Annotated in this window: 422 protein-coding genes, 5 tRNA genes and 3 rRNA genes (2 of these 430 only partly in view); 216 read left to right on the plus strand and 214 right to left on the minus strand. The window is 59.3% G+C overall.

Annotated features, from left to right (window positions below; all coding sequences use genetic code 11):
* The 3 genes from R3D51_04220 to R3D51_04230 form a co-directional block, all read right to left on the minus strand.
* Positions 1-127 carry the 5' end (the start) of a (2Fe-2S)-binding protein gene (locus R3D51_04220; protein ID MEZ5898681.1) on the minus strand. 326 nt of this gene lie to the left of the window's left edge, so 127 of the gene's 453 nt are visible here — the first part of the coding sequence; it begins with the start codon at positions 125-127; its stop codon lies beyond the left edge, outside the window.
* A 265-nt stretch (positions 128-392) separates the two neighbouring features.
* Positions 393-1,094, minus strand: a complete 702-nt coding sequence (gene trmD / locus R3D51_04225) for a tRNA (guanosine(37)-N1)-methyltransferase TrmD (protein ID MEZ5898682.1) — start codon at positions 1,092-1,094, stop codon at positions 393-395.
* Between the two features lie 207 nt (positions 1,095-1,301).
* Positions 1,302-1,589: a DUF1330 domain-containing protein gene (locus R3D51_04230; protein MEZ5898683.1), complete on the minus strand. Its 288-nt coding sequence runs from the start codon at positions 1,587-1,589 to the stop codon at positions 1,302-1,304.
* Between the two features lie 138 nt (positions 1,590-1,727).
* On the opposite strand from R3D51_04230, the gene R3D51_04235 reads away from it, so the two are divergent.
* Entirely contained in the window at positions 1,728-2,027 is a 300-nt protein-coding gene (locus tag R3D51_04235; protein ID MEZ5898684.1) for a hypothetical protein, read from the plus strand.
* A gap of 31 nt (positions 2,028-2,058) precedes the next feature.
* On the opposite strand, the gene R3D51_04240 is transcribed toward R3D51_04235, so the two are convergent.
* The 6 genes from R3D51_04240 to R3D51_04265 all read right to left on the minus strand — a co-directional run bounded on the left by R3D51_04240 (position 2,059) and on the right by R3D51_04265 (position 9,662).
* Complete coding sequence (locus R3D51_04240) at positions 2,059-3,081, minus strand: murein L,D-transpeptidase family protein (protein ID MEZ5898685.1); 1,023 nt, start codon at positions 3,079-3,081, stop codon at positions 2,059-2,061.
* A gap of 155 nt (positions 3,082-3,236) precedes the next feature.
* The gene (pyrF, locus tag R3D51_04245; protein ID MEZ5898686.1) at positions 3,237-3,938 is read right to left on the minus strand and encodes an orotidine-5'-phosphate decarboxylase; all 702 of its coding nucleotides are present in this window, start codon (positions 3,936-3,938) and stop codon (positions 3,237-3,239) included.
* A gap of 57 nt (positions 3,939-3,995) precedes the next feature.
* Positions 3,996-4,595, minus strand: a complete 600-nt coding sequence (locus R3D51_04250; GenBank protein ID MEZ5898687.1) for an NAD(P)H-dependent oxidoreductase — start codon at positions 4,593-4,595, stop codon at positions 3,996-3,998.
* 105 nt (positions 4,596-4,700) lie between these two features.
* Positions 4,701-5,867 carry an acyltransferase gene (locus R3D51_04255; protein ID MEZ5898688.1) on the minus strand — a complete coding sequence of 389 codons (1,167 nt, stop codon included), beginning with the start codon at positions 5,865-5,867 and terminating at the stop codon, positions 4,701-4,703.
* A 137-nt stretch (positions 5,868-6,004) separates the two neighbouring features.
* Positions 6,005-7,171, minus strand: coding sequence for a serine hydrolase domain-containing protein (locus tag R3D51_04260; GenBank protein ID MEZ5898689.1), 1,167 nt, complete (start codon positions 7,169-7,171; stop codon positions 6,005-6,007).
* A gap of 265 nt (positions 7,172-7,436) precedes the next feature.
* Positions 7,437-9,662, minus strand: coding sequence for a primosomal protein N' (locus R3D51_04265; GenBank protein MEZ5898690.1), 2,226 nt, complete (start codon positions 9,660-9,662; stop codon positions 7,437-7,439).
* Between the two features lie 187 nt (positions 9,663-9,849).
* Here R3D51_04265 and fsa point away from each other — a divergent pair, with 187 nt between their 5' ends.
* The 3 genes from fsa to R3D51_04280 all read left to right on the plus strand — a co-directional run bounded on the left by fsa (position 9,850) and on the right by R3D51_04280 (position 12,171).
* Entirely contained in the window at positions 9,850-10,506 is a 657-nt protein-coding gene (gene fsa / locus R3D51_04270) for a fructose-6-phosphate aldolase (protein ID MEZ5898691.1), read from the plus strand.
* A 465-nt stretch (positions 10,507-10,971) separates the two neighbouring features.
* The gene (locus tag R3D51_04275; GenBank protein MEZ5898692.1) at positions 10,972-11,316 is read left to right on the plus strand and encodes a cupredoxin domain-containing protein; all 345 of its coding nucleotides are present in this window, start codon (positions 10,972-10,974) and stop codon (positions 11,314-11,316) included.
* A gap of 15 nt (positions 11,317-11,331) precedes the next feature.
* Positions 11,332-12,171: an FTR1 family protein gene (locus R3D51_04280; GenBank protein ID MEZ5898693.1), complete on the plus strand. Its 840-nt coding sequence runs from the start codon at positions 11,332-11,334 to the stop codon at positions 12,169-12,171.
* A 41-nt stretch (positions 12,172-12,212) separates the two neighbouring features.
* Here the strand turns inward: R3D51_04280 and R3D51_04285 are convergent, their stop codons facing one another.
* The 3 genes from R3D51_04285 to R3D51_04295 all read right to left on the minus strand — a co-directional run bounded on the left by R3D51_04285 (position 12,213) and on the right by R3D51_04295 (position 15,141).
* Complete coding sequence (locus R3D51_04285; GenBank protein MEZ5898694.1) at positions 12,213-14,060, minus strand: OPT family oligopeptide transporter; 1,848 nt, start codon at positions 14,058-14,060, stop codon at positions 12,213-12,215.
* 97 nt (positions 14,061-14,157) lie between these two features.
* On the minus strand, positions 14,158-14,619 hold the full coding sequence (locus R3D51_04290) for a DUF421 domain-containing protein (protein MEZ5898695.1): 462 nt from the start codon (positions 14,617-14,619) through the stop codon (positions 14,158-14,160).
* Between the two features lie 81 nt (positions 14,620-14,700).
* Positions 14,701-15,141, minus strand: a complete 441-nt coding sequence (locus R3D51_04295) for a MarR family transcriptional regulator (protein ID MEZ5898696.1) — start codon at positions 15,139-15,141, stop codon at positions 14,701-14,703.
* A 154-nt stretch (positions 15,142-15,295) separates the two neighbouring features.
* On the opposite strand from R3D51_04295, the gene R3D51_04300 reads away from it, so the two are divergent.
* The 3 genes from R3D51_04300 to pqqE all read left to right on the plus strand — a co-directional run bounded on the left by R3D51_04300 (position 15,296) and on the right by pqqE (position 17,951).
* Positions 15,296-15,721 carry an organic hydroperoxide resistance protein gene (locus R3D51_04300; protein ID MEZ5898697.1) on the plus strand — a complete coding sequence of 142 codons (426 nt, stop codon included), beginning with the start codon at positions 15,296-15,298 and terminating at the stop codon, positions 15,719-15,721.
* Positions 15,722-16,007: 286 nt separating this feature from the next.
* Complete coding sequence (pqqC, locus tag R3D51_04305; protein MEZ5898698.1) at positions 16,008-16,778, plus strand: pyrroloquinoline-quinone synthase PqqC; 771 nt, start codon at positions 16,008-16,010, stop codon at positions 16,776-16,778.
* 3 nt (positions 16,779-16,781) lie between these two features.
* On the plus strand, positions 16,782-17,951 hold the full coding sequence (gene pqqE / locus R3D51_04310; GenBank protein MEZ5898699.1) for a pyrroloquinoline quinone biosynthesis protein PqqE: 1,170 nt from the start codon (positions 16,782-16,784) through the stop codon (positions 17,949-17,951).
* A 23-nt stretch (positions 17,952-17,974) separates the two neighbouring features.
* Here pqqE and R3D51_04315 read toward each other — a convergent pair whose 3' ends face one another.
* Together R3D51_04315 and R3D51_04320 are read right to left on the minus strand one after the other, a co-directional pair.
* On the minus strand, positions 17,975-18,694 hold the full coding sequence (locus R3D51_04315) for a cytochrome c biogenesis protein CcdA (GenBank protein MEZ5898700.1): 720 nt from the start codon (positions 18,692-18,694) through the stop codon (positions 17,975-17,977).
* A 40-nt stretch (positions 18,695-18,734) separates the two neighbouring features.
* On the minus strand, positions 18,735-19,133 hold the full coding sequence (locus R3D51_04320; GenBank protein ID MEZ5898701.1) for a thioredoxin family protein: 399 nt from the start codon (positions 19,131-19,133) through the stop codon (positions 18,735-18,737).
* A gap of 140 nt (positions 19,134-19,273) precedes the next feature.
* Here R3D51_04320 and R3D51_04325 point away from each other — a divergent pair, with 140 nt between their 5' ends.
* Positions 19,274-20,704 carry an FAD-binding oxidoreductase gene (locus R3D51_04325; protein ID MEZ5898702.1) on the plus strand — a complete coding sequence of 477 codons (1,431 nt, stop codon included), beginning with the start codon at positions 19,274-19,276 and terminating at the stop codon, positions 20,702-20,704.
* Positions 20,705-20,829: 125 nt separating this feature from the next.
* Complete coding sequence (gene serA, locus R3D51_04330; protein ID MEZ5898703.1) at positions 20,830-22,083, plus strand: phosphoglycerate dehydrogenase; 1,254 nt, start codon at positions 20,830-20,832, stop codon at positions 22,081-22,083.
* Between the two features lie 36 nt (positions 22,084-22,119).
* On the opposite strand, the gene R3D51_04335 is transcribed toward serA, so the two are convergent.
* A complete protein-coding gene (locus R3D51_04335; GenBank protein ID MEZ5898704.1) occupies positions 22,120-22,779 on the minus strand; it encodes an HAD-IB family phosphatase in 660 nt (219 codons plus the stop codon).
* A gap of 184 nt (positions 22,780-22,963) precedes the next feature.
* Here R3D51_04335 and R3D51_04340 point away from each other — a divergent pair, with 184 nt between their 5' ends.
* Together R3D51_04340 and R3D51_04345 are read left to right on the plus strand one after the other, a co-directional pair.
* On the plus strand, positions 22,964-23,938 hold the full coding sequence (locus R3D51_04340; protein ID MEZ5898705.1) for a tyrosine recombinase XerC: 975 nt from the start codon (positions 22,964-22,966) through the stop codon (positions 23,936-23,938).
* 112 nt (positions 23,939-24,050) lie between these two features.
* A complete protein-coding gene (locus R3D51_04345) occupies positions 24,051-25,055 on the plus strand; it encodes a TraB/GumN family protein (GenBank protein MEZ5898706.1) in 1,005 nt (334 codons plus the stop codon).
* 29 nt (positions 25,056-25,084) lie between these two features.
* Here the strand turns inward: R3D51_04345 and lpdA are convergent, their stop codons facing one another.
* From lpdA to zapE, 8 genes are all read right to left on the minus strand, one after another.
* The gene (lpdA, locus tag R3D51_04350) at positions 25,085-26,491 is read right to left on the minus strand and encodes a dihydrolipoyl dehydrogenase (GenBank protein MEZ5898707.1); all 1,407 of its coding nucleotides are present in this window, start codon (positions 26,489-26,491) and stop codon (positions 25,085-25,087) included.
* Between the two features lie 31 nt (positions 26,492-26,522).
* On the minus strand, positions 26,523-26,948 hold the full coding sequence (locus R3D51_04355) for a VOC family protein (protein ID MEZ5898708.1): 426 nt from the start codon (positions 26,946-26,948) through the stop codon (positions 26,523-26,525).
* A 19-nt stretch (positions 26,949-26,967) separates the two neighbouring features.
* Positions 26,968-28,257 carry a 2-oxoglutarate dehydrogenase complex dihydrolipoyllysine-residue succinyltransferase gene (odhB, locus tag R3D51_04360; GenBank protein ID MEZ5898709.1) on the minus strand — a complete coding sequence of 430 codons (1,290 nt, stop codon included), beginning with the start codon at positions 28,255-28,257 and terminating at the stop codon, positions 26,968-26,970.
* A gap of 42 nt (positions 28,258-28,299) precedes the next feature.
* Entirely contained in the window at positions 28,300-31,269 is a 2,970-nt protein-coding gene (locus tag R3D51_04365; protein MEZ5898710.1) for a 2-oxoglutarate dehydrogenase E1 component, read from the minus strand.
* A 453-nt stretch (positions 31,270-31,722) separates the two neighbouring features.
* Positions 31,723-32,628, minus strand: coding sequence for a succinate--CoA ligase subunit alpha (sucD, locus tag R3D51_04370; GenBank protein MEZ5898711.1), 906 nt, complete (start codon positions 32,626-32,628; stop codon positions 31,723-31,725).
* Positions 32,629-32,709: 81 nt separating this feature from the next.
* Positions 32,710-33,906, minus strand: a complete 1,197-nt coding sequence (gene sucC, locus R3D51_04375) for an ADP-forming succinate--CoA ligase subunit beta (GenBank protein MEZ5898712.1) — start codon at positions 33,904-33,906, stop codon at positions 32,710-32,712.
* 105 nt (positions 33,907-34,011) lie between these two features.
* On the minus strand, positions 34,012-34,980 hold the full coding sequence (mdh, locus tag R3D51_04380; protein MEZ5898713.1) for a malate dehydrogenase: 969 nt from the start codon (positions 34,978-34,980) through the stop codon (positions 34,012-34,014).
* A 297-nt stretch (positions 34,981-35,277) separates the two neighbouring features.
* Complete coding sequence (gene zapE, locus R3D51_04385; GenBank protein ID MEZ5898714.1) at positions 35,278-36,381, minus strand: cell division protein ZapE; 1,104 nt, start codon at positions 36,379-36,381, stop codon at positions 35,278-35,280.
* Between the two features lie 316 nt (positions 36,382-36,697).
* Between zapE and R3D51_04390 the strand changes: the two genes are divergently transcribed.
* Positions 36,698-37,279, plus strand: coding sequence for a GNAT family N-acetyltransferase (locus tag R3D51_04390; GenBank protein ID MEZ5898715.1), 582 nt, complete (start codon positions 36,698-36,700; stop codon positions 37,277-37,279).
* 401 nt (positions 37,280-37,680) lie between these two features.
* On the plus strand, positions 37,681-37,857 hold the full coding sequence (locus R3D51_04395; protein ID MEZ5898716.1) for a hypothetical protein: 177 nt from the start codon (positions 37,681-37,683) through the stop codon (positions 37,855-37,857).
* A gap of 325 nt (positions 37,858-38,182) precedes the next feature.
* Here the strand turns inward: R3D51_04395 and R3D51_04400 are convergent, their stop codons facing one another.
* The 6 genes from R3D51_04400 to R3D51_04425 form a co-directional block, all read right to left on the minus strand.
* Positions 38,183-38,527, minus strand: coding sequence for a hypothetical protein (locus R3D51_04400; protein ID MEZ5898717.1), 345 nt, complete (start codon positions 38,525-38,527; stop codon positions 38,183-38,185).
* 184 nt (positions 38,528-38,711) lie between these two features.
* On the minus strand, positions 38,712-39,923 hold the full coding sequence (locus tag R3D51_04405; GenBank protein MEZ5898718.1) for an ammonium transporter: 1,212 nt from the start codon (positions 39,921-39,923) through the stop codon (positions 38,712-38,714).
* Positions 39,924-40,164: 241 nt separating this feature from the next.
* On the minus strand, positions 40,165-41,088 hold the full coding sequence (locus R3D51_04410) for a hypothetical protein (protein MEZ5898719.1): 924 nt from the start codon (positions 41,086-41,088) through the stop codon (positions 40,165-40,167).
* A 130-nt stretch (positions 41,089-41,218) separates the two neighbouring features.
* Complete coding sequence (locus R3D51_04415; protein ID MEZ5898720.1) at positions 41,219-41,755, minus strand: hypothetical protein; 537 nt, start codon at positions 41,753-41,755, stop codon at positions 41,219-41,221.
* A gap of 295 nt (positions 41,756-42,050) precedes the next feature.
* Positions 42,051-43,154 carry a hypothetical protein gene (locus tag R3D51_04420; GenBank protein ID MEZ5898721.1) on the minus strand — a complete coding sequence of 368 codons (1,104 nt, stop codon included), beginning with the start codon at positions 43,152-43,154 and terminating at the stop codon, positions 42,051-42,053.
* A complete protein-coding gene (locus tag R3D51_04425; GenBank protein MEZ5898722.1) occupies positions 43,117-43,803 on the minus strand; it encodes a YggS family pyridoxal phosphate-dependent enzyme in 687 nt (228 codons plus the stop codon). The genes R3D51_04420 and R3D51_04425 overlap by 38 nt, the downstream gene beginning before the upstream one ends.
* Positions 43,804-44,074: 271 nt before the next feature.
* Between R3D51_04425 and leuS the strand changes: the two genes are divergently transcribed.
* From leuS to R3D51_04450, 5 genes are all read left to right on the plus strand, one after another.
* A complete protein-coding gene (gene leuS, locus R3D51_04430) occupies positions 44,075-46,699 on the plus strand; it encodes a leucine--tRNA ligase (GenBank protein MEZ5898723.1) in 2,625 nt (874 codons plus the stop codon).
* Positions 46,686-47,267 (plus strand): LPS assembly lipoprotein LptE, encoded by a 582-nt coding sequence (gene lptE / locus R3D51_04435; GenBank protein MEZ5898724.1) that lies wholly within the window; start codon positions 46,686-46,688, stop codon positions 47,265-47,267. The genes leuS and lptE overlap by 14 nt, the downstream gene beginning before the upstream one ends.
* 53 nt (positions 47,268-47,320) lie before the next feature.
* On the plus strand, positions 47,321-48,400 hold the full coding sequence (gene holA / locus R3D51_04440) for a DNA polymerase III subunit delta (protein MEZ5898725.1): 1,080 nt from the start codon (positions 47,321-47,323) through the stop codon (positions 48,398-48,400).
* A gap of 62 nt (positions 48,401-48,462) precedes the next feature.
* Complete coding sequence (locus R3D51_04445; GenBank protein ID MEZ5898726.1) at positions 48,463-49,458, plus strand: adenosine kinase; 996 nt, start codon at positions 48,463-48,465, stop codon at positions 49,456-49,458.
* 308 nt (positions 49,459-49,766) lie between these two features.
* Positions 49,767-50,051, plus strand: a complete 285-nt coding sequence (locus R3D51_04450; GenBank protein MEZ5898727.1) for a hypothetical protein — start codon at positions 49,767-49,769, stop codon at positions 50,049-50,051.
* Positions 50,052-50,179: 128 nt separating this feature from the next.
* On the opposite strand, the gene coaA is transcribed toward R3D51_04450, so the two are convergent.
* The 6 genes from coaA to mnmG form a co-directional block, all read right to left on the minus strand.
* Positions 50,180-51,223, minus strand: coding sequence for a type I pantothenate kinase (coaA, locus tag R3D51_04455; protein MEZ5898728.1), 1,044 nt, complete (start codon positions 51,221-51,223; stop codon positions 50,180-50,182).
* Entirely contained in the window at positions 51,220-51,567 is a 348-nt protein-coding gene (locus R3D51_04460; protein ID MEZ5898729.1) for a phosphoribosyl-ATP diphosphatase, read from the minus strand. The genes coaA and R3D51_04460 overlap by 4 nt, the downstream gene beginning before the upstream one ends.
* Positions 51,568-51,681: 114 nt before the next feature.
* Positions 51,682-52,557 carry a ParB/RepB/Spo0J family partition protein gene (locus tag R3D51_04465; GenBank protein MEZ5898730.1) on the minus strand — a complete coding sequence of 292 codons (876 nt, stop codon included), beginning with the start codon at positions 52,555-52,557 and terminating at the stop codon, positions 51,682-51,684.
* Positions 52,558-52,634: 77 nt separating this feature from the next.
* Complete coding sequence (locus R3D51_04470; protein MEZ5898731.1) at positions 52,635-53,483, minus strand: ParA family protein; 849 nt, start codon at positions 53,481-53,483, stop codon at positions 52,635-52,637.
* A 4-nt stretch (positions 53,484-53,487) separates the two neighbouring features.
* Positions 53,488-54,162 (minus strand): 16S rRNA (guanine(527)-N(7))-methyltransferase RsmG, encoded by a 675-nt coding sequence (gene rsmG, locus R3D51_04475; protein ID MEZ5898732.1) that lies wholly within the window; start codon positions 54,160-54,162, stop codon positions 53,488-53,490.
* On the minus strand, positions 54,159-56,063 hold the full coding sequence (gene mnmG, locus R3D51_04480; protein MEZ5898733.1) for a tRNA uridine-5-carboxymethylaminomethyl(34) synthesis enzyme MnmG: 1,905 nt from the start codon (positions 56,061-56,063) through the stop codon (positions 54,159-54,161). The genes rsmG and mnmG overlap by 4 nt, the downstream gene beginning before the upstream one ends.
* Before the next feature lie 111 nt (positions 56,064-56,174).
* On the opposite strand from mnmG, the gene R3D51_04485 reads away from it, so the two are divergent.
* Positions 56,175-56,330 carry a hypothetical protein gene (locus tag R3D51_04485; GenBank protein MEZ5898734.1) on the plus strand — a complete coding sequence of 52 codons (156 nt, stop codon included), beginning with the start codon at positions 56,175-56,177 and terminating at the stop codon, positions 56,328-56,330.
* A gap of 16 nt (positions 56,331-56,346) precedes the next feature.
* Here R3D51_04485 and mnmE read toward each other — a convergent pair whose 3' ends face one another.
* Positions 56,347-57,708: a tRNA uridine-5-carboxymethylaminomethyl(34) synthesis GTPase MnmE gene (gene mnmE, locus R3D51_04490; GenBank protein ID MEZ5898735.1), complete on the minus strand. Its 1,362-nt coding sequence runs from the start codon at positions 57,706-57,708 to the stop codon at positions 56,347-56,349.
* A 93-nt stretch (positions 57,709-57,801) separates the two neighbouring features.
* Here mnmE and R3D51_04495 point away from each other — a divergent pair, with 93 nt between their 5' ends.
* Both R3D51_04495 and R3D51_04500 read left to right on the plus strand, forming a co-directional pair.
* Positions 57,802-59,841 (plus strand): thioredoxin domain-containing protein, encoded by a 2,040-nt coding sequence (locus R3D51_04495; protein MEZ5898736.1) that lies wholly within the window; start codon positions 57,802-57,804, stop codon positions 59,839-59,841.
* Between the two features lie 92 nt (positions 59,842-59,933).
* A complete protein-coding gene (locus R3D51_04500; GenBank protein MEZ5898737.1) occupies positions 59,934-60,905 on the plus strand; it encodes a sterol desaturase family protein in 972 nt (323 codons plus the stop codon).
* A gap of 98 nt (positions 60,906-61,003) precedes the next feature.
* Here R3D51_04500 and rho read toward each other — a convergent pair whose 3' ends face one another.
* The 3 genes from rho to hemE all read right to left on the minus strand — a co-directional run bounded on the left by rho (position 61,004) and on the right by hemE (position 64,084).
* Complete coding sequence (rho, locus tag R3D51_04505; GenBank protein MEZ5898738.1) at positions 61,004-62,269, minus strand: transcription termination factor Rho; 1,266 nt, start codon at positions 62,267-62,269, stop codon at positions 61,004-61,006.
* 237 nt (positions 62,270-62,506) lie between these two features.
* Positions 62,507-63,025, minus strand: coding sequence for a protoporphyrinogen oxidase HemJ (hemJ, locus tag R3D51_04510; protein ID MEZ5898739.1), 519 nt, complete (start codon positions 63,023-63,025; stop codon positions 62,507-62,509).
* 3 nt (positions 63,026-63,028) lie between these two features.
* Positions 63,029-64,084 carry a uroporphyrinogen decarboxylase gene (gene hemE, locus R3D51_04515; protein ID MEZ5898740.1) on the minus strand — a complete coding sequence of 352 codons (1,056 nt, stop codon included), beginning with the start codon at positions 64,082-64,084 and terminating at the stop codon, positions 63,029-63,031.
* Between the two features lie 450 nt (positions 64,085-64,534).
* On the opposite strand from hemE, the gene R3D51_04520 reads away from it, so the two are divergent.
* Genes R3D51_04520 through dnaQ form a run of 5 tightly spaced genes read left to right on the plus strand, consistent with a single transcriptional unit; the run spans position 64,535 to position 68,234 of the window.
* The gene (locus tag R3D51_04520; GenBank protein ID MEZ5898741.1) at positions 64,535-65,398 is read left to right on the plus strand and encodes a pyruvate, water dikinase regulatory protein; all 864 of its coding nucleotides are present in this window, start codon (positions 64,535-64,537) and stop codon (positions 65,396-65,398) included.
* Complete coding sequence (locus tag R3D51_04525; GenBank protein MEZ5898742.1) at positions 65,391-66,020, plus strand: nucleoside triphosphate pyrophosphatase; 630 nt, start codon at positions 65,391-65,393, stop codon at positions 66,018-66,020. Before R3D51_04520 ends, R3D51_04525 begins: the two co-directional genes overlap by 8 nt.
* Positions 66,017-66,868 carry a shikimate dehydrogenase gene (locus R3D51_04530; GenBank protein ID MEZ5898743.1) on the plus strand — a complete coding sequence of 284 codons (852 nt, stop codon included), beginning with the start codon at positions 66,017-66,019 and terminating at the stop codon, positions 66,866-66,868. The genes R3D51_04525 and R3D51_04530 overlap by 4 nt, the downstream gene beginning before the upstream one ends.
* Positions 66,868-67,482, plus strand: coding sequence for a dephospho-CoA kinase (gene coaE / locus R3D51_04535; GenBank protein MEZ5898744.1), 615 nt, complete (start codon positions 66,868-66,870; stop codon positions 67,480-67,482). The genes R3D51_04530 and coaE overlap by 1 nt, the downstream gene beginning before the upstream one ends.
* A 29-nt stretch (positions 67,483-67,511) precedes the next feature.
* A complete protein-coding gene (gene dnaQ, locus R3D51_04540) occupies positions 67,512-68,234 on the plus strand; it encodes a DNA polymerase III subunit epsilon (GenBank protein ID MEZ5898745.1) in 723 nt (240 codons plus the stop codon).
* A 61-nt stretch (positions 68,235-68,295) separates the two neighbouring features.
* On the opposite strand, the gene secB is transcribed toward dnaQ, so the two are convergent.
* The gene (gene secB, locus R3D51_04545) at positions 68,296-68,787 is read right to left on the minus strand and encodes a protein-export chaperone SecB (GenBank protein ID MEZ5898746.1); all 492 of its coding nucleotides are present in this window, start codon (positions 68,785-68,787) and stop codon (positions 68,296-68,298) included.
* A 99-nt stretch (positions 68,788-68,886) separates the two neighbouring features.
* A complete protein-coding gene (locus tag R3D51_04550; protein MEZ5898747.1) occupies positions 68,887-69,432 on the minus strand; it encodes an FxsA family protein in 546 nt (181 codons plus the stop codon).
* Between the two features lie 181 nt (positions 69,433-69,613).
* Between R3D51_04550 and R3D51_04555 the strand changes: the two genes are divergently transcribed.
* From R3D51_04555 to R3D51_04565, 3 genes are all read left to right on the plus strand, one after another.
* On the plus strand, positions 69,614-70,354 hold the full coding sequence (locus R3D51_04555) for a Tim44/TimA family putative adaptor protein (GenBank protein ID MEZ5898748.1): 741 nt from the start codon (positions 69,614-69,616) through the stop codon (positions 70,352-70,354).
* A 104-nt stretch (positions 70,355-70,458) separates the two neighbouring features.
* Positions 70,459-71,778: an MltA domain-containing protein gene (locus R3D51_04560; protein ID MEZ5898749.1), complete on the plus strand. Its 1,320-nt coding sequence runs from the start codon at positions 70,459-70,461 to the stop codon at positions 71,776-71,778.
* Positions 71,775-72,407 carry a Smr/MutS family protein gene (locus tag R3D51_04565; protein MEZ5898750.1) on the plus strand — a complete coding sequence of 211 codons (633 nt, stop codon included), beginning with the start codon at positions 71,775-71,777 and terminating at the stop codon, positions 72,405-72,407. The genes R3D51_04560 and R3D51_04565 overlap by 4 nt, the downstream gene beginning before the upstream one ends.
* A gap of 29 nt (positions 72,408-72,436) precedes the next feature.
* On the opposite strand, the gene R3D51_04570 is transcribed toward R3D51_04565, so the two are convergent.
* Together R3D51_04570 and R3D51_04575 are read right to left on the minus strand one after the other, a co-directional pair.
* Positions 72,437-72,961, minus strand: coding sequence for an invasion associated locus B family protein (locus R3D51_04570; GenBank protein ID MEZ5898751.1), 525 nt, complete (start codon positions 72,959-72,961; stop codon positions 72,437-72,439).
* Complete coding sequence (locus R3D51_04575; protein MEZ5898752.1) at positions 72,962-73,471, minus strand: RNA methyltransferase; 510 nt, start codon at positions 73,469-73,471, stop codon at positions 72,962-72,964.
* Between the two features lie 123 nt (positions 73,472-73,594).
* On the opposite strand from R3D51_04575, the gene R3D51_04580 reads away from it, so the two are divergent.
* On the plus strand, positions 73,595-74,569 hold the full coding sequence (locus R3D51_04580) for an NADPH:quinone oxidoreductase family protein (protein ID MEZ5898753.1): 975 nt from the start codon (positions 73,595-73,597) through the stop codon (positions 74,567-74,569).
* A 147-nt stretch (positions 74,570-74,716) separates the two neighbouring features.
* On the plus strand, positions 74,717-75,610 hold the full coding sequence (locus R3D51_04585; protein MEZ5898754.1) for a DUF2865 domain-containing protein: 894 nt from the start codon (positions 74,717-74,719) through the stop codon (positions 75,608-75,610).
* A gap of 38 nt (positions 75,611-75,648) precedes the next feature.
* Here the strand turns inward: R3D51_04585 and thpR are convergent, their stop codons facing one another.
* Both thpR and R3D51_04595 read right to left on the minus strand, forming a co-directional pair.
* On the minus strand, positions 75,649-76,215 hold the full coding sequence (thpR, locus tag R3D51_04590) for an RNA 2',3'-cyclic phosphodiesterase (protein MEZ5898755.1): 567 nt from the start codon (positions 76,213-76,215) through the stop codon (positions 75,649-75,651).
* Between the two features lie 17 nt (positions 76,216-76,232).
* Positions 76,233-76,934 (minus strand): arylesterase, encoded by a 702-nt coding sequence (locus tag R3D51_04595; protein MEZ5898756.1) that lies wholly within the window; start codon positions 76,932-76,934, stop codon positions 76,233-76,235.
* 105 nt (positions 76,935-77,039) lie between these two features.
* Here R3D51_04595 and R3D51_04600 point away from each other — a divergent pair, with 105 nt between their 5' ends.
* From R3D51_04600 to R3D51_04610, 3 genes are all read left to right on the plus strand, one after another.
* Positions 77,040-77,750: an ABC transporter ATP-binding protein gene (locus tag R3D51_04600; GenBank protein ID MEZ5898757.1), complete on the plus strand. Its 711-nt coding sequence runs from the start codon at positions 77,040-77,042 to the stop codon at positions 77,748-77,750.
* Positions 77,747-80,326, plus strand: coding sequence for an FtsX-like permease family protein (locus R3D51_04605; GenBank protein ID MEZ5898758.1), 2,580 nt, complete (start codon positions 77,747-77,749; stop codon positions 80,324-80,326). Before R3D51_04600 ends, R3D51_04605 begins: the two co-directional genes overlap by 4 nt.
* Before the next feature lie 133 nt (positions 80,327-80,459).
* Entirely contained in the window at positions 80,460-81,224 is a 765-nt protein-coding gene (locus tag R3D51_04610; protein MEZ5898759.1) for a Bax inhibitor-1/YccA family protein, read from the plus strand.
* A 92-nt stretch (positions 81,225-81,316) separates the two neighbouring features.
* On the opposite strand, the gene R3D51_04615 is transcribed toward R3D51_04610, so the two are convergent.
* Positions 81,317-81,709 (minus strand): DUF2794 domain-containing protein, encoded by a 393-nt coding sequence (locus R3D51_04615; GenBank protein ID MEZ5898760.1) that lies wholly within the window; start codon positions 81,707-81,709, stop codon positions 81,317-81,319.
* Between the two features lie 458 nt (positions 81,710-82,167).
* Between R3D51_04615 and R3D51_04620 the strand changes: the two genes are divergently transcribed.
* The gene (locus R3D51_04620; protein ID MEZ5898761.1) at positions 82,168-84,249 is read left to right on the plus strand and encodes a M3 family metallopeptidase; all 2,082 of its coding nucleotides are present in this window, start codon (positions 82,168-82,170) and stop codon (positions 84,247-84,249) included.
* A 13-nt stretch (positions 84,250-84,262) separates the two neighbouring features.
* Here the strand turns inward: R3D51_04620 and R3D51_04625 are convergent, their stop codons facing one another.
* Entirely contained in the window at positions 84,263-85,138 is an 876-nt protein-coding gene (locus R3D51_04625; protein MEZ5898762.1) for a DUF1223 domain-containing protein, read from the minus strand.
* 222 nt (positions 85,139-85,360) lie between these two features.
* Positions 85,361-88,075, minus strand: coding sequence for an aconitate hydratase AcnA (gene acnA / locus R3D51_04630; GenBank protein MEZ5898763.1), 2,715 nt, complete (start codon positions 88,073-88,075; stop codon positions 85,361-85,363).
* A 244-nt stretch (positions 88,076-88,319) separates the two neighbouring features.
* Here acnA and ccmA point away from each other — a divergent pair, with 244 nt between their 5' ends.
* From ccmA to R3D51_04655, 5 genes are read left to right on the plus strand one after another with little or no spacing between them, the layout of a single operon-like run.
* Complete coding sequence (gene ccmA / locus R3D51_04635; protein MEZ5898764.1) at positions 88,320-88,949, plus strand: heme ABC exporter ATP-binding protein CcmA; 630 nt, start codon at positions 88,320-88,322, stop codon at positions 88,947-88,949.
* Positions 88,946-89,614, plus strand: a complete 669-nt coding sequence (ccmB, locus tag R3D51_04640) for a heme exporter protein CcmB (protein MEZ5898765.1) — start codon at positions 88,946-88,948, stop codon at positions 89,612-89,614. The genes ccmA and ccmB overlap by 4 nt, the downstream gene beginning before the upstream one ends.
* 55 nt (positions 89,615-89,669) lie before the next feature.
* Positions 89,670-90,428 (plus strand): heme ABC transporter permease, encoded by a 759-nt coding sequence (locus R3D51_04645; GenBank protein ID MEZ5898766.1) that lies wholly within the window; start codon positions 89,670-89,672, stop codon positions 90,426-90,428.
* Between the two features lie 4 nt (positions 90,429-90,432).
* Positions 90,433-90,615, plus strand: coding sequence for a heme exporter protein CcmD (ccmD, locus tag R3D51_04650; protein ID MEZ5898767.1), 183 nt, complete (start codon positions 90,433-90,435; stop codon positions 90,613-90,615).
* The gene (locus R3D51_04655) at positions 90,612-91,226 is read left to right on the plus strand and encodes a DsbE family thiol:disulfide interchange protein (GenBank protein MEZ5898768.1); all 615 of its coding nucleotides are present in this window, start codon (positions 90,612-90,614) and stop codon (positions 91,224-91,226) included. Before ccmD ends, R3D51_04655 begins: the two co-directional genes overlap by 4 nt.
* 53 nt (positions 91,227-91,279) lie before the next feature.
* On the opposite strand, the gene R3D51_04660 is transcribed toward R3D51_04655, so the two are convergent.
* From R3D51_04660 to R3D51_04670, 3 genes are read right to left on the minus strand one after another with little or no spacing between them, the layout of a single operon-like run.
* Positions 91,280-91,918: a carbonic anhydrase gene (locus R3D51_04660; GenBank protein MEZ5898769.1), complete on the minus strand. Its 639-nt coding sequence runs from the start codon at positions 91,916-91,918 to the stop codon at positions 91,280-91,282.
* A gap of 30 nt (positions 91,919-91,948) precedes the next feature.
* Complete coding sequence (nhaA, locus tag R3D51_04665; GenBank protein ID MEZ5898770.1) at positions 91,949-93,157, minus strand: Na+/H+ antiporter NhaA; 1,209 nt, start codon at positions 93,155-93,157, stop codon at positions 91,949-91,951.
* A gap of 56 nt (positions 93,158-93,213) precedes the next feature.
* On the minus strand, positions 93,214-94,005 hold the full coding sequence (locus tag R3D51_04670) for a PfkB family carbohydrate kinase (protein ID MEZ5898771.1): 792 nt from the start codon (positions 94,003-94,005) through the stop codon (positions 93,214-93,216).
* Between the two features lie 108 nt (positions 94,006-94,113).
* Between R3D51_04670 and R3D51_04675 the strand changes: the two genes are divergently transcribed.
* The 8 genes from R3D51_04675 (at position 94,114) to sdhA (ending at position 101,208) form a co-directional block, all read left to right on the plus strand.
* The gene (locus R3D51_04675; GenBank protein MEZ5898772.1) at positions 94,114-95,013 is read left to right on the plus strand and encodes a CoA ester lyase; all 900 of its coding nucleotides are present in this window, start codon (positions 94,114-94,116) and stop codon (positions 95,011-95,013) included.
* A gap of 127 nt (positions 95,014-95,140) precedes the next feature.
* Positions 95,141-95,479, plus strand: coding sequence for a hypothetical protein (locus R3D51_04680; protein ID MEZ5898773.1), 339 nt, complete (start codon positions 95,141-95,143; stop codon positions 95,477-95,479).
* Positions 95,480-95,621: 142 nt separating this feature from the next.
* Positions 95,622-96,680, plus strand: coding sequence for a MaoC family dehydratase (locus R3D51_04685; protein MEZ5898774.1), 1,059 nt, complete (start codon positions 95,622-95,624; stop codon positions 96,678-96,680).
* 102 nt (positions 96,681-96,782) lie between these two features.
* Positions 96,783-97,322 (plus strand): superoxide dismutase family protein, encoded by a 540-nt coding sequence (locus R3D51_04690; GenBank protein ID MEZ5898775.1) that lies wholly within the window; start codon positions 96,783-96,785, stop codon positions 97,320-97,322.
* A 142-nt stretch (positions 97,323-97,464) separates the two neighbouring features.
* Positions 97,465-98,442: an FAD-dependent oxidoreductase gene (locus R3D51_04695; GenBank protein ID MEZ5898776.1), complete on the plus strand. Its 978-nt coding sequence runs from the start codon at positions 97,465-97,467 to the stop codon at positions 98,440-98,442.
* Between the two features lie 119 nt (positions 98,443-98,561).
* Complete coding sequence (gene sdhC, locus R3D51_04700) at positions 98,562-98,981, plus strand: succinate dehydrogenase, cytochrome b556 subunit (protein MEZ5898777.1); 420 nt, start codon at positions 98,562-98,564, stop codon at positions 98,979-98,981.
* A gap of 2 nt (positions 98,982-98,983) precedes the next feature.
* Positions 98,984-99,361, plus strand: coding sequence for a succinate dehydrogenase, hydrophobic membrane anchor protein (gene sdhD / locus R3D51_04705; GenBank protein MEZ5898778.1), 378 nt, complete (start codon positions 98,984-98,986; stop codon positions 99,359-99,361).
* Between the two features lie 5 nt (positions 99,362-99,366).
* Complete coding sequence (gene sdhA / locus R3D51_04710) at positions 99,367-101,208, plus strand: succinate dehydrogenase flavoprotein subunit (GenBank protein MEZ5898779.1); 1,842 nt, start codon at positions 99,367-99,369, stop codon at positions 101,206-101,208.
* 68 nt (positions 101,209-101,276) lie between these two features.
* Here the strand turns inward: sdhA and R3D51_04715 are convergent, their stop codons facing one another.
* Positions 101,277-102,029 carry a class I SAM-dependent methyltransferase gene (locus R3D51_04715; GenBank protein MEZ5898780.1) on the minus strand — a complete coding sequence of 251 codons (753 nt, stop codon included), beginning with the start codon at positions 102,027-102,029 and terminating at the stop codon, positions 101,277-101,279.
* Between the two features lie 164 nt (positions 102,030-102,193).
* Between R3D51_04715 and R3D51_04720 the strand changes: the two genes are divergently transcribed.
* The 5 genes from R3D51_04720 to R3D51_04740 all read left to right on the plus strand — a co-directional run bounded on the left by R3D51_04720 (position 102,194) and on the right by R3D51_04740 (position 108,598).
* Positions 102,194-102,823: a hypothetical protein gene (locus tag R3D51_04720; GenBank protein ID MEZ5898781.1), complete on the plus strand. Its 630-nt coding sequence runs from the start codon at positions 102,194-102,196 to the stop codon at positions 102,821-102,823.
* 106 nt (positions 102,824-102,929) lie between these two features.
* Positions 102,930-103,709: a succinate dehydrogenase iron-sulfur subunit gene (locus tag R3D51_04725; protein ID MEZ5898782.1), complete on the plus strand. Its 780-nt coding sequence runs from the start codon at positions 102,930-102,932 to the stop codon at positions 103,707-103,709.
* 68 nt (positions 103,710-103,777) lie between these two features.
* A complete protein-coding gene (locus R3D51_04730) occupies positions 103,778-104,992 on the plus strand; it encodes an aminotransferase class I/II-fold pyridoxal phosphate-dependent enzyme (GenBank protein MEZ5898783.1) in 1,215 nt (404 codons plus the stop codon).
* A gap of 16 nt (positions 104,993-105,008) precedes the next feature.
* Positions 105,009-107,717 (plus strand): DNA translocase FtsK 4TM domain-containing protein, encoded by a 2,709-nt coding sequence (locus R3D51_04735; GenBank protein ID MEZ5898784.1) that lies wholly within the window; start codon positions 105,009-105,011, stop codon positions 107,715-107,717.
* A gap of 182 nt (positions 107,718-107,899) precedes the next feature.
* Entirely contained in the window at positions 107,900-108,598 is a 699-nt protein-coding gene (locus tag R3D51_04740) for an outer-membrane lipoprotein carrier protein LolA (protein ID MEZ5898785.1), read from the plus strand.
* Between the two features lie 360 nt (positions 108,599-108,958).
* Here the strand turns inward: R3D51_04740 and R3D51_04745 are convergent, their stop codons facing one another.
* Positions 108,959-109,501, minus strand: coding sequence for a cyclic nucleotide-binding domain-containing protein (locus tag R3D51_04745; protein MEZ5898786.1), 543 nt, complete (start codon positions 109,499-109,501; stop codon positions 108,959-108,961).
* Between the two features lie 268 nt (positions 109,502-109,769).
* Positions 109,770-110,456, minus strand: a complete 687-nt coding sequence (locus tag R3D51_04750; protein MEZ5898787.1) for a response regulator transcription factor — start codon at positions 110,454-110,456, stop codon at positions 109,770-109,772.
* 129 nt (positions 110,457-110,585) lie between these two features.
* Here R3D51_04750 and R3D51_04755 point away from each other — a divergent pair, with 129 nt between their 5' ends.
* The gene (locus R3D51_04755) at positions 110,586-111,107 is read left to right on the plus strand and encodes a L,D-transpeptidase family protein (GenBank protein MEZ5898788.1); all 522 of its coding nucleotides are present in this window, start codon (positions 110,586-110,588) and stop codon (positions 111,105-111,107) included.
* Between the two features lie 189 nt (positions 111,108-111,296).
* Here the strand turns inward: R3D51_04755 and R3D51_04760 are convergent, their stop codons facing one another.
* From R3D51_04760 to tesB, 3 genes are all read right to left on the minus strand, one after another.
* Complete coding sequence (locus R3D51_04760; GenBank protein MEZ5898789.1) at positions 111,297-112,688, minus strand: ammonium transporter; 1,392 nt, start codon at positions 112,686-112,688, stop codon at positions 111,297-111,299.
* 47 nt (positions 112,689-112,735) lie between these two features.
* A complete protein-coding gene (locus R3D51_04765; protein ID MEZ5898790.1) occupies positions 112,736-113,074 on the minus strand; it encodes a P-II family nitrogen regulator in 339 nt (112 codons plus the stop codon).
* A gap of 227 nt (positions 113,075-113,301) precedes the next feature.
* Entirely contained in the window at positions 113,302-114,207 is a 906-nt protein-coding gene (gene tesB / locus R3D51_04770; protein MEZ5898791.1) for an acyl-CoA thioesterase II, read from the minus strand.
* 117 nt (positions 114,208-114,324) lie between these two features.
* Here tesB and R3D51_04775 point away from each other — a divergent pair, with 117 nt between their 5' ends.
* Entirely contained in the window at positions 114,325-115,551 is a 1,227-nt protein-coding gene (locus R3D51_04775; GenBank protein MEZ5898792.1) for an FAD-dependent monooxygenase, read from the plus strand.
* A 10-nt stretch (positions 115,552-115,561) separates the two neighbouring features.
* On the opposite strand, the gene dnaJ is transcribed toward R3D51_04775, so the two are convergent.
* From dnaJ to hrcA, 4 genes are all read right to left on the minus strand, one after another.
* A complete protein-coding gene (gene dnaJ, locus R3D51_04780; protein MEZ5898793.1) occupies positions 115,562-116,722 on the minus strand; it encodes a molecular chaperone DnaJ in 1,161 nt (386 codons plus the stop codon).
* Between the two features lie 168 nt (positions 116,723-116,890).
* On the minus strand, positions 116,891-118,816 hold the full coding sequence (gene dnaK, locus R3D51_04785; protein ID MEZ5898794.1) for a molecular chaperone DnaK: 1,926 nt from the start codon (positions 118,814-118,816) through the stop codon (positions 116,891-116,893).
* Positions 118,817-119,248: 432 nt separating this feature from the next.
* Positions 119,249-119,923 carry a nucleotide exchange factor GrpE gene (gene grpE / locus R3D51_04790; GenBank protein ID MEZ5898795.1) on the minus strand — a complete coding sequence of 225 codons (675 nt, stop codon included), beginning with the start codon at positions 119,921-119,923 and terminating at the stop codon, positions 119,249-119,251.
* A gap of 145 nt (positions 119,924-120,068) precedes the next feature.
* The gene (gene hrcA, locus R3D51_04795) at positions 120,069-121,127 is read right to left on the minus strand and encodes a heat-inducible transcriptional repressor HrcA (protein MEZ5898796.1); all 1,059 of its coding nucleotides are present in this window, start codon (positions 121,125-121,127) and stop codon (positions 120,069-120,071) included.
* A gap of 258 nt (positions 121,128-121,385) precedes the next feature.
* Between hrcA and rph the strand changes: the two genes are divergently transcribed.
* From rph to R3D51_04830, 7 genes are all read left to right on the plus strand, one after another.
* A complete protein-coding gene (rph, locus tag R3D51_04800) occupies positions 121,386-122,099 on the plus strand; it encodes a ribonuclease PH (GenBank protein MEZ5898797.1) in 714 nt (237 codons plus the stop codon).
* Between the two features lie 114 nt (positions 122,100-122,213).
* Complete coding sequence (locus tag R3D51_04805; GenBank protein ID MEZ5898798.1) at positions 122,214-122,624, plus strand: VOC family protein; 411 nt, start codon at positions 122,214-122,216, stop codon at positions 122,622-122,624.
* 13 nt (positions 122,625-122,637) lie between these two features.
* The gene (gene rdgB / locus R3D51_04810; protein ID MEZ5898799.1) at positions 122,638-123,543 is read left to right on the plus strand and encodes an RdgB/HAM1 family non-canonical purine NTP pyrophosphatase; all 906 of its coding nucleotides are present in this window, start codon (positions 122,638-122,640) and stop codon (positions 123,541-123,543) included.
* Entirely contained in the window at positions 123,540-124,868 is a 1,329-nt protein-coding gene (gene hemW, locus R3D51_04815; protein ID MEZ5898800.1) for a radical SAM family heme chaperone HemW, read from the plus strand. The genes rdgB and hemW overlap by 4 nt, the downstream gene beginning before the upstream one ends.
* Before the next feature lie 62 nt (positions 124,869-124,930).
* The gene (locus tag R3D51_04820) at positions 124,931-125,509 is read left to right on the plus strand and encodes a YqaA family protein (GenBank protein ID MEZ5898801.1); all 579 of its coding nucleotides are present in this window, start codon (positions 124,931-124,933) and stop codon (positions 125,507-125,509) included.
* Positions 125,510-125,533: 24 nt separating this feature from the next.
* Positions 125,534-126,049 carry a disulfide bond formation protein B gene (locus R3D51_04825; protein ID MEZ5898802.1) on the plus strand — a complete coding sequence of 172 codons (516 nt, stop codon included), beginning with the start codon at positions 125,534-125,536 and terminating at the stop codon, positions 126,047-126,049.
* Positions 126,050-127,012: 963 nt separating this feature from the next.
* Positions 127,013-127,240 (plus strand): hypothetical protein, encoded by a 228-nt coding sequence (locus R3D51_04830; GenBank protein ID MEZ5898803.1) that lies wholly within the window; start codon positions 127,013-127,015, stop codon positions 127,238-127,240.
* 84 nt (positions 127,241-127,324) lie between these two features.
* On the opposite strand, the gene R3D51_04835 is transcribed toward R3D51_04830, so the two are convergent.
* The 3 genes from R3D51_04835 to R3D51_04845 form a co-directional block, all read right to left on the minus strand.
* On the minus strand, positions 127,325-128,296 hold the full coding sequence (locus R3D51_04835) for a cytochrome C (GenBank protein MEZ5898804.1): 972 nt from the start codon (positions 128,294-128,296) through the stop codon (positions 127,325-127,327).
* 167 nt (positions 128,297-128,463) lie between these two features.
* A complete protein-coding gene (locus R3D51_04840) occupies positions 128,464-129,024 on the minus strand; it encodes an HNH endonuclease (GenBank protein MEZ5898805.1) in 561 nt (186 codons plus the stop codon).
* A gap of 145 nt (positions 129,025-129,169) precedes the next feature.
* Positions 129,170-129,871: a DNA-3-methyladenine glycosylase 2 family protein gene (locus R3D51_04845; GenBank protein ID MEZ5898806.1), complete on the minus strand. Its 702-nt coding sequence runs from the start codon at positions 129,869-129,871 to the stop codon at positions 129,170-129,172.
* A gap of 91 nt (positions 129,872-129,962) precedes the next feature.
* Between R3D51_04845 and R3D51_04850 the strand changes: the two genes are divergently transcribed.
* From R3D51_04850 to R3D51_04865, 4 genes are all read left to right on the plus strand, one after another.
* On the plus strand, positions 129,963-130,529 hold the full coding sequence (locus tag R3D51_04850) for a hypothetical protein (protein MEZ5898807.1): 567 nt from the start codon (positions 129,963-129,965) through the stop codon (positions 130,527-130,529).
* Positions 130,526-131,431 carry a tRNA glutamyl-Q(34) synthetase GluQRS gene (gluQRS, locus tag R3D51_04855; GenBank protein MEZ5898808.1) on the plus strand — a complete coding sequence of 302 codons (906 nt, stop codon included), beginning with the start codon at positions 130,526-130,528 and terminating at the stop codon, positions 131,429-131,431. The genes R3D51_04850 and gluQRS overlap by 4 nt, the downstream gene beginning before the upstream one ends.
* Before the next feature lie 199 nt (positions 131,432-131,630).
* Positions 131,631-133,019, plus strand: coding sequence for a DUF1287 domain-containing protein (locus R3D51_04860; GenBank protein MEZ5898809.1), 1,389 nt, complete (start codon positions 131,631-131,633; stop codon positions 133,017-133,019).
* 368 nt (positions 133,020-133,387) lie between these two features.
* Complete coding sequence (locus R3D51_04865; GenBank protein MEZ5898810.1) at positions 133,388-133,594, plus strand: hypothetical protein; 207 nt, start codon at positions 133,388-133,390, stop codon at positions 133,592-133,594.
* Positions 133,595-133,677: 83 nt separating this feature from the next.
* Here R3D51_04865 and R3D51_04870 read toward each other — a convergent pair whose 3' ends face one another.
* The gene (locus tag R3D51_04870; GenBank protein ID MEZ5898811.1) at positions 133,678-134,913 is read right to left on the minus strand and encodes a penicillin-binding protein activator; all 1,236 of its coding nucleotides are present in this window, start codon (positions 134,911-134,913) and stop codon (positions 133,678-133,680) included.
* 211 nt (positions 134,914-135,124) lie between these two features.
* Between R3D51_04870 and rsmI the strand changes: the two genes are divergently transcribed.
* The 3 genes from rsmI (at position 135,125) to R3D51_04885 (ending at position 137,057) form a co-directional block, all read left to right on the plus strand.
* Positions 135,125-136,069 carry a 16S rRNA (cytidine(1402)-2'-O)-methyltransferase gene (rsmI, locus tag R3D51_04875; protein ID MEZ5898812.1) on the plus strand — a complete coding sequence of 315 codons (945 nt, stop codon included), beginning with the start codon at positions 135,125-135,127 and terminating at the stop codon, positions 136,067-136,069.
* Positions 136,066-136,479: a YraN family protein gene (locus R3D51_04880; protein MEZ5898813.1), complete on the plus strand. Its 414-nt coding sequence runs from the start codon at positions 136,066-136,068 to the stop codon at positions 136,477-136,479. The genes rsmI and R3D51_04880 overlap by 4 nt, the downstream gene beginning before the upstream one ends.
* A 173-nt stretch (positions 136,480-136,652) precedes the next feature.
* Positions 136,653-137,057, plus strand: a complete 405-nt coding sequence (locus R3D51_04885) for a hypothetical protein (GenBank protein ID MEZ5898814.1) — start codon at positions 136,653-136,655, stop codon at positions 137,055-137,057.
* Between the two features lie 160 nt (positions 137,058-137,217).
* On the opposite strand, the gene R3D51_04890 is transcribed toward R3D51_04885, so the two are convergent.
* Positions 137,218-137,526 carry a hypothetical protein gene (locus R3D51_04890; protein ID MEZ5898815.1) on the minus strand — a complete coding sequence of 103 codons (309 nt, stop codon included), beginning with the start codon at positions 137,524-137,526 and terminating at the stop codon, positions 137,218-137,220.
* 468 nt (positions 137,527-137,994) lie between these two features.
* On the opposite strand from R3D51_04890, the gene R3D51_04895 reads away from it, so the two are divergent.
* The 6 genes from R3D51_04895 (at position 137,995) to R3D51_04920 (ending at position 143,361) form a co-directional block, all read left to right on the plus strand.
* Entirely contained in the window at positions 137,995-138,558 is a 564-nt protein-coding gene (locus R3D51_04895) for a F0F1 ATP synthase subunit delta (GenBank protein ID MEZ5898816.1), read from the plus strand.
* Between the two features lie 119 nt (positions 138,559-138,677).
* Positions 138,678-140,210: a F0F1 ATP synthase subunit alpha gene (gene atpA / locus R3D51_04900; GenBank protein MEZ5898817.1), complete on the plus strand. Its 1,533-nt coding sequence runs from the start codon at positions 138,678-138,680 to the stop codon at positions 140,208-140,210.
* A 35-nt stretch (positions 140,211-140,245) separates the two neighbouring features.
* Positions 140,246-141,127, plus strand: a complete 882-nt coding sequence (locus tag R3D51_04905) for a F0F1 ATP synthase subunit gamma (protein MEZ5898818.1) — start codon at positions 140,246-140,248, stop codon at positions 141,125-141,127.
* Between the two features lie 28 nt (positions 141,128-141,155).
* The gene (gene atpD / locus R3D51_04910) at positions 141,156-142,583 is read left to right on the plus strand and encodes a F0F1 ATP synthase subunit beta (GenBank protein MEZ5898819.1); all 1,428 of its coding nucleotides are present in this window, start codon (positions 141,156-141,158) and stop codon (positions 142,581-142,583) included.
* 41 nt (positions 142,584-142,624) lie between these two features.
* Complete coding sequence (locus R3D51_04915; protein MEZ5898820.1) at positions 142,625-142,909, plus strand: hypothetical protein; 285 nt, start codon at positions 142,625-142,627, stop codon at positions 142,907-142,909.
* A 53-nt stretch (positions 142,910-142,962) separates the two neighbouring features.
* A complete protein-coding gene (locus R3D51_04920; GenBank protein MEZ5898821.1) occupies positions 142,963-143,361 on the plus strand; it encodes a F0F1 ATP synthase subunit epsilon in 399 nt (132 codons plus the stop codon).
* A 107-nt stretch (positions 143,362-143,468) separates the two neighbouring features.
* Here the strand turns inward: R3D51_04920 and R3D51_04925 are convergent, their stop codons facing one another.
* From R3D51_04925 to R3D51_04955, 7 genes are all read right to left on the minus strand, one after another.
* On the minus strand, positions 143,469-143,897 hold the full coding sequence (locus R3D51_04925; GenBank protein MEZ5898822.1) for a hypothetical protein: 429 nt from the start codon (positions 143,895-143,897) through the stop codon (positions 143,469-143,471).
* Between the two features lie 10 nt (positions 143,898-143,907).
* Positions 143,908-144,066 carry a Flp family type IVb pilin gene (locus R3D51_04930; protein ID MEZ5898823.1) on the minus strand — a complete coding sequence of 53 codons (159 nt, stop codon included), beginning with the start codon at positions 144,064-144,066 and terminating at the stop codon, positions 143,908-143,910.
* A gap of 343 nt (positions 144,067-144,409) precedes the next feature.
* Positions 144,410-145,981 carry a GMC family oxidoreductase gene (locus R3D51_04935; protein MEZ5898824.1) on the minus strand — a complete coding sequence of 524 codons (1,572 nt, stop codon included), beginning with the start codon at positions 145,979-145,981 and terminating at the stop codon, positions 144,410-144,412.
* A gap of 56 nt (positions 145,982-146,037) precedes the next feature.
* Positions 146,038-146,571: a gluconate 2-dehydrogenase subunit 3 family protein gene (locus R3D51_04940; protein MEZ5898825.1), complete on the minus strand. Its 534-nt coding sequence runs from the start codon at positions 146,569-146,571 to the stop codon at positions 146,038-146,040.
* 115 nt (positions 146,572-146,686) lie between these two features.
* A complete protein-coding gene (locus R3D51_04945; protein ID MEZ5898826.1) occupies positions 146,687-147,106 on the minus strand; it encodes a cytochrome C in 420 nt (139 codons plus the stop codon).
* Between the two features lie 125 nt (positions 147,107-147,231).
* Positions 147,232-147,600 (minus strand): ribbon-helix-helix domain-containing protein, encoded by a 369-nt coding sequence (locus tag R3D51_04950; protein ID MEZ5898827.1) that lies wholly within the window; start codon positions 147,598-147,600, stop codon positions 147,232-147,234.
* A 348-nt stretch (positions 147,601-147,948) separates the two neighbouring features.
* The gene (locus R3D51_04955) at positions 147,949-148,827 is read right to left on the minus strand and encodes an SDR family NAD(P)-dependent oxidoreductase (GenBank protein ID MEZ5898828.1); all 879 of its coding nucleotides are present in this window, start codon (positions 148,825-148,827) and stop codon (positions 147,949-147,951) included.
* Between the two features lie 224 nt (positions 148,828-149,051).
* On the opposite strand from R3D51_04955, the gene speB reads away from it, so the two are divergent.
* Positions 149,052-150,035 carry an agmatinase gene (speB, locus tag R3D51_04960; GenBank protein MEZ5898829.1) on the plus strand — a complete coding sequence of 328 codons (984 nt, stop codon included), beginning with the start codon at positions 149,052-149,054 and terminating at the stop codon, positions 150,033-150,035.
* 29 nt (positions 150,036-150,064) lie between these two features.
* Here speB and R3D51_04965 read toward each other — a convergent pair.
* The 5 genes from R3D51_04965 to hemC form a co-directional block, all read right to left on the minus strand.
* Positions 150,065-150,140, minus strand: a tRNA-Thr gene (locus R3D51_04965).
* 192 nt (positions 150,141-150,332) lie between these two features.
* Entirely contained in the window at positions 150,333-152,243 is a 1,911-nt protein-coding gene (locus R3D51_04970) for a heme biosynthesis HemY N-terminal domain-containing protein (protein MEZ5898830.1), read from the minus strand.
* A 28-nt stretch (positions 152,244-152,271) separates the two neighbouring features.
* On the minus strand, positions 152,272-154,014 hold the full coding sequence (locus tag R3D51_04975; GenBank protein ID MEZ5898831.1) for a hypothetical protein: 1,743 nt from the start codon (positions 154,012-154,014) through the stop codon (positions 152,272-152,274).
* 108 nt (positions 154,015-154,122) lie between these two features.
* On the minus strand, positions 154,123-154,818 hold the full coding sequence (locus R3D51_04980; GenBank protein MEZ5898832.1) for a uroporphyrinogen-III synthase: 696 nt from the start codon (positions 154,816-154,818) through the stop codon (positions 154,123-154,125).
* A gap of 45 nt (positions 154,819-154,863) precedes the next feature.
* Positions 154,864-155,799 (minus strand): hydroxymethylbilane synthase, encoded by a 936-nt coding sequence (hemC, locus tag R3D51_04985; GenBank protein MEZ5898833.1) that lies wholly within the window; start codon positions 155,797-155,799, stop codon positions 154,864-154,866.
* Between the two features lie 136 nt (positions 155,800-155,935).
* On the opposite strand from hemC, the gene tsaD reads away from it, so the two are divergent.
* From tsaD to acs, 6 genes are all read left to right on the plus strand, one after another.
* Positions 155,936-157,048: a tRNA (adenosine(37)-N6)-threonylcarbamoyltransferase complex transferase subunit TsaD gene (gene tsaD / locus R3D51_04990; protein MEZ5898834.1), complete on the plus strand. Its 1,113-nt coding sequence runs from the start codon at positions 155,936-155,938 to the stop codon at positions 157,046-157,048.
* A 47-nt stretch (positions 157,049-157,095) separates the two neighbouring features.
* Positions 157,096-157,386 (plus strand): DUF1330 domain-containing protein, encoded by a 291-nt coding sequence (locus tag R3D51_04995; protein ID MEZ5898835.1) that lies wholly within the window; start codon positions 157,096-157,098, stop codon positions 157,384-157,386.
* 44 nt (positions 157,387-157,430) lie between these two features.
* Positions 157,431-158,441, plus strand: coding sequence for an NAD(P)H-dependent glycerol-3-phosphate dehydrogenase (locus R3D51_05000; GenBank protein MEZ5898836.1), 1,011 nt, complete (start codon positions 157,431-157,433; stop codon positions 158,439-158,441).
* Positions 158,442-158,545: 104 nt separating this feature from the next.
* Positions 158,546-158,986: an EVE domain-containing protein gene (locus tag R3D51_05005; GenBank protein ID MEZ5898837.1), complete on the plus strand. Its 441-nt coding sequence runs from the start codon at positions 158,546-158,548 to the stop codon at positions 158,984-158,986.
* Positions 158,983-159,651: a methyltransferase gene (locus tag R3D51_05010; GenBank protein MEZ5898838.1), complete on the plus strand. Its 669-nt coding sequence runs from the start codon at positions 158,983-158,985 to the stop codon at positions 159,649-159,651. Before R3D51_05005 ends, R3D51_05010 begins: the two co-directional genes overlap by 4 nt.
* 187 nt (positions 159,652-159,838) lie before the next feature.
* Positions 159,839-161,779, plus strand: coding sequence for an acetate--CoA ligase (gene acs, locus R3D51_05015; protein ID MEZ5898839.1), 1,941 nt, complete (start codon positions 159,839-159,841; stop codon positions 161,777-161,779).
* 88 nt (positions 161,780-161,867) lie between these two features.
* Here acs and R3D51_05020 read toward each other — a convergent pair whose 3' ends face one another.
* From R3D51_05020 to R3D51_05060, 9 genes are all read right to left on the minus strand, one after another.
* On the minus strand, positions 161,868-163,130 hold the full coding sequence (locus R3D51_05020; protein MEZ5898840.1) for a pilus assembly protein: 1,263 nt from the start codon (positions 163,128-163,130) through the stop codon (positions 161,868-161,870).
* A gap of 173 nt (positions 163,131-163,303) precedes the next feature.
* Positions 163,304-164,014, minus strand: a complete 711-nt coding sequence (locus R3D51_05025; protein MEZ5898841.1) for an extensin family protein — start codon at positions 164,012-164,014, stop codon at positions 163,304-163,306.
* A 132-nt stretch (positions 164,015-164,146) separates the two neighbouring features.
* Positions 164,147-165,370, minus strand: coding sequence for a pilus assembly protein TadG-related protein (locus tag R3D51_05030; protein ID MEZ5898842.1), 1,224 nt, complete (start codon positions 165,368-165,370; stop codon positions 164,147-164,149).
* A 167-nt stretch (positions 165,371-165,537) separates the two neighbouring features.
* Positions 165,538-166,518 (minus strand): beta-ketoacyl-ACP synthase III, encoded by a 981-nt coding sequence (locus tag R3D51_05035; GenBank protein MEZ5898843.1) that lies wholly within the window; start codon positions 166,516-166,518, stop codon positions 165,538-165,540.
* Entirely contained in the window at positions 166,515-167,786 is a 1,272-nt protein-coding gene (locus tag R3D51_05040; protein ID MEZ5898844.1) for an adenosylmethionine--8-amino-7-oxononanoate transaminase, read from the minus strand. Before R3D51_05040 ends, R3D51_05035 begins: the two co-directional genes overlap by 4 nt.
* The gene (gene bioD, locus R3D51_05045; protein ID MEZ5898845.1) at positions 167,786-168,433 is read right to left on the minus strand and encodes a dethiobiotin synthase; all 648 of its coding nucleotides are present in this window, start codon (positions 168,431-168,433) and stop codon (positions 167,786-167,788) included. The genes R3D51_05040 and bioD overlap by 1 nt, the downstream gene beginning before the upstream one ends.
* The gene (locus R3D51_05050) at positions 168,430-169,581 is read right to left on the minus strand and encodes an 8-amino-7-oxononanoate synthase (GenBank protein ID MEZ5898846.1); all 1,152 of its coding nucleotides are present in this window, start codon (positions 169,579-169,581) and stop codon (positions 168,430-168,432) included. Before R3D51_05050 ends, bioD begins: the two co-directional genes overlap by 4 nt.
* The gene (bioB, locus tag R3D51_05055; protein MEZ5898847.1) at positions 169,565-170,659 is read right to left on the minus strand and encodes a biotin synthase BioB; all 1,095 of its coding nucleotides are present in this window, start codon (positions 170,657-170,659) and stop codon (positions 169,565-169,567) included. Before bioB ends, R3D51_05050 begins: the two co-directional genes overlap by 17 nt.
* 199 nt (positions 170,660-170,858) lie before the next feature.
* Positions 170,859-172,817 (minus strand): PhoX family phosphatase, encoded by a 1,959-nt coding sequence (locus R3D51_05060; GenBank protein MEZ5898848.1) that lies wholly within the window; start codon positions 172,815-172,817, stop codon positions 170,859-170,861.
* 438 nt (positions 172,818-173,255) lie between these two features.
* Between R3D51_05060 and R3D51_05065 the strand changes: the two genes are divergently transcribed.
* Positions 173,256-173,405 carry a hypothetical protein gene (locus R3D51_05065; protein MEZ5898849.1) on the plus strand — a complete coding sequence of 50 codons (150 nt, stop codon included), beginning with the start codon at positions 173,256-173,258 and terminating at the stop codon, positions 173,403-173,405.
* 30 nt (positions 173,406-173,435) lie between these two features.
* On the opposite strand, the gene R3D51_05070 is transcribed toward R3D51_05065, so the two are convergent.
* The 4 genes from R3D51_05070 to R3D51_05085 all read right to left on the minus strand — a co-directional run bounded on the left by R3D51_05070 (position 173,436) and on the right by R3D51_05085 (position 176,217).
* Positions 173,436-173,900 carry a DUF1178 family protein gene (locus R3D51_05070; protein ID MEZ5898850.1) on the minus strand — a complete coding sequence of 155 codons (465 nt, stop codon included), beginning with the start codon at positions 173,898-173,900 and terminating at the stop codon, positions 173,436-173,438.
* A 16-nt stretch (positions 173,901-173,916) separates the two neighbouring features.
* Positions 173,917-174,771, minus strand: a complete 855-nt coding sequence (locus R3D51_05075; protein ID MEZ5898851.1) for a carbon-nitrogen hydrolase family protein — start codon at positions 174,769-174,771, stop codon at positions 173,917-173,919.
* Positions 174,772-174,941: 170 nt separating this feature from the next.
* A complete protein-coding gene (grxC, locus tag R3D51_05080; GenBank protein MEZ5898852.1) occupies positions 174,942-175,199 on the minus strand; it encodes a glutaredoxin 3 in 258 nt (85 codons plus the stop codon).
* 202 nt (positions 175,200-175,401) lie between these two features.
* The gene (locus R3D51_05085; protein ID MEZ5898853.1) at positions 175,402-176,217 is read right to left on the minus strand and encodes a ComF family protein; all 816 of its coding nucleotides are present in this window, start codon (positions 176,215-176,217) and stop codon (positions 175,402-175,404) included.
* A 104-nt stretch (positions 176,218-176,321) separates the two neighbouring features.
* On the opposite strand from R3D51_05085, the gene R3D51_05090 reads away from it, so the two are divergent.
* The 3 genes from R3D51_05090 to R3D51_05100 all read left to right on the plus strand — a co-directional run bounded on the left by R3D51_05090 (position 176,322) and on the right by R3D51_05100 (position 178,898).
* On the plus strand, positions 176,322-177,212 hold the full coding sequence (locus R3D51_05090; protein ID MEZ5898854.1) for a methyltransferase domain-containing protein: 891 nt from the start codon (positions 176,322-176,324) through the stop codon (positions 177,210-177,212).
* Positions 177,213-177,395: 183 nt separating this feature from the next.
* On the plus strand, positions 177,396-178,094 hold the full coding sequence (locus R3D51_05095; protein ID MEZ5898855.1) for a Crp/Fnr family transcriptional regulator: 699 nt from the start codon (positions 177,396-177,398) through the stop codon (positions 178,092-178,094).
* Between the two features lie 48 nt (positions 178,095-178,142).
* A complete protein-coding gene (locus tag R3D51_05100; GenBank protein ID MEZ5898856.1) occupies positions 178,143-178,898 on the plus strand; it encodes a L,D-transpeptidase in 756 nt (251 codons plus the stop codon).
* Between the two features lie 57 nt (positions 178,899-178,955).
* On the opposite strand, the gene mutT is transcribed toward R3D51_05100, so the two are convergent.
* The 4 genes from mutT to R3D51_05120 form a co-directional block, all read right to left on the minus strand.
* On the minus strand, positions 178,956-179,369 hold the full coding sequence (mutT, locus tag R3D51_05105; protein ID MEZ5898857.1) for an 8-oxo-dGTP diphosphatase MutT: 414 nt from the start codon (positions 179,367-179,369) through the stop codon (positions 178,956-178,958).
* Positions 179,366-180,025, minus strand: a complete 660-nt coding sequence (locus tag R3D51_05110) for a thiopurine S-methyltransferase (GenBank protein MEZ5898858.1) — start codon at positions 180,023-180,025, stop codon at positions 179,366-179,368. The genes mutT and R3D51_05110 overlap by 4 nt, the downstream gene beginning before the upstream one ends.
* 49 nt (positions 180,026-180,074) lie before the next feature.
* Positions 180,075-181,322, minus strand: a complete 1,248-nt coding sequence (gene argJ / locus R3D51_05115; GenBank protein ID MEZ5898859.1) for a bifunctional glutamate N-acetyltransferase/amino-acid acetyltransferase ArgJ — start codon at positions 181,320-181,322, stop codon at positions 180,075-180,077.
* Between the two features lie 97 nt (positions 181,323-181,419).
* Entirely contained in the window at positions 181,420-182,355 is a 936-nt protein-coding gene (locus tag R3D51_05120; GenBank protein MEZ5898860.1) for a peptidylprolyl isomerase, read from the minus strand.
* A gap of 596 nt (positions 182,356-182,951) precedes the next feature.
* Here R3D51_05120 and secA point away from each other — a divergent pair.
* The gene (gene secA, locus R3D51_05125; GenBank protein MEZ5898861.1) at positions 182,952-185,927 is read left to right on the plus strand and encodes a preprotein translocase subunit SecA; all 2,976 of its coding nucleotides are present in this window, start codon (positions 182,952-182,954) and stop codon (positions 185,925-185,927) included.
* 160 nt (positions 185,928-186,087) lie between these two features.
* Here secA and R3D51_05130 read toward each other — a convergent pair whose 3' ends face one another.
* From R3D51_05130 to R3D51_05140, 3 genes are all read right to left on the minus strand, one after another.
* Positions 186,088-186,657: a TIGR00645 family protein gene (locus R3D51_05130; protein MEZ5898862.1), complete on the minus strand. Its 570-nt coding sequence runs from the start codon at positions 186,655-186,657 to the stop codon at positions 186,088-186,090.
* A 108-nt stretch (positions 186,658-186,765) separates the two neighbouring features.
* Positions 186,766-188,016 carry a hypothetical protein gene (locus tag R3D51_05135; GenBank protein MEZ5898863.1) on the minus strand — a complete coding sequence of 417 codons (1,251 nt, stop codon included), beginning with the start codon at positions 188,014-188,016 and terminating at the stop codon, positions 186,766-186,768.
* 117 nt (positions 188,017-188,133) lie between these two features.
* The gene (locus R3D51_05140; protein ID MEZ5898864.1) at positions 188,134-188,958 is read right to left on the minus strand and encodes a murein L,D-transpeptidase family protein; all 825 of its coding nucleotides are present in this window, start codon (positions 188,956-188,958) and stop codon (positions 188,134-188,136) included.
* A 239-nt stretch (positions 188,959-189,197) separates the two neighbouring features.
* Here R3D51_05140 and R3D51_05145 point away from each other — a divergent pair, with 239 nt between their 5' ends.
* The 3 genes from R3D51_05145 to R3D51_05155 all read left to right on the plus strand — a co-directional run bounded on the left by R3D51_05145 (position 189,198) and on the right by R3D51_05155 (position 192,179).
* Complete coding sequence (locus R3D51_05145) at positions 189,198-189,974, plus strand: hypothetical protein (GenBank protein MEZ5898865.1); 777 nt, start codon at positions 189,198-189,200, stop codon at positions 189,972-189,974.
* 151 nt (positions 189,975-190,125) lie between these two features.
* Positions 190,126-191,208 carry a class I SAM-dependent RNA methyltransferase gene (locus tag R3D51_05150; protein ID MEZ5898866.1) on the plus strand — a complete coding sequence of 361 codons (1,083 nt, stop codon included), beginning with the start codon at positions 190,126-190,128 and terminating at the stop codon, positions 191,206-191,208.
* Positions 191,209-191,240: 32 nt separating this feature from the next.
* Entirely contained in the window at positions 191,241-192,179 is a 939-nt protein-coding gene (locus R3D51_05155; GenBank protein ID MEZ5898867.1) for an autotransporter outer membrane beta-barrel domain-containing protein, read from the plus strand.
* 51 nt (positions 192,180-192,230) lie between these two features.
* Here the strand turns inward: R3D51_05155 and R3D51_05160 are convergent, their stop codons facing one another.
* Both R3D51_05160 and R3D51_05165 read right to left on the minus strand, forming a co-directional pair.
* The gene (locus tag R3D51_05160; GenBank protein ID MEZ5898868.1) at positions 192,231-193,244 is read right to left on the minus strand and encodes a murein L,D-transpeptidase family protein; all 1,014 of its coding nucleotides are present in this window, start codon (positions 193,242-193,244) and stop codon (positions 192,231-192,233) included.
* Between the two features lie 334 nt (positions 193,245-193,578).
* The gene (locus R3D51_05165; GenBank protein MEZ5898869.1) at positions 193,579-194,529 is read right to left on the minus strand and encodes an acetyl-CoA carboxylase carboxyltransferase subunit alpha; all 951 of its coding nucleotides are present in this window, start codon (positions 194,527-194,529) and stop codon (positions 193,579-193,581) included.
* Positions 194,530-194,879: 350 nt separating this feature from the next.
* Between R3D51_05165 and R3D51_05170 the strand changes: the two genes are divergently transcribed.
* Positions 194,880-195,869, plus strand: a complete 990-nt coding sequence (locus R3D51_05170; protein MEZ5898870.1) for an aldo/keto reductase — start codon at positions 194,880-194,882, stop codon at positions 195,867-195,869.
* 22 nt (positions 195,870-195,891) lie between these two features.
* Here R3D51_05170 and R3D51_05175 read toward each other — a convergent pair whose 3' ends face one another.
* A complete protein-coding gene (locus tag R3D51_05175; protein MEZ5898871.1) occupies positions 195,892-197,415 on the minus strand; it encodes a peptide MFS transporter in 1,524 nt (507 codons plus the stop codon).
* 211 nt (positions 197,416-197,626) lie between these two features.
* Between R3D51_05175 and R3D51_05180 the strand changes: the two genes are divergently transcribed.
* A complete protein-coding gene (locus R3D51_05180) occupies positions 197,627-198,019 on the plus strand; it encodes a hypothetical protein (GenBank protein MEZ5898872.1) in 393 nt (130 codons plus the stop codon).
* Positions 198,020-198,169: 150 nt separating this feature from the next.
* On the opposite strand, the gene R3D51_05185 is transcribed toward R3D51_05180, so the two are convergent.
* The gene (locus tag R3D51_05185) at positions 198,170-198,682 is read right to left on the minus strand and encodes a GNAT family N-acetyltransferase (GenBank protein MEZ5898873.1); all 513 of its coding nucleotides are present in this window, start codon (positions 198,680-198,682) and stop codon (positions 198,170-198,172) included.
* Between the two features lie 379 nt (positions 198,683-199,061).
* Here R3D51_05185 and R3D51_05190 point away from each other — a divergent pair, with 379 nt between their 5' ends.
* Entirely contained in the window at positions 199,062-200,327 is a 1,266-nt protein-coding gene (locus R3D51_05190) for a PQQ-dependent sugar dehydrogenase (GenBank protein ID MEZ5898874.1), read from the plus strand.
* A gap of 37 nt (positions 200,328-200,364) precedes the next feature.
* Here R3D51_05190 and R3D51_05195 read toward each other — a convergent pair whose 3' ends face one another.
* Positions 200,365-200,868: an MEKHLA domain-containing protein gene (locus R3D51_05195; GenBank protein ID MEZ5898875.1), complete on the minus strand. Its 504-nt coding sequence runs from the start codon at positions 200,866-200,868 to the stop codon at positions 200,365-200,367.
* 358 nt (positions 200,869-201,226) lie between these two features.
* Here R3D51_05195 and rpsO point away from each other — a divergent pair, with 358 nt between their 5' ends.
* Both rpsO and pnp read left to right on the plus strand, forming a co-directional pair.
* On the plus strand, positions 201,227-201,508 hold the full coding sequence (gene rpsO / locus R3D51_05200) for a 30S ribosomal protein S15 (GenBank protein MEZ5898876.1): 282 nt from the start codon (positions 201,227-201,229) through the stop codon (positions 201,506-201,508).
* A 199-nt stretch (positions 201,509-201,707) separates the two neighbouring features.
* Positions 201,708-203,918: a polyribonucleotide nucleotidyltransferase gene (pnp, locus tag R3D51_05205; GenBank protein ID MEZ5898877.1), complete on the plus strand. Its 2,211-nt coding sequence runs from the start codon at positions 201,708-201,710 to the stop codon at positions 203,916-203,918.
* Between the two features lie 91 nt (positions 203,919-204,009).
* On the opposite strand, the gene R3D51_05210 is transcribed toward pnp, so the two are convergent.
* Positions 204,010-205,860, minus strand: a complete 1,851-nt coding sequence (locus R3D51_05210; GenBank protein MEZ5898878.1) for a hypothetical protein — start codon at positions 205,858-205,860, stop codon at positions 204,010-204,012.
* Positions 205,861-206,073: 213 nt separating this feature from the next.
* Here R3D51_05210 and R3D51_05215 point away from each other — a divergent pair, with 213 nt between their 5' ends.
* Positions 206,074-207,594 (plus strand): NAD(P)/FAD-dependent oxidoreductase, encoded by a 1,521-nt coding sequence (locus tag R3D51_05215; protein MEZ5898879.1) that lies wholly within the window; start codon positions 206,074-206,076, stop codon positions 207,592-207,594.
* A complete protein-coding gene (locus R3D51_05220; protein ID MEZ5898880.1) occupies positions 207,591-208,067 on the plus strand; it encodes a GtrA family protein in 477 nt (158 codons plus the stop codon). The genes R3D51_05215 and R3D51_05220 overlap by 4 nt, the downstream gene beginning before the upstream one ends.
* 93 nt (positions 208,068-208,160) lie before the next feature.
* Here the strand turns inward: R3D51_05220 and R3D51_05225 are convergent, their stop codons facing one another.
* The 3 genes from R3D51_05225 to R3D51_05235 all read right to left on the minus strand — a co-directional run bounded on the left by R3D51_05225 (position 208,161) and on the right by R3D51_05235 (position 211,980).
* A complete protein-coding gene (locus R3D51_05225) occupies positions 208,161-208,442 on the minus strand; it encodes a hypothetical protein (GenBank protein ID MEZ5898881.1) in 282 nt (93 codons plus the stop codon).
* Between the two features lie 130 nt (positions 208,443-208,572).
* Positions 208,573-210,957 carry a heavy metal translocating P-type ATPase gene (locus R3D51_05230; GenBank protein MEZ5898882.1) on the minus strand — a complete coding sequence of 795 codons (2,385 nt, stop codon included), beginning with the start codon at positions 210,955-210,957 and terminating at the stop codon, positions 208,573-208,575.
* Between the two features lie 138 nt (positions 210,958-211,095).
* A complete protein-coding gene (locus R3D51_05235; protein ID MEZ5898883.1) occupies positions 211,096-211,980 on the minus strand; it encodes an aspartate/glutamate racemase family protein in 885 nt (294 codons plus the stop codon).
* Between the two features lie 145 nt (positions 211,981-212,125).
* On the opposite strand from R3D51_05235, the gene R3D51_05240 reads away from it, so the two are divergent.
* Positions 212,126-212,503 (plus strand): hypothetical protein, encoded by a 378-nt coding sequence (locus R3D51_05240; GenBank protein MEZ5898884.1) that lies wholly within the window; start codon positions 212,126-212,128, stop codon positions 212,501-212,503.
* Positions 212,504-212,589: 86 nt separating this feature from the next.
* On the opposite strand, the gene fabI is transcribed toward R3D51_05240, so the two are convergent.
* The 3 genes from fabI to fabA all read right to left on the minus strand — a co-directional run bounded on the left by fabI (position 212,590) and on the right by fabA (position 215,472).
* Entirely contained in the window at positions 212,590-213,459 is an 870-nt protein-coding gene (gene fabI, locus R3D51_05245; protein MEZ5898885.1) for an enoyl-ACP reductase FabI, read from the minus strand.
* Positions 213,460-213,593: 134 nt separating this feature from the next.
* Positions 213,594-214,826 (minus strand): beta-ketoacyl-ACP synthase I, encoded by a 1,233-nt coding sequence (gene fabB, locus R3D51_05250; protein MEZ5898886.1) that lies wholly within the window; start codon positions 214,824-214,826, stop codon positions 213,594-213,596.
* A 103-nt stretch (positions 214,827-214,929) separates the two neighbouring features.
* The gene (gene fabA, locus R3D51_05255) at positions 214,930-215,472 is read right to left on the minus strand and encodes a 3-hydroxyacyl-[acyl-carrier-protein] dehydratase FabA (protein MEZ5898887.1); all 543 of its coding nucleotides are present in this window, start codon (positions 215,470-215,472) and stop codon (positions 214,930-214,932) included.
* A gap of 295 nt (positions 215,473-215,767) precedes the next feature.
* On the opposite strand from fabA, the gene R3D51_05260 reads away from it, so the two are divergent.
* Positions 215,768-216,220 carry a Fur family transcriptional regulator gene (locus R3D51_05260; GenBank protein ID MEZ5898888.1) on the plus strand — a complete coding sequence of 151 codons (453 nt, stop codon included), beginning with the start codon at positions 215,768-215,770 and terminating at the stop codon, positions 216,218-216,220.
* A gap of 34 nt (positions 216,221-216,254) precedes the next feature.
* Here R3D51_05260 and R3D51_05265 read toward each other — a convergent pair whose 3' ends face one another.
* Positions 216,255-216,884: an SH3 domain-containing protein gene (locus R3D51_05265; protein ID MEZ5898889.1), complete on the minus strand. Its 630-nt coding sequence runs from the start codon at positions 216,882-216,884 to the stop codon at positions 216,255-216,257.
* 230 nt (positions 216,885-217,114) lie between these two features.
* Between R3D51_05265 and R3D51_05270 the strand changes: the two genes are divergently transcribed.
* Entirely contained in the window at positions 217,115-218,113 is a 999-nt protein-coding gene (locus R3D51_05270) for a D-glycerate dehydrogenase (protein MEZ5898890.1), read from the plus strand.
* Between the two features lie 83 nt (positions 218,114-218,196).
* Here R3D51_05270 and R3D51_05275 read toward each other — a convergent pair whose 3' ends face one another.
* The 5 genes from R3D51_05275 to R3D51_05295 all read right to left on the minus strand — a co-directional run bounded on the left by R3D51_05275 (position 218,197) and on the right by R3D51_05295 (position 223,495).
* Positions 218,197-219,471, minus strand: coding sequence for a site-2 protease family protein (locus R3D51_05275; GenBank protein MEZ5898891.1), 1,275 nt, complete (start codon positions 219,469-219,471; stop codon positions 218,197-218,199).
* A 173-nt stretch (positions 219,472-219,644) separates the two neighbouring features.
* The gene (locus tag R3D51_05280; protein ID MEZ5898892.1) at positions 219,645-220,481 is read right to left on the minus strand and encodes a HesA/MoeB/ThiF family protein; all 837 of its coding nucleotides are present in this window, start codon (positions 220,479-220,481) and stop codon (positions 219,645-219,647) included.
* 20 nt (positions 220,482-220,501) lie between these two features.
* A complete protein-coding gene (gene cysK, locus R3D51_05285) occupies positions 220,502-221,497 on the minus strand; it encodes a cysteine synthase A (GenBank protein MEZ5898893.1) in 996 nt (331 codons plus the stop codon).
* A gap of 136 nt (positions 221,498-221,633) precedes the next feature.
* Complete coding sequence (gene dut / locus R3D51_05290) at positions 221,634-222,179, minus strand: dUTP diphosphatase (GenBank protein ID MEZ5898894.1); 546 nt, start codon at positions 222,177-222,179, stop codon at positions 221,634-221,636.
* Positions 222,176-223,495 (minus strand): phosphopantothenoylcysteine decarboxylase, encoded by a 1,320-nt coding sequence (locus R3D51_05295; GenBank protein ID MEZ5898895.1) that lies wholly within the window; start codon positions 223,493-223,495, stop codon positions 222,176-222,178. Before R3D51_05295 ends, dut begins: the two co-directional genes overlap by 4 nt.
* Before the next feature lie 216 nt (positions 223,496-223,711).
* On the opposite strand from R3D51_05295, the gene R3D51_05300 reads away from it, so the two are divergent.
* The 3 genes from R3D51_05300 (at position 223,712) to R3D51_05310 (ending at position 227,685) form a co-directional block, all read left to right on the plus strand.
* Complete coding sequence (locus tag R3D51_05300) at positions 223,712-224,227, plus strand: copper chaperone PCu(A)C (protein MEZ5898896.1); 516 nt, start codon at positions 223,712-223,714, stop codon at positions 224,225-224,227.
* Between the two features lie 380 nt (positions 224,228-224,607).
* Positions 224,608-226,524, plus strand: coding sequence for a DUF4212 domain-containing protein (locus tag R3D51_05305; protein MEZ5898897.1), 1,917 nt, complete (start codon positions 224,608-224,610; stop codon positions 226,522-226,524).
* Between the two features lie 441 nt (positions 226,525-226,965).
* Entirely contained in the window at positions 226,966-227,685 is a 720-nt protein-coding gene (locus tag R3D51_05310; GenBank protein ID MEZ5898898.1) for a D-Ala-D-Ala carboxypeptidase family metallohydrolase, read from the plus strand.
* 61 nt (positions 227,686-227,746) lie between these two features.
* Here the strand turns inward: R3D51_05310 and R3D51_05315 are convergent, their stop codons facing one another.
* The 4 genes from R3D51_05315 to R3D51_05330 form a co-directional block, all read right to left on the minus strand.
* Positions 227,747-229,381: an iron ABC transporter permease gene (locus R3D51_05315; GenBank protein ID MEZ5898899.1), complete on the minus strand. Its 1,635-nt coding sequence runs from the start codon at positions 229,379-229,381 to the stop codon at positions 227,747-227,749.
* 132 nt (positions 229,382-229,513) lie between these two features.
* Positions 229,514-230,038 (minus strand): hypothetical protein, encoded by a 525-nt coding sequence (locus R3D51_05320; GenBank protein MEZ5898900.1) that lies wholly within the window; start codon positions 230,036-230,038, stop codon positions 229,514-229,516.
* Between the two features lie 84 nt (positions 230,039-230,122).
* Positions 230,123-231,178, minus strand: coding sequence for a Fe(3+) ABC transporter substrate-binding protein (locus tag R3D51_05325; protein ID MEZ5898901.1), 1,056 nt, complete (start codon positions 231,176-231,178; stop codon positions 230,123-230,125).
* 205 nt (positions 231,179-231,383) lie between these two features.
* A complete protein-coding gene (locus R3D51_05330; GenBank protein ID MEZ5898902.1) occupies positions 231,384-232,859 on the minus strand; it encodes a HAMP domain-containing sensor histidine kinase in 1,476 nt (491 codons plus the stop codon).
* Between the two features lie 200 nt (positions 232,860-233,059).
* Between R3D51_05330 and R3D51_05335 the strand changes: the two genes are divergently transcribed.
* The 10 genes from R3D51_05335 to R3D51_05380 all read left to right on the plus strand — a co-directional run bounded on the left by R3D51_05335 (position 233,060) and on the right by R3D51_05380 (position 242,496).
* Positions 233,060-233,428, plus strand: coding sequence for a phasin family protein (locus R3D51_05335; protein MEZ5898903.1), 369 nt, complete (start codon positions 233,060-233,062; stop codon positions 233,426-233,428).
* Between the two features lie 252 nt (positions 233,429-233,680).
* Positions 233,681-233,757, plus strand: a tRNA-His gene (locus R3D51_05340).
* Positions 233,758-234,411: 654 nt separating this feature from the next.
* Complete coding sequence (locus tag R3D51_05345; protein ID MEZ5898904.1) at positions 234,412-235,956, plus strand: arylsulfatase; 1,545 nt, start codon at positions 234,412-234,414, stop codon at positions 235,954-235,956.
* A gap of 229 nt (positions 235,957-236,185) precedes the next feature.
* Positions 236,186-237,157: a MoxR family ATPase gene (locus R3D51_05350; GenBank protein MEZ5898905.1), complete on the plus strand. Its 972-nt coding sequence runs from the start codon at positions 236,186-236,188 to the stop codon at positions 237,155-237,157.
* Positions 237,158-237,167: 10 nt separating this feature from the next.
* Positions 237,168-238,160, plus strand: a complete 993-nt coding sequence (locus R3D51_05355) for a DUF58 domain-containing protein (GenBank protein MEZ5898906.1) — start codon at positions 237,168-237,170, stop codon at positions 238,158-238,160.
* A complete protein-coding gene (locus R3D51_05360; protein MEZ5898907.1) occupies positions 238,160-238,627 on the plus strand; it encodes a DUF4381 domain-containing protein in 468 nt (155 codons plus the stop codon). The genes R3D51_05355 and R3D51_05360 overlap by 1 nt, the downstream gene beginning before the upstream one ends.
* Positions 238,627-239,622 (plus strand): VWA domain-containing protein, encoded by a 996-nt coding sequence (locus tag R3D51_05365; protein MEZ5898908.1) that lies wholly within the window; start codon positions 238,627-238,629, stop codon positions 239,620-239,622. The genes R3D51_05360 and R3D51_05365 overlap by 1 nt, the downstream gene beginning before the upstream one ends.
* On the plus strand, positions 239,619-240,533 hold the full coding sequence (locus tag R3D51_05370) for a VWA domain-containing protein (GenBank protein MEZ5898909.1): 915 nt from the start codon (positions 239,619-239,621) through the stop codon (positions 240,531-240,533). Before R3D51_05365 ends, R3D51_05370 begins: the two co-directional genes overlap by 4 nt.
* Positions 240,530-241,177, plus strand: coding sequence for a hypothetical protein (locus R3D51_05375; protein ID MEZ5898910.1), 648 nt, complete (start codon positions 240,530-240,532; stop codon positions 241,175-241,177). Before R3D51_05370 ends, R3D51_05375 begins: the two co-directional genes overlap by 4 nt.
* Entirely contained in the window at positions 241,174-242,496 is a 1,323-nt protein-coding gene (locus R3D51_05380) for a BatD family protein (protein ID MEZ5898911.1), read from the plus strand. Before R3D51_05375 ends, R3D51_05380 begins: the two co-directional genes overlap by 4 nt.
* A gap of 40 nt (positions 242,497-242,536) precedes the next feature.
* Here the strand turns inward: R3D51_05380 and ppk2 are convergent, their stop codons facing one another.
* Both ppk2 and R3D51_05390 read right to left on the minus strand, forming a co-directional pair.
* Positions 242,537-243,454, minus strand: coding sequence for a polyphosphate kinase 2 (gene ppk2, locus R3D51_05385; protein ID MEZ5898912.1), 918 nt, complete (start codon positions 243,452-243,454; stop codon positions 242,537-242,539).
* 159 nt (positions 243,455-243,613) lie between these two features.
* Positions 243,614-244,069 carry a hypothetical protein gene (locus R3D51_05390; GenBank protein MEZ5898913.1) on the minus strand — a complete coding sequence of 152 codons (456 nt, stop codon included), beginning with the start codon at positions 244,067-244,069 and terminating at the stop codon, positions 243,614-243,616.
* Positions 244,070-244,305: 236 nt separating this feature from the next.
* Here R3D51_05390 and modB point away from each other — a divergent pair, with 236 nt between their 5' ends.
* Positions 244,306-245,034: a molybdate ABC transporter permease subunit gene (gene modB / locus R3D51_05395; GenBank protein MEZ5898914.1), complete on the plus strand. Its 729-nt coding sequence runs from the start codon at positions 244,306-244,308 to the stop codon at positions 245,032-245,034.
* A 13-nt stretch (positions 245,035-245,047) separates the two neighbouring features.
* On the plus strand, positions 245,048-245,716 hold the full coding sequence (modC, locus tag R3D51_05400) for a molybdenum ABC transporter ATP-binding protein (protein ID MEZ5898915.1): 669 nt from the start codon (positions 245,048-245,050) through the stop codon (positions 245,714-245,716).
* A gap of 27 nt (positions 245,717-245,743) precedes the next feature.
* Here modC and R3D51_05405 read toward each other — a convergent pair whose 3' ends face one another.
* On the minus strand, positions 245,744-246,100 hold the full coding sequence (locus R3D51_05405; GenBank protein MEZ5898916.1) for a winged helix-turn-helix domain-containing protein: 357 nt from the start codon (positions 246,098-246,100) through the stop codon (positions 245,744-245,746).
* 20 nt (positions 246,101-246,120) lie between these two features.
* The gene (ubiG, locus tag R3D51_05410; protein MEZ5898917.1) at positions 246,121-246,906 is read right to left on the minus strand and encodes a bifunctional 2-polyprenyl-6-hydroxyphenol methylase/3-demethylubiquinol 3-O-methyltransferase UbiG; all 786 of its coding nucleotides are present in this window, start codon (positions 246,904-246,906) and stop codon (positions 246,121-246,123) included.
* A 277-nt stretch (positions 246,907-247,183) separates the two neighbouring features.
* Here ubiG and R3D51_05415 point away from each other — a divergent pair, with 277 nt between their 5' ends.
* The 3 genes from R3D51_05415 (at position 247,184) to R3D51_05425 (ending at position 251,736) form a co-directional block, all read left to right on the plus strand.
* The gene (locus R3D51_05415; GenBank protein ID MEZ5898918.1) at positions 247,184-248,452 is read left to right on the plus strand and encodes an aspartate kinase; all 1,269 of its coding nucleotides are present in this window, start codon (positions 247,184-247,186) and stop codon (positions 248,450-248,452) included.
* A 92-nt stretch (positions 248,453-248,544) separates the two neighbouring features.
* Positions 248,545-250,839, plus strand: a complete 2,295-nt coding sequence (gene ptsP / locus R3D51_05420) for a phosphoenolpyruvate--protein phosphotransferase (GenBank protein ID MEZ5898919.1) — start codon at positions 248,545-248,547, stop codon at positions 250,837-250,839.
* 129 nt (positions 250,840-250,968) lie between these two features.
* Positions 250,969-251,736, plus strand: a complete 768-nt coding sequence (locus R3D51_05425) for a hypothetical protein (protein MEZ5898920.1) — start codon at positions 250,969-250,971, stop codon at positions 251,734-251,736.
* Here the strand turns inward: R3D51_05425 and R3D51_05430 are convergent.
* Positions 251,718-251,879, minus strand: a complete 162-nt coding sequence (locus R3D51_05430) for a hypothetical protein (protein ID MEZ5898921.1) — start codon at positions 251,877-251,879, stop codon at positions 251,718-251,720. The two genes, R3D51_05425 and R3D51_05430, sit on opposite strands and share 19 nt — an antisense overlap.
* Here R3D51_05430 and prfA point away from each other — a divergent pair.
* The 4 genes from prfA to clpB all read left to right on the plus strand — a co-directional run bounded on the left by prfA (position 251,878) and on the right by clpB (position 258,331).
* Entirely contained in the window at positions 251,878-252,963 is a 1,086-nt protein-coding gene (gene prfA, locus R3D51_05435) for a peptide chain release factor 1 (protein MEZ5898922.1), read from the plus strand. The genes R3D51_05430 and prfA overlap by 2 nt on opposite strands.
* Positions 252,960-253,880, plus strand: a complete 921-nt coding sequence (gene prmC, locus R3D51_05440; protein ID MEZ5898923.1) for a peptide chain release factor N(5)-glutamine methyltransferase — start codon at positions 252,960-252,962, stop codon at positions 253,878-253,880. Before prfA ends, prmC begins: the two co-directional genes overlap by 4 nt.
* Before the next feature lie 614 nt (positions 253,881-254,494).
* Entirely contained in the window at positions 254,495-255,415 is a 921-nt protein-coding gene (locus R3D51_05445) for a DUF4167 domain-containing protein (protein ID MEZ5898924.1), read from the plus strand.
* A gap of 315 nt (positions 255,416-255,730) precedes the next feature.
* Positions 255,731-258,331: an ATP-dependent chaperone ClpB gene (clpB, locus tag R3D51_05450; GenBank protein MEZ5898925.1), complete on the plus strand. Its 2,601-nt coding sequence runs from the start codon at positions 255,731-255,733 to the stop codon at positions 258,329-258,331.
* Positions 258,332-258,423: 92 nt separating this feature from the next.
* Here the strand turns inward: clpB and R3D51_05455 are convergent, their stop codons facing one another.
* On the minus strand, positions 258,424-258,867 hold the full coding sequence (locus R3D51_05455) for an META domain-containing protein (GenBank protein MEZ5898926.1): 444 nt from the start codon (positions 258,865-258,867) through the stop codon (positions 258,424-258,426).
* A 130-nt stretch (positions 258,868-258,997) separates the two neighbouring features.
* On the opposite strand from R3D51_05455, the gene R3D51_05460 reads away from it, so the two are divergent.
* Positions 258,998-259,414 carry a hypothetical protein gene (locus R3D51_05460; protein MEZ5898927.1) on the plus strand — a complete coding sequence of 139 codons (417 nt, stop codon included), beginning with the start codon at positions 258,998-259,000 and terminating at the stop codon, positions 259,412-259,414.
* Positions 259,415-259,487: 73 nt separating this feature from the next.
* Here the strand turns inward: R3D51_05460 and R3D51_05465 are convergent, their stop codons facing one another.
* A complete protein-coding gene (locus tag R3D51_05465) occupies positions 259,488-261,485 on the minus strand; it encodes a peptidoglycan DD-metalloendopeptidase family protein (GenBank protein MEZ5898928.1) in 1,998 nt (665 codons plus the stop codon).
* A gap of 1,012 nt (positions 261,486-262,497) precedes the next feature.
* Between R3D51_05465 and R3D51_05470 the strand changes: the two genes are divergently transcribed.
* The 5 genes from R3D51_05470 (at position 262,498) to rrf (ending at position 267,775) form a co-directional block, all read left to right on the plus strand.
* Positions 262,498-263,982, plus strand: a 16S ribosomal RNA gene (locus R3D51_05470).
* A 160-nt stretch (positions 263,983-264,142) separates the two neighbouring features.
* Positions 264,143-264,219 (plus strand) — tRNA-Ile (locus tag R3D51_05475).
* Between the two features lie 84 nt (positions 264,220-264,303).
* Positions 264,304-264,379 (plus strand) — tRNA-Ala (locus tag R3D51_05480).
* A 323-nt stretch (positions 264,380-264,702) separates the two neighbouring features.
* Positions 264,703-267,492 (plus strand): 23S ribosomal RNA (locus R3D51_05485).
* A gap of 168 nt (positions 267,493-267,660) precedes the next feature.
* A 5S ribosomal RNA gene (gene rrf, locus R3D51_05490) occupies positions 267,661-267,775 on the plus strand.
* The 16S, 23S and 5S rRNA genes sit together here with 2 tRNA genes alongside, the layout of an rRNA operon.
* A 140-nt stretch (positions 267,776-267,915) precedes the next feature.
* Here rrf and R3D51_05495 read toward each other — a convergent pair.
* From R3D51_05495 to R3D51_05515, 5 genes are all read right to left on the minus strand, one after another.
* A complete protein-coding gene (locus R3D51_05495) occupies positions 267,916-268,371 on the minus strand; it encodes a GFA family protein (GenBank protein ID MEZ5898929.1) in 456 nt (151 codons plus the stop codon).
* Between the two features lie 131 nt (positions 268,372-268,502).
* Entirely contained in the window at positions 268,503-268,922 is a 420-nt protein-coding gene (locus tag R3D51_05500) for a diacylglycerol kinase (protein ID MEZ5898930.1), read from the minus strand.
* A gap of 10 nt (positions 268,923-268,932) precedes the next feature.
* Positions 268,933-269,400: a nuclear transport factor 2 family protein gene (locus R3D51_05505; protein MEZ5898931.1), complete on the minus strand. Its 468-nt coding sequence runs from the start codon at positions 269,398-269,400 to the stop codon at positions 268,933-268,935.
* A gap of 50 nt (positions 269,401-269,450) precedes the next feature.
* Complete coding sequence (locus R3D51_05510) at positions 269,451-270,098, minus strand: MarC family protein (GenBank protein ID MEZ5898932.1); 648 nt, start codon at positions 270,096-270,098, stop codon at positions 269,451-269,453.
* A 72-nt stretch (positions 270,099-270,170) separates the two neighbouring features.
* Entirely contained in the window at positions 270,171-270,566 is a 396-nt protein-coding gene (locus tag R3D51_05515) for a low affinity iron permease family protein (protein MEZ5898933.1), read from the minus strand.
* Between the two features lie 202 nt (positions 270,567-270,768).
* Between R3D51_05515 and R3D51_05520 the strand changes: the two genes are divergently transcribed.
* The 3 genes from R3D51_05520 to R3D51_05530 all read left to right on the plus strand — a co-directional run bounded on the left by R3D51_05520 (position 270,769) and on the right by R3D51_05530 (position 272,914).
* The gene (locus R3D51_05520) at positions 270,769-271,080 is read left to right on the plus strand and encodes a carboxymuconolactone decarboxylase family protein (protein ID MEZ5898934.1); all 312 of its coding nucleotides are present in this window, start codon (positions 270,769-270,771) and stop codon (positions 271,078-271,080) included.
* A 113-nt stretch (positions 271,081-271,193) separates the two neighbouring features.
* A complete protein-coding gene (locus R3D51_05525; GenBank protein ID MEZ5898935.1) occupies positions 271,194-271,598 on the plus strand; it encodes a hypothetical protein in 405 nt (134 codons plus the stop codon).
* 191 nt (positions 271,599-271,789) lie between these two features.
* On the plus strand, positions 271,790-272,914 hold the full coding sequence (locus R3D51_05530; GenBank protein ID MEZ5898936.1) for a transporter: 1,125 nt from the start codon (positions 271,790-271,792) through the stop codon (positions 272,912-272,914).
* Positions 272,915-273,139: 225 nt separating this feature from the next.
* Here the strand turns inward: R3D51_05530 and ubiB are convergent, their stop codons facing one another.
* From ubiB to ubiE, 3 genes are all read right to left on the minus strand, one after another.
* Entirely contained in the window at positions 273,140-274,750 is a 1,611-nt protein-coding gene (gene ubiB / locus R3D51_05535) for a 2-polyprenylphenol 6-hydroxylase (protein ID MEZ5898937.1), read from the minus strand.
* 185 nt (positions 274,751-274,935) lie between these two features.
* On the minus strand, positions 274,936-275,232 hold the full coding sequence (locus R3D51_05540) for a hypothetical protein (protein ID MEZ5898938.1): 297 nt from the start codon (positions 275,230-275,232) through the stop codon (positions 274,936-274,938).
* Between the two features lie 130 nt (positions 275,233-275,362).
* Positions 275,363-276,139: a bifunctional demethylmenaquinone methyltransferase/2-methoxy-6-polyprenyl-1,4-benzoquinol methylase UbiE gene (gene ubiE / locus R3D51_05545; GenBank protein MEZ5898939.1), complete on the minus strand. Its 777-nt coding sequence runs from the start codon at positions 276,137-276,139 to the stop codon at positions 275,363-275,365.
* A 109-nt stretch (positions 276,140-276,248) separates the two neighbouring features.
* On the opposite strand from ubiE, the gene mutM reads away from it, so the two are divergent.
* Positions 276,249-277,124 carry a bifunctional DNA-formamidopyrimidine glycosylase/DNA-(apurinic or apyrimidinic site) lyase gene (mutM, locus tag R3D51_05550; protein ID MEZ5898940.1) on the plus strand — a complete coding sequence of 292 codons (876 nt, stop codon included), beginning with the start codon at positions 276,249-276,251 and terminating at the stop codon, positions 277,122-277,124.
* A gap of 22 nt (positions 277,125-277,146) precedes the next feature.
* Here the strand turns inward: mutM and R3D51_05555 are convergent, their stop codons facing one another.
* Complete coding sequence (locus tag R3D51_05555; GenBank protein MEZ5898941.1) at positions 277,147-277,752, minus strand: hypothetical protein; 606 nt, start codon at positions 277,750-277,752, stop codon at positions 277,147-277,149.
* A gap of 10 nt (positions 277,753-277,762) precedes the next feature.
* Positions 277,763-278,344, minus strand: a complete 582-nt coding sequence (locus tag R3D51_05560; protein MEZ5898942.1) for a hypothetical protein — start codon at positions 278,342-278,344, stop codon at positions 277,763-277,765.
* A gap of 331 nt (positions 278,345-278,675) precedes the next feature.
* On the opposite strand from R3D51_05560, the gene rpsT reads away from it, so the two are divergent.
* The 6 genes from rpsT (at position 278,676) to gyrB (ending at position 286,943) form a co-directional block, all read left to right on the plus strand.
* The gene (gene rpsT / locus R3D51_05565) at positions 278,676-278,942 is read left to right on the plus strand and encodes a 30S ribosomal protein S20 (GenBank protein ID MEZ5898943.1); all 267 of its coding nucleotides are present in this window, start codon (positions 278,676-278,678) and stop codon (positions 278,940-278,942) included.
* A 640-nt stretch (positions 278,943-279,582) separates the two neighbouring features.
* Complete coding sequence (locus R3D51_05570) at positions 279,583-280,029, plus strand: rhodanese-like domain-containing protein (GenBank protein ID MEZ5898944.1); 447 nt, start codon at positions 279,583-279,585, stop codon at positions 280,027-280,029.
* 141 nt (positions 280,030-280,170) lie between these two features.
* Positions 280,171-281,673 carry a chromosomal replication initiator protein DnaA gene (gene dnaA, locus R3D51_05575; protein MEZ5898945.1) on the plus strand — a complete coding sequence of 501 codons (1,503 nt, stop codon included), beginning with the start codon at positions 280,171-280,173 and terminating at the stop codon, positions 281,671-281,673.
* Positions 281,674-281,959: 286 nt separating this feature from the next.
* Complete coding sequence (dnaN, locus tag R3D51_05580) at positions 281,960-283,078, plus strand: DNA polymerase III subunit beta (protein MEZ5898946.1); 1,119 nt, start codon at positions 281,960-281,962, stop codon at positions 283,076-283,078.
* A 93-nt stretch (positions 283,079-283,171) separates the two neighbouring features.
* A complete protein-coding gene (gene recF / locus R3D51_05585) occupies positions 283,172-284,338 on the plus strand; it encodes a DNA replication/repair protein RecF (protein ID MEZ5898947.1) in 1,167 nt (388 codons plus the stop codon).
* Between the two features lie 151 nt (positions 284,339-284,489).
* Entirely contained in the window at positions 284,490-286,943 is a 2,454-nt protein-coding gene (gene gyrB / locus R3D51_05590) for a DNA topoisomerase (ATP-hydrolyzing) subunit B (GenBank protein MEZ5898948.1), read from the plus strand.
* Positions 286,944-287,001: 58 nt separating this feature from the next.
* Here the strand turns inward: gyrB and R3D51_05595 are convergent, their stop codons facing one another.
* A complete protein-coding gene (locus tag R3D51_05595; protein ID MEZ5898949.1) occupies positions 287,002-287,286 on the minus strand; it encodes a hypothetical protein in 285 nt (94 codons plus the stop codon).
* A gap of 151 nt (positions 287,287-287,437) precedes the next feature.
* Complete coding sequence (locus tag R3D51_05600) at positions 287,438-287,929, minus strand: DUF4112 domain-containing protein (protein MEZ5898950.1); 492 nt, start codon at positions 287,927-287,929, stop codon at positions 287,438-287,440.
* A 180-nt stretch (positions 287,930-288,109) separates the two neighbouring features.
* Here R3D51_05600 and R3D51_05605 point away from each other — a divergent pair, with 180 nt between their 5' ends.
* Entirely contained in the window at positions 288,110-288,505 is a 396-nt protein-coding gene (locus R3D51_05605) for a DUF962 domain-containing protein (protein ID MEZ5898951.1), read from the plus strand.
* Between the two features lie 28 nt (positions 288,506-288,533).
* Here R3D51_05605 and R3D51_05610 read toward each other — a convergent pair whose 3' ends face one another.
* From R3D51_05610 to R3D51_05625, 4 genes are all read right to left on the minus strand, one after another.
* Positions 288,534-289,193: a pyridoxamine 5'-phosphate oxidase family protein gene (locus tag R3D51_05610; protein MEZ5898952.1), complete on the minus strand. Its 660-nt coding sequence runs from the start codon at positions 289,191-289,193 to the stop codon at positions 288,534-288,536.
* Between the two features lie 67 nt (positions 289,194-289,260).
* Complete coding sequence (locus R3D51_05615; protein ID MEZ5898953.1) at positions 289,261-290,259, minus strand: site-specific tyrosine recombinase XerD; 999 nt, start codon at positions 290,257-290,259, stop codon at positions 289,261-289,263.
* Positions 290,260-290,266: 7 nt separating this feature from the next.
* Positions 290,267-292,060: a hypothetical protein gene (locus R3D51_05620; protein ID MEZ5898954.1), complete on the minus strand. Its 1,794-nt coding sequence runs from the start codon at positions 292,058-292,060 to the stop codon at positions 290,267-290,269.
* 16 nt (positions 292,061-292,076) lie between these two features.
* Entirely contained in the window at positions 292,077-292,220 is a 144-nt protein-coding gene (locus R3D51_05625) for a hypothetical protein (GenBank protein MEZ5898955.1), read from the minus strand.
* A 243-nt stretch (positions 292,221-292,463) separates the two neighbouring features.
* On the opposite strand from R3D51_05625, the gene R3D51_05630 reads away from it, so the two are divergent.
* The 3 genes from R3D51_05630 (at position 292,464) to R3D51_05640 (ending at position 295,667) form a co-directional block, all read left to right on the plus strand.
* The gene (locus R3D51_05630) at positions 292,464-293,090 is read left to right on the plus strand and encodes a shikimate kinase (protein MEZ5898956.1); all 627 of its coding nucleotides are present in this window, start codon (positions 292,464-292,466) and stop codon (positions 293,088-293,090) included.
* An 8-nt stretch (positions 293,091-293,098) separates the two neighbouring features.
* On the plus strand, positions 293,099-294,247 hold the full coding sequence (aroB, locus tag R3D51_05635) for a 3-dehydroquinate synthase (GenBank protein MEZ5898957.1): 1,149 nt from the start codon (positions 293,099-293,101) through the stop codon (positions 294,245-294,247).
* Between the two features lie 88 nt (positions 294,248-294,335).
* Positions 294,336-295,667 carry an HlyC/CorC family transporter gene (locus R3D51_05640; GenBank protein ID MEZ5898958.1) on the plus strand — a complete coding sequence of 444 codons (1,332 nt, stop codon included), beginning with the start codon at positions 294,336-294,338 and terminating at the stop codon, positions 295,665-295,667.
* A 27-nt stretch (positions 295,668-295,694) separates the two neighbouring features.
* Here R3D51_05640 and R3D51_05645 read toward each other — a convergent pair whose 3' ends face one another.
* Positions 295,695-295,970, minus strand: a complete 276-nt coding sequence (locus R3D51_05645; protein ID MEZ5898959.1) for a BolA family protein — start codon at positions 295,968-295,970, stop codon at positions 295,695-295,697.
* A gap of 188 nt (positions 295,971-296,158) precedes the next feature.
* Here R3D51_05645 and R3D51_05650 point away from each other — a divergent pair, with 188 nt between their 5' ends.
* The 5 genes from R3D51_05650 (at position 296,159) to R3D51_05670 (ending at position 301,543) form a co-directional block, all read left to right on the plus strand.
* The gene (locus R3D51_05650; GenBank protein ID MEZ5898960.1) at positions 296,159-296,782 is read left to right on the plus strand and encodes a DnaJ domain-containing protein; all 624 of its coding nucleotides are present in this window, start codon (positions 296,159-296,161) and stop codon (positions 296,780-296,782) included.
* 106 nt (positions 296,783-296,888) lie between these two features.
* Positions 296,889-297,893, plus strand: coding sequence for a cobaltochelatase subunit CobS (cobS, locus tag R3D51_05655; protein MEZ5898961.1), 1,005 nt, complete (start codon positions 296,889-296,891; stop codon positions 297,891-297,893).
* A 7-nt stretch (positions 297,894-297,900) separates the two neighbouring features.
* Positions 297,901-298,335 carry a MaoC family dehydratase gene (locus R3D51_05660; GenBank protein MEZ5898962.1) on the plus strand — a complete coding sequence of 145 codons (435 nt, stop codon included), beginning with the start codon at positions 297,901-297,903 and terminating at the stop codon, positions 298,333-298,335.
* A gap of 173 nt (positions 298,336-298,508) precedes the next feature.
* The gene (gene cobT, locus R3D51_05665) at positions 298,509-300,398 is read left to right on the plus strand and encodes a cobaltochelatase subunit CobT (GenBank protein ID MEZ5898963.1); all 1,890 of its coding nucleotides are present in this window, start codon (positions 298,509-298,511) and stop codon (positions 300,396-300,398) included.
* A gap of 29 nt (positions 300,399-300,427) precedes the next feature.
* Positions 300,428-301,543, plus strand: coding sequence for an esterase-like activity of phytase family protein (locus tag R3D51_05670; protein ID MEZ5898964.1), 1,116 nt, complete (start codon positions 300,428-300,430; stop codon positions 301,541-301,543).
* Between the two features lie 74 nt (positions 301,544-301,617).
* Here the strand turns inward: R3D51_05670 and rpmB are convergent, their stop codons facing one another.
* A complete protein-coding gene (gene rpmB / locus R3D51_05675) occupies positions 301,618-301,914 on the minus strand; it encodes a 50S ribosomal protein L28 (GenBank protein ID MEZ5898965.1) in 297 nt (98 codons plus the stop codon).
* Positions 301,915-302,218: 304 nt separating this feature from the next.
* On the opposite strand from rpmB, the gene R3D51_05680 reads away from it, so the two are divergent.
* The 5 genes from R3D51_05680 (at position 302,219) to R3D51_05700 (ending at position 308,955) form a co-directional block, all read left to right on the plus strand.
* Positions 302,219-303,121 (plus strand): DUF3108 domain-containing protein, encoded by a 903-nt coding sequence (locus tag R3D51_05680; protein MEZ5898966.1) that lies wholly within the window; start codon positions 302,219-302,221, stop codon positions 303,119-303,121.
* Positions 303,122-303,222: 101 nt separating this feature from the next.
* Positions 303,223-306,444 carry a helicase-related protein gene (locus R3D51_05685; GenBank protein ID MEZ5898967.1) on the plus strand — a complete coding sequence of 1,074 codons (3,222 nt, stop codon included), beginning with the start codon at positions 303,223-303,225 and terminating at the stop codon, positions 306,442-306,444.
* A gap of 14 nt (positions 306,445-306,458) precedes the next feature.
* Positions 306,459-306,920 (plus strand): RNA-binding S4 domain-containing protein, encoded by a 462-nt coding sequence (locus R3D51_05690; protein ID MEZ5898968.1) that lies wholly within the window; start codon positions 306,459-306,461, stop codon positions 306,918-306,920.
* A gap of 177 nt (positions 306,921-307,097) precedes the next feature.
* Positions 307,098-307,436, plus strand: a complete 339-nt coding sequence (locus R3D51_05695; protein MEZ5898969.1) for a ferredoxin family protein — start codon at positions 307,098-307,100, stop codon at positions 307,434-307,436.
* A gap of 496 nt (positions 307,437-307,932) precedes the next feature.
* Positions 307,933-308,955: a CarD family transcriptional regulator gene (locus R3D51_05700; protein MEZ5898970.1), complete on the plus strand. Its 1,023-nt coding sequence runs from the start codon at positions 307,933-307,935 to the stop codon at positions 308,953-308,955.
* Between the two features lie 45 nt (positions 308,956-309,000).
* On the opposite strand, the gene R3D51_05705 is transcribed toward R3D51_05700, so the two are convergent.
* Complete coding sequence (locus tag R3D51_05705) at positions 309,001-310,008, minus strand: thermonuclease family protein (GenBank protein ID MEZ5898971.1); 1,008 nt, start codon at positions 310,006-310,008, stop codon at positions 309,001-309,003.
* A gap of 96 nt (positions 310,009-310,104) precedes the next feature.
* On the minus strand, positions 310,105-314,628 hold the full coding sequence (locus R3D51_05710; protein MEZ5898972.1) for an Ig-like domain-containing protein: 4,524 nt from the start codon (positions 314,626-314,628) through the stop codon (positions 310,105-310,107).
* Between the two features lie 284 nt (positions 314,629-314,912).
* Between R3D51_05710 and R3D51_05715 the strand changes: the two genes are divergently transcribed.
* From R3D51_05715 to R3D51_05745, 7 genes are all read left to right on the plus strand, one after another.
* Positions 314,913-314,989: transfer RNA gene (locus R3D51_05715), tRNA-Arg, on the plus strand.
* 123 nt (positions 314,990-315,112) lie between these two features.
* Positions 315,113-315,727 (plus strand): response regulator transcription factor, encoded by a 615-nt coding sequence (locus R3D51_05720; protein ID MEZ5898973.1) that lies wholly within the window; start codon positions 315,113-315,115, stop codon positions 315,725-315,727.
* Between the two features lie 257 nt (positions 315,728-315,984).
* A complete protein-coding gene (locus R3D51_05725; protein ID MEZ5898974.1) occupies positions 315,985-317,196 on the plus strand; it encodes an aminotransferase class V-fold PLP-dependent enzyme in 1,212 nt (403 codons plus the stop codon).
* Positions 317,197-317,349: 153 nt separating this feature from the next.
* Complete coding sequence (locus R3D51_05730) at positions 317,350-318,312, plus strand: CoA ester lyase (protein ID MEZ5898975.1); 963 nt, start codon at positions 317,350-317,352, stop codon at positions 318,310-318,312.
* A 36-nt stretch (positions 318,313-318,348) separates the two neighbouring features.
* The gene (locus R3D51_05735; protein MEZ5898976.1) at positions 318,349-319,515 is read left to right on the plus strand and encodes a malate--CoA ligase subunit beta; all 1,167 of its coding nucleotides are present in this window, start codon (positions 318,349-318,351) and stop codon (positions 319,513-319,515) included.
* Between the two features lie 19 nt (positions 319,516-319,534).
* Positions 319,535-320,434 (plus strand): succinate--CoA ligase subunit alpha, encoded by a 900-nt coding sequence (sucD, locus tag R3D51_05740; protein ID MEZ5898977.1) that lies wholly within the window; start codon positions 319,535-319,537, stop codon positions 320,432-320,434.
* Positions 320,435-320,557: 123 nt separating this feature from the next.
* Complete coding sequence (locus R3D51_05745) at positions 320,558-323,410, plus strand: phosphoenolpyruvate carboxylase (protein MEZ5898978.1); 2,853 nt, start codon at positions 320,558-320,560, stop codon at positions 323,408-323,410.
* A gap of 28 nt (positions 323,411-323,438) precedes the next feature.
* Here R3D51_05745 and prmB read toward each other — a convergent pair whose 3' ends face one another.
* Positions 323,439-324,350, minus strand: coding sequence for a 50S ribosomal protein L3 N(5)-glutamine methyltransferase (gene prmB, locus R3D51_05750; GenBank protein ID MEZ5898979.1), 912 nt, complete (start codon positions 324,348-324,350; stop codon positions 323,439-323,441).
* A 155-nt stretch (positions 324,351-324,505) separates the two neighbouring features.
* Here prmB and R3D51_05755 point away from each other — a divergent pair, with 155 nt between their 5' ends.
* The 4 genes from R3D51_05755 to R3D51_05770 all read left to right on the plus strand — a co-directional run bounded on the left by R3D51_05755 (position 324,506) and on the right by R3D51_05770 (position 328,330).
* Complete coding sequence (locus R3D51_05755; protein ID MEZ5898980.1) at positions 324,506-325,510, plus strand: endo alpha-1,4 polygalactosaminidase; 1,005 nt, start codon at positions 324,506-324,508, stop codon at positions 325,508-325,510.
* 130 nt (positions 325,511-325,640) lie between these two features.
* Positions 325,641-326,594, plus strand: a complete 954-nt coding sequence (locus R3D51_05760) for an endo alpha-1,4 polygalactosaminidase (protein ID MEZ5898981.1) — start codon at positions 325,641-325,643, stop codon at positions 326,592-326,594.
* Between the two features lie 126 nt (positions 326,595-326,720).
* Entirely contained in the window at positions 326,721-327,287 is a 567-nt protein-coding gene (locus tag R3D51_05765) for a LemA family protein (protein ID MEZ5898982.1), read from the plus strand.
* A gap of 14 nt (positions 327,288-327,301) precedes the next feature.
* Positions 327,302-328,330 carry a M48 family metallopeptidase gene (locus tag R3D51_05770; GenBank protein MEZ5898983.1) on the plus strand — a complete coding sequence of 343 codons (1,029 nt, stop codon included), beginning with the start codon at positions 327,302-327,304 and terminating at the stop codon, positions 328,328-328,330.
* Positions 328,331-328,364: 34 nt separating this feature from the next.
* Here R3D51_05770 and R3D51_05775 read toward each other — a convergent pair whose 3' ends face one another.
* Together R3D51_05775 and R3D51_05780 are read right to left on the minus strand one after the other, a co-directional pair.
* Positions 328,365-329,456 (minus strand): fatty acid desaturase, encoded by a 1,092-nt coding sequence (locus R3D51_05775; protein ID MEZ5898984.1) that lies wholly within the window; start codon positions 329,454-329,456, stop codon positions 328,365-328,367.
* 265 nt (positions 329,457-329,721) lie between these two features.
* On the minus strand, positions 329,722-331,023 hold the full coding sequence (locus R3D51_05780) for a DUF2541 family protein (GenBank protein MEZ5898985.1): 1,302 nt from the start codon (positions 331,021-331,023) through the stop codon (positions 329,722-329,724).
* Between the two features lie 266 nt (positions 331,024-331,289).
* Between R3D51_05780 and R3D51_05785 the strand changes: the two genes are divergently transcribed.
* The 4 genes from R3D51_05785 (at position 331,290) to R3D51_05800 (ending at position 336,409) form a co-directional block, all read left to right on the plus strand.
* Positions 331,290-332,702: an FAD-linked oxidase C-terminal domain-containing protein gene (locus tag R3D51_05785; protein ID MEZ5898986.1), complete on the plus strand. Its 1,413-nt coding sequence runs from the start codon at positions 331,290-331,292 to the stop codon at positions 332,700-332,702.
* A gap of 175 nt (positions 332,703-332,877) precedes the next feature.
* Entirely contained in the window at positions 332,878-334,587 is a 1,710-nt protein-coding gene (locus tag R3D51_05790; protein MEZ5898987.1) for an ATP-binding cassette domain-containing protein, read from the plus strand.
* Positions 334,584-335,549, plus strand: coding sequence for an HlyD family efflux transporter periplasmic adaptor subunit (locus R3D51_05795; protein ID MEZ5898988.1), 966 nt, complete (start codon positions 334,584-334,586; stop codon positions 335,547-335,549). Before R3D51_05790 ends, R3D51_05795 begins: the two co-directional genes overlap by 4 nt.
* A 14-nt stretch (positions 335,550-335,563) precedes the next feature.
* A complete protein-coding gene (locus R3D51_05800) occupies positions 335,564-336,409 on the plus strand; it encodes a hypothetical protein (GenBank protein ID MEZ5898989.1) in 846 nt (281 codons plus the stop codon).
* A 322-nt stretch (positions 336,410-336,731) separates the two neighbouring features.
* Here the strand turns inward: R3D51_05800 and R3D51_05805 are convergent, their stop codons facing one another.
* The 4 genes from R3D51_05805 to R3D51_05820 all read right to left on the minus strand — a co-directional run bounded on the left by R3D51_05805 (position 336,732) and on the right by R3D51_05820 (position 343,012).
* Positions 336,732-337,910, minus strand: a complete 1,179-nt coding sequence (locus tag R3D51_05805) for a thermonuclease family protein (GenBank protein ID MEZ5898990.1) — start codon at positions 337,908-337,910, stop codon at positions 336,732-336,734.
* A gap of 151 nt (positions 337,911-338,061) precedes the next feature.
* Positions 338,062-339,075, minus strand: a complete 1,014-nt coding sequence (cydB, locus tag R3D51_05810) for a cytochrome d ubiquinol oxidase subunit II (protein ID MEZ5898991.1) — start codon at positions 339,073-339,075, stop codon at positions 338,062-338,064.
* Position 339,076: 1 nt separating this feature from the next.
* Positions 339,077-340,474 (minus strand): cytochrome ubiquinol oxidase subunit I, encoded by a 1,398-nt coding sequence (locus R3D51_05815; protein ID MEZ5898992.1) that lies wholly within the window; start codon positions 340,472-340,474, stop codon positions 339,077-339,079.
* Positions 340,475-340,591: 117 nt separating this feature from the next.
* Complete coding sequence (locus R3D51_05820; GenBank protein ID MEZ5898993.1) at positions 340,592-343,012, minus strand: serine/threonine-protein kinase; 2,421 nt, start codon at positions 343,010-343,012, stop codon at positions 340,592-340,594.
* 374 nt (positions 343,013-343,386) lie between these two features.
* Between R3D51_05820 and R3D51_05825 the strand changes: the two genes are divergently transcribed.
* From R3D51_05825 to R3D51_05835, 3 genes are all read left to right on the plus strand, one after another.
* Entirely contained in the window at positions 343,387-343,947 is a 561-nt protein-coding gene (locus R3D51_05825; protein MEZ5898994.1) for an FHA domain-containing protein, read from the plus strand.
* A gap of 73 nt (positions 343,948-344,020) precedes the next feature.
* A complete protein-coding gene (locus R3D51_05830; protein MEZ5898995.1) occupies positions 344,021-344,878 on the plus strand; it encodes an FHA domain-containing protein in 858 nt (285 codons plus the stop codon).
* Positions 344,875-345,690 (plus strand): SpoIIE family protein phosphatase, encoded by an 816-nt coding sequence (locus tag R3D51_05835; GenBank protein MEZ5898996.1) that lies wholly within the window; start codon positions 344,875-344,877, stop codon positions 345,688-345,690. Before R3D51_05830 ends, R3D51_05835 begins: the two co-directional genes overlap by 4 nt.
* 58 nt (positions 345,691-345,748) lie before the next feature.
* Here R3D51_05835 and R3D51_05840 read toward each other — a convergent pair whose 3' ends face one another.
* Positions 345,749-347,011: a cyclic nucleotide-gated ion channel gene (locus R3D51_05840; protein ID MEZ5898997.1), complete on the minus strand. Its 1,263-nt coding sequence runs from the start codon at positions 347,009-347,011 to the stop codon at positions 345,749-345,751.
* 421 nt (positions 347,012-347,432) lie between these two features.
* Here R3D51_05840 and R3D51_05845 point away from each other — a divergent pair, with 421 nt between their 5' ends.
* From R3D51_05845 to R3D51_05855, 3 genes are all read left to right on the plus strand, one after another.
* Positions 347,433-349,109, plus strand: coding sequence for a formate--tetrahydrofolate ligase (locus R3D51_05845; GenBank protein MEZ5898998.1), 1,677 nt, complete (start codon positions 347,433-347,435; stop codon positions 349,107-349,109).
* A 117-nt stretch (positions 349,110-349,226) separates the two neighbouring features.
* A complete protein-coding gene (locus R3D51_05850) occupies positions 349,227-350,387 on the plus strand; it encodes an MFS transporter (protein MEZ5898999.1) in 1,161 nt (386 codons plus the stop codon).
* Positions 350,388-350,486: 99 nt separating this feature from the next.
* Positions 350,487-350,855, plus strand: coding sequence for a hypothetical protein (locus tag R3D51_05855; GenBank protein ID MEZ5899000.1), 369 nt, complete (start codon positions 350,487-350,489; stop codon positions 350,853-350,855).
* A 43-nt stretch (positions 350,856-350,898) separates the two neighbouring features.
* On the opposite strand, the gene R3D51_05860 is transcribed toward R3D51_05855, so the two are convergent.
* Positions 350,899-351,249: a DMT family protein gene (locus R3D51_05860; GenBank protein MEZ5899001.1), complete on the minus strand. Its 351-nt coding sequence runs from the start codon at positions 351,247-351,249 to the stop codon at positions 350,899-350,901.
* Positions 351,250-351,463: 214 nt separating this feature from the next.
* Between R3D51_05860 and R3D51_05865 the strand changes: the two genes are divergently transcribed.
* The 5 genes from R3D51_05865 (at position 351,464) to R3D51_05885 (ending at position 356,910) form a co-directional block, all read left to right on the plus strand.
* Positions 351,464-352,879, plus strand: a complete 1,416-nt coding sequence (locus tag R3D51_05865) for a circularly permuted type 2 ATP-grasp protein (GenBank protein MEZ5899002.1) — start codon at positions 351,464-351,466, stop codon at positions 352,877-352,879.
* A gap of 7 nt (positions 352,880-352,886) precedes the next feature.
* Positions 352,887-353,834, plus strand: coding sequence for an alpha-E domain-containing protein (locus R3D51_05870; protein ID MEZ5899003.1), 948 nt, complete (start codon positions 352,887-352,889; stop codon positions 353,832-353,834).
* Between the two features lie 17 nt (positions 353,835-353,851).
* Entirely contained in the window at positions 353,852-354,661 is an 810-nt protein-coding gene (locus R3D51_05875) for a transglutaminase family protein (GenBank protein MEZ5899004.1), read from the plus strand.
* 24 nt (positions 354,662-354,685) lie between these two features.
* Complete coding sequence (locus R3D51_05880) at positions 354,686-355,432, plus strand: proteasome-type protease (GenBank protein ID MEZ5899005.1); 747 nt, start codon at positions 354,686-354,688, stop codon at positions 355,430-355,432.
* A 176-nt stretch (positions 355,433-355,608) separates the two neighbouring features.
* On the plus strand, positions 355,609-356,910 hold the full coding sequence (locus R3D51_05885) for a UDP-glucose/GDP-mannose dehydrogenase family protein (GenBank protein MEZ5899006.1): 1,302 nt from the start codon (positions 355,609-355,611) through the stop codon (positions 356,908-356,910).
* A 102-nt stretch (positions 356,911-357,012) separates the two neighbouring features.
* Here R3D51_05885 and R3D51_05890 read toward each other — a convergent pair whose 3' ends face one another.
* Together R3D51_05890 and R3D51_05895 are read right to left on the minus strand one after the other, a co-directional pair.
* Complete coding sequence (locus tag R3D51_05890) at positions 357,013-358,434, minus strand: HlyD family type I secretion periplasmic adaptor subunit (protein ID MEZ5899007.1); 1,422 nt, start codon at positions 358,432-358,434, stop codon at positions 357,013-357,015.
* On the minus strand, positions 358,431-360,221 hold the full coding sequence (locus R3D51_05895; GenBank protein ID MEZ5899008.1) for a type I secretion system permease/ATPase: 1,791 nt from the start codon (positions 360,219-360,221) through the stop codon (positions 358,431-358,433). The genes R3D51_05890 and R3D51_05895 overlap by 4 nt, the downstream gene beginning before the upstream one ends.
* A 606-nt stretch (positions 360,222-360,827) precedes the next feature.
* Here R3D51_05895 and R3D51_05900 point away from each other — a divergent pair.
* From R3D51_05900 to rpe, 3 genes are all read left to right on the plus strand, one after another.
* Positions 360,828-361,880 carry a class 1 fructose-bisphosphatase gene (locus R3D51_05900; protein MEZ5899009.1) on the plus strand — a complete coding sequence of 351 codons (1,053 nt, stop codon included), beginning with the start codon at positions 360,828-360,830 and terminating at the stop codon, positions 361,878-361,880.
* A gap of 55 nt (positions 361,881-361,935) precedes the next feature.
* Entirely contained in the window at positions 361,936-362,811 is an 876-nt protein-coding gene (locus R3D51_05905; protein MEZ5899010.1) for a phosphoribulokinase, read from the plus strand.
* 76 nt (positions 362,812-362,887) lie between these two features.
* Positions 362,888-363,556, plus strand: coding sequence for a ribulose-phosphate 3-epimerase (gene rpe / locus R3D51_05910; protein MEZ5899011.1), 669 nt, complete (start codon positions 362,888-362,890; stop codon positions 363,554-363,556).
* 25 nt (positions 363,557-363,581) lie between these two features.
* Here the strand turns inward: rpe and R3D51_05915 are convergent, their stop codons facing one another.
* Positions 363,582-364,589: an NAD-dependent epimerase gene (locus R3D51_05915; GenBank protein MEZ5899012.1), complete on the minus strand. Its 1,008-nt coding sequence runs from the start codon at positions 364,587-364,589 to the stop codon at positions 363,582-363,584.
* Positions 364,590-364,774: 185 nt separating this feature from the next.
* On the opposite strand from R3D51_05915, the gene hrpB reads away from it, so the two are divergent.
* Positions 364,775-367,252, plus strand: a complete 2,478-nt coding sequence (gene hrpB, locus R3D51_05920; protein ID MEZ5899013.1) for an ATP-dependent helicase HrpB — start codon at positions 364,775-364,777, stop codon at positions 367,250-367,252.
* 7 nt (positions 367,253-367,259) lie between these two features.
* Here hrpB and R3D51_05925 read toward each other — a convergent pair whose 3' ends face one another.
* Positions 367,260-368,399: a glycosyltransferase family 4 protein gene (locus tag R3D51_05925; GenBank protein MEZ5899014.1), complete on the minus strand. Its 1,140-nt coding sequence runs from the start codon at positions 368,397-368,399 to the stop codon at positions 367,260-367,262.
* Between the two features lie 218 nt (positions 368,400-368,617).
* On the opposite strand from R3D51_05925, the gene rfbA reads away from it, so the two are divergent.
* Positions 368,618-369,490 (plus strand): glucose-1-phosphate thymidylyltransferase RfbA, encoded by an 873-nt coding sequence (rfbA, locus tag R3D51_05930; GenBank protein MEZ5899015.1) that lies wholly within the window; start codon positions 368,618-368,620, stop codon positions 369,488-369,490.
* 121 nt (positions 369,491-369,611) lie between these two features.
* Positions 369,612-370,292: a response regulator transcription factor gene (locus R3D51_05935; GenBank protein MEZ5899016.1), complete on the plus strand. Its 681-nt coding sequence runs from the start codon at positions 369,612-369,614 to the stop codon at positions 370,290-370,292.
* A 62-nt stretch (positions 370,293-370,354) separates the two neighbouring features.
* Here the strand turns inward: R3D51_05935 and R3D51_05940 are convergent, their stop codons facing one another.
* The 13 genes from R3D51_05940 to R3D51_06000 form a co-directional block, all read right to left on the minus strand.
* Entirely contained in the window at positions 370,355-371,719 is a 1,365-nt protein-coding gene (locus R3D51_05940; protein MEZ5899017.1) for a hybrid sensor histidine kinase/response regulator, read from the minus strand.
* A gap of 2 nt (positions 371,720-371,721) precedes the next feature.
* Positions 371,722-372,897, minus strand: a complete 1,176-nt coding sequence (locus tag R3D51_05945; GenBank protein ID MEZ5899018.1) for an FIST N-terminal domain-containing protein — start codon at positions 372,895-372,897, stop codon at positions 371,722-371,724.
* A 149-nt stretch (positions 372,898-373,046) separates the two neighbouring features.
* Positions 373,047-373,895 carry a PilZ domain-containing protein gene (locus tag R3D51_05950; GenBank protein MEZ5899019.1) on the minus strand — a complete coding sequence of 283 codons (849 nt, stop codon included), beginning with the start codon at positions 373,893-373,895 and terminating at the stop codon, positions 373,047-373,049.
* Positions 373,896-374,014: 119 nt separating this feature from the next.
* Positions 374,015-375,742 (minus strand): sulfatase-like hydrolase/transferase, encoded by a 1,728-nt coding sequence (locus tag R3D51_05955; protein MEZ5899020.1) that lies wholly within the window; start codon positions 375,740-375,742, stop codon positions 374,015-374,017.
* Positions 375,743-375,927: 185 nt separating this feature from the next.
* A complete protein-coding gene (gene glnT, locus R3D51_05960; GenBank protein ID MEZ5899021.1) occupies positions 375,928-377,235 on the minus strand; it encodes a type III glutamate--ammonia ligase in 1,308 nt (435 codons plus the stop codon).
* 78 nt (positions 377,236-377,313) lie between these two features.
* Positions 377,314-378,651: an FMN-binding glutamate synthase family protein gene (locus R3D51_05965; protein ID MEZ5899022.1), complete on the minus strand. Its 1,338-nt coding sequence runs from the start codon at positions 378,649-378,651 to the stop codon at positions 377,314-377,316.
* Positions 378,651-379,337 carry a GXGXG domain-containing protein gene (locus tag R3D51_05970; GenBank protein MEZ5899023.1) on the minus strand — a complete coding sequence of 229 codons (687 nt, stop codon included), beginning with the start codon at positions 379,335-379,337 and terminating at the stop codon, positions 378,651-378,653. The genes R3D51_05965 and R3D51_05970 overlap by 1 nt, the downstream gene beginning before the upstream one ends.
* Before the next feature lie 30 nt (positions 379,338-379,367).
* Positions 379,368-380,270 (minus strand): glutamine amidotransferase family protein, encoded by a 903-nt coding sequence (locus tag R3D51_05975; GenBank protein MEZ5899024.1) that lies wholly within the window; start codon positions 380,268-380,270, stop codon positions 379,368-379,370.
* A gap of 130 nt (positions 380,271-380,400) precedes the next feature.
* Positions 380,401-381,054 (minus strand): XRE family transcriptional regulator, encoded by a 654-nt coding sequence (locus R3D51_05980; GenBank protein ID MEZ5899025.1) that lies wholly within the window; start codon positions 381,052-381,054, stop codon positions 380,401-380,403.
* 133 nt (positions 381,055-381,187) lie between these two features.
* Positions 381,188-381,784 (minus strand): sarcosine oxidase subunit gamma family protein, encoded by a 597-nt coding sequence (locus R3D51_05985; GenBank protein ID MEZ5899026.1) that lies wholly within the window; start codon positions 381,782-381,784, stop codon positions 381,188-381,190.
* On the minus strand, positions 381,777-384,758 hold the full coding sequence (locus tag R3D51_05990; GenBank protein MEZ5899027.1) for a sarcosine oxidase subunit alpha family protein: 2,982 nt from the start codon (positions 384,756-384,758) through the stop codon (positions 381,777-381,779). Before R3D51_05990 ends, R3D51_05985 begins: the two co-directional genes overlap by 8 nt.
* Position 384,759: 1 nt before the next feature.
* The gene (locus R3D51_05995) at positions 384,760-385,053 is read right to left on the minus strand and encodes a sarcosine oxidase subunit delta (GenBank protein MEZ5899028.1); all 294 of its coding nucleotides are present in this window, start codon (positions 385,051-385,053) and stop codon (positions 384,760-384,762) included.
* 16 nt (positions 385,054-385,069) lie between these two features.
* Complete coding sequence (locus R3D51_06000) at positions 385,070-386,329, minus strand: sarcosine oxidase subunit beta family protein (protein MEZ5899029.1); 1,260 nt, start codon at positions 386,327-386,329, stop codon at positions 385,070-385,072.
* A gap of 112 nt (positions 386,330-386,441) precedes the next feature.
* On the opposite strand from R3D51_06000, the gene R3D51_06005 reads away from it, so the two are divergent.
* The 3 genes from R3D51_06005 to R3D51_06015 all read left to right on the plus strand — a co-directional run bounded on the left by R3D51_06005 (position 386,442) and on the right by R3D51_06015 (position 389,524).
* Positions 386,442-387,416, plus strand: a complete 975-nt coding sequence (locus R3D51_06005; protein ID MEZ5899030.1) for a LysR family transcriptional regulator — start codon at positions 386,442-386,444, stop codon at positions 387,414-387,416.
* 96 nt (positions 387,417-387,512) lie between these two features.
* Positions 387,513-388,910: a histidine kinase gene (locus R3D51_06010; GenBank protein MEZ5899031.1), complete on the plus strand. Its 1,398-nt coding sequence runs from the start codon at positions 387,513-387,515 to the stop codon at positions 388,908-388,910.
* Entirely contained in the window at positions 388,907-389,524 is a 618-nt protein-coding gene (locus tag R3D51_06015; protein MEZ5899032.1) for a response regulator transcription factor, read from the plus strand. The genes R3D51_06010 and R3D51_06015 overlap by 4 nt, the downstream gene beginning before the upstream one ends.
* 7 nt (positions 389,525-389,531) lie before the next feature.
* Here the strand turns inward: R3D51_06015 and R3D51_06020 are convergent, their stop codons facing one another.
* The 10 genes from R3D51_06020 to R3D51_06065 form a co-directional block, all read right to left on the minus strand.
* Positions 389,532-390,224 (minus strand): sulfite exporter TauE/SafE family protein, encoded by a 693-nt coding sequence (locus tag R3D51_06020; protein MEZ5899033.1) that lies wholly within the window; start codon positions 390,222-390,224, stop codon positions 389,532-389,534.
* Positions 390,225-390,240: 16 nt separating this feature from the next.
* Complete coding sequence (gene ccoS, locus R3D51_06025) at positions 390,241-390,417, minus strand: cbb3-type cytochrome oxidase assembly protein CcoS (GenBank protein ID MEZ5899034.1); 177 nt, start codon at positions 390,415-390,417, stop codon at positions 390,241-390,243.
* Entirely contained in the window at positions 390,414-392,651 is a 2,238-nt protein-coding gene (locus tag R3D51_06030) for a heavy metal translocating P-type ATPase (protein ID MEZ5899035.1), read from the minus strand. The genes ccoS and R3D51_06030 overlap by 4 nt, the downstream gene beginning before the upstream one ends.
* Positions 392,636-393,142: a FixH family protein gene (locus R3D51_06035; protein MEZ5899036.1), complete on the minus strand. Its 507-nt coding sequence runs from the start codon at positions 393,140-393,142 to the stop codon at positions 392,636-392,638. Before R3D51_06035 ends, R3D51_06030 begins: the two co-directional genes overlap by 16 nt.
* Positions 393,143-393,146: 4 nt before the next feature.
* Positions 393,147-394,634, minus strand: a complete 1,488-nt coding sequence (gene ccoG / locus R3D51_06040) for a cytochrome c oxidase accessory protein CcoG (GenBank protein ID MEZ5899037.1) — start codon at positions 394,632-394,634, stop codon at positions 393,147-393,149.
* 37 nt (positions 394,635-394,671) lie between these two features.
* On the minus strand, positions 394,672-395,544 hold the full coding sequence (gene ccoP, locus R3D51_06045) for a cytochrome-c oxidase, cbb3-type subunit III (protein ID MEZ5899038.1): 873 nt from the start codon (positions 395,542-395,544) through the stop codon (positions 394,672-394,674).
* A 10-nt stretch (positions 395,545-395,554) separates the two neighbouring features.
* Complete coding sequence (locus R3D51_06050; GenBank protein MEZ5899039.1) at positions 395,555-395,734, minus strand: cbb3-type cytochrome c oxidase subunit 3; 180 nt, start codon at positions 395,732-395,734, stop codon at positions 395,555-395,557.
* A gap of 12 nt (positions 395,735-395,746) precedes the next feature.
* The gene (gene ccoO, locus R3D51_06055) at positions 395,747-396,472 is read right to left on the minus strand and encodes a cytochrome-c oxidase, cbb3-type subunit II (GenBank protein MEZ5899040.1); all 726 of its coding nucleotides are present in this window, start codon (positions 396,470-396,472) and stop codon (positions 395,747-395,749) included.
* A gap of 12 nt (positions 396,473-396,484) precedes the next feature.
* Entirely contained in the window at positions 396,485-398,095 is a 1,611-nt protein-coding gene (gene ccoN / locus R3D51_06060) for a cytochrome-c oxidase, cbb3-type subunit I (GenBank protein MEZ5899041.1), read from the minus strand.
* A 383-nt stretch (positions 398,096-398,478) separates the two neighbouring features.
* On the minus strand, positions 398,479-399,879 hold the full coding sequence (locus R3D51_06065; protein ID MEZ5899042.1) for a glutamine synthetase family protein: 1,401 nt from the start codon (positions 399,877-399,879) through the stop codon (positions 398,479-398,481).
* A gap of 225 nt (positions 399,880-400,104) precedes the next feature.
* Between R3D51_06065 and R3D51_06070 the strand changes: the two genes are divergently transcribed.
* The 5 genes from R3D51_06070 (at position 400,105) to R3D51_06090 (ending at position 405,595) form a co-directional block, all read left to right on the plus strand.
* Positions 400,105-401,229: a polyamine ABC transporter substrate-binding protein gene (locus R3D51_06070; protein MEZ5899043.1), complete on the plus strand. Its 1,125-nt coding sequence runs from the start codon at positions 400,105-400,107 to the stop codon at positions 401,227-401,229.
* Between the two features lie 113 nt (positions 401,230-401,342).
* Positions 401,343-402,530, plus strand: coding sequence for an ABC transporter ATP-binding protein (locus tag R3D51_06075; GenBank protein ID MEZ5899044.1), 1,188 nt, complete (start codon positions 401,343-401,345; stop codon positions 402,528-402,530).
* 68 nt (positions 402,531-402,598) lie between these two features.
* On the plus strand, positions 402,599-403,486 hold the full coding sequence (locus R3D51_06080; GenBank protein ID MEZ5899045.1) for an ABC transporter permease subunit: 888 nt from the start codon (positions 402,599-402,601) through the stop codon (positions 403,484-403,486).
* The gene (locus R3D51_06085) at positions 403,486-404,310 is read left to right on the plus strand and encodes an ABC transporter permease (GenBank protein MEZ5899046.1); all 825 of its coding nucleotides are present in this window, start codon (positions 403,486-403,488) and stop codon (positions 404,308-404,310) included. The genes R3D51_06080 and R3D51_06085 overlap by 1 nt, the downstream gene beginning before the upstream one ends.
* Positions 404,294-405,595, plus strand: coding sequence for an FAD-binding oxidoreductase (locus tag R3D51_06090; protein MEZ5899047.1), 1,302 nt, complete (start codon positions 404,294-404,296; stop codon positions 405,593-405,595). The genes R3D51_06085 and R3D51_06090 overlap by 17 nt, the downstream gene beginning before the upstream one ends.
* A gap of 129 nt (positions 405,596-405,724) precedes the next feature.
* Here the strand turns inward: R3D51_06090 and R3D51_06095 are convergent, their stop codons facing one another.
* Positions 405,725-406,471, minus strand: coding sequence for a TorF family putative porin (locus R3D51_06095; GenBank protein MEZ5899048.1), 747 nt, complete (start codon positions 406,469-406,471; stop codon positions 405,725-405,727).
* Positions 406,472-406,687: 216 nt separating this feature from the next.
* Positions 406,688-407,158 (minus strand): Lrp/AsnC family transcriptional regulator, encoded by a 471-nt coding sequence (locus R3D51_06100; protein MEZ5899049.1) that lies wholly within the window; start codon positions 407,156-407,158, stop codon positions 406,688-406,690.
* A 158-nt stretch (positions 407,159-407,316) separates the two neighbouring features.
* On the opposite strand from R3D51_06100, the gene ald reads away from it, so the two are divergent.
* On the plus strand, positions 407,317-408,435 hold the full coding sequence (gene ald / locus R3D51_06105; GenBank protein ID MEZ5899050.1) for an alanine dehydrogenase: 1,119 nt from the start codon (positions 407,317-407,319) through the stop codon (positions 408,433-408,435).
* A gap of 162 nt (positions 408,436-408,597) precedes the next feature.
* On the opposite strand, the gene R3D51_06110 is transcribed toward ald, so the two are convergent.
* The 14 genes from R3D51_06110 to R3D51_06175 all read right to left on the minus strand — a co-directional run bounded on the left by R3D51_06110 (position 408,598) and on the right by R3D51_06175 (position 425,246).
* The gene (locus R3D51_06110) at positions 408,598-408,951 is read right to left on the minus strand and encodes a hypothetical protein (GenBank protein MEZ5899051.1); all 354 of its coding nucleotides are present in this window, start codon (positions 408,949-408,951) and stop codon (positions 408,598-408,600) included.
* Between the two features lie 145 nt (positions 408,952-409,096).
* On the minus strand, positions 409,097-410,593 hold the full coding sequence (locus R3D51_06115; GenBank protein MEZ5899052.1) for a CoA-acylating methylmalonate-semialdehyde dehydrogenase: 1,497 nt from the start codon (positions 410,591-410,593) through the stop codon (positions 409,097-409,099).
* A gap of 35 nt (positions 410,594-410,628) precedes the next feature.
* On the minus strand, positions 410,629-411,954 hold the full coding sequence (locus R3D51_06120; protein MEZ5899053.1) for an aspartate aminotransferase family protein: 1,326 nt from the start codon (positions 411,952-411,954) through the stop codon (positions 410,629-410,631).
* 89 nt (positions 411,955-412,043) lie between these two features.
* On the minus strand, positions 412,044-413,339 hold the full coding sequence (gabT, locus tag R3D51_06125; protein MEZ5899054.1) for a 4-aminobutyrate--2-oxoglutarate transaminase: 1,296 nt from the start codon (positions 413,337-413,339) through the stop codon (positions 412,044-412,046).
* 17 nt (positions 413,340-413,356) lie between these two features.
* Positions 413,357-414,556, minus strand: a complete 1,200-nt coding sequence (locus R3D51_06130; GenBank protein MEZ5899055.1) for an acyl-CoA dehydrogenase — start codon at positions 414,554-414,556, stop codon at positions 413,357-413,359.
* Between the two features lie 37 nt (positions 414,557-414,593).
* Positions 414,594-415,748: an ABC transporter ATP-binding protein gene (locus R3D51_06135; GenBank protein MEZ5899056.1), complete on the minus strand. Its 1,155-nt coding sequence runs from the start codon at positions 415,746-415,748 to the stop codon at positions 414,594-414,596.
* An 11-nt stretch (positions 415,749-415,759) separates the two neighbouring features.
* Positions 415,760-416,584, minus strand: a complete 825-nt coding sequence (locus R3D51_06140; GenBank protein ID MEZ5899057.1) for an ABC transporter permease — start codon at positions 416,582-416,584, stop codon at positions 415,760-415,762.
* Between the two features lie 13 nt (positions 416,585-416,597).
* On the minus strand, positions 416,598-417,509 hold the full coding sequence (locus R3D51_06145; GenBank protein MEZ5899058.1) for an ABC transporter permease: 912 nt from the start codon (positions 417,507-417,509) through the stop codon (positions 416,598-416,600).
* 124 nt (positions 417,510-417,633) lie between these two features.
* Positions 417,634-418,734 (minus strand): spermidine/putrescine ABC transporter substrate-binding protein, encoded by a 1,101-nt coding sequence (locus R3D51_06150; GenBank protein MEZ5899059.1) that lies wholly within the window; start codon positions 418,732-418,734, stop codon positions 417,634-417,636.
* Between the two features lie 65 nt (positions 418,735-418,799).
* The gene (locus R3D51_06155) at positions 418,800-420,251 is read right to left on the minus strand and encodes an NAD-dependent succinate-semialdehyde dehydrogenase (protein MEZ5899060.1); all 1,452 of its coding nucleotides are present in this window, start codon (positions 420,249-420,251) and stop codon (positions 418,800-418,802) included.
* An 18-nt stretch (positions 420,252-420,269) separates the two neighbouring features.
* On the minus strand, positions 420,270-421,760 hold the full coding sequence (locus R3D51_06160; protein ID MEZ5899061.1) for an aldehyde dehydrogenase: 1,491 nt from the start codon (positions 421,758-421,760) through the stop codon (positions 420,270-420,272).
* A 23-nt stretch (positions 421,761-421,783) separates the two neighbouring features.
* Positions 421,784-423,136, minus strand: a complete 1,353-nt coding sequence (locus R3D51_06165) for a glutamine synthetase family protein (GenBank protein ID MEZ5899062.1) — start codon at positions 423,134-423,136, stop codon at positions 421,784-421,786.
* A complete protein-coding gene (locus tag R3D51_06170; protein MEZ5899063.1) occupies positions 423,133-423,873 on the minus strand; it encodes a gamma-glutamyl-gamma-aminobutyrate hydrolase family protein in 741 nt (246 codons plus the stop codon). The genes R3D51_06165 and R3D51_06170 overlap by 4 nt, the downstream gene beginning before the upstream one ends.
* Entirely contained in the window at positions 423,870-425,246 is a 1,377-nt protein-coding gene (locus tag R3D51_06175; protein ID MEZ5899064.1) for an aspartate aminotransferase family protein, read from the minus strand. The genes R3D51_06170 and R3D51_06175 overlap by 4 nt, the downstream gene beginning before the upstream one ends.
* A gap of 359 nt (positions 425,247-425,605) precedes the next feature.
* On the opposite strand from R3D51_06175, the gene R3D51_06180 reads away from it, so the two are divergent.
* The gene (locus R3D51_06180; GenBank protein ID MEZ5899065.1) at positions 425,606-426,274 is read left to right on the plus strand and encodes a TetR/AcrR family transcriptional regulator; all 669 of its coding nucleotides are present in this window, start codon (positions 425,606-425,608) and stop codon (positions 426,272-426,274) included.
* A 291-nt stretch (positions 426,275-426,565) separates the two neighbouring features.
* The gene (locus tag R3D51_06185) at positions 426,566-428,056 is read left to right on the plus strand and encodes an amino acid permease (protein MEZ5899066.1); all 1,491 of its coding nucleotides are present in this window, start codon (positions 426,566-426,568) and stop codon (positions 428,054-428,056) included.
* Between the two features lie 63 nt (positions 428,057-428,119).
* Here the strand turns inward: R3D51_06185 and R3D51_06190 are convergent, their stop codons facing one another.
* Positions 428,120-428,668, minus strand: a complete 549-nt coding sequence (locus R3D51_06190; GenBank protein MEZ5899067.1) for a tetratricopeptide repeat protein — start codon at positions 428,666-428,668, stop codon at positions 428,120-428,122.
* Positions 428,669-429,193: 525 nt separating this feature from the next.
* Here R3D51_06190 and cpaB point away from each other — a divergent pair.
* From cpaB to R3D51_06215, 5 genes are all read left to right on the plus strand, one after another.
* Entirely contained in the window at positions 429,194-430,126 is a 933-nt protein-coding gene (gene cpaB, locus R3D51_06195) for a Flp pilus assembly protein CpaB (GenBank protein ID MEZ5899068.1), read from the plus strand.
* Between the two features lie 162 nt (positions 430,127-430,288).
* On the plus strand, positions 430,289-431,863 hold the full coding sequence (locus tag R3D51_06200) for a type II and III secretion system protein family protein (GenBank protein ID MEZ5899069.1): 1,575 nt from the start codon (positions 430,289-430,291) through the stop codon (positions 431,861-431,863).
* Positions 431,847-432,203 carry a hypothetical protein gene (locus R3D51_06205; protein ID MEZ5899070.1) on the plus strand — a complete coding sequence of 119 codons (357 nt, stop codon included), beginning with the start codon at positions 431,847-431,849 and terminating at the stop codon, positions 432,201-432,203. The genes R3D51_06200 and R3D51_06205 overlap by 17 nt, the downstream gene beginning before the upstream one ends.
* A 255-nt stretch (positions 432,204-432,458) precedes the next feature.
* Entirely contained in the window at positions 432,459-433,280 is an 822-nt protein-coding gene (locus R3D51_06210) for a pentapeptide repeat-containing protein (protein ID MEZ5899071.1), read from the plus strand.
* Between the two features lie 6 nt (positions 433,281-433,286).
* The gene (locus tag R3D51_06215; protein MEZ5899072.1) at positions 433,287-434,147 is read left to right on the plus strand and encodes a DUF1194 domain-containing protein; all 861 of its coding nucleotides are present in this window, start codon (positions 433,287-433,289) and stop codon (positions 434,145-434,147) included.
* Between the two features lie 44 nt (positions 434,148-434,191).
* On the opposite strand, the gene R3D51_06220 is transcribed toward R3D51_06215, so the two are convergent.
* The 6 genes from R3D51_06220 to R3D51_06245 all read right to left on the minus strand — a co-directional run bounded on the left by R3D51_06220 (position 434,192) and on the right by R3D51_06245 (position 440,244).
* On the minus strand, positions 434,192-435,088 hold the full coding sequence (locus R3D51_06220; GenBank protein ID MEZ5899073.1) for a pentapeptide repeat-containing protein: 897 nt from the start codon (positions 435,086-435,088) through the stop codon (positions 434,192-434,194).
* A 76-nt stretch (positions 435,089-435,164) separates the two neighbouring features.
* Entirely contained in the window at positions 435,165-435,365 is a 201-nt protein-coding gene (locus tag R3D51_06225) for a hypothetical protein (protein MEZ5899074.1), read from the minus strand.
* 176 nt (positions 435,366-435,541) lie between these two features.
* Positions 435,542-436,351, minus strand: a complete 810-nt coding sequence (locus R3D51_06230) for a formylmethanofuran dehydrogenase subunit C (GenBank protein ID MEZ5899075.1) — start codon at positions 436,349-436,351, stop codon at positions 435,542-435,544.
* A complete protein-coding gene (gene fhcD / locus R3D51_06235) occupies positions 436,351-437,265 on the minus strand; it encodes a formylmethanofuran--tetrahydromethanopterin N-formyltransferase (protein MEZ5899076.1) in 915 nt (304 codons plus the stop codon). Before fhcD ends, R3D51_06230 begins: the two co-directional genes overlap by 1 nt.
* Positions 437,262-438,926, minus strand: coding sequence for a formylmethanofuran dehydrogenase subunit A (locus tag R3D51_06240; GenBank protein MEZ5899077.1), 1,665 nt, complete (start codon positions 438,924-438,926; stop codon positions 437,262-437,264). Before R3D51_06240 ends, fhcD begins: the two co-directional genes overlap by 4 nt.
* Before the next feature lie 25 nt (positions 438,927-438,951).
* On the minus strand, positions 438,952-440,244 hold the full coding sequence (locus tag R3D51_06245; GenBank protein ID MEZ5899078.1) for a formylmethanofuran dehydrogenase: 1,293 nt from the start codon (positions 440,242-440,244) through the stop codon (positions 438,952-438,954).
* A 228-nt stretch (positions 440,245-440,472) separates the two neighbouring features.
* Here R3D51_06245 and R3D51_06250 point away from each other — a divergent pair, with 228 nt between their 5' ends.
* The 4 genes from R3D51_06250 (at position 440,473) to R3D51_06265 (ending at position 443,166) form a co-directional block, all read left to right on the plus strand.
* On the plus strand, positions 440,473-441,000 hold the full coding sequence (locus R3D51_06250; protein MEZ5899079.1) for an SRPBCC family protein: 528 nt from the start codon (positions 440,473-440,475) through the stop codon (positions 440,998-441,000).
* Between the two features lies 1 nt (position 441,001).
* A complete protein-coding gene (locus R3D51_06255) occupies positions 441,002-441,949 on the plus strand; it encodes a YncE family protein (GenBank protein MEZ5899080.1) in 948 nt (315 codons plus the stop codon).
* A 177-nt stretch (positions 441,950-442,126) separates the two neighbouring features.
* A complete protein-coding gene (locus R3D51_06260) occupies positions 442,127-442,813 on the plus strand; it encodes a hypothetical protein (GenBank protein MEZ5899081.1) in 687 nt (228 codons plus the stop codon).
* Complete coding sequence (locus tag R3D51_06265) at positions 442,810-443,166, plus strand: hypothetical protein (protein ID MEZ5899082.1); 357 nt, start codon at positions 442,810-442,812, stop codon at positions 443,164-443,166. Before R3D51_06260 ends, R3D51_06265 begins: the two co-directional genes overlap by 4 nt.
* A 98-nt stretch (positions 443,167-443,264) precedes the next feature.
* Here the strand turns inward: R3D51_06265 and R3D51_06270 are convergent, their stop codons facing one another.
* From R3D51_06270 to R3D51_06280, 3 genes are all read right to left on the minus strand, one after another.
* Positions 443,265-444,080 carry a quinoprotein dehydrogenase-associated SoxYZ-like carrier gene (locus tag R3D51_06270; protein ID MEZ5899083.1) on the minus strand — a complete coding sequence of 272 codons (816 nt, stop codon included), beginning with the start codon at positions 444,078-444,080 and terminating at the stop codon, positions 443,265-443,267.
* Between the two features lie 89 nt (positions 444,081-444,169).
* Complete coding sequence (locus tag R3D51_06275) at positions 444,170-445,021, minus strand: quinoprotein dehydrogenase-associated SoxYZ-like carrier (protein ID MEZ5899084.1); 852 nt, start codon at positions 445,019-445,021, stop codon at positions 444,170-444,172.
* Positions 445,022-445,074: 53 nt separating this feature from the next.
* Positions 445,075-446,025 (minus strand): quinoprotein relay system zinc metallohydrolase 2, encoded by a 951-nt coding sequence (locus tag R3D51_06280; GenBank protein ID MEZ5899085.1) that lies wholly within the window; start codon positions 446,023-446,025, stop codon positions 445,075-445,077.
* A gap of 462 nt (positions 446,026-446,487) precedes the next feature.
* On the opposite strand from R3D51_06280, the gene R3D51_06285 reads away from it, so the two are divergent.
* The 4 genes from R3D51_06285 to R3D51_06300 all read left to right on the plus strand — a co-directional run bounded on the left by R3D51_06285 (position 446,488) and on the right by R3D51_06300 (position 451,033).
* Positions 446,488-448,308 (plus strand): methanol/ethanol family PQQ-dependent dehydrogenase, encoded by a 1,821-nt coding sequence (locus tag R3D51_06285; GenBank protein ID MEZ5899086.1) that lies wholly within the window; start codon positions 446,488-446,490, stop codon positions 448,306-448,308.
* Positions 448,309-448,527: 219 nt separating this feature from the next.
* Positions 448,528-449,085 carry a c-type cytochrome, methanol metabolism-related gene (locus R3D51_06290; GenBank protein MEZ5899087.1) on the plus strand — a complete coding sequence of 186 codons (558 nt, stop codon included), beginning with the start codon at positions 448,528-448,530 and terminating at the stop codon, positions 449,083-449,085.
* A 264-nt stretch (positions 449,086-449,349) separates the two neighbouring features.
* Positions 449,350-450,276, plus strand: coding sequence for a substrate-binding domain-containing protein (locus R3D51_06295; GenBank protein MEZ5899088.1), 927 nt, complete (start codon positions 449,350-449,352; stop codon positions 450,274-450,276).
* A 151-nt stretch (positions 450,277-450,427) separates the two neighbouring features.
* Positions 450,428-451,033, plus strand: coding sequence for a PQQ-dependent catabolism-associated CXXCW motif protein (locus tag R3D51_06300; protein ID MEZ5899089.1), 606 nt, complete (start codon positions 450,428-450,430; stop codon positions 451,031-451,033).
* An 80-nt stretch (positions 451,034-451,113) separates the two neighbouring features.
* On the opposite strand, the gene R3D51_06305 is transcribed toward R3D51_06300, so the two are convergent.
* From R3D51_06305 to R3D51_06325, 5 genes are all read right to left on the minus strand, one after another.
* Positions 451,114-451,854: a hypothetical protein gene (locus R3D51_06305; protein ID MEZ5899090.1), complete on the minus strand. Its 741-nt coding sequence runs from the start codon at positions 451,852-451,854 to the stop codon at positions 451,114-451,116.
* A gap of 11 nt (positions 451,855-451,865) precedes the next feature.
* Positions 451,866-452,885 (minus strand): ABC transporter permease, encoded by a 1,020-nt coding sequence (locus R3D51_06310; protein ID MEZ5899091.1) that lies wholly within the window; start codon positions 452,883-452,885, stop codon positions 451,866-451,868.
* Positions 452,885-453,661 carry an ABC transporter ATP-binding protein gene (locus R3D51_06315; GenBank protein MEZ5899092.1) on the minus strand — a complete coding sequence of 259 codons (777 nt, stop codon included), beginning with the start codon at positions 453,659-453,661 and terminating at the stop codon, positions 452,885-452,887. Before R3D51_06315 ends, R3D51_06310 begins: the two co-directional genes overlap by 1 nt.
* A gap of 52 nt (positions 453,662-453,713) precedes the next feature.
* Positions 453,714-454,697 carry a YVTN family beta-propeller repeat protein gene (locus R3D51_06320; GenBank protein ID MEZ5899093.1) on the minus strand — a complete coding sequence of 328 codons (984 nt, stop codon included), beginning with the start codon at positions 454,695-454,697 and terminating at the stop codon, positions 453,714-453,716.
* A 108-nt stretch (positions 454,698-454,805) separates the two neighbouring features.
* Positions 454,806-456,137, minus strand: coding sequence for an ABC transporter substrate-binding protein (locus R3D51_06325; protein MEZ5899094.1), 1,332 nt, complete (start codon positions 456,135-456,137; stop codon positions 454,806-454,808).
* Positions 456,138-456,380: 243 nt separating this feature from the next.
* Between R3D51_06325 and R3D51_06330 the strand changes: the two genes are divergently transcribed.
* The 8 genes in view from R3D51_06330 to R3D51_06365 are tightly spaced (at most 60 nt apart) and all read left to right on the plus strand, a layout consistent with a single transcriptional unit that may run on beyond the window.
* Positions 456,381-456,902, plus strand: a complete 522-nt coding sequence (locus R3D51_06330) for a DUF3280 domain-containing protein (protein MEZ5899095.1) — start codon at positions 456,381-456,383, stop codon at positions 456,900-456,902.
* A complete protein-coding gene (locus R3D51_06335; protein ID MEZ5899096.1) occupies positions 456,902-457,885 on the plus strand; it encodes a transporter substrate-binding domain-containing protein in 984 nt (327 codons plus the stop codon). The genes R3D51_06330 and R3D51_06335 overlap by 1 nt, the downstream gene beginning before the upstream one ends.
* Positions 457,839-458,654, plus strand: a complete 816-nt coding sequence (locus tag R3D51_06340) for an ABC transporter permease (protein ID MEZ5899097.1) — start codon at positions 457,839-457,841, stop codon at positions 458,652-458,654. Before R3D51_06335 ends, R3D51_06340 begins: the two co-directional genes overlap by 47 nt.
* Positions 458,654-459,412: an ATP-binding cassette domain-containing protein gene (locus tag R3D51_06345; protein ID MEZ5899098.1), complete on the plus strand. Its 759-nt coding sequence runs from the start codon at positions 458,654-458,656 to the stop codon at positions 459,410-459,412. Before R3D51_06340 ends, R3D51_06345 begins: the two co-directional genes overlap by 1 nt.
* A gap of 50 nt (positions 459,413-459,462) precedes the next feature.
* The gene (locus tag R3D51_06350) at positions 459,463-460,194 is read left to right on the plus strand and encodes a (5-formylfuran-3-yl)methyl phosphate synthase (GenBank protein MEZ5899099.1); all 732 of its coding nucleotides are present in this window, start codon (positions 459,463-459,465) and stop codon (positions 460,192-460,194) included.
* A 49-nt stretch (positions 460,195-460,243) separates the two neighbouring features.
* Positions 460,244-460,681 (plus strand): dihydroneopterin aldolase, encoded by a 438-nt coding sequence (locus tag R3D51_06355; GenBank protein ID MEZ5899100.1) that lies wholly within the window; start codon positions 460,244-460,246, stop codon positions 460,679-460,681.
* Positions 460,674-461,291: a uridylate kinase gene (locus R3D51_06360; GenBank protein MEZ5899101.1), complete on the plus strand. Its 618-nt coding sequence runs from the start codon at positions 460,674-460,676 to the stop codon at positions 461,289-461,291. Before R3D51_06355 ends, R3D51_06360 begins: the two co-directional genes overlap by 8 nt.
* 60 nt (positions 461,292-461,351) lie before the next feature.
* Positions 461,352-461,373, plus strand: the beginning of a protein-coding gene (locus R3D51_06365) for a flavoprotein (protein MEZ5899102.1). The gene runs 563 nt beyond the window's last position; the window shows 22 of its 585 coding nt (coding positions 1-22); its start codon is at positions 461,352-461,354; the stop codon falls past the right edge of the window.

Here is a 461,373-nt window from a genome sequence, read left to right on the forward strand (position 1 = left end):
ACAATGCAATACCGCATCCGTACTTTGTACCGGTCAAGTTCTGCACATCGCGCAGATACCAGAGCAGCGGCATCTCGGGATCGCCGTCGAAGCTCTGCTCCTTGCCGTTGATATTCAGTTTGATCATGATTTCCTCCGAAGGGAAATTCGGTTTGTCCGAACTTCGATTTGTTCAGGCCGAAGCGCACGCGAAAAGCCTGCTTCGCTGGTGGTCAGAAAAGCCAACCACCGACGATTTTGCAAGCTAGTCTTCCAACCATTTCGCTTGCCGTATGGCTGGTTTTGCTCATGTTTGGGGGTATTTTCGCGCGTCGCTCGGGTATGGCTGGCGCGCATGAGTGCTATGCAGCAAGCCCCCCCCATCCGTTTGGGGGAGGTCGAGCACCGGTTGCCTACTCAATCTTCCCGCGGCGCTTCGCAATAAGGTCGGGGCGGCGCTTTTCGGTTAGTTCAAGGGCCTGCTGACGGCGCCATTCGGCAATCTTCTTATGGTCGCCGGAGAGGAGGACGTCGGGAATGGCGTGGCCTTCCCATTCGCGGGGCTTTGTATAGTGCGGGTGCTCCAAAAGGCCGTCTTCGAAGCTCTCATGAGCCGCACTCTCGCTCTTACCCAACACGCCGGGAATCAGACGCACGCAGGCATCTATAAGAACCATCGCCGCCAAGTCGCCGCCTGACAGCACGTAATCGCCAATCGAGACTTCTTGCATTGCGCGGGCTGCGATGATGCGCTCATCGATGCCTTCAAACCGTCCTGAGAGCAGAACGACCCCCGGCCCCGCCGACAGCTCGCGTACGAAGTCCTGGTCCAGTGTCCTTCCACGGGGCGAAAGATAGATGACGGGAGAGTTGGGATTATCAGCGCGCGCGTGATCGATGGCCGGACCCAGAACATCGGCACGCAATACCATTCCCGCACCACCTCCGGCCGGCGTATCGTCAACCTGCGCGTGGCGGCCAAGACCGAAGTCGCGGATCTGATGCGTGTTGAGCGCCCACAACCCCGCCGCGAGCGCCTGTCCCACCAACGACAAGCCCAATGGGCCTGGAAACATTTCCGGAAAGAGCGTGAGCACGCTCGCCCGCCAAGGCATTCGGCCATCATTGGTGGGAAAGTGCGCCATAGAGTTCAATCGGATCCAGAACCGCGAAACGCAGCGGCAAAAAGGGCTTGCATCTACGTCCAAGTTTAACCAGCGAAGCGATGCCGGCGGCGTTAAAGCGCGTTAACCGTTTGAATGGTTAACGCTGGTTAGCCCGAGCTTCGAACCGACCGCCGCTCCCGACAGGCCGGACTAGCTTTAGACACCCTCCACAACGGTCATATCGAGGTGCCCAGCGCCCTGCCGCAGCACCTTGGCAGCCGCATACTCCTCGCTCTTCGCGTAGCCCAGGGCGTGCTCGTAGGTCGGAAATTCAAGGACCGCATTTCGTTGCGAACCGGTTCCCTCGACCGTCTCGCACCGCCCCCCGCGCACGATGGGCGTGCCTTGGTACTTCTCCAACGCAGCTTTGGACTTTGCGACGTACTCGCCCCATTTAGCAGGGTCCGTCACCGTGGCGCGGACGATTACGTAGCCTTTGGACATATTTGCTTCCCTTTAGGTTCACGTTAACGAATCGAATTTCAGACTGAGGCCAAGGCCGCAAGGGCGTGCGTTGAGTGAGTTTTCTACTCGTTCATACGGCTGCACCCCCGAAACGTCACTAAGCCTGAGAGACTGCCAATGAATGCCCCGACGACCATCGACATCCGCGAAACCCTACGACAAGCTTCGGAAGACGAAGTTTGGGTAAAGGGCCACATCGTCCCGGGAACTGATCCCGCAGTTCTGCGCAAAGATGACTATGGCTGGTGGATTCGCCGGTCCGAGTTGAACAACGGCTCCTCACAGCAGGGTTGGTGCGTTGGCTTGATCCTCCCCGCTCATCTAGGCGGAAGGAACGTCGCGCGCAACATGCGTCCTCTGAATATGAGTAACGTCAACGCCTCCGACTGGATCGAAGACATCAAGATCCGGGCGTGAGCGGTGCCCTCGCGGGGCTGTCTTCAAGATATCATTCGCTCAGAGGGCGCACGCCTGCGAATGTGGCCTGCGAGCTGGCGCTTTTAGACTTTTCCTCGGGCGCTGCGCTCGCTGACGCCGTGGGCCACCACCACGACCATGTCTGTTGACTGCCGTTGATGCTCCAGCGCGCGATGTTTTCTCGGGTGCGCAATTTGACGCCGATGGCGATCAAAGGCTTGCTGCCGAGTTTCTTGGCCAGTCTGGGTGAAACCGGAGCAATCAGTTTGCCGGGCGCCGCCGGGCAGGCGGCAGCGGCCGAGTCTGGCGTTGCTCCTTCAACAGGAAAGATCGGATTGACGACGTAGCGCTTGTCGCACATCGCCACACGCGGCACGAGGCGTGACTTGTCGAAATCGTCATAGGCCTCCTGCAACGGCGCCCAAGTCTTGTACGCAGGACTATCCGTATGGCGCGCGAGATTGGCAGATGTCATGCGGAAGGGGAACGTATGAACGGGCACGCGCGCCTGTCCGCCTTCCAGTGCTTCGCGAACGAAGGCGTAAATCTCTTCGATGAGCCCATCCGTCATGGCAAAGCAGCCGACGCTCTTACAGTCGCCGTGCACCATGATGAAATCGCCGGTGCGGCCCAACGCTTTGTCGAGCGCGTTGGGATAACCGATGTTCAGCGCCAGGTGATACTTGCTGTCGGGCTTGAGGCTATGGGCCCCGACGCCATAGAAGCCTTCAGGCGCCATGTGGTCGCCGATTGATGTCTTCGGCCCTAACGCGCCCGACCAATTGCAAATCGGGTAAGTCTTGATGAGAACGTAGCGGCCACCTGGGCGTTCCTTCCAGACCTCCAACTCGGATTCTTCCTTGAAGATCCGGATGTAGATCGGCGCGCCGGGCGCGATGTGCTTTTCCTGGAGATAGGTTACGGTGTTGGGATCAAGCGGCTTCGTGGAGGCCGCCTCCTCGGCGCGCCCCTCAACAGACACCGACAAACTCGCCAAAGCCAAAAGAATGGCGATGGCGCTACCCCTTCTGGGAGCGCGATCGAGCGGACGCATGTACCAAGAACCCCGTCAGCGGCTACCGAAAAAAGTCCGAAGTTCCCTATGCTTCAGACATAGTAAACGTGCGGTTAAGATCTTGGCTGCCCACAGTGGCACCCCCGGGGCGCATTCGTGGCGATACCGTGGCTCCGGACGGGTTGCACACCGCCTCAAACCGCCTTCGCGATATGCTCCAAAAAGCTACGCGCGGCCTGTACTGGATCGGGTGCTGCGTTGATCGGTCTGCCCACTACAAGATGGTTGGCGCCATCGGCCAGCGCCTTCTCCGGCGTGGTAATCCGCGTCTGGTCTCCCGCAGCGCCCCCAGGAAGCCGAATGCCCGGTGTGACGATCAGAAACCCCGGCCCTGTCGCAGCGCGCACGGCAGCCGCTTCGTGACCGGATGAAATCACGCCGTCGAAACCAGCCGCGTGGGCAAGGCGCGCGCGCTTGAGCACCAGTTCCGCCGGCTGCATCGATGTTCCCTGTTCGGCAAGATCGCCCGCATCGAGACTCGTCAGCACCGTCACTGCCAACAGCTTCAGCGGCGCAGTCCCGCGCCCCTTCACAGCCGCATCCAGCGTTTTGCGATCATGTCCGTGAACGGTGAGAAAATCGACGCCGAGCTGTGCCGCCGTCGCCACCGCGCGCTCAACGGTGTTGCCGATGTCCAGCAGCTTCATATCCAGGAAGACGCGCTTGCCCGAGCTCTTGAGATCTTTTGCCAAAGCCAGCCCACCGCTGAACAGCAGCTCCAGGCCGACTTTATAGAACGACACTTCAGAGCCCAGCCGATCGACGAGCGCGCGCGCCGCCTCCGCCGATGGCAGATCGAGTGCAACGATAAGCTTGTCGCGATTTGCATCGGTCATGGTCTTGCCTGTGTCCGTCGGTCTGTGCGTTTTTTGCGGATTTCAAACCCGCTGCAATTATCCGTGCAGCACGTGCGCCGCACGCGCGAGTTTCTGGATCAGCGCCTTGAAGGTTGCTTGCGAGTCCTTGTTCTTCAAATGCCCGTTTTCATCGAACGCATCGATGGCGCGCGGCACTGCGAACTGATCGGGCAGCACCAGCGCCCCAAGACCTATCTCCAGGACCAGCCGCAACTGTGACAGCCCGCGCAAACCGCCCATGCCGCCCGGAGACGCGCTACCCAGCGCGAATACTCGCGTCTTATAGACTTGAAGAGGCGCCTCGCCTTCGTCGCGCGTGTGGCTGACCCAATCGATTGCGTTTTTCAGCAAAGGCGAAAAGGAGGCGTTGTATTCCGGGCTGGCGATGAAGATTCCCGAATGGACGTTCATCAACGCCTTCAACTTGCGGGCGTTCTCTGGCGGCCCGTCCCGCAACTCATCGTCGCCGTTATAAATCGGCATGGGATAGTCGCCGAGATCCGCAAATGTTCCTGCAATTCCATTCGCATCCGCGATCTTCTCGCCAAGCTGAGCAAGCTTCTTGTTCCAGGACTTTTCACGCGAGCTTCCGGCAATAAAAAGTAAACGCGGTTCTGACCGGGGCGTAGATGTCATGGATCGACCTTCAAGAAGCTTTTGCCAATGGCGGGATTAGGTCGTTGGAATGGGTGCGCAATCGCCCAATGTCAAGCCACGAGAGCGCAATTGCCTGGCCCTGGCTCAAGGAGCAGAGGACGCCCGGCCCGGCGATCCAAACATGTTGGCCGCCCAACCGTTGGCGAACCTGCGCGCGGGCGCCTCGATATATTTTAGCGTGAGCATCGCGGCAATGATCACGATTGCGAGATAGCCTAACGTCAAGCCGTCGAGAGCGAGAGTGTTGGGCAGCAAAAAGATCTTCTGATCGAACCCTTCGAACGTTTCCATACGCCAGTAGCTCGGCGCATGAGAGCGCGCCAACAGGGTCACGCCAGTTGAAAATACCAGCACGAAGAAGGCGTGCAGGATGTAAATCCCATAAGAGAGCTGCCCGAGACGTTGAAGCGCGGGAGCAGCAAGCGCGCGCGAAATCTGTCCGCCCTGAGCGGCAAATACGAGCACGGCGGGCGCGAAGACAAAAGGTGAGACGATGGAAGCCCCGCTCCGCCCGGCCCAGACAACGAAACCGATCGCTATAACGAGGACCGCGAATTCCGATACCGTCGCAGGCAGACGTTGCAACCGTTCACCTGCGCGCAGCCAGATGTCGTAGCATAGGGCGCCGATCGAAAATCCATAAACACATCGCACAAAGCCCAAGTCGTACGTGAGATCGATCCCCGTTTGGGAGCGCTCTACAATAACGACGAACGCCGTTGCAGCCAGGAGGGCGAGAACGTAACCGCGCTGCCGCCGGGCGAGCCAGCACACCAGCGCAAACAATCCATACGTCCACAGCTCGGCCGCGATGCTCCAATCGGGCCAGTTCCACGACAACCCATCCGTGAGATGAAAGGCCTGCAACAGCAGGATATGCAGAGTGAGGTACCCTGGATCGCTAGGGCTTCCGGCCTGAAAAGGCGCGGTCTGCGCGCTCAGACCGAACATTGAAGAGGCTAGAGCTTTGGCCACCTCAAGCCCGACGAAGGCCAAGAGAACTGCTGCATAGAGCGGATAAAGCCGCCCCAGGCGCCGCATCAAGAATGCGCCGGTCGCCCGTGCAGACCCAAGATCCTCGCGCACGGAATGCGAAATAACGAACCCCGACAGCACGAAGAAGAAATCGACAAACAAAAAGGCATGGCGGACAACGGCGGCCTGGTGAATATGCCCAGCCGCGGGAAAATGGAACACGGCGACCATAATCGCCGCGATACCGCGCCAACTGTCGAGAACCTTGTAGCGCAAGTCGATCCGCTCCCCGGCACAACGAACGACGCATCTCAATACGTCCGCCGACGTATTGGATCTGCGCAAACGACGCGGGCAATCAAACGCATCCGGTAATGTTACCGGATGCTTCACCCGCCGCTCTTACCCAGCCTTCAGACCGAGGCTGGCATATAAGCGTAGACAGCCTTCTCGAAATCGACAAGGACGTCCGTACACAGCGGATCGCAGAACGGAATTTGCTGCATCAACACTACGCCGGCGATGGCGTTTAGCTGATCGAACCAGAAGAAAGTGTTGAGTGCACCCGCCCAGCAGTGACTGCCCGCCGAGCGCATCCCGCGCGTAGGCTCCATGTTAATCATGGTGACGAGGCTGTGCTTCTTGCTCATGCCGGGAAAGAACTCTGCATCGTGAGTCACCGCCGGGTTGACGGTGACAAGATTGACGACCTCTAACTCATCGATGTGATTTTGCAGAATGTAATTCACGGTCGCGGGCTTTAGGATCTGCGCACCCTTGTAACTGCCCTCGTTCAGCAGCATGAGCAGGAACGTCATGTAGTCCCGGGCGGTCGAATAAAGACCGAAACCCGCGCCGTAGATCTCCGGATTGGAAGGTGGATCAAGAGTGATCGGCACAAGCGAACCGTCCTCCTGACGGGCGTGGACGCCCACCAGCCGCGAACGCTTTTCGGGTGGACATTCAAATCCCGTATCGCTCATTCCGAGGGGCACGAAAATCTCATCACGGCAAAAGGCATCCAGGCGCTTTCCGCTGGCCTTCTCGATCACAAGGCCGAGCCAATCCATGCCGACGCCATAGTCCCACCGCTCGCCGGGATCGAAAACCAACGGATAGCTGATCCCCAATTTGGTGCCGGAAAGGAAGCCCGGGCGATCCATCACCTCCAGATATTTTTTGATGTTGGCGTTCCAGAACTCGTAAACCAATCCGGAGGTGTGGGTCGCGAGCTGACGCACGGTCGCCTGCCTCTTTGGCGCGCGCAGGATCGGCGTGTTACCGTCAAATCCCACCAGCACCTGCAGGTCGGCAAACTCAGGCAGGTATTCCGAAACCGGCGCATCCAGGTCCAGTTGTCCCCGCTCAACCAGCTTGGCCGCCGCGACACCGGCTATGGCTTTGGTCATGGAAAAGATGCGGAAGATTGAGTCCGTCGTCATTGGAGCATCTTCATCAATGCGGCGCTTTCCGGCGGCGCCGAGATAAAAGATGCCCTTAGCAGACCCCGCTGCTGCAACAACACCCGCGGACGCACCTGCAGCAATTGCGCGGCTCAGAACACGATCCAGATCGGTCATTTCCCGATCTCCCCAGACTTGAATTCTATTTTTTGTTCGACTTTGTGCAGAATGTACCATGCTGGCGGGGCAGGTCCTATTCACCGGAGGTCGGTCGAATAGGCGATACGGCTGACGCCGGGCACCGCTAGGCAGTCACGATGGAGATTGACCATTCCGTCATCAGACCGGATCGACCGTATGCATACTATTCGCCTTCGACCGCATGAAGGCACACGCCCGGTTCGGCTGAGCACAAAGCCGCTTTCTACTTCGCTGCCGACGATCAGAGGAAATTGTAGGGATCGACGTCAAGCGACACGCGCACGTCGCCCTTGAACGCGGGAAGCGCCTGCGACCATGCGCGAAGGTAGGACTGCAGGTCGAGATCGCGCGGCGCCTTGACGAGCAGCCGCCAGCGATGCCTACCGCGCACGACCGCAATCGGCGCTTCCGCCGGTCCAAGCACCGTGATTTTTTCCGACTGCGGTGCGGCTTGCACAACGGCGCGCGCTGTGCGCTCAGCCAGTTCCTTCTCGCGAGCTGAAACGATGATGGCAGCGAGCCGTCCGTAGGGCGGAAGCATACCGGCCTGCCTGGTCTTGATTTCATAGTTCAAGAAGGCCTGCCGATCGCCCGCCACGATGGCCGCCATGATCGGATGTTCCGGCATGTAGGTTTGCACAAGTCCATACCCCTCCGCAGCGGCACGACCCGCGCGTCCGGTCACCTGATGCAGCAATTGAAACGTGCGCTCGCCGGCTCGCGGGTCGGCACCGTGCGCAAGCCCTAAGTCGCCGTCAACGATGCCTACGAACGCCAAGTCGGGGAAGTGATGACCCTTCGCCACGATTTGCGTACCGATGATGATGTCGATCTCGTGCGCCTCTATCCGATGGATAATTGCGCGCATCTCCACCAAGCTGGGAACGAGATCCGACGACAGCAACGCGATGCGCGCATCCGGAAATCGCTCGGCGACCTCTTCGGCGACACGCTCGACGCCCGGGCCGCAGGCCACCATGCTATCCGGCGTCCCGCATTTGGGACACTTCTCTGGAAGCGGCAGAGAAAAGCCGCAGTGATGGCAGTTAAGCCGCTTTTTGAAGCGGTGTTCGACAAGCCACGCGGAGCATTGCGGGCATTCGAAGCGATGTCCACAGCTGCGGCACAATGTGAGCGGCGCATACCCACGCCGGTTGAGAAACAGCAAGGATTGCTGCCCCTTCGCGAGTGTCTGCGTCACCGCGTCGACAACGCGCGGGGCGAGCCAGCGGCCCTTATCGGGCTGCTCGCGTTTGAGATCGACAGCTTCGACGCTGGGAAGCTCGCTGCCCGAGTACCGCCCAGACAGCACCACATGCCGATACCGGCCGGTCATCGCGTTGACGTGGCTTTCGATGGAGGGTGTTGCCGACGCTAGCACGACCGGAAACTGACCCAGGTTTCCACGCACCACGCACATATCTCGGGCCTGATAGTGGACGCGGTCGTCCTGCTTGAAGCCCTGGTCGTGCTCTTCGTCGACGACGATAAGACCGAGTTCGGGAAACGGCAGAAACAGAGCGGAGCGGGCGCCGACCACGACGCGGACATCGCCTCGCGCCACACCCTTCCAGATCCGTCCACGCTCAACGGGCGACAGGGCTGAATGCCATTCTACGGGACGGGCGCCGAAGCGACGTTCGAAGCGATCCAGGAACTGGCTCGTCAACGCGATTTCCGGCAGCATGATGAGCGCCTGTTGACCGGCCTCAACGCAGCGCGCAACGGCTTCGAAATAGACCTCGGTCTTGCCTGAACCGGTCACGCCGTCGAGCAGGGTTGTCGAGAAGCATTGGCCATCGACGGCCGCACGCAAGGCTTCGACAGCGACCATTTGATCGTCGCTGAACTGTGTGACCTGATGCGCGGGATTTGGCCGTACGAAGCCGCGCTCGGGAATTGCAATGTCGACCAGATTGCCGGATTTGACCAAACCGTCGATCACGCCGGTCGAACAAAACGCGAGTTGAGCCAGCTCCGACTTGGCGCGGATCAGGCCATCGCCTGCAATTTCGAGAGCCCTGGCCCGCGCCTCGCTTAGGCGCGCGGGCGGCGGCGCGTTGTCGACCAGACGCACTCCGTAGCGAATTTTATCCGGCTCGAACGCCGATTGTGCGCTCATCATCATGCGCACAACCATGCCCAGAGGGGCGAGGGTGTACTTGGCGATCCATTCTGCAAACCGCAACGAAATGACTGGGAGCGGCGGAACGTCGAGGCCGCTTGTGATAGTCTTGAGTTTAGAGGGCGGGGCGGGTTTCTGGTCACCCACCGCAGCGTCCCACACGATGCCAATGCGGGTCTGTGAGCCAAACGGAACCAACACGAACATGCCCGGAGCAAGCTCCAGGCCGTCAGGCGCGAGGTAGTCGTAGGTTTGGTTCAGCGCTACCGGCAATAGCACCGGCACCAGGGGCCGGGTGCCAGTGTCGGGCGTGGGATCGAGACTGTCGAGAAGGCTATCCAATGGCTTTTCCGGAGGCGGCCGTTACTTCGATTGAGAGGGTTTAACCTAGCCCCGTCCATGAGGCGAGGCGAAGGCAACGGTGGGGGGTGCACAAAACGCATATCTAGGCTAAACCCGCTCTCCACGATGGACAGGTGTCACTGCGCCCGGGCCATATCAAACACCGCTGCCTGAAGGATCCAAGGGAATGAAGTTCTTCGTCGACACCGCAGACGTAGCCGAGATCAAGGAACTGGCCGCGACCGGTCTGCTTGACGGCGTGACGACGAACCCCTCGCTGGTCGCCAAGGCGGGTGGCGACTTCAAAGAGATCATCAAGGAGATCTGCGCCATCGTTCCCGGACCCGTGTCGGCGGAAGTTGCTGCGACCGATTATGAGGGGATGCTCAAGGAGGGGAAGGCGCTCGCCAAGATTGCCAAGAACGTAACGATCAAGGTGCCGCTGACGATGGATGGCTTGAAGGCTTGCAAGGCGCTCACCAGCGAAGGCACGATGGTCAACGTAACCTTGTGCTTTTCCGCCACGCAGGCTCTGCTCGCTGCCAAGGCCGGAGCGACGTTCGTGTCTCCGTTCATCGGACGGCTCGATGACATCGGGTTGGATGGCATGGAGTTAATCAAGGACATCCGCGTCATCTTCGACAACTACCCGGATCTGTCCACTGACATCCTGGCGGCCTCGATCCGCACCGTGAACCACGTGAAGGATGCAGCGCTTATCGGCGCCGATGTGGCGACCATTCCACCTGGAATTCTAAAGCAGCTGGTCAAACACCCGCTGACCGATAAAGGCATCGAGATCTTCCTCAACGATTGGAAGAAGACCGGGCAGAAGATCGTCTAGGCCCGGAGCCAAGGGCTGCAGCGTCCCTTGCGTTGCGCGCCGTTGCCCGCCCCTTGCGCCGGTGTGACGCAGCGGACGGACTGCATCTCGCACGCGAGCTTGCGGAGCACTTCTCTGCGTGCCGTGGCGCACTAGGAACCAGGGACCAGCATCATCCTCAAACGGCGCGGCAGTCGTCTTTAGAGACGTTATAAAACATCGCGATTGAATGGCGTTCGTGGCTGGCTATAACTGGAATCGACCGGATTGCGGTCCTAGCCACCGATTTCGAGGCCTTGAACCTCGAGGATTGGAGTACGACATGCCCGCTGAACTTCCCAGCGCTCCGTATCTGCGCGCTCGCAGCTCTCGCCCGATCAGGCGAATTTCTTGTCCCTCCTTCCATGCTTGAGGCCCGCCACAGCCAACGATCGTTGGTTTGTCGAGCAGACGTCATGTCCATTCGCATCTGATCTGGAGCTTCCCATGACCCACAAGACAGTTCTTTGCAGCACCCTCGCGCTCGGCGCTGCTTTCGTCTGTGGTGCGCTGACACCAGCCAACGCCGAAGAAGAGACCTATACGATAACGATCAGGGATCACCGCTTCGAGCCTGACACGCTTGCGCTCAAGGCTGGCGTCAAGACCCGCCTCGTGATCGAGAATGCGCAGAAGGAAGCGGCCGAATTCGAAAGCGGCGAACTCAATCGCGAAAAGGTCATTCCTCCTGGCGCCCAGGTCTCCGTCTCGGTCGGCCCGCTGGCGCCCGGCAGCTACGCTTTCTTCGACGATTTCCATCAAGAAACCACCGGCAAAGTCGTGGTGAAGTAAGGCAAGGGTCATTTCATGCTTGCAACCGCGATCATCGTCTTTCGCGAGGCCTTCGAGGCTGCTCTCGTTATCGGTATCGTCATGGCGGCATGCCGGATGGTGCAGGGCCGCTCGCTATGGATCGGCGCTGGCATCGCAGCCGGCATCGTAGGGTCTTGCCTGGTTGCACTTGCCGCACGCGCGATCACGGAAGCTGCCGAAGGCATGGGCCAGGAGCTTCTCAACGCCTCGATCCTGCTACTCGCGGCCGCCATGCTGGCTTGGCATGCGATCTGGATGAGCAAGCACGGCAAAGACCTCGCCCGCCACGTCAAGGAAGTCAGCGCCTCGGTCGCCGACGGCCGCAAGTCGCTTCTCGCAATCGCGATCGTCGTTGGATTGGCCGTGCTGCGGGAGGGATCCGAAACCGTACTGTTTCTGGCTGGTCTGGTTCAGTCAGGCGAAACCAGCCTCGCCGGTCTGCTCGGTGGCGTCGCTCTTGGTCTGCTCGGCGGCGCCGGCGCTGGAATGTTGCTCTATAAGGGATTGCTGCACATTCCGCCGCGTCACTTCTTTACCGTAACCAACTGGATGATCCTACTGCTCATGGCGGGAATGGCTGCGGCCGCCGTCGGATTCCTGGTCCAGGCTGGCGTTGTGCCGCCGTTGGCCGATCCGCTGTGGGATACGTCGTGGCTTCTCGACGACAAGAGTATCGCCGGCAAGCTTCTGCACACGCTTATCGGCTATCAGGCACGGCCTGCCGGAATTCAAGTTCTCGTCTATGTGACGCTTCTTGCGGTCGTCGGCCGCCTTGCGCATCACACGAACCGGGTTGAGCCTCAGCGGCAAGTTCCCGCAAGATCTGCGGCATAGTAAGCGCTACGCGGATTGTTCAACCGTATGTGCTTTCGCATTCAGCCGAGAATGCTCCACAAGGCTGCCGCCACCCCGGTCAGGCTTTCTCCAACGATCAAGCCCGCCGCAATAACGACAGTCCGCTTCCGCGCAAATTCAGGATAAGCTTTAGCCAAGGCTGCCGCGAACAGCGCCCCTGCGCACATCGAGAGAGCATTCCAAGCCGGAATGACAAAACCCAGCCCCATCGCCGATGCGCTCGGTACGAACGCGGCGTAGTGCTTACGCAGGCGCGCTTCGAGCACCGCAAAGCCGATCCCGAACGCTCCGGCAATGGCTATGGCCGGCACGGCACCAGGCGGCATCGCAGCCCAGCCTTTAGCGAGAACCTCTGCAACGGCTTTCCAAGTCGCAACGGCAGGTGCGGGCCATTCAGGCGTTATAAGCTGCGTGACAGGGGACGGGATCAGGATCAGATACGTCATGGACCCGACCAGAGCCCCTGCCAGTATTCCGAAAACCTGAGCGACGATCTGGAACGCGGGTGTCGCGCCGATCATCTGCCCGGTCCGCAGGTCATGCATAAGGTCGGCGCATTGGCCCGCCGCCCCACCCGTGACGTTCGCCGTCATCAGATTGGTTGGAATGTTCCCAGGCGAGATCGCACCAAACGTCAGCTGGGTAATCTTGCCGAGAGCACCGATGGGCGTGATCGCTGTTTCGCCAGACACGCGCGCGGCAACAACGGCAAGCACATAACTCAATAGGACAGCGATAACCGCTTCGAACAGACCGATTGAAAATATCGCGTGCTGCGCAATCACGGCCAACACCATGACCACGACGAACGCACACCAAAGCCAGCGTAATTCGGCCTTGCGCGCGACCCGATCCCGATCATGCGATTGTCCCACAAAGTCACCGGCCTTGTTTGTGGCGACACTCGGCTCTGTTTGGGTTGGATGGACGAGACGAAAAACCGAGAACAAGAACGCAGTAAGCGAAGCGGTCACCATCAAGGTCGCGCCGGGCCACAACAACCACTCCACCAAGGGGCCGAACCAGACAGCAGATGCATCTCCCGCTTTCGCCCATCCATTCTCCAGCACCAAGGGCGCCAACACGGCCCAGCTCAACACCGCGCCGATCAGCATCGATAGCGCGATGCGCAAGCCTGAGATCGCGCCGAAGCCGACCATCATCAACGAGGGATCAAGCGCGAAGCCGAGATTCAACGCTGAGATCTTCAAAGGCTTGCCGCCCGCCAGCATCACGCTCCAACTCAACGGCGGCGCAAGAGGCCCAACGCCAAAGGCGGTGACGAACGACTTCAGACTGGCGCTTATCGCCGCCATCAAGCCCAGAACCCGCAACCGTGCATGAGCCTCCGCACCACCTTTGTGAATTTCTGTCATCGTTTCGGCGGTGACGACACCCGACGGGAACGGCAGCCGTTCCCGCACAAGAAGCTGGTTGCGCAAGCCGGCAGCGACGACCACGCCCAACAGGCTCACGACAGCAAGCCAGATCGCCAGCACGTGAAAAGCGAGCGTCTCTCCGGTCAGCAGCGCGAGAGCTGGGATCGGCGCAGCAAGTCCGGCGGAAATAATGGAAGCTGCCGCCGACGCGGCTGTCTGATTGATGTTGTTTTCATGGAGCGCCCATTCGCGCGATCCAAATAGATTGGCAGCAGCGGTCCATACCGCAAATCCGATCAGCCCTGCGGCAACCGACATGTTGAAGGTCCAGCCGATCTTCAAGCCGCTATAAACGTTGCATGGCGTGAGCAGCGCACCCGTCAGCATACCCGTCACGACAGCACGAACGGTGAGCTCATGGGCATAGGGCCCTTGGCGGGCAAATTGCGTAAAGCCTTTGACGGCGCACCTCGTCGACCGGAAGTTCAACTAGCTCCTGCATAACAAATGCAGACCAGGACGCAAACCTCTGCGCCGTCAGATCCCCTCGGCAGTTTGGGTTACCTCGATTGAGAGCGAGCACAGATTACTTGCGGCCAACGCTGATTTGCCCGTTGTTCTCAATGACGGCGAACCGCACATCCATGATGTTCGCACACCCAGCGGACCGAAGCGCCGCATCGAGTTCGTGCTGGGTCAGTTTCTCCTTCTCCATCACGTCGCGATAGAGGTGGCCGTCGTGGATGAGCACCTGCGGCCTGCCTTCGATGAACTCCTCAATGCGTTTGCTCTTGTAGGTCGCGTACCCGATGAGCCAGTTCGCGCTCACGAGGGTCACGGCGCAGAGCAGACCGCCAACGACCGAGTTGTCGCCCCCTGTCATCGAATTCTGGACCGCATTGCTCAACACCAGCAGCAAGACGAGATCGAACGGCGCCAGCTGACCGACCTGACGCTTCCCGCTGATGCGCAATAGAAATAGGAGGAAGACATAGACGATCGCAGCGCGCGCGATGAATTCCCACCACGGAATTGACATGTCCAACATGGGTCCCTCCGACTGACTGTGCCCTACCCTAGACCTTGAGCCTGCGGAGACTACTACCACCGACCGCCGACGAGGAGCGCCTCACATCTGCTCGCGCGATGCAATCAGGTTGTCCCTTACGGCTTCGATCTCGCGCTTAAGTCGGACAAGAGCCTCGGCAGTCAGTCCGGTCGCCTTCAGCATACACTTCGGAATGTCGCGCGCGGCTTGAGCAAGTTTCTTGCCGGCGGCCGTCAACTGCACGCGCACCTGCCGCTCGTCCGCCTTGTGACGCGAACGGGAAATCAAGCCCTGAGCCTCCAATCGCTTGAGGAGCGGGGTCAGGGTGCTTGATTCAAGCAGCAGCTTCTGGCCGATGCCGTTGACCGTGAGATCGTCCTGCGCCCACAGAACCGTCAGCACCAAATATTGCGGGTAAGTGATGCCCAGATCATCGAGCATCGGCTTGTACGCACGGCTAAAAGCGTGCTCGGCGGAATAGATCGCAAAGCAAAGCTGATCCTCCAGCTTGGGTGGGATCATGGCGCAGCCTCCTTATCGCAATCCAAGTCGCCGCAATATAAATCGCGCGCGATCTTATCGCAAGCTATTGACACCCGTGCGGGGTTGGCCTAATTAAATCGCGCACGACTTAATCGCTAAGTATTTATTCTCGACAATCACAAGGAGTTCCCCCATGTCCGTCAATGTTCTGTACCAGACCTCAGCCCGTGCTGCCGGAGGCCGCGACGGCCACGCCGCGACCCTGGACGGGGTCGTCGATGTGAACCTTTCGACCCCGAAGGAACTGGGCGGAGCCGGTGGGTCCGGCGTAAATCCCGAGCAGCTATTTGCCGTGGGCTACGCAGCCTGCTTCATCGGAGCGTTGAAGTTCGTCGCTCCGCAGGTTGGTGTGCAGGTCCCGGCCGATACGAGCGTCACCTCCACCGTCGGCATTGGCCCGCGGTCGGAAGGCGGTTTCGGTCTGGAAATCGCGCTTGCCGTATCGCTGCCGGGGGTGGATCGCGCAAAGGCGGAAGCGCTGGTTGCCAAGGCGCACGAAGTTTGCCCGTACTCGAATGCCACCCGCAACAATATCGACGTGAAGCTCAGCGTGGTCTGAGATTACCGGGTCGTTGCCGGTCGATCCGAACACACCAGCATTCGAATGGCCGTCTGCGGTGAGCAGGCGGCCATCACGCTCCAATCAAGAACTGTGATTATGTTTCAGTTAAGCCAAGATTTCGCGCCGGCTATCGCGCAATCGTGAGCACCGCCGCTCAAATCGTGACGCAACCGGTTGATGTCAATCAATCAACCTTCCTCCTTCCTGCCCATACTCGCCGCCATCAAGCGACCGCCATCCATTAAGGACGGCCGCATAAGATGTGGTTGGAGGAAAAGCACCCATGAACGAGCACGTTCGCACAATCGTCACGACAGACGCACCTTGGTCGAAAGAAGAATTCGAAGCCCAGATCCGAGCCATTGGTCCTGTGCGCTATCACGACCTTCATCCCTTCCATAAAATGCTTCATGGCGGAAAGCTGAACAAAGGCCAGGTCGCGGCCTGGGCGCTCAACCGGTATTGCTACCAGGAGGCCGTTCCGCGTAAGGACGCCGCCTTCATGAGCCGCACGCACGATCGCGAGCTGCGCCGTGAATGGATCCATCGCATCCATGACCACGACGGTCTGCCCCCTGAAGAGCTGGGCGGCCTTGAGCGCTGGCTTGTACTGACCGACGCGCTCGGCCTCGACCGCGACTATGTGCAGAGCATGGAAGGAGCGCTACCGGCCACCCGTTACGCCTGCGAAGCCTACGTGCGCTTTGTTGTCGAACAGCCGCTGGTCGTCGCAGCGGCCTCCTCGTTGACGGAGCTATTCGCACCTTCCATTCACCGCGAGCGCATTTCCGGGATGCTCGCCAACTATGACTTCGTGAACGACAATGTGATGGCTTATTTCAAGCGCCGCCTCACGCAAGCGCCGCGCGATTCCAACTTTACGTTGGAGTTCATCAAGGAACATGCACGTACCCGCGAGATGCAGGAAGCGTGCGTGGCCGCGGTAAAGTTCAAGACCGATATGCTTTGGGCCCAGCTTGATGCGCTGTATCTCGCCTACGTGGTCGGCATGATCCCGCCGGGCGCTTACAACCCGGACGAGAAGGCAGCATAAATCATGGAAGAAATTGCAACGGGCAGCGTCGTCACAACGACAGCGGACGCGGATCCTTCAGCCGAGGCGCCAACGTGCGCCCGGGCGCCTATCGGTCTGCTTGCCGAGTTGACCCATCGCTGCCCGCTGCAATGTCCATACTGCTCAAATCCAATCGAACTCACACGCGTCAAAGACGAACTCACGACCGCGCAATGGCAAGACGTCATGCGTCAGGCCGGTGAGATCGGCGTGCTGCAGCTTCACCTGTCCGGTGGCGAGCCCTGCGTGCGCCAGGATCTGGAGAAGATCCTTGAGACCGCTGTCGATGCCGGACTTTATACAAACCTCATCACGTCCGGCGTGACACTGACGCGCGAACGGCTGGAGGGGTTGGCCAAGCTCGGACTCGATCACGTTCAACTTTCCATCCAGGACGTCGATCCCGTCAACGCGGACAAGATTTCCGCCTACAAGGGCGGCTCCGCCAAGAAGCACGAAGTTGCGACTTGGGTCCGTGAGATCGGCCTGCCTCTGACGCTCAATGCCGTCGTCCATCGACACAACATCGAAAGCCTTCCAGCCATCATCGACTATGCCGTCGAGATCGGCGCGGGACGGTTGGAAGTCGCACATACCCAGTATTACGCCTGGGCCCTCAAGAACCGCGCGGCGCTGATCCCGACGCGCGAGCAGTTCCTGAAGACAGTCAAATACGTCGACGAAGCTCGTGAGCGTTTAAAGGGCATCCTCGTGTTCGACTTCGTCGTGCACGATCACTACGCCGTGCGTCCGAAGCCTTGCATGGGCGGATGGGGCAAGAGCCTCGTCACCATCACCCCATCGGGCAAGGTGCTGCCGTGCCATGCGGCCGAAACGATCGCTTGGCTGAAGCACGACAACATCAAGGATCGCCGCTTGAGCGACATCTGGCTCAATGGAACCGCCTTCAACGCATATCGCGGTACCGACTGGATGAAGGAGCCCTGCCGCTCCTGCGATCGCCGTGAGATCGATTGGGGTGGCTGCCGTTGTCAGGCCCTGGCAATGACCGGGGACGCTGCCAATACTGATCCGACTTGCGAAAAGTCAGTTTATCACGCTGCCTTCAAGGCCGTTGCCGAACGGGAAGCGAACGCGCCATCTCCGGATTTTGTCTATCGCCGGATGGGAGCAGCAGCCGCAGCAGAGTAAGGCCCCCGACGCGACACACGGTTCTAGAACCGTGTTGTAAGTTCGGTCAGCCATTCGGGTGAGGCGGCGACCGCAGCCGCCTCGATCCTTTTGTCGAGACCCGACAGCACCAGAAAGCCGATCAGAACAAGCAGCACACCCAGGCCAGCCTTTCCGGTCTTACCCGCTCCCAGCAGACGGTTGCGCCACTTCAGCATTGCTTCGCGAGAAAGCAATCCCAATCCGAGCAACGGAAGCGCTGCACCGGCTCCGAACAGCGCCATGACTGTCGCCACCTGCACGAGGTCCTTGCCTTGCGCCGCCAGCACGGATGCGGCACCCAATGTCGGTCCCACGCACGGGCTCCATACCGCTCCCAGCAGCAGACCCAAGGCAAACTGCCCTTTTAGTCCGCTTGTGCTGATACCGCCAAACCTGTCTTCCGCCCATCCGCTGACAGGAGAGGCTGCCGCCGCGAACCGTTCTGACAGAGCAGGCAACGCCAGTGTCAGCCCGAGAACCAAAAGCACAACGCCGCCAAACGCTCGCAGTGCCGACTGATCAACGCCGATCGCATGTCCAGCAAGCGCAAAAAACAAGCCAATGACGACAAACGAAACCGCCAATCCGGAGGCCAATGCCGCTGGTCCGAAGCGGCTTTCGCTGACCGCCGCGGCAAGAATGACGGGCAACAACGGAAGCACGCACGGAGAGAGCGTGGAAAAGACACCGGCGAGAAACGCCAGCACGAGCGAGGATGTCATAACTGTTCTCTTGGCTTGGCGCGCACGACGCGCGATTGCGCTACTTCAACGTCGATTGCACGAGCGCATCTATCGCCTTGGCGCTGGTCGCGCCGACCAACCGTCCCGTCTCGGTTGTTCCCTTGAACGCGATGAGCGTGCTCTGCGTCGTCGCGCTGAAACCCTTCCAGACATCCTTTTGAGTATCGAAATCGACATTAAAGATTTTGACCTTGGCGAAATCGGCCTTGTCCGAAAGGCTGTCGATGGCATTGTGCTGGGCGGTGCACGTCGGGCACCAGGGCGCGGTGACGTGCACGAGGATGGGAGCCCCTGCCGATTGGGCAGCCTTGAACGCACTGGCCTCGTATTTTGCTGTCTCGAACGCTTGGGCGACGGAAGCGGCCGCGACAAACGCGCCCACCGCCACCAATGTCTTAATCCAGTTTCCCTTTCCCATGCTTGACCTCCCTGTCGTTCTTTGGCCTTGATCAGGCTTGTTCGAGCCTAGGTTCGCGCCGCTCACACAGCGCGTTACATAGGCTGCTACGTTTCTTGAGCTGCGAGCACGCGGCAAAGCCGGCCGAGGATGCACTGAATTTGGCACCTGCTCTCAATGCCCCCACCACGGATCTGATTGCCCGCCTCACCGGGATTGTCGGCGAAGCCAACGCTTTGCGCGATCCAGAAGATCAGGCTGCCTATCTTAAGGAATGGCGTGATCTCTATACCGGTAAGACTCCCCTTGTGCTGCGGCCCGGCTCCACGCAGGAGGTGTCGCAGATCCTTGCGCTCGCCAACGAAGCGAGGGTCGCCATCGTGCCTCAAGCCGGCAACACCGGCCTGGTGGGTGGACAAGTGCCGACCACTACGGGCGACGAGATCGTTCTAAGCCTGTCTCGCATGAACAAGATGCGAAATATCGATGCCGAAGGTGGAACGCTCGTTGTCGACTCCGGCGTGACGCTTGCCGAGACCCAGCGCATCGCGGCGGATGCCGGTTGGCTTTTCCCGTTGAGCCTGGCGTCCGAAGGGAGCTGCCAAATTGGTGGCGTGCTGGCAACGAACGCGGGCGGTGTCGCGGTGCTGAGCTACGGCAATGCACGTGCACTCGCACTTGGGCTTGAGGTGGTGCTCGCCAACGGCGACGTGTGGGATGGGCTGCGCACGCTGAAGAAAGACAACACGGGATATGATTTGCGCGATCTTTTTATCGGATCGGAAGGTACACTCGGCATCATTACGGCAGCCGCTTTGAAGCTGTCGCCCGCGGCCGCGGAAAAGGCAACGGCACTGGTTGCTGTCGCCTCGCCAAAAGATGCTCTGGCGCTGCTGCGGCTTGCTCAAGCACAAGCACAATCGAGCCTCACCGCCTTCGAGTTCTGGTCGCGGCTCGCCATGCAGTTCGCGCTCGATTTTCTTCCCGGCATGCGCGATCCATTCACCGACATTCACCCTTGGTACGCGCTGATTGAGATTTCCAGTGGTGAAACAGGCGGACGGGCAGCCGCGCAGATGGAGGACCTGCTGGTGAGGGGCAGCGAGGAGGGGCTCGTACTCGACGCCGTGATCGCCGCCTCAATTCAGCACGCGCGCGATCTGTGGCGTTTGCGCGAAAGCCTTTCGGAAGCGCAAAAGCCGGCCGGTGGCAGCATCAAGCACGACATTTCGGTGCCGGTCGCGCGCATCCCGGAATTCTTGGATCGCGCCGGCCCGGTCGTTGAAAGCATTTGCCCAGGCGCGCGTCCGGTGCCGTTCGGACACTTCGGCGATGGCAACATCCACTACAACGTCACCCAGCCGGCCGGCATGGCGCGCGATGCCTATATCGGTATGTGGCATGACATGTCCCACGCCGTGCACGCTCTGGTCGCCAGCATGGGCGGCTCGATTTCGGCGGAGCACGGCATCGGACGGCTGAAGCGCGACGAACTTCCGCTGCACAAAAGCAGTGTGGAGATGGGCCTGATGCGCACGATCAAGGCTGCGTTAGACCCCCATGGCATCCTCAATCCCGGCCGGGTCGTATAACGAGAGCAGCCCAACCAACCGAAACTTAAGTGTATGGTTCGGAAGGAGGATTGACCGACAGCCGTTCTTGGCTCAACCAAGGACGATAATGCTATTGCACTGCACCATTCCGGCGGCGGTTTTCCATGACAAAGATTCGCAATCCCTCCCTCCCCAAAGATCGCATGAAGATTTTGCTGCTGGAGGGAATCTCTGAAACCGCAGTCGCGGCCTTCACCGCCGCAGGGTATTCGAACGTGGTTCGGCTGCCTAAGGCGCTGGACGGCGACGAGCTGGTCGCAGCGCTCCAGGACGTGCGCATCCTGGGCATTCGTTCGCGTACTCAGCTGCGGGCAGATATCGTTGAGCGCACAGATCGGCTGATTGCCGTTGGCTGCTTCTCCGTCGGGACCAATCAGGTTGACCTGGTCGCCACCAACGCGAAGGCAGTCCCGGTCTTCAACGCTCCGTTTTCCAATACGCGCTCGGTCGCTGAACTCACCATCGCAGAGATCGTGATGCTGTTCCGCCGGATATTCCCGCGGTCAGTGGGTGCACATGCCGGTGCCTGGGACAAAAGCGCGAATGGCGCCCACGAGGTTCGCGGCAAAACGCTCGGTATTGTCGGTCTTGGCAACATCGGCAGCCAGTTAGCAGTCCTCGCCGAAGCCATGGGTATGCGGGTGATCTACTACGATTTGTCCGACAAGTTGCGCCATGGAAACGTGGAACCGGCAGAATCTTTGAACTCGTTGCTTACCCGCTCAGATGTTGTCTCCCTTCATGTTCCCGAGACGTCCGAAACGCAGGACATGATCCGCGCCGAACAGATCGCGTTGATGAAACCCGGCGCATTCTTGATCAACAACGCACGCGGTACCGTGGTCGATCTCGCCGCCTTGGCTGATGCGCTGCGCACAAACCACCTTGGCGGCGCAGCTATCGACGTGTTCCCTAAAGAGCCGACGTCGAACAACGAAAAGTTCGAAACGCCGCTACAGAACCTGCCGAATGTCATTTTGACGCCCCACATCGGCGGTTCGACCGAGGAAGCGCAGGAGAACATCGGCGCCGAAGTTGCACGCAAGCTGGTCGATTATTGCGACGTCGGCTCGACACAGGGCGCTGTGAATTTTCCGCAAGTGCAACTGCCCACGCGCCCCAATGGCACCCGTTTCATCCAGATGCACCACAACATCCCTGGCGAAATGCGGCGCTTGAACGATGTATTCGCGCGTCACAACGTCAACATCGCGACCCAGTTCCTGCAGACCGATCCCAAGATCGGCTATGTGGTAATCGACGCTGACGGGATGGTGCCGGGGGCCGACGCGGTGCTTGAAGAAATCCGTGATCTGCCAGGCACGATCCGCGCTCGCATCTTGAACCCGGCACCCTAACGCTGAAGCTGAAGCCGATAGCGGCTGGGCTCCCGATCAACCGATCAAATAGTCGGCCACGGCCGTCAACGATGGACCGTCGATGAAATGATCGGCCCCGGCGATGACCGCCGGGCGTCGTGCGACCCCGCCAAAGCCAATAACAGTCGCGCCGCCCTCCCGCGCGGCGACATCGGTCGCGCCATCCCCGACGAGAACGACGCTGCCGTGCTCGGCAACCAGCCTCGCCGCGATCCGCGCCTTGCCATCCGAGCGCGTCAACGGAGACGATGCATCAAAGCCCGCGTATTGACCCTCTGGGTCGTGATAGACCGCGACCGCATGAACATGGTCCTCGGGAACGCCGAGCTTGCTTGCCAGATGGACGACCGGTGCACGCAATCCGCCACTGATGACGTAGATCACGGCTCCCGCAGCTTTCAGCCGCGCGATTGCTTGTGCGGCGCCTTGCACGATGGTCTGCGCGTACCGCTCGCCCAGCCAGATGATGTCCTCCAGGCTTGGACGCAGGATCTCCATGCGCCGCCCGTAAACCTCGTCGATGGCCATGCGGCCGTCCATCGCAGCCTCGGTCAGCGGCACGATCTCGTCTGCACGACCCGAGCGCACGGCCAGTTCATCGATACCTTCCAGCGTTGAAAGCGTGCTATCGCAATCGAAGGCGATGGCGGCGGGTGATTCGCGTCGGACACTCACTGGCAAGATTCCTCATCGTGAAGCGCTGACTTAGGAAGCTGCGGCGGCCTCTGTCAATTCGCCTTTGCGACCAACGAACCCGATACGTTCGCAGCGTGTTAAGGATGCGTTAACGGTTTGGTCGCGATGGTTTGGCGGCACCTCTCGCTGCTCGACCGAGGGCGGGGTAAAGTCACGGTAAGACATGGCGCAGACGCTCGACGAGATCCTCGACTCCGATGCTGAGCTTGCACTCGGCGGCGACCTCAAGGCTGCCGTGCAATCCTGGCTTGCGCATCTGGAACACGAGCGTGGCGCGTCCGACAACACACGTGCATCCTACGAGCGTGACGTCCGCCAGTTCCTGGCGTTCCTGAAAGGCCATTTGCAGCACACGCCTTGCCTCGGCGATCTCGGCCGCCTTGACGCCAAGACCGTGCGCGCATTTCTCGCCGCCCGGCGTAAGAAGGGTGCCGTGTCCCGATCTCTGTCACGCACGCTTTCCGCGTTGCGTATGTTCTTCCGCTGGCTTGAGGCGGAAGATACTTTGAAGAACCGCACGCTCGCCCAGATTGCGCTGCCTAAGGTGCCTCATGGCGTCCCCAAGCCGCTGAACGCGCAGGCCGCCGCCAAAGTTGTCGGAGCAGGCGAAGCCGAACCCGTGAGCGATTGGATCGCGGCCCGCGATCAGGCCGTCATGATGCTGCTTTACGGGTGTGGCCTGCGGATCAGCGAGGCCCTTGGCCTCAGTGCCCGTCAGGCTCCTATCGAGGGTCGCGACGTCATGACGATCAAGGGCAAGGGCGGACGTGAACGGATGGTTCCGGCGCTCCCCATCGTCAGCCAGGCCATCGCGCGCTACATCGCGCATTGCCCATTCCCGATCAACGCCGACGGACCACTCTTCCTCGGCGCGCGCGGCGGTCCGCTTTCGCCGCGCCTCATCCAGCTTGCCATGGCACGGATGCGGCTTGAACTCGGCCTGCCCGACACTGCCACGCCTCACGCCTTGCGCCATTCGTTTGCCACTCACCTCCTGTCGGCAGGTGCGGATTTACGGCAGATTCAAGAGCTTCTTGGACACGCCTCCCTTTCCACGACACAAATTTATACGGAAGTGGACCGCGAGCGCCTGCTGGCGGTCTATGACAGCGCTCACCCGCGTGCAGGCGTCACCTGAAATCCACTGACTTTACCCGCCACGATTTGCCAAGTGCCGGGAGCAACCCATATTCGACACAGCCCCGTAAGCTGCGCGGTCGTGGCACCTAACATTGAGGATCGGCAGAACCATGCGCATGTTTCGTCATCTCCTGATGCTTTTGCTGTTGATCGTCGCCGGATCAGCAAGCGCCTATGCCGAGGCCGGTGTTTGCAAGGGCGTCGACATGTTGTCGGAACTTGCCACGTCCGATCCGGCTGCACTTGAAGACTTACGCAAGCAAGCGTCCGCTTTGGAAAACACGCAAGCCCAGTTCTGGAAGATCGAGAAGGCAGGCGCGCCGCCTTCGTATCTGTTTGGAACGATGCACTTGAGCGATACGCGCATCACGACGCTTAGCCCCGCCGTGTCGGATGCGCTCACACATGCCAAGGTGCTCGCACTGGAGGTCGGCGATCTGTCCCCCGGCGCTCTAATGGCGGCGATGACGACGTCGAAGGCGGATCTCATCTATACCGACGGCACCAGTCTTGCGCAGAAGCTGTCCAAAGACGAATTCGAAAAAGTCAAAACCGTGGTGGCATCCTCGGGAATGCCTGTGCAGTTCGCCGACTTGTTTAAACCGTGGCTTGTTGGTTCGCTGCTTGCGGTATCTGAATGCGAGCGCCGCCAGGTTGCCTCGGGCGTCAAGGTTCTCGATATGCAGCTTGCCGACAAGGCGAAAGCTGCGAGCATTCCCGTCACCGGCTTGGAAAGCATCGAGCAGCAGCTCACTGCCATGTCGAGCGTGCCGGAGAACGAGCAGATTCAGATGCTGCGCGTCAGCCTCAAGTTTGCCGACCGCAGCGACGACATGATGGAGACCGTGCTCCAGCTTTACCTGAAGCGGGACATGGGCGCGGCAATGCCGTTCCAATACGTGCTTGCCGAGAAGATGGGCATTCCAAGGAGCGCGTTTGTAAACTTCGAGAAGTCGCTGCTGGTTGACCGCAACGCGCGGATGGAAACAGCAGCTGCCCCGTTGATCGACAAGGGGGGTGCGTTCATCGCCGTCGGCGCGCTGCATCTATCAGGCAAGACCGGCCTCGTCGCATTGCTGCGCGAGGCCGGCTATACCGTGACGCCAATCGAATAGCCAAACGCCGGAACAAGCGCGGCTACAGATCACATATGGATTTGCCGTTTGGCGACAGCGAGAGCGGCTTCCTTGACCGTTTCGGTCAACGTCGGATGCGCGTGGCACGTACGCGCCAGGTCCTCCGCCGAACCGGAGAACTCCATGATGAGGGCCGCCTCCGCAATCATCTCACTGACGTTGGGGCCGATCATATGCACACCTAGTATGCGGTCGGTCTTCGCATCGGCCAGCACCTTCACGAAGCCATCGGTCGTCCGGTTGACCTTGGCGCGGCCGTTGGCGGTGAATGGGAACTTGCCGACATTGTAGGCGATACCGGCTGCCTTGAGTTCTTCCTCCGTCTTGCCGACCGATGCGACCTCGGGGAACGTGTAGACGACGCCGGGGATGACATCCGGATTCACATGACCGGCCTGACCGGCAATGTTCTCCGCCACCGCGATACCTTCGTCTTCAGCTTTGTGCGCGAGCATCGGCCCGGCGATAACGTCTCCAATGGCGTAAACCCCGGCGACATTGGTCTGGAATTGACCATCGACCAGGATTCGCTTCTTGGCATCGACGGCAATGCCAGCCTCTGCCAATCCAAGTCCGTCCGTGAAAGGCACGCGGCCGATGGCAACGAGCACCACGTCCGCATCAATCGAATCTGCGTCTCCACCCGCAGCAGGCGCGACGCTGACCTTGAGCTTGCCGTCATCGCCCTTCGTTACTCCGGTCACCTTGCTGGAAAGGCGGAACTTTATGCCCTGCTTTTCCAAAATACGCTGGAACGAACGTGCGGTGTCACCGTCCATGCCGGGCAGGATGCGATCGAGAAATTCAATGACGAGCACTTCCGATCCCAGCCGCCGCCACACCGAACCAAGCTCCAGCCCGATCACGCCGGCCCCGATAACGATCATCTTGCCTGGCACTTGAGACAGCTCCAGCGCGCCCGTCGAGGTTATGACCTGCTTCTCATCGACCTCGATGCCGGGCAGTTGCGCGGGCTCCGACCCTGTGGCGATGACAATCGACTTCGCCTCCAGCGTCTGCTGAATTCCATTCATAAAGGTGATTTCGACTTTGCCAGCGCCGAGAACTTTGCCGGTGCCGTGATAGCTGTCGATTTTGTTCTTCTTCAAAAGATAGGCGACGCCATCCACGTTGCCTTTCACACCTTCCGACTTGAAAGCCAGCATCTTCGCAAGATCGAGCTCGGCTGTCGCTTTGATGCCCATGGCCGCGAAGGCGTGCTTGGCCTCGTCATAGGCGTGGGATGCGTGCAGCAGCGCCTTTGAGGGAATGCAACCGACGTTGAGGCAGGTGCCACCATGCGTGGGGCGCTTTTCGACGACGGCGACCTTCATCCCGAGTTGGGCGGCGCGAATGGCGCAAACATAGCCGCCGGGCCCCGTGCCGATAACGATCAGATCGTAAGGTCCAGCCATTTCATCGTGTCCTTTTTCTTGTCGTTGGTTGTCAGCTCTGCGCCGGTTGGGTAGCCCGCGCGCCAAACGACCAGACATGGCCATACGGATCGCGGATGCGCCCGTAGCGGTCGCCCCAATAGACGTCCTCGGGCTTCATTGTGACGGCGGCCCCAGCAGCCTCGGCGCGCGAAACAACCGCGTTCACCTCATTGGGGTCCTCGAAATCGACATGCAATGTGCAAGTCGGTGGAACGCTTGCAGAAGGGGCCTGCGTGTCGGGCATCAGCTCGGGAAATACATCCGACAGGAAAACATGGCCACCGAACATCGCCAGAATCGCGAACATGACCCTGTGTTGATCTTCCGCCATGTGCAACGCCACCACTTCGGCACCGAACACCTGCTTGTACCATGCAATGGCCTGATCGCCGTGCATGACGGTGAGGTGCACGTAAAGCCCGAAAGACGTCGCCATATTCCCGATTCCAAAGCGCTTATAGCTCAAGCAGGAAGCGCTGCGGATCCTCCAGACATTCCTTGACGCGAACCAGGAAGGTCACGGCCTCCTTACCATCGACGATGCGGTGATCGTAGGACAGCGCCAGATACATCATCGGCTTGATTACGATCTGGCCGTTGCGAACGACGGGGCGTTCTTCGATGCGGTGCATCCCAAGAATGCCGGACTGCGGTGCATTGAGAATCGGCGTCGACATCATCGAGCCGTACACACCGCCGTTGGAGATCGTGAAGGTACCGCCCTGCATATCCTCGATGCCGAGCTTGCCGTCTCGTGCACGCTTGCCGAATTCGGCGATGGCCTGCTCGATATCGGCCAGCGTCATGCGGTCGGCATCGCGCACCACTGGGACCACAAGCCCCTTCTCGGTGCCCACCGCCACGCCGATGTGGTAGTAGTTCTTGTAGACGATCTCGTCGCCGTCGATCTCAGCATTGACCGAGGGAATGTCTCTAAGCGCCTGAATGCACGCTTTCACGAACAGTCCCATGAAGCCCAGCTTCACGCCGTGGCGTTTCTCGAACTTGTCCTTGTACTGGTTGCGCAGGGCCATAACCGCGCTCATATCGACGTCGTTGAACGTCGTCAGCATCGCGGCGGTGTTCTGAGCATCCTTCAAGCGGCGCGCAATCGTCTGGCGCAGGCGGGTCATCCGCACACGCTCCTCGCGCGCAGCATCGTTTGCGGCGGACGGCAAGCGCAGATCCTTGAGGAATGCGGGTGAAGGGACAAGCATGGCGGGTGAAGCTGCTGGCACGGCAGCAGCGACGGGTGGGGCTGACGCGGGCTTCGGAGCGGCGGCTTGCGCAGCAGTCGCGACATCGCTCTTGAGAACCTGTCCGCGCTTGCCGGACCCTACGACGTCGTTTGCATCCAGCCCTGCTTCGGCGAGCGCCTTTCTCGCTGCCGGGCTTGGAGGCATGTCGGAGCCTGGCTGGGAGCCGTTGGTCGCGTGCGCCTGTGGAGCTGGCTGTGCGGCGGCAGCTGGCGCAGCCGCTGCTGCGGGCTTTGCTGCCGGTGCGCTCCCAGCTTCCTGCAGAGCCGCAAGAACCGCACCGACCGCAACCGTTCCGCCCTGTTCTACTAAGATCTCACCCATGACGCCATCGGAAGGCGCAGGAACCTCGACTGTGACTTTGTCGGTCTCCAGCTCAACCAACGGCTCGTCGGCCTTTACGGCGTCGCCTGTCTTCTTGAACCATTTTCCAACGGTCGCCTCCGTCACGCTTTCACCTAGCGTTGGAACGCGAATTTCCACTCCCATGGAGACGCCTCTTGCTGTTGTCTTTCAATAACTATGTTGCGGTTAACTCGACTGTCCCAGCGCATCGGCGACGAGCGCTGTTTGTTCCTTGATATGCTGCGATAACAAGCCGGTCGCCGTCGAAGCCGAGGCCTGGCGACCCGCGTAACGCGGGCGACGATGCACGTAGCCTAGATGGGTCAGCACCCATTCGATGTTGGCATCCATGAAGTGCCAAGCACCCATGTTCTTGGGCTCTTCCTGACACCACACGATCTCTGCAAACTTGAAGCGCCCCAGCTCCTGGATCAGCGTGCGCGCCGGGAACGGATAAAGTTGTTCCACGCGCATCAGGTACACGTCATCGAGACCGGCGGCATCGCGCGCGTCGAGCAGGTCGTAATAGACCTTGCCGGAGCAAAGCACGACACGCTTGATATCGTTGTCGGGACGTAGCTTGAGTTCCGAATTCCCCATTTGCGCATCGTCGGGAAGCACACGCTGGAAGTAAGTGTCGGCCTCAAACTCTTCCAGGCGCGAGATTACACGCTTGTGACGCAGAAGCGATTTCGGCGTCATCAGGATCAACGGCTTGCGGAACTTCCGGTGCAGCTGGCGCCGTAGGATATGGAAGTAGTTCGCCGGCGTTGTGCAATTGGCTACCTGCCAGTTGTCTTCGGCCGAAAGCTGCAGGAAGCGCTCCAAACGAGCGGAGGAATGCTCCGGCCCCTGTCCCTCGTAGCCATGCGGCAGCAAGCAAACGAGGCCCGACATACGCAGCCACTTGCGCTCGCCGGACGACAGGAACTGATCGAAAATCACCTGAGCGCCGTTGGCGAAATCGCCAAATTGCGCCTCCCAAAGCGTCAGCGCGTTGGGCTCTGCGAGCGAATAGCCATACTCGAAGCCGAGGATCGCCTCTTCAGACAGCATCGAGTTGACGACTTCGAACTCAGCCTGATTGGGCGCCATGTGCTTCAAAGGCGCGAAGCGGCGCTCGTTTTCCTGATCGATGACGACCGCGTGGCGCTGCGAGAACGTCCCGCGCTCTACGTCCTGACCTGACAGGCGGACACGGTGGCCCTCCATAAGAATAGTGCCGAACGCAAGATGCTCGGCCATGGCCCAGTCGATGCCCTTGCCGCTCTCCACCATCTCGCGGCGGCGCTCCAGCAGTCTGGCTATGGTCTTGTGGGCGTGGAACTCTTTGGGAAGCACCGTGAGCCGGCGGCCGATGTCCTTCAAGGTCTCGATTGCAACGCCGGTCTTATCATTGACGTTGTCTTCACCAGCGCGCACCAGACCAGACCAACGGCCATCGAGCCAGTCGGCCTTATTGGGCTTGTAGCCTTCCGACTCCTGGAACTCCCCATCGAGATTGGAACGCACCGAAGCGCGCATTTCCTCAACTTCACTGGCGGCCAGCACACCTTCGTTCACGAGGTACTGTCCGTACATCTCCGACACGACCTTGTGACCCTTGATGCGCTTGTACATCGCGGGCTGCGTGAACATCGGCTCGTCGGTCTCGTTGTGGCCGAACCGGCGATAGCAGAACATGTCGATGACGACCGGCTTCTGGAACCGCTGACGGAACTCGGTCGCGATCTTGGCGACGTGCACAACGGCTTCAGGGTTGTCGCCGTTGACGTGCCAAATCGGCGCTTCGATCATCAACGCAACATCTGAGCAGTACGGCGAGGACCTAGAATTGTGCGGGCTCGTCGTGAAGCCGATCTGATTGTTGATGATGAAATGAATTGATCCGCCGGTTCTGTGCCCACGCAGACCCGATAGGCCGAAGCACTCGGCCACTACGCCTTGGCCGGCGAACGCCGCATCACCATGAATGAGCAGCGGCAGAACGGGTGTGCGCTCGCCGGGCAGACAGCCGTGTTGATCCTGCTTGGCGCGCACCTTGCCGAGCACCACCGGATCGACGATCTCCAAGTGCGATGGGTTCGCAGTCAACGATAGATGGACATTGTTGCCGTCGAAGGTCCGATCAGAAGAGGCGCCAAGGTGATATTTGACGTCGCCGGAACCTTCCACGTCGTCAGGCTTGAACGAGCCGCCCTTGAACTCCTTGAAGATGGCGCGCAGGGGCTTCGACATGACGTTGGCGAGAACGTTCAACCGCCCGCGGTGGGCCATGCCGAGCACGATCTCCTTAACGCCCAAATGACCGCCACGCTTGATGATCTGTTCCAGCGCCGGAATCATCGCCTCGCCGCCATCGAGACCAAATCGCTTGGTGCCGGTGTATTTCAGGTCGCAAAACTTCTCGAAAGTTTCAGCTTCAATGAGCTTGTTGAGAATCGCCTTGCGGCCTTCGAGAGTGAAGTTGATGTCCTTTTCGGCGCCCTCGATGCGCTCCTGAATCCAGCCCTTCTGCGCGGGATCGGTGATATGCGTGAACTGCACACCGATATGACGGCAATAGGTACGCCGGAGAATGGCCAGGATCTGGCGCATGGTCGCCGTTTCCAGACCGAGCACATGATCGATGAAAATCGGACGATCGAGATCGGCTTCCGTGAAGCCGTAGGTCTCGGGCATCAGCTCGCGATGGATCTTGCGGTCGGCAAGCCCGAGTGGATCGAGATCGGCAGCCAAATGGCCCATAACGCGGTATGCGCGGATCAGCATCAATGCGCGGATGGAATCCTGCGTCGCCCGTAGCGAGGCCGCCGGAGACATATCGAACCCGGACGCATAAGCGCGCTGAGCGATACGCTCGCGGATGTGGCGCTCACCCTGGCTTGGATTGCCGGTCAAGGCCGCTACGAGGTCCGCCTCGGCTTCGTCGTCATTCGACAACAGATCAAGCGGAGCCGCCCAAGACGGTCCGCTGAAATCGTTTCCGTTCTGTGACGGGGTTTCTTTCAGGCTTTCGAAAAACCGGCGCCACTCGTCGCTGACGGCGCCAGGATTGCGCTCATATTCCGCCTGCATCTCTTCAACGTAAGGCGCGTTGGCGGCGTTCAGAAACGACGTGCGCAAGAACGCTTCATTGAGCGCTTGTCTAGACATAGTGTCCCGTAACCCTTTCTTGCTCCAGCACTTTCGTCCGGCAGATTTGAAACGGAGGGAGTCGGATCGGCAGGAGGCTGCCAGTCATGTCGTGCAGAGCAACTAACTCCGCAAGTCCCCCATCCGAACCCATCCTTGTGTTGCTGGATTTGTCACGATGGCGATGCCCGCGAAACCGTTGTTTAGATTTGTTAGCACCAAATATTGCATTGCAGCAAGCGCGACGATGGTTCGAACGCTCATCGAGTGAAACTAGTCCAAATCGGACGGCGTACTGCCTCCTCGTCATATGGGAAGATTGCCTGGAGCTTTCGCCGCTAATCGCTGGTGGCAAATGCTCCAGGGGTCGTCTTTGAACAAAGGACCAGGCCGGAATGCCCGGTCCTCGCCAAACTCCTCAGAATTCCGGGCCGGAAAAATCGCATTCTTGCGAACGCCCTTGGCCCTTTTAGCTCATTTTACCTTCAACACTCCGACAAGCGTCTTGCCGAGACGCGCGGGTGAGGGCGAAACCTTGATGCCGGCGGCTTCCATTGCCGCGATCTTGCTCTCCGCACCACCCTTGCCGCCGGAGATCACCGCGCCTGCGTGACCCATGGTGCGGCCCGGAGGTGCGGTTACGCCAGCAATGAAGCCGGCCATCGGCTTCTTACGGCCCTTCTTTGCCTGTTCGATGAGCCAAGCGCTGGCGTCTTCCTCTGCCGATCCGCCGATTTCGCCGATCATGATGATCGACTCGGTCTCGGGATCATCGAGGAACATGTCGAGCACGTCGATAAATTCTGTGCCCTTCACCGGGTCGCCGCCGATACCGACGGCCGTTGTCTGGCCGAGGCCCTCGCGGGTGGTCTGGAACACGGCCTCATAAGTCAGCGTGCCTGATCGCGAAAGAATACCCACCGAACCCTTCTTGAAGATGTTGCCCGGCATGATGCCGATCTTGCACTCGTTCGGGGTCAGCACACCGGGACAGTTGGGCCCGATCAGCCGCGAGTTGGACTTCTCCAGCCGCGCCTTGACCTTGACCATGTCCATCACCGGCACGCCCTCGGTGATGCAAACGATCAACGGGATCTCCGCATCAATCGCTTCGATGATGGCGTCGGCCGCACCTGGCGGAGGAACGTAAACGACAGAGGCGTTGGCGCCGGTAGCATCCTTGCCTTCTTTCACCGTCTTGAAGATCGGCAGCTTCTCGCCGCCCTTGCCGGTCCAGATTTCGCCGCCCTTCTTGGGGTTGATGCCGCCGACCATTTTTGTGCCGTGGTAGGCGAGCGCCTGCTCGGTGTGAAAGGTGCCGGTCTTGCCGGTCAGGCCCTGCACAAGGACCTTGGTGTCTTTGTTGATCAGGATGGACATAGGAAGTTCCAGTCTAGAATGACGTAATGTCGTTTTGGGTGGCGCGGTTGGAGGCTCACCGAGACAAGTCTCGGAGCCCGGCTATGCGCTCTTGACGGCGGCGACGATCTTCTGGGCGGCATCATCCAAATCGTCGGCTGGAATGACGTTCAGTCCGCTTTCGCTGATGATCTTCTTGCCAAGCTCGACGTTCGTGCCCTCAAGGCGCACGACCAGCGGTACCTTCAAGCCCACTTCTTTGACCGCTGCGATCACGCCTTCCGCGATGGTGTCGCAACGCATAATCCCGCCGAAGATGTTGACCAAAATGCCCTTAACGCTCGGGTCGGCGGTAATGATCTTGAATGCCGCCGTCACTTTCTCCTTGGACGCACCTCCGCCGACATCCAGGAAGTTTGCCGGTTCCGCGCCATAGAGCTTGATGATGTCCATCGTCGCCATGGCAAGACCGGCACCGTTCACCATACAGCCGATATTGCCGTCGAGCGCGACATAAGAGAGGTCGTACTTCGACGCCTCGATCTCCTTAGCGTCTTCCTCCGTGATGTCGCGCAGGGCAACGATGTCGTCGTGACGGTAGAGCGAGTTGTTGTCGAACGACACCTTGGCGTCGAGAACGCGCAGGCGACCGTCCTTCATGACGATGAGCGGATTGACCTCCAAAAGACTCATGTCCTTCTCCGTGAACGCCTTGTAGAGGATCGGCCACAGCTTGGCGCCGTCGGCCGCCGCCGCGCCATCGAGCTTCAAGGCAGCATTGAGTTTGGCAGTGTCTTCCTCCGTCACGCCCTTGGTCGGATCGATGACAACGGTGATGATTCTCTCCGGCGTGTCGTGCGCAACGGTTTCGATGTCCATGCCGCCTTCGGTCGAGACAACGAAAGCAGGGCGGCCGACGCTGCGGTCGATAAGCATGGAGAGGTAGAGTTCGCGCGCGATGTCGGCGCCGTCTTCTATATAAAGACGATTGACCTGCTTGCCCGCCGGTCCGGTCTGCTTGGTGACCAGCGTCTTGCCGATCATTTCCTTGGCGTGCTTGACCGCTTCATCAGCCGAGAAGGCAACCCGAACGCCACCCTTCGAATCGGGTCCGAGTTCCGTGAACTTGCCCTTGCCGCGGCCACCGGCGTGAATCTGGCTCTTCACCACCCAAACAGGACCCGGCAACTTCTTCACGGCGGCTTCGGCCTCAGCGGCCGAGGTGATCGGCACGCCGTCGGCGACAGGCGCCCCATAACTCTTCAAGACCTGCTTGGCCTGATATTCGTGGATGTTCATCTGTGTGATCCCTGCATTCTGCCGAGCGGCCTCGCGAGGCGCCGGTTTAGTCTATCGTTCTAGAGACACATCAGGCCGGCCTCTTTCTTGAGACCGGCCCGTTCGTTACGCCAGCGCGGGTTGGATTTTTTTGCAGGCCTCGATCAGGCCCTGAACCGAAGCCACCGACTTTGCGAACATGTCCTTCTCGCCGGCATCTAGTGAGATTTCGACGACCTTCTCCACGCCGCCGGCTCCGATGACGACAGGAACACCCACGTAGGTGTCCTTGAGGCCGAATTGACCGTTGCAGTAGGCCGCGCACGGCAGCATCCGCTTCTTGTCCTTGAGGTAGCTCTCGGCCATCGAGATGGCGGAAGCCGCAGGCGCATAGAATGCCGAGCCGGTTCCAAGCAAAGCGACGATCTCGCCGCCGCCGCCGCGCGTGCGCTTGATCATGGCGTCGAGAGCTTCCTGGGTGAACATGCCAAGCTTCACACAGTCTGGAAGCGGCAAGCCGCCGATGGTCGAGTAGCGCACCATCGGCACCATGTCGTCGCCGTGCCCGCCCAGCGTCATGGCGCGAACATCCTCAATCGAAACACCGGCCGCTTCGGCCAGGAAGCAAGAGAAGCGCGCTGAATCGAGCACGCCTGCCATGCCTACGACCTTGTTCGTGGGCAGCCCGGAGAACTTCTGCAGGGCCCAAACCATCGCATCGAGCGGGTTGGTGATGCAGATCACGAAGGCGTCGGGCGCGTGCTGCTTGATAGCGGCACCGACCTGTTCCATCACCTTGAGATTGATGCCGAGGAGATCGTCTCGGCTCATGCCGGGCTTGCGCGGCACGCCAGCGGTGACGATGCACACATCAGCACCCGAAATCGCCGCATAACCGTCTGTCCCGGCGCCGGAGAGCTTGGCGTCGTATCCCTCAACCGCCGCCGTCTGCGCCAAATCGAGTGCCTTGCCCTTGGCCACGCCTTCAACGATATCGGTCATCACGATGTCGCCGAGTTCCTTCAGTCCTGCCAGAAGGGCGAGCGTTCCGCCGATTTGACCAGAGCCGATCAGTGCGATCTTCTTGCGCGCCATGCGGATTATCCTCCGAGGAAAGTTTATTGAATTCGGGCCAGGTGGGGCCGCTCGAAAGCGGGATCATCGCAGATGCGTAATAGATTTCGCAGATGCGTCAAGCGCCAGAACGGCTCGCTGGAACCAAAGTTCAAGCGAAACAGACGTCGGGGAGCACTGATTCGCCTTTGGGCGGACGACCTTCGAGCCCGGCTCCCATGTGGGACGCGCCCTGAATAGGTATATCCATTTCCATATATATGGCGGGCATTTCTCGCGGGCATATTCGCGCCATTCGCGCGAACCACCTGCTGATGCTCACACGCGGCTTAGAGAATGACGCGATAGGTAACTTTCACTGCGCATCTCCATCAGCCGCGAAGCTGTACGTTCAAACAACTCAGCGCCCGGGCCATGAGCGTAGAGTTCATCAGGCTCGGCTTCCGCGGAAGCAACCAAGCAAACTCTATTATCGTAGAGCGTGTCGATGAGGTTGATGAACCGGCGCGCAACGTCACGCCGTGCGGGCGACAACTTGGGAATTCCGTCGATCATGACCGTATGAAAGGCGTGGGCCAGATGCAGGTAATCGAGACTCGACAGCGGCCTGTCGCACAGCTCATCGAACGCAAATCGAGCTACCCCCATGGAGGCCTGCGGCACCACCAGCTTCCGACCCTTGAACTCGATGGTGTGCGATTTGCCTGGATGGCGCCCCGTCAAGCGGTCCCACTGCCCGTCCATGGCGGCGCGAGCGTCAGCGTCGACAGGTGTGAAGTAGAGCGGCGTGCCGCTCAGCCTTTCAAGCCGGTAGTCTTTCTGTGCGTCGAGCGAAACGACATCCAAGCGCTGCGAGAGGAGATCTACGAAGGGCAGAAAAAGTTGACGATTTAGGCCGTTTTTATAGAGATCCTGTGGTTTGGCGTTCGATGTCGCAACCATCGTAACCCCTGCCGAAAACAACCCTTGAAACAGCCGGCCCAGGATCATCGCATCGGCGATATCGGTAACGTGGAGCTCATCGAAGCACAGCAACCGGGCCCCCTTCGCGACACCAGTAGCAACGTGCGGAATGGGGTCACCCGGCACGTTCTTGCGCGCCTCGCCGATCCTCTCGTGCACATCAGCCATGAACTCGTGAAAATGGGTCCGCAGTTTTTTGCCGACCACGACTTCCTCGAAGAACAGATCCATCAGCATGGTTTTGCCACGCCCGACCGCGCCATGAATGTAGAGCCCCTTGGGCGCGGCTGGCTCCTTGCGGCCCAACAGACCGGCAAGAAGGCCACCAGATCCCTTTGCTGCCTCAAGCTGCAAAGCGAGAGCGTCCAAACGCAATGCGATTGCGCGTTGCGCCGGATCGGGCTCGATCTCTGCGAGCTCCAATCGTTCTTCGTAGCGGCTGAAAATCTGTCCCGGCATTCCTGCTGCGTTCCCCGCCTCGCGCTGCGCAACGAATGACAAACCACATGACTTGCACAAGTGGGTAACTCATGCCCGGCCTCATGCAAGGCCCACAACGCAGGCCTCGGCACGCGGCCGAATGTCACCGTGGCCGATCGGCCATTCGTCGGAGGCCGCAAATGCTGGAAAGCACCTTCCAGACTACATGTTGGTGCACAGCACCTATGCTTTTGCTGCAATGCAACAGCGGCGATTTTTACATATTTGAGAAGCACATAGCGGTCAGGATGTCGGCTAGCGACCGGCGCCCGATCGATTGAGAGGGACTACGTCAATGTCACTACATGCATACCCCATCAATGGAAGCATTCGGAAATTGCTGCGCACCGAGGTGCAGCTATTTGCCGATCATTTGCTGCGGCTCGATAAAGAAAGCAGACGCCTTCGTTTCACCCACGCGGTATCCGACGAATATATTCGCTCGTATGCGAAGACGGCGGCTGATCCCGGCAGCATTGTTTACATCTACACGCTCGACGGAGTCGTGCGCGCTGCTGCCGAACTCAAGCGTATGGGCAATACCTGGTCGCACATGGCCGAGGCGGCGTTCTCGGTTGAATCCCAGGTCGCCAACATGGGTCTCGCAACAGAGTTGATGGGTCACATCATTCTGTCGGCTCGCAACCGCGGCGTGAAGCAGCTGGTTCTCAACTGCCTTGCAGAGAACCTGAAAATGCAAGCTATCGCACGTAAATACCAAGCGGAACTTCACATCGACCATGGCGACGTTATTGCCGAGATCGTGCCCAACCGCCTGGATTACATGTCGCTTGCAACTGAGATGTTCGAAGACCGTTTCATCTTGCTGCTGTCTGCACTCGACAGTCACTCGCGTCACCTGAAGCACGTTGCCTGAACAAGCAACACGGCGTAGCGCGGAGTGCGATTGTGCGAAACACGAACACCAACATGATGCGCGCGCGAACGACATGCGCATCATCTCTTCCTCAGCTCATCACCTGATTGCGAACGCGATCCATCACTCCGATGGCGCGCAAACGAATCGAAAAATAGCAATTTGGTGCTCGCAATTTTTCTAAATTGGTTCTTAAATGGATCGGGACGCAGAACTCTGCGTCGCGCGATTTGCCAATACGGACCCTAAAAAACAGAATTTTTGCGACTTTACGGCAACAGTTTTGGGTTTCGTCACGAAAATCTGCAGGCAGAATTCAATTTCTCTGTCAACAAATTGCGCGAACTTGCTCATGTTTTATTTGTTCGAGCTGATTCGAACTCTAGAGGGAGACAAATCCTATGGCTAAAGCAGTAGCAAAGAAGAGAAAGCCGGCCGCCAAGAAGGCAGTCGCAAAGAAAGCAGTCCGCAAGACGACGGTTCGCAAGGCCGCTCGCAAGTCGCCTGCTCGCAAGGTCGCAAAGCCGGCTGCAAAGAAGCCCGCTAAGAAGGCCGCGAAGAAGAAGAAGGCCGCCTAACTTCGCTTTTGCGCCTGTCCGGACCTGGGAAATTGGGCATCTTGGGTCGAGGGAGGCAAATATGCGGGGATTGGCATTTTTGATGCGTCTTCGACGCGTCAGCCGTATTCAAGAGAGGTCCGATGGCAGCGAAACGCGCCGTCGGCCTCTTCTTTTTTGGGCTCCTCACTGCGCGCAACCTTTGGTTGTTTTTGTTTGTATAACAGGGCCTTGGCCTATTTCGCTCATATGCAGCGAGGCGAAATATTAGCCGAATTGAAACGCGCTCAGAGAGCCTGAGGGCGCGCCATTTTGAAATTCGAATCGCGACAACGGATCAACCGGATTAGCGGCAGGGACGCGCTTCGACGGTCGCAGTCCAACCCTTTTCTGCCTTCGTATATTTCACCGAAACAGAAGCTGCCCGGCTAAATCGGGTCCAATTCGATCCATATTCGAAATCGACGAAATCGGCCCAGGCCCGCGCGGCTGCCGCACGTGCGGCCGCCTTCGTGGGACCATCACCCATGCCACTGTGAAAATGGTCTGCCATGCACAACTTGCCGCCTTCTTTTCGCAGCGTGTGTGAACTCGCCAAGCCCGTCTCGTCGGCGTTTGCAGCCGAGTTCGCACCCAGGCCCAGTGATGTTGCGGCACAAACCAGCGCCGCGTTCAAAGACATCTTGCGCATTGCTCGCAATCCTCCCCGATTGGCTTTCCAATTTGAAATTTCCAGACCGCACGCTAGCCGCGAAAGACATCGGCGTGAAGAGTTGACGCATGCGCCGGCATGCTTTGCGACCGGGGAAAGTCGAAAACGCCACTCCCAGGCTAGGAAGCGGCGTTCTCAACCGTCACTCAAATCTTCGATGCTCTTAGATGCGCCCCATGCGTACGTCGTCTTCAGGATTTGCACCGATCTTGTGAATAGCGAGATCCGCGCCCTGCCGCTCATCGTCTGGCGACAAGCGGAAACCGAGCGCTACGTCGACAAGCGTGTAGGCGAACAATCCGGCCGCAAGCCCGAACAGCGCTCCGCCGATCGAACCGACGAATTGCGAGGCGAACGTCACCCCACCCATGCCACCCAGCGCTTCCAACCCGAAGATTCCGCACGCTATTCCTCCCCATAGTCCGCACAATCCATGCAACGCCCAAACGCCGAGAACATCGTCGATCTGCCACTTGTTCGTTGAGATCTGAAACATCGAGACGAACAACGCACCCGCAACGCCGCCGGTTATCAGCGCGCCAATCGGATGCATCACGTCAGAGCCTGCGCACACCGCCACGAGGCCTGCCAACGCACCGTTGTGTACGAAGCCCGGGTCGTTGCGACCCGCGATGAGCGCCGCCAATATGCCTCCGCACATCGCCAACAGCGAATTCATCGCCACTAGGCCGGATACACCTGACAGACTTTGCGCGCTCATCACGTTGAAGCCAAACCACCCCACGCACAACAACCACGATCCCATTGCAAGCCAGGGGATCGACGACGGCGGCGGGCTGATGGGACGACCGCGATCATAGCGCCCGATGCGCGGGCCTAGCTTGAGGATCGCTCCGAGCGCAACCCAACCACCAAATGCGTGAACGACGATGGAGCCCGCGAAGTCTTTGAATGGCGCCCCGAGCAAGGCTGCGAACAAATTGTCTTGCAGGCCGAAATTCTTGTTCCAGATGACGCCTTCAATCAAGGGATAGCAAAGACCGACCAAAATTGCGGTGGCGGCACATTGCGGTGCAAAGCGTGCGCGCTCAGCGATGCCACCTGAGACGATCGCCGGCACCGCCGCGGCAAACGTGGCAAGGAAGAAGAACTTCACCAGGTCGAGACCATGCGTGGCGCTCAGCATGTGGGCATTGGCGAAAAACGAAACGCCATAAGAAATGAAATAGCCCATGAAGAAATAGGTCGTGGTCGAAATGGCGAAATCGACCAGGATTTTGACCAGCGCATTGACCTGGTTTTTGTGGCGCACCGTCCCAACTTCGAGGAACGCGAAACCGCCATGCATGGCGAAAACCAGAATTGCGCCCATCAAGAGAAAAAAGACGTCCGTGCTCTGTTGGAGCTGCTCCATTGTCCCCTCACCCATCTTTTTTTGTTCATGAGTTGTGCATGAGCCGTTTTATTAGACAAAAAGCCCTGCGGCCGAGCACTGTGATCAAGAATTGTGCCCTTGCTCAAGATTTATATTTCGATGGGTGCGCAACACCGACCAAGCTCAGGCGGCGCCTGCCTGCGGAACAGTCAAAAAAGACGAGACCATCTGCACTCATTGATGTGCAGATGGTCTCGTCTCCAAGATTGCAATTTAGGCCTCAACGCACGCGGCGCGGATTCATATAAAGATCCGATTCCTGACGCTGGAGACCTGGCTCCACCCGTCCCGCCGCAACGTCGTAGGCCAGCGCTTTGACGTGCCGCCGCACCGCTTTGTTGAACACAACCATTCCGGCGAACAGCTTCATGACCATGAGCACGCGCGGGTCGGCGTGATCGCCACGAACCGTGCCGTGCCACTTGCCACCGATGGTGAGGATTGACCCGTCGAGATGGCCAACGGTTTCGCCATGCTGGTCGATCAGCGTGTAATCGCCGCCGATATTTATGAAATCGCGGGTAACCCGATAAAAGCGCGGCGCACCATCTTCCATGATAAAGAACGAGAAGTGCTCCGGCATGAGCGGCCATTTGTTGGCTGAACGCTCCAACGTGATGACGTAGTCGTCGTCGTAGGTGTTGATCAGGTAGCTGGTCACCGGCAGCCCGCGCGCGCCTATGGTTTGTTGGATCGACCGCGCCAGCATCAGATCCATGCTGGCCCGCCAATTCAGCGTTTCAGAAAACAGCTTGAAGACCAGCCGCTTGTCCATGCCGGTTGCGCTGTCCCAGAGCTCCTTGCGATAGCCCAGCACGCCGGTGCGTTCGCCGTTCTCAACGATCTCTGCAAACACGTCCATATCGGTCGTGAACTGACGCGACTTACCCTTGTTGCGTTCGCGCTTGAAGAAGCCGAACTCGATGTCGTTGAACGGCGTGATCCATACGTCGACCAGAAATTCGTGCCACTTTTTCTTAGCGGCTTCACGAGCCTCCGCATTGGCTTTTTGCAGCTTGGTCAAACCCGGGGCGCTACGCGCGTTGGCCTCATAGACTTCATCGCGCGCGACGTTCGCCGCCTCCGCGGCTGCAGCTTTCGCCTCGGCCTCGACGGGATCGTTCTTTCTTGCCGAAGATGCCATGAGTGCTCTCCTTCGCGCGGTTGCGCGCGCGTTTCGCATCGAATCAGCTTGAAAGGCTAGCATTCGAGGCCCGTGAAGGCCTCTCAACGCCGGAATTAGCGGTGGATACCCGAAAGTTACCGAATTCCGGCTAGTCGAGCTGGCGTGCGACGACCGTCGCAGTAAGCGGCGTCATATCGGGATTTCGCTCCGGCGCGGCCTTCGCCGCCTCAACTCGCGGCTCCGGCGGTCCGTCGAAGAGCCCGCTGCACCGGCGGATATTGGCACATCGCAGGCCGATCGGAGGGTGGGTGGCATCGGCTGGGAATCTCGCCAGATGGGCGCAGACTTTGATCACGTCCGGACGGCTGAGCCAGCCTTCGCTCGCTCCTTTCCGCGCCGCGGTGCAGTCGGCTGCCATCTCGTCCTCGGCGACGGCGGGATCCGCATGAGCGCACTCATGCGCGAAGATGAACTTGCGAACGGCCGGCGCGTAACCGTCCAGCACCGTCTTGTTCATTACAATGAGCTTGAGACCAGGAATGTAGTAACCCGAGGACGAGGAATTCTTGAGCTCGGTTTCAACCCTGTCGGCGCCGGGGCACTGACCCAACTCGTCGGCTTTCGAGGACACGCTCGCAGAAAGTGCGCAAGCAGCGAGAGCGATCGTTTTGACCAGCGTATGCAAGGCATGACCTCACTTTGGCTCAGGTTGTCAACGCCTCTCCTTTTGGTCGGTTCCTCTCCAGGTCGTGCGCGCTCCGGTTGCTTTTCCGGAGCCCTTTGGTTCGCGACTCGAGTGAGCACCACTATTCGCGATTCGACTTTAGTTTGAGAGATGTGGTGCTGAAGACAAGCCTGGAAACTGTGCACTTTGCCTCGATACGTGAGATTTCTGCCTCACACGCGGGCATTTCGCGACATTTTTGCACTGCTGTGGCGCTAGATCGCAGTCCTCGCCATTTGGGCAATCGGTCAAGCGATCAAGGCAACGGCAGCTTGAATTGAAGGCGACTGTTCAGGCTGGCCGGATCTGAGCTGCCTATGCCGCTGACGTCGGTCGTAACGCTGAGTGAGTAGCTATCCGCCTGTTCGAGCATAACACCCGCTCCGGCTGTATTGACCGCAGTCCCCGCTTCACCGGATTTGCCAATCAAGTCGATCTCGCGTTTCACGGTCACGAAGGGTGCAACCGTCTGCCCGTTATCCAACGCAAACGATTTGCCGATGCGCGGCGCAACGATGATCGCGCCCTTATCCTCTGTCTGCTTTCCGGCGGTAGGGTCGACAGCCGTCGCACTTTCCCATTGCGTCGTCGTATCGATAGTGACTGCAGGAAATGCCTGAAACGCCATGTAGGCGGCGTATTTGTCTTCCGACTGATCGCCACCCGACGCGGTGGGCGCAATCGTCTCCGACCGCTTGGCGTAGACGCCGACGCTGGTGTTCTTCACGATCTTATAGTCGAGCCCAGCGCCCGTTTGCACTGACTTGGATACATCGTTCAAACCGTCTGCCTTAAAGCTGCTCCACACGTCGATGGCGGGTTTGGCCGCGACAGGCGCCTTGGGCATGGCCAGATCATCCGATGCCAGGCCTTGAGCCTGTTGCACCTTACGGCTGAGCTTTTGAGCATTGAAGTCACGAAGCGTCTGCAGGCTGGTGCGCGCCGAAACGCTGTCATCCGACGACTGCACAGATAACGGCACCGGCGCGGTCGCTGGAGCGTCGGTGTCTCTGATCTCAGGAAATTTAGTGGTCGGCTTTGCGCCGCGGGCAACGGCATTTGCTGCCGGCACGCTCAGATCGAGAAGCGGGGGTAGCGCATCGCACGTGAGATCCTTGAATGTACCGTCAGGATTCATCAGCGCGGACGCATCTTCGTCGTCGCAAGTGGCCAACGCCACAGGCGCGTTGACCGTGAGACCCCAGCTCAGCGCGGCCCCAATCACCAGGAAGAATCGGCGGTTTTTGCTTTTCATGCGCTGCACGATAAGCCCAAGTGTGATGATGATGTGGCAGACGTCTTGCGTTGTGCGCAGGGCTGGTTCAACGCACGCCGAATATGGCGCTTCCCACGCGCACATGGGTGGCGCCGAACTCGATTGCGGTCTCGTAGTCGCTGCTCATGCCCATACTCAGGCCCATAACACCCAACTCGCGCGCGAGCTTTTCGAGAAAGGCAAAATGCACTGCGGGCTCTTCCTCGACGGGCGGGATGCACATCAGCCCTGAGATTTCGAGATTTAACTCCTCGCGGCAGAATGAAACGAAGGATGCCGCCTCGCGCGGCATGATCCCCGCCTTCTGCGGTTCTTCGCCGGTGTTGACCTGAACGAACAGCTGCAGCTTGCGATTTTGCTTGGCCATTTCGTCCGCTATCGCGCGCGCAATCTTGGGCCGGTCGACCGAGTGAATGGCATCAAACAGCGCAACTGCGTCCTTCGCCTTGTTGGATTGAAGCGGCCCGATCAGATGGAGGCGGATATCGGGAAATGCCGTGCGTAGCGCAGGCCACTTGCCTTGCGCTTCCTGCACCTTGTTCTCACCGAAGTCGCGGTGACCAGCTTCAAGCACGGGCCGAATGTCCTCCGGCCCGAACGTCTTTGAAACCGCGATCAGCGTAACGCTCCGCGATTTGCGTCCGGCAGCCTTCTCTGCAGCGGAAATTGCGGTGGTCACTTCGCGCAGTTTTGCTGCTTTATCGCTGGCGCTCGCTGGATCGTCGGTGCTCATGGGAAAGTGTCGATTGCAAGTTTCTGTCTAGGATGGCGTCCAGGCATCGTGAACAAAGCCGGGTGCCCGCCCTATCATTGCTAGCCGGCAAAAGAAAGCGAACCCGTCGAGCCCAAGTGGGCCAGACGGGCAGCGGCCGAAGACGGCAAGCCACAGAAATCGATATATTTCTGAACCCACCCGGTCCGGTCTCGCCAAGCCCTTGACCCGCTGTAGGCTTTTGGGCTCTTTACGTCCGGCTTTCCGATTTGACCGAAAGAATAAACACGTCATGGCGACCGAACGATACAACGCGCCTGCTCGCGAGAAGCACTGGCAGCAAGTCTGGGAAAAAGAAGACATTTTCCGGTCCAAGGAGGACGCTGGTGCCGACAAGTGCTACGTGCTGGAGATGTTCCCCTACCCGTCGGGACGCATCCACATGGGCCACGTGCGCAACTATGCCATGGGCGATGTGTTTGCGCGCTACAAGCGCATGAAGGGCTTCAGCGTGCTGCACCCCATGGGCTGGGACGCCTTCGGTATGCCCGCCGAGAACGCTGCGATGGAGCGCAAAGTGCATCCGGGCGCCTGGACCTATGAAAACATCGACACGATGCGTTCGCAGCTAAAGTCCATGGGTCTGTCGCTGGATTGGTCGCGCGAAATCGCGACCTGTTCGCCGGACTATTACAGGCACCAGCAAAAGCTCTTCCTCGACATGCTGGAAAAGGGGCTGGCTTATCGCAAGTCCTCCAAAGTGAATTGGGACCCGGTCGATCACACCGTACTTGCCAACGAACAAGTCATAGACGGCCGCGGCTGGCGCTCGGGCGCGCTTGTCGAGCAACGCGAACTGACCCAGTGGTTCTTTAGGATCACCGCTTATGCCCAGGAGCTGCTCGACGATCTCGACACGCTCACCAACTGGCCAGAAAAGGTGCGCCTGATGCAGGCCAACTGGATCGGCCGTTCGGAAGGCATGTCGGTCCGCTGGGCGCTCGAGAAATCGACGGCCCCTAAAGGCTTCGACGAGATCGAGATCTACACCACGCGACCCGACACGCTGTTTGGCGCTTCGTTCCTCGCGGTGGCTGCCGATCACCCGATTGCCAAGGCCGCCGCTGAAAAGAACCCCGCCCTCGCCGACTTCTGCGAGGAATGCCGCCGCATGGGAACCTCGGTTGCCGCCATCGAAGCGGCCGAAAAGCTCGGCTATGACACCGGCATTCGCGCCGTGCATCCTTTCGACAACGATTGGACGCTGCCTGTCTACGTCGCCAACTTCATCTTGATGGACTACGGCACCGGCGCCATCTTCGGTTGCCCTTCAGGCGATCAGCGCGACATGGATTTTGCGCGCCGCTACGACCTTCCCGTCGTGCCCGTAATTCTGCCGCCGGGCGAAGACGTTGCCACCTTCACATTGAAGGACAAGGCCTATGAAGACGATGGCGTGATGATCAATTCGCGCTTCCTCGACGGCCTGAGCACGAGCGATGCGTTCGAGGTCGCTTCCAATCGGCTCGAAAAGCAAAAGCTCGGGGGCAAGCCGCAGGGCGCGCGCAAGGTCAACTTCCGCCTGCGAGACTGGGGCATCTCGCGCCAGCGTTACTGGGGCTGTCCGATCCCCATTGTCCATTGCAAGGATTGCGGCGTGGTGCCCGTTCCCAGCAAGGATCTGCCTGTCACCCTGCCGGAAGATGCAACTTTCGACAAACCGGGCAATCCGCTTGACCGGCATCCAACCTGGAAGTTTTGCGACTGCCCCAAATGCGGCAAGCCCGCGACGCGCGAAACCGACACCATGGACACGTTCGTCGACAGCTCGTGGTACTTCATCCGCTTCACCGCGCCTCGGGCCGACACGCCCGTCAACGAAAGGGCTGCGAAATACTGGCTACCCGTCGATCAGTACATCGGCGGCATCGAGCACGCGATCTTGCATCTGCTCTATTCGCGCTTTTTCGTACGCGCCATGTGCGACTCAGGGCACCTGCAATTTGCGGGCAACACCCGCGAGCCGTTTGCCGCGCTGTTCACCCAGGGCATGGTCACTCACGAAACCTACAAGTCCGATGAAGGTGCCTGGCTGCTCCCCGGCGACGTGCGTTTTGAAGGTGAAGGCAGCGAGCGCAAGGCCGTCGAGATCGCAACCGGCAACCCGGTTACGATTGGCTCTATCGAAAAGATGTCGAAGTCGAAAAAGAACCTCGTCGATCCCGATGACATCATCGCGCATTACGGGGCCGACTGCGCGCGCTGGTTCATGCTGTCGGATAGTCCGCCCGAGCGCGATGTCATTTGGACAGAGGCCGGCGTTGCCGGGGCCGGTCGCTTCATCCAGCGTGTCTGGCGGATCATTGACGACGTGTCGGAGCGTTTCCCCGACAAGCTGGGCGACAAGCCGGCTTCGTTCTCGGCGGAAGCCCTGGAGGTTCGCAAGGCGGCCCACAAGGCCCTGGACCAGGTCGGCAAGACGATCGAAGGTCTGCGGTTCAACGTCGCCGTCGCCACTCTCCACGAGCTGGCCAATGTGCTCTCCGCAGCCCTAACTAAGTCTGGAGACGGCCTTCCGTACGCAATTCGCGAGGCTTCAGAGCTCTTAACCCGCATGATCGGCCCGATGATGCCTCATTTGGCTGAAGAATGCTGGGCGCGGCTCGGATACAACACGCTGGTCGCGAATGAGTCCTGGCCGGTGCCGGAGCCCGGGCTGCTCGTTGACGATCAAGTGACCATCGCCGTACAAGTAAACGGGAAACGCCGGGACGAGCTTGTCATTTCGCGGTCCGCAACGAATGCGGAAATTGAGGCCGCGGCTTTGCAGCTTGAGCCGGTGTTAAGGGCACTGGAAGGCCGAACGGTCAAAAAAGTGATCGTGGTGCCGCAGAGGATTGTGAATGTCGTTGGGTAAGACCAAACGCGCCTTTGCATTGCGTGCACGTTCCGTGCGCTCTGCGGCTATTGCCATCGGGGTTCTGCCTGCCGTCATCGCGAGCAGCGCGTTTATCGGCGGCTGCGCCGACGGCACCGGCTTTCGACCGCTCTATGCCACCTCATCGGTCGGAGGCGCTAACGTTTCCGAAAAGATGAAATCCGTCGATGTGGCCCCGATTCCGGGTCGCGTGGGCCAGCGTCTCCGCAACGAATTCATTTTCGAGACGACCGGGGGTGGTCTGCCGCTCCCGCCTGAGTACCGTCTGGAAGTTGCTATTCGCGAAAGCGTCTCCTCGTCACTGGTCCAGATCGACGGCAACGCGCAAACTCAGACTTACAAGCTCGACGCTTCTTTCAAGCTCATCCGTTTGACCGACAAGGCTGTCGTGGCAGAGGGAAAGAGCTATGGCCGGGCCGGATTTGAGCGGACCGACAGCACGTTTGCCAATGTTCGCGCTCGTGAAGACGCCGAAAACCGTGCAGCGAGAACGGTGGGTGAAGAGCTGCGCACGCGCGTACTCGCCTACTTGGCTCAGCCTGTCTGATTCCCTAAAACACGGATGATAATGCTGGCCGGCGACTGCTGGGAGTTCGCCTAATGGTTGCTGTCAAAGCCGCCCAAGCCGCTGCGTTCTTAAAAAGCCCGCCGCAATCGCTGTCGGCTGTGCTGTTTTACGGCTCGGATCCCGGCTTGGTCAGCGAACGTTCCGATCGCCTCGCCAAGCTCATGGCGGCGCGCGAAGATCCTGCCGGCGAAATCTTGCGGCTCGACGATACCGACCTCGATAGCGATCCCGACCGCCTCGGCGTTGAACTCGACACTCGGCCGATGTTCTCAGGCCGAAAGATTATCCGGGCCACGGCAGGGCGCAGGATCGCCGCCGCATCGCTCAAGCCAATCCTTGAAGTGCCCGCTCACGAAGGGTTCCTCATCGTGGAAGCGGGAAACCTCAAGCCAACCGATGCTCTGCGTTCGCTTTTCGAAGGCAAAGCCCATGCCGCTGCCGTCGCCTGTTATGCAGACGATACCGCAGCAATCGACGGACTGATCACGGAAGTGCTGAGCCAATTCCGCGTGAAAATCACCCTTGAGGCGCGCGAGGAGCTGAACGGACGGCTCGGCGCTGACCGGGCCTTGTCACGAGCGGAGATCGAGAAGCTCGCGCTTTACGCCATGGGGCAGAGCGAAATCACGCTCAACGACGTGGAAGCGGTTGTGGGCGATGCATCCGATCTTGCCCTTGAACGCATTCCAGAAGCGGCCGCCAGTGGCGATGTCGCACGCGCCGTTGGCGACTTGAGCCGCGCCGTGGCATCCGGCGAGAGCCCGCAAGCCATAATTCTCATCACACAACGCTACTTTCTCAAACTGCACCGAATCCGCGGCGATATAGAAACCGGGCGCGGGTTGGAGGATGCTTTACGCGCCTTGCGCCCGCCCCTTCATTTCAAACAGCGCGATATCTTTGCCAGTCAGCTTCGCCGCTGGAACCGTGCCGGTCTCGATCAGGCCTTGCGGCGCATCGCAGAGGCCGCCAAAGCGGCACGACTGTCGTCACAACTGGAAGAGACATTAGCCGAACGGCTAATTCTGGCGCTCTCAGCGATGGCTGGCGGGACTTTGGGCTCATCCCCATCGAGGACCGCCCAAAGCGGCGCGGCACGCCGCCGCTCATAGCAGCCTTGCCGCCAAGGCCTTGCGCCCTATAGTGCCCCGCCAAACACGGGGAGCAGAATTCCATGGCAAAAGCACGTTTTGACGTCACCGGCATCGGCAATGCAATTGTCGACATCATCGGCCGCTGCGACGACGACTATCTCGCTAAGATCGGCGCCGACAAAGGATCTATGCGCCTTGTCGATGCCGACGCCATTGCGCAGATCTATTCAGGCATGGGACCGGCGACGGAAATGTCGGGAGGCTCAGCCGCCAACACCATCGCCGGTGTCGCCTCTTTCGGCGGCAAGGCAGGCTTTATCGGAAAAGTCGCAGACGACGAGTTCGGACGCATCTTTTCACATGACATCAAATCGATTGGCGTCAGCTTCAAAAGTGCAGCCGTAGCTGGATCGCAACCGACGTCGCGATCGCTCATCCTCGTCACGCCTGACGGTGAGCGCACGATGAATACCTATCTTGGTATCTCAACCAACCTCGATCATGGACAGATCGACGAAGAGCTCATCGCAGATAGCGCCATTCTTTATTTGGAAGGTTATCTGTTCGATCGCGACGACGCGAAGGCCGCATTTCGTGCAGCACTCGCACAAGCCAAGCGCGCCAATCGCAAAGTAGCGTTGACGTTGTCTGATGGCTTTTGCGTCGATCGTCATCGCGCGGAATTTCTCGATCTTATTCGCTCCGGTGTCGATATTCTTTTCGCCAATGAGAAAGAAATCACCTCGCTATACGAAACGGACAAATTCGAAGATGCAGCAGATCGCGTGAGCAAAGATACAAAGCTCGCCGTGTTGACGCGCAGTGCGCAGGGCTCGCTCATTCTCAATTCAGGAAAAGCAATTCAAATTGCTGCAGTTCATATCGACGACGTCGTCGATACGACAGGAGCCGGTGATCTTTACGCAGCCGGGTTTCTTTATGGATATGCGAACGAGCATTCGCTTGAAACGTGCGGAAAACTCGCAAGCCTGGCGGCCGCGGAAGTGATCAGCCACCTTGGTGCACGTCCGCAAACAGAGCTTGTAAATCTCGCCCGCAGCAACGGCATCATCTAAATCGCGCAATATTGGAATTGCATATTTTCCTCGAATGCTGACTTCCAATATCCGATCCCAACAGAGAATAGAGAGCCTCATTTTTACGAGCAAAATGGTGGCTCTCAATTTCTAAAAAATGCTTCCTCCATTGGCCGGCCGCCGGCGTCAATATACACCCCGAATATTATTGAACGATGTTCACTAGTGCTGTGGCAAATCCCGTAATTTCCTGCCAATTCGATATACCGAATTAAATTCCCTGGAATTGAGACTCGACTTCCCCCAAACTCTAACCATCGAATCGATTTGGTTTGAGGGTATTCGTGATGTTGCAAGCCAAAAGCCGCCGCGGCCGCCCCAAGGGCACCGGCATTGATGACAGCGACCGGATTGCGCGGCTGTCCGAATTGCTGCGGGTACGTCCCGACATGAAGCCGACGACCGCCATCCGCGTCATGGGAATTACCGACCCATCGGCTATTCGACGGCTGCGCGACAAGTACAACGCGTATCTACAATCCAAATCGGTAGACGCTCTTCAAAGACACAGTGTGCCGGCCCAACCTGCAGCGGTTCCGGCAGCATCCGAAACCCAATCCCTGCGTCATTGAACAGCCCATCGCGAAGCATCCGGCTTCAAATCGCACTTCTCCATTCAAAGCCATCACTAAACGGGCCGCTTCCCCAAGCGGCCCTTTTTTTTGATGCTTGCTGTAGAAGCAACCTAGGGGCGCACCGTTCAGAGTTTGCGAAGCGCGACGGACTCGACCTGATGCGATTCCCCCTTGCGCAGGATGAGCCTTGCCCGCCGGCGTGTCGGCAGGATGTGTTCTTCCAGGTTCCGCAGGTTGATCGATCGCCATAACGACAGGGCTTTGCGATGCGCCTCATCGGGCGTTATGGCGGCGTACTGATGGAAGTAAGCGCCAGGATCGCGAAACGCCGTCGTCCTCAAACGCATGAAACGCGTGACGTACCATTGCTCAATGACGGCCGGGTCAGCATCAATGTAGATCGAAAAATCGATGAAGTCCGACACGAATGGAGTTGCATCGCCGCCCTTTGGAAGAATGGCCGGCTGCAAGACGTTCAAGCCCTCGACGATGAGGATATCCGGCAATTCAAAGACCGCCTTCTGACCGGACAGGATGTCATAATGAAAATGCGAGTAGACCGGCGCTTCGACCCGGCCAACTCCCGATTTGATGTCGGCCAAGAACTTGAGCAGTCGCGACGCATCGAAGCTCTCAGGAAAGCCCTTGCGATCCATCAGACCCAGGCGCTGGAGTTCTGCGTTGGGATAGAGAAAGCCGTCGGTCGTCAGCAGATCGACGCGAGGATGGTCCGGCCAACGCGCCAGCAGCGCTTTCAGGACACGCGCCGTGGTGCTCTTGCCTACCGCCACCGAGCCCGCCACGCCAATCACGAACGGCACGCGCACGTCCTTGTGACCAAGGAACTGAGACGAAACCGAATGCAGCTTTTGAGCCGCTGCGACGTAAAGGTTCAGTAAGCGCGAAAGCGGAAGATAGATCTGCTCGACTTCATCAACCGACAGCTCTTCGATGATACCCGACAGCACCTCGAGCTCTTCGGGCCGCAATGTCATTGGCGTATCAAGACGCAGGGCTGCCCATTCGTCTCTAGTAAAAACGCGGTAGGGCGAATAGGCGAGCTGGGCGTCGCCAAGCGGTTCTTCGACCGGTCGAGATTTTGCGGACCCCGCAGCCAGCTTAAGCGCCGCAGACTTCCTCAGTCCGACACTGCGTGGCTTGGTTTTCACGCCGGACCTCCCGGCGCGACTGACTTGCTGCGAGATGCCTTCTCATCAAGACCGGACGTGCCCTGCCGCTTTTCAAGAACTGCAAGCACGTCGTCTAACTTCACATCACGCGACTCCAACAGCACGAGCAGGTGATAAATGACATCGGCGGCTTCGTTGGTGAGTGCAGCGCCATCCTGAGCGGTTGCGGCAATGACAGCTTCGACTGCTTCCTCTCCGAACTTCTTGGCGCACTTGACCGGGCCGCCATCGAGAAGCTGGCGCGTGTAGGATTGGCCCGCTTTCTCCGATCGCCGTTGGTGAATGGTGGCAGCCAGGCGCTCAATGATGCTGTGCTCGCTCATTGCCGAATCTTTCCAATGCGCCCGAAGGCCAATCGCCGCTTCGATACTAAGCAGCAAGCCGCACGCCTGCCGTCAAGCCAGCATTCGGGATAATATCAACGCGTTGGAGTTCGCTCAGCCGACAATGCGCTGACGGATGTAATCAAGCTGGTCGAAATTGCCGAACTTGATGATCAGATGCCCGCTCTCGCCGGAACCGCGCTTGATCTCAACCTTAAGACCAAGAAGATCGGTCAGATCCTTCTCGAATGCTTTGGTGTCGGCATCCTTGTCTCTGGGCTTGCGTGAGCCGCCGGCAGGAGTCGGCTCTTCGCGTCCCTGCACGATCGCTTCCACTTCGCGGACATTCAGCCCGTTTTCGACAATGCGGTGAGCGAGGGTCTCGGCGTCCTCGCGTCCGATGAGCGCGCGGGCATGGCCAGCCGACAGGCTACCTTGCTGTACCAGCGCCTGCACACCAACCGGCAGCTTCAACAGGCGCAACGTGTTGGCGACGTGGCTACGGCTCTTGCCGATAATTTCGGAAAGCTGCTCCTGGCTATAGGCGAAGCGTTCGACTAGCTCGCGATAACCCGCCGCCTCTTCGATCGCATTCAGATCCTGCCGCTGGACGTTTTCGATAATCGCAAGCTCGAGCACTTCCTTGTCGGTGAGCTCGCGCACGATAACCGGAACCGTATGCACGCCCGCGCGCTGCGCCGCCCGCCAGCGCCGCTCGCCCGCAACGATCTCAAAATCACCGGCGCTCGAAGGATCTGGACGGACCACGATCGGCTGCACCAATCCCTTGGTGCGGATCGACTCTGCCAACTCCGCCAGCTCATCCTCGCGGAAGTCTTTGCGCGGGTTGAGCGGGCTCGACTTCACCTGGCCAATCGGAACGACGCGCTGTTCGCCTTCGGGCGGCAGCCGCGTTCCGTTCTGCACGGGCTCACCGATGAGAGAGGCTAGTCCGCGTCCGAGACGGCTTTTCGGCAGAGCTGATTGCATGGAGTTGGCGTTCCTTTGGAGTCTTTTTGGTGCCTGTTAGTCGTGAAACTTGAACGTGCGAAACTTAGATGCCCGCGTCACGCCGCTTGAAAACGGCGCTCACGTTCGATGATTTCGGTCGCTAGCCGGATGTAGGCCTGACTACCCGCGCAGTCATAATCGTAAAGCAGGATCGGCTTGCCGTGAGATGGCGCCTCGGCAACCCGCGTATTGCGCGGAATGATCGTCTCGTAGACCTTGGAGCCAAAGAAGCCGCGCACGTTGTCCGCAACTTCGCGCGACAAAGAGGTGCGCGCGTCATGCATGGTCAAAACCACGCCCTGAATCTGCAGTTGCGGATTGAGCGTTGCGCGGATCTGATCAATCGAATCCTTGAGCTGCGAAATACCTTCCAGAGCGAAGAACTCGCACTGCACGGGTACGATCACCGCATTGGCGGCCGACAGCGCATTCAAGGTCAGAATATTGAGCGACGGGGGGCAATCGATCAAAACGTAGCTGAAGGGCGTGTCCTGCGGCTTGGCGCGTTGCTGGCCGACAAGCGTCATGACGGCATCGCGCAGCCGATAGGGCCGCCCGTTGTCGTGGGCCAGCTCACCTTCGATACCGACAAGGTCGCTATTTGCGGGGACGATAGAAAGGCCGGGCACCGCCGTCTGCTGCGCACTCTCCAGGATGCTTGCTGCACCCGTCAGCACGTCATAGCTGGTACGAGGCCGGGACTCGGGCGGTACGCCGAGCCCAGTCGAAGCGTTACCCTGCGGATCGAGGTCGAGCACCATCACCCTCTCGCCGACAGCAGCAAGCGCCGTGCCGAGGTTGATGGCTGTTGTCGTTTTACCGACGCCACCCTTTTGATTGGCAATGGCGATCACGCGGGGGCCGCCAAACGATCCTCCGCCGACGCCTGAAACATAGCCGGCCACGGGTTTAACCCTCCGTCTCTACCTCTGACTCTTTACGCTTGAGCGACTTGAGCAACAAAACGGAGCCTTGAGGGTCCGTGACGCTAGGATTGAGTTCGGCCGTAAAGGTCCAGCCCTGGCGCGCCTGTTCGATCTCTGCAGCGGCCTCGCGGCCCTTCGAGAACAGGCCCACTGTGGAGGGGCCGAAATAAGGGTAGGCCAACTCGACAAGACGCGGCAAGGGCGCTAACGCCCGGGCCGTAACGCAATTAATCTCCCTCACCTTAACCTGAGTCTCGGGAATTTCGATTCTCATACACAGGATGTCCACAGCAACTCCGACGGCACGGGCAACTTCGCGGATGAATGCAGCCTTCCGGCTGTCGCTTTCGATCAGGGTATGTCGGGTTCCACCGTGTTCGCTGGCCATAATCGCCAGTACCAGACCGGGAAAGCCCGCGCCCGAGCCAAGGTCGAGCCAGTTGACGGCGCCTGTAGGCCGCAGCCCCCACAGCTGGGCGCTGTCGGCGAAATGCCGATGCCAGATGTGATCCAGCGTACTCGGCGCCACGAGGTTTATGGTCTTCTGCCATCGCCTGAGCATGGCCTCGTAAGCCTGGAACTTCTCGATGGTTTCACGTGAAACCGCGAAGGCGGCCCGGAACTGCTCCGGGCCTTTGATCTCGCCCGCCGCCGTCATGCGCTGCGCCGCTTCGAACCAGCCTTGAGATGAGCCAGAAGAACCAGCAGGGCGGCCGGGGTCATGCCCTCGATCCGGCTCGCCTGTGCGATAGTTTCCGGTCGATGGCGGGCCAGCTTCTGGCGAACTTCGCCCGACAGACTAAGCCCGGCATAATCAAAGTCAGCGGGAATGCGGACCTGCTCATCGCGACGCAGCGCCGCCACATCCTCCTCTTGCCGATCGACGTAAGACCGGTAGCGGGCATCGACTTCGAGCTGGGCCCCAATCCTGGGCGGCAACTCGGCGAGTTGAGGCCAGACGACAGTCAACCGCGCCAGATCCACCCCGGGGAACGCCAACAGCTCGAACGCGGAACGGCGGCGACCATCCTGATTGACTTGCAGCCCGGTTCGCTCCGCTTCCTTCGGCGTCATGTTGAGTTGGTTCAACAAGGTGTGGGCATCGCGAAGGGCGTTCTGCTTGGCTTCGAATGCTGCCCGCCGTTGGGTCCCGACACAGCCCACCTCTTGGCCCAGCGGCGTCAGACGCTGATCGGCATTGTCGGCCCTCAGCTTCAGACGGAATTCCGCGCGCGAGGTGAACATCCGGTAGGGCTCGGACACGCCGCGCGTAATCAGATCGTCGATCATGACGCCGAGATAGCCTTCGGTCCGAGAGACCGAGAAAACCGCATCCGAACCGCCTGCCCGCAGCGCCGCGTTGATGCCGGCGGCAATGCCTTGAGCTCCTGCTTCTTCGTAGCCGGTCGTACCGTTGATCTGCCCGGCCAGAAACAGTCCCGGCAAGCGCTTCACTTCCAACGCCCGGCTTAGCTCGCGCGGATCGACATAATCGTACTCGATCGCATATCCCGGCCGCTTGATGACGACCTTCTCCAGACCCGGCATGGTCTTCAGGAAGGCGTCCTGCACCTCCGCGGGCAGCGAGGTTGAGACCCCGTTCGGATAGACGGTGTCGTCGTCCAACCCTTCTGGCTCCAAAAAGACCTGATGCGAGGTCCGGTCGGCGAAGCGCACCACCTTGTCTTCGATGGAGGGGCAATAGCGCGGCCCGGTGCTGGCGATCTGCCCGGAATACATCGGCGACCGGGTGAGGTTCTCACGGATGATCGCATGGGTCGCTTGGGTCGTATGCGTAATCCCGCAGGCGATCTGGGGCGTTGTGATCCGCTCGGTCAGGAAGGAAAAGGGCACCGGATCGGCGTCGGCAGCCTGCATTTCCAACCGGGCCCAGTCTATCGTCTTGCCATCAAGTCGCGCAGGCGTGCCGGTCTTCAAACGGCCCAAACGAAGTCCCAGCGCATAAAGCCGATCCGAAAGCTTCAGGGCCGGCGCCTCGCCGACCCGGCCCGCCGGGATCTTGGTCTCTCCCATATGAATAAGACCGTTGAGGAAGGTTCCGGTCGTCAGAACCACCGCACCGGCCTTCAAGCGCCGACCGTCGGCAAGAACCACGCCTTCCACCACGCCAGCCTCGCAACCGGAGCTGCAAGCACGGACGATGAGATCCTCCACGCCACCTTCGATCACTGTCAGATGACCGGTCTCGCGAATGGCCCGTTGCATGCTCTGACGGTACAGCTTGCGGTCGGCCTGGGTCCTCGGCCCATGGACCGCCGGGCCCTTGGATCGGTTCAAGAGGCGGAATTGAATGCCCGCCTCGTCCGCCACCCGGCCCATCAAACCATCCAGCGCATCAATCTCGCGCACCAGGTGTCCCTTGCCCAAACCGCCAATAGCGGGGTTGCAGGACATCTCACCGATGGTGTCGGCGCGATGCGTGATGAGCGCGGTGCGGGCCCCCATGCGAGCCGCTGCCGCCGCGGCCTCGCAGCCCGCATGTCCGCCGCCTACGACGATGACGTCAAAGTTCAAGCTTGTTTCGATGCCGGTTTCCATGGCCATCGGATACTCGATCCCGCGCTCTCGAAAAAGCGGTTTGAGGGCGGCAAGTTGGTTTGCCTGGGCCCTGTACTCGCCTGCTGAGGCACCAACTCCGGGCGCCCGAACATGATCATGCCTCCGGCCGGCGTATTCGACGACAGCAGCTGGTATCAGCCGCAGGCAATCCTTTACGTCGGCCGGCGCACGATCTGGGACCCGGAGCTGCCGGGCGTGCCAACCTTCGAAGGGATGCCGCCGCTGCCGCCGACAGATACCGGCTGATGTTCGGCACAGGTCGTTATTTTCCGATACAGAAGCGGCCGAAGATCTGGCCCAGCACGTCTTCGACGTCGACGCGGCCGGTAATGCGGCCCAGAGCATAGGCGGCACGGCGAAGATCCTCGGCTCTCAGTTCCGCTTCTTCGGCATCACCGGCCATGAAGGCATTCAATCCGGCAAGGCAAGTCTCCAGCGCTTGGCGATGGCGTGCCTGTGTCAATGGCGGGCTCGACCGGCTTGCGAGCCGGTCGGCGGCGACCTGGGTAATCCTCGTGATCAGCCCTTCCAGGCCCGAACCGGTCTTGACTGAAATCGATAGCCCGGTTTGCGACGGTGTTTGGGCTGGGGCCGTGGTCAGGTCCGTCTTTGTATGCACCATCAGAACTAACGGGGCCGTTTCACGTGAAACTTCCCTTGACTCCTCTAGTGACTCACCCAGCGCAGGTTGCGCGTTTCCGCCCGGCTCAACCAGCCACAAAATCAAGTCCGCCCTCTCGGCTTCAGCCAGCGAGCGCCGGATCCCTTCCCGCTCGACCGCACCTGTCGCCTGCCGAAGCCCGGCGGTGTCCGATACGATGACCGGATATCCCGCAAGGTCCAAGCGAACCTCAATCACGTCGCGGGTCGTCCCTGCTTCCTCCGACACGATCGCCGCATCCCTCTGGGCGAGCGCATTGAGAAGGCTCGACTTGCCGGCATTGGGCGCTCCCAGCAGGGCCACGCGGAAACCATCGCGCAGGATTTCGCCACGGCGGCCATCTGCCAGGTGGCGGGCCAGATCGACAGCGAGCGCGGAAACGCTTTCGCACGCCATTTTCATGGCCCGGCCGGACACGTCACTTTCATCGGAAAAGTCTATGGCTGCCTCGACCAGCGCCATGGCCTCAAGCAACGTTGTCCGCCAGCCTTCGTAGAGCTGAGACAAGGCGCCTGAAGACTGGGCCAGGGCCTGAACGCGCTGGGCCTCTGTCTCGGCATCGACTAGGTCCGCCAATCCCTCAGCCTGAGCCAGGTCAAGCTTTCCGTTGCTGAACGCCCGGCGGGCAAATTCCCCGGGCTCCGCCATCCGGCACCCGGGAAAGCGGCCCAGTGCGCCAAGAACAGCGTTAACCACGGCGCGTCCTCCGTGAACCTGGAATTCCGCGACGTCCTCGCCCGTTTCGCTATTGGGGGCGGCAAAATAGAGAATTAGCGCCTGGTCTAAGGCCGCCCCGGTTTGGGGGTCTCGAACGGTGCGGAATGCCGCTTGGCCATGAGCCGGCGGCCGGCGCACCATCGCCGCCAGCACATCTTGCGCCGCTGGACCAGACACCCGGATGACAGCCACGCCAGCCCGGCCCGGCGCACTGGAAAGAGCATAGATGGTGGAAACATTCGCCATGCCATTCGCGTACTCGTCCTCGGCCCCGCTCGCAATGCGCGCCTTAGCGGCCTAGGGTCTCAAAAGCCCAACGTCCCGGTGGAACCGATCTGAATGTCCGAAAATCACCTTCGACACGAGACCAGCCCATATCTGCTGCAGCACAAGGACAACCCTGTTCATTGGTGGGCATGGGGGCCGGAAGCTCTGGCCGAAGCCAAGCGGACCCGCAAACCGATCCTACTTTCTGTCGGCTATGCGGCTTGCCATTGGTGCCATGTCATGGCGCACGAAAGCTTTGAAGATCCGGCCACCGCCGATGTCATGAACAAGCTCTTCGTGAACATCAAAGTCGATCGCGAAGAGCGCCCGGATATCGACGCCATCTACATGAGCGCGCTGCATCGGCTCGGCGAGCAAGGCGGGTGGCCATTAACTATGTTTCTTGATGCCGAAGCCAGGCCGTTCTTCGGCGGCACCTATTTTCCAAAGCAGTCCCAGTATGGCCGCCCCGCGTTCGTAAGCGTGCTTCTGCAGATCGCACAGGTCTATCAAAACGAACCAGAGCGGATCCGCCATAACGTCGACGGCCTGATGGCAGCGCTGTCGGCAAAGACCCTGCATCAGACCGACTTCCAAGCCTCCGAAGACCTAATCCGCACTTTGGTAACGAGGCTGACCGAGGCGTTCGATCACGGGAATGGCGGCATAGCCGGTGCACCCAAGTTCCCTCAGTGGAACGTACTTTGGCTGATGTGGCGAGGTGCGATGCGCTATGGTGATGAAGCCGCCAAAGAAGCCGTCGTCAACACTCTCACTCACATCTGCCAGGGCGGCATCTATGACCACCTGGGCGGCGGCTTCGCCCGCTATTCGGTAGATGAGCTCTGGCTCGTCCCGCACTTTGAGAAGATGCTCTACGATAATGCTCTTCTGGTCGATCTGTTGACGGAGGTTTGGCGCGAAACCCAGGAGCCTTTGTTCGCTGTTCGCGTCGCCGAAACCATTGCCTGGCTCGAACGGGAGATGATTACCCCTGGCGGCGGGTTTGCGGCGTCTCTGGATGCCGATAGCGAGGGAGAGGAAGGCAAATTCTACGTCTGGAGCGCGGATGAGATCACTGAGGTTCTTGGCGAGGCCGACGCTGCCGACTTCATGGCGATCTACGGCGTCACCACGGGCGGCAACTTCGAAGGCCACAATATTCTCAACCGGCTCGATCATCTGCAGCTGCAAAGCGTCGGTCAAGAGGCACGGCTTGAGAAACTGCGCGACAAGCTGCTGGCCAGGCGTGCGGGACGCATCAGGCCCGGCTTCGACGACAAGGTTTTGGCCGATTGGAACGGCTTGATCATTGGCGCGCTGGCGCGTGCCGGGGTTGTGTTCGCCCAGCCCGATTGGATCAGGATGGCGGACGCAGCTTTCGCCTTTGTCTCCACCGCTATGCGCCGCGATAGCGATCGGCTTTGGCATTCCGCCCGCAATGGCCGCCTAACGGCGCCCGCCACCGCATCCGATTACGCCAACATGATCTGGGCAGCACTTCGCTTGTTCCAGGCCCACGGCGATCCGGGAGCTCTCGCGCGTGCGACACAGTGGGCAGAAGTCCTTGATCGCCATCACTGGGACGTGGAGTCTGGCGGCTATTTCACCTCCGCTGATGACACGGATGACGTGATTGTCCGGCTTAAATCAGCACATGACGATGCCGTGCCCAGCGCCAATGCCGTCCACCTTACGAACTTAATCTGGCTCAATGCGTTAACCAGCCAAACCGCTTACTCTGAGCGAACAACCGGGTTATACAACTGTTTCCAGGGAGACATCGCTCGGGGTCCTGTCGGACATTGCGGCCTGCTGGCAGCGGGCCTGGACATGGACGGATTGGTGCAAATCGTTCTGGCTGGCAGTAGCAACGATGCGAGTTCGTCACTTCGCCGGGTCGCCGTATGCACATCAGTCCCCGGAGCGCTTGAATTCCTGGACCCCGTCAAAGGCGCACGCCCTTTGCCTGTCGCGCTGGGCGCGAAGTTGGATGTGGCTGTAACCACGACTGGCTATATTTGCGTTGGGCCCGTGTGCGGTCCGCCTGTGTTCGAACCCGACGAATTGAAGGAGCGTTTGCTAAAGGCGCGCAGTGCTCCGAAAGCTTAAGGTTTACCGCGTTGAAAGAACCTTTAGTCACAAGACTGTGCTGCGCGGCTCAGCTGTGATTGAGTTTCGGCCCTAGAAGAGGTTTGGGTCTCATGACTGCATTGCGTTCAATTGTGCGTTGGGCTTATGCCCCGTTTTTGATGATTGGCCTGACGAGCGCTGCCTACTGGGTGGTGGCAAATGGTCATTCCTATTTCTGGCTGGCCCCGCTTCTGGTGCTTGCCTACGCGACCTCATTCGCCGCTGAGAAAATCGCGCCGTTCTATCCGGAATGGAATGAACATCACGAGCATGGCGACACCGCCGCCAACATCTGGCACACCGCAATCTATGAGCTGTCCGCGCTGAACGGCGTCCTGCTCATCCCTCTCATCCAGTGGATGTTCCCCTTTCAGGGCATCTGGCCGACGCAGTGGCCGCTCTGGGGGCAGGTGCTGTTGGCGTTCCTGATTGCCGACTTCGCTTTCATGGTCATCCATTGGATGAGCCATAAGGTGCCGATGCTGTGGCGCTTGCATGCCGTCCATCATGGCGTCGGCCGCCTCTACGGTTTCAATGGCGTTATTCGCCATCCGCTGCATCAATCGATCGACATGGTGATCGGGCAGGCGCCGCTCGTGATCATGGGCATGACGCAGGAGGTTGCTCTTGTGCTCGGCTTCCTGATCACCGTGACGCTGATCGTGCAGCATTCCAACGTTGATCAGAAACTCGGGCCCCTGGCTGGCTATCTCGCCATCGGCCGTGTCCATCACCTGCATCACGTCAACTGGGGCACCGAAGGCGATTGCAACTTCGGCCTGTTCTTCTCGTTCTGGGATCGCCTGTTCGGCACCTTCCACGCCAAGCCGCCGCGTCCGATCACGCACAAGGATCTTGGCGTTGACGAGTTGCCCAACTTCCCAAAATCGTTCTGGGAGCAGCTATTGCTTCCGTTCTACTACAAGCCTGGCGCCGGCGAGCCAGAGCGCTATCGCAAGATGGCGATGAAGAAGTCGCCCGCTCAGGAAGCGCGCGAAGAGGTGGAGAAGCATCACCCCGACCTGCTCCACCCTGCCGAGTAGGCGCCTCGTCAGACTTTGCGTTTCACGTGAAAAAAGAGCCGCTTTGTTCAAGCGGCTCTTTTTGTTTTTCAACTGATGAACGGTTGGCCCCGTAGGCCTTACGTATTCATGCTCTGGAAGAACTCGCCGTTGGTCTTGGTCGACTTCAGCTTGTCGATCAGGAACTCGATCGCGTCCATGGTGCCCATCGGGTTCAGGATGCGGCGCAGGACGTAGACCTTCTTGAGCTGGTCCTTCGGCACCAGCAGATCTTCCTTGCGGGTGCCCGAGCGCGCCACGTCGATGGCGGGGAACACGCGCTTATCGGAAACCTTCCGATCCAGGATGATTTCCGAGTTGCCTGTACCCTTGAACTCTTCGAAGATCACTTCGTCCATGCGCGAGCCGGTATCGACCAGCGCGGTGGCGATGATGGTGAGCGAACCGCCTTCCTCGATGTTGCGGGCTGCACCGAAGAAACGCTTAGGCCTCTGCAACGCATTGGAGTCCACACCACCGGTCAGAACCTTGCCGGATGACGGCACAACTGTGTTGTAGGCACGACCCAAGCGCGTGATGGAATCGAGCAGGATGACGACATCCCGCTTATGCTCAACTAGACGCTTAGCCTTCTCGATGACCATCTCCGACACCTGCACATGGCGTGACGGCGGCTCGTCGAAGGTCGAGGATATGACCTCGCCTTTCACAGACCGCTGCATGTCGGTGACTTCTTCCGGCCGCTCGTCGATGAGCAGCACGATCAAGTAGCACTCGGGATGGTTGGCTGTAATCGAGTGGGCGATGTTCTGCAGCAGAACCGTCTTACCGGTACGCGGCGGTGCCACGATGAGAGCACGCTGGCCTTTGCCGAGCGGAACGACCACGTCGATCACACGAGGGGAAAGGTCTTTGATGGTGGGATCTTCGATCTCCATTTTGAGCCACTTGGTAGGATACAGTGGCGTCAAGTTATCGAAGTTGATTTTGTGCTTAGTTGCTTCAGGATCTTCAAAGTTGATCTTGTTGACTTTGAGAAGAGCGAAGTAACGCTCTCCTTCCTTCGGGCCTCGAATCTGTCCTTCGACAGTATCGCCGGTCCGAAGCGCGAAGCGGCGGATCTGCGAGGGCGAGACGTAAATGTCGTCAGGACCCGGCAGGTAGTTGGCGTCGGGCGAGCGCAGAAAGCCGAAGCCGTCCTGCAGCACTTCGACCACGCCGGTCGCGATGATTTCAGTTTCCTGGGTCGCGAGCTGTTTCAAGGTCGCGAACATCAGCTCTTGTTTGCGCAGGGTCGAGGCGTTCTCAACGCCGACCTCTTCAGCAAACGAGACCATTTCAGCGGGAGACTTCCGCTTGAGGTCCTCGAGCTTCATTTCCTTCATGGGTAAAAACTCCGGGGGTGCCACGGTAATAGGGCGGGAAGACAATATGTGAGGAGACGGTGGGACGATGCGATGATGGTTTGGTGAGGGGTTGCGACGCAAGGCAGGGCGCCCTGCGGGACAGCGCGCCAGCTCGCTGCTGGACATTGCCGCCTACGGATTTTCTGCCGTGGGGCAGCGATCCGCTGAATAACGTTCCGAGGCTTATAACAGATCCGTTGAACTTGGCAAAGGTCTTCAGAACGGCTTCACGATTACGAGAATGACAATCAATATCATCAGGATGGTCGGAACCTCGTTGACGATCCGCCAGAACCGCGGCGGCTTGTCGTTGCGGTCCTCGGCAAACGCACGCACGGCCATCGAGAAGTAGCCGTGGACGGCCGAAAGCGCCAGCACCAGCGCCAGCTTGGCGTGAAACCAAGGGGCAGAGAAGGATCCGCCGATCCACGCAAGCCAGAGCCCGAGCACCCAAGAGATGATCATCGCCGGGTTGATGATGATCCTGAGAAGGCGCCCCTCCATCACCTTGAAGGTTTCCGATTGGACAGAGCCTTTCTCGGCGTCGCAGTGGTAGATGAACAGCCGCGGCAGATAGAGCATGCCCGCCATCCATGAGATGATCGCGATGACGTGGATGGCCTTGATCCACAAGTAGGCGCCATCGCCCAGGATGACCACCAGTGCGGCGGCGAAAGCTACTGTAATAATTAGAGAAATTGCCGCCCTGGCGGCGGGTGATGCCGCTGCGCTCATCCCTCAAGTCCTCTTACGGACGCGCTCGACTAGGCGGGCGACGTTCTCGGGCGGGGTCTGGGGAACGATGCCGTGACCGAGATTGAAGATAAACCTCTCGCCGGACATGAGCCTCAAGATCTCGTCGACGCGCTCATCCATGCGGGTGCCGCCCGTTACCAGCAACAACGGATCGAGGTTGCCCTGCACAACCACATCCTCATCCTCGAACGCCTCCTTCATCACGTAAGGCGGGGTCGTCGTATCGCAGCCGATGCCGTCTACACCGGTTTCCGAAACATACCAGACTGCCCCCGGCCCAGCGCCGCGCGGAAAACCTATGACAGGCACATCCGGATGCAGGTCCCGAAGCACTTGCCGTATGCGTCGGGTCGGCTCGACCACCCAACGATCGAATTCGTCGTCCGGCAGGCTTCCCGCCCACGTATCGAAAATCTGCAAGCAATCGGCCCCTGCCTTGACCTGATTGTCGAGGTAGGAAATCGACGTTTCCACCAGCATATCGATGAGCTTCGAAAAGCCGGTAGAATCCCGATACGCCCACAGCCGCGCTTCAGCTTGATCGCTCGATCCCTCACCCTGGACCATGTAGGTCGCCACCGTCCACGGCGCCCCGCAAAATCCGATCAATGCCGTTTCACGCGGCAAATCTTGCCGCAACCGCGCCACGGTCTCCCAAACGGGCGCGAATGTCTGAGCCGTACGCGCTGGATCGAGTCGGCGCAAGTCGTTGACAGAGCGAATCGGTTCAAGCCGTGGCCCTTCGCCTTCAACGAAGCTGACCTTCTGGCCGAGCGCATCGGGCACGACGAGAATATCGGAAAACAGGATTGCAGCGTCGAACCCGTAGCGGCGGATCGGCTGCAGCGTAACCTCGGCAGCAAGCTCGGGCGTGTAGCAGAGCTTGAGAAAGCCACCAGCCTTGGCGCGCGTCTCACGGTACTCGGGCAGGTAGCGGCCCGCTTGGCGCATCAACCAAATCGGCGGTGATTTGGAAGCCTGACCTCGAAAGGGATCGAGAAACCGTCTCACGGCCTTTGAGCCGGTGTCCGTCTGCATTGCCAAGCATCCCTTCACTTAAAACTTCAAACTAAGAGTCTTGAGAGGTTTTTATTGAATCTATTAGGGCCGTGGGTTCTGGGGATCTCCAAGCTATCCCCAGCTTGTCCACGTTAGCTGCAATCTCTCTTTGCTGACCACGAGGTCTAGGCGGTGAGACCCGTTCTAGGCAATAGTGACGAATAGCTTTTCTCTTTCAAAGTGGTTACGCCGCATATGCAGCATCAACTCGCATGAAGCATTTGTGGGCAACCTGAGGATGACGAACTCGCTACCGGGTTGTCCTAGATGTTCAAGGCAGGTGCTGCCAGGCAATTCGCATTTGTGCAAATGTGACTATCACGCTTGGCAACTGCACGGTTGTTATCTCAACCCTAGATACCGGCCGGTCGGGTGCGAAAATCGCCCTCAACTTACCAACAACCTTCCGGGGGTTTGTCAGGAGACCAAATGGCCATACAGGCAACGCGCATTTTTCATATGCATCTGGTCTCCGACTCGACAGGCGAGACCCTTTCGGCAATCGCCAAGGCGGCGGCTGTTCAGTATCCTGATGTACGTGCCATCGAGCACATGCACGCGCTGGTGCGCACCCAACGTCAGTTGAAGCGCGTGTTGAGCGCTATCGAGAAAGAGCCGGGCATTGTGCTCTACACCGTCGTCAACAAAGCGCTGGGTGAAGAACTCGAGCAATACTGCAAAGACCTCAAGGTTCCTTGTCATGCCGTGTTGCAACCGATCATGCAGATCTTCGAAAGTTATTTAGGCGCGCCGCGCACACCTACCGTTGCGGGCCAGCATGTGCTCGATGCGGATTACTTCCGGCGAATCGATGCGATGAATTTCACCATCCATCATGATGATGGTCGTTTGCCTGAAAATCTCAGCGATGCCGACATCATTATTCTCGGCATCTCGCGGACATCGAAAACACCGACAAGCATTTATCTTGCGCAGCGAGGTTACAAGACGGCAAATCTTCCGCTTGTGCCGCAGGTTGCCTTGCCGGCGCGACTGACCGAACCGCATAATGCGTTCATTGTCTGTTTGATCGCCAATGTGGATCGAATCACTGAAGTGCGCCGCAACCGCGCCGCCCTGCTGGCGGACCGCGACATCAAGACCTATGTCGATCGCGAAACAATTGCCGCCGAGATTGCCTATACGCGGCGGATTGCTGCGAAGTACGGCTGGCCCGTTATCGACGTCACGCGCCGTTCAATTGAAGAGTCGGCATCGATGATTTTAAAGCTTTTGCACGATCGTAGCGAGCAAACGCCCTCCAGTCCGGACGTCGAGCCAAGCCATGGCTGACGCAAGGAATGTCGATCAGCCACCGTCCGTCGTTCTGGCTTCGACAAGTGTTGCGCGCAGGGCGATGCTGTCTGCTGCCGGGCTGACGTTCGATGTCGTTCCGGCGCGGATCGACGAGGATGCGGTCAGGTCTGCGATGGTTGCAGTTGATGCATATGTGTCGCCCGCCATGATCGCGGCGCGTTTGGCGCAGGAAAAGGCGCTCGCCGTCGCCCGCGCCAACGCCGGCAAACTTGTTATCGGCAGCGATCAGGTTCTGGTTTTCGAGAACACCATTTTTTCAAAGGTCGCAACGCTGGATGAAGCACGCGCGGTGTTGAAAAAGTTGCGCGGGCGCGTCCATGAACTCGTCAGCGCGGTGGCGCTGGCACGTGATGGAGAGTTAGTTTGGCATCATGAGGAAGCTGCTCGTTTGACCATGCGAGATTTTTCCGACGCCTTTCTAGCAGGGTATCTTGAGGATGCCGGCGAAGTCATTTTGCAGTGTGTGGGCTGCTACGAGCTTGAGGCGAAAGGCGTGCAACTCTTCGAAAAGATTGAAGGCGATTACTTCACGGTCTTGGGCCTTCCGTTGCTGGCTCTACTCAGCGCCTTGCGAACGCAGGGAGCTTTGATCGCATGACGGGTTCCGCTACCAAAAAAGCCTGCGTAATCGGCTGGCCGATCGAGCATTCGCGTTCCCCTTTGATCCACGGTTATTGGCTTAAAACCTATGGAATTGATGGCACCTACACGAAAGAAGCAGTGAGAGCGGACGAACTCGACACGTTCTTGAAATCTCTCAAGGAGCACGGGATTGCCGGCTGCAACGTGACGGTGCCGCACAAGGAGGCAGCGTTCGCCGCTGCGCAAGAGAAAGATGAAAGTGCGATTGCAGTCGGCGCTGCAAACACGCTTTGGCTGGGTGATCGAGGCCGCTTGTTTTGCGCCAACACTGATACCTATGGATTCATGACACATCTTGATGTGTCGGCGCCGGAATGGAAGAGGCGCGATGCTCCTGTTCTCATCCTGGGTGCTGGCGGTGCGGCGCGCGCGATTATCTACGGCTTTCTGAACGCTGGCGTGGAACGTATCGTTATTGCCAACCGGTCTCGCAGTCGTGCCGATCAGCTCGCGGATTACTTCGGCCCCAAGGTTCATGCGATCGATTGGGACCAGCGCAACGAAGCGGCGCGCGAAGCTGGTGTTATCGTCAACACCACGACGCTTGGTATGAAGGGCGAAGGAGATCCTGGCATCAATTTTTCGGCGATGCGGGTCAAGCAGGCTGTAGCTGCCGACATCGTCTACGTGCCGCTTGAGACAGCGTTTTTGAAAAACGCCCGGACTCACGGCCTTGTTGGTGTCGATGGACTTGGGATGCTGCTTCATCAAGCCGTACCGGGATTTGAAAAGTGGTTCGGTGTGCGCCCGAAGGTCACCAACGATCTGCGCAATCTCATTGTGGCGGATATCGAGGGCGCCTGATGCTGATCATTGGACTGACCGGCTCGATCGGGATGGGAAAATCAACTGCGGCAGCACGCTTCAAGGCGCTCGGGATCGACGTGTTCGATGCCGATGCGGAGGTCCATAAGCTTTACGAAGGTCCGCTTGCGCACGACGTCGAACGCGCGTTTCCGGGTTCGACATCGGATGGAAAGGTGGATCGCGGCAAGCTGTCGGCAATTCTCTTAAGAGAACCGGATCGGTTGAGCGAGCTTGAGAGGATCGTCCATCCGCGCGTGCGCGCCAAGGAGCGTTCGTTCGTTGCCCGCGAGCATGCAAAAGGCGCAAAGATGGCGGTTCTTGAAGTTCCACTGCTGTTTGAGGCTGGTAACGACAAAGTCGTCGATGTGATCGTGGTCGTGAGCGCGCATACCGACATTCAAAGAAAGCGCGTGTTGGAGCGGCCAGGCATGAGCGAGGCAAAGCTTGCCGAGTTGCTGTCGCGGCAACTGGATGACAAGGAAAAGCGGGCTCGCGCCGATTTCGTTGTGGACACCAGCGGCTCGGTGGAAGCTTGTCATGCCCAAATCGACGATATTGTCGCCGAGCTTTCGACGCGCGAAGGTCGCGCTTACGCGCGCTTCTGGAGCTAGCATGACAGCAAGCCTGGAGAGACACGCGGGTGCGGGAAATTATCCTCGATACTGAAACGACCGGCCTTGATTTCAAGAAGGGCGATAAGCTCGTGGAAATCGGCTGCATCGAACTTTACAACCGCATACCGACTGGCCGCGAATTTCATTGCTTCATAAATCCCGAGCGTGACGTACCCGCGGAAGCCGAAGCGGTTCACGGTCTTTCGACTGCATTTCTCAAAGACAAGCCCGTCTTTTCCAAGCTGGCCGAGGGTTTCCTGCAGTTCGTCGGTGAAGATCCATTGGTCATTCACAATGCGACCTTCGACGTCGGCTTTCTGAATTGGGAACTTGAGCTGATCGGTAAGCCCACGATCTCTATAAAGCGAGTGGTCGATACGCTAGCGCTGGCGCGGCGCAAGCATCCCGCCGGACCCAACACGCTCGATGCGCTTTGCAAACGCTATGGCATCGACAATTCCAAGCGTACCAAGCACGGCGCACTCATCGACTGTCTCTTGCTGGCGGAAGTCTACGTCGAACTTCTCGGCGAGCGCCAAGCCGCGTTGAGCTTGCAGACGCAGGCCGCAGTCGCGCGAGCGAGCGCCGCGCGCCAGACCAAGGGCTCGGCTCAAAGGCGTCCTATCCCCTTGCAATCGCGCATTAGCGACGAAGAAAGGCTGCTTCATCGCAAGTATGTCGAGGAAATGGGCACCAAAGCTGTCTGGTACAAATACTGGGTGGTCGAGGTTAGAAAGGAAAACGCCTGACGGAGTCCGCCAGGCGTTCAAGAGCGTCCCAGATCGTCGGCGTGCAAGCCATTCTACGCGATCAAGCGTTGAGCTTGGTGCCCTTGGCTTTGGATATTTCGGCCTGTCGCTGGAAATAGAGCCCTGCGAAATCAATTGGATCGAGCATCAAAGGCGGATAGCCGCCCTCGCGTGTTACGTCGGCTACCAAGCGGCGGAGGAAGGGGAAAAGCGTCATCGGCGCGCTGATGAGCAGGAACGGTTCCAGCGCTTGGTCGGGAATGTTTTCGATTCTGAAGAGGCCCGCGTACACGGTTTCGAGAACATAGACGGTGCCGATATTATTCTCGGCGGTTGCTTTCAGTTCGATGGCGCTTTCGTAGACATTGCCGTCGATCCGCTCGGCGTTGACATTGACCTCGACTTTCAGGCTTGGCGTCTCACCCGGACCCGCCATCAACTTGCGAATATTCGGATTTTCGAACGACATATCCTTGATGTACTGATTGAGAACATTGGCCTGGATCGGGATGGGAGTAGGCGCGTTGGCTGCGGCCTTGCCGTTGTCTGACATGAGAATCGCTTTCCTTTGGCCCAACAGGATGTTGCGCTCTTTCCGGCTCGCTATCACGCCAGCCCTATCGGCGCAATCGCCACCGTCAAAGATCGCGCCTCAACTGCCGCTCTTGTCGTCATCGATGCGTTGGTATTCGCCTTCGATTATTGGCGGTTCGGTTCGTCTTTCCCGGCCTCTCCTGAAGTCGCCAGCCGATCCCTTATCCTGTTTTGGTGTGTCGAATGGCTCGCCTGTGTCGTTCTGCCAAGTCTCGCGCGTTTGCGCGTTGTTCGACCTTGTGTACGTATCGATGGTGAAAAGTGAGGCAATTGCACGCAACATGAGCCAACGCACCGGCGGGACCAGCATCAAGGCGCCCAATGCGTCCCCCAACAATCCCGGCAGAATGAGCAAAACGCCGCCGGTCACCGTCAGAAATTGATCGAGCAGCGGTTCAAAACCGCTCCGGCCCGCCTCGATATGGGCCCAGATGCGCGGGAAGATGGATAGTCCGCTGCGCTGGATAACGCCCGAGCCGACCACGGCGGTCGCGATGATCCAAAAAAACACCGGCCAGAAGCCAAAAGCGGCCCCTGCCTTGATCAGCAGCGCGATTTCGATGATCGGTAGGGCCAGGAGCGCCAGCCCCAAGGCGAATTTCAATGGGAAGATCATAGACCGGCCACGACGTTGGTTTATTTAATATAACGCCGAACTGATGCGGGGGCCAAATGCGTTTCAAGTTGGCGTTAGCACAAAGCGCGCCTACATTAGCAGTTGGACCTTGCAGGCAATTTTGGCCTATGGCAGGTCCTTCCACTGCTCCCAACGAAAGCGCATCGGTATGAACGGCCAACTCGATTTTCTCACTCTCATTTCTCTTGTCGTTGCGTTCGTTGCCATTTTGAAGCTGCGCAGCGTTCTCGGCCAACGCTCAGACGAGGATGATGCGCGCATCGAAAGGCTGAAGACGCGCGAGCGCGAGACCAAAGCGGCGGCAGGGGCTGGCTCGGGCGAAGTCATCAATATGCCCGTGCGGGATCGTTCCGAGCCGGCAGGGACGCAGCTCGATACCGTCGTTAACGATAGCGAAGCACGTGTGCGCGCCTATCCGGCCTCGTCACAGGCCGTGACCGACGGCCTGCTTTCCGTCGCGAAGTTCGACCCCGCTTTCGATCCGGATGGTTTTTTGGCCGGTGCCTCCAGCGCCTATGAGATTATCGTGACGGCGTTTGCCGACGGCGACCGCAAGGCTCTGAAAGAGCTGTTGAGCCGCGATGTATACGATGGATTCATAACGGCGATCAACGAACGCGAGGCTCGTGGTGAGCAAATCGACCAGCAGTTCGTTGGTATCAAGAAGGCCGAAATCACGAATGCCGAAGTTTTGGGTGGTTTTGCGTCGATTACCGTGCGCTTCATAAGTGAGTTAATCACCGCCATTCGGGACCGGGCCGGAACTGTCTCCGGCGGCGACCGCGTGACCGAGGTGACCGACGTTTGGACCTTCGGACGCGACGTCTCCAGCAAGCGGGCTCTGCAGAACCCCAACTGGAGATTGGACGAGACACAACCGCCGAACTGACGCAATATGGCCGCGATTTCGGCACACGCAGTCTTTGTCAGGCCATGTCGGGATACGTTGTCGCGTACAAAGAACTGGCGCGCATCGCATGAGGGGGAAGACGGGTGGCGAGAGAGCCATTCAAGAGCCGGAGCGGCGTAGGCTCCGCGGCTGTGAAAGCTGCGGTATTCATTTTTGGTCTTACCGCTATAGACTCCACAGTTCCCGCGAACGCTGAAGATCCCGCCAAGTCTGCCCCTAAGAAGAAAATCGTCATCACCGTTGGCGTGCCGAGCAAAACAATGCCCAAGCAGTCGTTTACGCTCACTCCAACCTCATTTGCCGACTTACCGGGTTGGGCCGAGGACGATCATTTAAGCGCGTGGAAGGCATTCCTGTCGTCTTGTCCCGTGCTCGTCCAACGCGCGGATGCGGGCAAAGCGACCAAGCCCATGTCGCAAACGCTGGCGGGCACTTGCCGGTTTGCGCTGTCGCAAGCTGCGTCAGGGAAGAAGATGACGAAGGCTTCAGCGCGGGGATTTTTTGAAGCCAACTTTCGTCCCCGCCGCGTAGACCAGACGATCTCCGGCGGACTGTTGACGGGCTATTATGAGCCGATGCTGCAAGCGTCGCGGACGCCGCAGGGGGAGTTCACGACGCCCATCTACCGACGGCCGCCCGATTTAGTGAACATGGTGTCGGAGTCCGACCGCGGGGCCAAATCCGAAAAGTTCACCCATATGCGCAAGACCGATGACGGACTGGTGCCGTTCCTGACGCGCGCTGAGATCGAACAGGGCGGACTTTCGGGACAGGGGCTGGAGCTTTTGTATTTCCGAGATCCGGTGGACGTCTATTTTCTTCAGGTGCAGGGCTCCGGTCACATCGAGCTGCCGGACGGACAGAAAATCCGCATCGGCTACGACGGCAAGAATGGCTATCCCTACACTTCCATCGGCCGCGAACTGATCCAGGCAGGCACGTTCACGATGGACAACATGAGCCTCAAGGCGCTGTCGAAGTGGCTCAAGGCCGACCGGGAACGCGCCGCCCCAGTGATGTGGAAGAACCAGTCCTACGTCTTCTTTCGCGAGTTGACCGATAACGACGGAGATGGACCCGTCGGCGCGCTCGGTACGTCTCTGCATAGCGGTCGAAGCCTTGCCGTCGATACGGCTTATCACGCGCTGGGCGTGCCAATCTACGTGAGCGCGCCGACCCTCAAGCATGCGACACGCAACCCATCCGGATTCAATCGGCTGATGATCGCGCAGGATGTCGGCTCGGCCATTAAGGGCCCCGAGCGCGGCGACATCTTCTTTGGATCTGGCGACAAGGCGGGACGCATTGCTGGTGTCACCAAACATCCAGGCCATTTCTTTGTGCTTGAGCCCGCGCCGGCCATCGAGGCGCGCGGTGAGCCGCAGCAGGGCCGCCGGCCGTGAAGAAGCCGCACGGCAAGGATCGCAAGCGGCATTTGGATGAGGACGAAGCGGCGGTTTGGGACCACGCGGCAAGCTCAATCGAGCCTTTGAAGCGCGCAAAGTCGCGCGTTCATGCTACCGCCGATCCAGACGAGGCGGCGACGCTGCCGCGTGCAAAGATGAGCCGGACGAGTGAGTCTCATCACGCTTCGGCCCATGCGCACCACAAACCGGCAGCAAAGCCTTCGTCGCCACCTGCTGCTCGCAAGGCGGCTCCGCCTTTGGCTGATGTTGATCGCAAGAAGGTCAAACGGTTGCGGACCGGACGTATTGAAATCGACGGGCGTATTGATCTGCATGGATTGCGCCAAGACGAGGCGCACGGGAATTTGCGGGCGTTTCTCTTTCGGGCGCAAGCCCGCGGCTGGCGCTGGGTTTTGGTCATCACTGGGAAGGGTAAGCCGGAAAGTGGGACGCAACATGAGCCATTCACCACAGACAGTCAGCGCTCACGCGGCGTGCTGAAACGCAATGTGCCGCGCTGGCTGGAAGAGCCCGATTTGCGCGGGATCATCATCAGCTTTACGGCAGCCTCGATCGCACATGGCGGGGAAGGGGCGCTTTACGTGCACTTGCGCAAAAAGGGATAGGCGCAAAGCGAAAAGTCAGATCCGGGAGGTCAAAAACAGGTCGCTTGCAGTTGCTGCATCGCCTGTCCCACGCCCGATAGCGAGTAGGTGTCGGTGACGCTGGTCCCGCCTTCGTCGGTTGCGGTCACGGCCATCTTTGAGCCCTTGCGCATCGCTTCTACGAACTTCAGTTCTGAAGTCGCGTCTGCGACGTAAGCGCGGCCTTGCTCAGCGAACAGGTTGAAGGATTGGGCGCCGATCGCGGCAGTAATTTCGCTGCCCTTCTTGGCGGAGAAACCAAGCAGAACGCTGGGTTCGGCTTTCACGCCCTCTTTGGGCCAAGCCGAGATATAGATCCGCGCGCCGTCGCTCTTAGCGTTATCGGGAGTTGTAGACTTTGGCGCACTCGTAAGAAAACAGAACGCGTGTGGGGATTCAGAGTCCGTATAGAGCGACCAGTCGACGATGGACGTCAGCTTCGTGACGTCCTGCGCGCTGGCCCGCATAGCACCGATAGCAATAATGGTGATGAGTAGAAGCAACCGGCAAGCAATGTGATTTTGGCGCACGGCCATTCAGGGTCCTCCCTCGCGGATCGGGCGCTCGGCAAACCGGGCCAGCGATCTTACCCGGTCATACATGACAATGGCCCCCGCCATGGCGACATTGACGCAAAAGCTGGTCGGGATCTTGACGGTATAATCGCATCGCTCAAGCATCGCGGGTGAAAGCGATCCCATTTCAGGGCCCAGGATGTAAGCCGCGCGCATGGGATGGCGGAAGCTGGGTAGATCAATCGCTTCGTCCAGCAGTTCCACGCCGACGAGCTTGCAGCCCTGCGGAAGCGCCATTTCCTCGATTGAAGTCCAATTGTAATGAGGCAGATGCCACTGGCCTTTGGAGGTGTCGGCGCGCGCTTCCAACGCGCGGTACGTCGCGCCGACCGTAAATGTGAAACTGGCCCCGAAACCATGCGCCGAACGCATCAGATTGCCGAGGTTCAACGATTTCGACATGCGCTCGGCCCCGATGGCAAAATAGCCGCGCGGCGTTGGTGGCCAGTTCTCAGATGTTCTGCCGGTCATGGGAATGCACTGTCATGGGATTGTACTTCTGGCTCACGCGTTTGCGTAGTTGCAGGTTGGCGGGTGCGTGGCGCGCAGCTAAATGTGTCGCCACAAGCAGCGCATCCAGGCGGGAGGTCTCACATGAAGGCGGCACTTTGCAACACTTTAAGTGGACCTTCAGGCCTGGAGATCACGGAAGTCCCTGTTCCGCAGCCGAAACCGGGCCAGGCGCTGATTGCGGTCAAAGCTGTGGGTTTGAACTTCGCGGATACGCTGATCACACGGGGAAAGTATCAATACAAGCCTGAGCTGCCCTTTTCACCAGGCGCCGAAATCGCAGGCGTGATCGAGCGGATTGAAGGCGATGCGGGTGATTTCAAGCCCGGTCAACGTGTGATGGCCTATGTCGGCTGGGGGGGTGCGGCCGAGCACATCGTGGTCGATACCGCGATGCTTGTGCCTATTCCCGACAAGGTCAGCGACATAACGGCCGCCGGCTTGAGCATCACTTACGGCACTGCGCTGCACGGGCTGTCCGAGCGAGGGCGATTGGAACCTGGTGAGAAAGTCGTCGTAACGGGAGCTGCGGGCGGCGCGGGGCTTGCGGCGGTCGAGATCGCGACCCTCATGGGTGGCCGTGTCATCGCGGTTGCCTCCTCGCCCGAGAAAGTGCAGATCGCGCGAGATGCAGGTGCTGTCGATGGCATTCTGTTTCCTGGCAGCGACCTGAAACTTGCCGTTCGCGAGGTGACGGGCGGTGCCGGCGCCGACGTCGTCTACGATTGCATTGGGGGCGAAGCGGCAGAGCCGCTGATCCGCGCCCTTGCCTGGAAGGGCCGCTTTCTGGTCGTCGGCTTTGCAGCGGGAGAAATCCCGCGCATTCCGCTCAATCTTCTTCTCGTCAAGGGTGTCGAAGCAACTGGGGTGTTCTGGGGCGAATCCGTGCAGCGCGATCTCGCAGGCCATCGCGCAGGCATGGCGCGGTTGCTTGGCTGGGTCGCCGAGGGTCGCCTCAATCCGCACATCCACGCGACCTTTCCGTTGGACAACATTCGCGAGGCGCTCGGTGTGCTCGATGCACGTACAGCGCGGGGCAAAGTGATCGTAACCCTTTAGCTGGGCCGGTCCAATCTGGCCGAAACGGAAAAATTCCGCACGCGGCGCTTCGCGTTCAGCAAATCTTTGTCATGTGCGGTGATGGTGCTTTCAACGTCGCATGGGCTTTGCCGTGCGCGAGAAGCGTCGTCGTCGAGTTCGTTAGTAATGCGTTTGCGGTTACGTCATGTGCTGCTCAGCTGGGCAGTCTCCACAACCTGCTCCATTGCGTTGGCTCCGCCCGCGGTGGCTCAGTCGCTTTTTCAGAATTTGTTTGGATTTGGCGGCAAGCCTTCCGCGCCTGCCCAGGCGCGCTCCGCAGGCCGTTCGCTCCCCGCGTATCGCTTCCGCTATCATTCACGCCGCTCTTATCAGCGTGACTTTGCGCCAGACGACGAAGTGATAGGCCCGCCAGATAGCGGCGGCCCGTATCGCACGATGTGTGTGCGCTCTTGCGATGGCTTTTATTTCCCGCTCCGTCACAACGCGATGCAGAGCAACTTCGCCCAGGATGTAAAATCATGCCGCGTTGCCTGCGGAGACGAGGCGCACCTTTATTACTATCCTGTGAGGGGTGGCAGCGTCGACACGATGGTCGATCTTGCCGGGCAGTCCTATAAGGACATGCCCAATGCCTACAACTATCGCAAGGCGCTCGTTTCCGGCTGTTCCTGCAAGCCTGCTCCTTGGTCGTATGAGGCAGTGGCTCGCCATCACCGCTATGCTGAGGAAGCAGACGAGCTGATGGCGGATGCCGTTAATAAGGCGCGCCAGCGTTACGCCGCCCATCTCCAGGCGACAGGCGCGGCGGGTCAGCAAACACCTTGGCAGGATAAGGATGCAGGCGCAGCGGCCGATGCCGGTGACGTGGTGGCGTCCGATAGCGATCTGGATTCCAAGATCGTCATTGGTCCGCCAGGCCCGCCGCCACGTTATGCGATGCCTCAACGCCGCGACTATGCCTATCGTAGGCGCGCCAGAAGCGCTGCCACGCGAGCGCGTTATACTAAGTCTCAACCGTCCGGTCTGTTCGGCTGGTCTTTATTTGCCAGCCCAAACTAGGCAACCAGCCGAAGTGAGTGGGGAGTAACTTCCGCGCTTCACCAGTGATCGGTGTCGTCTGGAGTATAGCCGCCATGGAGCGGAAAACTCTCCACGACGCCGTACGGGCCTCCGCCGGTCATTGGCCGCGATGACATCAGCACGAATCGCGAAACGAAAATGGGTTCGGAGCGATAGCCGCCGAAGCGTGTGAGATATCGCGCGACCGCGGTGGGGTCGGTATGCTTCAGCCGTGCCAGCGTGACGTGTGCTTTGAAGGGGTGCTTGGGCGGCGGCAGGCCTGCGTTGCGGGCCGCCTTGTCATTGGCCCGCGCCAAAGCCTCCAGCGCGGGACAAGGTGCAACGTCGGCGAAGACGCTGCTTGGATCGTTACCGCCGAAAATGCCAACGCCGCTCAACCGGATCTCGAAAGCATCTGCATCGATGCTCGCGAGGTTCGCTGAGAACTCGCGCGCCAAGCCGTTGTCGATGTCGCCCGCAAAACGCAATGTGATGTGATAGTCCTCCGCTTTGAGCCATCGCGAGCCGGGCAGGGGAATATGCAGCCGATAGAGTTCGGCGCGGGTCTCGTCGGGTAGTTCAAGGGCGGTGAAAAGTCTGGGCATGGTCGAGGTGCGCGCTTCTAGGGCTTGGCGGTGGCAGTTGCCGCAGCCTTGCGATCCTGGATCTGTTTCACCAGCGCTTCCACTTGCGGCAGGATGCGCTTGACGAGTTCGGCGACGCCCTTCGTCGTGGGATGAAGGCCATCATCCAAGGTCAGGCCAGGCTCCCCGATGACGCCTTCCAGAAAGAAGGGATAGAGCGCAAGTTGGTATCTGCCTGCGAGCTCCGGGTAGATAACGTCGAATGTCGCTTGGTACTCAGGGCCCCAATTAGCTGGCGCCTTCATGCCAGCCAGAAGGATGTCGGCCCCTTTCTGCTTGATCTTTGAAATGATCTTTTCAAGGTTGTTCTTGGTCAGGCTCGGATCGATGCCGCGCAGGGCGTCGTTGGCGCCGAGCTCAAGGATGACGCCATCCACTCCGGGCTGCATTGACCAGTCAAGCCGTTGCAGGCCGCCCGCAGAGGTATCACCAGAAACGCCCGCGTTGATGACGTTGACCTTGTAACCCTTGGCGGCAAGCGCCACCTGAAGTTGAGAAGGAAAGGAATCCCCAGGAGGAAGCATATAGCCGGCAGTCAGGCTGTCGCCGAAAGCAACGAGCGTGACGGAGGGGGGCGAATCGGCCTTGGTTTGCTTGGGTATCATTGTGAGGGCCGGTGCGGCGAAAAGCGCAAGCACGAGAAGTAAACGGGCCCAACTCAGCGGCGCATTCAAGCTCATGTTCATGTTTCCGCCTCAGGGAGCCATCACAAGGTCTGGTCATCACGTAGAAGCAGGACACGGCCAGAGCAAGGCTTGTTTGAAAGACAACAGGATTTCCATCAGGTGACGAAGCCCATTATCTCCGTCGAAAATCTCCATCTGACGCTGACAAGCCGGGCGGGTCCGGTTCATATTCTGAGAGGTGTCACGTTCGACGTGCCCGCCGGTCAGTCGCTTGCGATTGTCGGACCTTCGGGCTCCGGCAAGACATCGCTATTGATGATCCTTGGCGGCTTGGAACGCGCGTCCAGCGGCAAGGTCGAAGTCGCCGGACGCTCGATGTCGGGTCTATCGGAAGACGAGTTGTCGCGTCTGCGGGGCGAGGAAATCGGCATCGTCTTTCAATCATTCCATCTCGTGCCGACGATGACGGCGCTCGAGAACGTCGCGCTGCCGATGGAGCTTGCAGGGATCGCGGACGCGTTCGAGACCGCCCGTCAGCTGCTTGACGATGTAGGATTGTTGGCGCGCCAGGATCACTTCCCCGCTGAGCTGTCGGGTGGCGAGCAGCAGCGTGTCGCCATCGCGCGGGCGCTGAGCCGCAAGCCACGCCTTATTCTAGCCGACGAGCCGACGGGCAATCTCGACACCAAGACCGGCCAACAGATCGTCGAGCTGCTGTTTGGTTTGAAGGAACGCACGGGCGCGACTTTGGTGCTCGTCACCCATGACGTGCGGCTCGCCAACATGACCGAGCGCGTGATCGGAATGGGAGACGGGCACATCCTGAGCGAAAATCTCCAGACGCCAGCCGAAAGGGTCGCGGCGCAATGACGATCACGTTGGATCAGATGTCCGGCGGGCGGACGCGTCCGGCGGGTTGGCCGACGATGGTCCGCGTTGGGCTGCGCGAGCTGCGCGGCGGACTGTCGGGATTTTACGTGTTCATCGCTTGTTTGGCGCTGGGCGTCATGGTGATCGCCGCAGTCGGGGCTTTGGGCGATGCTCTGGTCGCTGGTTTCGAACGGCAGGGGCGCACCATCCTCGGCGGAGACATGACGTTTTCGCGTATGCATGCGCGTGCGACGACTCAAGAAAGGGCGGTGCTCGGCAAACTCGGGAAAGTCAGCGAAACGGCCGCTCTGCGAACGATGGCGCGGCGGCCCGATGGTCAGGAGCAGGCACTCATCGAGCTCAAAGCCGTCGACGGCGCCTATCCGTTGGCGGGCAGTGTTCAGCTCCAGGAACCAGGCGATTTCCAAGCCTATATGGCGCAGGGCGGCGCGGTAGCGGATGCCATGCTGTTGGAACAGCTCGGATTGAAGCCCGGTGATCGTATCAAGATCGGCGAGCATGAGATCGAGGTGCGCGCCATACTGAAATCGGAGCCGGATGGGATCGCCGATCGGCTCACATACGGGCCGCGCGTGTTCGTGTCGTTGGAGACGCTGGAAAAGACTGGGCTCGTTAAGCCGGGCACCCTGATCCGCTGGCGTTATGCGCTGGCGCGAGGCCTCGGTTACGATGAGGACAAGGCGCAGCTGAAGGCCCTGCGCGAGGCGGTACAGACGGATCTGCCAGAATCCGGCTTTAGCATTCTCGACCGTACAAATCCCTCGCCGCAGGTTACGCGCACGCTCGAACGGCTTCGCCAGTTTCTCATTCTGATCGGACTTGCATCGCTGCTTGTCGGCGGCATCGGGATTGCCAATGCCGTTTCGACCTTCATCGACAAGAGGCTCAAGGTGATTGCCACGCTGCGCAGCGTTGGTGCGACCGGCGGGCAGATCATGAGCATGTTTCTGGTTCAGATCCTCGCGATGACGCTTGTGGGTGTGATCGTTGGCCTTGCCGCTGGGCTTGCAATTCCCAGCTTCATCGAGTGGCTCGTGGCAGACGGGATGCCGGTCAAGGCACAGTTTGCGATTTCTCCGCGCTCCCTCGGCATTGCAACAGCCTACGGTGTGATGGTGGCGTTGCTGTTCACGCTATGGCCCTTGGGACGTGCCGAGCATGTGCGGGCGAGCGTGCTGTTTCGCGACACAGGCGGTGGATCGAAAGTCTGGCCGCGGCGCGTCATAATTATCTGGACCATTCTTCTGGTCGCGGCACTGTTTTCACTGGCGCTGGCGACCTCCCAGCCAAGGATGCTGGCGGTTTGGGCCTTTGCTGCATTGGTGGCGATGCTCGTGGTGTTCTCGGCCCTGGCGTGGCTCGTGACCAGAGTTGCCCGCGCTCTACCGCGACCGCGCAATCCGGAAATTGCCATCGCGTTACGCAACGTTGCGGCCAGCGATGGGCTGACGCGCGCCGTCATTCTGTCGCTCGGAACCGGTCTGTCGCTTCTGGTCGGCGTGGCGGTGGTCAATGCCTCGCTGGTAGAAGAGCTGAAAGGGCGTCTGCCTGAGAACTCCCCCGACTACTTTCTGCTCGACGTGCCCAAGCAGGACTACGAGGCCCTGAGTGCCCGGGTGCATGACAAAATTCCTGACGCCGTTCTCACGGAGGCGGCGATGCTGCGAGGGCGCATCGTCAAACTCAAGGGTGTTCTCGCCGAAGAACTCAAGGCACCCCCCGAGGCTCAGTGGGTTCTGAACGGCGACCGAGGATTGAGCTATTCGCAGACCGTGCCGGAAGGTTCGAAGGTCACCGAAGGCGCGTGGTGGCCGGCAGACTATTCAGGCCCCCCGCTCGTCTCCTTTGAAGGCGAGCTGGCCGGAAAGCTTGGCCTGAAACTTGGAGACACGGTTACCGTCAATGTACTCGGACGAAATATAGAGGCCAAGATCGCAAACTTGCGCGAAGTCCATTGGGAAAATCTTGCCATCAATTTTGTGATGGTCTTCTCGCCCAATACGCTCGAAGCGGCCCCACACAATTTGTTGGCGACGATACGCCTGCCTGAGGGGACCCCAGGCCCCGAGGAGGTCGCGATGATCCGCGATTTGGGACGGACCTTCCCTGCGGTCAGCGCGATTCGCGTGCGCGACGCCATCAACCAGTTCAACAAGATCTTCGACAAGGTGATGAACGCGGTGCAGGTGGCGGGTAGCGTCACCTTGCTGGCAGGCGCCCTGGTTCTGGCAGGTGCCCTCTCAACCGCCCAGCGGCGCCGGATTCTGGAGGCCGTGATCCTGAAGACCATCGGCGGCACCCGCTGGCAGATCCTGCGGGCTCACGCCTACGAATATGCGCTTTTGACGCTTGCGGCAGCCCTTGTGGCTATCCTTCTCGGCACCGTCGCAGCGTGGGCTGTGCTTTACTTCTTGATGGAAACGCCATTTACTTTCTCGGCGACGGCTATTCTCAAGACCTTGGCCGCTGCCGGTGGACTAATAGCGGTTTTTGGTGGCGTAGGGACCTGGGCGGTCTTGAAAGCGCCAGCGGTGCCGCATCTGCGCGGCGAGTGAGAACGAAAAGGCAGGAATTTGGGAAATTCTCCCTCTTTCCTACTGGCTTTTCTGGTCTTGAAAGGACGCTACGTCGCACTCATATTTCAACTGCATTCGGCAATTCGCCGGTTTATGGAGGATTAGGAGACCCATGGCCCAAGCTTATAATCAACCCTCAGTACCTCGCTCAGGCACGCGGGGTGGCGTGGCCGTGGACGAAGGCCTGCGCTCGTTTATGCTCGGCACCTACAACTATATGGCGTTGGGCGTCGCCGGCACGGCTGCCGTCGTGTTCGCACTGATGGCCAATCCGCAGTTGATGGTCGCGATTGCGACTGGCCCGATGAAGTGGGTTTTGTTCGCCGGCATTCTTGGCCTGGGCTTCTTCGCCAACAGGCTTTTCTTCTCGGGAAGCACGGTGGTAGCGCATGGCGCTTACTGGCTCTACTGCGCGCTTTGGGGTGCGATGATCGCCCCGATGATCTTCATGTTCGTCTCACAGGGTCATACCGGATTGGTAGGACAGGCATTTGCCATTGCGGCGGCCACCTTCCTGGCGACGAGCCTCGTCGGTTACACGACTAAGAAGGACATGACAGGCTGGGGTGGTTTCATCTCGATGGCCTCTATCGGCCTCATCATCGCGATGCTGGTCAGCTTCTTCTTCATCACCGACCCGGGCACCAGCAAGACGGTCAGCCTGTTGATTTCGTCGGTCGTCGTGCTTCTGTTCTCGGCAGCGACAGCTTGGGAAACGCAGCAGATCAAGACCATGTATCTCGAAGGCGCCGCGCATGGAGGCCAGGAGTTCATCAAGCGCTCTTCGATCTTTGGCGCATTCATGCTCTACGGTAGCTTCATCACGCTGTTCATCCATATCCTGAACATTCTAGGTATTATGAACACGCAGGAATAAGCCAAGTCACGCGCACGATCTGAAAGCACGAAGGCCCCGCATAGAGTGCGGGGCCTTTTATTTTGCCTGGGAAGCTGACGGCGCGCTCGAAACTAGGACCGGACGACCTGTAGCTTGTCGTCCAGTACCGAAAGAACGCGCTTGAGGTCGTGGCCGCGCTTCATGATGAGACCGCCGGCAGCAATGACGCTGAAAGCGCCCTGCTTACGCGCGAGCTTCGGATTCTTTTCGATTCTGTAGATCGGCACTTCGCAGGCGCGGCGGAAGATGGAAAACACTGCCTTGTCGCGCATCAGGTCCAGCGCGTAATCGCGCCATTCTCCACGCGCGACCATGCGGCCGTACACGTCCATGATGGCAGACAGTTCTTGACGATTGAAAGCGGTCGCGAGGGATGAGGCCTGCGTTCCCGCGGTCGTGGTCGGAGAGACTTCTGTGCTGCCCGCGCTGCGCGGGCGGAAGACTATCGGTTCAGCGTCGCTCAATCGCGCCTCCCTTCAAGATCAAAACAAGAATTGCGCCAAGGCGGAGCGATTGCAAGAGCCAACCATTGCCTGAGTAGAAAATAGCCATCCGAAATTATGGAAAACGGAGCCACAAATACCGCGATGCAGTCAAAAAGGGGTCCAGTTGGAACCCTCAATCCGCCGTATTGAAAAGCGACTATCTCATCGTTGCCTTGAGGCCCGGCCCTGAGAACAGGCTCTGGATCATCAGCCCCCCAGCCCCCCGGGGCCAATTTCAAGGGGCCGGGCTTTTAGGCAACTCTCCCTGATTGTCCCCCCAGGTCTTGGCGCCCCATCCAAGACCCATGTCTCGCGAAGGACCGGTTCCCCAGCCGGTCCTTCGTCGTTTTTGGCTTCACGATCAGTTGAAAGTTGAATGTTCGCGTCTTTTTGTGCGTATTCTCCAATGCGTAACGTCAAGACATGGTGAAATCCCTTTGACCAAGAAGCCTATTCGGATCGCGCCCGCTGTGAAGCGCAAGCCCACCGCGAATCCTTTGCTCTCCCGCTGGTCTGCGACCTTCCAAATCCCTCCCTTCGGGCGGATCGAACCCAAGCACTTCAAGCCTGCGATCGATGCAGCGTTTCGCACCCATCGCGAAGAGATCAAGGCGATTGGAGCCAATCTCGCCAAGCCCACATTCGCGAATACGATTCTGGCGCTAGAGAAGAGCGGTCAGGATCTCGCCCGCGTGGCCGGCGTCTTCTTCAATCTGGAATCGACGGACTCGACCCCGGAGTTACAGGCGATTGCACGTGAGATGTCTCCGCGCTTTGCGGCGCACCAGACGCAGATTCACCTCGATCAAAAACTGTTCCGCCGCATCGACGACCTTTTTTCACGCCGCGCCGCTTTGAAACTGACAGAGGAGCAGCTGCGCGTTCTGGAACGCCACCATCTTGCGTTTGTGCGCGCGGGCGCGCGGCTGTCATCGACGGCAAAAGCGCGGGTTAGAGAGATCAACGCGCGTCTGGCTAGCCTGGTGACACAGTTCATGCAGAACGTGCTCAAAGACGAGCAGGCCTGGCAGATGGTGCTGGAGGATGAGAGGGATCTTGCGGGCCTTCCCGACACCCTTCGTGCTGCGGCTCAACAGGCGGCCAAGGAACGCGGCGAAGACGGCAAGTACGTCATAACGCTCGCACGTTCCAGCGTCGAAGGCTTCTTGACCTTTTCGGCGCGTCGGGATCTTCGCGAGCAGGCCTTCAAGGCGTGGACGGACCGAGGCGCAAACGGAGGTAACACGGACAACCGCGCGATTCTCTCGGAAGCCGTTCAACTGAGGAATGAGCACGCTCAGTTGATGGGTTATAAGTCATTCGCCGACTTCTCGCTTGACGACACCATGGCAAAGACACCGAAGGCCGTGCGCGATCTTCTCGAAGAGGTCTGGCCCCGCGCGGTCGCCCGCGCCGGCGAAGAGCGCGATGCCCTGGTCGAAGAAGCCCGCCGTGAAGGTGGAAATTTCAAGTTTGAAGCCTGGGACTGGCGCTACTACGCGGAGAAGGTGCGCAAGGCACGCTACGATCTCGACGAGGGCGAGCTGCGTCCTTATTTGCAGCTCGACAACATGATCAAGGCCGCCTTTGCTTGCGCAAAACGGCTGTTCGGCCTGTCGTTTCGTGAGCTAAAGGATGTACCGCGCTATCACCCTGACGTGCGCGTGTTCGAGGTGAAGGCCCGCGACGGCTCTCACGTCGGTATCTTCATGGGCGACTATTTTGCTCGCCCGACGAAGCAGTCAGGTGCCTGGATGTCGAATTTCCGCAGGCAACACGGCATTGGCAAAGGTCAAAGCCCCATCATCGTGAATGTGCTCAATTTCACGAAGGGCCGTGTGGACGAGCCGGCGCTATTATCATTCGACGATGCTCGAACGCTGTTTCATGAGTTCGGTCACGCCCTTCATGGGCTTTTGTCGAACGTCACCTATCCCTCTATTTCCGGGACGTCCGTGTCCCGCGATTTCGTCGAACTGCCTTCGCAACTTTACGAGCACTGGCTGTCGACGCCGCAGGTGCTGGAAGAATTTGCTACACACTACAAGACCGGCAAACCGATGCCCGCAAAACTGCGCAAGCGTATGGAAGCGGCGCGAAACTTCAATCAGGGTTTTGCCACGGTGGAGTACACCGCCTGCGCGATGGTAGATATGGCGCTGTACGCCGAGCCTGCCAAGCATTCGATCGACATCGAAAAATTCGAAGCCGAGACCTTGGCGAAGCTTGGTATGCCGCGTGAAATCGCGATGCGCCATCGCCTGCCGCATTTCATGCATATCATGGGCGGATATTCAGCGGGCTATTACAGCTATCTGTGGTCGGAAGTGATGGATGCCGACGCGTTTTCCGCCTTCGAGGAGACGGGCAACGTGTTCGATCCCAAAACAGCAAACCGACTTCGGGAATTTATCTACTCGGCGGGAAACCGGCGCGATCCTCACCAGGCGTATGTCGCCTTTCGCGGTCGTGCGCCGAAGATCGATGGACTACTCAAGAAACGCGGTCTGGCAGCCTGAGACTGTCTCGGGATTACCAAAGATTGGCCCAGGCCGCTCCGATGATCGGCCCCGCTTTGCCTTCCTGAATGAGTACGACGCTGCGCTGCGTAGAGGCTTGGATGACCGCCGCGCGCGGGATTTGAATAAGCAGCGATTGACCCTTCCATAGCCCGATGGGCGTAAGCTCGCGCACGATATTGGTATAGGTCAGGGTGTTACCGGAATTCTCGCCCTTTTCAATCGCGACCTTGCCCTCCGGCTGCACCAAGCCGAACCAGACGGTGGCCTCGGTCGCCATGCGGCCGGGCTCTGCCCCGTCGATGACGATGTTGAGCGTGTTGTTCTCCTGCCAGAAGTGAATAGGAACGCGAGGGGTGGCAACATTATTGGAGGTGAGATCGATCGCGTTCTTAATCTCGGCCTTCTGTGCCCCGTTGACGTGTAACGTTCCGTTGACGACGACTTGCGGGGTGTAAATTGCGCCGTCGCCCCGCGCCTTCGCATAGGCACGCTGGCGTTCAGTGTTGCGCGGAGATGCGAAGGTATCTTTCCAGCCCAGATAGTCCCAATAATCCACCGGCAGGGATAGCGTGAGGATGGTCGGATCTTCCGCAAACTCGCGCAGGAGCGCGTCGGCCGGCGGACACGACGAGCACCCCTGGCTGGTAAAAAGTTCGAGCACAGCACGGATGGGGACGGCGGCAGAGGGAGCTGCCCCGCGTGTAGGCGGTACCATCTGGCTGGCAGCCGCCACGGTCGCATAGCCAATCAGCCCAGCGGCCATCGCCAAGCTTCGCGCAGCAGCCCGTAAACGCGAAAACATCGTCTCTTCTTTCAATGTCTCTTCGTTCCAGATCAGCCTTATGGCGCCAAACGTGCCATGACCGGCCTCATTTCTCGCCTTCAAATCTGACGCCTGACACTCAAGGCTTGGACAGGCGGAGTAACATATGTGCTGTTATATTATAGCATCAGTTCTCAAATGCGAGTCACGTCTTTGCGAGTCTGCCGCTGGCACAGACCAATAGACGTCTCCGACGCTCAGGACGTTACGAATTCCACGGTTAATGCAAGAGCGGCTCCGGCGACAATCGCCGGAGCCGCTCTAGTTGCTGACACCTAAAGGCCGTTATGCGGCGAGATTGCGTAGCACGAAGTGCAGGATGCCGCCGTTCTTGAAGTAATCGATCTCGTCCAGGGTATCGATCCGGCAAAGGATCGGCAGTTTGAACGTGGTGCCGTCCGCACGGGTTATGGTCGCTTCCATCTTCTGGCGCGGCTTCACGTCGGCAAGGCCCGCAATCGAAACGATTTCATCGCCCTTGAGGCCGATCGACTGCCATGTCGTGCCTTCCTCCAGCGTGAAGGGCACGATGCCCATTCCGACGAGGTTGGAACGATGGATGCGTTCGAACGACTGCGCGATGACGGCTTTCACGCCGAGCAGGTTCGTGCCCTTCGCTGCCCAGTCGCGTGATGAGCCGTTGCCATACTCGACACCTGCGAACACGACCAGCGGGACACCCTCCCTGGCGTAGAGTTGCGCCGCATCATAGATTGCCATGCGCTCGCCGGATGGCTGATGGATCGTGAAACCGCCTTCGACAACGTTTCCGGCGTCGTCCTTCACCATGTGGTTCTTGATGCGGATGTTGGCGAACGTGCCACGCATCATCACCTCGTGGTTACCGCGCCGCGTCCCGTACTGGTTGAAGTCGGCCGGTTTCACATCGTGGTCGAGCAGATACTTTCCGGCCGGAGACGCAGCCTTGATAGAACCGGCTGGCGAGATGTGGTCGGTCGTAATCTTGTCGCCGAACAGCGCCAGAATCCTTGCGCTCTTGATATCGGTGATCGGTTTCGGGCTTGGCGTAATGCCTTCGAAGTACGGCGGGTTCTGCACGTAGGTCGAGTCAGAGTCCCAGCCATAGGTAAGTCCCGAGCCCGAGTGGATCGCTTGCCAGTTTTCATCGCCTTTGAAGACGTCCGCGTAGCGCGCTTTGAACATGTCGCGCGTGACGTTCTCGATGATGAACTTGTGGACTTCCGCCGAGGTTGGCCAGATGTCCTTCAAGTAGACCGGTTTGCCATCCTTACCCTCGCCAAGCGGCTCCGTCGTCAGATCCTTCTGCACCGATCCAGCGAGCGCATAGGCAACGACCAGCGGCGGCGAGGCGAGGTAATTGGCCTGCACGTCGGGGCTTACGCGGCCCTCGAAGTTGCGGTTACCTGAGAGCACGGCAGCAGCGATGATGCCGTTGTCGTTGATCGCCTTTGAGATCTCCGTCGGCAGTGGCCCGGAGTTACCTATGCATGTGGTGCAGCCGAATCCGACCAGGTTGAAGCCTAGCTTGTCGAGATAAGGCTGCAGACCGGCCTTATCGAGATAAGCCGCAACAACCTGCGATCCAGGTGCCAGCGATGTCTTTACCCACGGCTTGATGGAAAGGCCCTTCTCGATTGCGTTACGCGCGAGCAAACCGGCCGCGATCAGGACGCTCGGATTGGAGGTGTTCGTGCAGCTGGTAATCGCCGCGATCACGACGTCGCCATGACCGATGTCGAAGTCCTTGCCTTCGACGGCAACGCGCTTGTTGCCTTCGCCGGGCTTCTTGTATTCCGTCTCAAGCGCGGTCGCGAAGCCGGGCTTGATGCCCGAAAGGGCAATGCGTCCCTCTGGCCGCTTGGGCCCGGCCATCGAAGGCTCAACCGACGCCAGATCGAGTTCCAGCGTATCGGTGAAGACGGGGTCGGACGAGCCGGATTCGCGGAAAAGCCCCTGAGCCTTCGAATAGGCTTCCACGAGCGCGATGCGATCGTTGTCGCGGCCCGACATTGTGAGGTAGTTGATCGTCTCCCCATCGACCGGGAAGAAGCCACAGGTGGCGCCATACTCGGGCGCCATGTTGGCGATCGTTGCGCGGTCGGCCAGCGTGAGCTGATCGAGGCCGGGCCCGAAGAACTCGACGAACTTGTTCACGACACCCTTCTTGCGCAGCATCTGGGTGACGGTAAGCACGAGATCGGTTGCGGTCACACCTTCGTTGAGCTTGCCCGAGAGCTTAAAGCCGATCACCTCGGGAATGAGCATCGATTGTGCCTGGCCCAACATCGCGGCCTCCGCCTCGATGCCGCCGACGCCCCATCCGAGCACCGCCAGACCATTGACCATGGTGGTATGGCTATCGGTGCCAACGAGCGTGTCCGGATAAGCGATGGTGCGACCGTCCTCGAAGGTGTTGGTCCAAACCGTCTGCGCGAGATATTCCAGATTGACCTGATGGCAGATGCCTGTGCCAGGGGGCACCACGCGGAAGTTCTCGAACGCGCCCTGACCCCACTTGAGGAAGTTGTAGCGTTCTCCATTGCGGTCGTACTCAAGCTCGACGTTGCGGGCGAGTGCGGTTGGTGTTCCGAAGGCGTCGACGATGACCGAGTGGTCGATAACCAAATCGACGGGGACGAGCGGGTTGATCTTCTTCGGGTCGCCCTTCAGCAGCGTCATGCCGTCGCGCATGGCTGCGAGATCGACCACGGCGGGCACGCCTGTGAAGTCTTGCATCAAAACGCGGGCGGGGCGGAAGCCGATCTCTTTTCCAGCCTTGCCTTTGTCATCGAGCCACTGGGCCATGGCCTCGATGTCGGTTTTGGTGACGGAGCGGCCGTTCTCGTTGCGAAGCAGGTTTTCCAGCAGCACCTTCATTGAAAAAGGCAAGCGCGAAATGCCGGTGAGACCGTTTTTCTCCGCGTCGGGGAGCGAATAGTAAACGTACTCCTTGCCTGCGACTTTCAATGTCTTGAGGCACTTAAAGCTGTCGATGGATTTGGCGGTTATGGCGCTCAAGGTCTATCCTCCGGGTCATGAGTTTTGACAGTGAGCCGCGCCGCCGGAGTGCCGGCGGATCGGAAGGAAGACATCAAGGCTGACGCCCTGGGCCGGGCCCGTCCGTTTTTGCGCTAGCGAAATGCAACTTGAGCCTTTTATATAGGGCGCGTCGAAAGGGGAACATCCGACTTCAGCGTTGACCCGTGCTTGCGGTCAATTGCCACTGGGTTGTGCCCACTCCTGCCTAGGACCTGATCGCCCAGTGCGCTTGATCGCCGAAAATTTGACCGTCGAGCGCGGCAGTCGCACGATTTTTAGCCGTGTGTCGTTCCAAGCCGACGCTGGAGAAGCCGTGGTGCTTGTTGGGCCGAATGGCGCTGGCAAGACGACGTTGCTTCGAACCATTGCCGGGTTCTTGCGGCCGGCGGCGGGCGCTATCCACTTGGAAGGCGGCGGGGACGAGCTGAGTGTTGGCGAACAGGCCCATTTCATCGGTCATGCCAACGCCATCAAGGCTCACCTGACGGTTCGCGAGAATGTCGTGTTCTGGGCAAAATATCTGGGCGGGGCAGAGGATGCCGAAGCGCGTGTCGACGTCGCGCTTGAGCATTTCTCTATTTCGGCGCTGGCGGAGTTTCCCGCAGCTTATCTTTCGGCGGGCCAGAAGCGACGTGTTGGTCTCGCCAGGCTCCTGGTCGCGGCGCGTCCCCTGTGGCTGCTCGACGAGCCGACGGTTTCGCTGGATGCCGCTTCGACAAAGGTGTTGGGTGCCGCAGTCAACGCGCATTTGGCCAACGGCGGGCTGGTGATTGCCGCGACTCATCTGCCGCTTGGGTTTGCGCGTGCACGCGAGTTCGACGTTGCCGCTGCAAGCGGGAGCGTGTTGGCATGAGCGACTTCATCCAGCTTGTCGGTCGCGACCTGCGGCTGGCCATGCGCGAAGGCGGTGCGCTCGGCACGGCCTTGGGTTTCTTTCTCGTCGTCGTCGCTATGCTGCCGCTAGGATTGGGCCCCGATCTCAATCTGCTGTCGCGGATTGCGCCGGGCATTCTTTGGATCGCGCTTCTGCTGTCTGCGCTGCTGTCGATGCCGCGGGTGTTCGAAAGCGATTATGAGGATGGAACGCTTGAAGTTCTAGCAACAGGCGGTCTGCCGCTGGAGGCGGTCGCCGCCGCCAAGTCGTTGGCACACTGGATTTCGACCGGCATACCCCTTGCTCTGCTAGCTCCTGTCCTAGGTATTCTGCTCAACCTGGAGCTTGCGGCCTACCCTGCCCTTATCGCCACCATGCTGGCCGGCACGCCTGCGGTCAGTTTCCTGGGCTCTATCGGGGCTGCGCTGACGTTGAAGACGCGCCGTGGCGGGCTCCTTTTGGCCCTGCTGGTCCTTCCCCTTTACATTCCAACACTCATATTCGGGATATCGGCCATGAGTGCCGCGGTGATGGCGCCGGCCGCGTTCGGCCCATCGTTCGCCATTTTGGCGGCTATTTCCTTGGCTTCGGTAGTGCTCGGGCCGATAGCGTCGGCTGCGGCATTGCGCATTCAGCTTCAGTAGAAAGCTTACCGATCCGTTCGTTGCGCGGCGAACCCCAAAGGCTTAAACGAACCCCATGCAAACGCTCACACAACGTCTGGCCAATCCTACGCGCTTCATGGAGCTTTCGGGCATGTTGATGCCCTGGCTTTTCGCGCTGGCGGCCGCCCTCATCGGCTATGGGCTCTATTTGGTGTTCTTTATCGCGCCGCCCGATTATCAGCAGGGCGAGACGGTCAAGATCATGTACATCCATGTGCCGAGCGCGTGGCTGGCCATGATGGGGTATGGCATCGCCGCGGTGTCGAGTTTTGGTCTGCTGGTGTTTCGCCATCCGTTGGCCGACGTGTCCGCCAAGGCCGTGGTGCCGATCGGCGCCGCGTTCACGTTCCTCGCGCTTGTCACGGGGTCGCTGTGGGGCAAGCCCATGTGGGGCACCTATTGGGTGTGGGATGCACGGCTGACATCCGTCCTGATCCTCTTCTTTCTCTATCTCGGTCTGATGGCGCTGCGCTCATCGCTTGATGACGAGAACCTCGCCGCCAAGCTGACTGCCGTGCTGGCGCTGGTCGGCGTTGCGATTCTCCCGATTATCAAGTTCTCCGTCGAATGGTGGAATACGCTGCATCAGCCTTCCACGGGCTTTACCAGTAGCGTCGATCCAAGCATGCGCACACCGCTGCTGATCATGGCGCTGGGCTTCACGGTGCTTTTCATCGCTATGCACGCGCTCGGGATGCGCAATGAGGTGCTGCGCCGCCGCGTCAAGGCTCTGCGTATGGCTGAGGTCGAGCAACGCGAGGCGTCCGCCCGGGCGCTTGCGCAGGGAGCCTGACGCCATGGAGCTAGGCAAGCACGCCGTCTTCATCTGGGCTTCTTATGCGGCTGTATTCGCCGTCGTCGCAGGGATGCTGTGCTGGTTGGTCGCCGACTCCCGCCGTCAGCGCAAGGCTCTTAGCGATCTCGAAAAGCGTGGCGTCCGCCGCCGCTCTGCAGGCCGTGGCAAGGAGGACAAGGCATGAGCGCGCAGAACAACCAAACGCGGTCATCTCTCAATCCTTTGCGTCTGCTGCCAGTCGCGATCTTTATCGTGGTGGCGGCGTTGTTCGCGTTCTCGCTGACCTGGGGCGATCCCTCCAAGCTGCCGTCAACGCTGATCGGGAAACCTGCGCCACAATCGACATTTCCCGATGTCCCCGAGGTCTCCGCAGACGGCAAGCCGGTCTCTGGTTTCAGCACCGCAGATCTTGCCCAAGGCAAAATCACCGTCGTCAACTTCTGGGCGTCTTGGTGCACCTCCTGCGTTGAGGAGCATCCCCTTCTTGCCGAACTCGCCAAGGCGGCGGACGTAGAGATTTACGGCGTCGCGCAAAAAGACGACCCCGCTGATACACGGCGCTTCCTGGCGCGTTATGGCAATCCGTTCGCACGGCTTGGGAGCGATCGCTCCGGGCGTTCTTCAATAGATTGGGGTGTTTACGGTATGCCTGAGACGTTCATCGTCAACGGCAAGGGGGACATCGTCTACAAGCAGGTCGGTCCGATCTCGCCTGAGATCATGCAAAGCAAGATCTTGCCTGTCATCGCCGCCGCCAAGAAAGACAGCGCCAACAAGCCGTTAGCGCAGCAGTGACTCAACACCGCCGTGCCAACGGACTTGTTGTTGTGGACGGATAGGCGCTGGCACTAGAGCGGAAAGAATTCACCGCGCGAATGGCTCAACACCGATAGCGTTCCGCTCTTGATGTCGAAATGCGCGCCGTGAATGTTGAGCTTGCCCTTGTCCTCACGATCACGCACGAACGGGAATGAGCGCAGGTTCTTTATCGAGAGTTTGATGCTCTCCTTCTCAAGCGCGTCCTGTCTCTCATTGGAGCTTTTCATTTGATGAGAGGCGAGAACCGAGAGGCGCGCTTCGTCAAGCATCGACATCCAGCGCGAAATAAACTGTGCTTCCGTCTGTATGGCGGCTGACTGATCCAAGGCCGCCTTGACGCCGCCGCACCCAGCATGACCCATCACGACCAGATGCTTGATGCGCAGGTTCAGCACACCAAACTCAATTGCGGCGCTGACACCGTGGAATTTACCGCCCGTCTCGTAGGGCGGCACCAAGTTGGCAACGTTGCGCACGACGAACAGCTCGCCCGGCATCGCATTAAAGATCGTCTCGGGATCGACTCGGCTATCACAGCACGAGATCAGCATGATCTCCGGGTCCTGCCCATAGGTCGCCAGTTCTTCATACTGGTCGGCGTTGGGCACGAAGATGCGGTGTTTGAAGCGGCGATAACGGTCGGTCAGTGTTTCTGGAAATAAAGCCATTAAAACGAACTCCAAGTCGCTTTTTGCTTCTTATTGTGTCTGATTGCCGTTCTTGGGAACTGGCTTTGTAACCAAGGTCAGCACGATATAGCCTAAGATTGCTGACAGAAGCGATCCGCTGAGAACACCCAGGCGCACATGATTGCCCATCGCGGGATCCCTAAACGCGAGGATGCCTATGAAAAGGCTCATAGTGAAACCGATACCTGCCAGCACACTGGCTCCAAACAACTGCTTCTTGTTGGCGCCTTCGGGCATGCTCGCAAGGCCTGAGCGGATCGCTGCAATCGAAAACGTGTAGATGCCCAGCGGCTTTCCAATTAACAAGCCGAGCGCAATGCCAAGCGGAACGGACGCTGTGAGATCCGCCAGCGAAATTCCCGCCAGTGATACGCCTGCGTTACCGAAGGCAAAGATCGGCAGGATTGCAAACGAGACCCAGGGCCCAATGGCGTGCTCCAGCTTTTCAAGTGGTCCTTCGCGCTCGGGCGAGCCGGCGGCAAGAGGAATAGCAAGCGCGGTGATGACGCCTGCGAGTGTCGCGTGGACACCCGATTCGAGCACACAAACCCAAACGAATGCGCCCACCAAAAGGTAGGGCCAAGTATGCGTGACATGCTGCCGGTTGAGAGCAAACAGAACGAGCGAACCAAGGGCCGCAAGGCCAAGCGCGATGAATGAAAGACCCGATGAATAGAAGAACGCGATGATGAGGATCGCACCGAGGTCGTCGATGATGGCGAGCGCGAGCAAAAACACCTTGAGTGCGACAGGTACGCGCGAGCCGAGCACAGCCAGAACGCCCATGGCGAATGCAATGTCGGTCGCCGCGGGAATTGCCCAGCCGTGCAGCGCAATTGGATCGTCCCAATTGATGGTCGCGTAGATTATGGCGGGGACGGCCATGCCACCCGCCGCGGCAATCGCAGGGAGTGCCGCGGTCTTGGCCGATTTTAGCGCACCTACCAACAACTCGCGTTTGATTTCGAGGCCGACGAGAAAGAAGAAAACAACCATCAATCCGTCGTTGATCCAGTGCAGCGCCGATTTGGTCAGGCCCGCTGGCGGAATTCCAAGCGTGATTGGCGTGTGCAGAAGATGATCATACTCGGTGCCGAAAGGCGAATTGGCGATGATCAGCGCGAGAATGGCCGCGATGCAGAGGATGACGCCGCCAGCGGCCTCGTGCTGTAGGAAGTCGAAGTTTATGACCCGCTTCTTGGTTCTCTTCTTTGCCAATTTCATCATCCTGCTAGGCGACGTGTCTTTGCCGGACCGTCGGATTTCAAAGGGAGTTAGGCGATGCGCCGGACGGGTGCAAGGTTGAGATCTTCACGTCCGGATGAGAGTTTCGCGATTTCCTGTAGAGTTTTGTCAGCGCGGTCAAAGGCCTCAATCAGATCAAGACCTTGCGCTAGAAGCCCCGTTAGCAGACCGCAGAATGCGTCGCCCGTTCCGTGAGGTACGTTTTCGTGCCGGCGCGCAGTGCGCGCACACTTGGTGGCTCGGGCAACAAGTACGTTGGAGATTTCGCTCTTTCCTTGAGGGATCGAGGTCGCCGCTATCGCCTTGTACCCTAAATCGGCAATGGCTGATACTGCACTGTCAATGTCGTTGACTGTACGGCCTGTTAGCCAGCACAACTCAAAACGATTTGGTGTCGCAAGATCGGCCAGCGGGACAAGATTGTCTTTGATGGCGTGAGCGGCGCGCTCATCGAGATAAATTCCCACAGGATCATCGCCAAGGATTGGATCGCAGACGTAAATAGCGCTCGCGTTATGCTTGCGCACACGCATCACCGCATCGCGCGCAAAAGCGACGTGCTCGGCGCTGGGCAGGTACCCGGTGAGCACGGCGTCAATCGAACTTAGCCAACCGTTATTCTCTATGGCGTCGAGCATCGCGCCAAGTCGTGCCGGCTCCACGGGCGCACCAGATGTGTGTGAATGTCCGGGGTGATTGGAGAGAATTATGGTCGGGAATTGAACGGCCTCTAGGCCCAGGGCGTTAAAAACAGCCCCGTTGGCCATCAGCCCCACCATGCCGTGGGCCAGGAAAGATGAAACCGCAAGAATCCGGGTCATCGGCGCGTTGCCAAGCCTCATGGTTGAAATTAGCCGAAAGACCTTGTAGCCGACCCGGCACGATACGCTATATTGCAACGCAGCAAACCTATAATCAAGGAGACCGGCATGGCGATCAGGCCAAGGCGCAGCGTGCTGTATCTGCCCGGCGATAACGAACGTGCGCAGGAAAAGGCTCGCAAGCTGCCAGCCGACGCGCTGATCTTGGATCTTGAGGATTCCGTTGCGCCTGACAACAAGCCTAAGGCGCGCGAGATGCTGGTCGAAGCGCTACGTGCCGGTGGGTTTGGCTCTCGCGAAGTGATCCTGCGCGTCAATGCGCTGGAAACGCCTTGGGGCATGGGCGACCTCCATGCGGCGATCGCCGCTGAGCCCGACGCCATCCTCATTCCGAAGGTTTCTCAGCCGGGCGACATTATCTCCACTGCCAAAGTTCTGCGCGCCACCGGCGCTGCCGATAAGACACGGCTGTGGGCGATGATCGAGACTCCGATGGGCATCATCTCCGCCCGAGAAATTGCGGCCTGCGGCGCTGACCCTGAAAACCGGCTCGCCTGCCTCGTGCTTGGCACCAACGATCTTCTGAAAGAGAGCCGCGCCCGCTCCACCAACAACCGGTTTGCAGTCGTGCCTTGGCTCGCCATGACGCTGGTGGCTGCCCGTGCCTACGGCCTCGACGTCATCGACGGCGTTTACAACGACTTCAAAGACGAAACAGGCTTCCGCGCTGAATGTGAGCATGGCCGCACGTTGGGAATGGACGGCAAGACGCTGATCCATCCTTCGCAGGTTGAGCCCTGCAACCAAGTCTTCTCACCGACCGAGGACGAAGTCGCTTGGTCGACCAAAATCATCAAAGCCTTCGAAGAGCCAGAAAACGTCAAGAAGGGTGTTATCACCGTCGAAGGAAAGATGGTCGAACGCCTCCATCTGGTAATGGCAAAGCGCGTTGTCACCATCGCGGAGGCAATCGACGCCAAGTCCCGAATCGAGGAGCCCTGGTTTTAAGGGACGGTCTAGGGCTCCGTCAGACCACGCCATAAAAACGTCCAGATAGCGCACATTCTAATGCATGGGGGTTGGCGAGTGTGATGCTCGCCGGGGCTGAGCCATAGGCCGCCCAGGACCTCGTTGCATGAGATTATGGCTTCTAATTCCTCTGGTGCCCACACTGGGGCTTTCTGCTTGCGCGCCGTCAACTTGGCTGGACGACTGGCCAAACCAGAAGGGCGGTCGTTTCGACGACGTGCGCTGCGAGGATGCTATGGCCGAAGGGGTCAGTCAGCAGACCGCGGAAGCTCGGGATTTGGCTCGTGCGGGGGCAAAACATCAGTTGGACGACGTTCGCGGTAACCTTCTTGCGCAAGGCCTGCATCAAGTCCGCGTCGTCGCCCGCGAGGTCCACTGTAAGCCTCACACCTTGGGGCTCAGTCTCGTCAAATGCACCGCCGTGATCCGCATGTGTGGCCGGTGACTGCGACTATGTAGCGCTCAAAAGGGGTTGCAGGGACGGCGCTGTGTACACAAAAGGGAGCAGGCGGCTTGGCTGATCGTGTAGACGGTCGGCTTGATGCGCAGCCAAGAGTTCGAAGACTGGCGGATACGGGGCGCAACCAATGACGACGACCAAGACGAACGCGGGCAATTTTTTTGAAGACTTCCGGTTTGGTCAGGTCATTACGCACGCCACGCCACGAACCGTGAGCGATGGCGACGTGGCGTTGTACACCGCTCTTTATGGTTCGCGCTTTGCCGTGCAATCGTCCGATGAATTTGCGAAGGCGCTGGGTTATCCCCGCGCTCCGCTCGATGATCTCCTCACTTTTCATGTCGTCTTCGGCAAGACCACGCCCGACATCTCGCTCAACGCCATCGCCAACCTTGGCTACGCCGACTGCCGATTCCTGAAGCCGGTTTATCCGGGCGACACCTTGTCGGCTACCTCGGAGGTGATCGGCCTGAAGGAAAACTCAAACGGCGAGACCGGAACCGTTTATGTCCGCTCGACGGGGCGTAATCAGAATGGCGAGGTCGTGCTCGAATATTGCCGCTGGGTGATGGTCAGAAAGCGGGACAAATCTGCGTCCGCGCCGGAAGCCGTCGTGCCCAAGTTGCCTGACCGCGTTGATCCCACCAAGCTTGCAGTCGCCGTACCTGCGCTCGATGTTTCAAAATACAATCTGGCGCTGGCTGGCTCGCCCCATCGCTGGTCCGACTACGAAGCAGGCGAAAAGATCGATCACGTCGATGGCATGACGTTGGAAGAAGCCGAGCATCAGACGGCGACACGCCTGTATCAAAACACCGCTAAGGTGCATTTCAATCAGCACACCGAATCGAAAGGCCGGTTTGGCAAGCGCATCGTTTACGGCGGCGTTGTCATTTCGCTTGCGCGCGCGCTCTCTTACAACGGTCTAGGCAATGCTTTCCATCTGGCTGCAATCAATGGCGGCCGCCATGTTGCGCCGACGTTCGCCGGTGACACGATCTATGCGTGGTCGGAAGTCTTGGAGAAGGCTGAAATTCCAGGTCGCAAGGACGTGGGCGCCCTGCGTGTTCGTATGGTCGGGGTGAAAAACATGGATTGCAGCGCATTTCCGCTCAAGACCGAGAAGGGCGACTATGCTGAAGGCGTGGTGCTAGATCTTGACACATGGCTGGTACTGCCGCGTTAGGGGCACACAGATCCCAACCATAAGCAGGTTTGCCGAAGTAACTGGCGCAGTGCCTTCGCATGGATATAGTGCGCCGCGGGGTTACACATCCGGGAATTCAATATGCGTAAGCGGCTCAATCGGTGCCTGATTGCAGGCCTCGTACTTAGCGTTGCAGGCGTTGCATTGCCACAACGTGCACGTGCCATCGGCGAAGTTTCTACCGTCCGCCTCAAGCTTGCAGATGGCACCGATGCCGGTGTCATCACGCTCATGGAAGCTACCGCTGGCGTTCTGATGAAGTTCGATCTCAAAGGCTTGAAGCCAGGGCCTCACGGCTTGCATGTGCATGAAATAGGTAAGTGCGAAGGAGATTTTTCATCTGCAGGCGCGATTTACAATCCGCTTGGAGCGAAACACGGATTCCTGCACGAAGAGGGCCCGATGGCGGGGGATTTACCCAACATCCATGTTGGCGCCGATGGCACTGCGTCTGGCGAATTTCTCAGCCCATTTCTGACATTGAGCAAGGATACCGAGGAATCACTTTTCGATACTGACGGGGCGTCCATCGTCGTCTTCGAAAAACCCGACGACTACGCCAGTGATCCGGAAGGAAATACTGGCAATCGAGTTGCCTGCGGGGCAATTATGATCAAATAGACGTGCAGATTTCGACGTCGTGGCCCTCCCGATCGGTTGAAACTGATACTCTTCGATAACGAAGTAGTCATAAAATTCCTGGGTTGAAGATCGGACTTGATTGTCCGTTTTCAACCTTCTTGCACGTCTGATCGGGTTCTAAGTGACAAAGAGAGCTGCAGTCATCGGGGCCGGGCTGGCTGGGCTATCCTGCGCACGCACGATGCGTCGGGCCGGATACTTCGTTGAAGTATTCGAACAGGATCGCATCATCGGCGGCCGGATGGCGACGACGCGCCTTGGGCTGGAGACCTTCGATCACGGTGCTCAGTATGTTACGGCGCGCACTCAAGAGTTCCGCTCTTACATCGACGAGCTTGTCGGCATCGGCTACGCCGCAAGGTGGACGCCGCGCTCGCGCCTTCACGGTGAAGAGGGCGGCGGGCAGATGCTGCCGTGGCATGTCGGGACGCCGGGTATGGCCTCGCTGGTGAGGCCACTGGCCGAAGGTGTGCGCATCCATACCGCGCGTACCGTTCACACGATAGAGAGGCACGACAAGGGCTGGCACGTATGGTTCGACGATCAGACGTCGGTTGGTCCATTCAATGCCGTAGCTGTGTGTGTTCCAGCGCCGCAAGCGCGGCTGCTGCTTGGACGGCTGGACGAGCTCGCTCAGCCACTGTCGCGCGTGCGCATGGCGTCTTGTTGGGCGCTGATGGTGCGGCTGGACGGGCAGGTTTTTCCCGATCAGGACGTCTATTCCGATATGTCCGAAGTCATTCGCTGGATCGCTCGCAACAACACAAAGCCTGGTCGCAGCAAGCGGGGTGAGTCCATCGTTATTCACGCCTCTCCATCCTGGACCCGCGAAACGGAAGACGCTGACCCGGAAGCCGTCGCTGAAGAGCTTTGGAACGAAGTCAGCCACCTGCTCGCCCTTCCACCGTTGCGGCCGACCCATATGACAGCTCATTTGTGGCGTCATGGACTGGTCGACCAGTCGCTGGGTGAGACATACATTTACTCAGGCGAACATCGCGTCGGCGTGGCTGGCGATTGGTGTCTGGGCCGTTTGGCGGAGCACGCTTTTGAAAGCGGCGATCGCCTCGCCAAGGCGATCATCGGCAGTCTTAGCTGAGAACTGCCTCCTTTTTCGCCTCTGGCCTTAAGTTCTGTGTGGCAAAAACGCGGTTTGAAATGCGGTGCGCCAACCGCTACAAAACCTGAATATAGCTCGCAGTTTTCAAGGATTTGCCGATGGCCGACGCAGGCATTAAGCGGGAGGGACGGCCGCAGAGGCCGCTCTCACCGCATCTCCAAGTCTATTCGCCGCTGATCAATATGGTGATGTCGGGCATCCACCGCATTACGGGTGCGGCGCTTTACGTGGGATCTTTGTTGCTGTGCTGGTGGCTGATCGCGGCCGCTACGGGGCCGGAATATTTCGACTATGTGTCCGGAATCTTCGGCAGTTGGTTCGGCCGTCTCGTTCTGTTCGGATATACCTGGGCTCTTCTCCATCACTTGATCGGCGGCCTTCGGCATTTCATCTGGGATCTGGGCTATGGGTTCGATCTCAAGACCATCGACAAGCTCTCCTGGGGCACTGTGATCCTTTCTGTAGTGCTAACCCTGCTGATCTGGATCGTCGTCCTCGCACAAGGCTCGGGAGCGTGACCATGATGCGAACACCACTCAAGACCGCGCGCGCGCTCGGCTCCGCCAAGGACGGCACAGAGCATTTCTGGAAGCTGCGCGTCACCGCCGTTGCTAATGCATTCCTCGGTCTGTTTCTCGTCTGGCTGGTCGCTTCGTTGGCTGGCGCAGACTATCAAACCGTGAAGAGTGCTCTGCATCATCCGCTCATCGCCATTGGGCTCGGGGCGATGGTTATTTCCGGTACGATCCACATGCGCCTTGGTATGCAGACGATCATCGAAGACTACGTTCACGCCGAAGGCACCAAAATCGCGCTGCTGATGCTCAATACGTTCTTTGCGGCGGCCATCGCGCTGGCGAGCCTTTTCGCCATTCTTAAACTGAGCTTCGGAGCCTGACAGTCATGGCGGCAGCAAAAGCAAACGGGACGACCGCAGCTCCCGCGATCCACGGCAAATCGTATCCGATCACGGATCATACCTATGACGTCGTCGTCGTCGGCGCGGGCGGCGCAGGGCTCCGCGCGACTTTGGGCGCGGCCGAGGCCGGCCTCAAGACGGCGTGCATCACGAAAGTGTTTCCGACACGCTCGCATACGGTCGCTGCGCAAGGCGGCGTGGCGGCGGCGCTGGGCAACATGGGCCCCGACAACTGGCGTTGGCATATGTACGACACAGTCAAGGGCTCCGACTGGCTCGGCGACCAGGACGCTATCGAATATCTCTGCCGGAATGCGCCCGACGCAGTTTATGAGCTTGAGCACTACGGCGTTCCGTTCTCGCGTACTGAAGATGGCAAGATCTACCAGCGTCCCTTTGGCGGCATGACGACCGAGTTCGGAGAAGGTCCACCGGCACAACGCACGTGCGCTGCCGCCGACCGAACCGGGCACGCCATGCTCCACACGCTCTACGGCCAGTCGCTACGGCACTCGGCTGAATTCTTCATCGAGTACTTTGCGATTGACCTGATCATGGATCAGGACGGCGCGTGCCGCGGTGTCGTGGCTTTGCGATTGGAAGACGGCACGCTGCATCGTTTCAGAGCCAAGCGCACCATTCTGGCGACCGGCGGCTATGGACGCGCGTACTTCTCGTGCACGTCCGCGCATACCTGTACGGGTGACGGCAACGCGATGGTTCTGCGCGCCGGACTTCCGCTGCAGGATATGGAATTCGTGCAGTTCCATCCGACCGGCATCTACGGCGCTGGCGTTCTCATTACGGAAGGGGCGCGCGGCGAAGGTGGCTACCTCACCAATTCAAAAGGCGAGCGGTTCATGGAGCGCTATGCGCCGCACGCAAAGGATCTCGCCTCGCGCGACGTCGTTTCCCGTTCGATGACGATAGAGATTCGCGAAGGTCGCGGTGTCGGCAAGGAAGCCGATCACATCTTCCTGCATCTCGACCATCTTGATCCGAAGATCCTGGCGGAACGCCTGCCGGGCATCACCGAAAGCGCCAAGGTATTCGCGGGTGTCGATCTGCGCCGCCAGCCCATCCCGGTCATTCCGACCGTGCACTACAACATGGGCGGCATCCCGACGAACTATCATGGCGAGGTTCTGACAAAGAAGAATGGTGACCCCGATTCGATCGTGCCCGGCCTCATGGCAATCGGCGAGGCCGCTTGCGTGTCGGTTCACGGCGCTAATCGTCTCGGCTCCAACTCGCTTATCGACCTTGTCGTGTTCGGTCGCGCGGCGGGCCTGCGGTGTTCCGACACGATTGAGATGCGCGGTTCTCATGCCGAACTGCCGAAGGATTCAGCAGATCTGGCGCTGTCGCGCCTCGACAAGTTCCGCAATGCTTCGGGTGGCACGCCGACGTCGGCTTTGCGGTTGCGGATGCAGAAGGTGATGCAGTCCAACTGCGCCGTGTTCCGCGATGGCCCGGTGCTGAAAGAAGGCGTCGAGAAGATCGTTCAGGTCTGGAAGGACGCAGGCGACATCCGCGTCACCGACCGTTCGATGATCTGGAATTCCGACCTCATAGAGACGTTGGAATTCGACAACCTTATTTCCCAGGCGGCCGTGACGGTCGTCGGCGCGGAAGCGCGTCAGGAAAGTCGCGGCGCTCATGCCCGCGAGGACTATCCCAAGCGCGACGACGTGAATTGGATGAAGCACACGCTGGCCTGGACGGACGAAGATAAGCAATCCGTGCGCCTCGATGAGCGTCCGGTTCACAAGAACACGATGACCAACGAGGTGCAGTACATCGAGCCTAAGGCCCGCGTGTACTAACCGGCTACGGTCTAAGAGCTATGGATGAAAAAGGGGCTGGAGTTCGATCCAGCCCCTTTCTTTTGGGCTCAGAGTTTTACGATGAGCGTGCGTAGAAGCTCAGCCGTCTTTCCATCGCCGGCGGGCTGCTCGTAGCGGTCCTCGATTTCCAGACCGAACGGCGCAAGTTCAAGATAAACGCCGGAATTTAGACCATCGCGCGTGCGATAGCCGCTCACAATGTCGAGGTTGGGCTTGGATGGTGAAATGGGAACGGCCTCGGTGACGATGGCACGTTTGAACGTTCGTCTCAGGTTCGCAAGCGCGGCCAGGATCGTGTCGTTGGACAAGTGCTGAAACACTTCGCGGATGGTGACGATATCGCCCGGTGGCAAAGGATCGGTCGCGACGTTGAGTTGACGAAATTCGATGCGTCCCTCCACGCCGTGGCGCGCTTGATTGTCCGCCACAACGAGCGAAGCGATGTCGCAACCCACATATGTGACCGGCTTCTGAAGTCGCGCAAGAATACGCTGGGACACTTGAAAATCACCGCAACCGATATCAACGATGCGATTGATAGTCGGATTGGCGTCGATAAAGCTGGCGACAAAGGCTTCATAACCAGCGGTCATGTCGGCCGTTGAGCCGGGTCCTGAATGATAAAGCGCGTCCGACCCGACGGGGCGCCAGGTGCCGCGCTCATAGATCTCGTTGAACACTTCATCCAAGGGCCGACCGCGCGCCGCGTTTTGCTCAAGGCCAAACCGGTAGCGCTTCCAGCGATCCAACAGTAGGGCTGGAATGAGCGGCTTGATCGCCGCTTTGAAGTTCGATGTCATGCAGGCCGGTTTTCCCGTAACGTTCTGATGCGGCGAGGATAGGCCACAATTGTCTCGTGTAAAGCAACGGTCTGATCGTCCGGGTAGCGACCAATTCGCTCGGCAACGTAAATTTATTGCTGCCGGTGGTCGTGGCAGAATTTGCCGCTAGACTGCCCGCGCAAATGGCTAACGAACGGGGTGCCCAAGTGGCCGGTAAAGCCGACGCCGAACATGACGAAACCGACACGCGAATGCCGCCGGACCCTTTCGCTGCGGTGCTGCCGGCTTTGGCGGCTTTGGGAGCCATCGCGTCCATCGCCGCCATTCATTGGTCGGGGCAGGGGAAATCGAGCGCCCGCACCCGTACCAAGCGTAAGACAGGAGCCTCCCTGCGCGATCTGGAAACGTGTTGTTTGGGACTGCAGGAGATCTTTCGCCGCTTCCAGAAACATCCGCGCGTGTTTGCCGGGGAGGGTGCGCAGGCCTCCGCGCCGCTTAAGTTCGGCGTTCACGGCACCCGCATCAGGGCGGATGCGCAAAAGCTGTACCAGCACCTCATCAACGACATAGCTTCCATGCTTGTTCTGGCCGCCCAGAACGCCTTCGACGTCATGACCGCCATTGAGGATGGCGACATCGACGCACCGGAAGCCATCTTCTTCGGTTTTGGCGAACAGCAGGAGCGGCTGAACAAGATCATTCAGGACCGCGTGACGCTTCGGGTTGCCGTCGATACGGGGGCAGAAGTAGCCGAACGTCTGACGGCGCTCGTGCGCGAGCTGCGCAAATATCAAAAAACGCCTGAAAAATAAGCGCCAAAGAACCGCAGACCCACCACCATGGGAGGCGTTGACACAGACCGTTGAAGCCGGTTCTTTGGGGGCAGGCACGTCACGATTTGGAAGGAAGGCCGTCTTCATGGTCCAGCTAACGCTTCCCAAGAACTCCACCTACTCCACGGGAAAGACCTGGAACAAGCCCGAGGGCAAGGGCAATTGGAAAGAGTTCAAGGTCTACCGCTGGAATCCGGATGACGAAGCAAACCCACGGATCGACAGCTATTGGGTCGATCAGGATCAGTGCGGGCCGATGGTTCTCGACGCGCTTATCAAGATCAAGAACGAGATCGACCCGTCGTTGACGTTCCGCCGTTCGTGCCGCGAAGGCATTTGCGGCTCGTGCGCGATGAACATCGATGGCACCAACACGCTCGCGTGTCTCAAGGGATGCGATGAGGTGAAGGGCGCGGTGAAGGTCTTCCCGCTTCCGCACATGGAAGTCGTCAAGGACCTGGTGCCGGACATGACGAACTTCTACGCCCAGCATCGCTCCATCGAGCCGTGGCTGAAGACAGATACGGCGACGCCGCCCAAGGAGTGGAAGCAGAGCCGCGAGGACCGAGAGAAGCTCGATGGCCTCTACGAGTGCATTCTGTGCGCGTGCTGCTCGACCTCATGCCCGAGCTATTGGTGGAACTCGGATCGCTATCTGGGTCCGGCCATTCTGCTGCAGGCTTATCGCTGGGTCATCGACAGCCGCGACGAGGCGACCGGCGAGCGTCTCGACAATCTGGAAGATCCCTTCCGGCTTTACCGCTGCCATACCATCATGAACTGCGCCAAGGCCTGCCCCAAGGGCCTCTCGCCCGCCAAGGCCATCGCGGAGCTGAAAAAGCTGATGGTCGAGCGACGGGTATAAAATTGCTCGTCCGACATTGATGTGCGCGATATGAGATCCGGGTAAGCGAACGACCCGGATCTTTTCTGATGCCCCCACTCACCCTCCAAGACCTCACCGCGGGCAAAGTGCTCTCGCCGTTCACGCAGTTGCGGCGGCTGCTCAACAATGTGCCCGCGGGGCACGAAAAGCCGATCGAACTCACCATCGGCGAGCCGCGCGAGGCGATGCCGGGCTTCATCGTCGCCAAGCTTGATGAAGCCGCATCGCTCTACGCAAAGTACCCGCCCATTCGTGGCAGCGACGAACTGAAGACCGCGATCTCATCGTGGCTGTCGCGGCGCTACGCCATTTCCGGCGCTGTCGATCCGGCATCCGAAATCCTGGTGCTCAACGGGTCGCGCGAAGGATTGTTCTTCGCCTGCCTTCCCGCCGTGGGCCGCAAGCCGGTGAAGGGCAAACCTGCGATCTTGATGTGTAATCCCTACTACTCGGCCTACTTGGGTGGCGCTCTCGGGGTTGGTGCTGAGCCGGTGTTTCTCAATGCAACGCAAGCAACCGGCTTCCTGCCCGACCTCGACGAGATCGCTCGCGACACCGAGCTGATGGCGCGTACGGCGGCACTTTTTATCTGCTCGCCTGCTAATCCTCAGGGTGCCGTCGCTTCGCGGACCTATATCCTCAAGGCGCTGGCGCTGGCGCGCGCCCACGACTTCATGTTGTTTCTCGACGAATGCTACTCGGAGATCTACACCGGCGCGCCGCCAACCGGTGGCCTTGAGGTTGCATCTGCGACGCCAGAGCGATTCAAGAACCTCGTCGTTTTCAATTCGCTTTCCAAACGCTCCAACCTGCCGGGTCTGCGCTCGGGCTTTTGCGCAGGCGATCCGGCGTTCATCGAAACCTACGGTGAGGTGCGCAACATGTGCGCGCCGCAAGTCCCCGGACCGGTTCAACATGCCTCCGCCGCAGCCTGGGCGGACGAGGGGCACGTCGAGTTGGCACGCGCGGCCTATCGCGAAAAGTTTGCCATCGCCGACGAGATCCTCGCCGGGCGCTACGGCTACGCCCGGCCGGCCGGCGGCTTCTGCCTTTGGCTAGATATGAGCCAATTCGGCTCGGGGAGTGATGCGGCGGTAACCTTATGGAAACACAAGGGCGTCAAGGTCATACCTGGTAGCTTTCTGGCTCAGAACGGGCGTGATGGCACCAATCCGGGCGCCGATTACGTTCGCCTGGCCTTGGTGCAGGACCCCGCGACGATCCGGGAAGCGCTCGAACGGATAGTTGAAGTTCTCGCGTAGCGGATCGTTCGCGGCAATGTCGTTGGATACACGTGGTCATGATCCTCAACGTCTGCTTCCGCAGTCGGTTGAGGAAAAGCTCTTAGGCTTGTTGGGCTTCTCGGGGGGCATTGCGCTTCTGGGAGCCATCGCGCTTGCCTGGGCGTCGCTCATTACGTGGTCGATCAACGATCCCAGTCTCACCCACGCCACGGCTACGACGCCGAACAACATGCTTGGCGGTCTTGGCGCCATTGTTTCCGATCTTTTGCTGCAGACCTTTGGGCTCGCAGCCTCAGTCGCACTCTTGCCGCCAATGTTATGGGGTGCGGAGATGCTCACGCGCGGCCAGTTGTCGAATGGGCGCAGCAAGGTCGGGTATTATCCCATTGCTGTGCTGGCGCTGGCCGGTGCGATGTCTGCCTATCCGGTGTTCCCGGGCTGGCCATTGAATCACAATCTGGGCGGCGCCATCGGTGATGGCGTGTTTTCGCTCGTGGCCAATCTGTTCAAGCTGGTCAACAAAGAACGCGCGGATCTCGCATCTGCCCTGCTCCTCAATATCGGCGCGATCGCCTTACTTGCGAAAAGCACGGGCTTCGATCTGGAAACTTGGATCAAAGCGGTTTGGACCGAGCGGGCGTTGCAGGACGCTGGCAGCGAAGTCGTCGGCCGCGGTACTCGGTGGATTAAGAGTTTTGGCGATCGTACCCGAGTGCCGCATTCGCCAGTGGTGGATGCGTACCCGGGCGCACAGTTGCCCGAAGAACCCGCGGTGGATCCGTCGCTTCTGTACCCGCAATCTCCCGCGCCATTTGATGGCTATTCAGCGTCCGCGCCCGCGTCTGGAGCGCTGGGCGACGTCAGGCAGGCGATCAAGAAGCTCACCGACATTGCGGCTGAGCAGCAAGAACAGTTTAGAATTATAGTCAGGAATCACCTCGGCGCGACGGCTGGCCCTGTCGTGCCGCAGGCGCCGATGCCGCCTCATGTCCCGGTCGACGACTTCAGACCTGCTGGCCTCGACCGTGGGCCTGATACCACCGGAGCGGCCCCGCACCGCGGCCATGCGTTCGATGAAAATACCGACGTTGCCAGTCGAGAAATCGCCAGACGCTTTGCTCCCGAGAGCAAGACGCCCGATATTGAATTCCCCGATCAGCCACGGCCTGCAGCCGTTGCGGGCAAACTCAAGATGCCCGCCATCCTTGCGCGCGGCGCTGAAACGCGACAGCGGCAGTGGAAGCGGCCTTCGCTCAATCTGCTGAAGCGACAAACGGCGGCCCGGCCCGGCCCCGAGCTGACGCAAACGGTCATGCGCGGCAATGCTCGTCTGCTTGAAGACGTGCTCAACGATTTCGGCGTCAAAGGCGAGGTGAAGGACATTCGGCCCGGTCCGGTCGTTACGCTTTATGAATTGGAACCTGCGCGCGGCACCAAGTCTTCGCGTGTCATTGGTCTCGCCGACGATATCGCACGCTCGATGAGCGTCGTCAGTGTGCGTGCGGCTGTCGTGCCCGGACGTAACGCTATCGGACTAGAGCTTCCCAACATGCGCCGCGAGCCGGTATTGTTGCGCGAGATGCTGGAATCGGAAACCTACAAGGTGTCGGATGCGGTCCTTCCGCTGACTTTGGGCAAGTCGATCTCCGGCGATCCTGTCGTTGCGGATCTTGCGCGTATGCCGCACCTTCTCGTCGCGGGTACGACGGGTTCGGGCAAGTCGGTCGGCGTCAACTCCTTCATCCTGTCGTTGCTGTATCGCCATTCACCGAACGAGTGCCGGTTCCTGATGATCGATCCCAAGATGCTGGAGCTGTCGGTCTACAACGGCATTCCGCATCTTCTGACGCCCGTCGTGACCGATCCGAACAAGGCTGTCGTCGCGCTCAATTGGGCCGTGCGCGAGATGGAAGAACGCTACAAGCGCATGGCGACGCTGGCGGTGCGCAACATCGACGTCTACAACAACCGCGTGCGCAACGCGCAAAAGCGCGGCGAGATGCTGTCGCGCACCGTGCAGACCGGCTTCGATCAGAACGGTCAGGCCATGTTCGAGCAGCAGAAAATGAATCTCGAACCGATGGCGCACATCGTGATCGTCGTCGATGAGTTTGCAGACCTGATGGTTGTCGCTGGCAAAGAGGTCGAAGCTGCCGTGCAGCGCCTGGCCCAGATGGCGCGCGCAGCGGGTATTCATCTCATCATGGCGACCCAAAGACCTTCCGTGGATGTCATCACGGGAACCATCAAGGCCAACTTCCCAACCCGCATCTCGTTCAAAGTCACGAGCAAGATCGACAGCCGCACCATTCTCAACGAACAAGGCGCCGAACAGCTGCTTGGTCAGGGCGACATGCTCTACTCCGGCGGCACCGGTCAGATCATGCGCGTGCACGGCGCCTTCGTCTCCGATGAAGAAGTCGAAGCGATTGCCAGGGCTCTGTGCGAGCAGGGTCCGCCGCAGTACGTCGAAGGATTGCTCGATGCGCCCGAGTCGGATGCCCCGGGCGCCGACGGCGACCGTGAGGTGAGTGAGTCCGATCTTTATGATCGCGCCGTTGCTATCGTGATGCGCGACCGCAAGCCGACCGTGAGCTACGTGCAGCGGCGTCTGTCGATCGGGTACAATCGTGCTGCCGATTTGATCGAGCGCATGGAACGCGAGGGCCTTATTTCGGCGGCTGGGCCAACCGGCAAGCGCGAAATTATCGCCGTTCCCGGCGGAAGCGTTGACGCCGCTTAAAATTGCGGTGTGGCCGGCCAGCCGCGTCGTAGGCGCGTTGTGCTTGCCGCGACGTTTTCCATGCTCTATTTGCCAACACTTCGGGGCGGCTTGCCCACTTGTCGTCGCAATGTTCGCCGACATCCTTGGCTGCCGATGGGATCTGCGCGACCCGAGAAAAACCCGCGCTCATTGGGGGATCGATGAAGCCGCTATTTACGTCCATGGTTTTGGCGCTTGTGCTTGCTGCGCAATTGTCCGCTATGCCCGCCGCCGCCGCGGACGCTAAGCCCGCCGCTCAGGGAGCTGTCGATGGTTGGCAGATCGAGAAAAATCCCCAAGGCATCACGCTTGACGAAAGGCAGACTGAAGTCGTCAAGACAGTCAGCAAGTATTTCAGCGATCTCAAGAGCTTAAAGGGGCTTTTTGTTCAGACGGGCGCCGACAATAAGCGCATGAAGGGCAAGTTCTACGTGTTGCGACCTGGCCGCTTCCGCTTCGACTATTCCCCGCCCTCCAGGCAGATCATCGTCTCGGATGGCGAATATCTCGCTATTCAAGATCTCGACCTCAACAACGAGGATCGCGTTGCTCTCGATCAGACTCCATTTCGCCTCTTGCTCCGCAAGGACGTGGATTTGCTCCGCGATGCAAAAATTGTGGAAGTGCAGCAGGCTGACGACCTAATCGTTTTAGGTATTCAGGATAAGAGCCCCGACTCTCCGGGCCGCATTAAGCTCTTCCTGTCGACAAAGCCGAGTCTAGAACTGAAAGAATGGGTTACCACCGACGCCCAGGGCCTGGACACGCGTATCGAGGTTTCGAACCTTGTTTCGGGAGATGACCTCGATAATAAAATGTTTAAAATACAGATGCTTGGCCCAAAGCCTGGTCTGCACTGATAACTTCGACTATCGGCGAATCGATAGTCTGCTCTGTGGCGATTATGACGCGATGCAATAGTGGACCTGGGGATAACTCGGGACGTTCGTTCACATTTTTGTGAACCGTTGGTTCACCCCCTGTGAAAAATCCGCGGTTGCGCTTAAGTGTTGGTCATGCAGGTGACGTCACCCTGTATTCGGTAGTGCCCCCCGTCTAGCCGAAGACGTCACCTCTGGTACCGGCTTCCCTCCCGGTACCGAGCGCGTCAAGCGCAAATCGCGCCCAGTCCCTCCCCCCGGGACTGGGCGCTTCATTTTTGGGATCCTCTGATCAACATCACGGCCGCGCCGAAGGCCGCAGATTGCTCGTTGTGAGGACTAGTGCATCAGCGTTGACGGGTTGGATGCGGCGTGGGTTGCAGCCCACGGCACGATACTTTGCTGAGTGGCGTGGTTGGATGTGCCGCTCAAAGCCGCAAGCACGCCGTCGATTGCATGAATTTCCTGAACTAGGTCCTTCAAGCGGCTTGAAATAATATCCGTCATATAGCGAGCGAGTTGAGCGTCTTCGGCCATCTGCTCGTGCATATCCTCGCGCGAAATCTTCAAGGCGCGGACTGGCGTGCGCGCCACGATGGTTGCGCTATGGACAATTTCGACGAGCATCGCCAACTCTGAAATCATCGAACCTTCGACAATGGATTCAGCCGGTACGCCTATGGCATCGGGATCCATGCGCAGGGCCTCGCCCGATACCAAGACGATGGCGCTGTCGCCGAGTTGGCCTTCTTGAATGAGTACGTCGCCCGGCTTGTAGACGATCCGGCCGGCGCGCCGGACGATCTCCGTCAGCTGCAAGGGCTTGAGACCTTGAAATAAAGGCAGCCGCAAAAGCGGTTTCACGAGGGCATCGATAGCCATCGGTCAAACTCCACATCGGTTACGAACTGGGGAACTGGACGCGACAAGCACTCGATAATTCTGCGCACGTGCCGAAAAGCACTTGCGCAATGCGCCAAGGTCGCTGGGTGCGACTTTAAAAACAGCGCGAGCGAAACAGCGATAATCGGCTGTTGTCAGTGTGCAATTATGCGCACAGGAGAAGGCTGAGGTCCAGCGCCTCGCCTGGCGCTGTGGACTGCAAGCGGATAACTGGAGGATAAGTTCGAAATAACCGCGTTAAGAGCAGTCAAGGCGCAAGCCGGTAACCGCCGCTTTCGGTGATCAAAAGTTCTGCGTTCGACGGGTCTTTTTCGATCTTCTGACGCAAGCGATAGATGTGCGTCTCAAGCGTATGTGTCGTCACGCCCGCATTATATCCCCACACCTCGTGCAGCAGTGTTTCGCGCGAGACGACTTTATCGCCCGAACGATAAAGGTATTTGAGAATCGACGTTTCCTTCTCGGTCAGCCGGATCTTGTTGCTCGCAGCATCGACAAGAATTTTCGATGCCGGCTTGAACGTGTAGGGCCCGATCGAGAACACCGCATCTTCGCTTTGCTCGTGCTGGCGAAGTTGCGCGCGGATGCGGGCAAGCAGCACGGCGAACTTGAACGGCTTTAAGACGTAGTCGTTTGCGCCGGCATCCAATCCGAGGATCTGGTCAGCGTCTGACGTGTTCCCCGTCAACATGACGATGGGAGTTTTGAACCCGCCTTTGCGAAGCACCTTTACGGCCTCGCGCCCGTCCATGTCCGGTAGACCGACGTCGAATACGACGAGGTCAAAACGGCCCGACTTCGCAAGCTCCATACCCTTTGAGGCCGTATTGGCTTCGGACACCTCAAACTCATCGTGGAGACCGAGCTGGTCCTTGAGGGAGGAACGCAGATCCTCGTCGTCGTCAACCAGAAGAATTCTACGTGCCGTGCTCATGTCTGTTGAAGCTCCAAATTCGTCCAGGGCAAGTGGGAGAAGTCTAGCATCCGTTCGGACGCTGAAATAGGCTTACCTGATCGTTCGGGCAAGCCGTTGAGCGCTTCCTGGTTGTCAAATAAGGGACCTATGAGAAAATCTCAAATCATCCTCAGAACGCTCTCAGGGGGGGCGAAGCGCGGATGGTTGGAGTTCGGACCATTACGCTGGCCATGTGCTTTGGGCCGGGGGGGGCTTTCAAGCAGGAAGCGCGAAGGAGATGGATCGACGCCCCGTGGCCGCTTCCGGCTACTATATGGCTTGCGCCGGTTCGATAAGTTTGCGCTATTGGGCACGTCAGTCCGTCTGATGAGGATCACGCCTGATCTTGGCTGGTGCGATGCGCCTTCCGACGGCAACTATAATCGCATTGTTTGTCATCCCTATCGCGCGAGCGCGGAGCGTCTGTGGCGCGACGACGATCTGTATGATTGCGTGATCGTGCTCGACTACAACGTCAAACCGCGCGTGCGTGATCGGGGCAGCGCAATTTTTCTGCACATCGCGCGTGAAGACTTTTCGCCGACTGAAGGGTGTGTCGCTCTGCGCAAACGCGATCTTCGAAGTTTGCTGGCTCGGGTGCGTTCGACCACGCAGCTTGTAATTTCTTGACCGCCGATTTGCGCTGCGTTGTTTTGCGCGCAATTTTCGAAATGCATTTCTCTAACGACGGCGCGGAAAAAAATGGCCCGGCCGTCCTGCGGCCGGGCTAAGTTTGGAGCACATCTAGGGGAAGCGTGTGCTCGGGAGTTCCAAAGAGTTGAAGCGCGCAGGCATGACCCGCGCGCTTCCGAGTGAAGCTTAGTAGTTGTAAGCGCGTTCGCCGTGGTCGGTGATGTCGAGACCCTCGCGCTCCTTGTCCTCGGAAGGACGCAGGCCGATGATCATGTTGATCAGGAAGTAGAGGATCGCCGAAACGCCGCCCGACCAGATCAGCGTGACGAGAACCGCGGTGGTCTGCACCACGACCTGAGAGCCAACCGTCATGCCCTCAGCCAGGCCGACGCCGCCGTAGTCAGCGCTGACCAGAACGCCCGTCAGGATCGAGCCGATGATGCCGCCGACGCAGTGAACGCCGAAGACGTCGAGGCTGTCATCGTAGCCGAGCGCGTTCTTGACCGAAGAGCAGAACACGAAGCAGACCGCACCTGCAATGAGGCCGAGGACGACCGAGCCCATGGGTCCGGCAAGACCGCTGGCCGGCGTGACGGCAACAAGGCCGGCAACCACGCCCGAGGCGAGGCCGAGCAGCGAGGGCTTACCCTTCACGATCCACTCAACGAGGATCCAGGCGAGACCGGCAGCGGCGGTCGCACCAAAGGTGTTGATCATGGCGAGGATCGCCGTGCCCGTGGCTTCGAGGTTCGAACCGCAGTTGAAGCCGAACCAGCCAACCCACAGAAGAGCAGCGCCGATCATGGTCATGGTCAGCGAGTGTGGAGGCATTGCTTCGCGCATGTAGCCAACGCGACGGCCAGCGATCAGAGCGCCAATCATGCCGGCAATACCAGCATTGATGTGGACGACCGTGCCGCCAGCGAAGTCGAGGGCGCCCATCTTGAACAGGTAGCCGTCAGTGTGCCAGACCATATGGGCCATCGGGAAGTACACGATCGTCACCCAAAGAGTGACGAACCAGAGCACGGCCGAGAACTTCACGCGTTCGGCGATCGCGCCAACGATGAGTGCCGGCGTGATGCATGCGAACGTCATCTGGAAGCAGATGAAGACGTATTCCGGGATCACGACGCCCTTGGTGAAGGTGTCAGCTGTGCTCGCGGGCGTTACGCCTGCGAGAAAGAGCTTGTCCAATCCACCGATGAATTCACCAAAGGCTGAGCCAGAGGTGAAGGCGAGGCTGTAGCCGTAGACCATCCAGATGATGGCGACGAGGCAGAGTGTCGTGAAGACCTGCATGCACATCGACAACATGTTCTTGGTGCGAACCATGCCGCCGTAGAACAGGGCCAGGCCAGGCACCGTCATCAGAAGGACGAGAACCGTGCAAGTGAACATAAAGGTCGTGTCGCCCTTCATGGGCTCGGGCGCGGCAGCCGCGGCAGGCGCTGCTGCAGCTGCTGCATCCGCTGCCGGAGCGGCCGCATCCTGCGCCAAGGCGGGGTCAACGAGTAGAGCGAGCGCACCTAGGGCCCCCACGACCCCCGCAAAGCGCGCCAAGTTTCGAAACGTCATATTGATTGCTCCCTAATTTTACCAAACGTGTGGGTTGTGAGCGAGGCTCAAAGGGCGGCGTCGTCAGACTCGCCCGTGCGGATACGAACGGTGTGTTCGATGGCGGAGACAAAGATCTTGCCGTCGCCGATCTGGCCGGTCTTGGCCGCGCGCTGGATGGCGGCGAGGGCTTTGTCCACCTGAGCCGACGGAGCAACGACCTCAATCTTAATTTTGGGGAGGAAACTGACCGCGTACTCGGCGCCGCGATAAATCTCCGTGTGCCCTTTCTGACGGCCGTAACCCTTGACCTCGGTGACCGTCATGCCCTGCAGACCCAGATCGGTCAGCGCAGCGCGAACCTCCTCGAGCTTGAAGGGTTTTATGATTGCAGTGATGAGCTTCATGCTAAGCCCCCTCTCCCTTTCCCGACGAACTGCCGGATTACATATTGCGACGAAACCAGGGGGGACCCCCGGGTAACCGCGCAACAGAGAGTCAAGAGCTGTGCCAACTAGCTGGGCAGTGCTCAACACACTGATTTACAATGTATTAAGCTGAGATCTTGGGCATGAGGCCGCCAAAATCCCGCCATCGTCTGCACTAATACTGTGCAAAAATGCCATTTTGCCTATTATTTAATCTGAAAAGACGTGGTGCGCTGCCGCATAAGTCCTTCCTGGACCGTCGAGGCGACCAGTCGGCCGCTCTGGTCGAAAATTAGCCCCCTACAAAAGCCACGAGCCCCCGAGGCTGATGGGCTCTCCTGGACGTAGAGAAGCCAATCGTTGGCTTTGAAGTTCCGGTGGAACCACATGGCGTGGTCGAGGCTGGCGAGCTGGACGTCGGGATCAAACAGCATCTTGCCGTGGCGGATCAGCGCGGTATCGAGCAGCGTGAAATCCGAGGCATAGGCTAACAAGGCGGCGTGGATCGTGGGATCGTCGGGCTCAACGGAGCCATCTGCCCGCATCCAGATGGCCTGGGTGGCCGGGCGCGCTTCCCGGCTGGTATAGCGGCTGGGATCGACGATGCGCATCTCGATCGGCTTCTCGCGATGCCAATAGGCCCGCATGTTTTCGGGCAGCTGGCCGGTAAGCGCCGACATCAGCTCGGCGGCGGTCGGTAGCGAGTCGGGCTCTGGAACCTCGGGCATAGTGGCCTGATGCTCGAAGCCGCCCTCCAGCTTCTGAAATGAGGCACTCATGGTGAAGATGGGCCGCCCGTGCTGGATGGCCTTGACCCGGCGGGTCGTAAAGCTGCCGCCGTCGCGGATCCGATCTACGTCATAAATGATGTCGTGGTTGGGATCGCCCGCCAGCAGGAAGTAACCATGAAGCGAATGCACCGAGCGGCCCTCGTCAACTGTCTGGCAGACCGCTGATAGCGCCTGCCCGAGCACTTGCCCGCCATAGACGCGTTGCCAGCCGATGCTGGCCCTCGGGCCGCGAAACAGGTTGTCCTCGAGCCGCTCCAACCTCAAGGCCGCAATCAGTGCTTCGAGCGCTTTGCCAGCTACAGGTGCGGCGTTGGAGGACATCGTAAGACCCATTTCCCAATTGCGGTTGGACGTGAGGTTTGGCCACAATGGGCCTGGAGTGCAAGGGCTTTCAAAACGTTATGTATTTTCGCCCGAAGCCTGGAGTATTCTGAACTCATGTCGGCCAAGACTTTTGACATAGTCATATCGGGTGCAAGCTTTGCGGGCCTCGCATTGGCGCGCAGTCTGCGGCTCGCGCTCGGCAAGGATCTCGTCATCGCCCTGATCGATCGGGCTGCCGGTCCGCCGACGGGCGATACGCGAGCGTTCGCGATCTGGGCGGGCGCTCGCAATGTGCTCGACGCGCTTGGGGTGTGGACGAGCCTTGAGAGTGTGGCGCAGCCGATGTCGTCGATCGAGATCACCGACACCGCTCTTGACGACGGCCTACGCAGCGCGCTGCTCACCTATGATGCGACGACATCCGACGGCGCTGCTGCGGGCTACATCGTGCCCAGCTTTGAACTGCATCGGGCGCTCTTTTCATCTTTGGACGGCGACCCAAACGTCAGTTGGATCGCACCTGCCGAGGCGGTCGGATTGGAGGTCGCGGCGGCGTCCATAAAGACCCGGTTGGCGGATGGCCAGGAACTGAGCTCAGCACTCCTTGTTGCCGCCGAAGGTCGCCGCTCGCGGTTGCGCGATGCTGCAGACATCAAGACGACTGGATGGGGCTATGGTCAGCGCGGTATCGTTGCAATCGTACGCTTCAGCGAGCCGCATTATGGCGTCGCCATCCAACATTTCCTTCCCGGCGGACCCTTTGCCGTTTTGCCGATGACGGACAACCGCGCCTGCGTAACTTGGAGCTCCGCGGACGACGAAGCCGCGCGTGTGCTCGCCCTCCATGACACCGGTTTTCTCGCAGAACTCGATAAGCGTATCGGTGGTCGGTTTGGCGAGATCGAACTTGTCGGCAAGCCGCAATCATGGCCGCTTGACGTGAAACTCGCGCGCAGTCTCAAAGCCCCGCGTTTTGCGCTGATTGGCGATGCCGCCCATGGTGTGCATCCGATTGCGGGCCAAGGCGTCAACCTGGCGTTTCGCGATGTGGCTGCTTTGACCGAATGCCTCGCCGATGCCGCTCGGCTCGGCTTCGATCTGGGTCACGCGGAGGCGCTAGAGCGATACGAGCGTTGGCGTCGGTTCGACACCACCATGTCGGCGGCGGTCTATGACGGATTGAACCGGCTCTTCAGTGTCGACAATGTTCTGTTGCGGGTCGCGCGCGGTGTCGGTCTTGGCACCCTTGACCGTGTCGGCGTGCTCAAGTCGCTGATTGTCGAGGAGGCCGCGGGGCTGACCGGAGATACGCCTAAGATGGTGCGTGGCGAGCTGGTTTAGCTGCGCGCCGTCAACCGGTCTTGCCCTCAAAGAAATCCTTTACCCGCGCAAAGAACCCGGCGCTCTCGGGGCTCGTCTCGCGGTGGCTTTCCTTTTCAAACTCTTCCAACAGCTCGCGCTGACGGCGCGTCAGGTTCTTGGGCGTCTCGACATCGACCTGGATGTACATGTCACCCATCACCTTCGAACGCAGCACTGGCATTCCCTTGCCTTTTAGGCGGAACTGCTTGCCGGTCTCGGTGCCTTCGGGAACCTTTACCCGCGTCGTGGTCCCTTCAAGCGTCGGCACTTCGATCTGGCCACCCAAAGCCGCCGTCGTCATCGAGATCGGCACCTTGCAGAACACGTCCGCACCATCGCGCTGGAAGAATGTGTGGGGTGCAATGGAGAGAAAAATATAGAGATCGCCGGATGGTCCGCCGCGCAAGCCAGCTTCACCCTCGCCCGCAAGCCGAATGCGCGTGCCGTCCTCGACCCCGGAGGGAATGTTCACCGACAACTTGCGCTCACGAGTGACACGGCCCGAGCCTTGGCAGGTGGTACACGGGTCATCGATCGTCTCACCGCGGCCCTGACAGGCCGGGCAGGTCCGCTCGATGGTGAAAAAGCCCTGGCTCGCGCGCACCTTGCCGTATCCGGCGCAGGTCGCACAGGGCTTCGGCTTGCTGCCGGCCTTGGCGCCGGTGCCCGAGCACGTTTCACAAGAAACGCTGGAAGGGACAATGATCTCGGCGGTCTTGCCGGAGTAGGCTTCCGCCAGTGTGATATCGAGATTGTAACGCAGGTCTGCCCCGCGTTCGCGGCCTCCGGAGCGCGCGCGTGCGCCTGCGCCGCCGCCGCCGCGCCGTCCGCCCATGAATTCGCCGAACAGATCATCGAAGATGTCCGACATGGAGGAGGCGAAGTCGGGGCCGAAGCCGTGGGGGCCGCGGCCGCCCATGCCGCCCTCGAACGCTGCGTGCCCGAACTGGTCATAAGCGGCGCGCTTTTGCGGGTCTTTCAGAGCTTCGTAGGCTTCATTCAGTTCTTTGAAGCGACGCTCTGCGTCCTTATCGCCCGCGTTGCGGTCGGGATGGTATTCCTTCGCCATCCGGCGATAGGCGCTCTTGAGGTCTTGGTCGCTGGCGTTACGCGCCACGCCTAGGATTTCGTAGTAGTCGCGCTTTGCCATCGTAGCGCGCATCCTTTTCTCTTCGGTCCCGGCTCAGGTCTGTGCTGACGCATGGGGCCTCTAAAAAGCCTGCGAAAGAGGTGTCTCATTTAACGCTCAAGAGCCGGCGCGATCCGCGCCGGCTCTCTGGAGGGTCCGCGTTTCAACCTGCCGGAAACCGGCAAACCGTTACGCGGACTTCTTCTTGTCGTCCTTGACTTCCTCGAAGTCGGCGTCGACCACATCGTCGCCGCTCTCGGATTTCGTCTCGCCGTCCTCGCCCGCCTGCATGCCCTCAGCGCCGCCCTTGGCGGTATAGACGGCCTCGCCGATCTTCATGGCAGCTTGCGTCAGCGCGGTAACGGCCGACTGGATGGCCTCAGTGTCTTCACCCGTGATGGCGGTCTTGACCGCGGCAATAGCGGTTTCAACCTCATCCTTGATCGCTGCAACCGCAGGAATCGAAGCGTTCTCGGCCAAAGACTTTTCCGTCCCGTGGACAAGGGCTTCGGCCTGATTGCGGGCCTCGACCAGCTCGCGCTTCTTCTTGTCCTCAGCGGCGTGCGCCTCCGCGTCCTTGACCATCTTGTCGATGTCGGCATCCGACAGACCGCCGGAAGCCTGGATGCGGATCGACTGCTCCTTGCCAGTGGCCTTGTCCTTTGCCGAAACGTGGACGATGCCGTTGGCGTCGATGTCAAACGTCACTTCAATCTGAGGCACGCCGCGCGGTGCGGGCGGGATGCCAACGAGATCGAACTGACCGAGCAGCTTGTTATCGGCCGCCATCTCACGCTCGCCTTGCGAGACGCGGATCGTCACGGCACCCTGACTGTCTTCCGCCGTGGAGAACACCTGGCTCTTCTTGGTCGGGATGGTGGTATTGCGGTCGATGAGGCGCGTGAACACGCCGCCCAGCGTTTCGATGCCGAGCGAAAGCGGTGTCACGTCGAGCAACAGGACGTCTTTCACCTCGCCCTTGAGCACGCCGCCCTGAATGGCCGCGCCGATAGCGACGACTTCATCAGGATTGACGCCCTTGTGGGGCTCCTTGCCGAACAGCTCCTTGACGATCTGCTGGACCTTCGGCATGCGCGTCATACCACCGACGAGTACGACCTCGTCGATTTCCGCAGCCTTGAGGCCCGCATCCTTCAGCGCCTTTTCGCAAGGCGCCTTGGTGCGCTGGATGAGATCGTCAACGAGGCTTTCGAGCTTAGCGCGCGTCAGCTTCATCGTGAGATGCTTCGGGCCGGTCTGATCGGCGGTGATGAACGGCAGGTTGATTTCGGTCTGCTGGGCGCTCGACAGCTCGATCTTGGCCTTTTCAGCAGCTTCCTTCAGACGCTGAAGCGCGAGCTTGTCGTTCTTCAGGTCAATTCCCTGTTCCTTCTTGAACTCGTCAGCCAGATAGTTGACGAGCTTCATATCGAAATCTTCACCGCCAAGGTGGGTGTCGCCGTTGGTCGACTTCACCTCGAACACGCCGTCGCCGATCTCAAGGATCGAAACGTCGAACGTGCCGCCGCCCAAGTCGTAGACAGCGATGGTCTTGGCGTCTTTCTTCTTGTCGAGGCCGTAGGCGAGCGCGGCCGCCGTCGGCTCGTTGATGATTCGCAGCACTTCGAGCCCGGCGATCTTGCCGGCGTCTTTCGTCGCCTGGCGCTGGGCATCGTTGAAGTAAGCGGGAACCGTGATGACGGCCTGCGTCACCGGCTCGCCGAGCTTGGCTTCAGCCGTTTCCTTCATCTTCTGCAGGATGAAGGCCGAGATCTGCTGCGGAGAATACTGCTTGCCGTGGCTCTCAACCCAGGCGTCGCCCGTGGGCCCCTTCACGATCTTGAAGGGCACAAGCTTCTTGTCCTTCTCGGCCTCCGGGTCGTCGAAGCGACGGCCGATGAGGCGCTTGATGGCAAAGAACGTGTTGGTGGGGTTGGTGACGCCCTGGCGCTTTGCAGGCAGGCCGACGAGCCGTTCGTCGTCGGAGGTAAATGCAACAATGGACGGCGTCGTGTTCGCGCCTTCCGCGTTCTCTAAAACTTTCGGCTTCCCGCCTTCCATAACGGCAACGCAGGAATTCGTCGTACCAAGGTCTATGCCGATTACTTTACCCATTAGTATCAATCCTTCTTCGGTTGCGGCAGACCGACTGGCCCCACGGCAATCTTCACCAATGACACCCTGTCATACATGACGACCGCCGTCTTGGGCGACCAGCACGCTGAACCTTATTTCAAGGCCTCCAGCTTCAGTCCCCAGGATTTGGATATCCTATGTAGCGGATATATAAGCAGGCTTTCGGGCGCTGCAACGGTCGCGTGACGACAGGTCGAATGTCTCCTCAAAGGCTTCTTTGCACATTGTCCGTGAACGAGACAATCTGCAAAGCGCAGTCATTTCCGAATGTTATGCAAGAGATCCAGAAGGCCCCATCGCCGTTGTCAGTAGCCGGCGCCCCGCGTCGGATTTCGAAAGGCGCTTGGTCACACCCATTTGGCTGGTCCGCGGTCATCATAAGCTTGATCCTCAGCCCTGAATTTATAGGCGTCAGCCGTCATTGGCTGGCGGTGGCTCGCTTGGTGCCGTTTCGGCTGGCCGTGCGACTTTAGGGCCGCCGCGCGAAACGACCACCATCGCCGGCCGCAGGCAACGATCATCGAGCAGATAGCCGATCTGGTAGACCTGAAGCACGGTTCCTGACGGCACCGTGGCGTCGTCACGCTCCATGACCGCCTGATGGAAGTGGGGGTCGAAGGCCTGTCCGGTCGGTTCGATCGGCTTCACGCCGTGACGCTCGAGCGCGCCACGATAATCGCGCTCCGCCAGCACAACGCCATCCAGCAATGATTTCAAGGCGGGGTCTGCCGCAACCGCTTCTTGCGGAACGGCTGCGATGGCGCGCTGGAAGTTGTCACCTACGGTGAGAATATCCTTAGCGAACTTGCTGATCGCGTAACGGGCCGTCTCTACCTTCTCTTTTTCCAGCCGGCGGCGCACGTTCTCCATCTCGGCGACGGCACGCACGTACTGGTCCTGCTTGCTGGCAACTTCGGCGGTTTTCTTATCCAGCTCGCCTTGCAGGGCTGAAATCATCTCGCGCAGTTGCTCGGGGCCTATAAGGCCTTCCAGTCCCGCCAGATCGTCCCCCTGAGACGCCGCTTTTGGGCGCTCGCCAGACGTAGCTTGCGGTTGCTGCGGGGGTTGATTCTTTTCGTCGCTCATCGGTTCTCCGGATGAAAGGCCACTTGGGGGCCCGATATCGGCCTGTGCGCCGCAAAAATCAAGTCGCCCCTGGTTACACGTCGCAGGAGCGGCCTGTGAGGCTGACGCATCTCGCGATCGGCTTTTGCCGCCGCCCACGGCCTTTTCAAGGAATGATGCGGCTAATCAGTTTGGCTGTGTAATCAACCATGGGAATGATACGCGCGTAATTGAGCCGCGTCGGGCCGATCACACCCAGGACGCCGACGACGCGCCGGGTCTGATCACGGAACGGCGCCACCACCAAAGATGAGCCCGACAGCGAAAAAAGCTTGTTCTCAGAGCCGATGAAAATGCGCACGCCATCGGCATTTTCGGACGATCCGAGCAGATGGACGATCTCACGTTTCTCTTCCAGATCGTCGAAAAGCTGGCGGATACGCTCCAGATCTTCAGCAGCCGTGAGGTCTTTGAGCAGGTTCGCTTGTCCGCGCACGATGAGGCTCTTGCGGTCGTCAGTCGAGCCAGACCATTCCGCAAATCCGGCCGTGATGACCTTCTGCGTCAGTTGGTCGAGTTCGGCTTTGGCTTCCTTAAGGCTCTTTTCGATGGCAATTCGCGCTTCAGGCAGCGTCAGGCCGCGCGTATGCGTGTTGAGGTAATTGGACGCCTCTTGCAGCGCGGAGGGCGGAATGCCGGCGGGAAGCGGAATAATCCGGTTCTCGACGTTCTGATCTTCGTCAACGAGGACGACAAGGCCCTTGCCCGGCTCCAAGGGCACGAACTCGATATGTTTCAGCCGCGCGACCTGCTTTTCCGCCAAAACCACGCCCGCGCAGTGCGACAGGCCCGAGATCATTTCGCCCGCTTCGCTTAGCAGCTGATCGACCGACTTTTCACGTTGAAAGCCGATTTGGGACTCGATCTGCTTTCTTTCGTCCTGCGAGATATCACCGACTTCGAGCAGACCATCGACAAACATCCGTAGGCCGAGCTGGGTCGGCAGGCGACCCGCCGATGTGTGTGGCGATATGATAAGGCCCAGATGCTCAAGGTCCGACATAACGTTGCGGATGGAAGCGGGCGACAGGCTCATGGGCAGCGCACGCGACAGGTTGCGCGAACCGACCGGTTCGCCCGTCGCAAGGTAGCTTTCAACGATGCGCCGCAGAATGGTGCGCGACCGTTCATTCAGCTTGGCAAGCTCGTTTCCGCCGTTGATCATGGGCACTCGAGGTTCAGGCAATGACACGAGGATGGACCATTAAAGGGACAATGCGCCCCCTCGTCAAACGCCATCGCTCGGAAGGCTAAGCAACTCTATCGCTCTGAAGCAGTTGGCAGTTTCCCAACTTCCCGCAGCTCGCGATTGCGCAACTTGGCCCAAGAAGCCGTCTATTGCGCCTTTCCGGTTGAAGGCGGGGGGCGGCTTCTTTAGGGTCGCGCCGAATTTACCCCTTCAGATCCAGATCCCAGGAGTCTCATGCGACCCTCCAAGCGAAAGCCCGACGAATTGCGCCGTGTATCTATAGAGCGCGCCGTCTCCAAGCATGCCGAGGGCTCATGCCTGATAAAGTTCGGGGATACGCATGTTCTGTGTACCGCAAGCCTGGAAGAGCGTTTGCCACCTTGGCTCAAGGGCCAGGGACGCGGCTGGGTAACGGCAGAGTACGCCATGCTGCCGCGCGCGACATCCGAGCGTACCCGCCGCGAAGTGACGGTCGGCCATGCGTCGGGCCGCACTCAGGAGATCCAACGTCTGATCGGACGTGCCATGCGTGCAGTTGTCGATTTGACCAAGCTTGGCGAACGCCAGATCTCCATCGACTGCGATGTGATCCAAGCCGACGGCGGCACGCGCACCGCCGCGATTACCGGGGCCTGGGTGGCGCTGCATGATTGCATCCAATGGATGAAGATGCGCGACATGGTGAAGGATGGCGCTCTGCGCGATAGCGTCGCCGCGGTCTCTTGCGGCCTCTACAAGGGAGAGCCCGTGCTTGATCTGGACTACGCCGAAGACAGCAACGCTGACGCCGACGCCAATTTCGTCATGACCGGAACGGGCGGCATCGTGGAAGTCCAAGGCACTGCGGAGACGATACCTTTCACCCAGGAGCGATTCGACCAGCTCATGCTTCTTGCTAAGAAGGGCATCGGGGAGCTGGCGCAATTGCAAAAGCTCACCGTGGGTTGAGGCACGAAACAGGCAAGTCGTGGCGGTATCGCTGGACCGGCATTGGTCTGGATGACACGCCGCCACGGCATCAATTGATGTGCAAACGATCCGGCGAGACGAAAGGAGCTGTTTTTGAAACCCTCCAGCGTTCTTGAAACCGTGATTTATGCGCAAGACCTCGACGCAACTGAAGCATTCTATCGCGACGTTCTCAGCCTTGAGCCGGTATCGAAACTCGCCGGCCGGCAATTGTTCTACAGGCTTCAGTCTCAGATGTTGCTCATCTTCAATCCGGACACCACCCTCATTCCTCCGCCCGCCGACGCAAAACTTCCGGTTCCACCCCACGGGGCAAAGGGCGAAGGGCATGTCTGCTTCAGCGCCAGCGCTAACGAGATTAGTCGATGGCGCGCGCACCTGGAGAGCAAAGGCGTGACAATCGAAGCGGATTTCGAATGGCCCGGTGGTGGGCGATCGATTTATTTCCGTGATCCTTCGGGCAACGCCTTGGAGTTTGCCGAACCGCGCATTTGGGGACTGTGAGATCAGCCGCATCATGAATCAACTGCAGCGCGGAACGCGCATTGTCGTCGCCAGCCATAACCCCGGCAAAGTGTGGGAAATCCACCAGCTCATCGCGCCTTACGGCCTCGATGCAGTTTCCGCCAGCGATCTTGGCCTTGCCGAGCCAGAGGAGACCGAGACGACCTTCGAGGGCAATGCCAGACTCAAGGCGATGGCAGCGGCGAAAGGATCGGGACTTCCTGCACTCGCGGACGACTCAGGTTTAGAGGTGCAATGTCTGCGTGGCGCTCCGGGCATCTATTCGGCGCGTTGGGCTGGACCTGGCAAGGACTTCGGTGTCGCCATGAAACGTGTGGCCGACGAGATCACCGCGCGAAGCGCCTGGACAGGATTTGGGTCGGCATCCAAAGGCCCGCGCGCGAATTTCACCTCCGTTCTGTGTCTCGCCTGGCCCGACGGCGAAGCCCGGCTGTTTGCCGGTCAGGTCTTCGGCTATCTCGTTTGGCCACCGCGTGGCGGGAACGGGTTCGGCTACGACCCTATGTTTGTCGCGGATGGCGAGGACAAGACCTTTGGCGAGATGGAGCCGAAGGAGAAGTACGCCATTTCTCACCGCACGCGCGCGTTCGCCAAGTTCAAATCGGAGTGTCTTGAGCACGTCGGCGCGGCAGACCGCGCGCCTGCGCCCGGGCGTGATCTTGCGGCCTTGTCGGCTGCGGCTGCTAACCTCTCCACGAAGGAGGAGCTGTTTCGGTTTCTCGCAAGCCTACGCGAGGATCTGGCGGGCAACAGGGACGCCTGGGCTGTTTGCGACCTCGATGCTTATCTTGCGGCGATTCAAGGCTATTTCAACGATGATGACATCAAAGACGAGGAGCCGCGATGGCGCACCGTTGCCAAGGCGCTATTGGCGGCAAGCGTGAAAGACAAGTCTTGAGCACTCCTACGACCGCGTTTGGCGTTTACATCCACTGGCCGTTTTGTGCCCAGAAGTGCCCGTACTGCGATTTCAATTCGCACGTCCGCTTTGGTGGTTGGGACGAGGCGCGTTTTCTCTCCGCCTATGTGCGCGAGTTGGACTGGGTTGCGCAAAAGATCTCCTGCACGGGTGAGGAGCAGAGCGTTTCTTCAATTTTCTTCGGAGGCGGCACGCCCTCCCTGATGAAGCCGCAGACGGTCGGCGCCATTCTCGATCATATTGCAAAGTTGTGGCCGGTTGCCCGCGATGCAGAAATCACCCTTGAAGCTAATCCGGGCAGCGTCGAGGCGGGGCGCTTCAAAGGTTATCGTGAAGCTGGCGTCAACCGGGTATCGATGGGCCTGCAATCGCTGCGGGATGAGGACCTCAAGAAGCTGGGGCGTATTCACACCGTCGCAGAGGCGCGCGCCGCGCTCGACATCGCGCGCGCGACTTTCGAGCGTTATTCTTTCGATCTCATCTACGCGCGGCCAGGACAGACGCCGAGCCAGTGGCGCAATGAACTGACTGAGGCGCTCGACCTCGCCGACGATCACATCTCGCTTTATCAGCTCACGATTGAGCCGGACACGCCTTATGCCGCCCTTCATGCCGCGGGGAAACTTGTCGTGCCCGATGAGGACGCCGCCCTTGCGCTCTATGAAATCACACAGGAGATCACCTCCATGAGGAGGCTCGCGGCGTATGAGATATCCAATCACGCCAAGCCCGGCGCGGAGAGCCGGCACAATCTGCTCTATTGGAGATATGGCTCTTACGCGGGCATCGGTCCCGGAGCGCATGGCCGACTTCTCATTGACGGCGTGCGTCATGCGAGTGTCGCCGAGCGCAACCCGGAACGGTGGGTGGAGCGCGTGGAAGCCACTGGGCGTGGATATGTCGAGTTGACGCCACTGGCATCTGCCGAGGAAGCTGACGAAATGCTGCTGATGGGCCTGCGTCTCACCGAAGGCGTCGATCTCACGCGCTTGGCGCAACTCGCGCGCGTCGCGCCAGCAGGAGATGTCATCGACGGACTTGTGCGATTGGGGCTTGTGCAAAGATTGGACGCGCCGCAGGCCAGCCCATCATGGCGCGGCAACGAATTGGACGAGATTGCAATGTGCCTGGGGCCGGGAATGCGGCCTGACCACCTGCCCGTCGAAGCGCGGCCCTCGCAGAATCGCATCCGCGCGACACCGAGGGGCCGTTTTGTTCTGAATGCTGTCGTCGCGGAGCTTGCAGCCAGTTTCGCGCCCGCCGCGTCTGGGCTGACAATGGACAATCCAGGCGTGGGCAACTAGATCAAGTCGCATCCGCCGGAAGAAGCACTGGTGGGGGCCAATGCGGGGGCGAGGCGAGGACGATGCGAAAACTCTACGATTGGATGATGCAGAAGGCTGCTAGCGACCGCGCGCCCGAAGCGTTGGGCATCGTGTCCTTCATTGAAAGCTCGTTTTTTCCAATTCCGCCCGATGTGATGCTTATTCCGATGGTGCTGGCGCGTCGTGAAAAGGCGTTCTGGTACGCGACCATCGCGACCGTCGCTTCCGTGGTGGGCGGTATGCTCGGCTATGCCATTGGATACTACCTCTACGACGCCGTAGGTCTGCCGATCTTGAGGTTCTATGGCAAGGAAGGCGCGCTCGACGGGTTCATACAGTTTGTTCACGAATACGGCGTGCCGGCAGTTATTCTCAAAGGCATGACGCCCATCCCGTACAAGGTCGTCACGATAGCAGCGGGCGTCGCAAAAATGGACTTGCTGCATTTTACGCTGGCCAGCATTGTCGCGCGCGCCATGCGTTTCTATCTGGTGGCAGGTCTGCTGTACTTCTTTGGTGAGCCGATCCGCGCCTTCATCGAAAAGCGGCTGACGCTGGTGACGACCGTATTCGTGGTGCTTCTCGTTGGTGGTTTCGTCGCTGTGAAGTATCTGTTCTAGGACCGCACGAAGGGAACGATCCCAATGTCCATCGAGTTGCCCGCCAGCCGTAGCACCGCCTATCAGGCCGGTAGCATCGCTCTTTTTCTGGCCGCGGCAACGATCCTGGGTGCGTGGGGCTTCGAGTACGCCGGATATCCTCCGTGCCATCTGTGCCTAATGCAGCGGTGGGCCTATTACGCTGGAATTCCGGTTCTGTTTGCGGCGCTCGCCTTACTTTCAGGGGGCAACAAGCGCGCGGCCGCGTGGTTGTTCGGGCTGACGGCGCTCGCTTTCCTCGCCAATAGCGGTCTCGGCGTCTACCAGGCCGGTGCGGAGTGGAAGTTCTGGCCCGGTCCCGACACGTGCGCGGGCACTCAGTCGATGGCCACATCGGCGGGCGATCTGCTGAAGCAGCTCGAAACCACGACCGTCATTCGTTGCGATGAGGCAGCCATCCGCATTTTCGGGCTGTCGCTGGCGGGCTGGAACGTCATCGTGTCGCTCATTATCGGCGCTTGTGCTTTGCGCGCCGCGTTGGCCACCGCCGAGCCACTCTGATCCGCGGTCTCGCCTTCGCATAGAACAAGAATTTTTCTCCACAGCTTCTGCGCCTGCTAAGCTCTTGAAATTCCATGCTGTTGTCTGGCGTCAAGGAAAAAGCCATCCCCTTACCGGAATCGCGCCTTTCCGTTGCCCAAATGAGACGGCAATTCTCTCTTCGTTCGCGGGGACACAAGCCGGTTCGACCGGCGGTTTGAGTAAGTTGCGTTGAGGGTTTTGTCCTGTGTCTTTCGTATCGCGTTCCCCTCGCGAGTGCCTCGCACCCAGTTTTGCCGCCCGCGTCTCGGGCAAGGTATCGCGTCTTGTTTGGGCCCAGTCTGGCCCGCGTATCCCAAAAACCGATTTTTGTAAGCGTAGCGTACCAGTTGCGTTGTGTGGCGTTGAGTTGCGTAGGGTTGCGTTCGAGTATGAAACGACGCCTCGGAGTGTTCTCTTAGGTGCGTTCAAAAAATCAAGGCGAGCGGCTTGGACAGATAAGTCTGAGCGTATGTCTGGGCGGCTCGCCCGCACGTTCAGAAAGCCAGCAGCGATGCCCCAAGTCCCGCGTACTTCCAATATCCCGGCGCCGGCAAAATCCGGTGCGGCACACCAAGAGTGGCGTCAGTTGCGCTCCGTTGTCGCCAGCGTGTTGTCAAAGGCGAAGATAAGTCCTGCCGGGGTCGTTCCCCCGACGTCCGGCAGGTAACAGTGGAATTCTACGGAACCGATCCGGTTCCGAGCGAGTTGGCAGGCATACGGAGCGTAAACGAGTTAGCCCTCATGTAGGCACCATTTGGCACGGTCTCGCGTAGTGGTGCCCTTCAGCGCTCTGTGTGTCTGCCGCCTAATTCTAGTGTTCGAGTTCAAGCGTTCAAGTTCGTGTTGCGTAAAGCGTTGCGTCTTTTGGGGATCATGAAGCCCCGGAAGCCGTCCCCCCGTGTCAGACAGTCTAATTGTGCCAGTCTTAAAAGGAGCGAGGCCATGACTCATCAGTCCCTCCCCGATCACGTCAATCCTATTCAGTGGCATCAGGCCCTTGCCGTGAGCCGTCAGACCTGCGCCAGCGTATTTCGCGACGGCGGCACTCCGGCGGAAGCGCTGGCTGCATTCGGTTTGAAGGTTGATAGCGAGGAAGCTCCCAATTGGGACAAGGCGGTCGATCAGATCGCATCCGAGATCTGCGCGCATCCGATGGCTCGCGCCGCCTAGCGGCAACGCCTTCGCATTCGGTTTAAACAAAAGGACCCCGCCGAATGGCGACGGGGTCCTTTTGTTTTGCGACTTGCGCTGCGCTCAGGGATTGAGCGACGCGAGATAGCCGGTGATTGCGATAATGTCGTCGTTGGTGAGATTGGCAACGACAGGCTTCATAAGTTCGGAGTAGTCGCCGCTGCGCGCGCCGGTTCGGAAATCATGAAGCTGTCGCGCTATGTAACTAGGCGACCGTCCCGCAATCGGGGGCACAAGGCCAAGCCCCTTGAGGTCGCCGCCATGGCAAGTCGCGCACGCTGTCGTCTTGCCGCCTCCAGTTTTGACAAGATCCTCACCTTTCGCGAGGCTGCCGGGCGGTACGTAGACCGTATATGTAATTCGACCATCGCGCTTGCCGAACCGCGCGAAGTCGTCGGTAAGTTCGATGAGGCGGTTGCCGAGCGGCTCTGTGCCACCCGAATCGGCTTTCTTGTAGATCCAGTGCATGACCTCAACCTTAGGGATGGTATCGGTCTCAACCACTTTCATAAATTGCTTTGGCTTGATGGAGGCGAAATAGGCAGCCGCCTCTTCAAGTCCAGGATCGGTCGCCGCCTGCGCCGCCAGCTCCCACATCAGCGCCTGGGGATAATGCTCTGGCAGGGATGATTTGCGCGCGCCGCTTTTCATTTCGTGGACCTGCTTCAGGATGTATTTGGCAGGCAGCCCGGCAATTGGCGCGTTCTCCGGCCGTCCCATGCCGGTCGGCAGGTGACAGTACCCGCACGCGTACACTTTAGGCTTTGCGCCGTGCGCCACCAACGAAGGCATCGGCGGATGATCTTCCGGATACCAGTCCGGCGGGCTGAAAAAATCGCGCAACTCGGCGAAAGAGAACTGCTTGGAGCTTTCCGGCAGCATCCGCATCTGTCCGTCATCGACCGGCACGGGCGGTTTCGTCGGCGTGTCGGGGTAAGCCCAAAACGGTAGATCGGTGTCGCCGGCCCATGCGCTGCAGAGCCCGGCCAGCATCATGAGCCCTAGGCTCAAAATGACTTGCGCTTGTCGCTTCATCCCTAACGTGCCTTTTGGCTTTTGTCGTGCGGGCGAGCTGCCCAGAAAAACCTACAGGCGCTAGCGCTGAAGCGAAAGCGAACCGCTACGTCAGTATTGTGAGATGTAAGTTTGCTGCGGTGCGCACGTGATCACGTCGCGTTGGCCGTCAAAAGCCATCGCTCGAACTACGGTTCGAGCTCGGTATCCCAATAGAGATAGTCGAGCCAGCTATCGTGCAGATAGTTGGGCGGAAAGAGCCGGCCGTTCCTGTGCAGTTCGAAGACGGTGGGCCTGTAGGGCTCTTGCCGGGGATGCATACCCGCATCGCGCGGCATCAGCCCGCCCTTCCTGAGATTGCACGGTGCGCACGCGGTGACGACGTTGTCCCAACGTGTGAGGCCACCACGCGAACGCGGAATGAGATGATCGAACGTCAGATCGCTCTTGTCACCGCAGTATTGACAGGTGAAGCGATCTCGCAAGAACACGTTGAACCGCGTGAATGCAGGATAAAGGGCCGGTCGAACGTAGGTCTTCAGCGAGACAACGGAGGGAAGGCGCATCTCCAAATTGGGGGAGCGCACAAACCGATCGTATTCGGAGACGATATTGACGCGATCCAAAAAGACCGCCTTCACCGTTTCCTGCCAGCTCCAGAGCGATAAAGGATAATAGCTCAGGGGCCGGAAATCGGCGTTCAAGACCAGCGCCGGACAGTTGTCCGGTATCGTAGTGTGAGCATTCACGTTCTCGCGCTTCCTTGCAGTGTGATCTGTAGCGAATCGCGTGGTGTCGTCCCACCAGACGGCGGGATACTAGCCTCGCATATCAAATATGTGAAGCGCTGCGGGTTTAGCCCACAACTCGTTGTAAGTTGTTCTGTTGGATCAATTATTTTGAACGCGACACGGTGGGGCGGGCGGTGGTGGCGCTGCGCTGCAACGCATAGTCTGCCCAAAGTAGGCGTGCGGCTGCGCCACGCCAGGGGCGCCAACGCTCGGAAATATCGCGCAGCTCGGGCGGCGTTGGCTTAGCCTTGAGCTTCATGACGTTCTGAGCCGCGAGTTGAAGCGCCAGATCTCCGCTGGGGAAAGCATCGGCGCGGCGCAGCGCGAACAGGAGATAAATCTCCGCTGTCCACGGCCCAACGCCGTGAATCTGCGTGAGGGTGGAAATGACGTCCTCCTCCGGCGAGCCGTTCAATCGCGAGAAAACAACGTGCTTTGCGGTCACCGCATCGGCGATCGCGCGCAGTGTCCTGATTTTGCCGGCCGATAGACCCGGCGCGCGAAGCTCGGCATCGCTCATGGCGAGAATTTTTGCAGCTTTGAAGGGGCGCACGGCTTGTGAAAGGCGGCCCCATATTGCCGCCGCGCTGCTGGCGGACAGTTGCTGACCGACGACGATCTTTGCTAGCCCGCTGAAATCCGCCGGGAAGTCGCGCAACGGCGGTGTGCCGGTGCGCGCGTGTACGCCTCGTATGATGCGACACTGCCGGGAAAGCTGCGCGATTGCTTCTTCAAGTGCGGCGTCATCGCTCAGAACGACATGGGCCGACCCGGCGTTGAAGGGCGATTGAACTTCGTTGCGCATGATAGTTTCTCGCGCTGGGGCAGTTAAACGCAGCAAACTTGGATCTTAGGATATTCGAGCCGCAAAGGCTCGCAATCGTTACGTGAGGTCCATGATGTTTGCGTTCTGCGCCAAGTCCGGGGATCAATCCCGTTTAGCAAAGCATTTGGCCGTCTTGTTTATTCTGATGAGTTGGAGTTTTCTCCTTGGACGTCCTGCAAGCGCAGGTCCCAAACTTGCAGAGTGGGCGACCGTCAAAAACGAGCGGCACGGCTATGCCATTGCCTATCCGGTCGATGTGTTTGAGCAGCGCGAAGCACCCAGATCGGATGAAGGCCGCGTTCTCTACTCCAAAGATGGCAAAGCCAGACTTCTATTCGGCGCGTTCGACAATTCGCAAAACAATTCTCTGGAGCAATACCGCCAATTCCTGCTATCGGAGCACTATGCCGGCACCAAGATCGACTATGCGCCGGTGCGCAAGACTTGGTTCGTGCTGTCGGGACAGCAAGGTGACCAGATGTTTTATCAGCGCGTCAGCTTCACGTGCGGCGGCCGGCTGATCAACAGTTGGGCGATGTTGTATCCTATTGCCGAGCGCAAATTTTACGATCGTGTGGTGGAGGCGGTGGCGCGCTCTTTTTCTCCTGGCGCCGGACGAACAGGCATGTGTGATTGACACGATTACAGGAACCAGCACAGCCGGTTTTGCGCTTCGCACCGTCGCCGAACGGGGCGCTGCATTTGGGACATGCTCTTTCCGCGCTAACGGGATTTGAACTGGCACGGCGATTGGGGGGACGCTTCCTCGTCAGGATCGAGGACATCGACCAAACCCGCGTGCGGCCGGAATACGTCACTGGCATTTTCGAAGATCTGGCTTGGCTCGGCGTTGCGTTCGAGCAGCCGGTACTGTTTCAATCGCATCATCTTGCGGACTACAAAAGAGCCGCCGCCAAACTTGACGATATGGGATTGCTCTATCCCTGCTTTGCCAGCCGCAAGGAGATTGTCGCGGCAGCGGATCCCAAGAAGCTCGATCCGGAAGGCGCGCTTGTGTATCCGGGAATTTGGCGGGGTCGATCGCAAGAAGATGTCAGGCGAGAAATCGCCAAGGGCGAACCATTCGCGATGCGCCTCGATATGGAGAGTGCCGTTGCCCTTGCGCGCAACAAGCTGGGTGGCGCACCCATCACCTTTACCGAGATAGATCGCGTTGGCCGAAGCCGAATCGTGGTTTGCGATCCGCTGCGATGGGGGGATGTCATCGTCCTGCGCAAGGAGACGCCGTCGAGCTATCTGATATCGGTTGTCGTCGATGACGCGCGCCAAGGCATTACGCATGTGACGCGCGGTATGGATCTGTTCGCCGCCACAGATGCGCAGCGCGTGCTGCAGATCCTGCTTGATCTGCCTACCCCGCTTTATCACCATCACCGGTTGATCGTGGACGGTCTGGGACAGAAGCTTTCAAAAAGTACGGGCGCGCAGTCGCTAGCCAGCCTTCGTGCGGCCGGGGTTACTGCCGATGAAGTTCTTCGTCTGATCGGTTCGGATGCGCTTGCGGCCTCCTCGGGCTGAAGATCGGTCGTAATTTTTTCACAGCTGTTGGCGAAAACGGACGGCAGGTTGCCGCCGTTCGGGTTTGCTCTAGATTGAGCGCATCCTCTTGGGCACGGGGTAGAGGCGAAGGTTTGGGGTAAAGAGTGGTCGTGAGCCTATGAGTTGCGAGGCGCGCAGGCGGGGCATTCGTTCGGCCCGGCACAAGCGCGGCCGCCGAATGGGCGGCGGCGCGCGTCCCGCTATGCCGAGCTATGCACGCTCCGCCCACGACCGCGATGCTTTCAATCGCTTCCGCCAACAATTGGATTGCGCGTCGCACGACCGACCTCTACGCATACCGGCTCAAACCTTAGCATCCGCCGAAGCAACGCGCGTTAGGCCCGGTGTCGGTCGCGACAATGGCCTTCTTGTCGTGGGCTTCTGTTTTGTTGCCGCTCTGGCCATCGCCGCGTCTTGGCGGCTGGACGTGGCGCGCTCTTTGCAAATCGCTGCGATGCCAAGCCGCGAGATTACAGCGGTGAGCCCAGTTCACTCGCTGTATGCGAAATCCGTAGCGACATTGATTAGAGAACGAACACCGGGCGCCGCTATACTGGTGCGCGACGAAGACGCTATGGGAGGACCTTCGCAAGCCGTTGAAGACGGACCTGGCACACTGGCCATGCCAGCAGCGCGCCTTCAGACGGCCGCGGCGCGCGGCCCATCAGGAGAAGCCGCCGCATCTTCAGGCGATGTTGCCGACGCATCGGCCAGCACAGAACCATCCAAGCTTTCCCAATCCCGGTGGCCCGCACAGCTTGCCGCTTTGGGCCCGCTGACGCCCTTGGTCTCACGCAATCTTGCTCTTGAGGGCGATCCAGGCCGTTGCAGTGTCGAGAATTCACTCACTGCACAGCCGGCGACATCGCCAAAATCGGAATCTGATGAATTCGGTCGTGCGCTTGCCGCAGCCGCGCTTCGCCAGACAAGCGACTTCGTCGTCTACACGGACAAGTATCGCAAGCTGGCTTATCCGATGGGCGACGTGCCAGCTTTATTCGGTGTGTGTACCGATGTCGTGATCCGCGCCTACAGAACGCTTGGCATCGATCTTCAGGCGCTTATTCATGCCTCCCGCATTGGTTCGGCCGACACCAGCATTGCCCACCGGCGGACTTTCACGCTGCGACGGTATTTTGCCTCCCGAGGCGCCAGTGCGCCCATTACCGATTTTGCGGAGGATTATCTCCCGGGTGATATCGTCACTTACGACCGGCCGCAAAACAGTGGATCGCGCGATCATATTGCGATTGTTTCCGATGTTATTGCGCCGTCAGGCAGGCCGATGATCGTGCATAATCGCGGCTGGGGACCGCAATTGGAAGACGCCTTATTCGTCGATCGCATTACCGGCCACTATCGCTATCGCGGACGTATTGATCCCATTCTTTCCAGTTTTTTGAATAAGCGGCGTCGAATTAAAGACGTCGCGCTAAGCGAGGGCGCTGCAATGGCTCCCGCCTCCCCCAAGAACGGCGACGACAAGTCGGGCCTCGGGCAGGTGAAGTCGACATTGAGCAAGCGAATGCCCGGCGCTAAGGCGAAACCGGCCAAAACAAGCCAATAAGACACGGCTATTGCCGATCATTGGAATGAGCGTGAAGCCCCCGAAATTAACCCAGTCTAAAGAATTTGGGTGAAACTCTATTTCCTGTAGCGGATAGATCCGCATGCTGATTGGGTGCTACAATTCAAATACGGGCAATAATTGCTTGTGGAATTACGCGAATAAGCGCAATTCTGCATATAGGGAAACACGGGCGAGCGGGCTAGGCAGTGTCGATACTTGCCAATACGGTCAATCTTTTCGGACTAAAATCGTGGTTTGGACGCCGTAGGACGCGTTCAAGCGCCGCGCGTTCGCGGCCGGTGGCATTTGTCCAGGAACCCAAAAAACTTTCCGCAAACGACCAGTGGGACCGGATTTCCGGTGTGATGAGCGCCGCAATCACGTCGGCGACCTCCGCGCGAGAACTCCAGGCCAGCGCCGCCCAGCAACTCGATCTTGCGACCTATGCGCTCTACAACCTATTTGACGAACTGACCGCCGTGATGAGTGAGCCGCTGGTGCGTGAGGCTGCGGTTGTCCATCGTCTGCAGCCGCGGGCAAGTCGCCGTGGCGCTGCCGCTCTCGCGGCTTGAGCCCATTTCTTTTTCGGAAAGTTTTGCCATTGCAGGGCGGCCACTACGATTGAGTGGCCTCACGAGGTGGCGCGCAGATTCGCTTAAGGCGTCGCGCTCGATATGACGGGATTGGCGGTTGGCGGCGGAACGCGCGCACCAGTTGCCGGGTCGATGACAACTGAGCGGTCTTTCTGAACCTCCAAAACCGCGAGCCCGCGCCGAGCTTTGCCGTCGGCGCCAAAGCGAACCGTGCCATCAACGCCCACAAAGCCGTTGGGTCGGGTGATGTAGGCGTCGCCGAAGCGAGCGGGCGGTGGATTTTGAGAGAGTTCAATCGTCATCCGCACCGCGTCATAAGCGAGTGTCGCCAGCCGAGGCGGCTGCTGGCCGAAGTTGGCCTGGAATTTCTGCGCGAATAATGCCCAGGATTGCGGATCCGTTGAGGCGTACCAAGCGCCCGACAGCGCGGTATCGCGGCCATTGAAGGGGATGTCCCAAGCCGACGTGCCAATCAGTTTCACCTTTTTCGTATCGAGGCCAGCATAGCCGAAGAAAGGCGCGAGTTGAGCGATCTCGTCGGGCCCGGTCGGTAGGAAGAGCGCGTCGATAGGCTTTCCTGCGGCCTCAGCCGCCTGGATCTTGGCCACCACGCGCTTGGCGCCTTCCTGCAGGCCACTGGCATCTGGTTGATAGATTTCCGCTGTCGCCAACTCTGCTCCGGCTGCCGTTAGCGCATCGCGAAACGGCTGCTCGACGGTTTGGCCGTAGGCGTTTGCGGGAATGAGGGCCGCGAACCGGCGCTTGCCGTGCTGGGTCGCGTAATCGATGACGCGGGTGACTTCATCAGCCGCGAGGAAGCTCATCAAGTAGACGCCGTTGCCAGCGATGGTGGGATCGTTGGAAAACGACACGACCGGAATGCGTGAGGGCCGCGCCACCTCCGCTGCGCCACCTGCGGCCTTCGACAGCAGCGGCCCCAGGATGACTTCCGCGCCCTCAGAGATTGCGGCGTTGGCAGCTTGGCGCGCGCCTTCGGCATTCGCGCCGTCGTCCTTCACGATGAGCTGGATCGAGGTTCCATTGGCTTCGAACATCGCCATTTCGGCGGCCTGCCTCATACCGCGGGCAATCTGCGCGGGTTCGCCGAAACCCGAAAGCGGCAGCAGAAGAGCCACGCGGGCGGGCGGCACCTTCGGCGTCAGCAACGCGCCTTGGGCGGTTTGACCGTCGATGGAAGCCGTTGCGCCCGGCGAACCGACATTGGAACCGCATCCAGCCGAGATTGCGGCTGCAAGCAGAATGGCCAGTGATGCGGCTGCTGGTTTGGCGGTCGGCATGGTGTCGGGTAGAACTCCGGATCGGATTTGCGGGCATTCTCCGTAAACGGCACGGTGCGGAGGCTGTAGGCATGTCGGATGGCACACTGTAGTAGTTTGGTGCGCTATCGACATCAAAAGGCTTAGCCAATGGCCGCGGGCGGCGTAAGGGCTCGCGAGTCACACCAGCGCGCAATACGCCGAAACGGAAGAGAAATTTGAGGAGAAACACTTGTCGCGCCCTGACGATGATTCGGACGCAGACCAAGGTATCGGTGCCAGTCGGCGGATTGTGCAACGCATCGTCGGGGAGGTCGCACGTCTCGACATGCGGGCGATGCCCGCTGGACTCTATATCGTGGCGACTCCGATCGGCAATTTGGCTGACATCACACTGCGCGCACTTCACGTGCTGAGCCACGCAGATGTGGTTTACTGCGAGGACACGCGCGGTTCTGCGCGCCTTTTGCAGCACTACGGCATACAAGCACAAACTCTACCTTTTCACGAACATAATGAGGATGCGGAACGCGCGCGCGTGATCGCGCGTCTCAAAGCCGGCGGGCGGGTTGCGCTGATCTCCGATGCGGGCACGCCATTGATCGCAGATCCCGGCTTCAAACTCGTGCGCGCGTGTGGGCAAGAGGGGTTGCCGGTATTTCCCATCCCCGGGGCGTCCGCGCTCGTTACGGCACTATGTGCGGCAGGTTTGCCAACCGATCAATTCACTTTCGCGGGGTTTCTTCCGCCGAAGCAAGCCGCGCGACGGACGCGATTGTCAGACCTAAAAAGCGTGCCAGGAACACTTGTATTTTACGAAGCGCCGCAGCGCGCGGCGCAGAGCTTGTTCGACATGGCAGAGGTACTCGGTGAGCGCCAAGCCGTCGTTGCTCGTGAGTTGACCAAGCTTCATGAAGAACTGGCGCGCGGCGCGCTGAAAGCGCTGGCGGATGACTTCACCAAGCGCGACGTAAAGGGCGAGATCGTCGTTGTAGTCGGGCCGGCGGAAGCGTTGCCCGTGGACGATGACGCGATTGCCGCCCAGCTCAAGGTCGCGCTGGCTTCGATGCGTTTGAAAGATGCGGCAGCCGCGGTCGCAGACGCGCTGGGCGTTGCGAAGTCCCGCGTCTATGCCATCGGTCTCAAGGAAAAAGATGAACACGCGGACGAGGAATGACACGGACGCCTGCAAACGCACACGCTAAAGGGAAAAACGATAAGTCGCGCGAAGGATCGCGTGTTGCGCGGCTGAAGGCGTTGGCGCGTGGAGAGGCTGCGGAAGCCGTGGCCGCTTTGAGCTTGCGCCTCAAAGGCTACCGGATCTTGGACCGGCGTTTCAAAACCAAAGTCGGCGAGGTTGATATCATTGCGCGTCGCGGCGGATGCGTTGCCTTTGTTGAGGTCAAACAACGTGCGACTCGCGCATTGTGTGAAGCTGCCGTGACGGATGAGACCCGGACGCGGGTACGCCGGGCAGCCGAGGTGTGGCTCGCCCGGCATCATCGCTTTAACGATGACGAATTGCGTTTCGACGTGATCTTCGTAATTCCGCGACGGTGGCCCGAGCACTTGATTGGGGCTTTGTAATCCGTAGGCCATCTGTTTGACGTCGTTATTCGCCAAAACGCCGGGTTCTAGGCACGATCTGACATCGTATTGTTCGCACACCTCGTTTCGATCTATAACCCGACCACCCGCAACCGCAGCGGCCTCGGTAGGGGGTGCGGCGCCCGGGATTGGCTGACAAGGAGTTTGCCTCGATGAAGATCCGCAATGTTTTGCAAGCCGCTCCGCTGCTCGTGGCAGGTGTAGCGTTCGCGTTTTCGGCCACCAGCGCTAATGCCCTGACCGCCCAGGAATGCAGCGCCAAATACAAAGCTGCCAAGAGTGCAGGCACACTCGCCGGGAAAACATGGAACCAGTTCCGGAAGGACGAATGCGGAGATGCGTCGGCGGCGGCGCCCGCGGCTGCGGCAAGTGGCGCGGTCTTCCCGAAGGCTATCTCGCCCAAGTTTGCCAAGGAGACGCCGTCAAAAGCGCGACTGCATACATGCGCCGAGCAGTACAAGGCCAACAAGGCCAGCAATGGCAACGGCGGTATGAAGTGGATCATGAAGGGCGGCGGCTACTGGAGCGCGTGCAACAAGGCGCTCAAAGGCGCCTAGTTCTCTCTAATGATATCAGATTATTATGCGCCCGGAGCTCAGAAACTCCGGGCGAAATTTCTCGGTCGGCATCTTCCGCTGCCGGGGTGAAAGCAAAAAGGCCGGAGGGACAGATTGTCCGCTCCAGCCTTCTTCCCGCTAAACCCTGTCGGACCGCAGCTTAGTAGCGGTCGTCGTCATAATAGGCGTCGTCGTGAGCACGGGCGGCTTCAGCGGCGATCGCAAGTCCGAGTACCGCGGCGAATGCGCCGATAGCGACGTTGCGGCCACGATGGCTGTGGCGATGGCGGTGGTACCCGTTGTCATAGCCCCAAGCCTGCCGGTTGCCGCCCTTCCAGTTGCCCTGGCCACCATGGCGCTGGTAGTGGCCGCGCCCGTCGCGGGCTTCGGCTGCGGTGGCCATGGGGAGGACGCTGGCGCTAGCGATGGCACCCAGAGCGACGGCATTAACAATTGATTTCAAAGACATATAGGTCTCCATTGGTCCCTTGATGGCGGCCCATTTTCCGCCGCTGCCGGACAATCCAGCCGCTGTCGAGAACCTTTGTAGCGAAGCGCCGTTGAACGCACTTTGAATGGGGCTTGCAGCATTCGTTCATGTAGGAACCTGCGCGGATCCAACCCGGTTTCGCGCGCTGAGCAGACAGAGTGATCCTTCGGGTCAATTCGCGCCAGGGACGGACCGGGGAGCAGGCGGTCCGGGCAGCCTCCCAACTTGGGGCCGCCAATGCGTCATCGCGCCCATCTTGCCGCTGGTTGATGCCACATAAGACCCATGTTAAGGACAGCCCGGCTTTCAAAAGGGGGTGGCCAGGGTCATGGCCCCTCGCACTCTCTTTTTGCCGGGCATGAATTTCTTCCCTTTAAGCGGGCGACGACTTGGGTCTTAGCGGCCCCGCCCCCAATGCGCCTTCCCAGGGCGCCGGATGAGCGCAACGTGGCAACGAACGACACAATCGTTGAAGGAATGGCGGGTCGTTACGCATCCGCACTTTTTGATCTGGCCAAAGAGGCCTCGTCGATCAAGGAGGTCGAGGCCGATCTGACGGCTTTTGGCAAGCTGCTCGACGAGAGCGATGATCTGCGCCGCATGGTGCGCTCGCCGGTGATCTCGGCTGATGATCAGGCACGTGCCATGACGGCGATTTTGGAGAAGGCTGGGATCGGTGGTCTCGCAGCCAACTTTTTTAATCTGATTACGAAGAACCATCGATTGTTTGCCGCAGCGGACATGATCAAAGGTTTCGGCGCTCTTGCGGCTCGCGACCGCGGCGAGGTGACGGCCCAGGTGACCAGCGCCGTTGCCCTCAACGATGCGCAAGTCGAGGAGCTTAAGGCGACGCTCAAGGGGTCGGTCGGCAAGGATGTTGCCCTCGACACCCATGTCGATTCGGGCCTGCTCGGCGGCATGATCGTCAAGATCGGCAGCCGCATGATCGATTCTTCGCTCAAGACCAAACTCCAAAACCTCAAGGTCAGCTTGAGCGGTCAGGGCACTTAAACGACGAATTTGAACGCCGTCCGCCAACCGGGCGGCGTTTCTGTTGGAATCTTAAATCCGGGTCCAGTGTTTTCAAACGGACCCCAAACGGAAACGACCAAGGAAGAGGTCAAAGTCACATGGACATTCGCGCCGCAGAGATCTCCTCGATCCTCAAGGATCAGATCAAGAATTTCGGCAAGGAGGCGCAGGTCTCTGAAATCGGTCAGGTGCTGTCGGTCGGAGACGGCATCGCTCGCGTCTACGGACTCGACAACGTGCAGGCCGGCGAAATGGTCGAGTTTCCCGGCGGCATCCGCGGCATGGCGCTCAACCTCGAAGCCGACAACGTCGGCGTCGTGATCTTCGGCGACGACCGCACCATCAAGGAAGGCGACACCGTCAAGCGGACCGGCGCCATCGTTGAGGTTCCGGTCGGCAAGGGTCTGCTGGGCCGCGTTGTTGACGGTCTGGGCAATCCCATCGACGGCAAGGGTCCGATCCAGTCGGACAAGAAAATGCGCGTTGACGTTAAGGCGCCCGGCATTCTGCCGCGAAAGTCGGTGCACGAGCCGATGGCGACGGGCCTCAAGGCGATCGACTCGCTCATTCCCATCGGACGCGGCCAGCGCGAACTCGTCATTGGCGACCGTCAGACCGGCAAGACCGCCGTCATCCTTGACACCTTCCTCAACCAGAAGCCGCTCAATGTCGCCGGCGCTCCGGAAGAGCAGAAGCTCTATTGCGTGTACGTCGCTATCGGCCAGAAGCGCTCGACTGTTGCCCAGTTCGTGAAAGTGCTCGAAGAGCGCGGCGCTCTGGACTACTCCATCGTCGTCGCGGCAACGGCTTCCGACCCCGCTCCCATGCAGTACCTCGCGCCGTTCACCGGCTGCACTATGGGAGAGTTCTTCCGCGACAACGGTATGCATGCCGTGATCGCCTATGACGACCTTTCCAAGCAGGCCGTTGCTTATCGTCAAATGTCGCTGCTGCTGCGCCGTCCGCCGGGCCGCGAAGCTTATCCCGGCGACGTGTTCTATCTTCACTCTCGTCTTCTGGAGCGTGCCGCGAAGCTCGGCGATGCTTCCGGCAAGGGTTCGCTCACCGCGCTGCCCGTCATCGAGACCCAGGCCAACGACGTGTCGGCCTACATTCCGACCAACGTGATTTCGATCACAGACGGCCAGATCTTCCTCGAAACGGATTTATTCTATCAGGGCATCCGTCCGGCCGTTAACGTTGGTCTGTCGGTGTCGCGCGTGGGCTCATCGGCGCAGACCAAGGCGATGAAGAAGGTCGCCGGCAAGATCAAAGGTGAACTCGCCCAGTATCGCGAGATGGCCGCCTTCGCTCAGTTCGGTTCCGATCTCGACGCCGCCACCCAGCGTTTGCTCAATCGCGGCGCTCGTCTGACGGAGCTGCTCAAGCAGCCGCAGTTTTCGCCGCTCAAGATGGAAGAGCAGGTCTGTGTGATCTGGGCCGGCACCAACGGTTATCTCGATGCACTTTCGATCGACAAGGTGAGGCCGTTCGAAGACGCCCTGCTTGCGACGCTGCGCACGCAGAACGCAGGCATCCTGGATGATATCCGCAGCTCGAAAGATCTCTCCGACGACACCGCAGGCAAGCTGAAGGCCGTCGTCGAACAGGTGCAGAAGACGTTCCTCTAAGGGTCGCCTCATAACGAGATAGGGATTTTCGCCCCATGGCGTCCTTAAAAGACATGAGAAACCGCATCGCCTCGGTTAAGGCGACGCGGAAAATCACCAAGGCGATGCAGATGGTCGCCGCTGCGAAGCTTCGCCGCGCACAGGAAGCGGCCCAGGCCGCGCGTCCCTATGCCGAGCGCATGGATGCGGTTCTCGCGAACCTCGCCTCGAAGGTGACCAACAAGGAAGGTGCCTCCCCGCTCCTCGTCGGCAACGGCCAGGATCAGGTTCACCTTTTGATTGTGATGACGGCCGAACGCGGCCTGTGCGGCGGCTTCAATTCCAACATCGCCAAGCTCGCCCGCGCCGACGCAGTGCGTCTGCTGGCGCAGGGCAAGACGGTCAAGATCATGACCGTCGGCCGTAAGGGCGCGGACAACCTACGCCGCGACCTTTCGAAGAACATCGTCGAACGCAAGGACTTCCAGGGGGTCAAGCAGCTGAACTTCGGGCACGCCGAGGGCGTGGCGAACAAGGTGCTCGACATGTTCGAGGCCGGTGAGTTCGATGTCGCGACGCTGTATTTCTCCGAGTTCAAGTCCGTGATCGCGCAGAAGCCCACGTCGCTGCAGCTCATTCCGGCCAAGATCCCGGAGACCAAAGGCGATACCGGCGGTGCGTCCGCCGTCTACGAATACGAGCCAAGCGAAGAAGAGCTGCTCGGCTACCTGCTGAAGCGCAACGTCTCGACCCAGATCTTCCGTGGTTTGCTCGAGAACGCCGCGTCCGAGCAGGGATCGAGAATGTCGGCAATGGATAACGCCACGCGCAATGCCGGCGACATGATCAATAAGTTGACGATCAAGTACAACCGTCAGCGCCAGGCTCAGATCACCAAAGAGCTCATCGAAATCATTTCGGGCGCCGAAGCGCTCTAACCCAATCGGACGTGAGGAAAACGAAGCAATGGCTAGCAATGTTGGCAAGATCCGTCAGGTCACGGGCGCCGTCGTCGACGTGCAGTTCGACGGGGAACTCCCGGCAATTCTGAACTCGCTCGAAACGCAGAACCAGGGTCAGCGGCTTGTTCTCGAAGTCGCGCAGCACCTCGGCGAAAAGACGGTTCGCACCATTGCCATGGACTCTACCGAAGGTCTCGTTCGCGGCCAGGAAGTGAAGGACACGGGTGCACCAATCTCCGTTCCGGTCGGCGACGAAACGCTCGGCCGCATCATGAACGTCATCGGCGAGCCGATCGACGAAGCGGGTCCCATCAAGACCTCGAGCACCCGCGCCATCCACCAGCAGGCTCCCTCCTTTGCCGACCAGTCGACGGAAGCGCAGATCCTTGTTACCGGCATCAAGGTGGTCGACCTGCTCGCGCCCTACGCCAAGGGCGGCAAGATCGGCCTGTTCGGCGGCGCCGGCGTCGGCAAGACCGTTCTCATCATGGAATTGATCAACAACGTCGCCAAGACGCACGGCGGCTACTCGGTGTTTGCCGGCGTCGGCGAGCGCACGCGCGAGGGCAACGACCTCTATCACGAAATGATCGAAGGCGGCGTGAACAAGAAGCCCGTCAACGGATCGACAGCCGGCTCCAAGGCCGCCCTCGTGTTCGGCCAGATGAACGAACCGCCGGGCGCCCGCGCCCGCGTAGCGCTGACCGGCCTCACGGTTGCCGAACACTTCCGCGACCAGGGCCAGGACGTGCTGTTCTTCGTCGACAACATTTTCCGCTTCACGCAGGCAGGCTCGGAAGTGTCCGCTCTGCTGGGCCGTATTCCTTCAGCCGTGGGCTACCAGCCGACGCTGGCCACCGATATGGGCGCTCTGCAGGAGCGCATCACCTCTACGCAGAAGGGCTCGATCACCTCGGTCCAGGCCATCTACGTGCCCGCCGACGACTTGACGGACCCCGCGCCTGCCACCTCTTTCGCTCACTTGGACGCAACCACGGTTCTGTCGCGCGGTATCGCTGAAAAGGGCATTTATCCGGCCGTCGATCCTCTCGACTCGACGTCGCGTATGCTCGACCCGCGCATCGTCGGCGAGGAGCACTATCAGGTTGCCCGTCAGGTGCAGTCGATCCTGCAGAAGTACAAGTCGCTGCAGGACATCATCGCCATTTTGGGCATGGACGAATTGTCAGAAGATGACAAGATGACGGTTGCCCGCGCCCGCAAGATCGAGCGCTTCATGTCGCAGCCCTTCGACGTCGCCCAAGTGTTCACGGGTTCACCGGGCGTGCAGGTGCCGCTGAAAGATACCATTAAGGCCTTCAAGGGTATCGCCGCTGGTGACTACGACCACCTGCCCGAGCCGGCCTTCTACATGGTCGGCACCATCGAAGAAGCGATCGCGAAGGCCGAGAAGCTCGCTGAAGCAGCTTAATTCAACGCGCCGGAAATATGCCGGATAGCAGGAGACGACCCATGGCCGGCACCAACTTCGGAAGCTGCTGCGAGGAGCTCAAGGAAGCTCTAGAGGGCGGCGACTTCGAGCCGCTCATCACCGTTGGACCCGATCAGGTCATCTACATGACCGTCGGGCTCGTGGACTTGGAAGAAGACGAGCCCGGCCTCGTAGATCATCCGTTATTCTTCTGCCCCTTCTGCGGCACCAAACTGCAGACGCCGGAGGAGGTTCGCGCTAGATCCGGCAGCGGAAGCGATGACGAGGATGGTGACGAAGGTAATGAAGACGAGAAGGCGAGCTGACCGACAGCTTCCGCTTCGGCGGGAGTGCTAAAGACTGCAAGGGATGTCGAGGAATGGCAGGCACTTTTAAATTCGAACTCGTTTCGCCAGAGCGCGTTCTGCTCTCGGTCGATGCCGAGCAGGTCGTGGTTCCCGGCTCCGAGGGTGACTTCGCGGTTCTTCCCGGGCATGCGCCGGTTATCGCAACGCTTCGCCCCGGCGTTCTCGACGTGGCGGCAGGCGGTGCCAAGATGCGGCTGTTCGTCAAGTCGGGCTTTGCGGACGTTAATCCTGAGCGTCTCACGGTCCTGGCCCAAAAGGCTTACAATGTTGACGAGATGACAGCAGCGATTGTCGCCGACGAGCTGAAGCTTGCAGAAGCCGAGCTCGCTGATGCGCCGTCGGATGAAGCGCGTACTGCGGCCGATACACTGATCAATGAACTACGCAAGATTTCTGCCAAGGCGGCTTAAGACCGTCGGCATGACTCTTGAGGAAACGCCGAAAGGCCGGACGCTGAGCGTCCGGCCTTTTCTCTTTGTCGAACGCATTGCATCCTATCCTAGCCGCGTCCATCAGGCTAAGGCCGGTCATGCTCCAGGTGCTCGCGCGCCATTTCAATATTGCGCAAAAGCTCCGCGTCGGCGGGTTCCGTCCCATTGGTCGGCATACCCTCGTAACCAGACGCAAGCCGACGGTCGACGTTGAAAGACCAGCGCCGCAGCGCGGCCAGCTTTTCTCCGCGCGTAAGCCCGATCTCTCTGGCAAGGTCGCCTGGAGATTTGAACTCGGTCTCAGGATCGTACAATGCGCGTTCCCGATTAATGTCGGTGAGCTTCTTGGACATCGTGCGCCTCGCAAAACAATAGAGTTTATGACGTGGCGACCGCTCGCGCGGCCAACTCGCCTTGTCGGCAGATGGCTTCAACGGTCCAAGGATGAAATAGGTTCCGCTAACGTGAACTGCAACGTTTGAATAGCAGGATAGCGCGCGTTTGCGTTGCAGCACGTACCGCTCGTCAGGAATGGAAGCCGTTGCTGACAGTAGCAAATCCATTGTTGAGCGCGTCACGTACGCCGTAGAGCGCCGATATGATGCCAAGGCTGATCAGGGCAGCGATGATAGCGTATTCAATTGCTGTGGCACCCGTCTCGTCGCGCAGAAAATGGCTGATCATGGTGCGTAACCTCCTGATGTGTGCACGAGCTTTGCAAAGCAGACTAGGTGCAGCGTGAGGTATTTCGATCTCGCGCATTTGTGGGGGCGTGAGAGGCTTGGAACCGTGGCATTGCGATCAAACTGACACTTATCCTTTGACGGATTCTAAACTTGTCGAGCTAGAAACAGTGGGGTTTCGTCAAATTCTTGCAATTGCACAGCGCAAGTCGTGAGTAAGGTTATCGAGCTGTAAAGCGTCAAAAGAAAACGAGGTGCCTAAGCACCTCGTTTAAGTTTTTTGCCACAGCGTATTTATGTATCCGCCGACCGATCTCGGCTAATTCGGCGGGTGATTGTTGTCCTCAGATCTCGCCTTTCGCCATCTGGTCGCGAATGTAGGCGGCTTGCCGCAATGCCAACGCAACGATCGTGAGCGTGGGATTTTCAGCAGCGCCGGTCGTGAACTGGCTGCCATCCGACACGAACAGATTCTTGATGTCGTGCGTCTGGCCGTTCTTATTGACCACGCCGTCCTTGGCATCCGCGCTCATACGGTTGGTTCCGAGATTGTGCGTAGACGGATAGGGTGGCGTCGGGAACGTGCGCGTGGCGCCAACGGCTTCGTACAAGGCCGCGCCTTGTTTGTAGGCGTGGTTGCGCATGTTGTCGTCGTTCTCATGGTCATCGAAGTGCACGTCGGGGATCGGCATCCCGAACTTGTCCTTCTTGTCGGCATGGACGGTCACGCGGTTGTTGGCTTGAGGCATGTCTTCGCCAACGATCCACATGCCAGCCATGTGCGAGTAGCCATCCATTGCGGCGGAGAAACCTCGGCCCCAACCGCCGGGATCGAGGAACGCTGCCATGAACGGAAGGCCGATGGAGAGCGTCTCGAACTCGTAGCCGCCGACGAAGCCGCGCTTGGGATCGAAGCGCGCTTCATCCTGGATGATGCCGGCCATCGTCGTACCGCGATACATGTGAACCGGCTTTTCGAAGATGCCGTACACAGATCCCGTGGTGTGACGCATGTAGTTGCGGCCGACCTGACCCGACGAGTTCGCCATTCCGTCCTTGAACATGTTTGAGGCGGAGTTGAGCAGCAGACGCGGGCTTTCGATCGAGTTACCGGCGACGCAGACGGCGCGGGCCTTCTGACGTTGCTCTTTGCCGTCCTTGTCGAAGTAGACGACACCGGTCACTTTGCCCTTATCGTCGTGCTCGATGCGGGTAACGTGGCACTCCGAGCGCACTTCGAGTTTGCCGGTCTTTTCACCTTTGGGAATTTCCGCGTACAGGGTGGACCACTTTGCACCGGACTTGCAGCCTTGGAAGCAGAAGCCGATTTGCTGGCATGAACCACGACCGTCACGCGGCGCGGAGTTGATGGACATGCGGCCCGTGCTGCATTCCTTGTAGCCGAGCTTGTCGGCACCAGCCTTCATGATCTTGAAGTTGTTGTTGCCTGGCAGGCCTTCGATGCCGTTGGTGCGCGTGGTGCCCATGCGGTCTTCTGCTTTGGCATACCACGGCGCCATCTCTTTTCCGTCGATGGGCCAATCGAGCAGGTTGGCGCCCGCGATGTCGCCATAAGTCGTTTTGGCTTTCCACTCGTGATCTTGGAAGCGGAGCGAGGCGCCAGCCCAGTGGATCGTCGAGCCGCCGACTGACTTCACGATCCAGGCTGGAAGACCGGCGAAGTCTTTATGAACGCGCCAGTTGCCAGATGTGGTGCGTTCATCGAGCCAGGCGAGCTGCCCGAATGACTCCCACTCGTCGTTGACAAAGTCTTCAATGGTGTAGCGCTTTCCGGCTTCGAGAATGACGGTGTCGACGCCAAGTAGCGCCAGTTCCGTGCCTACCGTTCCGCCACCGGCTCCTGAGCCAATGACTACAACCACGCTATCGTCGTCTGTTTTGTAAGGTGCCGGCATGGGCAATCCTCCGAGAAATTCGTTTTATGATTTTATGAGGGCGTGCAAGCTTCGGCTCACAGCCAGTCGATGTCGTTGAAGCCGCGCTTGATGTAGCCGCCTTTCGAGGCAGATTCGCCCTCGTAGCCGAAGATCGGCCACAGCTCTTTTTGGTTATAGAGCGAGACGACAAGGTCTCCGCGCACGGCTTGGAAGAAAGGATCGCTTTCAATGGCGCGCAGCAGAGCTACGCGTTGATGCTCCCAGCCGACATCGGCGTAGGCCACGCCATGAGCGGCTTTGGCGGATTCATCGAGTTTCGCGACGCCTTCTTCAAGCGTCGTCTTGAGCGGCGCGCCGTCTGCTGATTTGCTGTCCATGCCCTTTACGGCGACAGCGTAGTATTTGTCTGCGAGCTGATCGTGCGGGTAGATGTCGCGAGACATCTTGATGAGCGTGCGCACTGTTTCCGGCTTGAGGTTTTGCGCTTCAAGACCCCACGACTCTGTTGGACACATCACGCTCGTGGACGTTACCACCAACGCGGCAGCGCCCGTTGACGCAAGGAACGACCGCCGGTCGACCTTCGGCGTTTTGTCAATCAATCGCATTCGCTTTCCTCCTCAGGTATTGGAATGAACCGGCTACTTTTGGTGCCAGCTTCTGTTCGTTCGACGATGTTGTGTAGAGCCTCTGCCCTCCTCGTGCTTATTCGATCGTTTTGACCTACTTGGACGGCGCAAGGCTCTTCAGGTAGGCGATGATGATTTTGCGTTTCTCGGGATCGGGCTGGCTGTAGGGCATGTTGGTGCCCGGAACGAAATCGGAGGCGCCCGAAATCCATTTGTCGAGCGTCTCTTCATTCCAAACGAGCCCGCCAGCACCAGCCTTTTTCAATGCATCTGAAAATTGCGGATACTCACCGAGCGTTCCAGCGGTCCGCCCGAAGACGTTGCCAAGGTTCGGGCCTTGGCGCAGCTCGGCGCCGGGCACGACGGTGTGACAGGTTCCGCAACTTTTTATGAATTGTGCATCAGAAGGTTTGTCTTCGGCGGCTGCCGCGCACGGGCTCAAAGCCCCTGACGCAAAGCCCCATGCAAGACCACAGATCAGCGCCACAAAGTGTGCAGCACGCGTGATGAACAAGGGAACCTCCGATGCGTTCGATCTAGTCGCATACGCTAGGGGTGGTTCGTTGTCGCAGGGTAGTACTTCGATACTACAAAGATAATTCGCTCGCTAAACGATTGCGCGGGTGCGAACGCGGGAAGTCATTCCGCTGCTTCGAGAGGACCATCAAACAATCGGCGCGGCTTGTCTTCGAGCATGCTGATCGCATCGGGACGACCGCGGATTTCGGACAAGTAAGTGAGGCAAGCGCAGCGCAGCAACGACGTGAAGTTGTGGGTGTCGCCGGAGATATAAATCACCTCGTCGTGCAGTTCGGTCAGGAAGCGGCCCAGCGGCTTGTTCAGCTCAGCGGCAATCTCTTCGAGAATTTCCCAAAACGCGGCTTCGAGCTTTATGCTCGTGGCGTGACCGCCGAGACGAACCGATCGCGTCTGATAGGCAAATGCCGAAGCAGGTTGACTCGATAGGATGCGGCACATCAGGCGAACCTCCGGTAAGTTTTTCTTCACACTATACCAGCGTCCCCAGTTGGCAATCAGCTAGATGGGTGTTCGCCAAAAAACGTGAACGGCGCTCGCGGCTTGGTCAAATTTGCGTTGGGCGTGCGTGCAATGCAGCAACGAAAAAATGGCCGCTAAATGCGGCTTGCACTATTGCAACGCAGCAAGGGGTAGATTGCATGACAATTGCGGGCTGAAAAAGAAAGCGGCCGCGCGTCGATATCCGAACCCAAGGGTCCGAGGGACTGCGCGGCCGCGATGGGCTGGCCGGGTACGCAAAACAAAATCCCGGCGCCTTGAGTAGTTAAGCCCAAAATGATTGCTACATCGCAAATGCGGCAGGCCCGCGAGAAAATTTTAGTCGCTGGTGCGAAGGAGAAATTTAACGAACGGCATTGTCACCGGATGAGGCAACATGCGCACCGCAACGTACATGACTTTGTTGAACAGCCCCGGAACGATCACGCGCTTGCCGAACGCAAATCCATTGTAGCCGGCACGCGCCGCGCGCTCGGGCGACAAAGCCGGAAGCAGCAGACGATAGGGTGACTGCTCCGCACCCATGCTGGCGTGAAAGGTTGTGTTAACGGGTCCAGGCAGAAGTGCCGAAATCCGCACCCCGCATCCGGCGTATTCGGCCGCCGCTGCTTCGCTGAGTGCCTGCAGATATGACTTGCTGGCGTAGTAGGCCGATTGACCGGGGCCGGGAACTGCGCCGCCGAGAGAACCGATATTGAGGATGCCGCCGCGCCGTCTGCCAAGCATGCCGGGCAGGAAATACGCCATCAGAACCGTCGGTGCGCCGACGTTGAGGCTGACGAGGGTCTGGAGCTTGTCGGCCGAAGCCTTGTGAAACGGACCGGCAAGGCCGATTGCAGCATTGTTGACGAGCACGTCGGCATAACTGCCGGCAGCGCGCAGATGCTGCTCCAGGAGCGGCGCGGCGTGAGGTTGCGTCAGATCGATGCTGGCGGTCAGCACGGTTGCGCCCGTTACCTTGGCGCGGATCTGAGCGGCTGCCTTATCGAGTTCATCCTGCGCCCGCGCCACGAGCATAACGCTATCGCCAGCTTCGGCGAAACGCTGCGCCAAAGCCAAGCCGATGCCGCGCGAGCCGCCAGTGACGACGACCACCGGCTTCAGGTTTGCCACCGCATCGTTGGCGGCTGCCAGCATTCCCGGGTCTGCACGTTTGCGTGCGATCCAGTATCCGGCAATCTGATGGAACGGCTTCATTGATCGAACTTTTTTCCGCGATTCAAAGGCGATGTCGTTGGCCGCCCGCGCTATCTCCTGGCGGGGCCAGGGGAATTTTCCGGCGCTTGACGACTAATCCGGGCTGTGGTCACCTTAAGCCTGCTTGTAACCGGAAGCACTCCCGCCGTCCGATGGTCGCGGGACCAAAATCTGATTTGATGTTGGCCGGGCGACATCTCGTAACAACGAGATGGAGAGCAGCTATGCAGCTGAACGCCTCGCTATCGCCTTCGTGTATCGCATCCGAGCAAACCTTCGCCACCTGCAGCACGTTCCTGCGCGTTCCGCGCACGCCAACCGCGTCGGGCGCCGACGTGGCCATTATGGGCGTGCCGTTCGATCTTGCCACCTCCAACCGGCCCGGCGCGCGGCTGGGACCGGCCGCCGTGCGTGCGGCATCCGCGGGCCTTGCCGAACTGAAAGCCTATCCGGGCGGCTTCGATCCGCTGGCCTATCTCAACTGCGTGGACCTCGGCGATCTTCATTTCGACTACGGCAATCCGCACACCATCGTTGATAGGATGATCGATGGCGCCTCGCGGGTCATCGAGGCGGGCGCGTTCCTCATCGCGATCGGCGGCGACCACTTCATCAGCTATCCGCTGCTGAAGGCGCACGCGCGACGGTACGGGCCATTGGCGCTGGTGCACTTCGACGCTCACACCGATACCTGGCGCTCGACCAACGGACCCAACGAGCCCATCGAGATGAACCACGGCACGATGTTCGCGCGTGCCATCGATGACGGGCTGATTGTGCCGGAGAACTCCGTGCAGATCGGCATCCGCACGTGGGTAGACGATCCGCTCGGGATCACCATCCTCGACAACGAGCGTGTCGATCAAACACAGCCAAAGGACATTGCGGCGGCGGTGGCGTCCATCACCAACGGGCGGGCCATCTATCTGACAATCGACATCGATTGTCTTGATCCCGCCTACGCGCCCGGCACCGGCACGCCTGTCACCGGCGGGCTGACGCCGCTGCGGCTGTTGCAGATCCTGCGTCAGCTGCAAGGGCTGCCCATTGTCGGGCTCGACGTGGTGGAGGTTGCTCCGCCCTACGACGTCGGCAACGTCACCGCGCTCAACGCCGCGACGATCATCTACGAGCAGCTTGTCCGGCTGGCGCGCGAGCACGGCGCCGTCTCGCAACGTTACGCCCACCGCGCCTTCGCGGCGGCGTGAGGAGCAGGGCTGGGCTTTGGCGAAAAGAATGGTGCCGCCTGCGTGACTCGAACACGCGACCCCGTCATTACGAATGACGTGCTCTACCGGCTGAGCTAAGGCGGCATTTCCGGCGCGGCTCTGCCATGAGGGGCTGCGCGGTAGCGGGAGGGATAGCCGCTCGGAGCACCGATTGCAAGCGCTCCTGCGACGCGGGCGCAGGTTCCCGCCATGGCCCGCCGAAACCCGCGAAAGTTGGGCGTTGCAATGGGGCGCGCAGGCCACGCTCGTGAACGCGGCCTGCGTGAAACCGCCGGTTCAGTTCACCGCGCGGTAGATCCGCTTGGGGAAGCTGTCGCCGTCCGAATCGTCCTCATCGGTCGCGTCGGTGCCCGGATCGTCAGGCGCACGCGGGGCGACGAAGATCTTCGCATCCGAGACCGGTTTCGGCGTCGTCTTGGTGGTCGCCGCAACGACCTTTTCCTGTGCAGGGACAGGCTCCGCAGCTTGCGTCGAAACCGGAGCGGGTGCCGCTGCCGTGGCGTCGGCAACTGCTTCAACCACGCGCGGGCCGGTAGCCGCCTGGGTGGCAGGCTCTGCCTTCGGTTCCGCCTTGGCGGCAGGCTTGACGATGGACACTTCGCTGACCCGCTGGACCGGCGAAATGGTCTTGGCTTCGATCTGGGTGACGACAGGTTTCTCAGCCGCCGTTTCCACCGGCTTCACCGGCGCAGGTTGCGGCATGATCTTTACCGGCTCGGGGCGAACCGTGACCGCCTCGGCATCGACAACGTCTTCGCGCCGAACCGGAGCCGACTGAGCCGCTGCGGGCTGTACGGGCGCCTCGGTGGCCTTTGCCGCTGGTGTTTCGTTCACCGGCTTGGGCGCGCTGATGGCCAGCAGTTCTTCGAGCCGTTCGCCCAGGATATTGGCCGACGAGCTATCGCGGTTTTCAACCGGCACGCGCCACTGGAAAGCGTCGAGCGCGCCTGTTACGGGCGAGATCGGCTCCCAGCGGTCGGCGACGACGCCATCGGCGGTCCAGGCCGGATCGCGCGCGGCGTTGACGGCCCGGGCCAGCCACTCGCGCACGCGGCCCTTGTCGTCGCTCTCGCCGGCTTCGATGCGCGCCATGAGCGTTGCAACCCGCTGCGTGAGACGGTCGTCGAGCAAAGGCTGAAGGGCGTCGCGCGCTTCGCCAAACAGACGCGCCTCGATGGCTGTGGTGGCAATGGCGATCGGGCTTTCGATGGAATGTCCGTTGAGCGCCGCAAGCTGGCGCACGCGGTCGAGACGATCGCGCGGGCTGTCGCCGATGCGGGCATAGGCATAGGCCGTTGCCAGATCGGGATGGGGCGCGCGCGCCCAGGTCTTCTGGATGATCTTGGCGGCTTTGCCGGTCTGGCCGCGTCCGGCCAGGATGCGGGCAGCGACGGCAGCGGCCGGGACGAGGTCCGGCGCAAGGCCATGTGCTTCAAGCGCCAGCGCCAGCGCCTTGTCGGTTTCGTTCTCCTCCGCGTTCTGCGCCTGTCCTGCCAAGAGAACGGCACGTTTGCGGTCGTAGGCGGGCTTTTCGATCAGGCCATTGCGCTTGAGCAGCGAGAGCGTTTCGAGAGCCGACGCCCAATCCTTCTGCTTGCACTGAAGATCAAACAGCGCCTCCGACGACCAGCTGAGCTTCGGATTGGCGCGAACCGCACGCTCCGCAAACTGGCGGGCGGCTTCGTGCTCGCCCTCGCGCTCGGCTTCCAGGAAGAGACCGCGCAAGCCAAGCTGCTCGGTGTCGGGCGCTGCAAGCATGGAATCGAAGATGCGCCGCGCCGTCGCCCGATCGCCGGAAAGCTGGGCTGCCTGGGCGCGTAGGATCTGCGTCAAAGGCTCGTGCGGCAGGGCTTTGCGGGCTTGGAGTGCATAGTGTGTGGCCAGCGACTTGTCGCCTGCACCAACCGCGATCAGACCGCTCGACAGCGCATCGAGACCGCGCTTCTGGCGTCGGCGCAGAATCCGCTGACCGATGGCGGCCGGGCTGTGCCAGATCGTGCGCAGAACCGACCACAGGAAAATCGCAGCGGCCGTCGCAATCGCCAGCATGACGGTTGCCTGGAAGACGGTCGTTTCGACGTCGTAGCCCTGCCATTGGATATTCAAAGTGCCGGGCCGGTCTGCGAGCCAGCCCAAGCCGGTGGCGACCAGGGCGATGAAAAGGAGATAAACGACAAGACGGATCATGACGCGATACCCTTGAAACCTAAGACGCCTACTGCGTTTTCGTAGCGGGTTGCGAAGGCGCACCGCTGAGTGAGGACTTGAGCTGGTCTTCCAGTGAGGCCAACGCAGAGTCGACGGTGGCGCGCGCGCGCACCTTGTCGAGGAACGGCTGCGCCGCTTCCTTGGCCTTAGGAGACAGACTGTCGGCTTCGTTCAATACCGCCGCCAGTTGGCCTTCCTTGAGGGATTGCTCCATTCGGCCAGCCACTGCTTCGGCTGACGTGTCGGAGCTGTCGTGGTTGATCTTGCGGACGCGAACGATGGAACGCGCGCCGGAAATCAGCTTGTCCACCACAGAATCCGACTGAACCCCATCTTCCGCGTCGATCATCGCATTGGCGCTGGTGCGGAAGTCACGGTTGAGGTCGGCCATGGTCGGCACGCCCTGGTCTTTAAACTTTTCAAGCGCGGCGAGATCGAATTTTCCGGCCGCAGCCTTTTCGACTTCGGCAAGCTCGTCTTCGTAGTTCTGTCCGCGATCGAGCGTGCGCTTCAGGTTCTGCAGCTCAAGCGCAAGCACGACACGCTCTGCATTGGATCGGCGCGTCGCGTCCGCCTGCTCAACCGCTTTCAGGTTCTGCTCGATAGATGCGATTTTTGCCGTGACCGGAGACAGTGCCGACGCGACATCCGCGGGCTTCGCGGAGGTGGATCGCACGTCGTCGATCGCCGTTTTGAGATTTGCGATTTCCTGTGTCGCGCGCTTGGTGGCTTCTACAGAACGCTCCACTTCTGCCCTGATGGCGGCGACGTCTTCGTCGGTCTTCACCGATTGAGTCTTGAGATTGGCGAGATCGCGATCGACACGCTGCGTGCCGGACTTTGCGGCTTCCGCAGCTTCCGTCGCGGCAACAACGCGCGCTTCGACATCACCGGATACACTTTTGCGCAAGGCGGTGAGCTGGGTCGCCATGCTGGTTTCCAGATCCGCGACTTTGCCTGTAAGCGCTGCGATCTGCTCCACGCGACCGGCGCTGGGGTCATTGGCGCCCGCGTCCGCCATGGCCTTGAGCTTGTTTTCGACAGTCGTCAGCCGCTCGATCTGATCGGGGGCACCGGCATCGCTTGCGGACGCGGCGAGCGCCGCCTTCGTTTCGGCGACGAGGCGCGATTGCGAGTCTTTGAGCTCTGCAATCGACGCGGTCGATTTTTCCAGTGCCGCAAGGCGGGCCTGCGTATCCGCCAGCTTGGTTGCGAGATCGTCGGCCTTTTGAGCCGATTGCTCTGCCGCCTCACCGGAAGCGCTCGTGCCCGAGGGGGCAAGGCCCTGCTTTTGCAGTTCGGGCAGTCCGTATGTCCATGCTCCAAGCGCAACCGCGCCGCCAATCACGCTTGCCGCGAGATGGGAGAGGAAGCCACCGCGCTTTTGAACAACCACTGCTTCGGGACGAGCGGAGATGGTGGCCGAGGCGTTGGCCGAAGGGCGAGTATCAGCGGGCTTCTCGCCGACCTGCCTTGGAGAAGTCTTGGAGGTTTCCGATGCCGTCGTTTTTGCAGCGGCTGGCGCTGGCTCGACACCGGCGTAGGTCCGCGCAGGAGCCGGCATTGGAACGTCGGCGGGATTAATAGCAGGCGCTGCGGACGCCGCCCCTGCCGAGGCAGATTGGTCGGCGCTGCCTTTGGATTTGGCTGCGGTCTCGTCGATCCGAGAGACTTTGACCTCGGTCGCTTTGAGATCAAGCGTTGCGTGAGGGCGTTTCGACTGCCCGGAATCGTTCTTATTGTTGCTCATGGAGTGAAGACGCCTCCGTACCTGTCTTGTTCGGGCTTTTCCGGCGGGGGAGAAGCCGGTGCCGTCCGCGCCATTCTCGCGGTCGAACGGCGAAAAGCCCACTGCTTTTTACTCTTGCGCGGTTGCGGCCGCCAGCCCTTTGATCAAGGAAAGCATTTCACCCAATTGTGGTTGCGCGGCCGTTTCGACGCGAATGTGCGGTCCGAGCTGCAACTTATCGGCGACCGCAGGCGACAGGCAGATATGCAGGATTTTATCCAATTGACCCCTCACGCCGTGCTTTGTCGCCAGATTGGTCCAGATTTCAGCTGTTCTCGGCGACATTAGCGTAACGGCATCAAGCTGGCCGGTCCTCATCTTGCCCACGACCTCCGGCGGCAAAGCCGTCGCCGCAACAGATTTGTAAGCGGGAACCACCTGCACCTCTAACCCGTGTTCAGCCAGCGCTCCCTTCATGTCGAAGGCGAGATGATCGCCGGCCAGATGAACGAGGTGGCCCTTGCGCGTCTTTTGGCGTTCGGCGATCGGAGCAACGAGGTCGGCAGCGGTGCCGCGGCCCGCCGTGATGTTGGGCAACTTCAGATCGAAGGCGTGCTTGGCGGTCGCTTCGCCCACGGCATAGATTTGCAGATGACGGACGGCGGGAGTGAGGCCCGCGAGATGCAGGCTGCGCAGCGCGTTCTGGCTTGTCACTATGACGCCGGATGCACCTTCGAACACCGCCGGATCTATCGCTTCAGGAACGATTTCGATAAGCGGTGCGAGCAGTGTCTTTTGACCTTGCCGTTCGACGAGGGCTTGCATGTGCCAAGCATCGGGCAGTGGGCGAGTAATCAGGATGAGCATGGATCAGCCGTGCAGCGTTGCGATGATTGCGGGATCCGCCTGCGCGAGGATGTCCTGCGCGGCGGCGATGCCGAGTTCCGTGGCCGTCTGTGGCTGTCCGGAGCGTTGCACCCTGTAGGAAGCCTTGCCGTCAGGTGAGAGAACCTGGCCGCGGAACCAAAGCGTACCATCGCGCAGTTCGGCAAGTCCTGCGATGGGCGTACGACAAGAGCCTTCCAGTTTTCGCAGGAAGGCACGTTCTGCGGTGACGGCGTCGGCAGTTGCGGAATCGTTGAGTGGGGCGATGTAATCGGCGACCTTTAGGTCGCCTGCACGCGTTTCAATGCCGATGGCTCCTTGGGCCACGGCAGGCAGCATCTGCTCGGTGGGAATGATGGCGGTGATACGATCTTGCAGTTTGAGGCGGCGTAAACCTGCCACCGCCAGGAACGTTGCCGCCGCGATGCCGTCTTCCAGCTTCTTAAGCCGCGTCTGCACATTGCCACGAAAGCCCACGACCGTGAGATCGGGGCGCACGTTCAGCAGCTGCGCTTGGCGCCGTAAGGATGAGGATCCAACCACCGACCCTGGCGGCACCTCGTCGAGCGATTTGTACTTGAGAGACAGGAGTGCGTCGCGCACGTCTTCGCGAGGTAGGGTCGCGCCGAGCATGAGGCCGTCGGGCAGGACGGTCTGCATGTCCTTCATGGAATGAACCGCAAGATCGATTTCGTTGGCGAGCAGCGCGTCCTCGATCTCCTTGGTAAAGAGCCCCTTACCGCCGATTTCCGCGAGAGGGCGGTCCAGAACCTGGTCCCCCGTGGTCTTGATGATGCGAATGGCGATGTCGTCGGGCTTGAGACCATGGGCGGCGACGAGGCGGTCTCGCACTTCGTAGGCCTGCGCCAGCGCCAGCGGGGAGCCGCGCGTTCCTATGGTTAGCGTCGGGGATGCTTGCAAGCGTAATTCTCCAGGTGCTAAGGCCGCCGGAGCGATTGGCGGACCCCGAAATCGGCGCCTATGTATGGTCCAAGGGCGCCAGGACGTAAACCCATGTGGGACGCTCATGTGGGACGCTACAGTTGATCTTATGACAATGTTCAGGAGATGCCCCCTGTCAGCCGCACCCAAAGACGGGCTATTGGTTCTCGGGATCGAGACAAGCTGCGATGAAACGGCGGCAGCGGTCGTCGCGCGCGACAGCCAGGGCCGCGGGCGCATCTTGTCCAACATCGTCCGCTCGCAGTTCGATATGCATAAGATTTATGGGGGCGTGGTGCCGGAGATCGCCGCACGCGCCCACGGCGAGTGCCTCGACCACATCGTTGCCGCTGCAATGTCGGAAGCCGGCGTCGCATATGGCGATCTCGATGCTGTTGCTGCAGCTTCCGGCCCTGGTTTGATCGGGGGTCTCATTGTAGGGGCTGTATCGGGCAAGGCGTTGGCGCTGGCCGCCGGCAAGCCGTTTCTTGCAATCAACCATCTGGAGGCCCATGCGCTGACAGCCGGGCTCACCGACGGGATTAAGCCGCCTTACCTCATGTTACTGGTTTCGGGCGGCCATACCCAGTTACTTCTGGTGGAAAGCGTGGGCCGTTACCGCCGTCTCGGGACCACCATCGACGATGCGCTGGGCGAAGCCTTCGACAAGACCGCGAAACTTCTCGGTCTGCCGATGCCGGGTGGACCCAACGTCGAGAAGCAGGCACGAAGCGGGGATCCGAAGCGCTTCAAGCTTCCTCGTCCCATGTTGGGGCGGCCCGAGCCGCACTTCTCGTTTGCGGGGCTCAAGACGGCCGTACGTCATGCAGCCAAAGCAGCGGCACCCCTGTCCCAACAAGACGTCGCCGATCTATGTGCTTCGTTTGAAGCGGCAGTCACCGAGACGGTATGCAACCGCGTTACCGTCGCCATGGGAATGGTAGAAGACGAGTTGCGCCCTGGTCCTCAGCGTTCGCTGGTCGTGGCTGGCGGTGTTGCCGCCAATGCCGCGTTGCGTTCCGCCTTGCAGGCTCTGTGCATGACACATGGGTACGCATTGCTCGCACCGCCGTTGGGTCTTTGCACCGATAACGGAGCCATGATCGCCTGGGCCGGTGCGGAGCGGTTGTCTTTGGGTCTTGTCGATGACCTCAGCGCCGCGGTACGCCCGCGCTGGCCGCTGGATCCGACCGCACCGCCTGCGATCGGTGCTGGCGTCAAGGCCTGACCCAAGCAGACCAAAGAAGAGCAAGTCAACAAAGGGAGACGCCAGCAATGAAAGCTTATGTCATCGTCCGAGAGACAATCACGGATGAGGCGAAGTTTGCCGAATACCGGGCCCAGGTGTTGCCGACGGTGGAAGCATTTGGCGGCGAGTTCGTCATTCGCGGCGGGCACTGGACTCTGGTCGAAGGCGAATGGTCTCGCCCGCGGCTCGTCATCATCGCGTTTCCGTCCCGCGCAAAGGCCGAAGACTGGTACCATTCTCCCGCCTACCAGAAGCTGCTTCCACTCCGATTGCAGGCTTCGCAAAGCGATCTCATCATCGCCGATGGTATCGCCTGAGCGGAGTTTCTCCGATCGTTCATGGGTTCAATTGAGGGCGACACGTGACATCCAGCGCAGCACGTTTTGAAAGCATCAGCGTTATCGGCGGTGGCGCATGGGGAACGGCGCTTGCACAAACGGCCAGCCAAAGCGGCAAGCGCGTTCTCTTGTGGGCGCGTGAGCCGGATGTCGTGGAGGATATCAACACCCGCAACGTCAATCGCACATTTTTAGCAGGCGTGCCGCTTGATCCGGGTATCCGCGCGACCGCCGACCTAGCCGAGGCCGCAAGGTCGGATGTTATCCTGATGGTGGCACCAGCGCAGTATTTACGCGCTGTTTCTTCCGCAATGGCCAAGGATCTGCGAGAAGGTCATCCGTTTGTCATCTGCTCGAAAGGAATCGAGCAGGCGAGTGGCAAGCTCATGGGAGAGGTCGCGGAAGAGACGGTGCCCCACGCCATCCATGCCGTGTTGTCGGGACCAAGCTTCGCAGCCGATGTCGTCCGTGGATTGCCTGCTGCGCTCACGCTGGCATGCCGGAACGAGGACGTGGGCCGGGGGCTTGCCGAAGGCCTGTCGTCGCGTCAAATGCGTCTTTATTGGTCATCCGATGTCATTGGCGCGGAATTAGGCGGTTCCGTCAAAAACGTCCTCGCGATCGCGGCAGGTATCGTAGCCGGTCGCGGTCTGGGCGCCAGCGCGCACGCTGCACTGGTGACCCGAGGCTTTGCAGAGTTGCGTCGGTTCGCAGAGGGCTTTGGTGCGCGGCCCGAGACGCTGATGGGATTGTCGGGATTAGGCGACCTGATATTGACGTGCGGAAGCCCGCAGTCACGCAACATGTCGTTGGGGCGGGCTCTGGCTGAAGGGCAGACGCTGACGCAGGTTCTCGGCAGCCGTCATGCCGTGACGGAGGGGGTCTATACGGCTGCCGCGGTTGTAAAACTGGCGCGTGAGAAGGGCATCGAGATGCCTATATCGGAAGCGGTCCACGCTATTATCGAGGGATCAATCGGCGTCGATGAAGCGATCACGGGGCTGATGCAGCGGCCACTTAAGGCTGAAGATTGATCAGGCCTCGTAAACAACGGCGTGTTTCATCGGCGCCTTGAGACGAAAATACATTCGCGCTAGGTCTCGATCCAACATTGCAAACGATGGGGCCCAAGCTCGAAATGCCTGCCTACTGGCTTCTAAAATCGGAACCCGACGTGTTCTCCTGGGATATGCTCAAGGCCAAGGGGAAGAAGGGCGAGGAATGGAGTGGCGTGCGGAATTATCAAGCCCGCAACAACATGCGGGCTATGAAGCTAGGAGATCTGGGCTTTTTTTATCATTCCAACATCGGCCTTGAGGTTGTGGGCGTATTGAAGATCAGCGCACTCGCCCATCCAGATTCCACCGCCGACGATCCCAAGTGGGAGTGCGTCGACGTCATGGCGGTCACCGATATGCCCAAGTCCGTCACTTTGCAGGCTATCAAAGAAAATCCGAAGCTTGCCGACATGGTGCTCGTCAACAATTCGCGTCTATCGGTTCAGCCGGTGGCGGCGAATGAATGGAAGGAGATCTGCCGGATGGGCGGCTTGAAGGCCGATAAGTTGGCCGGGTCATGAGCGCTCGCCTCACCGGCGATGATCCTGATGCGGTGCGCGACTTCATCCGCGAAAACACGCGGCTGCTCGCGCCGCCTTTAGTGCCAGAGATAAAGCTGCATCTGGCGGAAGAATCGATTCCCCTCTGGAAAAAGACCGAGGAAGAGCTTGATCAGATGAATTTGCCTCCGCCGTACTGGGCCTTTGCTTGGGCCGGCGGGCAGGCGTTGGCGCGCTATCTACTCGATAACGTCGAATTGTGCCGAGGCAAGAGCGTTCTCGACCTGGGGTCCGGGTCGGGCTTGACGGCTATTGCTGCAGCCGTGTGCGGTGCGCGCACCGTGATCGCAGCTGACATCGACAGGCTCGCCTTATGCGCGGTGGGTCTCAATGCGGCCGCTAATGGCATTAGCGTGGAGGTGCGAGGAGATGACTTGTTAGGCAAGCAACCTCCGCCCGTCGACGTCATATTGGTCGGCGATCTGTTCTACGAGCGCAGGCTCGGTGACCTTGTTTTTGCGTTCATGGAGGCGGCAAAGGTTGCGGGCACAAGGATCCTGATCGGTGACCCTCAGCGCAGCTACTTCCCGCAAGGCCAGCTTACTATGCTCGCCGAGTATCGCGTTCCCGTAACGCGCGACCTTGAGGACGCCGAGATCAAGCGGACGTCGGTCTGGAGATTTTGACCGCGCCTTGATGAAGCGCAATTTACCTTACCTTGGCCAACGAAATTGCGCTTTTGTTGTCTTGCGCGATTGTACGTATCCGACTTTGGAGTAATTTGTCATTGCAATGCCGAAGGCGCATAGTCGCCGTCCGGCAAAAGAAAAAAGTGCCGCCAACAAAGGCGGCGTGATGGGAGGATCTTAGAGAATGTCCGAGAAAGTCTATCCCGTACCCGCCGCCGTCGCGGCCAAGGCTTGGATCGATGAAGCCAAGTACAAGGCCATGTATGATGCGTCGGTAAAGGATCCAGAGAAGTTCTGGACCGAAGCTGCCCAGTCTCTCGACTGGACCAAGCCTTTTACGCGGGCAAAGAACACCTCCTATGCGCCAGGCAACGTTTCCATCAGATGGTTTGATGATGGCGAACTCAATGTTTCGGCCAACTGCATTGACAGACATCTGGCAACGCGCGGTGATCAGGTCGCCATCATCTGGGAAGGCGATGATCCCAACGTTTCCGAGCAGATCACTTATCGCCAGCTGCACGAGCGCGTGCAGAAGTTTGCCAACGTGCTCAAGAAGCACGGTGTAAAGAAGGGCGATCGCGTCACCATCTATCTTCCGATGATCCCTGAAGCAGCGTACGCGATGCTCGCATGCGCGCGCATCGGCGCGATTCATTCGATCGTGTTTGGCGGCTTCTCGCCTGACAGCTTGCAGAACCGCGTCGAGGACGCCCAGTCGGCGGTGATCATTACGGCGGATGAAGGTCTGCGTGGCGGCAAGCCGGTGCCTCTGAAGAAGAACGCCGATGCAGCCTTGGCCCACATCAACGGCGATGAGAAGATGATCGTCGTGCGCCGCACGGGCAATCCGGTGCCTTGGACGCCGGGTCGCGACTTCTGGCTTCACGAAGAGCTTGAAACCGTCTCCGCCGATTGTCCGCCCGAGCCGATGAATGCAGAGGATCCTCTCTTCATCCTTTACACGTCAGGCTCGACCGGAAAGCCGAAGGGCGTTCAGCACTCCACGGGCGGCTATCTGCTCTATGCGGCGCTGACGCATAAGTACGTGTTCGATTATCACGATGGAGATATCTATTGGTGCACGGCCGACGTCGGTTGGGTGACGGGTCACAGCTACATCGTCTATGGGCCGCTGGCGAACGGTGCGACCACACTGATGTTCGAAGGTGTGCCGACCTATCCGGACGCCTCGCGCTTCTGGCAGGTGGTTGATAAGTGGAAGGTCAACATCTTCTACACCGCGCCGACCGCCATCCGGTCGCTGATGGGTGCGGGCGACCACCTCGTGAAAAAATCGAGCCGTGCATCCTTGAGAATTCTGGGATCGGTGGGTGAGCCCATCAATCCGGAAGCCTGGGAGTGGTACTACCATGTTGTCGGCGAGGACCGCTGCCCGATCGTTGATACGTGGTGGCAAACGGAGACCGGCGGCATCCTTATTACGCCGCTGCCGGGCGCGACGCCGCTGAAGCCCGGCTCGGCGACCCGCCCATTCTTCGGCGTGCGCCCTGCGCTTGTCGACGACAAGGGTGCTTTCCTCGAAGGCGCCGCCCAGGGCAACCTCGTCATTCTCGACAGCTGGCCCGGCCAGGCGCGTACGATCTATGGAGATCACGAGCGGTTCGAGCAGACCTACTTCTCCGCCTACAAGAACATGTACTTCACGGGCGACGGCTGTAGGCGCGATGCGGACGGCTACTATTGGATTACCGGGCGCGTAGACGACGTGATCAACGTTTCGGGCCATCGCATGGGCACGGCAGAAGTGGAGAGCGCGCTGGTAGCGCATCCCAAGGTCGCGGAAGCGGCCGTAGTGGGCTATCCGCACGATCTAAAGGGTCAAGGCATCTACTGCTATGTCACCCTCAACGCAGGCGAGAATGGCGACGATGCGCTGCGCAAGGAACTGGTCGCGCACGTAAGAAAAGAGATTGGTCCAATTGCTTCGCCCGATCTGATCCAGTTCTCGCCGGGTCTGCCAAAGACTCGTTCGGGCAAGATCATGCGTCGCATCCTGCGCAAGATCGCGGAGGACGATTTCTCCAATCTTGGCGATACCTCGACGCTTGCCGATCCGACCGTGGTCGACGATCTCATCGGCAACCGGCAGAATCGCAAATAGTCTTCGTGGTTCGTGGAGGCAAAAAACGGGGCGCGGATCTCGACGAGATCCGCGCCCCGTTTTGTGTTGAAGTTAGAATTCTGAGGCCTCAGCTTGCGACGCGCAGGTTGCCGAGTTTCACGCCGATGTCCCGGAATGCCTTCTTGAGATCAGAGCCGGTTTTAGCGTCATAGAAATGCGACGGTGACGATGCGCAGGATTGCAAGTGCGTCAGGGCCGTTTGCGAATTCAGATCGAACCCGATCGTGTAAATCATGATGCCTTCTGTTTTGGCTGAGGCGCACAAATCGTCAAAGTAGCGATAGGATTCCGCGGTCTGATCGGAGCCGCCGGTGTATGACGTGTTGAATTCGCCGTCCGTCATAACCACCATGGCTTTGATCGAATCTTTCTCATCATAGGCTTTCGGTGCGCTTTCGTCAGGTAGCAAGCTGGTCCAATTCGGCGACAGCAGATACCAGCCCCAGGCCGTTCCTATATGACCTGCGGTGGCACCCTCGGCCTCATAGCGCTGAATTGCGGATTTCAGATCATCCCTGTGTGTGCGATTTGACAGGGGAATAACCGTGGCCGACGGACAAACATAGCGAGACGGCAACGCCGGCAGGTTCGTCACGTTCGGCAGAAGATTAGAACCAGTTGGCGCGGCATCTGTGAACGCCTCGCTGCCTTGGCGTTCCAAAACGCATGTGTCGGCGTTGGCGACATTAGCGGCGATTGTAACAGCGCTGGCCAATGAGCCGGCATTTACCGACGCCGAATAAGGCGCAAGTGCAATCCTGACGTCATCATCGGCTACTGCGGTGTCAAACAGCGTGTCGATGATGTCGCGCGCTGCAAATTTCAGATCTGCAAGTTTGCCTTTGGTGCCCATCGAGCCTGTGATGTCCAATACAAGGGCAAGCTCGACCGACGACATGCCGTACATAACTTTGGATTTGCGGTCGACAGTCGCCATCGAACTAAGGCCCGCGAGACGGCCAAAGAGGGAAGTAAGTGCAATCCGGGCTTCAAGCTCAACCGTGAAAGTGGATCGATCGATCTTGACCGTTGGAATCGAAATGTCGGACGGCTTGACGCCCAATGTTTCGGCCGCCGCGTTGAAATAGGCCATGGCGCGCGCCTGGACGTCGGAATCGGTCTTCTTTTCATCCGCCAGGAGCTTTGCAGCAGCGAGAGTGGCGCCATCGAGAACGGTCTGAACGCGAGTTGAAACCGCGTAATAGCGCGCAGTATCGATAGCCAGTCCGATTGAAATGAGCAGCACGACCAAGCTAAGCGCAAAAATAATCGCTACAGTCCCGCGCTCGTCGCGCGCGGCATCTTTTGCAATACGAGATACGAGCAACATGGGTAGGTCCCCATTTGGGTGACGTTAGGTGAATACTGTCTCGCATCATTTGATGAAAAACCGAATAAATGACGTGTTCAGAGTAAAGCTGCGTCGCGCTTTCATTAATAGATAGGTGAATATTTGGTTTTGACGTGCCCTGGAACGGGGCGTCCAAGCTCACTCGACTTGCGTTATCGGCAGCTCTTGAACGCACCGCGATCGAAGTGGAAGTGATTGGCGTGCGCATCATTGAAGTCGGGACCTATCGAAACTCGAAAATAGCGGCACGAGGCTTCTTTTATGGATTTGAGGAATCGCGTGTTCGCGCCCTCGCCGTTCCAGTGGTTGAGTACTGAGATCTTCCGTCCGTCGGCGAGAATGAAGCCGGAGATGTCAATGGCGTTGGCGGTCGCGTGTTGACTTCGAAATGGTTTCAATGTCCGCGAGCCCACGATGTTTCGGCAGGCATAGGTGCCCATGTGGCGGATCGCAACAACCTTGGCACCGAAAGTGGCTTCAGCCGCAGGTTGGACCTCATGGGTGATCCACATGGCGAGTGCAGCTGCCATGGGGCACGAGAGTTGACCGGCTGAAAGATGCGCACCGCCCACCTGACTGAGCCGCACGGCATTGCGCCATCCGCATCCATTTTCATAAGGTTGGTCGGGAACGTGAGAGGCCGCGATGAATGGTTCTTTCAGCACGGCTTGGCATAGGGTTTTTTCGGATTTCAGCGCAGCAAGGCGCAGATCGAGGAACCACGGCGCCGGCTCCGAGAGGTCCAACGGAGCAAACGGGCTGAAACGCTGCGGGACAATCCCTAACCAGAACGCCGCCGCGATAAGTACCCCGGCGAGCCAGACAGCGAAGAGGTATTTGATGAATCCCCGCCGTCCTGTCATGCGCTCCCCCGGCTTTTTGCGACAGGGACCATCTAAAGGCCGACGTTGAGAGAAATGGGGCGGTTGCAACGAAAAATGCGGGCGTATCAGCTGATACGCCCGCCAGGTTGAGGAGGAGGGAGGCTAGAGTAATTATTTTGCGAGGCGCAGCGCCGTGAGCTTGTCAGCGAAGCGGGCGAAAGCAGCGTCGAGTTCCTCGGCATTGGCGGCGTTGGCGAAATATTCACTACCGTCGGAGGCGCAGCTCTTGAGGGTGTCGAGTGCTTGAACGTTGCCGCCGATGCCGAAACCAACTGAGAACACCACCACGCCTTCGTCTTTCATAGCGGTGCACAGACGCTTGGCCTGCTCAGCCGAGCCGGGTCCGTGATACTGCGTGTTGAACTCGCCGTCCGTCATCAAGACCACGGCTTTCAGAACCTTGTGGTTCTGAACTTCGCTGTAATCGACGGGTGCACTGTCACCGCCCCACGTGCCGGACCAGTTGGGGGAAATGATGTTCCAGGCCCACTGCACACCAAGATGTCCTGCTGTGCTGCCATTGGCGCTGAAGGCATTGACCGCCGAAACCAGGGTGTCGTGATCCGAAGACAGCGGGATGAGCTTGGAGCCGGGGCAGATCGTCTTGTTGGCTCCGAAGAACGTGCCCGAGTTGTCCGAATATTGGCCGCCCTTGCGCTCGACGACGCAGCTGGAAGCCGAACTGTCGGAGATCGTTTGAGCGTAGTCGCCGAGGTTGACGCTGTAGGAGTAGGGAGCCACGCCGATGCGGACCTTGCGTGAAGAGTCCTGCGTATCAGGAAGCAGCTTGTCGGCAAATTTCGCGAATGCGGCTTTCAAGCCGTCGATCTTGCGCTGACCGTTGGAGTCCTTCTGAGACATGGAACCGGTGATATCCAGCGCCATGCCTACTTCGATGTCTTTTTGCTGGAAGTTGGCGGCGGTTGACACGGGAACGTCCAAGCGGTTGAAACCGCCAAGGCGGGCGAGAGTCATGTTCACGTGGCCGGTAACATCGACGCTCACGTCGCCGGTGGTGGAGTCGACGGCGATGACGGGCTGATCGATGTTTGCCTGCCCTTCCACGCCCTTAACATTCTGTTGGAAGTAGCGAAGAGCCATCGCTTCGATTTCGCTGCTGGTCATCTGACCTTCCATCAGCGCGCGGCCAGCGGCCAGGGCGGCGGCGTCGGCTGCGTCCGCGATGCGTGATCGCACGTTCATTGCGCGGTTGTAGTCGAGGGCCATGCCGGCCAGGAAAAAGAGAGCCATCAACATAAGGCTGAAGATCATCGCAACCGTACCGCGCTCGTCAGAGGCGAAGGTCTTAATATCGAGGGGCTTGATCTTGAGCATTTGTCTCACCGCGAAACATTGGGGCTGTTTTGCGGGAAGTGATGCAACCGAGGTGCCGCTGAAATGTACTCAGGCGCGAGATCCGCGGCCGCGCGAATTCGTGGTTTAGGAACCGTAAATGAGGGTCTTACGGCGGGACTGGTGTTAACGTCGCTCGTTGTCGGCGGCTAGCAACGCCACACCACCGCGCCGCCGGTGAGGCCCGCGCCAGCTGCGGTTAGGAGCAGCATTTCCTCTTGTTTCAGTGGTTTTTCCGCTGCGCAGACGGAAAGTGTAAACGGGATTGTTGCTGCTGAGCTGTTGCCGTGCTCGGCGATTGTCGATGCCAGAGTCTCTGGCGGCAGTCCCAGACGCTTTAACACCTTGTCCATCATCCGTTGATTGGCCTGATGTGGAATGAAACGAGTGATCTGTTCCAGTTTGGCATTGGCCCGCGTTAATGCCGTCTGTGCCGTTTTGGTCATCATATCGATCGCTTCAGAATAGACCGCCTGGCCATCGCTAATGATCATGAGCGTCTCTTGCGCGCTCGCAAGGGCCGAGAACGGCTTTCGGCTGCCGCCTCCGGGAATGTGAATGAGATCGTACCCACTACCCTTGCTCGCGAGCTCGGCTGAGACGACACCCGCTCCCGCCCGTGGTGTCGGGGCGAGAAGTGCAGCACCGGCGGCATCTGCGAACAGCACGCTGCTGGCGCGGTCCTTGACGTTGATGCGCCGGGATAGAACGTTGGCCGCAATGACGAGGACAGGGCGTCCGTGTGTACGCACAAAGCCATCGGCCAGTGTCAGCGCGTAGATGAAGCCGCCGCACGCACCTGCCATATCGATGCCACCGGCGTTGGCGAGGCCTAGTCGATGGGCAACCAACGGTGCGGAGGGTGGCAGCAAATGATCGGGTGTGGAGGTGGCAAGCAGCAGCAACCCGACATCGTCCCGGGCAAGGCCAGAATTTCTTAACGCCATGTCGGCCGCAGCCACTGCCATGTCGGACAGCGCCTCGTCGTCAGCAACGTACCGCCGCGCTTTGATACCTGTGCGCCGTTCGATCCAACCCGGCTCCAATCCAAGCCGCTGCTCGATTTCCCCATTTGGGACGCGCCGCGCGGGCGCGTAATGCCCAAGTCCGAGAATCTCGACGCCGCTCATGGCAGCACCTCGCGAGCCACTGCGGTAATGGCTGCGTAAACGTCTGCCAGTTCGGTCTCTTCGATGCAGTACGGGGGCATGATGTAAATGGTGTTTCCGAGGGGGCGCAAAAGAACGCCGCGTTCCACAAACGCCTTTCGCATTGTCAGACCCACATTGGCAAGATAGCCCGCATCGGGTACTGCAAGGTCGATAGCTGCAATCGTGCCGATTTGCCTTGCATTGGTAAGTCTGTCATCCCGCTCGATATCTCTCAGCAAGGATCTGTGTGCCTCGGTCAGTGTGGATATGCGCGGTTCCGTCGTGCCGGTTTTCCAGATCTCGAGATTGGCGGCTGCAGCCGCGCAGGCAATCGGGTTGGCGGTGTAGGAGCTTGAGTGAAAGAAGGTTTTGGAGCGGTCGCTGCTGTAGTGCGCCTTATAGATTGCGTCGGTACATAAGGTTGCTGCAAGCGGTATGCTGCCGCCGGTCAGCCCCTTTGCCACACACATGATATCGGGTGTGACGGCCGCCTTGTTGCAGGCGAACATAGTCCCTGTCCGACCGAAACCGGTCATGACTTCATCGGCAATGAGCAGAACGTTGTTGTCCGCGCAGATGCGCGCCATCTCGGCAAGCGTCGCCTCGCTGTAGATAAGCATCCCGCCTGCGCCACAGATCAGCGGCTCGACTATGAGTGCGGCGACGGTTCCCGTCTCGCATTGTGATTGTAATGCCTCGAAGGTTGCCTTCTCGGTACCCTTCTTTGGAAATGGAATTCGGCCAACATCGAACAGTAAAGGTTCATAAGCGGCATTGAACACGCCGCGCGCGCCAGCCGACATCGTGCCAATGGTATCGCCGTGATAGGCGTGTTCCAATGCGAGAACGCGCGTGCGTTTTGCATCTCCCACATTTCGCCAGAAGCCAAGCGCCATTTTCAGCGCGACCTCGACCGATGTCGAACCGCTATCCGAAAAGAAGACGTGCGAAAGTCCGCTCGGCGCAACGGCGGCCAGATCGCGCGCCACCCGCTCGGCGGGTGCGTGCGTGAAGCCGGCAAATATCACCTGATCGAGCGCAGCCGCCTGAGCTTGTATGGCGGCCACGATGTCAGGATGGCAGTGCCCGTGCGTGACCACCCACCATGACGAGATCGCATCGAGGATTCTCTGACCGCTGCTGGTCGTGAGCCATGCGCCTTGTGCGCTAACAATTTCGAGCATCTCGCCTTCGAGCGCGTGTTGCGTGAAGGGATGCCAGACTGGAGAGCGAGCGCTTTGAGTCATCATGGGCCCCCCGCGCCTAGGCCCAGGATATCGGCGACTTTGAAGTTCTCGGCGAACGCGCTGCGCAACGTTGCGGCATTCAGAGGATCGATGTGCGGCAAGCTTCCGAGAATTCGCACCCCGCCAAGTTCGCCGATGATGCGTGCCGATTCAGGCGCTTCGTCGCCGACGAAGGCCAATCCCAGAATTGGTACTGCGCGCCGTTTCAAGGCTTCGATCGACAGAAGAGAGTGGTTTATGGTGCCCACGCGCGTTGCCGCGACGAGCACGACAGGCAATTTCCAGCGCGCCAACAGATCGATCTGCAGAACGGTGCGTGTCAGAGGAACAGCGAGACCGCCAGCGCATTCGATAACGAGGGGCGCCATAGACCTTGGTGGAACAAGCGCTGTCGTATCGATCTCGATGCCTTCCTGGGCAGCGGCATAATGAGGGGAGGCAGGGGCCTTCAAGCGATAGGCTTCCGGGAACACGCGATTGGGCGCGAGACCGGCGAGACGGCGCACAGTTTCGCTATCGGTTTCTCCCGCAAGCCCCGCCTGAACGGGTTTCCAATAATTCGCGCTCAGGGCGGCAGTAAGGGCGGCTGAAAATACGGTCTTGCCGACATCGGTATCGGTGCCTGCGACAACGAGGGCTGGACTCATGTGCGGGCCTCCGCGTCTTCCTCGGCAAGCGGCTGCGCTTCAGCCAGGGCATCTATGAGACCGGCGATGTCATCGGGGCTGGCATTTAGTGTGATGTTAAGTCTAAGGCGTGCGGTGCCTTCTGGGACGGTCGGCGGACGAATGGCGCGGATGTCGTAGCCGAGCGCCTTCATCTGCTGCGCCAGTGCGACGGCACGGGTATCTGTGCCCACGATAATCGGCTGGATCTGCGAGCCGGATGGCGCAAGTTCGAGTCGCTCCTGCAGCAACTTGCCAGCCAGTTCGATGCGCGCCTGAAGAGCTACGCGCCGTTCGGGTTCGTTCGCACAGATGCGGAGTGCGGCACGCACAGCTGCGGCAACCAGCGGAGACGGCGCGGTGGCGTAAATAAACGCCCGCGCCCGGTTGACGAGAAAATCGCGTAAAGTCCGTGAGCAAAGAACGAGCGCGCCGGACGCTCCAAGCGCCTTGCCGCAGGTGTGCAGCGAGACGACGTTCTGCCGTCCCTCCAGATGCGCGCCCAGTCCACGTCCATCTTCGCCGAAGACGCCTGTCGCGTGGGCCTCATCGAGAAGCAACATGGCGTCATGGCGTTCGGCCAGTGCTGCCAATGCGACGAGTGGGGCGCGGTCGCCATCCATGCTGTATAGCGTTTCCACCCCAATCCACACGCGACCGGTTCCGCCTCCCTTGCGCCAGTTCTTGATAATCGTCTCGCAAGCATCCGCATCGTTATGAGCGAAGGGTCGGTTTTCGGCCTTTGAGAGGCGAAGTCCATCGTGAACACTGGCATGAATCAGTTCGTCATAGACGATGAGATCGCCGCGTGCGGGCAGGGTCGAATACAGCGCGGTATTGGCTATAAAGCCTCCGCCAAAAAACAGAGCACGTTCCGCACGGAAGAACGCGGCGGCTTCTGCTTCGAGCGCTTCGTGCTCGGTGTCGTTGCCGCGCAGGAGGCGCGAGCCGCCTGCGCCGACCGGGGCGCCGCGCGCGATCGCGGCGCTGACCGCATCGCGCAACGCTTGTGAAGACGCCAGGCCGAGATAGTCGTTGGAGGCGAAATCGATCCCGTTCGCTGTTTCCAGCGCCCTCAGGCGGCCGCGCCGCCGTAGCGCTTCTAGCGCGCGTTCATGATGTGCGGACATTCCTTGGTCCGGCTTCATCCCCGGCTCTACCGGAGCACGATTGCAGGGATTCCTGTGCTTCGTTCGGTTCAGTGCTTAGTGTTTCAGGCGACAAGCCGAGCTTGGCGAACAGCCGGCTGTCGGCATCTTCGCCCGGATTATCCGCAGTCAACAACGTTTCGCCCGCAAAGATCGAATTGGCACCGGCGAAGAAGCACAAAGCCTGTGTTTCGTCGCTCATCTCGGTGCGGCCTGCCGACAGGCGAACATAGGATTTCGGCATCATGATGCGGGCCACTGCGATAGTGCGGACGAAATCGATCGGATCGATTTTTTCCACGTTCTCCATCGGCGTGCCAGGAATGGCGATGAGCATATTGATCGGTACGCTTTCAGGATGCTCTTCCAGATTGGCGAGCGTTACCAGCAAACCGACACGGTCATCCTCGCCTTCGCCCATGCCGATGATGCCGCCAGAGCAGACCTTGATCCCGGCTTCCCGCACCCGCGCAAGAGTGTCGAGCCGGTCAGCATAGGTGCGCGTTGTGATGACCTTTGAATAGTATTCTTCCGAGGTATCGACGTTGTGATTGTAGTAGTCGAGCCCCGCGTCTGAAAGCTTGGCGATGTCGTCATTCGACAGCATCCCGAGCGTCATGCAAGTTTCCATGCCCAGCTCTTTGACGCCTTCGACCATGGCGACAATCGTATCCATGTCGCGGGCTTTCGGGCTGCGCCAGGCTGCGCCCATGCAATAGCGCGTGGCACCCGACGCCTTGGCTTTGCGCGCTTCGTTGATGACACGCTCTACTTCCATCAGCTTTGATGCCTTGAGGCCGGATGCGTGATGGGCCGACTGGCTGCAATAGCCGCAATCTTCCGCGCACCCGCCGGTCTTGATCGACAGCAGGCGGCTCATTTGAATCTTATTGGGATCGAAGGAGGCGCGATGGGCGCTTTGCGCGCGAAACAGCAGCTCCATGAGCGGGAGGTTATAGAGTGTCAGTGCTTCAGCGCGGGTCCAGTCGTGACGCACGTCAGTGCGGGTGCGCGCGGCAGCGCGCTTGGCAGTCTCAAGTTCAGTCACGTTTGCAGTCATCGCCGGCGGTCTCTCCGCAAAACCCTAAAGGCGCGGGGCTGCTGCTCCACGCCGCTCAATCAAGAGAGATGTTTGCACCGCTCTGGGCTGTGAGGGCAACCGCCAATTTGCCTCTATGTAACTCAGTCCCCGTTAAGCCTAGGAGGGCAGGCGAAAGTCCCACGCCGCCAAGCGCTTAACCGAACGCTCGGACGTTACCTCAGAGCGCTATTTTCCCGCCCCCTTTGCGAGTGACCGCGACGACCGACGGACGCGGGGGCTTACCGGCTTCAAAATCCGGCCAGCGGGTCAAGGGCGCTTCGAAGGTCGCAGGCCGGTCCAAAGGATCGTCGTCGTTGGATTCGCCAGGATGCTGGACGGCCAGAAACAGCGTTTCAAGGTCAGGGGTAAAGCAAGGTCCGCACATCTCCGCCCCGATCGGAACTCGGAAGAACAGCTTGGAGGTGCCGCGCGCCGTCCCCTCGGTTTCGATTGCATATAGCCCATCGGTGCGGCCCGTGCGGGAGGCAGTGTTACCGTCAGTAGCAATCCACAGTCGGCCCTTGGCGTCGATAGCGCAGTTGTCCGGCATGCCGAACCAACCGTCCCTGCTGGTCAGGGGATTGAATTGCGCGCCGACCTCTGCAATTGCCGGGTCGCCGCACTTGATCAGGATTTCCCAATTGAAGCGGGTGTCGGCGTGGTCCCCATCTCGCGGCGTGATTTCAAGAATGTGCCCGAACTTGTTGGCAAAGCGCGGATTGGCGGCGTCCGTCTGTGACGGCTTTCGCTTGTGGTTGTTGGTGAGCATGACATAAACCTTGCCGGTTTGGGCATTGGCATCGATGTCTTCGGGCCGATCCATGCGGGTGGCGCCCAGCTTGCTTGCCGCAAGACGTGCGTGGATGACGACATCGCCTTGGTCGCTAAACCCGTTTTCGGGTGTCAGCGGCCCCTGCCCGAAAACGAGCGGCAGCCATTCCCCGGATCCATCGGCGTCGAAGCGCGCGACATACAACGTGCCATCGTCCAGGATGTTGCGGTTTGCTTTCGCATCGGAGAGGTCGACCTTGGCGGCGGTGACGAATTTGTAGACGTGCTCGAAACGCTCATCGTCGCCCTGGTACACGACAAAGCGGCCGTCTTTATTGAGGACATTGCCGGCTCCTTCGTGCTTGAAGCGCCCCATGGCCGTGCGCTTGACCGGTGTGGCGGCAGGATCGCGCGGATCGATCTCTACGACCCATCCGAACCGATTGGGTTCGTTGGGCTCGCGGCCAATGTCGAACCGGTCGTGGAACTTACCCCATGCATACCATTCGGCCGGGATGCCGTACCGCTTCAAGGCGTCGGCGTCGGGATGCGACTCGGCTGCATTTTCGTTCCAGAAATATCCGTTGATATTTTCTTCGCAGCTCAACCACGTACCCCACGGCGTGGTCGCACCCGAGCAATTGTTGACCATCCCGATCACCTGCGTACCGGCCGGGTCGGCGCTGGTCTGCATCCGCGCATGGCCGCGTGCTGGACCCGATATATCGATCGGCGTAGAGGCGGTGATCCGGCGTGCGAACTTGCTATCGGCCACAACGCCCCATTTGCCGTTGCTGCGCGTGATCTCGATCACAGAGCCGCCGTGGGCGGCCATCTCGACTGCAACCATTTCTGCGGTCATGCCCGAGAAATCCGCGGCTTTGTCCTGCTGCGTGAGGTTCGGGAACATCAGCTCTTCGCAGGTGTACTCGTGATTGACGACGAGAAGTCCGCGGTTTCCATCGTCGTTCAGCGGGACGAAGCCGATGAAGTCGTTGTTGTAGCCAAACTGCATGGCCTGCGCTTGCGCATTTGGATTGTTGGGATCGTAAGCTGGTGCACCAGCCAGAACGCCATCTCCCCAGCGGATCAGAATGTCGGCGTCGTAGCCTTCCGCAACGTGATGGGTCTCATCCGTGCCCGCGGCGAGTTCGGTGAACGAAAAGTTTCGCGTCGGTGCAATTGTCTCAGCAGCGTCGGCTGCGGTGATCAGTTGCTCTACTGCGGCGCTCGCCAGCAGTCCAAACCCGAACGCTCGACGATCAAGCCGCGCCAAAATAATGTCGCCGATCGCTGGCGCTTCCAGGTGAGGATTTCGGCCTTGGTCCTCGGAATGTTTAATTTTGTCTGAGGTCGAGCGGGTCACGCATTGCTCCCTTCAGGGCGTCGTTGCGATTGATTTGCTATCAGCGCCTGCTCTGTGAAGCTCCCATGACAAGATTTTTCGTGGGCATTTTTTATGCGTAATCCCGCCTTTCACCGCCTGGCTACATTTCGCTAAAAATCGTTGAGAATTTTCCTGTTCGACCGTTGCGTTCCGTAACGTATACGCCTGTTAATGCTTGAGAATTTCGCGAAAATACCGGCAAGATTAGCTCATTAAATCGACGGCATGTTCGTTTGTCTGCTTTGCGCTATGCGCCGAGCACGAAGGGGTTTTGTCAAATTCGTTTCTAAGGTTCAGGGGCATTTTAAAATGGGCGCGAATGAACAGAACACTGCTTTGCAGAAAGGTTTGGAATCACAAGAGAGCCTGAAGCTTCGAGGGTTCACCGCAAGCTGTGGTCCGACTGGAGCCGTGGTCGTGGCTCGATGGAACCACGTGCGGGGCGTCTGGCAGTTTCACCACCATAGCTATTTTTGGACGCCGGCGGGTTACGCCGAGCCGGCTTACCGCACCGAGCTGCTGGAAGACGCGATCGCGTACACTCTCGAGACGATCTCGAAGCTCTAGGATCTGCTCAGATTGGGGCCATACGCTTATCTAGTTGTGATCCTCAGGCAGCACCGGAAGAACGCCAAACTCGACACCTTCCTCATGGAGTCTTGCCGCCTCGTCGGCACTTGTTTCACCGCGTATAGACCGCGACTCGGCCTCTCCATGATGGATCTTGCGCGCTTCTTCGGCGAACCGGGGGCCTACATCCTCGGAATTATCCACGATGTGCTTGCGGAAGGCGCGCAGCATCTCGACAGGCGGTTGCGCCGGGATGGCGCTCGTAGCGGGTCTGTCGATTGATGGTGAAGCTTCGGCTTCTTGCACTTCCAGCTTCGCGGGCCGTCGGCCTGTCACCAGCGCAGGCGCCATTGGCTGTTTTTCCACATTGGTGGCGCCGCAGTGAGGACAGGTCACCATCTTGCGGTGAACCTGGCGTTCATAGGCGTCGCCCGAACGAAACCAGCCATCGAAGGTGTGGCCCTTGCTGCATTGAAGCGCGTACTTGATCACAGCAGTTAGTCCCTCCTCAGGCCCTGGCGAGGCTCTTGGCCTGCACGACCTGGAATGGCCGGTCGTGCGTTAGCGAGGGCACTTTGCTTCGCGCCTGGGTAACGCGGGCTAGATCGATGTCTGCGGTCACGAACCCAGGTTCCGTATCGGCTTCCGCCAGGACCTCGCCCCAAGGCGCAATGATCAAGCTGTGGCCGTAGGTTTCGCGGCCATTCTCATGGCGGCCGCCTTGTGCAGCCGCAAGCACAAAACACTGCGTTTCGATTGCGCGTGCCCGCAACAGCGTCTTCCAATGCGCTTCACCCGTAACGCGCGTGAAAGCGGCGGGGACCGCAATCATTTCGGCTCCCCCTTGCGCCAGGGCCCGGTGAAGGGACGGAAAGCGCAAATCGTAACAGATTGTAAGCCCCAAGTTGGCCCATGGCAGGTCAACGATCACCGCTTGCGTCCCAGGCTGGTAGGTCGCGCTCTCGCGATAGGTCTCGCCATTTCCAAGGTCTACGTCGAACATATGGATCTTGTCGTAGCGGGCTGCGACTTCACCGTCGGGCGCGAACACGAACGACCGGTTGGCGATGCGTCCATCATCGCATTTGATTCCGATGGAGCCTATGTGCAGCCAACGCTTGAGATCGCGCGCTAAGGAGCTGAACGCTTCGAGTGCGCTGTTGTTCTTCTCGGGCTGCAGCGCAGCCATCAGCCTGGGCTTCTCCAGCTCCATCAATTGCGTATTTTCAGGGGTCTGGATGTACTCCGCCCCGGCGGCGGCGGCGGCACGAATAAGTTCGGACGCAGCGGCAATATTGGACGCGACCTCGCGGCCTGAGCAGAGCTGCACGAGAGCGGCTTTGAAGTGTGCACTGGACGTCATAAAGAGCCTCGGTTGGGCGGTCAGCTTTGAAAAAATTTTGCATTCGCACGGAGAACAACGCAAGCGCCATCACCGTCGTTGTCTATAAATGTCCGACGATGACGCGCCGCTACCCGCTGCGAAATGATCGCTGGCTGCGACCGGATGGTTAAGCTCGCGCCGAATGATGCTCAGTTGGCGAGCAGCGCGTCGAGCTTGCCAGCCCGCTCCAGGCACATGAGATCATCGCAGCCGCCGACGTGCGTCTCACCGATCCAGATCTGGGGGACCGTATTGCGGCCGCCCGCTTTGACGCGCAGTTGTTCGCGCAAATCATGCCTGCCGGTGAGATCGACTTCCTCGAAGGCTGCACCTTTGCGCTTCAGGAGCTCTTTAGCCATATGGCAATAGCAGCAGTGACCTGCGGTATAGACCGTGATCTTCGGCATTGCTTTCGCCGTCTCCTAGACGTCCGATTTGGTCGATTTTAGAATCGTGCACCTACAAATCTAATGCTTTCAGCCTCTTGTGCAAGTTTTGAGGCGAGTGTTGTGGCTTGCTGACGCACAACCGCGGTTAATCAGCAACTTGGAGGTTATTTTTGCCGTGGGAATAAATGGGATCCTGGCCTTCCAGCGCCGCCCTTATGCCTCACGGCCCGACCGGCGTTGCCCCGGCGATGGCGAGCGCCAGCACATCGACGCGCGAGGCTCCTGCCTTTTTGAGCGCACGGGCGGCCGCGCTTGCGGTCGCGCCCGTCGTGATCACGTCGTCAATCAAGAGGACCGCCTTTCCCGTCACGAGCTCTGCCTGCCCGGCCGGGACTTCGAACGCACCGGCGACATTACGCCGGCGCTCTAATCGCGAAAGTCCGACCTGCTGGCGCGTCTGCTTGGTGCGGGCCAAAGCCATGGGCGCAACGGGTTTGCCCGACAGGTGGGCCACCTCGTTGGCGAGAATCTGGGCTTGATTGAAGCGCCGCGAGATGAGGCGGCGGCGCGCTAACGGGACGGCCACGATCACCTCACAATCGCGAACGAGGTCGTCGCCCGCGACCATCAACCAGCGGCCGAACAACCGGCGCGCATGGTGAACATCCTTGTATTTGAGGTCGTGGACCAGCCTGCGCATTAGCCCGTCGTATAGCCCGACGGCGCGCCCGCGATCGTAGTCGGGTGGATCGGCAACGGCTGCTGCCGAGACCATAACGCCACCGGTATCGTAGGGCAGCGGGATGCCGAGCCGGTCGCAGAGGGGGGCACGGATGAAGTCGATTGTCCGCCAACACGAGGGGCACAGCGTATCGTGCGCGAAAACGCGCGCCTGACAGCCGATGCAGCTCGGTGGCAAGATGATATCGGCAAGGCCGGACAAACCGCGCTTTATGAATGTGTGGGCGGCGCGAAGCGGGCCCAAGCGTTGAGCCGTGGCGTCAGCGATATCAGCGTTGGTGTCCTCCAGGCTCATAGAAACCAGTCTAGCGCCTCGCCGAACAAGGCGCGAGCTGCCGCTGCCAGGATCAAAGTAGGGTATGGATGGCACCAACGAGCCAGATGAGAAGGCGAGCCTAGATGACCGCACCGTCCGTCCTTTTTGATCGGCGCCTATTGGCGCGTCGGCGAGCGCGTGCGGCGCAGGCGCCTGAGCTGCCGGACTTTCTCCTGACACGGGTGGCGGAGGATTTTGCCGAGCGCCTTGCCATCGTACGGCGTGAATTCCCCGTAGCGGTCAATCTCGGTGCACATCACGGAGTGATCGGACGTGCACTCGCGCCTTTAGAAAATGTCGGGGATGTAATCAATGTGGAGTTGGCCCCGGAGCTGATCCCGCCGGGTGCGCGTGCTGTTGCTGCCGACGAAGAGGCGCTTCCCTTTGCCGAAGGCTCCGTCGATCTCGTCGTCTCGGGACTGTCCCTGCAACTCGTCAATGACCTGCCGGGCGCACTCATCCAGATCCGTCGCGCATTGAAGGGTGACGGATTGTTTCTTGGCGCATTGCTCGGCGGGGATAGTCTGAAAGAGCTCCGCGAGGCCTGGCTTATAGCGGAAGATGAAATTTGCGGTGGCGCCTCGCCGCGCGTCGCGCCATTTGCGGATGTACGCGATTTGGGAGGCCTGCTTCAGCGTGCGGGCTTCGCGTTGCCGGTGGTCGATAGCGATCCCATTACCGTGACATATCCCTCGGCCTTGCACCTCATGCGCGAAATCAAGGCTATGGGTGCCAGCAATATGCTGCAAGACCGCCGCCGGGTTCCGGTGACGCGAGGACTATTGCTGCGGGCAAGCGAGATTTATGCGGAGCGCTTTAGCCGGCCGGATGGGCGGATCGCCGCGACGTTCGAAATTATATCAATGACGGCCTGGGTGCCGCACGAAAGTCAACCCAAACCCTTGCGACCGGGATCAGCCGAACATCGATTAGCAGATGTGCTAGGCGCAAAGAAAAGCGAAGACTTTCAATAGAGCGGAGCCAAACTAGGGTACCACAGAACGACGAATTCAAGTTTTTCTGGAACCTTTTTGGCCGCCACTGCGTCGAACGATTCAGAATTAATCTGGCGGAAGGGGGAAAATATGCTAATATTTAGTAAAATAGTTGCTGCTACTTGCTATAGAAACCCCCGGCTATAAACAAGAGTAGGCGTCGTGTTCGAGAGTATTGCCTGGGAGAAATCCCACAAAGTCGATAGCCGTAGGCGTGGACTCGCTCATCTTGAGCGTCCGCCTCCAATCGCCAAATCTAGACCAGCTCTGTTCGTCAAAAATATGACGAGTGGTGAGCATTTATTTTCGCGCGGCGAACCGAAGGAATGCCTTTATCGGGTCGAGAGCGGCGTTATTGAAATCACTTGGATGACGCCAATCGGTATTCCTGAGTTGGTAGAGCGCGTCGAGGCTGGCGACGTCTTCGGACTAGGATATCTCGATTATCATTTGTACGACGCCACCGCGATCACCGATTGCTCGGTGAGCTTCTGGCCACGCAATGCACTGGCTCAGTTTACGCATGCTATGCCTGAACTCGAGAGCCTTCAGGCAGACGCCGTCGAGCGCGAATTCCTGCATCTGCGTTCATCCATCGTTGCTTCGCCGGGCGAGCGTCCAGTTAGCCGGCTCGCCGCGTTTCTGTCGGTCGTTTCGCGCATGAACGCTGCCGAGGGGCGGGATCCCAACGTCGTCGACGAGTCGATGCAGAGCGATGTCGTCGCCGAATATTTACGGATGGATCTCAGAACGCTCGGTCAGGCTTTGGTCGAGTTGCAACGTCGCGGGCTCGTAACGGTGGAACCTCCGCACGGGTTGCGCATTAGCGATCCAGAAGCATTGGACCGCGTTAAGGACTGATGGCTGCCCCCTTGGCACTGGGGACGGCCAATCCGTGAGGGACACTCCATGATGAAGGAGTCAAATAGGCTTTCGATTCTGGTATGGTGCGCGATTGCATTCTCGCTCACGGGCCTCGGCGGCTGTGCGCAAACCCAGAGCTATTATGGCACTCAGTACGACGCTTATGCGCCGCCCGATAAAGACGAGTATTTCCCTGAGGAAATGGATGGCGGTCCGCGCCCGGTCATCCCGCCGGTTACGCCCAAGAGGGTTGCGCTTGCCAATTCGGAAAAGCCAGGAACGATTATTATCGACTCCGGTAATCGCAAACTTTATCTCACCCTCGGCCCGGGCACTGCATACCAGTATCCCATCTCCGTGGGCCGCGAAGGCTTTGACTGGACCGGCACCGAAAAGATCAGCCGTGTAGCCGACTGGCCCGACTGGTATCCGCCCGAGGAGATGCGCGAGCGCGATCCACGCCTGCCGAAGAAGATGCTCGGCGGTATCAAGAACCCGCTCGGCGCCAAAGCTCTGTTCTTGGGCAATACGCTCTATCGCATCCACGGCACCAACGATCCAAATACAATCGGGTATGCGGCGTCGTCTGGCTGTTTCAGGATGCTCAACGAACATGTCGTGCATCTTGCTTCGTTCGTGAACGTGGGCACCACGGTGAAGGTACTTCCAAGTCTGAGCGCCTTGAACTCAAGTCCCTCGGATCCGGCCACAAGCAAGTCAAAGGCAGCATCCAAAGCGAAGCCGACGGCCAGCGCGGCCAAGCCGAAGACGGTCGCCGATGCTGGCAAGAGCCGGAGCTAGTTCTGGCCGCATCTGTTCCTTTGGGAGCGCAGTCCAGCGGCGTTTGAGCGTTTTGGGTTAGGCTAGAAAATCGCGCAGCCACGGTATGAGCGGCAGATCGGCTGGTGGCATCGGATAGTTCTTCAATTCGCGCGCAGCCACCCATTTGATCGCTTGGCCTTCATGCGGCGTCATTTCGCCGTCCCAAGTCTTGCAGATGTAGAGAGGCATCAGCAGGTGGAACTTCTCGTACGTGTGAGACGCGAAGTTGAACGGACACAGACAGGACAGGCAAACATCAATGCCCAGCTCTTCTTGCAGTTCGCGATGAAGCGCGCGCTCCGGGGTTTCGCCGGGCTCGACCTTGCCGCCGGGAAACTCCCATAGTCCGGCCATGGATTTCCCCTCGGGCCGCTGAGCGATCAGAATACGATTATCGGCATCGATGAGCGCGACGGCTGCAACCAGCACCACGGGCTTAGACGGCGTCATGAACGGCGCACCAGCAGATAGCTCGCTTCTTCCAACCAGGTGATGCCACGCTTCTTGAGGGGCTCGCTCTTGGTCAGCCCGTCACGAGCGTCGATCACGGAGATCTCGAAGTTTTCGCCGAACATTTCACGCACCCGGTCCTGAGGCACGTTGAAGGGCGGGCCTTGCATCTCCTTGGGGTCGTAATCGAGACCGATCAGAAGCAGCTTTGCGCCTGCGGGCAGAAGCTCTCCCATCTTGGCGGCGTATGCGGGTTGCATGTCGGGCGGCATCGCGACAAGAGCCGCGCGGTCGTAGGCGGCGGTTGCATTGACGTCGGATTTTTTGAGCGAAAAGAAGTCGCCGCACCAAAGCTCGTACCCCTCCGCTGATTTGACCTCGAAAGGAGGCTGTGCGCGCGATTGCGGCACGAGGCCCTGTTCGCTGAAGAAGGCATCAATAGCAAGCGCAGATAGTTCAGCGCCAACGACGTCATAGCCGGCGCAAGAGAGCCATACCATGTCGAGGCTCTTGCCGCACAGTGGCACGAACACGCGTTCGCCTTTTGAAACACCGAGAGCAGGCCAGTTTTTGGAAAGTGCGGGCTGTACGTCCGGGCTATGAAAGCCGATCTCATTCTTGTGCCAGCGCTCGAGCCAGAAGTTCGGGTCTTCCATTGGTTGTCTCCCGTGACGGTCTTGTTCAATGCAGCGAAATGCAGTTCCGTCAGCTCCGGTAATCCGCATTGATCGACACGTAATCGTGGGTGAGGTCACAGGTCCACACGCGCGCCGACGACTTGCCGACGCCAACGTCGGCGCGGATTACGATGTCGGTGTTCTTCATATAGGCTGCCACCGTTTTTTCATCGTACTCCTCGGCGCGTTCGCCGTTGCGCGCCACGCAATGGGGTCCGAACCAAATGGTGAGTTTGTCGCGATCGGCAGCCTCGCCGGATTTTCCGATGGCCATGACGACGCGGCCCCAATTGGGATCCTCGCCAGCAATCGCCGTTTTCAAAATGGGAGAATTCGCGCACGACAGCGCAATCTTGCGCGCGCCTTCCCACGACTTCGCGCCCTCGATCTCAAATGTCACGAATTTGGAAAGTCCCTCGCCGTCCTTGGCGACTTGGATGGCCAAGTCTTCCATGAGATCATGGAGCGCAGCGGAGAACCCAACCAGCTTCTTGGACTTTGCATTGTCGATGGTTTTTTGTCCGCGCTCGCCAGCAGAGCCGGTTGCAAACAGCAGGCAAGTGTCGCTGGTGGATGTGTCGCCGTCGATCGTCATGCAGTTGAACGTCGTTTCGACGTGCTCGTTGAGAAGCTCTTGCAGCACCTTCGGCGGCAGCGCGGCGTCGGTGAAAATGAAACACAGCATCGTAGCCATGTCGGGCGCAATCATGCCTGCTCCCTTGCAGAAGCCGTTGATCGTCACCTTGACATTGCCGATCATCGCTGTGCGGGTGGCGAGCTTTGGATAGGTGTCGGTGGTCATGATGGCGCGTGCGGCGGCCTCGAACGCATCGGCATGGGCCGATTGCACGAGACCCTGTAAAAGGTGCGCGAACTTTCCCGCATCCATCGGTTCGCCGATGACGCCCGTCGAAGCGAGGAACACTTCGTGCGGCTTGCAATCGACGGCGGCGCTGGCGTGCTCGGCGGTCAAGGCGACGGCGTCTTCACCTTTTTGTCCGGTGAAGGCATTAGCGTTTCCCGAATTCACGACCAGAATGCGCGCCTTGCCTTTCTTGAGAGCCTTGCGGCACCACAACACCGGCGCAGAGGCCGTCTTGGATTTGGTGAGCACGCCGGCTGCGGCGGTACCCTCGTCCATGACCGCCACCATGAGATCGGTGCGACCCTTATAGCGAATGCCCGCCTCCGCCGTCGCAAAGCGCACGCCACTAAGCGGTTCAAGGATTGCGAGCGTCTGTGGCGCGAAGGGCGATACTTTCGTGACATTAGCCATATTGGGTCTCTCCGTGAGCTTGTGCTTCCCCCAAAACAGATCGGGCCGCCCTTGGCAAGCGGCCCGATCAAATTGCTTTTCAGACAGAGCAGAAGAGTTACTTTTTCTCTTCAGGCTTTTCTTCTGTCTTTTCCTCCGGCTTGTCGGCGGGCTTTGTCTCGCTGGCGGCTGGGGCGGCGCTGCCCTGAGCGGCCTTTATGCGGTCTTCCATCGTCTTCTTGATGCCCTCATCGACGTACTCGATCTTGGCCTTCGAGCGCAGGTCGATGGCGGTTCGGGAGGCCTTCTGAAGCAGCATCGATTGGAGGATGCGGTCCTTCACAACCTCGAAGGCCGGCGGCGCCTTGGCGCGCTTGTCGTCCAGCTTGATGAGGTGCCAGCCAAACTGAGTTTGGACCGGATCGGAGATGTCGCCTTTATTCATGGAGAACACGACTTCTTCGAATTGCGGCACCATCTGGCCGCGGGTGAAGAAGCCGAGATCGCCGCCGTTGTCCTTTGAGCCGGGATCCTTGGAGTGCTCCTTGGCGAGCGCGGCGAAGTCTCCGCCGTTCTTCAGCTTCTCTTTGATGTCTTTTGCCTCGGCCTCGGTCTCCACGAGGATGTGGCTCGCACGCGCTTCTTCTTCTGGCTTCAGTTTCTTGACCTGCTCGTCATAGAGCTTGCGCGCTTCTTCGTCCGATACCGAGCCCTTGATGACTTTGTCGAAATAAAGTTCGCGGAGCGCGCGGCGCTTCAGATAGGCCAGACGGCTTTCGAAGGCGGGACCCTGATCAAGCTTGTTGGCCTCTGCGGCTTCGGCAAACAGCTGGTTGTCGATGAGGAACTCCAGCAGCGACATGCGCTTTTGATCTTCGGGCATCGATCCCATGTCGCCGCCGATCTCGCTGTCTGCGACCGCGAGGTCTGCCTCGGTGATCGGCTTGCCGTCGATGGTGGCGACAACTTTGTCCTCAGCCTTGACCGGTGCTGGCAGGATCGCGGGAAAGGCTCCGATCAACGCAAGAGCCAGGGCGATATGTGATACGCGCATTTTCAAAAGGGACCTCGTGAGGGTTCAGCAAGCGGCAATTGCGCTTGGGGTTGGCTCTCGATTGCGGCTCAGACCGTCGTCTGTGTCTTACAAAGGTTCCGGGCCCGATTGCGCGGTGTCACGCGATCGTGCTCCTAAAGGCGCGCCCGGTTGCATGTTGTTGCCGCTGCCACGATCGGCGGGAGCGGACCACGCTTACACGTTGAGCCGATGGTGGATTAGCGCTGCCAGCCCCGGCAAGCCAAGTTAAAAATTCGAGAGTAGCGCGCCGCCCGGCCGATGCGGCCAATAATCCCGCCTTACCGTCGGGCACACCTTTGCCCTTTTGTACGGCGTACTTGGGCCGTTGAAGCGTTGACATAGGGGGGGACGAGTTCTTATGTCTCCGCCGGGACGGGGTGGCCCCGACGGGCCTGCCCCGGATTGTTTCGCAAGTTGGTCCTGGGCGCCGAAATGCGCTGGCGTGGCAAGCGGGGCTTGCCGCGCGATTTGTGTTGTTGGAATTCGTTGCAGATTTAGCTGCAACATATCTGTGCAAGTCCATGGGATTGAAGGCTTTTGCGAGCCCATCCCGATAAACGGTTAGGACACACGACATGCTTTCGCTTGGCGGTTTGGCATCCAAGATCTTCGGCTCTTCCAATGAGCGCAGGGTCAAGGGGTTCCGGCCCAAGGTTGCGGCCATCAATGCGCTTGAAGCCGAGGTTGAGAAGCTTTCGGACGCCGATTTGAGGGCGCGCACGGCGGATTTCCGCGAACGGCTCAAGAATGGAGCTTCGCTGGACGATATTCTCGTCGAAGCCTTCGCGACCGTTCGCGAGGCGGCCAAACGGACCCTGGGACAGCGCCACTTCGATGTGCAGCTGATCGGCGGCATGGTGCTTCATCAGGGCGACATCGCCGAAATGAAGACCGGTGAAGGCAAGACGCTGGTCGCGACGCTGCCGGTTTATCTCAATGCGTTGGCAGGCAAGGGTGTCCACGTCGTTACCGTCAACGACTACCTGGCCAAGCGCGACGCCGACTGGATGGGGCAAGTCTACCGCTTCCTGGGGTTGGAAGTTGGCGTCATCGTGCACGACATGAGCGACGATGACCGCAAGGCTGCGTACTCCTGCGACGTCACTTATGCCACCAATAACGAGTTGGGCTTCGACTACCTCCGCGACAACATGAAGATGCACAAGGAGGAGATGGTCCAGCGTGGCCATACCTTCGCAATCGTCGACGAGGTGGATTCCATTCTGATCGACGAGGCGCGCACCCCGCTCATCATTTCGGGTCCGTTGGAGGACCGCGCCGATCTTTATCAGGCCGTCGATGAGTTCATGAAGCAGATCGAGCCGGAGGATTTCGAGCTCGACGAGAAGCAGCGTCAGGTTTCGCTGACGGAAGCCGGCAACGAGAAGATGGAGCAATTGCTGACCGCGGCTGGTCACATGAAAGGCTCCATGTACGACATCGACAACGTGACGATCGTTCATCACGTCAACCAGGCGCTCAAGGCCCATAAGCTGTTCCAGCGCGACAAGGACTACATCGTCAAGGGCGGGCAGGTCGTCATTATCGATGAGTTCACTGGCCGCATGATGCCGGGCCGTCGATATTCCGAGGGGCTTCATCAGGCGCTCGAAGCCAAGGAGCATGTCGATATCCAGCCCGAGAACCAGACACTTGCTTCAATCACATTCCAGAACTACTTCCGCCTCTACGACAAGCTCGGCGGTATGACCGGCACGGCGATGACCGAAGCCAGCGAGTTCATGGACATTTACGGCCTGGAAGTCATCGAGATCCCGACCAATGTGCCGGTCAAGCGTATCGACGAAGATGACGAGATCTACCGTACGCAGCGCGAAAAACTCGGCGCCATCGTGCAATCGATCGCGGAGGCGAAGGAAAAAGGGCAGCCGATCCTCGTCGGCACCACTTCGATCGAGAAGTCCGAGCAGCTTTCCGAGCTGCTAAAGGATCACAAGTATTTCGAGTCTCTCGGCAAGTCGCTTATCGAGCAGGCTTCGGCCTTGAAAGCCAAGGAAGAGGAACTGAAGAAGTACCTTACCGAAGCTGGCGAGCGACTCGTGAAAATGGCGCGCGACGCCAAGGGCAAGGGCGATCCCATTCCCCATCAGGTGCTCAACGCTCGTTATCACGAACAGGAAGCCAATATCGTTGCCCAGGCCGGTGTTCCCGGCGCGGTCACAATCGCCACCAACATGGCGGGCCGCGGCACCGACATTCAGCTTGGCGGCAACGCGGAATATCGCGTGCGCGATTGGATTGCTGAAGAACAGGCGGCGGGCCGCGAGCCTGAAGAGGCTGCGATCAGGAAAAAACGCGAGGAGCTGCTCGCTGACGTCGCCTCAAAGAAACAGGCGGCGCTTGAAGCAGGCGGCCTCTACGTGCTTGCCACAGAACGTCACGAAAGCCGGCGCATCGACAACCAGCTGCGCGGCCGCTCAGGCCGTCAGGGCGACCCGGGCCGTTCAAAGTTCTATCTCGCGCTTGATGATGATCTCATGCGCATCTTCGGTTCGGAGCGCATGGATAAGGTGCTTCAGACCCTTGGCCTCAAGGAAGGTGAGGCGATTGTGCATCCTTGGATGAACAAGTCGCTGGAGACCGCACAGAAGAAGGTCGAGCAGCGCAACTTCGACATCCGCAAACAGATTCTCAAATACGACGACGTGATGAATGACCAGCGCAAGGTCATCTTCAGCCACCGCCTCGACATCATGGCCGAGGAAGACGTGTCGGAAACAGTGACCGAGCTGCGCCAAGAGCTTGTTGAAGAGCTTGTAACGAAGCACATTCCGCCTGCGGCATACGCCGAGCAGTGGGATACGGCGGGACTCAAGGAAGAAGTCGAAAATGTCTTCGGTCTCGATCTGCCCGTTCAGGATTGGGCCGCCGAGGAAGGCATCGCCGACCAGGAGATCAAAGAACGCCTCATCAACGCCACCGAAGCCAAGGTTAAGGCCAAAGAATCGGAGCTCGGCAACGATCTTTATCGCCAGATCGAGAAGATGGTGTTGCTGCAGACGCTAGATCATCTGTGGCGCGAGCATCTGGTGACACTTGAGCATCTACGGCAGGTGATCGGCTTCCGCGCCTACGGTCAGCGCGATCCGCTGAACGAATACAAGTCGGAAGCCTTTGTGCTGTTCGAGAATATGTTGGGTCGTTTGCGCGAAGTGACAACCGGTCAGCTCATGCATGTCGAGCTAATGCCGCCCGATCAGCAGCCTGCGTTGCAACCCATAGAGCTTCCGCAGATGGAGGGCCATCACATCGATCCCGATACCGGCTACGATGATATGCAAAATACCGACGAGCGGGTTCCTGAGCATATTGCGCGCGAGCTTGCCATGGCGGACGCTGCCATGCAGGGCGCGCGGGCACGGCGTTTTGCACCCACCGAGCCGCCCAAGCGTCAGCCCCTGCAAACGCGCAAGGGCGAGGGCGGGCTTGATCCCAATGACCCGGCAACCTGGGGGCGCGTGTCACGTAATGCGGAATGCCCTTGTGGTTCAGGCAAGAAGTACAAACATTGCCATGGTAAGCTCGACTAGGCTGATCATTCCATACGCACGCGGCATCGCGGTTCTTTGGGATGACGAGATTTATCTCGTCATCCCAACAAGCAAAACTGAGACGTGAAGGATGCACGCGCCTAGCGGACGCTGAGTGAAGGACACTGGTTCTTCTCAGTTTCAGCAGGCCCAAACAGGCTTAGTGGCCCGAGCCATTGGCCGGCGTCTCGTGATCCCCGTCGCTGCCGTGACCCGATATGCGATCGGACAGAGCCAGCAAGACGCTCGAAATCACGAAGACCACGTGAATGATAACGAGCCAGAACAGAACACGCTCGTTATCCGGCGTCACCGCCTTGAGCGACATGAACTGCTTAAGCAGCTGAATGCCTGAAATGGCGACGATGGAAGACAGCAGCTTCAGTTTCAGCCCGCTGAAATCGATTGTGCCCATCCAAGCTGGCCAGTCTTTGTGGCCCGTATGATCGATGCGCGAAACGAAATTCTCATAACCTGAGAAGATAACGATGATGAGGAGGGAGCCGGTCAGCGCTAGATCCACAAGCGCGAGGACGCCGAGGATGACGTCGGATTCACTCAGCACAAACGCGCCATGCAGAAGATGGATCAACTCGGCCAGGAATTTTACGAGCAGCACAATCAGCGACAGCGCGAGACCGAAATAGAAAGGCGCCAACAGCCATCGGGAGGCGAACAGCGCCTTCTCCAAAATAGTTTCGATGTGCTTGCCTGCGGAGTTTTCAGCCATATGCCGGTATCCCGTTGAGATGTGTTGATATGGCTCTAGCCGATCCGCATGGCTCCCTACAAGGCCGCAGCTCGCGCGGTCTCATACAACGTCCCCGTCTCGCCGGGTTTATTGAGCATTGCTCTCTGCCAAGGTGCGCAGTCTTGGCAATATGACGGTCAGCCTCAGGCCGAGGGCGAAGCGTGCCGCCTTGCGCGCGGCCTGGATGTCCTTCAAAGTCGCGGTCTTGCGGCAGATCCGAAGTGCCCAGCGGCATTTGATGGCCGGCTGAGCCGGTGGCTTTTCGGCTATAGGTTGAACGACGGATTTGGGGTCTGTGCTTCTCAGGTCAGGCGTTGCAGCCGCAGGAGCAGCTGCGCCCGTGAGACCCGCCGGCGCAGTTTGCGCATCGGTTTGGGTTTGCGCTCCCGCGCCCAGGCGCATCGGCGGAGAAATATCGACGGCCGCCGTGCGGACAGGCTGAACAACCGGCGAGGAGGGCGTTACGCCATCGAGCCAGTCCTTCTGATCTTTGATGGTAGCAATCGTTGTTTGGCAGGCTTCGACAGGTCCGGTGTTAGAGCTGCCCGAGCTTTCAGAAAACGTGTAGCGGCTGCTGCATACGCTAACGTGAGGAATGCGTTTTGTCAGCTCGAAGGCGTCGTAGCCTTCCTTCAGGTTGGCCCAGAATCCCGACCAAGCGGTGGACGGGTGTGATTTGACGTTCTCTTCGGTCATGCGAAATGGAAAGACGTGAATTGGCACATCCTGCTGACCGCCATCGATCGCTGATTCCGTGAGCCGGTGGATCTCGTCGGAAACGGGATTGGTCATCGCAAAGCAGCCAACGGACGTGCAGCCGCCGTGAATGAGAATATCGGACCCGGTGCGTGCCTCTGCTTGATCATAGATGTTGGGATAGTTGAGCAGCAGCGAACGTGGCCAGCGACCTGCATGATAAAGCTGGCGCTTGGTGATGGTGTAGAATCCTTCGGGCGCCTGCTTGTCGCCCTCGCGCAGCTTCGGACCCAGCATGCCGGACCAGTGGCAGATCGGGTAGGTTGCAAACAGCACCATCTGGCCCTGTTTTTCCTTCCAAACCTCCAGTTCGGATTCGGCCTTGAAGATGCGGATGAGTATGGGGGCTCTAATCGAGACGCCCTTCTGTTTTAGTCGCTCATCGAGAATTGCAACGTCTGGTGTCCCTGGCAGCGGCATGGCGCCTTGCTCCCACGAGCGCTGGCGTTCGACGCGGTCCGCCGCAACGCCTTTTAGCTCGATGGAGAGCGCATCGGCGCGCCGGGGGGCTGTTATCAGCCCTCCGATGCAACCGATCAGCGCAAGCGCTATCGGCAGAAGCCGCGCAACTCCCCACGTCATTCGTCGTTCGCCTAGAGGTTTCCCACCCGATTGGATCGACAACATACCCGTTCGATAGGATAAGAGTCAGTGTGATTTTATGGCCGCGGACCGGTCTCGTAAGCCCAGGAAAGTCTTTCAATTCTTTGCCGAGGTTTGTGGGCAACGTTCGGAGATTCCCACACCCTGGCTGGGTGAGTTGCCGGGTGAGAAGAGATAGCGCCCTTTGCAAACATTGACCTGCGGTGGCAGGCGGGTGGTCTCAAACAGGGCGTTGCCGGCCTGAAGGTCGCGCCAAAAGGCGGCGTCTGGGTGATCCTGGTAGTTCGCCAGCCGTTCGGGCGTCATCCGGAAGGGATAGGCCTGGACCTGGAAGGACGTCTGCCCCTGGTCGAAAGCCGCGTTGATGAGCCGCCATATTTCATCGATCTGCGCATTGGTCATGGCGTAGCAACCGACAGATGCGCACCCTCCATGAACCATGAGGAACGAGCCCGTGCGGCCCAAGGAGCGGTCATAGACGTTTGGAAAACCCAGGTTGAACGAGCGATGCCAACGACTGTTGGGGTTCAAAGACGACCGGGACACTTCATAGAAGCCCTCTGGCGCCTGCCGGTCGCCGGCCTTGAGCTTAGGTCCAAGCCGTCCTGACCAGCGGCAAATCGGGTACGTTGCGAAGTGGTGGAAGACACCGTCCCGCGCCATCCACAGCTCCAGCTCGAACTCTCGCTTAAAGATGCGCATCAGAATCGGCGCGCCCTCTTTCAATCCGTGCGAGGCGAGGCGTTGGGAAAAATCGGCAAGGTCAGGTGCTCCAGGCAGGGCCATTCCCATACTTGCGCGCCAGCGTCGCTCCGTGCGTTCGAACGCGATCCGGCGTTCATCAGCATCACGCGGCGAAAGTGTGAGCCAGGCTCCGGCTAGGCTGACTACGACGCCTGCGATCGCGACAAGCGTGAGCATGACGAGCCGCCGCGGCCAGCGTCGCCGCGATTTGCGCGCGAGGGGGCCTTGTGTTGGCGAGGATGGCCGTGTTTGCGAGTCCCGTGCAGTCATTGCCGGCATCATATCCAAGAACGAGGCAATTTACAGGCCCCGGCATCAAACCAAGGGTTGACCCTCACCAATAAATTCCGGGATGAATGTTGCGATCAACAATGAGGCTCGGAATCGTGTTTCTGCAATTTAGATGTGAGGATGGAGTGACAAGCACGATCCATGTCGTCGTGCGCGCCATGTCGCGAGCACCTGAGTTGGGTGCTGCGGCCTTCATCCTGCTCGTTGCCATCATGACGGCGGGCGCTTTCGCCTATGAGCGCAAGGACTGTGAACAGGAGAACAAGGCAACGCTCGCCCTGCGCGCTTGCTCGCAGTTGCTCGACATCGGCGACCTCGATCAGGCAACACGCGCGCGCTATTACCGGCGCAGAGGGGACGCTTGGTTGCATGAAGACGAGCCTAAGGAGGCGGCTGCGGACTTTAGCCATGCGCTCGCTATAGAACCGGGAAATGTCACAGCCCTGAAGGGACGCGCGCGTGCCAATACGCTGCTCGGCAAGCACCCCGCTGCCGTTGCGGATTGGAGCGCGATCCTTGCCCAGTCAGAAGATGGTGCCGCGAAAGAGCAAGTCTATCTGGCACGGGCAGAAAGCGAACTGGCTGCAGGAAAGCCGGATGCGGCGCTTGCCGACTACGCCGTCATCCTCGAAAGCAATCCGACCAGCGTGAAGGCCTACATCGGCCGGGCCAAGGTCTATGGCAGCTTAAACGACCGCGACAGGGCGTTGGAAGCGTTGGATGACGCGCTCAGAATCGATTCCCAGTCGATCGCCGCATATTTTGCCCGGGGGCAGATGGCCGAGAGCTGGGGCGATACGCGCATGGCTATAGACAACTATCTGACCGCCTGGAAACTCAATCCGCGGGGGGCATGGGAAGCCCGCAAGGGGCTTCGTCGATTGGGCGTGGATTTCCCATAACTCGTTGTCTCTCTCAATTTTCGGAGAGCGGACAATACGACCAGAGACGGCAGCAACGTCGTGCGGCTAGGATGTGCGCCGCTGCCTATCGGGGCGGCACGTTTTTTCGCAAGGCCTTATGACTTCTCCAGACCCATTCGAGATCTTTTTGGTGTCCATACCAGGCCTGGAGTCCGTGTTGTGTGCCGAGGCGCGTGAGAAGGGATTTCGCGGGGCGCATATCATAGCGGGCGGCATTGCGTTCAACGGGCGCTGGCATGACGTCTGGCGCGCCAATCTGGAGCTTCGCGGGGCGAGCCGAATTCTGGCGCGGATCGGATCGTTCCGTGTGCTTCATCTCGCTCAGCTCGACAAAAGGGCCCACCGCATCGCTTGGCGCGACATCTTGCGGCCTGACATTCCGTTCAGCGTGGACGCCGTTTGTCGCTCATCCCGCATCTATCATTCAGGAGCAGCTGCACAACGTATCGCGCGCGCAATAACCGATGAGATTGGCGCGCCGTTGTCCGATGAAGCGGAAGTCGTCATCAAAGCGCGCATTGAGCGCGACGTGTGCACGCTAGCGGTCGACACCTCAGGCGAACTTCTGCACCGGCGTGGCCACAAGGAAGCCGTCAACAAAGCGCCCATGCGCGAGACGATGGCATCGTTGCTCCTGCGCCAGTGCGGATATTCAGGGCAGGAGCCCGTTGTCGATCCAATGTGCGGTTCGGGAACATTTGTCATCGAAGCGGCCGAGATTGCGCGCGGATTGAAGCCCGGGCGTTCGCGCAACTTTGCATTCGAGAAACTCGCGACCTTCGATGAGGCAGCCTGGAAGCAGATGCGTTCTGAGTCTTGTGTCGTTGAAACACCGCTTCGTTTTTTTGGCAGTGACAGAGATGCCGGCGCTATTCGTATGAGTATGGCGAATGCGGAACGTGCCGGCGTCGGTGATATCGCGCAATTCCAGCAACAATCAGTTGAGGAACTCGTTGCGCCGGATAGTCCGGCCGGACTTGTCGTTATCAATCCGCCCTACGGCGCGCGCATTGGAGATACGTCGGGCCTCCACGCGCTCTACCGCACACTGGGCGAGAGGCTTAGCTCGCAATTTCGCGGTTGGCGGGTTGGCCTCGTAACGACCGACGTGCAGCTGGCGCAAGCAACGCGGTTGCCGTTTGCCCCGCCATTCGGTCCGGTGTCTCACGGTGGCTTGAGAGTGCTGCTTTTTCAAACCGTTCCGCTCGCGTAGCTCTGCCCGATTGGGCTGAACTCCCGGTTGGCATGAGGGACTTCAAGTTCTCAGCCAGCTTAAGTGAGCTTCGGCGCGATGCTCAAGACGCGGAACAACGCCGCCAGCAGAAATTGCTTGCCGATGCAGGTCTCGGCTTTGTGAGCGAGGGCTTTGCGGATCGCGCCTCACAGATGCGCCAGGGTCTCGACGTTTGGGTCGAGGGGCAGATCAGCAAGTATGATGACGGTCTGGGCGGTTATGATCGCGACGGAGACTTCCGGGTACTCTACGTGGGTGCCGATTATGCTCTTGCGCCAGGCGTCTTGGTCGGTGCGCTGGTTCAGGTCGACGACACGCGTGAAGACGTCAACAAGTCGGATCTGACAGGCAAAGTCGAAGGTACTGGCTGGATGGTTGGTCCGTACGTCGGCATCAAGCTCACCGATAACTTATTCTTAGATGCGCGCGCCGCTTACGGTACGTCGAGCAACGATATCTGGCTCGACGACAGTGCCGCCGGTTATCGGTCGGCAAGTTTCGATACTGATCGCTGGCTCACAACCGCGACGTTGACGGGAAATGAGTACATCGGAAACTTCCGCTTCTCGCCGCAGTTGGGCCTTGCCTACGGGCGCGAATGGTACGGCGATTACTACAACAGCATCGGTCAGGTTGTCGAAGGTCGGGATATCTCGATTGCCCGCATCAATGCGACCCTTGAAGTCGGCTACCGTTTTGACCTCGTGGATGGCACCATGATCGAGCCGCATGTGTCGATCTCGGGGATTGCCAACTTCTCAGGCGACGATCTGATCATCGCGGGCGAGATTATCGATCCAAACGAAAATCGCGCCAAGATCGAAGGCGGCTTCATCGTGCAGACGCGCGAGGGATATGCGATTAGAGCAGCAGCTGCATACGACGGCATAGGACAAAGCGACTTCGAGGCCTATTCCGGCTCGCTGTGGCTGAACGTGCCGCTCAACTGAGCGTGAAAGTCCGATCGAGAAAAATAAGAAGGGTTGGCAGTTCTGCCAGCCCTATTGGTTTCCGGCAAAGTTCGGAGTTGATATGCCCGGCGGTGTCGTCGCGCCGGCGCTCGTCGCGGAAGACGCCGCTGCCTTGGCGGCCGCAACATCGGCTGGCGTCGGCTCGTTGTCGGGATCGACAATGCCCTTCATCTTGTTGCCGGCCGCTACGGTGGTTTCCTGCGGCTCAGGCAGGGGCGTAAACGCGCTGATGACCGGACGCGCAAGCGGTGGACAGGGACCTGCGGGATCGGGGCGGCTCTGGGCGACGGCGTTGACCACGTAGCTGCGCGAACAGACGACGACTTCCGGCGGCAAATGATACTTTTCGAAGTGGTCGTAACCCTGCTTCAGGGTCATCCAGAAAGAATACCACTTGTTCTTTTTCATTTGCGCCAAGCGCGCGTCCGTCATGCGGAAGGGAAGAGCCTGCACCTGGAAATATGGCTGTCCGGCTTTTAGCGCCTCGCGCGTCAGGCCATAAATATCTTCCATCATAGCATCGGTCATGGCGTAGCAGCCAGCCGAGCGGCACTTGCCGTGGACCATCACGCTGTTGCCGGTGCGGCCCCAAGACTTGTCGTAGGCGTTGGGATAGCCCAGGTTGAACGACAGGTAGTATTTCGAGTTCGGATTCATCAGCGCCGGTGTGATGGTGTAGAAGCCCTCAGGCGCCTGACGATCGCCCTCCTGGAGCTTGGGGCCGATCTCGCCCGACCAATTGCAGATCGGGTACGTCTTGAAATGATAGAAGCGGCCGTCGTCGCGCTGCTTCCAGATTTCTAGCTCGCTCTCCTCCTTGAAGATGCGCACGAATACGGGTGAACTCGGCTGCATGCCCTTTTTGGCAAGCAGGTTGAGCGTGTCTCTTGAGAGAGGCACTTCAGACGGCGGCGGGATAACGGGGGCACTGGAGCACGAAGCCAAGATCAGACCTGCGGTCGCAGCCGCGAGCGTGCGCAGCGTCCTGCGCGGCGCGCTGACGGGCCCCGTGTTGAGCCCCGGTCTGGAATAGTGTGCGGTCAATGCGTCGTCGCCCCCAACGTGTCGTGCATCGGTCCATTGCCCACGCGCACACTTGAGGGCCCCCTTTCGTCAGATAGAACGCCCGTCAAAAAAACGCCGACACCACAGGCTTCTAGGAAAAAAATCTAATACGCCGTTTGGGCGCAGCACAGGTACCTGTCAAGTTCAGTATGTGGATGAATACGGCGCTCCAAGGGCGGCCAAAAGCTAACACCTGGCGATGATTGCAGGTAGGTCTGCGGGCAAATCAGCTGTGGTTTATCGGAGACGCGGCGTTAGGTCCCGGCTGGCTTTCGATGGAGTTGCTTAATTCGCGTGCATCCCAGATGGAGCATTACAGCCGACCGATATTCATGAAGCGGTCTTCGCGCTGCTGGCGAATCTCTTGCGGTGACTTTCCATCGAACTCGGAGATGGCGCGGGAAATGGCGTTGCCGGTCGAGGTGATGACCTGTTCGCGATCACGGTGGGCGCCGCCAACAGGCTCGCGGACGATCACATCGATCACGCCGAGCTGGTCGAGGTCCTGGGCCGTAATCTTCATATTAGTTGCGGCCTCTTCTTTCTTGTTGCTGTCTCGCCAGATGATCGAGGCAGCACCTTCAGGAGAGATTACCGAATAGATCGCGTGTTCGAGCATAAGAATGCGGTTGGCCGTGGCGATTGCGATGGCGCCGCCCGATCCGCCTTCGCCGACGATCACGGAGACGACCGGCACGCCCAGTTTCAAGCAGCATTCGGTCGAGCGCGCGATGGCCTCCGCCTGCCCGCGTTCTTCCGCGCCAATGCCCGGATATGCGCCTGGCGTGTCGACAAAGGTTATGACCGGCATGTTGAAGCGGTCGGCCATCTCCATGAGCCGAACGGCTTTGCGGTAGCCTTCGGGCTTGGCCATTCCGAAGTTGTGCTTGATGCGGCTTTCGGTATCGGAACCCTTCTCGTTGCCAAGAACCATGACCGAGCGCCCGCGGAAGCGGCCCATGCCGCCGATAATGGCTTCGTCCTCGGCGAAGTAGCGATCGCCGGCTAGCGGGGTGAATTCCTCAATCAGACCTTGCACAAACTCGAGGCAATGGGGGCGTTCCGGGTGACGCGCGACAAGCGTTTTCTGCCACGGCGTCAGTTTCGCGTACATGTCCACCAATGCCGATTTGGCTTTTTGTTCGAGCTTGGAGATTTCCTCGGTGATCTGCACGCCCTTGCCTTCGCCTTGAAGCGCTTTGAGCTCCGCAACCTTGCTTTCCAGTTCAAGGATTGGCGTTTCAAAGGGCAAATAGGTGCGGATGGCGGCTTGCGCGCTCAAGGGAGCCTCTCTCTCGTTCCCGCTTTCTCATCTGGCGCGGGGCTACCATATCATCTGCAACGGCCGCATCTTATTGTTCGCGGACCCGAATTGCGGCTGCGAATTCACCCGGCTGTCGTCAGGGTGTCAAGGCGGCATGCAGGCGAGATGGTGGGGTGGACAATAAATTCAATAATAACATACGGTTAATGCAAATGGCCCGACGACGACTGACCGCGATCATCGGGTTGTGAATTGGCATCGGCGGCAGGTACTCCCAGATCAAGGGTGCAAACGACGCACCGGGATGACGCGCCAAGAAAGCGTCGTAACAGGCAAGAAGGCTCATAATGATGAAAACACGGCGTCTGGGGTCTAGAGGCCCCACTGTTTCCGCTCTCGCGCTCGGCTGCATGGGCATGAGCGACTTCTACGGCAAGCGCGATGACACCGAGGCGCTTGCGACCATCGATCGGGCAATCGAGCTTGGCGTCAACTTCCTCGACACGGCCGACATGTACGGTCCTCACACCAACGAGGAACTAGTAGGGCGAGGCATCAAAGGAAAGCGCGACAAGGTCTTCCTCGCCACCAAGTTTGGGATCGTGCGCGACCCCGCCGACGTAACTAAGCGCGGTGTCAATGGACGGCCGGAGTACGTGAAACAGTCGATTGAGGGTAGCCTGAAGCGCCTCGGCACCGATCATATCGATCTCTACTACCAGCACCGGGTCGATCCCAAGACGCCGATCGAGGACACAGTCGGCGCGATGGCCGATTTGGTGAAGGCTGGCAAGGTGCGCTTTCTCGGACTGAGCGAGGCGTCGTCAGAGACCATCGAGCGCGCGACCAAGGTCCACCCGATCACCGCGGTGCAGTCGGAGTACTCGTTATGGACGCGCGATCCAGAGACAGATGTTCTCGACACCTGCGAAAAGCTGGGCATCGGCTTTGTAGCCTACAGCCCGCTTGGACGAGGCTTCCTGACCGGTGCAATTCGCAGCCCCGACGACTTCGAGCCGGATGACTACCGTCGAAACAGCCCCAGGTTCATGGGCGATAATTTCGCAAAAAATCTGAAGCTTGTCGCCAAGGTGGAGGAGTTGGCCAAGGCCCGCGCGGTAACTCCGTCGCAGCTGGCGCTCGCATGGCTGTTGAGCAAACGGGATTTCGTCATTCCGCTATTTGGCACCAAGCGCCGCAGTTATCTGGAGCAGAACATTGCGGCAGCCGACATTGTGCTGACCACTGCGGAAGCGGATGCGATCGAGCAAGCCTTCCCGTTTGGCGCTGCCGCGGGCCCGCGCTATCCGGAAGCCATGATGAAGATCCTGAACGCGTAAGCGGCTTCTCTCACAAGTCGATTTAGTGCTCGCCGCTCAGCCGGTTCACCCACCGCGAGACGGCGAGCATCAAAGCTGCTGCCAAGGCTACCCACAACGCTTGGGTTGCGAAGAAATCGACAAGCGCGGCAGGGTCTTCCGCCTGGAAATTGCCGCCCAGCACGCCTGCCAGCTTGTTGCCGAAGGCGGTTGCCAGAAACCACAGCCCCAGTACGAAGCCTGTCATTCGCGCCGGCGCGAGTTTAGTCATGGATGAAAGACCGACCGGAGAGAGCAGCAATTCGCCGGACGTTTGCAGAAAGAACAGTCCGGCGAGCCAGATTGGAGACACTTTTCCTTCCGCGGCGAGCTTTGCTGCGGGGATCATCCAGGCGAAGGACAATGCGACGAGCGCTAGGCCAAACGCGAACTTGACCGCGGCAGAGGGCTGACGACGGCCCAGGCGGAGCCAAAGAAGCGCAAACATTGGCGCCAGCAGAACGACGAAGATCGGATTGACCGCCTGCCAATAGGACGATGGGAAGGGGAGCCCAAAAAACGAATTGACGGTCAAGCGGTCCGCAAAAAGCGACATCGATGTCCCCATCTGCTCGAAGATGGCAAAGAACACCATTGCTGCAATGAACAGAACCCCGATCGCCGCCAGCCGTTGATGATCGCGCGTCCCTTTTTTGACGCACCAAGCAATCCCGGCCAGAGGCAGAACCAGGAACATCCAGCGTAACCACTCCAGGCTCGGCATGTCCGATAGCATCGCTAAAGCCAGCAAGCCGAGCGTGAGGCCCGACATCGCAACGCCGTCGCGCCAAAGGCCGCGGCGACCCTCCAGCCGTTCGGCAAGTGAGACGGGCTCTTCCAGGACATGACCGGAGCGCATGAATTCGAGCATGGCTAGCGTCATGCCGACGCCGGCGGCTCCGAAGCCCCAATGCCAACTCGTCGTCGGATCAAAGCCCGCGGCCGTCAGCCAGTCTTTGAATGTCGCACTTTGAGCCAGGAAGCCTGTAACGAGTGGGGCGATGAATGCGCCGATGTTGACGCCCATGTAGAAAATGGAGAAGCCGGCGTCTCTGCGCTCGTCGCCAGGGGCGTACAATGCGCCTACGAGACCGGAGATGTTGGGCTTGAACAGGCCCGTGCCGAGCGCGATCAGAACCAGACCTGTATAGAACGTGGCCAGCGAGGGATAGGCCAGGCAGTAATGGCCTAGAGCGATGATCCATCCGCCTACCAAAACCGAGCGTCGCGCGCCCAGGATCCTATCGGCGATGAAGCCGCCTGGGATCGACAGCATGTAAACGGCCATCGTGTAGTTGCCGTATATTTGCGCAGCATCGGGGGTGGACAGTGCTAGTCCGCCTTGAGCGATCGGCGTGACCATGAACAAGGTGAGGAGGGCGCGCATTCCGTAATAAGAGAACCGCTCCCACAGCTCGGTGAAAAACAAGCGAGGCAGCCCTGCTGGCTGAGAGGCGAACAGCCCGCTGGAAACGCGGCTGGTTAGATCGATTGTTGTGCGGGGCCGTGCCGGTTCGGTGCTGCTCATGGAGCAATCTGAGAGCGAACATTACCGAAAGTCAAAGGAGGCGAAGAAGTTGGCGCAAGATTGTGCATTTGAGCCGCATCCGATGAAAAACTGTCCGTGACCATGCATTGGCGCTCTTGGCGCAGTTTCATCGTGCACCGATATTGGATAGAACGGCGCAAGAGCGGGGCGATACGGCCCGAATGCCTTTGATAGTTTTAAGGAGCCGATCATGAATGTTTTTAGACTTTTTCCGTTAGCTTTGGCCTTGGGCTTTGCCGTACCGACGCAGGCGGCCCACGCGGAAATTCTGTCGGGAACCTGGTCGGGCTCTGGCTATGTGCAGCCCAAGGAAGGCAAACGTGAAAGCGTGCGGTGCCGTGTTACCTACTCGCCTCAGGGAGCCAAGGTCGTGGCGGTTGCTGCCACGTGCGCATCGGCGTCCGTGACAATCCGCCAGACGGGGTCGTTGTCGATGGTCTCCGACACCCGTTACGTCGGCGACTTCCACAACCCCGAGTACGACATCTCTGGCCGAGTACGCGTTACGATCAGCGGCAGCTCTCAAACCGTTACGTTTTCGAGCGCCCGCGGCGGCGGCAGCATGACGCTGCGTCGGCGCTGAGCCTCATCATTGTTATTGCAGAAAAAGAAAACGTCACCCAGCTTTCGCCGGGTGACGTTTTTTCGTAGTTCTTGTGGGCTTTCCTAAGGAGGTCGCCAACCCGCTGTAGTTTGGGGCTGCTCGGCCAATCAACAACGCAAAGCGCTACACTCAGAGCGCGGCCTCAAGAAGGACGAGCATGGGATCGCCCTCAATGCCGTGTGCGGTAAAGCCCATCGTTCGCTCCAGCTCGATTGTGCAGTGGTTCTCACGGCTCTCGATGGACTGCAGCTTCTTGATGCCGCGGGCCTTGGCAACTTCAGTAACGTATTTGAGAAGGGCCGACTCAATTCCCTTGCCCTTGAAGTCGCTGTGAACGGTGAATGCAACCTCGGCCGTCTGGAGTGATTTGTCGGCGGCGAGCATAGCATTGCCGATGATCTCCTTGCTGCCAGGTTCGAATACGAGGAAGTCCTCCGTCTGCCGGTGATCCACATGGGTCATGGCAGCAATCTGCTCAGGCGAGACCTTTTGGATCGCGCTCAGAAACCGGAACCGCAGATCATCCTTGGAGACGTGCTCGAAGAAGGCGGACAGGGCGGGATCGTCCTGCTCATTTGCCGGGCGTACGCGGATGCGAAAGCCTGTGCGGGTCTGGAGCTCAACAGTGTCGTTCGTGGTCATTTCGCCGATCTCCTCAGTCTATCTACGGCCACGTTGGAGCGCACGAATCTGCGCAGCCAGTGAGTCGTCGAGTGTTATGTAATCGCCTGAACTGGAAGAGAAAATGGAGGTTGCTGCATGGCAGCGATGGCGATCGTGCAGCGCGGCAATGCCGCGTTAGGAGTTGATCGAACTCATGGCGGGGCGACGTCGGCGCAATTCGGCCCGCTTCGTCTGACATTGGCAATTACGGCGATGTCTGACGGGTGCTCCAAGTCGTCGAAATTGCTGTGGGCGGTTCATGGCCATCCAAGATGACCCATAGTCGGCGCTTGCAGTTCTGCTAGATGGACTATGACAGAGTAATGACAATGAGCGTTGGACCGGGAAAGGCGCCAGCATGACTCAGGACTTTGGTTCCAATTTGGGGTCGCTACGTGCAGTTGCCGTGGCGGTTTTTTTTTGCGCGGGTCTGCTCGGCGCTGGCGCTGGCCGCGTCCTTGCGGATGAGAGCCAGCCAGCAATTGTTGACGATCTGACGGGGCCTGGGTCCGTCATTCCCGTCAAACCGCCGGCGTCGGAAATGAAGTTTGAGCCGCGCAAGTTCGTCGGGCCATTGGAGATGCCGTGGGGTATGGCCTTCTTGCCCGATGGCCGTTTGCTGGTGACGGAGCGCCCTGGCCGTCTGCGCGTCATCGAGAACGGGCTCTTGGACGAAGTGCCGATCGCGGGAACGCCCGAAGTAATGGCTGCTGGCCATTCCGGTTTGCTTGATGTGCTGGTCGATCGCGACTTTCCCAACAACCAGCGAATCTTCTTGAGCTACATGCACGGCGTCAAAGGCGCGATCAATACGCGCGTGATGAGCGCGCGCCTAGACGGGCACGCGCTGACCGAGCAGAAAGTCATCTTTGATAGCCGTCCAGCCTTGCCCGGTACCGACCAGATCGGCGGCCGCCTCGCTTATGGGCCGGACAACAATCTTTACCTGACGATCGGTGACCGTTTCGAAATGAATCGCGCCCAGGATCTGATGGATCATTCCGGATCTATCGTGCGCTTCCGCGAGGACGGGTCCATTCCGGAAGACAATCCGTTCGTCGGACGCAGCGACGCATTGCCGGAGATCTATAGCTACGGGCACCGCAATCCTCAGGGTTTGGTTGTGCGCAACGGCAAGCTCTGGGAAATCGAGCATGGACCTCAAGGCGGCGACGAGCTCAACGTCCTTGAGCCGGGCGGCAACTATGGTTGGCCGCTGGTGACATTTGGCATTGGGTACGATGGTAAGATCATCTCCGATCGCACAAGCGCGCCGGGCCTCATCGATCCGATCTACAAATGGGTGCCTTCGGTTGCGCCGTCGAGCCTCGCTGTCTACTCGGGCAATGTGATGCCGGACGATTGGCAGGGGACGTTCATTCTCGGGACGCTCTCAGGTGAGCGGCTTGTGCATCTGACCATCGTCGATGGCGCGGTGGTACGCGAGGAGCAGCTTTTGGAGAAGAAAATCGGGCGCATCCGCAATGTCGCCGTTGGGCCCGATGGTTACATCTATCTTCTCACCGATGGTGGGGAGGCGGCAATCTATCGCCTCGATCCGGTGACCGATGAAGTCGCCACAGGTGGTGGTCAAACTCCGGCTTCCGGTTCGGATCGCGACTGAAATGCTGGCGCACCATTCAGGTGCTTGAACTGCCGCCTTAAGTATCTGATGGCATGTCATGCCAGGAGTCGAACGTGGCGGCCTGTCCTGCAGGCCGCCCGTTTGCATCCAGGAGGTTCCATATCGTGACGTTCTTGATGAGGAACCTGCGCCCAGTCGCGCTAATGCGAACACCATCATAGCCGCTGACAAATCCGCATGTAGCGACATCCTTCAATAGGCGCTCGCGGGCCTCCCTCAGCACCGGTTCGGCGGTGAGGCGGGAAGGCATGACGATGAGGGCCTCCGGCGTCGTCTGCCAAAGATCGAGCGCGATGCGATTGGCGTAGTCGAGGATCGGGTCGGACTGGGTCCCGTGTGAAAGCACCGCGAAGGGCGCCGAATAGAGTCTTCGGGCATCCTCCAGGGCTTGTCCGGCGCGTGGGATCAGTTGCCGTCCCACCGCGCGCTCGAAGCTGTCGAGAAGGATCTGCGTGCGTGCGGTCCAAGCGGATCTCAGCGGCTCTGAGATGTTCAAATCGAAGTTTGCGATGTCAGGCATTGGGGCGGCGCGGGTCAAATGAGATGTTGGGACTAAACGGTATCTGATACCGAGGGCAAGGGCCTGCGCGAAACACACCGATCAACCTCAGTCTAATGCGTCGGAACGGATTGATCTGCTTGTCTTGCGGCCTGTCGGGGACAGAAAGAATGACCTTCGGACCGTGGGCTCGGCCATCATCTTATTGATATTGCTGCATGTTCTTGCTCAGAATTGTTCCTCGCCTTTTCTGTCGTTTCGTGTATAAGTTGCGGCGCGCGCGGGACTTTGAGCCCGCGCGCAGTTTTTTGGTGACCTGGCTGGACGACATCCCGGCTATGGCCGCCCGTGATCAACACCTACTCATAAGGAGAACCCGATGTCGGAGATCGCACCGCACCGTCGTGCGGCGAAAGCTGCTGTCATCAAGGACAATGCGACCAAGACCAACGACACCGGCTCGCCGGAGGTCCAGATCGCTGTTCTGACCCACCGCATCAACGAGCTGACGGAGCACTTCAAGCTCCATAAGAAAGACAACCATTCGCGTCGCGGCCTGCTCAAGATGGTTTCGCAGCGTCGCCAGCTCCTCGACTACGTCAAGGGCAAGGACGCCGCTCGTTATCAGAAGATCATCGAGAAGAACGGCATCCGCCGCTAACGGCTGCTCAGCGCGCTTGGTCAACAGGCGCGCATTTGTGGCAAAGGACGGCCCCATGGCCGCATGCTTTCAATGACGAGACCGTGTGTGCGCTGGTGCTTTTGAAGCCCTGGCGCATGCGCCGTTTGTACCGACAGGGTTGGCACAAACGAACGACCGATGACCGAGATAGAAGCGTAAACGAAAGACGATAACCGATATGTTTGACATCCATCGCGTGGAAATTGACTGGGGTGGCCGCAAGCTGACGCTGGAAACAGGGCACATGGCCCGCCAGGCGGATGCCGCCGTCGTGGCCCAGTATGGCGAGACAAGCGTGCTTGCCACCGTTGTTGCAGCCCGCTCCGTGAAGCCGGGCATCGACTTCTTCCCCCTGACCGTAAATTATCAGGAACGCACCTACGCCGCCGGCAAAATTCCCGGCGGCTATTTCAAGCGCGAAGGCCGTCCGACCGAGAAGGAGACGCTGACCTCGCGCCTGATCGACCGGCCTATTCGCCCGCTGTTTGTGGAAGGCTTCAAGAACGAGACCCAGGTAGTCGTCACCGTTCTTTCCCACGACTTGGAAAACGATCCCGACGTACTGGGCATGGTGGCTGCATCGGCAGCGCTTACCCTGTCGGGTCTTCCTTTCCTCGGCCCCATCGGCGCGGCGCGCGTCGGCGTCATCAACGGTGAGTTCGTACTCAATCCGATGGTCGACGAGATGGCCGAATCCTCCCTCGACCTCGTCATTGCCGGAACGCAGGACGCCGTGATGATGGTTGAATCGGAAGCCAAGGAGCTTCCCGAAAAGCAGATGCTGGAAGCGGTCATGTTCGGCCATAAGCACATCCAGCCCGTGATCCAGGCAATCATCAAGCTTGCCGAGACGGCCGCCAAAGAGCCCTGGGACATCAAGCTCCCCGACTTCGACAAGTACAAGGACAAGGTCAAGGAGCTGGCCGAGAAGACGCTGCGCGAGGCGTTCTCGACACCTGAGAAGCAGAAGCGCAACGCGCTTGTCGACGAGGCCCACGACAAGGTCTTTGCCGAGATCGATACCGGCGATGATCCCAACGAGAAGGTGCTTCTGGCCGACACCTTCAAGAAGCTTGAGATGGACATCATGCGTACGGATGTCGTCAAGACGGGCCAGCGCATCGACGGGCGCGATCTAAAGACGGTCCGTCCAATTCTCTCGGAAGTTCACGTACTGCCGCGCACGCACGGGTCCGCCCTTTTCACACGTGGTGAGACGCAAGCTCTCGTGGTTGCCACACTCGGCACAGGCGAGGACGAGCAGTACATCGACAGCTTGGAAGGCACCAAGAAAGAGCGCTTCCTGCTGCACTACAACTTCCCTCCCTACTCGGTTGGCGAAGTCGGCCGCATGGGATCGCCAGGGCGGCGCGAAATCGGTCACGGCAAGCTTGCTTGGCGCGCCGTGCGTCCGATGCTCCCCTCGCAGGAGGAGTTCCCCTACACGATCCGCGTGGTCTCCGAGATCATGGAGTCCAACGGCTCCTCGTCCATGGCGACCGTTTGCGGCTCGTCGCTGGCGCTTATGGATGCTGGTGTGCCGTTGAAATCGCCGATCGCCGGTATTGCGATGGGCCTCATCAAGGAGGGCGAAGAGTTCGCCGTCCTCTCCGACATTCTTGGCGATGAGGATCACCTCGGCGACATGGACTTCAAGGTGGCGGGCACCGAAAACGGCGTCACGTCGCTGCAGATGGACATCAAGATCACGGGCATAACCGAGGAAATCATGCGCGTGGCACTTGAGCAGGCCAATGCAGGCCGCCTGCACATCCTGGGTGAAATGGCCAAGGCCATCACCGGCTCGCGTCAGGAGCTCGGCGAGTACGCGCCACGCATCGAAACGATCAAGATCCCGACCGACAAGATCCGCGAAGTGATCGGGTCGGGGGGTTCGGTAATCCGCGAAATCGTGGCTGAATCGGGTGCCAAGATCGACATTTCGGATGATGGCACTGTGAAGATCGCGTCCGCAAACCGCGAGTCGATCGAAAAGGCGCTGGACCGTATCCGCGGCATCACCAGCGAGCCCGAGGTCGGCGAGATCTACAAGGGCAAGGTCGTCAAGATTATGGAGTTCGGCGCGTTCGTGAACTTCTTTGGTGCGAAGGATGGCCTTGTGCACATCTCTCAACTGACGAATGGCCGTCCGGCTACGGTTGGCGAAGTCGTCAAGGAAGGTCAGGAAGTCTACGTGAAGCTTCTTGGCTTTGACGATCGCGGCAAGGTGCGCCTGTCGATGAAGATCGTCGATCAGGAGACCGGCAAGGAAATCCCGCGCGCCGAGGGCGAGCCGGAAGAGGTGTTCGAGTCGCGACCGCCGCGCCGTGAGGGCGGACGGGGTGATCGTGGCGGCCGTGATCGCGGACCGCGCCGAGACCGCGGCTAAGTTCGCTTTCTAAACAACGAAGATAAGGCAAGCGCCGGACCAAACTGTTGGTCCGGCGCTTTTCGTTGTTTCGTGGAAATATGCGCGTAGCCTAAGGCGAAGCAGTCGAACCGACCGCCGACGCATCGACCTTCCAGACCCTAAAGAGACTGTGAGGGTTTTCTAGCGGCACGGGCAGCAGAAACGCCGGCGCTTTGTTGGCAACGAGGGCGGCACGCAGTGTCCCACGCCATTGCGCTCCAGAAACAAACGGATCATCCAGACCCGTGCACGTGACGACGTAGGTCACTTTCCGGTCTTTGAGAATTTTTGCGGCTTGCTTGCTATTGCGCGCAGCGAAGATGCGGTGGTTGGCAATGATCGCGTCGGCGATGCGATGATAGGGGGCGGACAAGACGTTATGTTCGGTAAGCGCAACGATGTAGGCGCCAAGATCAATGCGAGCAGCGATAAGTCCGGGTGGCAGAACGGCGAGGTCGGAAATCGCGCTATTGTGCAGGCAGGCTTCCGGAGGAACGGAAGCCGCGCTCATGATCGTCTCAGGACGAATCTGCGCATCAAGTGCCTTTGATCCCTGAAGCAGAAACGCTTGGCTCGCCAGGACAGCGGCACCGGCTTGGATCGTGCCAGAGCTAAGGCTCGTGGAGCCCGGCATCCGTGCAATGACGAGCGCAAGTGGCAGGGTGACCAGAAAGCTCGCGTAGCTTGTGTATTTGTATTGCCAGCAGGCGCACAGCACGAAGACCGTCGCTGCAAGAGCAAGAAATAACGAGTGTGCTGAGCGATCCTCACGATAAAGTTTCCAAGCGGCGGCAAGTCCCAGCCCGTAGTAGATGAGAAGTCCGACAGACTGTTCCAGATTGCCGCTCAAGGCATCCACCAAGATGGAACGGTTTTCGCCAATCGTCGCAAACCAGATCGGGAAGATGTCTTTTGGTAGCTGCGCCAGCGGGCCAGCAAGACACTTGGGTTCCAGAAAGCCATAAGCCGCGACGCCTGCCATGCCCGCCACCGCGGTAACTCCGATGATGCGCATCAGGCTCCAACGGTCGGCATGAGCAAGCGCAGTGCGCGCGCCGACGCCTCCGATGACGACGAGCGCGACCATGTTGAGCGAGATTGCGTCGCAACGCACGTCAAGCCAGCGATCCGGCGGAATGGTTGCAACGAAGCAAAGCGCGAAGACCCCAGCAAGACCGTCGAGGTAGCTGCGGGCATATGGCGAGGTGTTGTCGTCGATCATGCCCCAGGCGAGGACGATGAGGGATAACGCCGCTACCGGCGCGAGTGCCTCGTAACCGACGGCAAGTGCCAGCCCGCACAAGGCTCCCGCGCCCGCCCATCGTTTGGATCTTGGTGGGAAAGCACGGATCAACAAGGTGGCGATGATCGTTGCTGCGATCATGACGTTGTGGTGATCGATGCGTCCGTTCGCAAATTGATAAAGGCCGAGAGGGCACATCGCCACCAACGCGAGGGTGATCAGCGCGGCAGAGCGGCCGCTTAGGGCTTCGGCTGCGCGTGCCATGGCGTAGAGAAGGGGAGCGAGCACGACCAGAGGCCAGACCGCACGGGTGGCCAATTCAGCCGTGTCGGCTGGCATAACGAGTTCGAACGAAGCGAGCATCAGCGCGATCGGTGCGTCGATCAGGCGAGACCAGTGCCATAACATGCCGGCTTCTCCGCCCATGCGCGGCGTCCACAGGTCAAACCAGGGTTTGCCTGCAAGCAGGTCGCGCACCTGAACGAGACGCGCCGCGTCATCCATGTCGCCGAGGTAATCGCCCATGGCGAGGCCAGCGCTGAGCCACTGGCGCAGCGCGATAAATGTAAAGGCTACGAGCCACCAGACCCATAGGGGTGGGCCCGCAAGCCGTGCAAGCGGGGAGACGGAGGCCGATTTCTCGCTGGCCGATTTTTCAAAGGCGAGGCTTCGCATCATGCGCTCCCTGGGGAGCAACGACCTTAGTGCCGCCCTCCTTGCGCTCGCGTAAACAAACGCGCTGAAGTGGTGAACGATGGGTTAATTCGGCGCAGCAAACACTTCAGTCTTTCTTCATCGTTCACCACTAGCCTGACGGTGTCGGTTGCGTATCGCGGACCTTGGTCAACACAGTCCGAAGCCGGCATTGGGGCGAATGTGCAGGCGACTCTTATGACTGATTGTGATGTGCTCATCGTTGGAGCGGGACCGGCGGGGCTGACCGCGTCGTACCTCCTCACCAAGAAGGGTGTTTCCACGACTGTCATCGAGGCGGATCCCGTCTACGTCGGGGGCATCAGCCGCACAGCAACCTACAAAGATTTTCGCTTTGACATCGGCGGCCACCGCTTCTTCTCCAAGTCGAAGGAGGTCGTGGATCTTTGGAACGAGATCCTGCCGCAGGATTTTATAGATCGTCCGCGCATGTCGCGGATCTACTACGCTGGCAAATACTATTCGTATCCGCTGAAGGCTTTTGAGGCGCTCGGCAATCTGGGTGTCGTCGAGAGCGCGATGTGCGTGATGTCGTTCCTGTACAAGCAGGCGTTCCCCAACGAGAAGCCGGAAACCTTTCACGAATGGGTCTCAAACCAGTTCGGCGAGCGGTTGTTCTCGATCTTCTTTAGAACCTACACTGAAAAAGTGTGGGGCATGAGCTGTGACGAGATCTCGGCTGACTGGGCTGCGCAACGCATCAAGGGCCTCGACCTTTGGTCGGCCATGGCAAATGCGTTGCGTAATTCGGTTAAGCCAAAGGGCGTCAAGGATGGCACCTCAGCCCACGACGGCGAGATCATCAAAACGCTGATCGAAAGCTTCAAGTATCCGCGGCTCGGCCCGGGAATGATGTGGGACGAAGCTGCGCGCAAGACGCGAGAGCAGGGCGGCACCATCCATATGGGCACGAAACTGTTGGCGCTGACGTTCAATGACGATCAAGCGCGCTGGACCGTCACCGCGCAGCGCGAGGATGGCGAAGTCCTTCAGTTCCGCGCCAAGCATGTTATTTCGTCGGCACCCATTCGCGAGTTGGTTCAGGCTTTCACCGATAAGCCCTTGTGCGCATCTGCGGCACAGGCCCTGCGCTACCGCGATTTCATCACAGTGGCCATCGTGGTCGATAAGCCCGATCTCTTTCCAGACAACTGGATCTACATCCACGAGCCGAGCGTCAAGGTCGGGCGCATCCAGAACTTCCGCTCCTGGTCGCCGGAAATGGTCCCCGATGAGCGCCTCGCCTGCCTGGGGCTGGAATACTTCTGCTTCGAGGGCGATGGGCTTTGGACGGCACCTGACGGAGACCTGCTCGATCTCGCCAGAAACGAGCTTGCCGCGATCGGTCTCGCCCAGAAGAAAGAATGCATCGATGGCTGCGTAGTGCGACAGAAGAAGGCTTATCCGGTCTACGACGAGGACTACAAGTTCAACGTCGAGACAATCCGCAGCGAGCTGGCTGAGAAATATCCCACGCTGCATTTGGTCGGCCGCAACGGCATGCACAAATATAACAATCAAGACCACGCGATGATGACGTCTATGCTGACGGTGGAGAATATCATCGCCGGCGAAAACATCTACGACATCTGGTGTGTGAACGAGGATGCCGAGTATCACGAAGCCGGCAACGCCAGCGCGCAGGAGGCCTTGAAGAGCGTGCGCTTGGTGCCGCGGAAAATCGGCTCTGCTGCATGATCTCCGCTTCTGATAGAGCGCCGCACGCCATTGCGCCCGGCTCTGGGATTGCGGAGTTGGTGGCGCGCCGACCTTCGGTGGTCGAACAGATTATCCGCTATGCCTGTGTCAGTGCGCTCGCGTTGGGGCTCGATTTCACGGTTTTTCTGCTGCTCACCCACTTCTCGGCGATGTCGCCTGCGACCGCAGGAGCGACCGGATACAGCCTCGGTCTTGTGTTGCACTATGTTCTGTCGGTGCGTTTCGTCTTCGATGCTGATGCCTCGCTCAAGACGCGTCGACGGTTGTTTGGGGAATTTGTGGCCAGTGGTTTATTCGGCGTCTTTGCGACGTGGGCCGTGATCCATCTCGCGACGGGAACTCTAGGAATGGGCTCTGTGCCCGCGAAAGGACTTGCTGTGATCATCAGTTTCGCTGCGGTATTCATCATCCGTCGCTCGATCATTTTTGCGGCGCGCACGCGGTCACGCTAAACGCGTCCGATCAAGATTCGGATTGTAGCCATTGAAAAAGCCGCTGGAGTCGCCAGCGGCTTTCTCGTTAGTCGGGTGTCGAGGGACGATGTCCTAGTACCAGCGGCAGCGGCGAACGCCCCACTTGTTTTTCCAGCAGCGGTGCGATGTGCAAGCGACGCGGCCAACTCCGGGCACGTGACGGTGGACATCCGTGAAGCCGCGCCGGCAGGTGCGATGCCAGCCATGGGTTTTGGCGACCATTGTCTGTTCGGCGGAGATCGACTTCATCACGCCGAGAGAGCCGCTGGGCGCGGCCGTGGCTGGAACGATAGCTGAACCCGCAATCGCTGCGGCAAGCACAGCAACACCAAGTGCAATACCAGAAAACCGCATAGGAAAAGCTCCTTCCCGTTGATCGTGCGTTTACCGATGGATGCTCCATAGAAGTCCATTGCGACAAACAAGCGGCGCTCCCTGGGCGACCGCGGACGGGAAGCTGGCAGATTGGCGGCTCGCCCGCAACTTACGGAACCGTACGGCCGAGCCTCAATGCGTTCGTAATCACCGAGACAGATGACAGGCTCATGGCCAGCGCCGCAATCATCGGGGAGAGCAGAACGCCAAAGATCGGATAAAGAACGCCAGCCGCAATGGGTACGCCGAGGGCGTTGTAGCCGAACGCAAAGCCGAGGTTCTGCCTGATATTGGCGACGGTGGCGGCGGCCAAGCGGCGAGCTCTGACGAGACCGTTGAGATCGCCCTTCGGCAGCGTGATGCCGGCGCTTTCGATAGCGACGTCGGCTCCAGTGCCCATAGCAACGCCAGAGTCGGCGGTTGACAGGGCGATAGCATCGTTGATGCCGTCGCCAGCAAACGCAACGGTGCGACCACGCGTTTTGAGCTCCGATATGAGACGCGATTTTTGGGCTGGTAGAAGTCCCGCGTGGACTTTTCCGATACCCAGTTCGTGAGCGACCGCTTGCGCCGTTTCCTGACGGTCGCCGGTTGCCATCACAATATCGAGGCCGAGCGATTTCAGCTCGCCAATCGCGGCGCGCGCTTGCGGTTTCACTTTATCGGAAACCGACAGCAAGCCCGCTAGCTTGCCGTCGATGGCGATAAACAGCGGTGTTTGTCCCAATGTCGCGAGGCGCTCAGCCTGTTCTTGAGTTGCCGCAACGTCAACGCCAAGCTCAGCCATCAATCTGGCGTTCCCCGCCGCAACGTGCCGGCCTGAAATATCCGCGCGTGCGCCTTGCCCGGTAACGGCAGTGAAGTTCTGCGCATCAGAAAGCGTCAATCCGCGCTCGCGCGCCCCCGCCACGATCGCCGCGGCAATCGGATGCTCGCTCTCCTGTTCAAGACTGGCAGCCAGCGATAACAGCTCTGCCTCAGGAAATCCGGTGGAGACAATATCTGACAGTACAGGCCGCCCCTCGGTCAGGGTGCCCGTCTTATCGAGAACAAGCGTGTCCGACTTTGCGAAAGCTTCGAGAGCTTCGGCGTTGCGTATCAGGATGCCTTCGCGTGCGCCTCTACCGGTCGCGACCATCACCGAGATCGGCGTTGCAAGGCCAAGGGCGCACGGACAGGCGATGATGAGAACTGACACCGCCGCCACGATGGCGTGAGCAAGACGCGGGTCGGGCCCAAATGCCATCCATGCGAGAAACGCGAGGACCGCAACGGAGACGACGGCTGGGACGAAATAGCGTGCAACGCGGTCGGCTAAGTTCTGTAGCGGTGCACGGCTGCGCTGAGCTTCCGAAACCATGGCGACGATTCGAGATAGAACGGTCTCGGATCCGATCGCGCGCGCTTCCATTACGAAGGAGCCGGACGTATTCATCGTGCCGCCGGTCACATGATCGCCTGGCGATTTATCGACCGGAAGCGACTCGCCCGAGAGCAGAGACTCATCAATTGTGGAGTGGCCAGAAGTGATCACGCCATCGACCGGAATTGCCGCGCCGGGCCGGATTCGAATCCGGTCGCCGTGCAGGATGTTGGCCAGCGGGACTTCGCGTTCACCCCCGTTTGGGAGCACGCGAAGTGCTGTCTTGGGCGTGAGGTCGAGCAAGGCGCGCAGAGCGTCGCCCGTGCGCGCGCGTGCGCGCAACTCAAGAACTTGTCCAAGAAGAACGAGGACGATGATAACAGCCGAGGCTTCGAAGTAGACCGGCACGGTTCCCCCGTGGCCGCGCATGGCAGGCGGGAAAAGTCCCGGCGCTGCGACGGCGACAAGGCTATAAAGGAACGCCGCGCCAGTGCCGAGCGAGATGAGCGTCCACATGTTGGGGCTGTTGTTTCGGATCGACGCGATGCCGCGTTCAAAGAAGGGCTGGGCGCACCACAGCACCACGGGCGCTGCAAGAAGCAACTCGACGAACTGGCTGCCGCGCGGACCGAACCAATTCATCACCGGTAAGCCGAGGTGCGCGCCCATCGACAGCACGAATAGCGGAATCGTAAAAATTGCGCCCACCTTCAGCCGGTGGAGGAAGTCCGTAAGTTCGGGATTGTCTCCGGCCTCCGCATCTGGCACGCCCATCGGCTCCAGAGCCATGCCGCACTTGGGACAAGTGCCGGGCCCCTCCTGGATGATTTCGGGATGCATCGGGCAGGTGTAGAGCTTCTTGCCGTCGCCAGCATTCGCAGCCGCCATTTTGCGGACGACTTTGCGGTCGGGATCGATGTAGTGCTCGGGGTCAGCGGCAAATCTCTCTTGGCATTTCTTGCCGCAGAAATGATAGGTGACGCCGTCGTAGTCGAACGAAGGCTTACCGGCGTGGAGGTCGACGCTCATGCCGCATACCGGATCAATAGCGTGGTCAGCGCTGTTGGCGCTGTGGTGTGCGCCGTTCGTGGCGTGGACGGGGTGGGCGGACTTCTTGAAAAGCTCGGACATGGGCTTCGCTTGGGCCTCATGAAGTGACGCGGGAGCAGGATCGACCAAGGCATTGGCCAAGTCACAAGCCTAACGCCCTTCTCCCATAAATGGGCTGAGTAGCGTCAAATTGCCAACCTCGTTTGAAGGGAGGTGTTCTCAGGCTCGTTCAAAAGCCGCCACTTCGGGCCAGAACACGCGCGCAACGCGGCTGATATCGGCGGGGTCTCCGGTGGTCAGGAGTGTGAGCCGTCCACCGTCGCTGCCTTCCAGATAACTGGGGCGCCGGTGCAGATAGTCCTCGAAGCTGTCAGCCACCACCTCCGGCTGCGATAGGATCCGCGTGAACGGAGGCAGGTGGCGACGGAACAGGTGCTCCACGAGCGGGAAGTGCGTGCAGCCAAGGATGGCGCGGTGGGGCGGAATGCTGCCCGCCTGGGCGAGCACGCCCGCGACACCCTCGGCAACGAGCCGATCAAGCTCGTCCGCCGGTCTTTCCGCTTCGATTGCGCCTGCCAGTTCCGAGCAGATCTGCTGAATGACCGTCACCTTGGGACAGCGCTTGCGGATCTCCTCGGGAAAGACGCCCGAACTGATTGTGCGTGTGGTGCCAAACACCGCGATGGTGTCGGTATTGTACTTTTGCGGATACTGTGGCGAGGTGACGGCCCACGGGGTTTGCGTGGCAGCCTCGACGGTCGGCGCGACAATGCCCAGCACGTTATGCGTACCCGCCCACGCGCTAAAAGGGAGCCATTGCTGCTGCAGGGTGCGCAGAGCGACGGCTGTTGCCGTATTGCAGCCCAGAAGCACAAGCTTGGCTCCGCGACGGTAGAGGTCCTCAACGGCGTTGCGCGTCAGATCCACGACCTCATCGGAGGGGCGGTTGCCGTAGGGAACGTTTGCGTGATCCGCCAGGTAAACAAAGTCGGCATGCCTGAAACGCGAGACAAGCTCGCGCAGCACCGTGAGGCCCCCCAGGCCAGAATCAAAGACGCCGATCATGAGCGCGAGTGTGTGCCCTTGCTGCCGGTCTAGTGTCAACGGTCCCGAAAGCGCTCCTGTGGCGCGCGAGCCCACAAACCCGTGGGCTTGGGTACAGCCCCCGCGCCATTTCGCACTCGCGAGGCGAGTTTGCCTCGGTTGGCTGTTGATCGTTGTTTCGTGTGGCCTAAGAGGCCATGATGGCATGACGTTCGGTGTATTTTTAATCTTAGAACGGCGTTTCGTCGCCGGCGAGGGTCTGCTGGCCGCAGCGCCGCGAGAGCTGCCAATGATTACGCTCGATGATTGCATTGCATTGTGTGGATTGTCAGAGGAGGAGGTGCTGGCCATTGCCGAGCACGAGCACATTCCCGAGATCGCTGCCACCGAGTTGGCCGAATACCTTTTGATGCGCGACAAGGGCCCGGAGAAAATCGGCGCCATGATCGTCGATGACATTCGCGAGGCACAAAAGTCCGGCGACCGTGCCCACGTCGTCAGTCTTCTGCATGTTCTGCATCACTTTTTGCGCAAGTATCCCGAGGCCAGCCCCGGCGCTCATCCCTGGAGCAGCGCAATGTAATGCACCGCGAATGGCGTGGGGCCTAGAAACGAAACGGGCCCGCGCAATCGCGAGCCCGTATGAATGAGTGTTGGACGCTCGAGGCGCTACTCGGCGGCTTCCGAGGGCGAACGGCCGGTGGTTTTGCCTTCGGCGTCGATCTCTTTGAGGCTCTGAAGCGTCGGCATCGAGACGGTGTTATAGCCGCAATCGACGAAGTGGACCTCGCCCGTGACAGCGCCCGAGAGCGGCGAAAGCAGGTAGAGCGCCGAGCCGCCGACTTCATCGAGAGTCGGCGTACGCTTAAGCGGTGCGTTCTCGCGTTGGAAGTTGAAGATCACGCGCGCATCGCCCACGCCTGCCCCAGACAGCGTTCGCATCGGGCCAGCCGATAGTGCATTGACGCGAATGCCCTGCGGTCCGAAGTCGGCGGCGAGGTAACGTACCGAGGCTTCAAGCGCAGCCTTGGCGACGCCCATAACATTGTAGGACGGGACCCAGCGAGTCGCGCCGCCGTATGACAGCGTGATCATTGAACCGCCGTTCGGCATCAGCTCGGCCGCGCGCTTGGCGATCTCGGTGAAAGAGAAGCACGAAATCACCATGGTGTTGGTGAAGTTCTCCCGCGTCGTGTCGGCGTAGCGGCCGGCAAGCTCGCGCGGATCGGAAAACGCAAGTGCGTGAACGATGAAGTCGAGTGAACCCCACTCTGACTTGATCTTGGAAAAGACGTTGTCGACGCTCGGAAGATCGAGGACGTTGCACTCTTCGATGATCTTGGAGCCCAGCGACTGTGCCAGCGGCGCGGCACGGCGCCCGAATGCACCGCCCTGATAGGTAAAGGCGAGTTCGGCACCCTGACCGGCAAGCACGCGGGCGATGCCCCACGCGATGGACCGGTCGTTGGCCACGCCCATTATAAGGCCCTTCTTGCCTGCCATCAGCGGACCGGGCTTTGCGATATCAATATCCGTCATGGGAAGCCTCGTATCCTTACCGAATGAACGTCCGTGAACCTGAAACCAGCCGGCTCCGCGCTTGTGAACTCTCATAAAACGGTACCGTCTGTCGTTACGCTATAAGACTGAAGACGACAGTGGCGGTCTAACGGTTAACCATCATGTCGGCGAAGTATGAGAGTGGCATTTGTACCGCCGAAACCGAAGCTGTTCGACATGACACAGTTAAGCGTCACGTTGTCGAGCCGCTGGCGTGCAATCGGCACGTCAGCGAATGCCGGATCGATTTCCTCAATATTTGCGCTCTCGCAGATGAAGCCGTTATTCATCATCAGAAGTGAAAAAATAGCTTCCTGTACGCCAATAGCACCGAGCGAATGGCCCGTGAGCGATTTGGTCGCGGCAATGGTAGGAATTTCTGAGCCGAAAACCTCGCGAATTGCGTCGATTTCGCGCGCATCTCCGACCGGGGTGCCGGTGCCGTGCGGGTTAATGTAATCGATCTTCGGTACGCCCTTGCCATCGAGGCCCTTGAGCGCGAGCTTCATGCACCGGGCTGCGCCTTCGCCAGAGGGGGCGACCATGTCAAAGCCATCGGACGTTGCGCCGTAGCCGACGACCTCGCCGTAAATCTTTGCGCCGCGCGCCTTGGCGTGTTCCAGCTCTTCCAGAACCAGCACACCGGCTCCACCCGCGATCACGAACCCATCGCGGTTTTTATCGTAAGCGCGGCTCGCCTTTTGCGGCGTGTCGTTGAAGCGCGAGGACATCGCGCCCATTGCGTCGAACAGGTTGGACAGCGTCCAGTCCAGTTCTTCGCAACCGCCCGCGAATATGATGTCTTGCTTGCCCCATTGAATGAGTTCGGCGGCATTACCGATACAGTGCGCCGACGTCGCGCAAGCAGATGAGATCGAATAGTTCGTGCCCTTGATCTGGAACGCGGTCGCAAGCGCAGCGGATGGACCTGAGCACATCGCCTTGGGAACTTCGAAGGGGCCGATCTTCTTGGGCCCTCCCGACTTCACCGTCGTTTCTGCAGCTTCCACGATGGCGCGCGTCGAGGGACCGCCAGATCCCATGATGATGCCGGAACGTTCGTTGATGACGTCGCTTTCTTCCAAGCCGGCGTCACGGATCGCCTGATCCATCGCGATCCAATTCCAGCCGACGCCGGGGTTCATGAAGCGCTTGGGCTTGCGAGGCACCATGGCAGCCCAGTCGATCTCGGGCGCGCCGTGTACTTGGCATTTAAAGCCCAATTCAGCGTATTTCTCGGCGCGCGAGATTCCAGACTTCGCTTCGCGTAGTGAAGCGAGAACCTCCTGGCTGTTGTTTCCGATCGAGGAAACAATGCCCATTCCCGTGACGACGACGCGCCTCATCAAAAATCCTTCCCCTCGCGCCCCTCTCGGCGGTTAGCCTCGCCCAGCTTCAATCATTGGCGCCTGGCGGATTTGATCGTTTATCCGAAAGTGCGCCCCAACCTCAAGCGCCCGATGCAGAAGGTTCCTCGCCAGCTTGGAATAGACCGACCTTGAGATCGGTCGCGTGATAGATGGGCTCGCCGTCCGCCTTCAGCACCCCGTCGGCAATCGCCAGTTTGAGTTTGCGCAGGATGACGCGCTTGAGATCGATGACATATTCGACCTTCTTGGTCGTCGGGAGCACCATGTTGGTGAATTTCACATCTCCCACGCCGAGCGCCCGTCCGCGACCCGGTGCGCCGAGCCAGCCAAGGTAGAATCCGACCAACTGCCACAGCGCGTCTAGGCCAAGGCAGCCCGGCATCACCGGATCGCCCTTGAAGTGGCAGTCGAAAAACCAGTTTAGTCGTTCATTTCCCGCGACCTTGAGCTCCGCCACGATCAAGCCCTTGCCGTGCGCGCCGCCCGTCTCTGAGATTTGCGAAATCCGATCAAACATGAGCATTGGAGGTAGCGGCAACTGAGCGTTGCCAGGTCCGAACAACTCGCCGCGTCCGCAGCTCAATAGATCCTCGAACTCGAAACTGGGTCGGCGGTCAGCCATCGTGTTCTCACTTCCCTGTAAATCTTGGGCCATTAGTGGCTCCTTGGCGCGGGGTGTCTATCACAAGGATTTTCGAACTCAAAGTCGGGCGCGGTTGGCGCAAATCAAGATGTCGGATGAAAAGCCAAAGAAAAACATAGTGTTGTGAGGATGTTGCGCAGAGTTGCGGTCAGGCATATTATGTCGATAACCCCTGTGTGCGGCTAAGTCGCGCCTGGTAATGGTGGTGTGTCAGCACATCCCTTAAGTATCGAACTGATTTTCTAAGGCCTAAGGCTAGGACGCGGCTGAAAGAATGAGTGTCTCCCAAGACGATTGTGACGGCCCTGAGAGCCATCGGATCGAACCCGTACGCAGCGTGCCAGAGGTGCTGCGCGATGCTGGGTTGAGGCCGACACGTCAGCGCTTGGCGCTGGGAAGCCTGCTATTTGGTGGGAGCGACAGGCACGTTACCGCGGAGCAGCTTCACGCGGAAGTCGTGGCGCGAGGGGAGCACGTCTCGTTAGCGACCGTCTACAACACGCTGCATCAGTTCAAGCGCGCCGGTCTCGTGCGGGAATTGGCCATTGAGGGGGCGAAGGCTTATTTCGACACCAACACGTCCAACCATAATCACTTCCTGTTGGAGTCCGAAGGCGAGCTGATGGATATCCCAGGGAATGCCATTTCGGTATCAGGCGTACCAGCGCCGCCCGAAGGCATGCGAATAACGCACATCGACGTGGTCGTCCGCCTGGCGAAGAAATAGCGCTGCGCCGCCTGTTTTCCTCCCGTCTTCCGCGTTAGTTGATTGTCTCGCCCTCGTAGACGCCCCAAAGCTTTTTCTGCTCGATGTAGCCCCCGTAGTCTTCCACCGAGACACGGCACCAGCGGCCATCGCAGGAGTGCAAATTCGCTATCACACCTGCTTCGACGTTGACGACGACAGAGGACCGTTCGCTGTCGCGGGAATGTATGGCGACCTGTGGCGGCTTGAGACCAGCTTTGATTTCCCATGGCAAGACCAACGCCGTCCGCCGGCCGGATAGCAGCGACTGCAGCACCCAGCCCGTGGTGCCTTCCGCATCGCGCACCTGCCGCCAAGCCTCGTATTCCTTGATGACTTCCAGGGGAAGCCCGGCGCGGCGGAAAACCCAGCCGGTCGGATACTCCGTGCTGGGACCATTGCGAAGGTTGACCCGATCCGATTTGAGGCTGACGAAGCGCGGGACAGGCAGCCCGCTGCCGGAGGGTACGGAACGGTCTTGCGCGCGTGCGCTGGACGAAAGACCCACCTGAGCCGTCGAAACCAACGCAAAGATCATCACGCCAAGGGCCGGCGCGGATAGCAAATGCCAATCGCGCACACGCCAGCGCCCATAAAGCGGCCCTGAGAAGACGCGATGGAGGTTATGGAGTAGTGGTTTCGTCACGCTGCTCTTGCTCGTTTCCGCAAGGTTCTGACGTCTAGTGGACTGGCCCCGAGGCATAACTTTGGCGGTAAGGGTCAGTCTGAAGCTCGTCCAGAGAAATTTCGGTGCTTTGTCATCGCTAAGACCATCTGTTAGACACTCAGATCGACGACATCGTCCACGACACGCGCTCGGAGATAATCCTAGTCGGCGCCCACTTCACTCAAACGATTATCCCCCTGGAATCATTCATGCCCAGCACCCCTAAAAAACCGGTTGTCATCGTAACACGCAAGCTTCCCGACGTCGTCGAAACGCGCATGTGCGAGCTATTTGATACGGAGCTCAACGTCGACGACAAACCGATGACCCACCAGGAGCTGGTCGAGGCGGCCAAGCGTGCGGACGTATTGGTACCAACGGTGACCGACCGTATCGATCGATCCATACTTACGCAGGCAGGGCCGAATTTGCGGCTGATCGCCAATTTCGGCACCGGCGTGGACAACGTGGATCTCGATACCGCGCGCAATCGTTCGATTCTGGTGACGAACACGCCGGGCGTGCTGACGGAAGACACCGCAGACATGACCATGGCGCTAATCCTCGCCGTGCCGCGGCGTATCTATGAAGGTGCGGCATACCTCAAGGAGCGTGGCAATGAGTGGAGCGGATGGTCGCCCACCTGGATGCTTGGCCACCGCATCTTCGGCAAGCGCCTCGGCATCATCGGTATGGGCCGCATCGGACAGGCGGTTGCCCGCCGCGCCAAGGCTTTCGGTCTGCAGATCCATTATCACAACCGTCGCCGAGTCCCGGTGGAAGTCGAGCAGGAGCTGGAGGCGACGTACTGGGAAAGCCTGGATCAGATGCTCACCCGCGTCGACATCGTCTCGGTCAACTGCCCGCACACGCCCGCGACCTATCATTTGCTCTCTGCGCGCCGGTTGAAGCTGCTCAAGCCTTCGTCCTTCATCGTCAATACCTCCCGCGGCGAGGTTATCGATGAGAACGAGCTTGTGCGTCAGCTCGAACAGGGGACCATTGCGGGTGCGGGGCTCGACGTGTTCGAACACGAGCCGACCGTCAATCCGCGGCTGTTGTCATCCAGTCGGGTCGTTGCCTTGCCCCACATGAGTTCGGCGACGCTTGAGGGTCGCATCGACATGGGCGAGAAGGTGATCATCAACATCAAGGCTTTTGCCGACGGGCATGCACCGCCCGACCGCGTTCACGCCGCGATGTTCTGATGGCCTGATGAAACGGGAAGGTCTGTTTTGCAAAGCGGAACTGGCTAGTAGTGCCGCTGACCAGATCGCTTGCCCAAGGAGGGTCAGCCTTTGGCTTCGCCCGCCGCGAGCGCAAGTTGCATGATCGTATCTGCGTAGAACACGAACGTCGCCACGTATGCAATCGCCAGCAGCACCCATTGCATCCCGGTGAGCGGGGGAAGGCGCAGGGCCGTAGCGCCCCGTTTCGATGCCAGCAGTGGCGCCACAAGCAAAAGTACGATCAGCAGTACGTAGCTCTTGATTGCGAGCGCAAGAGCAGCTCCGGCCACTAATGCGACAGCGTTGAAGACGCGTGCGGCGTTCTCGTTGAAGCGAGATAGCAAGGCCTGTGTGATCTGGCCGCCGTCTAATGGCAGGATCGGCAGGAGATTGAAGCCGTTCAGCAGCGCGCTCATCAACGTCAACTCCGTCATGAAGGCATCTTTGCCCTGCATGGCCAGGAACATGAACAATCCCGTCGACAGAAGGCTGAAGCCGGGTCCCATGAGAGCGATGAGCCCCCGCTCGGCTTCGCTTTCAAAACGGTCGGCGCTGACGGCGACACCGCCGAAAAAAGGCACGAAGTAGAGCCCTTTCACGGGGATGCCTGTCCAGCGCATCGCCATGACGTGACCGAGTTCATGGATGAGAATGACAAGGATCAGCATGGCAGCAGCCGACCATCCGAACATCGCAAAGAAGCTGGCGAAGGTGAGCGCGCCGGTCAGTAGCGCGTTCTTGATCGCGTCCTGGCCCGAGTCGCTCGTCCTGCCGGCGCGGAGCTGTGCATTCGCGCGCAAGCGGCGAATGTTTTGCACGGCCGCGAGCGGCACGAGGAGGCGGGAGGAAAAGCGCGTATGCGTGACTTTATAGGTAGAAGTGATCATTGAGGTGTGCTCATCGCCTGTCACGGCGAAAGCGCAAACATAGTCATCGCCCGGACAGCACTCGGGTGCGGATTCGGCCTTGAGAACCTCGATGGCCATGGCTTCACCCGGACGCTCGTCAAGCACGCGATAAGCCATCGGCAGATCGAGTTCGCCGATCTTCAGACGTCCGGTGTAGACGCCGGGACGTGTCGGGTCGGCATCGGTCGTGATTTCGATGGGCGGCGTGCCTTCCAGGCGGACCGAGTGCGCGGATGCGACGGCCCACGTCGCCGACTTGGGTGCATTCACGTCCATAGAGAGCGTGTAGCTCCTGCGGTTACGGCCAGCCATCGCGTCGAAGGGAGCGCGCAAGAACTCCCCAAGGACGAACCAAATGTGAGACAGCAGCACTAGCACGCGGATTTCAGGCTCTCGATGATCTGCGACGCCGGCAAAGAAACCGGACACGGCGCGCGCAAATGGCGGCCCCCCACCCTAATTCCTTCCCGGGTTGAACGCGAGTGCGGGGCCGATCAATATCTCGATCAATATTCGATGTAAGCAATATGAGCCCTTGGTCGCATCAAGCCGCTTCGGGGTTCAGTTCCACACGGAACCTTATTGCCTGAAGGACAAATGTGTTAACGCGCCGCGCAGGCGGGCTCAGCGAGGGGCGCGTGCTGAGATAGATCGCGGATTGTGGGGTTTTTGCCTGACAACGGATTATCTGGATCCCAGGCAAGCTGCACGGTGTCGAAGCGGCTCGCCTGTGCGTCGTAGATCAGAAGCTTGCCGGCGAGGCTTTCCCCGATGCTGGCGATTTCTTTCACGACCTCTGTGGCCTGAAGCGTTCCTACGACGCCAGCGACGGGACCCAGTACGCCAACTTCCGAGCAGTTGGCGACAAGCCCAGCGGGTGGCGCTTCCGGAAAGATGCAGCGCAAGGAGGGATAAGGCGTGCCATCGGGCTGCGTTTCGTGCGGCTTAAATACAGACACGTAGCCGTCCAACGGCCCGAGGGCGGCATAAACCAGGGTTTTCTTCATCAGGTAGCAGGCGTCCGATACCAGATAGCGCGTGGCGAAATTATCGGATCCGTCAGCTACAATGTCGTAGCGCGCGATGATGTCGAGAGCATTGCTGGCATCGATGCGTGTGCGGTACGTTTCCACCTTAACAAGCGGATTGAGACGCGCGATCGCGTCAGCCGCGCTTTCGACCTTGGGCCGCCCGGCATCGGCCGTGGCATGCAAGACTTGACGCTGAAGATTGTCGATGGAGACAACGTCGTCGTCGATAACGCCAAGCGTTCCCACGCCCGCCGCCGCGAGATAGAGCAGAACCGGCGAGCCAAGCCCGCCGGCGCCGATGACGAGGACGCGGGCGGCCTTGAGCTTCTGTTGGCCCTGGCCACCGAGCTCGCGCAATACGAGGTGGCGCTTGTAGCGCTGGGATTCCTCGGGCGTCAGTGTCGTCATCGGTTTATGTAATCCTGCGATCAGCTCTTGCCGGGATCGAGGAAGAGCTCGCTCGAATAATAGCGTTCCGCGCACGACGGCGAGAAGGTGACAATGGTCTTGCCCGCCATGTCCGGCCGTTCGGCCAGTGCGATGGAAGCGGCGAGATTGGCGCCGGTGGAAATGCCACCCGGAATGCCCTCGACCTTTGCGAGCATCCGCGAGGTTTCAAGCGCCGCTTCACTCGAGACCTGGATGATATCATCGATCAGCTTGGTGTCGAGGATGCTTGGGACGAAGCCTGCGCCGATGCCCTGGATCTTATGAGGACCGCGCGGTCCGCCAGATAGAATGGCGCTTGTCGATGGCTCAACCGCGATCATCTTCAAGTCCGGCTTGCGCGGCTTGAGGGCGCGGCCGACACCCGTGAGCGTTCCGCCGGTTCCGACACCTGCGACGATTGCATCGACCTTGCCGCCGGTGTCTTTCCAAATTTCTTCCGCGGTGGTCATCTCGTGCACGAGAGGATTGGCGGGGTTGTCGAACTGGCCCGGGATCACCGCGCCCGGAATCGTCTCGGCAAGCTCTTGCGCGCGTGCCACCGCTGCAGGCATTCCGCCCGGTCCCGGGGTGAGTTCCAGTTCCGCGCCGAGATGCGCGAGGATCTTGCGCCGCTCGATCGACATCGTCTCCGGCATCACGAGAATGAGGCGATAGCCGCGCGCTGCAGCAACGAACGCAAGTCCGATACCTGTGTTGCCCGATGTCGGTTCCACAAGCACCGATTTGCCTGGTGTGATGCGGCCCTGAGCCTCGAGTGTGTCGATCATGGATACGCCGATACGATCCTTCACCGAGGAGAGCGGATTGAAGAACTCAAGCTTCATAAGGATGTCGGCTTTGAGGTTCTTCTCACGCTTGAGATTGTTGAGCCGAACAAGCGGCGTATGACCGATGGTTTCAGCGATGCTGTCGTAAACGCGGCCACGTCCCCACGACTGTGTGGCGGCGAGCGTCTTGATCTCGGTGTTCGTCATCGGAGTTTCCCATGTGAATTTCTCGCCTCTCGCCAAAGACTTGGCAGCGAGGCCAATTGAGTGCTTGTCGCAAGGAATGGGGCATGGCTCAAGTTGCGCGGCAGAAAACGACGCCTCACGGGGCGTGGCACCAGGGTCAACGTTTCTTCTTGCGTGCGGGAGCGCGCAAGGCCGGTTTCGTCGGTTCGCTGACAGGCGCAATGGCATTCTTTTCCAGCGCTGTCGCGCCGCCCGTTGATCCAAACCCGCTGGCACCCCGCGCCGTTGGGGTCAGCTTTTGCGCAGCCTTGAGGCGCACGGTCGTCACCGGGGCGATAACCATTTGGGCGATGCGTTCTCCTCGCCTTACGACAAAAGGCTTCGGGCCATGATTGATTAAGATCACCTGCACCTCGCCGCGGTAGTCGGCGTCGATCGTGCCGGGGCTGTTAAGTACAGTGATGCCGTGCTTGGCTGCGAGCCCCGAGCGAGGGCGCACCTGGGCCTCACAACCGACCGGCAACTGCAGGACCAGTCCTGTCGGGATCATTGCGGTGCCGCCGCGGGCCGTGAGCCTGATAGGCCCATCTTCGGGAATGGCGGCCACCAAGTCCATCCCGGCCGCGTTCTTGGATTGATAGGCCGGCAGTGCCAAGCCGTTTGAATGCGACAAGCGCATCACTTTGACGAGTGGTTTCTTCATTCAGCGGCTGTCCTTGCCGACACGTCGTCGCTCAGGCTCGCCGCCGCCCGTTCCATCAGGCGCTCGGCAACCTCATCTTTGCTCATGTCAGGCCAGCTTTCGACGCCGCCAGCGCTGAGGAGATGCACGGTGTTGCGGTCGCCGCCCATGATGCCGGTTTCCGGGGAAACGTCGTTGGCAACGATCCAGTCGGCCCCCTTGCGCTTCAGCTTGCGGCGGGCGTGCTCCAGTACGCTTTGCGTTTCAGCCGCAAAACCGATCACCAGAGTCGGGCGCTGTCGCTTCAGGTGCGCGAGCGTTTTGAGAATGTCCGGGTTCTCGGTCAAGGCGAGCTTCGGCGCGGTCTCGCTGCGTTTCTTCTTGATCTTCTCCGACTTCGGCTTGGCGACACGCCAGTCGGCAACGGCGGCGGCGAAGATAGCCATGTCGGCAGGCAGCGCGGCCTTTGCAGCCTCAAGCATTTCATCCGCCGTGACCACGCGCACGATGTCCACGCCGACCGGTTCAGGCAACGACACTGGGCCCGAGACGAGCGTCACGCGCGCGCCCAGACGCGCTGCCGCCAAAGCGATTGCGTAACCTTGTTTGCCGGACGAACGATTGGCGATGTAGCGCACCGGATCGATAGGCTCGTGCGTCGGCCCGGCGGTGACAAGAACATGACGGCCAGCGAGCGCGCCTGACTTTGCGTCCGTAGGGCTTTGCGCGAGAGGCTGTGTGTGCGACGAGCCGAATGCCGGCTTGGACGCGACAGGTGCTTGTGTTTCAGGCGAGCCCAGTAAGCGCGCCACCTCGGCGACAATCTCAGGCACTTCGACAAGGCGGCCGACACCTGCCTCGCCGCGTTCGGCCATCTCACCAGACGCGGGGCCCAGAAAGTGAACGCCATCGTCCTTCAACAGGGTGACGTTTCGCTGTGTCGCTTTGTTTGCCCACATGTGCGGGTTCATGGCGGGAACCGCCAGGATCGGCTTATCGGTCGCGAGCAAAACGCTCGTCGCCAAGTCGTTGGCGTGTCCGCCAGCCATGCGGGCAAGCAGGTCTGCTGTGGCCGGTGCGACGATGATCAGATCGCAATCGCGCGCCAAGCGGATGTGGCCGATCTCGCGCTCGTCATCGAGATCGAACAGATCCGTGAAAACTTTTTCATTGCTCAGCGCGCCTGCCGAGAGCGGCGTTACGAACTGCTGAGCGGCCGCCGTCATCACAACGCGCACTTGGACCGACCGCTCGCGCAGGCGGCGGATGAGGTCCAGACATTTGTAGGCGGCAATGCCGCCGCCGATGATCAAAACTACGCGCTTAGACACCAAGATTGTCACCGTTGTGCGACCAACCATTAAAGTGGCCAGTTTTACCGGCCTTCTGTGTAGCACATCTGGGGTTGATAACCGTTAAGGAGCAGCGCCTTGACCTTCTCCAATGAGAGTTTACTTAAAGGCTTGGTTATGCTCGGTGCTCCCATGCCGCATGCCGGATATGTGGTAGCCGACATTATATGCGTCACGACAAAAAACACAGGAGGACGTTCGATGAGAAATGCGCTCTTCTCGCTGGCCGTGGCTTTGGGCCTGCTTGGCCTACCGGCAGCCGATGCTCGTGCCGACGATGCCAATGGCGTAACGATCTCTCATGCTTTCGTGCGCGCGACCCCGGGCGGCTCGAACATCTCTGCAGCATTCATGGAGATTGCCTCCGAGAAGGGTGACAAGCTCCTCAGCGCCTCCTCGCCTGCAGCGGGGCGTGTGGAGATCCACACTCACATCAAGCAGGGCGATGTCATGAGGATGCGGCGCGTGGACGATCTCGCCATCGAGGCAGGCAAACCCCATGCTCTCAAGCCGATGGGCGATCACATCATGCTCATGGAGCTCAAGGAGCCTCTTAAAGAAGGCGGCACTCTGAAACTTACGCTGACCTTCGAAAAGGCTGGAGCCGTTGAGGTGGACGCGCCGATTCTGGCACCAGGCTCGATGGGAGCGAATGGCGCGGCCGCAAAGCCAGCCGGGGATGCCGCCTCCGGACACCAGTCCCACGACCAACACTGACGCCAATTTGAGCACATCTTAGAGCTCAGGCAGCGCCTGGAAAAAGTGCAAAAATTTATCTGGCGCGGTGACTTGACGCACGCCGACAGTTGATGCATGTTGCCCGCGCTTTCGGTGCCTGGGCCGGCCCCGAGAACGCAAAAAAAAAGAATTAGGGTCCAAGTCTAGGGACGTTACGATAGGGCCGGTGCCTCCAGCGCCGGCTCTCTCTATTTCAGGGCTCGAGAAGCCTTCATCGCGCCGTTGTTCGCCTGCTTCGGGCCCAGGAACACACCGCGCAACGCTTTTTGCAGTTGGTTGCACCCGCCTTAGGCACCGTTGCCTTGATCGAACCGCGATCCTTGGCCACAAGTCCAGCTGACTAGGACTTGGGGGTAAGAATGAGCACGGACGAAGTAGCCGGAGCCAGTCGACCGACACGGCGGCTAACAGGGCTTTCGCTTGCCGCTTGGGCGTTCGTTTCGTTTGCCCTGCCGTTAGCTGCCCTTACCCTCAATGTGTTCAAGATCGTGGGTTTCCCCCTGGGCTTCTGGTTCACCGCCCAGGGCGCTCTGGTCGCTTTGGTCGCCATCGCGTGGCTGTTCACTTGGCGGGCCGGGGGCGACAGGGGCGCTGAGGGCATCCTGGCGTCGTTGGTGTTTGCTGGCGAAGCGATCGGCAGTGCCGGGTTCATAGGCTATGCGGGGCTGATTGCGGCGCTGGGTTTCGACGCCTTGTCCTATCCGCTCGGTGTCGTCTCCGGCCTCGCGCTTATGACTATCCTCATAGCGCCCAGGTTCGCGCTTTATCCCGTCTCCACCGTTGCGGGCTTCTTCTCTGCTCGGTTTGGCGGACTGTGGCCCCGGCGCGTGGCGCTGGCGGCATTAGGCGTTGCTTCGGTTTTGCTGCTTGCGGCAGATGTGCGAGGCGCAGGTTTGGCAATTCAGGCCTTAAGCGGGCTTGACCGTGCGACGTCGTTTGCGCTCGTGCCGGTTGTGCTGAGCGTTTCCTGGTTCAGCCTGGCTCTTGCCGGGCGTCGACGGCCAATCGGGGTTGTGTTCGCCATTCTGCTGAGCGTGTTCAGTTTGATGCTGATCGTATTTACGATGCTCCAGCATCGTCTACCGTTGCCGTATTGGTCGTACGGCATTGCGTTGCAGGATGTCGCCAACTTGGAAATCTCACTGATCGGCCGAAGGCTTGCGGACGTGAGCGCGCTGAAGCCAATGGCCTCCCCCTTCCTGCAGCTTTCCAATCTCAATTTCGCGGGGCTAGTTCTGGCGATGGCACTTGGCGTTGCCGTCCTACCGCAACTGCTGGGTCGGCATATCTCGCGCGCAGCGGTCGCGCCGGGCGAAGCGCCGCGTCGGGTTAGTATCGCGCTGACGCTGGTGGCGGTCTTCATGTGCGGTTTGGCGCCATTTGCCGTCTTCGCGCGCGTCGCGGTCGCCGAACTGGTCCAGTCCGGCGTCAAAGTGGCGGAGGCGCCAGCACCGATCACGCAGAGTTCGGGGAACGGCTGGATTTCCGTCTGCGGGGAGCAGTCCGCTTCGGCGGCCGATCTTGCTGCAGCGTGCGCCAAATCCAGCGGCCACAAGGGATTGCTCCGGCTTCAGGATCTGCGCTTCGACAACGACGCGTATGTGTTCGCGGCTTCTCGCGTAGGCGGATTGCCGGATGTGTTGTGGTTTGGGCTCTCGGGCGCCGCTTTGCTTGCGGCGCTCGTTGCAGGTCATGCGCTTCTTGCCGGATTTCTTGCTGCCGATGCGGAGGCGCGTCACCTGGGTCCGCCGGAAACAGACAGGCTCGACACGCGCTCGGTGGCGCTTGGCGTTTTGCTCTTACTGGCGGCGGTGACGATGGCTGCATTCTCGCCAGCCGATATTGTGTCGCTGGCCAGTGAAGGGTTGGCCCTCATCGCAGCTTCGATTTTTCCGCCTCTGCTGCTTGGACTGTTCTGGCGCAGGTTTGGCGCGCCGGGCGCGGTCGCAACCCTGGTCACGGGATTTGTAGCCGCGGGGGTCTACATCTTCGGCATACGTTTCGCACCGACGTTGATGTTTGATCTTACCGGACATTTGTCTACGGCGTCGCCGTCTGCGGTAAGCAGGTTTGCCGAGCTTCGCGCGGCGTTGGACGCGGCGACCGATCCCGCAACGCTCATACATTCGCAAACCGCGCTCTACGAGCAAGCGGCGAGTGTTGCGAACTGGTGGGGATTGCGTCCCGCGTCAGCGGTGCTGTTTGCTGTGCCGGCATCATTCTTGGCGGGCATCGCGGTGACGCTCTTCACCGCTCGGCGCGGAGTTCAGACTTGAACGAAACAGATGCGGCCTACGCATAGTCCCTTAGGGCGAATTTCTTAGATCTAGGAATCACGAGCGCGACGGGCAAATTCTATACTTCATCTATACTGTGGATCTTGCGCAGAATTTCAGAAGAAGTTGCGGCGGGCTGACGCAGTCCCGCTCCGTTATATTGTGCCAAACTTGGATTTTTGCGTTTGTGAATGGAGTCGCAGCAAGAAATACACCCTCCAAAAGAAGATGAAGAGTATTCAAGTCGCCTCGGCGACCTGAATATTAAGATCAATCTTTTTCGTTAACCAATTGTATAATTTGCGAGTTCTCAGGAAGCTCTTGTCCGTGTACCGCCGGGAATTGCGGTCAGTTGTGACTGCAATGGGTGGACGTTTCCAACCATGCCGGAAGGTTAAGCGCTTCGGCTCGGGAGGGACGTTCCAGGGTAGGGAGTATCCAATGCTGTATTCGCGTCTTGCCGGCAGGAGCCGGACGACTGTCGTGCGCCGTGCGCTCGCCGTCGTGGTAGCTGCTATCGCACTTTTTGTCAGCCCGTCGTGGATGTGCTCAAAGGCGGCCGCCGCCGACAAGCCCTTCTGGGAAAAGTCGGAGGCTGCTCCGAAAGCGAAGAAGTCCTACTACACGAAAACATCTTACAAAAAATCTTCCTACAAGAAGTCCGCCTCCCGGAAGTCGTCCTCCAAATATGCCTATAAATCGTCGGGCAAGAAGAAGTCGTACGCTTCGCGCAAAAAGCTTGGCGGATACGCAGCCGCGAGCGAGGGCAAGAAAAGCAACAGCAAAGGCTATCGCGTTGCTTCGCTCGGCGATGATGCTTATGGCAACTACAAGCCGAAAAAGAGCCTCTCGGGTGGAGGCGTGCGCTGGATTGCAAGCTCAAGCTGCTTGAACGGAACTCTCAGGTCTGTCGTGTACCAAGTGGCTTCGAACTTCGGGCCCGTCACCGTCAACTCTACCTGCCGCAGCAAGGGTCACAATCGCGCTGTCGGCGGTGCACCCAACTCCCAGCATCTCACCGGCAATGCCGTTGACTTCCGCGTGCATGGAAATATTCGCGGCGTCTACGCATTCCTGCGTTCTTCCGGCAGCGTCGGCGGCTTGAAGCACTACGGTGGCGGTCTGTTCCACATCGACACCGGCGCTCGCAGGACCTGGTAATCGCCAGCGCCAGCGTAGCGTGCACGCAGCAAACGAACGCCCTCCCAGCCAGCGGTGCGCCTCAAGCGCCACTGGCCTTGGAGCCCGCGCGTCCGGTTGCGATGGTCTGGTGTAGCAGTAGAACCGGAAGCAGGCCGATTACGACGATGCTGATGGCGCCGAGGGCTGCTTCTTCAAAGCGCTCAGCAGCTGCCAGCCCGTAGACGTGTGTTGCCAGGGTTTCGAAGTTGAACGGGCGCAGCAACAGAGTGGCCGGCAACTCCTTCATGGCATCGACGAACACCAAAAGCGCGGCTGCCGCCAACGCCGGCGCCAGCATCGGAATGTGAATCCGGGCAAGGATTGTCCACACGCTCGCACCAAGCGTCCGCCCCGCTGCGTCGAGGCTCAGCGAGATGCGATTGAGACCAGCCTCAATCGAGCCGAGGGCGACGGCGAGAAACCGCGTCACCAGCGCCAGCGTCACGGCGAAAAGCGTTCCAGACAACATTAGACCGGTGCTGATGCCGAAGGTCGCGCGCATGAAGGCGTCGACTCTGTTGTCGAAGGCCGCCAGCGGGATCATCAGCCCAATGGCAAGCACTGTGCCGGGCAGGGCGTATCCGGTGGAGGCGATGCGCGTTGCGGTGTCGGTCAAGGGATTGCGCGCCACGCGCGCGGCATAGCCGAAGAACATGGCGAGGGTGACCGCGCAAAAGCTCACGATGCCGGCGAGTAAAAGGCTGTTGGCGCCCGCGGAGGCGAACTCTGACGGCGACCAGCCCTCCGGGTGGAAGATCGCGTGACGCGCGAGCACCGCGAACGGCGCGACGAAACCGGCCAGAAACGGCATGGCGACCAGAGCGAGGGCGCCCCAGCCGCGCCAGCCCGTCAGCACTTCGAAGGGAATTGCACGCACGCGCCCGGTTGTGTCGTGCGTACGTGCGCCGCCGCGGGCATAGCGTTCAAGCATCATGAGCGCCAAAACGAAACCCAACATGACAACCGACAACTGAGCAGCACCCGCCAGATTTCCGCGCTGCATCCACGTCGCGTAGATGCTGGCTGTCAGCGTCTCAACGCCGAGATACTGCACAGCGCCAAGATCGTTGAGACACTCCATCAGCACCAGAGCCACCCCGGCGGCAAGTGCGGGTCGCGCCAATGGTAGCGCAACCGCCCAGAACGCGGCCGGAGCTGTTCGGCCGAGCGTGCGGGCGACCTCGAGTACGCACACCGATTGCTGCACGAAACTGGCGCGGGCCGTCAGGTAAACATAGGGATACAGAACGGCGGTAAACACGATGATCGCGCCGTTGAGCGAGCGAATGTCGGGAAAGAAGTAATCCGATGGAGACTTGAAGCCAAAGGCCGCGCGAATGGCTGATTGGACGGGTCCAGCATAGTCGAACAGTTCAGCATAGGCGTAAGCAACGATGTAGGTCGGCATCGCGAGTGGAAGAACCAGCAGTCGGTCTGCCAACGCTCGTCCTGGAAACCGATACATGGTCACAAGCCACGCCGATGCGGTGCCAATAACGAGCGTGGCGGTACCGGCACCGATCAAAAGCAGAAACGTGTTGAGCAGGGCATGGGGCAATACCGTCGATGAAAGATGCGCCCAGATGTCGTCGGCAGGCGACGCAGCGAGCACGACGACGGCAACGACCGGCAGCGCGAAAAGTCCCGCAATCGCAATCGCAATTGCGGACCACATCGGGGCATTTCGCACGGCTTGCGCACCCCGTTTCCCCGCACGCAACAGGCGCGCCATCAGTGGCAGTGCAGGCACTGGCCGCTGTGAGGGTAACGAGGATGGCGCAATCGTCATATGAGCGTCGGCTTTCGATTACTGCAATCTCGGCCGCGGCATGATGAGCGGACAGTTGGCTGAGCAGATCGAGGATGCGCTGAGCATCTGGCCTGCCTCCTTCAACTCGATTGCAAACTCCTGGGCTCTTGCAATCGTATCGCCAATATCGTTGGAGCCAATGAGAGCCGCAGCGCATGCACATAGCGCCGAGCGCTGATCGTGCTGGCAACCTGCGATCACTGAGATGGCGAGGCATTCGTCACGGCAAAAGCCGCGGCATTCGGCTGGATAAATCTCAATGTCGCGGTCGGCGCTGACCATGGCGGCGCGAACGAATTGCGATAGCGACATCACCACGGATCGGGTCGCGCTAGCGCCTAAGCTCGCCTCATAGGCGTTCCATGTCCATTCCCACAGACTGATATCGCCTGTTTGGAAGCCGGAGAGCCATCCGCGAAAGCCGACGCCGACAAGGCGTTCGGGCGTGCGGCCGGGAAAAGGAACCACCAGGGCGGGCTCTGCATCGAATGTGCCGTTGGCACGCGTGAAGTGCTTAGTCATTTTGGATCTCTCAAAGAGAATGGCGGGCTGATGGATGCTGAGGCGGCAAGGCGGAGTATTCCGCTGCGCCAGTGCGCATCCGGTTCATGAGTTGGGACCTGCATCGAAATGCACCTTGTCCACCAACTCGGAGGCTTTCTTTCTAAGCTCCGCGATCTTCGCCAATGGCAAAGAATCAGGCTTCAACTCGCCCCATGACTGGACGAATTCGGAAGCTTTGACGTCGGGAACGGCTGGATACTCACCGTCTGCGTCGGCGTAGATCTTCTGCGCGTCGTCGGAGACGAGGTACTCCATCAGCTTCATTGCATTGTCTTTGTTTGGTGCGTTGGCCAGCAGCGACATCCCCGAGATATTGACGTGCGTTCCGCGATCGTTGGCGTTGGGGAACAGGATCTTTACGGCGTCAGCCCACTCTTTTTGGGCCGGGATCTTTTGCATGGCGACCATGTAGTATGTGTTGCCGATGGCGAGATCGCACAGGCCGGCTTTGACGTCCCGAACCTGCTCGCGGTCGCCGCCCGCTGGTTTGCGCGCGAGGTTGGCCTTGACGCCATTGAGCCAGGCTTCCGCTTTCTCCTCGCCCAGATGCGCGATCATCGCGGCAATGAGCGAGACGTTGTAGGTGTGTTGGCCCGAGCGGGAACAGATCTTGCCGCGCCATTTCGGATCGGCGAGCTCCTCATAGGTGATGGTGTCTTGCGCCACGCGATCCTTAGAGGCGTAAACAATACGCGCGCGACGGGTCAGGCCAATCCAATGGCCCTGTGGATCGCGCAGCGAAGCGGGGATCTGCTTTTCTATGACCGTGGAAGAGACCGGCGCGGTAACGCCGGCGTTGACAGCCTGAATGAGCAGGCCGAATTCGTTTGTAAGCAGAACGTCGGCGGGACTGTTCTGGCCCTCAGCGGTGATCCGCTCGACAAGGCCCGACCCGGCATAAATGACGTTGGTCTTGATGCCAGTCTTGGCCGTAAAGTCCTTGAGCAGCGGGTCGATGAGCTTGGGCTCGCGATAGGAGTAGATGTTAACGGCTCCGTCCGCGCGCGCGGTGTCATCAACCGCGAACGCTGCAAGTGAGAGGGTGATGGCAAGGCAGGAGAGGAAGCCGCGCGAAAAGGCGCGTGGGGCATGTGTCATCGTTCAGCTCCAATATTCGGGGTTCAAGGCCCCGGTATCGGGTTGACGCGGCTTATGCCGCGCCAGCGCACAAAAAGCGCTTGTACGCGAGTTAGCCTGTTCTGAACGGCTGGGTCAACGTTCAACGTGTCGCTCTGCGAACCTTAGAATCTTTATAAATTTCAAAAGCGTGGAGCGGCGGATCCGTAAGCGCGCTCGATGTGCTTCAAGATGGGAAGGTGATGAGGACGGCAGTCCCTTTTCCCGGTGCGCTATCAACGTCGACGGTAGCCGACATTGCTTCCGCCAATCGCCGCACCAGGGGAAGGCCAATTCCGTACCCGCCTCCAGCCCGGGGCACGCCAAAGCTGTCGCGCTCGAAGAACGCGGCTGTGATCTCGTCCTCGCTCATGCCCTGGCCGGTGTCGCGGACGACGAGAAACGGCGTTCCATTGTCGAGGTAGCCAGTCGCGACCCGCACGTCTCCGCCGGCAGGCGTGAATTTCAAGGCATTGCTGACGAGATTGAAAATGATCTGGCGGATTGTCGTCGCGTCGCCTGTGACGTAAAGCGCCCCTTCCTCACGATCGGAAAGAAGCGTGATGTTATTTGCGCGCGCCAAGGGCAGCATTGCCGACACCGTGATGTCCGCCAGACCTGCGAGATCGACCCGCTCGGATTTGCGTATCTCGTTGTGCGTGCCCGTCAGCATCGCGTTGATGACATCGAGCGCGTGACGCGCACTTTCATGAATGTCGGAAGCATATCCGAGATAGCGCGCATTCCCCATCGGGCCCAACTGTTCGTCGCGCATGATTTCTGCCGCGGCGACGATGGCGCTGAGTGGCGTTTTAAGTTCGTGGGCGATCTTTGAAAGCTGGCGTGGGTCGAGGGTGTGATGAGACCCACGCTGCGAACGGGGCGGCGCGGTATCGGCGCCATTTGGTATTGGCGGCGGAATCGGCATCTCCGGCTGGCCATATTGCGCGGGCTCAGCGGATTTGCTCTCAAGCGAGGCGGTGGGTGAAGCTGTTGGTGAAATCGTGCGCGCGCTGCCCCCTTCGCGAATTCGGCGGGCGATTTCGCGCAATGTCTCGCTGTCGTCCGTCAGGGTGCGTGGCCGTCCGGCTGGCGGCTCGTTCGTAACGGGTTCAATGGCAGCCGTGATAGAGGCAGAGATCGTTTCGCTTGATTCTGGCTGTCGCAGCCGCGCGGGAATCGGAGGGATGGGGCTTAGTGCTGTGTTCGTGCTCGTGGCGGCCTCGGGCGATGCGAGATCTTCAGAGGTGGCATTGATTAGCATTACGGGGCGGCCGTCGTTCATGCTCGTCCTTGTCACCTTTGCGGGCAGGCTTACCAGCCGCCCGGCGCACCACAAAATCAGTACCTCTTCACCATCCAGCGCTGGCTGCTGATCAGTATCCCGCTTTGTCCTGTCGGGATCCTCCTCACCCAACACGCTCAAGGCGCGAAGCCTGCGTACGGCGGGCATCGCGGCATCGAGTGCGATAGGAAAATTCACCGGCGCACCGTGCAAGCCTAACAGGCGTCGCGCGCTTTCGTTCGCACCTTCTATGCGTGACAGCGCGGGATCCACAACGAATGCAGCTTCGGAGGCGTCTTGCAGTGCCGCGCACCAAGGCTCGGCGGCGTTTTCTGCAACGCGGCTTGCGAACTCGGCTGCAGATGTCTCATTGCTCATGGTAAAAAATCTAGTTTAACCGGTATGTTGTCTACAAATATTAGCATCTGACTTCAACACTGGGCGCGGCTTTGATGAGGCTTGTTAATTTAGTCCCTGAGCGCCGTAACCATCGCTATAGTAGCTGGTGCATGGTCCAGCTTGGCAGCGCTCAAATGGCCGCCAGCGGTCCACAAACGCAGCAGGAGTAGAAGAAGGCCATGTATGACAAGCCGCAATTCGAGATCCCGGCCGCCGTCCGTGAACTAGCCGAGCGCAACGTCGCCCAGGTTCGCCAAGCTTACGATCAAGTGCTGACACTGATGCGCAAATCGCAGGAGGCGGTCGCCAAATCGCAAGGCGCGATGGCGCAAAGCGCAATGGAGATCCAGGCCAAATCGTTGGAATTTGCTCAAGCCAACATCGAATCTAATTTCCGCTTCGCCTCAGAACTGGCCCGCGCCCGCGACCTTAAGGAGTACCTTGAGACCCAGTCGCGTTATGCGCAAAGTCAGCTTGAGACCTACTCCAAGCAAGCGCAAGAAATCACCCGTTTGATGAGCGGGGCTGCCCACAAGAGCCAGCCTTGAGCTCTCTTGCAAAGCCTACCCTCAGTCGGCTGGCCTGGGGATTGGTTGCGACAAAATGTTAGCTCAATGCGGCCGGATTTATCTCCGTGATCGCGCCTGCGGACGCTTTGTCGAGCTGGACGCCCCGCGCGGCTCGTTTTTCACTTGACGACCGTGCCCCAAAGCGCCTTTTAAGGCGCTCGGCCGCGCTGCCAAACACGGGCGCCGCGCATGGTGATGTTGGCCTTCGGGCACACGCCTTGACGCCGACGTGCCGCCTTAGCTCAGATGGTTAGAGCGCTAGATTGTGGATCTAGAGGTCCCCCGTTCAATTCGGGGAGGCGGTACCATTTTAAAACTCCACGCTTTTTCCGATATTTTTTCTGCGTGAGTTTCGCTGGTTTGTGAGGCCGGGGTGAGATGCCTTAGCCGGGCCCCAGGATGACGCTGCCCAGGGTCCCAGAGCCCGTCGCACAAACAGTTCTTCATCTCGGATCTTGAGCGGTTCGTGATGACGCCGGTGATGTTGCAGCAGTTTCGTACCCACTATGCGACTGATATCTCAAAGGCGGCGCACAATTCATGTTTTCTCCTGAGCTGCTGCGCCGATATCGTGCGCACAAGTTCCGAGGTTTGGACGTCATCAAGAAGTGCATTTTGAAATAGCTGAGAGCTTGCGACCGCAGCTCCAAAACGGCATCGCCGTTTTAGAGAGCAGCGAAAGAACTGAAGTCATCGGGCAGTTGGCTGAAGAGGTGACTGATGCAGTCCAAAAGTTCGCCAGGGACTAATTCCCGTAGACGCATACGAAAGTTGCTTCTGATCGACGGTCTCCGCGCGCCTTGAACGATGACGCTCCAGATTTTCCAATTGGGCAATTATGTTTTTCGGACAAGGATCCTTCTCCCTGTCATGGACGAGATAAGAACGGTTGCTAAGCCCGTCCGCTCATGCCTATTGTCCGGGCCCATCAGAATTTTTTGTAAAGTGGAGGTTCTCAGATCATGCAGCTGCGAAAATTATTTGCGGCGGTGAGTTTCTGTGCGTTTGCTGTCGCCTTGAGTACAGGCGCATTTGCGCAGGCTGCCAAGAAGCCCAATATTCTCGTCATTTGGGGCGATGATATCGGTCAGTTCAACATCAGTGCCTATAACCGCGGCATGATGGGCTATAAGACGCCCAACATCGACAGCATTGCCAACGAGGGTGCGCTGTTCACCGATTGGTATGGCCAGCAAAGCTGCACCGCCGGTCGCGCTGCTTTCATCACGGGACAATCGCCCATCCGCACCGGCCTGACGAAAGTCGGTCTGCCCGGTGCGCCGGAAGGCATGAAGAAAGAAGATCCCACCATCGCAACTGCGCTCAAGGCGCTTGGTTATATGACCGGCCAGTTCGGCAAGAACCATCTTGGCGATCGGGACGACATGCTTCCCACGAACCACGGCTTCGATGAGTTCTTCGGCAACCTCTACCATCTCAATGCCGAGGAAGAGCCGGAAAATCCTGATTATCCGAAGGATCCCGAATTCAAGAAGAAGTTCGGACCGCGCGGCGTGATCCATAGCTTCGCTGACGGTCGTATCACCGATACGGGGCCGCTGACGCGCAAGCGCATGGAAACGATCGATGAGGAAGTCACCGTCAAGGCGCTTGATTTCATGGAGCGTGCGAAGAAGGCCGACAAGCCGTTCTTCGTCTGGTGGAACTCCACCCGCATGCACATCTTCACGCACTTGCGGCCCGAGTCCGACGGTAAGACCGGCCTTGGCATTTACGCCGACGGCATGGTCGAGCACGACGGTCACGTCGGTCAGGTGCTGGCTAAGGTCAAAGAGCTGGGTATCGAAGACAATACCATCGTGATGTACTCCACCGATAACGGTGCTGAGACGTTCACTTGGCCCGATGGCGGCACCACGATGTTCCGCGGTGAAAAGAACACCAACTGGGAAGGCGGCTATCGCGTTCCTACCCTCATCAAATGGCCGGGCGTGATAAAGCCGGGTACCGTCATCAACGACATCGGCGCGCACGAGGATATGTTCACCACCTTGCTCGCTGCTGCAGGCGACACCACCATCAAGGAAGATCTGTTGAAGGGCCGCAAGCTCGGCGACATGACCTACAAGGTGCATCTCGACGGCTATAATCTCCTGCCCGCATTCAAGGGCGAGGGTGAGTGGCCCCGTCACGAGTTCATCTATTGGACGGATGACGGCAACGTTGCGGCTTTGCGCTACAACAACTGGAAGCTGACCTTCCTTGAGCAGAAGGCGCATGGTCTGCGTGTGTGGGTGGATCCGTTTGTACCCCTTCGCGCACCCATTTTGGCCAACCTGCGTATGGATCCGTTCGAGCGCGCAGAGGTCGAGCACGCTATGGGCTACCAGCGTTGGTTCGTGGACCATATGTTTATGATGGCTCCTGCTGGTGCCTTCATGTCCAAGTGGCTTGAGAGCTTTAAAGAGTTCCCGCCGCGTCAAAAGCCTGGCAGCTTCAATCTCGACCGTGCGATGGAAGCCGTCATGACGCCGCAAAAGAATTAGGCTTCGAGCTGAGCGGTCGCCCCGCTCAGCGACTGCAATAAAAGAAAATGCAGCCGGCATAGCTGGCTGCATTTTTTGTTTGGTCATGTGACGTCCAAGGCCTCACGTTCCGAGCAACTTTCTCAGAACAAAACTATCGCGATGCGAAGCGCATAACATTCTTGCTTATTCGTCGCTTGCGCACATAAATGGTCTATCGAAAGTTCTTTAGCGTTCAAAGAAGACTCCCATGTCACCACGTGATTCCGTTCTCGAGATTCAAAAGCGCGTAAACAGCTCCATTGTCGGTCAAGAGAAGGTCGTCGAGAGGCTCATCATTGCGCTTCTTGCCAACGGCAACGTGCTGTTGGAGGGATTGCCCGGGTTGGCAAAAACGCGCGCCATCCGAAGCCTTTCCAAAGCGATTGAAAGCGATTTTAGTCGCATCCAATTCACGCCCGATCTGTTGCCATCCGACGTTACCGGCGGTGAGATCTACCGCGCAGAGGGGCAAGGCGAAGGCAAGTTCGAATTTCGCCAGGGTCCCATTTTCGGAAATCTCGTACTGGCCGACGAAATCAACCGTGCGCCTGCAAAAGTGCAGTCGGCCTTGCTTGAGGCGATGGAAGAGCGGCAGGTGACCGTATCGGGCACCACCTACAAGTTGCCCGATCTCTTCATGGTGCTCGCGACGCAAAACCCGATCGAGCAGGAGGGGACTTATCCACTCCCGGAAGCGCAGATGGACCGTTTTCTTATGCATGTGCGCATTACCCATCCCAGCGACGCCGACGAAGTGAAAGTGCTGCGACTTGTGCGAGGCGAAGAGGGTGGCTCCGAAGGAGGGCCTCCGCCCAAAATCCCTCAGTCCGAGATCTTCGCCGCCCGTGATGAAATCCACGCGGTGAAATTGGTTGAAGCGGTTGAGAACTATATGGTCGCCCTCATCGCCGCGAGCCGGCGGCCAGCCGAATTCGGAGACGAACTCAAGAACTGGATCAGCATCGGGGCAAGTCCGCGCGGGACGCTCGCGCTTGATCGGACTTCGCGTGCGTATGCGTGGTTGCATGGTCGGGACTATGTAACGCCTGAGGACGTCCAGGCGGTTGCGCACGACTGCTTGCGCCATCGTGTGTCTCTGTCTTACGAGGCCACCGCGGATGGTAAGAGCTCGGATGACGTCATTGACGAATTGATCCGTCAGGTGGCGGTCGCCATTTGAGGAGGCTGATATGGCGCAGGAGCCTCGCAACAGCGCTACTGACGTCCGGGATGCGGGTGTTTACGTCACGATGGATGCGCTTTTGCGTCTGAAACATCGGGCGAAGGGCTTTAGTTTTCTCCCTAAACAGCCTGTGCATTCCCTCCTAGCTGGCCGACATGCTTCGCGGTTGCGTGGGCGCGGGCTCGAATTTGAGGAACTGCGGCCGTACTATGAGGGCGACGATGTTCGCGCCATCGATTGGCCTTCCACTGCGCGAACCGGAGCGCCGCAGTTGCGAGTCTACACAGAGGAACGTGATCGCCGCGTAATCCTGCTCGTGGACCAGCGGCTCAGCATGTTCTTCGGCAGCAGGAGAGCTATGAAGTCCGTTGTGGCTGCAGAGGCGGCCGCGCTTTCGGCTTGGCGGGTTACGTCCCTTGGCGATCGCATCGGCGGCATCGTCTTTTCGGAAAGTGGCTTGGACGAGATTGTTCCGCGTTCGCGTCAAGCTGCTATCGGGCCGCTGTTTGATGCCATCGTGAGACACAACACGCAGCTTCGCGGCGATGATCCGCGCCCCACCGATCCCAGCTTGTTGAACGCAGCAATTGAGCGCGCATTGCGGCTGTTGCCGCATGACGGGCTGCTTGTGATGATTACCGATGCAGCGGGTGCGAATCCCGAAACGATGCGCTTGGTGACGAAAGTAACCGCTCACAACGATGCGCTGACCGTCTTCGTGTCCGATCCTTTGGAAGAGAGTTTGCCCGACATCGGCCGTATGGTCGTTGCTTATGCTCAAGAACAGCTTGAAGTCGACAGTTCTTCAAGCAGCTTGCGCAGTAAGTTTGCGGCGAACTTCAAAGAGAGACGCGCAGCGGTCGAGAGCTTTTCGCGCAAGCGGACCATCCCGGTACTTCCGCTCACGACGACGCGCGACACCACGGAACAATTCCGGGAGCTTCTTGGTCGCCGCATGGCAAGATCCCTCAAGCCTGGCCACAAAGCGGGTGTGGCGTGATGGATGATCGAGCCGATCTCTCGCAACTTGCCGACGTCGTGCAGACAGCGCCCGTACCGTGGTGGCCACCTGCTCCGGGCTGGTGGATCGTCGGGGCTGCATTCCTTATATCTCTGCTGATCCTTAGTCTCGCCGCCGTGCTCCGCTATCGGCGCAACGCTTACCGTCGTGCGGCCCTCGCGGAACTTTCAGCACTATCACCGGCTACCGATCCAGAGAGTGCCGCGAAGATCTCCGCAATTTTGAAACGTGTCGCGCTCGTTTCGTACCCTCGCACCGACGTAGCGCGTCTTTCAGGATCGGCATGGCTTTCCTTTCTCGACGGCGCAGGCGCGACGCATGATTTTACAGAAAGTCCGGCTGCTCAGCTGGTGACCGCTCCTTACAGCGGCCAGTTGCGAGATGGCGACAGAGTTCTGGCTGTTGCCCAGGATTGGGTTAGGAACCATCGTGTGGAGGCCGGGTAATGCTGTCTTTTGCATATCCCTGGCTGGCGCTTATCGCACCGCTTCCGCTGCTGGTCTTCTATTTGTTGCCAGCCTACGAACGTCGCAGCACGGCGGTTCGCGTGCCGTTCTTCCGCGATCTGGCGCGGCTTAGCGGAGCAGAAATTCGCCAGGGAGCGAGCATCGGACGGCGCGATCTGTGGCGCTTGCTCGTGCTTGCCGTGTGTTGGCTGCTGGCGGTGCTCGCGGTGATGCGTCCGCAGTGGGTTTTGCCGCCGATCCACCATGATAAGCCAGCTCGAGATCTTCTTCTGCTGGTGGATCTCTCCGGCTCGATGGATACCGCCGACTTCACCGACGCCTCTGGCAAGACGGTCAACCGGCTGACGGCTGTGAAGCAGGTGTTGGACGATTTCCTGTCGCGGCGAGAGGGCGACAGGGTTGGCATTATCGTGTTCGGGAACGCTGCCTACGTCCTGGTGCCATTCACGACCGACTTGAAGCTTGCGCGCCAGATGCTCGGCGAAATGCAAGTGGGCATGGCGGGCCCACGTACCGTCTTTGGTGACGCAATCGGTCTGGGCATCAATCATTTTGCGGCCTCAACCGCTCCCGCCAAAACCATGATTGCGCTGACCGACGGCAACGATACGGCGAGCAGTGTGCCGCCGGCTGAGGCTGCGCGCATCGCAAAGGACAACGGCATCGTCATTCATACTGTAGCGGTCGGCGATCCCAGTGCGGTCGGCGAAGAGAAGCTCGATGAAGCCGCGCTCAAGGATGTCGCCAGCGTTACTGGCGGGGGCTATTACCACGCGCTGGATCGCAAAGAGCTTGCCGGCATTTACACAAAGCTCGACGAGATCGAGACCCGAAAAGTCGAGACGGTTTCTTTCCAGCCACGCGTCGAGCTGTACTGGATACCGCTCGCGGCGCTCCTGCTACTTACTTTGTTCGTCCAGGCGCTCAGGCTGGTCCGCTGGCCACGCCATGCTCAAGTGCAGGAGGCGACATGATAGACGTGCTCGCAGCCTTCCACTTCCTGCGCCCCTGGTGGTTGCTGCTCGTTATTCCAGCTGTTGGGTTGTGGTGGTTGCAACGTCGCGCGGCCGACGGCCGTGCCGGTTGGCGCGCGGTAATGGACAGCTCTCTTCTTGAGGCTCTGACCGTATCGGGTGACGGCCGCAATCGGTTCGGGCCGGCCGATCTGCTTCTCGCTGGTTGGTTTCTGGCGATCGCAGCGGTCTCTGGCCCGACCTTGAGGCAGGTGCCATCGCCCTTCGCACAAGCTTCCCGCCCGGCCATGTTTGTTGTGAAGGTTACGCCCTCTATGCAGGGCCGAGATCTCGCGCCGACCCGTCTCGACCGCGCGCGTCAGAAGATCTCCGACCTTTTGACGCTTCGCGAAGGCGCGCCGACCGGTCTTATCGCTTACGCAGGTTCTGCTCACCTTGTGATGCCTCCGACGCCGGATGCATCGGTGGTGAGCACCATGGCCAATGCGCTTGCGCCCGACGTTATGCCCCGTCAGGGAGATGCTCTGGGCGATGCGGTGAAGCTGGCACAAGAAACGATGGCCGAAGCCAAACAAGGCGGATCAATCGTCGTATTTGCCGATGCGGCGCCCGTACTTTCGGCACGACCCGAAGGCGAAGCGCCGGTGACGCTTTTCGCCATGTTACCTGCCGAGCAAGCCATTGCTGATCCGGCATTGCGCGATGCCGCGCGCACGCTTGGCGCGGATCTGCTCGCGCCAACCATTGATACTAGCGATGTCGACGCGCTCGCGAAGAGGCTTGCCAATGCGGGGCCGCCGCCTGCTTCGCGCGGAGAGTCGCCGCGTTGGGAGGAATCGGGTTTGTGGCTCGTGCCGCTCATCGTGCTGCTGGTGCTCTACTGGTTCCGTCGCGGATGGGTGCTGGCATGACATCCATCACGCGCGCGTTTGCCATCCTTGCGGTCGTCTTTGTGTTAGCGATTGGTATTGGCACTTGGTTTGTGGGCTGGCAGCGGATGTGGGCAAGCCCGGATCAACGTGGCCGCTATCTGTTCGAACATGATCGCTACGCAGAGGCCGCCAAAGCCTTTGTCAATCCGATGTGGCGCGGTGTGGCTCAGATGCGCGCCGCCGATTTCAAAGGCGCGGAGCAATCTTTTGCCGGTATCGATACCGCGGAAGGGGCGTTCAATCACGGAAATGCACTGGTGATGATGGGCCAATACGAGGATGCAATTGGCCGCTATGACCGTGCCCTTGCATTAAAGCCCGATTGGCCACAGGCGAAAGCTAATCGGGAAATTGCCCGTGTGCGGGCTGAGCGCGTGAAGGCCCCCGGCGGAGACCAGGGCGATCAGCGTTTGGGTGCCGACGAGATCGTATTCGACAAGGACGCGAAGAAGCCTGGCGGCCAGGAAACGCAAACGACCGGTGGCATGGACGACAAAGCCGTGCGCGCACTTTGGCTGAAGCGCGTGCAGACAAAGCCAGCAGATTTTTTGCGCTCGCGCTTTGGCTATCAATTGGAAGCGCAAGAGAAGGGGAAAGAACCTAAACCGGAGGCGCAGCCATGAGATGGCTTCTGCCCCTCGCGCTGTTGCTGTTTTCAGCGCCGCCACTTTCCGCTCAGGAGAAGACGGCACCTGCGGCTGCAACGCCTGCTGCGCCGACTTCCCCTGCGCCTGCCTCAGTAGCGCCTCAAGATGTGGTGGTACGCGAAAGCCTGGAACCTGCCACAGGAGCCGTGGTCGGCCAGCATGTCGTTTTGAGGGTCGATATTCTGTTTCTCAACGATATGCCACGGCCGCCGCGGGTGACTTTGTCGGAGGTTGCTGGGCTGCAGGCGTTCCGCTTCGAAACCCAAGGCACGACGATGAGCGAGCGCATCGATGGCCAAAGCTACATCGGACAGCGTTTTGAGTTTGCGTTGTTTGCGCGCCGGGGCGGCAATTTCGAGATACCTCCTGCGACTATTACGCTGCTGAACCGCGACGGCGACGTTATCAAGACGATCGACGGCAAGGCTGTCAGCTTCGATGTCCGGGTGCCACCCGGCATCGATCCAAGCCAGCCTGTGGTCGCAACGCGCAACCTCACGCTCTCCCAGCAATGGGATCCCGATCCGAAACAATCGTACAAGGCGGGTGACGCTCTTGTGCGCACCATTTCACGCTCGGCCGAGGATGTCCCGGGTCTCGCCATGCGCGACCTCACATTTTCCGCGCCTGAAGGCGTGCGCGTCTATGTGGATCCGCCCGACATCAACGATCATGTCGATCGTGGTGATCTCAAGGGGCAGCGTGTCGATCGCGTAACCTACGTGTTCGAGCGGGGTGGGCACTTTGAGTTGCCAGCCGTCGTTCAGCCATGGTGGGAGCTTGGTTCGGGCAAGGTGAAGACCGCGCAGGCAGACGGGGTGTCGGTCGATGTGACGGCTGCTGCGACGGGCGGGGCGCCTGCGGGGGAAGCACATTCGCTTTCAAGCGATCTCGCAAGACTTGCGCGCGTTGCGGCGATAGCCGCTTTGCTCGTTCTTGCCGCAATCGGCGCTGCGCGGCTGTCGCGCAACTGGCGAGAAAGCCCCGCATACGCCGAACAGGAGGCCTTTAACGACCTACGCAACGCTTGCGCCGGTGGAGAGGCTCAAGCTGTCTACAGCGCGTTGGCGGCATGGCGGCGGCATTTGAGGCCCGAGCAAGCAGACCGCGCGCAAGAAGCAGCCGCTTCGCTCGATGCCGCGCTCTTTTCAGGGCCCACGAAGGCCTGGACGGCCGACCAATCAAACACCTTCATCGAGACGCTCGAAGGTATCCGGCGCACGCAGTCTCATCCTGTCGCGCCGTCGAAATTGCCGCCCCTCAATCCGCAAGTCAGCCCGCTCGCGTCGGTTTGATGCTTGGTTGCAAAATCGCGGTCCGGACGACCGAAATCCCTCAATAAACTTCCGGCACATACATTTCGACGGGCACGGGATCGCGCACGTAGTCGGGGGAGTGGACGCGGGCAGGCAGCGAAATTTCATCGCGCGCCACTGGCTTATAAGGGATCTGCCTCAAGAGGTGGCTGATACAGTTCAATCGGGCTTTCTTCTTGTCGACGGCGTTGACGACCCACCACGGCGCTTCCGGGATGTGGGTGCGCTCCAACATATCTTCCTTGGCCTTGGTGTATTGCTCCCAGCGGCGGCGTGATTCCAAATCCATCGGCGAGAGCTTCCATTGCTTCAGCGGATCGTGGATACGCATTTGAAAGCGGAAGTTCTGCTCGTCGTCGGTGATCGAGAACCAGTACTTTATGAGCTTGATGCCGGATCGTACGAGCATCCGCTCGAAGTCTGGAACGGCGCGGAAGAATTCTTCGACGTCGTCTTCGGTGCAAAAGCCCATGACGCGCTCGACACCGGCGCGATTGTACCAGCTGCGATCGAACAAAACGATTTCGCCGGCTGCGGGAAGATGCGCCGCATAGCGTTGGAAGTACCATTGCGATCTTTCGCGCTCGCTCGGAGCGGGAAGGGCTGCAACGCGACAAACGCGCGGATTAAGCCGCTGCGTGATGCGCTTGATGGCGCCGCCTTTGCCGGCAGCATCGCGGCCCTCGAAGATGACGACGACCTTGAGCTTCTGGCTGACGACCCAATCTTGGAGCTGCACGAGTTCCCTTTGAAGTCTGAACAGCTCCTTGAAGTAGCTAGTGCGCTCCAGCCCTGTGATCTCGGGATGCTCAATCGCGTCTTCGAGTGCGCGACCGGCGGTGTCGTCCTCCAATTCCAGCTCAAGTTCTTCATCGAAGCTGTCTTGAATCTCTGCACGGATGCGGTCTGAAAGCTTCTCGGGATCGTGATCTGTCATAGGGTTCGCTTTCCTAGCTTCATGTGTGAGCAGGCGGCCGGGAAGTTCGCTGCCGATCTTCGCGACCCGCTTATGCTGATTTTGATGCCAGTTGAGCGTTCTCAACCGCCAGTGTGACAGTTAGATGAAATCAGGGACACAAGTGGCAGACCGCCCTATTCAGCTGCCGTACGGGCGATAAGGCTTGCCTGCTATGCGGTCGAGCAACCGCTGCGCGTTGATGCGATGGGGACGACTTGGCGACGTGCGGACCCGATCTTCTAAAGCTGCAATCAGTTTTGGGGTCGCGGCCGTGCGTGCAACGTTGGCCAGCGCCCGAAACTCCTCGCCGACACCTGAATCCAACATCCGCAAAATGCCAAGGTCTATCGCCTCGTGAAGCTCGGACTGCTCCGCCGCCGATATCTCTCCGCAACACAGCCGTCGTCGCAAAGCTCGGAGCGCATTGATCCGAATTCTGCCCGATTGATGCCAGCGATCTGTGCTTGTTACGACATCAATGGCCAATGCGCGCCAAAACGGATCTCCCTTGACGATGAGTTCCTGGATCTCAGGCTCGCGGAGCTTGCGTGGACTGGCCGGCCAACGTGGCTGGTCTGCGATTTGTTTGCTCATCGGCTTGAGCCGTAGTTGTTGCGTTGGGTGCGTTAACCAGCCACCCTAGGTGCTTTCAGTTCCCGTGTCTTGTCTGGTGTCTTGGGGTCGCACCGGCCTCGCGGTGGCACGTAGAATCAGGAATTTCGGCCAGCCAACGGGTCTTATGGCTCTGCCCATGACCTTGACATGCAATATTTCTTACCGGAAATATTGGGGCTCGCCATGTTGCTGGATCTGAGTATCTGGATCTGAGCATGTCGTTCTTCGGCAATCAGAGCGGTAGGTGCACCATATCTCCAAACGATTTGATTGCTATTGAGCTCAGTCTGAGGGTCGCCATCGTCGCGACGCTTGCCTCATTGCCCTTCGCGATAGCGTTTGCCTATCTGCTCGCCCGTTATAACTTTCCAGGCAAGACATTGCTTGATGCCATCTTGCACCTTCCACTTGTGCTTCCCCCTGTCGTGACGGGCTATATGCTGCTGCTGACGTTCGGGCGGAAGGGCCCGGTGGGCGCCTGGCTCTATGATAACCTTGGCATTGTACTGTCCTTCCGGTGGACAGGCGCGGCGCTGGCGGCTGCCATCATGGGCTTTCCGCTGATGCTGCGAGCCATCCGGCTTTCGTTCGAGAGCATCGACCGGCGGCTGGAGGATGCGGCGGGATCGCTCGGCGCCAACGGCTGGTGGACGTTTGTCCTGATCACGTTGCCTCTGGCGGTGCCGGGCGTTCTGGCGGGTACGGTTCTTGGCTTCGCCAAGGCGCTAGGCGAGTTCGGCGCGACCATCACCTTCGTTTCCAACATCCCAGGCGAGACGCAAACGATCGCATCGGCAATTTATACCTACACGCAAATTCCCGGCTCCGAGAGTGAAGCTTTGCGTCTGATGGGAGTGTCGGTTGCCATCGCGCTTGCAGCCATGGTGCTATCGGAAGTTCTAAACCGCCAGATGCAGCGGCGGATCTCGGTCTTCGAGCGGTGAGGTGCGGCCGTCCATGATCGACTTCGACGCACGACTGCGCCGGAATGGCTTTGCGCTTGATGCCAAGTTTGCTTCCAACGCCAACCTGTTGGCGCTGTTCGGTCCTTCAGGTTCAGGTAAGACGACAGTCTTGCATCTGATTGCGGGTATCGTGCGGCCCGACGAAGGCCGCATCGCAATCAATGAGCGTGTGGTCGTCGATAGCGCCAATGGGATCTTCGTTCCCAAGCATCGCAGACGCATTGGTCTGGTATTTCAAGACGCGCAGCTCTTCCCCCATATGAGTGTGGAGCAAAATCTCCGGTTCGGCCGGCGCTTTGCGCAAGGAGAAGGTCGGGCCGTTCCTTTCGAGGCGGTTGTCGAAACGCTCCAGATTGCCCCTTTGCTATCGCGTCGCGCGCCGGCGCTTTCGGGCGGTGAAAAGCAGCGCGTTGCACTGGGACGCGCGCTCCTTGCTGGTAGCGAGATCCTCCTGCTCGACGAGCCACTTGCCAGTTTGGACGACGCGCGCAAGCGCGAAATTCTGGAACTGATCGGGAGGGTGCGTGACGAGTTCAAAATACCCATCGTTTATGTGACGCATTCGGCAGCCGAGGTACGTCAATTGGCTGGCGAGGTTGTCTTGATGGAGAAAGGGCGCGTCATAGCCCATGGGACGCCTGAGGACGTTCTTCCAACGTGAGTGGACCTTCAGGCGTCAATTAAGAGATCAGGTGCGAAAATCCTTGCGCGCGCCAAGTCGCTTCTCCATTGCCGCGAGAGGTTTGGCGAAAGTCTTTAGGGCTTGCGCTTCCATGGCGCGGTAGTCACGCACCAGCTTCTCGCCGAAAGGCGTGAGGTGGGCCGAGCCGCCACCCTTGCCGCCGTGCTGTCGCGCCACCACCGGCTCGCGGAACGTACTGTTGATGCTTTCTGCCAAATACCAAGCGCGTTTGTACGACATACCCATCGCTTTGGCCGCGCGTGCAATGGAACCGTACTCGCCGATCAATTCCAGCAGCTCGATGCGGCCATGGCCGATGTAGCGGTCTTCGTCGAAGTCGATGCGTAGTATGACGCGTGTCATCCCTTAAGAACTCCGGTCGCTCAAATGGGCTTTGTGGCAACGGCGAGGTAGTTGACGTCGGTGTCTGCAGCGCGGGTCCAGACGTCGCGCAACGGATTATACGTCATACCTTCAAAACGTGTCTCGCGCAGCCCTGCGGCGGTACAATGTGAGCCCAACTCCTCGGGTGTTACGAAGCGTTCCCACTGGTGAGTGCCACGTGGCAGCCAGCGCAGTACGTATTCCGCACCCACGATGGCAAGCGCCCAGGCTTTCATGGTGCGATTGATTGTCGATAGGAAAATAATGCCGCCCGGCCTAACAACCTTGGCGCATTCGGCGATGAAGACCGCGACATCCGGCACGTGCTCCACGACTTCCAGGCATGTCACGAGGTCGTATGTTTCGCCTTTGGCGACGAGATCCTCCACGCGGACCGCGCGATAGTCGATCGCCAGCCCCTGCGGCTCGGCATGGCCCTTGGCGATTGCGATGTTGCGCTCTGATGGATCAATAGCGGTAACGGACGCTCCCATGCGGGCGAGTGGTTCGGCGATGAGGCCGCCGCCGCAGCCGATATCGAGCGCGCGAAGTCCGGCCAGCGGCTTGAGGCTGCGCGCATCGCGCGAGAAATGCGCCACGGCGTGGTCCCGGATGAAGGAGAGCCGGGGTGGGCCGATCTGATGCAGCGGGCGGAATTTCCCCGCAGGATCCCACCACTCCGCTGCCAGCCGGGAAAAGCGCGCCACTTCTTCGGCGTCGAGCGTCCGGTCGCCCCTGAGCGCCTCGTCAGGTACGTGCTGCGTGTCATAGTCGGGGTGGGCCATCGAGGAATCCTTCCGGAGGCGTGACCAGGGCCGTCGGCAGGCCCAAGTGGAGAGCTAGTGCGGACCTATGGAGATGGAATGTCAAGCGGTGTGGCTCAAGGCCCATTTGACTTGTTGCGGCGGGGGCCGCTAGCCGTTAAGAAACGCTCGTCTCATATGATTTTGTGGGCTTTGCGTTCACCTTAAGACCAAGGTGCGGGTACGGTCGCGCTTTTTCGCGTACCACCTGCAAGACGCTGGTGGCAGAAATGTAAGGTCCAGGGAAGCGACAGGTAGCATGGCTGTTGTAGTGATGAAATTCGGCGGCACCTCGGTCGCCAACATCGAGCGCATCCGCAACGTGGCCAAACACGTCAAGCGCGAGGTGGACGCCGGCAACAAGGTGGCCGTCGTCGTCTCTGCCATGTCTGGTGCGACCAACCAATTGGTTGCCTGGGTCAAGGAAGCCTCGCCCAACAAGATTTACGATCCGGTCGAATACGACGCCGTCGTTGCGACCGGCGAGCAAGTAACCGCGGGCTTGCTGGCCCTGACGCTGCAGGACATGGGCTACACGGCGCGCTCGTGGACCGGCTGGCAAATTCCGGTCAAGACAAGCTCGGCTCATGGCGCCGCGCGCATCATGGACATCCCCGGCGATGAGATCAGAAAGCGGATCGATGCAGGTGAGATTGCGGTCGTTACCGGCTTCCAAGGCGTCGAGCCGGAGACCAACCGGGTTTCGACGCTGGGCCGGGGCGGTTCGGATACGAGTGCGGTGGCAATGGCGGTGGCGCTGAAAGCCGACGTCTGCGACATTTATACGGACGTTGACGGCGTCTATACAACGGATCCCCGCATTGTTCCCAAGGCACGCCGCTTGCCGAAAATCTCCTACGAGGAGATGCTGGAGATGGCATCGCTCGGCTCCAAGGTGCTGCAGACACGCTCGGTGGAGCTTGCCATGGTGTACCGTGTGAGAACGCGCGTGCTCTCAAGCTTCGTGGAGCCCGAGGCGATGCGGGCTGTCGATATGAAGAATCTCGAGGACATCGGGACAATCGTTTGTGACGAGGATGAGATCGTGGAACAGCAGGTTGTGAGCGGCATTGCCTACGCCAAGGACGAGGCGAAGGTCACGGTTCTCAAGGTCGACGACAAGCCTGGGATTGCGGCGCGGATTTTCGGACCCCTCGCGGAGGCCAACATCAACGTCGACATGATCGTCCAGAATGTGACGCCCGACGGCAAGCAGACCGACATGACGTTTACTATCCAGGCTGCCGAGCTTCCACGTGCTCTTGAAGTGCTCAAAAAGGCAAAGGCCGACATTGGGGAGTTTGAGGTCAAGAGCTCCGATGATGTCGTCAAGATCTCGGTCATCGGGATCGGTATGCGCAGTCATGCTGGCGTCGCCTCACAAATGTTCAAGGCGCTGTCGGATAAAGGCATCAATATTCACGCAATCTCGACTTCCGAGATTAAGATCAGCGTATTGATAGATGCAGCCTATGCAGAGCTTGCCGTGCGCACTCTGCATTCGACGTATGGTTTGGACAGCGACTAAAGGCGAGGCGGGCTGCGAAGTAGCCCCGCCTGGCCGCTGTCTTTGGTGGACAAGACCCGCGTGTTTTCACGTGGAAAAGAGCGGCGAACGCAATGGTGACGCGGCGCGAAGATCCCAGACCACTTCCCAGCGAGACATCGCTGCGCGCCATCATGCGTGGACTGCGCGAGATCATGGCTGCCGACGAACCCGGCCAGGCCAAGCTCGACCGTATCGTGCGCCAGATTGCGGGCGTGATGGTTGCGGACGTCTGCTCGATCTACCTTAAGCGCCAGGACGGTTCTCTGGAGTTGTTCGCCACCGAGGGGCTGAACCCGGCGGCAGTGCATCGCACGCGGCTGAAGCGCGGCGAAGGTTTGGCCGGACGCTGCGCGGAGCTGGGCGTCACGGTCAACGAACCCGAAGCCTCAAGCCATCCAGCGTTCTCTTACCGGCCCGAAACGCACGAGGAGATCTATCACGCTTTGCTCGCTGTGCCGATCGAGCGGTCCGGCCAGGTTCTCGGCGTGCTCGTTGTCCAAAACCGCAAGACCAAGGAATACTCTGACGAAGACGTCGAGGTGATGCAGTCCACCGCGATGGTGGTGGCCGAGAACCTGATGTCTGGAACGGTGGCCGGGACGGGTGCGGCCATTGAGTTTTCACGCTCGCAGCCGATGGTGATCGAAGGTGAAGCGCTGTCCGACGGAATTGCTTTGGGGCATGTTGTGCTGCACGAGCCGCGCATCGTTGTCACCCAGCTCATGTCGGACAATCCTTCCGTTGAAATCGAGAGGCTGAATAGCGCCCTCGATAAGCTGGTCGCGCACATTGACGATATGTTCGAGCATGAGCATCTGGCTTTTGCCGGAGAGCATCGCGAGGTGCTCGAAGCTTACCGGATGTTTGCGCACGACAAGAGCTGGCACCGCCGGCTCCGGGAGGCGGTGGAAGGCGGCTTGACGGCGGAAGCAGCGGTCGAGCGCGTGCAAAACGCCATGCGGACCCGTATGCTTCGTCAGCATGATCCATACTGGCGCGAGCGCCAGCGCGATCTTGACGATCTCTCAGACCGGCTGATGCGCGTGCTGGCCGGGCGCATCACCAGTGCTGACGAGCCTTCCAGCCTTCCCGGCGATACCATTCTGGTCGCTCGCAATATGGGACCGGCAGAGTTGCTCGACTACGACCGCACTCGCTTACGCGGCCTCATCGTCGAGGACGGCTCGTCGCAAAGTCACGTTGCGGTCGTTGCCAAAGCACTCGGGATTGCAGCGGTCGGTCAGGCGGCCGGGGTCGTCGAGCGGGTCAATGCTGGCGATGCCGCCATCGTCGATGCGGTCTCGGGCGAGGTTCATTTGCGGCCGACTGGCGAAGTCATCGCGGCCTACTCCGACAAGGTTCGCTTCCGGGCCCGCAAACAGAAGCGGTACATGGCGTTGCGCGACCGGCCCGCCGTCACCAAGGATGGCGTGCGGATCTCGCTCAACATGAATGCCGGTCTGCTGGTCGATATGCCCCATCTGCGCGAGTGCGGAGCCGACGGTATTGGCCTATACCGCACCGAGCTGCAATTCATGTTATCGGATGCGTTTCCGCGGCTGGACCGCCAGACGCAACTTTACAAGTCAGTGTTGCGCGAGGCCGAGGGCAAGCCCGTTGTGTTTCGCACCCTCGACATTGGCGGCGATAAAGTTCTCCATTATCTGCGCCAGCCCAAGGAAGAAAATCCGGCCATGGGATGGCGGGCGATCCGTATGGCGATCGACCGGCCCGAACTGTTCCGCGTTCAAGTGCGTGCGATGATGAAGGCGGCTGCCGGACAAGAACTCCGTCTCATGATTCCCATGGTGACGGCGGCGGCTGAAATGCCGCCCATTCGCGCTCTGATCGAAAAGGAGGTCGAATTCCTCCGCAAGCATGGATATAGCCCACCCAGCAGTTTGTTGGTTGGCGCGATGCTGGAAGTTCCATCCTTGCTCTATGAGCTTGATGAGTTTCTTCCGCAGGTTGATTTCATCTCGGTTGGTTCTAACGACCTTTTGCAGTTCCTGTTTGCCGCCGACCGCACAAACGCTCGGGTTGCGAGCCGGTTCGACTCGCTCGCGGCTGCGCCTTTGCGGGCTCTACGCACCCTCGTCAAGGCAGCCAAGAAGCATCGCGTTCCGGTTACCGTGTGCGGCGAGATGGCGGGACGGCCGGTTGAGGCCCTGGCTCTCATCGGGCTCGGCATCCGTTCGCTCTCGATGGCGCCCGCCTCTGTTGGCCCGGTCAAAGCGACCATCCTGTCGATGGATGTCGGAAAGGTCACAGACAAGATCGAAAATCTGTTGAAAAACGGATCCGACGACTTGCGCGCGGAGTTGGTGAAATACGCCGAATCGCTGGGCATTGAAGTGGAAAATTGATGCTCGCGCGCACCGTTGCCGCAGCCGTGCTCGCCCTTTGACATCGCAACGGATTTGCCCAAGATTGAATTCATCAGGGTGTCCGCCTCAGGGGGCTGGGGCGGAGCGTATTTCGGGGTTTTAAATCGGTTGAGTACTCATCGCGACATCGCGAGGAGCCGTAGTGGTAGCGTTGTGTCCGTCGGCGGCGGCAGACCTTTGCCTCATACGGCTCGTCAGACGGCTGGTCAGTACGCAGCAGGCGTGCGCGCCGAGGGTGAGGCAACTGCTCAGATCCGCGCCGATGTCGCCCGATTCTTTCGCGATCTTCGCTCCACGATCGGTGTCGATCAGATCCAAGCGGCAACCGCCTTAAGGACATCGTTGGCTGCGATCTCTGCGCTTGAGCAAGCGGACGCGGCGCGTCTTCCCGCGTGGCCGGAGGTGGAACGCATCGTGATGGCGTATGCCGCGTGGGCAGGCATCGACGCGCGTCCGGTCCTCACCGCTCTTGGAATTCTGGTGCGGGACGCTCACCAGCGCCAGCAGACCGCGCGCCAGGCGGAGGCTGCACGCCCGGCGGTTAACGCGTCGGCGGAACATCTACGCCACATGCGCAACGCCATTGCCGAGACCGCCATGCGGCTGCCCATCGAGGCTTTGAATCAGGCTCGTGAGCGTCCGGTTCGCACGTTTTACGCACTGTCGCTGCCGCTAGGGCTTGCGCTGTTGATGCTCAACACCAACATGCTGTCCGGGACGCTTTCCCATGTTCGCGGGCCCTTCACCAGCGCAGCGCACTACCTCCACGACGTTATGGCGGTACATTTTGCTCCCGAGCGTGAGGGGTTAAGGTGGATTGAGGTCACCGACCCGCGTGCGCGCCGGTCAGATCGCCTTCACCAGCCCGAGCGATAGCGCATCACGGGGCTGGCCTGCCGTCCAAAACGGTGGCATTGCATGGCGCGGCGCCCGTACTTTTCCTGGCGCGAGCCTCTGGGCTCTTCTTCAACCACACCCTGGCCGATCAAAGCCTGCGGCTCAGCAATCAGATCTACCATGTCCACCTCGACGCTTCCCACCGAAAAACTTGAACGTCTGATTGAGCGTTGGATGGTTATCCAAGAGGAGCTCAACAGCGGCGTTTCGCAGGCGGCCTACGCTAAGCTCAACAAGGAATTCTCCGACCTGTCGCCCGTCGTCACCAAGATCCAAGCGCTGCGCAAGGTGGAGGATGAACTTGCGGGCATCAATCAGATGATCGCCGATCCGGCTGCCGACAAGGATATGGTCGAGATGGCCTATGCGGAGCGCGCCGAGCTTGAGCCGCGCATCGAACAGCTCGTCAAGGATCTGCGCATTGCGCTGCTGCCCAAAGATGCTGCGGACGAGAGGAGCGCGATCCTCGAAGTGCGCGCGGGCACGGGTGGTGACGAGGCGGCGCTGTTCGCGGCCGACCTCGCGCGCATGTACACCCGCTACGCGGAGTTGAGGGGTTGGAAGACAGAGATCATTTCCGCTTCCGAGAATGACCTTGGTGGGTACAAGGAACTCGTGATGTCCGTGTCTGGTCAGGGCGTGTTCGCGCGGCTCAAGTTTGAAAGCGGCGTGCATCGTGTGCAGCGCGTACCTGCGACGGAAGCGAGTGGTCGCATTCACACCTCAGCGGCCACGGTGGCGGTGCTTCCCGAAGCCGAAGATGTCGAACTCGATATCAAGCCCGAAGACATCCGCATCGATACCATGCGCGCAGGCGGTGCTGGTGGACAGCATGTCAACAAGACGGAATCGGCGGTCCGTATTACCCATTTGCCGACGGGGATCATCGTTGTTTCCGCCGAGAAGTCGCAGCATCAAAACCGGCGTCTGGCCATGCAGGTGCTCAAGGCGCGCGTCTATGAGCTGGAACGAGATAAGGCGGCAAATGAGCGCTCGCAACACCGCAAAGAGCAGATTGGTTCTGGCGATCGCTCGCAGCGAATCCGCACCTATAATTTCCCGCAAGGGCGCGTTACCGATCATCGCATCAACCTGACACTCTACAATCTCGACGAAGTGCTGCAAGGCAATGCGCTCGACGAACTTATCGACGCGTTGATCACAGACCATCAGGCAAGTCAGCTTGCCGAATTGGGTGCGGAATGAGCCGGGTCGCACCACCAGATTCGTCATCGGCGGTGGATCTCCATCTGGGCCCGACGGTTGAAACCGCGTATCGCGCCATGGCGAAAGTATTCACCCGCGCAGGTTTCGAGACACCCGAGACCGATGCGCGTTTTTTGCTTCAGGGCATCCTGCAACGTTCGCCTTCAGACATCGTGCTCTCGCGCGATATTGCGTTGAGCAAAGAGGACATTGATCGCCTGGAAGCTGGCACGCGCCGGCGGCTCGATCACGAGCCGGTCTCGCGCATCCTGGGCGAACGCAGCTTCTATGGCCGCGATTTCATCGTCACTCCCGACGTTCTCGATCCTCGCCCGGACACGGAAACCGTTGTTGATGAAGTCCTCAAACTGGCGAAGGCCATCGGGGGCGCGCAAAACCAGCTTCGCATCGTCGATGTCGGTGTGGGCTCGGGAGCAATTCTTCTGACCTTGATGGCGGAACTTCCCGAGGCTCGGGGGGTTGGAACCGACATCAGTCCGCGGGCACTTGCCGTTGCGCGGCGCAACGCTGAGAGGCTTGGTGTGCTGGACCGCATAGAACTTGTGGAAACAAACATGCTGTGGGGGGTGACGGGCCCGGTTCACATCGTCGTCTCAAATCCGCCCTACATACCTTCTGGAGACATCGCGGGTCTAAGCCGAGACGTTCGCGAACATGACCCACAGGAAGCCCTTGACGGCGGCCCCGACGGGCTGAAATTTTACCGTAAATTATCAAGCCATATCAGTAAGATGAGTGGAAATATTGCGGTCTGTGTCGAAGTGGGTGCCAGGCAGGCGGCCGATGTAAGATTGCTTCTGCTAGGAGCACTGCAGGGTACCGGCACTATAGAAAGTTGGTTTTCGAAGGATTTGGGCGGGCATATCCGATGTGTCACGGTGGAGCGACATTCTTAGTCAAAAGCGTGAAAATGGTTGGATGGACGCACGATAAGCGCTAATGTCCCTGACTAGGCGGTCTAGTTCGGGATGAACGATAGAGGCTCACTCGGCTTTCGGGTGCTTCGCGAGAGTTCCGAAGCTGCACGTTTCCGGCAGAGATATCATCGCGTGCTGAAGTACCCGCGTTGACGGCGGCGAAGGCCACGGTTGAGGCCTTGCAATTTTAGCCGGATACGAGCGCGAAACGCCTTGCTTCCAAGAGGACGGACGCGACGCCGATGGCGAGCGACCAAGGAAAGCAGTTTAGCACACGACCTGGGCAGCGGCCGTCAGCGCACATCACAGCGCCGCAGCTTGAGGGGAAAGATTTGGGCCGGTAACGGCATTGGCGACGTCTGGGGACATCAGGCCGGGGCGCATGCGCATTTGAGAATTTTGCCGGAATGGGGCTGTGCCCGCTTTTGCGCGAAGGCGCGCGAAAAGTGCCGGATCTGACGATCGAAGGCTGTTTCTTGCAGCACGGTCGAAACAGACGCAGGCAACAGGCGCCAGGACGGTGGATCAAAGGTCACGAAACGTCTCGCAGTCGTGGGACACGTCAACTGTAGGAACGGTAAGAACGGGAGCCAATGAGGCAAGGACAGCAAAACCGCCGTGGTCGCGGTCGCAATCGCAAGTCGCAGAATCCGATGACCCGGAGCTTCGAGAGCACGGGGCCTGACGTGAAACTTCGCGGCACCCCTTCTCACATCGCGGAAAAGTACATGTCGCTGGCGCGTGACGCTCTCTCGTCCGGCGATCCCGTGCTTGCCGAGAACTACATGCAGCACGCGGAACACTACAACCGCATCATCATGAGCTTCCGCGAGCAGCAGATGAGCCAGGGCGGCGGCGATCCGTTCGCTAATGGCCTGAGCGTGGCGCGCGGTCCGGGTGTGCCTGGTGATCCGCTGGACTCGGCCGGCGATGAGTTCGGCGATGACGAGGGCGATGATTTCGGCGAAGGCCGACCGAGCCAAGTCGAAGGCGGTCAAATGGCGCAGCCGCAGGGTCAGCCTTCCGGCCAGCCGCGTAATTTCGATCAGCCGGGGCAGCGTTACGATAATCGCGACAATCGTCAGCAGCATCATCGCCGCGACCGGAACGACCAACAGAACCGCCACCATCGGCATGATCGCGGCGAGAATCGCTTCGATCGGGGCGATCGTATGGATCGTCAGGACAGAGGAGACCGCGGCGAGCGCAACGACTTCCGTGCGGATCGTCAGGACCGAAGCGGCGAGCCGCGCCAGATGCGCGACGATCGCCAGCCCCAACCTATCGTTTCGGATGCCGTTGAACCGGCGCCTATGCCGGCGCCTATGCCGGCGCGTCGCCGCGAACGGTTCCAGCCGGGCAACAGCAATGGAAATGGCGAGGCTCTGCAGCCCGCTGCCGCGGCCGCCGATCATCAGCCCGAGTTCCTGCGCCGCCCGGTGCGTCGGCCACGTGCTGAGCCGGTCGAAGAGGCGGCGCCGCCGCGGCAGGCCGCCAACGAGGATCAGGAATAATCCTGAGGCTGAGTTTTTGAAGATCGTGAAGCTTCTGATTGGGAGCTTCCAAAAGGGCCCGGGGGTGACCTCGGGCCCCTTTGATTTTGTCCGAGCTGCAACTTGCCGAAATCCAGGGCGTTTTTGTCTCGCGCAGAGGGGCGTTGGGCCCCTTTTTGAACCCGCGTTCGGCACTATATCTTGAGGTGCGGAAGGTGCAGAGCGCCCGTAGGCGGGGCTTCGTGCCTTACCGCGTTGGAATTAGCAGCATCCTGAATACGGCGCCTCATGCCGTGCCAAACCGGGCGCAAGAGGCGTGCATGAGGAGGGAAGTACATGAATTTTGAGCGCTATACCGATCGCGCCAAGGGCTTTGTCCAGTCGGGCCAATCACTTGCACTGCGCGAGAACCACCAGCACTTCACACCCGAGCATCTCCTGAAGGTTTTGCTCGATGACCCCGAAGGCCTTGCCAGCGGGCTCATTACGCGTGCGGGCGGCGATCCTAAAGCGGCACTTGCTGCAACCGAAGCCTCACTCGCCAAGCGACCCAAAGTCTCAGGCGGCAGCGGGCAGGTTTATGTTTCGCCGGAAGCGGCTCGCGTTTTTGACGCGGCCGAAAAGGCCGCAGATAAGGCGTCCGACAAGTTCGTGACGGCCGAGCGGCTGCTTTTGGCACTTGCACTCGAAAGTGGCACCGACGCAGGCAAGGCGCTGCGCGAAGCGGGTGCTACGCCTGAAAAGATCAACCAGGCCATCAACGAAATCCGCAAGGGCCGTACTGCCGACAGTGCATCCGCTGAGCAGGCCTATGACGCCTTGAAGCGTTATGCGCGCGATCTGACGGAAGCGGCTGCCGCTGGCAAGCTTGACCCTGTGATCGGCCGCGACGAGGAAATTCGCCGCACCATTCAGGTGCTGTCGCGGCGTACCAAGAACAATCCCGTGCTCATTGGCGAGCCTGGCGTCGGCAAGACGGCAATTGCTGAAGGTTTGGCCCTGCGTATCGTCAAAGGCGACGTGCCTGAGAGCCTGAAGGACAAGAAGCTGCTTGCGCTCGACATGGGTGCGCTCATCGCGGGCGCCAAGTACCGTGGCGAGTTCGAGGAGCGGCTGAAGTCCGTCCTTTCGGAGGTTCAGGCCGAGCAGGGTGGCATCATCCTGTTCATCGACGAGCTTCACACAATCGTCGGGGCTGGAAAGTCCGAAGGTGCGATGGACGCGGGTAACCTTTTGAAGCCGGCGCTTGCCCGAGGCGAGTTGCACTGCGTCGGCGCGACCACGCTGGACGAGTACCGCAAGCATATTGAGAAGGATGCTGCGCTCGCGCGCCGCTTCCAGCCCGTTTTCGTCAGCGAGCCCACGGTGGAAGATACCGTCTCGATCCTTCGCGGCTTGAAGGAGAAGTATGAACTTCATCACGGCGTGCGCATCACCGATAGCGCGCTCGTGGCCGCTGCGACGCTCTCCAACCGCTACATCACCGACCGCTTCCTGCCCGACAAGGCGATTGACCTTGTCGACGAAGCTGCATCGCGTCTGCGCATGCAGGTAGACAGCAAGCCGGAAGAGTTAGACGCAATCGACCGCGATCTCATGCAGATGATGATCGAGCGCGAGGCGTTGAAGAAGGAGACGGATGTCGCCTCTAAGGATCGTCTTGCGCGGCTGGAAAAGTCCATCGCCGATCTCGAAGAGCAGTCCAAGGCGTTGACCGCGCGTTGGCAGTCCGAAAAGGAGAAACTCGGCTCCGCTCAGAAGATCAAGGAGGAGTTGGACGCACGTCGTAACGAGCTTGAGCAGATGCAGCGCAAGGGCAACCTCGCGCGTGCTGGCGAACTTGCCTATGGCGTCATTCCGGATCTGGAAAAGAAGCTCGCTTCGCTCGAAAGCGCGGGCGGTCCTGGGTCGACGGCCATGGTTGAGGAGGCGGTGACGCCCGATCAGATCGCAGCGGTAGTGTCGCGCTGGACCGGCGTTCCCGTCGACAAGATGCTCGAAGGCGAGCGCGACAAGCTCTTGAAGATGGAAGAGGCGCTGGGCAAGCGCGTCATCGGCCAGAAAGAGGCCGTGGTCGCTGTTTCGACGGCGGTTCGACGCGCACGTGCCGGTCTTCAGGATCCCAACCGCCCGATTGGCTCGTTCATGTTCCTAGGTCCCACGGGTGTGGGCAAGACCGAGCTTACCAAGGCGCTTGCGGGCTTCCTGTTCGACGACGATACGGCGCTCATCCGTATCGATATGTCGGAGTACATGGAGAAGCATTCGGTGGCCCGCCTCATCGGCGCACCGCCTGGATACGTCGGTTATGAGGAGGGTGGCGCGTTGACGGAAGCCGTCCGCCGCCGGCCCTACCAGGTCGTGCTGTTCGATGAGATCGAGAAGGCGCACCCGGATGTCTTCAACGTTCTGCTCCAGGTTCTTGACGATGGACGCCTGACCGATGGCCAGGGCCGTACCGTCGATTTCAAGAACACGCTGATCATCTTGACGTCGAATATCGGCGCCGATCTTCTGGTCAACCAGAAGGAGGGCGAGGATACCGATCTGGTGCGCGATGAGGTTCTGGAAGAGGTGCGTGCGCGCTTCCGTCCGGAATTCTTGAACCGCTTGGACGAGATCATCCTGTTCCATCGTCTGCAGCGTTCGGACATGGGCAAGATTGTCGATATCCAGATGGGCCGCCTGGCAAAGTTGCTGACCGATCGCAAGATCACGGTGCACCTGGACGACAACGCCCGTGCTTGGCTCTCCAACCGTGGCTACGATCCCGCCTACGGTGCTCGTCCGCTCAAGCGCGTGATCCAGCGCTATGTGCAGGATCCGCTTGCCGAGCAGATCTTGGCGGGCGGTGTCAAGGATGGCGACAAGGTTCAGGTTTCGGTGCGCGATGGCGCGCTCACCATCAACGGTTGGCCGGTCAAAGCCGCCGCCTAACGCTGAGCTGTCAGACGAAGGAATAAAGAATAGGCCGGAGCCTGCATCGCAGCTCCGGCCTTCTTTTTTTGCTACGTCAATCTTTACCGATCTTACTTCGCAGTAGGCGCCGTGGGCTCGAATTCATAGATGCCCGCATCTGCCATTAGCGCGAGGAACAAGTGGCCGTCTTTGAGGACGTAAGAGCGCACATAGGGCAGATCCTTCAGGATTCGGTCGTGCATAGAGCCAGGTGGGCACATGGCGCGCGTGGTTGCCATTGGCCCGAACGTGAGCTGATTGGCGTCTTTCGACTCCCAGGTGCCGCGTCCGCGATTGCAATCGATGCGCGCGACAACGTTGCCGTCGCTCTCGAACTGAAGCGTGTATTTCGATCCGTCGTCGGGTTTGATTTTCGTGTCATCCCCTCCGGCAAATTCGACGAGCTGCCAGGATGTGCCCCCTAGTCCCTTGTCCGTGGCGGGCTCGTCGGCCCAAGCCGCGTCAGCCAGCGACAGGCCGATCGCGAGGGCCAGGATCAAGAACGTTTTGGGCATATGACGCACCTTTCGTGAACTGAGCCAACGCGCTTGATTTATCAGATCAAGGGTGGCGGGATTGGGACAGAGGGTTGCTTCGGCAGCAACTCCGCGCGACGACTGACATGCCAGGACCTGAGGGGGAATTATGAAATTCAAGTTTTACCAAGTGGCGGAGCTCATTGGCGTCTTCTTCCTGCTTGCATCGACCGCCGCTCAGATGTTTTACGTCGAGCCCTTGAAGCGCGAGATCGAATGGCGCCTTTCGGCATTCAACATGCAACAGAACGGGCAAGTGCAGCTGCAGGCCGTGTTCGCCAACCGGATCGCGATCTTGAAAGCGCTCAAGGCTGAACAGACGGAGATAGATGCGGCTCAAGCCGACCGGGCAAAGGCGATGGAGAAATATCAGACAGCGGACGCAAACATTGCCAACTATCTCCTGGACAAGGAGAACATCGAATCGATTCTTCAAATCGTTGTGCTGGCGCTGTTTGGTATTGGCTCTTTGCTGGCGGGTTTTGGCCGCGCGATGGAATTGATCGCATCGCGACGCATGGAGTGATACGCGAGCCCGCGTGCGATTCACCCTCTATGTGGCCCCCGCGAGATTCGTCAGAAATGCCAAGAAATTGCGGCTATTTGCTTGCGGTCATAACCGGCGAGCGCTTCATCAGGTCGTCGATGCGCGCGCGTTCCTTCTGGAAGTCGTTAAGATCTTTGCCATCGAGTTTGCGTTCACGCGGCACCTGAATTGACATGGGATCGACGAAGCGGGAGTTGACGAGAACTTCGAAATGCACATGCGGGCCTGAAGAAAGCCCGGTGGATCCGACGTATCCGATCACTTGGCCCTGGCGTACTTTCACGCCCTCTTTCACCCCTGCCGCCAACCGCATCATATGACCGTAAGCGGTGTGATAGCCGTTTGCGTGCCGGATGCGGATGTAGTTGCCGTAGTAGCCCTTGTGGCCCGCCTCCTCGATCGTGCCGTTGCCGGCGGCAATAATTGGTGTGCCAGCCGCCGTCGCCCAATCGACGCCCGTGTGCATCTTGCGGGTGTTCAAAAGGGGATGGAAACGCACGCCGAAGCCCGAGGTAAGGCGCACGTTGTCGCCGCGTACAGGCTTGCGCAACAGGAACTTTCGGGAGTTGTTTCCCGCGTCGTCATAGTAATCGACTTGCCCGTCGGAGGTCCGGAAGCGGTAGAAGCGCGTCACGGCACCACCGGAGTTGATGGCGGTGTAGAGAAGCTCGCCCGGCGGACCATCTGTCGACTGCTCATCCTTCATGTCGAAGAACATTTCGAACGTGTCGCCAGGGCGCACGCGGCGGCGGAAGTCCGTGTCGAAGGCATGGACACGCAGAACCTGCAAGATCGTTTCGGGATCGATATTTTGCACGAGAGCGGCGTGATAGAAGCTCGCGTAAAGCGAGGAAGCTTGCGCATTCTCATTGTCTGGCGAGGCAAGCTGCAGCTCTTTGCCGATGCTGGGCTGTGAGCTGGCGACGAACTCGCCGGCGGCTGATCGGCTGACCGTGACAAGGTGGTCGTGACCGTCAGAAAATACCGAAAAACTCGATGGTTCTTTCTTGTTGGCCTGAGTCAAGGAAGGCACGAGCGTGATGCGAACTTCCTGACCGGGAACCAACGCGCTTTCGGGGAACGTGGCGCGTGCGGCGTCGATCATAGCGCGCGCTTGCCAGTCATCGGCGCCGGCGCGCTCAAGGATTGCTTGCAAGGAATCGTCACGCCCCACTTTGACGACGCTCACCTCGCCAGATTCAAGATCGTTGTCGACGTCTTCGAAGGTCTCGGCGGTTTTTGCGATCGATGTCGTGTTCGGTAAATCTTGGGCCACGGCATGAGGCGATTGCGGCGCGGCTTGCGCTTCGATGTCTTCTGCGGTCGTCTCTGCTACGCCGTCCAGAGGTGTTCCGCTTGGATCGGCCGCAGCCTCAGCATCAGTGCTTGTCGTGGCGGTATCGGCAGAGCGTTCGACGAGATCTTGAACCTCTCGCGTATCGAGTTCTTGCCCATCTTCGCCTGGAAGAATGCCGCCTAACAGCTCGACAACCTTCACCGAAACATCAGAACGCGAAACGCCGCCATCCGACTCATCGTTACCATTGATGGGCTGATTGCTCGCGTAAAGCTTGAACGGATTGAACGGCGGGATGACATCGGCGTAGTCCGCCGGAACTGGCGCAAGCCGTGCAACGATACGCGCATACGGCTTCTGGCGCATGTATTCGCGGCCGTCGCGGCGCTGTTTGGAGGATTCATGGATGATATAGCGTGTCGAAAGCGCGCCGGTCGTGAGTTGAAGGCGATCGGATTTCGGCAACAGCCATTTCAGTCCATCCGCGTTCTTAAAGGCCGGAAAGACGGGGCCGCTACCGGTGCCATCGAGAATGTTCTTGAACTCCGGCAGAAGCCGGTCGTCCATTTCGCTTTTGTCTGAAGCTCCGTACACGACAACAAGAATGGCTATGGCGCCGACGGTTGCAGCCAAGCACGTCGAAAGCAGCCAGCGGAAGCGACCGCCCCGGCGCTGTTCGACGTGATCGATATCGTAAATATCGCGGAAAAAGGCGCTGGACCCGCCGCGGTAGACGTGGGGGAGTCCACGCATGGATGGGGTGTCGAAGGCGAGGGCGCCCGAGTGGGTGCGCTCCAATTTTCGCCGACGAAGTAGCACCCGAAACCCCTCCCCTGGGACCTGATTTAGGTCCTGATGTCAGCTCCGGGGCCACAAGCCAAAATCTCCGTCCGGGCCTGTCAGCCGGCGGAGTGCCCCCGAGGTTTGTAAGCCGTGCACTATGCGCCGTCGTCAATCACGACGCAGTCCCCTGAATACCATCGTTATTTCGATTAGCGAAATAACAATAGCATGCGCATTAGGCTGGGAAATCGGGGCGGAGAGATGGCAGCGACCTGACAACCTCACGGGAAATCGGGCCTAATCCGCAGTCGGCACCGACACCCTGAGTGGCCAGGCTTTGGCCGCGTGACCGCGTTGAGCGGCCCAATCTGAGGCCACCACGGCGGCTATGGATTAACCAAAATTGCCCGGTGGGCTCTGAAATCGCTCGCGTGGACCTGCGACAAACCGTACGGCGCCGAGAAAAGCGTCTCGAACGGGAGGCGGCAGCGTTAGGCCGCAATGGTTTAGACATCTGATTTTATTGAAAAAATCACAGCATCGCCAACAGGGCTAAGATTTTTTAAAACGGTAGTTGACACCAGCCCGGCGATGTTGTTTAAACGGTCCTCGTTGCGGGGCACACAGTGCTTCGCCGCCCTTCGGGGCATGAACCTCTCGAAACTCTCGGGTTCCAAGCCGGGTCATCCGGCTAGGAGCCTCGTTGTCTCGAAAGCACCGGCGGTCAGCCGCCGGACGGGTTCGTGTTCTCGATTTCGCTCTTTGACAATTGAATTTGAAGGAAGGGAAACGCAGACGGCGGAGTCCTGGCGGATCTTCGGTCGAAAGACCGTGAGATCGAGACTAGACTCTGGTGAAATCTGCGTTTCAGCCATCACCGTGACGAGCGCTTGGAAACGAGCGAGCGTCATAGTGTGAAGGTGCCCGTTACGCAGTAATTTCCTTGGATTAACCTCCAAGTCAAAACCAGTATCAAATCTTTCAACTTGAGAGTTTGATCCTGGCTCAGAACGAACGCTGGCGGCAGGCCTAACACATGCAAGTCGAACGCCCTAGCAATAGGGAGTGGCAGACGGGTGAGTAACACGTGGGAACCTTCCCTGTAGTACGGAATAGCCCAGGGAAACTTGGAGTAATACCGTATAAGCCCGAGAGGGGAAAGATTTATCGCTACAGGATGGGCCCGCGTCGGATTAGCTAGTTGGTGAGGTAATGGCTCACCAAGGCGACGATCCGTAGCTGGTCTGAGAGGACGATCAGCCACACTGGGACTGAGACACGGCCCAGACTCCTACGGGAGGCAGCAGTGGGGAATATTGGACAATGGGCGAAAGCCTGATCCAGCCATGCCGCGTGAGTGATGAAGGCCTTAGGGTTGTAAAGCTCTTTTGTCGGGGACGATAATGACGGTACCCGAAGAATAAGCTCCGGCTAACTCTAAAGCCAGCAGCCGCGGTAATACGAAGGAGCTAGCGTTGTTCGGGAATCATTGCATGCGCGCACGTAGGCGGATTTGTTAGTCAGGGGTGAAATCCCGGGGCTCAACCTCGGAACTGCCTTGGATACTGCAGATTCAGAGTCCGAGGTGGGTGAATTCCTAGTGTAGAGGTGAAATTCGTAAGAGATGGAGTTGGTGGAAGAACACCGGTGGCGAAGGCGGCCCACTGGTCCGGTACTGACGCTGAGGTGCGAAAGCGTGGGGAGCAAACAGGATTAGATACCCTGGTAGTCCACGCCGTAAACGATGGATGCTAGCCGTCGGCAAGCTTGCTTGTCGGTGGCGCAGCTAACGCATTAAGCATCCCGCCTGGGGAGTACGGCCGCAAGGTTAAAAACTCAAAGGAATTGACGGGGGCCCGCACAAGCGGTGGAGCATGTGGTTTAATTCGACGCAACGCGAAGAACCTTACCAAGCCTTGACATGTCCTGACCGGCCTCGGAAACGGGGTCTTCCCAGCAATGGGCAGGAACACAGGTGCTGCATGGCTGTCGTCAGCTCGTGTCGTGAGATGTTGGGTTAAGTCCCGCAACGAGCGCAACCCTCGCCATTAGTTGCCATCATTAAGTTGGGCACTCTAGTGGGACTGCCGGTGATAAGCCGGAGGAAGGTGGGGATGACGTCAAGTCATCATGGCCCCGATGGGCTGGGCTACACACGTGCTACAATGGCGGTGACAGTGCGCAGCCACCTAGTAATAGGGAGCTAATCGCAAAAAGCCGTCTCAGTTCAGATTGAGTCTGCAACTCGACCTCATGAAGTCGGAATCGCTAGTAATCGCGCATCAGCATGGCGCGGTGAATACGTTCCCGGGCCTTGTACACACCGCCCGTCACACCATGGGAGTTGGTTTTACCCGAAGACGGTGCGCTAACCGAAAGGAGGCAGCCGGCCACGGTAAGGTCAGCGACTGGGGTGAAGTCGTAACAAGGTAGCCGTAGGGGAACCTGCGGCTGGATCACCTCCTTTCTAAGGATGAGCTTTGTCAAGCAAAGTGGCTTTCAGCTGCTGCGCTTCAAAACTCTGAATTGGATAACAGGATCGGTTTCAGAGTCGAACCGGTCCGCTGAATACAACGCGGGACGCCGCCGTCTTCGTTTCTCTTTCTTCACACGAAATGCACGCTTAAGGGCCTGTAGCTCAGTTGGTTAGAGCGCGCGCTTGATAAGCGTGAGGTCGGAAGTTCAAATCTTCCCAGGCCCACCATTCTTCTGGCTGCCGTTTGGCGCCTGGTGGGTCGGTAGGTTTGAGCGGCGGTTCGGCGTTGGTTCGAACAAGGTGACCGGAATTGGGGCCATAGCTCAGCTGGGAGAGCGGTAGCTTTGCAAGCTTCAGGTCGTCGGTTCGATCCCGTCTGGCTCCACCATTTCCTGATCATTTCGTGATTGAAGAGACAAAGTTTCCGCTGAGAGCATTGCTCCAGTGGTTGGTTCTAAATGACATCGTGAAGAGGGACTAAGCCTGAGGCGCGTACCCCGCGCTATCTGCACAGATCTCACCGTGAGGTGATGTTTGGGTTTGGTCTGATTTGACTTCTGGTCCGTTCCGGATGGCTCGCAAGAGCTGTTCAGGATGGACCTGGTCTTTCTAAGACAATGCGCACCATTCAAAGCGCTGGTTTGCTGGCATTCCTTCTTGCCGAGGGAAAAGTGCTGGCTTTCAAGCGTGGTGAGCATTGCTAATGAGAGCGATCAAGTGACTTAAGGGCATCTGGTGGATGCCTTGGCGGTAAGAGGCGATGAAGGACGTGGTACGCTGCGATAAGCTACGGGAAGGTGCGAACAGCCGTTGATCCGTAGATCTCCGAATGGGGAAACCCACCTTCGACATCTTGTAATTCGCATCCGGGGAGCAATTTCCGGGTTCGAGTTTCAGGGTGTCATGAGAAGGTATTTAGCTCTGAATACATAGGGGTTAAAAGCAAACCCAGGGAACTGAAACATCTCAGTACCTGGAGGAAAGGACATCAACCGAGACTCCGCGAGTAGTGGCGAGCGAAAGCGGACTAGGCCAGTGATTGAGCAAGGACAAGTGGAACCATCTGGAAAGGTGGGCCTCAGTGGGTGACAGCCCCGTACACGTAATGCCAAGCTCAATCCTCGAGTAGAACGGGACACGTGCAATCCTGTTTGAACATGGGGGGATCACCCTCCAAGCCTAAGTACTCCTTACCGACCGATAGCGCACCAGTACCGTGAGGGAAAGGTGAAAAGCACCCCGACAAGGGGAGTGAAATAGTACCTGAAACCGGATGCCTACAAACAGTCGGAGCCCGCAAGGGTGACGACGTACCTTTTGTATAATGGGTCTGCGACTTAGTCTGACGAGCAAGCTTAAGGCGATAGCTGTAGGCGTAGCGAAAACGGGTCTGAACAGGGCGTTCAGTTCGTCGGATTAGACCCGAAACCTGTCGATCTTGCCATGGTCAGGTTGAAGGTGGGGTAACACCCACTGGAGGACCGAACCGGTCTGTTGAAAAAGCCTCGGATGAACTGTGGCTGGCAAGGGTGAAAGGCCAATCAAGGCGAAATAGCTGGTTCTCCGCGAAATCTATTTAGGTGGCCTCAAAGATGAACTACTCCAGGGGTAGAGCACTACATGGGCTAGGCCCCCACAGGGTTACCAAACCTAAGTAAACTCCGAATACCTGGAAGTACTATCTGGGAGACACACGGCGGTGCTAACGTCCGTCGTGAAGGAAACAACCCTGATCGCCGTCTAAGGTCCCCAAATCACTGCTAAGTGTGAAAGGATGTGAATCCCATAACAACCAGGATGTTGGCTTAGAAGCAGCCATCCTTTAAAGAAAGCGTAACAGCTCACTGGTCTAAACAAGGGTTTCTGCGCCGAAAATGTAACGGGGCTAAAGCAGTGTACCGAAGACGCGGGTGTGCAGCAATGCACGCGGTAGCGGAGCGTTCCGTAAGCCTGTGAAGGGAGACCCGTGAGGGCTCCTGGAGGTATCGGAAGTGCGAATGCAGACATGAGTAACGAGAGGAGTGTGAGAAACACTCCCGCCGAAAGTCCAAGGGTTCCTGCGTAAAGTTAATCTGCGCAGGGTTAGCCGGCCCCTAAGGCGAGGGCGAAAGCCGTAGTCGATGGGAACCACGTTAATATTCGTGGGCCAGTGGGTGAGTGACGGATGCAGCAAGTTGTTGAGGCTTATCGGATTGCCGAGGCAGCGAATGTGTCCCAGGAAATAGCCCCCACATAGACCGTACCCGAAACCGACACAGGTGGACTGGTAGAGAATACCAAGGCGCTTGAGCGAAGTGTGCTGAAGGAACTCGGCAAATTACCTGCGTAACTTCGGGAGAAGCAGGCTGCTATTCTGGGCAACCAGGGTGGCAGGGCACAAACTAGGGGGTGGCGACTGTTTACCTAAAACACAGGGCTATGCTAAGTCAAAAGACGACGTATATGGCCTGACGCCTGCCCGGTGCCGGAAGGTTAAGAGGAGAAGTGCAAGCTTTGAATCGAAGCCCCGGTAAACGGCGGCCGTAACTATAACGGTCCTAAGGTAGCGAAATTCCTTGTCGGGTAAGTTCCGACCTGCACGAATGGCGTAACGACTTCCCCACTGTCTCCAGCACACACTCAGTGAAATTGAATTCCCCGTGAAGATGCGGGGTTCCTGCGGTTAGACGGAAAGACCCCGTGCACCTTTACTGCAACTTTGCACTGGCAATCGTGACTGCTTGTGTAGGATAGGTGGTAGGCTTTGAAGCAGAGGCGTCAGCTTTTGTGGAGCCGCAATGTGAAATACCACCCTAGCGATTATGGTTGTCTAACCGCGGACCGTTATCCGGTTCCGGGACAGCGCATGGTGGGCAGTTTGACTGGGGCGGTCGCCTCCTAAATCGTAACGGAGGCGTGCGAAGGTTGGCTCAGAGTGGTCGGAAATCACTCGTCGAGTGCAATGGCATAAGCCAGCCTGACTGCGAGACTGACAAGTCGAGCAGAGTCGAAAGACGGCCATAGTGATCCGGTGGTCCCGTGTGGAAGGGCCATCGCTCAACGGATAAAAGGTACGCCGGGGATAACAGGCTGATGACTCCCAAGAGTCCATATCGACGGAGTCGTTTGGCACCTCGATGTCGGCTCATCACATCCTGGGGCTGGAGCAGGTCCCAAGGGTATGGCTGTTCGCCATTTAAAGTGGTACGTGAGCTGGGTTCAGAACGTCGCGAGACAGTTCGGTCCCTATCTGCCGTAGGTGTTGGAGAATTGAGAGGATCTGTCCTTAGTACGAGAGGACCGGGATGGACGCACCTCTGGTGGACCTGTTGTCGTGCCAACGGCACAGCAGGGTAGCTATGTGCGGACGGGATAACCGCTGAAGGCATCTAAGCGGGAAACCCACCTCGAAACAAGTTCTCCCTCGAGAGTCGTGGAAGACCACCACGTTGATAGGCCGGGTGTGGAAGCGCTGCAAGGCGTGTAGCTTACCGGTACTAATAACTCGATTGGCTTGATTGCTCTCATTAAGCAATGCTCATCGATATCGCTCATGAAATACCGAACGCGCTGAAGAGCGCGCTAGAATTCAAGCGTGTCTCGCGCCGCTGCAAAGCTTAGGCGCGAGCTCGATGAGCGTAGGGCTCAACGGAAAGACCAAAAACAGAAGTCATATGACGTCTCCGCCGACCTGGTGATTATGGCGGGGTGGCTGCACCCGATCCCATTCCGAACTCGGCCGTGAAACGCCCCTGCGCCGATGGTACTTCGTCTTAAGACGCGGGAGAGTAGGTCGTTGCCAGGTCTGCCGAGACGTCATGTGATGATAAGAAGTCAAATTACCTCTTCATCGAACTCAAAACGCGCCGCTGTGCTTTATGCCAGCGGCGCGTTTTTTGTTTTACCATCCAGTGTCGTCGTAGTTTGGCGCCATAGAGGTGTCGACTACATTGCGTCCGCCTCATCCAGCAAAACTTTGAATTGGTCTTCGTTGGGCGCGACGTCGAGTTTCTTCATGGTTGAATCCATTTGTGACCACCACGGCGAGCTGCGAGTCCAAACATTGATCTGCGGTTTGAAGTTGCTCGGATCGTCGAGACTGCCGGCCCATAGTCCCTGAAGTTGAGGCACCAGCTCGGCGAGAATGAAAAGGTTAGATCCGCAGGACTGGCAGATGCCGCGCTGAACAAGTCGGCCACTCTCCGCTCGCACGTCATAATAGACCGGCGCAGGTCCAGTTATCGTCAGCGCGGAACGGGGAACATACATCACGGGGCAGTAGCCACCGCCAGAGGCCCGCTGGCAATCGCGGCAATGACAATTCCAGGCAAACACCGGCTTTTCTGTACACTCGTAGCGGATAGCGCCACACGCACAACCGCCTGTTATTGGAAGTTTCATCGGTTCCTCCCAAGCAAGTTCCGTCTGCAGCGCCGCTTCTAGTGGCGGCGGCCGGCGAGGCTTGCGCCTCGATAAAACTTAGCAGCGGGAGAGAAGGCCGGGTATTACCTGACCGGATGACTTCTAGCGACTTATCTCGCACCGCCGAGATGGCTTGCGGTTATCCACCTCGGATCGAACCAGCGATCGGCGGGGCCGTCATAGGGCAAACGCGTGACGTCCCAATGCTCGATGAAGGGCGCATAGGCATCCCAGACGGGTGGGCCGCCGCCAATAAAAACAACTCTCCCTGGAAAACGCGCGATGACGTCTCGCGGGAGCATGGATGAACGGAGGATCTCGATCGTGCGGTCTTTGAAGGCGAATTCTGGCACTGATTCGATCGTTGCGGGACCGGCAAGCAGCACGTGTCCCCTTGTGATTTCGAAAAAACGGGCAACGTCCGCAAGGTACTCGGGACCTTGATTGCCCTCCCACGGCAATTCGCCATTGAGGCCAAGCTGGCCGGATTGTCCGATGGCGCAGATGCAGCGGACGATGGGCTTTGTCATGGTATATCTCTTAAAGTCCGAGGTCACTCAAGCCAGGATGATCGTCGGGCCGCCGACCTTGAGGCCAGCGAAATTTGCGCTCCTCTTCCTTGATCGGCATATCGTTGATCGACGCAAACCGCCGCGCCATGAGGCCGTGTGCATCGAACTCCCAATTCTCGTTTCCGTAAGAGCGGTACCACTGTCCACTGTCGTCATGCCATTCGTAGGCAAATCTCACCGCTATGCGATTTTCTGCAAACGTCCAGAGTTCTTTGATGAGGCGATACTCAAGCTCCCGCGCCCATTTGCGCTCAAGGAATTCCACGATTTTGGCGCGCCCGGAAGGAAACTCCGCACGGTTTCTCCACTGGCTGTCGGGCGTGTAGGCCAGAGAAACAGCGACCGGATCTCGAGAATTCCAGGCGTCCTCCGCCTTGCGTACCTTGATGATCGCGGTTTCCCGTGTGAACGGAGGCAGCGGTGGTCGGTCGGTCATTGAAGATGCTCCAGATTGCGTGGCAGCTGAAGTATTTCGAATAGCCTTTGTCAGGCAAGACCCGGTAGCATCGTCTTCGCGCCATCTACGACCATTTCGACCGCAATGGCTGCGAGGATCATGCCCATCAATCGGGTCATGATGACGCGCATCTTGGCGGAGAGCAGCTTGCCGAGCGCCGAGGCGAAATACAAGACGATGAAGAGCGTGAGCAAAATGGCGGTCAGAACGACCGCGAACGAAATGTAGTGTGCGGTGTCATGCATCTGGGCGGCGTAAATGATGAGCGTCGCGATCGTTCCTGGTCCCACGATCATGGGGAAGGTCATCGGGTAGAATGCGATCCCGTCATCGTCGCTTCCGTCCGCCGCATGTTCGGCGCGTTTTTCATGGTCGCCGCGTTCGTGTGAGGTGATGGGTTGGCCATTGAGCATTGAAAGGGCGATGCCGAGGAGGACAAGACCACCTGCAACGCGGAAGGAATCAATGGTGACGCCGAAAAAGCCGATAATCGATTGGCCCGCGAGAGAAATGACGGCGCACATCACAGCGGAATAAAACAGGATCATCACCGCCATACTGCGTTGTTCGGGGACAGTCTTGTCGGAGGTAAGCGCCAGAAAGATCGGCAGATTGATAAACGGGTTCATGATGGCGAACATCGCACCCAAGAACTTTGCCGCAAACCCGATGTCCATCCTGCCCTCCGCGCTATTCGACTCTAGCGCGTGCGTAGCATGGATGCGCTCAGGATGCAGGACTTCGTAGCTTCAATCGGAGTCGCCGCGCGCCGCAGCCGCCAGCTTGCGATAATTTTCGCGGATTTTTTCGATCTCCTCGACGTCCAGCTCTTCCAGATCGAGCAGCTTATTTTGTGCGGCCGCGACAGCCCGGATCAGCTCGTCGAGTTTGACCTGGATAGCTTCGCCATCGCGATTTTGCGAATTTTGAATCACGAACACCATGAGGAACGTGATGATCGTGGTCGAGGTGTTGATGACGAGTTGCCACGTATCGCTGTAGCCAAAAAAAGGTCCAGATAGGGCCCACAAAATGATGGCCCCAACCGCCATAGCAAAAGTTACCGGGCGGCCGGATAAATCGGCTACCTTGCGCGCAAAGCGCGTGAACCACGTAGATTTCGATTTTCCAATGTCGTGGGGCATGGACGTTTCCAGCATCGCGGGCATTGACGGAAATCCCAAAACGACGACCAACAACGCGCGTCCACGTCATCCGGTTCCTTAGTAGCCAGGATGAGACCGACCTAGGCGGCGGAGGTGCGAAAAGTTCATGTCCCCACGGGGGAGGACTTTGCTAGCTTGGGCGCCAAAACATGCCCAATCGCGATCCAAGGAGACTGACGTCATGTACGACACCGCCAACCTGTCGAAGCTGCAAAACCTGCGTCAGGCGTCGCCTTCTGTCATGCAGGCTTTCGAAACATTCGACCGGGCCGCGATGGCGCCCGGCGCAATTCCACGCCGCTATAAGGAACTCATTGCTTTGGCCGTCGCTATCACGACGCAGTGCCCTTACAGCCTTGAAGTGCATCGCACAAATGCGTTGAATGCCGGCGTAACGGAAGCCGAGATTGCTGAAGTCGTCTTCATATCGGCCGCCATGCGTGCGACAGCGGCGATCGCCCACGGCACGCATCTCGTCGGGAAGAAATCTTGACGCCCGTTCGCGCCGGTAAGAGCGAACACACGGGCAGGCCAAGTTAATTGAAGCCGCGAGTGTTGCGTCGGTGCACTTGCATAACCGACTTCTGTAGTGGCCATATCCAAACGATGAGACGACTGCGTATTCCACGTCTGGGATGCATGATTGCGGCGCTGGCCTTGTTGGGTGCGCTGCTGCACGTCGGCGTGTTTCCGCAGCACGCGCTCATGCAGATTGCCGCCGCGGCTCCGCTGAGCGAATCTGAAAAGTGGGCAATCGATAACAACATCCCGATCTGTCACGCGGTCGTGACAGATGAGGGAAGACAGCAGCATCGTCCTGGTAGGCTGAAGGTCACGTACTGCGTGATCTGCGCCAGCGCACTTACCGGCATGGCCACGCATGATGTGCCGCAACTGGCAAACTTCGCGCTTGTCGAGGTCGCTCTTGTCCACCTGTCGTTGGATGCGGAAAGCATTCACGCAAGAAGCTGTGCTGCTTTTGAAGCGCGCGGACCCCCCGCTGCCGCTTGATCTGGCGAAGCGCATGTCTAAGCGGCTCAGCGTTCTGAGCGGCTCGCCAGTTCGAATAATCAGGAACCTGCTCCACGCTGACGTCTTGCGCGCTTAGTGCGTCGCGGGGCACGCGCGGGCACCACCCATGCATTACCAAGATTCAGCTGAAAGTGCTCCACGTTGAGCGCGAGACCAACTCGGGGGACAATATGTTCAACAGCACGTCACGGCGCTTAGCGCCAATAGCCACGCTTTCTGCAACCTTGACGACATCAATCGCTGCTTTCGGTTCGCTCGCTCTTGCAGACGAACCAAGTGCCGCTCCGATTCCCGACGGCCATGCGCCGGCCGGCGTCATGGCCGATCACATGCACAAAGCCGGCGAGTTCATGGTGGGATACCGCTACAGCTGGGCGCGCGCATCGGGCGATCAGCTGGACGGAACCTCCAAGATCGACATCAACGATCCGTCAAATCCGTTGCTCCACAAGGCCTGTCAGAATGCTGCCGTACCCGGGCATGAGCACTGCGCGATGTATCAATCCGAGATGACCATGCAGATGCACATGCTCGACATCATGTATGCGCCGACCGACTGGTTGACGCTCATGTTGATGCCGCAATGGATGACCATGGACATGATGATGGATGAGCTTCCCCACGCCAGCCATGGCATGGGAATGGGCCACATGGGAATGGGCCACATGGGTAGCCACAACCATGGCACCGATGGCATCGGTGACACGATTTTCGGCGCACTCATCAAGATTTCCGAAGGCCCCGGATATCACCTGCACACGGGCATGATGTTTTCGGCGCCCACAGGCTCGACGAGCGAGCGCGCCGCAAACGGTAATCTCACACATTACATGATGCAGCTTGGGTCTGGTACGTGGGACTTCCTGCCGAGCCTCACCTACACCGGGCGCGCCGACCGGCTGTCGTGGGGACTTCAGCTTTCCGGCGTCATCCGCATGGAAGACGAAAACAATCAAGGCTATCGCTTGGGCGATGTGTTTCAGGCGACTGGCTGGGCGGCTTATCGGCTGACCGACTGGATGTCGACGTCGGTACGCTTGTTGAGCACCAGCGTCAGCGAGATCGAGGGTTCGTTCTATCCGACCGGCTCAGGCATGAGTGCACCTGATTTCCCCTCCAACTATGGAGGCCGCTACTTCGATATCGGTTTCGGTGTGAACTTCGTGGTGCCTGAGGGTGCCTTGAAGGGACATCGGTTGAGCGTGGAGTGGCTCGAACCGATCCGCGACGACGTCAACGGCTACCAGCAGGAACGAGACGGCACGCTCTACGCAAACTGGAGCAAATCGTTCTGATTAGTTTTCACGACCCCATCCCGACCAACTTCAAGGGTGTCCGCAAGGGCACCCTTTTTTGTTTGTCTTGGCGGAGCGGTGAACGGACGGGCGTCGCTGGCGACTGCGAGACCTAGAGCTTTTCCGCGTTTCGCGGAATCGCGGAAAAGCTCTACTCATTTGTCTTGTCGCGCTTCTTGTCGGAAAACCGGGTCCCACTTTTCCGGATGCGGATGGCGCAAGCGCCTAGTGGATTGCGCCGATGTGACTGAGATAAATGGCCGCCACCACGAGCGCGGCGAGCAGGCCGATGGTGAAGCGCCCCCATGCGCCTTTACGCGCTTCCTTAGCCTGCGCGTGCGCAAGGCGCGCCACGGTTGCCTCATCCAGCCGCACGCCCGTTTGCATCATCTGTGCGAGATCGCGCGCCGCTGTTTCAGCGGTGTTTAAGAGCCCCGGCGACTTGGCAAGGAGTTCGCCAAGCGTGGCAAATCCGCCGCCGGCCTCCTTGAGCTTTGCAAGCGGGCTCAGGTTTTCCTCCACCCACTGCCGCGCGACGGGCTCGGATGCGGTCCACACGTTGAGCCTCGGATCGAGATCGCGGGCCACGCCTTCCACGATGACCATGCTCTTTTGCAGCAGGATCAGCTCGGGCCGCGTCTGCATGTCGAATACTTCCGTGTAGGCGAAGAGCTGACCGAGGAGGTCCGCCATTGAAATTTCTTCGGCCGTGCGGCCGTGGATCGGCTCGCCGATCGCGCGCATGGCCTGGGCGAACTCTTCCACGGTGTGACGGGGTGGCACGTAGCCCGCCTCAAAGTGAATGGCAGCGGCGCGATAATAGTCGCGCGTGATGAGGCCGTGCAGGATCTCAGCAAGGAAGCGTCGCTCGGTTTTTCCCAACCGGCCCATGATGCCGAAATCGACGGCGACAACCTTGCCGTCGGCATCGACGAACAAGTTTCCTTGGTGCATGTCGGCATGAAAGAAGCCATCACGCATGGCGTGCCGCAGGAAGGAACGCATGACGGCAAGGCCGAGCGCCTCCAGATCGAGGCCGCGTGCCCTTAGAGTGGCGTGATCGGAAATTGGCGTACCGTCGATCCACTCCAGCGTCATCACGCGCTTGGCGGTTCTTCTCCAATCGACTTTTGGAACGCGAAAGCCCTCATCGTCGGTGATGTTGTCGGCCATTTCGGAAATAGCTGCAGCCTCCAGGCGCAGATCCATCTCCAGATCGGTTGTGTGTTTGAGATTGTCGACAACGGCGACCGGCTTCAGGCGGCGCGAAGGCTCGTGAAACCGTTCGATCATCTGGGCTGCGAAATAGTAGCTGTCGAGATCGCGGCGGAACCGCTTTTCGACCCCGGGGCGCAGGATCTTCACCGCGACTGCTTTCTTGACGCCGTTCTCCAGAACCACCGCCTTGTGGACCTGTGCAATCGAGGCGGCAGCAACCGCAGGACCGAACTCGACAAAGTGATCTTCGAGCTTGCCGCCGAGCGCTTGCTCGATGGCGGCGCGGGCCTCTGCTTGTGAAAACGGGGGAAGGCGATCCTGAAGATGGCGCAGATCGGCGGCGAGTTCAGGACCCAGGATGTCGGCGCGGGTCGCGAGGAATTGCCCCAGTTTGATATAGCTCGGGCCAAGCTGAGTTAACGCTGCCGAGACACGAGAGGCTTTTGGCTGGTGCGCGCGAAAGGGAGCGGAAATCCAACGTATCGGAGCCGTCACCGCGCGCGCGATGCGCAGTGGAAGAGGCACCGGCATGCCCTTGGGCACGAAGCGAACGCCATGTTGGGCAAGGACCAGACCGGCGCGTGAGAGGCGGAGCGTGTTGGTAATTGCGTTTGCCATGCGTCGGTCTTGTCGATTCTTCTTCGTCGTTAATCTTGTTTTGGCTCAGGCATAGAGCCGGTGCGGTTTTCCAAGCACGTCGCCTCAGCCAGGTACAGTCGGTTGATGTCCTAGCCTCAAAGCAAAACGGCGGCCACCGGCGAAGTTTGCCGGAGACCGCCGCTTCCGTCCTTCATAATCTCGTCTCAACCTTTCGTGCAGAAGGTCGCACGGCCGTGGCAAGTCACCTGACCACCATCGGGGCCGCAGCGATAACGTTCATTGCTCACCGAGTAGCCTGCGACCTTGCCAGTTGACAGCCAGCCCGGCCATAGCCCCCAGGACACGGCCTGGACCATGGTTTCCATGGCGAACCACTTGGCATCCTTCGCGGAGCCAGCGGTGGCAACGGCACCCTTGACTACACAACCTGCTGAGGCCCCTGATGCACCAAGAGCGATAGTCGCGGCGAGAGCCAGCGACGCCAAACGGATTGCTTTCATAAAGCGATCTCCCCAATCAAAAAGGCCCCCCCCCGCGGGGTCCAAGATTGAAGCTAAGCTGGGTGAGTGCGCGCGGTCAATTGCAGCTTTCAATGCCTCAACGCGAATTTCGCAACGAATTGAGACGGCTCTATATCTTCCAGCCCGAATGCATGGCGGCAATGCCGCCGGTCAGGTTGCGGTAGCTCACATTCGCAAACCCGGCGGCGCGAATCATGTCCGCGAACGCCTCCTGCTTGGGGAACTTGCGGATGCTCTCCACGAGGTATTTATATGGTTCGGCGGCCCCCGCCGTCAGCTTGCCGAGCCGCGGGATCACCTCGAAAGAATGGAAGTCATAGAGCGTATCGAGCACGGGCACGTTGCACTCGGAAAATTCCAGGCATAGGAAGCGTCCGCCTGGTCGCAGGACGCGGTACGCCTCGGCGAGCGCCTTGTCGATGTGGGTGACGTTGCGGATGCCGAATGCGATCGTGTAGGCGTCAAACGTGCCGGACTCAAAAGGCAGTTGTTCCGCATTGCCCTCAACGCATTGAATGCGGTGGTCGAGGTGAGCGTCTGCGATGCGACGGCGTCCAACCTCAAGCATCTCGGGAGAGATATCGCAGATGACCGCGGTTGCATTTTCGCCGCTGGCGCGCGCGTATCGCATGGCGATGTCACCCGTGCCGCCCGCAACATCGAGCAAGCGGAACGGCGCGATGCCTGTGGGAGGGTTGAGCCACGACACGAAGTCCGACTTCCACAGCCGATGCAGCCCACCCGACATCAGATCGTTCATGAGGTCGTAGCGCTCAGCAACGCTTGCGAACACTGAGTTCACAAGCCCTTGCCGATCACTCTCGGGCACGTTGCGGAAGCCGAACGAAACGGTGGCATCGGCGGAAGATGTGGTGTCGCTGGTCATTGCAGGTGAGACAATAGCCGAGGCGGCATCGGCACGCCACTGGCCAAAATGCGCCTTGTTCGACACATCCGGGATCAATACATCAAGATCCCTAACAGAAGGTCCAAGGATGCCGGAATTACCTGAGGTCGAAACCGTTCGCCGCGGCCTGGAGCCTGTTCTTGTCGGGCGGGCCTTGTTGCGTGTGGATGCGCGCCGTCCCGATCTGCGCTTTCCGCTGCCGGCCAAGTTTGCGGCGAGACTCGAGGGCCGCGTTTTTGAGCGTCTTGATCGCCGCGCGAAGTATCTCGTCGGGCATCTCGACAGCGGCGAAGCGCTCATCATGCATCTGGGCATGACGGGCCGGTTTACCATTTCGAGCGGCGGAGACGACCATGCGCTCGGACAATACGTTTATGACCAGGCCGGGGATCCTCGCCACGATCACGTCGTCTTTCATTTTCCGGACGATCTGGCGGTTGTCTACAACGATCCGCGCCGCTTCGGCTTCATGGTGATGACCCGTAGCGATGAGCTGGAACGCCACCCGTTGATGCGCGAACTTGGGCCCGAACCTTTGTCGGAGGCTTTGACGGCCGATTACCTGAGCGCCCGTGCGGCCGGAAAAAAGGTCAATCTGAAAGCCTTTTTGATGGATCAGCATGTCGTGGCGGGGCTTGGAAACATCTACGTTTCGGAAGCCCTTTTTCGCGCCAGGTTATCGCCTGATCGTGCCGCGTCGAGCCTCGCGGCGCGCGGTGGGGCCGCGCGAGCGGCAAATCTCGTCCGATCGATCAAGGATGTGCTGGACGATGCAATCACCGCCGGCGGATCGACGTTGCGCGATTATCGCCATGCCGACGGTTCGCGTGGCGGCTTTCAGGAAAAGTTCTTCGTCTACGATCGTGAGGGAGAGCCGTGTCAGCGCGATGGCTGCAGAGGTGTGTTGCGGCGTGCTGTGCATCAGGGAAGGGCGACGTTCTACTGTGCGGTGTGCCAGCGCTAAAGATCGCGGCGCGGACTCTGCATTAGGGTCCGGTCAAGGCCCGGTGGGTGCGGACCGTGACGGCGCAAATGGCGATGATCGCTAAACCACCCGCCATGAAGACCGCGTTGGCGGCCCAATCACCTTTCGATGTTGCGAGCTTGCCGGATAGAACGAGCCAGCTAAGCGCAACTGCAGCTGCAATTCCGTGCAATGCGGCGAGCATCATAGTGCGGTTGAGTGCGCCGGGCTCGACGAGAGGTGAACCCGGTTTGTTCATCGCTCTGAAGAAGGCATAAAGTCCAACGGCGATGAGCAACATGATGGAGCCGTATTCCCAACCGTGTTGCCAGTGCAGACCGCTCAATTCGTAGCAAAGAAACATTGCGACGCCGCCCCAGGCGTACACGAAAGCAGACAGCGCGGTTGCAGTTTTGATCTGAGCGGAGGCGGCTTGCCAGTCCGGGGCGGCTTTGGCAACGGCCGCGGACTTATTCTTGCCTTCCAGCAAAGCTGCCCAAATCGCGACGGCCGCAAACGCGAGCGCCACTGCGTTGATTGCAAATTTGAGGTCATTGGCCGCACACCAGTACATGCCTGCAAGACTCAGTGCGCATGCGGCGATGAGGATTGGCTTGGGGCGACCCATGCAGATATTCTCAACTGCGCGAGGATGCGAGTGCGTTCGCACAGATGGCGGCGATCGCTAGTCCACCGAAGAAGAAGATGTTGCAAGCCGCCCAGTCCTGATGCGCGGTGTCGCGAGGAAACTTGCCGTCGATCACAAGGCTGATGACGCCCACCATCATGCCGATGAGCTGCACTTTGACGAGAAGGCGGCCAAGGCCCATGACTGATTCATCCTCCTTGCCGGCTTCGGCATCCCGTCCGAGCATGTTGGCGAAGATGATCGAGCCGACAGCAGCGGTGGCGAAGCTCAGGAAGAACTGCCACCACTCCTTCCAGGAGTTTTCATATACCAGCGCGTAGATCACCAGGAGGGCAAGGGCACCCCAGGTCCACACAAGTCCGATGTAGCGAGCGGTCGATGCGGCGATCTCGCTCTTGTGAGCGCCATCGGCCACGAGTGCACGATTTTCGCGAATACCGAGACTTGCGAAGGCCACTGAGACAAGGCCCGTCGAAAGAAGATTGAGAAAGGGCTGGTTGGCTCCGGCGGTGATGATGACGGCACACAGCCCCAGCGTCAGGCTGATCATCCAAGCGCTCAACGACGACATTTGACGTTTCCCCCACAACCGTGCGGCCGGGCCGAAGATCTAAAAGCCCAGGCCGAATCTCGTTCGGACGGCAGAACATACATGAATCTCGTAAAACACCCCTTCCCTTTGCTCAGGCAAATTGAAATTCCAGGCGTCTTTGGGCCGCTGTTTCAGCGATTGACCGGCGATTGGCCCAACGGTATAGGAAACCCAAGCGCCGCTCGGAACGCCAGTTCCGGGCGGTAAAGGTATTTAAAGCCCATCCGGACACCCATTCATCTGGGGGAGGGCCCGTTTCCAGGGTCTCGTTCGGCTTGCGTGCTCCAGACACAAACGAGGACTGTCAAACATGGCCAATACGTCGTCGGCGAAGAAAGCCGAGCGCCAAATGATCCGCCGGACCAAGGTTAACAAGGCCCGCACCACTCGCATGAAGAGCAACGTCCGGACGGTCGAGGAGGCCATTGCCTCTGGCGATCACGAGAAGGCCGCTGCCGCCCTCAAGGCCGCTCAGCCCATCCTGATGCGCACTGCGCAGAAGGGCGTCATCCACAAGAAGACCGCTGCGCGCAAGGTTTCTAGGCTCGCACGCCGCGTCAAGGCCCTTGCTGGCTAAATCCTCTGAAGGGCAGAAAATCGACTTTTTCTCCCTGTTGCATGTTCGCAATAGTAAAGAGCGGGTCCTTCGGGGCCCGCTTTCTTTTTGAACAGTCGTAAATCGTAGGATTCGTGGGCTGATACGAGCAGACTCGCAGTGGCGATGAGATTTCGACTAGGCGCGGGCGTCAGCTCCTCGCAACTATAAAACGACGTTCATGTGACACTTGCGATCACTAAGCTGAGCGTCCGTCACGCCATCTCCACACACAGCTTTTTCCCCTAAGAGTCAGACGCTTTGTCCACACATCTTCTGTTGCGAGGGTGGGTTACACACAATCCTGTGGAAACTTTTTCGCCGTTCCGGAGAGGGGGTGGGCAGCCTTGTGGAGGCTTGCGGGAGAGACGGTTAATGGATAGTAAAAATGAAGCGGATGATTGAGGGCTAACCAGACATCCTCGTGTTGTGGGCGTGCGTAGTATCCAGGGCTTAAATCCAAGTGATTTGCCTGATGGATCCATCGTCAAAACTTGCAGGTCGGCGTTTTCTACTTGGCTCTACTCTTGGGCTTTGCGGAATTGTCTTCGATACTGCTTGTGGTTGTTTGCGGGGTCACTGAGCGAATGCCCTTGTTGGGCGGAGCTTGGTGTAGGAGGCGATGTTGGCGAGTTATGAGGTTGTCCACATCGACGACGTGACGGTCACTCAGGTGTGGGAGCACCTCAAGACCGATCCACGGGCTGTCATGGTGGATGTGCGTACTCAAGCAGAATGGGTCTTTGTTGGGCTGCCCGATTTGTCGGAGGCAGGCAAGCGCCTGCTGACCCAGGAGTGGCAGACGTTTCCCGATAATCGGGTAGACCCGGCATTCGCGGATAACCTCGCTGGCGTCTTGAAAGCCGCCGGCGTTGTCGAAGACGACGAGATATTTTTCATTTGCCGTTCTGGCGGCCGCAGCCGGATGGCGGCGCAGGCGCTTGCGGCAAAGGGTTTCCGGCGTTGCCGGAATGTGGCGGAAGGCTTCGAGGGGCCACTCGATTCCAAGCGTCACCGCGGACGGTTTGCCGGCTGGAAGGCTACCGGCTTGCCGTGGGTTCAGGGCTGAGGGACATCGCGAAGGAGGATCGAGGGGGGCACTGCTGAAGAAGGCAAGAGGGCCCGGCCATTGAGGCCGATGCTGCAGCGCTGTGCGCTTGGAGCAGAGTACGGAATTCAAGATTTAGCTAGTATAGCGGGGAAACTACAAATGCAGCCGATCAAGAAAACCATCGAGGCGGAAGCTTCGCAAGGCGCTGAGGGACGAGGGGCCAAGGTGCGTGCAATGCTCAGAGCGCAGCTTGGCGAGGACATTTACTCCAGCTGGTTCAACGCCATGGAGTTTGATGGTTTCGATGGCAGAGTCGTCAAGGTATCGGTGCCGGTGAAATTCCTGCGCACCTGGATCCAGGCGCATTATTCTGAGCAGCTTCTGGCAGCTTGTCGGAGCGAATTTGCCAACGCAGAGCGCGTCGAGGTGATTTGGCGCCAGCCCGGTGCCGCTGTCGTCCGTCAGGGTGATGGCGCCCAGCAGGCCGACGCCGCCGACGCAGCGAAGGTTCCACAGTCTCTCGGCCAGTCGAGCGATCAAGCCGTCAAGACGGCACCGGCTCCGCTGATCCGTCCGGCCATTCCCGCGACCGTGCGCACGTCTGCCGGTGGGCTTGAGGGTTCGCCGCTCGATCCGCGATACACGTTTGAAAGCTTCGTCATTGGTTCGTCCAACCGCATGTCGCACGCTGGCGCCACGCAGGTCGCCGAGACGGTTCTTTCGGATCAGCCGGGCTTCAACCCGCTCTACATCCACTCATCGGTCGGTCTTGGTAAGACCCATCTGCTGCACGCAATTGCTTGGGAAGTGAAGCGCCGCGCGCCGCAGGCCCAGGTCCTTTATCTTACGGCCGAACGTTTCCGCTATCAGTTCGTCGAAGCGCTGCGTTCTTCCGATCCGTTGGCGTTCAAGGAGAAGTTCCGTAACGTCAATCTGCTCCTGATCGACGATTTGGAGTTCCTCCATGGCGAGAAGACCGAGCAGGAATTCGATCACATCATCAACGCTCTGCTCGATGGCGGGCGCCAGGTGGTGGTGGCGTCGGCTCGTGCGCCCAATCACATCGACCGCCTGAATGAGCGTATGCGCTCTCGTCTGCAGCGTGGTCTGGTCACAGAGCTTGGTCCGTTCGACCATGAGCTGCGCCTGAAGGTGCTGGAGAAGCGGCTTGCTGAAAAACGCGCTTCCGATCCCTCCTTCACGTTGTCGAGCGAGGTCTTGGATCTGCTGGCAACGCGCCTGACCGAAAACGGCCGTGAGCTTGAAGGCGCGGTGACCCGTCTTTATGCGACGTGGCAGTACATGCGCACGCCGATCTCGCTCGATATCGCTGAATCGGTGATCCGCGATCTGGTGCAGAGCCTGGAACCGCGCCGCCCCAAGATCGAGGACATCCTGCGCATTATCTCGCGCCACTATGGGGTCTCGAAGGGCGATCTGCTCTCGCAGCGCCGTCATCGCTCGGTGGTATGGCCGCGCCAGATCGGCATGTATCTGGCCAAGCAGCTGACCGCGCGTTCGCTGCCGGAGATAGGCCGCCGGTTCGGCAACCGCGACCACACGACGGTGCTCCACGCCATTCGTAAGATTGAGGGCGAGATTACAGACAATCCGCGCCTGCGCGACGAACTTGAAGAGCTCAAGAAGCTCCTTAACCACTGACCGGCAGCGGGGTAGCTGGCCGTTGGGTGGGCCGGAGATGCGCCTTGGGTGCGTCTTCGGCCCATTTTATTGCTGCAAACCGCTTTTTCTGGGCTATTTGACGGCCTTGCGACGTGTTCTTTGCTTGAATTATCCCCGTTGTTCGGCTCTCATCACGCTCTTCCGCGAGCGATTCAGCTAACGAGCGCGCGCGGCACAAATTATAATATCCTCTAAGCGCGACTGGCGTGGCGGCAAACGAGCCGAAGTCATGCGCGTGCCTCACAACAAAAGACCGGGGAGCCCCATGCGTCTCGAGATCGAACGCGGAGAACTGCTGAAGGCGCTGAGCCACGTAACGAGCGTTGTGGAACGCCGGACCACCATTCCCATTCTCTCCAATGTCATGCTGAAAGCGTCTGGTTCGAGCTTGCAGTTCAGGGCGACGGATCTGGAGCGCGAAGTATCAGAAAGCGTCGACGCCAAGGTTTCGCAAGGCGGTACGCTGACTGTGCCGGCACATATGCTCCATGACATTGTGCGCAAGCTGCCCGAAGGCGCCGAGATCGAGATGAAGCGCGATGGTGATAAGGAGCGCTTGACGCTGACCTCGGGTCATTCGCGGTTTTCGTTGCAGACGCTGTCGGCTGAGGACTTCCCCGACCTAGCGGTCGGTGAGATTGGGCACGAGTTCATCATCGATGCAGCCGACCTCAAAAGGCTGATCGAAAAAACGCGCTTTGCCATCTCGACGGAAGAGACCCGCTACTATCTCAACGGCATCTATTTTCACACCGCCGAAACTGGAAAGACCAAGACGCTGCGCGCGGTTGCAACCGATGGCCATCGCCTTGCGCAAGTCGAGCTTCCGTCGCCAGCGGGCGCGGAGGGTATGCCGGGTGTCATCATTCCGCGCAAGACGGTCCATGAGCTTTCGCGACTTCTAGAAGACGCAAGCGCCAAGGTGAAAGTTGGCGTGTCGCAATCCAAAGTACGCTTTGAGATCGCGAACGTGGTGCTGACCTCCAAGCTGATCGATGGCACGTTCCCTGACTACGGGCGCGTTATCCCACACAACAACGACAAAGAACTGAAGGTCGACAACGCAGCATTTCAGAGTGCGGTCGATCGCGTATCGACGATTGCGAGCGAGCGCGGCCGAGCGGTCAAGCTCAATCTCGATAAGGACAAGCTGATTTTGTCGGTGAACAATCCTGAAGGCGGCAGCGCCACCGAAGAGATTGCGGTGGTATACGCTGCATCCCCGTTGGAGATCGGCTTTAACGCGCGCTATCTGCTCGATATCGCGGGCCAGCTGGAAGGCGAGGAAGCTCGCTTCCTGCTCGCCGATCCCGGTTCGCCGACGATGGTGAAGGATACCGGCTCGGAAGGCGCGCTTTACGTACTTATGCCGATGCGCGTCTGACGCCGTTGAAGGCGTCGGCGCGCTCAAAGGGCTCTTGGTCAGCCGCAGCAACGTGCGATGTCGCGCGGACCTTTCGTGCGCTAGGTTGCGGCCATGACGAGTGATTCCAACAGCCTTTGGGTCGAGCGGCTGAGCCTTACGAATTATCGCAGCTATAGCGCGGTCACGCTCGAAGCAACGCTGCGTCCTCAGGTGATCGCAGGCGCGAACGGCTCAGGCAAAACCAATCTCCTTGAGGCGCTTTCGTTGCTGGCGCCGGGGCAGGGATTGCGCCGCGCCCCGTTCAACGAGATCCCGCGTGCAGCAGGTGACGGCGGCTTTGCGGTCGCTGCACGGGTGCACACCTTGAACGGGCCGGCAGACATTGGGACGGGATTGCAGCCGGGTGCGGGCGGATCGGAGCGCGGCCGGATCGTGCGCATCGACGGTGTGCAGCAGTCGGGCTCCGGTGCGCTCGCCGATTATCTGGAGATCGTCTGGCTGACGCCCGCGATGGACGGTTTGTTCACCGGCTCGGGAACGGAGCGCCGTCGCTTTCTCGATCGCTTGATTTTATGTTTCGACCCTGCCTATCGGACCCTGGCAGGTCGCTTCGAGCGCGCGATGACCTCGCGTAATCGCCTGCTTTCCGACGGCGTGCGCGACGATGCCCAGCTGTCCGGGTTCGAGCTGGTAATGGCCGAGACCGGCGTTGCAGTGGCGGCCGCGCGTCTCGAAGCAGTGGCGGCCATGGCGCGCATTATAGCCGAACGCCGCGCGCGCGATCCGGACTCCGCATTTCCCTGGAGTGGACTTGCTATCGAAGGCCGCATCGAGGACGACTTGGCCGCCATGCCGGCGCTTGAAGCCGAGAACGCTTATGCGCGCGCGCTTCGCGGGATGCGCGAGCGCGATCGCGCGGCAGGGCGGACGTTGGAGGGGCCGCATCGCTCCGATCTTGCGGTTGTCCACGGGCCCAAGCAGATCGCAGCGCGTTTGTGCTCCACGGGCGAGCAAAAAGCTTTATTGATCGGTCTTGTGCTGGCCCATGCGGAATTGCTTACGGCGCGCCAGGAAGGGGCAGCGCCCATTCTGCTGCTTGATGAAATCACAGCGCATCTCGACCGGCATCGGCGGGCGGCGTTGTTTGACGAAATTTTGCGGCTGAAAGCGCAAGCCTGGATGACGGGAACCGACATTTCAGCCTTTGAGGACCTGCACGGAAGGGCTCAGTTCTGGGCCGTCGACGAGACGGGGCTGAGGCCGGCTGAAGCTGCTTGAGGTGGGCGGCAATCGGCCGCACGCAAATTATTGAATTTCAAAAAGAAACACCAAGTACTTAGCTCCGCGGAAATGACGGTTTTTTGACGCAAGTGCGGGCGGTTCGTGCTATATATCAGACAACCAATTTCCACCCACTACAGGTCCATTGATGAGCCCCCAGAGCGCTAGGAAGACTCCGATGCCGGAAGATTACGGCGAGGACAGCATCAAGATGCTGAAAGGCCTCGACGCCGTGCGTAAGCGTCCGGGCATGTACATCGGTGATACCGATGACGGATCGGGCCTGCATCACATGATCTACGAGGTCGTCGATAATGCCATCGACGAGGTTCTCGCAGGTCATGCGCAGAGCTGTCAGGTGACGCTCAACTCTGATGGGTCATGTACCGTGCGCGACGATGGCCGCGGGATTCCGGTCGGCATCAAGCAGGATGACGACAACGATCCCAAGCGCTCGGCCGCCGAGATCGTTTTCACCGAGCTTCACGCGGGCGGCAAGTTCGACCAGAATTCCTACAAGGTTTCCGGTGGTCTCCACGGCGTCGGCGTGTCGGTGGTGAACGCGCTGTCGAGCTGGCTGAAGTGCCGGATCTGGCGTCACGGCAAAGAGCATCAGATCGAGTTCAACAACGGCGTAGCGATTGCGCCGTTGAAGGTCGTTGGCGACGCTGCCGACGAGCGCGGCACGGAGGTTTCTTTCCTTCCCTCGCTTGAAACGTTCCATAACGTCACCGAGTTCGACTATGGAACGTTGGAGCATCGCCTGCGCGAACTGGCGTTCTTGAACTCCGGCGCCAAGATCGTTCTGACCGATGCGCGCCATGCAGACATCAAGCGCGAAGAATTCCTCTACGAAGGTGGAACGAGCGCATTTGTACGCTTTTTGGACCGCTCCAAGTCGGCACTCATCCCTGAGCCGATCATGATCCGCTCCGAAAAGGACGGCATCGGCGTCGAGGTCGCGCTGTGGTGGAACGACAGCTATCACGAGACGGTGTTGGCCTTCACCAACAACATTCCGCAGCGTGACGGCGGTACGCACTTGGCCGGTTTCCGCGCTGCACTGACACGTATCGTCAACAAATACGCGGAAGAGAGCGGCATCGCGAAGAAGGAGAAGGTGAACCTTTCGGGCGACGACGCGCGCGAGGGCTTGACGTGTGTGCTGTCGGTCAAAGTGCCCGATCCCAAGTTCTCCTCGCAGACGAAGGACAAACTCGTGTCCTCCGAGGTGAAGCCGGTGGTCGAAACCGCCATTGGCGATCAACTGGGCGCATGGTTCGAGGAGCACCCGAAGGAAGCCAAGATTATCGTTGGCAAGATCGTGGATGCAGCACTCGCCCGTGAGGCCGCCCGCAAGGCTCGCGAACTGACACGTCGCAAGGGCGCGCTTGACGGTCTTCGCCTGCCGGGTGGTCTTGCCGAATGCCAGGATCGCGATGCTTCGAAGACGGAACTCTTTATCGTTGAGGGCGATTCGGCCGGCGGCTCCGCCAAGCAGGGTCGCAAACGTGAATTCCAGGCCGTGCTTCCGATCCGAGGTAAGATCCTCAACGTGGAGCGCGCGCGCACCGACAAGATGCTCTCGTCCGAGCAGGTAACGAACATCATTGGAGCGCTCGGCACAGGCATCGGTCGCGACGAGTTCAAGCTCGATAAACTGCGCTATCACAAGATCATCATCATGACGGACGCCGACGTCGACGGTGCACACATTCGCACGCTGCTGTTGACGTTTTTCTATCGCCAGATGCCGGATTTGGTCGATAAAGGTCACGTCTACATCGCCCAGCCTCCGCTCTATAAAGTGCAGAAGGGCAAACAGCACCAGTATCTGAAAGACCAGCGCGCGCTGGAGGACTATTTGATCGATACGGGCATCAACGATGCCGTGCTGGTGACGGGCGAAGGTACCGAACGGGCTGGGCGCGACTTGCGTGACATTCTCGATCAAGCTCGTGCGATCACGGGTGCGATCAACGGTCTGCACTCGCGTTACAATCGTTCTGTTGTTGAGCAGGGGGCGATCGGCGGCATCTTCGATTCAAGCATTCTTGCGACGCCAAATGCCGAGAAGGCCAACGCAATCGCCGAGCGCATCGCCAATCGGCTCGATGCGATCGCCGAGGAAATGGAAACGGGTTGGGAAGGCCGCTACGGTAACGACGGTTACGTATTCAAGCGCGAAGTGCGCGGCGTGACAGAGGTCCACACCATCGACCGCAACCTGCTTGGTTCACAGGACGCGCGCCGTCTGCATGAGCGCCAGGGGCATTTGTGGGAAGTCTACGGGACGCCGGCGAAGCTCAGGCGCAAGGAGAAAGTAGATATCATCAGCGGACCGCGCTCGTTGCTCGACGCTGTTTATGAGCACGGCCGCAAGGGCCTTGAGCTGCAACGCTACAAAGGGCTGGGCGAGATGAACCCGGACCAGCTGTGGGAAACGACGCTCGATCCTGAGGTACGCACGCTGCTTCAGGTCAAAGTCGGCGACCTTTCCGAGGCCGACGAGATCTTCTCCAAGCTCATGGGCGATGTGGTAGAGCCTCGTCGTGAGTTCATTCAGGACAACGCGCTTAACGTGTCCAACCTCGACGTCTGATTGCTTGGCGAGCCGAAGCAAACAAAAAGGCGGCCGCTTCTATTCTGAGATCTGGCATTTAACGGTAGCGGCGCTTCAGCACGCACTTGTAGCCGTTCCAGTAACGCTTCTTTCCGCACGAGCTCTTGTAGCTCTTATAGCGCCACGTTTCCGGGTGATATCGGCGGTCCCATGCTAACGGAACGCTGGGATCTGCAACCGTGTCACGCAGACGAAGCGCTTGTTCGTCATTGTCTTCGTAGGCTTGGGCTTGGCCGGCGCCGAGCGCGGCAAAGAGGGGCATCGCGGCGATGGCGAACATCGTTGCGAACCCCTTAGCTGTTTGCATTCTTCCGATTGTCATTTCTCTAAGACTCCTGGATTGGCGCTCAGGCGTGGCCGAGCATGCCGGGACCTCCGTCTGCCTTTAATCTAGTTAAACCGGCTTGCGATTGTAAGGTTTGAGCTGCGTTAGGATTATCAAAACGCTGCAAATCGCAGTGTGCGGCGCACACTCAGCCAACGGTCTCTGCGCTGAAGGTCGCCTCGATCACCTTGTCGTTGCGCGCGGGGGGGCGTGCGCCATGTTTCTCCAAATGGGCCCTTAAAAGGGCAATGTTCTTCCGGTTGGATTTGAACGCGAGGTCGAACATGTCGCCGACAATCGGTATGCTTCCGAGCACGGTGTCGATCGTGGTGTTGGTCGCCATGCGAGCGATCACGAAGCGCGACGCGCCCAGCCGACGAGCCTCCCATATCAAATAGCTGCCAATGGCGCCCGATATGGCGTCGCCAATGACAGGCAGAAGGCCGAGCAGCGCATCAAGACCCATGACAATGGCGGTCCCGGGAATACGCACTGCGCTATCCATGACTGTGGCGAGAGCCTCAAGCCGCGCGAGCGTCGCTTGAACATCGTCATGCTGCGGCATGGGCGAGGCTTTTGAGACGTGTTCGCGCGGGCGGCTGAAACGGTCGGTCGCGTGAGCAGCGTGCAATCGTGTCATCCTCTCTGAAACAGTCGGGCAGTGAAAGCACCCGTGAGGCTTGAGATGGGAGATTTCGCAGAGAAGACAAGTGCACGCGCCGGGAACTTCAAAAACGGTACATGCGTTGAGAACTATCGCACACGCGTATCCGTGCTGCCGGCTGGCAGCTTTCGCACTGCTTTGCACAGGAGGCATTTTATGGATCGGAACGTGGCGCAGTCGAAGCAGGATGCGTCTGAGATCAAAACCTTCGAAGAGTTCTGGCCGTATTACCTTGGCGAGCATAGCGATGACAAAACGCGCCAGATGCACATCTTCGGCACGGCGGTTGCCATTGGGAGTTTGGCGGCGTACGCGGTGACGCGACGGCGCGGCTTTCTGGTGAGTGCGTTGGCAGGATCCTACGGCCCAGCATGGCTTTCACATGCCGCCATCGAGCACAACAAGCCCGCTACGTTGACATATCCTTGGTGGTCACTCCGCGCCGATTTGAAGATGTTTGCGCTGTGGCTCGACGGCAAACTCGACAAGGAGCTTGCGGCTCGCAAAATCTCAAGCCGGACGGCGCGTCGTACCGTCCCGGTTCAAAAGTAAGGCTGCGCTTCGATGTGGGGTGAGGGCGCTAAGCGCCCTTGTCACCAGCTACTACCTTGCCGATCCAGTCGTCTATGGTCACGGTGCCTAACTCGGCCACCTTTGCTACCTCAGCGGGCCGAAGCGTGTCTTGCATGAGATCGATCCGCTTCCACTCGCAGAACGGTGTCTCGGCCTCCACGCCCGGGGCATAGCGCGAGCGTTCCACCTTTTGATAGCGGTGAATGTAGCGGGGGCAGTTCATCCAGGTCTCGCTGACGGCGACCTTGACGACCATTTCGGCTTCCTTGAACAGCGACATCAGCGGGCCTTCCCTCACCAATTCCGCCCGGCCTTGGAGGCGGGTGCGGAAGGGTCGCTCGAAATCAATGAACAGACAGCCGATCTCGGAATTTCCGGCGATGTTGCCCATCGACAGATACATGCCGTTGCCGTCGTAGTTCGGGAACGCAATTGTTGTCGGATCGATGACCTTCACGAAGCCCGGCGTGCCGCCTTTGTAGGACACGGTTGGGCGACCGTTGTGATCGACTGTAGACAGAAAGAACATGTCCCGGCTTTCGATGAAGGCCTTGCCCATGTCGTCGATATCGGGCCGCACCACGATCTCTTCGACGCGGTCTGCGAGCTTACGGCTATCGAACACATCTTGCAGCTCGCGATGCTTCTCTCCGTATAGACGGCTCATATGCGTTTGCTCCCCTTCGCCAGACGTATTTTGCGGCGGACTATAGGGGCTGCGGCAAACGTGCGCATCAGCTTTTAGTAGTGTCGCCACGTTTGGCCAAGGGATGGTGATCGTTGACGAGTTTCTTCAGCCGCTCTTGCAGAACGTGCGTGTAGATTTCGGTGGTCGAGATGTCGGCATGACCGAGCAATTGCTGCACTGCGCGCAAGTCGGCGCCGCGATCGAGCAAATGGCTTGCAAAGGCGTGACGCAAGACATGCGGCGACACGCGCTCTGGGTCGATCCCCGCTTCCTCCGCCAGTTCTTTCAGGTCAAGCGCAAAGCCTTGCCGTGTGACGTGGCCTTCTGCTGACTTGGAGGCAAATAGCCAGCGTGAGTTATCGTGGCGGCCAGAGACGGCAAGATACTGGTCAAGCGCCATGCGTGCCGACGGGTTCAGCGGTACCAGGCGCTCGCGGCCACCCTTACCCTTGATGGTGAGCACGCGCGGATCGCCACGCAGAACGCTACGCGGCAGAGAAACCAATTCGGTCACGCGCATACCGGTAGCGTAAAGAAGCTCAAGCAGGCAGCACAGACGCAAAGCTCGAAAGAGCGCGTGGCCCTCCTGACCCGCGACACGCGCGTGGGCCGCTGCAATCAAACGATCGACATCAGCGATACTCAGTACAGTTGGCAACGGCCGTACCCTTTTGGGTCCGGAAATGCCTTCCGAGGGATCCGTATCGATCGCGTTTTCGCTGACGAGAAATTTGTAGAGCTGGCGGATCGCCGATAGGCGACGCGCGCGTGAGGCTGGAGACAGGCCGTCTTGCGAAAGATGCTGGATGTAGGACTGGATCGTCCGCGAGGTCACAGCATCGAGCGTGGAAGTTTGCTTTTCGACGAAGGCGCAGAAATCCCACAGGTCGCGCTCGTAAGCGGCGATGGTGTTGTCGGCGGCTCCGCGTTCGGCTGCCAGCATCGCCAGGAAGGACTTGAGCAGTAGCGCGTCGCCCCCTTGGGCGGTCTCGGGAACCGCAGCAGCGCGATTGTCAGTTTCGTCAATGTTGCGGTCTTGGCCCATCGCGATCTCAGTTGATTGCAGTGCGCGGCCAGTTGGCAAACAGAGCCTCAAAGCCCAGACGACGGGCATCGGACTCAAGCCCTGCGCGTTTCAAGGCTCGAATGCTGTCGCCGAGTGCAATCATGTTTGCACCTTCCGCTCCCGTAGGTCCGAGAGCCTTCATGGCACGCAGGACCGTATGGCCAAATTCCTTCTTCTTGGCAGCATCACGCAATTCCGACAGGACCCCGGTTTCAGGTAGGTAGCCGGTAGTTGGTTGCGGCGAGCGGCTTGAAATTTCCCACAACGGAATGGGTACCATGTACTGGAGTGCATCGAGTACAGTGGCGAGCCGGTTGAGCGCATCGGGCGCAAAGCGCGAATGCCGCGCCAGGACTTCAAGCTCGCTCAGATGTTGACCTTGTGGCTCGATGTTAGCCCCGGCGATGTCGGCGAGCGCCAGCCAGTGGGTGTAGCCGGCGCCGTCAGGGCTGGCGGTTTGAGAAAGGGCAACCCAATCGTAAGTCATCTTGTAGTTTCCTGAGACAAGTCCGATTTCAGCAGCCGTTTCTGTGAACCAGGATAGCTCGGGTTGGACCGGAACTTGTGCCGTGGTCCGGGCCAGCATCGTCATGACCGGAAATGTGAGCCCATCGGTGCGTGCGTCGTCGACGAGCGCGCGGATGAGCCTGGTCTTCTTCATTGGTGTGCGTTCGCCTTCGGCGGCCTTGAACAAGGCTGCACGGCGCGCCGCACCAGTGAGTCCACCTGATCCAGACAACAACGCTTCCACGTGCTGGGGTGTACCCAATGCACTGTAGATGGCGGCAAGCGCATCCGGTGGTACGCCGTTGAGCTTTGCACCTGCTTCCGCCGCGGCAAGCCTGAGATCGGGCGGACTGGCACTATCGTTGGTCAAGGCGACGAGAAGTGCGGGCTCGGCTTTATCGAGATCGGAGGCCGAAGGAGGCGCGCCTGCGGCTTCGAGCAGCCTATAATCGATGAGGCCGAGGCGGCCTTCGATCTTTGCGGCGGGTTTGACGCCAATGGAAATTGCGTCCAGAGCGGCGAGTCCCGGCGTTTGTTGTAGCCCTGCTTCTCGTGCCAACTCGGCGGCCAATCCAGCGCCTGCGGTATCGCCGGAGACCGCCGCGCAATAGCCGTTCAGAAGCGCGGCCTGCGCGATGACGACTTTCGGAGTGTCGGCTTTAAGCCCGACAACGTGCTGGGAAAGCGCGCACGCCTTGTTGCGATCTGCATTGGCGAGCGCGTTGCGAGCCGCGAACAGTGCGACGACCGGATCATTCGGCGAAGCATTGGCAAGCTCTGCCGTCGCTTCACTGACAAGCCCTGAACGATAGAGTGCTTCGAGCCTTAAAGCGGTGAACTTGGCGTCGCCCGTCTGCCCGGCCGGAGGTGTCACGTTGGAGGTGATCAGGCGCTTCCAGAGACCGTGCAAAGCAGGCGAGCGTGGCGGGATCTCGATTTCACTGATGAGCTTTTCAAAGCCCGCAATGTCGACGCCGCGCCAAAGCTCGTAGGGCAGCGCGGAGCCATCGCCCGCCATCACAGGAGCAAGCTCGCTGCTCTCTACTGCCGGTCCGAGGCTGTCGTGCAACACGGCCGTTGCGGGTGCGCTACCCGGGACACGCAACGTCGAACCGGAGCCCTCCGGCGGTCGGTAGGCGTCATCTTTCTTGGCGCCCGCATGACCTGTGGAAACGTTAATTGTGGTGGATGTCAGCAAGAGTACGGCAGCCAGCGTGACGAGTGCCGCCTTGTTTGAACGGCGCCGGTTTTTCGGGCTCGCAAATGGGATCATGGCCTCGGGGACGCTCCTAGCGCCGGATCTTTACGCCTGGAACCGGCTTGCTGATGAGTTGCTGCTCAGGTTCATACTTGGTCGCGAGCACATACAAGCCGCCAAAGAACACGCCGGCGATAGTGCACACCACGAACAGAAAGCGAAAAAGACTAGGCATAGTCTGGTAAATCCCCTCAGTGACCATATCGGAGGGCCAAGTGGCGCGAATATGACCCCAGACGCGGTCAACGCGGCAAAAATATCGTCTTTCAATCGTTTGGCGCAACTTGTCGAAACAACGACAACCTGCATGATTTGCAGGCCTATTGAGATCATGGCATGAGGTGTTCCCAGCCGGTCAGGCGTGCACGCGGAGCGTTCCGCATCTAACCCTGATTCGGATCTGATCTGGCACCGCCACATGAACAACATCGACGCCGTTGCAGATTTAAAGCGCAGACTTGGGTCACGCAGCGTCGTGCTGGTGGGGCTGATGGGCTGTGGAAAGTCATCCATTGGCAAGCGATTAGCCGCCCGGCTTGGCCTACCCTTCGTCGATGCCGACGAGGAAATAGAGACTGTGGCGGCTAAGTCGATCAGCGAAATTTTCGCTGACCACGGCGAGGAATTCTTCAGGGACCGCGAGCGTAAGGTCATTTGCCGGCTGCTAACGCAGGGTCCCCAGATATTGGCGACGGGTGGCGGAGCTTACATGCACCCAGAGACACGTCAGGCCATTGCAGCCAGCGGTATTTCCGTTTGGCTTAAGGCCGATCTGTGCGTTCTGATGCGCCGTGTTTCCAAGCGCGATACGCGGCCGCTGCTCAAGACCCCCAACCCGGAAGCGACCATGCGCAAGCTGATGGATGCCCGCTATCCGGTCTATGCTCTGGCCGACATCGTGGTTGAAAGCCGCGACGAGCCGCACGAGCTTATTGTGACAGAATTGATAGACAAGCTTACTGCGCACATTGAAAACGCGGATCAAGCTAAAGACTGCGTGTCGGTTTCCGCCGCAGATCAACCGCCCGACGCCTCTCAAGGTTGAATGACAAGATGACACTCACGTCCTCCGATACGGAACTTGACCAATCCGCCAACCGCAAAGTCGGCGTAGAGCTGGGAGAACGCGCCTACGACGTTCTCATAGGTCCAGGATTGCTGGCCCAAGCGGGCAATCTCATCGCTGGACGCTTGGGGAAAGTGAAATGCGGGATCGTGACGGACGAGAACGTCGCGCATCATCATCTGGCCGCTCTCGAACGCAGCTTGGCCAGCGCTGGACTTGCTGCGCAAAGCGTCGTCCTGAAACCGGGCGAGGCGACCAAGAGTTTTCGAGAGCTTGCGCCCTTGTGTGAGCGGCTGCTCGAAATGGGGCTTGAGCGCGGTGACATCGTCGTGCCGTTCGGCGGCGGTGTGATTGGCGACCTGGCGGGATTTGCAGCGGGCATTCTGCGCCGCGGTATCCGGTTCGTGCAGATTCCGACATCCCTTCTTGCTCAGGTGGATTCCTCCGTTGGCGGTAAGACCGGGATCAATACGCCGCAGGGCAAGAATCTGGTCGGTGTCTTCCATCAGCCGTCTCTGGTCATCGCGGATACCGACGTGCTGACCACGCTGCCGGTGCGCGAGATGCGTGCAGGCTACGCGGAAGTTGCCAAGTACGGCCTCCTCGGCGACGCCACCTTCTTCGGCTGGCTTGAACAAAACTGGCGCGGCGTGTTTGCGAACGGCGGTCCGCCGCTCGCACATGCGGTCGAAACCAGCGTCAAGGCCAAGGCGGCGATCGTGGCACGCGACGAGACGGAAACAGGAGACCGCGCGCTTCTCAACCTCGGTCATACGTTCGGCCACGCTTTGGAAGCCTGGACCAGCTATTCCGACCGGCTGCTGCATGGCGAAGGCGTTGCCATCGGTATGGCGCAAGCCTTTCGCTTTTCCGAAGAGCAGGGGTTGTGTCCAAAAGGCAGTGCCGAGCGTGTTGCGCGCCATTTGAAGGCGGTGGGGCTACCAACAAAGATTTCGGACATTCCCGGCGGAAAGGCCGATGCAGGCGAACTGTTGCGGCTTATGGGCCAGGACAAGAAAGTCCGCCAAGGGCAACTGACATTCATATTGGTGCGCGGCATCGGCGAGGCGTTCATTGCGCACGACGTTCCCCCGCAGAGTGTGCGAGATTTTCTGGAACGTGAAATTGCCGGCTGACGGCAGGAGATTTGAATTGTGCAGCTTTAGGCGCAATCTTTCAGTGCAAATTCCCCCCAACTGCAACGTGAGGCCCTGACGCTTCGCCATGACCCTCGAAATTGCAATCAGCTTCCTGGTGATCATTCTGTTGGTCGCTCTGTCGGCGTTCTTCAGCGGGAGTGAGACGGCATTGACCGCCGTTTCGCGCGCCCGCATGCACTCCCTGGAAGAGGATGGAAACGTCCGCGCCAAGCTGGTCAACAGCTTGCTGGCAAATTCCGACCGGATGATTGGAACGGTCCTTCTGGGCAACACGCTCGTAGATGTGCTTGCCGCCGCGATGGCATCCAATCTTGCCGTGCAGCTCTACGGCGATGTAGGCGTGGCCTACGCCACCGCCATCATGACCATCGTGATCGTCATTTTCGGTGCCGTGATCCCGAAAACTTATGCTTTGGCCTACGCTGACAAGGGTGCGTTGCTGGTTGCGCCAATCATGCGGGTTCTCATCGTGCTGCTAACTCCGGCTACCCGCTCCATCGCTTTCTTCGTGCGCCAAATCTTCAAGTTGACGCCGACGCATGTCGATGACGAAGCCAATATTCTGGCCGCACACGAAGAGATCCGCGGCACCATCGACCTGCAGGCCAAGGAAGGCGCGGTGACAAAGGAAGCAGCCGAGATGCTGGGCGGCGTGCTTGATCTGCGCGATCTGCAGGTGGCCGATGTAATGGTTCACCGGACCAAGATGGACACGGTGTCGGCCGACGATCCGCCCGATAAGATCGTTGCTGAGATTCTAAAGCACCAGAATTCGCGTATGCCGATCTGGAAGGACGAGCCGGAAAACATCGTAGGCGTCCTACATACGAAGGATCTGTTTGCCGCGCTGGGCCGCGCGGGCTGGGATCCCAACAAGCTCGACATCATGAGTTTTGCAACCGAGCCGTGGTTCGTGCCCGACACGACAAGCGTCAGGGAGCAGCTCAATCAGTTCTTGAAAAAGAAGGCGCAGATGGCGCTCGTTGTCGATGAGTACGGCGAGGTGCAGGGGCTCATCACGCTGGAGGACATCCTGGAGGAAATCGTTGGCCAGATCGCCGATGAGCACGACATTCAGGAGACCAATATCAGACCGCAGCCGGATGGCACCGTGAACGTTGACGGTACCGTCGCCATCCGCGATCTCAACCGGCAGATGGACTGGAGCCTGCCGGACGACGAAGCCACGACGATCGCAGGGCTCGTCATTCACGAAGCGCAGGTGATCCCCGAGCCAGGGCAGATATTCAACTTTCACGGCTATCGATTTGAGGTGCTGCGCAAGACGCGCAATAAGATCACCGCTCTACGCATCACCCCTCTGGCCGATGTGGTCTCTGTTGGCGCCGATACGACGGAAGCCACACAGCCAGCGGGCGGCGCTACCGGAGCCTGACGAAAGCGCTTTGGCCCGTCTCAAGGATCAGGACATCGCTTCGCCCGGCGCATAAGTGGCGAGTGCAAGCGCGTGTACCGTGCCGCCAACCTCGCCTTTGAGCGCTTCATTGACCATGCGGTGACGTTCCACCCGCGATTTGCCCGCAAAGGCAGGCGTAACGACCAGCACGCGGAAATGGCTCTCGCCCGTTCCCGGTGAGGATCGGTGGCCGGCGTGCTTTTCCGATTCATTGATGACGTCGAGCCGCGTTGGCTCGAGCGCGACCATCAGTTTTTCCCGGATGCGCTGTTCGACCGACATTCTTCAATTCCCTTTTTTGTGATCAAATTTCTGATGGGCCCATTTACCGCGCGTCAAGGCCTAATTTTGGAATTTTTCGTTCCCACATGAACGCGGCATTAAGCCCTGGCCGCCCAAGTTCATCGCTGAGCAGTGTTGCTCAGGTTCGTCTTGTGAAGTGCGCGCTCAACCATCATACTCACGCCCCCATGAAGCTACAGTCAAAATACTTCGACAGCATCCGAGTCTCCGGCAAGCGCGGATCCTCCTCCAAGCGCGAGGAAACGCACGCGACTTGCCAATGGAAGGGCTGCGACAAACCCGGGCGCCACAGAGCGCCCGTCGGGCGCGGGCACGAGGGCGAATACTACCACTTCTGCATGGATCACGTGCGGCAGTACAACCAGACCTACAACTACTTCGACGGCATGAATGACGCCCAAGTCGACGAGTTCCGTAAGGATGCCATCACTGGGCATCGTCCGACTTGGAAGGTCGGCGCAAATGCGTGGGCGCATGGAACACGCGATTCAGCGCGCTCAGCGGAGGCCGCCGCCAACATCAAAGCTGGCGGTGCGACCGGAACGCGCGCCCGCACGTCTAAAGCCCAGGCGCGCGCCGAGTATCGCCGCAACCTGAAGCCCCTGGAGCGAAAGTCTCTACGGGTCCTGGATTTGCCGGAAACGGCGAGCCGCGAGGACATAAAGACGCGCTTCAAGTCCCTCGTTAAGCTTCACCATCCCGATGCAAACGGCGGGGACGCCCGCTCGGAGGAAATGTTGCGCGAGATCATCCAAGCCTATAATTACCTGAAGCAGGCGGGGCTGGCCTGACGAGAAACGGCGTCAGGCGGCCACCCAGGGAGAGCCGCGCGCAAAGCGGTAAACCTCGGTAAAGACCCCGCAGCGGTCCACTCAACGCCGGGAAATTGTTCACGACATGCGCACACAAGCGAGCGGAGGGGCATCGAGCCCGGTAGCGGCCATGCCCGACATGAAGCTGTCGGTGAGACAGGTTTTTGGTATCGACAGCGATCTCGAACTGCCTGCGTATTCAAAGGCCGACGAGCACGTCCCCGACCTCGATCCGGATTATCTGTTCAATCGGGATGTGACGCTGGCGATACTGGCAGGCTTCAAGCACAATCGCCGTGTGATGATCCAAGGCTATCACGGCACTGGCAAGTCAACGCATATCGAGCAGGTGGCCGCCCGGTTGAACTGGCCCTGCGTCCGCGTCAACCTCGACAGCCACGTTTCGCGTATCGATCTGGTCGGCAAGGACGCGATCGTGCTGAAGGATGGCAAGCAGGTGACCGAGTTCAAGGAAGGAATCCTTCCTTGGGCCCTGCAGAACAACGTTGCTCTTGTTTTCGACGAATACGATGCGGGACGTCCCGATGTCATGTTCGTTATCCAGCGCGTGCTGGAGGTTTCCGGTAAGCTGACGCTGCTCGATCAGTCGAAGGTGATCCGCCCCCATCCTGCGTTCCGTTTGTTTGCAACCACGAACACGATCGGTCTGGGTGACACTTCGGGCCTTTATCACGGCACGCAGCAGATCAACCAGGGACAGATGGACCGTTGGTCGATCGTAGCAACGCTCAACTACCTGCCACACGATGATGAAGCACGCATCGTGCTCTCCAAGGTCAAGGCGTTTGCCAAGACGGAAGCCAAACGCAAGCAGGTGTCGCAAATGGTTCGCGTCGCCGATCTCACTCGCTCCGCGTTCATCAACGGCGATCTATCGACGGTGATGAGCCCGCGCACGGTCATGACGTGGGCGGAGAACGCGGAAATTTTCGGCGACATCGGCTTTGCGTTCCGAGTGACGTTCCTCAACAAGTGCGATGATCTGGAAAAGCCGCTGGTGGCGGAGTTCTATCAGCGTTGCTTCGGCGAGGAGCTTCCTGAGAGCACCGCTAACGTTGCGTTGAGCTGACCGGCACATGGCGTTCATCGGAGAGACCTGCTCCAAGCGGTATTTGTTCACGCCTGAGAACATCTCTGACGTCGCTTTGCGCCTGGGAGACACCAATCCAGCCCATCACGACAGCGAAATGGCGGCGGCCACGCGCTTTGGCGGGTTGATCGCTTCTGCGGGGCATTCAACGGGCATTTTTGTCTCGCTTCTGGCGGAATACTTCACGCAGAAGGGCGAGGCTTACGGATTGGAGTTTTCGTACAAACTCCGCCGCGCGGTGCTCGCTGGGCTTGATGCGCGGCTGACTTGGCGCATCGTAGCGATCGAGCCGTCCCACAAGCTCGGCGGCGACATCATAAAGTTGCATGGTGAGCTGTCTGGCGACGACGGCCGCGTCTATATCGAAGGTCAAGGCGCACTGCTTTTGATCGAAAAGGCGGGAAAAACAGCTATCGCCTAGGGCCGTCAACCAACCCGACGAGGTTGGTGCTGTGGGTCGGGTGGTAAAATCGCCAACATCAAACGTCTTCGTAGTTAAGCTTGATGCCAGAGCCTGAGGCTCCCTCTTGCGGTGCGGCATGGGCTGTGGTTGGGTCAGGTTGACCGATCGGATCGAGCAACGATTTTTCGCCCGTGGCTACATCTCCCACCAAACGTAAAGAAGCGCCCTCTGAACCCTTGAAACGCGTTCTGGGGCCGACGCTGCGCGCAGTTGCGGGCAACGCGGAAGTCGAGGTCGGATACGGACCTGGACGGCCCGAGGTATCGCTAAATTCCGTGCAGCTTCCAGAACCCCCGCGCGTGCCATCGGCAAAGGATATTGCGGTGGTGCGCGGATGGGCGGACAGCATTGCACTTAGCCTTGGCTGTCATGACGCCAAGATCCACAAGCGCATCGCGCCGCCGCCAGGCGCTGGACGCACTGTGTTTGAAGCTGCGGAAAAAGCGCGCGTGGAAGCGCTGGGTGCGAACCGGATGGCGGGAATGGCGCACAATCTGTCCGCACGTCTTGAAGACGTCTACAGTCACAATCGCTTCGCCAAGCCGATGGAGCGCGAAGAGGCACCGTTGGAAGATGCCTTGTCGCTCATCATTCGTGAGCGCCTCACCGGATTGCCGCCTCCCGCCTCTTGCAAGGGGTTGGTCGACGCATGGCGGCCGATTATCGAAAGCAAGGGCGCGAACGTTCTCAAGAAGCTCGAAGGCGTTGGCGAACAGCAGGAGCTCTTTGGTCGGCAGATCCGCGATCTGCTGAAGGCTCTGCACATGGTCGAGGATACCGACGCCGAAAAGCCCGACCAGGACGACGAGACGGAATCGGAAAACTCGCCCGAAGGCGGCGCCGAGGAGGCAGAGGACAGCCAGGACGAGAGCAGCGAAGGCCAGGACAAGTCCAGCGACGAAGAGATGTCGGATGGACAGACCTCAGAAACCGAGGAGATGGCCGACACCAGCGATGTCGAGCCCTCCGACGTGGACGACGAGAATTTCGACGAAGAGGAAGCGCCTGCGCCATGGCGTCCCAATGAGAACGTTCTCGATAATCCTGAGGCCTTTGGCTACAAGGTTTTCACCCGCGCCTTCGATGAAGAAATCGCGGCAGAAGAACTTTCCAGCCCTGAAGAGCTGGAGCGTTTGCGCGCCTTTCTCGACAAGGAACTGAAGTCGCTGTCAGCTGTCGTTGCGCGACTGGCAAACAAGCTTCAGCGCAAACTTCTCGCGCAGCAGAACCGCGGTTGGGATTTCGATCTGGAGGAAGGCGTGCTCGACGCGGCGCGCCTGCCGCGCATCATCATCGATCCTATGCATCCACTGTCGTTCAAGCGCGAGCGCGATACGAGCTTCCGCGATACCGTTGTGACGCTGCTGCTGGATAACTCGGGCTCCATGCGAGGGCGGCCGATCATGGTTGCGGCGTGCTGTGCCGATATCCTTGCGCGTACGCTTGAGCGCTGCGGCGTCAAGGTTGAGATATTGGGTTTCACGACTAAGGCGTGGAAAGGCGGACAGTCGCGTGAGGAGTGGCTTTCAGCGGGCAAGCCCGGTTCGCCGGGCCGGCTCAACGACCTCCGGCACATCATTTACAAGACGGCCGACGCGCCATGGCGGCGTTCGAAGAATGCGCTGGCGCTGATGATGCGCGAGGGACTTCTCAAGGAGAATATTGATGGCGAAGCGCTGGCGTGGGCGCATGCGCGTCTTCTGGCCCGGCCCGAGCAGCGCCGCATTCTCATGATGATCTCCGACGGTGCGCCGGTCGATGACTCCACGTTATCGGTGAATTCCGGCAGTTACCTGGAGCACCACTTGCGTCAAGTCATCCACGAAATTGAATCTCGATCCTCGGTTGAATTGTTGGCTATTGGAATCGGCCACGATGTTACCCGTTACTACTCGCGCGCGCTGACCATTTCCGATCCGTCCGAGCTTGCCGGCGCGATGACGGAGAAGCTCGTGGAGCTGTTTGACGAAAAGCCTCCTGCCGAGGCGCCTATGCCGCGACGTCGGGCGCGCGTGCACTGACATTCCGAGGAGGAGTTGCTGTGAGTGCAATGTCGTCAGTGCTGACTTTCGTGAAGGGCATCAAAACGAATGCTGGTCGCAAGCGATTGATGCTCAGCCTGGGCGCTCTGGCTGTGTTGACAGCGACCTTCGCGCTTGCCGATTCCAAGCCTCAGATGAAGAAGCTGGGCGTCGGGCCGCTGACGCTTGTGTCGACTCCAATCAGGCAGTTCAGTCGCAGTAGCGATGCCGAAAGAACTGGCGAGCTGGAATGGCGCGGCGGACTTCTGCTGCAATCGGCCCATCGCAACTTTGGCGGCTGGTCGGGGCTTGCGATGGAGCCTGATGGACGGCGCTTCATCACCGTATCGGATGCCGGAGCGTGGATGTCCGGCGAGATCATGTACGACGCCAAGGCGCATCCGTCTGGCCTGAAGAACCTGCACATCGGGCCGTTGCGCACACAGCAAGGCACCAGTCTGCAACGCGGTCGCGACCGTGACGCGGAGGCGGTGGCGCTGGCAAGTGGATCGCTCGACAGCGGCAGCCTGTTGGTTGCCTTCGAACAGAACGCGCGCATCGCGCGCTACGATTTCTCCGCCAAAGGGGTGTCGCCGACACGTGGATTCTTGCCTCTGCCCGCTGCGGCCCGTGCGCTGCGCTCCAACACGGGCTTTGAGGCATTGACGGTGCTGAGGGGCGGTCCGCGCAAGGACGCGGTCATTGCATTCGGTGAACGTCTGACTGACGGCCAGGGCAATCGGATGGGTTGGATTTGGTCGGGCGACAAAGCCGATCCAGTCCGGCTGACGGATATAGGCGACTTCGATATTTCGGACGTTGCCAGTTTGGAAGATGGCAGCATCATTGTGCTCGAGCGGCGTTTCCGCTGGACGGAGGGCCTGCAGATTCGCCTGCGGCTTGTCGCCCCCGAGGAGCTAGCATTATCCGGCCCGATGAAAGGCAAGGTGCTGATGAAGGCCGATCTCGCCGACGAGATCGACAACATGGAAGGTTTGGGTGTCAGTCGCGAGCCAGATGGGACTCTGATCCTGACGATGATTTCAGACGACAACTTCAATCGTCTGCTGCAGCGAACCATTCTTCTGCAATTTGCCTATCACAACGATCCCGCAAAGCGTCTGGCGATGGTGCGTCCGCGCTGACGCAAAAGCCCGGCGGGACGATCCCTGCCGGGCTTTTTTTGCAAGCCAAGAGCCGAAACCCTTGCGCAAAGAACTCAGGCTGCTGCTTTTGCAGCCGTCGCCTTCTGAATTTCGCGCTTGATCTTGAGGCAGTCGGGCGAAAGCTGCTCGTTCTTCGCCTTGAGGAGGTAAGCGTCAAGCCCACCGCGATGCTCAACGGACTTCAGAGCGCGCGCCGAAACGCGAAGGCGGAATTTGCGTCCGAGAATGTCGCTAATCAAGGTGACGTTGCACAGGTTCGGGCGGAACTTGCGCTTGGTCTTGTTCTCGGCGTGGCTTCGCAGTTGGCCCGAGAGCGGCAGGGTGCCCATCAGGTCGCAGCGCCTAGTCATGATCGTCGTCTCCTTCGCCCGGTACCGGCAGCACTATGGCGGCGGATGGGGCGGAAATCTTGGCTGAGGTCAAAAAAATGCACCCCGCCAGCGTCTCGCCTGCGGGGAGGATGGGCGGTGTATAGCGGCACAAAAGCTTTCCCGTCAAGCGCAAGCAGGGCGCAGCGCCGGTTTTGCGGCCGCAACTGGCAAGCCTTCGGAGCGAAAATCGCCAAGCCGGGCTGCCAACAGCCGTAGTTTGGTCGCATTGGAGGGTTACCGGCAAGTCCCTGGAATTAAACGGGTGTCAGGGAACACGCTTCGCATGGCACAGGTTTTTGACGCACGAGCTGCAGGAGCGCAGGCTCTTGGGGCATTGAAGGCTCGCGCGGGGCAACTTGGCGTTGCCCTTCTGATAGGCGTTGGGTCCGTCTTGCCGGCTTTCGCCGCCCCCCCGGCCGCGGCCGATCCGGCCTGGCCCTCTCAGGTTTCAAGCGTTTACCGGCTTTATTTCAACGGCTTCGAGGTCGGCAAGTTCGCCTTCCAGTCGTCCACGAAGGGGCAGAGTTATTCGGCAACCAGCAAAGCTGAGGTTTCGGCCCTGTTTGGAGCCTTCCGGTGGCGGGGCAATACGTCTGCGACCGGGCGTCTGGCGGACACGGGCCCGGAGCCAGCGAGCTATCTTTTGAATTTCAAGACCAAGTCCAAAGCCGGTCTGGTGCGGCTTGGCTTCGACAAGAAGGGCGTGAAATCGGTGGCTGTGAAGCCCGAAAAGGCGCCCTCGCCCGAAGCTGTGCCCGTCAAGGCAGAGGATATGCGCTCGGTCTTTGATCCTATGAGCGCGATTCTACAGCTAACCCATGCCGGACCTGGCAATCCGTGCGCCAAGACGGTACCGATCTTCGATGGCAAGGCGCGATTCAATCTTGTGATGTCCTACAAGGGCCGCCAGAAAATAGATGAGAAGCAGCCGTCGGGTCAGCCGAAAGAGCTTTATGTCTGCAAAGTGAAATACCAACCTGTATCCGGACATAAGCCGAAAGATTTTGTGAACCCTTGGGTCGACTACGACGGCATAGAAATTGCCTTGCGGCCTATTCCAGCGGCGGGTCTTCAGGTGCCTTATCAGGTCGTCATCCCCACCTCGCTGGGATCGGCCGTCATGTCCGCTGAAAGCATCGATATCGCAGCCGCCGACGGCAAGTCACCGATTACCCTACGGCGCTGAGGTCACGGCGTCGCGCAGGCGCTGCGGGTGGTGATTAATCCCTTGATCTTGCGCCATTGCTCTGCAATGCACGGGGCTGGTGTCCGTTGAGGAGGCAAGCGATGGGCAACGATTTCGAAGCCCGCATTCGCAACGTCACGGCAGTGCTGGGGCCGACCAATACGGGCAAGACCCATTTGGCAATCGAGCGCATGCTCGGCCATGAAAGCGGCATGATCGGTTTGCCGCTTCGACTGCTTGCGCGCGAAGTCTACGACAAGATCAAAGCGCGCGTCGGGGCAGAGAAAGTCGCGCTGATCACTGGCGAAGAAAAGATCAAGCCCGAGCGTGCGCGCTATTGGGTGTCTACCGTCGAAGCGATGCCGCGCGAGGTAGATGTTGATTTTCTCGCCATCGACGAAGTGCAGTTGGCGGGCGATCCCGAACGCGGTCATGTCTTTACCGACCGGCTGCTGCATGCGCGTGGCCGCTCCGAGACATTGCTGCTAGGCTCGCAGACGATGCGCGAGGCGATCAGCGATCTCATCCCGGGCGCCAATTTCATTTCGCGTCCCAGATTGTCGAAGCTGACCTATGCAGGTGAGAAGAAGATTACCCGCCTGCCTGCGCGCTCCGCCATCGTGGCGTTCTCGGCGCAAGATGTTTACGCCATTGCCGAGCTGATCCGTCGCCAGCGCGGTGGCGCCGCCGTCGTGCTAGGCGCGCTTTCGCCACGTACCCGCAATGCGCAGGTCGAGCTTTATCAGTCAGGCGATGTGGAATTTCTGGTCGCGACCGATGCCATCGGAATGGGACTAAATCTCGATGTCGATCACGTTGCATTTTCCGCGCTGCGCAAATTCGACGGGCATGCGCACCGCAATCTGACGCCGAGCGAAATCGGTCAGATCGCCGGCCGTGCGGGCCGTCACATGAACGACGGCACCTTCGGCGTAACGGGAGGTGCCGACGGGCTCGACGCCGATCTGGTCGAGCGGCTCGAAACGCATTCGTTCGATCCGGTGCGTGTTTTGCAATGGCGCAATCGGCGGCTCGACTTCGGGACCTTGGAGCGGTTGCACACTTCGTTGCGGGAGATGCCCAACGAAGCCCGGTTGGTGCGTTGCAGGACCGCCGACGATGTTGCGGCGCTAGATGCTGTCAGCTCCGACCGTGAGGTGCGTGAGCTATGTATCGGGCCTGCCGCAGTCTCAATGCTGTGGGATGTGTGTCAGGTGCCGGACTACCGCAAGATTTCGGGCACGAGCCATGCCGAGCTGGTCGGCACCCTTTATAAGTTCCTCCGTCGCGGAGAAGAGAAGATTCCGGAAGACTGGTTTGCCAAGCAAGTGGCTTTCGCGGATCGGACTGATGGGGATATAGATACGCTCGCTAACAGGATCGCTCACATCCGCACCTGGACCTTTGTGTCCAACCGGCCTGACTGGTTGAAAGACCCCGGGCACTGGCAAGGGCGCACGCGGGAGATCGAGGACAGTTTATCCGATGCTTTGCACGAACGCTTGACTCAGCGTTTCGTCGACCGTCGGACCAGCGCGCTGATGAAGGGCATGAGAGACAAGGACGAACTCAACGCGGAATTCGCGGAAGATGGATCGATAACGGTCGAAAACCATTTCGTCGGACGGCTAAAGGGCTTCCGCTTCACGCTTGATGCATCAGCCGATGGCATCCATGAGAAGGCGACGCGCGCTGCTGCAACGCATGTCCTTGCGCGAGAGCTCGGCATGCGCGCGCGCCGTGTCGCGGCCGCTCAGAATGACGCCTTCAAGTTAACGCGCAATGGACGCATCGTGTGGCGTGAGGACGAGATCGCAAGGCTGGACGCCGGAGAGGATCCGCTTGCACCCGTCGTGCAGCTGTTGGCCGATGAGCATCTGGCCGAAGCCGACAAGGAAAAGGTGACGGCCCGTCTTCAGACCTGGATTAAGGATCTGGTTGCCGACAAGCTGAAACCGCTGGCGGAGCTTTCAGCCGCTCAAGATCTCCAGGGGCTTGCTCGCGGAATTGCCTTCCGCTTGAAGGAAGGCTTCGGCGTTCTGAAGCGAGATACCGTCGCGGACGAGATCAACGCGCTTGATCAGCCCTCCCGCGCTTCGTTGCGCAAGTATGGACTGCGCTTTGGCGCCTTCAACATCTACTTTCCTGTGCTGATGAAGCCCGCCGCGGCAGAGTTGGCAGCGACATTGTTCGCGTTGAAGCATGCCGCCGAGCATGGGCTCGATCTCGACGCTCTTCCCGACTTGCCGCGCCCCGGTCTTACGTCGGTTGCAGTCGATGCCACAGTGCCGGAGGCGTATTATCGCGCCTATGGCTTCCATACATGCGGTCCGCGCGCGGTTCGGCTCGATATTCTGGAGCGTTTGGCCGATCTCATCCGCCCGCTGCTTGCTTGGCGGCAAAATCCCGAGAGTCCGGCCATCCCGCCCAAAGGATCGACTGGCGATGGTGGGTTCAAGGCGACAGAAGAAATGATGTCGATCCTTGGTTGTTCCGCAGACGAGCTTGGAAACGTGTTGAAGGCGCTGGGCTTCCGGCTTGAGCGCCGGCCTGTGCAGGCTGCCAAAAGCGCCGACGCGGACGCGCAAAGCGCCGGGATTGAGGGAGATAACTCAGCTGGAGAGGCAGCGCTGGGCGCAGAGGAAGGCACTGAGCTTGCCGCCGCGTCCGCATCCGACACCGAAGGCGCTGCTGCCACGGAAGAACCAGCACAGGCGGCAACAGAGGGCACCGCCGCTGCGTCATCAAATGAAGCGGAGACCGGCGAGCAGAGCGCAGACTCCGAGGCCGTCGCCGCAGAGCCGGGCGTGGAATACGAAGAGGTTTGGCGTCCACGGCGTCACCACCACCGCCGTGAGGAACGGCGCGAGCGTGGTGGGCGACGTCAACACGGGCGTCATGCGGGCCGTGGCGCAGCTCAAGGCAGCGCAACCGAAGGCGGTGAAGTTGCTCAAGCCAACGGTGGTACGCCACAAGCAGCCGAGGGCACTGTTGAGAGCGATGCCCAGCCGCGCGAACGTCATCATCGCGACAATAGAGATCGCGGCGAACGGAACCGCCACGAACGCGACCGCCAAGAACGGGGCGACCGCAAGCGCGAGGGACGTGACCGTGCCGACCAGAGCGGCCGGTCTGGTAATGGGGGTCCGCAGGGACGGCATGGCGACAAGAGGCCGAACCGGGACCGTCGCGACGACCGGCGTAACCGCTCGCCGGAAGTCATCACCGCCGCGCCACCCAAGCGCGGAGGCGTCGATCCCGATAGCCCATTCGCGGCGCTGGCCGCGCTCAAGGCGTCTTTGGACAAGCGTGACGAAGGATAAGGACGAGGCAGCCCATGCGGCAGCCCGCTAGCGAAACTTCAAGCCTGCGCATCGATCAATGGCTGTGGTTCGCCCGCATTGCCAAGTCGCGGACCTTGGCTCAGGCTTTGATCGAGCGTGGCAAGGTGCGCATAAACCGCGCCCGTATTGACAAGCCCAGCCAGCAGGTGAAGCCCGGCGACGTGATAACGATCTCGCTCGGTCCCAGGATTCGCGTGCTAGAGGTCTCTGCGTTGAGCGACAGGCGCGGACCTGCTTCCGAGGCCGTACAGCTCTATGTCGAATTGACACCCGACGCTGGAACGCCCACACGGAGCGGCACGGCGGCCGAAAGTCGAGGGGGAGCTGAGAGGGCGCAGGCGTCAGCACCCGAACCTCCGTCTGCTCCCATTGCGGTCCGTCCGCATGGCGCAGGGCGCCCCACCAAGCGAGATCGACGAGCCATCGATCGGCTTAAGAAAGGTGGTGACGGTTGACGTATGGGCGTTGTGCCGCGCCCGCAGCAGTTGTGATGTGAGAAAGTCGGCGAATAACCCTCAGGACGACACTCCGCCTCAGACAGGGTGCTTGCTTTGTGGGCACCGGACATGGAAATAGGGATCAGGAAGTTCGTCGCGCGTTCGCGACGCCAGAGCAGGAAGACTGACGCAAGCATGACCTACATCGTCAATGACAAATGCATTAAGTGCAAATACACCGATTGTGTGGAGGTCTGCCCCGTTGACTGCTTCTACGAGGGCGAGAACATGCTCGTCATTCATCCCGACGAATGTATCGATTGCGGTGTGTGCGAGCCTGAGTGTCCTGTCGATGCCATCAAGCCTGATACCGAACCTGGGCTAGAGAAGTGGCTTGAACTCAACCGTAAGTTTGCCGACAGCTGGCCGAATATCACCCAGAAGAAGGAAGCGCTGCCTGAGGCGGAAACCTTCAAGGACGAAGAAGGCAAGTTCGAAAAATATTTCTCTCCGGAGCCAGGAGCAGGAGACTGAGCGTAGTCGTCTCCATTTTTTCTAGAGTTTTCAGAATAAAATTCTCAAATTTTAACAATACTTCGGTGCGCCGTAAGCCTAACGGTTAAGCGCAGCGGGCACCTGCGGCTGCCCAGCCCTTCATTTCTCGTCAATATTGTGCTAGTGTGCAATGCGTGATGGCGAGAAGTGAGCACAAATCCACAACGGCCAAGAATAAGTGGTGGTTCCGCAACAACGGGATTAACCAAACAAGACGACATGGGGCGTCGCTGGGCCAAGTCAGAGCCGGTAAGGATTTGAAAAGCTAGGCCAAAATCGAACGCGCGGTGGCTTCCACCTGACCAGAAGGGTGGAGGGCAGTTAACGCGCGTGTAGCGTCCGGTGTCGGGATTCCCCCTTCGGCATTCGGACAGAACAGGGTGCCAGTGCGAAGGGAACGGCCTTCGCGACTGTGTTCCCCATCCCGCCGGCACAATGGCTGGCTGGATGTGTACGCTAGAGTGAGATGAACCACATGGCTCAGAAGAAGAAGGTCACGTCGGCTGCCAAAGCTCCCGCTAAGGCTGCGGCGCGTAAGGCTCCTGCTAAGGCTATTGCGGCCGCCACGTCCAAGGCGACTGTGAAGGCCAAGGCTCCGGTTGCTGCCGCGAAGGCGGTGGTAAAGCCTGCCGCGCCGGTCAAGGCTAAGGCGACGGTCGCCGCTGCCAAGTCCAAGAAGGCGGCCCCTCTTCCGATCAAGACAGAGGCCAAACCGGTGGCTCCAGCTGCTACCCCCAAGAAGATTTCTGCGGGTGTATTGAAGGCCGCTCTGGCTACGGCGAAGTCGGCAAGTGCCGCTCCGCGCGCGGTTCCTGCCGTTGTCCAGAAACCCGGCAGCCAAAAGTTGACCGCGCCGTTGCAGGCCGCGGGCCAGGCAGTGCAGACGCCGAAGGCGATCGCCGAGAAGGCCGCCGCCGCGCGCCAGATGCTTGCTGCCCAGAAGAAGCCTGTCAGTCAGCGCCATGGCTTCAAGGCCAACGAATTCATCGTTTATCCCGCCCACGGTGTCGGCCGCATCATCGGCATCGAGGAGCAGGAAATCGCGGGCATGTCGCTGGAGCTGTTCGTGATCAACTTCGAAAAGGAGAAGCTCACGCTCCGCGTCCCCACCGGCAAGCTGGAGAGCGTGGGTATGCGCAAGCTCGCCGATGACGGCGTGGTCAAGAAGGCGATGGAAATTCTGAAGGGCCGTGCTCGCATCAAGCGTACGATGTGGAGCCGGCGCGCCCAGGAGTACGTCGCGAAGATCAACTCGGGTGATCTTATCTCGATCGCCGAGGTCGTGCGCGATCTGTATCGCTCCGAGGCACAGCCCGAGCAGTCGTACTCTGAGCGGCAGCTTTACGAGGACGCGCTGGACCGTATGGCGCGCGAGATCGCGGCGGTGGAGAGGCTCGACGAGCGTGGCGCCGTTCAGCGCATTACGGACGTGCTGTCCAAAAGCGCCAAGAGCCGCCGTCTGACCAGCGAAGGCGAGGCCGTCGGCGAAGCCGCCTGAACGACCGGCGCTGAGGTTGGTACCGAGACGAAGGAAGGTACCAGCTTAAAGATCTAAATCGCCCGGAGCGCGCTGCTGCTCTGGGCGATTTTTCTTTGGCGTTGGACTGTCAGAGCCGTGCGCCGTGGCAGGTGCCGGCCCGTCGCTGTCCTTATTGGGCGCGCGCTGGGAGATCGAGGGCTCGGGCAAATCTTCGTTTTCGCCGGGAATGACCAGCTCGGCCCGGTGGGCGATCGAGATCATCGGTCCATTACGCCGCTCTATCCACCCACGCACCTCGACCTCGCGATCTTTCAGAGTGTCGAGCGACTGTGCCCACGCTTCGTCCTCACGCAGAACCGACCGCGGCACGCGCACCGTGAAGTCGGTCCGCCAGTCTTTGCCGAAATTGAGATAAACAGCGCTTTTGGTGCGCCCGACGTTGAGCACCCGTCCTCGGACGATCTGAAAGCTACTTCGCGCGGCGGAAAGCGCGCCGACCTGTTGGGCGGATTTGACCGCGTAAAGGCGCAGGCGCCAAATGCCGGAGATGTCGATGCGCGCCAGGCGTTCGTGCGCGAGTAATTCGGCAACACAAGCGCCATCTCCGGGGAGCACAAACGCGCGCGCCAGCCCCCTTCCTAGAAGCTCGCCCTCTATCCATTGGCGCAAACCGCCGGTGGTGATGAAGAGATGACCGAAGACACGTCCGTACCGGTCCGATCTCTCCTCACCGAATGCGATCTGGACTTGTTTACCGAGAACGAGGTCGGCAAGCGCAATTCTTGCGGCTTCTTCAAGAGGCCAGCCGCCGGGCGAAGCTCCGGCATCGCGAGCACGCGGGGCAAGAATGCCGGCCAGCCGCATCTCGCGGCCGTCGTCGAGGGCGACTGTTTCTCCGTCGATGACGCGCGTCACGGTGCGCGAAGGACCAGGTTCCAGCTCGCATGCGGGTGCAGGGGATGTTGAGGCCCCGTCGGCGTTTGTCGTCGCATACAGGCACCACGCCAGCGCTACCGCTACTGCGAGTTTTAGGCGCACACGCGCGCGAAATGCCGCTATGGGCTGCCGCATGATGTCCCGACACCTCCCGATGATCGATAGATCAGCATACGGCAGACATGTTGGCCAGCCCGCCTTAAGCACCCTGCATTTAGAGGCTGCGCGATGTCAGATCAGGAAGTCCCAGGCTTTCAGTTCCGCAAGTTGGGTATTCTTGAGCGATAGCGAGGAGCCTTGCTCGAACTCTATCACCACGTCGTGTCCGCGCTGGTGCATCAGCCGGCGGACGGCACCGTAGCTGTCAAAGTCGTAAGACATCAGATCGATGGTGTCGTGATGCGCCGTCCCGGCTGTCTTGCTGCCGCGATGATGTCCGCAGGAAATGGAGCCCGGATTGAAATCGACGATGGTATCGTGGCCACCACCAGGGCCAAAGATGAACGTGTCTTGCCCGGCTCCGCCTGAAAATACATCGTCGCCCGTGGAGCCGCGAACTATGTCGTTACCCCCTCCAAGGCGGATCAACTCAATTCCTTTCAGTGTGATATTTGAGAAATCGAGCACATCTTTGCATGACGTAGCGACGATAGCATCGCGCCCGGCACCGCCGTCGATCTCCTCGATGCTGTTGAGGTTTGCAAGATGAGACGTCACGCGCAGGACGTCATCGCCATTGCTGCCTTGAATGATGTCGTAGCCGGAGCCGCCGTCAAATCTATCCAAGCCGTCATTGCCTTGGATCCCGAAGATGTCGTTTCCGCCCTTCCCGATCAGGATGTCATTGCCCTTGCGGCCATAAATGACGTCATCGAGATCGGTGCCGACGAGCCGGTCGGCGCAGTTGGTTCCCGTCAGCGTAACGCCTGTTTCCACTGCGGGCGGCGTGACGTCGACGATCACGATTGCAGAGGCTGAAGTTTCTAAGCCGTCGCTGATGGCGTAACTGAACGAGGCTTGACCATCGAAGTTCGGATCGGCTGTGAAGGTGACGTTCCCATCTGTAAGAAGCATAGCGGTGCCCCCTGTCGCGCTCGACACCGAAACGATCGTGAGCGGATCTCCCTCGATGTCGCTATCGTTGGCAAGTAACGCGGCCGCAGCGATGGCGATGTTCTGACCCGCCTCAACAGAAAATCCTAAGTCATCGACGGCGAGAGGCGCATCGTTGACTGGTGCGATGTCAAAGGAAACAACCTGCTCCGCGGTGGCGCCAACAGAGTCTGTGACAATTATCGTGAACGTCTCTGAGCCGTTGAGGTTGGCGTGCGGCGTGTAGGTGAAGGAGCCATCCGCAGCAATGCTCACGGTGCCTTTTGAAGGGCCCGCACCGTCCTTGACGGCATAACTCAGCGGATCGCCGTCAGGATCGGTGGCAACCAGAAGCCCTGTCGAGATTTGATCTTCCCAGGCCTCCGTCATCGATACGGAGGTTATCTGCGGCGGGTTGTTGCCGGCCGATTCGATGGTGAAGCTGAAAGTCTGATCCGCACTGGCGTCGAATGGATCGGTGACGCGTATGGTAAAGCTTTCATCTCCGCGGGCACCAGCGAATGGCGTGTAGGTGAAGCCACCATTCTCTCCAATTGTGACTGTTCCGAGAGCTGGACCAGCGCCATCAGCGACCGCATAGAAGAGGGAATCGCCATCGGCATCGCTCGCGACGATGACGCCCTGGGCGGGGGTGTCGAAATTCACGGGTTCTAGTGCGGAGGCGGTGATCACCGGCGGGCTGTTGGGCCAGAAGGTGATTTCCGCGGTTGCGCTGGCGCTGCCGCCGTTGCCGTCAGAGACGATGTAGCTGAAGACGGTGCGAGGGGCTTGAGACGCGCTTGCAGTGACGATGATATCTTCTCCGTCGAGAATGGCAGCGCCTTCGCTTACAGACCATATCGCCGTGACGGTCAGGTCGTCGCCGTCCGCGTCGGTGTCATTTTCGAGCAATGCGGAAACCGGCAAACGGAATGTCGTATCGCCTGCGTAAACATAGGCGTCGTTGGCTGCGACCGGCGTCGTGTTTGCAGAAATGAGGGCCGCTTGGGCAAGGCCGTCGAAAGTGGCAAAGTCCCAGACCAAGCCTGAGGCGAATTCTGCGCCTTCGATGGTGCCCGGGGCTGTGAAATAATCGAGAACGGTGATGCTGCCGCCTTCCACGAAACGCACGATGAGATCGTTGAGAGCGCTCGGGTCGCGCACGAACAGTAGATCTTCCGGTAGAATGCCGCCCGCGAAGACGAGGACGTCGTCACCTAAATCGCTTGCCAACTCGATAACGATGTCGTCGCCGTCACCGATTTCATAGACGTAGCCGTCACCGCCATTGCCACCGATCAGGATGTCATCGCCGCCGTTGCCGGCGAGCGTGTCGTCTCCCTCTCCGCCGGACAAGATGTTATCGCGGTCGTTGCCGACAATCGTGTTGCGAAGCGCATTTCCGGTGCCGAAGATCGCATCGCCGGTCAGGGTCAGATGTTCTAGCTCCGATCCGAGCGCATAATCGACGGAGGAATAGACGTGATCGAATCCGCCCCCCGCTTGCTCGACGATGACATCCCCGGCGCTGTCAACGACGTAGGCATCGTTGCCGCGTTCGCCCGCCATCGTATCGTTGCCGGGTCCGCCATCGATGTAGTCGCCGCCCGCGCTGCCTGAGATGCTGTCGTTGCCTCCAAGGCCGTAGATCTCGTAAGGCCCGCCGTCCGGTTTGGAGATCACATCGTCTCCTTCGGTGGCCTCGGGCGTCTCATCAGCCGCGAAAAGGCTGAAGGCGCTCAATGCAATCGGGCCAGGATTGCTCGCGACGATGTCCTGGGGAACGTAAGCATCGGGCCTGAGTTCTAGGGGTGCGATGAACGCGCTCGGCGCGACCGCGTTTTGCACGGCTTCTGCGAAGCCGGGATAATCTTCAAAGCCGGTTTGGTTATAGGTCGCTCCGTCGAAGGTTAGCGGGAACGTGATGCCGAGATCGCCATCCTCCCAATCGACAACACGCACAATGGTTTCTGTCGCGCCGTCGGCTGCGATCACGGTCGTGAGCGGACCGGGAGGTTCGCCGGGTCCGTAGTCCTGCTGAAAAGTTTCGACGTCGCCCATCATGATCGAGATGATGAGATCCGCACCGTCCATATAGTACTGAATGGCGCCGACGAAATCGATGTAGCCTTCAACGATATTGTCGTCCGGTATGCCCCAGAAGAAAAGCGACACCGGCATCATGTCGTAGAACTTGAACGGCGCGCCGCGCAGCTGCATCAGCTCAGAGTCTTCAAACTCTCCGCGCGTTTCCTGGAAGTAATTGTAAGGGATGTAAAGCTTGTCCTGAGCCCCAGCATCGGTGATGACGAGTTCTGGATATGCTTCGGTTTCGCCCGATCCCATGGTTGAGACAACGAAGATGTCGGCGCCCGCGCCGCCTTCGGCCATCGTGTAGCCCGCTCCGGCTACGATCGTGTCGTTACCGTCTCCACCGTAGAGTTCTATGTCGTAGCCAAGCGGACTGGCGGAGGTGAATGCAGGCGCGAGACGTCCGTCGAGCAGGTCGTCGCCCTGTCCGCCTTCGGCCCCAAGCAGCGTCGCACCCACATAGATCCGGTCATCGCCGGACGATCCTGCGAGCCATTCCACGGATTGGGCCCAGTAACCTGCATCGAGCCCCTGGTTTGCGATCGTCTGGATCGAAATCATGTCGGCGTCAATCGCGTTGACGAGAAGCGGCGCGGTGTTATCGAAAAAACTCAGCTCATCGCCCTTGCCACCTGCGGAGTCGTCGAGGTTGAGCATGATGGGCTTTTCGAGCAGATCGACGCCTTGGCCGACGGTGACGATGTCGGTTTCGCGATTCCATGTAATGGCTTCGATGGAAAAGAGCTGATCCGATCCGCCATCGAACGCGGAGACGAAGTCGGCGACCTTGTGTTCGACCGCGTGCTTTGTGCTGACGATGTGGACTAAGCCGACGCCCGAATAGTCGATGGTGTCGAGACCATCGAGTGCGTAGGGTGTGCGGGCTTCGCCACCATGGACGATGTTCTCGCCCTTCGACCACATGATGGTATCGTCGTCGAGCCCGCCGAAGAACTTCTCCGGCCACAGCAACGTCTCAGTGCCGCGCAGGATGTCGTCGCCAAAGCCGGCGGCCACCTGGGTGAAGTTGCCTCCCAGTGTGATCTCATCAGCACCTGATGTGCCAAGAAGAGTCGACGTGCCGGGAGAGTTGCGAATGCCAAATGGCATGTTCGCATTGATGTCGATGCCAACCGAGTAGAGCAGCGTGGCGACGACCGAGGAGGAATTCATGATGGCGCCGGGCGAAAATGGCCAGGCAAGTCCTTCATAGGGGAACTGCTGCGCGTCGATCTCCTTGCCGTAGTCCATCATGGTCTGCCACAACGACAGAGCGTCGGGCCCCGTGTAGACGACGCGCGAGCCGCGCGATTCCGGCGTGCCGATGGAGGCGATAAGGTCATCCCCGTTTGCGCCGTTTGCGGCGGCCAGTTCCGTGAAGATCTCCTCGCCGAGAACGCCGAGCTGCCCTTCGAGCAGGCTGCCGTCGTGGGTTCCTTCGAGGACGTACCAATAGTCCTGCTTGTCGATGACGCTGGTCTCATCTTCGTAGACAATTTGAAGATGATCCAAGCCAAGCAAGCCGAGGTTGAACTTCTTGATCGGTACGAATTCGACGCGAATGGTTCCCATAGCCGATGCCCCAGCAAACACGATTGATTGGAAGCGCCTGCCATGGTGCGTGATGTGACAGTCGCTAGACGGATCGTCACAACACTTGCAGATCTGCCGGTCATTGAACGGTGCTTTTAAAAATCAACCTAAAAAGGAGATTTTTGCCACCATTCTCCCTTAGGATGGGTGTGCGTGCTGATTCAATCTGTGATTGTTGTCTTTGGCACGGCGTCATTGTGTGTGGCTTGACGGGCCTGCTGGCTGTCCTCATAGCTTAGCGGCTAGCAGTCGGAACGTGTTCCGGCCCCGTAGCTCAGCCGGATAGAGCAACGGTTTCCTAAACCGTAGGTCGCAGGTTCGAATCCTGCCGGGGTCGCCACGCTGGCGGCCCGGTGGGTGGTTGGACGCCGCGTTAGTCCAATTTTTCCGGCAGAGCTGATTTACCGGCGCAAGCCGCGTAAGGTACTGAAACAACCGCCAGATGAGGACGGATAGCACGCGCATGACGGCAAGGATCGAGGTCGCAGTTGCCGACAAGAACCCGGTCGTGCGCGCGGGGCTGGAGAACCTGATCCAGCGCGATGGGCGATTCCACATCAGCGGGTTGTTTCCCAATGGGGCGGATCTTCTGGAGCAGTTTGCCAAAACGCCCTCTCAGATCTCCATCGTGGGCTGGTCGCTTCCCGATATGGAGGCCTCAAACATTCTGGCCGAGGTGAAGGCCCACAAATGGTCGAGTCGCGTCATCATCTATACGGGTGAAAGCAGCGCCGACATTTTGCGCAGGGCGATCAAAGGCGGTGCCTGGGGCTTTGTCTCCAAGGCCGAGGAGCCGGCCGTACTGCTGGAGACCATAGCCACCGTGGCGCGCGGCCGCTTGTCGCTCCCCTACATTGATATCGACTTGCTCAACTATGACCCTCTCGGCGTGCTCACCACGCGCGAGCGCGAACTGCTGGCTGCACTCGCCAACGGATGGACCAACCTGCAGATCGCGGCACGGACGGGAATCACCCGTAACACCGTGAAATATCACCTTAAAAACCTCTACGATAAACTTGGCGTGTCGAACCGGGCTATGGCTGTCGCACTCTATCTGTCGGCTCCCAAGGACTGAGCTTTGCGCCAGCAGCGACTGAGTGCCGGATTGGGTGGGTAGGCAAGCCCACCCCGGCCTTCCCACCCATTCATCGCCCATGCGGGTGTTGTTTGACGCTGGCCCCTCCCGCACTGTGCCTACGTGATTTATAGACTAAAGTCGGATGCCTCGCTGGAGTTTGGCGCGTCAGGCAGCCCAACAATCGTGCGCACTGGGCGATCAACGACCTAAGGCGCTACGCCGTAATTAAGAAACCCCTAGGGAGGAAGACCCCCATGACGATGGTAAAGCCGCATCTGTTCATTCCAGGCCCGACCAACATTCCCGATAAGGTCCGCATGGCCATGAACGTACCGATGGAGGATATGCGTTCTCCCGAATTCCCGAAGTTTACGCTGCCCATTTTCGAAGACCTGAAGAAGATCTTCAAAATGAAGGACGGCCGCGTTTTCGTATTCCCGTCGTCGGGAACGGGTGCCTGGGAATCGGCGATCGAAAACACTCTGGCTGTTGGCGACAAGGTTCTCATGAGCCGCTTCGGTCAGTTCTCTCTGCTCTGGGTCGATATGGCCGAGCGCATGGGGCTCAAGGTCGAGCTTTGCGACGAGGAGTGGGGTACGGGCGTTCCGCTCGAAAAGTATGCCGATATCCTCGCCAAGGATAAGAACCACGAGATCAAGGCCGTCTTCGCGACCCACAACGAAACCGCAACGGGCGTCAGTTCTGACATCGCCGGCGTACGCAAGGCGCTCGATGCAGCCAAGCACCCCGCGCTGCTGATGGTCGACGGCGTTTCCTCGGTCGGCTCGCTCGACATGCGCATGGGCGAATGGGGCGTGGACTGCTGCGTTTCGGGCTCGCAGAAGGGCTTCATGCTGCCGACCGGCCTTGGCATTCTTGCTGTCAGCCAGAAAGCGCTCGACATCAACAAGAACCAGAACGGTCGCATGAACCGTTGCTTCTTTTCCTGGGAAGATATGATCAAGACCAATGATCTTGGCTACTTCCCCTACACGCCGGCTACGCAGCTTATCCGCGGCCTGCGTGCTTCGATCGATCTCATCAATGAAGAAGGTCTCGACAACATCTTCGCGCGTCACACTCGTTTGGCGACTGGCGTCCGCAAGGCCGTTGAGGCTTGGGGCCTGAAGCTGTGCGCCAAGGAGCCCAAGTGGTACTCCGACACGGTGTCGGCTATCATCGTTCCCGAAGGCTTCGACGCCAACAACGTTCTCAAGACGGCCTATTTTCGCTACAACACCTCGCTCGGCGCTGGCCTCAATAAGGTCAACGGCAAGGTGTTCCGCATCGGCCATCTCGGTGCGCTTGATGAGGGCATGATCGGCGGCGTGCTCTTCAACGTCGAAATGGCGCTCAAGGATTGCGGCGTGCCGATCAAGTTCGGATCGGGCACCGGCGCTGCGGCGGAATACTTCTCCAAGACCGCAACCAAGTCGGCGACAAGCGTCACCGCAAAGGCGGCCTAAAGTACTGGAGCGCCCGGCCTTTTGCGCGGTCGGGCGCTTCGTTATTCTTACGTTATTCCGGCTTACGACATTGCGCCAGATAAGGACCCGGCCTCTTGGGTGGCCGTGGCCGAACGACCCCACAAACAAAATCCAAGGGAAGGTAACCCCACAATGAGCTTCACGCTTTATCCCACCCGCAAACAGCGCCTGCAGCGTTCCTATCTCGCGGTTCCCGGTTCGAACCCCACCATGATCGAGCGCGCATTCAAGAGCGCCGCCGATTTCGTGTTTCTCGATTGCGAAGATGCCGTGGCTCCGCCGGAGAAGGAGCAGGCTCGTAAGAACATCATCCAGGCTCTGAACGATCTCGACTGGCAGGGCGTTGGCAAGAGCGTCTCGGTGCGCATCAACGGCCTCGACACTCACTACATGTATCGCGACGTCGTGGACATCGTGGAGCAGGCCGGCGCCAAGCTGGACACCATCCTCATTCCCAAGGTCGGCGTACCGGCCGACGTCTACACGGTCGAATGCATCGTCAGCCAGATCGAGGTTGCCAAGGGCCTGAAGAACACTATCGGCACCGAGGCCCTGATCGAAACGCCGCTCGGCATGGCGAACGTGGAAGCCATTGCGGCCGCCAACAGCCGCCTGGAAGCGATGCACTTCGGTGTCGCCGACTATTCGGCGTTCAACAAGGCGCGTACCGTCGTCATCGGCGGCCTCAACCCCGACTATCCGGGCGATCAGTGGCACTTCCCGCTTTCGCGCATGACGGTCGCCTGCCGCGCTTACGGTCTACGTCCGATCGACGGTCCGTTCGGTGGCATCGACGATCCGGAAGGTTTCAAGGCCGCATGCCGACGTGGCGCTGCGCTCGGCATGGAAGGCAAGTGGGCAATCCATCCTTCGCAGATTGAACTCGCCAACGAGATCTATTCGCCGACCGGCAAGGAAGTCGAACGCGCCGAGCGCATCCTCGTTGCTCTCAAGGAAGCTGAGGCGCAGGGCAAGGGCGCAGCATCGCTCGACGGCAAGATGATCGACGCTGCGTCGGAGAAGATGGCGCGCAACATGCTGGCGACGGCTGCTGCGATTAAGGCCGCCGAAGCCGCCCGCGCAAAGAAGGCCTAACACGGGTCGAGGAAAACAATTCCAAGGAGGTCCAAAATGGACATTCATGAGTATCAGGCCAAGGAGCTTCTTTCGAAGTTCGGCGTGCCTATTCCGCGCGGTGGTCTGGCCTATAGCCCTGAGCAGGCGACCTATCGCGCCAGCGAGCTGGGAAGCGGAGCTGTCGTTGTTAAGGCGCAGATCCATTCGGGTGCTCGCGGCAAAGCCGGTGGCATCAAGCTCTGCAAGACCGAGCAGGAAATCGAAGACGCTGCCGAGGCGCTGCTCGGCCGCAAGCTCGTCACCCATCAGACGGGCCCTGCTGGCAAGCTCGTCTCGCGTCTGTACATCGAAGAAGCCACCAACATCGACAAAGAGATCTATCTCGGCTTCGTGATGGATCGCGCGTCGGAGCGCATCATGGTCGTGGCTTCGGCCGCGGGCGGCATGGACATCGAAGAGATTTCCGCAAAGAAGCCCGACACCATCATCCGCGTCTCGGTGGACCCCGCGGTCGGTATGCAGCAATTCCAGGCGCGCGAGATTGCGTTTGGGCTCGGCGTCGATCCTGAGATCGTCAACAAACTGGTTACGGCAGTTATGGGTTGCTATCGCGCATTCCGCGATCTGGATGCAACCATGGTGGAGATCAATCCGCTCGTGATCACGAAGGAAAAGACCGTCGTGGCGCTCGATGCCAAGATGTCCTTCGACGAAAACGCACTGTTTCGCCGCCCCCACATCGCGGAGCTGCGTGACAAGAGCCAGGAAGATCCGCGCGAAACTTATGCCAACGATCGCGGCTTGTCGTATGTCGGCCTCGATGGTGACATCGGATGCGTCGTCAACGGTGCCGGTCTCGCCATGGCAACGCTCGACATGATCAAACTGGCGGGTGGAGAGCCGGCCAACTTCCTCGATATTGGCGGGGGCGCTTCACCTGAACGCGTCACCAAGTCGTTCCGGGCTGTGCTGCGCGACAAGAACGTCAAGGCCATCCTTGTCAACGTTTTCGCAGGCATCAACCGCTGCGACTGGGTTGCAAAGGGCGTGGTCGATTCCATCAAGGAGCTGAAGATCACGATGCCCGTCGTCGTGCGTCTTGCCGGCACCAACGTAGAGGAAGGCCGCAAGATCATCGAGCAGAGCGGACTTTCGGTCATCAGTGCCGACACGCTTGCAGAAGCGGCCAAGAATGCCGTCGCTGCGGCCAAAAGCGCCTAAGGCCCCGGAGGAGACATCTATGGCTATTTTCATCAACGAGAATACACCCATCCTGATCCAGGGCTTTACCGGCCGCATCGGCACGTTTCATGCCCAGGAGATGATTGACTACGGCACCAACGTGATCGGTGGCGTCACGCCCGGTAAGGGTGGTTCCACCCATCTTGGCCGTCCGGTCTTCAACACGGTGAAGGGTGCCGTGGAAGAGGCTGGCGCAGAAGCCTCGATCGTGTTCGTGCCGCCGCCGTTCGCGGCGGACGCGATCATGGAAGCCGCCGATGCGGGCATCAAGTACTGCGTCTGCATCACAGATGGCATTCCCGCCCAGGACATGATCCGCGTGAAGCGATACATGCGCCGCTACAAGAAAGAGCAGCGTATGGTTCTGACCGGACCGAATTGCGCCGGCACGATTTCGCCGGGCAAGGCCATGCTAGGCATCATGCCCGGACACATCTATCTGCCGGGCCGAGTTGGCATCGTCGGGCGTTCAGGCACGCTGGGCTACGAAGCGGCCGAGCAGCTCAAGGCTCTCGGTATCGGCGTGTCGACGTCGGTCGGCATTGGCGGCGACCCCATCAATGGCTCGTCGTTCCGCGATGTGCTCGAACACTTCGCCGAGGATCCCGATACCGATGCGGTCATGATGATCGGTGAAATCGGCGGTCCGCAGGAAGCTGAAGCTGGCGAGTTTATCCGCGACCACTTCAAGAAGCCTGTCATTGCCTACATCGCAGGTCTGTCAGCGCCCAAGGGCCGCCGGATGGGCCATGCAGGCGCCATCGTCTCGGCTTTCGGCGAGTCGGCTGCGGAGAAGGTCGACATCCTGAAGAACTGTGGCGTGAACATTGCGCCGACGCCATCGGAAATGGGCGCGACGGTTGCCCAAGTACTCTCGAAGACCAAGAAGGTCGCTTAAAGCGCCCCTGAATGACACGACTGCCCGCATCCGGCTTGATCTCTTCAAGCTGGATGCAGGCCAAGCGTTGCGCGCGTGTCGCCTCGCATAAACAACGAAAACGGAGGCCGGAGGATCAACGTCATGCAAGACAAGACCAGCGCTGAAAGCACCGTGAAGCTCGATGGCTCCGTGTTGCGTGATGAGCTCAAGCGTCTTCGCACGAAGATCCCCGACAATCCCTCTCTCAATCCCATCCTCAATGTCGCATTCGACCTGTCGCGGCGGCTGGAGTCGGGGCAGATCCCCTACAAGGAACTGAAAGCTCTCGCCGGTCGCATCATGGATCGCGCCTGTGTGCATCGCGCGCGCAACTTGCGCGAACGTATCGGCTACCAGGATCAGGCGACGACGCTTAAGGATTTCACGTCTTACGTCGAGAAGACCGCCGAAAAGGCCGGCTCGCTTGAGGCCTTCTCAGAGCGCTGGGAGCGCGCACGCACAGGCATCGTCTTGACGGCCCATCCCACGTTCGGCCTGTCTGACGAGCTGTACCATCGCATGGTGGAAATCGCCGTCTCCAATCCCGAAGACAATGACGTCACCATCGGTTTGCCGCATCGTCCCTCGGGCAAGATCACTTTGCAGCACGAGCACAAGTGCGCTCAGGATGCGATCGAGAACCTGCGCAATGCTTATGAGGAGCTTCTGCACGGCTTCTACAGCGTCGCGGCCCAGAAATTCGGGCCGGAAGCGTACAACTTGCGCCCCAAGATGACGACGTTTGCTTCCTGGGTCGGCTACGATCTTGACGGGCGCACGGATATTGCCTGGACCTTCTCGTTCAAGGTCCGGCTGATGGAGAAGCGCGCCGCGCTTGTCGATGTGCGCAAGCGCTTCCTCAACCTGAAGCACAAGTTGGGTGACGGCGACGCCGTTCAACGCATTTCCAGGCAGTTGACTGGAAAGCTCGATCTTGCGATCGCCGCCGTGGACGAGCAGCTGAAGGCGCTGGAAGATGTTGGTTCCGGTCCTGGCGCGCTGGCGAAAGCGGCAAATGTCATTACGCGCGGAGATGGCTACAACATCACCTCCGTCGAGCCGCTGACGTCTCTATTGGCTCAGCTTCTCGATGCTACTGAAGCGCCTCAGATGAAGCGTGCGGTTGCAGCGTTGATCGGGCTCGTGGATGCAACCGGCCTTGGTGCGTCTCACATCCATCTGCGCATCAACGCGCTGCAGATCAACAACGCTTTCCGCGCCTTCGTGCACGAGCCCTGGACGCGCGATCTGAGCGAGCGTCAGGCGCTGGCGCGCATCGTGGAGATGATACGCAACTCGCCGCGCGAGACGGTCAACTTCGAGACCCTGGATCTGGAGACGGCGACCGCCATCCGCCAGTTCGCATTAGCGGCGCAGATCTTCAAGCATGTCGACCACGAGACGCCGATCCGATTCCTGATTGCCGAGTGCGAAAGCCCTGCGACGATCTTGATCGCGATCTTCTTCGCCAAGCTGTTCGGCGTCGAAACTATTACGGACATCTCCCCATTGTTCGAGACGCCGTTTGGTCTCGAAAACGGCACCCGGATCATGGAGCGTCTGCTGGAGGAGGATGCCTATCGCGATTACGTACGCGGTAGAAAGCGTCTGTCCATTCAGACGGGTTTCTCCGATGCGGGGCGCTTTATCGGACAAATCTCAGCGACGCTTGCGATCGAGCGCTACTATCAGGGTCTTGCCGCGATCATCGATCGGGCTGGCTTGGACGGCGTGGAGACGTTGATATTCTCGACCCACGGCGAGTCCATGGGGCGTGGCGCGCATCCCGGCGATCTCCACACACGCCTCCATTACGTGTTTTCGGATGAGGCGCGCCGCCGTTTCGGAAATGCGGAGTTGCCCGTCAAGCACGAGACCAGCTTCCAGGGCGGTGACGGCTATATGTTCTTCGGTCACCGTGCGCTGACCACGCGCACGCTGGCGACGATCATCATGGACGGTGACGTTCCCGAGCCCGAGAACGATCCTTTCTACACGCAGCAGAACCTGTCGCTGGACTTCTTCCTGCGCTTGCGCGCTTACCAACAGGCGCTCTTCGCGCACTCTGGCTATCGCGCCATGCTCGGTGCGTTCGGTCCCAATCTTCTGTTCAAGACGGGCTCGCGTCCGGTCAAGCGCCAGGGTGTTCATGCCTCCGATCGTGGCGATCCGGCCCGGATGCGCGCAATCCCCAACAACGCAATTCTTCAGCAGTTCGGCTACATCGCGAACGTCGTCGCCGGCCTTGGCGCCGGTGTGGGCGCCGACAAGGATCGCTTTGCCAAGCTGGCTCGGTCTTCGTCCCGCTTGAAATCGCTGTTGCAAATGATCGCGCACGGCAAGAAGCTGTCGAGCCTCAACGCCATGGGAGCAAACGCGACTGTATTCGATGCCGGCTTCTGGGCGTCACGCGCCTCCTGGGGACGAGAGGAAGCGCTGGAACCGGCATTCCGATCGCTTGCTACGCACTTGCTCAAAGATGACCGTTGCAGCTCGATCAACCAGCTGGTTCATCACTTGCGGCTCGACGCCATCGATCTCCACGCGATCCTTGAAAATCAGGATATGTCGGGCGGCAAAGTGCCTGACGAGCATCGTCTCGAGCTGGATCTGCTACAGGCTATCCGCCTTGCCGTGATCATGCGCATCTTCATTCTGGCTGCACAGCTGCCGCGCTTCACGCCTCAAGACGGCCTATCCTACGAGCAGGTTCTCGACATGGCCTTGAGCCTGGAAATCCCCGAAGTTGTTTCGATCATGCGCAAAGCCTTCCCGCATGAGCAAAGGGCGGCGGACGCGAGTGCCTCGTTCGACGAGCCAGCGAGCTACCGCCCGCGCGGCATCGACGACTATGGCCGTCTGGAAAACGAGATTTTCCAGCCGATGGAAGAGGCATACGAGTTCGTGCGTGAGATCGGCACGGGCATCTCTCACCATTTCGGCGCCTTCGGCTGAGGTCGGGCGCGCTCAGGAAATCGATCGATCAGGGGGCGAGGTCGCGTGCGCTGAGCGCAAAGACCTCGCCCTCACTTTGTTGCGTATCAAGCCAGAAGAACGGCAGGTCGGGATAGTCTGCTTCAAGAGCTTCACGGGCTTGGCCGACTTCGACGACGAGAATGCCATCGTCGGTCAGGTATTCGCCGGCCTGACCCAAGATGCGGCGAACCAGATCGAGACCATCGACGCCTCCCAGGTGTGCAAGCTCGGGCTCCGCGCGATACTCGGGAGGAAATGCGTCAACGGCCTGCGCTGTCACGTAAGGCGGATTGGCGATGATGAGATCGAAGCGCTCTTGCGGTACGCTCTCATAGAGATCCGATTGCAGTAGCCGAATGCGGTCATCCAGCGCGTAGTCGGCGACGTTGATGCGAGCAACATCGAGCGCGTCTGTCGAAATGTCGATCGCCATAAGCTTTGCGTTGGGGAATGCCTCGGCGGCAAGAACCGCAAGGCAGCCCGATCCCGTGCATAGTTCCAGAATGCTGGCAATGGCACCGGAATCTTCGATGAGGCTGGCCAATCGGTCTCGCACCAGAAGCTCTCCGATGTAGGATCGCGGCACGATCGTGCGTTCATCGACGTAGAACTTGTGGCCAGCAATCCATGCAGAGTGGATGAGGTATGGAGCAGGCTTGCGCGTTGCGATTCGCGCTTTGAGAAGATCGTGCAAGCTTCGCCGTTCGGCGTGCGTCATGCGGCAATCGAGCCAAGGCCCGATGTCGTCGATAGGAAGTTTCAGGGCGGACAGGATGAGGAACGCCGCTTCGTCGACGGCGTTATCTGTACCATGACCATAGACGAGATCGGCTCCTTCAAACGTGGTAACGCCCCACCTCAGCCAATCGCGTAAGGTGACAAGGTCATTGACTGGATCGGCGTCGATTGCGTCGGTCATTGCTGCCTCCTGATCGCGCCGTTTTGCTGCCACCGCTGCCGATTAGCAAGGGTTTACCAACAAGGCTTGCCGGGAAGCGAAACGCTGGGCTTGCGGTTGGTAGGTGTCGGGCGGCAAGTTCGACGCAAGGGACGAAGAGGGCGGGCGCGCGCGTGATGTTGACGGACAAAAGGTGGCTTTTGCCGGTCGCGACCGCGCTGCTTTTTGCGCTTGCCTGGCCAGTGCGGCATCTGCCTTCCAACAGGCTTGCGGCCGCCAAGGATGAAACGGCGCTGTTTGCGGCCCAGTCCTGGCACTACCAGCTCGACGATATTGACGTCGATCGCCTCGCCGCTACCCCTGCGGACGTGCTCGTCATCGACTATGCAAAAAAGCAGGGAAAGATCCCGCTCACGCGCGAGGACGTGGCGCGCATTAAAGCAGGGCCTGACGGCAGAAAGCGGATCGTTCTCGCCTACCTTTCGGTGGGCGAGGCTGAGGAGTATCGCTTCTACTGGCGTCCGGAGTGGAAGACTTCGCCGCCCGATTGGCTCGGCGAGGAGAACTGCGCTTGGCCGCAGGCGCACCGCGTTAGGTTTTGGTTGCCGGGATGGAAGGACATAAATTTTGCCGGTACGAATTCCTATCTAAAGCGCATCATCGATGCAGGCTTTGATGGGGTCTATCTTGACCGCGTTGATATTTACGAGACCTACGAGAAAGACCGGCCGACCGCGCGCGACGACATGATCGCTTATGTAGAAGAACTTTCACACACCGCTTGGCGCTTGAAGCCGGGTTTCTACATCGTCCCGCAAAATGCCGAAAGCCTGTTGAGCAATGCTCAGTATCGTTCAGCTATCGACGGGCTGGGCAAGGAAAGTCTGTTCTACGGCATCCAGGCCACCGGGGTGCGCAACAAGCCGGAGGACATCGCCTGGTCGCTTGCAATGCTCAACCGGCTGCGGGCCGAGGACAAGCCGGTGTTTGCGGTAGAATATCTCATCGACCGGCATGCGATGCGCGTGGCAGATAATGAGGTACGTCAGCACGGCTTTGTGCCGACGTTCCAAACCAGGGCGCTTGATGGCAAAGACCCCACCGCGCCCATCGAGCTAAGCACGGAGGTCGGCACGCCGGAGCGCACGACAAAGGAATGTCCGCCCGGCAGTTCATGGTAAACGCGCATCGCTATCGCGGGGCGCCTAAGTCAAACGGTAGTCTTTAGCCCAGCAGTGGGGGTTTCCCGGACAGCCACAAGACGTCCGCGGAAAGCGTCCCGGACAGCCCATCACATAAGAGTACATTTGCATGTCGAGAGTAACAGCATTCTTGGCCACAGCTCTGGCCGCGGTGGCGTCGCTTGCCGTGCTGGCGAACAGCGCATCAGCACAACAGCGGTCTACAGGCTTGGAAGGGGTGAAGAACTGGGCATACCAATTGAAGGACGTGAGCCAGGAAAAGATCGACAAGATTATCGCCTCACCGTTCGACATGATCATCATCGATTCTTCGATGTTTCCTGGCGGCAAGGAAGTCCGCCTGACGCGCGAGCAGGTGGAGAGCATGAAGAAGAAGCCGGATGGCAGCCGCCGTCTGGTGGTCGCTTACTTCAGCGCTGGCGAATGCGAGAGCTTCCGTTCCTACTGGAAGAAGGAATGGGACAGGCACCATCCGGCATGGGTCTACAAGGCGGATCGCGATTGGAAGGGCGACTACATCGTCAAGTACTGGAATCCAGACTGGCGCAAAATCATCTACGGAACACCGGACTCCTTGATCGACAACATTCTCGCTGCCGGGTTCGACGGCATATCCATCGACCGTGTCGACGCCTATTACTACTTCGGTGATACGGAGGAGCGCCGCTTGCAAATGATCGACCTGATCAAGGGCATTTCCTCCTATATGCGCGCCAAGAAGCCGGACTCTGTGATCCTAGCGCAGAATGCCGAGGAGCTCCTCGATCACGCCGACTATCTGGCAGCCATCGACGGAATTGCGAAAGAAGATCTCTTGTTCGGCATCAGCCACAAGGAGCGTCGCAATTCGCAAGGCGACATCGAGCACTCTACCAAGCTTTTGGATGCGGCTCGCAAGCAAGGCAAGGTGATCTTCGTCATCGAGTATCTCAAGAACAAAGCCAACATCGCTGAAGCGCGCCGGTATATGAAGGAGCACGACTTCGTACTCTATGTCGGGCAGCGCGATCTCTACGAGCTGTCGGGTGTCGTCGGAGCCGAGGACGGGACGGCCAAAAAATAGCCGGTTCGAGCTCTTGCAAGTCATAAGCCGGTTAGCTGGCGCACTTGACTTTGCCGAGGAGCCTATCGCCTCGGGCGTCGCGCGGTGTTATGTTCGGGCAACTGAAGGATCAATCAGGAGGCCGCGATGAGCACGGTGTTGATGATCGTATTGGGCGCCATCGCGCTTCTGGTTCTTTGGCTGGTCACCACTTACAACGGTCTTGTTGGCTTGCGTCAAAGGGTCAAGCAGTCCTTCGCGGACATAGACGTCCAACTCAAGCAGCGTCAGGATCTCATTCCCAATCTCGTGGAAACGGTGAAGGGTTATGCCAAGCATGAGCGCGACACGCTTGAGAATGTCATAAAGTGGCGCAACGCAGCTCAAGCTGCGAGCGGTCCGGCCGCCCAGGCAGCGGCCGAAGGACAGCTTACCCAGGCCCTGCGCCAGCTCATGGTTGTGGCGGAGGCCTATCCCGACCTCAAGGCCAATGCCAACTTCCAGCAGTTGCAGGCCGAACTGGCCGATATCGAAAATAAGATCGCGGCTTCTCGGCGCTTCTTCAACAACGCGGCTGCCGAATATAACGCGACGCGGGAAAGCTTTCCTGCCGTGTTGTTTTCAAACGCGATGGGGTTTGGACCGCAGGAGTTCTTCAATTTGGATGAAGTCGAGCGCAAGGCTGCGTCCGAGGCTCCAAAAGTGCAGTTCTAGGCTGGGCACCTGAAATGATGCGAGCCTACGGGCTTTACGGGCATATCCGCGCCAACAAGATCAAGTCGGTGGTGTTGCTCGCCGGGTTCGTTGTCCTGCTGCATGCACTTCTGTTTTCTATTCTACTCTTTTTGAATGCTCTTCAGGGCGGGCCTTTCGAGTACATCGTCTCCCAGGCCATGGAGCAATTTACGGGCTCCTGGCCCGTCGCAGCGCTGGCTGCCGCTCTGTGGTTCGTTATCGCCTATAAATTTCACGGAGCCATGATCCGCAGTGCGACAGGCGCGAAGGGCGTCTCGCGGCAGGAGGCGCCTGAACTCTACAACGCGCTTGAGAACCTGTGCATCTCTCGCGGTATACCGATGCCACGCTTGGAGATCATGGAGACGCCGGCGCTCAATGCCTACGCGGCTGGTATCAGCGATGGCGACTACGTTGTGGCGGTTACGCGCGGTTTGCTTCAAACGCTCGACAAGCCAGAGCTTGAGGCGGTGCTGGCCCACGAGCTGACCCACATTCGAAATCGCGACACCCAGTTGCTGGTGATCGCGGTAATCTTTGCGGGTGTATTCGCATTCTTCGGCGACCTGACCATTCGCCGTTGGGACTTCCCATATGGCCTTTCTCCGCAGGGCAAGCGACGCGATGAGGCAGGCACTTGGCAAAGCGACGACCGGCGTGGCGGTCGCGACAACGGCGGCGGGGCCGCGCTCGCTATCCTGATCGCTATCGCGATCATCGTTATTTCATGGGGGATCTCGACGCTCATCCGGTTCGCTCTGTCGCGCTCGCGCGAATATCTGGCGGATGCCGGTGCTGTTGAGCTGACAAAAAATCCCGAAGCGATGATCTCGGCGCTGCGCAAGATCGATCAGAACGCCAAAATGGACGTTGTCTCGCGCATGGAAGCGTTCTTCATCGAGAACCCCGTGCGTACCCGCGTAAGTGGGTTCTTGGCGACGCACCCCTCTATCAGCGAGAGGATCGCGGCAATCCGGACATTCTCGGGCGGTCAGAGCAAGGAGCTTGACCCGACGCTCTAAGCGATCAGGCCTGGAACGTCAGGGCATTGATGGATCAAGCCGTGGCCGGCAGCTCGTCGAAGCGGATCATGCGTCGGTTGGCCTCATCCCACAACTTCAGCCGTGCGCACGCGAAGCTCTCCCACAGCGTCAGCCTGTTCAGTGCTTTGAGTTCGGGGCTCGCATTGAGGCAGTCTTGCAGGCGGTAGTTCGGGATCATGCTGTTGAGATGGTGGATGTGATGCAGACCGATATTGCCGGTGAACCAGTTGAGCACCCTCGGCAGATCATAGAAAGAGGATCCCAGAAGTGCTGCAACCTGGAAGTCCCACTCACCAGCGTTGTCCCATCGGGTTTCTTCAAACTGGTGCTGCACGAAGAACAGCCAGCCGCCGGCAGCTGAGGCGAGATGAACGATGGGCCAGACCACGAACACGACGTCGGATAGACCAAAGGCATAGATCAGCGGGCCATAGAATGCGGCCAGCGCCAGATTGAGTCCGATCACGCTCTTCCATGCGTCGCGCGCTGGCAGCGCGTGAAGCCAAGGCAGGCGCTGAATGAAGACAAAATAGAATGGCACGCCGATGCCAAAGAGGAAGAACGGGTTGCGATAAAGCCGGTAGCGCAGCTTCCCTAGGATCGAAAGCGCCTGATACTCCGTGATCGTCAGCGTGTCGATGTCGCCAGCGCCGCGGCGATCCAGATTTCCAGAGGTCGCGTGATGGAGGGCATGTTCACGGCGCCACAAGCCATAGGGCGCCATGGTCAGAACGCTCATCAAACGGCCCAGATAATCGTTGGCCTTGCGCGAACCGAAGAACGAGCCATGGCCACAGTCGTGCTGAATGATGAATGCGCGCACCAGCAGGCCGCCGGCAGGGATGGCCAAGAGCAACGTCAGCCAATAGTTGGTGCGCACGGTGGCGAACATCGCGGCGACGATCAGCGTCAGTGGAATTATCGTTGTGGCGATCTGCAGAATCGCTAGCCGAGTGACCGAGCCGCGATAGGCCTGGCAGTGCGCCGCGAGCCGGCGAACTCTCTGCTTCGTTGCTTCTTCCATCTTGTGGGGAGTATTGGAATCGTAGGTGCTGACATCGACACTGGTCAGCACATCGTCGGTCAACGGCTTCGTCAGATTCACAGGAGTGTCCCCCAAGAGTTAGGCAACGCGCACTCTAAGCACACGCGAAAGTGAAAGTCGGTTAGCATATTCGCGCAACCAACGCGAAGAAAGTTTGACGGTTCGGGCCCGATAACTTCTGCTTATTCTCAGACATTTCTATCTGTCGTTGAAGGCTTGAAACATAGTGAAATGTTCTTGAGTTGACGCCAATCAAAGACAAACGGGGCCGCGAACTCGCGACCCCGTCTGACTTCTCATATCTCGAAGTGTGCACTAGCGAACACTAGTGCTGTCCCCAGATTTCGACGATTGCAGAGCCCTTGCCGCGGGCCGAGCTGTCGAAGAACCGAGAGCGATACTTGGCTTCGATCCGATCGATGGCAGTGCGCCGCTGGCCCTTGAGATCGATCGGCCCGTACGTGCCGCCCGCGTCAACGCGGGTCCGGACAGGGATCGTTTCATCGGTGCCGTCGGTATAAATCACTTTCACCTCATTCAAGGTAATCGCGCGATCGCGGACGGTCACACGGATGCGCTTGAAGCCGCCCTCGTTGGCACCTACTGGAATGACGTCCTTGTCGAAGCCGACGAAGCCTGCGGTCTGAGCGCCAAGCAGCACCCAGCCCTGATTATATTTGCGGCCTTCGCCGTTGGGTCCAAGCCAGCCCGGCGCATACTTGCCGAACACCTCGATGCGGGCCTGACCGCGGAAACTCGGACGCGAGCGGTAGACCAGCTGGATCTCCTTGATGAAGCGGTCACCTTTGAGGTCGATCCAGTTCGTGCGGGAGTTCTTCGGTACGTTGGCGTTGACTGCAAGCGTGTCCGTCTCCCCGTTGGCGTAGACGATTTTCATCTCGTTGATGAAGATGTCGTTGTCGAGAACGCGAAGACGGATGCGGTCGAACTTGCCGATTTGGTTTCCAACGCGAATGACGTCGCGGTCTACGCCGAAGCCGACGTATTGCGCACCAAAGAGGACGTCACCACCTGCGCTGGCTTGTCCAACAGGTGCCGAAGAGTGCTCTGACGATGTCGGGCGCGTGTCCAAGGCAGGCGCTGAGGGCGACGTTGGAACGCGGCTAACCGTCGTCGAGCTGCTGCCACGGCGGCTTCTATTGCGGTCGTCGTAGTAGTCATCGCCGCCGCTGCGCGACATGCGTGCACCGCGGCTGTCTTGAATACCCAGGATCTGAAGTTGCCCGCGTCCACGGCCGGGAACCTGAGTGATATTGATCTTGTCGATGAAGCGGCTTTCCGAAGTCGGATTGATCGGACGGCTGCGCTCGCCTTGGTACATGTCGATCTGACGATCTTCGTTGTGCGTGGAGCCGTCTGAGTAGACGATTTGCACGCTCGAGAGGTCGAACAGATAGCCGCTATTGTTCTTGACGCGAATGCCCTTGTAGGCACCCTTCGCCGTGCTGACGTCGATCGTATAGCGATCAAGCGATAGATCGACATCCTGTTCGGAGATAACAACGAGGTTATCTCCTCCGCCGCGGTGCCTCAGCCTGTGGGCCTCCGCGCTCAACGCGCCAACGGCCACGATGGCGCACAACGCCACTACCAGCCTTCGCAACATGAAAGAACTCCCCTAAAGGTTTGTGCGCACGTAGCCCCGTGCCTACAGACGCCGCTCAGTTTAGCGGTTGGCGGACGAAAAGGCAGAGGCAACGGGTGCTGAGAGCTCTTCAGCTGTGCTGTGATGTGAATCTGCAACACGCAGTTCTTGCTGGCGCCTCTGTGGGTTGGCGGCTTTAGCCGTTTGGCGATTTGAACATCGCAGGCGCTCGGTTGTAAGCTGTGGGAAAAGAAAAACGATAGCCAATCTGGAAGCGCGCAAGGACGGTGAATAAAGGCATGGGCATAGATACTTTGCAGTCCCTGGAGGCTGGAAATTTCACCCGCGCGCTGGAAATCCTAGCGCAAAAGTTCCCGAGCAAAATTGCTCGCGGTGAGGCCATCCGGCGTCAACACGCCAGTACGTTGACCTTTCACCCGGCCGAACTTCCCGACGCCGTGATCTGGCCGGAGAGCACCAAAGAGGTGGCCGAAATCGTCTCCGTTGCTGCGGCCGAGCGGATGCCAATCATACCTTTCGGCGGCGGAACATCGCTTGAGGGGCACGTCAATGCTCCCAAGGGGGGACTCTCTATAGATCTTACCCGTATGGACAGGGTAATCGCGGTCCGGCCCCAAGATCTCGACTGTACGATCGAGGCCGGGGTATCGCGGCGGCGTCTGAACCAAGAGCTGAGGGACACCGGGCTTTTCTTCCCGGTTGATCCAGGTGCCGAAGAAGCAACGTTGGGTGGTATGGCGGCGACCCGCGCCTCCGGCACGACCACGGTGCGGTATGGGTCGATGCGCGACAACGTCATCAATCTTACGGCCGTCCTTGCCAATGGCGAGGTGATCCAGACTGCGCGCAGGGCGCGAAAATCGTCCGCCGGTTATGATTTGACGCGCCTTCTGGTGGGCTCCGAAGGGACTTTGGGGATAATCACTGAGTTGACCTTGAAGCTTTACGGCGTGCCCGAGCACGTCGTCTCGGCGGTGGCCAGCTTTTCGGATCTCGAAGGTGCCTGCCGCGCAACCACGACCGCCATTCAATGCGGTCTCGGGCTTGCGAGGATCGAGCTCTTGGACGCCGTTCAAATTCATGCGGTCAACCAGTATTCGAAACTCGAGATGCGCGAGACGCCGACCCTTTTCCTTGAATTCCACGGTTCTCCCGTTGCCTGCGCGCAGGATGTCGAGACCTTCCGAGAGATTGCCGGCGAGGAGGGGATGATTGAACTTACGTCGGCCGCCGACGAGGATGGGCGCCGCAAGCTCTGGCGGGCCCGCCACGATGCACTGTGGGCAGCCAAGACCGTCTATGCCGGTCGGCAGGTACTCGTGACGGATGTCGCCGTGCCCTTGTCGAACCTCTCTCGGGCCGTCAGCGAGACCGCTGAAGATGTCAAGAGCTCAGGTCTCACTGCCCCCATCGTAGGTCATGTCGGAGATGGCAACTTCCATGCGATCCTCGCTTTTGACGACACCAACCCCGAAGAGATAAAGCGAGTGGAAGCGTTCCTAAGCCGTCTGGTGTCACGGGCTCTTGCGCTCGATGGCACGGCGACAGGCGAGCATGGTATCGGTCAGGGAAAGCGGCGTTTTCTTGCCGAAGAACATGGGCCGGCCGTTGCGGTGATGCGGTCGATCAAGGCGGCGTTGGATCCGCACAACATCTTCAATCCGGGCAAGATACTCTGAAATTCGCCTGTCCCGATTGACCTTTCATCAACGATATCTTTAGGCGGGGACGCTATGGTCTCACAAGCTGAAGGGATGTGCGCGTTTACGAGCCATTAAGTTCCGGCTCGCCGCGCATGTGCTTTCGGATGTGTATGTCCAGTCTTTCCGGCTGGAGCGTGTGAGATTGGGTGTAATGCGTACTTCTCGGCGAATGCTGAAAGACGTGCGCCGTGCTTGGTTCGCGGCGTTCTTCTTCAGCGCCTTTATCAACGTGCTGATGTTGTCGACGCCGCTTTACACCTTGCAGGTGTTCGACACGGTCGTTCCCCTCGGCTCTCTTGAAACCCTAAGCATCATTACGGCAGTTGCGGCCCTCGCAATCGGAACGCTGGCGCTGCTGGAAATCGCACGCGATATGGTTCTTCTGCGCGCGAGTATCTGGATCGATCACGAGCTTGGTCGCCACATACTAGAAAACGGTTTGAAAGCCGGGACACCTCCGCAGGAGTTCAGGCAGGCCGCCCGCGCATTGGAACAACTTCAGCAGTTCCTAGCCAGCCCGGCCGCGGGCGTCGTCATGGATGCGCCGTTCGCTCCACTGTTTTTGGTGGCTCTGTTTGCGCTAAATCCCGTCATCGGCGCTGTCGCCGTCACGGCTGCCAGTCTGCTGGCTGTGGCCGCAATTCTCCAACTCTTGCTCACCTCGCGTTTGCAGCAGGAGTGCTCAATCGCTCACGAACGTTCCGAGAAATGGTGGCGCACGGTTGCAAATCACGGGCAGCTCACCGGGGCATTCGGCATGATCATGGGGGCCACGGCTCAGTGGGAAACGTTCAATCGCGCACACATCGGCGCGGCCTATTCGCAAGGTAAGCGGGCCGCCTTCATCAAGGCGATGTCGCGCAGTATCCGCATCGGTTCGCAGGTTGCCATCTACGGAGTCGGTGCTTGGCTGGTGGTCAAGACCGAGATCGCGCCGGGAGCCTTGGTTGCCTCGGCCATTCTACTTGCGCGCGCGCTCGCGCCGCTGGAAGGCTTGGTCAGCTCGGTGAAGGCCATTCGAATTGCTTTTGGAGCCTACCGTCGTCTCAAGGCTCTTCCGGATGATGCCGTCGTGCCCATCGTCACTTGCGACGACGAGACGAAAATCGAAGGACGACTGCACATCAACGAAGTGACGCACTACCATCCCGGCCGCAAGGTTCCGGCGCTGCGTCATGTCTCATTCGATCTGCCGCCTGGTGTTTCTCTTGGTATCGTTGGTCCTAACGGCGCTGGGAAATCGACGCTCGCCGCCATTCTTGCCGGCGCGATGATCCCGACCACGGGCAGCGCTTCGCTCGATGGCTTGCCGATTGCGAAATGGCAGCGTAGCGCCGGGCCAGCGCCGATCGGATATTTGGCAGATGAGCCGCTGCTGCTTGAAGGCACGGTGCATGAAAACATAGCGCGCTTCGCTGACATGAGCATGATTTCGGTTGCTCGCGCCGCCATCATGGCGGGAATGCACGAAACGCTGCAGAGCCTGCATGCGGGCTATGACACCGAAGTCGGACCGTCTGGCTCGTATTTGTCGTTTCGCGAGCGCCGCGCGGTCGCTCTATCGCGCGCAGTCGCTGGAAACCCAAAGATCATTGTTCTCGATGAGCCAGAGATTGGTTTGGATGGCGCCAGTATGCGTCGGCTGATCCGCGATCTGCACGCCCTCAAAGCGCAAGGTGTCGTGCTGGTCATTGCCACTCAAGATCCACGTCTGATGGCGCTTGTCGATAAGGTCGCGGTGTTGTCGAGCGGCGCACTTCAAACCTTCGCCGATGCACGCGATGTCAAGCAGGCCAAGCCTCACGTCGTGGCCCAGGCCGATGGATCCGATCAACCCGCCACGGTAAGGGCCGCGCTATGAGCCAATCCGAAGCCGTCAAAGCAGCCGTGGTTCCTCGCCTCGATATATCGTTGCCGCTCCGGCTGGGTATATTGGTCATCACGTTGTTCTTCGTGTTTGGCATTGGCGGAGCGGCGCTTGCGCCGATCGACAAGGGTGTCGGATTGCCCGGCACGATCATCGTTGAATCTAAGGTGAAGCCAGCCGCCCACTTGGCGGGTGGCTTGGTCCGCGAAGTCCGCGTCGTTGAAGGTCAGGAAGTCAACGAAGGCGATGTGATCGTCACTCTCAATACAGACATTCTCGATCAGCAGATGATCGCACTAAGGGCCCAGGCCAGCGCTGCGGAAAGGCAGCTGGATTTGGCTCGCCAGGAAAGCGCGACAGTTGATGATTTGGAACGACGCAAGCTCGCCGCCACTTCCAAGGCGCTCGCGCTCAGGCGCATGGTCGCCGAGATCGAGAAGGAAGTGGCGAGTGTCAATGCGCGTATTGCAGCTTCAGAAGGAGAGCTGGAACGCGCTCAGGTGAAAGCACCGGTATCCGGACGTATCCTCACGCTCAACGTTCATGCGGCCGGTGCCGTTGTTCAGCCTGGAGAAACGGTGGCTGAAATTGTGCCGCGCAGCGACAGGCTCGTGATCGAGGGCCATCTCCAGCCCAACCAGATCGAAAACGTCGTGCCCGGAATGCCTGCGAAAGTCTGGCTGACGGCTTTGAACTGGCGTGAGCAGCGGCCGATGGCGGCAAAGCTTGCGTGGATTTCGCCAGACAGCGTTGAGGACAAGCGCACCGGTGCGCCCTACTTCGTGGCGCGCGTGGAGTTGGAGGCCGACAGCGCCCGCAACGGTCCCTCGGGTCATCCAGTTCCGTTGCAGCCGGGCATGCGCGCAGAGGTGCTGCTTCTGACCGGGCAGCGCACGCTACTCGACCAGCTTATCGATCCTTTAATGCGTAACGTGCACAAAGCTTTCAACGGCTAGAAGGTCTGTGCGACATGCGTCCAAGTCTCAATATGGTTTTGTTCAACGCTGGAGGGCTGGGCGTTCTGCTATTCCTTGGCGTGTACATGGTGAACTCATTCTTCCATAAGGAAGAGATTGCGGTCTGCCAGGCTCGTTATGGAAATGGGGTGCGCTTCTCGCTGACCGGTAACAATGGCCACAAATTCACAAGTCTTGAGCTTCAGGCTCGACTGTCCTCGCGTGAATGGGGACTGCTCAACAACGCGCGCGTGGTCGAGACGCCGGACGGCAAGGCGCAGTTCCTCCAGGTGGCGCTTGGTGCTGAGGGCCAGGACGATGATGAGCAGGAAGCTGCTGGGCACGATGGGGTTGGCTTCCTCTGGAACCTCACCGATTTGAAGAACGCGCATGCCGCGTGTCTCAGCTATCGGTTGTTCTTGCCTAAGGATTTCTCATTCGACGTGCCGGGCAATCTTCCCGGCCTTTACGCCACGCGCGAGGCCGAAGACGTCGATGCCCAGGCTCTTGAGGCCGGTTTCGTTTCTCGGTTAGCCTGGCAAAAGGACGGCGACATCGGCATGACGTTTCAAAACGCCGGCAACCCCCAGTCGTGGATCGGTTCAGCCGGAAAGCAGGTTTGGCCGGTCGGCCGCTGGGTGGACGTTACGCAGGAAGTCGTTCTCAACACCCCCGGAAAGCCCAACGGTCTGATGAGGGTTTGGATCGACGGTCATCTTCAGATCGAGAAGATCGGGCTCAACCTCATCGGCAAAGAACCAATCGGACTGTCCGGAGTCGTGGCCGACTTGGGATACGCTCAAGCCAACGGTCCGAGTGGCCGGTTAACCATTTCGCCGTTTGTGGTTCAGCGCCAATAGTTTATGCAGTCGCCGCCAGCTTCTAGAGAAATGAATGGTTGACAACGGCCAAAGATGACGGATCCGTGCAACACATTGATTCGAAAATTCTGATGTGCTCCGTGGACGGCTTGCTATCCGAAAGTCCTTACTATCTAGTCTAAGAAGAATTGAGCGCCGTCCCGCTTACCCCCAAGTGGCGCCAATTCCGTTAGCCCGCGGTCTCCCCCGACCGCGGGCATTTTATTTGCAATTACTTAGACTTGCAGTGGCGGGCTCACTTTGTTGCTCAGTTGCTCTTGAAGGCCGCGCAGGCCGTAGGATGTAGGCTGATTGTCTTAACTCAGAGTTTTGTCGTGAGTTTGAAGCCCGCTGCCTGAGCCTCTTCTTCGCTGCAGAACCAGCGCTCATCCTTGATTTTACTGATTTTACGGCGGTCATAGCCTTCAGCCCACGGCATCGCGTAGACCGCGCCTCGGGAACTAACTACGCCGCGGATCGGGCAACCCTCGGGTGCGGTTTTCTTGGCCTCGTCCCATACTTTAGCGCGCCAGATCTCGGGGCGGTCGGTCTCGCCCTGCCAGATGCCGGCCTTGTTGCCACGAGCTGTTTCCTCCTCGCTGGCGTAGGGCGTGCCGAGATCGGCGCTGGCGAACGCAAATCCGGTGCGAACCATTGCGGCGGCAATGTCGAGGTCACCGGCGCGGCAATGGGCTTCAATCGGACCTTCCCCCGAACCCTGTGTGTTCAATTCGCACGCAACTTTCCGGCCCCGAACCAGGCGCCGCAATGTGCTGACCGCCGATGCGGCGCAGCCCCAGCGGCGCCCATTGCTGCGGAAACAGGGCTGGGCAGGATGCGGCGCGTCGATACCGGCGAGATGGAGTAGTTTGCCGCCAACACGCAGCCGATCACCGGAGACCACGCGCGCACGGCCAGAAACGACGGCTGGGTCGGCGTTTGCAGTGGACCTCCGTGCGCCCTCATTCATCGCACGTGCCGAACCCGATGCCCCCGCGTTTGCGGGCTGAAGTCCTGAACGCTCAGGAGAGAAAGCTGCGCCAAAGACGAAAATGGCTGCTGCGGCACCTGCCATAGGCAAAAGATAGGGTTTGATCATCCGCCAGCGGCGCGGCAGGTCGGCGCCGTACATGACGAAATCCGCCACAAGCGATTTGAGGCCATTGGGCATACTTGGGCGTGGCATCGCGGATACTGCCCGGCTTAGCAACGCAGCCGCGCCACGCACACCCCCGGCAGCTTTACGCGCACTTCCCACGGCGGCCCCGGCGATGGCGTTTCCAGCCTTGTTGGCGGCAACCGCCGCACCGTTCTTGACGGCTTCAACTTGCTCAAGTCCGGCGTTCACGCCGCGGTCACGCGCATCGCGGACTTTCGCCAGTGCCGCCATGCGCGCGTCATCCATGCGCTTCTGGCGGTCGGCCCGGCGTACGAGGATTGTGGTGCGGACATACTCGCGCCATTCGAAGCCTTCGCTGCGTTTGCGCCATCCGAACATCATGGAAAAAACCCCGCCCGTGAACCTCGTCGAATCGTTGGTGGCGAATGTCTGGAGAAATGATGGCAGGGCTTAGGCGCAGGCGCGCGTCATCCCCAGGTTCGCAGGTTCAAAACGAAGAAAATGCGCAGGCCCATCAACGATGAAGCCCTGTTTAATGATAGCCGGCGTCTTCTTTCACCTTGCCGCGGAATGTCCAGTACACGAAGGCGGTGTAGCCCAAAATGATTGGGACCATGACGAGAGTGCCAACCAGCATGAAAAGCTGCGAGGACGGCGCGGCGGCGGCCTGCCAAACGGTGACCGTGTCTGGAACGAGGAAAGGCACGTTTGAGATGACAAGGCCGACGAAGCCCAACAGGAACATGGCAATCGCCGAAACGAAAGGCTGCACATCCTTGCGCTCGATCAGGCCCCACCAGCACTTGAGGCCGGAATAGAGCGTCAGCAGCGGGATGGGTGCCAGCAGAAGGATGTTGGGCCAGGAAAACCAGACGTCGGCGATGCGCGGCAACCCGACCGCCGTCCACAGGCTGACGATGGCGATCGCGCCCAGGGTCATTACAAGCGCAAGTTCGGCCCGTGCACGGGCCCATAGCTGTAGTTCGCCTTCGGTCTTCATGACGAGCCAAGTCGAGCCCAGAAGCGCGTAACCAGCGACGAGCGACAGGCCACACATGATGGAAAAGCCCGATAGCCAGTCGAACGCGCCGCCGGAAAACTGTCCGTTCGTTACGGAGATCCCCTGCAGCAGGCCGCCCAGCACGATGCCTTGAGCGAACGTGGCGATGATGGAACCCCAGGCAAACGCCTTGTCCCAAAACTCGTGACGAGGTTTGGCGACCCAGCGGAATTCAAATGCGACACCGCGAAAGACAAGCGCCAGCAGCATGACGATGATCGGAATATATAGACCCGACATGATGATGCCGTAGGCCTTGGGAAACGCGACGAACAAGCCGCCGCCGCCAAGTATCAGCCAAGTCTCGTTGCCATCCCAGAAAGGCGCGACAGAGTTCATCATGACATCGCGCCGGCGTTCTTCTGGCGCCGACGGAAATAGAATGCCAAGACCAAGATCGAAGCCGTCGAGGATAACGTACATCGCAACTGCGACGGCGATAATCGCGGCCCATACCAGAGGCAGCCAGTAGGCGATGTCGTCCATACTATTTGCCTCCTTGAATAGCTTCGCGGGCGCTCTCGTCGGCTGCCGACAACGGTCGTGACGGCACACCCTCTTCGGTCACCAAAGACCGCCCTTCGGGTCCTTTCTCTATGAGCTTGTTGATGAGCAGCACACCCATCGAGAACACCACCGTATAGACGACGACAAACATGATGAGCGATGCGAGCACCGCCCAGAACGAGACGTTCGACACTGCGTCGGCCGTTCGAAGGATGCCATAGACCAGATAAGGCTGACGTCCCGTTTCGGTGACCCACCAACCTGCCAGGATGGCAATGAAGCCAAGGGGCCAACAATAAGTGAGGCTGGTGAGATACCAGCCCTTGTCGAAGAGCTGTCCGCGCCACCATTGCCATACACCGTATAGTCCGATTGCGATCATCAGCAGTCCGCATCCGACCATGATGCGAAAGGCGAAGAAGACGGGAATCACAGGCGGACGTTCGTCCGGCTTGAAATCTTTTAGCCCCTTGAAGGTGCCGTCGAGGCTGTGGGTGATGATGAGGCTGGCGAGGTTGGGGATGGAAATCTCGAAGTGGTTCTTTTCCTGTGCCTGGTCGGGCCAGGCAAACAGCACAAGATCGCCCGGCTTGGAGCCGTCCCAATGACCTTCCATCGCCGCGACCTTCGCAGGCTGGTGCTCGGCGGTGTTGAGTCCGTGAGCGTCGCCGATCAAAAGCTGCAAGGGCGCGAGTATGGCGACCATGCCGAGCCCCATGCGCATCATCGTCTTGGCTTCGTCGATGAAGCGGTCTCTCACGAGATAGCGCGCGCCGACCGACAATACGACGAGCGAAGTCGTGAGGTAGGCCGCTGTGAACATGTGCGCGAAGCGATAAGGGAAGCTCGGATTGAATATCGCGTTGATCCAATTGGTCGGATACGCAATGCCGTCTTTCAGTTCGAAACCGGCCGGGGTCTGCATCCAGCTATTGGCTGAAAGGATCCAGAATGCCGAGAGCGACGTGCCGATGGCAACCAGCACGGCCGCGGTAACGTGCAAGGTGGGCGAAACCCGCGTCCAGCCAAACAGCATGACGCCCAGGAACGTGGCTTCCAGAAAGAAGGCCGTCAGCACTTCATATCCGATCAGCGGTCCGACGACGTTACCTGCAACTTCGGAAAAGCGGCTCCAGTTGGTACCGAACTGATAAGATAGAACGATGCCTGAGACGACGCCCATGGCGAACGATACGGCAAAGATCTTCGTCCAGTGGCGCGCCATGCGGTGGAATTTGTCCTCCCCCGTCATGCGCCAGCGTACCAGCAAGGTGGCGATAAAGGCGGCCAAGCCGATCGTAAAGCTCGGAAAGATGATGTGGAACATCACCGTGAAGGCGAACTGGATCCGCGCCAGAAGAATTGCGTCGACGTCCATGCTGCCTCTTTCAAACCGCCGATGTTCGAGCGGCCTTATGATGGCGCGTTCGAGCCTTGGCGTCGAGCCCGCATGGCGTGACAAAATGAAAACAAAGGAGCTTACAGCGTTAACAGCTCAACGTTGGGCGAGGGCCGGGACAGGTAGCGACCACAGCGTGACGACGCCGTCTTGTCCGCCAGTGATAAGTTGACGACCTTCAGTATCGAAAGCCAGCGTCTTGGCGCCATGTTCCAAGCCGCTCAGTGTCCAGTAGGGGCGAGCGCTTTTCAGCCCCCGCACCCGAACACTGCCGTCCTCTGCTGCCGACGCAAGCAGACGCCCATCGGGAGAGAAAGTCAGTGCGGTAACACGCGCGCGGTGCGCGGTGAACGTGCGCAGCGGGCGGCGCGTCGACCGAGACCACAATCGCACCGCTCCATCCAGCGTGCCAGCCGCAACCAGACCGCCATCGTCGGTGACGGCGAGGGCTGAAACATAGTCGGAGTGGTTGCGGTAGGTCGCTTTGACCTCGCCGGTTTCCATATTCCAGAGCTTCACGGTCTTATCGGCGCCGCCAGAGGCAAGCCATGTGCCGGAGGGATCGGTTGCAAGCGCCTGCACGGCGTTGGCATGTCCCTCAAGAACGGTGATGGGCGCCGTTTCCGACGAAGTTTGCCAGAGCGCTACGACCCAGTCGTGCCCGGCAGCGGCGATGTGGTCCTGCGAACCGACGAAAACAGCAGCCCAGACTGCCGCGTCATTGCGTTTGAAGCGATAAAGCCGTTGCTGTTTGTCGAGATCCCACACATTGACGCTGCCGTTGGAATGGGTCGTAAGGGCGCGATTGTTGCGGATGTCGAGCGAATTTGCCGGGCCATCATCCATGTAGATGGCGCCTGCCTGGGCATGAGTTTCACGGAACCAGATTTTGAGAACTCGATCATCGCCGGCGGTTACGATCAAGCGGCCATCGCCTGACAGCGCAATTTTCTCGATCGCGCCGTCGTGCGCCTTGAAGCTGCCGGCAACATTCAATCCGTTGTCATTCTCTGTCCGCGAGATTGCACCCGTTGTGATGGTGCTGGTCTGCGGTTTCGCGAGCAGACGCGGTAGGTCGTTTCGAAACACTAAGATCCCGGCGACGATGCAGGCGGCCATGGTAAGTTTTGTCGGCAGGCCCTTCGTCCAACGGCGCTTGCGGGCCACATCCGGTGCTGGCTTGAGCTTCTTGCGCTCGAGCATCCGCCCCGATTTCGCAGCATCGGCGCGTGCGTTTCGTTGTGTCTTTGCCTTCTTTCGGTCCGCTGCCTTGGCTGCAGCGGGCTGTGCAGCCTCTTTCCCGGGGGGTGCGAGCGCTGCGGCAATCGCACGTGTGCGCGCGCCAGCAGCGATGTTCGTGTCCTTGGCTGCGGACGAAGCCAACTGCGTTGCAGCTTGTGCAGCATCGGCGGCATTCGGCTTTGACGCTTTTGCGTTTGAATTCGCAACGGCTGGGGCACGCAACCCTTCGACGAAGTCGAGAAGTTTGCCTGCTGGACCCGGTGTGTCGGGTGGTGGCGGTACGACGGATGTCGCGTCTTTTTCAGCAAGCTCGGCCGGGGCCTGCCGTCGCGTACGTTTGGCGGCCTCTTCATTGGACTCGCGCATGCGCGACAGGAAGCCGGGCTTTTTCGGCTCGGGGGCCAGAAGCGCGCCGCGCCAGGCGGCGATCGTTTGCGGACGCGCATCCGTCGCGAGTGCGAGGCCGCGATCTATCGCATCGAGGAATGTCGAGCGATAGGAACTCAACGCCGCTTGGCCCGATGGTACGAACTCGTCGTTCAACATGCGCGACGGCGAGTCGGGCGGGCGTTTGCCGGTCATTGCGTGATAGAGCGTAGCAGCAAGTGCGTAGATGTCGGTCCATGGACCTTGCTGGCGGCTGGTCTCGGCGTACTGTTCGTAAGGGCTGTAGCCGGGCTTGACGAGGGCCGAGACGGTCTTGGTCTTGGAGTGGGCTGCAATGTCACCGCGCGCTGCGCCGAAATCGATAAGTACGGGCTCTCCCGACTTGCGGATAATGATATTGTCCGGCGCGATATCGCGATGCAGGAAGTCGGCCTTGTGGATGGTCTCCAGCGCGTCAAGCAGCGGCGCGATGATGCGATCCAACTCTTTCTGGCGCGGCGCGCGGCCGAGCGATTTGAGCCAGGACTTAAGGCTTTGTCCCTCTTCCCAGTGCAGAACCATGTAGGCGGTGTTGTTGGCTCTGAAGGTTCGGTAGACGCGCACGATGTTGGGATGATCGAACTTGGCGAGGGTCTGCGCTTCTTCGATGAAGCGGTCGAGGCCCCATTGGTAGTCCTTGGCGCTCGCCTGCGACCGGGGACCGGCTTCCACACCGTGGATGCGCGCTGCGAAGTCTGCGGGAAAATATTCCTTGATAGTAACAAGCCGTGCCAGAGCGGTCTCGTGGGCAAGATAGGTCACGCCGAAGCCGCCTGCGCCAAGCACACGGTCGATGCGAAAATCGCCAGCCAGCTCCGTCGCGCTTTCAAGCGCGTTGAAAGTTGTCATCCGCGGCTTCTGCCCTGCATATGCCCAAGTCTCCGCAAACTCGAGCCTATCGCTTGTTTGATACGGCCTCGCAACGACGCATCACACAAACGCTGCCCTGCAATGAATCGTTTCGCGCAAGAATATGGCATTGAGTGGGGCAATGAACCAGAGATGAACAAATCCTCAATGTGTCTCTTTCCGGCCATGTTGCTGCCTGCTTCGCCGGGCCAAATCGCGTGTGATTTGGAGCGGTGGACGACATGCGCCAGCAACACGTGGCTCGCCACGACGTAGCTCGAACACAAAACCAGCAAGTCTTGACGGTGATTGTTGTCGCGCTGGCCGTTTCGAGCGGTTCACCAGCGATAGCATCAACAGCGCAAGAAGGGCGAATGGGGGGCCGCATTGCTGAATTGTTGGCGCACGGAATAGATGTCGCCGGATGGTCGATTGCAGCAGGATATAGAGCTGCGCCAGCACTTATGCTCGGTTTGGCTACGCTTCTTGCTGTGCCGGCCATTTCTCTCGCCAGCCGTTTGGTTTGCGCACTTAATCGACGGTCGTTGCTGGCGAGGATCGAGTCCGAAAGCAGCGCGCACAATGGCGATGACGCGCTTCCCTCATTGCCGGGACATGCTTTTGTGGAGTTGATGGATTCTGAAGAGGGAGCAACGCGGAGCGCTTCATGCGCGCGCTATGCCATCCTTCACGACATGCTGCGCATTGGACGTGAGGAAGACAATGATGTCCGCCTCACGGAGGCCGCCGTGCATCGCTACCACGCGGCCATTCTACGCGAGGACTTCGGTAGCTACAGGATCACCGATCTTTCCGGGATCGAAGGCAATGGCGTGCGCGTCAACGGTCAGCCTTGCGAGGACGTACGCCTACGCGATGGTGACCTAATCGAGTTGGGGCCGGGGCGCCTGCGTTTCCATGCAGGCCTTGTTTAGCGTGTGTCGACGGCAGCCAAGTCTCATAGCGTTCAAAGCGTTTCAAATGAATTTCAACCTCAAGGAGGGACCTATGTCGATTGAGCGGGGCGAGGACACTGCAGGACGGGCAGCAGCAAGAGCGCCCAAGTCCGGTAGTCTCCTGGGCTCACTGAAGGATGCCTTGCGTGCAGCCGGGCGCGAAGACGCTGAAAACGGCAGTGGGCCCGTGCTGGTAACGCCGATCCGGTCCGTGGCGCTGGTGCCGGCTGCGCGGCCTGCGTCGGCGACTGTCGCTTCTTCGGGCAACGATAGCGACAACGGCGAAACGCATGGGTTGCGAAGCGCATCGACGCCCAACGCATCCCTGCAAGGCTCGATGAGTGCAGCCGAGGCAGCACGCCACGCCCGTACGATTTCGGTCCCCCCGGCGCATATTGAACATGAACCGATCGTGCCTGCCGATCCGCCGACAACCCGCGTTGTTCGCCGGGAGACGCCTCCCGTTGTCCCTGTGGAGCCCGAAGAACCGCGCACGCGCCTTGTTCGCGGCCGGCAAAACATTGTGCGCGACACCTTTGCACAGGATCCTGTCGTTGGCTTCTTGATCGTGGTGGGCGGCCCTGGGCTTGGCGCGTCACGGCCCATTTTCGAGGGCAACAATACTATCGGGCGTTCACGATCGAACCGAATTGCGCTCGATTTCGGCGATGAAACCATTTCATCCGAGGAGCAGGCCTATATTCGGTACGATTCCACCGATCGGTCTTTCCTCTTTGTGCCGAACCTTGCTAAAACCAACGTCGTGTCCGTGAATGAGAAGCGTCCGGCTGGCGCCGTGGAGCTAAAACCCATGGACATCGTGACGTTCGGGCGCACGCAGGTTGCCTTTCTCCCATTCTGCGGACCGGAGTTCGACTGGTCCGAGATTTCTGACGCCAAGGACGAATGACGTCATACGAGTGTGCTGTCGCCGCGACACAAGGATCGCGGGATTATCAAGAAGATACAGCTGCGTTTCGGCCGCTTGGGGCGGCTGAGCCTGTTGATTTTCTGTCCGAGCTTGCGGATAGGGCCGCCTTCTCCAATGGAGACGGCGGCTTTGCCGTGCTGGCGGACGGTATGGGCGGGCACACGGGCGGCGCGTTGGCCAGCCGCATGGTTTGTGAGCAATTCCTGGCGGCGGCATCGGGTCCGGAGTCCCATGCTCTCGATCTTCCATCGCGTCTGAAGGCCGGCCTCGAAGCGGCCAACGGAGCGTTGGCAGCGAAAGTCGATGATAATCCACTATTATCGGGGATGGGATCGACACTGGTGGGTGTGGCGTTCTCTACCAAGGGTCTGGAATGGATCAGCGTGGGCGACAGTCCACTCTATCTTTACCGCCGCGGTGAAGTTGCGATTCTCAACGAGGATCACTCGCTGGCGCCGGAACTTGATCGTCTGGTGGCGGCGGGGCGGTTGACTGAGGAAGAGGCGCGGCGCGATCCACGACGACATATGTTGCGTTCCGCCGTGACGGGTGACGAGATCGATATGATCGACACATCGAAACGGCCGCTCGCTCTGGAAGCGGGTGATTACGTCGTGCTGGCGAGTGACGGCGTTGAAACTCTGGATGCGGTGGAAATCGCCCGCATCATTCAAGGTTACGCAGCCGATGGGGCAGAAGCGGTCGCAAAGGCGCTCATTCGCGGCGTTGAGGCGTTGCGAGAACCCTATCAAGACAACGCCACCGTGCTCGTGGTTCACGCAATAGGTTGAAATCAGTCCATTCAATTGGGCGGCACGCCGAACCAATTAAATCGGTTCGCGCCGGCGTCTACTCTTTCTGCGGCGGGATTGGTATTCCTGCCTGCACGGCTTTTCGAATGTGGTCGGCAACGTTCGGATGTTGGATTTCTATGCGGTGGAAGTCCTCTTTGTGCAGCTTCAGAAGTCTCGTCTTCGACATTGTTATGAACGAGCCTGAATGCACGTTGTTCTCAAGCATGGCATTCGCGCCGAAGAATTCTCCGGTCTTGAAGCTTGTTCTTCCTTCGGCGTGCAAATGATCGACCTTGCCGGAGGCAACGAAATACATCGCGTCGCCCGGCGAGCCGCGCGCAAGGACTTCAGCATTAGCCGGTAAATTATGTGCCTGGAGCATCGGCATGATCTCGGCTGCCTGCTTTGCTTCCAGGCCCGATAGTATCGGTACACGCGACATCATCGACCATGTGACGACGAAATCGCGTCGCTGCAACTCCTGCGCAAAGCCCGTCGAGATGATCGCAACCGGCAATGCCAGGATGCTGAGGCCGATAACCATCGTGAGACCGCCCACGACTCGTCCCATCGCAGTGACGGGCACGACGTCTCCGTATCCGACTGTGGTCAAAGTGGCGATCGACCACCATGCGGCTTCGGGGATCGAACCGAACTTGTCGGGCTGTGCCGCATTTTCCAGGTGATACATCACGGTGGACGAAAACAGTATGGCCATCGCCAAAAGCAGGCAGGCCCCTAAGAGTGCCCTGCTCTCGTTCTGCAAAACACGGATCAACGTATGCATGGCCGGCGAGTAGCGCGACAACTTGAGGAAGCGCAGCAGACGCAGAACGCGCAACATGCCGAGGTCAAGAGCCATGAACCTGCTGAGATAGAACGGTAGGATGGCCAGGAGGTCGATGATGAGGGCCGGGCTGTGTGCCAGTGTCAGTCGTGCGCGACTGGCTTTCATGCGCGCCAGAAACGGGACCTCGACGGCCGTCCACAACCGCAGCATGTACTCGACCGTGAAAACGCCGACCGTGAAGAACTCGAAGTTCGACAACCAGCGTCCATATTCAGCGCGAACGCTGGGAACGGTCTCCAGTACGACGGCAGCAACGTTCAATAGGATCAGGGAGACGATCGTAATGTCGAAGATCCGGCTGCCGCGCGTTTCGCCCTGACCGCCTTCAATCACGTCGTAGACTTTGGCGCGCAGTGTCCGTCTATGGTTGGAGAGCCACGGCAAGTTTGCCTTGGAGGCGATGGCCGCTAGGCGCAAACCAGAATGGCGCTGGATTCCCTCCGCCGTCCTTGAAACGTGCTCTTGCAACAGAACTCTCCCTACTGCGAAAGACCTCGCCGTGCAGCATTCCGCCGCGCATCACCCCTCAAACACTTTACCGCGTTGGGCTCGAGATGTTCCAGTGACCCTGCCTATAAGTGTTGAAAGACTCAGATTCTGGATTTAACCCGCTGATTTAACGATTGTATTTTGTTCTTGGGCGGAATGCCGTCTGTGCTGAAGCGTGGCGTATCTGAGGCCAAAAGCCGGCCCCCGCGACTTTGTGCGCATCGAGGTCGAAATTTGGGCTGAGGTGCTTGGCTCGGCTCGCACGAAAGTACAATATCCCCGGCGTCTCGCGCAGTCGTGGGCCCATGGCCGGGCTTTAAAGCTGTGTCGAACCGAACCTTTCCATCGTCAGCAGGCGATCGGAGGGCGCAATCATAAGAACCGTGGAGGAACCCGAGCCGTGTCCGTCAAGTCTGACATTGAAATTGCACGCGAAGCCAAACAGCAGCCGATTGCCGATGTGGCCGCCAAGGTTGGCATCCCTGCCGAAGCGCTCATCCCATATGGATGGACCAAGGCGAAGGTTTCCTTCGATTACATCAATAAAATTCAGGGCAACAAAGACGGCAAACTGATCCTGGTGACCGCCATCAGCCCGACGCCGGCGGGCGAGGGCAAGACAACGACCACCGTGGGTTTATCCGATGGCCTCAACCACATCGGAAAAAAGGCGATTGCCGCATTGCGCGAGCCCTCCCTTGGGCCTTGCTTCGGCGTGAAGGGCGGCGCGGCAGGCGGCGGCTATGCGCAGGTCGTGCCGATGGAGGACATCAACCTCCATTTCACGGGCGACTTTCACGCGATTACAAGCGCGCACAATCTGCTGGCTGCGATGCTCGACAATCATATTTATTGGGGTAACGCGCTCGGCATCGATCAGCGCCGCGTCCAGTACAAGCGCGTGCTCGATATGAACGATCGCGCGCTGCGCTCCATCGTCAATTCTCTGGGCGGCGTGTCAAATGGCTTCCCGCGTCAGGACGGCTTCGACATCACCGTCGCGTCGGAGGTGATGGCGATTTTGTGCCTCTCCAAGGATCTCAAGGATCTGGAGACGCGGCTCGGAAACATCATCGTGGCCTATTCGCGCGACAAGAAGCCCATTCGAGCGCGCGATCTGAAGGCCGACGGCGCTATGACCGTGTTGCTGAAAGATGCTTTGCAGCCAAACATGGTGCAGACACTGGAGAACAATCCGGTGTTCATCCACGGTGGACCATTCGCTAACATTGCGCATGGCTGCAACTCGGTGCTCGCGACCAAGACGGCTTTGAAGCTCGCCGACTACGTTGTGACCGAGGCCGGTTTCGGCGCTGACCTTGGCGCTGAGAAGTTCTTCGATATCAAGTGCCGCAAGGCGGGCATTGCGCCTTCGGCCGTTGTCATCGTTGCGACGGTGCGCGCGCTCAAGATGCACGGTGGCGTCGCCAAAGACGACCTGAAGAACGAAAACGCGGCTGCAGTCGCCAAGGGTTGCGACAACCTCAAGCGGCACATCGAGAACGTCAACAAGTTCGGCGTTCCGGCTGTGGTTGCGGTGAACAAGTTCATCACCGACACGGACGCCGAGATTGCTGAAGTAATGAAAGCAGCAGAGAGCATGGGCACTAAAGCATTCATGTGCACGCACTGGGCCGACGGTGGCAAAGGGACAGAGGGACTTGCAAAGCACGTCGTCGAGGTCATTGCTGAAGGTAAGGCGAATTTCAAGCCGCTCTATCCCGACGAGATGCCGCTCAAGGAAAAGGTCCGCACCATCGCCAAGGAAATCTACCGCGCCGCGGATATTTCTTGCGACGGCTCGGTGGAGACCCAGTTTAAGGATCTTGAGGCGGCAGGTTTTGGAAATCTGCCCGTTTGCATGGCTAAGACCCAGTATTCGTTCTCGACCGACCCCAGCAAGCGCGGCGCGCCGACCGGCCATATCGTGCCGATCCGCGAACTTCGACTTTCGGCGGGTGCGGAATTCGTTGTGGTGGTTACCGGCGAGATCATGACCATGCCGGGCTTGCCCAAGGTTCCGTCAGCCGATTCGATCCGTTTGGACGATAAAGGTCTCATACAGGGCCTGTTCTGAGGCCTTTGGCGTGAAGCTGTCATGCGGGGCGGACCATGCACGGTCCGCCCCGTTTTCTGTTATAGGGACGCCGGGCGCAGCTTCTGATCCGCGCTCCCCGTTCGGAACTCTCAGCTGATGCCCCTTCTTTTCGTGCTCGCGGCGAGTTGCCTCGTCAGCGCCATGACCATGCGGATCATCGATCCGGTTGTCCCTGCCATCGCGCGCGATCTGTCGATCAGCGCGCAGACGGTCGCGCTATTGGCGTCCGCATTCACGCTGCCCTATGCGGTCTTCCAGCCTGTTCTGGGATCTCTGGGAGACGCAGTCGGCAAGGCACTCATCATCAAGATCAGTCTCGCCATCGTCATCGTGTGCCTTGTCGTTGGCGCGATGGCGCCCAGTATCGATGTGCTGTTCGCCGCCCGCATCGTCGGAGGCGCGGCAGGGGGCGGAATCATTCCTTTGGCCTTTGCCATGGTCGGTGATCGTTTCGACTTCCAAAATCGTCAGGTGGCACTGTCGCGCCTGCTCGCTGCGATCATCTCAGGGCAACTGTTGGGGTCGATCGGCTCGGGAGTTCTTGCCAGTTACACCAGCTGGCGCTTTTCGATGGCTGTTGGCGCGGTGTTGGCGGCTGCGGCCCTCGCGCTCACCGTCTGGCAGCTGCAGCCGCGCACCAAACCGGTGCGTACGCGATTCACGTTGGCCCTTATGCGCGAAGGGTATGCGCAAGTGCTGTCGAACCCACGGGCCGCCGTCTGCTTCATGGCGGTGTTCGTGGAGGGCGTTGTGCTATTCGGGCTTTTCCCCTACATCGCGATCCTGTTGGAGGCGCGGGGAGCCGGTGGTCTGCGCGAAGCAGGTTTGGTGCTGGCCGGGTTCGGCCTTGGCGGTTTTCTTTACACGGCGCTGGTTTCGTCGATCTTGCCGAGGATGGGATTGTTGAATCTCATAAGAGCCGGTGGCGTGGTTTGCGGCATCGGCTTTTGCGGATTGGCGGTGGGGCTGTCTTGGCCAGCCGAAATGGCGGCTTTTCTGGTCGTGGGCGTTGGATTTTATATGATCCATAACTCGCTTCAGACACAGGCCACTGAGCTTGCGCCAAACAATCGTGGGGCGGCGGTGGCCGCGCACGCTTTCTGCTTTTTTCTGGGGCAGGCGGCAGGTCCGATTATTTACGGCCTATCTCTGCCTGCGCTGGGCTCAACGGCAACGTTGTTCGTGGCTGGCGCAATTGTCGGCGGGCTTGGCTTTGCTACCGCCTGGGGGCTCATCCGGCGCGGTGTTCCCGCCTGAGATAAGCCGGCAACGCTCACGAAATTGTTCCAAAGTGCAAGGGCTTTGGATCGGATCATTTGGTCAAAGTCAACGCTCGCAGCGTCGGTCGCAACTAGAATGGCGCTACACGATTTCCCCGTTGAGATGGAGACGCGGATGACCGGCAGCCAGATTGGACATAATTCGCAAGGGCAAACCATTCGGATCCAGGTGCGGCTATTCAACTCCCTGTCGCGCTTTACGCAGAATTCGAACTTCCGAGAGGATCTAGAAGTACCCGCCACCGCCTCGATCGGCGATCTCATCAGTCACTTCAGGTTGCCCATTTCGGATATCTTTCTCGTCTTGCGCAACGGACGCGATATTACGCCCGGCCTCTATCAAGGCGGTGTCGTCAACACCGAGGTGGGCTTGAACGAGGGAGACGTGATCGCCTTTTCAGGTCCCGTTCCCTACAGCTACGGCTATGGTGCGCCGGTTGTTTGAGGCACACCTTCGCTCGCTGCTACCACGGGCTGCCAGGGATTGTTTAATGGATCGGCGCTTTGAAAATGAAATAGGCCCCCGCAACGATCAGCGAAAAGCCGATCACGTGATTGATGGTGAGCGTCTCGCCCAGATAAAGGACGGAGAAGCCGGAGAAGACCAGGAGGGTGATCACCTCCTGCATGGTCTTCAGCTCGGCAACGCTGTACACGCGCGCCCCCAGCCGATTTGCCGGCACGGCCAGGCAATACTCTAGTAGCGCGATGCTCCAGCTCGCTAGAATGGCGATCCACAACGATGTAGAGGGGTATTTCAGGTGACCATACCATGCGATGGTCATGAAGATGTTTGACGACACTAGAAGCGCAATAGGAACCAAGTAGGCGCTGGTCATGGTCTATCCTGTGGCAAGAGGCTGCTCTTTAACACGCGCGTGTATTGCCCAGTTCCTGAGCTTGTGTCGAATTCATGGTGAAACTTCGTGCATGATGCTCTTTTTGGGTGCACGCTTACGCATCCAAATTCAGCTGGGTAGCGCAGAATAGAGCATTTTGCGGCTGGCCCAGGCTTTGCGAGGCGATCGGTGGTAAGGGAAACAGGTGGAATGGATGGACGCTGCGTTCGATGAAATGAACGGTTTCGGGGAAGGCATTCGCGAACCTTACCGAGCGTTGGCCGAATGGCTTGGTACACAGCGACTGGACCACCTCTCTGCGAAAAGTATCGAGGCCGAAACACTCTTCCGGCGTACCGGGATTACTTTCAATGTCTACGGAGCGCAAGAAGCGACCGAGCGGCTCATACCATTCGACATCATTCCACGGATCATCTCTAACTCCGAGTGGCGAAAGCTTCAGCAGGGCATTGAGCAGCGGGTGGGCGCGCTCAACGCCTTTATGTACGACATTTATCACCGGCAGGAGATCCTGAAAGCCGGACGCGTTCCCTCTGACCTCGTCATCCAGAACTCCGCTTTCGTGCCCGAGATGCTCGGCTGTAATCCGCCACGGTCCGTCTACAGTCACATCATCGGCATTGATCTGGTTCGTATCGGCCCCGACGAGTTCCGCGTTTTGGAAGACAACACTCGCACTCCCTCCGGCGTTTCCTACATGCTGGAGAACCGCGAGACCATGCTTCACATGTTCCCCGACCTGTTCAGCCGCAACCGCGTGCTGCCGGTGGAGAACTATCCGGACAATCTGCTCACGATTCTTGAGTCTGTCGCTCCGGCCAATCTCGATGCTGAGCCCGTCATCGCGCTGCTGACGCCGGGTCGTTACAACAGCGCGTATTATGAACACTCCTTCCTTGCCGATCAGATGGGCATCGAACTTGTTGAAGGACGCGATTTGGTCGTCGACAACGGCGTTCTCAATATGAAGACGACGGAAGGCTACAAGCGCGTCGACGTGCTCTATCGCCGTATCGACGACGACTATCTTGATCCTCTTGTTTTCAACCCCGACTCCATGTTGGGCGTTCCCGGTGTTTTCGACATTTATCGTGCGGGCCGCGTCACGCTTGTGAATGCTCCGGGTGCGGGCATTGCAGATGACAAGGCAATTTACAGCTACATTCCGGAGATCATTGAGTTCTACTCCGGGCGTCCTCCAATTCTGCCCAACGTGGAAACCTACAACTGCCGAATTCCGGACCAGGCCCAATATGTTCTCGACAACATCGAGAAACTGGTCATCAAGGAGGTCCACGGGTCGGGCGGCTACGGCATGCTGATCGGTCCGGTGGCGTCTTCCGCCGAGATCGAGACGTTTCGCGCCAAACTGAAGGCTCGTCCGGACAACTATATCGGGCAACCGACGCTGGCGCTTTCGACGTGTCCAACGCTGGTCGAGGCTGGTTTGTCTCCGCGCCATCTCGATTTGCGGCCCTTTGTTCTGGTGGGCGATCAGATCCGGCTCGTGCCAGGTGGTCTCACACGGGTCGCCTTGAAAAAAGGGTCACTGGTTGTGAATTCCAGCCAGGGCGGCGGCACGAAAGACACCTGGGTTCTGCAGGATTGAGGCTGAAATGCTCGGACGCACGGCGAACGATCTGTATTGGCTGTCGCGCTATGTCGAACGGGCCGAAAACATGGCCCGGCTTGTCGAAGTGGGATACCGCATCGTACTGCTGCCGCGATCAGATAAGGACTTCCATCAAGAGTGGCGCTCGACGTTGGAGAGCGCGGGATGCTTGCCGGGATATCTGGCCAAGCACGGCGTATTCGACACGCGCAACGTCATAGATTACATTCTGTTCGACTTGGAAAACCCTTCCAGCGTCGCGGCGTGTCTTCACGCCGCTCGATCGAATGCGCGTGCTCAACGCACGGCCATCACGCGCGATATGTGGGAGAGCCTGAACGACTCCTGGCTCCACATGTCAAAGTTGAGGCCGTCCAGCATGACGTCCGACGCGCTGCCAGATTTCCTCGACTGGGTTCGTTCACGTTCCGCACTCTATCGTGGCGCGCTGCTGAATACGATCCTGCGAAACGACACGTTCTATTTCAGTCAGCTGGGTACTTTCATCGAGCGTGCCGACAGCACGGCACGCATTCTCGACGTCAAATATTACCACCTGCTGCCGTCCAGCCATCTCGTCGGCACCAGTCCCGACAATGCGCAGTGGGCCTCAATCCTGAGATCGGTTTCGGCTCATCGCAGCTATCGCTGGGTCTATAAAGACACCTACCGGCCGTGGAATATCGCAGAGTATCTGATCTTGAACCGTCAGATGCCTCGCTCGCTCCGGGCTTGCTACGACGAGATGGCGAGCGCATTAAACGATCTTGCGCTTTACTATGGCCAGCGCCATGCGTGCCATGCCACAGTAGCCGCAACGCGCGACAGATTGATCGAGATCGATGTGGACACCATTTTCCAGAGCGGTCTTCACGAGTTCGTTCAAGATCTCATTGGGAGAAACAACGCTCTCAGCCTCGAGATATCCGCCGCCTATCATTTCAATGACTAGTCTATCCAGGGCGCACGATGCTGGTCTCGATCTGTCATGTCACACGCTATAAGTATACCGAGACGGCACGCTATAGTGTCCAGTCTTTGCGTTTGACCCCGCCATCATTCGCGGGCCAAAAAGTTCTATCCTGGAAGATATCCGCTCCGGGTATCGAAAAAGCGACGCGCTTCTTCGATGCATTTTCCAATATCTCTCATCTCATCAGCATCACCGGCGAACACTTGGAGATAGAGTGTCGCGCGGAGGGGATTGTTGAGACCGAGGATCGGGCCGGTGTCGTGCGCGGCCTGCAAGATTTCGTGCCGGTCAAGGTGTTTCTGCGCGAGACGCCGAAGACGGCGGTCGATAGCTCCATTCGTGAACTTGCCTCCCTAACTTCGAACGGAAGCCCGATCGACGGCTTGCACGTTCTCATGAATGCCATTCGGGATCGCGTTGACTATCAGATCGGCGTGACCGGGCCACACACTTGCGCCGCCGAGGCTCTCGCCGGGGAGCGCGGGGTCTGTCAGGATTTTGCCCATATCTTTATCGCGGCTGCGCGTGCCGCCGGCATCCCGGCTCGTTACGTCAACGGGTATTTTTTGAGCGGTGCCGATGAGGCGTCCGAAGCCCACCACGCTTGGGCGGAGGCTTACGTGGAGGGGCTGGGCTGGGTCGGCTTTGATCCAGCCAATCGTATGTGCCCCACCGATCATTATGTCCGCCTGGCCATGGGGCTTGATGCCGTCTCCGCCGCCCCCATACGCGGAAATCGTCGGGGAGGGTCCGAGGAGGCGCTTGACGTTCTGGTAGAAGTTCAACAAGCAAACAGCCAGCAGTAGGCTCTGCCACTCTGGGAGACGGAAATGACGTACGCCGTAGCCATGCGGCTCGACCGCGGGCTGGTGTTTGCCGCGGATACGCGCACCAACGCAGGTGTGGACAATATCGCGCAATATCGAAAGCTTCATTACTGGTGCAAGAAGGGAGACCGGGTTCTGGTCGTGTTGACCGCCGGTAATCTCGCCGTAACACAATCGGTGATTTCTCTGTTGAATGAGCAGCTCAGCGCGGCAGTTGGTGATGAGGATGAAGCCCATAACACTCACCTGATGAATGCGCCCAACATGTATCGAGCCGCGCGCGTCATCGGAGAAGCTGTGCGCGAAGCACGCCGCATTGACGGAGCAGCGCTTGAGGCAAGCCGTGCCGGATTTGCAGCTTCGTTTATTTTCGGCGGCCAAATTGGAAACGAACGACCGCGGCTGTTTCAGATCTATTCGGAAGGCAATTTCATCGAGGCGACCGATGACACACCGTTTCTTCAGATCGGTGAACACAAGTACGGCAAGCCGATCCTCGATCGTGTTGCGCGGTCTGACATGCGCTTGGGCGAAGCAGCCAAGCTGATGTTGTTGTCGTTCGATTCAACATTGCGATCGAACCTATCGGTTGGCATGCCCTTGGACATACTCGTCTATGAGCACGACACTCTGGATGTCACACGAGAAAAGCGCATTTTCGCCGATGATGCTTATTTCAAGAAGCTGTCGGCGTCGTGGTCGGAAGCTCTGCGCTCGGCATTCTCGAAAATCGAGGAATTCAAGGTTTAAGCCTGTCGCGCCGCAAAACCTCGTTTTTCGGTAAATTGCGTATTGAGCGGTTTACAGGCGATTTTGGCTGATCGTGGGGTGCTTGGGCCGCGTAGAGAGGTCTTTTCACGTTGCGGATTAATGTCAGCTCGGCTAGCGATTGGCGCACTGCGCGAGCGCCTGAGGGAGGATAAAGCGTGAAAATCTGCATGATCGGGGCGGGCTATGTCGGGCTGGTCTCTGCAGCCTGCTTTTCTGAGTTCGGATGGCAGGTGACATGCGTCGATAAGGATCCCAAACGACTGGAAGAGCTGCATGCGGGCCGTTCTCCCATTTACGAGCCTGGGCTCGATGACCTCATGCAACGCAATATGCAGGCAGGTCGCCTTCAGTTCACGGCGGATCTGGAAGGTGCCGTCAAGGATGCGGCGGTTGTCTTTCTGGCTGTCGGTACGCCTATGCGCCGCGGCGATGGCTATGCCGACCTCTCGCACGTCTATGCAGCGGTTGAAGAGATTGCGCCGTATCTAAAAAGTTTCATCGTCATTACGACGAAATCGACCGTACCCGTCGGTACAAGTCGTGAGATTGAATCGCGCTTGCGCCAACTGCGCCCAGATCTCGATTTCGCAGTCTGTTCCAATCCAGAATTCTTGCGTGAAGGTTCCGCGATTCAGGACTTTACCCATCCAGACCGCGTCCTCGTGGGTACTGACAGCGAGAAGGCACGCGACGTTCTGGATCGGCTCTATAAGCCGCTTGCCCTGCGCGGTTCGCCGGTCATGTTCGTCTCCCGCGAATCGGCTGAACTCGCAAAATATGCGGCCAACGCGTTCCTCGCTCTGAAGATCAGCTTCATCAACGAGGTTGCAGACCTGTGTGAAAGAGTGGGAGCCGATGTGCAAGAGGTTGCCGCTTCGATCGGTAAGGACAGGCGTATCGGAGACAAATTTCTCCATCCTGGACCAGGGTACGGCGGCTCTTGTTTTCCAAAGGACGTCTCTGCGCTGATCCGTACGGCACGCGAAAATAAGTCTCCGCTGTCCATCATCGAGCAGGTCGAGCGCGTCAATCACGAGCGCAAGATCTCGATGACGGGGCGGATCGAGGAAGCGGTCGGTGGCAGTCTGCGTGGCAAGACCATTGGCATTCTCGGGGTAACCTTCAAGCCCAACACCGATGATATGCGCGATGCGCCGAGCCTCGTCATCGTGCCGATGTTGCTTGAGCGCGGTGCGCAGGTCCGCGTGTTCGATCCGCAGGGACGAAAGCAGGCCGAGCCGCTATTGCCCGGCGTGATATGGTGCCAAAGTGCGTTGGATGTGGCGGACGGCGCGGATGCCGTCTCTATCGTCACCGAATGGAATGAGTTTCGCGCGCTTGATCTCACGGAGATGCGCCGTCGAATGAAGGGCGACGCGCTTGTCGATTTGCGCAACATTTTTCTTGGCAAGACCGCGCAAGAGGCTGGGCTTGCTTATCGCGGCATTGGGCGATAGCCGGATCTCCGGAGCGCAAGACGCTGAAAATACAAGAGGCGGGCACAGAGCCCGCCTCTTTTGTTTCGATAGGTGCCAGCAGAAGCGATTGCCTGCAGGTTTTCAGCGTTCGCGGAATGCCTTGGCGAATGCATCTTCCAACGGCTTGACGAGGTAGGACAAGGCGGAGCGCGACGTGGTGGCGATTTGCACCTCCGCGGGCATACCCGGCACCAGCTTGTGGCCGTTGAGCTTCGTCATTTCGCTATCGAGAATTTCGACCGTCGCGGTGAAATATGCCATGTTCGACTGCGGGTCCTTGGTCAGATCAGCTGAGATGTCACGCACGCGGCCGGCCAGACTTGGCGTCGTTCGTTGGTTGAAGGCTGGGAAACGGATCGTTGCGTTCTCATGCATGCGCGCCTGATCTATGTCGTGCGGCGCGATTTTCGCCTCCACAATGAGGCGGTCGTCGGCAGGCACGATCAGCATGAGCTGTTCGGCGGGATTGATGACGCCGCCGACGGTGTGAACGTTCAATTGGTGAACAACACCATCAACCGGGCTCTTGATCTCGACGCGGCGCAATTGATCTTCAGCCGCGGTGCTACGTTCGGTCAGCTCGACGAGGCGGCCTTCGGTCTCGCGAAGATCCTTCATGATGTCGCTGCGCGCTTCGATCTCGACGCCGAGCTTCTGCATCTCAATCTCGGCAATCTTGCCACGCGAGGTGCCGGCTGCGGCTTGAAGTTGCGCCTTTTCGCCTTCAAGGCGTGCGCCCTCGCGGCGGATCGACATCATCTTCGACGTCGGCACGAGCCGTTGCGCCTCAAGTGTCTCAAGGCCTGCGAGTTCCTTGCCAATAAGGCTCAACTCGCGCGCTTTTGCGTCGGCTTGCGAGGTAAGGCCGGAGACCTCTTCCTTTAGCCCCGCGATGCGTTCGGTGAGCTGTGCCTGCTGAGCCTCGCGGGCACGCACGCGGCTGTCAAACAGTGCGCGTTCACCTGTAATGATATGGCCGACATCGGGGTCGGAGGATCGCGCGAGAAGGTCCGGTGGGAACTCAACGCTCTTGGCTCCGTCGCGCTCTGCCCGCAAGCGCGCCTGACGGCCGCTCAATTCGTCCATCTGCTTGGTGAGGACCTGGAGCTGTGCGCGCGTGATGGTCTCGTCCAGGCGGATCAAGACTTCACCGGCTTTTACATGATCGCCGTTCTTGACGAAAATCTTGCCGATCACACCGCCAGTCGGATGTTGGATTTTTTTGACGCTTGAGGCGACGACCACGGTTCCGGGCCCGATGACGGCACCCGAAAGGTCCGTTGTTGCCGCCCAGCCGCCGAGCCCGCCGATGAACACGAAGAGCGTGGCGAATCCGAACACGACGTAGCGCTTTACGGAAATGAGGCTGCTGTCGAGCTTGACCATTTCGGTCTTGCTCGACGGGATTTTTTGACCCGGGGCCGCGATCTGGCCGAGCGAAAGAGCTTGGCCTGTCGGGATCATCTGGCCTGTGGGAATCTTCGGGGCGGCGGTGCTGCTCATGCGCTATCTTTCGCCTGATGGTTGATCTCGCTGTTTTCGGTATCTTGCGCCTCAGGTATGCCGGTGCCCTGCGGGACGGTCTGCAATATGGAGCGCAGCACCTCGTCCTTTGGCCCAAACGCCCGAGATTGGCCGTTGGCCATCACGAGTACCTTGTTGACGGCGGCGAGCGCCGATGGGCGGTGCGCAATGACGATGGCAATGCCACCGCGACGGCGCACTGAAAGGATTGCTTCGGTAAGAGCCGCATCGCCTGCAGCGTCGAGGCTTGCATTGGGTTCGTCGAGAACGACGAGGAATGGATCGCCATAAAGCGCGCGAGCAAGAGCCACGCGTTGACGCTCGCCGCCCGACAACGAGCGACCGCCCTCTCCAAGACGCGTCTGGTAGCCAGTTTGCAGGCGGACGATCATTTCGTGGGCGCCGGCGGCCTTGGCCGCCTTCACAACGGCTTCGCTGGTTGCGTTCGCATCGAAGCGCGCGATGTTTTCCGCAATGGTGCCGTCGAAGAGTTCAACATCTTGCGGCATATACCCGATGTGCTTGCCGAGCTCGTCTGGCGTCCATTGGCCGATTTCCGCGCCATCAAGACGGATAGCGCTCGCCGGGTTTATCGGTCGCCACACTCCGACGAGCGCGCGCGCCAAGGTCGATTTGCCGGAGCCTGAGGGACCGATGATGCCGAGCGCGTCGGTGCGCTCAAGTGAGAAGGAGACGCCCTTGACGATAGGATCCTTGGTGCCCGGCGGGGCCACGAAGACCTGCTCGGCGGCGAGCTGATGTTTGGGAGCAGGCAACGCTACCACTTTCTGATCGAGATCGCCGACCGCACCGATCAGCTCGTGGATCCGGCGAGAGGCGAGACGCGCGGACACAAAGCCCTTCCAATGCGCGATAGCCGTTTCGATTGGAGCAAGCGAGCGCGAGACTGTGATTGAGGCGGCGATGATAGAGCCGGGCGAAATCTCGTTCTTGACGACGAGGTAGGCGCCGAATCCTAGAACCGACGACTGCAGCACCATGCGGATGACCTTCGTAAGGTTTCCGATTCCGCCGGAAGCGTCTGCTGCTTTGAGCTGATAGGCGAGATAGCTGTCGTTGAGGGCTGCGTAGCGTGCGCCGATATGGGGCGATAGGCCCATTGCGTAGATGGCTTCTGCGTTACGCCGCGCCTGCTCTGCGATGATCATGCGTTGAGCACCCGCTTGTGCCGCATTTTTCAAGGGTGCGTTGCTTCGGTGCTCGGTGACCAGCGTTAGCGCAATGAGGATGATCGCACCAAATACCGCGATGACCGCCAACGAGGGGTGCAGCATGTAGACGAAAAACAAGTAGACCGGGATCCAAGGAAGATCAAAGAGAGCTGGCAGGCCAAGGCCACCCATGAAAGAGCGGATGGTGTCGAGATCGCGCAATGGCGCCATGCCGTCTCCACCGTGGCGGCTGCGCAGCGGTAGGATCTGAACCGCGTGAAAGATTTTCGGGCTGACCGTTTTGTCGATCTGCGTACCGAGGCGTATCATGATGCGCGAGCGGAAGTACTCTAGCAGACCATTGATCGCGTAAAGACCGACCATGAGGACCGAAAGGCCGATGAGTGTCGCAATGGATTGCGACGGCAGGACTCGGTCGTAGACCTGCAGCATGTAGAACGAACCGGCCAACGCGAGCACGTTGATGACGCCGGAGAACACCGCAACGCTAGTGAGCACCGGAGCGTTTTCGACCAGCAGCGTAACTATGGGGTTCTTGATCTGCCCGCGGGCAGACTGAGGTTGACTAGCCATTTGGCCCTTTTCGATTCAGCCCTGATCCGGTTCATTTTTTTGACGCAAGGACGCAACCACGCGGACGCAACAACGCGGGTAAGCTCGGGAGTGAGCAAAGTGGCCGTCACGGCCCTCCCTGCTTCGACTGTGTCAATTCAAGCGAATCGCTCATGCGGAACTGACAGGCCAAGCTTTGTCCCCTGAACCTTAAAGTTTCGTTCCTCTGCGCTTGCTCATAGGAGGCGATGATTCGTTAACGTGGCGACGGTTCTGTGCGGAGGGGCGACAACCACACCTTCATCGATGCGCCTGATAACGTACTGAAAGACAGATGTATTATTTGGATGTATGTCGAACGGTGGGTCGAATGATCGCTCGTTTATGAAAGTATGAGGCGGCAAATTCCACCGAGCGAGAGGGCGCCTTTGTGTGCTGCAGCAACTATACGATTTGGTAGGCATTCGGAGGAGGGCTCAGGCGGCTGACGCGCGTCGTCTTAAGGCTTGCTGCGTTCGCCTTCACAACCAGCTCGCGTCTCCTACGAAAGTTGGATTAGAATTTAGGCAGGGCGAACCAAGTCCGCCTGCGAAGGTCCTGCGGATCATCAAAAAGGGTATTCAACACGTGGAACAACCGCCGGGGTCGGTGACCCTCGAGCAGTATTTGCTGTCATGGGCCATGGAGCTGTCGGGCCGTCTGAGCATCGCCCAGACCGTGAATGCGCTCGCGGCTGCGAGCATCCAGATGGCGGAGCGGGTCGGCAAGGGCGCGCTCCTTGGCAGGCTGGGCAAGGTAACCGCGCGCGAGGGAAAGTTCGACGAGCAGAAAGAGGTCGATGTCATAGCAAACGACGCCATCATCGCGGCGTTAAGGTCTTGTCCCGTCGCGGCCTTCGCCTCGGAAGAGTTGAGCGAGCCTCTGCAACTTCGTGACGACGCGCCGCTTCTGGTGGCAGCCGATCCGCTCGATGGCTCATCGAATGTAGATGCGAACGTATCGTTCGGAATGATTTTTGCGATTCTCCCACGCCACCCGGCAGCCAAGGGCGAAGCTGCATTTATGCGGCCCGGTTCCTACCAGCTGGCTGCTGGCATGGTGATTTATGGTCCTGCAACCGTCTTTGCGATTACGGTGGGATCGGGGACGCACGTGTTCACGCTGGACCGCAGCACCAATTCTTACATTCTTACGCACAAGAACGTGGCGATCCCGCCCACGACGAACGAATATGCGATCAATTCGTCGAATGCGCGCTACTGGGACGAACCCGTGCGCATCTTCATTCATGAGTGCGAGAATGGCGTGAGCGGCCCGCGCGGCAAGGATTACAACATGCGCTGGACGGGATCGCCTGTTGCCGACATTTTCCGCATTCTGTCGCGGGGCGGCATCTATATCTATCCGGGCGATGCTCGTGAAGGGTTTCATGCAGGTCGCATTCGGCTGATTTATGAGGCCAACCCGATAGCCTGGCTCGTGGAGCAGGCCGGTGGCCGGGCGACGTCCGGGCGCGACCGGCTTCTTGATATGGTACCTTCATCGCTGCATCAGAAAACGCCGTTGATCTGCGGATCTCGCGAAGAGGTCGATCATCTCGCACGGCTATACGGCGGAAGTTTCCTGAAAGGTGAACACAATCCGCTCTTTGGCCGACGCGGCTTGTTCAGGGCCTGGTGACGAGTGCCCCGCGTTTCAATCAGCAATTCAACGCTATCGAAAAATCGAAAATCCCATGTCGACTAAGTTTCCCATCATTTCCGTTACAGGCTCGTCGGGTGCAGGTACGACCTCGGTGCGACACACGTTCGAGCACATCTTCCGCCGAGAGAATGTCAACGCTGCATTCGTCCAAGGCGATGCGTTCCATCGTTACGATCGCGAGGAAATGGAGGCCGCCATGGACGCGGCCGCGACCCGTGGGAACCAGAATTTTTCGCACTTCGGCGAAGAGGCGAACCTCTTTGCCGAACTGGAGGAGCTGTTTCGCTGCTATTCGGAAACGGGGCGCGGACGCACGCGGGTTTATGTTCACGACGAGGAGGAAGCCAGGAGCGTGGGGGTGCCGATCGGCTCTTTCACACCATGGGCAGAGATTCCGCCCGACACGGACTTGCTGCTGTATGAGGGCCTGCACGGCGCGGTTATCACCGAGGACGTCAACGTGGCGCGCTATGCCGATCTCAAGATTGGCGTTGTGCCCGTGATCAACCTGGAGTGGATACAGAAGATCAGCCGCGACAGAGCGCATCGGGGATACACAACCGAGGAAGTCACGAACGCCATTCTTCGGCGGATGCCAGACTATGTGAACTACATTTGTCCGCAGTTTACAGAGACCGACATCAACTTTCAGCGCGTGCCGACCGTCGATACCTCTAATCCTTTCGTCGCCCGCTGGATCCCGACCTCCGATGAATCGATGGTCATCATCCGCTTCCGGGATCCGCGCGGCATTGATTTCCCCTATCTGCTCTCCATGATTGGAGACAGCTTCATGTCGCGCGCGAATTCCATCGTTATTCCAGGCAGCAAGCTCGATTTGGGGATGCAGCTGATCCTCACCCCGTTGATCATGCAGCTGGTGGAGCGTAAGCGTCGCGCCTGGTGAGGCTATTCCGGTCCCCTCGAATCCGGCTAGTGTTGCCCCGAAATTTGAAAGTTCAACAAGTCAAAGGTCATTCGTCGTGACGCGCCCCTTGCTCATTGCACCGTCCATCCTGTCGGCAGATTTCGGTCGTCTTGGTGAGGAAATCCGCGCCATTGACTCGGCTGGCGCCGACTGGATCCATTGCGATGTCATGGACGGCCATTTCGTGCCCAACATCACTTTTGGTCCGCCGGTCATCAAAGCGGTGCGCGGCGCATCCAAAAAGATCTACGACGTGCACTTGATGATCGCACCTGCGGACCCTTACCTCGCCGCCTTTGCGGATGCTGGTGCGGATATCATTACCGTGCACGCAGAGGCTGGCCCGCATCTACACCGCTCTCTTCAGGCGATCCGGGCGCTTGGCAAGAAAGCTGGTGTTTCGATCAATCCGGGAACACCGGAGAACGTTATCGAATACGTGCTTGACCAGCTTGACCTCATTTTGCTGATGTCGGTGAACCCGGGGTTTGGCGGACAGGCTTTCATTCCCGCCGTTGTGGAAAAAATCTGCCGGGTAAAGGCATTGGTTGGCGACCGGCCAATCGACATCGAGGTCGATGGCGGGATCACGCCGCAAACCGCGCCGCTGGTTGTTGAAGCTGGTGCAAACGTGCTCGTCGCGGGCTCGGCGGTTTTTAAGGGCGGCACGCAAAAGGCCTATGCCGAGAACATCGCGGCCATCCGCAAGGGCGCGAAAAGCTGAGGCGTATAGCTGGGATCGTCGTCCGCTAGACTTTGTAGTAGTCGCGATACCAGGCTACGAAGCGCTTCATTCCATCCTCGATCGATGTTGAGGGTTTGAAGCCAACCGCTTCGGTCAGGGCATCGACGTCGGCATAAGTCATCGGCACGTCGCCCGGCTGGGCGGGAAGAAGGTTCTTGCTCGCGGTGCGTCCGGTTTCTTTCTCGATCAGCGATATGAAGTGCTCCAATGGCACCGGCTTGTTGTTGCCGATGTTGTAGATCCGGTAGGGGGCGCGCGAGGTTGCGGGGTTGGGATCATCACTCGACCATGCAGGGTCAGGCTCTGCAATTTTGTCCATGGTGCGAACGACGCCTTCGACGATGTCGTCGATATAGGTGAAGTCGCGTGCTTGGCGTCCTTCGTTGAATACATCGATCGGTTCGCCAGCGAGAATTTTGCCTGTGAAGATGAAGGGCGCCATGTCTGGACGCCCCCACGGACCATAGACGGTGAAGAAGCGCAGTCCCGTCATTGGTAGCCGGTAGAGATGCGCATACGTGTGCGCCATCAGCTCGTTGGCCTTTTTGGTGGCGGCGTAGAGGCTGATGGGGTGATCTACCGATTGCGAAACAGAGAACGGCATCTTGGTATTGGCGCCGTAAACCGAACTTGACGACGCAAACACACAATGGGCGACCTTGGAGTGACGGCAGCCTTCGAGGATATTGAGAAAGCCTTGCAGGTTGGAGTCGGCGTAGGCATGCGGGTTCTGTAGCGAATAGCGAACGCCCGCTTGAGCCGCCAGATGGACGACGCGATCGAATTTCTCGGCTGCAAACAGCTTGGCCATCACGTCGCGATCGGCAATGTCGCATTTGATGAAGCGGAACCCAGGCGTTCCCTCTAGCTGTGCGAGCCGATCCTCTTTAAGGCGCACGTCGTAGTAGGCGTTGAGATTATCTATACCGACGACCTCGTCGCCCCGTTCAAGCAGAGGCTTGCACGTATGAAAGCCGATGAAGCCCGCGGCGCCTGTCACCAAGACTTTCATGTTTACCCTTATTGCGTTCTCCAGCTGCAATTCTTCAACATGATCGTTGCCAAATGCGCAACAGCGCCGGCACATATTTTCGCGCGGATGGTTGTCGATGCCTGATTTGACAGACGGTTATCCCTTGCGGTGCCGTTCGCAGCCCGATATTCCCGCGGGGCGACCCCAGGATTTCACGCACCATCATGCGCTTCGCCAACCCGCTTCCCGTCGATATCGTCCTGTCGGACGTGCGCGCCATTCTTGCCGAAGGCGGCCTTGGCGTTCTTGTGGCTCCGCCCGGGGCTGGCAAGACCACGCGCGTACCGATGGCTTTGCTTGACGCGCCCTGGCTTGAGAACAGGAAGATCATCGTACTGGAGCCTCGCCGGATTGCGGCACGTGGGGCAGCCGAGTTCATGGCGCGGGAGACCGGTGGCAAGCTCGGGGGCCTCGTGGGACTGCGCGCGCGACTTGCCTCGCGGGTGTCGGCTGAGACCAGGGTGGAAGTCGTCACCGAGGGCGTCTTCACCCGTATGATTCTCGATGACCCGGAGCTTTCCAAGGTCGGCGCGGTTCTGTTCGATGAATATCACGAACGCTCGCTCGACGCAGATCTTGGATTAGCTTTGGCGCTCGACGCCAGAAGCGCACTGAGGCCGGACTTGCGCGTGCTCGTAATGTCGGCAACCCTGGATGGCGCGCGTGTCGCTTCTCTGCTCGGAGGCTGTCCCGTTATAACGAGTGAAGGCCGCGCCTACCCTATTGAGACGCGCTATCTCGGCCGCACGGCGGCACGCATCGAGGATGACGTTGCGGATGCCGTCATGCGGGCCTTGCGCGAGGAAACCGGCTCCATCCTGGCATTCCTTCCGGGGCAAGGGGAGATAGTGCGAACCGCGGAACGTCTTGAAGCGCGGTTGCAAGACCCCTCTGTCGAGCTTGCACCGCTGTACGGTGCTCTCGATATGGCGGCGCAAGATCGTGCTGTGTCGCCGCCGCCGCGAGGCCGTCGCAAGGTCGTCCTTGCCACGGCGATTGCTGAAACCTCTCTCACGATCGAAGGCGTGCGCGTCGTTATCGACAGCGGGCTGGCGCGAGTCGCGCGCTATGAACCAGACGTCGGCGTATCGCGTCTGGAAACGGTGCGCGTGTCGCGTGCTTCGGCAGATCAGCGCCGAGGGCGCGCTGGCCGTACCGAACCCGGTGTCTGCTACAGGCTATGGGATGAGCCGGAGACGCAGGGCCTTCTCGCCTTCGCCGAGCCAGAAATCAAATCCGCCGATCTTTCCGGGCTTCTGCTCGACTGCGCCGAGTGGGGAACGAACGACCCGGCCGCGCTTAGTTGGCTAGACCCACCACCCGAGGGCCTTATCAAAGCGGCGCGCGACGATCTGATGGCGATCGGCGCGTTGGATGACGATGGTCATATCACCAGCATCGGCCGTCGCTTGCGTTCTCTGCCATTGCCGCCGCGTTTGGCGCGCATGGTTCTCGCGGCCGCCGAGCGTGGCGAAGCGGAAACGGCTGCGATGATCGCGGCGGTTTTGGTCGAGCGTGGCATCGGTGGCAACGATGTCGACCTCGCAGTTCGTTTGGAGACTTTCGGCCGTGACCGGGGGCGTCGCGCGCAGGATATGCGTCACCTTGCACTCGGCTGGGCCAAGAGTGCGGCCGTTGATGTTTCGCAATCCAAATCTAATGGATCGGACCGCCTGTCGCCGGCCGCAATCCTTTCTTTGGCTTTTCCAGAACGGATCGCCAAGGCGCGCGGTCCTGCGGGACAGTTTCTGCTCGCCAATGGCCGCGCGGGAACTGTCGATGCGGCTTCTCATCTGTCGCGGGCACCGTTTCTCGTGGTGGGCGAGATGCAAGGCAAGGCGGCTGCAACCCGCATACTGCTTGCCGCGCAAACCGATGAGCAGGAAGTCGCCGAGATCGCCGGTGCGCGCATCGTGACGCGCGATGAGTTGACGTTTGACGTCGACGCTGAAAGCGTTCGTGCGCGCCAAGTGCGCCGTCTTGGTGCCATCACACTGAACGCGAAGCCTCGTGCAATTTCGGCGAATGATGACGCTTCTGGCGTTTTAGTCCAGGGCATTGCAAAACTCGGCGTAGAACGTTTGCCCTGGAGCAAAGCGCAGTTGCAACTACGGGCCCGCGTCGCCTTTCTAAGGCTGGCGAGCATCGAGGATTGGCCGGACCTTTCCGATGAAGCGTTGACGCGAGACGGTTGCGCGTTCCTGCAGCCGTTTCTACAAGGTAAACAGCGCCTGTCAGACATCGGTTGCGATGATCTTGCCGCCGCGCTCGATGTATTGATCCCCTGGTCAGCGCGCCAGCGGCTTGATGCCGAAGCTCCCACGCATTTCGAGGCGCCAACGGGCAATCGGCACCCGCTCGACTATGAAGGCGCGGGCGCTCCGGCCCTGCATATCCGCGTGCAGGAGTTGTTCGGCTTGAAGGAGCACCCCGCGATTGCCCGCGGGCGGCTTCCGTTGACGCTCTATCTTTTGTCTCCTGCGCACCGGCCTATTCAGATTACCCGCGATCTGCCCGGCTTCTGGGCAGGATCTTGGGCCGCAGTCAAAGCCGATATGCGCGGTCAATATCCCAAGCATCCTTGGCCTGACGATCCTGCCAATGCCCTTCCCACCACGCGCGCTAAGCCGCGTGCGAGATAAGTCGCTTTCAATTGAGTGCGTGCAGAAGTTCCTCGTAGATCGCCAAAGTCTGCGCGATGATGATGTTAGCCGCGTAGTGCTCCTCGACCTGGCGTCGGCCTTCTGCCACGTATCGCGCGCGCAGGACGGAGTCCGTGAGGGCGGACCGCAGGGCGTCCGCGAGCGTATTGACGTCGCGTGGGCGCGCCAGCCAGCCGTTCACTCCGCTGCTCACTACGTCGCGGCAACCGGGCACGTCCGTTGTCACGACCGCACGACCTGATGCGGCCGCCTCCAGCAACACGCGCGGCAGCCCTTCGCGGTAAGAAGGCAGGCACACGATGGTAGCCTCGCGATAAACATTGGGCATATCCGATCGAAATCCCCAATGTTCGATCGTGCCTTCCGCAACCCATTTCTCGATCTCACCCTGGGTCACGGAGGCTGGATTGTCGGCGTCGGGCTCGCCAACGAGCGCAAACCGCGCCTCGATGCCGAATTCCTTCAGCCGCCGCGCCGCCGCGACGAACTCTTCGACGCCTTTGTCGCGCAGTAGTCGCGCAGGCAGCACAACAACTGGAACGCTCGCGGGCTCGGACGTGGGCGAGAATTTTACCGGATCAACCCCGGACCCGCGAACGAGCCGGAGCTTTGAGCGCGCGCCGGGCGACAGCCGCGCAACCGCTTCCAGGTCGTCCTTGTTTTGGACGAGCGTCCGCGAGCGCGGTCGGCTAAGAGCGACTCTGAGCGCGCCGGACATTAGAGGTCGCAGGATGCGGGCCTTTGCCGCTCGCGAAGTGAAAACGTAGCCTAATCCCATAACCGAATTGATCAGGGCGGTGCGGGGGAGGCTTCGCGCAGCCAGTGCGCCGTACAAAATGGGCTTCAGTGCGATATGGTGGACCAGATCTGGTGCGAGCATCCGATAGAGCTGCGTGAGTTCCGCGACGCTTCGAGGCTCGGACACGAGCCCCGTCGCTCCTCGCGAGATCTTGTTGAGGGGATGAAATTCAAGCCCGGCGGAGCGAATGATTTCGGCTTTGTCGTTTGCCCTGGCGGCGACGCAGACGTGATAGCCCGTGTCGCGCGCTGCCATGGCAAGTGGAAGCGTATCGGAGACGAAATACCAATCCTCGGTCGCAACATAGAGGATCTTTGGTCGCCTCATTCGCGGTGGTCCGTGTCTGTTGGGGTTTCCGGTCAGCTCGCCGCCGGAGACAGAAACCGGTAGCCGCCGCCGCATGCATGGTCAACACGTCGCCTTTCCTCTGGCCCCGCTGGATCGTCGGCCTTGTGAATAATGGCGAATTTTGCGACTTTCCGGGCTCACGTTTCGGATTCGAGGGTTCTGGACGAAACCTCAAATGGGGATGCGCGAGGGGAAAAATGAAAGCCATCATTCTTGCAGGCGGCAGCGGAACGCGGCTCTATCCGATGACACTTACGGTCTCCAAACAGATCCTTCCTGTCTACGACAAGCCGCTCATTTACTATCCGCTTTCGGTCCTGATGCTGGGCGGAGTACGCGACATATTGGTAATTTCCACGCCGCGCGACCTGCCGGGATTCGCCGGGCTTTTGGGCGATGGGCGGCAGTGGGGCATCAATCTTTCCTATGCGGAACAACCGCGGCCTGAAGGACTGGCTCAGGCGTTCATAATTGGCGAGCGTTTCATCGGCAAAGACCCCTGCGCTATGGTATTGGGAGATAACATCTTCTTTGGCCATGGCTTGTCTGAGTTGGTCCGCAATGCGTTTGTTCCGCACAAAGGGGCGACAGTGTTTGCGCATCAAGTTTCTGATCCGGAACGCTACGGTGTGATTTCGTTTGATTCCGCGGGGCAGGCGACGTCGATCGAGGAAAAGCCCATGCGACCAAAGTCCAATTGGGCTGTGATCGGGCTTTATGTCTATGACAACGACGTCGTAGCGATTTCCAAGGACTTGCGGCCTTCACCGCGCGGTGAACTGGAAATCACGAGCGTCAACGCCGCCTATCTCGCCCGTGGAGATCTCAACGTCCAACGCCTCGGAAGGGGATATGCCTGGTTTGATACCGGCACGCCCGACAGTCTCCTAGAGGCTGCAAATTACGTGGCGACCATCGAAAAAAGGCAAGGCTTGAAGGTGGCGAGCCCTGAGGAGATCGCGGTCAGGCAAGGGTTTATTACACCTAGCGAGTTGGAGCGTCTGATCGCGCAACGTTACTCTAAGAACGACTATGGGAATTATCTCAAAGGGGTTCTTTCCGAGTTTTGATTGTTCGAAGGACAGACTTGGAACGGCCTGATGGGATGTCACGGCGCTGCGGGCTGAGCGCAATCGATAGGTGATTGAGCGTGCCGGCTATTGCGCCGGCCAAACACGAAGGAGAGCCACGGTGATAGAAGCGGGAAACTTTTTGATCGTCGATGATCATCCGCTTTTTATCGAGGCTCTCCAGCGCGCCATTAAATCGGCCATGCCGCAGGCCGTAACCGTGGAAGCCAGTTCCATCGAGAGTGCCAAGGTGGAGTTGCAAGGCAAGACTCGCTTCGATCTGGTCCTTCTCGATCTTTCCATGCCGGGAACGCGCGGTTTCGATGGCTTGCTGGAATTGCGCGGCCTTTATCCCAAAATGCCGATTGTGGTCGTTTCCGCGCTCGAAGATCCGCGCATTATTCAGGAAGTCATGAGCTATGGGGCGGCAGGCTTCATCGCAAAATCCGTGGGCCGAGAAGAACTGGCTGAGGCCTTGCAACAGGCGATGGAAGGGTCAGTTGTGCTTCCCAAGGCCTACAGCCCTGTCGAAACCTCAAAGACAGGTGCAGTCAAGAACGACATTGCACATCGGTTGCAGACCCTCACGCCCAAGCAGCTCAGCGTTCTTAAGATGCTTCGCCAGGGCTTGCTCAATAAACAGATCGCGCACGAATTGAAGATCGAGGAAACGACCGTTAAGGCCCACGTTTCAGAGATTCTCCGCAAGCTCAACGTCTCTTCGCGCACGCAAGCCGTCATCGAGGCGCAGAAGATTGATTTCGACAACATCCTCGAAAGTGACGAAGACGAGCAGGACTGACGCCCGCAGCGGTCTCCTCCCGAGAATGCCCTGTCGTGAGTGTGGGTCTGCCGTCGCGTCAGTTATTTTAAGAGATGCTGCATAAGTGCGCGCAGTTCAGCCGGTTTGACCGGCTTATGCAGAAGCTCGCACTGGCTCGTGCGGGCACCTTCAGCCGTTTCATTGGTGCGATCCGCGGTGATGAGGATGGCCGGTACGTCCTCGTTCTGCAAAACACGAATTCGCTTTACAGCGTCAAGTCCCGATAGGCCTTCATCGAGATGATAGTCGGCCAGAATGATTGCCGGTTTGAATGCACCTTTGCCCATGATGTCGCCGATGTCGTCAAAGTCTCGGGCCAAGCGGACGTCCGCGCCCCAGCGACTCAAAAGCGACTGCATAGCCTCCAGAACGGCAAGATCATTGTCGATCACAATGACGGGGATCTCCATGCGTCCGTAGCTGGCTGGGCCGTTGATGTTGCGTCCTGGGTTTAGCGTCGGCAGCGCGGCGTCTGTTGTGGGAACGCAGATCGAGAACCGCGTGCCGTGACCCTCGCGCGAGCACAGCTCTAAAGGATGGTTCAACGCTTCCGACATGCGCTTGACGATCGACAAGCCCAGGCCGAAGCCTGTTCCCCCGGACCGTTCGGACGCTACGCCGCGCTGGAACTCTTCGAAGATGCGTTCGCGCTCCTGCGGGGAGATGCCGGGGCCCGTGTCCCAAACCTCGATGCGAACATGATCGCCGCGCATGCGCGCTGCAAGCAACAAGCCGCCCTTCTGTGTGTAGTTCATCGCGTTCGCGAGCAGGTTCTGCAGGATGCGGCGAAGCATCAAGGGGTCGGACGCCACCGTCTGAGGCGCGGACCGTGAGCTGACCAAAAGTCCCTTTTTTCGCGCTATCGGCTGGACGTTGGAGATGAGCTGCTCAAACAATGCGTTGAGGGCTATGGGCTGCACTGCTGGGACCAGAACGCCAGCTTCGAGCTTGGAAAGGTCGAGGATCGAGGTGAGCAGATCTTCGATGGCGGACAGCGAGGTGGAGACATTGGCGGCGAGACGCTGATTTGCGATTTGCTCCTGAGCATCTGCGAGTTCGCCAAGAGACAGCCTAGCGGCATGTAGGGGTTGAAGCAGATCGTGGCCGACAGCGGTGAAGAATCGCGTCTTGGTACGGTTCGCGCGTTCGGCGGCATCGCGCGCCGATTTCAATTCTTCGTTCGCCTTCTCCAGTTTTGACAACGCACTCTTAAGTTCTTCGGTTCGTGCGCGGATCTGGTTTTCCAGGCCAATTGCTGTCTGAAAAAGAGAAAAGGCATTCGCCTGCTGGTCCATCGAGCGCTCAACGCGCTGCATGAGTGCATTGTTGATTTTGGTGAGCTTCTCGATGCGCCGTTCGAAATCGTCTGCGTCGTGCCGTCTCGGAGGGAGGGTGACGTCCGGCATTGTCAGATCCCACTTTCCGACTTGCCGAATGCGATTCCGGTCAGGGTCTGATTGAGGTGCATCGCGTTGTACTGTTCGCCGTAAGTATGGAAGCCGACGACGCCATACCGCCTGTAGAGTTCGTCGACATTGTGCCGAACTTGCCGGCTTTCCGCGTCAAGGCGTCTCAGAATGCAATCGAAACCTATAATCAGATCAGTGCCGCCGAGATCGCGATCAACCCGCTCCAGTGTCTCCATTGTCGATTTCAGCATATCGCGAGGGCGGGCAACCGTGAACACAAGCCCTTCGTCGATGGCGCAAAAGAAAGACAGAGACCCATCGGGGTTCATGTTCCGGATCGAGCGACAATAGTAATCGCCGCCAATTTTCACCACGAGGGGGTATGACGCAAAACTGAAGGGGCCAAGCTCATCGGGCATCAATCCAATGGCTGCCGCGTACTCGCGCGCCGCCGGCTCCGCGTTCAGTTCGTACACGATGCGGTTTTCTGCATTCGCCGCGGTCACGACCAGTTTGATCGGCGTTGGCTCGAAGTTCTGGGTCTTGAAGACGCGGAACGGATAGGCGCTCTCGATAAGAAAGAGCAAGGCGCTGGCGCGAACGATGCGTCCGCGATGAACAAGAGCCGTATTGCGAAATGCGAGACCGTCTCCCGCCGAGCCGCCGATCAGTTCGATGTCGTCTAAACCCCAGTGAACGGCAGCCGTCAACGCCTCTTCTTTGTTGGCCAAACCGTCGGTCAGCATCAAGGCGAAGATCTGCCCCATGACTCCACGATCGTTTCCATCGCTAGCTTGTGTGCGCAGTCGACGCGCGATCTCAGTGCCGCGTTCGACCCCGGGCGCCGTGGCGTCTGGAATTGCCTCGCAGAATACACGGAAGCCTTTTTCGGGAAACGCGATCAAAACAACCCCGCCCTGCATCATCCCGAGCGGCCCGAATTCCCCCGCTGTTGAGCAACCCGAGATGGGCGTTTCTGGGAACGCGGTGTTCAATGCTTCGACGAGCTGAACCGGATCGTGCTCGATCGAGAAGAAGGCGATGATGTGCTGATAGTGCTCGTTTCCAAGCTCTGCCTTGACGGCGCGCACGGCCTCGCGTGTAGACGATTGTGACGTGGCCGCAACGCGGATGCCGCATTCGGCCAAGGTGGATTGATGAGAGTCTTGAGACACGGATCGGGCGTTCCTCGCAGCGCGCCGCCGACTTCTCGTTGAGTGAGCCAATTCGGACAGTCGCCAGAACGGCCGGAAACCTTTGAGCGGTGCTTCGGCAAGGTTGCCACGGGGCGCTAGTGGAGGCAACGGCAGGGAGAATATTGGCCTTAACCCCACAACAGCGGATCGTTAGGGTTGAGCGCAACGGTGAGACGGATGCCGGCCCGTTGGGCCTTTTGCCAGACGACAGTGCCGGTGAAGCGGCGGCCTGTTGACAAGGCAACGACAGCATTTTCCCCCTCCACGAGCCCATTTACCTGCTCCAGACCGATGCCCCCCTGCGAGACGTCGCGCACGAAGGCGTACTGGGTGCAGCGGTCTACCGTCACGGTGGCGGGCTGGCCAAGGATGCGTCTGGCTGCGCGCCGGCGTTGGGGTAGCGCGGGCAAGAATGGATGGCCGTTGGCGTTCAGGCAGGGCGACTGTCCCCGGGCTGCCGCATTGAGCAGCCGCATGAGAATCCCTGCGCTAAGATTGTAAAGTTCCGGGAGAGCGGCTTGGGTCGAACGGTCGAGGTTCCAGATGGCTTCGGCTGCGATATCGGATGCATGGCGCCAAACCTGGGCGAGAGAAAGCTGGTGGAGGGCTATCGCACGCTCCACGCCAATCATGCCGCAATCGGAGAAGTAGTGCTCCATCTCGCGCAAAGCAGGGTCGAGGCCAGCGACAAACGTGGAGATGGCATCATGCACATCGGGCAGTTGATTGTGTCGCTCAAGAATTCGCAAAGCGAGGGCCATCCCGTTGGCGTTAGGCAGGTAGCTTTGAAGATCGCTCGGCGAGCACATCACGCCGGGTTTGCTCATGGCGTTGATGGTGCTGGAGATTGCCGCCGTCAGAAGCGCGGCGCCCTGAGAGTCGGTCACGAGCTTTTCCAGCAGTGGATTTGCAGGCTCCACCTCGGGCGGATCGGTCCAAGGATCAAGGCAGGGCGGCAGTTCGGTCGAAAAAGACATGAGAACCCAAGGTTGAATATGAACTTCAACCTTAGATAGCAATTACACGCTAATGATTGGTTAGGATTGTGCGGTCTGAGTGAATTGTACGAGAGATATTTTCGCTATTTATTAGTAATTTATCTGGCTTCGACCAAGCCGCTATCCATCAACCTTCGATGGAAGCTCAAAATCTCTCTTTTATTCGCACAGGTGTAATAGCGGCCATCGCAAAGTTCCAGAAGACGCAAGCGCTCCGCGTATGAGGGCGACAGGGGAAGACCGGCTTCTTCGAGCAGCAACGTTCCCAGATAGGGCACCTCGAGCGTGTCAACCGCAGGCAGAGGCGGCGGCGTGTAGTTGATGCCATTGACGGAATAGTAGGTAACGAAGCCTGGGGAATCAGGGTCGAGCTTCATGTCCTCGGCGGCGAACGACTGGTCGAAGCCCAGATAGGTGCGAGTCGCGACGGGTTGATGGTCGCCATACTGAACGATCAGGAACCGCTCGTTGGGGAAGCGGTCCTTCAACTGCGCGCGGAATGCATCGTAGTCCATCTTCGCCATCGCAAGGCGGCGCAGGTACTCATTCATCTCAGGGTCCGTTCCCGGTGCGCCGCCTGAAGCAGTCTCGTTGGGCTCATAAGTGAAATTGTAAGGCAGGTGCGTCGCCGAGGTAATGACGAAGCTGAACGTCGGGCCTTCCCCGATGTGCTTCTGAAGGTGGGAGAGCACATTTGCGTAGTAGAACTTGTCGCGTTCGTTGAAGCGCTTAGCGCCTTGAGCCTTGAAGTCGTATATCTCGGGCATGCCAACGGCAGCATAAAAACGTCCGTTCGACACGAAGTCTTTGGGCACAGGATAGAACACGGAATTATGGTAGCCGCACCGCGACAGCGCCTGTGGAAGCGTGTCGTGGATCTTTCCCTGCATGAGCGATTGCACGAATGTACGCATGCCGCCGAATGAATACGTCGAAACACCGGCGAGCACGGAAAACTCGGTAAGCCACGACGCGCCGCCGTAAGTCTCAACCCTCAATTTGTGCAACTGCCCATCAAAGGAGCGAAAGAAGGGATCAAGCGAATGGTCGTAGGCGATCTCCGGGAAGTGCGATGGCGGCACCGCGCTTTCCTGATGGATCAGCACGATGTGAGGCGGCTTTTCCATCATCGGGCAGGTCGTGGGAATCGTGAACAACGGCCTCTTTTGCGATTTCAGCGCTTCCAGAAGCTGGCCCTCCATCAGCGTCTCCATCGTCTCGGACCACGACGCATAGAATGACGAAAGGTAGAGGTTGTCCCAATAAAAGAGCGTATTTCGCCGCTCGCCCTTGGCGTACGAAGCCCACATGGCCAGGCAAGAGAAAATCACCAAAAGACCGCCGCTCAGGACGCGAGAAATTCGCGTGCTGTCCCACACGTAGAGCACTCGGGCGAGAAGGGCGGTGAGCAGGAATGAAGCGATGATGGCGATCAGGTAGGCGCGATGATCGACCCATAAGAAGCGGATTGTCGCCCATGAAGTCAGGTAGAAAACGACATCGTAGGCGTGCAGAACCATCTCGATGTAGCGGCGCTTGACGTCGGCGGCGACCACGATCATCGCAACAACCGCTGCAACGGTTGCCATCGACATGAGCAGCCGCCGGCTTATCAGAGTCAGAGCGGCAACGAGCGCGGCAGTGATCGAGGCGGCGAAAATGATGTTCTCGCGCCAGCCTTCATAGAACCAGTGGTAGTAGGCAAGCCCAGTCGCAATGAGCGCCGATAGCACATAGGATAAAGGCGGCGCGATCTTACCCGCGGCTTCTTGCGGATCTGATAGAAAGGCGTAGACGCGGCGTTGTTCGCTCGTTTCGTAGCTCATTCCACATTTCTTAGTTGGAGAGACGGCCGCCTGAGCCGACGCATCGGCATCATGTGAACCTAACCTTGCGGCAAGGCCAAGGCATAGGGCAAGCTTAGTTGATCTTTAATGGCAACGCAAAAAAAGGCCCCGGTGCAAGAACCGGGGCCTTGAAGTTAAACAGGCTGGAGGTGCGCAGTTGCGTATCAGCAATCCAGAGTGTGATCGCGCTCCCACTGCGTGAAGTGGGAAGCATACGAATTCCACTCGTCTGTTTTCAACTTGATGTAAGCGTCCGCAAACTCGTTGCCCAGTGCCGCCTTCAGGCTTGTGTCGGCGTTCAGATTTCGCAGTGCATCAAGAAGATTGAGGGGAAGGCGCGGTGCGTCCTTCACCGTATGGCCCATCTGGTACATGTCGATGTCCAGGCGCTTGCCGGGATCGGCCTTCGAGCGGATACCGTCCAGACCGGCTGCAATAATGACGGCTTGCAGGAGGTAAGGGTTGGCGGCGCCATCTGGCAGACGCAACTCGAAACGACCCTTGCCCGGCACGCGAACCATGTGCGTCCGGTTGTTGCCGGTCCAGGTAACGGAGTTGGGTGCCCAGGTTGCACCGGACGTCGTGCGCGGAGCGTTGATGCGCTTGTAGGAGTTCACCGTGGGATTGGTGATAGCCGACAACGCTTCGGCATGTTTCATGATGCCGCCCAGGAAGTGGTAGCCTTGTTGGGAAAGGCCGATCTCATCCGAGGGATCGAAGAACATGTTGGTGGTGCCGTTCTTGTCCCATACCGAAATGTGCGCATGGCAGCCCGACCCGGTGAGGCCGGCGAACGGCTTGGGCATGAAGGTCGCGCGCAGTCCGTGCTTTTCAGCGACTGAGCGGGTCATGAACTTGAAGAATGAATGGCGGTCGGCGGTGGTCAGGCAATCGTCGAAGTTCCAGTTCATCTCGAACTGGCCGTTCGCGTCTTCGTGGTCGTTCTGATAAGCGCCCCAGCCGAGATCCAGCATGTAGTCGGAGATTTCGGCGATCACGTCATAGCGGCGCATCAGGGCCTGCTGATCGTAACAAGGCTTGGAAGCCTTGTCCTGAGGGTCGGAGATCATGGTGCCATCGGGGGAAATCAGGAAGAATTCGCACTCGACGCCGGTCTTTACGTAGAGGCCCAGTTTGGCGGCTTCTTCCGCTTGCTTCTTCAGAACGACGCGCGGGGCCTGATCGACGTGCTTGTCTTCCATCACGCAGTCGGCGGCCACCCACGCCACATCCTTCTTCCAGGGGAGTTGGATCACGGCCGACGCATCAGGCATCGCCAGCATGTCCGGGTGGGCGGGTGTCATGTCGAGCCAAGTGGCAAATCCAGCGAACCCAGCTCCGTCCTTCTGCATATCGCCGATAGCCGAAGCGGGCACGAGCTTGGCGCGCTGCGATCCAAAAAGGTCCGTAAAGGAGACCATGAAGTATTTGACGCCGCGCTCCTTGGCGAAGTCGGAGAGATTCTGGGTCATTGTTTTTCCTCGTTATCGTTTGCGCGGTGGCGCGCTTATTTGTGCGTTTTGTTCTGAAGGTCAAAAAAAGGGGCGGCCTTAAAGGCCGCCCGTTCCCGTAACACCAGGAATCCAGGAGGTGCCTGCCAGCGGCACACGTGCCATGGCTGCTGCCTCAAGGGTCAATGCGCAAAGATCTTCAGGTTCGAGGTTGTGGATGTTGTTGTGGCCCGCCGCCCGCGCAATCGTCTGAATCTCGAGCGTCATGACCTTAAGATAGTTGGCCAGACGACGGCCGGCCTTGACCGGATCGAGGCGTTTCTGAAGGTCGGCATCCTGCGTCGTAATACCGGCGGGATCCCTGCCTTCATGCCAATCATCATAGCTGCCTGTGGTCGTGCCGAGTTTGTTGTACTCAGCTTCCAGCGCAGGATCGTTGTCGCCGAGCGCAACCAGCGCGGCGATGCCGATGGAAACGGCATCAGCGCCAAGAGCAAGTGCTTTGGCGCAGTCGGCGCCGGTGCGGATGCCGCCCGATACGATGAGCTGGACCTTGCGATGCATTCCCAAATCCTGCAGCGCCTGAACCGCGGGACGAATGCAGGCAAGGGTCGGCAAGCCGACATGCTCGATAAACACTTCTTGCGTGGCGGCGGTGCCGCCCTGCATACCATCCAGAACGACGACGTCCGCGCCGGCCTTAACCGCAAGAGCAACGTCGTAGTATGGACGCGTGCCGCCCACTTTCACATAAATGGGCTTTTCCCATTCGGTGATCTCGCGAAGCTCCAGAATCTTGATTTCCAGATCGTCCGGGCCGGTCCAGTCGGGATGGCGGCAAGCCGAACGCTGATCGATGCCCTTCGGCAGGTTGCGCATTTCGGCGACGCGGTCGGAGATTTTCTGGCCGAGCAGCATGCCGCCGCCGCCAGGCTTGGCTCCTTGACCGACCACGACTTCAATCGCGTCGGCTTTGCGCAGATCGTCGGGATTCATGCCATAACGCGACGGCAGATACTGGTAGACGAGGGTCTTGGACTGCCCGCGCTCTTCCGGCGTCATACCGCCGTCGCCGGTTGTCGTCGAGGTGCCGGCGAGGGATGCACCACGGCCGAGCGCATCTTTAGCGTTCGCCGAAAGCGCGCCGAAGCTCATACCGGCGATAGTGATCGGAATCTTCAGCTCGATTGGCTTCTTCGCGTAGCGCGTTCCAAGCGTAACGCTGGTAGAACATTTTTCGCGATAGCCCTCGAGCGGGTAGCGGGAAACCGACGCCCCTAGGAACAGGAGATCGTCGAAGTGAGGCACGCGCCGTTTAGCGCCGCCGCCACGAATGTCGTAGATGCCGGTCTGTGCGGCACGGCGGATTTCAGACAGCGTGTAGTCATCGAAGGTCCACGACTTACGCGGCGTGGTCGGGGGGTTATGATAGCTCATCAGTAGGCATCCGCGTTGTCGATGTTGAAGTTATAGAGCTTGCGAGCCGAGCCGTAGCGCTTGAACTCGTTCGTCTTCACGTCCTGGAGTCCGGCGCTTTCGAGTAGCTTCGCGAGCGCTTCGTGGTGCTCAGCGCGCATTTCCTTTTCCACGCAGTCAGCGCCGAGGCTCTTGACGCTGCCGCGCACGAAAAGCTTGGCTTCGTAAATGGAGTCGCCGAGAGCGTCGCCTGCATCGCCGAGGACGACGAGATGGCCGGACTGCGCCATGAACGCCGACATATGGCCGATGTTGCCCTTGACGACGATGTCGATGCCCTTCATCGAGATGCCGCAACGCGACGAAGCGTTACCCTCGATGACGAGAAGTCCGCCGCGTCCGGTGGCTCCGGCGTATTGGCTAGCGTCGCCTTTGATGGTGACGCGGCCCGACATCATGTTTTCGGCAACGCCGGGGCCGGCGGAGCCGTGCACCGTAATCGTCGCCTTCTTGTTCATGCCTGCGCAGTAGTAGCCGACACTGCCCTTGACTTCGACTTTGATGGGCGCGTCGACGCCTACTGCAACCGCGTGAGCGCCGCGAGGATTGAGCACCTCCCAGGAATCCTCGTTGGTTCCGTCCTTTTGACGATGCAGGGCTTGATTCAATTCACGTAACGGCGTTGCCGCCAGATCAATCGTTCTCATTGTCGTTTCCGCTACCCGTTTGAGGAGGTGTTAGTGCTTGCGTTCCCAGAAATAGACCGTCGAGGGTTCGGGCTCCCAAACGCGCGCCTTATCGATGTCGGGAAGGCTGGCGAGCGCACGGTATTCAGAACCGAAAGCGACGTAGTCGTCGGTCTCAGCCATGACGGCAGGCTTGCAAGCGATCGGATCACGGATAACGCCAAAGCCGTCTTTGGTGCCGACAACAAATGTGAAGAAGCCGTCGAGATCGTCCAGGCTCTTCTCAAGCGCTTGGCCCAGGTTCAAGCCCTGCTTCATGCGCCAGGAGAGGTAGGCTGCAGCGACTTCCGTGTCGTTCTCGGTTTCGAACGTCATGCCGTCGCGCTTGAGTTCCCGGCGCAGGCTGTTGTGGTTTGACAGCGAGCCGTTGTGCACGAGGCACTGATCAGGACCGGTCGAGAAGGGATGCGCGCCAAGCGTGGTCACGGCACTCTCGGTTGCCATGCGGGTATGTGCGACAGCGTGCGTTCCGCTCATGTGCTCAAGGTCGAAGCGCTTGGAGACTTCGGTCGGGTATCCGACTTCCTTATAGATCTCGATAGCCTCGCCAGCTCCCATCACGCGAACCGAAGGATGATGAGCACGAACAGCAGCGCGTGCCTCGTCAGCCTTGGCCGCCGGAACCGTCAACACCGCATGTGTGGACTTCACCACAAGCTTTGCAGGCGCGCAGATGACTTTCGAAACCGCGTCGGCGAGGCCGGCAAAATCAGAGTCAGGATTTGCGGACTGCAAAGTGATCTTGGCCTGGCCCGGCTCCGTCGCGCCGTACACAGCAAAGCCTGCCGAATCCGGACCACGCTCGCACATGGTGGCCAGCATCGTGGAGAGCATCGAGCCCAGCTTGGGTTCAAGCGCCTTGTTCTTCAGAAAAAGTCCGACAATTCCGCACATGGGATTTTGCCCTTCGGTTGCGACTACATTGAGCGCGATCCTAAGGCAGCTTTCAGACAAATGTCAATTAGGGGGAAAATAAATTTCTTTGCAGGAAAATTGTGCAGCGCGGTCGAGAACCGCTCAGGGGTCATCTGCGGGGATAGATAATGATCGAAAGGTACGACATCGGTGTTTTGAGCAGATTGACCGGGCCGTGAGGAGCCGCGCTGTCAAACAGTATCGCGTCACCAGGTTTGAGGTGGTAGGAGCGGTCGGCGTGGGCGTATTCGACCTCCCCCGACAGCATGTAGATGAACTCAATGCCGTCGTGCTGGAAGGCCGTGTAAGGTACGGCATCCTCGGTGAGATTGATCAGGTAAGGCTCGACGACAACGTCGCCTCCGAGCGAATGACCCAGCAATTGATACTGGTGACCGACCTTGGTGCCTCGGCGCCGGATAATGACGCCTTCTCCCGACCTGACGAACGAACAATCCCGCCGCTGCTCGAATGAGGAAAATAGCAGTGCAATCGGCACATTAAGCGCGGAAGCTAAGGTCTGGAGAGTGTTGAGCGAAGGCGAGATCTGTCCGTTTTCGATCTTCGATAACATGCCTGGAGAGATCTCGGCCGCAGCCGCAAGCTCCGCCACCGTCAGCTGCGCCTCTTTACGCTGCTGACGGACCCGAAGACCTATCGCTTGCTCAAGGGTCCGTGTGGAAGCGCCCGGTGCGCCGGAGCCAGTGTTGAGTTCTTCTGCTTCTTTAACAGTTACAGACTTTTTGCTGCGATGTTCTGCCATGCCTAGCCCACCGTTGGCGCACGGCCGTCAATACGCAGGTGCGCCGAGTGGGGGCACGATACAACGCTTTTTCTCTGATAGACAACGGCTTATTGGGTCGCCGAAGCGGCGACCGGCCCAGCTGAACGGTTTCCTATCCGCCCACTGACGGGCTGAATTCCGTGGCAGCTTCGGTCAGCCAGCCCCAGAAGCTGGTTGCGTAGGAGCGCGGACAGGCGAGCGTGAATGTATCTCCCTGCTCTGACAGCCAAAGCAAAACGCCGATATGGGAGGCGTGTGTGATGGCCGCGCTACCTGCCGGAAACGCCTTCGGGTGAAGGTCGATCGGCACACCCTTGGAAAGCACTTGGCGCGCTTTGGGACCGCGGATCGTCGCGAGTGCGCGTGCATCGCTCTGATCGGCGACCGACGCCAGGCCCGCGAGTTTTTCGGCAAGCTCTTTTTCGAGATTTTGGCTCGTCAGGTTCTGAGTCGATTGCGAGACGGCAAGCCACTGCTCGGGCCCCGCCCACACGAAGGCGAGGTTGGGGCCGCTGACAATGCGCGGCGACTTGGGAAGCGACACGCCGTACAGTTCTTGCACGCGCGCGGCGAGAGCCTCGCTCTGGCCTCTGCGTGCGGCAACGTGAGCGATGCCGATACCGTCAAGAACCGAAATTGCTACGGCGCTGCGGCTCGATGCGAGCACGCTGGCAAAGGCATTAGCCGGGGTGAGTGTGAGACTAGACACGCAGGCGTTCTCCTTCAGGATCGAAGAATACGGGCGACACGACCTCGACCAGGGTGTCACCGTTACGGACCGGGTCGTAGGCGCGCACAATTTCACCCATGCGGTCGGCTGCGTTGGCCAGGAGGCCCAGGCCGATCCAGTGTCCGCACATGGGTGAATAAGCGACCGACGTCAGATAGCCCTGATCGTTGGAGGCAAAGTTGCCGGCACCCTTCGGCAGCAAATGCGAGCCAGCCCGCAGCCGGGCCGAACGGTCGACAGGGCGGAAGCCAACAAGGGCGGGGCGGGCAGGATCGGCAAGACCTTCGCGGCCAGCCAGAACGCGCCCGATGTAGTCCTTCTTTTTCGATGCCATCTTGCCAAGGCCAAGATCCGCAGCGGTTGTGATGCCATTGATTTCGGGGCCGCCGACGTGGCCCTTCTCGATACGCATCACGCCGAGGGCTTCGGTGCCGTAGCAAATCGCGCCAAACTCTTCGCCAGCTGCCATCAGTGCGCGGATTAGGGCGTCGCCGTAGCGCGCGGGCACACCGATCTCGTATGCAAGCTCGCCAGAGAACGACAGACGATAGATGCGTGCGCGGATCCCGTTGCATACGGTGATCTCCGCGACCGCCATGTAGGGAAAGCCCTCGTTGGAAATGTCGAAGGGCGCATCGACCAACTTGGCAAGCAGCTCACGCGAGCGCGGTCCGGCGACCGAGTACTGCGCCCACTGGTCCGTGGCCGACGTCATCTGCACGTCGAGTTCGGGCCAATGCCATTGGTGGCAGTATTCGAGATGCTGCATGACCTTGACCGCGTTTACGGTTGTCGTCGTCATGAAGAACCTGTCCGGCCCAAATCGTGCCGTCGTCCCGTCGTCCATCACGATGCCGTCCTCACGCAGCATCATGCCATAACGCGCTTTGCCGATGCCCAACGTCGAGAACATGTTGATGTAGACACGATCGAGGAACGTGCCGGCGTCCGCGCCTTGGATCTCGATTTTGCCGAGCGTCGAGACATCGCAGATTCCGGCCGCTGACCGCGTTGTCTTCACTTCGCGGGTGACAGTCGTGAGCCAATCGCTTTCCCCCGCGCGCGGGAAATACTGCGGACGCATCCACAATCCGGTTTCCACCATGACCGCGTCCTGCTCCTTGGCCCAGTGATACGATGGCGGCAGGCGCGTCGGCTTGAAGTCTTTTCCGCGATGATGACCGGCAAGCGCGCCAAGAGAGACAGGCGAATAGGGCGGACGGGCCGCCGTGATGCCGGTTTGCGGAATGGACTTGCCCGTCAGTTGCGCGAGGATCGCGAGGCCGTTGACGTTAGCGGTCTTGCCCTGATCGGTCGCCATACCCATCGTGGTGTAGCGCTTGACGTGCTCGATGGAGCGATAACCTTCGCGCTCCGCCAGATCGATGTCGCTGGCGGCGACGTCGTTCTGGAAATCGACGAACGCCTTGTGCTTGGCTTCCGTCACACGCCACAGCGGGACGATGCCATAAGTTTCTGCGTCTGCTTTCGGAGAGGCGGGAACTTGCGCGCTCACTCCGGCCGCCATCGCCGCAGCGGCGCCAGCTTGGGAACCTTGCGCAAAACAGTCGGGAAGCGAGAAGGCTCCCTTGGCAGCACCAGCAACTGTCATGCCCCGCGGGCACACGCCCGGAATGAAGGCGGCGAGGTTCTCATCCCATTGAGGCCGGCCACCTTGGTGCGTTGTGATCTGAACGTTGGGATTGTAGCCGCCTGAGACCGCAATGAGATCGCACGAGACGTCGAAAGGCGTGCCGGATGCTGGAACGATACGCGCACCTTTGACGGCGATCCGGCCCTTTGCGTCCGACACAACGCCACTCACCAGACGAGCGCCTGTGGTCTTGGCAGCATCGCGAACCGCATCGCTCGGCTGCGGGCGGCTATCGACGATTGCCTCAACTCGGACTCCGACCATCGTCAAGTCGCGCGCGGTTGCTGCAGCTTCATCGTTGTTGGCGAAGATGACAGCGCTCTTGCCCGGCGCTACGCCGAAGCGGTTGACGTAGGTGCGCACGGCACTTGCCAGCATCACGCCCGGCAAGTCGTTGTTACCGAACACGATGGGCCGCTCGGTTGCGCCTGCCGCAAGCACGCACTGCTTGGCAACGATCCGCCAGAGCCGCTGACGCGGTTGGTGAGCGCGCGGCTTGGGGAGGTGGTCGCTCACACGCTCGACGGCGGCGAATGTTCCGCCATCGTAGGCGCCAAATACGCTCGTGCGCGTTAGGATCTGAACCTCCGGCATGGCGCGCAGCTCGGCTTCTGCGGCGTGAACCCACTCGTGCGCGGGCTTGCCGTCGATGAGTTGCGTTTCAGAAAGCAGCCGGCCGCCAAGGGCAAAGTTCTCATCGCATAAAATGACGCGCGTACCTGCACGCCCTGCAGCCAGCGCTGCCATCAAACCTGCTGCACCGCCACCGATGACGAGCACGTCGCAGAACGCATTCGATTTGTCGTAAGTGTCGGGATCGGGTTCGTCGGCAGCACGTCCGAGACCGGCGGCGCGACGGATCATCGGCTCGTACAACTTCTCCCACAGCGCTGCGGGCCACATGAAGGTCTTGTAGTAGAAGCCAGCGACGAAAATAGGGGACAGCAGCGAGTTGATCGACATGACGTCGTATCTGAGCGACGGCCAGCGGTTCTGGCTCGCTGCTTCAAGTCCGGGATAAAGTTCGATCATGGTCGCGCGCGTGTTGGGTTCGCGTCGCGGGCCGGTGCGCAACTCGACGATGGCGCTGGGCTCTTCGGAGCCCGCGCTCAAAATGCCGCGTGCGCGGTGATACTTGAAGGAACGACCGGTGAGAACAACGCCGTTTGCGAGCAGCGCGCTGGCGAGCGTATCGCCCTGAAAGCCATCGTAGCTCTTGCCGTCAAATGTGAAGCGGATCGGCTGGCGGCGGTCGATGAGGCCCTTGCCGGTGACGCGATTGATCTGCGAAGTGCTCATGTCACGCGCCTCCCCTGGCAGCGTTGCGCTTCAAGGCGACATCCTTTGCCGTTTCGATCGACAAGATCTCGTGTGTGCGCGTATCGCGTTCTACGACCAGCCATGCGTGACAGCCGGCGGAGTGATACCAAAGTTCTTTGTGCGGCCCCGCCGGGTTCTTGCGCTCATAGGCGTAAGTGTAGAAATCGGCCGCCGCACTGGCACCATTGGGATCAGGTCGGCTGACGGTCGCGTCGCCAATGTAGAGATATTCATCAAGACTGCGTTCGCCGCAGTAGGGGCAAGAGATGCGCATTATCTAAGTGCCTTTTTCAATGCAAATTGGGCTGATTGCCCATGCCCTTTTCGTCAATCATCCGGCCGGTCGCGAAGCGGTCCAGCCGATAGGCGCGCGCCGTGTCATGGGGTTCGTCGCGTGCGATCAGATGTGCGAAGGTGAGGCCAGCGGCCGGCGTTGCCTTGAAGCCGCCGTAGCACCAGCCCGCATTCAGATAGAGGCCATCGAGCGGGGTTTTATCGATGATTGGAGAGCCATCCATGGACATATCCATGATGCCACCCCATGACCGCAGGAGACGAACGCGGCCGATGCGCGGCATCAACGCCATACCGCCTTCGAGCACGTCTTCCACAACAGGTAGGTTGCCGCGCTGAGCGTAGGAATTGTAGCCGTCGAGGTCACCTCCGAACACGAGGCCGCCCTTGTCGGACTGGCTGATGTAGAAGTGCCCCGCTCCGAACGTCACGACGCCGTCGATGAACGGCTTGATGCCTTCGGTGACGAAGGCCTGCAGCACGTGGCTTTCGATTGGCAGCGTCAGGCCAGCCATGGCCGCAACGCGCGAGGAGTTTCCAGCGCACGACAACGCCAGCTTCTTAGCGCGGATAAAACCGCGTTTCGTCTCGACGCCGACGGCGCGGCCGTTCTCGACGCGGATCGCGGTGACTTCGGCGTTCTGAATGATGTCGACGCCGAGCCGGTCTGCACCGCGGGCATAACCCCACGCAACCGCATCATGGCGTACCGTGCCTCCGCGGCGTTGGATCAGGCCGCCTTTGATCGGGAACCGCGCGTTGTCGTAGTCCAGCCATGGGTACATGGATTGGACCTCGGGCCGGTCGAGCAACTCTGCATCGACGCCATGTAGGCGCATGGCATTGCCGCGGCGGGCATAAGCATCGCGCTGACCATCCGAATGGTAGAGGTTGAGGATGCCGCGCTGGGAGACCATTGCGTTGTAATTGAGGTCCTGCTCCAGGCCCTCCCACAACTGCATCGCCAGCTCATAGAACGGTATATTGCCAGGAAGAAGGTAGTTGGAACGCACGATGGTCGTGTTACGACCGACATTGCCCGAGCCGATCCAGCCCTTCTCGATGACGGCGACATTGGTGATGCCATAGCGCTTGGCAAGGTAATAAGCCGTCGCCAATCCATGTCCGCCGCCGCCGACAATGACGACGTCATATTCCGCCTTCGGCTCGGGCTCTCGCCAGGCTGGCTTCCAGCCGGTGTGACCCTTCAAGGATTGGCGGAGGACATTCCAAATCGAATAATGGTCGATCAGCATGCGTAACTCGCTGAGTTTTCAAGCGGCGGCCGATCCTGGGCCGTCTAGGAACGGATCAACTAATATATGAGCCTGTATTTGCCGATAATATAAGTTTGAGTTATAGTGTGATATGTCTATCAAACCTGATGTTCTGCCCTTCGACCTGCGCGCGCTCGAGATTTTTCTCAGCGTTTGCGACACGGGGGCGATGGCGTCGGCAGCCCGAGCGCTGGGTTTAACTCAACCAGCCATCTCGCAAGCCATCGCGGAGCTGGAGGCACGTACGGGCACGGTGCTGTTCGACCGAAGTGTGCGTCCGCTCGGGCTTACCCCGGCGGGGGGCGTCATGCGCCAGCGCGCCGCGGCTCTTCTTTCCGAAGCCCGCCAGATCGCGCCTTTGCTGAAAGAAGCCGATCAGGGCAAGCTTTCGCTCATTCGCGTCGGATTGGTGGATAGCCTAGCGCGCGCGTTGAGCCTGCCGATCGCGGAGTTTCTGCACACGCGCGCGGAGTCCGTGCAAGTGCAATCCGGCTTCACGGCAGCTCACGCGGGAGCCTTGTTGACGCGCAATCTCGATCTTTTCGTCGGCGCGGACGAATTGTCGGAAGTCGCTGGCCTGCAACGGTTTGAGTTGGTCAGCGAGCCCTATGTGTTGTTGCTTCCCGTTGAGGTGACGCCGCCCGTCAATGCAGCCGGACTGCGCGAGCTTGCAAGCACCGTTGGCTTCGTGCGCTACAGCGCGCGGTCGAAAACCGGCATCGAGATCGAGAGGCATTTGCGGCGTTTGAGTATCGAAATTCCATCGGGATACGAATTCGATACGCCGTTCGGTGTGCACGGTATGGTCGATGCAGGACATGGTTTTGCGATCACGACGCCGCTCTGTATCGCTGAAGCGCCGCTCGACGATGTGCGCACGTGCGCTGCCGCTTTGCCTGGCCCAAAGCTGACGCGAACGCTGACGTTAATCGCGCGCCGCCATGAACTTGGCAACCTCCCGCGCGATCTTTCACGTGCCTGTCGCGACGCTCTCGAAGCATCAGCGCTGAAGGACTTGCGTGCGGTGATGCCATGGCTGGGAGCAGATCTAGTCTGCTCTCAGTGACGATCACGGAGACGGGAATTTTTCCCGATATTTCCGCGCCTTGCAGTCTTTCGTCATCATGTTACTTTGTTACGGTCCTCAGCCATCGAGTCTACCATGTCGCTGCGCCGCAGATTGCTTGCGTTGATCCTTCTCATCTTGCCGCTCAGTCTCATCGTCGGCGGTTTACTCAGCTTTTTTTACTCGCTTAGCGTCGTGGAGAGCGAGGTGAGAATTGCGCTCAATTTAGCTGGCAACTCGGTGAGCGAGGCGGTTTCCCAAATCAATCCGAACGGCGATCCAAGCCAACATCTGGCGCGACTGGTGGCAACCTTCGACAACGATCGGGACGTTCGGGTGAGGCTGGTCGGTCCCGATGGCAAGGTGCAGAGATCGTCTCGGCCGTTGCCGACGATGCCGCCTGCGCCCAAATGGCTGCAAACAGCACTCTATCCAGAGGCAAAGACGGTTGTCATTCCACTACCCGATCGCATCAGCCAGTTCGGCTCGATACGTCTGGATGGTGTGGCAGACAATGAGATTTCCGAAGTCTGGGAGGAAATGAAACTGCAATTCGCGATCCTTGCGGGCTTCTTCACACTGATACTCTGGCTCGTCTCCTTCACGCTCGATCGCGCGTTACGTCCCCTAGACAAGCTCGCTACTGGTTTGGGCGAGGTTCGCCGCGGTAATTTCAACGCTCAAGTTGCCGAAAACGGTCCGCAGGAACTCAATATCATCTACCGCGAGTTCAACCGCATGGCTCAGGGGCTGCAGGAAGCCGAACGGCGCAACAAGCTCCTTTCAACTCAGTTGGGTGCCGTTCAAGAAGAGGAGCGCAAAGAGCTGGCGCGCGATCTTCACGATGAGGTCGGGCCATTCCTTTTCGCCATTGATGTCGACGCGCAGACCATCCCGGAATTCATTGAGCGTGGCACGCTCGGCGACGTTACCGCGCGCGTGAGTGCCATTCGTCAATCGGTGGCCCATGTGCAAGCCCATGTGCGCGCAATCCTTGGGAGATTGCGGCCCACGCAGTTTCTCGATCTCGGACTTACGCACGCAGTCGACTACCTGACGGCATTCTGGAAGCGGCGGCATTCGGATCTGACTATCCATGCAGATTTCGATCAGTCGAGCTATGGCCCCGAGGTCGATGATGTTGCCTTCCGCATCGTTCAGGAGTCCCTGAACAACGCCATTCGACATGGCGAGCCCACACACATTCAGATCAAGGGATATGCCGTGTGCGACCGTGATCCAGCTGTGCTTGAGCTTTCGATCGTCGACGATGGAGGTGGCATCTCGCCGATGGCGGGTGCGGGCTTTGGAATTGCGGGAATGCGCGAACGTGCGGAAGCCATCGGCGGATCGCTTGATGTCGCTCCAAGCCAATCTGCTTCAGGTATCGCTGTGGTCGCAAGGCTGCCACTGCCAGACGGAACGTGTCTGTGCGCTCAACGAGACGCGGCACAGATAGAGAATGACATTGAGGAAAAAGGTCAAAGACTATGAAAGTTCTTATCGTGGAAGATCACGCGGTCGTACGCGAGGGCGTAAGCCGGCTGCTCGGCGTGCATTTCTCCGCAACGGTGCTTGAGGCAGCCGACGTCGAAACGGCGCTGAAGATCTACGCAGAACACAAACCCGATATCGTACTTCTCGATCTCAACCTGACGGGAGTTGGCGGGTTGGAGATGCTGCGGCGCGTTCTGGCAATCGATCCGTCAGCCAAGGTTCTGATCTTCTCGATGCACGCAGAGCCGGCATTCGCTAGTCGCGCCATCAAGGCCGGCGCAAAGGGCTATGTCAGCAAGAGCGCGCCAGTTGAGGAACTCGTCGCTGCCGTCCGGCGCGTGCACGAGGGCGGGCAGTACGTCGACCGTGAGATGGCCGCTGCCCTCGTTTCCGCACCAGGCGCGGCGGGCGATCCCCTGAATGTGCTGACTGCGCGTGAGCTTGAGATCCTACGCCTGCTTGGGCGAGGCAAGAGCCTTACGGCCATCGCAGATGCGCTTGGCGTAGCCTACAAGACGGTCGCCAATAACTGTAGCCACATGAAGGTGAAGTTGGGCGTGGAGCGCACGGCGGATCTGATCCGTCTGGCGGTGCAGAACCTGGAAACGTGAGGCCCGATCAGGTCAGACAGAGGATCTTTGGCCAGTCGACGTAAACAGTCGAAAATCCGAACGCTGCAATAGAGAGTCCGACCGCGGAGCGCAACAACACACCTTTGTTGAGTTTGGAGAGCGCGCGAATGCCAAACGCCGAAGCGATGATAGCTGGCAAAGTGCCGGCGCCGAACCCGAGCATCCAGGCGGCGCCGCCCTGGAAGGTGCCCTGCAACGTCGCGCTGAACAGCGCGCCGTAGACCATGGGGCACGGACTGACGCCCCAGGTAAACCCGGTTGCCATTGGGCCGATCACGGGCCGGCGCCGCAACGGTGCGAGCACCCGTTCGAGCGTTTCTGAAATCCGCGCGACCCCGCTGTCCACCCCGGCGATGGCGGGCATCAGGCCGGCGATGGTGAGGCCGATGAACATCAACGAGACCGCCGCGGCCCACTGGATGACCCGGTAGGCGTTGTCGGGATTGATGAAGGTGAACGCCGCTGAGCCCACAAGTCCGACGACGCCGCCCGCCAAAGTGTAAGCCAGGATGCGTCCACTCTGCATGGCGGCAAGCACTGTGATGTTGCCGCGCGCGCCTTCTGGGCGAAACAGGAACAGCAAGCTGGAAGCAATGCCGCCGCACATCGAGGCACAATGCAGCGCGCTCGCTAATCCGAGCATCAGGCCGCCAGCAAATGCCAATGCGAGGCCATCCATTGCGTCGTGAAGACTCCTATTCGTGCGGCTTAGTTGGAAAGGCTGGCGCGTGGGGCTTTTCGTCATCAAGCGCGCGCCAAGCGGCCCCTTCGAGATCGTCATATTGATGCGTCTTCAGCGACCATAAGAACGCCGCCAGGCCCAATCCGCCAAGGAATAGCGCTACGGGAATCAACCAAGCAAGCGATGTCATGCCTTTAGCTCCAGTCGCATGGCCTTGAGACGCACGGCATTTGCGGTGACCGTAATTGAAGACGCCGACATTGCAATGGCGGCAATTAGCGGAGTAACCAATCCCGCAACGGCCAACGGCACAAAAATGGCGTTGTAGACGATGGCGATGCCAAAGTTTTGAAGAGCCAAGCGGTGTGCGCTCTTGGCGACAGCGAGTGCATCGCCCACGCCTGCCAGCGATTTGCCCTGTAATATCGCGTCGGCGGTTGTTTGACTGATGTCGGCAGCGCTTGCAGGTGAGAGCGATGCGTGCGCGGTAGCAAGCGCGGGGGCATCGTTAATGCCATCGCCAATCATCAAGACATGCCGTCCTGCCGCCTTGAGCTCGTCAAGGCGGGCGATCTTTTGATCCGGGTGCTGTCCGCCGCGCCAATCGGTGATGCCGGCTTCGTGAGCCGCGGCTTCAACGGCTTGCGGCCGATCGCCTGAAAGGACTTCAACAGAAAAACCTCCAGCCTTCAGCCGGGCAATCGTCTCAGCCGCATCGTCGCGCAACGTATCGACGACATGGAAAGCCGTGACTTTGCCCGCCGCATCGCGATAGCAGATCGAACCGGTGCTTTCGTTTTTGTCGGCGCCGCACCATTCCGCTGAACCCAGACGTTCCTCGCCTTGTTGAGTGATCCGCGAAAGCCCGCAGCCGGGAATCTCGCGTACGTTGTTCGCAGGCTCCACGCGTTGCCCGCGCACCGTGGCCTCGGCCACGATCGCGCGTGAGTAAGGATGACGGCTCGCGGCAGCGAGGGAGGCCGCGCGGATCAGAACGTCGTCGGGAAGGAGCCCGGTATCTGCCAGTTTTGGCTCGCCGGTCGTAAGCGTTCCGGTTTTGTCGAAGACCACGGTATCGATCTCCGACATGCGTTCGAGACCGTCGGCAGCTTTAAGGATCAGTCCGCGCGCGAAGAGCCGGCTAGATGCTGCAACTTGAACCGCAGGGACCGCCAGCGCGAGCGCGCACGGGCAGGTAACGATGAGAACGGCAATGGCCTTGGTCAGCGCCGGTTCCCAGCCTTGTCCCATCAGCATCCAACCGATGAAAGTCATAAGGCCCAGCAAATGGACGGCCGGGGCGTAGATACGTGCGGCGCGATCGGCCAAGCGCATATAGCGTCCGCGGTTCTGCTCGGCTGCTTCCATCAGCCTTGAGATTTCTGCGATCAGTGAACCTTCCTCGGTCGCGGTTGCTTCCACGACGAGCGGCCCAGTCAGATTTAAAGTGCCTGCATAAACGCGCGTGCCCTCGGACACCTTCTTTGGTGCGGTCTCGCCGGTGAGCAGACTGTCGTCTATATCGCTGACGCCTTCGCGAACTATGCCATCGGCGGCGATGCGCTCCCCGGTCGCTGCGAGCACGCGCATTCCGGGTTTGAGGTTTTTGGCGGAAATCCGCTCCACGCGGTCATCGTCATGGACGCGGGAGGCAAAGTAGGCGCGAAACCCAAGCAGGTTTGCCGCTGCGCCCGCCGCTTTCGTCCGCATCTGTTGATCGAGCAGTCGCCCGATCAAGAGGAAGGCGAGCAATGTGATGGCTGCGTCGAAATAGACGTTGTGTGTGCCGCGGATCGTATGAAAGAGGCTCATGGCCGTTGCGAGCAGCACGCCCAGAGAAATCGGCACATCCATATTGAGACGGCCGCCACGCAGCGCGCCGGCTGCGGACTTGAAGAATGGCTGGCCCGCATAAGCGATGGCGGGCAGTGCAATAAGCGCCGACAGCCAATGGAACATCGACTGGACCGAGTCTTCCATATCGCCCGACGCCGCTCCGGCCCACACGGATACCGATAGCAACATCACGTTCATGGCGGCGAAGCCGGCAACACCAAGTCGCTTGAGAAGATCTCCGTCGCGGGCAGCTGCCTCGGCGTCAGGAGTTGCTGAAAGCTCTGCCGCTTCGTGCCCGGCCTTCGTCAAAGCGCCGATCAGTTCTTCAATGCTGAGTTTGTCGGTTTCGTGTGCGATCGAGACGCGCCGCGCCGCAAGATTGGCCCGCGCGCTGACCACGCCGGGGAGTTTGCAGAGCGTACCTTCGACCGATTGGATGCAAGCGCCGCAATGCATGTCGTTGACGGCAAGCGTCACGTGCTCAATAACCGGACCGTTGTCGTTCGTTACGACCGGTCCTGAAGCGGCACGGGCTGCTCCATCGCCAGGTTGTGACCCGGCGTCGACGCGTCTCAAGGCTTCAGCCATAAGCGCTCCTTGGCGCGGTACAGGATGCCCTTGTCCGCGTTGGCGGAATCGACGGCCTCGATGCTGGCGATGTAAGTCCCAGCGGCGCGATGCGGAAGGGAGGCCTCGTAGGCGCCTTCGGGCGTTTGTGCGAGCGTGACCGTGACGTCCTCAACTTCGCTGGCGGGGCGGCCGAGGGTTGCCGTGATGGTCAAGCCGCTCACGGCTTTGCCGTCCTTGTCGCGGATATCGATGGATAGCCTGTCGCCCGAGGGCGCCAGCTTGATTTGGTCGCGCCATCCGAGCTGGGCCTGACGCTCTGATGCTTCGATGCGTTCGTTATACTTCAAGCCTTTGCGATACGGCTCGTTCGAAACGACGCCGGAATTGGTCTTGAGCGCCATGTCGATGAAATAGCCATTCACCGCGAAGATGATGCCAAAAAAGCCGATGAGACCGTATAGGACGTGACGGCCGGTGATTACGAAGGTTGTGTCGGACATTTTGGACATGGCGTCATGGCCTCCGGAATGTTGCTTTGCGCGTGGCGATCGTGTCGCTCTGGGTATCTTTGACGATGAAGTTGAATGGCTCGGTCTGGGAAGCGAGCTTGGAGAGGGCCGCAGCCGGGACGGTCACGAAGACGCGCGTTTCGCTCAGCACGTCAGTCGGAACGACGATCGAGGGCTTGTCTTGGTCTTCCCGTCCGCTCAGCACCATGTGACTACCCTCCGGCAGGCCTTCGATGCCGACGGTAAACGTGCGCGGTTCATGCAGCTTGTTCAGGACCTTGAGGGTAAAGCCGTTGCGGATGTCGCCATTGGCCAGCTGAACGAACAGCGGGTTGCGGTCGGCCATGACGTTGGCTTCAACAACCGAACGGTGCAGCAGCGTCCCAAGCATGATGAAGCCGACCAGTGCGATCAGCCCGATATACAGAAATGTACGCGCGCGAAAAATCTTGACGGGCGAGGTCGATCCTTTGGCGACGGCCTCCTGATTTGCAATCGTGTCATAAGCGATGAGGCGGGTTGGCCGCCCGATCTTCGTCATGATGTCGTCGCAGGCGTCGATGCATAGCGCGCACTGGATGCATTCGAGCTGCAGACCATCGCGAATATCTATGCCCATCGGGCAGACGGCGACGCACGCTTTGCAATCGATGCAATCACCCGTGACCCGCTCTGGCCCTGCGCTCTTGCGGATAGGTCCGCGAGGTTCGCCACGCTGATCGCGGTAGGAGATCAACAGCGATTCATGATCGACCATCGCGCCTTGGATGCGAGGCCACGGACACATGTAGATGCAGACCTGTTCGCGCGCGATGCCGCCGAGCAGATAGGTGGTGCCGGTGAGAATGGCGATGAAGAGATACGCCTCCTTGGGAGCCGTTCCGTGCAGCAGTTCTTGAGCAAGGGTCGGCGCATCAGCGAAGTAGAAGACGAACGCACCGCCGGTGGCCACCGCAATGGCAATCCAGGTTAGGTGGGTCATGAGCTTCTTGAAGATCTTGGAGAGACCCCACGGCTCTTTGTCCAGGCGGATGCGCGCGTTGCGGTCACCCTGCCAGAAGCGTTCAACCAGAACCATCAGGTCGGTCCAAACGGTCTGCGGACAGAAGTAGCCGCACCAGACGCGGCCGGCGACGGACGTGACAACGAAAAGAACGAGAGCGGCGAGAACGAGCAGGCCGGTGACGTAATAGAACTCCTGCGGCCAGATCTCGATGCCGAACATAAAGAAGCGGTTGTTGGCCATGTCGAGCAACACGGCCTGATTGGGCAGCTCCGGCCCGCGATCGTATCGGACCCAAGGAATGAGGTAATAGATGCCCAGGCACAGGGCCATAAGGGCCCATTTCAGATTGCGATAAGTGCCGTGGGTGAGTTTTGGATAGATCTTTTGCCGAGACGCATATCCAACGCGATCGACGCGGCGGTTTACGGCCGCCACGTCGTGTATTTCTGGTTTCGGTGCTTCTTGCTTGCCGGAGTGCTGAAGCATGTCGTGTTGTGTCTTTCTTTAGGTCAGGAGGCTTGCGTTACTTGCCGCCTCCCAGACCGTGAACGTAAATCGCGAGCGTCTTGATGGTGACCGGATCAAGACGGGTATGCCATTGAGGCATGATGCCTCCGCGGCCTGTCTTGATGGTCTGCATCACGTCGGCCTTGTCGCCGCCGTACAGCCAGATCGCGTCCGTCAGGTTGGGTGCGCCAAGCTCCTGATTGCCGGTTCCCTTCTCGCCATGGCAGACCGCGCAGTTGTCGGCAAAGATCGTTGCACCACGTGCGGCAGCCTCTTTGTCGGTCGATTTGCCCGACAGAGAGAGAACGTATTCGGCAGCATCGGAGATCTGCTTTTCGTCGAGAACCTGGTCGAGACCGAAGCGCGGCATGGCAGAGCTGCGAGTATCGGTATCCTCGGAGCGGATGCCGTGCGTGATGGACTGTTGGATGGCGTCGAGAGAGCCGCCCCACAGCCAGTCATCGTCGTTCAGGTTCGGGTAGCCATTTGCGCCTTGAGCACCGCGACCGTGGCACGGTGCGCAGTTCGCTGCGAATGCAGCAGCACCCGAAGCTGTCGCAAAGCGCAGCAGCTCTGGGTTCTTGGCAATATCGGCAATGGCCGCCTTTTCAACCTCGGTACGATACTGAGCTTGTGCGGCCTTTCCTGCAGCGACTTCCTGCATCACTTCCTGACGCTGGCTGTAGCCGAGCATACCCTTTGTGTAGCCATTCATCAAAGGCCAAGCCGGATACGCGATCCAGTAGCCGATTGCCCAGACGATGGTGGCGTAGAAGGTGTAGAGCCACCAGCGCGGAAGAGGCTTGTTAAGCTCCTTGAGGTCACCGTCCCAAACGTGACCGGTGGTCTCAACGCCCGTGGCGTGGTCGATTTCTTTATTATGTCCCATAGGTCTGCCCTCAGTCGGCGCTTCTGGAGCCAGTATTGGATTCTTCCAAATCCAATGCCTGGCGCTGTGCATGTTCGAGCCGATCACGGTTCGACGGCCAGAAGACATAGCCGAGCACGATCAGGAAAATGGCAATGAATAAGATCAGCGATATTGTCTGACTCACTGCCGCGACGTTTTCGTAGGTCATTCGCTTGAACTCCTACCTGAGGTTTGGCCCGGAAGCGTCGAAGCTCGCGAAATCGACCAACGTGCCGAGCATCTGCAGATACGCGATGACCGCATCGAGCTCAGACACCTTGCTCGGATCACCGTCGAAATCGGCAACCTTTGCCTTGGGATATCGCTTCAAGAGCTCGCCAGCTTCCTTGCTGTCAGGTTGGACCTGAGCCTCAAGGTCGGTTAGCGCGTTCGAAACCATCGCATCGTCATAAGGCACGCCGATCGTCTGGAGCGTCTTAAGCTTTTCTCCGATATTATAGGTATCGAGCTTGCGTTCCTTCAACCAAGGATAGGACGGCATGATGCTCTCCGGCACGACGGCGCGGGGATTGGTCATGTGCTCCGCGTGCCATTGATCGGAATATTTGCCGCCGACGCGAGCGAGGTCGGGACCGGTACGCTTGGAACCCCACTGGAAGGGGTGGTCGTACATGCTTTCGGCCGCGAGGCTGTAGTGGCCGTAACGCTCGACTTCATCGCGCAAGGTGCGGATCATCTGCGAATGGCAGACGTAGCATCCTTCGCGAATGTAGATGTCGCGTCCGGCGAGTTCGAGAGGTGAATAGGGACGCATCCCTTTCACCTTCTCGATTGTGCTGTCGACCCAGAACAGCGGTGCGATCTGGAACAGGCCGCCGATCGAGACGACGACAAGAACGCAGACGAGCAGCAGGATGGAGTTCTTTTCAAGGATTTCGTGTTTCATGTTTCTGGATCCTTACTCGGCCGGCTGCAGACGAAGCTCAGGCGCTGCCGCGACACGGGGCTGTTCGGCCGCATCGACGCTTTCGTCACCTCGGATCGTGCGCCACAGATTGTAGGCCATGATCAGCGAGCCGAGGACGAACAGACCGCCGCCGGTTGCACGGATGATGTAGTAGGGATGCATAGCTTCGACCGTCTCCACGAACGAGTAGGAGAGGAAGCCGAGCTTGTCGTAGGCCCGCCACATCAAACCCTGCATGATGCCCGACACCCACATCGAGGTGATGTAGAGCAGGATGCCGATGGTCGAGATCCAGAAGTGCCATTCAACCAGACGGATCGAGTAAAGCGCCTTGCGCTTCCACAGCCACGGAACGAGGCAGTAGATTGCGCCAAACGACACCATTGCGACCCAGCCGAGTGCGCCGGAATGAACGTGGCCGATGGTCCAGTCGGTGTAGTGCGACAGAGAGTTGACGGCCTTGATGGACATCATCGGGCCTTCGAAGGTCGACATGCCGTAGAACGCCACCGAGACTACGAGCAGACGCACGACCGGGTCGGTACGCAGCTTGTCCCAGGCGCCCGAAAGCGTCATCAGACCGTTGATCATGCCACCCCAAGAGGGCATCCACAGCATGATCGAGAACGTCATGCCAAGGGTTTGGACCCAGTCGGGAAGGGCGGTATAGTGCAAGTGGTGCGGACCAGCCCAGATGTACAGGAAGATAAGGGTCCAGAAGTGGACGATCGACAGCCTGTAGGAGTAGACGGGACGCTCAACGCGCTTCGGGATGAAGTAGTACATGATCCCGAGGAAGCCGGCGGTCAGGAAGAAGCCAACCGCGTTATGGCCATACCACCACTGCGTCATGGCATCCTGCACGCCACCGAAGAGCACGTAGCTCTTTGGCTCATAGAGCGAGATCGGGAGTGCGAGGTTGTTGACGATGTGCAGCATGGCAATCGTCACGATGAAGGCAAGATAGAACCAGTTTGCCACGTAGATGTGGGGCTCCTTGCGCTTCATGATCGTTCCCAGGAAGACCACGAGATACACGACCCAGACGATCGTGAGCCACAGATCCGCATACCACTCGGGTTCAGCGTATTCCTTGCTCTCCGTGATGCCCAGCAGGTAGCCTGTACCCGCGATCACGATGAAAAGGTTGTAGCCGTAGATGACAAACCAGGGTGCCCAGTAGCCGAGCAGTCGGGCATGTGTCGTGCGTTGAACCACGTAGAACGAGGTTGCCAGCAGCACGTTACCGCCGAAAGCGAAGATAACCGCCGAAGTGTGCAGCGGCCGCAGACGACCAAAACTGGTCCAGGGCATGTCTAGGTTCAGGACAGGGAAGGCCAGCTGCCAAGCGATGATGTCGCCGACAAGGAACCCTGCGATACCCCAAAACACTGCTGCGACGACCGCGAAGCGGATAGGCCCATCCAAGTAACCGCTTGAATCTGCGACCCGCTCCTTGAACATCTGGGTCAGGACGTAAATTGCGGCTATTGCGGCTGCGGCCGTGAAAACCCAACCATGGAAAGACATCGCTGGATCGGGAGATCCCAGACCCAGTGCGACGCCGACGACGGCGAATACGACAGCCGTTAATACGGCCATGGCATCGCCAAATGCGCTTTTTTCTGTGTGTGTGACTGCCATTTTGTGCTCCCCGGACACGGGGCATCGCGGCCAAGCTGAAGTGGGGCCAGACGCCAGTTGTCGTTGTCGCTAGCCGGGTTCGATGGCGCGTTGATCAAAGTCAAACTTGCGGCGATTCAACTCTGCGAACTTAGTAGGAAACTGCCAATGGATCCGCGTGTTAACGAAATTGGGAGCAACTATGTCGCGGCAGCACGATAAATAACTGTAAGCAGACTTTTTTCAGGGCGCGCCGGTCTCTTGCCGGCTCACCGTCCTTAGCCTACTTCTTACGCATTGCCAAATGCATAGCGGCCCCTAGCGCCGCTGGTAGCCGATGTTTTGATGTTACGTTGCCAAGCCTACACGCTGAGCAGCAGATGCTCGCGTTCCCAAGGGCTGATGACGCGCATGAACTCTTCGAATTCGGAGCGCTTCAACGCGAGGTAGACGTGACTGAACCGCTTGCCTAGGACCGAACGAAGCTCCTCGCACTCTTCAAAAGCGATCAACGCTTCCAAGAGGCCGCGCGGCAATTGGTGGTCATTGCGATAGGCGTTGCCAATGACGGGCTCGCGTGGCTCCAGCGCATTCTTCATGCCCAGGTAGCCGCAGGCCAGACTGGCAGCCACGGCGAGGTAGGGATTAGCGTCCGAACCCGGCAGCCGGTTCTCCACCCGGCGCGCGTTATCGGGGGAAATTGGTATGCGCAACCCGGCTGAGCGGTTGTCATGCCCCCACTCCACGTTGATCGGGGCGGCGCCACCAGGGACGAGGCGGCGGTACGAGTTCACATAGGGCGCAAACAGGCACATGGCGGCTGGCAGGTAGGTCTGCTGGCCGGCAAGGAAGTTGAAAAACAGTCCGCTGGGCGAACCATCGTCCTTGGTGAAGATGTTGCGTCCGGTCTTTCTGTCCACGATGCTCTGGTGGATGTGCATGGCGCTGCCCGGCTCGTTCTCCAGCGGTTTGGCCATGAAGGTCGCATAACAGTTCTGCCGGAACGCGGCTTCGCGGATCGTGCGTTTGAAGAAGAACACCTGGTCGGCGAGGTTCACCGCATCGCCGTGCAGCAAATTGATTTCAAGCTGAGCGGCGCCGCCTTCCTGGATAATGGTGTCGATCTTTAAATATTGCAGCTCGGCGAATTCGTAGACGTCGTCGACGATCTTGTCATATTCGTCCACCGCGCCAAGGCTGTAGGCTTGGCGGCCCGCACCCTTTCGGCCCGATCTTCCAACCGGAGGCTCAAGCGGGTAATCGGGATCGGTATTCGTTTTGGTCAGATAGAATTCAAGTTCCGGCGCCACGACCGGGACCCAACCCTCCTTGTCATAGAGATTGAGGACGTGCCGCAGCACGTTGCGTGGAGCGATCTCTACCGGGCTACCGTTTTGCCAAGTCGCATCGTGGATGACCTGGGCTGTCGGGCTGGAGGCCCATGGTGCCGGACGGATGGTCGATAGGTCTGGAACCATCACCAAATCGCTCTCGGCATAAAGTGTTTCGCCGTCTTCTTCGAAGCCGACGTAGTCGCCCGTAATGGTTTGATGAAAGATCGAAATCGGAAGGTGCACAGCGCCAAGCTTGGCAAATTTCTCCGCCGGCATGGTCTTGCCGCGCGCAACGCCGGCAATATCCGGCACTGCACAATCGACTTCTTCAATACGATGTTCGCGAAGCCAAGTCTTGATGGTGTCAGAGGTCGCGCCCGCACCGTAGCCATCGGCCTCGGGGGATGTCGCGCCGTATTCGGCAGTCATGATTGCACCTGGAATTATAGATGATCGCTCGTTCGCATGGTCAGTTAACGGGCGCTGCTGCATCAGAGATTTGCAGACGTTCTGCTTGTAGCTGGCCAATTTTATGATCACAATGGCCCAGTAAGGCAAGGGATAAGGGGTCTCTAGCTTTACGGGCTTACCGTCCGTGTGCCAACTTGGCCCACCGGTGGGGCAATTGCCGAAATCGCCAGAAAGGTCTTTCCCATGATTGGTCAACAAGGCGCCCGCCGCTCTCTTGCGACGAGCTTCGCTATCGCTCTATGCGCTGTCTCGCTATTCGTCTTCGCGCAACCCTCGTCCGCCGCCGACAAAGAAGTCCGCGTCTATAACTGGTCCGACTACATCGATTCCTCAGTGCTTGAGGACTTTACCAAAGAAACCGGCATTAAGGTCATTTACGATGTTTTTGACAGCAACGAAGTCCTAGAGACGAAGTTGCTTGCTGGTGGAACCGGATACGACGTCGTCGTGCCCTCAGGACCGTTCCTGTCGCGCCAGATCAAGGCGGGCGTGTTCCAGAAGCTCGATAAGTCGAAGCTGCCCAACCTATCCAACATGTGGCCCGACATCCAGAAGCGGTCTTCGATTTACGACCCGGGCAACGAGTACTCGATCAACTACATGTGGGGCACAACCGCCATCGGTTACAACGAGGCGAAGATCAAGGAGCGTATGCCCGACGCTCCAGTCAACTCTTGGGATATGTTCTTCAAGCCCGAGGTCATTTCAAAATTCAAAGACTGCGGTATCCACGTTCTCGATGCGGCCGACGACGTACTCCCGGCTGTGTTGAACTATCTGGGTCTTGATCCCAACACCAAGAACCCTGATGACCTCAAGAAGGCGGCGGATCTCATGGAAAAGATTCGTCCCAACATTCTGAAGTTCCACTCTTCCGAGTATATCAACGCGCTGGCCAACGGCGACATCTGCCTTGCCATCGGATATTCCGGCGACATTCTGCAAGCCAAGAGCCGCGCTGAGGAAGCAAAGAACAATCAGGTTATCGTCCTGTCGTTGCCGAAGGAAGGCGCGCAGATGTGGTTCGACCAGATGGCGATTCCCGCCGACTCCAAGCACGTCGATGAAGCCCACGCCTTCCTCAACTTCATGATGAAGCCTGAGGTGATTGCGAAGTCCTCGAACTTCGTCCAGTACGCAAACGGCAACCTCGCTTCGCAAAAATTCCTCGACGACGAGGTGAAGGACAACCCGAACGTTTATCCCGACGAGGAGACGATGAAGCGGCTGTTCGTGAAAACGGCATACGATGCAAAGACGCAGCGTGTCGTTACGCGGCTGTGGACCAAGGTCGTCACGGGCCAATAGCCCTCAAGGCATTCTGGCGTTCGCGCGAGACACGGATTTCGTGCGAACGCTCCAAGCCACTGCTTCGCGTCGGAATAGTTCCAAGCGACGCAGCCATATTGAGGTAGATGAAGATGGATACGGCGACGGCGACAGCGGGTACACAACCGAAGGCGCGGCTAGCCCGCACCTTTGCTCCTCAGTCGGGGTTTACGCCCTGGAATGATCCTAACGAAAAGCCGATCGTTCGGTTCGAAAACGTCACCAAGAGGTTCGGCGACTTCGTGGCTGTAAAGGACATCACGCTCGATATTTATGAGCGTGAATTCTTCGCCCTGTTGGGCCCCTCGGGCTGTGGCAAGAGTACGTTGCTGCGGATGCTTGCGGGCTTTGAAAAGCCCACCGAAGGCCGTATCCTGGTCGGTGGCACCGACATCACCGATCTGCCACCCTACGAGCGCATGGACGTGAACATGATGTTCCAATCCTACGCGCTATTTCCTCATATGACGGTAGAAAAGAACATCGGCTTCGGCCTGCGCCAGGAAGGCATGGCCAAAGCTGACATCGATGCACGCGTCGCGGAAGCGATGTCGCTGGTCGAGCTGCAGAAGTTCGCCCATCGCAAGCCCCATCAGTTGTCGGGCGGTCAGCAGCAGCGCGTTGCGTTGGCTCGCGCCATAGCCAAGAAGCCTCGGATCATGCTTCTCGACGAGCCCTTGGGCGCACTCGACAAGCGTCTACGCCAGAGCGCCCAGTTTGAGTTGATGCGCATTCAGGAGACGACAGGCACCACGTTCATCATCGTGACGCACGATCAGGAAGAAGCAATGACTGTCGCAAGCCGCATCGGCGTGATGAACCACGGCGAACTGGCGCAGATTTCCACCCCAGGTGAAATCTATGAAGCACCTGAATCCTGCTATGTGGCGGAGTTCATCGGCGACGTGAACCTGTTTGAGGGCAAGGTGGCCTCGCTGTCGCAAGGCATGGCCGAGATTGAGTGGGTTGGCGGCGGCCGCTTCAAAGCTTCTGCGCCGCCAGGTCTTACTACCGGGCAGCAGGTATGGCTTGCCCTGCGGCCTGAAAAGGTGGTCATCTCGCTGCACAAACCCACCGCCGACGCCAATGTTATACCGGGGAAGGTCGATGACGTCGGCTATCTCGGTTCCATATCGCACTATCATACCAAGGTTGCGACCGGACAACGCGTGACCGCTTTGCGGGCGAATGTCGCTCAATCGGCGGAAGCGAACATCAAATGGGAAGACGATGTTTGGCTGAGCTGGCCGGTGGATGCCGGCGTGGTCCTTACAAAATAGCTGCACAGGTTCGGAATGGAGATCTCCATGCCCACGTCTGACATGCAAAAGGCCAAGGAGATGTCGCGATGCGCCGCTGGTATGTGATCGCCGCGCCCTATCTGTGGCTGTTGGTGTTTTTCCTCGTTCCCTTCCTGATCGTTTTCAAGATATCGCTGTCCGATATCGCGATGGCCATTCCGCCATACACGCCGACGCTCGATCTTTCGGAGGGCTGGCAAGGGATCAAGGACTTCTTCTCGGGGCTCGATTTCGAGAACTACGCGTTCATCTTCAGCGATCAGCTCTACATAGGCGCCTACTGGTCGAGCTTGAAAATTGCCGCCTTTGCGACCTTCCTCACACTTCTTGTCGCTTACCCGATTGCCTACGGCATGGCACGCGCGCCCAAGGAGTGGCAGCCCACGCTGATGATGCTCGTCATCCTGCCATTCTGGACTTCCTTCCTGATCCGCGTTTATGCGTGGATCGGCATTTTGAAGAAGGAGGGACTGCTCAATCTGTTTCTGATGAATACGGGCCTCATCAGCGAGCCCCTCAACATCATGAACACGACGACTGCGGTCTATATCGGCATCGTCTATTCGTACCTGCCGTTTATGATCCTGCCGCTTTACACGAGCCTGGAAAAGATCAAGCCATCGCTTCTTGAAGCGGCGGAAGACCTTGGCTCTCCGCCGTGGAAGGCGTTTTGGCAGGTGACGTTCCCGCTCTCGGTCCCAGGCATTGTCGCGGGCAGCCTGCTCGTTTTCATTCCGGCCGTCGGCGAATTCGTTATCCCGGATCTCCTGGGCGGCTCAGAGACGTTGATGATCGGCAAAACCCTGTGGAGTGAGTTCTTCAACAACCGCGATTGGCCGGTCGCCTCCGCCGTCGCCGTGATCCTGCTGATCGTGCTGGTCGTTCCGATCATGCTGTTCCAGAGGATGCAGGAAAAGCAGAGGGAGGCCGGCTGATGAATACGCGCTTTTCTTGGTTCAATATAACTTCGATCGTGCTCGGCTTCGCGTTTTTGTACGTGCCGATTCTGCTGCTCATCATCTACTCGTTCAACGAGAGCAAGCTCGTCACGGTCTGGGGTGGATGGTCAACGAAGTGGTATTCGGGTCTGCTCGACAACCAGGCGCTGATCGACGCCGCGTGGGTGACTTTGCGGGTAGGGTTGGTGGCGGCGACGATCGCCACGATCCTGGGGACACTGGCAGCGATTGTGCTGGCCCGCATGGGCCGCTTCCGGGGCCGCACGCTGTTCTCCGGACTGGTGTTTGCGCCGCTGGTTATGCCCGAAGTAATCACCGGTCTGTCGTTGTTGCTGCTGTTTGTGGCGCTCAATTTCGATCGCGGATTCTGGACAGTTACGATCGCGCATGCCACCTTTTCCATGTGCTTTGCCGCGGTCGTGGTGCAATCGCGCCTGCTGGATTTCGACAAGTCAGTTGAAGAGGCTGCAATGGATCTGGGGGCATCCCCGGTCACGACTTTCTTCGAAGTGACGCTGCCGATCATCGCGCCCGCGGTCATTTCTGCGTGGCTACTGGCCTTCACGCTTTCGCTCGATGACTTGGTCATCGCGAGTTTCACCACGGGACCAGGCGCGACCACTCTGCCGATCAAGATCTATTCGCAGGTTCGCCTCGGCGTGACTCCTGAAATCAATGCGGTTTCGACGATCATGATCTCTCTGGTCGCACTCGGTGTGCTCGCCGCGTCGCTTGTGAGCAAGCAGCAAGCACTCCGGCGTGAGAAGGAGACGCGCGCGGTCGATGCCGGCGCGGGTTAATCGGGTTTACATGGCTGAAGATCACGTCAATTCCTATTATGCAGCGACGATCAACGACACCACGCGCTATCCTCGTGCCGAAGGCGAGATGGTGGCGGACGTATGCGTCGTCGGCGGCGGCTTTTCCGGGGTTTCTTCGGCGCTGACGTTGGCTGAGCGCGGCTACAAGGTCGTGCTCGTTGAAGCCAATCGCATAGGCTGGGGTGCCTCCGGGCGCAACGGCGGGCAGATCATCGGCGGGATATCGGGTGAGCACAATATCGAGCGGCAGCTGGGCGCGGCCGGCCGCGCGCTGCTACGCGACATTCGCTATCGCGGCAACGAGATCGTCGAAAGCCGCATAGCCAGGTATGGCATCGCGTGTGATTTCAAGCATGGCTGGATGGAAGCCGCCGCGCGCGAAAAACACCTGCCGCAGATGCGCGAGTACGTGGAAGGCCGCCATGCGGAAGGTGATGGCGAAGGTCTCGAAATCGTCGAGCCGGGCGCCATGGCTGACGTACTTGGGACCAAGATCTATTACGGCGGCTATATAGATCGCCGTAGCGGGCACCTCCATCCCCTTAACCTGTGTCTTGGAGAGGCACGGGCGGCCGCGTCGCTCGGTGTCCGGATTTTCGAAGACAGCCCCGTCGTTGAGATCAGTGGTGGCAGTCCTTGCGTGGTGAAGACTGGGCGCGCGCGCATCAAGGCTACGAGCGTGATTCTGGCCGGGAGCACGGAGCACAAGTTTCAGCGTGGGCCCTTGCGTGGGCTCACCTTTCCGACCGGCAGCTACATCATCGCGACAGAGCCCCTAGACGAGGCGACGGCGAACGAGCTCAATCCGCAGGATCTCGCGGTCGCCGACAGCAACATCGTGCTCGATTATTTTCGCCTGTCGGCCGACCGGCGGATGCTGTTCGGTGGGCGCTGCAACTACTCAAACCGCGATCCCTCCGATCTGCGGGCTTCGCTGCAACCGAGACTGGTTGAGATCTTCCCGGCTCTTGCCCAGAAGCGCATCGAGTTTGCCTGGGGCGGTCGAATCGGAATCGTTTTGACGCGCATTCCGGCGATCGGGCGCCTGGAGCCGAACGTTTATTACCTTCAGGGCTACTGCGGGCACGGCGTCAACACGACTCACATCGCAGCTGAGATCGTCTGCGATGCGATCGCTGGGACGATGGAAAAGTTCGATCTGTTTGAGAAGATCAAACACGTGCGGTTGCCCGTGGGGCGCTGGGCCGGCAACCAGATGCTGGCGCTAGGGATGCTCTATTATCGAATCCGCGACTTGCTTTAGGCGCTGGTTTCGCCTGACGCCCCGAATAATCTAAATAAGTCGACCAACCACCGTTCACCGAACTCCCAAAACGAAAACCGGGGCCACAAGGGCCCCGGCTCCGATTCTGCTCCGGATGGGAAGAGCTTATTAGGGAAGCGTAGCCTTCACAGAGAAGACGAAACGGCTGTCCGACAGACCGGTGTAGGTGTCACCCGGCGTCTGATCGAGGTTGGTGTCCCAGTAGCGGAAGTCGAAGGTGAACTTCTCGACTGCGAGAGCAAGACCAACGTTCCAGTAGGTGTAGTTGTCGGTAAGGCCCGAGAAAGCACCAGCGTTATCGGGATCATCCGAGTAGCCCAAGGTGCCGCTAAGCGTCGGCGTGAAGATATGCATCTGAGGCAGCTCGTAAGCCAAAGTGCCTTCGACCGTCCAGGTCGTCGGATAGTTGCTCTGATCAGGGGTGTAATAGAACGTTACGCCGCCCGACAGGTTCTTAAAGATCTCGGTCGAAACGCCAGCCTTCAGTTCCAGGTAGTTACCCGGATCGTCAGCGATCGGATACAGGTAACCGATCAAGCCGAAGTCGAAGGTGAACCGATCCCACGTCGGCTTGATGCCCGCGTAAAGGTCGAGCTCCATCGGAGCGTAAGCGCCGTCGCCCTTAACGCCGACGTTCGATGCCCATGCACCGGCATAGAAGATGCCGTAGGACATATCGACAGAACCCTGAGCCGCCGGCTCTTCGTTATTGAGAGACAAACCGCGGAAGACGTAATCGCTGGTGCCACCGACGGTGATTGACCATTCGAAAGCGCGATCTTCTGCGTTTGCAGCGCCCGCGAGTGCAGTGCTGGCGAGAGCCGCAACGCCAGCCAGCTTGGTGAACTTATTCATAGTAATGGACCCCCGTCCCTTGATGTCTAGGCGAACGATGTGGACCGGAAGCCCGACTCTTTCGTTCGCGGTAACGCTAAGGAACCAGAATTGTGACCGATCACTCAAGCAATACTTCGCCACACAGCGGTGCTTGCAGATCGGCGTTGCATATTCGTCACTATGAACGAGTTTCCTGCATCAAATCCTTTCGACTTGCTTAAGTTTTAGGCTGGTTCAACGCGTCAAGAGATTGGTCGGAAGTGGCCTGTGCGCAACTTCACGCAGCGAGAAACTGGATTTGAGTCGCGCCACACCGGGCAATCGAGAGAGCTGCTCCTTATGGATCCGTTCAAAATCGGCTAGATCGCGTGCCAGTACCGTCAGGAGATAGTCGTCGTCGCCGGACATCAGGTGGCAAGAGACGATGTTCGGCGATGCCGCCGCCGCCCTTTCGAAAGCTGCCAGCAGCTCTTCGTTCTGACTTTTCAATGCGATCTGGATGAACGCCGTCATGTGCAGGCCGAGCGCGTCGCGATTAAGCTTGGCCGCATAGCCCTCTATGACCCCGTCGCGTTCAAGCTGCCGAATCCGGCGCGCAATCGCGGTGGCGGAAAGGGGAATTCTCTCAGCAAGTTGCACCTGCGATTGCCGTGCATCATGGGAAAGCGCGTCGAGGATCGCCTTATCCAGCGCATCTAGATGCATAATTGCAGAAATCCTGCGCAAAAATTAAAACTAGCGCAGTATATATGCAATTTGTGGCCATATGGCAACGAAATTCGCGCCGTAATAAACCGGAGGCTGAGGCATGATTCACATCAACGACAGACATGGCGAAGCGCCAACCACAGCGGAGAACCAAAATGCGGATCGGCGTTCCTACGGAAATCAAGAGCAACGAGTTTCGTGTTGGTCTGGTGCCCTCATCGGTGCGCGAGATCACTGCCCGCGGGCATGAGGTCCTCGTTCAGTCAGGCGCTGGCGAGGGCATCTTCGCGGACGATGCGGCTTACGTGAAAGCTGGCGCCCGGATCGTCCCGACCGCCGAAGCAGTCTTTGCCGAAGCCGACATGATCGTGAAGGTGAAGGAGCCGCAGGCCGTCGAATACAATCGCCTGAAGCCGCACCAGATCCTGTTCACCTATCTCCACCTGGCACCCGACGCAGAGCAGGCCCGCGGCCTCATGGCCTCAGGCGCGACGGCGATTGCGTATGAAACGGTTACGGACGCTCAGGGTGGACTTCCGCTTCTGGCGCCGATGAGCGAAGTCGCCGGACGGCTTTCCATCGAGGCCGCCGCCTTGGCTCTGCGTCGTCCAACCGGTGGACGAGGCGTGCTGATGGGTGGCGTTCCCGGGGTCAAGCCGGCGAAAGTTGTTGTACTGGGCGGCGGTGTCGTTGGCACGCACGCTGCGCGCATGGCGGTTGGCCTGGGCGCGGACGTCACCATCATCGACCGTTCGATTCCCCGCCTTCGCCAGCTCGACGAGTTGTTCGAAGGGCGCGTGCGGACGCTGGCATCGACCCTCGACGCGATCGAGACGGAAGTTCTCGCCGCTGACGCCGTGATTGGTGCGGTTCTGGTTCCTGGCGCTTCCGCACCCAAGCTGGTGACGCGCGCCATGCTCAAGGACATGAAGAAGGGGTCTGTTCTGGTCGACGTTGCCATCGATCAGGGCGGCTGCTTTGAAACGTCGCGTCCCACGACACATGCCGAGCCGACCTATCAGGTTGACGGGGTGATTCACTATTGCGTGGCCAACATGCCCGGCGCGGTGCCCTCCACGAGCGCACAGGCACTCAACAATGCCACCTTGCCCTTCGTTCTCAAGCTTGCAGACAAGGGTGTGGCGGCGCTTGATGACGACCGTCATCTTGCTGCGGGTCTGAACGTCAAAGCCGGCCGCATCACGCACGCCGCTGTTGCTGCCTCGCTGGGATTTGACCGCCTGGAAGCCAACTTCGCTGTGGCCGCCGAGTAAACTTACGGAACCCCCGTGCCGCCCGCCATTCCTCCGGGCGTCACAAGAAGAACAGGCCAGCTTCATCCGAAGCTGGCCTGCTTTTTTGGGGCTAAGGAAAGGCAGAAGGTCACTGCATCAGCGCGAATACGGTGTGCGGCTCGACAAGAGCGATGAGTTTGCTCAGCTGTCGTCTTCCTTGTCGTCATCGTCGCCTTTGTCTTCCGGATCGCGCATATCGCAAGGATCACCCATCGGCATGGTCATTACTGCGATGCCCATCGCGAGGCTGGCGAACGTCAGTGCGTTCATCGCGTAAAGAAGGGCTACCGCGAGGTAGGGATTTTCCGATTCCTCGATGAGGTCTTTGATGCCGGAGATATTCGACATCAAAATCAGTGCCGCAAACGCGATTCCGACGGCCACGCCAAAAGCCAGATGCCGGCTGAGAAAACGCAGCAGCGTTGGCAGGCGCATATAGCGCTCAATAACGGAGGCGCGTGCGCGGGTTATGAAACTGCTGAGCGTAGCCGCCATGTTGTGTGCTCCAGGCACTGCGAAATTCAGGCGAACAACTGCTAATCTACCGTGCGTGGCGGATTTCGCCAATGGCGCACAAACGCCATCGCCTGATTGTGGTCAGTCGCTAGGGCCCCAACGAGGCGTACCGGTTCGTGCTTTTCTACTTCAGGCTCGGGAAATTGAATTCCGCACCTTTACGGATGCCGGTAGGCCAACGGGCGGTGATGGTCTTGAGCCGCGTGTAAAATCGCACGCCCTCCGGTCCATAAATTGAGTGATCGCCGAACAGCGAGCGTTTCCAGCCGCCGAACGAATGATAGGCCACGGGCACGGGGATTGGGACGTTGATGCCTACCATGCCGACTTCGATGCGGTCGGCAAATGCGCGTGCGGCGTCGCCGTCGCGGGTGAAGATCGCAGTTCCGTTGCCGTATTCGTGGCTGTTGATGAGGTGCGCAGCCTCGTCGTATGAGCCTGCGCGCACCACCGACAGAACAGGACCGAATATCTCCTGCTTGTAGATCTCCATCTCCTTGGTCACGCGGTCGAATAACGTGCCTCCGAGGAAGAACCCGTTTTCATAGCCCTGCAGTTTGAACCCGCGTCCATCGACGACGAGTTCGGCGCCTTCCTTCACGCCGGAATCTATAAGATGGGTAATGCGCTGCTTGGCCTGCGCAGTGACGACCGGACCCATCTCGCTATCCGGGTCGGTCGCCGGGCCAACTTTGAGGCTGCGCACCTTAGGCGCGAGCGCTTCGACCAACTTGTCGGCGGTTTTCTCGCCCACGGGCACGGCGACGGAGATTGCCATGCACCGCTCGCCAGCCGATCCATAGCCAGCGCCCATCAGGGCATCGACGGCCTGGTCCATATCGGCGTCCGGCATGACGATCATATGGTTCTTGGCGCCGCCCAACGCTTGGATGCGCTTGCCGTTGGCGCAGCCTCGCGCGTAGACGTACTGCGCAATCGGCGTCGACCCGACGAAGGAGACCGCGGCGATATCTGGGTGATCGAGAATAGCGTCGACTGCCGCCTTGTCGCCGTGCACGACGTTGAGGACGCCTTCGGGGAAGCCTGCCTCCTGAAACAGCTCCCAGGCAAGCATGACAGCCGAAGGGTCGCGCTCCGACGGTTTCAAGATGAACGTGTTTCCACATGCGATGGCGACGGGATACATCCACATCGGCACCATAGCGGGGAAGTTGAACGGCGTGATGCCGGCGACGACGCCGAGCGGCTGACGGTCAGACCATGAGTCGATGTCGGGGCCGACGTTGCGCGAATATTCGCCCTTCAAAAGATGCGGTATGCCGCACGCGAAATCGACGACGTCGATGCCGCGCTGAAGCTCGCCAAGCGCGTCGGCGTGGGTCTTGCCATGTTCGGCGGAAATAGCTCGCGCAATTTTATCGGCGTTCTTTTCCAGCAGCTCCTTGAACTTGAACATCGGCTTTACGCGCTTGGTCGGCGGCGTGGTGGCCCAAGTCGCGGCAGCTTTCTTTGCCACCGCGACGGCCGCATTGACTTCCGCCACCTCTGAGAGCGGAAGGCGCGCGACTTCCTCGCCGGTGGCTGGATTGAATACGGGGGAGAAGCGCTGGGACGCCGAAGCTACTTTGCGTCCGCCGATGCCATTCGGGATCGTTTCCATAATCAACAGTCTCGTCGTTGCTTGTTATTTATAAGTTAGCTCGCCTTGAGGGCCTTGGTCATAATGTCGAAGAGCTGGTCGATCTGGTCCTTCGAAATAATGAGAGGCGGTGACAGAGCGATAATGTCTCCGGTCTGGCGGATCAGAAGTCCAGCTTCGAATGCCTTGATGAACAGATCGAAGGCGCGTTTGGCAGGCTGGCCTGGGATCGGTTCGACCTCGATAGCTCCGATCAGACCGATGTTACGCAGATCGATGACGTGCGGCATGCCGCGTAGGGCGTGCAGGCGCTCTTCCCAGTAGGGCGCAAGTTCCTTGGCGCGTGTGAGGAGTCCTTCCTCCTGATAGGTATCGAGTGTCGCGATGCAAGCCGCCGAGGCAATTGGATGCCCGGAGTACGTGTAGCCATGGAAGAAGTCGATCACGTCCTCCGGTCCTTGCATGAACGCATCAAACACCTTGGAGGAAACGAACACGCCGCCGAAAGGAACGACGCCGTTGGTGATACCTTTCGCGGTGGTGATGATGTCGGGCGTGACACCGAAGTAGTCGGTGCCGAAGGGAGCGCCAAGGCGCCCGAACGCAGTTATCACCTCATCGAAGATCAACAGAATGTCGTGCTTTGCGCAGATCGCCGCCAATCTCTCCAGGTAGCCGTTGGGCGGAATGAGAACGCCCGTCGAGCAGGCGACCGGCTCGACTATGCAGGCTGCGATGGTTGAGGCGTCGTGCAGGGCCACGAGCCTTTCCAGATCATCCGCAAGCTCAGCGCCGTGTGCGGGTTGTCCGCGCGAAAAAGCATTGCGGGCGAGATCATGCGTGTGGCGAAGGTGATCGACGCCGGGAAGCAGCGCGCCGAACATCTTGCGATTATTCGAAATGCCGCCGACGGACGTCCCACCGAAATTGACACCGTGGTAGCCCCGCTCGCGTCCGATCATGCGGACCTTGGTGGCGTTGCCTTTTGCGCGATGGTAGGCGATCGCCATTTTCAGAGCGGTCTCAACGGACTCCGAACCCGAGTTTGTGAAAAACACGTTCTCGAAGCCCTTGGGCGCAATGTTGACAAGACGCGACGCGGCCTCGAATGCCTTGTCATGCCCCATCTGGAAGGTTCCGGCATAGTCTAGAGTTGCGGCCTGCTTGGCGACCGCCTCCGCGATTTTGGGGCGGCAGTGCCCGGCATTCACGCACCAAAGCCCTGCGGTGCCGTCCAGCACCTTGCGGCCGTCGTCGGTTACGTAATGCATGTCTTTAGCGCCGACGAAAATACGCGGCGCTTTCTTGAATTGCCGGTTTGCGGTGAAAGGCATCCAGAAGGCTGAAAGATCGTTGGTCTTGCTATGTATGTTCATGGCCATGTCCAGGCGCGTGCCTGTCCCTGAAGGGAGCTGAATTAGATTTGTTCGCGCGCCAAGCGGTGCGCGGCCAAAGTGAGTGCGCCGTACACTCAGGTCGTACGGCTGACGGCGTCGGTCAGGCTTTCGGCAAAGACGTCCATGCCCTCCTGCACCAGGTCGTCGCTGGCGGTGAGGGGAACGAGGAACCGAATTACATTTCCGTATGTGCCGCACGACAACAAGATCAGGCCGCGTTCGTTGGCGGCTTTGAGAAGATTTGCTGTCAGTGCCGCGTCGGGCTCGTGGCTCGATCCATTCTTCACCAGTTCCAACGCGCACATAGCACCAAGACCTCTTATATCACCGAAGCAATTGAGGTTGGAGCGCTCCTTGAGTTCCTTGAGGCGCGTGGTGATTATGGTGCCGATGGCGTTGGAGCGGCTGCAGAGGTCTTCGTCCTCGATGATGTCGAGGACCGTGTGAGCGGCGGCGCAGGCGACGGGATTTCCAGCGTAAGTGCCGCCAAGGCCGCCGGGGTTGGCCGCATCCATCACTTCGGCACGGCCGACGATTGCCGCCAGCGGCATTCCGCCCGCCAGACCTTTTGCCATGGTGACGATATCGGCCTTCACGCCCGCATGCTCAAGTGCAAACATCTTTCCGGTGCGCGCGAAGCCGGTTTGGATTTCATCGCCGATCAGCAGGATGCCATGCTCGTCGCACAGCGCGCGTAGGGACCTCAGGAAGTCTACAGGTGCGATGTTGAAGCCGCCTTCTCCCTGCACCGGCTCGATGATGATCGCCGAAACGTTTGAAGGATCAATAGTGCTTTTGAAGAGATGCTTGAGGCTCGCAAAGCTCTGCTCGCTCGTCACGCCGTGATAGGTGTTCGGGAACATGGCGTGGTGAATGTCAGGCGGGAACGGGCCAAAGCCCTTCTTATAGGGCACGACCTTTCCGGTCAGCGCCATGCCGATGTGCGTGCGTCCGTGGAAGCCGCCGCCAAACGAGATCACGCCGGAACGGCCGGTATAGGCGCGCGCAATCTTGATGGCGTTCTCAACCGCTTCGGCGCCGGTCGAGACAAGCATGGATTTGGCAGGCTGGGGCACCGGCGCGATCGCGTTCAGGCGCTCTGCCAGAGAGATGTAGTTCTCGTGCGGCGTGACTTGGAAGCAGACATGCGTGAAAGCGTCGAGCTGCGCTTTGATTGCATCCACGATGCGCGGATGCTGATGCCCGGTGTTGACCACCGCGATCCCCGCACCGAAATCGATGTAGCGCTTGCCGTCTTCGCTCCAGATCTCTGCGTTTTTGGCCTTCTTGGCGTAGATTGCGGTTGCGTGTCCAATGCCGCGCGCAACCGCATTCTGGCGGCGGACGTGAAGCTCGGCTGAGGTCGGCATGTGGGTCTCCATAAGGATCAAAAAAATGCCTGAATGCCGGTCTGTGCGCGGCCCAGGATCAAGGCGTGAATGTCGTGCGTGCCCTCGTAGGTGTTGACGGCCTCGAGGTTCACCATGTGACGGATGACGTGATACTCGTCGGAAATGCCGTTGCCGCCGTGGATGTCGCGTGCGACGCGCGCGATCTCCAGGGCTTTGCCGCAGCTGTTCCGCTTTATCAGTGAGATCGCTTCACTCGCGAGACGTCCTTCATCCTTGAGGCGAGTTGCTCGAAGGCAAGCATGGAGGCCGAGCGTGATTTCAGTCTGCATGTCGGCAAGTTTTTTCTGGATCAGCTGGTTGGCGGCAAGCGGTTGACCGAACTGTTTGCGGTCCAGTGCATATTGGCGCGCGGCATGCCAGCAAAATTCCGCAGCGCCGAGTGCGCCCCAGGCAATGCCGAGACGTGCATTGTTGAGACATCCGAAAGGACCTTTGAGACCCTCCACATTCGGCAGCAGATGGCTTTCGGAAACCACCACGTCATCCATGACGATCTCGCCGGTGGCGGACGCACGCAGTCCGACTTTGCCTGCGATTTTGGGCGTCGAAAGCCCCTTCATGCCGCGCTCCAGAATGAAGCCGCGGATGATGCCGCCATCGGTCTTGGCCCACACCACCATGACGTCGGCGATGGGTGAGTTCGAAATCCACGTTTTGGTGCCGGACAGTTTGTAGCCGTCCGATACGCGAACGGCGCGCGTCGTCATGCCGGCGGGATCGGAGCCGTGGTCGGGTTCTGTCAATCCAAATGCGCCGACGAGTTCGCCCGAAGCAAGGCCCGGTAAATATTTGCGGCGCTGCTCATCGCTGCCGTACGCGAAGATCGGGTACATAACGAGGCTCGATTGCACGCTCAGAGCTGAGCGATAACCGCTGTCGATACGTTCGACTTCCCGGGCAATCAGGCCGTAGCCGACGTAGCTCAGCCCCGTGCCGCCGTATTCCTCCGGGATCGTCGGCCCAAGAAAGCCCATGGCCCCCATGTCCGTCATGATGGATCGGTCGAAGCTTTCATTGCGGAAGTCATCGCGCACGCGCGGCATCAGCTTGTCTTCGGCAAACTTGCGGGCGCTATCTGCAAGCAGGCGCTCGTCATCGCTCAGCGCGTCGTCGAAGGCGAGTGGATCTGCCCAGGAGAAAGCAGCTTGCCCGGAATGGTTGTTTCGCGCTGACATTTCGTATTCTGACCTCAAGGGAGTTGGCGTATGGCGATCATGACAACAGAACAACAGGGCTGGAGCCGGTCCAGCTAACCCACACAGTGTCTCCCCAATCGAAGTGCTCCTGATCGTAACGCGAACGGTTGGGGCGGGAGACACGAAGCAACTGTCCCGAGGGCAGCTGAACGTGGAAGATAGACGTATCGCCTAAATATGAGACTTCCTTGATCTCACCGCGTGCGACGTTGTGGGCGGCCGGGCACTCCGGCACTGCGGGCGGCTCACCGGCATCCTTGTGCAGATTGATCTTCTCGGGCCGAATGGCAACCCATACGGAAGATCCAGCGTTACCGGGCGAACTGTGCGGCATGTAAACGCTATGCGGTGCAAGGTCCGGGCAGGCCACGACGGCTTCATCGGTTCCATCCTTGGTCAGCTTGCCTTCGAACATGTTGACCGATCCGATGAAGTCCGCGACGAAGCGCGAGGCTGGAAACTCGTAGAGATCATTGGGCGTACCCAGCTGCGCAATCGCTCCTTTGTGCATGACGGCGATGCGTGAAGCGATGGCGAGAGCTTCGTCCTGATCGTGGGTCACCATGATGAATGTGATGCCGACCTTCTGCTGGAGTTGCGAAAGCTCAAAGCGCATGGCTTCGCGCAATTTGGCATCGAGCGCGGAGAGTGGCTCATCGAGAAGCAGGACCTTGGGCCGCTTGATGAGTGCGCGAGCTAAAGCCACACGCTGACGCTGTCCGCCCGATAGCTGATCAGGTTTGCGCGCACCCAGATGGCCGAGCTGCACGAGGTCGAGAGCCTCCTGCACCCGCGCCTGGATTTCTTCCTTTGGCAGCCCGTCAATCTTGAGTCCGTAGGCGACATTGTCGGCGACCGTCATGTGGGGGAAGACGGCGTACGACTGAAACACCATGTTGACGGGCCGCTTGTTGGGTGGCGTCTCGCCCATATCTTGTCCGTCGATGAAGACGGCGCCTTCGGTTGGAACCTCGAAGCCCGCCAGCATGCGCAGAAGCGTCGTCTTCCCGCATCCGGAGGGGCCGAGGAGCGCGAAGAATTCTCCCGGCATGATATCGAGCGACACGTTGTCGACAGCCGTCATCGATCCAAACCGCTTCACGATGTTGCGAAACGAGATGATTGGCTTATCTGCCGCCGCATCGTTGGTGCGTTGCGCGAGTTGGTCCATTACTTTGCTCCTCAACTCGAATTGGATTTCTTCTGTCCGATCATCATCAGCACCATCAGCGCGACGGTAAGAAGGATCAGCATGGTGGATGCGGCATTGACCTCGGGCGTCACCGAGAAGCGGACCATGGAATACACCTTCACGGGGAAGGTTACGGTGTTGGGTCCGGAGGTGAAAAACGTAATAACGAAATCGTCGAGAGATAGCGTGAACGAGAGGAGCGCGCCGGCGATCAGGGCGGGCTTCATGTGAGGCAGCAAGACATCGCGGAATGCTTGCCAGTCGGATGCGCCCAGGTCGCGCGCGGCCTCTTCCTGTTCATTATTGAAGCTCGCGAGGCGCGCGCGCACGACCATAGCAACGAACGGGAAGCAGAAGGATACGTGCGCGATGATGATAGCGCCAAGGCTGAGCGGCCAGGGTAGGTCGTGCGGCCAGGGAATGACGCGTGAGAAGAATAGCAGCATGGCGACACCCATGCAGATTTCAGGCACCACGATAGGCAAAGACAGCGTGCCTTCGATGGCGCCCTTGAATGGGAATTTGAACCTCCAAAGCATGACTGCCGCGAGCGCTCCCAGCACGAGCGATATCAGCGTCGTTACCAGGGCAATCGTGAGTGAGTTGGCAAATGCTAGCATGAGGCTGTCGTTGTGGAACAGCTTGTCGTAGTATTTGAAGGTGAAGCCTTTCCAGACAATGATGCGCTTGCTGTCGTTGAAGGAAAATGCAATCAGCGCCATAAGTGGCGCGTAGAGGAAAAAGAACACACCTGCGAGCCACAGACGCATGGGCCACAGGCGGTTGTATTCGAGTGGGGCTGGCCGGTCGCTCATCTCATTCCTCCCCTCAGATGCCGTGGCCGTCCGCGGGCTTGCCGCGGTTGAGATAGGCGCGCAAAGCGATCGTGGCGAACGTTGCGTACATCAGCAGGAATGACAGTGCTGCGCCAAAGGGCCAATCGTTCGCCCGCTTGAATTGGCGTTCGATGACGTTGGCGATCATCTGGCTATCCGGGCCACCGAGAAGGTCCGGTGTGAGGTAGGCACCAAGCGCGGGCACGAAGGTGATGATGACGCCTGAGACGATACCGGGCAGTGCGAGCGGTACGACTACGGAGAACAGCGTGCGTAGGTGACCAGCGCCAAGGTCGAGGCTCGCCTCCATCAATGACTTGTCGAGGCGATCGAGTGCGGCATACAGCGGCAGAACCATGAACGGCAGATGCACGTAAACCAAGCCGACCACGACGGCAAAGTTGTTATAGAGAAGTTCAAATGGCTCGAACGCGGAGAACGGCTGCAGGCCAATGAAGGCGGCAAGCGTGCTCCCTTGGTTCCACAGCCATCCTAGCGTCCAATTGGCGAAGCCATCGGTGCGCAATACAGCCATGAGGGCATAGGTACGGATCAGCAGGTTGGTCCAGAACGGCAACATCACCAGCATCAGCAGTATCGGACGCGCCCGTTCGCTCGCAAAGACGATGGCCAGAGCGACCGGAAAGCCGATGATCAAGCATAGCAGCGTCGTCAAACCAGCAACGGCAAACGACTTGCCGAAGATCTGCAGATAGAGCGGTTGGAACGCGCGGATATAGTTGTTGAACGTTCCGGTGATCGTAACACCTGTTAAGCCCTCGTTTTGTCCAAACGAGTACGCCCACACGATTCCGAGCGGGATCAGAAAGAATATCGCTATCCATAACGTGGGCGGTAGAACCGTTGTCCAGAATGCTGCCCTGCTCTGCTTTTCGAGTGCCATGATCGTTTCCCGGCCAGACGTGCTCCTATGAGCGTGACACCTTTGGGAAAGGGAGGCGGCCACGACGGATGTCGAAGCCTTCGCCCTTTCCCTCTCCCCAGGCACGGGGAGGTGAGTGCTGCGATCAGTCCGCGCGCAGGCGGGTAAGTGACTCATCGAGAAGGCGGGTAATCTCCTCACCCGCGTAGCGCGGATATTCGCACTTGGCCACGAGATCGGCAGGCGGGAAGATGACGGGGTTGTTCTTGTAGGAGTCATCCATCAGCGCGGTCGCGGCGGAATTTGGCGATGGGTACTTTATCGTCTTGTAGATCTCGGCACCGACTTTGGCGTCGAGAATATTGTTTATGAACGCATGTGCATTCTCAGGATGCGGTGCGCCTTTCGGAATGGCGAGAGTATCTGACTGCTTCATCGCGCCTTCCTTTGGTACGATGAAATTGATGTCGTCATCCTCGACCATGATCTGCGCGATGTCGCCGTTGTATTCCATGACGACATCGACTTCGCCCGAGAGCAGGAGGTCCTGGCCGTTGTCCTCATGGAATGCCTTGATGTTCGGCTTCTGCTTCTTGAGGATTTCTTCGGCCTGCTTGATCAATTCCGGCGTCAGGCCGTTGATGGAGTGGCCCAGATACTTGACGACGTGGCGATACAATTCGCTCGCGTCTGACATGACGGCGATCTTGCCCTTGTGCTCATCGCTCTCGAACAAGATCTTCCAGCTGTCGGGCGTCCCGTTTACTTTCGACTTGCGATAGCCGATGCCGATGACCAGCCACGTGTAGGGCATCGAATACTTGCGGCCTGGATCGTAGGGCGCATCGTTGATGAACTCAGGCGAGACATTCTTGATGTTGGGGATCTTGGAATGATCGAGCGGCATTAGCAGATCCGCCTGGATCATGCGCTCGACGAACTCGCTGCCGGGCACGATGACGTCGAAGCCGGGATTACCAGCGCGCAACTTTGCGAACAACTCGTCGTTGGTCGCAAACAGGCTCATGTTGACGTCAATACCGGTCGCTGCCTTGAAGTCGTCAAGCGTGGTTTCACCGATGTAGGTGTCCCAATTGTAGAAGTTGAGTTTCTTTTCTTCATCGGCAAATGCGCTCGATGTGCCGCGTGGGGCAAACGTCAGCCCGATTGCGGCCGCGCCGAGCCCCTGCAGCACGGATCGCCGAGATCGCTTGGAATTGAAGAGTGCCATGATGTCTTGTGTCATTACTGTACCTCCAACATTCGATAGACTGACAAATGGTTCGCCTTCCTCGACCTCGCGGCGACGTCTTACGCGTCGATACCGCCGAGACAGAGGTATTTGATCTCCAGATATTCATCCAAGCCTTCGGCTGCGCCTTCGCGGCCAAGTCCGGATTCCTTGATGCCTCCGAATGGAACGACCTCGTTCGAGAAGATCCCTTCGTTTACGCCGATCATGCCGGCTTCGAGCTTTTCTGCGACGCGCCAGGCTCGTGCGAGGTTGCTCGAAAACAGATAGGCCGCGAGGCCGAAGGGTGTTCCGTTGGCAAGGGAAATGGCATCTGCTTCGGTCTCAAAGCGCATCAGCGCCGCAACGGGACCGAAGATCTCTTCCGACACAAGCGACATGTTCGGCTTGATGTCGCCGAGCACGGTCGGCGTGAAGAACAAGTCGCCCGCTTCGTGTCCTTGGCCGCCGTAGAGAACCTTCGCGCCTTTCGCGATGGCGTCCTCGGTGAGCGCATTGACCTTGGTGATGGCGTCTTTGTTGATGAGCGGGCCGATGTTGCACTGGGAGTTATGACCAGGGCCGACTTCGAGCTTCTTCACCGCCTCCACAAGGGCTGCCGCAAAGCGATCGTAGATGCCCGATTGCACGAGAATGCGATTGGCGCAAACGCAGGTCTGTCCGGCGTTGCGATACTTCGAGGCCATGGCGCCCGCGACTGCCTGATCGAGGTCGGCATCGTCGAAAACGAGGAGTGGGGCATTTCCGCCAAGCTCAAGCGTCAGCTTCTTCACCGTATCGGCGCATTGACGATACAGCGCCTTGCCGACGGAGGTCGATCCGGTGAAGGAGAGTTTGCGAACGCGGGGGTCGTCGCACAGAACCTTCCCGACCGCGGGTGCATGCTGCGTGGTGATGACATTGAAGACGCCCGGCGGCACACCTGCGTCCATGGCCAGTTTCGCGATCGCGAGGGCGCACAACGGCGTGTCCTCGGCCGGTTTGACAACGATGGTGCAGCCAGCGGCGAGAGCGGGTGCAACTTTGCGCGTGATCATCGCGATTGGAAAATTCCACGGTGCGATGGCTGCGACGACGCCGATGGGCTGTTTGATGGTCACGTAGCGGCGCGAGGCGACTGTTGTCGGAATTGTGTGCCCGTAGGCGCGTTTGCCCTCTTCGGAGAACCATTCGACGAACGAGGCGCCATAGGCGACCTCACCGCGCGCTTCTGCCAGAGGCTTTCCTTGCTCGCTGGTCATCAGCGCGGCAAGCGCCTCGGTATCGGCGGTCATCAGGTCGAACCACTTGCGCAGAATGGTGCCGCGTTCTTTCGCGGTCTTGGCTGACCACGCAGGCAATGCGCGATGCGCCGCGTCGATGGCCGCTGTCGTCTCGGCGGGGCCAAGATCGGGGACTTGCGCGATCGTCTTGCCGGTTGCCGGATCTGTCACCGCGAATGACTTGGAGCCCTTCACCCACTTGCCGTCGATCAGAGCTTCGGTCGGATATTTGGGCGCGGGCGTCGACATTTCGTCTTCCTTCTGCTTCTAGCGTAGTGTGATGGAAACGGACTTGAGATCGGCATATTTGTGGAGTGCGTGCAGTGAACGGTCGCGCCCGAAGCCCGATTGTTTGAAACCTCCGAACGGCATGGTGATGTCGCAGGCGTCCCAGCCATTCACCCATACAAGGCCAGCCCGCAGCTCGCGGGCAGCGCGATGGGCGAGCGACACGTCTTTCGTCCACACGCCGGAAGCAAGGCCGTAGACTGTACCATTCGCCATCTTGAAGGCTTGTTCCGTGTCGGAGAAGCGCGTGACGGCAAGGACGGGCCCGAAGACTTCCTCGCGCGACAGCGTTGCGTCGGCTGCAACGGCGTCGAACACCGTCGGCTCGACGTAAAAGCCGCCGGTCTCCTCGCGTGCTCGCCGTCCGCCGAGCCTAAGCGCGCAGCCTTCGGAATTTGCCTTCGATATATAGCGAAGCGCGGTCTTCATCTGCTCTTCGCTTACCATCGCACCAAAGCGCGTATCTGGGTTGAGCGGGTCGCCGGGTGTGATGCCTCGCGCGACAGCAAGGAGGTTGTCTACGAAGGCGTCCGCAATGTCTTCATGCACAAGCAGGCGGGAGGCGGCGGTGCAGACCTCGCCCTGATTGTAGAAGATGCCCCAAGCTGCATGTTCCGCGGCAGCCGTCAAATCGGGGCAATCAGCAAACACGATTTGAGGGCTTTTGCCTCCAAGCTCCAAGCTGACGCGCTTGAGGTTCGATTGACCCGAGTACTGCATCAGGAGTTTGCCGACTGGACCCGATCCGGTGAACGCAATCATGTCGACGTCCATATGCAAGGCCAGCGCCTTTCCGGCGGAAGCGCCGAAGCCAGGGACGACATTGAGAACGCCGGGTGGCAGGCCAGCTTCAAGCGCAAGTTCGCCCAGCTTGAGCGCGGTAAGAGGAGATTGCTCGGCTGGCTTGAGGACGATGGAATTTCCCATTGCAAGCGCAGGTGCGATTTTCCACACCGCCATCATCAGCGGGAAATTCCACGGAACGATGCAGCCGATGACGCCCAACGGCTCATGAACGGCAAACGAGATCCGGTCGGAGGTCTCCGGACCGACCTCGCCATAAACCTTGTCGAGCGCCTCTGCGTAGTAACGCATGGTCTTTATGGACGCTGGTATATCGACTTTGAGAGAGTCGTTGATCGGCTTGCCGACGTCGAGGCTTTCGAGCAAGGCAAGCTGTTCAGCATCGCGTTTCATCAGGTCGGCGAGCTTGAACAGAATGCGCTTCTTTTCATTGTAGTGCTTCTTGCGCCAGCGGCCGTCGTCGAACGCCGCACGCGCGCTTGCGACCGCGGCGTCGATGTCGGAGCCATCGCCTTCCGCAACGGCGTTGATAATGCGGCCGTTGCGCGGAGATACGTTCTCAAACGTCTTTCCCGACAGCGCAGGCGTGATCCTGCCGTCGATCACAGCATTGGATGGAATGGCAATCGAGCCTGCCAGGGCTTCGAAATGGGCGAGCGATGTCATGGCGTCGGCTCTCCTTGTTGTCCTTACGCGACCCGCGCGTACCACTGGTGATCGAGTTCGGTCACAACACGCTCGAACGCGATGCGTTCGGCCTGCTTCATCTGCGAGTAGACCTTCTGAAATGTCTCGCCGAATGCATCGGACACGGTCTTTGCCGTTTCGAATTGGGCCAGAGCGTTGACCCAAGCGGTCGGAACCTTGGGCGCGTCTGTTGCATCGCAATTGCCTTCTGCCGCCGAGCCCGGATCGAGCTTGTTGGCGATGCCGTGATTGATGCCTGCAAGAACGGCGGCCAGTACGAGATAGGGATTGGCATCGGCGCCGGCAATGCGGTGCTCGACGCGGGTTGCGTTGGGGGACGTATTCAACACCCGCAGCGATGCCGTGCGGTTATTGAAGCCCCAGTGTGCTGCCATAGGAACATAGGACTTAGGCTGATAGCGGCGGTAGGCGTTGGCCGATTGGGCCCAGACCGCCATGAAGTCGCCCATGGTCGCGCGCAGCCCACCAATCGCATTGCGGAACAGCGGCGAAATTGGATCGCCCGCAAACACATTCTTCCCTGCATCATCAAGCAGCGACACGTGAATGTGCATACCGGAGCCTGACCAGTCGTGGTGGGGCTTGGCCATGAAGGTGGCTTCGATGCCGTTGGCGCGAGCAGCGGCCTTCACCGCGCGCTTCAGAAGCAAACCGTCAAGCGCGGAAGAAGCTGGGTCCTTGGTGTGCTTCAGATTGATTTCGAATTGGCCGGGGCCCGCCTCTTGCAACACCGCATCGACAGGCAGTTTTTGCGTCTCGGCGATACGATAGATATCATCAATGAATGCGCTGGCGCAGTCGAGTTCCTCAAACTGATAAAGTTGCTGCCAATCTGGATCGCTGACCAAGCCAGGGGGCGTCTTGAGCGTGAAGTTCCCATTAGGTGAGGCCGCGCTGACGTAGAACTCCAGTTCGACCGCTGTGACCGGATGATAGCCCTTGGCGGCAAGACGTGCGGTCTGGCGTTGCAACAATCGGCGCGGGTCAAGTCCGCCGTCGTCCTCCACGGGAACCATGACGGCTTGCGCGTGCGTGGTATCGTTGATGGAAACCGGGGCGAGAGTATCGGCCAAAATGCGGAATTGGATATCGGGGTCGCCCGTCTCCCACAGACGGCCGGTCTCCTCCACGCACGAACCGCGCATGTCCATGATGTAGCAGGTCGAGGGCACCATAAAGCCCTTGTCGGAAAAGGCTACGAGGTCGCCCGCGCGAACCCGCTTGCCGCGACCAATGCCGTTGACATCGTGCATGAAGATGTCGATCCATTGCACGGTGGGATGCGCCGCAAGAAACGCCTTTGCTTGCTCGGCGGAGAGGTACGTTTCGTTCATGAGTACTTGGCTCCTGCCGCCGCGCCGAAGCGCTGGAACAGCTTGACGGATACTGGGTTGTTTCTTGCGTTCCATTCGGGGTGCCACTGCACACCCAAACAGAAGGGGTGATCGTCCGGACCGCGAACTGCTTCAATCAAGCCGTCTTCGGCGCGGGCCTCAGGTGTCAGCGTTTTGCCGATTTCCTTGACGCCCTGGCCATGAAGCGAATTCACGCGGATTTCGTCCTCGCCGATCCAGTCTCTGAGCTTGCCGGTCAGAGTGAGGGAATGAACCGGCCCCCACCGTTCCTCAAGCGTCAACTCCTTCTTCTCGCGGTGATCGTTCAGTCCTTGTTGATCATGAACCGCCTGGTGCAGCTTTCCGCCAAGAGCAACGTTCAGCTCCTGAAATCCGCGGCAGATTGCGAACATCGGGATGTGCCTTTCGACCGCCGTGCGGATCAGAGGTAACGTCACCTTGTCGCGTGCCTGGTCCAGCTGATCCGGCAACACCGGTATCTCGCCCGGAGCATAGTGCTCGGGCGAGATGTTGGAGGGGCTGCCGGAGAACAGGATGCCGTCGGCAACGTCGAGCACGGCGCCGATATCGACCAGCGCCAAGTCAAGCGGGATCAAGAGCGGTTGACACTCCGCCACTTGTGCCACTGCCGCCGAGTATTTCCGGCTCACCGCGTCGAAGGTGTAGCCTTCAATTGTCTTGGTGCAGCAGGGAATGACGACAACTGGTCGGCTCATGCCGCAACCTCATTCTTGACGGCTTCGTAGGTGGCATCGAGGGACTTCTTGATGACGGCTTCGGCCTCGTCGAAGTGCTCTTGCGTCCAGATCAGCGGCGGCGCGCACACCATCGTGTCGTACACGGCGCGCATGATGAAGCCGTTGTCGAAGAAGTGATTGCGGCAGATGAGGCCAACCCGGCCCGGCTTTTCAAATCGCGCCCGCGTCTTCTTGTTGGCGCAAAGCTCAATTGCGCCGAGCATACCGACCGAGCGAACCTCGCCGACAACCGGGTGGTCCTTGAACTTGCCAAGAAGCTTGGCGAGCGCGGGGCCGGTTTCGGTCTTCACTTTCGCGATCAGGTTCTCGCGCTCCATGATTTCAAGGTTCTTCAACGCAACTGCGCACGCGACCGGGTGTCCGGAGAACGTGTAACCGTGATTGAAGTCGTCGTCCTCGGCCATCAATGCGTCGACGATGTTGTCGCCGACAAGAACGCCAGAGAGCGGGATGTAGCCTGACGTGGCGGCTTTTGCGAACGTGATGAGGTCCGGCTTGATGCCGTAGTACTGGGATGCAAACCACGTTCCGAGGCGGCCGAATCCGGTAATGACTTCGTCGGCCAAGAACAAAATGCCGTACTTGTCGATGATCTTCTGGACTTCCGGCCAGTAGTTGTCCGGCGCGATTTTGACGCCGCCGGCGCCCTGAACGGGCTCACCAGCAAATGCCGCGACGTTGTCCGGCCCGCAGCGCAGGATTTCCTCTTCCAGAGCGCGAGCGGCGCGCAGACCGAGCTGTTCGGGTGTCTCGCCTGGAAGCGCTTCGCCGAACCAGTAAGGGTCCATGACATGGCGGAACCCTTCATAGACCGGATAGCTATGCTGATGGACGTGGCTCATGCCGCCCATCGAGCCCGCTGCAATAGTCGAGCCGTGATAGGCATTCTTGCGCGAAATAATAATGCGCCGCTTGGGCTGGCCTTTGAGCACCCAGTAATGGCGGATGAGGCGGATAGCGGTGTCGTTCGATTCCGACCCCGATGAACCATAAAACACGTTGTTGAGATTTTCGGGTGCGATTTCAGCGAGGCGGCGGGCGAGCCTGATCGCCGCGGGATGCGTCGTGCGGAAGAACGTGTTGTAGAACGCGAGTTCCTTCATCTGTGTGTGCGCTGCATCGGCCAATTCCTCGCGGCCATAGCCAATGGACGTCGTCCACAGACCCGCCATGCCGTCGAGAATGCGCTTTCCTTCATTGTCCCAAATGTAGGGGCCTTCGCCGCGTACGATGACACGCGCGCCGCCGGCTCGCAGGGACTTGTGATCGGTAAATGGATGCAGGTGGTGCTGTGCGTCCAGCTCTTTCAGCTGCGAGTATTGCTGCGCCAAGGTGAAACCTCCAACGATGCTCGGGTGAATGGGAAAGATTGCGAGCGGGAAGTTTCAGGCGGCGTGAAGCCAATGCGGGCGCACTGTTGAAGCTGAAGAGATTTGCGTGTCAGGCCGCAGGCATGGGCAACGCAGCGTGTCGAATGATGACGCGTCTCACCCTGCTTTGCGAAAGCATGGTGATCCAAACTGCCCGCGATCGGCGAATGACCGTTCACGTGACGCTCCTCCAACAACCAGCCCAAGTTAGTGAGGCGGAATAATTTCCGTCAACATCTTTGCGGACTTGCGCGTGCCCGAAATTCGGGCTTACTCTGCCTAAAGGCTACGGTGAAGACTTTAAAGGCTACGGTGTAGAATTGTCAAGCAGGGCAGCCAGCAAGATTTCCAAGAAGCGACCGAGGGGGCGGCGCGGCATTGACCGTGCCGACATTCTGGAGGCTGCTTTCAAGCTGTTAGCCCAGGAGGGAGAGACGGGCTTTTCGGTGCGCAAGGTTGGCGCGGCTGCGGGCGTCGACCCCATGACGGTCCTGCACCATTTCAAATCGAAAGAAGTCTTGCTGCGCGCGCTCGCTGACAAGTCTTTGGGGATGGTGACGCTGCCAATGCCAAGCGGAGACTGGCGCAAGGATTTGCTCGCGGTTGCCAATGCGTATCGCGATCTTGCCCGCCGATATCCCAATGTTTTCCATTTGCATTTTCGCTTTAACGCGACCGGTCCCGCAGACCATGCGTCGAGCGAGATCGTGTACCGGGCGATGCGCGCCACCGGTCTACCCGATCCGGCTGCCGCAGGATTGGGGCTTGCCTTTTATGCCTTCGTTCTTGGTTTTGCGCTGGCTGAGGTTGAAGGCTTATTGGTTCCGTTAAGCCGGGAGGAAGAGGACGAGCTCAACGCGCTCGATCCGCTTGGCTACCCCGCGACCCGTGCGTTCATTCCGGCCTTCAAGAGACTGGACGCCGAGGCGGCGTTCAATACAGCGTTTTCTGCCTTTATTTCAGGCATTGCTGCGCGTGCAAAGGTTTGAACCGGTCACGCATCGGGAAAAATAGCTAATCCTGTGTCAAGGTCGATATACGACGCGCCTTTTGTAGGCTAGCACTGATTCGTGCGTCGCGATTTCTGCATTGCACTGCACTTCAAGCGTCGCACGTCTATCTGGGGAAGGGTTTGACGACGCAAGGTGTCGCTGGCAGGCGTATCCGTTTTCGGGCAACCGTTTTGGACATGCGCTCTATCCAATTGTTTGAATACACGGCGTTTTAATTCGGCTGGCGCCCTGAGGTCCTTGAGCCCAATAAAAGGGTTAGGACAACTCATGCAAAATGTGGCCAAGGGCGTCACCTACGAGAAGGTAGATGACGCATACTTTCAAGCGCGTGGACTACGCCGTCATGCCGGCGTTTGGTCGTTGTGGGCACTCGGCGTCGGGGCGGTTATCTCTGGACACTTTTCCGGTTGGAACCTGGGATTGGCGTCGGGCGGATGGGGCGGCATGTTCATTGCCACCATCGTTATCGCAATCATGTATCTGGGACTCACGTATTCGTTGGCGGAAATGAGTCCCGCCATGCCGCACACTGGTGGCGCCTATTCATTCGCGCGCACGGCGTTTGGACCGTGGGGAGGTTTCATCACCGGGCTTGCTGAGAATGTCGAATACGTCATGACGGCGGCCGTGATCGTCTTCTTCATCGGTAGCTACCTTGCGGCCATCGTTGGCGCTCCGGTGGAATGGCAGCCGATCTTCTGGATTCTTGGCTACGTGCTGTTCGTAGGTTTGAACTATCTAGGCGTCGAACAGTCCTTCAAGTTCTCGCTCTTCATCACAGTTCTGGCGCTCTTGTGTCTTGCCGTCTTCTATATCAGCGCCATCCCGCACGTAGATTTCAATCGCTGGGCACTCAACATTGCTCCCGACGGTAGTGAGCTGCCGGAAGGAAACGGTCCGATGCTTCCGATGGGGATGTACGGAGTTCTTGCCGCGCTTCCCTTCGCTGTCTGGCTGTTTCTGGCCATCGAACAATTGCCGTTGGCAGCCGAAGAGTCGGTAGATCCCAAACGCGATATGCCCAAGGGGATCATGCTCGGCATGTTTACGCTCATCTGCTCGGCGTTCTTGGTGCTCTTCCTCAACCCGTCGGTGGTGGGCGTGGGCTCGCAAAAGCTTGGCGCTTCTGGCGAGCCGCTGCTTGACGGGTTCAGGGCATTGTTTGGCAGTGATATTGCCAATATTCTGGCGCTCGTTGCTGTGACCGGTCTGGTTGCATCGTTCCATGCAATCATTTTCGCGTTCGGTCGCCAGATCTACTCGGTCAGCCGTGCTGGATATTTTCCGACGTTCCTGTCGATTACACACGGAACCAGAAAGACGCCGCACATCGCCATGATCGTCGGCTCGGTCCTCGGGCTTGCCGTCATGCTTACGGTTTGGTTCGTGGAAGGTGCGGAGCAGGGTGCAAAGGTCATCGGTGGCACGTTGCTCAACATGGCCGTGTTTGGCGCCATGTTCTCATATGTGATGCAGGGGCTGTCTTACATTCAGCTGAAACGCAAGTTCCCCAACATCGAGCGGCCGTATAAGAGTCCGTTGGGTGTCTTCGGCGCGGCGCTGACGGTGATCATTGCGCTGGTCACCATCTACATGCAGCTTCAAGATCCGACATATCTTGCAGGCGTTCTTTGGGTGGCTGCCTGGTTTGCCGTTGGCATCATCTACTTTGCTTTGGTCGGACGTCATAAGTTGATCCTGTCACCGGAAGAGGAGTTCGCTCTTTCGCGCGGTGAATCGGAATACAAGTCGATCTGATCGCAGATCACCGAGACAGAAAATGAAACAAGTGCGCCGGCGGTGAAACGCTGGCGCATTTTTTTATCCCTTTATCGGGGCGTTGGTCATGACCATCGGCGGATGTCCGAGCTTGATGAGCCGCTCATTCAGGATCTCAATGTTATTGACGATATAGGGATTGCCAGGATCACCCTGATACGCCGCGGCCAATGTGCCCCGCGCTTTGTCGAGATTGCCACGCAGCAGGTACGAATACCCCAGATTGTTAAGTACGCTTGGCGTCGGGCCGATCAGTGCCTGCACTTTCCCGTAAGCCTTGTCGGCTTGATCGAAACGGCCGATCTGGTCGTAGCTTGCGGCAAGACCAAGCCAGGCATCGGGGTTGTGAGAGTCTTTCTCGATCGACTTCGAATAGGCGTCTATGGCGAGGCCGTAATGTCCTTGCGTGAATTGGAGTTTGGCCTCTGAGACGAGCTTCACGGTCTCGGGTAATGCCGACGTTTCAACCGCGCCGCCTTGGGCAAATGGATCTGTGATGTAACTCTCGCCCACGAGCGCGCCTTCGGCGCAGCCGCTTAGGCCGAGCGCGGCACCCACCAGACAAATAACTGCAGCTCGAAACTTCGGCACGACTATCCCCGCAACCAGTACCCAACCGATGACGCTATCCGCTCTCGAAAAATGCTGCGCGAGCGGATTAAAAACGCGACATAAACACAACTGGATACTGGCAAAGGGATCGGCAGTTCATTGTCTGCAAATCCTAACGAGTACTTCCCACTCGCAACGAGCCTGATCTTAGATTTTGAGCAGTTGATCTTTGATTGGGCAGGAGTTGCAAACTACACGTGGGTCTTGACCGACCTCGTTGTACCATTAGTGCCCCATATTGGAGCGCGCGCCAATGTTTTGGCGTTCAGATTAGACCGCCCTCGGACAGACCTGTCGATAGCCTGTTGAGAAGCCTCAGACGCAACGGCGGTTCGTGGAGCAAAATTTAAGAGTTTTCTAACGCTAACACGATGTCACCGTGGCCCAGTGGGATTAATCACATTCCATCAACACGCTGTTTATGAACTGCTTAAGCAACCCCATGCGATAACCCAGGTGTAGAAAGATTGCCACGCCTCGAGGCTTATCAGGAGCCGTTCACCCATGCGCCGCGACGTTGTGCTTGCGCTGTTTCTTGCTTCTACCAGCGGTTTGTTTGCTGCGGTGGGCGCTTATAATTGGATGCCTTCAGGGCCGACCAAGACGTTGGTGCTGAAGAGCGACGAACCTCAAATTCCGTTGACCACCGTTGTCGTTGCCAAGCATGACATGGCTTTTGGCGTAGCACTCGGTGCCGAGCAGTTGACGGAAGCAAAGTGGCCGTCTCAGAACATCCCTGAAGGCTCGTATCACACGATAAAGGAGCTGTTTGGCGAACAGCGCAACCGCGTCGTGCTGGAGGCTATCCGCGGCAACGAGCCCATTCTCCGAGGCAAGATTTCGGGTCCCGGCCAGCGCGCTACGCTTTCCAACATGTTGGACAGTGGCAAGAAGGCCGTCACGATCAAGGTCAATGACGTGCTCGGCGTCGGTGGCTTCGTTATGCCCGGCGATTTCGTCGATATTCTTCTTATTGTCGATGAGAAGGAAGCCGAAGACCGCAAGAAGCCGAAAAAGCCCGCCTATACTGATCTTCTCATCGAGCGTGTGCGCGTCCTCGCCATCGACCAGCTTTCCGATCTCAAGATGGAGACGCCCAAGATCGGTCAAACGGTAACGGTGGAAGTCAACTTGGTCGAAGCTCAAAAGATCGCTCTTGCCTCAACTATCGGCACGCTGTCGCTGGTGCTTCGCTCCACCGCGAGTCTGAACGTGTCGCAGGATGTGCGTCGGATGAAGGTCGGCGACCTTGGGGATAGCGGGGATAATACACCTGAAGCCACATTCCAGCCGACGAATGCCGTTGCCGAGGAACCGGCCAAGGTGCCACCTTCACCTGGCAAGGACGAGGGAGAGCCTCCGACCGTAAAGATCAATATCGTAAGGTCGGTTGACTCCTCCGAGTATACGGTTGCGCGCAGCAAGCCGAAGGACTGAGCAATCCTCGCTTTGGGGAAGTCCGGCCAAGCGTGAAAATCGCCTTGTTTCACCGGGCTTCGCTTTGCTGCGTTAAAGTAGGCGGCCGCCCATTGTCGATGCGTCCCATTAGTTGAGTTCCGTAGCGTTCGGGACCGTAAACTTAAGTGAGGACGATCTGCGATGTGGCAGACGTTTGCATGCCGTGGCGTTTTGCGCCGCGTAGGTTCCGGCTTTGCCATGGCCAGAAATTCCATGCCTAAGGCCGGCAAGCTGGTTCAGGCAATGCCTTTTCATAAATTGCACGCCCGCCGGTTTGTTGCCGCCAGCCTGCTGGCAATGATTGCTTTTGGCGGGTGTTTATGGCCCGTGCATGAGCTTGCGCACGCCGAAGGACGACAGGTCGAAGCAGGTCCGTCCGGTGGTAGCCGCTCGTTTAACGGCGTCGTCAAACGACTGTCGGTTATGGTCAAGAAATCTCAGGTGGTCGAGATTGGACGGTCGTATACGACCGCTCTCATTGCCGAAGCTGAAGTCGCCGACGTGGTACCGCTTTCTGATCGCTCGATCTACGTCGTCGGCAAGAAGGTTGGGTCTACGCGGTTGACGGTGGTTGGCGAAAACCAGTCGATCGTGCGGATCGTCGAGGTCGATGTTATGCCCGACGTCGACGATTTGAGAGCCAAACTCAGGACGAACTTGCCGGACGCGGACATCCGCGTCGACTCCATAAACGGCGGCATAATGCTGTCAGGCGCCGTGCGCGACGCGCCGACCGTCGAACGAGCCGTTGCCATTGCAAAGCGTTATGCGCCCGATGCCGTGACCAACGCATTGACTGTCGCCTCGCCCCAGCAGGTCATGCTTGAAGTACGCTTCGTCGAAGCCTCGCGCTCAGCTTCACGCGAATTGGGCATCGGTACCCGGGGGCGCAGTTCAAGCGTGGCTTGGGATACCGACCGACAAGTCTTCAACCGTGGTCAGGACCTCGCCTTGTCGACGGCCGATCTCCTTTCGGGCACAGCGCCGTTCGGAACTATGATTGCGCGAATTCTAGAGGGCGGCACCAACGTAGATGTTATGATCCGTGCTTTGGAGACGCGCTCACTTGCACGCCGATTGGCTGAGCCGAACTTGGTCACGACCTCCGGCGACACGGCGAGCTTTCTGGCGGGCGGCGAGTTTCCGTTCCCTGTCAGTGCGGCTGACAACCGGATTACCATTGAGTTCAAGCAATTCGGTGTGGCGCTAGCATTCACGCCAACCGTTCTGGCGGACAGTCTCATCAATCTGAAAATTGCACCTGAAGTGTCCGACATTGACGATACCAATTCGGTCACGGTCAATAATGTGCGCATCCCTGGTCTGGCTGTCCGGCGTGCGAATACAACCGTGGAGCTTCGTGATGGACAATCGCTGGCCATCGCGGGTTTGCTTCAGCATCGGCATAATAAGAACCAGGAGCAGCTTCCCTGGATCGGTCAGGTGCCGGTCCTCGGCGCGCTGTTCCGCAGTGCCGAATATCAGAAGAACGAGTCCGATCTTGTTATCATCGTCACGCCTCGCCTGGTGAAGCCCAAGCGCCCCGGTGAGACGTTCAAGACACCGCTCGATGCGCCGGTTGCTTCCAACGACGTTGATTTCTTCCTTGGTGGCCGACAGGAGATTACCGAAGCGGACGAGCGCCGCGGGCGTCCTAAGCTCTATGGTCACATCATCGATCCGGGAATGGAGGTGAGCCATGTCTCGGCGAAATGAGGCTAACACGCGTGCGATCGTCGGGAGCGCGCGAAGCGTGCTGGCGGCGGCGGTTGTCGCCGCCCTCGGTGGATGCGACGACTATCTGGAGCGGCGCGATACGATCACGTTAGGTGTCGGCGACTCTATAGCCGTCAATAACGCAACGCAGACGATCAATCGGTGGCCAGCGGCGGCGAAACGTGATCGCTGGTTGTGGGACGGCGAACGCGCTCGAAGTGCTGTCAGTCGTTACCGCAGTCGCACGGTGACGCCGCCTGCCGCTCTCGACAAAGGCACTAATGATGATGGCAACGGTGTGTTGGACAAGGTTCCCTCCGCCGTGAGCGGCAGCCAGTAGGTCCAGTCGGTTTTGCAAGAGTAGCCCTGGCATCGCCCCGCCGGGGCTTCTCGATTCATGCGCCTCTAATCTACGAGGCAGTCGTGGTTCGACCCACTCGACCCGATGTAAAGGCCCAACCGCCATTTCTAGCGTGCTGTTTTCCTGACCCAATGATCGAGTAAAAGTTACCCCCATCAGGGCCGTCGTGGGATATTCTCCTCCGAGTGAAGCGCCGTAGCGCCATCCGGAATCCGCGCGAGAGAGCCATCGAGAATGTCCTTTCAGATTAACCACATGCTTAGAGGACGTCTGTCTGCTGCCGTCCTGCTGGCCTTGGGGGCCGGGAATGTCGCCGCGACTGCAGCCGATATGACGGCGCGCCAAGTCGCGGTTGCCGTCTTCAAGGCACCGCCCGGCGCGAAAATCGACCTTACCGGCAAGAACCTGAGCGAGCTCGATCTGGCAGGAATCGATTTTCGTTCAGCGATGCTGGCGCGCACTGACCTTTACGGCTCGGATCTTTCCGGAGCCAATCTCGAAGGGACGGATCTTTCGGGGTCAAAGCTCGACCGCGCGATAATGACTAAGACGAATTTCAAGGGTGCCAATCTCGAAGGCGTCACGATACTGAAACCGAGCATTTTCAGCACGCCGGATTTTAACGTTGCCGAAACGCCTGTATTTGCCGGCGCGCATCTGAAAAGGGCGCGGATTGCTGCGCGCATGGATAGCGTGAACTTTCGTGGCGCGGACTTGAGCGAAGCCTCCATCGGTCCGTTCGACATGTCGGTCGAAGGAGGGCTTGCACCTTCTTCCTTGATGAAGGGCGCAGATTTCACGGACGCAAATCTGCAAGGTGTCGACATTCGAAATGTCGATTTCACGTTTGGCCGGTTCACTGGGGCCAATCTGAAAGGTGCGAGGCTGACCTCTCTCAATCTGACCAATGCGGACTTCTCCGGGGCCGACTTGACGGATGCGGTCTTTTCGGGCTGCAATTTTGAAGGTGTCAAGCTCACTGGAGCGAAAGGTCTCAACAGTGTGAAGGGGCTTGAGACCGCGACGAACGTCGATCAGTCGGCGGTGAAGAGGTAGCTGGATTTGAAATTCCCCAAGATGCGATATGCGGTGGCCGCAGCGGTTGTTGGCGCGAGTGTGCTTGGCGCCAGCAATGCGGTTTGGTCTCAATCTCCGAACACTCTGCAGGTCGATACTGCGCTTGTCGTCTCCGTTGACGTATCGAATTCCGTCGATGAGGAACGATATCGTTTGCAGATGGAAGGCATCGCCTCGGCCTTGGAAGATCCCGGCGTGATCGCAGCGATCACCAATGGCCCCAACGGCGGCATTCTGTTTTCGATGGTGACATGGTCGGACCGGCCCGAGTTCACTCTCCCGTGGCAGAAGATCACGAACAAGGACGAAGCATTTGCCGTCGCCGCAAAGATCCGCAAGATCCCACCGCAGTCGGGTGAGTTTACCTGCATGACACGCATGATGCGTTCGGTGAATGATAAGGTTGTTTCGCAAATTCCCGGTGAAGCGCTGCGCGTCGTGGTGGACGTTTCTGGCGATGGGCCGGACAATTGCAACGCGGATGAGCCCATCGAGAAAGTGCGCGACGAACTGGTAGCCAACGGCGTCACCGTCAATGGCTTGCCCATCAACATCGGCGATCCGTCAGAGCCCGTCGGCGAGGGTGCTTATCGCGCTCCGGGTTCAGACTTCTCAGATTCGACGTTGAAGCAAAATGGTCATGGCCCAGTTACGCTGGAGGAATGGTATCGTACGCATGTAATGGGTGGGACAGGCGCGTTTGTTCTGCCTGCCAACGGCTACAACGATTTCGGTCGCGCCATCAGGCAGAAGTTCGTCATCGAAATCAGCGGGCTTGGTATTCCTGGTCGCTTGAACCTCGGGCTGAACATGGATGCCGACAAAACATCGCGACTAGTGAAATGATAATAAGCTGAGTTTTCGAAGGTCCAGGGCAGCCGACATTGCGCTTAGTTGCGAATGGCCTTGTCGGCGTTCTTCAGCTTATCAAGGCCTTTGGCCGTGTCAGCGCCTTTCAGATCGATCAGCTTGGCGGAGTCCACGTCGACATCCTCCAGGTTCGCGCCGGCGATATTGGCACCGGTGAGGTCGGCACCGGCAAGCTCTGCGCCGGTAAGATCGGCATCTTCGAAATCAGCGCCGCGCAGGTCTGCGAATTCCAATGCCGTGCGTCGCAGATTGGCACCTTTGAATGTCGAGCCCTTAAGGTCAGCGCTCATCAGAACCCCGCGCATGAGACCCATCGATTGATTGGTCAGGTCCGGTGCCAGCATGGCGTTGTCGAAGTTGGCGTTGGTGACGCTGGCGCGAGACATGTCTGCACCCACCATCGCGTGCGCAAAGTTTGCGTTGTCGAGCTTGGCGTTCAGCATTTGCGTTTGAAACATACTCGCGCCGATGAAACTGGCATTGGTGAAGTCGGATTTGATGGCCCAGGCGGCATCCAGCACCACGCCATCGAGCTTGGCATTCTTGAAGTTGGCGTTGTTGATGCGTGCTGCTTGTAGGCGTGTCCGGGTCAGATCCATCCCTGAAAGATCAAGGCCGTTGAGCCGCTTGCCTGAGAGATCGAGCGTCTCGCCATCTTTCAAATTGGCGAGCGCGTGTTCCAGATCCGCGCGGCTCATATCGGCTTTTGTGAATTCTTCGGAGGTGAGGTCGAGTGAATCGACCATGCTTTGAGCGTTCGCAGGAACCGGCACCGCCTGGCTAAGGCTGAGGAGCGCAGCCAGGATGATGAAGGGCCAGCGCGCTGTGGCCCAGGCCCCGGTATCGGAGTTCGAGGCGCTTCGGTGTCCCCTGTTCTGCCCGCAGGTTTCCGAACGGGGCTTTGAAGGGATCGTCATGGCACACCTTCCTTGAATTAAGGAAAGTACGAGCGACACGGGCGCAGAGTTACAGGCGTGCTGCAAAAAATCTGCATCAGATATCCTCTTCGGCAGCAGATGCGCAGCGCCAGCGTTTGATCTGCCATCCTGGATGCTCTTGGCTCCAGGGAACGAAGTAGGGCGGCGCGTACATGGTGCAGCTCACCGTGTCCATCTGCTCCTGGAGCTGGATTCGGTATTCGCGGCAAACGTTTGGCTCTTTCATCAAGCAGGCGGAAAGAATGATTGCGAGCATGTCCGGCTGTCCTTAAAGCGGCCGGCTCGGTTGAAAGAGGCCGGCGGTCCTTATTGGTCCAAAACATAACGAAGCCGGTCTGGACTTCGTTGCACCCCAAAAACTGAGGTTACACGAAAGCCAGCGGCCGGGGACATTCTGAATTCGTATTGTTCTTGCGCTTTTCCCTGCCCTGTTTACGCGGGCAACAGGATTTCGCCACGACCGATAATGGACATGTCGCCACCGATCTTGCGCACGAAGTGCGGCAATGGCGGGGGAGCGAGATCGCCCAGCTCGGCTTTGAGATAGCGTGAGATTATCCGCGTAATCACAAGGTCATGGCGGCCGCAATCAACGAACGTTGGCAAGAGACGCTCGACCTTGGGAGCAATCAGCGTTCCGCGTCGCATCATTAATCCTGGGTCGGGTCCGAGGCCGCCTTCCGCCCAAATGGTGCCGCCGACCATGCGCGTGCCAGTCTGTGCACCGGTGGTGCCCTTTACGATTATGGTGCCGCGGCGCATCTTGTCGCCAGCCCGCGCGCCGACATTACCCGAGACGACAACGGCGCCACCCGCCATTCCGAAGCGCTCGCCCGGAAGCACTGCGCCCAGGCTGTCGGCGACATTGCCTGAAACGTGAATGATGCCGCCCGTCATCGCCGCCGCAAGATAGTTGCCCGCGTTGCCTGCAATCTCAAGCCTGCCGCCAGACATCTTACGTCCGGCATAGGCATCGACATTGCCCGTCACACGCAACGTGCCGCTGGCCATTCCAGCGCCAACGAAGTCCAGTGCCGCACCCGAGCCGGAGATCGTGAGCGTGTCGCCAGCCGTGCCGGAGATATCGAAAGCTTGTCCAAGCGTGATGCGCTCCTTGTCCGAGCCGACGGGCAGGGCCCCAATCTCCGCGCTCGACAGGCCAGCCAGCTTGTCGGGCGTGATACCGGTGAGGTCGAGCCGCTCGCCTGCGCCAGCTTTGAGACGAAGTGTAAGGCCGCTCATCAGATCAGATCCTTCAGATGGTAATGGTGCTGGCCGAGCTTGCCACCGTAGTTGCCCGCCGACACGCGCGTCACACCTTTGGCCGCGCCAACCTCGGTCACGGCTGCCAAACCGGCGCGCATCGCATCCGCGACCGCTTTCGAGGTAAGACCGTCGATAACGATTTCGAGCACGGCAATGGCCTCGGGGCCGAGTTCGCTCTTAACCGTTCCACGCAGCGTGGGGCAGAAGGCGTCGTTGGTCGAGGCGAACATGCCCTTGTATTTGGTGCCGACCTTCGAGCCGGAACGAACGATGCCGCCGGGAAACGGCGTGATGACATCATCAACCTTGGCGATTGCTGAAACTGCCGCTTCCGCGGTTTCAAGCAGACCGGGGCGGTCATTACCGATGATGAGAAGGTTGCCGCCGCCGACGGCTTCGGTGGTGACGCTGCACGTTTCCTCGATGACGAATTCGCCGTCCATCACGGGCACGCGCCAGTAGCGCGAGCCGCCAAGCTTCTTGGCGGTCTGAAAGCCGTCGCCGAAGAAGCGGGGGCCTTGGCCAAGACCGATCTTCTGCTCTGCGACAACGCCGTTGAAGCAGGCCGAACCGGGGCTTGTCAGCACGCACTGACCGATACGGTTCTTGACCTGCGGAATGAGCGCGTCCGGCGAGAAGCCGAACATGAGGACGCGCACGCCGGGACGGCCGTCAGGGGTCTCATCGGGGGACAGCACGCGGTCTGTGCCGCATTCCGCTCCGCAGCCGATGACCGAAGTACCAAACCCCGTTGCTGTGTCGGCAGCGATCTTCGCCCATTTCAACGTATCCGCAGTGATGATCATGCCGGTTGCCGACATGCCAAAGGCTTCCGCGAAAGTGTCGTCGATCAGAACGCCGTTGATGGTTTTGCCTGGAGTCTGGCTCATGACGTGCGCGTCCCCGTCGGTTGCACGATGATCGAACCGCGGCCGCCGTTGACGATCTCATCGTCGGAGAGGCGGAAGTTCTCCATGCGCATTGTATGAAAGTTCTCGAAATACTGTCTGATCTGCTTCTCGATCGCGTTGTCGTAAGTAGGCCGCGCGACGTGAGTGGCGCCGTTCACGACCTTCACGATCTTGCCGTTGCGCACGATCAATTCGCCATTCTTGAAGACATATTCAGGCTTTTCGAACATGGCTTCGTAATCGGGATTGTCTTCGTAGACGGTGATGTCGGCGCAAGCGCCGGCGCCGAGATGCCCGCGGTCCTTCAGACCCAAACTCCGCGCCGGACCCGCGCGCGTCATGATCGCGATTTCGTACATGGTGTATTCGCGATCGAGAGAAGGCAGCGACGAATACTTGAGTGCGTCCTGATTGATCTTCTGCATCATGTCGTTGCGAAACGCTTTGTCCATGAGCAGACGGATCATGTGCGGATACCAGTAGAAAGGACCGCCGTTGGGATGGTCTGTGGTCAGGAAAATGCGCCACGGGTCGTCGACGAGCAGGAAGAGTTCCAGACCGATCGCCCACTGCAGCGCATTGACGAAGCTCTTGTCGCGATACTTGAACGGCACGACACCGCAGCCGGCGTCGCACTCGATATCCATCACGACCCATTTCTTGGGGTCGGCTGAGCGCGTGTTGACGAACTGGCGCATACTGTCGCCGGACGCCGTGCAGGTCTGCCCGAACATGACCTGACCGATGTCGATGGAAACGTTCTTGTTCTGGTTTACCAGCTCGGCCACGCGTACCGCGCCCGAAGAGAACTTCATGTCGCCTTCGGTGTCGTAGCTGTGGAACTGGATGTGGGTCAGATGGATCGGCAGTCCTTCAGCGCCACGAATAGTGGCCAGCGTCGTCTCGACGCCACCCGGCACACCCAGATTGCAGCCGTGAATATGAAGCGGATGGGTAACGCCGAGCTCCTTAAGACCGCGAGCGAGATTCAAAATTATGTCGCGAGGGGTGACGCCGTAATGGACGTGCTTTTCGTCAAGGTCGAGCTTGCGCTGATTGAACTTGAAGGCGGAGATACCGCCGGGGTTTACGACCTTTACTGCTATCGCCTGCGACGCGTGCATCGTCCAGGCTATGTAGTCCTTGATGGCTGAGAAGTCCTGCTTTCCGGAAAGCTGGCGCAGAAAGAAGTCATCCGACCCGAGCATGACGAATGCGCCCTTGTCGATAAGGGGCGTGTCGGCCATTTCCATGTGGGCCTGGCGCGCGTTCGCCGGCAGCATGGCGGGCTCGAACGCCGCCGTATAGCCCATCTCGGCGTAGCGATACCCGGCTGTGAGCGTCGACGGGATCGCATGACCGCAGCCCGCGCGCGTCAGTTCCGTGCGCGCAACTTCGTGGCCCATGTGATCTTCCGGCATGAGCATACGTGCGATCGTCACCTTGCCGCCGCCGATATGCGAATGCGGATCGATACCGCCCGCCATGACGACGCGGCCATGCAGCGGATATTCCTGATCGACCTTATCGGAGGGGGACGGCTGAACAATGCGGCCGTCTCGAATGAAGATGTCGCGGATCTCGCCATCGACGCCGTTGATCGGGTCGTAGACTTTGCCGCCTGTAAGCTTGATGAGCATGTCTGGGGTCTCGATAGGAAAGCGTTTAGAGGGCGGCTTGGATGTGCGCCAGTACGCTGCTTGCGCTTGGCAGGTCGGCGCGGCCGAGCTTCTGAAGCGGCAGCGCCACAACGTTATCGCAACGAATGAGTAGACCGCTGTGATCGGCGCCCGGCGTGCCGATGGGAATGAAGACCTTGGGCGTACGCGAGAGCTTGAGGCCCGGCGTGCCGAGCACGACCGTCGGCACGTCCGTGTCGGGTGGGCTCAGATCGGGCGTGAAGCCTGCAATCCAAACCAGAAGATCGCTCTCCTTGGCGGCGAGCATTCGGGACATCGAGAAACGCTCTATATCGTAAATTGGCTTGCCGGTGGCGAACGATACCCGCAACGGATAGCCCGACTGCCAGGCGCACACGGCGCCCGCGGAGATCGCGCCTTCGTTGCCCGCAAGTGATAAGCCCGCGAAACGCGAATGCTGATTGATGTCCTTGATGAACTCCGAGATGGCTTGGACGGTGAGGTCGGCATTGGCGAAATCGAAGGCCGGAGGCGCCCAGGCCATAATTCCGTAGGATGACTTTTTGCAGCGTTCCAGCAAGTCTTCGACGGCGGCGCGTGGCAGCCCTCCGATGGTGTCGCCTGACACCGCCACGCCCTTGGCCATCGCGCGCATGGCAACGAGGATCTCTGCAATGCGCTCTGGTTTGGCGGGAAGCGAAATGATGTCGCCGATGCGCGAACCCTGCGCAGCCGAGGTGTCCAGTCCCTCACCGAGGAAAACGATGGTGCGCTTGGGCGGGTTGTCCGAGAACATGGATCTCTCGGCATTGATGACCCGTTCGAACAAGCGTGGATGCATCGCGTGCAGATCGGAACCTACAATCACGAACAGATCGGCGCGGTTGCGCGCTTCTGTCAGCGTCGACATCACCCAGCCGGTGGACTGCAGAACGCGGAAATTGCGGTACTGGGCTTCGGAAAGCGCGTGATCGACGACAGCGCCGGTGCGCTCCGCCAACTCCAACACGGCGCGCATGCCATCGACGTCTGTGCCTAGCCCACCCAGGATCGGCTGCCGCGAGGCCTTTAGCAGATTGGCGGCCTCGCTGATGGCCTGCGCGAGCGTGGCGTCTTTGCCGCCTATCTGCGGCTTGGCATTGGACACGTCGCGCTCAAAGCCTGCGATCGCCTTGGGGCAGCCGTTCGCGGTCACTTTTAGAGAAGACCCGTTCCGCGCGATGCTGAGGTCATCGCAAAGGATGCCGCAAAAAGGGCACGCCACATTGTCATACTGCCCACGGGCATCGGTGTTGCCCGATGCCTGTGAAGCTGGCATTTGCGCCCCCATCGTTCCACCCATGTCGTTGAAGTTTGTTGTTCTAACGAAGTTCGACCAAAGCACGAGACGAGGGGTATGACAACGCTTGAGCGACGGGTCAAGGCGACACAGGCAAGCGTGCATTGCGCATGGCGACGCGCAGTCCTATGGTCACCCCGCCCTCGCCCGGCTTGCTCCAAAGAGTAAGCAAGACGAATACCTTACAAGACATCCTCGGAGGAAAGTATGCTGAGATATCTGGCCCTATTGATCGCTTTTGCCGGACTGCTTCCGGCGAGCGCATTCGCTCATGGGCCCTCGCGTCAGAAGGTTAAGGAAGAGGTCGAAATCAATGCGCCCGCCGCCAAGGTCTGGGCCGTGGTCGGCAACTTCCAGGATATGGGCTGGACCGGAGTGTTCAGCAAAACGGAAGGCACCGGAGGTAATGACGTCGGCGCGACCCGCGTGTTGACGCTTCCGAACGGCACGATTGATGAAAAACTCAACAAATACAATGCTGAAGGCATGATGTACTCGTATGAGATTACGAAGGTCGACGTGAAGGTCGTTCCGATCTCGAATTACTCTTCCTCGATTACCGTGTCGGCCGACGGCGACAAGTCCAAGGTGGAGTGGAAGGGCGCCTTCTACCGTGGCTATCCGCTGAACGACCCGCCGCCAGAGTTGAGTGACGAGGCGGCCGTCAAGGCTGTTGAGGGCCTCTACAAGACGGCGCTCGAAAATCTCAAGAAGAAGCTTGAGGCTGGCGGCTGATATGCCGGGCATCTGGCAGACACACGCGTTCGCGCTCGCTCTGGCATTGGCCGGTGCGGGCGCGGCCCATGCACAGGAAGCTCTCATCACCAATCAACCGGCCGATAGCCTGTCGGTGGTCGATCTCGGACAGATGAAGTCGATCGCGGAAATCGCGCTATCGGGCAAGCCGGCGGGCATCGCTCTTTCGCCAGATCGTAAGCTTGCGTATGTGACGGCACCGGACGGCAAGGCGCTGATAGAGATCGATGCGGTCACTCGCAAGATCACACGGCAACTCGAAGTCGGTGGCGGCCCGCTTGGTATCGCGGCGCATCCCTCGCGGGCCGAGGTGTACGTCGCCGACTGGTACACGCACAAAATTTTGATCGTCGATGCGGCCAAAATGGCGGTCGTCGGTGACGTCAGGGTCGGTCAGTCCCCGTCTGGTCTTGCGGTGACGCCCGACGGCGCATTGTTGTTGTCGGCAGATCGCGACAGCGACCAGGTTTCGATCGTAGATCTCAATGCACGTAAGGTTCTAGCGACCATCAAGGTCGGCACCCGGCCTTTCGGCATTACGATTTCCGATGACGGAACCCGCGCCTACACAGCCAACGTCGGCAGCGATGATGTCACCGTCATAGACATTGCCGCGCGCAAGGCTCTCGGCAATGTCAAGGTTGGCCGCAGACCTTATGCGGTGGCGTTGTCGAAGGACAAAGGCTTCGTGACCGACCAGTACGGCGGCTCGGTCAGTGTGTTCGACACCAAAACGCTTGCGATTGTGAAGACGATTGATGCCTGCGACCATCCTGAAGGCATCGAGGAAAGTCAGCCCGACGGCACGGTATATGTAGCCTGTTGGGGCGATAACGAGCTTTTGAGGATCGATCCCGTCGAGCTGAAGATTACGGGCAAAGCCGAGGTGGGCGATGGTCCGCGAGCCTTCGGCAAGTTCCTACGTTAACGGGTTTTAAGTACCCTAACACGCGGCAATTGCTCAAAATGTCGGCTCCGGCTGGTCACGGCCGGGGTCATCGCGCCTAAATCAAGGTTGTGAGCAGCCGCCCCTGGCCATAGTCCGAAAGGCTCGCTAAATAACCGGCCAACCAAAAAACCTACGACGATCGGAGGATCGCACCCAATGTCCAAGTCTATTCGCAGGATCGCAGTGATGGCTGCGCTGGTATGCGCGCCGGTTGGTGCGGTTCATGCTGCCGCCGAGGATCTGAAAGCCACGCCCATCATCTTTGAAGCCCAGCACATGAACAACACGACCGAAGGCGAGGAGCTGGTATACGATTTTGCCCGCACGGTTTCCAACGAGGAGATGCTTGGCAAGGGCTTCAACGACAAGATCACGCTCAAAGTCGCTGAGGTAAAGGACGGCAAGCGTACTCTCGATCTGCAGATCTACACCGGCGAGCGCGCCCGCGATCTGCAGAAGATGACGGAGATGACGATCAATCCCATGTTCATCGTCACAATGCAGCAAGCTGTCTCGAGCTTCAGGTCGGTGAGCGGCGGAGACTTCGCTTATCTGAAAAACCGCTTCACCAAGAACATCGACAAGAAATCGGCGGTTGAAAAAGTGAAGATCGACTACAAGGGCCAGACCGTTGATGCCTATCGCATCGACGTCGAACCATTCAAAGACGATCCCAACGTCGAACGTATGCGTGGGTATGATATTTCAACGTTTGAATTTATCATCAGTCCATCGGTGCCGGGCGAACTCGTCGAGGCTCGTTCTACGATCAAAAGTTCGACAGCGGGCAGCCCGAGCTTTGAAGAGCGCACGACGCTCGCGGGCTATGGAGGTACGAAATGAGACCGATCAAGTTTCTTGCGGCGGTCAGCGTTGCCATATCGGCGGCTGTCGTCCCTATGGCGCAGGCCATGGAGCTTCCCCCGAACGATTATCCCACGGTGACACGCGCTGACTACGTTTATGGCTGCATGCAGGCCAACGGCGCTACCCGCGAAATGTTGGAGAAGTGCTCCTGCTCAATCGATCAGATCGCAGCCTTGTTGCCCTTCAGCGCCTACGAGGAAGCCGAGACGATCAAGTCGGTGAGTATGCGCGGCGGCGAGCAGGTCGCTGTGCTGCAGAACCCGGCGATCCAGGCTAAGGTCAAGAAACTGCAGATGGCGCAGGTCGAAGCCGAGCTCAAGTGTTTCTAAGCGCGTTCATCGCAGACCTGGTTGGTTGAATGCAAGAAAGGGGCGCTTATAGAGCGCCCCTTTCTATATCTGTGCCGACCATCGATGCGGCGACTGGATCAGGAGTTCTTCGGCGTCGCATGACCCGTGAAGACGTTGCCGTCGGAATCCTTCGCGGTGACTTCAATGCCCTCGCCAGCCGAGCCTGCGCCGTAGGTGAAGCGAATGTTGGGATCTTCCGAGAGTGAAATGCCAGCTTCGATCTTGAAGACCAACTCGTCGCCGCGTTTCACCTCGATTTCCTGAATATACTTTGCCGGGATGTAATAGCCGGTGAGCTGGTTCATCTGCATACCAGAGTAGTTCGGATGGCGGATCATGAGCTGGGCTTCTCTCATTGGAGCAGAAGAGCCCTTGGATTGATCGTCACCAAACATCTTCACCTGCATCTTGCCGAGATTGGCGAGCGCCTGATCGGCATCCTTCAGCGCGGGAGCCGAGCAGCCTCCGGCCGCTTTCACGAAGCGGCTCACCATCAGCAATTTCCCATCCTTGGTTTCGGCGATGGCGCGCAGGTTGGAGTACATGTCGAACCGGACACGGGTGGAAATAATGCGATCACCATTTCCGGCGCCTGCGCCGAATGTGAAGGCAGCGACCACTGGCATCGGGTTCTTATCGATGACGAGCGTGAGCTTCGAGACCTGCTCGGCGAGATCGGCTGGCAGCTTTACCGAAATCGGAACGACGCCGGCATCCTCCGCGCGATAAGGCGCGTCGAGCACGATTTGGGAGTTCTCCTCAATCGTGCGGCCTTCGAACAGATCCTTGGCAATCCCTGGCCATGGATCGTCGTCGCCGGCATACGCAGGCATTGCTGGCGAAAACGCCATCATCAATGCAAATAGAACTCCGATCGGGATGAGGCGAATCATGGTCAAGGGTCCTTTCCGGGCATTAGCCTTTCGGCTGATTAGCGGCGGTTTGGGCGGCTCCGTCAAGGACCCTCGCCATCAAGTTCCTGTCAAGAATTGTTTGCCGATGTCGCGCTAAAGGTCGCTCCATCGGAGTCGGAGGCCGTCGCATTCAGGATGTCGTTGTCGATGGAACCGTAAGTGAATCGGATGTTAGGGTTCGTAGACAGCGAGATTCCGGCTTCCATGTGAAAAACCACCTCGTCACCGCGCTTGACGTCCAGTTCACGAACATATTTCGCAGGGATGTACTGACCCGTTACAGGATCCATCTGCATTCCTGAAAAGTTCGGGTGGCGGAGCATAACTTGGGCTTCGGCGGTAACCATGGACTGATTTTTTTGCGACGCAAAACGCGGTCCACTGGAGATTTTCTTGATCTGCATCTGACCTGCGTGGGCGGCTGCCGTCGTTACGTCTTTCAGCGCCGATGAGGAACAGCCTCCGGCGGCCTGCACGAAGTGAGCCCCCATGTGAACCTTACCATCCTCGGTTTCGACGACGGCGCGGATATAAGAGAAGCTGTCGAAGCGCACGCGCGTCGAGATCGTCTTTGGTCCGATGCCTGCTGCGCGGCCGAACGTGAACGCACCAACCAACGGCATCGGATTGTTGTCGATGAAAATGCGCAGCGTTTTGATGTTATCGGCAACGTCGGCGTTGATGTACACAGTCACCGGAACGACAGCGGCGTCGTCGGCTTTGTCTGGGGCTTCCACGACGATCTTGGTAGAGGCCTCATCAATCTCACGGCCATCGTAGAATTCTTTCTTGATGCCGTTCCATCCCGGCGGCTCGGCGGCTTCATCGTCGTCTTGTGCGAATGCGGGTGCCGCAATCAAAGCGAACGCCATCAGCGCTGCTCCCAACACAGCCGTCAGGCTCAACGGGTATACCTTCATTCTCGGATATTTCCCTTGGCTCATCGAGTCGTGGCCGGCCACGATCGAGCGTTTCATTCCCATTCCAGCTCAGCAAAGGCTGCCGTTACGTTTCGCACATGAAACTCGTCAGCCAGCAGCCAATTATCCTTTTCGGACGCGCCTGCCGTTTTGGTCGCTTCAGTCAGTGTCTTATTATCTTTTATCATGGCACGAACATCTTCCGCGATACTTCGGAGGTATCGTTCTAAAGGGTCGAGGCTGTCGGGCCAGGACATGCTCGCTGGTCCATGACCCGGCACGACGCGGGCGGCCGGCTCCTTGCGCAGGACGTCTATAAGCGCCAGCCAGCCAACGATCGAACCGTCGAGCGTAGGGATGTGCTTGGAGAAAAGAAGATCGCCGGCGATCAAAGTGCCTGTCGACTTGTCGAAAATCGTGAGGTCGTTGTCTGTATGCGCGGTGGGGCGTGGAACGAGCGTTATAATGCGTTCGCCTAAATCGATGTCGCGCGGTTCTTTCACGTGTTCGGTCGGAAGGATGATCTCGCTTCCTGCAAATTCGTCTTCGCCGATAAGCCGCCGGTTGTTCTTGAGATAGTTGTCTGCCCGCGCGGCCAGTCCGCGCGCCATTTTGTAATGAGCGACAAACGTCGCTTTTTCAGCAACGAACGGCGCATTTCCGAAAACGTGGTCGGGATGCATGTGGGTGTTGATGACGTATCGGATCGGTTTGTCTGTGATGGCGCGGATCGCGGCGAGAAAGCCGCGTCCGACCATCGCGCTGCCGCCGGTGTCGACGATCGCCACGGCATCTTTGCCGATAATAAGGCTCATGTTGGAGATATCTCCGGCATTTGCCGGTGAGACGAGTTCATAGGCGCCTTGGTGGACAAACAGACCGGGTGCCACCTCGACCATCCTCAGCTCCCGCGCCTCCGCCATTGACACGCGCGGGAGCCAGGGGACAGCCGCCAAAGCCGCAGCTCCGGCGAGAAAATTCTTACGTGTCAATTCGTTAGGCATGTATGCTCATTCCATGATCTGCAGTTGTGATCCTAGATGATCTCATGTCTTGCAGATCTTCCAGCGACCATATCGATCACGGAATCGCGATCGGAACGTGATCGCAGGTGCGAGAATGGGACTTTCGTAGCAAGTAGTCGTGCGGCGCACCAATTATCCCGCAGTGCAATATAAGCCGATGTTTTCTAGGGTTTTTTGGGTCAGTACTATTGTCCTAATCATGTCGATTAGAAAGATTACCTGCGACGTTGTTGCAGGCGGGAAAAAAAAGTGCCTAGATGCCGCCGGGTAACGAGGCCTCTCGAACCTCACACGGTCGTGTGAAAGCCCTTTAGTGTTGGCTTTTTGCAAATAGGGAGAAAAAAAATCCCATTGCACTGGCTGCCGACGGGGCTGGGCGAACAGGGGTCCACGTGAACCACTTGCAAGCGTGGCAAGATTCTCAAAAATGGAGGAAGCGCGATGCGCAAAAGTGCAATCGCATGCGGATTACTCGCATCTGTTGCCTACACGGCGCCCGTTCTGGCCAACGACGACTCGATGAAGTTGTCGCAGGATCCAAAGAACTGGGCTCAGCAGTCGGGCAACTATGCGGGTACTCGCTACTCGAAGCTTGACCAGATCACCACTGCCAACGTTGGCAGCCTGAAGGTGGCCTGGACGTTCTCGACGGGTGTTCTTCGTGGTCACGAAGGTTCGCCGCTCGTCATCGGCAATACGATGTATCTCCACACGGCGTTCCCGAACAACGTTTACGCGTTGAACCTGGACGACGAAAACAAGATCATCTGGCAGTACAGCCCGAAGCAGGATCCGTCGGTTATCCCCGTCATGTGCTGCGACACGGTCAACCGTGGCGTGCAGTACGCTGAGGGCAAGATCCTTCTTCACCAAGCCGATACGTCTCTCGTCGCTATCGACGCAAAGACCGGCAAGGAGCTGTGGAAGTCCGTCAACGCTGACCCCAAGAAGGGTGAGACCGGCACGGGCGCACCTATCATCATCAAAGACAAAGTGATGATCGGTGTTTCGGGCGCTGAATTTGGCGTTCGCTGCTTCATGACCGCTTACGACCTCAACTCGGGCAAGCGCGTATGGCGCGCCTACTCGATGGGCCCGGATGACGAAATCCTGGTCGATCCTGAGAAGACCATGTCGCTCGGCAAGCCGGTCGGCAAGGACTCCTCGCTGAAGACCTGGAATGGCGATCAGTGGAAGAACGGTGGTGGTTCGATCTGGGGCTATATGGCCTACGATCCTGAGCTGAACCTGTTCTACTACGGCACCGGTAACCCCTCTACGTGGAACCCGGCTCAGCGCGCTGGGCCTGATGGCAAGCAGATCGACCAGAAGTGGTCGATGACCATGTTCGCTCGTGACCCCGATACGGGTATGGCGAAGTGGGCTTACCAGATGACCCCGTTCGATGAGTGGGACTATGACGGCATCAACGAGCCGATCCTGGCAACGCTCAAGATCGGTGGCAAAGACCGCAAGGTCGCCGTCCACTTCGACCGTAACGGCTTCGCTTACACCTGGGATCGCGCCACTGGCGAGCTCCTGGTTGCTGAGAAGTACGATCCGGCCGTCAACTGGGCCACGCACGTCGTCATGGATCCCAAGGATCCGCAGTATGGCCGTCCGCAGGTCGTCGCTAAGTACTCGACGTTCCTCAACGGTCAGGACGTGAACACGAAGGGCATCTGCCCTGCGGCTCTCGGCTCGAAGGACCAGCAGCCTGCTTCGTTCTCGGAGAAGACTGGCCTGTTCTACGTTCCGACGAACCACGTTTGCATGGACTACGAACCCTTCAAGGTTTCGTACACGGCTGGTCAGCCCTACGTCGGCGCCACGCTGTCCATGTATCCGGCTCCGGACTCTCACGGCGGCATGGGTAACTTCATCGCTTGGGACGGCGCTGCAGGTAAGATCGTATGGTCGAAGCCTGAGCAGTTCTCGGTGTGGTCGGGTGCTCTCACCACCGCTGGCGGCGTTGCTTTCTACGGTACGCTGGAAGGCTACCTGAAGGCAGTCGATCAGAAGGACGGCAAGGAGCTCTTCAAGTTCAAGACTCCGTCGGGCATCATCGGCAACGTGTTCACCTATGAGCACAAGGGCAAGCAGTTCGTCGGCGTCTTCTCGGGCGTCGGTGGCTGGGCCGGCATCGGTCTGGCAGCTGGTCTGACCAACCCGACCGATGGTCTGGGCGCAGTCGGCGGCTACGCTGGTCTGTCGAACTACACCCGCCTCGGCGGCTCGCTCACAGTCTTCTCGCTGCCCTAAACGCAGCTAAGGACTTAAGGAACCGGCGCAGGTCACCCTGCGCCGGTTCTTTTTTGATTTTCGGGGAAATGAAGTCGTGCTCGTTCTTGCAACGGCGCCATTGTTCACCAGATAAGAATAAAAATATGATCCTGCGGACTATTGTCGCGGCTTGAATTAGCGACTTTTGTCGTAGATCAATTGGGGTCGAAGAAAACTTCAGAAACGATGAGGAAACGCGTGAACAAGTTTGGCATCACATTGGCGGTCGCAGCACTTGCTTGCTCCGCACTGAGCTTCCAGGCGATTGCCGATGATAACTCCGAGGTCCAGGCCAGGGCCAAAGAGCTTGGCTTAGAATTCAAGGACGGTCGTTACAGGGACAAGGACGACAATCCTGCGCCTGTCGTCACCAAGGACTACAAGGTCGACTGGGGCACTTGGAACGGCTTTCGCCGCTACCACGATGCTTGCCACGTTTGTCACGGTCCCAACGCGCTGGGCAGCACCTTCGCGCCCTCACTTGGCGACTCTCTGAAGACCATGGACTACGCGACGTTCTTGCAGACCGTCGCTTCGGGCCGCATCGCGGATCGCGGCGGCACCAAGTACGTAATGCCGGCATTCGGCGATGACCGCAACGTGATGTGCTACATCGACGACATCTACACCTACATCAAGGCGCGTTCTGAAAACATGACGGACCCGAAGACGGGTATGCCTGCGGGCCGTCCGAATGGCCGCGAGGACATCTCTCCGGAGACCAAGAAGACCGCCGCAGAATGCTTCGGCGAATAAGCATGTAACTCCAAAAACGCCCGGGCTCGGAAACGAACCCGGGTGTTTTTGCGTTCACGAAGAAGGGACTGGCGATAACGTGATCGTCATGCCTTGTTAGCGGGTTTACGCCGTATCATAGGGAAAAGGTCCCGTCCCGCGGGACCGCAGGCGTGCGGCGCTTTCACGTCGAACTCGCGCTTGAACAATTGGCCTGTGGCCCGGGCGCGCGGTGAAGCCGAGCGCACACCAATCCGCCAAGCAAGCAACAAGGAATTCATTATCGTGTCAAAGACCGTACTCGCGACCATTGCAGGGATCATTGGCTTAGCGACCGTTTCCGGCGCCTTCGCAGCCGAGGCGCCAAAGGCGGATCTTGTTAACCGTAAGCAACTGCGCGTGTGCGCCGATCCCGCCGATCTTCCGTTCTCCAACGACAAGGGCGAAGGCTTCGAGAATAAAATTGCAGACCTGATCGGTCAGGAGCTCAATCTTCCCGTCGTCTACACTTGGTTTCCAAAGGCTACAGGCTTCATCCGTATGACGCTGTCGCGCAAGCGGTGTGATCTGGTCATTGGCTGGGGCCAAGGTGACGAGCTTGTCCTCAACACCAACGCGATCTATCGCTCGACGTCGGCGATCGTCTACAAGAAGGGCACCGGGCTCGACGGCATCGACACGCTCGCCGATCCGCGTCTCAAGGGTAAGCGTATCGGTGCTATTCAGGGGTCTCCCGGCGCCAACTACATCGCCAAGTACGGCTTGATGGCGAACGTCCATGGTTATCCGATGATGGTCGACCGCCGTTACGAAAATCCGGCAGAGCAGATGATGAAAGATATCGAGTCTGGTGAGATCGCCGCGGGCGTTCACTGGGGTCCGATTGCGGCCTACTGGGCGAAACGTGGCGGCGACGACCTTGTGGTGGTTCCGTTGCTGAAAGAACAAGGCGCAGGCAAGATTGCCTTCCGCATCACGATGGGTGTGCGCCAGGGCGATGATGCCTGGAAGCGCCAGCTCAACGAGATCATCGCCAAACGTCAGGGTGATATCGACAAGATCCTGTTCGACTATGGGATTCCGCTGCTGGTGGATGACGATACGAAAATGGATCTTCTGACCGCGCCGCGGACCGCGAATGCGACTGGCGGAGAAAAGAAGGCGGAGGATACGGCTTCTAATCCCGCGGCAGAGACCGCTAAAGCACCCTGATTACCCATCGTCCTTAGTCAGCTTTGCATGAAATGGCGGCGCCCGCTCGACGGCAGCGCCGTTTTTTCGTATCAGGGCTCCGCTCGCCCGGCGGCGGATCAATAACAAGACCGCGCTTTATTGCGCGGACGTTAGCAGTGAGGAAACGTCCATGAGAAACGTTCGCGCCGCAATTCTAATCGCTGCGCTTTTGCCGTTTTGCACCAGCCTCGGCCTGCACGCAGAGCATGTCGATGTCGGACCGGCACCGCCCCCGAACGCCGAAAGGCCGCCTGAGCCCGACGGTTACCGCATGGACGAGTACCGCAAGCCCGTGCCTGCCACGCTGAAAGGCGCGACTGTGCTGACTTCCGACAAGGCTGGTGATCTGTGGACCAAGAAGGCGGCGATCTTTGTCGACGTCTATCCGCGTGCACCCAAGCCGCCGAATCTTCCGAAGGGGACTTTCTGGCGCGAGCCGATCCACCTCACCATTGAGAATGCAACCTGGCTGGCGAATGTTGGTTATGGTGTGATCTCGCCGCAGACCGATGACTACTTCAAGAGCAACCTTGAGAAGCTCACGGCCGGTGATAAGTCGAAGGCGGTTGTATTCTACTGCTTGCGCGATTGCTGGATGAGTTGGAATGCCGCCAAGCGCGCGCTTACTTACGGTTACACGAAGGTCATGTGGTATCCCGACGGCACGGACGGCTGGCAGGAAGCGGGCTTGCCCGTTGTGCAAGTTACGCCAGTTCCGCAAGAGCCGCAGCCATGAGGCTCGCTGCTATGACACCTCCATAAAGGAAGCCCGGCAGATCGTTGCCGGGCTTCTTTTGTTTGTCGTATGGGTGAAGCTCAGTTGCTCATCTGGGCGCGAATGCTGCGCGCTATAAAGCCGGCCCGCTCTTCGATCAGCTGGGGAATCTCGCACGCGATCGGAATGTTTTGCTGGCGCTCCTGAAAAACGCGCACCTCCCACTTGTACTTCTCTTCTTCAGGGGTCAGATGGTCGACTTCTTCGGCCGGCATGGGATTTTCAGGAAGAGCTTCGCCTTGAGACGGCAGCGTCAAGCCTTCCTTCTCGATCTCCTTGGCGCGGGCGAGCTGGCGCTTGTGGAAGCGTTCGATGCCGGACATCACGACCTTGCGTTCGTCGTTGATGCGCGACAGAGCGGCGGAGAACAGCAGCGTCAACTTTTGATCGCGCTCGGCCTTGGGAATAGATTCTGCGTATTTCTTGATCGCGGCATCGACTTCATCTTCCGGAATGCGGCGCGCAACAACATACTCGGACAGCTTGCGAATGGTGTCATCGTCTCGCCAGTTCGGCAGACCCTCAAGAGAAGGACCATCCCAAATCTGGGCGGGTGAAATTTCCAGCACCTTTCGCGAGATGCATGGCCACTCGGGCTCTTTGTTGTCCTCAGCGCCATTGCTTTGCGCCTGATTAGTTGCCTCTGCTGGTGCGGATTGCTCGGTGCCAGGAGCGGCTTGCTCATCTTGAGCGCGCGACGGCGCGCTGGTTGCCAATACGGGCAAGGAAGCAAGCACCGCCAATGCGAGCAATTTGGATAAATTGACTACAGATTTCATCATGGAATGGACTTTCAGGCTGCTCCTCCAGGACCACCGCGCCGGGCGATCAAACCCTTGGAGGGATTGTAGGCGAACACGGCTGCGGTCAGGAACAGGATCGTGCAGGCGACGACCACCAGCAGTGAAACGATATCGATCTGTCCATAAAAGCCGAAACGGATAAGCTCAACCCCATAGGTGAATGGATTGAGTCGGCAGATCTCATAAAGAATTGGACTCGCCTCGCGGATGCGCCACAGCGGATAAAGTGCACTCGAGGCAAAGAACATTGGGAAGATAACGAAGTTCATCACGCCGGCAAAGTTTTCCAGCTGCTTGATTACGGACGACATGAACAGCGCCAGCGATCCCAGCATCAGGCCGGAAAGGATCAGAGCGGGCAGAACGGTGACGTAGCCCGCAAACGACTGAGCCCACTCAGGGACCGAGAACAACGGCGTCGTGATGGGTTCTGCAACCCCGCTCAGCACCCCGGAGAACCACGGACTGGGGTCATACATGGTAAAGAGCGAGACCTCCTGGAATGCGGCCGGCTGGATTTCCCAGAAATAGGCAACCAGCAGGAATGCGTAGACCTGAAGGAGCGCGACCGAAACGCCGCCCAGCAGCTTCGACAGCAGTAGGAACGTGCGCGGGAATGGGCTGACGAGAAGCGTGCGCATCGCGCCCGTCTCTCGATCATAGACCATCGACAGCGACGACTGCATGGCGTTGAATAGCAAGATCATGCCGATCAACCCGGGCATGATGAATTCTTCGTAGAGAACGTATGACTGGTAGGGCGGAATGATCGAGACGCCAAGTGTCTGGCGGAAGCCTGCGGCGAAAATGAAAAGCCAAATCATTGGCCGCACGAGGGCAGAAAAAAATCGCTCGCGCTGGTGGAGATAGCGCAGAACCTCACGCCACACGATGCCGCGGAAGCAGGCGCTATAATTGGCGAGGCTTAGGCCGCGATGTTCTTCAACCCGATCTGCGTTTGCGGGAATATGCGAGGCAGGGCCGGTCACGACGCGAGCGTTCATGGTCATCACGCGGCCTCCTGCGCGGAAGATCCGGTGATGGCACGGAATGCCTCGCTGACAGAGTTCGTGTCTGTCGTCTTCAAGAATTCCGGTACGTTTCCATTATAAAGAACGCGCCCCTTGTGCAGCACGACCACGAGATCGGTAGGGCGCACCTCATCCATAAGGTGAGTGGCCCACAACACGCCCAGCCCCTGTTTGGCGACAAGATCGCGAACGATCCCGACGACGCTCTCGCGCGAGCCGATGTCGAGGCCAACGGTTGCTTCATCCAGCAGGAGCAGATCGGGTTTGTGCATCAGCGAGCGCGCAATCTCGACGCGCCGTGCTTGACCGCCCGACATTGCCCGTACCTTCTCTTTGGCGCGATCGGCCAGTCCGACCACCTCCAACGCCTGCATGGCCCGTTCACCGGCAACGCGCGTGTTCATACCGTGCAAGGCGGCGTGATATTTCAGATTCTGCAAAAGGCTCAGATCGTTGTCGAGTGTGCGGCTCTGAAAGACAACGCCAAGCCGTTGCAAGGCAGCCGTCGGCTTGCGCCGCACATCGAAGCCGCGAATGAGAATTTCGCCGGAAACGTTGTCGTACAGGCGGGTTATCAGGGAAAACAGCGTCGACTTTCCTGCGCCGTTAAGGCCTAAAAGCACAACGAACCGTCCCTGTTCGACCGTGATAGACACGTTATCTAGAACCTTCTTATCGCCGAAGGCGTGACTGACCTCTCGCACGACGAGCGCCTGCGTTGGTGCGCTTTGCTTCTCTGCTGCTGCTGCAGTCATCGGTACCATCTAAACCTAAATACATGCTCGCCAATGCGGTCCGCGGTGCATCCTATTCCTGACTAATGACCACGCCCCAGGGATAGCGGCCAACCTTGATCGACTTAAGCGGCTTGAGCTTATCTACGTCGACGACGGTCACGTCGTTGGATGTGCCGTTGGTGGTGTAGAGCAACTTGTCGTCGGGGGTAAGGTACATCTGCCAGACGCGCTGGCCGACCAGAATATATTTCTCGACTTTGAAAGTAGCGACGTCGATTACGGCGACGCGGTTTGCCGGTCCCAAAGCAACGAAGGCCTTTGTGCTGTCCTTGGTGAGGCGAATGCCAACCGGCTGGATAGCTTCCTTCGCAATGCCGGGGATCTCAAAGGAGATCTTGGCGATCTGCTTGCGATTGGTTGGATCGAGCACCGTTACCGTGCCGCCGATCTCGGACGAAACCCACAACTGCGTGCCGTCATGATTGAACAACGCGACGCGCGGGCGGCTGTCGACAAGGACGTTATCGAACGTCTTGTGGGTTTCGGTGTCGATGAAATGCGCCATGTTGGTCGTTTCCGAGGTGTTGACCAACACCTTGCCGTCCGGGCTCATTCCCATGCCCTCGGGCTCGACGCCGACTGGAATGTCGGAAATGACGGTGCCCTTCTCGATGTCGACAACTGTGACCAGGTTGTCATCCTCGTTGGCCACGTAAAGGGTCTTGCCGTCGGGATGCAGGATCAACAACTCAGGATCGGGCCCCGAAGGCAGCGATTTGACGAACTCGTAGGTCTTTGCGTCATAGACCTGAATGATGTTGTCATCGCTGGTGCAGATGATCAGCCACTTCTGATCCTTCGACATAACGATGCCGCGCGGGCGCTGTCCGACCTTGAAGGTCTTGATGACCTCCTGCTTTGTGCTGTCGATGACGCTGACCGTGTTGTCCTTCTCATTCGTGACATAGACCGTGTAGGCCTGCGCTTGCGAAGCGGAGGCGGCGACTGCGGTGAAACATGCCAGCGAGTAGAATAAGGACTTGTTGGCGGACATTCTCAGTTTCTCCAAAATGGATATGGGGCGGCTGCCAAAAGTCTCGTGCCTGGGCAATGAGCCTTGCGTCTGCCGGCTGAAATTAGATGAGACGCAGCGTGGCGCGGGCTATTTGGCATACGCTTTACACTTAGTCTCCGGCTTGTCGTAACCCAGCGTGTCGAGCACCGAAGTCTGGTGCAGGAAACCCGGTTGAGGAGAGACCGACACGAGCAATTTCGGCGTGGCGACAATGATCGGTTCGCGCAGTTGACCGTTCCAGGAACGAAACGTCGTCTTCACTCCCTTGAATGCTGCAACCTCGAAATTCGGGGAATGAACGAATTGGTTAAGGTCAGCGAATTTGTTCGACTTGGTGCGGGTCGCAGCTTCCCCAACCACGCGCATGGCAAGCCAGGCATCGTAGTCGGTCGGCCGCATGATACGGTCGGCAAGCCGTTTGAAGCGGTTCTGGAACTGCGTGCCCCCCCAAAGCTCCACTGCGGGATGCCAGCTGGTTGCAACGAGACCCGTGGTTCCGGCAACAGGACGCGGAGACCATGTGCGATAGGGAATGTAATCGCCAAACAGATTGCCTTCGTCGGCAACCATCACGATGTCGTGCTCCTTGGCGCCTTGCGTGAAGCCCGGAATCTGCTGTTGGACTTGTTCAAATCCGCCATCGGCGCGCCGGCTGCCGCCTTCGTACTTGAATTCCCGCTCTTCCACGATTTTCGAGCCAAAACGCTTGGCCGCGCGGCGCAGAGCATCGGCGTACAACTTATCTTCCTGCTGCGGACCGACGATCAAAAACCAGTTATTCCAGCGCTTCCAGGCCAGATACTGACCGAGAGCGTCGGCAAGCATGGATCGCGTCGGCGCGAGGTGCAGCATGTTGGCGCGGCAGTTCTCCTCGCGCAGGCTGTCGTCCGGATTTCCGACGTTCATTACAACCGCATCTTTGCCCGCCAGTGCATCTGCGAGCTTGAGAAGCGCGTCAGGGGCCATGTCGGCAGCGATGAATCCGGAAGTCTGCGGAACCTTCTCGACCGCCGCTTTGATCAGGTCGTCGACGTTGGCGCTTTCTATGACGTCGAGTGTAAAGTTCTGCTTGGTGAATTGTCCGGTCGTGTTGTTATCAGCGATGCCGAGCTTCGCGCCGGCAATGCCTTCATCCGACGGTGGCAGATCAAGAAGCGACAACGGCAAATTCTTTTCGCGTTGCTGCTTGAGATAAAGGATGGGTACCTGCTGCACATCGGCGGCCGTGGTTTTGGCGTTGTCTGAAGCGGCCGGCGTCGCCTGCTTGTCCGCGCTATCTTGAGCATAAACCGGACGTACGTCGACCGGGCTCATTGCAAGCATCAGTCCCGTCGCCAAGACACCGGTGAAACAAGCCTTGCTTGTCGATGCAGCGCGAAGACCCACGCGCGGCCAGATATGTGCTGGTTCGCTGCTCATTCTCAGTCCGTTGCAGACCTTCACCAATCGCATTTCGCGACGACGAAGTGCCGGCCCGAAATGTTACTGTATTGCTTATCCTGTAAAAGGGGCGCATGTGACGCGTTGTCAAGGGACGGTCCGATTACTCGCGGTTTTGTGACCGTTCGTGCGCTGCAAACCTTTTGGCTGGACCTTGCAAACCGCATACCCACTAATGCACCTAAAGCTATGGCCAACCGTAGTCGCAACTGAAAGTCTTGGATGAGAATGCTTCGTTATCTGTTCCTTTGCCTGGGAGCGCTATTTGCGGTTCTGCCGGTTAATCCGGCCTTCTCGGCGCCGAAAGCAGCTGTCTTTCCGTTCGATATGCGCGATGTGGAGCAGGAAGGCGAAATAGTTCCCCAATACAACGAAGAGGATTTGCGCCGCCTCAAGGTAATCGCTGACGAACTGCGCACGTTAATGACAAAAGACGGCCGATACGAACTTGTCGATCTGACCCCTTACGAGTCTGAGATCCAAATGGCTGCCCCACTGGCGAAATGCGATGGCTGCGAAGCTCCGATCGCTCAAAAGGCGGGCGCTGACATTGCGGTCACCGGTTTTGTCGACAAGTGGTCGGATGCGCTGATTAGCATTCAGGTTTTTGTCCGCGATGTTAAGTCCGGCAAGCTTACGAAAGCCATGTCGGCAGAGGTGCGGGGCAATACCGATGAGCTATGGCTGCACGGGATTAGCTGGCTTTGGCGCAATCGTTTCAATGTCGAGGAGACGAAGAACTGATGCTCGACAGGCGACATGTGCTTCTCATGGGGGCCGGCGCCGCAGCGTTTGCGCTTGCGCCGGCGGGGTCGCGCGCTGCCAGCATGGTCCGGTTGACCTCGGTAAAGTATGGAACTGTGAGTTGGCTGATCGAGACGATCAGACAATATGATCTCGATAAAAAGAACGGCCTCGATTTACAAGTCGTCGAGGTTGCCAACAATCAGGCCGGTCCCGTTGCGCTGCTGGCGGGCGAGGCGGACGTGATTGTAACCGACTGGACGTGGGCGTTGCGCTTGCGCTCGAAGGGCAACGATTTGAAGTTCTCGCCCTACTCCTCGGCGCTTGGAAGCCTTTTGGTTCCCAAAGACAGCCCAATCAAGACGCTGGCCGATCTGGAAGGTAAACGCGTGGGAGTCGCTGGCACCAGCATCGACAAGAGCTGGGTGCTCCTTCGCGCTTACGGGATGAAGCTGCTTGGCAAAGATCTGGAGAAGATCTGCCAGCCCGTTTACGGTGCGCCTCCACTGGTCACTGAAGAGTTCCGGAATGGTCGGCTCGATGCCTGTCTCAATTTCTGGACCTACGCGGCGCGGTTGACGACGGAAGGTGCCAAGCAGCTTCTGACGGTCGACGACATCATTAAGGCTCTGGATGTTTCACCCATTCCGCCGCTCGTCGGCTTTGTATGGTCGGAACAGGAGGTACAGGCCAACGGCGTTTCCATCGAGCCCTTGCTGGCGGCGGTGGCGGACGCCAATCAGCTCTTAGCCACGTCCGACGAGGCGTGGGAACGCATCAAGCCGCTTGTAAAGCCGTTCAGCGACGCAGAATTTGTGGCGCTGAGAGAATATTTCAGGTCCGGCGTTCCAGGGCCCTGGACACAGGCGGAAACGGCCTCGGCCGGGAAGCTGACACAACTGCTCATAGAACTTGGAGATGCGGAACTCGTAGGCGATGGCACCCGTTTCGACCCAAACCTATTCCACACCCGCACGGGTTAGCCGGTTAAGGGCGCCGCAAGCCGGACTGGAGCGTCTGGGCTGGGCGGTGGCCTCGTTGGCAACTCTGGTGCTGTTGTGGCACGTCGGCGCCGAGTGGGCGCACAGCCGGTATTTTCCCACTCCCGCCGCCGTCTTCGACGTGCTGAAACGTGAGGCGTTGGACGGGCAGCTGTTTACCCACGTTGGCGCGACGCTGTTGCGAGTCGTCATGGCGTTCACCATCGCCATGTTCATCGGCAGCGTTATCGGTATGCTGCTTGGTCGCTTCAAAACCGCTGATCGGTTCTTTGACACCTGGCTCATTCTCGTTTTGAACCTGCCGGCTCTTGTCACGATCACCTTGAGTTATGTGTGGCTGGGCATGAACGGGACCGCGGCGGTTGTCGCCGTTGCGATCAATCAAATCCCGAATGTGGCCGTGACAATGCGCGAAGGCGCGCGCAGTCTTTCGCGCGATCTCGCTGAGATGGCGCAGATCTACAAGTTTGGCCCATGGCGCACGTTCCGCCACGTGATCCTGCCGCAGCTCGCGCCCTTCTTTGCCGCGGCGGCGCGTTCGGGGCTGGCGCTTGTTTGGAAGATCGTTCTGGTCGTCGAGGCGCTGGGTGGAAGTGGCCGCGGCGTCGGCTATCAGATCTACATTGCATTCGGCAGTTTCGACGTGACGACCATTCTGGCCTACGCGCTCGCCTTCATCGTGATTGTGCAGATCATCGAGCTTGCCATTCTCCAACCTATTCAGGCCAGGGTGAACAAATGGCGGCGCTGATGGAACAAGAGCTCGCAAGGATGGGCGCCAGCGCCGGAGGTAACGGAAAGATCCGCGTCAACGTCGATCGTAAGATCTTTCCTGCTCTTGCCGACCGCGATGCGCAGCTCGTTCTGAGCGATGTCTCCTTCGATGTTGCTCCTCGCGAGTTTCTTGTGCTGACCGGCCCGTCAGGCTGCGGCAAGAGCACCTTGCTCAACATCATCGCAGGCCTCGATACGGACTTCGAAGGCTCGATTGATCTTGGGGCGGGCCGCGATGCGATGACCTTCATTTTCCAGGCCCCGCGGCTGCTCCCATGGCGGACTGTTTATGAAAACATCGCCCTTGCATTGCCGGAGGGCGATGCCCGGCTTGCGCGTATTCCCGAGATGCTTGCACGCGTGGGGCTAACCGAAGCCGCAAATGCGTATCCAGAGCGGATTTCCTTAGGTATGCAGCGGCGCGCTTCGCTGGCGCGGGGATTTATCGTGGAGCCCCAGATCTTGCTCATGGACGAGCCGTTCGTGTCGCTCGATGATCCAACGGCCCAGAGCCTGCGGCAATTGCTCTTGGAACTGATCGCACGCCAGCCCACGACGGTAATTTTCGTTACCCATGACCGCGCCGAGGCAATACAACTCGGCACCCGCATCTTGCGCCTCTCGCCTGGAAAGGCCAGTGTCGTGGACGATATCTCGGTGCGGCTCACGCCAGAGCAGCGCAGGGACAGGACAGCCGTTCTTGCCGAGCAGATGCGGGTGTTCGGCACAGGCTGATCCGCTTCTCGCCCTCGGGTGATCGACTAGCTTCGACAAGGTCTTCTTCGATGTCCGACAGTTCGCAGCGGGGTGCGCCCGCTTTCCTCGCCAGTGTCACCAACACCGAAGAGGCGTATACCGCATTCGCCGCAGGTGCTGACGTCATCGATTGCAAGGATCCCGCGACCGGAGCGCTCGGCCGTCTCGATCTTGGCGAGATCGCAGACATTGTGAGGGCGGTGTCGGCGCTTGCTCCGGTCAGCGCCACCATTGGCGACAGCTTTGCAAACGTCCCTGAGATGGTGCAATCAGCGCAGGAGGTCGCGGCAACGGGCGTCGCTATCGTCAAATGTGGATTTGACGGATCGCCCGATGATGTTGCGGCGGCCGAAGCGTTGGCAGCAGCCGAGCTTGGCAAAGCCAAGCTGTTTGCCGTGCTATCGGCTGACAAGATTTCCGATTTCAGCATCGTGCCGCACTTGGCGCAGCTCGGCTTTATGGGCGTCATGCTCGACACTGCGGACAAGCGGCGCGGTGCGCTGCCGCAAGTGATGGAGACAGACCGTCTCTCGGCTTTCCTTGCTATTGCGCGCAGCTATGGACTGGCTGCGGGTCTCGCGGGCTCGCTACGTCTATCTGACATCCAAACCCTCGCGGCCTTAGGGCCAGATATTCTCGGCTTCCGCGGCGCTTTGTGCGAGGGTGGGCGGACAGGCGCGGTGGACGAAGCGCGCGTTGCGGCCGTCCGGCGAGAACTTGATCGCGTCGCAGGTGCAATTGGGAAACGCTCGGTGGCCTAGAGCCGACCGTCAAGAAACAATATGAACGTCTAACAAGGACGCCACCAGCATGACATCGAAAGCCTCCGCCAAGACATCCGCGAGCAAAAAGACAACGGCCGCGCGCGAGATTGGCGACACGATCTTCGTCAAAGATTTCATCGTAGATTGCAACGTCGGCGTCTACGCGGAGGAGCAGGGCGTAACCCAGAAGGTCGCGTTCACGGTTGAGGCGCGGTTGGCGCCCGAGGTCCACTCCGTGGATGACGCGATGGTGGAGGTTCCATCCTACGCGGATATTATCGATTTCATCGTTGGGCTGGCGCGCGGTGGTCACATCAACCTGGTCGAGACGTTCGCCGAGCGCATTGCCGAAAATTGTCTCGCTGATCGGCGGATCGTGGCCGTGCGCGTGCGGCTGGAAAAGCTGGAGCGCGGACCTCAGCGCGGTGTCGAGATCGTCCGGCCGGCCACAAAAGCAGCCGCGCGCGAATTTGGCCGTGGCTGAGGTCTGGGCGGCCGATACGCCAAGGCCGATTGTCGTCAAGGTCGGTGGATCTCTCATGCAGGCTGGGCGACTGCGCGACTGTCTTGCGTTGATCGCCAAGGCCGAACATCCGATCATCGTCGTCCCTGGCGGTGGTCCATTCGCTGACGCGGTGCGCGATCTTCAGCAGAAGCTCGGCCTTGACGATGCGGTTGCCCACCGCCTCGCCATTCTCAGTATGCATCAAATGGCCGAAGTGATGTGCTCCATGGAGGACCGCTTGACACCCGCGGAGCGCCCGGAAGACTTCGCGCGCTTTATTGCTGACGGCAGAATACCGGTATGGCTGCCGTTAACGATGTGCCGAGACGATCGCGGAATTCCGACAGACTGGACCATCACATCCGACGGGCTCGCTGCGCGGCTTGCCGAGAGACTTGGTGGGCTTGAAGTTATCCTCGTCAAATCAGTTGCTGTCGAGAACGGGAGCACCGTCCAACAGCTCGCGCAGGGAGAGATCGTTGATCCGGCATTTGCTCAGATCGTGAGTGCAGCCAAGCTGCCGTGGCGTGTGCTTGGACCCGGCGATGATGCCCTTCTGGCGCGACTGATCGGGGCGCCGTCACCTTGAAATGTTTAATTCGCAACCGCGCCATCGACGCGGCCTGTTGGGCATGCTAGCGCGGTACACATGGATTATGAAAAGGAACTCA

The organism is Hyphomicrobiaceae bacterium (genome assembly GCA_041397645.1).
In the GTDB taxonomy this organism is placed as follows: Bacteria; Pseudomonadota; Alphaproteobacteria; order Rhizobiales; family Hyphomicrobiaceae; genus Hyphomicrobium_B.

Excerpts from the sequence above, each read along its gene's own strand:
- trmD (MEZ5898682.1), bottom strand. The coding sequence starts at position 1,094 with ATGCCTTGGCGGGCGAGCGTGCTCACGCTCTTTCCGGAAATGTTTCCA.
- R3D51_04230 (MEZ5898683.1), bottom strand. The coding sequence starts at position 1,589 with ATGTCCAAAGGCTACGTAATCGTCCGCGCCACGGTGACGGACCCTGCT.
- R3D51_04235 (MEZ5898684.1), top strand. The coding sequence starts at position 1,728 with ATGAATGCCCCGACGACCATCGACATCCGCGAAACCCTACGACAAGCT.
- R3D51_04240 (MEZ5898685.1), bottom strand. The coding sequence starts at position 3,081 with ATGCGTCCGCTCGATCGCGCTCCCAGAAGGGGTAGCGCCATCGCCATT.
- pyrF (MEZ5898686.1), bottom strand. The coding sequence starts at position 3,938 with ATGACCGATGCAAATCGCGACAAGCTTATCGTTGCACTCGATCTGCCA.
- R3D51_04250 (MEZ5898687.1), bottom strand. The coding sequence starts at position 4,595 with ATGACATCTACGCCCCGGTCAGAACCGCGTTTACTTTTTATTGCCGGA.
- R3D51_04260 (MEZ5898689.1), bottom strand. The coding sequence starts at position 7,171 with ATGACCGATCTGGATCGTGTTCTGAGCCGCGCAATTGCTGCAGGTGCG.
- fsa (MEZ5898691.1), top strand. The coding sequence starts at position 9,850 with ATGAAGTTCTTCGTCGACACCGCAGACGTAGCCGAGATCAAGGAACTG.
- R3D51_04275 (MEZ5898692.1), top strand. The coding sequence starts at position 10,972 with ATGACCCACAAGACAGTTCTTTGCAGCACCCTCGCGCTCGGCGCTGCT.
- R3D51_04280 (MEZ5898693.1), top strand. The coding sequence starts at position 11,332 with ATGCTTGCAACCGCGATCATCGTCTTTCGCGAGGCCTTCGAGGCTGCT.
- R3D51_04290 (MEZ5898695.1), bottom strand. The coding sequence starts at position 14,619 with ATGTTGGACATGTCAATTCCGTGGTGGGAATTCATCGCGCGCGCTGCG.
- R3D51_04295 (MEZ5898696.1), bottom strand. The coding sequence starts at position 15,141 with ATGATCCCACCCAAGCTGGAGGATCAGCTTTGCTTTGCGATCTATTCC.
- R3D51_04300 (MEZ5898697.1), top strand. The coding sequence starts at position 15,296 with ATGTCCGTCAATGTTCTGTACCAGACCTCAGCCCGTGCTGCCGGAGGC.
- pqqC (MEZ5898698.1), top strand. The coding sequence starts at position 16,008 with ATGAACGAGCACGTTCGCACAATCGTCACGACAGACGCACCTTGGTCG.
- pqqE (MEZ5898699.1), top strand. The coding sequence starts at position 16,782 with ATGGAAGAAATTGCAACGGGCAGCGTCGTCACAACGACAGCGGACGCG.
- R3D51_04315 (MEZ5898700.1), bottom strand. The coding sequence starts at position 18,694 with ATGACATCCTCGCTCGTGCTGGCGTTTCTCGCCGGTGTCTTTTCCACG.
- R3D51_04320 (MEZ5898701.1), bottom strand. The coding sequence starts at position 19,133 with ATGGGAAAGGGAAACTGGATTAAGACATTGGTGGCGGTGGGCGCGTTT.
- serA (MEZ5898703.1), top strand. The coding sequence starts at position 20,830 with ATGACAAAGATTCGCAATCCCTCCCTCCCCAAAGATCGCATGAAGATT.
- R3D51_04340 (MEZ5898705.1), top strand. The coding sequence starts at position 22,964 with ATGGCGCAGACGCTCGACGAGATCCTCGACTCCGATGCTGAGCTTGCA.
- R3D51_04345 (MEZ5898706.1), top strand. The coding sequence starts at position 24,051 with ATGCGCATGTTTCGTCATCTCCTGATGCTTTTGCTGTTGATCGTCGCC.
- lpdA (MEZ5898707.1), bottom strand. The coding sequence starts at position 26,491 with ATGGCTGGACCTTACGATCTGATCGTTATCGGCACGGGGCCCGGCGGC.
- R3D51_04355 (MEZ5898708.1), bottom strand. The coding sequence starts at position 26,948 with ATGGCGACGTCTTTCGGGCTTTACGTGCACCTCACCGTCATGCACGGC.
- odhB (MEZ5898709.1), bottom strand. The coding sequence starts at position 28,257 with ATGGGAGTGGAAATTCGCGTTCCAACGCTAGGTGAAAGCGTGACGGAG.
- R3D51_04365 (MEZ5898710.1), bottom strand. The coding sequence starts at position 31,269 with ATGTCTAGACAAGCGCTCAATGAAGCGTTCTTGCGCACGTCGTTTCTG.
- sucD (MEZ5898711.1), bottom strand. The coding sequence starts at position 32,628 with ATGTCCATCCTGATCAACAAAGACACCAAGGTCCTTGTGCAGGGCCTG.
- sucC (MEZ5898712.1), bottom strand. The coding sequence starts at position 33,906 with ATGAACATCCACGAATATCAGGCCAAGCAGGTCTTGAAGAGTTATGGG.
- mdh (MEZ5898713.1), bottom strand. The coding sequence starts at position 34,980 with ATGGCGCGCAAGAAGATCGCACTGATCGGCTCTGGTCAAATCGGCGGA.
- zapE (MEZ5898714.1), bottom strand. The coding sequence starts at position 36,381 with ATGCCGGGACAGATTTTCAGCCGCTACGAAGAACGATTGGAGCTCGCA.
- R3D51_04390 (MEZ5898715.1), top strand. The coding sequence starts at position 36,698 with ATGTCACTACATGCATACCCCATCAATGGAAGCATTCGGAAATTGCTG.
- R3D51_04395 (MEZ5898716.1), top strand. The coding sequence starts at position 37,681 with ATGGCTAAAGCAGTAGCAAAGAAGAGAAAGCCGGCCGCCAAGAAGGCA.
- R3D51_04400 (MEZ5898717.1), bottom strand. The coding sequence starts at position 38,527 with ATGCGCAAGATGTCTTTGAACGCGGCGCTGGTTTGTGCCGCAACATCA.
- R3D51_04405 (MEZ5898718.1), bottom strand. The coding sequence starts at position 39,923 with ATGGAGCAGCTCCAACAGAGCACGGACGTCTTTTTTCTCTTGATGGGC.
- R3D51_04410 (MEZ5898719.1), bottom strand. The coding sequence starts at position 41,088 with ATGGCATCTTCGGCAAGAAAGAACGATCCCGTCGAGGCCGAGGCGAAA.
- R3D51_04420 (MEZ5898721.1), bottom strand. The coding sequence starts at position 43,154 with ATGTGCGCGTGGGAAGCGCCATATTCGGCGTGCGTTGAACCAGCCCTG.
- R3D51_04425 (MEZ5898722.1), bottom strand. The coding sequence starts at position 43,803 with ATGAGCACCGACGATCCAGCGAGCGCCAGCGATAAAGCAGCAAAACTG.
- leuS (MEZ5898723.1), top strand. The coding sequence starts at position 44,075 with ATGGCGACCGAACGATACAACGCGCCTGCTCGCGAGAAGCACTGGCAG.
- lptE (MEZ5898724.1), top strand. The coding sequence starts at position 46,686 with ATGTCGTTGGGTAAGACCAAACGCGCCTTTGCATTGCGTGCACGTTCC.
- holA (MEZ5898725.1), top strand. The coding sequence starts at position 47,321 with ATGGTTGCTGTCAAAGCCGCCCAAGCCGCTGCGTTCTTAAAAAGCCCG.
- R3D51_04445 (MEZ5898726.1), top strand. The coding sequence starts at position 48,463 with ATGGCAAAAGCACGTTTTGACGTCACCGGCATCGGCAATGCAATTGTC.
- R3D51_04450 (MEZ5898727.1), top strand. The coding sequence starts at position 49,767 with ATGTTGCAAGCCAAAAGCCGCCGCGGCCGCCCCAAGGGCACCGGCATT.
- R3D51_04460 (MEZ5898729.1), bottom strand. The coding sequence starts at position 51,567 with ATGAGCGAGCACAGCATCATTGAGCGCCTGGCTGCCACCATTCACCAA.
- R3D51_04465 (MEZ5898730.1), bottom strand. The coding sequence starts at position 52,557 with ATGCAATCAGCTCTGCCGAAAAGCCGTCTCGGACGCGGACTAGCCTCT.
- rsmG (MEZ5898732.1), bottom strand. The coding sequence starts at position 54,162 with ATGACGGCGGCGGGCGAGATCAAAGGCCCGGAGCAGTTCCGGGCCGCC.
- mnmG (MEZ5898733.1), bottom strand. The coding sequence starts at position 56,063 with ATGGAAACCGGCATCGAAACAAGCTTGAACTTTGACGTCATCGTCGTA.
- R3D51_04485 (MEZ5898734.1), top strand. The coding sequence starts at position 56,175 with ATGATCATGCCTCCGGCCGGCGTATTCGACGACAGCAGCTGGTATCAG.
- mnmE (MEZ5898735.1), bottom strand. The coding sequence starts at position 57,708 with ATGGCGAATGTTTCCACCATCTATGCTCTTTCCAGTGCGCCGGGCCGG.
- R3D51_04495 (MEZ5898736.1), top strand. The coding sequence starts at position 57,802 with ATGTCCGAAAATCACCTTCGACACGAGACCAGCCCATATCTGCTGCAG.
- R3D51_04500 (MEZ5898737.1), top strand. The coding sequence starts at position 59,934 with ATGACTGCATTGCGTTCAATTGTGCGTTGGGCTTATGCCCCGTTTTTG.
- rho (MEZ5898738.1), bottom strand. The coding sequence starts at position 62,269 with ATGAAGGAAATGAAGCTCGAGGACCTCAAGCGGAAGTCTCCCGCTGAA.
- hemJ (MEZ5898739.1), bottom strand. The coding sequence starts at position 63,025 with ATGAGCGCAGCGGCATCACCCGCCGCCAGGGCGGCAATTTCTCTAATT.
- hemE (MEZ5898740.1), bottom strand. The coding sequence starts at position 64,084 with ATGCAGACGGACACCGGCTCAAAGGCCGTGAGACGGTTTCTCGATCCC.
- R3D51_04520 (MEZ5898741.1), top strand. The coding sequence starts at position 64,535 with ATGGCCATACAGGCAACGCGCATTTTTCATATGCATCTGGTCTCCGAC.
- R3D51_04525 (MEZ5898742.1), top strand. The coding sequence starts at position 65,391 with ATGGCTGACGCAAGGAATGTCGATCAGCCACCGTCCGTCGTTCTGGCT.
- R3D51_04530 (MEZ5898743.1), top strand. The coding sequence starts at position 66,017 with ATGACGGGTTCCGCTACCAAAAAAGCCTGCGTAATCGGCTGGCCGATC.
- coaE (MEZ5898744.1), top strand. The coding sequence starts at position 66,868 with ATGCTGATCATTGGACTGACCGGCTCGATCGGGATGGGAAAATCAACT.
- secB (MEZ5898746.1), bottom strand. The coding sequence starts at position 68,787 with ATGTCAGACAACGGCAAGGCCGCAGCCAACGCGCCTACTCCCATCCCG.
- R3D51_04555 (MEZ5898748.1), top strand. The coding sequence starts at position 69,614 with ATGAACGGCCAACTCGATTTTCTCACTCTCATTTCTCTTGTCGTTGCG.
- R3D51_04570 (MEZ5898751.1), bottom strand. The coding sequence starts at position 72,961 with ATGGCCGTGCGCCAAAATCACATTGCTTGCCGGTTGCTTCTACTCATC.
- R3D51_04575 (MEZ5898752.1), bottom strand. The coding sequence starts at position 73,471 with ATGACCGGCAGAACATCTGAGAACTGGCCACCAACGCCGCGCGGCTAT.
- R3D51_04580 (MEZ5898753.1), top strand. The coding sequence starts at position 73,595 with ATGAAGGCGGCACTTTGCAACACTTTAAGTGGACCTTCAGGCCTGGAG.
- R3D51_04585 (MEZ5898754.1), top strand. The coding sequence starts at position 74,717 with ATGCGTTTGCGGTTACGTCATGTGCTGCTCAGCTGGGCAGTCTCCACA.
- thpR (MEZ5898755.1), bottom strand. The coding sequence starts at position 76,215 with ATGCCCAGACTTTTCACCGCCCTTGAACTACCCGACGAGACCCGCGCC.
- R3D51_04595 (MEZ5898756.1), bottom strand. The coding sequence starts at position 76,934 with ATGAGCTTGAATGCGCCGCTGAGTTGGGCCCGTTTACTTCTCGTGCTT.
- R3D51_04605 (MEZ5898758.1), top strand. The coding sequence starts at position 77,747 with ATGACGATCACGTTGGATCAGATGTCCGGCGGGCGGACGCGTCCGGCG.
- R3D51_04610 (MEZ5898759.1), top strand. The coding sequence starts at position 80,460 with ATGGCCCAAGCTTATAATCAACCCTCAGTACCTCGCTCAGGCACGCGG.
- ccmB (MEZ5898765.1), top strand. The coding sequence starts at position 88,946 with ATGAGCGACTTCATCCAGCTTGTCGGTCGCGACCTGCGGCTGGCCATG.
- R3D51_04645 (MEZ5898766.1), top strand. The coding sequence starts at position 89,670 with ATGCAAACGCTCACACAACGTCTGGCCAATCCTACGCGCTTCATGGAG.
- ccmD (MEZ5898767.1), top strand. The coding sequence starts at position 90,433 with ATGGAGCTAGGCAAGCACGCCGTCTTCATCTGGGCTTCTTATGCGGCT.
- R3D51_04655 (MEZ5898768.1), top strand. The coding sequence starts at position 90,612 with ATGAGCGCGCAGAACAACCAAACGCGGTCATCTCTCAATCCTTTGCGT.
- R3D51_04660 (MEZ5898769.1), bottom strand. The coding sequence starts at position 91,918 with ATGGCTTTATTTCCAGAAACACTGACCGACCGTTATCGCCGCTTCAAA.
- R3D51_04670 (MEZ5898771.1), bottom strand. The coding sequence starts at position 94,005 with ATGACCCGGATTCTTGCGGTTTCATCTTTCCTGGCCCACGGCATGGTG.
- R3D51_04675 (MEZ5898772.1), top strand. The coding sequence starts at position 94,114 with ATGGCGATCAGGCCAAGGCGCAGCGTGCTGTATCTGCCCGGCGATAAC.
- R3D51_04680 (MEZ5898773.1), top strand. The coding sequence starts at position 95,141 with ATGAGATTATGGCTTCTAATTCCTCTGGTGCCCACACTGGGGCTTTCT.
- R3D51_04685 (MEZ5898774.1), top strand. The coding sequence starts at position 95,622 with ATGACGACGACCAAGACGAACGCGGGCAATTTTTTTGAAGACTTCCGG.
- R3D51_04690 (MEZ5898775.1), top strand. The coding sequence starts at position 96,783 with ATGCGTAAGCGGCTCAATCGGTGCCTGATTGCAGGCCTCGTACTTAGC.
- sdhC (MEZ5898777.1), top strand. The coding sequence starts at position 98,562 with ATGGCCGACGCAGGCATTAAGCGGGAGGGACGGCCGCAGAGGCCGCTC.
- sdhD (MEZ5898778.1), top strand. The coding sequence starts at position 98,984 with ATGATGCGAACACCACTCAAGACCGCGCGCGCGCTCGGCTCCGCCAAG.
- sdhA (MEZ5898779.1), top strand. The coding sequence starts at position 99,367 with ATGGCGGCAGCAAAAGCAAACGGGACGACCGCAGCTCCCGCGATCCAC.
- R3D51_04715 (MEZ5898780.1), bottom strand. The coding sequence starts at position 102,029 with ATGACATCGAACTTCAAAGCGGCGATCAAGCCGCTCATTCCAGCCCTA.
- R3D51_04720 (MEZ5898781.1), top strand. The coding sequence starts at position 102,194 with ATGGCTAACGAACGGGGTGCCCAAGTGGCCGGTAAAGCCGACGCCGAA.
- R3D51_04725 (MEZ5898782.1), top strand. The coding sequence starts at position 102,930 with ATGGTCCAGCTAACGCTTCCCAAGAACTCCACCTACTCCACGGGAAAG.
- R3D51_04730 (MEZ5898783.1), top strand. The coding sequence starts at position 103,778 with ATGCCCCCACTCACCCTCCAAGACCTCACCGCGGGCAAAGTGCTCTCG.
- R3D51_04735 (MEZ5898784.1), top strand. The coding sequence starts at position 105,009 with ATGTCGTTGGATACACGTGGTCATGATCCTCAACGTCTGCTTCCGCAG.
- R3D51_04740 (MEZ5898785.1), top strand. The coding sequence starts at position 107,900 with ATGAAGCCGCTATTTACGTCCATGGTTTTGGCGCTTGTGCTTGCTGCG.
- R3D51_04745 (MEZ5898786.1), bottom strand. The coding sequence starts at position 109,501 with ATGGCTATCGATGCCCTCGTGAAACCGCTTTTGCGGCTGCCTTTATTT.
- R3D51_04750 (MEZ5898787.1), bottom strand. The coding sequence starts at position 110,456 with ATGAGCACGGCACGTAGAATTCTTCTGGTTGACGACGACGAGGATCTG.
- R3D51_04755 (MEZ5898788.1), top strand. The coding sequence starts at position 110,586 with ATGAGAAAATCTCAAATCATCCTCAGAACGCTCTCAGGGGGGGCGAAG.
- R3D51_04760 (MEZ5898789.1), bottom strand. The coding sequence starts at position 112,688 with ATGACGTTTCGAAACTTGGCGCGCTTTGCGGGGGTCGTGGGGGCCCTA.
- R3D51_04765 (MEZ5898790.1), bottom strand. The coding sequence starts at position 113,074 with ATGAAGCTCATCACTGCAATCATAAAACCCTTCAAGCTCGAGGAGGTT.
- tesB (MEZ5898791.1), bottom strand. The coding sequence starts at position 114,207 with ATGTCCTCCAACGCCGCACCTGTAGCTGGCAAAGCGCTCGAAGCACTG.
- R3D51_04775 (MEZ5898792.1), top strand. The coding sequence starts at position 114,325 with ATGTCGGCCAAGACTTTTGACATAGTCATATCGGGTGCAAGCTTTGCG.
- dnaJ (MEZ5898793.1), bottom strand. The coding sequence starts at position 116,722 with ATGGCAAAGCGCGACTACTACGAAATCCTAGGCGTGGCGCGTAACGCC.
- dnaK (MEZ5898794.1), bottom strand. The coding sequence starts at position 118,816 with ATGGGTAAAGTAATCGGCATAGACCTTGGTACGACGAATTCCTGCGTT.
- grpE (MEZ5898795.1), bottom strand. The coding sequence starts at position 119,923 with ATGAGCGACGAAAAGAATCAACCCCCGCAGCAACCGCAAGCTACGTCT.
- hrcA (MEZ5898796.1), bottom strand. The coding sequence starts at position 121,127 with ATGATCAACGGCGGAAACGAGCTTGCCAAGCTGAATGAACGGTCGCGC.
- rph (MEZ5898797.1), top strand. The coding sequence starts at position 121,386 with ATGCGACCCTCCAAGCGAAAGCCCGACGAATTGCGCCGTGTATCTATA.
- rdgB (MEZ5898799.1), top strand. The coding sequence starts at position 122,638 with ATGAATCAACTGCAGCGCGGAACGCGCATTGTCGTCGCCAGCCATAAC.
- R3D51_04820 (MEZ5898801.1), top strand. The coding sequence starts at position 124,931 with ATGCGAAAACTCTACGATTGGATGATGCAGAAGGCTGCTAGCGACCGC.
- R3D51_04825 (MEZ5898802.1), top strand. The coding sequence starts at position 125,534 with ATGTCCATCGAGTTGCCCGCCAGCCGTAGCACCGCCTATCAGGCCGGT.
- R3D51_04830 (MEZ5898803.1), top strand. The coding sequence starts at position 127,013 with ATGACTCATCAGTCCCTCCCCGATCACGTCAATCCTATTCAGTGGCAT.
- R3D51_04835 (MEZ5898804.1), bottom strand. The coding sequence starts at position 128,296 with ATGAAGCGACAAGCGCAAGTCATTTTGAGCCTAGGGCTCATGATGCTG.
- R3D51_04845 (MEZ5898806.1), bottom strand. The coding sequence starts at position 129,871 with ATGCGCAACGAAGTTCAATCGCCCTTCAACGCCGGGTCGGCCCATGTC.
- R3D51_04850 (MEZ5898807.1), top strand. The coding sequence starts at position 129,963 with ATGATGTTTGCGTTCTGCGCCAAGTCCGGGGATCAATCCCGTTTAGCA.
- R3D51_04860 (MEZ5898809.1), top strand. The coding sequence starts at position 131,631 with ATGGGCGGCGGCGCGCGTCCCGCTATGCCGAGCTATGCACGCTCCGCC.
- R3D51_04865 (MEZ5898810.1), top strand. The coding sequence starts at position 133,388 with ATGAGCGCCGCAATCACGTCGGCGACCTCCGCGCGAGAACTCCAGGCC.
- R3D51_04870 (MEZ5898811.1), bottom strand. The coding sequence starts at position 134,913 with ATGCCGACCGCCAAACCAGCAGCCGCATCACTGGCCATTCTGCTTGCA.
- R3D51_04880 (MEZ5898813.1), top strand. The coding sequence starts at position 136,066 with ATGACACGGACGCCTGCAAACGCACACGCTAAAGGGAAAAACGATAAG.
- R3D51_04885 (MEZ5898814.1), top strand. The coding sequence starts at position 136,653 with ATGAAGATCCGCAATGTTTTGCAAGCCGCTCCGCTGCTCGTGGCAGGT.
- R3D51_04890 (MEZ5898815.1), bottom strand. The coding sequence starts at position 137,526 with ATGTCTTTGAAATCAATTGTTAATGCCGTCGCTCTGGGTGCCATCGCT.
- atpA (MEZ5898817.1), top strand. The coding sequence starts at position 138,678 with ATGGACATTCGCGCCGCAGAGATCTCCTCGATCCTCAAGGATCAGATC.
- R3D51_04905 (MEZ5898818.1), top strand. The coding sequence starts at position 140,246 with ATGGCGTCCTTAAAAGACATGAGAAACCGCATCGCCTCGGTTAAGGCG.
- atpD (MEZ5898819.1), top strand. The coding sequence starts at position 141,156 with ATGGCTAGCAATGTTGGCAAGATCCGTCAGGTCACGGGCGCCGTCGTC.
- R3D51_04915 (MEZ5898820.1), top strand. The coding sequence starts at position 142,625 with ATGGCCGGCACCAACTTCGGAAGCTGCTGCGAGGAGCTCAAGGAAGCT.
- R3D51_04920 (MEZ5898821.1), top strand. The coding sequence starts at position 142,963 with ATGGCAGGCACTTTTAAATTCGAACTCGTTTCGCCAGAGCGCGTTCTG.
- R3D51_04930 (MEZ5898823.1), bottom strand. The coding sequence starts at position 144,066 with ATGATCAGCCATTTTCTGCGCGACGAGACGGGTGCCACAGCAATTGAA.
- R3D51_04935 (MEZ5898824.1), bottom strand. The coding sequence starts at position 145,981 with ATGCCGGCACCTTACAAAACAGACGACGATAGCGTGGTTGTAGTCATT.
- R3D51_04940 (MEZ5898825.1), bottom strand. The coding sequence starts at position 146,571 with ATGCGATTGATTGACAAAACGCCGAAGGTCGACCGGCGGTCGTTCCTT.
- R3D51_04955 (MEZ5898828.1), bottom strand. The coding sequence starts at position 148,827 with ATGAAGCCGTTCCATCAGATTGCCGGATACTGGATCGCACGCAAACGT.
- speB (MEZ5898829.1), top strand. The coding sequence starts at position 149,052 with ATGCAGCTGAACGCCTCGCTATCGCCTTCGTGTATCGCATCCGAGCAA.
- R3D51_04970 (MEZ5898830.1), bottom strand. The coding sequence starts at position 152,243 with ATGATCCGTCTTGTCGTTTATCTCCTTTTCATCGCCCTGGTCGCCACC.
- R3D51_04975 (MEZ5898831.1), bottom strand. The coding sequence starts at position 154,014 with ATGAGCAACAATAAGAACGATTCCGGGCAGTCGAAACGCCCTCACGCA.
- R3D51_04980 (MEZ5898832.1), bottom strand. The coding sequence starts at position 154,818 with ATGCAAGCCCTCGTCGAACGGCAAGGTCAAAAGACACTGCTCGCACCG.
- tsaD (MEZ5898834.1), top strand. The coding sequence starts at position 155,936 with ATGTTCAGGAGATGCCCCCTGTCAGCCGCACCCAAAGACGGGCTATTG.
- R3D51_04995 (MEZ5898835.1), top strand. The coding sequence starts at position 157,096 with ATGAAAGCTTATGTCATCGTCCGAGAGACAATCACGGATGAGGCGAAG.
- R3D51_05005 (MEZ5898837.1), top strand. The coding sequence starts at position 158,546 with ATGCCTGCCTACTGGCTTCTAAAATCGGAACCCGACGTGTTCTCCTGG.
- R3D51_05010 (MEZ5898838.1), top strand. The coding sequence starts at position 158,983 with ATGAGCGCTCGCCTCACCGGCGATGATCCTGATGCGGTGCGCGACTTC.
- acs (MEZ5898839.1), top strand. The coding sequence starts at position 159,839 with ATGTCCGAGAAAGTCTATCCCGTACCCGCCGCCGTCGCGGCCAAGGCT.
- R3D51_05020 (MEZ5898840.1), bottom strand. The coding sequence starts at position 163,130 with ATGTTGCTCGTATCTCGTATTGCAAAAGATGCCGCGCGCGACGAGCGC.
- R3D51_05025 (MEZ5898841.1), bottom strand. The coding sequence starts at position 164,014 with ATGACAGGACGGCGGGGATTCATCAAATACCTCTTCGCTGTCTGGCTC.
- R3D51_05030 (MEZ5898842.1), bottom strand. The coding sequence starts at position 165,370 with ATGCTCAAGATCAAGCCCCTCGATATTAAGACCTTCGCCTCTGACGAG.
- R3D51_05035 (MEZ5898843.1), bottom strand. The coding sequence starts at position 166,518 with ATGAGCGGCGTCGAGATTCTCGGACTTGGGCATTACGCGCCCGCGCGG.
- R3D51_05040 (MEZ5898844.1), bottom strand. The coding sequence starts at position 167,786 with ATGACTCAAAGCGCTCGCTCTCCAGTCTGGCATCCCTTCACGCAACAC.
- bioD (MEZ5898845.1), bottom strand. The coding sequence starts at position 168,433 with ATGAGTCCAGCCCTCGTTGTCGCAGGCACCGATACCGATGTCGGCAAG.
- R3D51_05050 (MEZ5898846.1), bottom strand. The coding sequence starts at position 169,581 with ATGTCCGCACATCATGAACGCGCGCTAGAAGCGCTACGGCGGCGCGGC.
- bioB (MEZ5898847.1), bottom strand. The coding sequence starts at position 170,659 with ATGACTGCAAACGTGACTGAACTTGAGACTGCCAAGCGCGCTGCCGCG.
- R3D51_05075 (MEZ5898851.1), bottom strand. The coding sequence starts at position 174,771 with ATGACGTCCAGTGCACACTTCAAAGCCGCTCTCGTGCAGCTCTGCTCA.
- grxC (MEZ5898852.1), bottom strand. The coding sequence starts at position 175,199 with ATGCCGAAGATCACGGTCTATACCGCAGGTCACTGCTGCTATTGCCAT.
- R3D51_05085 (MEZ5898853.1), bottom strand. The coding sequence starts at position 176,217 with ATGAGCCTGGAGGACACCAACGCTGATATCGCTGACGCCACGGCTCAA.
- R3D51_05090 (MEZ5898854.1), top strand. The coding sequence starts at position 176,322 with ATGACCGCACCGTCCGTCCTTTTTGATCGGCGCCTATTGGCGCGTCGG.
- R3D51_05100 (MEZ5898856.1), top strand. The coding sequence starts at position 178,143 with ATGATGAAGGAGTCAAATAGGCTTTCGATTCTGGTATGGTGCGCGATT.
- mutT (MEZ5898857.1), bottom strand. The coding sequence starts at position 179,369 with ATGACGCCGTCTAAGCCCGTGGTGCTGGTTGCAGCCGTCGCGCTCATC.
- R3D51_05110 (MEZ5898858.1), bottom strand. The coding sequence starts at position 180,025 with ATGGAAGACCCGAACTTCTGGCTCGAGCGCTGGCACAAGAATGAGATC.
- argJ (MEZ5898859.1), bottom strand. The coding sequence starts at position 181,322 with ATGGCTAATGTCACGAAAGTATCGCCCTTCGCGCCACAGACGCTCGCA.
- R3D51_05120 (MEZ5898860.1), bottom strand. The coding sequence starts at position 182,355 with ATGCGCGTATCACATATCGCCCTGGCTCTTGCGTTGATCGGAGCCTTT.
- secA (MEZ5898861.1), top strand. The coding sequence starts at position 182,952 with ATGCTTTCGCTTGGCGGTTTGGCATCCAAGATCTTCGGCTCTTCCAAT.
- R3D51_05130 (MEZ5898862.1), bottom strand. The coding sequence starts at position 186,657 with ATGGCTGAAAACTCCGCAGGCAAGCACATCGAAACTATTTTGGAGAAG.
- R3D51_05135 (MEZ5898863.1), bottom strand. The coding sequence starts at position 188,016 with ATGACGTGGGGAGTTGCGCGGCTTCTGCCGATAGCGCTTGCGCTGATC.
- R3D51_05140 (MEZ5898864.1), bottom strand. The coding sequence starts at position 188,958 with ATGCTCACGCTTGTCGCGATCGCAGGCGTCGTAGTCAGCCTAGCCGGA.
- R3D51_05155 (MEZ5898867.1), top strand. The coding sequence starts at position 191,241 with ATGAGGGACTTCAAGTTCTCAGCCAGCTTAAGTGAGCTTCGGCGCGAT.
- R3D51_05170 (MEZ5898870.1), top strand. The coding sequence starts at position 194,880 with ATGAAAACACGGCGTCTGGGGTCTAGAGGCCCCACTGTTTCCGCTCTC.
- R3D51_05175 (MEZ5898871.1), bottom strand. The coding sequence starts at position 197,415 with ATGAGCAGCACCGAACCGGCACGGCCCCGCACAACAATCGATCTAACC.
- R3D51_05180 (MEZ5898872.1), top strand. The coding sequence starts at position 197,627 with ATGAATGTTTTTAGACTTTTTCCGTTAGCTTTGGCCTTGGGCTTTGCC.
- R3D51_05185 (MEZ5898873.1), bottom strand. The coding sequence starts at position 198,682 with ATGACCACGAACGACACTGTTGAGCTCCAGACCCGCACAGGCTTTCGC.
- R3D51_05190 (MEZ5898874.1), top strand. The coding sequence starts at position 199,062 with ATGACTCAGGACTTTGGTTCCAATTTGGGGTCGCTACGTGCAGTTGCC.
- R3D51_05195 (MEZ5898875.1), bottom strand. The coding sequence starts at position 200,868 with ATGCCTGACATCGCAAACTTCGATTTGAACATCTCAGAGCCGCTGAGA.
- rpsO (MEZ5898876.1), top strand. The coding sequence starts at position 201,227 with ATGTCGGAGATCGCACCGCACCGTCGTGCGGCGAAAGCTGCTGTCATC.
- pnp (MEZ5898877.1), top strand. The coding sequence starts at position 201,708 with ATGTTTGACATCCATCGCGTGGAAATTGACTGGGGTGGCCGCAAGCTG.
- R3D51_05210 (MEZ5898878.1), bottom strand. The coding sequence starts at position 205,860 with ATGATGCGAAGCCTCGCCTTTGAAAAATCGGCCAGCGAGAAATCGGCC.
- R3D51_05215 (MEZ5898879.1), top strand. The coding sequence starts at position 206,074 with ATGACTGATTGTGATGTGCTCATCGTTGGAGCGGGACCGGCGGGGCTG.
- R3D51_05220 (MEZ5898880.1), top strand. The coding sequence starts at position 207,591 with ATGATCTCCGCTTCTGATAGAGCGCCGCACGCCATTGCGCCCGGCTCT.
- R3D51_05225 (MEZ5898881.1), bottom strand. The coding sequence starts at position 208,442 with ATGCGGTTTTCTGGTATTGCACTTGGTGTTGCTGTGCTTGCCGCAGCG.
- R3D51_05230 (MEZ5898882.1), bottom strand. The coding sequence starts at position 210,957 with ATGTCCGAGCTTTTCAAGAAGTCCGCCCACCCCGTCCACGCCACGAAC.
- R3D51_05240 (MEZ5898884.1), top strand. The coding sequence starts at position 212,126 with ATGACGTTCGGTGTATTTTTAATCTTAGAACGGCGTTTCGTCGCCGGC.
- fabI (MEZ5898885.1), bottom strand. The coding sequence starts at position 213,459 with ATGACGGATATTGATATCGCAAAGCCCGGTCCGCTGATGGCAGGCAAG.
- fabB (MEZ5898886.1), bottom strand. The coding sequence starts at position 214,826 with ATGAGGCGCGTCGTCGTCACGGGAATGGGCATTGTTTCCTCGATCGGA.
- fabA (MEZ5898887.1), bottom strand. The coding sequence starts at position 215,472 with ATGGCTGACCGCCGACCCAGTTTCGAGTTCGAGGATCTATTGAGCTGC.
- R3D51_05260 (MEZ5898888.1), top strand. The coding sequence starts at position 215,768 with ATGAGTGTCTCCCAAGACGATTGTGACGGCCCTGAGAGCCATCGGATC.
- R3D51_05270 (MEZ5898890.1), top strand. The coding sequence starts at position 217,115 with ATGCCCAGCACCCCTAAAAAACCGGTTGTCATCGTAACACGCAAGCTT.
- R3D51_05280 (MEZ5898892.1), bottom strand. The coding sequence starts at position 220,481 with ATGACGACACTGACGCCCGAGGAATCCCAGCGCTACAAGCGCCACCTC.
- cysK (MEZ5898893.1), bottom strand. The coding sequence starts at position 221,497 with ATGACGAACACCGAGATCAAGACGCTCGCCGCCACACAGTCGTGGGGA.
- dut (MEZ5898894.1), bottom strand. The coding sequence starts at position 222,179 with ATGAAGAAACCACTCGTCAAAGTGATGCGCTTGTCGCATTCAAACGGC.
- R3D51_05300 (MEZ5898896.1), top strand. The coding sequence starts at position 223,712 with ATGAGAAATGCGCTCTTCTCGCTGGCCGTGGCTTTGGGCCTGCTTGGC.
- R3D51_05305 (MEZ5898897.1), top strand. The coding sequence starts at position 224,608 with ATGAGCACGGACGAAGTAGCCGGAGCCAGTCGACCGACACGGCGGCTA.
- R3D51_05310 (MEZ5898898.1), top strand. The coding sequence starts at position 226,966 with ATGCTGTATTCGCGTCTTGCCGGCAGGAGCCGGACGACTGTCGTGCGC.
- R3D51_05315 (MEZ5898899.1), bottom strand. The coding sequence starts at position 229,381 with ATGTGGTCCGCAATTGCGATTGCGATTGCGGGACTTTTCGCGCTGCCG.
- R3D51_05320 (MEZ5898900.1), bottom strand. The coding sequence starts at position 230,038 with ATGACTAAGCACTTCACGCGTGCCAACGGCACATTCGATGCAGAGCCC.
- R3D51_05325 (MEZ5898901.1), bottom strand. The coding sequence starts at position 231,178 with ATGACACATGCCCCACGCGCCTTTTCGCGCGGCTTCCTCTCCTGCCTT.
- R3D51_05330 (MEZ5898902.1), bottom strand. The coding sequence starts at position 232,859 with ATGAGCAATGAGACATCTGCAGCCGAGTTCGCAAGCCGCGTTGCAGAA.
- R3D51_05335 (MEZ5898903.1), top strand. The coding sequence starts at position 233,060 with ATGTATGACAAGCCGCAATTCGAGATCCCGGCCGCCGTCCGTGAACTA.
- R3D51_05345 (MEZ5898904.1), top strand. The coding sequence starts at position 234,412 with ATGCAGCTGCGAAAATTATTTGCGGCGGTGAGTTTCTGTGCGTTTGCT.
- R3D51_05350 (MEZ5898905.1), top strand. The coding sequence starts at position 236,186 with ATGTCACCACGTGATTCCGTTCTCGAGATTCAAAAGCGCGTAAACAGC.
- R3D51_05355 (MEZ5898906.1), top strand. The coding sequence starts at position 237,168 with ATGGCGCAGGAGCCTCGCAACAGCGCTACTGACGTCCGGGATGCGGGT.
- R3D51_05360 (MEZ5898907.1), top strand. The coding sequence starts at position 238,160 with ATGGATGATCGAGCCGATCTCTCGCAACTTGCCGACGTCGTGCAGACA.
- R3D51_05365 (MEZ5898908.1), top strand. The coding sequence starts at position 238,627 with ATGCTGTCTTTTGCATATCCCTGGCTGGCGCTTATCGCACCGCTTCCG.
- R3D51_05370 (MEZ5898909.1), top strand. The coding sequence starts at position 239,619 with ATGATAGACGTGCTCGCAGCCTTCCACTTCCTGCGCCCCTGGTGGTTG.
- R3D51_05375 (MEZ5898910.1), top strand. The coding sequence starts at position 240,530 with ATGACATCCATCACGCGCGCGTTTGCCATCCTTGCGGTCGTCTTTGTG.
- R3D51_05380 (MEZ5898911.1), top strand. The coding sequence starts at position 241,174 with ATGAGATGGCTTCTGCCCCTCGCGCTGTTGCTGTTTTCAGCGCCGCCA.
- ppk2 (MEZ5898912.1), bottom strand. The coding sequence starts at position 243,454 with ATGACAGATCACGATCCCGAGAAGCTTTCAGACCGCATCCGTGCAGAG.
- R3D51_05390 (MEZ5898913.1), bottom strand. The coding sequence starts at position 244,069 with ATGAGCAAACAAATCGCAGACCAGCCACGTTGGCCGGCCAGTCCACGC.
- modB (MEZ5898914.1), top strand. The coding sequence starts at position 244,306 with ATGTCGTTCTTCGGCAATCAGAGCGGTAGGTGCACCATATCTCCAAAC.
- modC (MEZ5898915.1), top strand. The coding sequence starts at position 245,048 with ATGATCGACTTCGACGCACGACTGCGCCGGAATGGCTTTGCGCTTGAT.
- R3D51_05405 (MEZ5898916.1), bottom strand. The coding sequence starts at position 246,100 with ATGACACGCGTCATACTACGCATCGACTTCGACGAAGACCGCTACATC.
- ubiG (MEZ5898917.1), bottom strand. The coding sequence starts at position 246,906 with ATGGCCCACCCCGACTATGACACGCAGCACGTACCTGACGAGGCGCTC.
- R3D51_05415 (MEZ5898918.1), top strand. The coding sequence starts at position 247,184 with ATGGCTGTTGTAGTGATGAAATTCGGCGGCACCTCGGTCGCCAACATC.
- ptsP (MEZ5898919.1), top strand. The coding sequence starts at position 248,545 with ATGGTGACGCGGCGCGAAGATCCCAGACCACTTCCCAGCGAGACATCG.
- prfA (MEZ5898922.1), top strand. The coding sequence starts at position 251,878 with ATGTCCACCTCGACGCTTCCCACCGAAAAACTTGAACGTCTGATTGAG.
- R3D51_05430 (MEZ5898921.1), bottom strand. The coding sequence starts at position 251,879 with ATGGTAGATCTGATTGCTGAGCCGCAGGCTTTGATCGGCCAGGGTGTG.
- prmC (MEZ5898923.1), top strand. The coding sequence starts at position 252,960 with ATGAGCCGGGTCGCACCACCAGATTCGTCATCGGCGGTGGATCTCCAT.
- R3D51_05445 (MEZ5898924.1), top strand. The coding sequence starts at position 254,495 with ATGAGGCAAGGACAGCAAAACCGCCGTGGTCGCGGTCGCAATCGCAAG.
- clpB (MEZ5898925.1), top strand. The coding sequence starts at position 255,731 with ATGAATTTTGAGCGCTATACCGATCGCGCCAAGGGCTTTGTCCAGTCG.
- R3D51_05455 (MEZ5898926.1), bottom strand. The coding sequence starts at position 258,867 with ATGCCCAAAACGTTCTTGATCCTGGCCCTCGCGATCGGCCTGTCGCTG.
- R3D51_05460 (MEZ5898927.1), top strand. The coding sequence starts at position 258,998 with ATGAAATTCAAGTTTTACCAAGTGGCGGAGCTCATTGGCGTCTTCTTC.
- R3D51_05465 (MEZ5898928.1), bottom strand. The coding sequence starts at position 261,485 with ATGCGTGGACTCCCCCACGTCTACCGCGGCGGGTCCAGCGCCTTTTTC.
- R3D51_05495 (MEZ5898929.1), bottom strand. The coding sequence starts at position 268,371 with ATGAAACTTCCAATAACAGGCGGTTGTGCGTGTGGCGCTATCCGCTAC.
- R3D51_05500 (MEZ5898930.1), bottom strand. The coding sequence starts at position 268,922 with ATGACAAAGCCCATCGTCCGCTGCATCTGCGCCATCGGACAATCCGGC.
- R3D51_05505 (MEZ5898931.1), bottom strand. The coding sequence starts at position 269,400 with ATGACCGACCGACCACCGCTGCCTCCGTTCACACGGGAAACCGCGATC.
- R3D51_05510 (MEZ5898932.1), bottom strand. The coding sequence starts at position 270,098 with ATGGACATCGGGTTTGCGGCAAAGTTCTTGGGTGCGATGTTCGCCATC.
- R3D51_05515 (MEZ5898933.1), bottom strand. The coding sequence starts at position 270,566 with ATGCCCCACGACATTGGAAAATCGAAATCTACGTGGTTCACGCGCTTT.
- R3D51_05520 (MEZ5898934.1), top strand. The coding sequence starts at position 270,769 with ATGTACGACACCGCCAACCTGTCGAAGCTGCAAAACCTGCGTCAGGCG.
- R3D51_05525 (MEZ5898935.1), top strand. The coding sequence starts at position 271,194 with ATGAGACGACTGCGTATTCCACGTCTGGGATGCATGATTGCGGCGCTG.
- R3D51_05530 (MEZ5898936.1), top strand. The coding sequence starts at position 271,790 with ATGTTCAACAGCACGTCACGGCGCTTAGCGCCAATAGCCACGCTTTCT.
- ubiB (MEZ5898937.1), bottom strand. The coding sequence starts at position 274,750 with ATGGCAAACGCAATTACCAACACGCTCCGCCTCTCACGCGCCGGTCTG.
- R3D51_05540 (MEZ5898938.1), bottom strand. The coding sequence starts at position 275,232 with ATGAAAGCAATCCGTTTGGCGTCGCTGGCTCTCGCCGCGACTATCGCT.
- ubiE (MEZ5898939.1), bottom strand. The coding sequence starts at position 276,139 with ATGACCAGCGACACCACATCTTCCGCCGATGCCACCGTTTCGTTCGGC.
- mutM (MEZ5898940.1), top strand. The coding sequence starts at position 276,249 with ATGCCGGAATTACCTGAGGTCGAAACCGTTCGCCGCGGCCTGGAGCCT.
- R3D51_05555 (MEZ5898941.1), bottom strand. The coding sequence starts at position 277,752 with ATGGGTCGCCCCAAGCCAATCCTCATCGCCGCATGCGCACTGAGTCTT.
- R3D51_05560 (MEZ5898942.1), bottom strand. The coding sequence starts at position 278,344 with ATGTCGTCGTTGAGCGCTTGGATGATCAGCCTGACGCTGGGGCTGTGT.
- rpsT (MEZ5898943.1), top strand. The coding sequence starts at position 278,676 with ATGGCCAATACGTCGTCGGCGAAGAAAGCCGAGCGCCAAATGATCCGC.
- R3D51_05570 (MEZ5898944.1), top strand. The coding sequence starts at position 279,583 with ATGTTGGCGAGTTATGAGGTTGTCCACATCGACGACGTGACGGTCACT.
- dnaA (MEZ5898945.1), top strand. The coding sequence starts at position 280,171 with ATGCAGCCGATCAAGAAAACCATCGAGGCGGAAGCTTCGCAAGGCGCT.
- dnaN (MEZ5898946.1), top strand. The coding sequence starts at position 281,960 with ATGCGTCTCGAGATCGAACGCGGAGAACTGCTGAAGGCGCTGAGCCAC.
- recF (MEZ5898947.1), top strand. The coding sequence starts at position 283,172 with ATGACGAGTGATTCCAACAGCCTTTGGGTCGAGCGGCTGAGCCTTACG.
- gyrB (MEZ5898948.1), top strand. The coding sequence starts at position 284,490 with ATGAGCCCCCAGAGCGCTAGGAAGACTCCGATGCCGGAAGATTACGGC.
- R3D51_05595 (MEZ5898949.1), bottom strand. The coding sequence starts at position 287,286 with ATGACAATCGGAAGAATGCAAACAGCTAAGGGGTTCGCAACGATGTTC.
- R3D51_05600 (MEZ5898950.1), bottom strand. The coding sequence starts at position 287,929 with ATGACACGATTGCACGCTGCTCACGCGACCGACCGTTTCAGCCGCCCG.
- R3D51_05605 (MEZ5898951.1), top strand. The coding sequence starts at position 288,110 with ATGGATCGGAACGTGGCGCAGTCGAAGCAGGATGCGTCTGAGATCAAA.
- R3D51_05610 (MEZ5898952.1), bottom strand. The coding sequence starts at position 289,193 with ATGAGCCGTCTATACGGAGAGAAGCATCGCGAGCTGCAAGATGTGTTC.
- R3D51_05615 (MEZ5898953.1), bottom strand. The coding sequence starts at position 290,259 with ATGGGCCAAGACCGCAACATTGACGAAACTGACAATCGCGCTGCTGCG.
- R3D51_05620 (MEZ5898954.1), bottom strand. The coding sequence starts at position 292,060 with ATGATCCCATTTGCGAGCCCGAAAAACCGGCGCCGTTCAAACAAGGCG.
- R3D51_05625 (MEZ5898955.1), bottom strand. The coding sequence starts at position 292,220 with ATGCCTAGTCTTTTTCGCTTTCTGTTCGTGGTGTGCACTATCGCCGGC.
- R3D51_05630 (MEZ5898956.1), top strand. The coding sequence starts at position 292,464 with ATGAACAACATCGACGCCGTTGCAGATTTAAAGCGCAGACTTGGGTCA.
- aroB (MEZ5898957.1), top strand. The coding sequence starts at position 293,099 with ATGACACTCACGTCCTCCGATACGGAACTTGACCAATCCGCCAACCGC.
- R3D51_05640 (MEZ5898958.1), top strand. The coding sequence starts at position 294,336 with ATGACCCTCGAAATTGCAATCAGCTTCCTGGTGATCATTCTGTTGGTC.
- R3D51_05645 (MEZ5898959.1), bottom strand. The coding sequence starts at position 295,970 with ATGTCGGTCGAACAGCGCATCCGGGAAAAACTGATGGTCGCGCTCGAG.
- R3D51_05650 (MEZ5898960.1), top strand. The coding sequence starts at position 296,159 with ATGAAGCTACAGTCAAAATACTTCGACAGCATCCGAGTCTCCGGCAAG.
- cobS (MEZ5898961.1), top strand. The coding sequence starts at position 296,889 with ATGCGCACACAAGCGAGCGGAGGGGCATCGAGCCCGGTAGCGGCCATG.
- R3D51_05660 (MEZ5898962.1), top strand. The coding sequence starts at position 297,901 with ATGGCGTTCATCGGAGAGACCTGCTCCAAGCGGTATTTGTTCACGCCT.
- R3D51_05670 (MEZ5898964.1), top strand. The coding sequence starts at position 300,428 with ATGTCGTCAGTGCTGACTTTCGTGAAGGGCATCAAAACGAATGCTGGT.
- rpmB (MEZ5898965.1), bottom strand. The coding sequence starts at position 301,914 with ATGACTAGGCGCTGCGACCTGATGGGCACCCTGCCGCTCTCGGGCCAA.
- R3D51_05680 (MEZ5898966.1), top strand. The coding sequence starts at position 302,219 with ATGGCACAGGTTTTTGACGCACGAGCTGCAGGAGCGCAGGCTCTTGGG.
- R3D51_05685 (MEZ5898967.1), top strand. The coding sequence starts at position 303,223 with ATGGGCAACGATTTCGAAGCCCGCATTCGCAACGTCACGGCAGTGCTG.
- R3D51_05690 (MEZ5898968.1), top strand. The coding sequence starts at position 306,459 with ATGCGGCAGCCCGCTAGCGAAACTTCAAGCCTGCGCATCGATCAATGG.
- R3D51_05695 (MEZ5898969.1), top strand. The coding sequence starts at position 307,098 with ATGACCTACATCGTCAATGACAAATGCATTAAGTGCAAATACACCGAT.
- R3D51_05700 (MEZ5898970.1), top strand. The coding sequence starts at position 307,933 with ATGGCTCAGAAGAAGAAGGTCACGTCGGCTGCCAAAGCTCCCGCTAAG.
- R3D51_05705 (MEZ5898971.1), bottom strand. The coding sequence starts at position 310,008 with ATGCGGCAGCCCATAGCGGCATTTCGCGCGCGTGTGCGCCTAAAACTC.
- R3D51_05710 (MEZ5898972.1), bottom strand. The coding sequence starts at position 314,628 with ATGGGAACCATTCGCGTCGAATTCGTACCGATCAAGAAGTTCAACCTC.
- R3D51_05720 (MEZ5898973.1), top strand. The coding sequence starts at position 315,113 with ATGACGGCAAGGATCGAGGTCGCAGTTGCCGACAAGAACCCGGTCGTG.
- R3D51_05725 (MEZ5898974.1), top strand. The coding sequence starts at position 315,985 with ATGACGATGGTAAAGCCGCATCTGTTCATTCCAGGCCCGACCAACATT.
- R3D51_05730 (MEZ5898975.1), top strand. The coding sequence starts at position 317,350 with ATGAGCTTCACGCTTTATCCCACCCGCAAACAGCGCCTGCAGCGTTCC.
- R3D51_05735 (MEZ5898976.1), top strand. The coding sequence starts at position 318,349 with ATGGACATTCATGAGTATCAGGCCAAGGAGCTTCTTTCGAAGTTCGGC.
- sucD (MEZ5898977.1), top strand. The coding sequence starts at position 319,535 with ATGGCTATTTTCATCAACGAGAATACACCCATCCTGATCCAGGGCTTT.
- R3D51_05745 (MEZ5898978.1), top strand. The coding sequence starts at position 320,558 with ATGCAAGACAAGACCAGCGCTGAAAGCACCGTGAAGCTCGATGGCTCC.
- prmB (MEZ5898979.1), bottom strand. The coding sequence starts at position 324,350 with ATGACCGACGCAATCGACGCCGATCCAGTCAATGACCTTGTCACCTTA.
- R3D51_05755 (MEZ5898980.1), top strand. The coding sequence starts at position 324,506 with ATGTTGACGGACAAAAGGTGGCTTTTGCCGGTCGCGACCGCGCTGCTT.
- R3D51_05760 (MEZ5898981.1), top strand. The coding sequence starts at position 325,641 with ATGTCGAGAGTAACAGCATTCTTGGCCACAGCTCTGGCCGCGGTGGCG.
- R3D51_05765 (MEZ5898982.1), top strand. The coding sequence starts at position 326,721 with ATGAGCACGGTGTTGATGATCGTATTGGGCGCCATCGCGCTTCTGGTT.
- R3D51_05770 (MEZ5898983.1), top strand. The coding sequence starts at position 327,302 with ATGATGCGAGCCTACGGGCTTTACGGGCATATCCGCGCCAACAAGATC.
- R3D51_05780 (MEZ5898985.1), bottom strand. The coding sequence starts at position 331,023 with ATGTTGCGAAGGCTGGTAGTGGCGTTGTGCGCCATCGTGGCCGTTGGC.
- R3D51_05790 (MEZ5898987.1), top strand. The coding sequence starts at position 332,878 with ATGCGTACTTCTCGGCGAATGCTGAAAGACGTGCGCCGTGCTTGGTTC.
- R3D51_05795 (MEZ5898988.1), top strand. The coding sequence starts at position 334,584 with ATGAGCCAATCCGAAGCCGTCAAAGCAGCCGTGGTTCCTCGCCTCGAT.
- R3D51_05800 (MEZ5898989.1), top strand. The coding sequence starts at position 335,564 with ATGCGTCCAAGTCTCAATATGGTTTTGTTCAACGCTGGAGGGCTGGGC.
- R3D51_05805 (MEZ5898990.1), bottom strand. The coding sequence starts at position 337,910 with ATGATGTTCGGATGGCGCAAACGCAGCGAAGGCTTCGAATGGCGCGAG.
- cydB (MEZ5898991.1), bottom strand. The coding sequence starts at position 339,075 with ATGGACGACATCGCCTACTGGCTGCCTCTGGTATGGGCCGCGATTATC.
- R3D51_05815 (MEZ5898992.1), bottom strand. The coding sequence starts at position 340,474 with ATGGACGTCGACGCAATTCTTCTGGCGCGGATCCAGTTCGCCTTCACG.
- R3D51_05820 (MEZ5898993.1), bottom strand. The coding sequence starts at position 343,012 with ATGACAACTTTCAACGCGCTTGAAAGCGCGACGGAGCTGGCTGGCGAT.
- R3D51_05825 (MEZ5898994.1), top strand. The coding sequence starts at position 343,387 with ATGGGGGGCCGCATTGCTGAATTGTTGGCGCACGGAATAGATGTCGCC.
- R3D51_05830 (MEZ5898995.1), top strand. The coding sequence starts at position 344,021 with ATGTCGATTGAGCGGGGCGAGGACACTGCAGGACGGGCAGCAGCAAGA.
- R3D51_05835 (MEZ5898996.1), top strand. The coding sequence starts at position 344,875 with ATGACGTCATACGAGTGTGCTGTCGCCGCGACACAAGGATCGCGGGAT.
- R3D51_05850 (MEZ5898999.1), top strand. The coding sequence starts at position 349,227 with ATGCCCCTTCTTTTCGTGCTCGCGGCGAGTTGCCTCGTCAGCGCCATG.
- R3D51_05855 (MEZ5899000.1), top strand. The coding sequence starts at position 350,487 with ATGGCGCTACACGATTTCCCCGTTGAGATGGAGACGCGGATGACCGGC.
- R3D51_05860 (MEZ5899001.1), bottom strand. The coding sequence starts at position 351,249 with ATGACCAGCGCCTACTTGGTTCCTATTGCGCTTCTAGTGTCGTCAAAC.
- R3D51_05865 (MEZ5899002.1), top strand. The coding sequence starts at position 351,464 with ATGGACGCTGCGTTCGATGAAATGAACGGTTTCGGGGAAGGCATTCGC.
- R3D51_05870 (MEZ5899003.1), top strand. The coding sequence starts at position 352,887 with ATGCTCGGACGCACGGCGAACGATCTGTATTGGCTGTCGCGCTATGTC.
- R3D51_05875 (MEZ5899004.1), top strand. The coding sequence starts at position 353,852 with ATGCTGGTCTCGATCTGTCATGTCACACGCTATAAGTATACCGAGACG.
- R3D51_05880 (MEZ5899005.1), top strand. The coding sequence starts at position 354,686 with ATGACGTACGCCGTAGCCATGCGGCTCGACCGCGGGCTGGTGTTTGCC.
- R3D51_05890 (MEZ5899007.1), bottom strand. The coding sequence starts at position 358,434 with ATGAGCAGCACCGCCGCCCCGAAGATTCCCACAGGCCAGATGATCCCG.
- R3D51_05895 (MEZ5899008.1), bottom strand. The coding sequence starts at position 360,221 with ATGGCTAGTCAACCTCAGTCTGCCCGCGGGCAGATCAAGAACCCCATA.
- R3D51_05905 (MEZ5899010.1), top strand. The coding sequence starts at position 361,936 with ATGTCGACTAAGTTTCCCATCATTTCCGTTACAGGCTCGTCGGGTGCA.
- R3D51_05915 (MEZ5899012.1), bottom strand. The coding sequence starts at position 364,589 with ATGAAAGTCTTGGTGACAGGCGCCGCGGGCTTCATCGGCTTTCATACG.
- hrpB (MEZ5899013.1), top strand. The coding sequence starts at position 364,775 with ATGCGCTTCGCCAACCCGCTTCCCGTCGATATCGTCCTGTCGGACGTG.
- R3D51_05925 (MEZ5899014.1), bottom strand. The coding sequence starts at position 368,399 with ATGAGGCGACCAAAGATCCTCTATGTTGCGACCGAGGATTGGTATTTC.
- rfbA (MEZ5899015.1), top strand. The coding sequence starts at position 368,618 with ATGAAAGCCATCATTCTTGCAGGCGGCAGCGGAACGCGGCTCTATCCG.
- R3D51_05940 (MEZ5899017.1), bottom strand. The coding sequence starts at position 371,719 with ATGCCGGACGTCACCCTCCCTCCGAGACGGCACGACGCAGACGATTTC.
- R3D51_05950 (MEZ5899019.1), bottom strand. The coding sequence starts at position 373,895 with ATGTCTTTTTCGACCGAACTGCCGCCCTGCCTTGATCCTTGGACCGAT.
- R3D51_05955 (MEZ5899020.1), bottom strand. The coding sequence starts at position 375,742 with ATGAGCTACGAAACGAGCGAACAACGCCGCGTCTACGCCTTTCTATCA.
- glnT (MEZ5899021.1), bottom strand. The coding sequence starts at position 377,235 with ATGACCCAGAATCTCTCCGACTTCGCCAAGGAGCGCGGCGTCAAATAC.
- R3D51_05965 (MEZ5899022.1), bottom strand. The coding sequence starts at position 378,651 with ATGAGCTATCATAACCCCCCGACCACGCCGCGTAAGTCGTGGACCTTC.
- R3D51_05970 (MEZ5899023.1), bottom strand. The coding sequence starts at position 379,337 with ATGAGAACGATTGATCTGGCGGCAACGCCGTTACGTGAATTGAATCAA.
- R3D51_05975 (MEZ5899024.1), bottom strand. The coding sequence starts at position 380,270 with ATGTGCGGAATTGTCGGACTTTTTCTGAAGAACAAGGCGCTTGAACCC.
- R3D51_05980 (MEZ5899025.1), bottom strand. The coding sequence starts at position 381,054 with ATGGCAGAACATCGCAGCAAAAAGTCTGTAACTGTTAAAGAAGCAGAA.
- R3D51_05990 (MEZ5899027.1), bottom strand. The coding sequence starts at position 384,758 with ATGAGCACTTCGCAGATCAATCGCGTCACCGGCAAGGGCCTCATCGAC.
- R3D51_05995 (MEZ5899028.1), bottom strand. The coding sequence starts at position 385,053 with ATGCGCATCTCTTGCCCCTACTGCGGCGAACGCAGTCTTGATGAATAT.
- R3D51_06000 (MEZ5899029.1), bottom strand. The coding sequence starts at position 386,329 with ATGCTGATCGACCATTATTCGATTTGGAATGTCCTCCGCCAATCCTTG.
- R3D51_06005 (MEZ5899030.1), top strand. The coding sequence starts at position 386,442 with ATGTCTATCAAACCTGATGTTCTGCCCTTCGACCTGCGCGCGCTCGAG.
- R3D51_06010 (MEZ5899031.1), top strand. The coding sequence starts at position 387,513 with ATGTCGCTGCGCCGCAGATTGCTTGCGTTGATCCTTCTCATCTTGCCG.
- R3D51_06015 (MEZ5899032.1), top strand. The coding sequence starts at position 388,907 with ATGAAAGTTCTTATCGTGGAAGATCACGCGGTCGTACGCGAGGGCGTA.
- R3D51_06020 (MEZ5899033.1), bottom strand. The coding sequence starts at position 390,224 with ATGGATGGCCTCGCATTGGCATTTGCTGGCGGCCTGATGCTCGGATTA.
- ccoS (MEZ5899034.1), bottom strand. The coding sequence starts at position 390,417 with ATGACATCGCTTGCTTGGTTGATTCCCGTAGCGCTATTCCTTGGCGGA.
- R3D51_06030 (MEZ5899035.1), bottom strand. The coding sequence starts at position 392,651 with ATGGCTGAAGCCTTGAGACGCGTCGACGCCGGGTCACAACCTGGCGAT.
- R3D51_06035 (MEZ5899036.1), bottom strand. The coding sequence starts at position 393,142 with ATGTCCAAAATGTCCGACACAACCTTCGTAATCACCGGCCGTCACGTC.
- ccoG (MEZ5899037.1), bottom strand. The coding sequence starts at position 394,634 with ATGCTTCAGCACTCCGGCAAGCAAGAAGCACCGAAACCAGAAATACAC.
- ccoP (MEZ5899038.1), bottom strand. The coding sequence starts at position 395,544 with ATGGGACATAATAAAGAAATCGACCACGCCACGGGCGTTGAGACCACC.
- R3D51_06050 (MEZ5899039.1), bottom strand. The coding sequence starts at position 395,734 with ATGACCTACGAAAACGTCGCGGCAGTGAGTCAGACAATATCGCTGATC.
- ccoO (MEZ5899040.1), bottom strand. The coding sequence starts at position 396,472 with ATGAAACACGAAATCCTTGAAAAGAACTCCATCCTGCTGCTCGTCTGC.
- ccoN (MEZ5899041.1), bottom strand. The coding sequence starts at position 398,095 with ATGGCCGTATTAACGGCTGTCGTATTCGCCGTCGTCGGCGTCGCACTG.
- R3D51_06065 (MEZ5899042.1), bottom strand. The coding sequence starts at position 399,879 with ATGACTGCCGAATACGGCGCGACATCCCCCGAGGCCGATGGCTACGGT.
- R3D51_06070 (MEZ5899043.1), top strand. The coding sequence starts at position 400,105 with ATGATTGGTCAACAAGGCGCCCGCCGCTCTCTTGCGACGAGCTTCGCT.
- R3D51_06075 (MEZ5899044.1), top strand. The coding sequence starts at position 401,343 with ATGGATACGGCGACGGCGACAGCGGGTACACAACCGAAGGCGCGGCTA.
- R3D51_06080 (MEZ5899045.1), top strand. The coding sequence starts at position 402,599 with ATGCGCCGCTGGTATGTGATCGCCGCGCCCTATCTGTGGCTGTTGGTG.
- R3D51_06085 (MEZ5899046.1), top strand. The coding sequence starts at position 403,486 with ATGAATACGCGCTTTTCTTGGTTCAATATAACTTCGATCGTGCTCGGC.
- R3D51_06090 (MEZ5899047.1), top strand. The coding sequence starts at position 404,294 with ATGCCGGCGCGGGTTAATCGGGTTTACATGGCTGAAGATCACGTCAAT.
- R3D51_06095 (MEZ5899048.1), bottom strand. The coding sequence starts at position 406,471 with ATGAATAAGTTCACCAAGCTGGCTGGCGTTGCGGCTCTCGCCAGCACT.
- R3D51_06100 (MEZ5899049.1), bottom strand. The coding sequence starts at position 407,158 with ATGCATCTAGATGCGCTGGATAAGGCGATCCTCGACGCGCTTTCCCAT.
- ald (MEZ5899050.1), top strand. The coding sequence starts at position 407,317 with ATGCGGATCGGCGTTCCTACGGAAATCAAGAGCAACGAGTTTCGTGTT.
- R3D51_06110 (MEZ5899051.1), bottom strand. The coding sequence starts at position 408,951 with ATGGCGGCTACGCTCAGCAGTTTCATAACCCGCGCACGCGCCTCCGTT.
- R3D51_06115 (MEZ5899052.1), bottom strand. The coding sequence starts at position 410,593 with ATGGAAACGATCCCGAATGGCATCGGCGGACGCAAAGTAGCTTCGGCG.
- R3D51_06120 (MEZ5899053.1), bottom strand. The coding sequence starts at position 411,954 with ATGGCCATGAACATACATAGCAAGACCAACGATCTTTCAGCCTTCTGG.
- gabT (MEZ5899054.1), bottom strand. The coding sequence starts at position 413,339 with ATGCCGACCTCAGCCGAGCTTCACGTCCGCCGCCAGAATGCGGTTGCG.
- R3D51_06130 (MEZ5899055.1), bottom strand. The coding sequence starts at position 414,556 with ATGTCAGCGCGAAACAACCATTCCGGGCAAGCTGCTTTCTCCTGGGCA.
- R3D51_06135 (MEZ5899056.1), bottom strand. The coding sequence starts at position 415,748 with ATGGACCAACTCGCGCAACGCACCAACGATGCGGCGGCAGATAAGCCA.
- R3D51_06140 (MEZ5899057.1), bottom strand. The coding sequence starts at position 416,584 with ATGAGCGACCGGCCAGCCCCACTCGAATACAACCGCCTGTGGCCCATG.
- R3D51_06145 (MEZ5899058.1), bottom strand. The coding sequence starts at position 417,509 with ATGGCACTCGAAAAGCAGAGCAGGGCAGCATTCTGGACAACGGTTCTA.
- R3D51_06150 (MEZ5899059.1), bottom strand. The coding sequence starts at position 418,734 with ATGACACAAGACATCATGGCACTCTTCAATTCCAAGCGATCTCGGCGA.
- R3D51_06155 (MEZ5899060.1), bottom strand. The coding sequence starts at position 420,251 with ATGTCGACGCCCGCGCCCAAATATCCGACCGAAGCTCTGATCGACGGC.
- R3D51_06160 (MEZ5899061.1), bottom strand. The coding sequence starts at position 421,760 with ATGACATCGCTCGCCCATTTCGAAGCCCTGGCAGGCTCGATTGCCATT.
- R3D51_06165 (MEZ5899062.1), bottom strand. The coding sequence starts at position 423,136 with ATGAACGAAACGTACCTCTCCGCCGAGCAAGCAAAGGCGTTTCTTGCG.
- R3D51_06170 (MEZ5899063.1), bottom strand. The coding sequence starts at position 423,873 with ATGAGCCGACCAGTTGTCGTCATTCCCTGCTGCACCAAGACAATTGAA.
- R3D51_06185 (MEZ5899066.1), top strand. The coding sequence starts at position 426,566 with ATGCAAAATGTGGCCAAGGGCGTCACCTACGAGAAGGTAGATGACGCA.
- cpaB (MEZ5899068.1), top strand. The coding sequence starts at position 429,194 with ATGCGCCGCGACGTTGTGCTTGCGCTGTTTCTTGCTTCTACCAGCGGT.
- R3D51_06200 (MEZ5899069.1), top strand. The coding sequence starts at position 430,289 with ATGTGGCAGACGTTTGCATGCCGTGGCGTTTTGCGCCGCGTAGGTTCC.
- R3D51_06205 (MEZ5899070.1), top strand. The coding sequence starts at position 431,847 with ATGTCTCGGCGAAATGAGGCTAACACGCGTGCGATCGTCGGGAGCGCG.
- R3D51_06210 (MEZ5899071.1), top strand. The coding sequence starts at position 432,459 with ATGTCCTTTCAGATTAACCACATGCTTAGAGGACGTCTGTCTGCTGCC.
- R3D51_06220 (MEZ5899073.1), bottom strand. The coding sequence starts at position 435,088 with ATGACGATCCCTTCAAAGCCCCGTTCGGAAACCTGCGGGCAGAACAGG.
- R3D51_06225 (MEZ5899074.1), bottom strand. The coding sequence starts at position 435,365 with ATGCTCGCAATCATTCTTTCCGCCTGCTTGATGAAAGAGCCAAACGTT.
- R3D51_06230 (MEZ5899075.1), bottom strand. The coding sequence starts at position 436,351 with ATGAGCGGCCTTACACTTCGTCTCAAAGCTGGCGCAGGCGAGCGGCTC.
- fhcD (MEZ5899076.1), bottom strand. The coding sequence starts at position 437,265 with ATGAGCCAGACTCCAGGCAAAACCATCAACGGCGTTCTGATCGACGAC.
- R3D51_06240 (MEZ5899077.1), bottom strand. The coding sequence starts at position 438,926 with ATGCTCATCAAGCTTACAGGCGGCAAAGTCTACGACCCGATCAACGGC.
- R3D51_06245 (MEZ5899078.1), bottom strand. The coding sequence starts at position 440,244 with ATGCCAGCTTCACAGGCATCGGGCAACACCGATGCCCGTGGGCAGTAT.
- R3D51_06250 (MEZ5899079.1), top strand. The coding sequence starts at position 440,473 with ATGCTGAGATATCTGGCCCTATTGATCGCTTTTGCCGGACTGCTTCCG.
- R3D51_06255 (MEZ5899080.1), top strand. The coding sequence starts at position 441,002 with ATGCCGGGCATCTGGCAGACACACGCGTTCGCGCTCGCTCTGGCATTG.
- R3D51_06260 (MEZ5899081.1), top strand. The coding sequence starts at position 442,127 with ATGTCCAAGTCTATTCGCAGGATCGCAGTGATGGCTGCGCTGGTATGC.
- R3D51_06265 (MEZ5899082.1), top strand. The coding sequence starts at position 442,810 with ATGAGACCGATCAAGTTTCTTGCGGCGGTCAGCGTTGCCATATCGGCG.
- R3D51_06270 (MEZ5899083.1), bottom strand. The coding sequence starts at position 444,080 with ATGATTCGCCTCATCCCGATCGGAGTTCTATTTGCATTGATGATGGCG.
- R3D51_06275 (MEZ5899084.1), bottom strand. The coding sequence starts at position 445,021 with ATGAAGGTATACCCGTTGAGCCTGACGGCTGTGTTGGGAGCAGCGCTG.
- R3D51_06280 (MEZ5899085.1), bottom strand. The coding sequence starts at position 446,025 with ATGCCTAACGAATTGACACGTAAGAATTTTCTCGCCGGAGCTGCGGCT.
- R3D51_06285 (MEZ5899086.1), top strand. The coding sequence starts at position 446,488 with ATGCGCAAAAGTGCAATCGCATGCGGATTACTCGCATCTGTTGCCTAC.
- R3D51_06300 (MEZ5899089.1), top strand. The coding sequence starts at position 450,428 with ATGAGAAACGTTCGCGCCGCAATTCTAATCGCTGCGCTTTTGCCGTTT.
- R3D51_06305 (MEZ5899090.1), bottom strand. The coding sequence starts at position 451,854 with ATGATGAAATCTGTAGTCAATTTATCCAAATTGCTCGCATTGGCGGTG.
- R3D51_06310 (MEZ5899091.1), bottom strand. The coding sequence starts at position 452,885 with ATGACCATGAACGCTCGCGTCGTGACCGGCCCTGCCTCGCATATTCCC.
- R3D51_06315 (MEZ5899092.1), bottom strand. The coding sequence starts at position 453,661 with ATGACTGCAGCAGCAGCAGAGAAGCAAAGCGCACCAACGCAGGCGCTC.
- R3D51_06320 (MEZ5899093.1), bottom strand. The coding sequence starts at position 454,697 with ATGTCCGCCAACAAGTCCTTATTCTACTCGCTGGCATGTTTCACCGCA.
- R3D51_06325 (MEZ5899094.1), bottom strand. The coding sequence starts at position 456,137 with ATGAGCAGCGAACCAGCACATATCTGGCCGCGCGTGGGTCTTCGCGCT.
- R3D51_06330 (MEZ5899095.1), top strand. The coding sequence starts at position 456,381 with ATGAGAATGCTTCGTTATCTGTTCCTTTGCCTGGGAGCGCTATTTGCG.
- R3D51_06335 (MEZ5899096.1), top strand. The coding sequence starts at position 456,902 with ATGCTCGACAGGCGACATGTGCTTCTCATGGGGGCCGGCGCCGCAGCG.
- R3D51_06340 (MEZ5899097.1), top strand. The coding sequence starts at position 457,839 with ATGGCACCCGTTTCGACCCAAACCTATTCCACACCCGCACGGGTTAGC.
- R3D51_06345 (MEZ5899098.1), top strand. The coding sequence starts at position 458,654 with ATGGAACAAGAGCTCGCAAGGATGGGCGCCAGCGCCGGAGGTAACGGA.
- R3D51_06350 (MEZ5899099.1), top strand. The coding sequence starts at position 459,463 with ATGTCCGACAGTTCGCAGCGGGGTGCGCCCGCTTTCCTCGCCAGTGTC.
- R3D51_06355 (MEZ5899100.1), top strand. The coding sequence starts at position 460,244 with ATGACATCGAAAGCCTCCGCCAAGACATCCGCGAGCAAAAAGACAACG.